Consider the following 456,892-nt stretch of genomic DNA (forward strand, 5'->3'; position numbering starts at 1 on the left):
GACCAGCTGCAGCGCGGGCTCGCGCCCGAGGCACCCCACGATGGCGTCGACCGCGGCGAACGCGCGACCGGCGAGGTCGAGGTAGCCCGCGTCGCCGAGGTGCTGCACCACCGCCCACGTGCCGGCGACCGGACCCCCCGAACGCGTCGACTGGGTGGTCGCGTTGAGCATCGTGTAGCCCGGCCAGGCGGCCGAGGCGAAGAGCTGCGGCTTGCGCAGCGCCGCGTCCCGGTGCAGCAGCACGGAGGTGCCCTTGGGGGCATAGGCGTACTTGTGCGTGTCCACCGAGAGCGAGGTGACGCCCTCGACGGAGAAGCTCCACGGGGGAACCTCACGCCCGAGCCGTGCGGCGTAGGGCAGCACCCAGCCGCCGATGCAGGCGTCGACGTGGCAGCGCACGCCGCGCGCGGCCGCCGCCGCCGCGATCTCCGTCACCGGGTCGACCACCCCGTGCGCGTACGACGGCGCGCTGGCGACCACGAGCACGGTGCGGTCGTCGATCGCCTCGGCCATCGCCCGCGGGTCGGCGCGGAAGTCGGGTCCGACCGGCACGAGGACCGGCTCGACGCCGAAGTAGTGGGCCGCCTTGTGGAAGGCGGCGTGCGCGGTGGCGGGCAGCACCATCCGCGGCCGGAGGACCTCCGGTCGGCTGTCCCGGGCGGCCTGCACGGCGAGCAGGATCGACTCGGTGCCGCCCGAGGTGACGGTCCCGACGGCGGACGGCGGGGCGTCGACCAGGCCGCAGGCGAAGCCGACGAGCTCGTTCTCCATCTGCAGCAGCGAGGGGAAGGCCGTCGGGTCGAGCGCGTTGGACGCGGCGTACGCGGCGACGGCCTCTCGGGCCACCCGGTCCACCTCCGGGTCGCCGGAGTCGTAGACGTAGGCGAGGGTGCGGCCTCCGTGCACCGGCAGGTCCCGGCGCTGCAGCGCCCTGAGCCGGTCGATGAGGTCGGTCACGACAGGGCTCCTTCGGCGGCGGCCACCTCGGTGGCGTCGAGTGAGTAGCGGCGCAGCCACCACAGGCTCGCCAGGACCAGCAGGGCGGGGACGACCGAGAAGCCGAGCACGATCGCGGTCTGCGCCGACCCGGGCTGCTCGACCGCGCGGCCGTCGCTGGAGACGTAGCCGCCGAGAGCGAGCGCGACGGCGAAGACCGCGGGCCCCAGGGCGAGCCCCAGGGTCTCACCGGCGGTCCAGACGCCGGTGTAGACGCCCGCCCGGTTCTCACCGGTGCGCGCGGAGTCCACGGCGGCGGCGTCGGGCAGCATCGCCATCGGGAAGACTTGGCACCCGGCGTAGCCGACCCCCACCAGCGCCGTGCCGGTCATCGTCCACACGTCGTCGCCGCCCAGCGCGAGCAGGGTCAGCAGGGCGCCGCCGGCGAGCACCAGCGACGCCACGACGTACCCGCGCCGCTTGCCGACCCGCTCGCCGAACCTCGCCCAGACGGGCGTCAGCACCAGCGCCGGCCCGACGAAGCAGACGAACAGGACGGTGGCCGCGCCCGGCCGGCCGAGCACGTCGCCCGCCAGGTAGTCGACCCCGGCGAGCATGCAGCCGGTCGCGAGCGCCTGCAGGACGAACGTCGTGAGCAGCAGCCGGAAGTCCCTGGCCTGCGCCACGATCCGGAGCTGGTCGCGCAGGGAGCCTCCGCCGGCGACCGTCGCGCCGATCGGCGCGTGCCGCGTGCCCCACCACGCCCCGAGCACGCCGGCGACGATCAGCACGGCCATCACCACGCCCATCACCCGGTAGCCGTCGCGGCCGCCGACCGCGTCGCGGATCAGCGGCGCGGTGGCCCCGGCGAGCATGATCGTGAACGCCAGGATGGCCACCCGCCACGTCATCAACCGGGTGCGCTCGTCGTAGGACGCGGTGATCTCGGCGGGCATCGCGACGTAGGGCACCTGGAAGAAGGCGTACGCCGACGCGGCCAGCACGAAGAAGACGAGCACCCACGCCGCCTCCAGCGCCGGGTCGCCCAGGTCGGGGGCCGCGAAGATCAGGGCGAAGGCTCCGGCGAGCATCAGGCCGGCCCGGACGAGCCAAGGCCGCCTCGGTCCGGCGGGGTCGAGCGTGCGGTCGCTGACCCGACCCGCCACCGGGTTGAGCAGCACGTCCCACGCCTTGGGCAGGAAAACGATCACGCCGGCCCACAGCGCCGCGATCCCGAGCTCGTCGGTGAGGAAGGGCAGCAGCATCAGGCCGGGGACGGTGCCGAACGCACCGGTAGCGACCGACCCGGTGCCGTAGCCGATGCGCACGCCGCGCGTCAGCGACGTCGGCCCGCCCGGCGAGGTGGCCGTGCTCACGGGCGACCCGACGGCCGCGTCGACGACGTGCCGGAGGATCGCCCCCTGCGCGCCGGCGGCGGTGGCCCCGACCACTGCGCCACCCACTCGTCGAGAACCGGCCACGTCGTCTCCCGGGCGCCGCGGCCGGTGAGCGTGCCGAGGTGGCCTCCCGGCACGATCTCGAACCGCACCTCCCGCGACCCCGCCAGCAGGGGCACCACGGCGCGTACGGCGGCCAGCGGGGCGATGCCGTCGGTGTTGCCGGCGAGGACCAGCGTCGGCACCTCGACGTCGGCGAGGTCGACGGTCCGCTCGCCCACCTGCATGCTGCCGCGCGCGAGCGCGGTGCCCGCGAGGAAGCGGTGGTAGAGCTGGCCGTAGGTCCGCCCCGGGTACGCCGTCATGTTCGCCCGGAAGCGGGTGACCGCCTCCAGCTGGGCCAGGTGGTCCGTGTCGTCGAGGTGGCTGAGCAGCACGAGCGGCCTGGCGACCGCCTCCACCGCCGCCGCCGCGAAGACCCGGCCCAGCAGCGGGGACGGCACGCCACCGAGCGCGCGGTAGGCCCGCGTGAGGGCGCCCGTTCCCCGGGTGGGGTCGAGCAGCGGCCTGGCGGGGGCGACGAGCGGCACCCGGGTCACGTCGACCGGGGAGCCGACGACCGTGACGGAGGCGATCGGCAGGTCCCGCCGGTCGGCGGCGGCGAGGAGGGTGAGGATGCCGCCCAGGCTCCAGCCGACCAGGTGGACCGCGCGGTCGCCGGAGTGCTCGTGCACCGTCCTCACGGCCTGCGGCAGGACCTCGTCGACCCAGTGCTCCATCCCGAGCGAGCGGTCGCGCAGGGCGACCTCGCCGTACTCGACGAGGTAGGTGGGCCGGCCCTGCGTGACCAGGTGCTCGACCAGCGAGCAGCCGCGTCGCAGGTCGAAGCACAGCGCCGGCGCGGCGAGCGGAGGCACCAGGAGCACGGGGTCCCCCGCCGGGGCCACGCCCCTCGCCGGCCGGTAGTGGTAGACCTCGCGCCGGTCGCCCTCGTCGACCAGCGTCCGCGGCATCGGCCGCAGGTCGGCCACACCGCCGTAGAGCACGGTGTGCGCCACGTTCCCGGCCGCGGCAACCACCTGCTGGGGGCTGGGGATGAGGTCCATGGCGGAAATCTACGGGCACCCGCATCCGGTCGAGCGGCTCGGACGGAGAAGGAGGTGACAGGACGCCACCAGGCGCCCCGAGACGGAAGGACTCCCCATGAAGCGACGCGTTCCCGCACTCCTCGCCGCATCGGCCCTCGCCCTCGGCGCGGTGCAGACCGCCACACCCGCGGCCGGTGCCCGGGCCACCGGCGAGGACAGCCTCGCCGCCCTGCTCACCTCCGACGGCAACACCTTCGACAAGAACAAGTCCGACTTCGACATCGTCACCGAGGCCGCGCTCGCGGTGGTGGCCGCCAAGCCCGACAGCCCGGTCGCGCTCCTCGCCGACGGCTCGCAGCGGCTGACGGTCTTCGCGCCGACCGACCAGGCCTTCCGCCTGCTCGCCGAGGACCTCACCGGCAGGACCATCGCGAGCGAGAGGAAGATCTTCCGGGCGCTCGTGGAGCTGGCCGGCGTCGACACCATCGAGACGGTGCTGCTCTACCACGTCGTGCCGGGCAGGGCCCTGACGAGCCCGAAGGTGCTGAAGTCGGACGGGGCGAGGCTCACCACTGCGCAGGGCGGCAGGATCAAGGTCGACGTCCGCAGGAAGCCGTCCCTCAGCATCACGCTCAAGGACCGGGACAAGAACGACCGTGACCCGTCGGTCGTGCTGAAGGCGCTCGACCTGAACAAGGGCAACAAGCAGGTGGCCCACGGGATCGACCGGGTGCTGCGCCCGATCGACCTCTGAGGAGCCGGGAGCCGACGGGTGGGGCGACGATGACCGCCGTCTCGTTCCCCGCCCGATCGGCTCGCCGGTACGGTGTGGTCGTGGTCAGCGAGGCCAGCGGGGCCGACGAGCCCGAGGACGTGCAGTCCGTCGCCGCGCGCCTCGTGGCAGGTGACGAGTCCGCCCTCGAGGCGGTCTACGACCGGTGGTCGGCCCTCGTCCACACCTTCGCGCTACGCGCCCTGCAGGACCCCCACGACGCCGAGGACGTGACCCAGCAGGTGTTCGTGGCTGCCTGGCGGAGCCATCGCACGCTGACGCCGAGCCCGTCGGCCCTGCCCGCCTGGCTCCTCGGGATCGCGCGGCACAAGGTCGCCGACGCCCGTGCCGCCCGCGCCCGCGACGCCGACCGGGTCGCGGCGGCCGCGGCGCGGCCCGAGGTCCGCCTCGTCGCCTCCGGCGAGGCGGCGGACGCGGTCCTCGCCGACAGGCTCGTGGTCCGGCAGGCTGTCCAGGACCTGCCCGACCCGCGCCGGACCATCCTGTTCCTCGCCTTCTGGGAGGAGCGCAGCCACGCCGAGATCGCCGCGTGCACCGGCCTGCCGCTCGGCACAGTCAAGAGCCACGTTCGGCGCGGTCTCGTCCAGATCCACCACCAGCTCGAGGGGGTGCGGGCCCATGTCGCACGTTGACATCGAGGAGCTCGCCGCGCTCGCGCTCGAGCACGACGACGCCCCCGAGACGGTGCGGCGGCACGTCGCTGACTGCGCGGAGTGCGCCGCCCTGGTGGCGGCGCTCGCGGAGGTACGCGGCCTCGCCGGCGCGACCGACCTGATCGCGCCGCCGCCAGGCGTCCGCGGCCGGGTGCTGGCGCACCTGCGCTCCGACGACGACGGCAACGACCGCGGGGCCCGCCGCGAGGACGACGGCGACGGGGACGGCCCCTCGGCGCCCGTGACGCCGTTGCCGAAGGAGCCCGTGCCGGGTCCGCCGCCGGCTGCTCGCCGGCCCGACCGTCGTGCCGGTCGCGTGCCGGTATGGGCAGCGGGCCTGGCCGCCGCTGTCGCGCTGGTCGCGGGCCTCGGGCTGGGCCGCCTGAGCGTCGCAGACCCGGAGCCGCGGGAGGAGTCGGCGACGGTGGTCGCTGCCGCCGACCTCACCGCGCTCGACAGTGACGACTTGCGTGGCGAGGCGCGCGCCGTACGCTCCGAGGGCACCCTCACGCTCCGGGTGGAGGCACGCGCCCTCGGCGACGAGGACGGCTTCCGCGAGGTGTGGCTCATCAACGTCGACGGCACGCGCATGGTCGCGCTCGGCGTCCTGGCCTCGGGCGACGAGGGCGAGTTCCAGGTGCCGCGGGGCCTCATCGACGACGGCTACCGCATCGTCGACATCTCCGTCGAGCCCGAGGACGGCGACCCGAGGCACTCGGGCGTGAGCCTGGCCCGCGGCGAGCTCACCTGACCCTCCCTCGGGACGGGGCGCTCTCGACAACGGCCGGCGCGAGGGCTAGGAACGAGGGATGAGGTGGAGGTACGGCATCCTCGGCGGCACGGCGGCGGCAGCCGCCGCCACGGCGGCCCACGACCTGGTGCAGCGCAAGCACGCGATCCTGCGCAACTACCCCGTCGTCGGGCACGCCCGCTTCTGGGTCGAGAGGGTCGGCCCGGAGCTGCGGCAGTACATCGTCACCAGCAACGACGAGGAGCGGCCGTTCAGTCGTGACCAGAGGCGCTGGATCTACGCCAGCTCCAAGCTGGAGAACAACTACTTCGGCTTCGGCACCGACAACGACGTGGAGCGCGTCGAGGGCTACCCGATCATCAAGCACCGCACCTTCACCGGTCCGGGCGCCGCGACGATGCCGCACGCGCAGGAGGAGATCGTGCTGCCGTGCGCCAAGGTGATGGGCGCGTCGCGGGGGCGTGCGCACGCCTTCCGCCCCACCTCAGTGGTCAACATCTCCGGGATGAGCTTCGGCTCGCTGTCCGGCAAGGCGATCGAGGCGCTGAACAAGGGTGCGGCGATGGCCGGGTGCTTCCAGAACACCGGGGAGGGGGCGCTGTCCCCGCACCACCGCCACGGCGGCGACATCGTCTTCCAGATCGGCACCTCCTACTTCGGCTGCCGCGACGAGCACGGCCGCTTCGACATGGCCCGGCTGGTCGACGTCGTGCAGTCCGCGCCGGTGCGCGCGATCGAGATCAAGCTCAGCCAGGGTGCGAAGCCGGGCCTCGGGGGCATGCTGCCGGGGGAGAAGGTGAGCCGGGAGATCGCCGAGATCCGGGGCATCCCCGAGGGCAAGGACTGCGCCTCGCCGAGCCGCCACACGGTCTTCCACGACATCGACTCGATGCTCGACTTCGTGGAGTCGGTCGCCCAGGCGACCGGGCTGCCGGTCGGCATCAAGTCCGCCGTGGGCAACCCGACCATGTGGGACGAGCTCGTGGAGGCGATGCGATCGGGCACCCGCGGCGTCGACTTCGTCAACATCGACGGCGGGGAGGGCGGCACCGGTGCGGCGCCGATGATCTTCGCCGACTCCGTCGCCTACCCGTTCCGGATCGGGTTCAGCGAGGTCTACCGGCGCTTCGCGGCCGCCGGGCTCAGCGACGACGTCGTCTTCATCGGGGCCGGGAAGCTGGGGATCCCCGAGAACGCCGTCGTCGCCTTCGCGCTGGGTGCCGACATGGTCAGCGTGGGCCGTGAGGCGATGCTGTCCATCGGCTGCATCCAGGCGCAGAAGTGCCACACGGACCACTGCCCGGTCGGTGTCGCGACCCAGAACCCGCGCTACACCCGGGGCCTCGACGTGAGCCTCAAGAGCGTGCGCGCGGCGAACTACATCCGCTCGCTGCGGCGCGACCTGCTCAAGGTCTCGGAGGCGATCGGCGTCGTGCACCCCGGCCTCATCGCCCCGCGCGACGTGGACATCGTCGACGGCACCCGCTCGGCGGTCGGCCTCGCCGAGATCTACGGCTACGACCCCTCCTGGCCGCGGCTGGGCCCCGACTTGGTGCGGGAGATCGAGGCCTTGATGACCGCCCAGGACGAGACCGAGCCGTCGCAGCGCACCCCGGCCTGAGGTCGCCCAGGACCGGCCTGAGCGGCGTACGCGTCAGACTGCAGGGGTCGTGCGCACCGTCTTGTCGTGGTGGTCGGGCAGCGTCTCGAGCTCGGTGAGGAAGTCGCGCGCCCACTTCGCGACGTCGTTCTGCACGACCGTCTTGCGCATCGCCCGCATCCGGCGCCCGGTCTCCTTCGCGCCGGCGGCGTACGCCTCGAGGAGGGTCGCCTTCATGCCGTCGATGTCGTAGGGGTTCACCAGCCACGCCTGGCGCAGCTCCTGCGCCGCGCCGGCGAACTCCGAGAGCACCAGGGCCCCGTGGTTGTCGAAGCGGCAGGCGACGTACTCCTTGGCGACGAGGTTCATGCCGTCGCGGAACGGCGTGACCACCATGATGTCGGCCGCCCGGTAGAACGCCGCCATCTCCTCGCGCGGGAAGGAGCTGTGCAGGTAGTGGATGGCCGGACGCCCGATCAGGCCGTGGTCGCCGTTGATGCGTCCGACGAGCCGCTCGATGTCGTCGCGCAGGATCCGGTACTGCTCCACGCGCTCGCGCGAGGGCGTCGCGACCTGCACGAAGACGACGTCCTCGACGTCGAGGTGGCCGTCGCGGACCAGCTCGCCGAAGGCGCGCAGGCGGGAGTAGATGCCCTTGGTGTAGTCGAGCCGGTCCACGCCTAGGAAGATCACCTTGGGGTCGCCGAGGGCCTCCCGGATCTCGGCGGCACGCGCGGTCACCGCCTCGGACCGCGCGAGCTCCTCGAAGCCTGCCGTGTCGATGGAGATCGGGAACGCGGTGGCCTTCACCGGCCGGCCGTCGGGGAGGTAGATCGTGTCGCGGTGGGTCTTGTGGCCGACCCGGCTGCGCACGAGGCGCACGAAGTTCGCCGCGGCACCCGGCAGCTGGAAGCCGATCAGGTCGGCGCCGAGCAGCCCCTCCAGGATCTGGCGCCGCCACGGCAGCTGGGAGAACAGCTCGGCCGGCGGGAACGGGATGTGCAGGTAGAAGCCGATGCGGAGGTCGGGACGCTGCGCCCGCAGCATCTGCGGCACGAGCTGCAGCTGGTAGTCCTGCACCCAGACCGTCGCGCCCTCGGCCGCCACCTCGGCTGCCCGGTCGGCGAAGCGCCGGTTGACCGCGACGTAGGCGTCCCACCACTCCCGGTGGAACTCCGGCTTGGCGACGACGTCGTGGTAGAGCGGCCAGAGCGTGCCGTTGGAGAAGCCCTCGTAGAACTCCTCGACCTCCTGCGCGGTCAACGCCACCGGGATCAGGGAGAGCCCGTTCTCGACGAACGGCTCGAACTCGTCGTCGTCGGCCGAGCCCGGCCAGCCGATCCAGGCCCCGTCGTTCGCGCGCAGGACCGGCTCGAGCGCGGTGACCAGGCCGCCGGGGGACGGGCGCCAGGAGACCGAGCCGTCCGGCTGGTGCACGCGGTCCACGGGCAGCCGGTTGGCCACGATGACGAGGTCTGCCTGCGGTGGTCGGGTCACGTCCGCCACCCTAACGATCCTGTCCGAGCCGCGAGTCACCCCGCGGTGCGTCGCGTCCGTGCCGCCCGAGGGCCCCGCTCGGTGTGTCCAGACGACTCGCCGGAGACGAATGACATCGTTGTCGTTCGTCGCCTAGACTGGCGGCGGTCCCCCCGGTCACGGGTGGACCTGGGGTCGAGAAGGAGACGCAATGGACGCCGCGAAGCACGTCGCCGCCGAGCAGGAGCCCGCTGCAGGGCTCAGCCAGCGCGATCGCGAGATCCTCGAGTTCGAGCGGCACTGGTGGAAGTACGCCGGCGCCAAGGAACAGGCGGTCCGCGAGAAGTTCGACATGTCCTCGACCCGCTACTACCAGGTGCTCAACGCCCTCATCGACCGCCCCGAGGCGCTCGAGGCCGACCCCCTGCTCGTCCGTCGCCTCCGCCGGCTCCGCGCCTCCCGCCAGAGGCAGCGCTCCGCCCGCCGCCTCGGCTTCGAGATCTGACCCGAGCGAGACCCGCCCACTCACGATTGGTCACCTTCCCCATGACCTCCTTCCCCAGTCCTGACCCTCGCCCGCGCCGCCGTCCCCGTGACGAGCAGGGCGTGGCCTTCCCGTCCCCGCTCGTCATGCTGTCGGTGCTCGCCGTCGCGATGGCGTCGATCACGTTCGTGGCCACCCGCGAGCAGGCCCCGACCGAGCGTCGCGTCGACACCGCGACGATCGCCAGCGCCGACCAGACGCCCAGCGGGGAGGCCGAGCCGTCGCCGGCGACGACGACGCCCCCGAAGCCGAAGCCGAAGCCGCAGGTCGAGCGGGGCGAGGTCTACGTCGAGGTCTACAACAACTCGGGCATCCAGGGCCTCGCCGCCGCCACCGCGGCCAAGGCCACCGGTGTCGGCTGGGCCGTGGTGGGCGACGACAACTGGACGGGCCTGATCCCGACGAGCACGGTCTACTTCCCGCCCCGGCTCGAGGCCGCCGGCAAGCAGCTCGCCCTCGACCTCGGCATCAAGCGCACCGCGCCGGCCGTCGGGGTGATGAAGCGCGACCGGCTCACCGTCATCCTCACCGCCGACGCCCCGCGGTAGCCGAGGGCCCGAGGCGGTTCGGCGTCCCCCCGCGCGGCGTGGTTGGCTGAGCCCCATGGAGTTCACCTCCGACGACGCGCGGGCTCACTACGACGCCCTGCGCGAGGTCCTCGCCGGTGCGGTCGTCGGGCTCGACTTCGACGGCACGCTGTCCCCGGTCGTCGACGACCCCGAGGCCGCGCGCCTGCACCCCGGTGCCCCGGGCGCGCTCCTCGAGCTCGCGGAGGCGGTCCGCGCCGTCGCGGTGATCACGGGCCGACCGGCACGCCAGGCGATCGCCATGGGAGACCTCGACGCGCTCGGCAACGCGATGCTCGATCGCGGCGCCGAGCTCTTCGTCTTCGGCCAGTACGGCAACGAGCGCTGGTCGGCGACCGAGCAGCGGATCCGCTCGCCCCGGCCGCCCGCGGGGCTGGCCAGCTTCGAGCGCGAGCTGCCGTCGGTGCTGCGCGGTGCTGGCGCCGCTGAGGCCCACGTCGAGGAGAAAGGCCTCGCGGTCGCGGTGCACACCCGGCGCATGGACGACCCCGCCGGGGCCTTCGACCGGCTGGTCGAGCCGCTCACCGCCCTCGCCGAGCGCCACCACCTCACGATCGAGCCGGGGCGCAACGTGATCGAGGTGCGCTCCGGCGACATGCACAAGGGCGCGGCCCTGCGGACCTTCGTCGCCGAGCAGGAGGCCTCCGGCGTGGTCTTCGGCGGTGACGACCTCGGTGACATCGCGGCCTTCGAGGCGGTCCGGGAGCTGCGTGCCGACGGCCTGCCCGGACTCGTCGTCTGCTCCGCCTCGCACGAGCAGCCCGACCTGGTGCGGCTCGCCGACGTCGTCGTCGACGGTCCGGCCGGGATGGTCGAGCTGCTCGGCCGGCTTCCCGCGCCCCTCGCCGGCCGCTGACCGCCGCGGGCCGCGCAGCCGTCCCCCCAGGCGTCCCTCGGGTCGCCCACGCAGCGGACGCGGCCCGATCACATCGTGGACTCGGTGTGCGCATCGTGAGACGCCCCGCCTAGGCTGGGCGTGCTCATCACGAGGGACTGAGGGAACGGCCCGTCGAAGTCCCGGCAACCACCCGTGAGCCTCCTGTCCGGACACCTCCGGCAGTCACGGGAGCAGGTGCCAAATCCGACCCACGCGAGAGTCGCGGGGACAGATGAGAAGGAGGACTTCATGAGCACCCTGCTGGACGACACCACGACCGCCACGGCGTCGAAGGGGCTGCGCGAGGGCGCCTTCGGGCACGCCCGCGCACTCGCCTGTCGGGAGTGCGGGCACGAGGTCGCCCTCGGCCCGTCGTACGCCTGTCCGGAGTGCTTCGGGCCGCTGGAGGTGGCCTACGACTTCCCGTCGGTGACCCGCGAGGAGATCGCGGCGGGTCCCGCGAACATCTGGCGCTACAAGGCGCTGCTCCCCGTCCCGACCGACATCGAGCAGAGCCCCAACACCGAGCCGGGCTTCACCCGCCTGCTCGAGGCGCGCAACCTCGGCCGCGAGCTCGGCATCGACCGGCTCTGGGTCAAGGACGACTCGACCAACCCGACCAACTCGTTCAAGGACCGCGTGGTCGCGTGCGCCCTCAGCGCCGCCCGGGAGCTCGGCGCGAAGGTCTTCGCGTGCCCCTCGACCGGCAACCTGGCCAACGCGGTCGCCGCCGCCGGCGCCCGCGCCGGGATGCGGACCGTCGTCTTCATCCCGAGCAACCTCGAGAAGCCCAAGCAGGTCAACTCGGCCGTGTACACCGACCGCCTCGTCGCGGTCGAGGGCAACTACGACGACGTCAACAAGCTCGCCTCGGAGATCGCCGGCGAGGAGGAGGGGTGGGCGTTCGTCAACGTCAACGTCCGGCCCTTCTACGCCGAGGGCTCGAAGACCCTCGGCTACGAGATCGCCGAGCAGCTCGGCTGGCGGTTGCCCGACCAGATCGTCATCCCCGTGGCGTCCGGCTCGCAGCTCACCAAGGTCGACAAGGCCTTCCAGGAGCTGATCCGGCTGGGCCTGGTCGAGGACAAGCCCTACCGGGTCTTCGGCGCCCAGGCGACCGGCTGCTCGCCGGTCTCCGTGGCCTACAAGGCCGGCACCGACGCGATCCGGCCCGTCAAGCCCGACACCATCGCCAAGAGCCTGGCGATCGGCAACCCCGCCGACGGCATCTACGTCCTCGACATCTGCCGCCGCTCCGGTGGTGCCGTCGAGGACATCACCGACGACGAGGTGCGCGAGGGGATCCTGCTCCTGGCCCGCACCGAGGGCATCTTCACCGAGACCGCCGGGGGCACCACCGTGGGCGTGCTGAAGAAGCTCGTCGAGACCGGCCAGCTCGACACGTCCCTCGAGACCGTCGTGATCAACACCGGCATGGGCCTGAAGACCCTGGACGCGGTCGCCGACCGGGTCGGTCCCGCCGCCACCATCGCCCCTAGCTACGACGCCTTCGTCGCGTCCGGCGTCCTGTGAAGGAGGAACCCAGCATGAGCGTGTCCGTCCGGATCCCCACCATCCTGCGCACCTACACCGGCGGCCAGTCCGAGGTCAGCGCCGAGGGCGACACCCTCGCCGCCGTGCTCGACGACCTCGACGCCAGCTACGCCGGCATCAAGGGGCGGATCCTCGACGAGGCGGGCCAGCTGCGCCGGTTCGTCAACGTCTACGTCGGCAACGACGACGTGCGGTTCCTCGAGGACCTCGCGACCCCGACGCCCGACGGCGTGCAGGTCTCGGTCATCCCGGCAGTCGCCGGCGGCTGACCCCCCGGCGGCCGGGGGAGCGCGTACGTCGACCACGGCGGCGTTGCCGCGACCGGCGCCGAGCTGGCCGACGCGCGGGGGCGCGTCGTGTGCACCCGTGCCCAGGTGTGACGCCCCGTTGGGTCGGCGGACACCGCGGGTTGCGCGCACGTTCAACGACGTGTGGTTCACAGGCGGGGTGGGAAGCAAGCACCTGACCAGGGCCGGCCTCGCGCTGGCCGTCCTCGGCGGCCTCGCGGGCGGGACGACGTACGGTGCCCGCGAGCTGCTGCACCGTCAGGCTGCGCAGGCGCGACGGGCCATCGGCAAGCCCCTCGGCGAGGTCGCCCCCTCCGCGGACAAGCACTACAAGAAGAAGTACGGGGCGCCGGTGGACCTGCTCGTCCTCGGCGACTCGATCGCCGCGGGGCTGGGCGCCGAGCGGGCCAAGCAGACGCTGGGCAGTCGCCTGGCCCGCGGCATCGCCGAGCACGCGGGTCGCTCGGTGCGGCTGCGCACGGCGGCGGTGGTCGGCTCGGAGAGCAGCATGCTCGCCGCCCAGCTCGCCTCGCTGCCCGGGACGTACCGCCCGGACGTGGCCGTCATCGTCGTCGGCGGCAACGACGTCACCCACCGGGTGCCGGTCGCGGAGTCCGTGCGCCACCTCGCGGACGCCGTCGACCGGTTGCGCGCCCTCGGGGCCGAGGTCGTCGTGGGCACCTGCCCCGACCTGGGCGCGCTGCGGCCGGTGCCGCAGCCCCTGCGCGCGCTCGGGTCGCGGGCCTCGCGCCAGCTCGCGGACGCACAGCGCGGCGTCGCCCTCGAGCACGGCGCGCGGGTCGTCTCCCTCGCGCACGTCGTCGGTCCGTTCTTCATCACGAATCCCGAGGAGATGTTCAGCCTCGACCGGTTCCACCCGAGCGCCCACGGCTACAAGCGCACCGCCAAGGCGATGCTGCCGTCGGTGCTCGCAGCGCTCGGCGTGGTCGAGGCGGTGCCGTTCGGGCACCACGCACCGGGGGTGGGTGGGTCAGGCTAGGGTTCGCGGGTGCGCACCACCGCTCGACGAGCCGGCCAGGCCCTGAAGAAGGCAGCCCAGAGGGCCGGCCGCATCCAGGCATCGCCCGTGCCCGAGGCGCCCGAGCCGGTCGTCGACGCGAAGGCGGAGCGCCGCCGCCGGCTGCTGGCCAGCAACCTCACCGAGCTCGCGATCGAGTTCGGCACCGACAAGTGGGGCGTCCACAGGTACACGCCGCACTACGAGCGGCACCTGCAGCACCTCCGCACGGAGTCGTTCACGCTGCTCGAGCTCGGCATCGGCGGCTACCAGAAGCGCCGCAGGAGCGGCGCCTCGATGAAGATGTGGCGCTGGTTCTTCCCCAAGGCCCGCATCGTCGGCCTCGACATCGAGGACAAGTCGTGGCTCACACGGGGGCGCATCCACGCCTACCTCGGTGACCAGACCGACCCCGAGATCCTCCAGCGGATCATCGACGAGCAGGGGGCGCCGATGGTCGTCATCGACGACGGCAGCCACATCCCGGCGCACGTCCGCGAGTCCTTCCGGATCCTGTTCCCGCTGCTGCCCGACGGCGCGATCTACTGCATCGAGGACACCCAGACCTCCTACTGGCCGGCGTGGGGTGGTCAGCTCGACCCCCGCGCGCCCGGCACGTCGATGGACCTCGTCAAGGACCTCATCGACGGCCTCAACCACGAGGAGTTCCTCATCGAGGGCTACGAGCCCACCTACACCGACCAGTGGGTGCGGTCGGTGCACTGCTACCACAACCTCGTGATCATCGAGAAGGGTGACAACCGCGAGGGCACCAACCGCGACCACTCCGCTCACGAGTTCCACGGGTCCTCCGCGGTCCCCGCCCAGCAGACGTCCGAGCAGCCCTCCGAGCAGCCCGGGGCATGAGCGTCCTGCTCGCCACCAGCGGCGACCTGCCGCAGGGGGAGCCGGGCGCGGCGGCCCTCGACGCGGAGCTGCGCGCCCGCGGCATCGAGCACGCCTGGGCGCGCTGGGACGACCCGGCCGTCGACTGGGCTGCGGCCGACCTGGTCGCCGTGCGGTCGACCTGGGACTACGTGGCGCGCCACACCGAGTTCCTCGGCTGGACCGCCTCCCTCGACCAGTCCCGCCTGCTCAACGGCCACGACGTGTTCGCGTGGAACCACGACAAGCGCTACCTCACCGAGCTCGGCGACCTGCCCGCCGTCCCGACGCTGCTCGCCGACGACCGCGCCGCGCTCGCCGACGCCGTACGCCGCTTCGGCAGCGCGGTCGTCAAGCCGCGCGTGGGCGCCGGCGGTGCGGGGCTCCTCGTCGTCAGCGACGCCGACGACCCGCGCCTCGGCGTCCCGGCTCGCAGCCATCCCGGTCACCCGGAGGTCGGCGGCCCGTGGGTGGTCCAGCCCCTTGTGGAGTCCGTCCGGACCCGGGGCGAGACCTCCGTCCACGTGCTCGGCGGTGAGGTGACCCAGCGCTTCGACAAGCTGCCGGGAGCGGGCGACGTCCGCGTCAACGAGGAGTTCGGCGGCACCGTGCGCGCAGTGCCGACCGGCGACGTCGCCGACCTCGTCCTGCGCGCCCACGGCGCCATGGCCGAGCGGTTCGGCCGGCCGATCGACTACCTCCGGGTCGACCTCCTGCACTGGGAGGGCGACTGGGTCGTCAGCGAGCTCGAGCTCATCGAGCCCGGCCTCTACCTCAACGTCTCCACGGCCAACGCCGCCCCGTTCGCCGACCTGGTGGCCGCGCGGAGCTCCTACCGGTCCTCGCGGCCGCGGCCCCCGGCCTGACGTTTGCACTCTCGGGGGTCGAGTGCTAAACATGAGGTTGGCACTCTCGACGAGAGAGTGACAGCGACCCAGGTGACGCTGAGGTCCGCGAAGCCGGTGTGAATGGATCGCCGGGGGAGCGGATCGTCCGTCGCGGGCAGCCCGCCCGGCGTCGTACCCACAGAACTCACGTCGACAAGGAATCGCGCAAGTCATGCCGAAGCTGATTGCTTTCAACGAGGAGGCCCGCCGCGGCCTCGAGCGGGGTATGAACACCCTCGCCGACGCGGTCAAGGTCACCCTGGGCCCCAAGGGCCGCAACGTCGTGCTGGAGAAGAAGTGGGGCGCCCCCACGATCACCAACGACGGTGTCTCGATCGCCAAGGAGATCGAGCTGGAGGACCCCTACGAGAAGATCGGCGCCGAGCTGGTCAAGGAGGTCGCCAAGAAGACCGACGACGTCGCCGGTGACGGCACGACGACGGCGACCGTCCTGGCCCAGGCCATGGTCCGCGAGGGCCTGCGCAACGTCGCGGCCGGCGCGAACCCGATGGGCCTCAAGCGAGGCATCGAGGCCGCCGTCGCCGCCGTGTCCGAGCAGCTGCTCAGCATGGCGAAGGACGTCGAGACCAAGGAGCAGATCGCCTCCACCGCGTCGATCTCCGCGGCCGACACCACCGTCGGCGAGATCATCGCCGAGGCCATGGACAAGGTCGGCAAGGAAGGCGTCATCACCGTCGAGGAGTCCAACACCTTCGGGCTGGACCTCGAGCTGACCGAGGGCATGCGGTTCGACAAGGGCTACATCTCCGCCTACTTCGCCACCGACCTCGAGCGCATGGAGGCCGTGCTGGAGGACCCCTACGTCCTCATCGCGAACTCCAAGGTGTCGACGGTCAAGGACCTGCTGCCGCTGCTCGAGAAGGTCATGCAGTCCGGCAAGCCGCTGCTGATCATCGCCGAGGACGTCGACGGCGAGGCGCTGTCGACCCTGGTCGTCAACAAGATCAAGGGCACCTTCCGCTCCGTCGCCGTCAAGGCGCCGGGCTTCGGTGACCGCCGCAAGGCCATGCTGCAGGACATCGCCATCCTCACCGGCGGCCAGGTCATCTCCGAGGAGGTCGGCCTCAAGCTCGAGTCCGCCGGCCTCGAGCTGCTCGGCCAGGCCCGCAAGGTCGTCATCACCAAGGACGAGACCACCATCGTCGAGGGTGCCGGCGACCAGGCCCAGATCGAGGGCCGGGTCAACCAGATCCGCGCCGAGATCGAGAAGTCGGACTCCGACTACGACCGCGAGAAGCTGCAGGAGCGCCTCGCCAAGCTCGCCGGCGGCGTCGCCGTGATCAAGGTCGGCGCGGCCACCGAGGTCGAGCTGAAGGAGCGCAAGCACCGCATCGAGGACGCCGTCCGCAACGCCAAGGCCGCAGTCGAGGAGGGCATCGTCGCCGGCGGCGGCGTGGCGCTCGTCCAGGCCGGTGCCGAGGCGTTCTCCAAGCTGGAGCTGACCGGCGACGAGGCCACCGGTGCCAACATCGTCAAGGTCGCCATCGAGGCCCCGCTCAAGCAGATCGCGGTCAACGCCGGTCTCGAGGGCGGCGTCATCTCCGAGAAGGTCCGCAACCTGGAGGCCGGTCACGGTCTCAACGCGGCCACCGGCGACTACGTCGACATGATCGCCGAGGGCATCATCGACCCGGCGAAGGTGACCCGCTCGGCGCTGCAGAACGCCGCGTCGATCGCCGCGCTGTTCCTCACCACCGAGGCCGTCGTGGCCGACAAGCCCGAGAAGGCGCCGGCCGTGCCCGGCGGCGACATGGGCGGCATGGGCGGCATGGACTTCTGAGTCCGGCTCCCCCGAGCACCACGCACCACCAGCAGGGCCCCCGCTCCGGCGGGGGCCCTGCTGCGTTCCCGCGACCCCGGGGACACCGCTGGTAGGAATGAACCATGCGCCTGCCCGTGCCCGGCCCCCGCGACGTGATCTCCGCCCTCGGTCGCGGAGGTGAGCAGGTCGAGATGCTGCTCGGGGCCGTGCCGCGCGTGCTGGCCCTCATCGACCAGGCCGAGGTGCTGCTCGCCCGGGCCTCCGTCACGCTCGACCGTGTCGAGGCGGTGGCCGACGACGCGCAGAAGCAGATCGACCGCGTGGGTGCGGTGGCCGACGATGCGCAGAAGCAGATCGACCGCGTGGGTGCGGTGGCCGACGATGCGCAGAAGCAGATCGACCGCGTGGGTGCGGTGGCCGACGACGCGCAGAAGCAGATCGACCGCGTGGGTGCGGTGGCCGACGACGCGCGGATGCAGATCGATCGCGTGGGTGCGGTGGCCGACGACGCGCAGAAGCAGATCGACCGCGTGGGTGCGGTGGCCGACGACGCGCAGAAGCAGATCGACCGCGTGGGGACCGTGGCCGACGACGCGCAGAAGCAGATCGACCGCGTCGGGACCGTGGCCGACGACGCGGACGCGCTGGTCGGCCGCGCCGTGGGTCTCCTCGACGCCCTCGAGCCCCCGTTGACGACGCTGCTGCCGGTCCTCCGGACGCTCGCGGACACCACCCACCCCGACGAGGTGGCCGCGCTGGTCCGGCTCGTCGACCATCTGCCCGGGCTGACCGTCCAGGTCGAGCGCGACGTGCTCCCGGTGCTGACGACCCTCGGAACGGTCGCGCCGGACCTGCACGAGCTGCTCGACGTCAGCCGCGAGCTGAACGAGCTCCTCGGCAAGATCCCCGGCGTCGGGAGGCTCAGGCGCAAGCTCGAGGACGAGGACGACGCCTGAGGCGGAACGCCCCCGCGACGGCCGGCGTCGAAGGGGTGTGGCACGGTGACCGCACCGGCCCCGCTTCCGCAGGAGGAACCGTGAACACCAGCCGATCCCGTACCGTCGCCCGCCTCGCCGCGTCCCTCGTCGCCGTGCTGGGCCTGGCCGCCTGCGGGTCCGACGACCGGGGCGACGCCGCCCCGGCCGGGTCGAGCGCGGCCGGGTCGAGCCCGGCCACCAGCTCCGAGGCGGGCACCGGCACGCTCGCCCTGACCGTGGAGTCCTCGGCGGCCGGCAAGTGCGCGATGCCCTCCGCCGAGACGCTGGCCACGTTCGACACGGCCTTCGAGGGCACGGTGACCTCGCTGGACGACGGCAGCGCGACGCTGGCCGTCGACCACTGGTACGCCGGCGGGAAGGCCGAGACCGTCACCGTCGCGTCTCCGAGCAAGGCCCTCGAGGACCTGCTGATGGCCGTCGACCTCGAGGAGGGCAAGACCTACCTCGTCAGCGCCACCGGCGACAGGGTCACCCTGTGCGGGTTCACCGCGGAGAAGTCGCCCGAGCTCGAGGCGCTCTACGCCGAGGCCTTCCCGCGGTGACGTCGGTCGCCGGGCTGCTCCTCGCGGCAGGGTCCGGGGAGCGGTTCGGCGGTCCGAAGGCACTCGCCCGCGACGACGACGGCACGTCCTGGCTGCTCCGCTCGGTGCAGGCGCTGCGTCCCTGCGCCGAGGTCGTGGTGGTGCTCGGCGCCGAGGCGGAGCGGGCCGCGGCCCTGCTCCCGATGTCCGTGTCGCGGATCCGCGCCGACGACTGGGCCGAGGGCATGGGCGCCTCGCTGAGCGCCGGCCTCACCGCCCTGGCAGGCACGCGGCACGACGCCGCGCTGGTGTCGCTGGTGGACCTGCCCGACGTCGGCGGAGACGTCGTGGCGCGGCTCGTCGGGACCTCGCGCGGGTCGGCCGACCTCGCGCGGGCGGCGTACGACGGCATGCCGGGGCACCCGGTGCTGATCGGACGGGACCACTGGACGGGCGTCGTCGCGACCGCGACCGGCGACCGCGGTGCCCGCGACTACCTCGCGCAGCACGAGGTCGCGCTCGTCGAGTGCGGCGACCTCGCGTCGGGCGCGGACGTCGACACCCGCTGAGGCCAACGTGCAACCAACGTGGCGGGTCGTAGCCTGAGGCGCATGCCGCCAGGGATGGACTCCGCCGCCGACGTCGCCGCTCGGCTGGGAACGACCGGCTACCTCGCCGACGGCGAGCTCGCGACGGTCGTGTTCCTCGCCGCGCGGATGCAGCGGCCGCTGCTCCTGGAGGGGGAGCCAGGGACCGGGAAGACGGCCCTGGCCGAGGCGCTCGCGCAGGGACTGGACCTGCCGCTGGTCCGGCTGCAGTGCTACGAGGGCATCGACGCCAGCCAGGCGCTCTACCACTGGGACTTCCCGCGCCAGATCCTGCACCTGCGGGCGCTCGAGGCGGCCGGGCAGGTCGACTCCGACGAGGCCGAGAAGAGCCTGTACGACGAGCGGTTCCTGCTCGCGCGGCCGGTGCTCGCGGCACTGCGGCAGGCGCCGGCCGTGCTGCTGGTCGACGAGGTCGACCGCGCCGACGACGAGTTCGAGGCGTTCCTGCTGGAGGTGCTGTCGACCTGGCAGGTGACGATCCCCGAGTTCGGCACGGTCACCGCTCCCGAGCCGCCGCTGGTGGTGCTCACCTCCAACCGCACCCGCGAGCTGCACGACGCGCTCAAGCGCCGATGCCTCTACCACTGGATCGACCATCCCGGTCTCGACCGCGAGGTGGAGATCGTCCGGTCGCGGGCGCCCGAGGTCAGCGAGGCGCTGGCGCTGCAGGTCGTAGGGCTCGTCCAGCAGCTGCGCGCACGCGACGACCTGCTCAAGCCGCCCGGTGTCGCCGAGACCCTCGACTGGGCCCGCGCCCTGACCTACCTGGGCACCGCCGAGATCGACCTGGCGTCGGCCGCCGCGACCCTCGGCGCGCTGTTGAAGTACCGGGAGGACGCCGACCGGGTGCGCGTCGCGCTGGAGCGGATGCTCGCGCGATGACGCCCGACCGCGGTCCCGACGAGATCCTGCTCGGCTTCACCCGGGCGCTGCGGGCGGCCGGCGTGCCGGTGACCCAGGACCGGGCGCGCGCCTACCTCGTCGCGGTCGCGGCCGTCGGTGTCGACGACCGGCAGGCGGTCTACTGGGCGGGCCGCGCGACGCTGTGCGGGTCGCCCGACGACCTCGCCCGGCACGACCAGGTGTTCGCCGCGTGGTACGACCCGCGTGACGGCCTGCCGCGCGCGCACCCGCGCGAGGCGTCCCGCCCCGCCTCGGCCCACCTGCTGCCCGATGCCGAGGACGCCGCCGGCACCGACCCCGACGGGGACGAGGACGTCGTCCGCGCCGCCGCCTCGGCCGCGGACCTGCTGCGGCACCGGGACGTGGCGACGCTCGACGCCGCGGAGCGGCGACGCCTTGCCGCGATGTTCGGCCGGTTGTCGCTGCACCCGCCCGTGCGGCGCACCGCCCGCCACCGCCGCTGGCACCGGGGCGAGCTCGACGCCCCGCGCACGCTGCGCGACTCGCTGCGTCGACTCGGAGAGCCCGGCGAGCTCGCCTGGCGCAGGCGCGGCACCCGCCCGCGCCGGGTGGTGCTGCTCGTCGACGTCAGCGGCTCCATGAGCGCGTACGCCGACGCGCTCCTGCGCTTGGCCCACCGCCTGACCCAGTCGGCGCGGACCGCCGGCGGCACCGTCGAGACGTTCACCGTGGGCACCCGGCTGACCCACGTCACCCGCGCGCTGCGCTGGCCCGACGCCGAGCGGGCCATCGTCGCCGCCGGCGAGGTCGTGCCCGACTGGTCCGGCGGGACGCGACTGGGGGAGACACTGCGGGTCTTCCTCGACCGGTGGGGTCAGCGCGGCCTGGCCCGCGGTGCCGTCGTCGTGGTGTTCAGCGACGGTTGGGAGCGCGGCGACGCCGGGCTGCTCGGCGAGCAGATGGCCCGCCTGCAACGGATTGCGCACCGGGTGGTCTGGGTGAACCCGCACCGCGGCAAGGCCGGCTACGAGCCGCTGCAGGGCGGGGTCGTCGCCGCGCTGCCGCACTGCGACGACTTCCTCGCAGGACACTCGCTGGCGACGTTCGCGGACCTGACCGGGGTGATCGCCCGTGCGTGACGTGCTGCCCGAGCTGATGGCGTGGTGGGAGGCCGGCGAGACCGTCGGCGTCGGCACCGTCGTCGCCACCTTCCGGTCCGCGCCCCGGCCGCCCGGCGCGTCGATGCTCGTCGGCCCCGACGACACGGCGGTCGGCTCGGTGTCGGGCGGCTGCGTGGAGGGGGCGGTCTACGACCTGGCGCAGAGCGTGGTCGCGTCCGGGGAGCCGGTGCTCGAGCGCTACGGCGTCTCCGACGACGACGCCTTCGCGGTCGGACTGACGTGCGGCGGGATCCTCGACGTGTTCGTGGAGCAGGTCTCCCGCGAGACGTTCCCCGAGCTGGCCGGCGTCGCGGCCGACGTCGGTGCCGGCAGGCCGGTCGCCCTCGCCACCGTCATCGCGCACCCGGACCCGACCCGCGTCGGCCGCCGGATGGTGGTGCGCCCCGACGCCGCCGCGGAGGGCAGCCTGGGCTCCGGCCGCGCCGACGCGGCGGTGCACGACGACGCGCTCGGCCTGCTCGCCGCCGGCACCAACGCGACGCTGACCTACGGTCCCGAGGGCGAGCGCCGTGGCGAGGGGATGCGGGTCTTCGTGTGGGGGTTCGCGCCCAAGCCGCGGATGCTCGTGTTCGGCGCCATCGACTTCGCCGCCGCGGTGGCGAAGGTCGGCTCCTTCCTCGGCTACCACGTGACCGTGTGCGACGCGCGGCCGGTCTTCGCGACGACCTCGCGGTTCCCGGGCGCCGACGAGGTCGTCGTCGACTGGCCGCACCGCTACCTGCAGGCCGAGCTCGCGGCAGGGCGCATCGACCGCCGGACCGTCCTGGCCGTGCTGACGCACGACCCCAAGTTCGACGTACCGCTGCTCGAGGTGGCCCTGCGGCTGGACGAGGACGTGCGACCCGGCTACATCGGCGCCATGGGTTCCCGGCGCACGCACGAGGAGCGGACGGCCCGGCTCGTCGAGGCCGGCCTGACCGAGGCCGAGCTGGCCCTGCTCTCCTCGCCGATCGGGCTCGACCTCGGCGCCCGGACGCCCGAGGAGACCGCCGTCTCGATCGCCGCCGAGGTCGTGGCCCGCCGGTGGGGCGGCTCGGGCGAGCGGCTCACGACCACGCAGGGCCGCATCCACCACGACGACTGACCGGCCGGCGGCGCCCTCCGACGACGAATTTGCCGGTGGGAGTCGTCCGCCTATGGTCGTGCGGGTGCTTTTTCTTGCTGCCCTGTCCCGGAACGTCGCCCGATCGACCGCCCTCGCCGTCGCGACCCTGCTGCTGCTCGTCGGTGTGACGCCCGGCGCCTCGGCAGCGCAGGCCCGTGAGGAGGCACGATCCCAGGCCGCGAGCGCCGGGCCCGCCCACCGCTTCGACGTGGCGACGCTCAACCTGCGCAAGGGGATGCGGGTCGCCGGCATGCGCCACGACATCAGCCAGGTGATCGGCGGCGGCGCTTCGGTCATCGGCTTCCAGGAGCGCCTGTTCAGCCGTCCCGCACTGCGCGCGTCCCTCCCGAAGTCGTGGACCCTGCTGATGCCGAAGGGCCCGACCGGCACGGACGACAACCCGATCGCCTTCGACAAGGACGTCTGGGAGCTCGAGAAGACCTGGTCGGCCCTCCTCACCGGCAGGACCTGGCGGCGCCAGACCGGCCGGATCGCCCACGACCAGTACGGCGTGGTGGCCGTGCTCAGGCACCGTGCGAGCGGTCACGTCATCCGGGCCGTGAGCTTCCACCTGCCCAACCACCTGCACGACCGCCGCACGGGCGGGCCCCGCTACGCCAACCGCGGCGGGGTGCAGGCCATGTGGCGGATGGCCAGCCGGGTGCGCTCCATCGCCCAGGACACGCGCAAGGGGCACCAGTTCGTCGCGATGTGCGACTGCAACGTGACCGAGAACCGGGACACCACCGACCACCTCGTGAAGGGGCGGATCACCAGGCCGTTGCGCCTGGAGACCAACTACAGCGGCCGCAAGGGTGGATCGGGGATCGACTACGTGATGGCGGAGCGCGACTCGGCCTTCCGCATCCGCTCCTACCGGTCCTACCGCCACCTGGTGACCGACCACCCCGGCATCGTCGCCACCTTCAAGCGCAAGCGCTGACCGCGGGCGGGCGACGCCTCCCGCACGCTGGGCCGAGCGGGCTGGGGGCCCGGTGGCCGGCGATCCACGCATCATCGCGACAGGTCCGGACTCTCGTCACCTGCGGGTGACACGGCTGTCGCTCGCCGCCCGCTGCAGCAGCGGTCCCTCGAGGTGGTCCAGCTGGGACCGGCTCGGGCAAGCAAGCCAGGGCCGGTCAGAGCGCCGGGGGGTCATCGAAGTCGCCCCCGGGAAACGGTCCCGACACCTCTTCGATCTCGAGGCCGGCGAATGCGCCTCGCAGGATCGCGCTCCTCACGTCCTCATTGATGGCCACGTCGCTGGAGCGACGACCCTTGACGAAGCTGTGGACGGGTCCCGGGGTGTCGACCTCCTCGAGCACAGCGAGGTATCCAGGGATGCGCTGCCCGTCCCGGTGGCGCACGTCGGCGGGCCAGGTCTCCAGCCGGGCGCCCTGTGCCTCCATCACCTCGCAGAGACGCTCGCTGTACACCTTCAGCCCTGTGCCGTACTGCCAGACGGCGTCGACCAATCGCTTGCCGTAGTGCTCCCGCTCCGGCATGAAGTACCACTCGATCCCCCGGACACCGGGCGGGCCGACCGTTCCGAGGACTTCGAAGACCTGCCTTCCCGTCACGTCGATCCACCCGCCGAACTCCGGCGCGTCGGGCCAGTGGGCGCGACCCACAAGTCCCGCGTCGCAGCCTTGGGCGCCATTCCGTACCAGTCCATAGCGAGAACCTAGATGTGCTCCCTCGTCGGACTGTCACAAGTGCCTCCATCTCGGCGTGAGCGGATGCTCGCGGCATGTGTGGGCGCTCAGCGCATCAGGTCCACGGCGACGCTCGCGGTCCAGTAGAGGCCGTCGTCAACTGCTGGGCGAACGCGAGTCAGGACGCGTGTGCGTCCGTTCGTCACGTCCCAGGTGATCAAGCCCCGACTGGCCTCGTAGAACCACACGGTGTCTGGCCGCCACCATCCGCGGGGCCAGCCCGCCGCGTCGACCGGCCTGAGTCGCAGTCGTGCAATGGGTGCTCCGGAGCGCCCATCGACGGCCAGCAGTTCGCGGTTGAGACCGAAGAGGATCCGCTCGGTTCCGACTGAGCCGCCGCGGCGCGCGTGACGGTAGGGCATAGCGACGACGTCGGTGACCTGCGATCGGCCGCGGTGCACGGTCCGCAGCGTCTGGGCACCGTGCCGGGCGAAGGTGACAACTGTTCCATCGTCCGCGAAGCCGTCGATGGGCAGCAGGTACGGCGAACGGCTCACTCCGAGCGACAGGGAATCGATCGACCACGTCCGCTGCGTCGAGGCACCGTGAAGCCGCACGACCTCAACGCTCCGGCCGTCGGGGTGCCACGCGAGATAACTGGTGTGGCCTCCCGGGAGGTGGACGGCGCGCGAGCGCGCGGAGGACAAGTCCACCATGACGATGCCAGCCCGTGTGGGAGCCGCCCACGTGCTGCCGTCGGGTGACAGCGCACCGGCACCGTAGGTGTCCGCGCCGGGGTGGGAGGAGTCAGGGAGCCCCAGATCGGCCATCTCCAACGAGCGCCATCCTCCGTCGACTCCTAGGAGGAACACCCGCTCGGTGTGCCAGCCGCCACCGTCGTCGAACGACTCCCGGGGGTGGTACGTCATCCGCACGCGACCTGGGGGATCGGTGAGGAGGTCAGGTAGGACGGCGTCGTCGGGCGGGAACGTCCGAGGCAGGCTGGAATCGTGGTGGGGGAGATGGCCGGGGATTCGGTCGATCCGGGCGGCAGCGATGGGCCACGGCGTCGGCGGCGGCGTTGAGGGCTGGGCAACCCGGGCAGTGGGCGTGGATCGCGGTGTGGCGGTGTCGTCGTGTCCGCGGTGGTCCGAGCAGCCGGCCGTGGCAAGCAAGAGTGCGGCGAGCACGAGTCGAGAGCATCGCGACATCCCCACGCGCCCAGCACACCACAGCAGACCGTCAGGTTGCTGCACGTCGGGCACCGGAGGTTCGCTCATCGGCAGATCCACGCGCCGCCGGCGTCCGGTCGGGTTGGCCGTAAGGCACGCCACCTGCGTCACAGGCAGCCGCCGCCGGAACCGGAGAAGGCATCACCGCTCTCTGAGGTTCGCTCCGAATGCAATGCCTGCGGCGAGGATGCCCATGAGTCCAAGGCCACCAAGCGCGTAGGAAGCGCCGAAGATCAGTTCAGGGTCGGCGCTGTAGCGCAAACCGCCACGGACGAACCCAGCGAGGAACAGAGCAAGGGCGCCAAGGGCGGCTGACACGAGCGCGGGCATGAAAGCAACGCTCCCATGTCGGGAGACCAAACAGGCGCTCAACGGCACTCGCGGATGCGACGACCCCTGTAGACCCGGCGAGGGTGACCGCCGTCAACTCGGCAGATGCGTGCACGAGCAGCGGCGGACCTGGACGTCGCGGGCTCGCGCGATCCCCGCTCGTCGCACCTTGGCTGAGCGGCGATCAGCGCGCGCGACGCGGCAGCCCCGGACGTCTTGGTGACGCTGCCGTCGCTGGCGTCCGCCGCGGTGATGCCCCTGTCCGGGCCGACGCGCGGACTAGGGTTCGCCTGTGAGTGACTCGCCGCAGCGAAATGCGCCCGATGCCTGGTGGCTCCTCGCCGGTCCCGTGACCGGAGTCGTGGGCGGAGCCGTGGTGGGTGCGGTGCTGGGCTGACTGGCGACCCCCGCCGAAGGCGTGGGGCCCTTGGTCGGCGACCCCGTCGGATCGACGATGCTCGGCGCTCTGGTGGGCGTGACGCTGGGAGTGCTCTCCGGTGTCGTCGTGGGTGCCGTGCTCATGTTCCTGGTCGGACGGGGACGACACGCGTCGACTGCTCGACCGCTTGCCGCCGTCGTCGCTGCGGGGTGCTGCCCGGCCGTGCTGGTTCTCACGTCGGTCATCGGACGGGTCGAGCTCAGCGACCTCCACGTGACTTCATCGGCCATCGTGGCGGCCGCCGGGGCGGTCGCGTTCGCCTGGGTCGCTGGCAAGCGCCAGGCCGCGCTCGACAACCCCGCGTGACCGAGCGCACGCACGAGGCTCCCGCAACGACGGGGCTCGCTCACCGGTCTGAGGGGACGCACGACTCGTAGGTGACGACGAGCGTCGCGGGTGTCGTCACTCGGAGCGTCCTCGCCGGGGCTTCTCGCAGCGACCGGGATGCACGACGACGAGCGATCCCTGTTGTGGACGTCACACTCCGGCTAGGTTGGCCGCGACCCACCGGGAGCCGCCATGACCAGCGATGACCTGCACGCCCGCCGCGTGAGCGCCGTGCGCGCGTGGACGCGCTTCGTCGGGGACGGCGCCGACGAGACCGAGGCCGTGCGCCCGGAGATCCTGCGCAGCTGGCAGCTCTCGGGAGTCGTGTCACCGGATGTCACCCGTGCGCCCCTCGCCGACGAGGGCGACACGGCCGACTTCTGGAGGGCCTCGCCGCTGCAGACGGCCGTCGAGCGGGTGCAGGACGAGCTGCGCCGCACCGCCGAGGACGGCGACCTCGTGATCGCCGTGACCGACGACCAGACGCGCATCCTGTGGACCTACGGCGGGCGGGTGATGCGTCGCAAGGCGGAGTCGGTGAACTTCGTGCCGGGCGGCCGGTGGGACGAGCAGAGCGTGGGCACCAACGCGCTCGCGCTCGCCGGTCGCACCGGTGAAGCGGCGACAGTCTTCAGCGCCGAGCACTACGCCGAGGTCGTGCACAACTGGGTCTGCTGGGCGGCGCCGGTCTTCGACCCGGCCACCGGTCGCTCGCTCGGCGTCATCGACCTCTCGACGACCTGGGACCGCACCCACCCGATCGGCCTCGCGACCGCGCGGGTGATGGCGCGGCTCATCGAGGGTGCGCTGCCCACCGACCGGCGTGCGACGCTCGCCGGCGACCCCGGCCCCCACGAGCCGGGGCTGACGTTGACCCTGCTCGGCACCGCGGAGGTGTGGCTCGACGGCCAGCGGCTGCTGCTCAACCGCAGGCAGACCGAAATCCTGGCGCTGCTGGCGCTGCACCCGTCGGGCCTGTCGGTGGAGCACCTGCACGCGCTGCTCTACGGCGACGCCGCGGTGACCACGTCGACGCTCAAGGCCGAGGTCTCGCACCTGCGGTCCGCGCTCTCGGGCCAGCTCTCCTCGCGGCCCTACCGCCTCACCATGCCGGTGACCACCGACGTCGAGGAGGTGCAGCGGCTGCTGCGCCGGGGCGACGTACGGGCGGCGGTGCGCGCCTACGGGGGCGACCTCCTGCCCGGGACGAACTCGCCCGCGCTGGTGCAGATGGGCGACTACCTGGCCGTGAGCGTGCGCGAGGCGCTCCTGGCCGATCCCGACGCGGACGCCGTGCTGCGCTACAGCGAGCTGGCGCCCTACGACACCGCGGTCGTCGAGGCCTGCCTGGCCGCCCTGCCGGTGCACCACCCGGTCGCCCCGCTGCTCAAGGGACGGCTGGCGAGCGCCCGGTGATCCGCCTCCGATTTGGGGGATAAGCGTGTGGGGGCGGCGCCTCGCCGGCGTCGACCGGCCGATCCTGCGGAGGACCGCCGCGCCAGGGAGGGCGTGGCCACGACAAGGGAGAACGCATGGCTGCAACACGACGCGCGACGGCTGTGGGGGCCGTCGTCCTGCTCACGGGGAGCCTCATGGGCAGTCCCGCGGCGAGTGCCTCTCAGGCACCCGAACCCACGACGGTGGCGAAGAAGCTGGTCACGCCGCTCAGCATGGTGGTCGCCGGCAACGGCACCGCCTACGTCAGCCAGAACTTCGCCGGGCTGCTCACGGCGGTCCCGCCCGGCGGCAAGCCCCGGGTGATCTACGCCGCCAAGAAGGGCACGGAGGTCGGCGCCCTGTCCGCGTCGAGGGGCAAGATCCACTTCGCGACGACCAAGGGCAGGCGGACCGCGCTGTGGTCCATGCGCCCCGGGAGCCGGCCCACCAAGGTCGCGGACCTGTGGCAGCACGAGCGCACCAAGAACCCCGACGGCGACGTGGCCTACGGGTTCAGCGACCTCGACGCGGCGTGCGCCGCACAGATGCCGCCGGAGGTGCCGGCCGCCTACACCGGCATCCTGGAGTCGCACCCCTACGCCACCGCCGTGCACAAGCGCAGGACCTACGTCGCCGACGCCGCCGGCAACACCATCCTGTCGGTCAAGCCCAACGGCAAGGTCTCGACCGTGGCGGTGCTCCCGCCGGTCCCCGTCGTGGTGACCGCCGAGGCAGCCGCGGCGAACGGGCTGCCGGCCTGCACGGTGGGCCACACGTTCAACTTCGAGTCGGTGCCGACCGACGTCGAGGTCGGCAAGGGCGGCTGGCTCTACGTGACGCTGCTGCCCGGGGGACCCGAGGACGGCAGCATCGGCGCCCAGGGCCGGCTGGTGAAGGTGAAGGCCAGGACAGGCAAGGTCCGTGAGGTGGCGTCCGGGTTCGCCGGAGCCACGGGCGTGGCGGTCGCCAGGAACGGCGACGTCTACGTGGCGCAGCTCTTCGGCGGCCAGGTCTCGCGCATCAAGGCCGGCAGCACGGCCGCCAGGCCCTGGGCCGAGATCATGATGCCCGCTGCGGTCGAGTGGGCCCGCGGCGACGTGTACGTCTCCGCGCAGGTGCTGTCGGAGAAGCCGAAGGGCGTGGTCCTGCGCTACTGACGTGCGGCCTCCGTGCGTGTGCGGCGGCCGGTCCGCACCGACCAACCGGGTTCCAACCGACCCGCCCTAGCGTCGGCGTCGAGTGACCCACCTCACACGCACGGAGGCGCCGCATGACCAAGATCGAACTCACCGTCGACGGGGCCGCGGTCTCCGACGACGTCGAGCCCCGGATGCTGCTGGTGCAGTACCTGCGGGAGAAGCTCGGCAAGACCGGCACGGTGATCGGCTGCGACACCTCGAACTGCGGCGCCTGCACCGTCCACCTCGACGGCACGAGCGTGAAGTCGTGCAACGTCCTCGCCGTGCAAGCCGACGGCCGCACCGTCACGACCATCGAGGGGCTCGCGGACACCGCCGAGGGAGGCCTGCACCCGGTGCAGGAGTCGTTCCGCGAGTGCCACGGCCTGCAGTGCGGCTTCTGCACACCGGGCATGATCATGCAGGCCGTCGACCTGCTCGCCGAGAACCCCGACCCGAGCGAGGAGGAGGTCCGGCTCGGCATGGAGGGCAACCTCTGCCGCTGCACGGGCTACCACAACATCGTCAAGAGCGTCCTGCACGCCGCGGGCCAGTCGGCGGGGGGTGCGCGCGCATGACCGCGACCCAGGAGCGTCCCGGCGGCGAGGTCGACCAGGACGCCGCCGAGATCGGCAAGGACCGCCGGCGCAAGGAGGACCAGCGGCTCATCACCGGCCGCACGCGCTGGACCGACAACATCACGCTGCCGGGGATGCTCCACCTCGCGATGGTCCGCAGCCCGTTCGCCCACGCCACGATCACATCGATCGACGTCGACGCCGCCAGGTCGGCACCCAACGTCGTCGGGGTGTTCACCGGCCGGGACTTCGGCGACGAGCTCGGCGTGTGCATCAACGCCTGGCCGATCACCCCGGAGCAGAAGACGCCCGCCCACTCGCCGATGCCGGCCGACCGGGTCGCGTTCGCCGGCGAGGTCGTCGCCGTCGTCGTGGCGCGCAGCGCGGCCGAGGCGCGCGACGCCGCCGAGCTGGTGGACGTCGAGTACGAGGAGCAGCCCGCCGTCGTCGGGATCAAGAAGGCGCTCGAGGACTCGGTCCTCGCGCACCCCGACCTCGGCACCAACAAGTCCGCGCTCTGGGTCTTCGACTCCGGCGAGGCCGGCACCGGCGGCGACGTCGACGCCGCGATCGAGGAGGCCCGCGCCAACGGCATCCTCATCGAGCGGGAGTACCGCCAGCAGCGGCTCATCCCCGCGTTCATGGAGCCGCGAAGCGTCGTGGTGGACCCCACGGGGGAGCAGATCACCATGTGGTCGGCGACCCAGATCCCGCACATCCTGAGGTTCGCCCTGGCGGCCACCACCGGCGTGCCCGAGTCCAAGATCCGGGTCGTCGCCCCTGACGTCGGTGGTGGCTTCGGCGGCAAGCTCCAGACCACGCCCGAGGAGTGGATCGCCTGGGCCGTGGCGCGCCGGCTGGCCAAGCCGGTGAAGTACACCGAGACCCGCAGCGAGAGCCTGATGGCGGCCCACCACGGCCGGGACCAGGTCCAGACCCTGACCCTCGCCGCCGACCGGGACGGCCGGGTCACCGGTCTCAAGGTGCACCTCGACGCCGACCTCGGTGCCTACATCGCCATCGTCGGCGGCGGCGTCCCGGTGCTCGGCGCGTTCATGTTCAACGCGATCTACAAGTTCCCCTCCTACCGCTTCGAGTGCCAGACCGTGCTGACCAACACCACGTTCACCGACGCCTACCGCGGGGCCGGCCGGCCCGAGGCGACGTACGCGGTCGAGCGGCTCATGGACGAGCTGGCCGCGGAGGTGGGCGTCGACCCCCTCGAGATCCGCGAGCGCAACTGGATCACCCACGAGGAGTTCCCGTTCACGACGGTCGCCGGGCTTGAGTACGACTCCGGCAACTACGAGGCGGCCACCGCCAGGGCCAAGGAGGTGTTCGGCTACGACGCGCTGCGTGCCGAGCAGCGCGAGCGGCGCGAGCGCGGTGACCGCGTCCAGCTCGGGATCGGTGTCTCGACGTTCACCGAGATGTGCGGCCTCGCGCCGAGCCGGGTGCTCGGCAGCCTCGACTACGGCGCCGGCGGCTGGGAGCACGCGAGCGTGCGCATGCTGGCCACCGGCACGGTCGAGATCGTCACGGGAGCGAGCGCCCACGGCCAGGGCCACGAGACGGCGTTCAGCCAGATCGTCGCCGACCGGCTGGGCGTCCCGTTCGAGGACGTCGAGGTGCTGCACGGCGACACCCAGGTGGCGCACAAGGGCCTCGACACCTATGGCTCGCGCTCCCTCGTGGTGGGCGGTGAGGCGCTGGTCCGCGCCGTCGACAAGGTCGTCGAGAAGGCCCGGCACCTCGCCGCGCACGTGCTGGAGGCCAACGCCGACGACCTGGACTACGCAGGCGGCCGGTTCACCGTCCGCGGCACCGACCAGGGCGTCGCGATCCAGGAGCTCGCGACCGCGGCGTTCGCCGCGCACGACTACCCCGAGGACATGGAGCCGAGCCTCGACGCCGACGCCACCTTCGACCCCGTCAACTTCAACTACCCGCACGGCACGCACCTGTGCGCCATGGAGGTCGACACCGAGACGGGCGCGGTGAAGATGCGCAAGTACACCTGCTGCGACGACATCGGCACGATCATCAACCCGCTGATCGTGGCCGGGCAGGTGCACGGCGGACTGGTGCAGGGCATCGCGCAGGCGCTGTGGGAGGAGGCCGTGCACGACGAGTCCGGCACGCTGGTCAGCGGCTCGTTCGTCGACTACCTCCTGCCGACCGCGGCCGACACCATCTCCTTCGACGTGGTCCACACCGACCAGCCGAGCATCTGCACCACGAACTCGCTCGGCACCAAGGGCGTCGGCGAGGCGGGCACCATCGCGTCGACGCCGGCGGTGGTCAACGCCGTCGTGGACGCCGTACGCCACCTCGGCGTCACCGACATCCAGATGCCCTGCACGCCCGAGCGGGTGTGGCGGGCCATCCATGCCGGCGACGGCGACACCTCGACCCCGTCGGACGCGATGCCGCACTTCGAGGCCGGCGCGCTCAACCAGGACCCGACCGCAGGAGAAGGAGCAGGCCTGTGATCCCCGTGAAGTTCGACTACCTCGCGCCGTCGTCGGTCGAGGAGGCACTGGCCGCGCTGGGTGAGCACGGCGACGAGGCCAAGATCATGGCGGGCGGGCAGAGCCTGCTGCCGGTGCTGCGGATGCGGCTCAACGCGCCCGAGGTGGTGATCGACCTCGGCGGCATCGCGTCGCTGCGAGGGATCCGCGACGAGGGCGACGCCATCGTGATCGGCGCGATGACCACCCACCACGACGTACGTGACCACGCCCTGGTGCGCGAGCACGCGCTGCTGCTGTCGAAGGCGGCGGCCGAGGTCGCGGACGCGCAGATCCGCCACCGCGGCACCTTCGGCGGTGCCCTGGCGCACGCCGACCCCGCGGGTGACCTCGGGGCACCGGCGCTCGCCCTCGGCGCGCAGTTCGTGATCGCCGGACCCGGCGGGAGCCGCACGGTCGAGGCGACCGACTTCTTCGTCGACCTGTTCGAGACCGCGATCGGCGACGACGAGATCCTCGTCGAGGTCCGCGTCCCGAAGCACACCGGGTGGGGCGCGCACTACGAGAAGTTCGTGCGCGTCGCGCACCAGTGGCCGATCGTGGCGGTGGCCGCGACGGTGCGCGGCTCGATCGACGAGGCGAGGGTCGGCCTGACCAACATGGGCCCCACCCCGTTGCGGGCCACCGCGACCGAGCAGGCGCTGGCGGGTGCGCCGGCGAGCGAGGACGGCGTACGCGCCGCGGCCGACCTCGCCGCCGAGGGAACCGACCCGCCGACCGACCTCAACGGGGCGGCCGACTACCGCCGGCACCTCGCGCGGGTGCTCACCCGCCGCGCCGTCCTCGCAGCCGCCGGGGCGTCGTAGTGGAGCTGAGCCACCGCTTCACCGTGCCGATCGGCGTCGAGGAGACGTGGGCGCACTTCAACGACATCGCGTCGGTGGCCGAGTGCTTCCCCGGGGCCGAGGTGACCGAGGCCGACGAGCAGTCCTTCTCCGGGTCGGTGAAGGTGAAGCTGGGACCGATCGCCCTGCAGTACAACGGCAGCGGCACGTTCGTGGAGAAGGACGCCGGGGCCCACCGGTTCGTCGTCGACGCGAAGGGCAAGGACAAGCGGGGCAACGGCACGGCGGGGGCGAAGGTCACGGTCGTGATGACCGACGCCGGTGGATCGACCGACGTCTCCGTCGAGACCGACCTCTCCATCACCGGCAAGCCCGCCCAGTTCGGCCGCGGCGTCATGCAGGACGTGTCGGACAAGCTGCTCGGGCAGTTCGTCGCCTGCCTCGAGCAGCGGCTCGCCGCGCCGTCACCGGCCACCGTCGCCGAGGCGGGCGGCGAGCCGTCGGCCGACGCGCCGCCGGTGACCGCCGCCGGGCCGGCGCTCGACCAGCCGCTGCCCGGCCGGCCGGCGCCCGACCGGCCCGCGCCCGGCGCCCGGACCGACGCGCTCGACCTCGGCACCGCGGTGCTGCCGGTGATCGCCAGGTCCTACTGGAGGCAGGCGGTCGCGGTGCTCGCCGGGCTGGTGGTGCTGCGCCGGCTCCTGCGGAGGTGAGCTCGCGACGTCCGGGCTCAGAAGACGTTGAGCGGGCGGAACTGCACGGAGATGCGTGGGCCCGAGTGGGCCACCTTCGGCACGGCGTGCTCCCAGGTGCGCTGGCACGAGCCGCCCATCACCACGAGGTCGCCGTGTCCCATCGTCAGCGCGATCGACGAGCCGCCGCCGCGGGGACGGAGCAGCAGCCGCCGCGGGTCGCCGACGCTCACGATCGCGACCATGGTGTCGGCGGTGCGGCCGCGGCCGATGGTGTCGCCGTGCCACGCGACCGAGTCGCGACCGTCGCGGTAGTAGCAGCAGCCGGCGGTCACGAACGGCTCGCGCAGCTCGGGGAGGTAGTGGGCCGTGAGGTCGGCGCGGGCCCGGGCGAGAGCCGGGTGCGGCAGCGGGGCGCCCTGGAGGTAGGTGTGCACGAGCCGCGGCACGTCGACCACGGCGTCGTACATCTCACGCCGCTCCGCCCGCCATGGCACGCGCTCGACCAGGGCGGAGAAGACGGCGTCGGGGTCGGTCAGCCAGTCGCGCTGCACGTCGACCCACGCCCCGCGTGTCAGCCGCCGGCGCTCGGGTGACAGCGCCGCGGAGACCGCGGCGGGCTCGGCGAACAGGGACGTCTGGAAGTCCACGGCCTCGAGTGTACCGGATGATCGAACACAAGTTCGAACATCAAGAATCATCCAAGGTCTCGACCCGGCTTGGTCAATTTGCGGACGCCGGTCCAGCCCAGTCCTAGCCTGACTGCCATGGATCCGGTGGACCTCGTCGTACCGCGACAGCGGGCGCTCAAGCACGTGCAGGTCCGCGAGCACGTCCGCGCCCTCATCGAGACGCAGCCGCCGGGCTCGGCGGCCCCGTCCGAGCGTGAGCTGGTGGCGCGGTTCGGCGTGGCGCGGATGACCGTCCGCCAGGCGCTCGACGCGCTGGTGGCCGAGGGTCTGCTCGAGCGCATCCCCGGCCGCGGCACGTTCGTCGCCCAGCCGCCCACGTCCGCCGGCCGGCTCACCTCGTTCACCGAGGAGGTGCGGCGCCGGGGCATGCTCCCGGAGTCGCAGACGCTGCTGGCCCGCGTCGAGCAGGCCGGGCCGGGCGTGGCCCGCGCGCTCGACATCTCGCCGGGCGACCCGGTGCTGCACTGGCGCCGGCTGCGTCGGGCCGACCAGGCCGTCGTCTGCGTCGAGGACGCCTACCTCAACGAGGTCCTCCTGCCGGGGTTCCTGCAGCACGGCACGCCCACGAGCCTTTACGACGCGTTGGCCGCCCGCGGCCTGCGCCCCACCGAGGCCGAGGACTCCATCAGCGCCGACCGCGCGAGCGCCGACGAGGCCGCCATGCTCGACATCGCCGTGGGTGACCCGGTGCTGCGCCACGCCCGGCGAGCGGTGTCCGACGGGCGCATCGTGGAGGTCTCGCGCACGTGCTACCGGCACGACCGGTTCACGGTCTACCTCCAGCTCAACGACCGCTGAGCTCTCCCAGCTCGCGCTCGAGGTTCGCCCGCGCGGCCGCCTCCCACAGCTCGCGCGCGGGCGCGGTGTGGAAGACGTACGGCTTCGCCGCGAGGTCGCGGAGCACCGCCGCGCGACCTGCGCGGAAGTCGGCGTCCGGCACCTCGGCGAAGTCGGCCCGCACCCCCGCGACGTAGGCGTCGTAGCGCTCGGGCGGCGCGGCCAGGATCGCGAGGTCGGCGTCGCTGAGCGCACACGCCGCCGGGTCCTCGTCGGAGGGTCGGTGGTGCGCGGTCATCCGCACCAGCCGCGCCACCTCCTCGGCGTACGGCTCGGGGAGCGCGCGCTCGGCCCACGCGGCCGACCGCTCCTCGTCGTCGTCGGCGCCGTCGTAGACCGCGTCGTGGAACCACGCGGCCAGGCGGACGGTGACCGGGTCGAAGTCGGCGCCCGCCGCGGCCAGCCGGTCGAGCCGGTCGAGCACCTCGGTGAGGTGGAGCCGGTCGTGGTAGCCGGGGCGGTCCCAGGCGGCGAGCAGCTCGTCGCGCAGGTCGTGCCGGCCCGGCAGTGGCCAGCGATCGGCGAGGCTCACGTGCCGGCCCGGTCCTGCAGGGCGCGCGCGTGGGCGTGGGCCGGCGCCATCGCCCAGCGGATGGTGCGGGTCGCCGCGGCGCCCAGCAGCCGGTTGGTCACCGGCGGCGCGGGCGGCAGCCGGAGCTCGCGGCGCGCCTCCGGCGGCAGCAGCCCGATCGCAGCGGTCACGAGGGACAGGTATCCCGGCCGGGCGGCGAGGGGCAGGTCGGGGTGCAGCACGAGGAACCGGATGGCGTCGACCGCGGCCGGTGTCCCTCGCAGCTCCGGACCGTACGCCGCCAGGACCGCGCGCAGCTCGTCGACGGAGGTCGGTGGGTCGATGACCCCGAGGTGGCGGGCCGGCACGCCCGCCTGGGCGACGTACTCGTCGCGCTCCGCTCCGACCAGCGGGCGGTGGCCGTAGCGGTCGTGCGCGGCGAGGAAGCTGTCGATCTCGGCAGCGTGCACCCAGCCGAGCAGGTGAGGGTCCGAGGCGGCGTACGGCGTCCCGTCGGGCATCGTGCCCGTGACCGACTCGTGCGCGCGCTGGACCGCGCGGATGACCTGCAGGGCGTCGCGCTCGGCGCCGAAGGTGGTCATCGCGATGTAGATCGAGACCTGCGCCAGCCGCCCCCACATGTCGCCGCGGTAGCCCGAGTGGTCCGCGACCCCCTGCATCGCGGCCGGGTGCAGGGACTGGAGCATCACCGCCCGGATGCCCCCGACGAACATCGACGCGTCGCCGTGGACGCGCGCGACGGGGGAGTCGGGCGCGAACCAGCGGGGGCCGGGCGTGCCGTGCACCCGCTCGCGCTGCCGGGGCCCGTCGGGCCCGGCCACCTTGCGGAAGAGCTCGGTGCCGAAGCGCTCGCGGAGGTTCACGCGCTCGAGGCTAGCCACGCCCTGGGAGACGACGTCCTCGTCACGGGTCCAGGTGGGTGGTGGCCAGCCCGGTCAGCGCCGACAGCGCCAGGGGGCGGGTCAGCAGAGAGGTGGCCGTCGGCCACTTGTGACGAGCCAGCGTCAAGCCGGCGCCGAACCAGATCGACAGGCACCACGGGCAGCTGAGCAGGTAGGTGATCTTCGACTGCTCCGGCGGTCCGTTGCGCGCCTCCACGGCCTCGCGCGCCGGTTCGGTGATGCGGTCGTCGCGGACCAGCTTCACCAGGCGGTAGGTCGCCAGGCCGTCGACGAGGAGCGCGAGCGGCCCCTCGGTGTTCTTCGCCATCGGTGTCTTCCTCGGTTCGGGGGTAGAGCGCTCCGTACCCCGATCCGGCCGCACCACTCGCGGTCGAGCGATGTGACGCAGGCGACCTTTGACTTCGAGTACTCGAAGTTCCTACGGTCGAGACGTGACCAGCGAGACCGCCACCCGCAGCTACTCCATCAAGGAGGCGGCCGCCCTGACCGGGCTGCCGGCCAGCACGCTGCGCTACTACGAGCAGGTCGGCGTCATCCCTCCGGTCAGCCGCGGAGCCAGCAGCGGGCACCGCGCCTACGACGAGGACGACCTCGACCAGCTGATGGCGGTCGCCTGCCTGGCCGCGACCGGGATGTCGCTCGACGACATGCGCCGGTACATGGCCAACGCCCGGCTCGGTCCCGACGCGGCTGCGGACCAGCGCGAGCTGCTCGAGGTCCAGCAGCGCCGGCTCGCGGTCGAGGCGGAGGCGCTGGCGCTGCGCCAGCGCTACGTCGCCCTGAAGGTCGCCTACTGGCAGTCGGTCGAGGCGGGAGACCCCGCCCGCACCGACGAGCTCGCCGAGCGCTCGCAGGTCCTGGCCGCCGAGCTGCGGCGGGCCGAGAAGGCCTAGCGCCGCTCACCCGGGTCCCGCGTCGCGTGGACCCGTGATCACTGCACCTCCTCCCTCCACCCTCTCCCTCCACCCCCTCAACGAAGGAGCGCTTCCGCATGCGCGTCAACGCCTATGCAGCCCCCGCAGCCGGCCAGCCCCTGGCCCCCACCACGATCGAGCGCCGCGAGGTCGGCGCCAACGACGTGCTCATCGCCATCGAGTACGCCGGCATCTGCCACTCCGACATCCACACGGGCAACGGCGACTGGGGCCCACAGCCCTTCCCGGTCGTGCCCGGCCACGAGATCGTCGGCACCGTCACCGAGGTCGGGGCCGAGGTCACCCGGCACCGGGTGGGCGACCGTGTCGGCGTCGGCTGCATGGTCGGCTCGTGCGGGGAGTGCGCGAGCTGCCTGCGGGGCGACGAGCAGTACTGCGCCACGGGCATGATCGGGACGTACGCCGCGACGGACGTCGACGGCACCACCACCCAGGGTGGCTACTCCACCCACGTCGTCGTGGACGCCGGCTTCGTGCTGGCGGTGCCCGATGGCCTCGACCCCGCCGCGGCGGCGCCGCTGCTGTGCGCCGGCATCACGATGTACACCCCGCTCCGCCGATGGGGAGCCGGCCCGGGCACGAAGGTCGCCATCGTCGGGCTCGGCGGGCTCGGGCACATGGGGGTGAAGATCGCCTCCGCGCTCGGGGCCGAGGTGACCGTGCTCTCGCAGTCGCTGAAGAAGCAGGAGGACGGCCTGCGCCTCGGCGCCGACGACTACCGCGCCACGTCCGACCCGGACACCTTCGAGGCGCTGGCCGGGACGTTCGACCTGATCGTCAACACCGTCAGCGCGCCGGTCGACCTCGACGCCTACCTCGGGCTGCTGGCCGTCGACGGCACCCTCGTCAACGTCGGTGCGCCGGCCGAGCCGCTCAGCCTCCACGCGATGACGCTCATCGGCGCCCGCCGGAACTTCGCCGGCTCGATGATCGGCGGCATCGCCCTCACCCAGGAGATGCTCGACTTCTGCGCCGAGCACGGCATCGTCTCCGAGGTCGAGGTGATCCGCGCCGAGCAGGTCAACGAGGCCTACGAGCGGGTCCTCGCCTCCGACGTGCGCTACCGCTTCGTCATCGACGCGAGCACGCTGGCCTGACCCCGCGCGGCGGTCTAGGCCTCGGCCTGCAGGTCCCCGGCGTCGACGATGCGGTAGGCGTAGCCCTGCTCGGCGAGGAAGCGCTGCCGGTTCTGCGCGAACTCGGCGTCCACGGTGTCGCGGGAGACGATCGTGTAGAAGTGCGCGCTGCGGCCCTCGGACTTCGGCCGCAGCAGCCGGCCGAGGCGCTGGGCCTCCTCCTGTCGCGACCCGAAGGAGCCGCTGACCTGGATGGCGACCTCCGCGGAGGGCAGGTCGATCGAGAAGTTCGCGACCTTGCTCACCACCAGCAGCCCGATCTCGCCGGAGCGGAAGGCGTTGAAGAGCCGCTGCCGCTCCTTCACGGGCGTCTCGCCCTTGATCACCGGTGCGTCCAGCATCTCGGCGATCTCGTCGAGCTGGTCGATGTACTGCCCGATCACCAGCGTCGGCTGGTCGGCGTGCTGGCGGACGAGGTCGCGGACGACGTCGATCTTGGCGTGGGTGCACGACGCGAGCCGGTACCGCGTGTCGGGGTCGCTGGTGGCGTACGCCAGCCGCTCCCCGTCGGGCAGGGTGACCCGCACCTCCACGCAGTCGGCGGGGGCGATCCAGCCCTGCGCCTCGATGTCCTTCCACGGGGCGTCGTAGCGCTTGGGCCCGATGAGGGAGAACACCTCGCCCTCGCGGCCGTCCTCACGCACCAGCGTCGCCGTGAGGCCCAGGCGCCGACGGGCCTGCAGGTCGGCGGTCATCCGGAAGATCGGCGCCGGCAGCAGGTGCACCTCGTCGTAGACGATGAGGCCCCAGTCGCGGGCGTCGAGCAGCTCCAGGTGCGGGTAGACGCCCTTCCGCCTCGTCGTGAGCACCTGGTAGGTCGCGATCGTGACCGGGCGGATCTCCTTGACGGCACCGGAGTACTCACCGATCTCGTCGGCGGTCAGCGACGTGCGGGCGACCAGCTCGTCCTTCCACTGCCGGGCGCTGACGGTGTTCGTGACGAGGATGAGGGTGGTCGCCCGGGCGTGCGCCATCGACGCAGCCCCGACGATGGTCTTGCCCGCCCCGCAGGGGAGGACGACGACGCCCGACCCGCCGTCCCAGAACGACTCGGCGGCCTCACGCTGGTACGGGCGCAGCGACCAGCCGTCCTCGGCGAGGTCGATGGCGTGGGCCTCGCCGTCGACGTAGCCGGCGAAGTCCTCGGCCGGCCAGCCCAGCTTGAGCAGTGCCTGCTTGAGGTTGCCGCGCTCGCTGGGATGCACCGCGACGGTGTCGTCGTCGATGCGGGCGCCCACCATGCCGGCGACCTTCTTCGCGCGCAGCACCTCCTCGAGCACCGGTCGGTCCGTCGACGCCAGCACGAGCCCGTGCACGGGGTGCTTCTCCAGGCGCAGCCGGCCGTAGCGGCCCATCGTCTCGGCGACGTCGACGAGCAGCGCGTGCGGGACGGCGTAGCGCGACCAGGTCAGCAGCGCGTCGACGACCTGCTCGGCGTCGTGCCCCGCGGCGCGGGCGTTCCAGAGCCCGAGCGGCGTGAGCCGGTAGGTGTGGATGTGCTCGGGGGAGCGCTCGAGCTCCGCGAACGGCGCGATGGCCTTGCGCGCCTCGGCGGCGGAGGGATGGTCGACCTCGAGCAGGAGCGTCTTGTCGGACTGGACGATGAGGGGCCCGTCGGTCACGACGTGGCCGCCCGGGGCTGGGTGACCGGCTCGTGCGCGCCGCTCCTGGTCTGCTCGGCCCGGCGCTGGCGGGCCCGGAAGGCGGCCACGTTGGCGCGCGAGGAGCAGCGGTCGGAGCAGTAGCGGCGCGACTGGTTGGGGGAGGTGTCGACGAAGACGTGGTCGCACCGGGCCGCGGAGCAGATGCCCAGCCGGGTCGCGCCGAGGTCGCAGACCAGGGTCGCCAGGCCCATCAGCGCCTCGCCGATGAGCAGCTCGGCGACCGAGGCGGCACGGTTCGCGACGTGCATGTGCAGGTCGTCGGGGTCGTGGTCGGAGATCATCGGCGTGACGGGGTGCCCGGCGAGCAGGTCGTTGAGCGTGCGCACGACGCTCGGGACGTCGTCGGCGTCGGAGGCCTCGAACACCGGCCGCAGCTCGGCCCGGAAGGCGTGGAGCGCGGCGACGTCGCCCGGGACGACCGCGTCGTGCAGCCACGTGCGGTCGGCCAGGTGCTCGCGCAGCGCCGAATCGTCGGGCAGCTCGGCGTTGACCAGCGCCGCCGAGCGCTCGGCGTACCGGATGAAGTCCATCCCCCCAGTCTACGGAGGGGATTCAGGCGGGACGGACGGCTGTGATGCGGTGCACGGCGAACTCGCGCACGTCGTCGGAGCGGTGGTCGTACGCCGAGAGCCGGCCGCCGTCGAGGCGCCGGGGGTCGACGACCCGCTCGCCGGTCGCGCCGTGGCTGTCGACGTAGCCGATGACGACGGTGCTGCCGGCCTCGATCGCCTCGCGGAGCGCGGCGAGGGCGGCGGAGGGGTGGGTGACCTCGACCGCCGCCGGCCGCGAGGACCGCGCCCGGTCGCCGGCACGGATCGCGGTCGCCACCGCCTGCACCTGCGCGGCCTGTCGGGCCTCCACCGCGCCCGCGGGCCGTCGGCCGCGCCGGGTGCTGGCGCGGTGCAGATCGGGCCGGCTCACCCGGACGGTGCCGTCGGCAGCCTCCACCACCGGCGCGGCACCCAGCTCCCGGAGCCGGGGGAGCAGCACGTCGAGGGGCGAGGTCGCGATGGCCACGGTCGGCGCCAGCAGCCGCAGGCCCAGCGTCCGGGCGCGGGGGTCGTGGACCAGCGCCGCCAGCGCGGCCTCGTCGTCGGAGCGGAGGAACGCCTCGGCGTGCCCGACGCGGACGCTGCCGAACGTGCGCGCCACGTCGTCGACGAGGAACTCCAGCGGCTGCGGGACGGGCGTCTGGGAGACCGAGGTCAGGAAGTCGCGGACCTCGATCGCCGACCAGCCCGCGTCGAACCCGCGACGCAGGGAGCCGGACGTGAAGCGGTAGACGGTCGCCCCGCCGCGGGACTCCACGTCGGCCAGGAGGTGCAGCCGACGGGCCACCTCGGTCTCCAGCGGTCCGGGCGCGACGGCGGTGAGGTCGGCCTGGAGGAGCACCCGGTCCACGGGGCGGGGCAGGTGCGGGTCGATCGCCTCGGCGGCGCCGGGCAGGTCCCCGGCGGCCACCCGCCGGCCGCTGGGCGGCAGCCCGCCGGCGCCGCTGACGCCGAGCACGGCGGCCTCGCCGAGCGCCGCGGCGACCAGGTCGGAGAACACCGTCGGCCGCCGGGGCCGCAGCCAGCCGATGCGCTGCACCACCGTTGCGACGCCGGTCCCCACGGCGAGCACCTCACCCTCGGGCACCTCGGCCAGCACCTCGAGCGCCAGCCGTCGGGCCTCCTCGGCGAGCCCGCTGGACAGCTCGGGGGCGAGGGCGTTCCACGCCTTGCCGGCCGCGTCGCGCGACCCGACCAGCGACGGCACCCGGCTGCTCGCCAGCCAGCCGCCGACCAGGCGTGCCCACCGCTCGGAGATCGGGCGGCCCGACCAGACGTCGAACTCGTCCGTCGGCAGCCACGACGGCGTGCCGTCGGCCACCGCCGCCTCCGCCACCAGGCCCGCCGACAGGGCGAGCTCGACGACGAGGGCGGCTCCCGGCTCGTCGACGTGGAGCGCGGCAGCGACCGCCTTGAGGTCGCGCACCGCCAGTCCGCCGCTGCGCAGCACGCCGGGTGGCCGGACGCCCCAGTGGTCGAGCAGCAGCTCCACGCGGCGTACGACGTCGAAGGCGGCACCGGCGGCGCTGCGGGCGACGAGCGCGGGGTCACGCGCGGCCGTCGCGAGGGCGGGCACGTCGTCGACCGGCTCGGTGGTGGTGCGCCCGCCGCGGAGGGCCAGGCCCACCTCGCCGGGCAGCACCACGGCGTCGCCCTCGCGCGGCACCAGCAGGCGCCGGCTGATCAGCTCCTCGGCAGGGGTGCGGGCCTCGGCCGGGGAGACGGTGCGGCGTGCCGCGCCGGTCGTGCCCTCCCCGCCGTGGTCGGCGACGTGGTGCAGCAGCGCCGTCGCCGCGGGCGACAGCTCGGCGATGCGGGCCGCGACCTCCTCCGGGTCCGGGGGCTCGGGGCTCGAGGGTCGCAGGCCGCTCACCAGGCCGGGCATCCCACGCATCGCGTCGGCCACCCCGGTCAGCGCGCGCAGGCCGCCCGGCGCCTCCCAGACCAGCGCGAGGTCGAGCAGCCGCTGCAGCGCGGCCGCCGTCCGGTCCTCGTCGGCCCGGACGATCGAGATCAGCTCCGCGGACGTGGTTTGACCCGCGACGAGGAGGGCATCAAGCACGGACAGCTCCAGGCGGTCCAGCCCGTCGAGAGCGCGGTGTATCGACGAGCGCGTGGCAGCCCGGGAGGCGAGCTGCGACGAATCCTGAGGGGCAGGCGTGGCGAGATCCGGACGGGCCCTGAGCAGAGCCACCAGTCGCTCGTCCGGCCAGCTGCGCAGCTGGTCGGCGAGCGTGCGTGCGGGTGTCGTCGGCCCTGAACTGGACATCCCTCTTACGCTACTCGCCGGGTCGGCACCGCGGCCCGGCATCTCGACACGGGGCGAAGAGGGCTGGACATGAGGAACGTCGATCTCCACCACGGGGCGGCGACCGACGTCGGGCTGGTGCGCAAGGTCAACGAGGACTCCTACCTCGTCTCGCCCCCGGTCTTCGTGGTCGCCGACGGGATGGGCGGCCACTCCGGCGGCGACGTCGCCAGCCGGATGGTCGTGGAGGAGTTCCAGCGGCTCGCCGAGGCCTACGACCCGGGCCGGGGGGCCGAGCACGTCTCGGACGCCTTCGCCCGGGCCCAGGCGCGCATCCTCGACTACGGCGACGCCCACCGCGTGCTCCAGCCCGGGTGGCACGCCGGCACGACCGCGGTCGTGGCCGTGCTCGTCGACGACGACGGGGTGACCAAGTGGCTGCTGGCCAACCTGGGCGACTCCCGGATCTACCGGATCACCGACGGGCGCCTCGAGCAGGTCAGCGTCGACCACTCGGTGGTCCAGGAGCTCATCGACTCCGGCCAGATCACCCGCGAGGAGGCGGCGGTCCACCCCGAGCGTCACGTGATCACGCGCGCGCTCGGCAGCCCCGGTGGCATCGAGCCCGACTTCTTCCTGCTGCCGCTCGGGTCCGTCGAGCGCCTCCTGCTGTGCAGCGACGGCGTGACCGGGATGATCGAGGACAGCGAAATCGAGGAGATCCTCGAGTCGGTCGCCGACCCGCGTGACGCGGCGGACACGCTGGTCCGTGCCGCGGTCGCTGCCGGGGGCCGCGACAACGCCACGGCGATCGTGGTCGATGTGGTGGGATTGGTGAAGGACGCCACCTACGACTCGCAGCGCCAGCTGCAGAGCCTCGAATCCAAGCTGGGGGGACCACGTGAGCGCTGAGGCCAGGTTCGCCGCGGGGGACTGGTACGCCGTCGTCGGCGAGAGCGCGACGGTCCTGCTGCCCGCCAGCCAGCGCGGCCGGGTGGCCGCCCTGTGGGACCTCGCCGACTCCGGTGCCGGCGCGGACGACCTCCTCGACGCGCTCCTCGCCGGCGGGCTGTCCTCCCTCGACCACTTCGCGCTCGTCGCCCACGGCGACGACGCCACCCGACTGATCGTCCGCGGCGCGCCGACCGCGACCGTCTCCGCGACCTCGGGCGAGGAGGTCGTCACCGCCGCCACCGGCACCGCGTGGGCCGAGCGGCTCGTCACCGGCGTCACGAGCGTCCGGGTCACCGTCACCGGTGACGACGCGACCGACCACGTCCTCACGCCCGGCCTCGCGCGGGTGTCTGCCGTCGAGTTCGGTACGCCGTCCGCGTCCGGCCCGTCGGGCTCCCGGCCGGCCGGCGAGGGAACGCCGGCTCCCGCCGTCCAGCCCGACGCGCCGCCCGCCCCGCCGATGCACTTCGGGGAGCCGGAGGACGACCCGACGCCCACCGGCGAGACGCCGGCCGTGCAGGGCGACTGGCCCGACCTCGACGGCCACACCCGGGCCGGCGTGCCGGTGCCCGACTTCGACCGCCCGCCGATCCCCGGCCACGACGTCGCCCCCGACGTGGTCGCGCAGCCGGTCGCCTCGCTGGTCTTCTCGACCGGCGACGTCGTGGCCGTCGACCGCACCGTGCTGGTGGGCCGCGCCCCCGAGGCCCGCCGCTTCGCCTCCCAGGACCAGCCCCACGTCGTGACGGTGCCCAGCCCGCACCAGGAGATCTCCTCCACCCACCTGGAGATCCGGCCCGGCGCCGGTGCCGACCACGGCTCCGCGATCGCCACCGACCTCGGCTCGACGAACGGCACCGTCCTGGCGCAGCCCGGCCTCGACGCGGAGGAGCTCAGGCCCGGCATCGCCGTCAGCCTCATCCCCGGCGCCGTGCTCGACCTCGGCGACGGCGTGACCATCCAGGTCACCAACCCCTGAGCCGCACCACCGTGACCGAGCGCCACCAGGCCGCGCCGCCCCAGGCGCAGCACGCCCGCGCCATGACCTACCCGAGCGCCGAGCTCGAGCGCCGGTTCACCGCGTTCGCCGTCGACCGCCTGCTCACCTGGAGCCTGCTCGCCGCGGTCGGGACCGGCACCGCACTGCTGGTCTCGGAGGACCTCTGGACCATGGTCGGCGCCGTCGCAGCCACCGCCGTCGTGCTCTGGGTGCTGCTCGCCGTCGTGCTGGGCGTCGCCGGGACCTCCCCGGGCAAGGCGCTGACCGGTCTCCGCGTGGTGCACCACGCGACCGGCGCCCCGATCGGGGTGGGGCGGGCCCTGGTGCGCTCGCTCGTGCTGGGCATCGCCGGGCCGCCCACTTTCGGCATCGGCGTGGCCACCCTGGCGTGGACGGCCGTCGCGGACCGCGGCCGGCAGCGCCGCGGCTGGCACGACCACCTGGCCCGGAGCGTCGTGGTCGACGTGCGCCCGGTGGCGGAGGTCGCCCACAGCGAGGCCGACGACGGCCCGCGCCAGATCGTGAACCTCACCGCCATGCGGCTGGTCCCGGCGCCGGCCGTCGACGTCGTCAGGACGCCGGAGCGGTCCGAGCACTCGGTGCGCCGCCAGCCCCTCCCCCCGGAGGTGACCACGCCACCACCGGCCCCCCGCCCCGCGCCGCCGGCGCCGCAGGCCCCGCCCCGGATCTCCCCGCCAGGCTCGCCACAGGCCCCGCCCCAGCCCCCGCCCCAGCCCCCGCCGCCCCAGGCCCCGTGGTGGGCGCAGGCAGTCCCGCCGCGACAGGTCCCTCCCGCGACCCCGGCGCCGGCTCCCGCGCGTTGGCGGGTGCGGTTCGACAACGGCGAGAGCTTCGTGGTCGCGGGCCTCGCGCTCGTCGGCCGCCGCCCGGAGCCGCGACCCGGTGAGCAGGTGGCCCACCTGATCCCGCTCACGTCCGCGGACATGTCGGTCTCGAAGACCCACGCCCAGTTCGGCCCGGCGCCTGACGGCACGATCGTCGTCGTGGACCGCGGGTCCACGAACGGCACTGTGCTGGTCCGGCAGGGCGTGTCGCGCCAGCTCGCTCCCGGCAGGCCCGCGGCCCTGGTCGACGGCGACAAGGTCGTCTACGGCGACCGGGAGATGACGATCTCACGCGAGCGGTGACCGGTTCCCCCGGCTGCGGGGGTGCTCGGTGGCGCGAGCCTCAGCGGGTGAGCGCCACCGGCACCCGGGTGATGCCGCCGCGGGCGCCGAGCCACACCAGCGCGCCGTCGTCGAGCCGGCCCGGCGTCGCGGGTCCGCTGACGGTGACGGTGAAGTCGGCCGACTCGCCGGGCGCGAGCCGCACGGCGAGCGGCTGGACGCGCACCCGGTGCGAGGCGAACCCGCGCGCGGTGACCGAGAAGTACTCCGCCCGGTCGCCGATGTTGGTGACCGTGCGGACCGCCGTCGGCTGCCGCGCCGACAGCAGCAGCGAGCTGGTGTTCAGCTCGGCGAGGGAGTGGTGCCGGAGGGCACGGCGCCAGGCGTGCGGCTCCACGTCGAGGGCGAGGTGGGCGCGCGGCGCGCGACCGGGCAGCGCTCCGGCACCCTGCTCCAGGGCCGAGGCGTCGGGGATCGGCCGGGCGGCGGTCACCAGGAGCGAGCGGACGACCGCTGCCGACCAGTCGGGGTGCTCACCGATCACCAGCGCGGCGAGCCCGCTGGCGTGCGCCGCGGCGGCGGAGCTGCCGCTGAAGACTCCCCAGCTCCGGCCGGTCGACTCGGGCAGGGCGCCGAGCACGGCGTCGCCGTCGGCCACCGCGTCGGGCTTGAGGGAGGCACCACGCGGGTCCCCGGCCGCGCTCCACGACGCCGTGCGCCGGTTGCCGGGGTCGCCGGTCGCGCGGGACATGCGCACCACGGCGGCCGGGTGCCGGGCGACCCAGCGGCTCAGGGCGCGGCCGGCGGGCGCCGGCAGGTGCACCGTCGGCACGGCGTGGAGGTCGGCGGTGACCGCTCCGCGCCGCTGGTTGACCAGAACCATCGCGCGGCCGCCGGCCTGGGCGACGGACTCGGACTTGTCGATGCGGCCGATGCCGCCGCGTCGGCACACGACGATCCGGCCGGCCACGAGGCGGGAGTCGAGCGCCCCCAGCCGGCAGTGCGCGGCGGCCCTGCGCGACGTCCCGGGAGCGGCAGCGTCCTGGGCGAGGACGGCACGACCCCTGACGTCGTTCGGCCGGCCGCCTCCGGTCCACGAGCGGCCGTCGGGCAGCGTGACGCGCCCGCGTGCCATCCGGCCGACGGCTGAGCCGACGGTCGTGACCCACGGGCCCGCGTGGGCGGCGTACGCCGATGCGCCGGAGTTGCCGGACGCGCCGACCACGACGACGTCGGCCTCCGCGGCGCCGAGCAGAGCGAGCTGCAGGGTGTCGATGCCCTCGCCGCCGGCCAGCGCGAGGCTCAGCACGTCCACGCCGTCGGCCACCGCCGCGTCCACGGCCGTGACGACGTCGGCGGTCGAGCAGCCGTCGTCGGCGGGATCCGGGGCTCCCCAGCACGCCTTGTAGGCGGCGACCCGTGCCTGCGGCGCGACACCGCCGAAGCGGCCGGCGTCGCGGTCGTCGACGCGGACGCTGACGCCGGCGTTGCCGGCGGCGACCGAGGCGACCTGGGTGCCGTGGCCCAGCACGTCGAGGGCCGAGAGCGACTCCGAGGACCGGACCCGGTCGGCGCCGAACCCCTCGACGAACCAGCGGGCACCGACCACCTTGCGGGTGCAGTCGTCGGCCGACCAGCCCTCGCCCTCCGCGCACGCCCCGAGGAAGTCCTCGGGATCCGCGCCCAGCCCGGGCACGTCGGCGAACGCGGGTGACTCCGGCGCGATGCCGGAGTCGACGACGCCGACCACCACGCCGGCGCCGCCGCGCAGCCGAGGGCTGGCGGCCGCACCGGTGACGGCGGCTCGCGAGGTTGGACCGGCGAGCGGACGGATGGTGTCGGCCTCGACCGCGGCGACGCCGGGCTGGTCGTCGAGGGCGGCGAGCTGGCTGTCGCTGAGGCGGACGGCGAATCCGTTGAGGGCGGTCGTCCACCGGTAGACCGGCTCGTCGGCCCCGACCGCGTCGAGCACCGCCTCCTGCCGGGCGACGACCTGGGTGACGTCGTGACGCCCGGCGGCGGTGCCGCCGCCGGCCAGGGTGACGAGCGTCAGCTCACCGGGACCCGCCGGGGGAGCGGTGTCGGCGGCCCGCGCGGTGCCGGCGACGGGCAGGGTGAGCGCCAGCCCGAGGAGGCCGCACCCGAGCACCCGTCCAGTCCTCCGCAGCCGCACCGCGACCTCCCGCTCGTCCGTCCATCCCCGCCGGCCCAGTGCCGCGAGGTCCCCGAGCCTCCCATCGTCCCAGCAGCCACGCCAGCAAATCAAAGAAGCCCTCGTCACCCGGTGGACAGATCTGGTTGGTGGGCCGTCGGCACGGCCGCCTATCCTGTGCGAGCCGCGCGGGTCCGCGCGGCGTCGGGTGCAGAGCTGAGTGGGGTGGACCGTGCCGACTGGCAAGGTGAAGTGGTTCGACGCGGAGAAGGGCTTCGGCTTCCTGTCGCAGGACAGTGGCCCCGACGTCTACGTCCACTCCGACGCGCTCCCCGAGGGGACGGCCACCCTGAAGGCCGGCACCAAGGTCGAGTTCGGCATCGCCCAGGGTCGCCGGGGCGACCAGGCGCTCCAGGTCCGCGTCCTCGACGCGCCCGCCTCGGTCGCGCGCAACCAGCGCAACGCCCAGCGCAAGAAGCCCGAGGCAATGGTGACCATCGTCGAGGACCTCATCAAGATGCTCGAGGGCGTGGAGGAGACCTACCGCCGCGGCCGGCACCCCGAGCGCGCCGCCGCGCGGGGCACGGCGAAGGTGCTGCGTGCCCTCGCCGACGAGCTCGACGCCTGACCGAGGCGTCAGGCGGGCCTCAGGCAGCCGGCACGGCCCGGCGTGGGCGGCTGAGCAGGACGAAGGTCGCCCAGGCGCCCAGCACGCCGGCGGCGATGCCGATGCCGAGCTGCGGCATGAGCGGCATCGCGATGCCCACGAATCCGCCGATGACCCACGCGAGCTGCAGCGTGGTGTCGGAGCGGGCGAAGGCGCTGGCCTGGATGCGGCTGGGAATGTCGCGCTGGATGGTGGAGTCGAGCGACAGCTTGGCCAGTGCCTGCGCGAGCCCGGCCGTGAGGCCGAGCAGGATCAGGGGGACGAGACCGTAGAACAGCGCGGCCACGGTCGCGACCGCCACGTCGGCCAGCAGCGCGAGCACGACGGTGACCGCGGGGTTCAGCCTGCGCAGCAGTGACCCGATGGTGATGCCCAGGGTGTTGCCGAGGCCCGCCGCACCGATGACGAGGCCGAGCAGGACCTCGGGGCGCCAGTCGCCGATCGGGTTCTCGCGCAGGAGGAACGCCATGAACATGGTGAGGAAGCCCGACAGCCACCGCGGTCCGCAGTTGGCCCGCAGCGCGAACGCCACCGCTCCGGGGATCCGCGTCCTCGGGCGGCGGCTCGTGCGGGCCTCGTCGCGCGGACCGGTGAGCACCATCTCGCCCTCGCCCTGGCTCGCGTCGACCTTGTCGGGCAGCCGGATCGCCCAGATCGTGGCGAGCACGAAGACGAGGAACCCGTAGCGCAGGGACCACTCCGGACCGAACGTCGAGGCGAGCACCGCCAGCGGCGCCGAGACCCCGGCGCCCACCACGCCGGCGAGCGAGACCCGGGCGTTGGCCTTCACCAGCGTGAGGTCGGGCGGCAGCAGCCGGGGCACGGCGGCGGCGCGGGTCACCCCGTAGGCCTTGGACGCCACCAGGCAGCCGAGCGCGGCCGGGAACAGCCACCCCGACTCGGTGACGACGGCGGTCGCGAGCACCCAGCACAGGAAGCACCGGATCGCCATGGTGGCACCGACGGCCCAGCGGCGGCCGTGGCTGAAGCGGTCGAGGAACGGTCCGATCAAGGGCGCCACGATCGCGAACGGCAGCATCGTCAGGCCGAGGAACAGCGCGACCTGCCCGCGCGCCTCCCCGGTCGGCACCTGGAAGAACAGCGTGCCGGCGAGCGAGATCGCCACGGCGGCGTCGCCGGCGGCGTTGAAGGCGTGGAGCTCGATCAGGCGCGACAGCCCCGAGTCGCCGGCGCCCTCGGCCCGGGCGGCCCGCCGCGCCTGCGTGACCGCGAAGTGCCCGGCGGTCCCGGCCCCGCGACCCGCGACGCGAGCCCCCCGGCCGGCGGCCCGGGCCCCGCGCGCGACGCCGGTCAGCGACCGGCGTACGGCCCCCGGGCGCGGCGGGGCAGCGGGCTCCTCGCGGCGCTCCCGGGGCGGCTCCGACTGCTGGCCCGGGGGCGGGTCGGTGCGCTCGGAGGTCACGGGCACCATCTTGGCGCACGCCGCCGACGCGCAGGTCGCGGTCCGCTCACGCGTCCCCGACGGGACAGGACCGCCAGGCGTTTGCGATGATGCACGGGTGATCGCTCTCCCCACCCGCGCCGGCAGGCCGGACCCGGCCCTCGCCAAGGCCGTGGACCTGGCACGCGAGGTCGTCCTCGAGGTCGCCGACCCCTCCGAGGTGGGCGACCACCTCGGCGCGCGGGCCGAGGGGGAGCGCGTCGTCACCCACCACTTCGCGTGCACCGCCGCGGGCTACCCGGGCTGGTACTGGTCGGTCACGCTCACGCGGGCCAAGCGTGCCAAGGACGCCACGGTCAACGAGGTCGTGCTGCTGCCCGGCGACGAGGCGATCGTGGCGCCCGCCTGGGTGCCCTACAAGGAGCGGCTCCAGCCGGGCGACCTCTCGCCCGGCGACCTGCTGCCCGTGGAGGACGAGGACGTCCGCCTGGTGCCGACCTACCTCGTCGGCGACGACCCGCTCGACACGCCGCTCGACGGTGACGCCCGGGCGCAGGTCCGCCGGGTGGCCGAGGACCTCGGTCTCGGCCGGGTGCGGACGCTGAGCCGCGAGGGGCTCGACATGGCGGCGGAGCGGTGGCACGACGGCCCGGGCGGGCCGGAGGCGCCGCTGGCGAAGAGCGCCCCGGAGAGCTGCTGGTCGTGCGGGTTCCTGGTGCGGCTCAACGGGTCGCTGGCCGACCGGTTCGGCGTGTGCGCCAACGGCAACGCCAACGACGACGGCCGGGTCGTCACCTTCGACCACGGCTGCGGCGCGCACTCCGAGGTCAAGCTCGCCCGCAAGCAGCAGCCCGTGCCGCTGCCCGACCACGTCCACGACACGATGACCGAGGACGACCTCGAGCCGCTCTGATCAGTCGCGCCGTGCTCGCTCGAGCACCCAGACGGCGTACGCCTCGTCGGGCTCGTGCAGCTCGTAGCTGCCGAAGCGGTGCACGACCCGCAGACCCGCCGAGGTCGCGTCCTGGACGAACTCCTCGGCGGGGTAGGTGCGGCTGCCGGACATGACGGCCGTGAGGTGGAAGCCGACGAGCACCCGGCCGGACGGCGCGAGGAGCTCGCGCACGCGTCCGAGGACCTGCCGCTCCGTGCCCTCGCCGAGGTAGATCATCACGTTGCCCACCAGCACCACGAGGTCGAACGCGCCGACCTCGTGCGGGTCGAGCGCGAGGGCCTCGTGGGGGAGGACCTCGAGGTCGGGGTAGGTCGCCCGGGATTGCTCGCGGAGAGCGGCGTCCGGCTCGGTCGCGACCACGTCGTGCCCCCGGGCCTGCAGCGCCGCCGCGACGCGCCCCATGCCCGAGCCGACGTCGAGGACGCGGGCACCGCGGGGGACGAGCGCGTCGGCGAGCCGGGCCTCGCCGTCGACGTCGACGCCGCGGGCCACGACGTCGGCGAAGTGCCGGCCATAGCCGCGGTTGTCCTCGCCGGCCAGCTCCCAGCGGGTGGGCGGCAGGGTCACCGCGACGCCTGCTGGGCGGCCCGCTCCTTGCGCCGCCTGCGGCAGTACTCCAGGCCGCACAGCCCGAGCCCGAAGCCGGCCAGGCAGGTCCACAGCCACCACGTGCGGCCGCTCTCCTCGAGCGCGCCCCAGAAGGGCAGCAGTGCCAGGAAGCCCAGCAGCCACAGCGCCGTGCCGACCTCGACCGTCCGCACGCCGTCGACGTCGAGCGGGGCGACCGGCGCGACGATGTAGGTGCGGCGGCCGATCTCGTGCTGCGTCGGCTGCTCGTCACCCAGGTCCACGCCGTCACGCTACACGCGGGCATGGGCACGAAACACGCGCGTAGCACGCTTCTGCCACACTGCCGTTCCGTGACCGACCAGACGCAGACCGCAGCGCAGCCGCCCAAGGCCACCGGCCTCGACGGGTTCTTCCGGATCAGCGAGCGAGGCTCGAGCGTCGGCCGCGAGGTCCGCGGCGGCGTCGTGACCTTCCTGACGATGGCCTACATCGTCGTCCTCAACCCGCTGATCCTGGGGTTCGTGCCCGACTCGACCGGCGCCTACCTCGGCGGTGGGTCCGGCGACGGCTCCAACCTGCCGGTCATCGCGGCCGGCACCGCGCTGGTGGCGGGAGTGCTGACGATCCTCATGGGGGCCGTGGCCAACTTCCCGCTGGCGCTCGCCACCGGACTCGGCCTCAACGCGTTCGTCGCCAACGCCGTCGCGACCCGCTCCACGTGGGAGGACGCGATGGGCCTCGTGGTGCTCGAGGGCCTGATCATCCTGGTGCTGGTCCTCACCGGCTTCCGCCGGGCCGTCTTCCACGCGGTGCCGCAGCAGCTCAAGGTCGCCATCTCGGTGGGGATCGGCCTGTTCATCGCCCTCATCGGCTTCGTCGACGCGGGCTTCGTCACCCGCATCCCCGACGCCGCCCTCACGACGGTCCCGGTCCAGCTCGGCAGCGGCGGGACGCTCACCGGGTGGCCCGTGCTGGTCTTCGCGATCGGCGTGGTGCTCGTCGTCGCGCTGTGGGTACGCCGCGTGCGGGGGGCGATCCTGATCTCGATCGTCGCCACCGCCGTGCTGGCGTTCGTCCTGCAGGCGGCCCTCGACCTCGGCTCCGTCGCCGAGGAGGGACCGGGCAACTGGTCGTTGAACGTGCCGGAGCTCAACGGCGTCGTCGACGTGCCCGACTTCGGCACCCTCGGTGAGTTCTCGCTCTTCGGCGCCTTCTCGTCCGTCGGCCTGCTCGCCGCGCTGCTGCTCGCCTTCACGCTGCTGCTGGCCGACTTCTTCGACACCATGGGCACGATGACCGCGATCGGCGCGGAGGCCGGCCTCAACGACGACGAGGGCGTTCCGCCGAACTCGCAGCGCATCCTGGTGGTGGACTCGGTCGCCGCCCTCGCCGGCGGCGCCGCCGGCGTCTCCTCCAACACCTCCTACATCGAGTCGGCGTCGGGGGTGGGCGAGGGCGCCCGGACCGGCCTGGCGTCGGTCGTGACGGGACTGCTGTTCCTGCTGAGCACGTTCTTCGCCCCGATCGTGCAGGCCATCCCGTCCGAGGCCGCGGTCCCCGCCCTCGTCCTGGTCGGCTTCCTGATGATGCAGCAGGTGCGAGGCATCGACTGGGACGACCTCGAGATCGCCATTCCGGCCTTCCTCACCATCGTCCTCATGCCGTTCACCTACTCCATCAGCGTCGGCATCGGCGCGGGCTTCCTCGCCTACGTGCTGATCAAGGTGGTGCTCGGCAAGGCCCGCGCCGTGCACCCGCTGATGTGGATCGTCGCCGCGCTGTTCGTCGTCTACTTCGCGATCGACCCGCTCACCTCCTGGCTCACCTGACGAGGGCGGCCCCGGGGGCGGCGGTCGTCCGCCGCCGGGAATAGTTAGCACAGGTAATGAGTTATGCTAACGACATGCCGACCGCCGACCTCCGCTCCGACACAGGCCTGGCCTCCGAGCTCCGGGCCGGGGTGATGCGCCTGCGCCGTCGCCTGATCTCCGAGCGCCACCCCGACAACGACCTGAGCATCAGCCAGATGGTCGTCCTCGGGCTGCTGGTCCGGTTCGGCGACCAGACCGTCGGCGAGCTCGCCCGCGCGGAGCGGGTGCAGCCGCCGTCGATGACCCGCACCGTGAACTGTCTCGAGTCCGACGGCTACGTCGAGCGCCGGGCCCACGAGACAGACGGACGCCAGGTCGTCGTCACGCTCACCGACGCCGGCCGCGCCGCGGTCCTCGCCGACCGCCAGCGCCGCGACGCCTGGCTCGCCCGGCAGCTGGGCGGGCTCACCCCCGCCGAGCGCGCCACCCTCCGCGAGGCGGCGCCCATATTGGCCCGCCTCGCCTCGACCGACTGATCCGCCTCCCCGACCGAGGAGTTCCCACGAGTCCCACCTTCCGCTCCCTCGCGAACCCCAACTACCGCCGGTACGCCGCCGGCGGTGTCGTGTCGAACACCGGCACCTGGATGCAGCGCGTCGCCCAGGACTGGCTGGTCCTGGAGCTCGCCGCCGGCTCCGGCGCCACCGCGCTCGGCATCACGACCGGCCTCCAGTTCCTGCCGTTCCTGCTGCTGACCCCGATCGCCGGCCTCGTGGCCGACCGCATGCCCAAGCAGCGACTGCTCCAGCTCACCAACGTCGGCATGGCCGTGCCCGCTGCCGTCCTCGGCGTGCTCGCCGTCACCGGCGTCGCCGAGGTGTGGCACGTCTACGTCCTGGCCTTCCTGCTCGGCGCCGCCTCCGCGTTCGACGCCCCGGCGCGGCAGTCCTTCGTCTCCGAGCTCGTCGACCCGAACGACCTGACCAACGCCGTCGGGCTCAACTCCGCCAGCTTCAACGCCGCGCGCCTCGTCGGCCCCGGCCTGGCCGGCGTGCTCATCGCCGCGTTCGGCGGGGGAGCGGTCGCGACCGGCTGGGTCATCCTGCTCAACGCGGTGTCGTACGCCGCCCCGATCTGGTCGCTGCGCCACCTCGACCTCAGCCGCATCGACGCCGCCGCGCCGGCGGACCGCGGTCCGGGCGCCATCCGCGAGGGTGTCGCCTACGTCCGCGCCCGTCCGGACCTCCTGCTCGTGCTGAGCATGGTGTTCTTCGCGGGCACCTTCGGCCTCAACTTCCAGATCACGTCCGCGCTGATGGCCACCGAGGTCTTCGGCAAGGGCCCCGAGGAGTTCGGCCTGCTCGGCACCGTGCTGGCCATCGGCTCGCTCACCGGCTCGCTGCTGGCCGCGCGCCGCGGCCACGTCAGGCACCGGCTGGTCGTCGGGTCGGCGCTGGCCTTCGGCGCCACCGTCGTGCTGGCCGGGCTCATGCCGACCTACCTCGCGTTCGCCCTGCTCGCCCCGGTCACCGGCCTGACCGCGCTGACGTTCATCACCGCGGCCAACACCTACATGCAGCTGCACACCGACGCCGGTGTCCGCGGCCGGGTGATGGCGCTCTACCTGATGATCTTCATGGGCGGCACGCCGCTGGGCGCCCCGATCATCGGGTGGATCGGCCAGGAGTACGGAGCGCGGTGGACGCTGCTGGGCGGCGGGCTCATCACGATCGCCGGCGTGGCGCTGTCCGCGGTGGCCTACCTGCGCCTCGAACGGACCCGTCAGGACCGGGTCGCTAGCATGGAGTCGTCACGCGCCGAGGCAGCACCTGCGGCGTTTTGACCCTGATGTAGGGCCCGAGTAGCCTCTTTCCTTGTGTCTGGCACGTCCAGACCCTTGCGCATGCTCGCACGGCGCCCGTTGCAGGGGCGCCCGCCCGAGGGGCGCGTCCGCGAGGTCCCACCGCAGTCGCACCGAGCACGAGCAGGTACAAGCAGGCACACGCAGGAACGCACGACCCCGAGCCCGGCAACGCGCCGAGCCGTGACGAGAGAACAGAGAGAGGGAACCACCCGGTGCCCACCATCAACCAGCTGGTCCGCAAGGGCCGCCAGGACAAGGTGTCGAAGAACAAGACGCCTGCCCTGAAGGGATCCCCGCAGCGCCGTGGCGTCTGCACCCGCGTCTACACGACCACCCCGAAGAAGCCGAACTCCGCCCTCCGCAAGGTCGCCCGCGTGCGCCTGAGCAGCGGCGTCGAGGTCACCGCCTACATCCCGGGTGTCGGTCACAACCTCCAGGAGCACTCCATCGTGCTCGTGCGCGGCGGCCGTGTGAAGGACCTTCCCGGCGTCCGCTACAAGATCATCCGCGGCTCGCTCGACACCCAGGGTGTCAAGAACCGCAAGCAGGCCCGCAGCCGCTACGGCGCGAAGAAGGAGAAGTAATGCCTCGCAAGGGTCCCGCTCCCAAGCGCCCCCTGGTCGTCGACCCGGTCTACGGCTCGCAGCTGGTCACCCAGCTCGTCAGCAAGGTCCTCCAGGACGGCAAGAAGGCCGTGGCGCAGCGCATCGTCTACACCGCCCTCGAGGGCTGCCGCGAGAAGACCGGCACCGACCCGGTCGTCACGCTCAAGCGCGCGATGGACAACGTCAAGCCGGCCATCGAGGTCAAGTCCCGCCGCGTCGGCGGCGCGACCTACCAGGTCCCGGTCGAGGTCAAGGCCAACCGCTCCACCACGCTGGCCCTGCGCTGGCTCGTGGGCTACGCCCAGGACCGCCGCGAGAAGACCATGGCCGAGCGCCTCATGAACGAGATCCTCGACGCGAGCAACGGCCTCGGCGCCGCGGTGAAGAAGCGCGAGGACACGCACAAGATGGCCGAGTCCAACAAGGCCTTCGCCCACTACCGCTGGTGACGGCGAGGGGCCGCACGAGCGCAGCGCGCGGCGTGCGGCCCCTCACCCCACAACCCCATCAACTTCCGAGGGACTGAGACACAACAGTGGCTGTCGACATCACCACCGACCTCAACAAGGTCCGCAACATCGGCATCATGGCGCACATCGACGCCGGCAAGACCACCACCACCGAGCGCATCCTGTTCTACACCGGCATCACCTACAAGATCGGTGAGGTCCACGAGGGTGGCGCCACGATGGACTGGATGGAGCAGGAGCAGGAGCGCGGCATCACCATCACGTCCGCCGCGACGACCTGCTGGTGGAAGGACCACCAGATCAACATCATCGACACGCCCGGCCACGTGGACTTCACCGCCGAGGTCGAGCGCTCGCTGCGCGTCCTCGACGGCGCCGTGGCGGTGTTCGACGGCGTCGCCGGTGTCGAGCCGCAGACCATGACGGTGTGGCGCCAGGCCAACAAGTACTCCGTCCCCCGCATGTGCTTCGTCAACAAGCTCGACCGCACCGGAGCCGACTTCTTCCGCTGCGTCGACATGATGGTCGAGCGCCTCAACTCCACCCCGCTCGTGCTCCAGCTGCCCATCGGCGCGGAGTCCGACTTCCTCGGTGTCGTCGACCTGGTCGGCATGCGTGCCCTCACCTGGCGCGGCGAGACCAAGATGGGTGAGGACTACGACGTCGAGGAGATCCCGGCCGAGCTCGCCGACAAGGCCGCGGAGTACCGCGAGCGCCTCGTCGAGACCCTCGCCGAGGCCGACGACGACATCATGGAGGTCTACCTCGAGGACGGCGACGTCTTCGACGTCGAGACCCTCGAGGCCGCCATCCGCCGCGCCACCCTGGCCGACAAGCTCAACCCGGTCCTGTGCGGCACCGCGTTCAAGAACAAGGGCGTCCAGCCCCTGCTCGACGCGGTCGTGAAGTACCTGCCCTCGCCGCTCGACATCGACGCGATCATCGGCCACTCGCCGCGCGACGAGGAGCAGGCGATCTCTCGCAAGCCCTCCGACGACGAGCCGTTCTCCGGCCTCGCCTACAAGATCGCCAGCGACCCGCACCTCGGCAAGCTGATCTACGTCCGCGTCTACTCGGGCAAGCTCGAGGCCGGCTCCACCGTCGTCAACTCGGTGAACGGCAAGAAGGAGCGGATCGGCAAGGTCTACCAGATGCACGCGAACAAGCGTGAGGAGATCGCGTCCGTCGGCGCCGGCCAGATCGTGGCCGTGATGGGCCTGAAGGACACCAAGACCGGTCACACCCTCTGCGACCCCAACAACCAGGTCGTGCTCGAGTCGATGACGTTCCCGGCCCCGGTGATCGAGGTCGCGATCGAGCCCAAGACCAAGGGCGACCAGGAGAAGCTCGGCACCGCCATCCAGCGGCTCTCCGACGAGGACCCGACCTTCACGGTCAAGACCGACGAGGAGACCGGCCAGACGATCATCGCCGGCATGGGCGAGCTCCACCTCGAGATCCTGGTGGACCGCATGAAGCGCGAGTTCCGCGTCGAGGCGACCGTCGGCAAGCCGCAGGTGGCCTACCGCGAGACCATCCGCAACAAGGTCGAGAACCACAGCTACACCCACAAGAAGCAGACGGGTGGCTCCGGCCAGTTCGCGAAGGTCGTCATCTCGCTCGAGCCGAACATCGACCCCGAGACCGGCACCGGCGCGGGCTACGAGTTCGTCAACAACGTCAGCGGTGGTCGCGTCCCGAAGGAGTACATCCCCTCGGTCGACCAGGGCGGCCAGGAGGCCATGGAGTTCGGCGTGCTCGCCGGATACCCGATGGTCGACGTGAAGTTCTCCCTCGAGGACGGTGCCTACCACGACGTCGACTCGTCCGAGCTCGCGTTCAAGATCGCCGGCAACCAGGCCTTCAAGGAGGCCGCCCGCAAGGCCCGACCGGTCCTGCTCGAGCCGATGTTCGCGGTGGAGGTCACGACCCCCGAGGGCTTCCTCGGCACGGTCATCGGTGACATCAACTCGCGCCGCGGCCAGATCCAGGCGCAGGAGGAGCGTCACGGCGACATGGTCGTCAGCGCCCTCGTGCCGCTGTCCGAGATGTTCGGGTACGTTGGCGACCTGAGGTCCAAGACCTCCGGTCAGGCGTCGTACTCGATGGAGTTCGACTCGTACGCCGAGGTTCCCACGAACATCGCCGACGAGATCGTGAAGAAGGTCCGCGGCGAGTGATCGCTGCCGGATCCTCGGCACCCCAGCAAGACCCACCCACGAGTCAAGTAACAACAATCAGGAGGAGCCCCAGTGGCTAAGGCGAAGTTCGAGCGGACCAAGCCGCACGTCAACATCGGCACCATCGGTCACATCGACCACGGCAAGACGACGCTGACCGCGGCGATCACCAAGGTGCTGCACGACAAGCACCCGGACCTCAACGAGGCTTCGGCGTTCGACCAGATCGACAAGGCTCCCGAGGAGCGCCAGCGCGGCATCACGATCTCGATCGCGCACGTCGAGTACCAGACCGAGTCGCGCCACTACGCGCACGTCGACTGCCCCGGTCACGCCGACTACATCAAGAACATGATCACCGGCGCGGCGCAGATGGACGGCGCGATCCTGGTGGTCGCGGCCACCGACGGTCCGATGCCGCAGACCCGTGAGCACGTGCTGCTCGCCCGCCAGGTCGGCGTGCCGGCCCTGGTCGTCGCGCTCAACAAGTGCGACATGGTCGACGACGAGGAGCTCATCGAGCTCGTCGAGATGGAGGTGCGCGAGCTCCTCTCCGAGTACGAGTTCCCGGGCGACGACATCCCCGTCGTGCGCGTGGCGGCCTTCCCGGCCCTCAACGGCGACGCCAAGTGGGGCGAGTCGGTGGCCGAGCTCATGCAGGCCGTCGACGACTACATCCCGACCCCCGAGCGTGACACCGACAAGCCGTTCCTCATGCCCGTCGAGGACGTCTTCACGATCACCGGTCGTGGCACCGTCATCACCGGTCGCATCGAGCGCGGCATCGTCAAGGTCAACGAGGAGGTCGAGATCATCGGCATCCGCGAGGGCTCGCAGAAGTCCACCGTCACCGGTGTCGAGATGTTCCGCAAGCTCCTCGACGAGGGCCAGGCCGGTGAGAACGTCGGTCTGCTGCTCCGCGGCACCAAGCGCGAGGACGTCGAGCGCGGCATGGTCGTGATCAAGCCGGGCACGACCACCCCGCACACCAACTTCGACGCCTCGGTCTACATCCTGTCGAAGGACGAGGGCGGCCGTCACACGCCGTTCTTCAACAACTACCGTCCGCAGTTCTACTTCCGCACCACGGACGTGACGGGCGTCGTGACCCTGCCCGAGGGCACCGAGATGGTCATGCCGGGTGACAACACCGAGATGTCGGTCGAGCTCATCCAGCCCATCGCGATGGACGAGGGCCTGCGCTTCGCCATCCGCGAGGGCGGCCGCACCGTCGGCGCCGGTCGCGTCACCAAGATCACCAAGTGATCCCCGCCGGTCGCTGACCGGCACCAGCAGCACCACGAAGGCCCCGGACCCCTGGTCCGGGGCCTTCGTCGTGCGCGCCAGTCGCACGGACGGCCCGGGGGCGGTGACCGCGATCGCGCCGGCGCGGGGCACGATGGTGCCCATGGGGTTCACCAGGGACCAGCTCGAGTCGTTCCGTGACGTCGAGGTGCCCGACCTGCTCCCGACCGGCGACCAGCCGCTGCTCCTGCTGTTCGTCGGCATCAACCCGGGGCTGTGGACCGCCGCGACCCAGACGCACTTCGCCCACCCGGGCAACCGGTTCTGGCCCGCGCTGCTGCGGGCCGGGGTCGTGACGCACCCGGTCGACCAGGCGGCGGGCATGACCGAGGACGACCGCGACGCGCTGCGGCGACGCGGCATCGGCATCACGAACCTCGCTGCGCGTGCCACCGCCCGGGCCGACGAGCTCACGCCCGAGGAGCTGCGGCGAGGCGGCGAGCGGCTGCGCGCACTCGTGGCCGAACGACGGCCCCGCGTCGTCGCGGTCGCCGGCGTCACCGCCTACCGCACGGCGTTCGACCGCCGCGCCGCGGCCGGCGAGCAGCCCGCCCGGTGGGGAGCGTCGCGGGTGTTCGTGGTGCCGAACCCGTCGGGTCTCAACGCGCACGAGACCGTCGACACGCTCGCCACGGCGTACGGCGAGGCGGCTCGGGCCGCCGGGGTCGTCGACGGCCCGCCGCCGGGCTGACCGGGGTGGTCGCGCCCCCGCAGGTGCACCAGGACGTCGCCGGGCATCCGTCGCGGGCCGCTCATCCCAGCAGCGCCTCCACCGCGCCGCGGAACGCGCTGGTGTGCGCGTCGACGTCGGACCGGGAGTGGTACGGCGAGAAGAGCGACATGTTGTGGAACGGCGCGAGCAGGACGCCGCGGTTCACCGTCCAGAGGTGGAAGAACGCGTCGAGCTCCTCGTCGACGGCGGCCGCCGCCTCCGCCCCGGTGCGCGGGGGCGGGCAGAACCAGTACTCCGCGCGGCAGCCGAGGCGCTGCACGTGCCACGGCAGGTCGTGGTCGTCGATGACCCCCTGGATGCCGTCGGTGAAGCTCGTCGCCAGCGGGATCGAGACGTCGAAGTCCTCCTGCCGCAGCGCCGTCGACAGCGTCGCCCGGACCGCGGCCATCGCCAGGGCCGAGCCCGACAGGGTCCCGCCCACGCCGGCGACGTCGATCTCGTGGCCCAGCATCGGGCCCTCGAGGCGTGCGGCGACCTCCTCGGCCATGCCGTACGCCGCGACCGGGATGCCGCCGCCGATCGGCTTGCCGATGACGACGAAGTCCGGCTCGAGCCCCCATGCGGCCGTGGCGCCGCCGGGACCGGCGCAGATGGTGTGGGTCTCGTCGTTGACGAGCAGCACGCCGTGGCGGCGGGTGACCTCGCGGACGCCGGCGAGGTAGCCCTCGTCGGGCAGCACGATGCCGATGTTGGTCAGCGCCGGCTCCATCAGCAGGCAGGCGACGTCGCCATCCGCCAGCCGCCTGTCGAGGGCGTCGAGGTCGTTGAACGGGACGACCGCGGTCGTCCGGGCGACGTCGACCTGAGGGCCGAGCGCACCCGGTCGGGCCACCACGCGGTCACCGGCCCGCCCGTGCTCGAGCACCGCCAGCGTCTCGTCGACGGTGCCGTGGTAGCACCAGTCCATGACCGCGATGCGCTGCCGTCCGGTGAGGTGGCGCGCGAAGCGCAGCACGAACCGGTTGGCGTCGGTGGCCGTCATCGCCATCTGCCAGCGCGGCAGCCCGAAGCGCCGGCTCAGCTCCGCGGCGACCCACGTGGCGTCGGTGGAGGGCAGCATCGTGGTGATGCCGCGCTCGGCGCGCTCCCGGACGGCGTCGGCCACCGCGGGGAGGCAGTGCCCGGTCATCGACCCCGTGTCGCCCAGGCACAGGTCGACGTAGTCGAGGCCGTCGGCGTCGGTGAACCGGCCACCGTCCGCAGACTCGACGAAGAGCGGGAACGAGCCCGGCCAGCGCGTCATCCACGGCATCGGCACGCCGGCCAGCAGGTGCTCGCCCGCCTCCTTCGCGAGGCGGGCGGAGGTCGGGTGCAGGTCGACGAAGCGCTGCTCCTCCTCGGCGTGGAGGGCCGCCAGGCGCCGGCGGTCGACGGTCGTCACAGCGCGCTGCCGACGTACTTGGTCTCGAGGTACTCCTCGATGCCCTCGAACCCGCCCTCGCGCCCGAAGCCCGAGTGCTTGACCCCGCCGAAGGGAGCCGCCGGGTTCGACACGATGCCGGTGTTGACGCCGACCATGCCGAACTCCAGCGCCTCGCTGACCCGCAGGACGCGGGCATGGTCGCGGGTGAAGACGTAGGCGACGAGGCCGTACTCGGTGTCGTTGGCCCGCTCGAGGGCCTCCTCCTCGGTGCCGAACGTCGTGACGGGGGCGACGGGGCCGAAGATCTCCTCGCGGAACACGCGGGCGGAGGCGGGTACGTCGACCAGCACGGTCGGCGGGTAGAAGTGGCCCGGGCCGTCGGGGACCGCGCCGCCGACGAGCGCGCGGGCGCCGCTCGACACCGCCTCCTCGACCAGCTCGTGCACCCCGCGGCGCGCCTTGTCGGTGATGAGCGGGCCCACGTCGACGCCCTCCTCGGTGCCGTCGCCCACGGTGAGGCCGCCCATCCGCTCGGCCAGCCTGGTCGAGAACTCCTGCGCGACCGACTGGTGGACCAGGAAGCGGTTGGCCGACGTGCAGGCCTCGCCGATGTTGCGCATCTTGGCGAGCATCGCGCCGTCGACCGCGGCGTCGAGGTCGGCGTCCTCGAAGACGAGGAAGGGGGCGTTGCCGCCGAGCTCCATGGAGACGCGCAGCAGCTGGTCCGATGCCTGCCCCACGAGGACCTTGCCGACGCCCGTCGAGCCGGTGAAGGTGAGCTTGCGCAGCCGCGGGTCCTTGATGATCGGCTCGCAGACGCCGCCGGAGTCGGTGGTGGTGACGACGTTGAGCACGCCGGGAGGCAGCCCGACCTCCTCGAGCAGCTTCGCGAGGGCGAGCATCGTCAGCGGGGTCTCCGACGCGGGCTTGACGACCATCGTGCAGCCGGCGGCGATGGCCGGACCGATCTTGCGGGTGCCCATCGCCAGCGGGAAGTTCCAGGGGGTGATCATCAACGTGGGGCCCACCGGGGCCTTCATGGTGATCAGCCGGCTGTTGCCGGACGGCGCGGGGGAGTAGCGCCCGTGGATGCGCACCGCCTCCTCGGAGAACCAGCGGAAGAACTCCGACCCGTAGGTCACCTCGCCCTTCGCCTCGGCCAGCGTCTTGCCCATCTCGAGGGTCATCAGACGGGCGAACTCGTCGGCCCGCTCGGTGAGCAGCTCGAACGCGCTGCGCAGGATCTCCCCGCGCGTCCGCGGCTCGGTCGCGCGCCACTCGCGCTGGGCGGCGGAGGCCGCCGCGAGCGCCCGCTCCCCGTCCTCGGGTGTCGCGTCGGCGACGCTGGTCAGCACGCCGCCGTCGGCGGGGTTGTGCACCTCGAATTTGCCGCCACCGGTGGCCTCGACCCACTCGCCGCCGATGAGCAGCCGCGTCGGCACCGTCTCGATCACGCTGTTGTCCACGTCAGCCATGCCTCCACCTTGCCACCGCCGGCCCGTCACCCGACGACCCCCTCGAACGCCGCCTCGAAGACGTCGAGGCCCTCGACGAGCAGGTCGTCGCTGATCGCGAGCGGCGGCAGGAACCGGAAGACGTTGCCGAACGTGCCGCAGGTCAGCGTCACCAGCCCCTGCGAGGAGCAGGCACGGTGCACCGCGGCGGCGAGCGCCGCGTCCGGCGTACGTCCGGGGCCGTCGGCGACCAGCTCGACCGCCAGCATCGCGCCGCGTCCGCGGACGTCGCCGACGCGGTCGGGGTGCCGCTTCGCGAGCGCGTGCAGCCGCGGCAGGAAGATCGCCTCGATCTCGCGTGCCCGAGCAGGCAGGTCCTCGGCCTCCATCGTCTCGATCGCCGCCAGGGCGCCGGCGCAGGCGACCGGGTTCCCGCCGTACGTGCCGCCCAGCCCACCGACGTGGACGGAGTCCATGACGTCGGCGCGACCGGTCACGGCGGCGAGCGGGAGGCCGCCGGCCATGCCCTTGGCGGTCGTCAGCAGGTCGGGCACGACCCCCTCGTGGTCGCAGGCGAACCAGTCGCCGGTGCGGGCGAATCCCGTCTGGATCTCGTCGGCGATGAGCAGGATGCCGTGCTCACGGCACCACTCGGCCACCCGGGCCAGCCACCCCGGCGGCGGGACGATGAAGCCGCCCTCGCCCTGGATCGGCTCGACCAGCACGGCCGCGCAGCTGTCCTCGCCCACCTGTGCGTGCACGGTCGCGACGAAGGCGTCGAACGCCTCCTCGGCGCACGCCTCGCGACCGCCGGGCCAGCGGTACGGGTACGCCATCGGAGCCCGGTAGATCTCGCCGGCGAAGGGCCCGAAGCGGTGCTTGTAGGGCATGTTCTTCGCGGTCAGCGCCATCGTGAGGTTCGTGCGTCCGTGGTACGCGTGGTCGAACACGACGATCGCGTCGCGGCCGGTGTGGTGCCGGGCCACCTTGACCGCGTTCTCCACGGCCTCGGCGCCGGAGTTGAACAGGGCGGAGCGCTTCTCGTGCTCGCCCGGGGTGACGTCGGCGAGCTTCTCGCACACCGCGACGTACTCCTCGTAGGGCGTGACCATGAAGCAGGTGTGGGTGAAGTCGGCGACCTGCCGCCGCACCGCCTCGACCACACGCGGGTGGGCGTTGCCGACCGTCGTGACCGCGATGCCGGACCCGAAGTCGATCAGCTGGTTGCCGTCGACGTCGCGGAGGATGCCGCCGCCGGCCTGCTCGACGTAGACCGGCAGCGTCGTGCCGACACCCGCCGACACGCTCCCGAGCTTGCGGGCCTGCAGGTCGAGCGAGCGCGGGCCCGGGATGTCGGTGGCGAGGATGCGTTCCTGGCTGAGCGTCATGCGCGGTCCTTTCCCGGGTCGTGGGGTGGTCTGTCCTCGATCCCCCACGGGGAGCCGTAGCCCTCCGGCCTGGGTGCGGCGAGCAGGTCGAGGAAGGGCTTCGGCGGCAGCGCCTCGGGCCCCAGCACGCCGGTGCCCGACCACGTGCCGCGTGCGAGCAGCTCGAGCGCGACGACCGGGTTGAGGGCGGTCTGCCAGACCACGCACTGGGTGCCGTAGTCGCGCATCGAGTCGGCGTTGTCGACCACGTGGTAGAGGTAGGTCGACCGGGGCCGGCCGTCCTTGCCGGTGCCGGTGACCCAGAGCCCGGCGCAGGTCTTGCCCTCCATCCGCGGCCCGATCGTCGCCGGGTCCGGCAGGCAGGCGGCGACGACGTCGCGGGGGGACACCTCCACCCCCTTCACGGAGACGGGCTCGGTGGAGTCCAGGCCGAGGGTGTGCAAGGTGCGCAGGATGGCGATCATCTCCTCGCCGAGGCCGTACTTGAACGTGACCCGGTCCGCCTCGATCCACCGTGGCATGAGCAGCACCTCCTCGTGCTCGACGTGCACGCACTCGACGGGGCCGATCCCCTCCGGGAAGTCGAACACCTCCGGCTCGGAGAAGGGGGGCAGCGTGAAGAAGCCCGCCTCGAGGTCGCCGTCGCCGCGCTGTCGCTCCCACACCACCGGCGGGTTGAGGCACTCCTCGATGATCGTCCACATCGAGAAGCCGGGCGCAAAGACCTCGTTGCCGTCGTCGTCGCGGATCACGAGGTTGGCGCCGTCACGGGTGCCGAGCTCGTCGATGTGGTCGAACAGCTCGTCGGCGGCGTAGCGGGCGAACACGTCGGAGAGCCCGGGCTCGACCCCGATGCCGAGCAGGGCGAGCCGGCCGGCAGCCTCCCACTCGCCGGCGAGGGCGAACTGCAGGTCGCCGAGCTTCACGCCCACCTTCTCGTAGGGCGCCTCGGAGTGCCGCTCCGACAGGCTCATCGCCATGTCGAGGTAGTCGGCGCCGGCGTCCAGTGCACCACTGAAGACGGGCATGACGAACCGCGGGTCGACAGCGTTCAGCACGTGGGTGGCCCGCACCTGCCGAGCGAGCGCGGTCACGGCGGCCGCGTCGGAGGCGTCGACCTGCGCGGCGGTGAAGCGCTCCTCGCCCGCTCGCCGCTCGCGTGCGGCGGTGACGGTGCGCTCGGCGCGCTGGAGGTCGTAGTCGGCCACCACCCAGGCCTCGAAGAAGTCGCGCTCCACCGCGATGCGGGCGGCGGCGTCACCGACGCCACCCGCCCCTACCATCAGCACGCGCACGGGCTGCACCACGCGCTCACTCACTCCTCGACCGACCTCGGGAACGCGACGACCGCGCCGATCCCACGACCTGCGCTCCGATGACGAGCAGGACCGCCAGCACGAACATCGAGAAGCCGATGACGTTGGCCTCCGCGGGGATGCCGCGGCGCGAGGCGACGTAGACGAACTTGGGGAACGTGTTCTCGTTGCCGGAGACGAAGTTGGTGATGATGAAGTCGTCGAAGGACAGCGAGAAGGCGAGCATCGCGGCACCCGCGATGCCGGGGAGGATCAGCGGGAAGGTGACCTTCCAGAAGGTCTGCACCGGGCTCGCGTAGAGGTCCTGGGCGGCCTCCTCGATCCGGGGGTCGAGCGACTGGATGCGCGCCTTCACCGTCACCACCACGAAGCTCAGGCAGAACATGATGTGGGAGAAGACGATCGTGCCGAAGCCGAGGTCGATGCCGATGTCGGAGAAGCCCTGCACGAAGATCGTGAGCAGGGCGGCACCCATCACGATCTCGGGGGTCGCCATCGGCACGAAGATCAGCACGTTGCTGGCCGCCTTGCCGCGGTAGCGGTATCGCACCATGGCGAGGGCCATCAGCGTCCCGAGCACGGTCGCCACCAGCGTCGAGATCGTGGCGACCTGGAGCGACGTCACCAGCGACTCGCAGGCTCCCGCCACGCCGCACGGGTCCTGCCAGTGCTCCCAGGTGAAGCCCTGCCACACGATGTTGCTGCGGCCGTGGTCGTTGAAGGAGAAGGCGAGGGTGTAGGCGACCGGCAGGAACAGGTAGAGGAGGGCGGCGATCGCCGCCAGCATGACCGAGTGCTCGGAGATCCAGCGCCGCGCCCGCCGGGCGGCCGACGGCCGGTGGGGACGGGGCGGGGCGGAGGGGGCTGGGGCGGTCGCGGTGCGCGTCGTGGTCGTCATGTCACACGAGCTCCTCGGTGCCGAAGCGCCGCACGTAGAGGAACACCATGACCAAGATGGCGGCCATCAGCGTGAAGGACAGCGCGGCGGCCACGGGGTAGCCCCCAGGGACGGCGAGGAACTGGTCGTTGATGACGTTGCCGACCATCTTCCCGCGCTGGGGACCGAGGAGCTCCATGTTGACGAAGTCACCGGCCGCCGGGATGAAGGTCAGCAGGGTCCCGGCGAGCACGCCCGGCATCGACATGGGGAGCGTGACCGTGCGGAAGGTGGTGAAGCCGTTGCCGTAGAGGTCGCCGCCGGCCTCGATGACGCGCGGATCGGCCCGCTCCAGCGAGGCGTAGATCGGCAGGACCATGAACGGGAGGAAGTTGTAGGTGAGCCCCGCGACGACGGCGACCGGCGTGTTGATGAGCTGTCCGCCCGGCACGAGGTGCATGGCGTCGAGGGTGCGCACCACCCAGCCCTCGTCGGCCAGGATCTGCGACCACGCGAAGGTGCGCAGGATGAACGAGGTGAAGAACGGCGCGATCACGCAGATCAGCATGAGGTTGCGCCAGCGTCCGGCCTTGAAGGCCATCGCGTAGGCCAGCGGGTAGGAGATCAGGAACGCGAGCAACGTCGCGAGGCCGGCGTAGAGGAAGGACCGCCCGAAGTGGGGGGCGTAGTCGGTCAGCGCCGTGACGTAGGAGTCGACGTTGACGTCGCGGTAGTAGTAGCCCGGGAAGCCGGGGTAGCGGCTCTGCAGGCTGACGGCGGCGAGCTGGACCAGCGGCAGGAGGAAGAACACCCCGAGCCACAGCACGCCGGGCAGGAGCAGCAGGTAGGCCGTCCGACTCCGCCGTGCGGGCTGGGCGTGGCCGGTGGCCTCGGCAGCCGCGGGACCCACAGCGGCCTGGGCCAGCCCGCTCACGCCGACCCCGCGGGGACTGCGAACGCGTGGCCGGGGTTCCACGTGAGCCACACCTCGTCGCCCGGACGCAGGTCGATGGGGTCGACGTCGAGGTTCTGCTCGTAGCAGCTCCACGTGGTGCCGCTGGGCATCTCGACCAGGTAGCTCGTGGCCACCCCGAGGAACGACACGTCCCGGACGGTCCCCCGCACGTCGTTGCCCGCGCCCTCCGGCCGGGTGCGGGACACCCGCACCTTCTCGGGGCGGACCCCGAAGAGCAGGTCGCCCTGCTGGACGGCAGAGCGGTCCCGGCGGATCCTGACCTTGGTGCCCAGCACGTCGGCGACGAGGTGCTCGCCGTCGGAGTCCTCCACCGTGCCGGGACCGGTGTTGGCCTGGCCCAGGAAGGTGGCGACGAACTGCGTGCGCGGCAGGTCGTAGAGCTCCTCGGGACGGCCCAGCTGCTCGATCCGCCCGCGGTTCATCACCGCCACGGTGTCGGCCATGGTCATGGCCTCCTCCTGGTCGTGGGTGACGTGGATGAAGGTGAGCCCGACCTCGGTCTGGATCCGCTTGAGCTCGACCTGCATCTCGCGCCGCAGCTTGAGGTCGAGGGCGCCGAGCGGCTCGTCGAGCAGCAGGACCTCCGGCTGGTTGACCAGAGCCCGCGCCAGGGCGACGCGCTGCTGCTGGCCGCCCGAGAGCTGGCTCGGCTTGCGACGCGCGAACTGCGCCATCTGCACCAGCTCGAGCGCGTCGTCGGCACGCGCGGCGGCGTCCTTCTGCTTGCGACGCCTGGGGCCGAAGGCCACGTTGTCGTGGATCGTCAGGTGCGGGAAGAGGGCATAGGACTGGAACACCGTGTTCACCGGTCGCTCGTAGGGTCGCGACCCGGTGAGCTCGGTGTCGCCGATGAGGACCCGTCCTGCGGTGGGCTGCTCGAGCCCGGCCACCATCCGCAGGGTGGTGGTCTTGCCACAGCCGGAGGGCCCGAGCAGGGCGAAGAACGAGCCCCTGGGCACGTCGAGGGTGAGGTCGTCGACGGCGACGAAGTCACCGAAGGTCTTCGTCACGTCCTCGAGACGCAGGTCCCCACGGGCCTGGCGGACACCTGCCACGTCAGTTCCCCATCACGCGGCTCGACCACAGGTCGGCGTACTCGATGTCCTCCTCGGCCTCCAGCGCCCGGAAGGTCTGGATGTTGTTGTCGGCGATGAACTCCGCCGTCGGGAAGATCCAGGGGCTCTGGGCGAGCTCGGGATCGATCTTCTCCATCTCGGCCTGCGCGCCCTGCACCGGGCACACGTAGTTGACGTAGGCCGCGACCTCGGCCGCGACCGCAGGGTCGTAGTAGTAGTCGATGAGCGTCTGGGCGTTGCGCCGGTGGGTGGAGGTGATCGGGACCATGAGGTTGTCCGACCAGAGGGTGCCGCCCGACTCGGGGATGGCGAAGGTCCAGGCGGGGTCGCCGGTGTCGTAGGCGAGGATGAAGATGTCGCCGCTCCAGGTGATCCCGGCCAGCGCGTTGCCGCTCGTGAGGTCCTCCAGGTAGGAGTTGCCCTTCACCTTGCGGATGTAGCCGTCCTCGATCTTCTGCTCGATGAACTCGATCGCCTTCTCGAACTCCGCCCTGCCCCAGTCGCTGGAGATGTCGACCCCCTGCTGCTGCATCACCAGGGCGGCGGTGTCGCGATACTCGGAGAGCACGACGACCCGGCCCTTGAGGTCGTCGGTCCACAGGTCGTCGAGCGACTTCAGCTCCCGGCCGACCTTGTCCTTGTTGTAGCCGATCCCGGCGAAGCCGCTCTGCCACGTGACGGAGTAGTTGCGGCCCGGGTCGAAGGGGACGTCCTTGAGGGGCTGCAGGAGGTTGGAGACGACGTTGGGCATCTGGGCCAGCTCCAGCGGCTGGCACAGCTGCTCGCGGATGATCCGGGCGGTCATCCAGTCGGTGAGGGTGAACAGGTCGCGGTCGATGCTCTGCCCGGCGCGGAGCTGGGGGGCGACCTTGGCGAAGTAGGAGTCGTTGTCCTCGATGTCCTCGCTGTAGCTGACCTCGATCCCGGTCTGCTTCATGAACCGCTCGAGCGTCGGGTACTTCTTCGTCTTCTCGTTGACGTCGAGGTACGCCGTCCAGTTCGCCCACTTGACGATCTTCTCGCTGTCGGAGACGTCCTCGGGCAGCTTCAGCTCGGGAGCCCCGCCGCTGGGCGGCTCGGGGGGAGCGCAGCCCGCGAAGGCGAGGGCGGACGTGGCCGCGGCGCCCGCGCCGAGCAGGGCTCGGCGGCTGAGCCGCGGTCCCATCCCGGCGAGCACGGCGGCAGCACCGGGGGACAGGGGTCGGGGTGCGCGACCCGGGAACGATGTCATCAGTAGTGCCTCTCGTGGGTGCGTGTCAGCTGCTGATGTTGGCCATGACGTGCTTGATGCGGGTGTAGTCCTCGAAGCCGTACATCGAGAGGTCCTTGCCGTAGCCGGACTTCTTGTAGCCGCCGTGCGGCATCTCGGCGACGAGCGGGATGTGCGTGTTGATCCACACGCAGCCGAAGTCGAGCGCCCGCGACATCCGCATCGCGCGGCCGAAGTCCCTGGTCCACACCGAGGAGGCCAGGCCGTAGTCGACGCCGTTGGCCCAGCGGACCGCCTCGTCCTCGTCGGTGAAGCGCTGGACCGTGATGACGGGGCCGAAGATCTCGTTCTGGACGGCCTCGTCGTCCTGGCGCAGGCCGGAGAGCACGGTCGGCTCGAGGAAGTAGCCCCCGCCGAGGTCCGTGCGCCGGTTGCCGCCCGCCGACACGGTCGCGTGGGCCGGGAGGTTCTCGATGAAGCCCGTGACCCGCGCCAGCTGGTTGGTGTTGTTGACCGGGCCGAGCAGCGCGTCCTCGTCGTCGGGCAGCCCCACCGGCGCGGAGCTGCGCGCGTACTCCGCGAGCGCGGCCACGAAGTCGTCGTGGATCCCCGGCGCGACGAGGACCCGTGTCGCGGCGGTGCAGTCCTGGCCGGCGTTGAAGTAGCCCGCGACGGCGATGCCCTCCACGGCGGCCTCGAGGTCGGCGTCGTCGAAGACCACCACCGGCGCCTTGCCGCCCAGCTCGAGGTGGACCCGCTTGACCTGCGGCGCGGCGCTCGCCGCCACCTCCGCGCCGGCGCGCACCGAGCCGGTGATCGCCACCATGGCGGGCGTCGGGTGTTCCACGAGCAGGCGGCCGGTCTCGCGGTCGCCGGTCACGACGTTCAGCGTGCCCGCTGGCAGGTGCTCCGAGGCGAGCTCGGCCAGCCGCAGGGTGCTCTCCGGCGTGGTGTCGCTGGGCTTGAGGACGACGGTGTTGCCAGCGGCGAGGGCGGGGCCGATCTTCCACACCGCCATGAGCAACGGGTAGTTCCACGGCGTCACCTGGCCGACGACGCCGATCGGCTCCCGCCGGATCCACGACGTGTGCCCCTGCATGTACTCGCCGGCGGCCTTGCCCTCGAGGACCCGGGCCGCACCGGCGAAGAACCGGAGCTGGTCGACCATGGGCGGGATCTCCTCGCTCGCGGTCAGCGCCTTGATCTTGCCGGTGTTCTCCGACTCCAGTGCGATCAGCTCGTCGGCGTGGGACTCCACGGCGTCGGCCAGCTTGAGCAGCGCCTGCTGGCGCTCGCTCGGCGTCGTGCGGCCCCACTCCCCGAAGGCCCGGCCGGCGGCGTCGTACGCCGCGTCGACCTCCTCGGTGCCGCTCACCGGCGCACGGGCGACCACCTCGCCCGTGGCGGGGTTGACGACGTCGCTCATCGCTCCGGGGCTGCCGTCGACGAAGCGGCCACCGATGAAGTTGCGAAGAGTGCGGGGGCTGGTCACGTGTGTCCTCCCGGTCGGGTGCGGTCGAAGGGAGACTAGGACGGCGGACCGGTCAATCTCCATACCCACGGGCAAAGATTCTGCGGTAATCGCAGAATTAACGAGTACGAAATGCGGATTCCACGTCTGACGACTTGCGAAGCCGCAGTCTCCCGTCCACGATGGGCCGCATGAGTGAGGGATCGGTGCGGCTCGATGCGACCGCCAAGCGCATCATCGAGCTCCTCCAGGAGGACGGCCGCATCTCCTACGCCGCGATCGCGAAGGCCGTCGGGCTGTCCGAGGCCGCTGCTCGCGCGCGGGTCCAGAAGCTGCTCGACTCCGAGGTGATGCAGGTCGTCGCCGTCACCGACCCGACCCAGGTCGGGTTCACCCGCCAGGCGATGATCGGCGTGCGCACCGAGGGCGACCCGATGAAGGTGGGCGACCGCCTCGCCGAGGTGAGCGAGGTCGACTACGTCGTCACGACCGCCGGCAGCTTCGACCTCCTCGTCGAGGTGGTGTGCGAGGACGACCCGCACCTGCTCGACGTCATCCGCCAGGTCCGAGAGCTCGAGGGCGTGGTCTCCTCGGAGACCTTCGTCTACCTCAAGCTCAACAAGCAGCACTACAACTGGGGTACCCGATGAGCCTGCACACGTCCTCCACCGACACCTTCGACCACCAGGCCGCCGGGCGCGACCACCTGTGGTTGCACTTCACCCGGCACTCCACCTACGAGAACGGCGGCGAGATGCCGATGATCGTCCGGGGGGAGGGCCACCGCATCTGGGACAGCCACGGGCGGGAGTACATCGACGGCCTCGCCGGCCTGTTCGTCGTGCAGGTCGGCCACGGCCGCGAGGAGCTCGCCGAGGCGGCCGCCCGCCAGGCCAAGGAGCTCGCCTTCTTCCCGCTCTGGTCCTTCGCCCACCCGCGGGCGGTGGAGCTGGCCGACCGGATCGCCGCGATGGCCCCCGGCGACCTGAACCGCGTCTTCTTCACCACCGGTGGCGGCGAGGCCGTGGAGTCCGCCTGGAAGCTGGCCAAGCAGTACTTCAAGCTCACCGGCAAGCCGAACAAGCACAAGGTGATCTCCCGCGCCGTGGCCTACCACGGCACCCCGCAGGGGGCGCTGTCCATCACCGGCATCCCGCCGCTGAAGGAGATGTTCGAGCCCCTGGTGCCGGGAGCGCACAAGGTGCCGAACACCAACTTCTACCGCCGCCCCGAGTTCGTGGGCGACGACGAGAAGGCGTTCGGCCGGTGGGCCGCGGACCGGATCGCGGAAGCCATCGAGTTCGAGGGCCCCGACACCGTCGCCGCGGTGTTCCTGGAGCCGGTGCAGAACGCGGGCGGGTGCTTCCCGCCGCCGCCCGGCTACTTCGAGCGGGTCCGCGAGATCTGCGACGAGTACGACGTGCTGCTCGTCTCCGACGAGGTCATCTGCGCGTTCGGCCGCGTCGGCGAGATGTTCGGCGCCTCGGAGTTCGGCTACCAGCCCGACATCATCACCTGCGCCAAGGGCATGACGTCCGGCTACTCGCCGATCGGCGCGATGATCGCCAGCGACCGGCTGTTCGAGCCGTTCAGGAGCGGGACGACGGCGTACGCCCACGGGTACACGTTCGGTGGCCACCCGGTCTCCTCGGCCGTCGCGATGGCCAACCTCGACATCTTCGAGCGCGAGGGCCTCAACGACCACGTGGCCCGCAACGCCCCGGCGTTCCGCGCGGCGCTGGAGAGGCTCCTCGACATCCCGATCGTGGGCGACGTGCGCGGCCACGGCTACTTCTACGGCATCGAGCTCGTGAAGGACCGGGAGACCAAGGAGACCTTCGACGACGCCGAGTCCGAGCGGCTGCTCCGCGGCTACCTCTCCGGGGCGCTGTGGGAGGCCGGGCTCTACTGCCGCGCCGACGACCGCGGCGACCCGGTGATCCAGCTCGCGCCGCCGCTGATCATCGGCCAGCCGGAGTTCGACGACATCGAGCAGCGGCTCCGCTCGGTGCTGACGGGGGCGCTCGCGCACCTCTGAGCGGCACGTCGCTGATGTGCGCCCGCCCGCGGTGACCGGGGAGGATGGGCACGTGAACGACGTCGTACGCCCGGCCCGCCCGCATCTCAAGCTCACCGAGGACGGGCGGCGCATGCGCGAGGTCCTCACCTACTCCCGTCGCGGCAACCGGTTCACCCCGCGCCAGGCCGAGTCGTGGGCGGCCCACCACGCCGACTGGGTCATCCCCGACGAGGCGGTCGACCGTCCTGGCTTCTCGCTGGCCGAGTGGTTCGGTCGCGAGGCGCCGCTGATCGTCGAGATCGGCTCGGGCATCGGCGAGGCCACCGCGGTGCTCGCTGCCGCCCGGCCCGACCACGACGTCCTCGCGCTGGAGGTGTGGCGCCCGGGTGTCGCCGACTCGCTGTGGCGGGTGGCCGAGGCGGGCGCCGACAACGTGCGCTTCTGCTCCGTCGACGCCGTCTGGTCGCTCGAGCACCTCGTCGCGCCGGGCAGCCTCGCCGAGCTCTGGACGTTCTTCCCCGACCCGTGGCGCAAGACCAAGCACCACAAGCGGCGACTGGTGAACCCGGCCAACGCCGCGCTCGCGTCGTCGCGGCTGGTGCCCGGCGGCAGGTGGCGGCTGGCCACCGACTGGGCCGACTACGCCGACCAGATGCTCGAGGTGCTCGACGCCGAGCCGACCCTGGAGGGCGGTCGCGTCGAGCGGTGGAGCGAGCGGCCGGCCACGCGCTTCGAGCGCAAGGGCCTCGAGGCCGGCCGTGACATCGTCGACCTCTGCTACCGCCGGACGTCCTGATCACTCCAGCACCAGGCCGGCCTCGCGCAGCAGGTGCTCGAGGCGGAGCCGCTCCGCCTCGCGGTCGGTGCCCTCGGGGACCCCGCTGAGCGTGTCGGGCACGCCGAGGCGCTCCGCCGCCTGCACGAGCAGGTCCTCGTACGCCGCCCGCGTGCCGCGCCGCCGTGCCATGGTCGTGCCCGGGGCAGGTGCGACGACCTCGGCGCGGACGCGTCGCAGGGAGCGCGCGAGGTCCTCGATCGCGGGGCCGACGGGCGTCTCCGGGGGAGGGGAGGCGCGGTCGCGCACCCGCCGCCAGGCACGCCGGACCCGGTCGTAGCACACCACCGCGAGCCCCGCTCCGAGCAGCAGCACGACGACGAGCACCTCGACCGGACCGGCCATCCTCCGACGGTAGGCCGGGGCCCTGCGGCGGGCAAGAGCAGGGCGCGGGCCGGCACGAGGGCCGCCCGGCGGACCGGGCCTCCTGCGATTTGGCGTGGGCGCGCGGAGTCTGTCAAGATGTTCCGGTTGCTCCGGCGGGTCGCCGGGGAGCGGCACGCCTTGACTTCTGAATCGCGTCTCCTTGATCGAGCCAGTCGTCTTGCGTGCACCGCACCGGATCACGTGGTGATCGGAGACCCGACCAGATCCGACAACCGTCGGGTGCCACCCAGAGCATCACCGCTTCCCCTCGGGGTCGTGTCACGAGTCAGAACCGCGACACGCCCGACCGCGGGGGTCGGCGGGTGGCGGAGAGACAGGCGGCGCTCGCCCACCCGGGGCAGGGAGCCGGAACCAGACCAGGCGTACGAGATCGAAGAGGACACGGACCTATGGCGGGACAGAAGATCCGCATCAGGCTCAAGGCCTATGACCACGAGGTGATCGACACCTCGGCGCGGAAGATCGTGGACACCGTCACCCGCACGGGTGCGAAGGTCGCCGGCCCTGTGCCGCTGCCGACCGAGAAGAACGTGTACTGCGTCATCCGTTCGCCCCACAAGTACAAGGACTCCCGCGAGCACTTCGAGATGCGGACGCACAAGCGCCTGATCGACATCATCGACCCGACGCCGAAGACCGTCGACTCGCTGATGCGTCTCGACCTGCCTGCCGGTGTCGACATCGAGATCAAGCTCTGAGGCGCGACATGGCTAACACTTTCGAACGCAACGTGAAGGGCCTGCTGGGCACCAAGCTCGGCATGACCCAGCTCTGGGACGAGAACAACCGCATCGTCCCCGTCACCGTCATCGCGGCCGCGACCAACGTCGTGACCCAGGTCCGCCAGCCCGAGGTCGACGGCTACAACGCCATCCAGGTCGGCTTCGGCGAGATCGAGGCCCGCAAGGTGAACTCGCCCGAGGCGGGTCACTTCGCCAAGGCCGGCGTCACCCCCCGTCGCCACCTCGCCGAGATCCGCACCGCGGACGCCGCCTCGTACACCGTGGGCCAGGAGCTCGGGGTCGACACCTTCGCCGCAGGCGAGGAGATCGACGTCACCGGCACCAGCAAGGGCAAGGGCTTCGCCGGCACGATGAAGCGGCACGGCTTCGCCGGTGTCTCCGCCTCGCACGGTGCCCACCGCAACCACCGCAAGCCCGGCTCGATCGGCGCCTGCGCCACGCCGGGTCGCGTGTTCAAGGGCACCCGCATGTCGGGCCGCATGGGCAACGACACGGTCACCACCCAGAACCTGACGGTGCACGCCGTCGACGCCGACAAGGGCCTCATCCTCCTCAAGGGCGCCGTTCCCGGCCCCCGGGGTGGCCTCGTGGTCCTCCGCTCGGCCGCCAAGAACTCCGCCGCTACTGGCAAGGAGGCCTGAGCATGGCTGTCCAGACCGTCCAGGTCGACCTCCCCGCCGAGATCTTCGACGTCGAGGTCAACATCCCGCTGATCCACCAGGTCGTCGTGGCCCAGCAGGCCGCTGCGCGCCAGGGCACCCACGCCACCAAGACCCGCGGCGAGGTCCGCGGCGGTGGCAAGAAGCCCTACAAGCAGAAGGGCACCGGCCGCGCCCGCCAGGGCTCGACCCGCGCCCCGCAGTTCGCCGGTGGTGGCACCGTGCACGGCCCGCAGCCGCGCAGCTACGACCAGCGCACGCCCAAGAAGATGAAGGCCGCCGCCCTTCGCGGTGCCCTCTCCGACCGGGCCCGCAACGGTCGCGTGCACGTGGTCGACGGCCTGGTGTCGGGCGACAAGCCCTCCACCCGCGCCGCGCTGGCCGCGCTGACGTCGCTGACCGACCGCGTGGGCTACCTCGTGGTGCTGGAGCGCTCCGACGCGATCACCTGGCTCTCGCTGCGCAACGCGCCCGAGGTCCACATCGTCGCCGTCGACCAGCTCAACACCTACGACGTGCTGGCCGCTGACGACGTGGTCTTCACCAAGGGCGCCTACGACGTGTTCGTCGGTGGCGCCACCGCCCCGGCCGCCGGCTCGACCACCGGGACCGACGCCGCCGACGAGCCGGCCCTGCCGGCCGGTGCCAAGGCGCCGCTCAAGAGCGGGAAGAACCCGAAGGGCTACGAGGTCCTCGGCCAGCAGTCCGGCACCTACCTCGTCGAGGGCGACGCCGGCTACGACGTCGCGGGCGGGGACTTCTGGTTCAAGTCCGTCGAGGACGCCGAGGCCGCCGGTCTCACCCGTGGCAAGGAGGACGACAAGTGAGCACCCTGCACAAGGACCACCGCGACATCCTGATCGCCCCGGTCGTGTCCGAGAAGAGCTACGGCCTGCTCGACGCCAACAAGTACACCTTCATCGTCCACCCGGACGCCAACAAGACCGAGATCAAGATCGCGGTCGAGAAGGTCTTCGACGTCAAGGTCACCTCCGTCAACACGATCAACCGCCAGGGCAAGACGCGTCGCACCCGCTACGGGATCGGCAAGCGCCCCAACACCAAGCGCGCGATCGTCAGCCTCGCCGAGGGTCACCGCATCGACATCTTCGGAGGTCCGGTCTCCTGACCGGGCTGGTGAATAGGAACTGATATGGCTATCCGCAAGTACAAGCCGACCACCCCGGGCCGCCGTGGCTCGTCGGTGGCCGACTTCGTCGAGATCACCCGGACCACGCCCGAGAAGTCGCTGACGCGCCCGTTGCCCAAGAAGGGCGGCCGCAACAACCAGGGACGCATCACCACGCGTCACCAGGGTGGCGGTCACAAGCGCGCCTACCGCGTCATCGACTTCCGTCGCTACGACAAGGACGGCGTGCCGGCCAAGGTCGCTCACATCGAGTACGACCCCAACCGCACCGCTCGCATCGCGCTGCTGCACTACGCCGACGGCGAGAAGCGCTACATCGTCGCGCCGAAGGACCTGACCCAGGGCACCGCCGTGGAGTCCGGCCCCAACGCCGACATCAAGCCCGGCAACAACCTGCCGCTGCGCAACATCCCGGTCGGTACCACCATCCACTGCGTGGAGCTGCGTCCCGGCGGCGGCGCCAAGCTCGCCCGCTCGGCCGGCAACTCCGCCCAGCTCGTCGCCCGTGAGGGCTCGCGCGCCACGCTGCGCCTGCCCTCGGGCGAGATGCGCTACGTCGACGTGCGCTGCCGCGCCACCGTCGGCGAGGTCGGCAACGCCGAGCAGTCGAACATCAACTGGGGCAAGGCCGGCCGCATGCGCTGGAAGGGCAAGCGCCCGACCGTCCGCGGTGTCGTCATGAACCCGGTCGACCACCCGCACGGTGGTGGTGAGGGCAAGACCTCCGGTGGTCGCCACCCGGTCTCCCCCTGGGGCAAGCCCGAGGGTCGTACGCGCAAGCGCAAGGCCAGCGACTCCCAGATCATCCGTCGTCGCAAGTCCGGCAAGGGTAGGAAGTAACCGACATGCCTCGTAGCCTCAAGAAGGGCCCCTTCGTCGACGACCACCTGCAGAAGAAGGTGGACGCCGAGAACGAGAAGGGCTCGCACAACGTCATCAAGACCTGGTCGCGCCGGTCGATGATCGTGCCCGACATGATCGGCCACACCATCGCCGTGCACGACGGTCGCAAGCACGTCCCCGTCTTCGTCACCGACTCCATGGTCGGCCACAAGCTCGGGGAGTTCGCCCCCACCCGCACCTACCGCGGGCACGTCAAGGAAGACCGGAAGGGACGCCGTCGATGAGCACCACCGAGCGCAGCCGCACCAGCGCGCGCCGCGAGTCGCTGCTCGGCGACCAGCCGGGCGCGTTCGCCAGCGCACGCTACGTGCGGATCACCCCGATGAAGGCCCGCCGTGTCGTCGACATGGTCCGCGGCCTCCCGGTCGACGAGGCGCTGACGCTGCTGCAGTTCGCGCCGCAGGCCGCCTCCGAGACCGTCTACAAGGTCCTCGAGAGCGCGGTCGCCAACGCCGAGACGACCGAGGGCCTCAACCGCGCCGACCTCGTCCTCTCCGTCGCCATGGTCGACGAGGGTCCGACGATGAAGCGCTGGCGTCCGCGTGCCCAGGGCCGCGCGACCCGCATCAACAAGCGCACCAGCCACATCACCCTCGCGGTGCAGCCGGCTGACGCGCTCGACGCCAAGCCGGGCAAGAACGCCCGTGCCAACAAGAACGGAAGGGGTGCCTGATGGGTCAGAAGATCAACCCCAACGGCTTCCGCCTGGGCATCTCCACCGACCACAAGAGCCGCTGGTACGCCGACAAGCTCTACAAGTCGTACGTCGGTGAGGACGTCGCCATCCGCAAGCTGCTCTCCAAGGGCATGGAGCGGGCCGGCATCGCGAAGGTCGAGATCGAGCGCACCCGTGACCGCGTCCGGGTCGACATCCACACCGCGCGTCCCGGCATCGTCATCGGCCGCCGCGGCGCCGAGGCCGACCGCATCCGCGGCGAGCTCGAGAAGCTCACCGGCAAGCAGGTGCAGCTGAACATCCTCGAGGTCAAGAACCCCGAGGTCGACGCGCAGCTGGTCGCCCAGGGCGTCGCCGAGCAGCTCTCGGGCCGGGTGCAGTTCCGCCGCGCCATGCGCAAGGCGATGCAGACCTCGATGCGCTCCGGTGCCAAGGGCATCCGGATCCAGTGCTCGGGCCGCCTCAACGGCGCCGAGATGTCGCGCACGGAGTTCTACCGCGAGGGCCGCGTGCCCCTGCACACCCTCCGCGCCGACATCGACTACGGCTTCTACGAGGCCCGCACCACCTTCGGCCGCATCGGCGTGAAGGTCTGGATCTACAAGGGCGAGGTCGCCGGCACCCGTGCCGAGCGCCAGGCCCAGCAGGCCGCCCGCGCCGGTGCTCCCGGCCGCGGTGGTCGTCCCAACACCCGTGGTGGCGACCGTCCGAGCCGTGGCTCGCGCGGCGACCGCGGTGCCCGCGGTGGCGACGCCCCCGCCGTGACCGAGGCGCCGGCCGGCGGCGACACCGCCCTGGCCGCCACCCCTGCAGAGACCCAGGAGGGCTGACACCATGCTGATGCCCCGTCGCGTCAAGCACCGCAAGCAGCACCACCCCAAGCGCCGCGGCGTCGCCAAGGGCGGCACCACGCTGGCCTTCGGTGACTTCGGCATCCAGGCGGTCGAGGGTCACTACGTGACCAACCGGCAGATCGAGTCGGCCCGTATCGCCATGACCCGTCACATCAAGCGTGGCGGCAAGGTGTGGATCAACATCTACCCCGACCGTCCGCTGACCAAGAAGCCGGCCGAGACCCGCATGGGCTCCGGCAAGGGCTCCCCCGAGTGGTGGGTGGCCAACGTCAAGCCCGGCCGCGTCATGTTCGAACTCTCCGGCGTCGACGAGACCGTTGCCCGCGAGGCCATGCGCCGCGCGATGCACAAGCTCCCGATGAAGTGCCGGTTCATCTCCCGTGAGGCCGGTGAATTCTGATGGCTGCCCTGAACGCCCACGAGCTCGACGAGCTCAACGCCAGCGACCTGGAGGCCAAGCTCCGCGAGGCCAAGGAGGAGCTGTTCAACCTCCGCTTCCAGGCGGCCACCGGCCAGCTGGAGAGCAACGGCCGGCTCCGCACGGTCAAGAAGGACATCGCCCGCATCTACACCGTGGTCCGCGAGCGCGAGCTCGGGATCCGCACCACGCCGGGCACCAACGAAGAGGCGAAGGCATGAGCGAGAACACTGCGACCCAGTCGGCCGACGAGCGCAACCAGCGCAAGGTCCGCGAGGGCCTCGTCGTGAGCGACAAGATGGACAAGACCATCGTCGTCGCCGTGGAGGACCGCGTGAAGCACGCCCTCTACGGCAAGGTGCTGCGCAAGACCTCGCGCCTCAAGGCCCACGACGAGACCAACCAGTGCGGCATCGGCGACCGGGTCCTGATCATGGAGACCCGTCCGCTGTCCGCCACCAAGCGCTGGCGGCTCGTCGAGGTCCTCGAGAAGGCCAAGTGAGCCCTCGGTGAGCCGATCCGTCGGCTCACCGGACCAGCACCACCCGTAACCCCACCAGTTCGGCCAGGCTCCCGCCCCGCGAGGGCGTGAGAACCGGCTCGACAACCAGGAGAAACCAATGATCCAGCAGGAGTCGCGACTCAAGGTCGCCGACAACACCGGTGCGAAGGAGATCCTCTGCATCCGTGTTCTCGGTGGCTCCGGCCGTCGCTACGCCGGCATCGGTGACGTCATCGTCGCCACCGTCAAGGACGCGATCCCCGGTGGCAACGTCAAGAAGGGCGACGTCGTCAAGGCCGTGGTCGTGCGCACCGTCAAGGAGCGTCGCCGTGCCGACGGCTCCTACATCCGCTTCGACGAGAACGCCGCCGTCATCCTCAAGAACGACGGCGAGCCTCGTGGCACGCGCATCTTCGGCCCCGTGGGCCGCGAGCTGCGCGAGAAGCGCTTCATGAAGATCATCTCGCTCGCCCCGGAGGTGCTGTGAGAGATGGGTAAGAACATGAACATCAAGAAGGGCGACACCGTCAAGGTGATCGCGGGCAAGGACAAGGGTGCCCAGGGCAAGGTCATCTCGGTCCTCCGTGAGGAGGAGCGGGTGGTCGTCGAGGGCGTCAACCTCGTCAAGCGCCACACCAAGTCCGTGCAGCAGACCAACACCACCGGCGGCATCATCACCCGCGAGGCGCCCATCCACGTCTCCAACGTGATGCTCGTCGAGGGTGACGGCGTCACGCGTGTCGGCTTCCGCCGCGACGAGGTCACCAAGCGCCGTCCCGACGGCTCGACCTACGCCGCCAGCCGCTCGGTCCGCGTGTCCCGCAAGACCGGCAAGGAGATCTGAGATGGCCGAGACCCAGACGACGGAGATCCCCCGTCTCAAGGCGCGCTACCGCGAGGAGATCGTCCCCGCCCTGCGCTCGGAGTTCGACATCGCGAACATCATGCAGGTGCCCGGCCTGACCAAGATCGTGGTCAACATGGGCGTCGGCGAGGCCGCTCGCGACTCCAAGCTGATCGAGGGCGCCATCCGCGACCTCACCGCGATCACCGGCCAGAAGCCGGCCGTGACCAAGGCCCGCAAGTCCATCGCGCAGTTCAAGCTGCGCGAGGGCATGCCGATCGGTGCGCACGTCACGCTGCGCGGCGACCGGATGTGGGAGTTCCTGGACCGGCTGCTGTCGCTGGCCCTGCCCCGCATCCGCGACTTCCGCGGCCTCTCGCCCAAGCAGTTCGACGGCCGCGGCAACTACACCTTCGGTCTCACCGAGCAGGTCATGTTCCACGAGATCAACCAGGACAGGATCGACCGGTCCCGCGGCATGGACATCACCGTCGTGACCACCGCCACCAACGACGACGAGGGCCGCGCGCTGCTCAAGCAGCTCGGCTTCCCGTTCAAGGAGAACTGACATGGCGAAGACTGCGCTCAAGGTCAAGGCCGCCCGCAAGCCGAAGTTCGCTGTCCGCGGCTACACCCGCTGCCAGCGCTGCGGCCGCCCGAAGGCCGTCTACCGCAAGTTCGGCCTGTGCCGCATCTGCCTGCGGGAGATGGCCCACCGCGGCGAGCTCCCCGGCGTCACCAAGTCCTCCTGGTGACCACGGTCTCCTGGTAAATCACCTCACACCCGTTGCAGGTCCACCGGCTGCGAGCCGGCGGAAACCACGACGAGAAAGAACCACATCATGACGATGACTGACCCGATCGCAGACATGCTCACGCGTCTGCGCAACGCCAACCAGGCGTACCACGACGTGGTGTCGATGCCCTACAGCAAGATGAAGGCCGGCCTCGCGGAGATCCTCAAGCAGGAGGGCTACATCACCTCCTACGACGTCGCGGACAACGTGACCGCCGAGGGCGAGCCCGCCGTCGGCAAGACGCTGACCGTCACGCTCAAGTACGGCCGCAACCGGGAGCGCTCGATCGCCGGCGTCCGCCGCATCAGCAAGCCCGGCCTGCGCGTGTACGCCAAGCACACCAACCTGCCCAAGGTCCTCGGCGGCCTCGGCGTCGCGATCATCTCGACGTCCCAGGGCCTGCTCACCGACCGCCAGGCGAACCAGAAGGGCGTGGGCGGCGAAGTCCTCGCCTACGTCTGGTGACCCGGACCCTCTGAGACCAGGAAGAGAGAGAAGCATGTCGCGCATTGGCAAGCTCCCCATCGCGGTCCCGTCCGGTGTCGACGTCGCGATCGACGAGTCGATGGTCACCGTCAAGGGCCCCAAGGGCACCCTGTCGCACACCGTCGCCGCGCCGATCACGGTCGCCAAGGGCGAGGACGGCGTCCTCGAGGTCACGCGTCCCGACGACGAGCGCACGAGCCGCTCGCTCCACGGCCTGACCCGCACGCTCATCAACAACATGGTGGTCGGCGTCACCGACGGCTACGAGAAGAAGCTCGAGATCGTGGGCGTGGGATACCGCGTCCTGCCCAAGGGCCCGACGCAGCTCGAGTTCCAGCTCGGCTACTCGCACCCGATCATCTTCGACGCCCCCGAGGGCATCACCTTCACCGTCGAGGGCCCGACGAAGCTCGGCGTCGTCGGCATCGACAAGCAGCTCGTCGGCGAGGTCGCGGCCAACATCCGCAAGCTCCGCAAGCCCGAGCCCTACAAGGGCAAGGGCGTGCGCTACGCCGGCGAGCAGATCCGCCGCAAGGTCGGAAAGGCCGGTAAGTGACATGGCGATCTCCCTGAGCAACAACAAGCACACGGCGAACCGTGTCCGTGCCCGCCTCCGCCGCCAGGCGCGTGGCCGCAAGCGGATCCACGGCACGACCGAGCGCCCGCGCCTGGTCGTGACCCGGTCCTCGCGTCACATCACCGTGCAGGTCGTCGACGACCTCGCCGGTGCCACGCTGGCCTACGCCTCCTCGATGGAGGCCGACGTCCGCAGCGCGGGCGGCGACAAGACCGAGCAGGCCAAGAAGGTCGGCGAGCTCGTCGCGAGCCGTGCCAAGGCGGCGGGTGTCGAGGGCGTCGTCTTCGACCGTGCCGGCAACAAGTACCACGGTCGCATCGCGGCCCTGGCTGACGCCGCCCGTGAGGGCGGCCTCCAGTTCTGATCGCACGACACCCCAAGATTCTGCGCGGCAGCGTGGCGACGAAGTCGGCACGGTCGCGCCAGACAACACTGAAGGAGCAAGTCTCATGAGCGGAGCCCAGCGCGGACAGCGCGGTGGCGAGCGCCAGTCTGGTGACCGTCGCGGACGCGACAACGGTCGCCAGGCTGACAAGACCGCCTACATCGAGCGCGTCGTGGCGATCAACCGTGTCGCCAAGGTCGTGAAGGGTGGTCGTCGCTTCAGCTTCACCGCCCTCGTGATCGTCGGCGACGGTGAAGGTCTGGTCGGCGTCGGCTACGGCAAGGCGAAGGAAGTCCCCGCGGCGATCGCCAAGGGTGTCGAGGAGGCCAAGAAGCACTTCTTCAAGGTCCCCCGCATCCAGGGCACCATCCCGCACCCGGTCCAGGGCGAGAAGGCCGCAGGCGTCGTCCTGCTGCGTCCCGCCGCTCCCGGTACCGGCGTGATCGCCGGTGGCCCGGTGCGCGCGGTCCTCGAGTGCGCCGGCATCCACGACGTGCTCAGCAAGTCGCTCGGCTCGTCCAACCAGATCAACATCGTCCACGCGACCGTCGAGGCGCTGCGGATGCTCGAGGAGCCCGAGGCCGTGGCCGCGCGCCGCGGCATGCGCGTCGAGGACGTCACCCCGGCCGCGCTGCTGAAGGCGCGCGCCGAGGCCGAGCTCGAGGCGACGGCGGGGGTGCAGTCCTGATGGCACAGCTGAAGGTCCAGCAGAAGCGCGGGCTGGTCGGGCTCAAGGCCAACCAGCGCGAGACGCTTCGTTCCCTCGGTCTCAAGCGCATCGGCGACGTCGTCGTGAAGGAAGACCGCCCGGAGATCCGGGGCATGATCAACACCGTCCGTCACCTCGTGACGGTCGAGGAGGTGGAGTGACATGACGCTCAAGCTGCACCACTTGCGTCCCGCTCCGGGTGCCAAGACCGCCAAGACCCGCGTGGGTCGCGGTGAGGCCTCGAAGGGCAAGACCGCCGGTCGCGGTACGAAGGGCACCAAGGCGCGCTACCAGGTCCCGTCTGCGTTCGAGGGCGGCCAGATGCCGATCCACATGCGCCTGCCCAAGCTGAAGGGCTTCAAGAACCCCTTCCGCGTGGAGTTCCAGGTCGTCAACCTCGACCGCCTCGGCGAGCTCTTCCCCGAGGGCGGCCAGGTGACCGTCGCCGACCTCGTGGCCAAGGGCGCGGTCCGCAAGGGCCAGCCGGTCAAGGTCCTGGGCCAGGGCGACATCTCGGTCCCGGTCCAGGTCAGCGCCGACGCGTTCTCGTCCTCCGCCCGGGAGAAGATCGAGGCCGCCGGCGGCACCGCGACCGTGGCCTGAGGCCACATCTCGCACATCCGGTGAAGGCCTGGCCGCACAGTGGGAACTGTCGGCCGGGCCTTCGTCGTTGTGGGGGGAAGTCGCTCCGACGCTGACTGTTAGGCTTCCCCGGGCCCTCCGCCGCACGACGGCGAGGGATTCTCGTCCGCCCGCCGATCCTGGCCGGGCACCCTTACGAAAGAGGAACTAGTGCTAGGCGCGTTCGCCAACGCTTTCCGGACGCCGGACCTGCGGCGCAAGCTGCTGTTCGTCCTGCTGATCATCACGATCTTCCGGCTCGGCTCGCAGGTGCCCACCCCCGGGGTGCACGTGGCCAACGTCCAGGCCTGCATCGACCAGCTGGAGGAGGGTGGGCTCTACAGCCTGATCAACCTCTTCTCCGGCGGTGCGCTGCTGCAGCTCACCATCTTCGCGCTCGGGATCATGCCGTACATCACGGCGTCGATCATCCTGCAGCTGCTGGTCGTGGTGATCCCACGCCTCGAGGCCCTCAAGAAGGAGGGCCAGGCCGGGCAGACGAAGATCACCCAGTACACCCGCTACCTGACGCTCGGCCTCGCGGTCCTCCAAGCCACGGGCATCGTGGCGCTGGCCCGCAACGGCGCGCTGCTGCAGGGCTGCACCCGCGACCTGCTGCACGACGACGGCACGGCGACGTTCCTCGTCATGGTCGTCACCATGACCGCCGGCACCGCGGTCATCATGTGGCTCGGTGAGCTCATCACCGACCGCGGCATCGGCAACGGCATGTCGATCCTCATCTTCACGCAGGTCGTGGCCACCTTCCCGGCGTCGCTGTGGAGCGTGCAGACCTCGCAGGGCTGGGTCACCTTCACCGTCGTGATGATCGTCGGCCTGATCCTGGTCGCCGGCGTGATCTTCATCGAGCAGGCGCAGCGCCGCATCCCGGTGCAGTACGCCCGCCGGATGGTCGGCCGCAAGATGTTCGGCGGCAACTCGACCTACATCCCGCTCAAGGTCAACCAGGCCGGCATCATCCCGGTCATCTTCGCCTCGTCGCTGCTCTACCTGCCGGCGATGGCGGTCCAGTTCAACCCCGAGAGCAGCAACCCGGTTCTCGACTTCGTGAGCACCTACTTCGTCAACGGCGACCACCCGCTGTACATGGCGACCTACTTCGCGCTCATCATCTTCTTCACGTACTTCTACGTCTCGATCACCTTCAACCCCGTCGAGGTGGCGGACAACATGAAGAAGTACGGCGGCTTCATCCCCGGGATCCGGGCGGGCAAGCCGACCGAGGACTACCTGTCCTACGTCCTGTCCCGCATCACGTTCCCTGGAGCTCTCTACCTCGGCCTGATCTCGCTGGTCCCGCTCATTGCCTTCGCGGCGATCGAGGCCAACCAGAACTTCCCCTTCGGCGGCACGTCCATCCTCATCATGGTCGGCGTGGCCCTCGACACCGTGAAGCAGATCGAGAGCCAGCTCCAGCAGCGCAACTACGAAGGATTCCTCCGCTGAAATGAGACTCATCCTCATGGGCCCGCCGGGCGCCGGCAAGGGCACCCAGGCCAAGGTCGTGGCCGACCACTTCGGCATCCCGGCGATCTCCACGGGTGACATCTTCCGGGCCAACGTCTCCCAGGGGACCCCGCTCGGCGTCGAGGCGAAGCGCTACATGGACGCCGGCGAGTACGTTCCGGACGAGGTCACCAACCTGATGGTGCGCAACCGGATCGACGAGGCGGACGCCGCTCCCGGCTTCCTCCTCGACGGCTACCCCCGCACCCTGGCCCAGGTCACCGAGCTCGACGGGATGATCCGCTTCACCGGTCACCAGCTCGACGCGGTCGTCGTGCTGACCGTCGACCCCGAGGAGCTCGTGCAGCGCCTGCTGCACCGCGCGCAGACCGACGGTCGTGCGGACGACACCGAGGACGTCATCCGCCGGCGCCAGGAGGTCTACGCCGAGCAGACCGAGCCGCTGATCGACGTCTACCGCGACCGCGGCATCCTCATCGAGGTCGACGGCATGGGCGAGGTCGACGAGGTCACCAAGCGCATCTTCGGGGCGCTCGACGTGGTCGCCCAGAGCTGACCCCGGCAGGCTGCGCACCATGGCGTTCCGCGACCGCGGGATCGAGATCAAGACGGCCGAGCAGATCGACCTCATGCGCGTCGCCGGCCGGCTCGTGGGGGAGACGCTGGAGCTGCTGCGCGCCGCCGTGCGCCCCGGGGTGACCACGCGCGAGCTCGACACGCTCGCCGAGGCGCACATCCGCGACCACGGTGGCGTCCCGTCGTTCAAGGGCTACAGCCACCCGCCGTTCCCGGCCACCATCTGCGCGTCGGTCAACGAGGAGGTCGTCCACGGGATCCCCGGCGACCGGGTGCTGGTCGAGGGCGACGTCATCTCGATCGACTGCGGGGCGATCGTCGAGGGCTGGCACGGCGACGCGGCCGTCACGGTCCCCGTCGGGGAGGTCGCTGCCGACGTCACCGAGCTGCTGCGCGTCACCGAGGAGTCGCTGTGGCGCGGCATGGCCGCGGCGCGGCTGGGTGGACGCGTCACCGACATCAGCCACGCCATCGAGACCTACGTCCGCGCCCAGGGGCGCTACGGCATCCTCGAGGACTACACCGGCCACGGCATCGGCACCGAGATGCACATGTCGCCCAACGTGCCCAACTACGGCCGGCGCGGACGTGGCCCCACGATCGTGGAGGGGCTGGCGCTGGCGGTGGAGCCGATGGTGACCCTCGGCAGCAAGCACACCGACCTGCTCGAGGACGAGTGGACGGTCGTCACCGTCGACCGGTCGCTCGCCGCGCACTTCGAGCACACCTTCACCGTCACCGACCGGGGCGCGTGGGTGCTGACCGCCGTCGACGGCGGCGAGGAGCGCCTGCGCGAGCTCGGCGTCCCATTCGGCGGACGCTGACCTCCCGTTTCGCGCCCCCACCGGCGTCCGTGGAAGGATGGGGCCGCTGGAGGGGAGTACTCCCCGGCTGTGGTGTCGTCATCACGGTGTCGCGCGAGCGCCGCCCGGTGCCACTGGTTCGCCCGACGGTCCGCCGACGGGCGGGCGGAAGAGACCTCCGGTGTCCGTGTGCTGCCCGGGCACCGACCTCACCTCACCCCCTCAAGGAGCAACAGCGTGGACGTCCCCACCTGGGTCTGGATCGCGACCGCCGTCGTGACCCTCGCGATCTTCACCTTCGACCTCGCGGTGGTCGGCCGCCGTCCGCACGAGCCGAGCATGAAGGAGTGCGCGACCTACCTGTCGATCTACGTCGGCATGGCGCTGCTCTTCGGCCTCGGCGTCTGGTACACCTCGGGCGGCACGCCCGCGCTGGAGTTCTACTCCGGCTGGCTGGTGGAGTACTCGCTCTCCATCGACAACCTCTTCATCTTCATCATCATCATGGCGAAGTTCGCCGTGCCGCGTGAGCTGCAGCAGTACGCGCTGATGATCGGCATCGTGATGGCGCTGGTGATGCGCGCGATCTTCATCGCCGTCGGTGCCGCCGCGATCAGCAACTTCAGCTGGATCTTCTACCTCTTCGGCCTGTTCCTGGTCTACACGGCCATCAAGCTGGCCAAGGAGGGCAGCGAGGACGAGGACGAGGACGAGTTCGAGGAGAACAAGCTCGTCGCGTTCGTCGAGCGCCGCTTCCCGGCCACGTCGGAGTGGCACGGCAAGAGCCTCCTGGTCACCGGCGAGGGCGCCAAGAAGATGATCACGCCGATGTTCATCGTGATCCTCACGCTGGGCACCACCGACCTGCTCTTCGCGCTCGACTCGATCCCCGCGATCTTCGGCATCACCAAGGAGCCCTACCTGGTGCTGACGGCCAACATCTTCGCGCTGATGGGCCTGCGCCAGCTCTACTTCCTGATCGGCGGCCTCCTGCAGCGCCTCATCTACCTGTCCTACGGACTGGCGTTCCTGCTCGCGTTCATCGGCGTGAAGCTGTTCTTCCACGCCCTGCACGAGAACGAGCTGCCGTTCATCAACGGCGGCGAGCACCTCGACTACGCCTGGCTCGAGATCCCGATCTGGCTCTCCCTGGTGGTCATCGTGGCCACGCTGGCGATCACCGCCGTGCTGTCGCTCTGGGCGTCCAGCCGCATGTCGCGCCAGGAGCAGGACGCCGCCACCGGGCCGCGCCGCGACTGGGACGACGACTGACTCTGCGCTGACGGCGGCCGCGCCGCGGGCCCGGCCCGCGCCGCGGCCGCCGTGGCGCGTCAGGTCACGACACGCACTGGCTCGCGCTGGGCGAGCTGTCCTGCCCGCGCGTCATCCGCACGTCGAGGCAGACCGGCTCGTCGGTGCGCACCAGCAGCCGCCGTCGGGGCGTGTCGCCGTACTCGCCGGTGTCGTCGCGGTGCCAGCTGAAGCTGTCTCCCGGCTCCATGTCGACGGGGGGCCGCCACTCGAACAGCACTCCGCGCGGCGTGCGGCTGCCCGTGAGCGAGACCGCCTCCGTCAGCTGGTCGGGCACCACGGGCTCGGGCGTCCGGGACCGGGGCGGAACGACGACGCCGGGATCCTCCTCGCGGTCGCCGCCGAGCACCAGGAACCCGACGAGCACCGCGGCCACCGCGGCGCCCACGCCGGCCCACACGAGCGCGGGCACGCCGCTCCCGCCGCCCTCGCCGTCCGCCGGCGCCGGCGCCGGGTCCTGCGCGGCGATGCGGCGGGGGCCGCTCGCCGAGATGACCGTCACCGGCTTCATCGCGGTCGCGTCCTCGGGGACGACGGGTACCTCCGGTGGCGCCACGGCGGCGTCGGGCCGGTCGCCCTCCACCGCGACGGCGGTCCGGGGCCAGCCGGCCGCCGCCTCGATCCGCTGCAGGGCGCGGGCCAGCTCCAGGGCGCTGGCGGGTCGGTGCTCGGGCCGCTTGGCCAGGCACTGCTGCAGCAGCCGGTCGAGCGCGGGCGGCACGTCGGGGCGCTGGGTGGCCGGGGGAGCGGCATGCAGGATGCGCGCGCTGAGCGCCCGGGTGGAGTTGTCGCCGGAGGGGATGGAGAAGGGCGACCGGCCCACCAGCAGGTGCCAGATGGTGGCGCCGAGGGAGTAGACGTCCGAGGCGACCGAGCCGTTGGAGCGGCCGTCGAGGAGCTCCGGCGGCGACCACGGGTAGGAGATCCGGACGTCGTTGTCGCCCTCGACGTCGGCGATGTGGCCGGCGATGCCGAAGTCGGTCAGGGCCGGCTCGTGGTAGGTGGTGACGAGGACGTTGCTGGGCTTGATGTCGCGGTGCAGGATCCCGGACCGGTGCGCGGTCTCGATCGCGCTGGCGAGCTTGATGCCGGTGGACACCGCGTCGACGGGCGCCATCGGGTTCGACCGCACCCGCACGCCGAGGTCCGGCGGGGGGCAGTAGCGCATGACGAGGAACGGACGACCGCCCTCGGCGGTCACGCCGGCCGTGATGACCGAGACGATGTAGGGGTGGTCGGCCAGCCGTGCCATCGCGTTGGCCTCGGCCGTGAAGAGGTACTTCTCACGGTCGGTGAGCGGCACGTCGGGGCGCACGACCTTCACGGCCACGCGCTGGCGCGGCCACTGCTGCTCGTAGAGGAACACGTCGGCGAAGCCGCCGCTGCCCAGGTGCTCGACGAACGTGAACCCGGGGATGACGGGGGCGCTCACCGGGCGACCGCCCCCGTCTCGAAGCGCACGGCGTAGACCTGGGCCATGTCGAGGACCGTGCCCGGCTCCAGGACGTACGCGTCGCCCGGCCGCATCCGCTGGGGCTCGCGCCCGGGCGGTGCGATGGTGGTGCCGCCACGGCTCTCGAGGTCGCGCGCGACGACGTCCCAGCCATCGAGCTCGACCTGGAGGTGGCGGCGGGAGACGAAGGAGTGGTCGGCCGGCAGGTGGACCAGGTGCGGCCAGTCGGTGCTGCCCTCCGGGGGCGCGGGCTTGCGACCCAGGATCACCCCCCGGTCGAGCGGCACCACCTCGCCGGTGGGCAGGCGGAGCCCCCCGAGCGAGGGACGCTCGACCCGGCGCGGTTCCTGGGGTGCGACCCGCTGGTGGCACACGCGGCACTGCGGCGCGGCCGGCGGGGTGAGGTGCCCGTGCGGGCAGCTGACCGCCAGCACCGTCGGGGCCGTGCTGTGCGCGAGGTGCGCCGGGCGCGTCGACGCCGGCCCCACCCCGTCGCCGGCCGCGCCGGCGGCCGGTGCGGTGTGCGGGGCGGACGCCGGTCGGATCGTGGCGTGCGTGCCCTCCTCGATGCGCTCCACCAGCAGCGGGTCGGGCTCGGCGGTGTCGGGAAGGGCGCCGGTGTCCTCCACGCGCCGGCGGACCCGGTTGCGGGGAGGTGGGCCGTCGGGCCCCTTGGCCGCCAGGATCGAGGCCGGGATGCCGTCGATGAGGGCCCCCGCGGGCGCGGGCGGCTCGGAGGCGCGCGCGTGCTGCACGGGCGCAGCAGTGCGGAGGGACACCGGCTCGAGCTCCACGCGGCCGGCTGCGACGACTCCGCCCACCAGGCGTCGCAGGGGAGCCACGCCGTCGGGGTCCGCGCCGGCGTCGATGCTCAGCACCCGCACCGGCCCGGCGAGGCGGACGTGGCCGGTGCCGCGCGAGAGCGTGGTGGACGCCCCGGAGGTGAAGTCGACCAGGGCCAGGCCCGGCGGGTCGCCCTCGAAGGCCTTCTCGACGACCGCCAGCACGCGCTCGGCGACGCTCGCGCCGGAGGGCGCGGTCAGCGACACGACGTCCCAGATCTCCTGCACCACCCGCTCGTCAACGGGGTCGCTCAGCAGCACCCAGTGGGCGCCGCTGCCGATGAGCACGCCCGACCCGGCGGCGTAGCGCGCCTCCACGATCACCGCCGACCCCCCTCGTCCACGCCCACCGCTCCATCATCACCCATGACGGCAGACGGGTGCACACGGTTCGGACTTGTCGAAAACTTGTCGCAAGTTCCGGGACATACTTACCCTCCAGTGGGTGACTGCGGTGGGCGCAGGCCATCCGTGGGGGTCAAGGGGGACCGGCGTGGGACGTGCGACTGCTCTGCGTCGCCACCGGGCGGGCATCGCCTCGGGCGTCGCGCTGGCGATCGCCTGCACCGCCGTGGTCGTCCAGGCGCTCGGCGCCCAGGGCTACAAGAAGCACGAGGCCGACCTCAACGACGGCGGGGTGTGGGTCGTCAACGGCAGGAAGGGCTGGTCCGGCCGGCTCAACAAGCCGATCAACCAGCTCGACGGCGTCGTGCCCAACCAGGACGGCAAGGCGCGCCTCGACGTCGTCCAGGACGGCGCGGCCGTCGTCACCCTCAACGCCGACGCCAGCCGCGGGCAGGCCCTGGAGACGAGCCGCCTGGAGGCGCAGGACGGTGGCGCCGCGGCCGTCCCGGTCTCCGGCGACGTGCGGATGGCCGGGGGGACGCTCGCCACCGCCGACGCCGAGACCGGTGACCTCTGGGCGGTGCGCTACGACCCGCAGGTCGGCAAGCCGGTGATGACCGCGGTGGACCGGCAGACCGACCCGCTCGCGACGGCGGGCGAGGGCGCCGCCCTCGCCGTCAGCCAGTCCGGCACGATCGTCGCCACCTCGACCGAGGAGGGCACCCTCACGACGGTGCCGCCCGAGGGAACCGGGTTCGGCAAGCCGCGGACCCGTGACCTGCCCGCCGACGCCGGCCGGGTCTCCGAGGTCACCACCGTCGGCGACCGCGTCGTCACGCTCGACAGCGACGCCGGCGTGCTCGGTGTGCTCGACGGTGCCACGGCGTCCGTCCCGCCCGGCAGTCGGCTCCAGCAGGCCGGCCCGTCCTACGACGCCGTGCTGGTCGGCGCGCCCGACGGGTTGCTGAGCGTCGACCTCGAGTCCGGCGACGTCACCACCGTCTCCGACATGGCAGGCACGCCCGCGGCTCCCGTACGCCTCGGCGCCTGCGTCTACGGCGCGTGGTCCGGCGGACTGGGCGCCGTCGCGGTGCAGTGCGGCTCGGAGGAGGTGAACGAGGACCCGCTGGGCGGCGACGCCACCAGCCTGGCGTTCCGCGTCAACCGCGGGGAGATCGTGCTCAACGACGCCAACAGCGGCACCGTCTGGGACGTCCAGCAGGACCGACCGGTCGAGATCGACAACTGGGAGGCGTTCACGTCGAAGAAGAAGGACGACGAGGACGACGACGAGAACGAGAACCAGACCGAGGCGGATCGCCGCCCGCCCCGGGCGAAGCCCGACTCCTACGGCGTCCGTGCGGGCCGCACGACCGTCCTGCACCCGCTCGACAACGACTCGGCCCCCGACGGGCGCCTGCTGAGCATCGTCGACGTCGACCAGCCCTCGGGCGGCGCTCGCGTGGAGATCAGCCCCGACGGCCAGACGCTCGTCCTGCAGATGCCCGACGACGCCCGCCCCACGCGGTTCGACTACTTCATCGACGACGGCCGCAACGGCGCCTCGGCGCACGCCGCGATCGACGTGACCGTGCGGGGCACCGGGCAGAACGAGCCGCCGACGCTGCGCGAGGGCTACGAGAAGCCCACCTACAAGGTGCCGCACGGCGGCGCGCTCGCCGTACCGGTGCTCTCGGACTGGCGCGACGACAGCGACGGCGACACGCTGCTGCTGGACTCGGCCCAGGCGGTCGGGGGCGAGGAGTCGGGTGCGCGCGCCCGTACGACGGCCGACGGGCGGATCCGCTTCTCGGCGCCGACGGGACCGGCCGACGGCGCGCAGCTGGTCCGGGTCGAGCTGGCCGTGACCGACGGCCGCTCGGCACCGGTGCGCACGTCGATGAGCTTCCAGGTGCAGGCGCCGAAGGACCAGACGTCGTTCGCGCCCAGCGCGGAGCCCGACGTCGTGCGCGGCGAGGTCGGCAAGCCGATCAAGATCCGTCCCCTGCTCAACGACCTGCCGGGGTCGGACCCCAACGACACCGACGCCGAGCTCGCGCTCGGCGGCAAGGTGCCCCAGCAGCCGGGGGCGAGGATCGTCTCCGACCTCGACTCCGGCCAGATCACCTTCACCGGCGACCGGGCCGGCACCTACTTCCTCAGCTACGACGCGGGCTACGGCAACGCGCCGCTCGACCAGGGCACCATCCGGGTCGACGTGAAGCCGCGGCCCAAGCGCGCGGCCGACCCGATCGCGATGCCCGACACCCTGACGGTCTACGGCCAGGCACCCGGCACCGTCGACGTGCTCGCCAACGACCTCGATCCTGCCGGCGGGCTGCTGGTGGTCCAACGAGCGGCGGGGGACCGGCCCGGGCAGCTCGACGTCGCCATCGTCGACGGCCGCTGGCTGCGGATCTCGGCGGTCCAGCCGACACTCGCTCCCGCCACCCAGACGGTGTCGTACACCATCAGCAACGGCACCAGCACGGGAGTGCGTGGCGAGGTCGTGGTCACCCAGCGTCCCGCCCCGGCCGACAACACGCCGATCACCGTCTCCGACCGGGTCGTGGTCCGCGCCGGCGCGTCGGTGTCGGTGCCCGTGCTCGACAACGACGTGTCGCCGGCCGGCGACCGGCTGACGCTGCTGAACGACCTCGTCGAGAGCCAGACCCCCGGCCAGCTCGACGTCGCCGCGCCGATCGACGTGACCGGCGACCTCGGCAGCGCGTTCGTGTCCGGCAGGGTGGTCCGCTACGTCGCTCCCGAGGCGATCGAGGACCGCGACACCTACACCATCACCTACGTCGCCCAGAACCTGGAGGGCAAGCGGGCCCCGGGCACGCTCAAGGTCACGATCGTCCCCGCGGACGACCCCAACGACCCGCCCGAGCCCCCGACGCTGGAGGGGCGGGTGGTGTCCGCCGACTCCGTGAAGATCCGCGTCCCGAGCGTGGGCGTGGACCGCAACGGCGACCCGGTCACCGTCACCGGCATCACCTCCGCGCCGCGCCTGGGCCGCATCGTGGCGGTGGGCGGCAACTTCCTGGAGTACCAGGCCTACCCCCGCACGGTCGGCACCGACGAGTTCACCTACTCGGTGGTCGACTCGCAGGGCGCCTTCGCGACCGGCACGGTGCGGGTCGCCGTGGTGGCGCCCGGCCAGCCGCAGCCGCCCCTGGCCGTCGAGGACCGGCTCACCGTCGAGCCCGGCCGCACGGCGACCTTCGACCCGTTGGCCAACGACTTCATCGCGGCGGGCGACGCGGTCGAGGTCGAGCTGCTCGACGCCCCCGGCGGTGCCACGCTGGACCCCGAGACCAACCTGGTGACGGTGCCGGCGCCGGACGCGGCGGACGCGCCGCCCACGGTGCTGGTCTACCGGGTCACCAACGGGCTCGACGAGTCTCGCTCGACGATGACCCTGACGACCGCCCCGGACCACAACAACCCGCCGGTCGTCCACGACGCGTTCGGCCGGGCCGACGACAGCGGCAGCGTGGTGGTCGACGTGCTCGAGGGTGCCTACGACCCTGACGGTGACGCGGCCGACCTCGCGGTCGCCGAGGTGTCCGGGGACGACTCGGCCCGGGTGGTCGACGGCGTCCAGGTGAGGGCCGACCGCGGCGAGGCCCCGAAGGTGCTGCCGTTCGTGGTGCGCGACGCCGACGGCGCCACGGCCGCCGCGTCGGTCTACATCCCGCCGACGGGCAACGGCCTGCCCTACGTCCTGCCCGACGCGCTCATCGAGCTCGACTCCGGCGGCAGCACCAGCGGCAAGGTCTCCGACTACGTCGCCGCGCCCGACGGCGCCCAGGTGCGGCTGGCGTCCGGGCGCCGGTCGTGGTCGGCGTCGCCGTCGGCGCTCGTCGCCGGCCCCGACGGGGACAACCGCTTCACCCTCTCGGCGTCGCCCGGCTTCCGCGGCCCGGGCGCGCTCCTGGTGGAGGTGACGACCGCGAGGGACGCCAGCGGCAACGAGGACGCCACGACCGTCGACGACGGCGTGACGGCGCTGCTCTCGATCCCGGTGCAGGTCGGTGACGACACCCCGTCGCTCGAGTGCCCGTCCACCGTCGTGCCCATCTCGGCGGGCCAGCGCGTCGACCTCGACATCGCGACCTTCTGCAAGGTCTTCACCCTCGACCCGCGCGACGCCGCCGGCCTGGCGTACTCCGCCGAGTGGAGCCAGTCCGTCGACGGGGTCGACGCCGGCGGTGTCGAGGGCTCCGTCGTCGCGATCAGCGCGGCCGACACCGCCACCCAGGGCGGAGAGGCCGTGCTGGCCGTCCGGGCGGGGGAGAGCAACACCGAGGAGGTGCGGTTCCGGCTGGCGCAGGCGCCGCCGCCGCGGCTGTCGCCGATCCGCGTCGAGACGATGGAGGCGGGCCAGAGCCGGACCTACGACATCGGCGCCTACCTCCGGGCCGGGGTGGCCGAGCCCGACCCGACCATCGTGTCGGTCCAGAGCACCGGCAACCCCGGCGTCCGCGCGACGACCGAGGGGAGCCGGCTCACGCTGACCGCGGAGCGCGACACCCGAGGGGTCCGCGCGAGCTTCCGCCTGGTCGTCAGCGACGTCGCCGACTCCGACCCGCCGTCGTCGCGCACCGCGGAGGGCAGCATCCAGTTCCAGGTCATCGGCACCCCCAGCCAGCCGGGCGAGCCGCGGCCCTACCAGACCAACTCCGAGGTCGGCACCATCAAGATGTCGTGGGCCCCGCCCGACGACGACGGCGGCGCGCCGATCACCCACTACGTCGTCCGCGAGGAGCGGCGAGGCGCGACCCAGCGGTGCGACACCAACGAGTGCGTCTTCCGCAAGCTCCAGACCGGTGGGCGCTACAGCTTCCGCGTGCAGGCGGTCAACCGCGTCGGGGCCAGCGAGTGGAGCGACCTGTCCCGCTCCGCGCGGGCCGACACGGCGCCCGGGCGCGTCCAGGACATCACGATGGCCGACCGGGGCAACCAGCAGATCACCGTGGCCTGGGACCGCCCGGCGACGAGGACCTCGCAGATCCTCGACTACACGATCACCTGGGCGGGCGGCCAGGCGGTCGTGCCGGGCGACGTCACCTCCTACACGGCGACCGGTCTGGACAACAACGAGAAGTACGTCTTCACGATCAAGGCACAGAACGCGGTGGGCTACTCACCGCCGCGGCCGTCCCCGGAGATGCAGTCGCTCGGTACGCCGCCCGTCCCGGCCGCGCCCGCGGTGACCGACCTCGAGGCCGGCGCGAACCAGACCAACCTCCGCATCAGCTGGCAGCCCGTCCTGCCCGAGGGGCCGGGACCCACCGTCTACACCGTCAGCTACGCCAACGGCGCCACGTCGGGTCCCGTGCCCGGGTGCCAGCGGACGGCGTCGCTCACCTGCACGCACACCGGCGTGCCCTACGACGGCCTCGTCTACACCTACCGGGTGGTCGCGGCGAACCAGCCGCTCGGTGAGCCCGGCAACCGGTCGCAGCCCAGCGAGGGCACGTCGATCGAGGCCGTCGGTCGGCCCGCCGCGTGGGGCGCGTTCCAGGTGCGGGCGACCGGCGCCAACCAGGAGGCCGAGGTCACTTACACGGTGCCCGACTCGCGCGGCAGCACCAGCAGCGTCGGCGTCCTGGTCGGTGGACAGGTGGTGCGCGACTTCGACCAGCAGACCGGCACCAACACCGTGCGGTTCGCGACGCCCAGCAACGAGCAGCCCTACCCCGTCCAGCTGCGGGTGTGCAACGAGGACGCTCCGGTCGGCTGCACGCTGAGCGGGCAGCAAAACGTGCAGACCTACGGCCGCCTCGACGGCATGCTCGACGACGTCGGTCCCGGACGGGTGAACGGCAGGACGGTGACATGGACCATCACCGGCACCAGCAACGGCAACCCGAGCATCGTGGAGGTCCAGGTCGACGGAGGCGCCCCCGAGCTGTTCCGTCCGGGCGGGCCGGGCCGCTTCTCGTTCGAGAAGACGTACACCGCGTCGGGCTACAACCAGAACGCCACCATCTCGGTGCGCCTGTACGACGACGACCCCGGCGGCCGGGGAGAGGACCGCTCCTCCCGCACGGACCGTTCCGGCCCGCCCCCAGCGCCCGCAATCGGCGTGTCCCGAGGCGCCGCGTGCACCGACGGTGACCTGGACGCCGGCAACGACTGCTGGGACGGCCCGCCCGAGCGACCCTGCGACACCGCGTCCTGCGGGTTCGTGCACTTCAGCGTCACGTTCGCGCCCGACGCGCCCGACGCCATCTGGCGCTGCCGGTTCGACAAGTTCCCGTGGCCGTCCTCGCGGGTGGCGCAGGGTGCGGGCAGCTCCTCCGGCCAGGTGGATGCCTACTACGACGCCGGCGAGACGGTGTCGGGCCGGTGCGAGTTCTCCGCCAACTACCCGGACCAGTCCTTCAGCTTCGCCTTCCCTCCTCCGTAGCCGACGCCGCCGCCGGGCCGAGGTCCGCCGGGCCCGCACGCTCGTACCTCGCGACTCACCGACACCACCAGGAGCACCCTTGACGATCAGCCACGAACAGGCCGAGTGGTTCAGGTCGACCTTCGACCAGCTCACGGACAACATGGAGAAGGCCGTCCTCGGCAAGCGCCACGTCGTCCGTCTGGCGCTGACCTGCCTGCTCTCCGAGGGGCACATCCTGCTCGAGGACTTCCCCGGCACGGGCAAGACCATGCTGGCGCGGGCCCTCGCCAACACCGTGCAGGGCAGCCACGCGCGGATCCAGTTCACCCCGGACCTGCTGCCGTCGGACGTCACCGGCGTCACGGTCTACGACCAGCACAAGGGCACGTTCGAGTTCCACCCCGGCCCGATCTTCCACACGATCGTCCTAGCCGACGAGATCAACCGGGCCTCGCCCAAGACCCAGTCGGCGCTGCTCGAGGTGATGGAGGAGGGCCGGGTGACCGTCGACGGCGTCGCCCACCCCGTGGGCAGGCCGTTCCTCGTGATCGCCACCCAGAACCCGATCGAGCAGGCCGGCACCTACCGGCTCCCCGAGGCGCAGCTCGACCGCTTCCTGATGAAGACCTCCGTGGGCTACCCGGACCGTCAGGCCACCGTCGAGCTGCTCAACAACGCCGCCGTACGCGATCGCGCGGCGCTCGTCACGCCCGTGATCACCGCCGCCACCATCGCGCAGATGAGCGGGCTCGCCGACGACGTCTACGTCGACCCGGCGGTCATCGGCTACGTCGCCGAGCTCGCGGAGGAGTCGCGGCGCCAGCCGCACGTCAAGCTGGGTCTCTCGGCCCGCGGCTGCCTGGCCTTCGTGCGCGTCGCCAAGACGTGGGCGGCCGCGGACGGGCGCGACCACGTGGTGCCCGACGACATCAAGGACCTCGCGGAGCCGGTGCTCTCCCACCGCCTGCTCCTCGACGCCGAGGCGCAGTTCAGCGGCGTCGACGTGCAGACGGTGATCTCCCGCCTGCTCGACGCCGTCGCCCCGCCGACCGACCGCGTGGGGGTCTGACGCGTCCGATGGGCCCACAGGGATTCAGGGGGCGGCTGAACGACGCGCTCGAGGTGGTCAAGCCGATCGGCTGGCTGGTCGTCGGCCTCGGCCTGGGCGCGCTCCTCGTCGCCGTCTTCACGCTGTGGCGCGAGCTGGCGGTCCTGGGCACCGCGTGCCTGGTGCTCGTCGCGCTGGCGCTGCCCTTCCTGGTGGGTCGCACGACGGTCTCGGTCGACCTGCGGCTGCAGCCCGAGCGGGTGGCCGCGGGGGAGTCGGTGGCGGCCGGTGTCCTGGTCGTCAACCGTGCGGCCTCCCGCCTGGTCCCCACGACCCTCGAGGTCCCGGTGGGCTCGGCCGTGCACCGCTACGGCATCAGCTCGCTGGCGCCGGGCGCCGCCCACGAGGAGTCGTTCACGATCCGCACGGAGCGGCGGGGGGTGATCGCGGTGGGGCCGGCGATGACCCGGCGCGGCGACCCGGTCGGCATCTTCTCGCGCGACGTCGTCTGGACGCCGGTCCGGGAGGTGCTGGTGCGTCCGCACCTGGTGCCGATGGAGTCCCTCGGCGCCGGCCTGCTGCGCGACCTCGAAGGCGTCTCGACCGACGCCGTGAGCCAGAGCGACCTCGCCTTCCACGCCCTGCGCGAGTACGTCCCCGGCGACGACCTGCGCCACATCCACTGGCGCTCGTCGGCCAAGGTGATGGCCTCCACCGGCGAGTCCGCGCTGCTGGTGCGCCAGTACCTCGACACCCGCCGCAGCCACGCCACCATCGTGGTCGACGACCGGCTGGCGTCGTGGGCCGACCCGGAGGACTTCGAGACCGCGATGGCCGTCGCCGCCTCCATCGCCGTGCGGGCGGTGCTCGACGAGTTCGACGTGTCCTTCGTCTGCGGCCGCCACGCCTCGTCCGGCTCCGACGGGCACCTGGCCCTCGACGCGGTCTGCCGCGCCGACTTCGGCGACCGCGGCCTGGTGGAGTCCGGCCGGCAGGCCACCGTGCTGGCACCCGACACGAGCCTGGCGTTCTTCGTGGGCGGCAGCGAGTCGCCGTTCACCGACATGCTGCGCTGCGCCGCGGCGTTCCCGCCCGAGGTGCGTCGCTTCGGCATCGTGGTCGACCCCGCCGGCAACAGCCGCGTCACCGAGACCGGCGGCCTGCCGGTCCTCCACCTCGCCGCCAAGGACGACCTCGGCGGCCTCCTCCGGTGGAGCGTCCGGTGAGCCCCCGTCCGGGCGCGCGCCGGAGCCCCGGCGGCCCCGGCGGCCCCGGTGGCACGTCGCCCTCCGTGACCGGCACCCGCACCCGCGTACGGCCCCACGCGCTGCTGCCCGACCGGCACTCGTGGACCGACATCGCCTTCACCCTCGCCCTGGCCGGGGTGGCCCTCACCGCGTTCGGCACGTCGTTCACCGGGGTGGGCTACCTCGTCGTCGGCATGGCGGGGGTGGTCATCGCGGTGGTGGTCACGCACCTCACCCGCGCAGCGGGGTGGCCGGTCGTCTCGTCCGTCGTGATCTGCCTGGCCCTGTTCTTCCTGCTGGGCGGTCCGCTGTGCCTGCGCTCGCTCGGCGACACCTACGCCCTGCCCGGTGGTGCGACGCTGGCGCGCCTCGCCGACCAGGCGGTCTTCGGCTGGAAGGACCTGCTCACCACGCTGCCGCCGGTCGACGGCGACGGGCCGCTGCTGGTGCTCCCGTGGCTGGCGGGGATGCTCGCCGGTCTCATGGGCCTGAGCCTGGCGCACCTGCCGGTGCGGCGCGCCTGGCTGGCCGCGATGCTCCCCGTCGTCGGCATGACGGTCGTGCTGTCCGGCGCCATCCTGCTCGGCGTCCGCCACCCCCAGTCGCTGCTCGTGCAGGGCTCGGTGTTCACCGGCCTGGCGCTCGCGTGGCTGGCGGTCCGGGCCCGCCGGGCCAGTGCCACCGTGCACGGCGGGGCCACGTCGTACGTCAGGGGCGTCGGGGCGGTGGCCATGCTCGCCGCGGCCGCCGGCATCGCCTACCCGGCGAGCGCGATCTTCACCGAGGACGACACCGAGCGCGCCGTCGCGCGCAACTGGGTGGAGCCGCCCTTCGACATCGGGCGATACCCCTCGCCGCTCGCCGGCTTCCGCAAGTACGTCGACCTCAAGGGCAGGACCGACGCCACCAACGTCTACGACAAGGCGCTGCTCGACGTCGAGGGGGTCCCGGCCGGCACGCGGGTCCGGTTCGCCACGATGGACCGCTACGACGGCATGGTGTGGGGGGCGAGCGACGACGCGCTGCCGGGTCCGGCCGACGACTCCTTCCAGCGGGTGTCGTCGACCATCGACAACCCCGTCGAGGGCGAGGCGGTCGACGTCACCGTGACCCTCGGCGAGGGGTGGAGGGGCGTGTGGCTGCCGACCGTCGGCGCCCTGCAGTCCATGCAGTTCGAGACCAGCGACGCCCGGACCAAGGCGGAGGTGTTCCGCTACAACCTCGCCACGTCGACGGCGGTCGTCCCGACCGGCATGCAGCCCGGGGACCGCTACTCCTTCACGGCGGTGCGACCCGACGACGAGCTGACCGACGAGACCGTCGGCTCCTCCGAGCTCGCGCCCCTGCCGAGCGGGGCGACCTTCATCCAGGGACCGACCGAGAAGTGGACCGAGGACGCGGGCCCCGACCCGATGGACCGTGTCCTGGCCGCCGCCGAACACCTGCGCACGCAGGGCAGGTACTCCGACGGCGTGGGTCGCACCGAGCGCATCTACGTGGCCGGACACAGCGTGTGGCGCCTCTCCGACGAGTTCGTCAACGCCCCGCAGATGGTCGGCAACGACGAGCAGTACGCCGCGACCATGGCCCTCGTCGCCAACGGCATCGGCGTCCCCGCACGGGTCGTGCTCGGCGCGGTCGTGCCGGAGGACGGCACGGTCATGGGCAAGCACGTGTCCGCGTGGGTGGAGCTGCGCGCCGCCGACGGCTCGTGGAAGACGCTGCCCACCGAGGCGTTCATGTCGACGACGCCGCCGGCCGAGCAGATGCCCGAGACCAACACACCGATGTCGGGGACGGTGATCCCGCCGCCGAACCCGATCCCGCCGCCGTCCGACGCGGGGGAGCAGAGCGACGCCGACCTCAAGGAGCGCAAGGCGACCCGCAAGAAGGCCGACGAGGACGAGGAGAGCCTCATCCCGGGCGTGCCGTCCTGGCTCGGTGTCGTCCTGGGCTACGTCGGCGTGCCCGTGCTCCTCGTCGCGCTGGTCCTCGGCGGCATCGTCGGGCTCAAGGCGTTGCGTCGCCACCGTCGTCGCAGCGCCGGCTCGCCGTCGGCACGCTTCGTCGGCGCCTGGCGAGAGCTCGTGGACCACGCCCGCGACCTGGGGCAGGTCGTCCCACTGGGCCCGACCGTCACCCGTCGCGAGCAGTCGGTGGGCATCGTCTCCGGCCAGGCCGGGGCGCTCGCCCGCCGGGCGGACAGCTTCGTGTTCGGCCCGCGCACGCCGGAGGCGGGCGCCGCGAGGTCCTACTGGGAGCAGGTGGACGCCGAGCGGCGCGCGATGTCGCAGGAGGTGGGGCGCTGGCAGCGCGTCCGCGCCGCGATCAGCCTGCGCTCGCTGCGACGCACCTCGCCCGGGGCGGTGCGCGGCCGGCGCCCCGACGCCCGCCCGGAGGCCGGCGCCGCCGCGACGGACGCCGCGGCCCCCGCGACCGGGCGTGTCGTGCCGACCGCGCGGCGTTCGCGCCGGGTTCGCTGATTGGCGTTCTCGCAGGTCGCCTGACTAGACTGGCTCGTCGGCCCAACGTGGGCTGTGTGTCGTGGTGCCTCGCGGCTGCCCGGATCTCGTGCGACTCGTCCCTGACGTGTCGGTGCGCGCCCGGGAAGGGGCTCCCGGGACGCCCCACGAGGTCCACCGGCCACCTGCGCGCAGGAGCCGGGCGGTTCCCGGGCCGACGGTAGACACGCATTTTGATCCAGCACTGCGACAGATTGTGGAGGACATGCCGAAGAAAGAAGGCGTGATCGAGATCGAGGGCACCGTCGTGGAGGCCCTCCCCAACGCCATGTTCCGCGTGGAGCTGGCCAACGGGCACAAGGTGCTCGCACACATCAGCGGCAAGATGCGCCAGCACTACATCCGGATCCTCCCCGAGGACCGGGTCGTGGTGGAGCTCTCGCCGTACGACCTCACCCGGGGTCGGATCGTCTACCGCTACAAGTGACACTGCCAGCCGAGTAGCGAGCCAGCTACACCGTGAGAAAGGCGTTGACATGAAGGTCAACCCGAGCGTCAAGCCCATTTGTGACAAGTGCAAGGTCATCCGCCGTCACGGCCGGGTCATGGTCATCTGCGAGAACCCCCGCCACAAGCAGCGGCAGGGCTGAGCGACCTCGTCCGGCTCCGCCGGACGAGCAGGGCGAGCGGCGCGGCCGCTTGCGGCTCGACCCGAGCAGGACCACCGCACCACCGCACAACTGAAACACCACAACGTGATCGCTAGGCCGGGCACCGCCCGACCGAAGTCACCTCCGGAGCACTGGCCGGAGCCCACCCGAGGCGGGATGGGACGCGACACGACCAGAAACCAGCGCACGAACAGACAAGGAAACCGCCACATGGCACGCCTCGTTGGTGTTGACCTCCCGCGCGACAAGCGCATCGAGGTCGCCCTCACCTACATCTACGGCATCGGCCGTACCCGCGCCAAGCAGCTGCTCGAGACCACCGGTGTCGACCCGAACGCCCGCGTCCACACGCTCGGTGACGAGGAGCTGGTCAAGCTTCGCGACGAGATCGAAGCCAACTTCAAGATCGAGGGTGACCTCCGGCGTGAGGTCCAGGCGGACATCCGCCGCAAGATCGAGATCGGCAGCTACCAGGGTCGCCGCCACCGCATGGGCCTCCCGGTCCGCGGCCAGCGCACCAAGACCAACGCGCGCACCCGCAAGGGCCCCAAGCGCACCGTCGCCGGCAAGAAGAAGGCCAAGTGATCGCACGCCTCACGGCGTCTCACTGACCTCTTCCACGAAGCTTCCCGACCAGAACCTCAGGAGTTACTGAATGCCTCCCAAGAGCCGCGCGACCAAGGTGCGCCGCAAGGAGAAGAAGAACGTCGCCCAGGGCGAAGCCCACATCAAGAGCACGTTCAACAACACCATCGTCACGATCACCGACCCGACCGGTGCGGTGATCTCGTGGGCCTCTGCCGGCACCGTCGGCTTCAAGGGCTCGCGCAAGTCCACCCCCTTCGCCGCCCAGATGGCTGCCGAGGCCGCCGGCCGTCGCGCCATGGACCACGGCATGAAGAAGATCGACGTCTTCGTCAAGGGCCCGGGCTCGGGTCGTGAGACCGCCATCCGGTCGCTGGGTGCCATCGGCCTCGAGGTCGGCACCATCCAGGACGTCACGCCCACCCCGCACAACGGATGCCGGCCGCCCAAGCGCCGCCGCGTCTGACCCGAGACTGAGAAAGAGAGACTGACACATGGCCCGCTACACCGGTCCCATGACCCGCAAGTCGCGCCGTCTCGGTGTCGACCTCGTCGGCGGCGACTCCGCCTTCGAGAAGCGTCCCTACGCCCCCGGCCAGCACGGCCGCGGCCGCATCAAGGAGTCGGAGTACCTGCTCCAGCTCCGTGAGAAGCAGAAGGCGCGCTTCACCTACGGCGTGATGGAGAAGCAGTTCGTCCGCTACTACAAGGAGGCCAGCCGCCGCCAGGGCAAGACCGGCGACAACCTCCTGCAGCTGCTCGAGTGCCGCCTCGACAACGTGGTCTACCGCGCCGGCTTCGCCCGCACGCGCCGCCAGGCCCGCCAGCTCGTCGTGCACGGCCACTTCCTGGTCAACGGCAAGAAGGTGGACATCCCGTCCTACCAGGTCACCGACCACGACATCATCGACGTGCGCGAGAAGTCGCTGGAGCTGACCCCGCTGATCGTGGCCCGTGAGACCCACGGCGAGCGCGTCGTCCCCGCCTGGCTCGAGGTCATCCCCTCGCGGATGCGCATCCTGGTGCACCAGGTCCCGGTCCGGGCGCAGATCGACGTCCCGGTCCAGGAGCAGCTCATCGTGGAGTACTACTCCAAGAAGTGACCCACCGTCGGTGGCCGCCCGCGCCCCGGGCGGCCACCGACGCCCCGCTCTTCCCCTCGCCAACTCCATCAGGTTCGGATCCGTCAAATAGTGGGTGGATCCGGAAAGGAAAACTCCGTGCTTATCGCTCAGCGCCCGACCCTCACGGAAGAGACCGTCGACGAGTTCCGCTCGCGGTTCGTCATCGAGCCCCTCGAGCCCGGCTTCGGCTACACGCTCGGCAACTCGCTTCGTCGTACGCTCCTCAGCTCCATCCCGGGTGCCTCGGTCACCAGCATCAAGGTCGACTCCGTCCTCCACGAGTTCTCGACGATCGAGGGCGTCACCGAGGACATGACCGAGATCATCCTCAACCTCAAGGGACTCGTCGTCTCCTCCGAGCACGACGAGCCGGTCGTGATGTACCTGCGCAAGTCCGGTGCCGGTGACGTCACCGCCGCCGACATCACCCCGCCCGCCGGTGTCGAGGTGCACAACCCCGAGCTCAAGATCGCCACGCTGTCCGACAAGGGCAAGCTGGAGATGGAGCTCGTCGTCGAGCGCGGTCGCGGCTACGTCTCGTCCGTGCAGAACAAGGGCGCCGACAACGAGATCGGCCGCATGCCCGTCGACTCGATCTACAGCCCCGTGCTGAAGGTGACCTACAAGGTCGAGGCGACCCGTGTCGAGCAGCGCACCGACTTCGACAAGCTGGTCATCGACGTCGAGACGAAGCCGTCGATCCGTCCCCGCGACGCCATCGCCTCGGCCGGCAAGACCCTGGTGGAGCTCTTCGGCCTGGCCCGCGAGCTCAACGTCGAGGCCGAGGGCATCGACATCGGCCCGTCGCCGGTCGACGAGCAGCTCGCCGCCGACCTGGCACTGCCGGTCGAGGACCTCCAGCTGACGGTCCGCAGCTACAACTGCCTCAAGCGCGAGGGCATCCACACCGTGGGTGAGCTGATCTCCCGCTCCGAGCAGGACCTGCTCGACATCCGCAACTTCGGCGCGAAGTCGATCGACGAGGTGAAGGCCAAGCTCGTCGAGATGGGCCTCTCGCTCAAGGACAGCGCGCCCGGCTTCGACCCGCACGCCGCCCTCGCCGCCTACGGCGACGACGACGACGACGCGTTCATCGAGGACGAGCAGCTCTGAACCCCCGGGCTCCGGCCCGACCTCACCCAAACCGACCGGCGCCGCCGGTCGTCTACCCGGGTACCTGACACGGCCCGAGAGAAGAAAGGCACCCCATGCCCAAGCCCAAGAAGGGTCCCCGCCTCGGCGGCAGCCCGGCCCACCAGCGCCTGATGCTGTCGAACCTGGCGACCGCCCTGTTCGAGCACGGCCGGATCACCACCACCGAGACCCGCGCACGCCTGCTGCGCCCGGTCGCGGAGAAGCTGATCACCAAGGCCAAGCGCGGCGACCTGCACAACCGTCGCGAGGTCCTCAAGACCATCCGTGACAAGTCGGTCGTGCACACCCTGTTCACCGAGATCGCGCCGACCTTCGCCGAGCGTCCCGGTGGCTACACCCGGATCACCAAGATCGGCCCCCGCAAGGGCGACAACGCCCCCATGGCGATCATCGAGCTGGTGACCGAGGCCTACAGCCCCAAGGCCCCGTCGACGAAGAAGACCGAGGCCGCTGCCGCTCCCGCGCCGGCCGCCGAGGCCGCTCCCGCCGAGGTCGAGGCCGAGGGCGTCGACGGCGAGACCGAGGTGCTCGACACCGAGGCCACCGAGGTCGAGTCGGCCGAGGCGCAGGCCCAGGGCGACGCCGCCGAGGTCACCGACGCGCCGGAGGCCTCCGAGGCCACCGACGAGCCGGCTGCCGAGGACGACACCAAGGCCTGATCCAGGTCCACCCGCACCACGCGAGGCCCGCCACCCTTCGGGGCGGCGGGCCTTCGCGCGTCCCGGGCGCGGACGTCGTACGCCCGAGCGGTGCGTGGGGCAGGTTTTCGCGGGCAGGAAGTTGCCTCACGCACCGCTGGCGCGGAGGTCGTGGGTCGAGCGGTGCGTGGAGCAGGTTTTCGCGGGTAGAAAGCTGCGTCACGCACCGCTGACGCGGTGTTGTACACCCGACCGGTGCGGCAGGCAACTTTTCGCGGGCAGGAAGCTGCCTCACGCACCGCTGACGCGGAGGTCCAGGGTCGTACGCCGAGCGAGCGGGGCCGGTCAGAGCGCCGCGAGGACCGCGCCGGCGTCGAGGCTGCGCGGCGCGCCGCCCGTGGCGGCCAGCCTCCGCGTCGCGGCCACGACGGCCTCGTTGACCGGCGTCGGGAGGCCTAGGAGCCTGCCCTGGAGCACGACCTCGCCGGCGAGGTAGTCGATCTCGGAGTCCCCGGTGGCGCGGGTCAGGCTCTGCCACGTCGACCCGCCGCGGCGCTCGAGGTCGGGGCGGCGCACGAGGATCGACCCGCGCCGGGCGCGGTCCTCCTCGGCGCTCACGACCGTGGCGCCCGCCGCGGCGAGCACCTGCTCGCCCTCCGCCTGCGCCAGCTCCGCGAGCCGGTCGGCCTCCTCGCCCTCGACGAACGAGGCGTCCACGCCGTTGCCGAGGTTCATCACCAGCTTGCGGCGCTTCATCGCCATGATGTCCTCGCGCTCCACCGACTCGATCCGCGCGGCGCGGAGGTCGGCCGACACCGCGGCCGTGGTCGCGTCGGTGCCGCCCGGGAAGCGGCCGATGTCGAGGATCGCCGGCGTGGGGTGGCACGAGGCCACCACGACCCCCGGCTCGAGGTGGGTGGCCGGCAGCATCACGCAGACGGCGTACGTGCGGGCGAAGAGCCGCAGAACGGCCAGCTCGGTCGCGACGCCGTTGGTCAGGCAGACGACCGGCACGTCCGCCGAAGCGTGGGCCCGCAGGTCCGCCAGGGCGGCGGCCGCCTGGTGCGACTTCACCGCCAGCAGCACGACCGTGTCGTCGGTCCACTCGACGTCCGCCGCCGAGTCGGTGGCCGGCGCGTCGACGCGGTGGCGGCCGTCGCCGGCGTCGAGGGTGAGGCCGCGGGCGCGGATCGCCGCCAGGTGCTCGCCGCGGGCGACCAGCGTGACAGCCCTGCCGGCGAGGTGGAGGTGTCCGCCGACGACCCCGCCGACGGCACCCGCGCCGTACACCACGTATCGCATGCCCCGACCCTACGAGCGCCCCCGGCGCGGGTCAGGCAGGCGGTCGCCAGCCGGGATCGCGGCCGACGAACGCCATCAGCCGGTCCACGACCGGCGCGTCGTCGGGCACGGGCACGGCGGGGCCGTACTGGCCCGACTCGCGCAGCAGCTGCTCCATCGGCCGCATCCCCTCGAGCAGCCGGCCGGCGAAGTCCTCGTCGATCCGCGCCTCCTGGCCGCCGGCGCGGGCGAGGTCCCAGGAGTGCATGACGACGTCGGCGGTGTAGAAGCGGTCCACGGTGTCGGCGAGCGAGTGCGTCCCGACCCGGGGGTGCGTGAAGGTCTCGTCGCCGCGCTCGTCGAGGATCGCCTGCACGGCGCCGGCGTGGTGCCGCCACGCCGCGACCGGGTCGTCGGCCACCGGGGGACCGAAGGGCAGCTCGACGCCACCGGCGGCGAGGAAGCCGGGGAACCACGACACGAGGTGGTCGACGACGTCGCGCGCGGTCCAGCCGTCGACCGGTGAGAGGGCCGACCAGTCCGGGGTGTGCGCGGCCAGCCGGGAGAACTCCCCGGCCGCGGCCTCGTGGCGGGCGGCCGGGGACTCGGGCAGCGACATCACAGCTCGCCGTCGGCCAGCAGCGTGTCGATGGCGGCGTACCCGTCGTCGACGCCGACCTCCATGCCGCTGCGGAGCCAGGCGTCGCGGTCCTCGAAGGAGCCGCAGAGGCTCACCGCGTGGAGCCGCGTGCGACCGTCGCCGAGGTCCTCGAAGGTCAGCGTCTCCAGCGAGACGCCGTCGGGCATGCCGTCCCAGGTGAACGTCTGCACGATGCGGTCCTCGCGCACCGTGTGGAAGCAGCCGTGGAAGGACGTCTCGAAGTCCTCTCGGCCGTCGCTGCCACGGGCGGTGTAGCTCCAGCTGCCGCCGTCGCGGGCGTCCCAGTGCGTGATGTCGGCGCCCACGCCCGTGGGCCCGATCCACCGGGCGAACAGCTCGGGGTCGGTGTGCGCCCGGAACAGCTGGGCGGGCGTGGCGGCGAAGTCGCGCCAGATGTGGATGGCGGGCACCTTCTCGTCCGCCTCGATCGTGGCCTCGGTGTAGCGGGTCGTGCGGGCGTCCTGCGTGGTGGTCATGATGCGGTTCCTTCCTGCGATGCGGTGGAGCGGTGGGTGGTGTCGTCGTCCTGCATCCGCGCGAGCACGGCGTCGAGGCGCGTGAAGCGCTCCTCGGCCCGTCGGCGGTAGCGCTCGATCCATCTGGTCATCAGGTCGAACACCTCGGCTTCCAGGTGCACCGGCCGGCGCTGGGCCTCCCGGGTCCGGGTCACCAGGCCGGCGTCCTCGAGCACCTTGAGGTGCTTGGAGACGGCCTGGACGCTCACCTCGTACGGCGCGGCCAGCTCGTTGACGGTGTGGTCGGCCTCCGTGAGCCGGGCCACCATGTCGCGACGAGTGGGGTCGGCCAGGGCGGCGAAGACGCGGGAGAGCTGGTCGGTCACGGAACACCTTCTTCAACTGATCGGTTGAATACAAGGTAGGCCCGCTGCGGCATGGTTGTCAACCGGTTGGTTGAGGAACGTCGCGCGGGTCGGCGGCCGCGCCGCTTCCGCGCGGCCCGGCGGCCCGGCCTAGGATCGCTGCGTGCGCCTGCGGATCGACTGTGCCTACGACGGCGCGGAGTTCTCCGGCTGGGCGGCGCAGCCGGGCCTGCGCACCGTCCAGGGCACCCTCGAGGCGGCTCTGGCCACCGCGCTGCGCGTGCCGGACGCACGGGTCACGGTGGCGGGCCGCACCGACGCCGGGGTGCACGCCCGCGGCCAGGTGGCGCACCTCGACGTGGACCGCGACGTCGTCCTCGCGTCCGCCGGGCGCTCCGCCGATCCACCGCTCGAGGCGCTCGCGCGCCGGGTCGACGGGATCCTGCCGCCCGACCTGCGCGTACGCCGGGTGGTGGAGGCGCCGGACGGCTTCGACGCCCGCTTCTCCGCGACCTGGCGCCGCTACGCCTACCGGATCGCCGACTCACGCGAGCTCGCCGACCCGCTGGTGCGCGGTCACGTGCTGACGTGGGGCCGCCGCCTGGACCTGGACGCGATGAACGAGGCGTCGGCACCGCTCGTCGGACTGCGCGACTTCGCCTCCTTCTGCAAGCAGCGGGAGGGGGCGACGACGGTGCGCACCCTCCTCGACCTCCGCTGGACGCGCGACGACTCCGGCCTCGTGGTCGGGACGGTGCGGGCCGACGCCTTCTGCCACAACATGGTCCGCGCCCTCGTCGGGTGCCTCCTGGCGGTCGGCGAGGGGCGCCGGCCGCCAGGCTGGCCGGCCGAGGTGCTGGCCGGCAGGCGCCGCGACCAGGGCGTACGGGTGGTGCACGCCCACGGCCTGACCCTCGAGGAGGTCGGCTATCCCGACGACGAGGACCTGGCCGCGCAGGCCGGACGAGCCCGAGCACGACGAGAGGCGATCGATGCCTGAGCACTACTTCTCCGCCGACCCCAGCGTCCCCTTCGAGCGCGAGCGCTTCACCGCCGAGCTCTGGGGCAGCACCCTCGCCTTCGACACCGGGGCCGGGGTGTTCAGCCGCGGCCACCTCGACCACGCGACGGCCGTCCTCTTCCACGAGCTGGAGCCCCCGCCGCAGGGCCAGTTCCTCGACCTCGGCTGCGGCTACGGCGTCATCGGGCTGGCCATCGCCCGCGCGGTGCCGCTCGCCAACGTCACGGGCGTCGACGTCAACGAGCGCGCCCTGCTGCTCGCCAACGAGAACGCCCGAGCGGCCGGCCTCGACTCGCGCTTCGTGGCGTGCCTGCCGGACCAGGTGCCGGGGAACCAGGTCTTCGACGAGATCTGGTCGAACCCGCCGATCCGCATCGGCAAGGAGGCGCTGCACGCGCTGCTGCTCACCTGGCTGCCCCGACTGACGCCGGACGGCCGGATGGTCATGGTCGTCGGCAAGAACCTCGGCGCCGACTCGCTTCAGCGCTGGCTCACCGACGAGGGGTGGCCCACCGAGCGGCTGGCCAGCCGCAAGGGCTTCCGGGTGCTGGAGACCCGGCGCGGCTGAGGGCTGCCGTCGGCACTCGCGTCACCGGCTGTCCCGGGCGGGTCGCGTCGCGACCAGCACGCCGATCTTGTCGATGCGGTGCTCGGGGTTGTCGAACTCGTCGGACCAGTAGTTGCCCGCAGCGTGGTCCTCGAGCGTCGCGCAGGTCGAGAGGGTGATCATCGCTCGCGTCGCGTACTGCCCGGGCCGGCCCGGCACCTCGGCGCGCTGCGCCCGGAGCGAGGCGGGCCGGCGGAAGGACGTCCACCGGGTGCGGCGCACCTCGTAGACGTAGAGCGTGTCGACGCTGCGCACCCGGATCCGGTCGCCGCGCACCAGCGACGGCGAGTGGCGCAGGGGAGCGGTGCCGGTCAGCCGGTGCCCGGTGACGATGTAGTTGCCGACCTCGCCGGGGCCGGTGCCGCCGCGCGGCCCCCGGGGGGACGCCATCTCGCCGGCGTTCTGGAGCGCAGTGCCCGGCGCGTCGTCGGGGGAGCCGCGATAGCGCACGACGGGGAAGTCGCGCAGCCCGATCGCCGGGATGGTGACGTAGGAGCGGCGCGGCTCCGGCCGCTCGGGCTCCGGCTCGGTGGTGGGCTCCGTGGGCTCCGTGGGCTCGGTGGGCTCGGTGGGCTCGGTGGGCCCGGTGGGCTCGGTGGGCTCGGTGGGCTCGGTGGGCTCGGTGGGCTCGGTGGGCTCGGTGGGCTCGGTGGGCTCGGACGCCGTGCCCGCCTCGGGCGCCGACGCGCTCGTCGTGCGCCCCTGTGCGGGAGTCCGCCCGGCCCGCGGGTCGTCGGCGGCGCACGCCGTCGTCACCACGGCGAGGGCCGCGGCGAGGATGAGCGCGACGCGGCCTGCCACGACTCCACCGTACGGAGGAGCTGGGCGTGCGAGGCGCCGTCAGCCCAAGCGGACGGGCAGCCGCTCCACGCCGTGGACGATGGCGAGCTCGGTGAAGCGCAGCTCCGTGGGGTCGCAGGCGAGCGCGAGGTCGGGGAACCGGCGGGCCAGGGCGACGAGCGCGGTCCGGAGCTCCATGCGCGCCAGCTCCGCGCCGATGCAGCGGTGCAGGCCGTGGCCGAAGGCGAGCGTCCCGGCGGACGCCGTGGTGGGGTCGAAGCGCTCGGCCTCGACGTGGCGCGCGGGGTCGCGGCCCGCGCCGGTCAGCGACACCACGACGATGTCGCCGGCGCGGACGACCTGCTCGCCGACCGGCACCTCGTGCCGCGCGACTCGGGGGAAGGCGACCTGCACGGGGCAGACGAACCGCAGCAGCTCCTCGACCACCCGGTCGACCTCCGTGGGGTGGCCGCGACGCAGCGCCTGCCACGAGTCGCGGTGCTGGAGCAGGACCCACGTGCCGAGGGAGAGCATGCTGGCGCTGGTCTCGTAGCCGCCGAGGAACACGCCGTCGGCGAGTCCACCGAGCTCGACGTCGTCGAAGTCCGCACCGTGGTCGGCGACCATCCGCGCGAGGAGTCCGTCAGGGAGGTGGGGCTCGCATCGCTCGGCGGCGACGAGGTCGATGAGGAACTGCCGGGTGCCCGCCGCGGTGTCGAAGATCCGCCCGCCGGCGTCGCGCAGGTCGAACCGCGCCGCGCCGTGCTGGCGGAACGCAGACCGGTCGACGTCGGGCATGCCGAGCAGGTCGCAGATCACCCCGAACGGCACCTGGAAGCCGAACCGCTCGACGAGGTCGACCTCGGGTCCGTGGGCCGCCATGTCGTCCAGGGCGGTCTCGACCACACGGTCGATGTCGGGTTGGAGCTCGGCCAGCCGCCGGCGGGTGAAGTAGGGGGTCAGCACCCCGCGGAGGCGGCCGTGGTCGGGCTGGTCGGTCATGCCCAGGCCGCCGATGCGCTCGGCCGGGGCGCGGTCCTGCCGGCCGATGAGGTCGCGCACGTCGTTGGCGAAGGCCTCGGAGTCGGCCAGCACGGCGCGGGCGACGTCGTACCCGGTGACGAGCCAGACGCGGGTGCCGAGCAGGCTGGCGAAGCGCACCACGTCGCCGCGCTCGCGGGCCTGCGCGAGCCGGGGGACCGGCTGGACGCCGTCGCGCTGGAGCGGGTAGCGGATGCGGGCCGGCACCCGGCGGGCCGACGTGAGGGCGACCCGGAGTGCCGTGCTGCGCAAGGTGGCTGGCATGCGGCCAGTCAACCGCCCGCAGGGGTGTGGCGCCATCAGGCACGCCCCGGATCGGCCCTCGGGGGAATCCCCGAGGCAGCGACGCGGCCGGCCGAGGAGGCAGGATGGGGCCATGCCCTACGACGCAGCGCCCGACAGGTACGAAGCCGGCATGGAGTACAGGTTCACCGGGAGGAGCGGCCTGCGGCTCCCGGCCCTGTCGCTGGGCCTCTGGCAGAACTTCGGCACCGACCGGTCCGAGGAGACGCAGCGGGCGATCCTGCGGCGCGCCTTCGACCGCGGGGTCACCCACTTCGACCTGGCGAACAACTACGGCCCGCCCTACGGCCGCGCCGAGGAGAACTTCGGCCGCTACCTCCGCGACGACTTCGCGGCCCACCGCGACGAGCTGATCGTCTCCACGAAGGCCGGCTGGGACATGTGGCCGGGCCCCTACGGGCAGGGCGGCGGCTCCCGGAAGTACGTGCTCGCGTCGCTGGACCAGTCGCTGCAGCGGCTCGGCCTCGACTACGTCGACATCTTCTACAGCCACCGCTTCGACCCCGACACCCCCGTCGAGGAGACGATGATGGCCCTCGACACCGCGGTCCGCTCGGGCCGTGCGCTCTACGTCGGCATCTCGTCCTACTCGGCGGCGAAGACCCGGGAGGCCGCCACCATCGCCCGGGAGCTCGGCACGCCCCTGCTCATCCACCAGCCGTCGTACTCCATGCTCAACCGCTGGATCGAGGGCGGGCTCCTCGACGAGCTCGAGCAGCAGGGGATGGGCTGCATCGTCTTCACCGCGCTCGCGCAGGGGCTGCTGACCGACCGCTACCTCGGCGGCGTGCCCGAGGACTCCCGCGCGGCCCGCGAGGGCTCGACCGTCGCCGGGCTGGACGACCAGGTGCTGGACCGGGTGCGGTCGCTCAACGCCATCGCCGAGCGCCGCGGCCAGAAGCTCGCCCAGCTGGCGCTCCAGTGGGTGCTGCGCGACCGGCGGGTCACGAGCGCGGTCATCGGGGCCTCCAGCGTGGAGCAGCTCGACACCAACCTCGACGCCCTGTCGGCCGCGCCGCTCACCGACGACGAGCTCGCCGAGATCGACCAGCACGCCGTCGAGTCGGGGATCAACCTCTGGGCGAAGCAGACCGAGCAGTGAGGCAGCGCGTCCAGCGCCGGCGCACCCGGGGTGCCGAGCGGGTGCGCCCGTGACCCCGGCCCCCACCCGCGTGGTCGTCGTGGGCGCCGACGCGGCCGGGATGTCCGCGGCGCACCAGGCGCTGCGCACCGCCCGGCGGACGGGCCGGCGGCTGGACGTCACCGTGCTCGAGCGCGGGCACCACACGTCCTACAGCGCCTGCGGCATCCCCTACTGGATGGCCGGCGACGTCCCCACCGGTGACGACCTCGTCGCCCGCACCGCCGACCAGCACCGCGAGGCCGGGATCGACCTGCGCTTCGGCGTCGAGGTCGTGGCCGCCGACCTCGCGGCCCGGACCGTGACCACGGCCGACGGGGGAGCGGTCGGCTGGGACGAGCTGGTGGTGGCCACCGGTGCCCCGGCGGTCGTGCCGGACTGGGCGCTGCGGTCGGACGGCACGACGTACGACGGCGTCGGCGTGGTCAAGACGCTGGACGACGGCGCGGCCTGGATCGAGCGCTTCGCAGCGGCGGGCGACGGTGCGCACGTGGTGGTCGTGGGCGCGGGCTACGTCGGCGTCGAGGTGGCCGAGGCCGCCCTGCGGCACGGGTTCGGTGTCACCGTGCTGACCCGCGGGCGCGGCACCGGGATGCTCGAGGACGAGCTGGCCGACCTGGTCAACACCGGGCTCGTCGACGCGGGTGCCGAGCTGGTCCTGGGTGCCGAGGTGACCTGCCTCGACGTCACCGACGGCCGGGTGAGCGGCGTGCGGTGGGACGGCGGCACGAGGGCGGCGGACCTCGTGGTGGTCGCCGTCGGCGTGCGCCCGGCGACGGGCTTCCTCGAGGGCACCGGCCTCGAGCTCTCTCCCAACGGGGCGTTGCGGCCCGACCCGCACGGCCGGGTCGGCGACCACGTGTGGGCGGCCGGCGACTGCTGCGAGGTGCGGCGCCGCGTCGACGACCAGTGGGTGTTCCGCCCCCTCGCGACGTACGCCACCAAGCACGGCAGGGCGCTCGGCGACAGCCTCGCGGGCGGGTCGCTCGGCTTCGACGGGATGGTCGACACCTCGATCACCCGCTTCGCCCACGCCGACGTGCACCTGGAGATCGCCCGCACCGGCCTGTCGCGCCGCGACGCCGACGCCGCCGGCTTCGACGCGGTCGCCCTGCTCACCGAGGGCACCACGACGGCCGGCTACCTCCCCGAGGCCGAGCCCGTGGCCATCTGGGTGATGGCCGACCGCGCCACCCGGCGGCTGCTGGGCGTGCAGGTCGTCGGCGGCCGGGGCGCGGGCAAGCGGGTCGACGCGGCCGCCGCCGTCCTCTGGGCGGGCGGCAGCGTCGACGACCTCGCGTGGATGGACCTCGCCTACGCCCCGCCGTTCTCCACGACCTGGGAGGTGCTGCAGGTGGCGGCGCGCCGGGTGGCCGAGCGGCTCTGAGCCCGCGGAAACCGGTTGCCGCCGCCTGCAGGATGGCGGCATGGAGCTCGAGATCGTCACCCTCGCCGACCGCCCCGACCTCATGGAGGTCTTCTGGGACCTCGAGACGTCGTGGCCGGAGTTCATGAAGCACGACCCGATCGGCAACGCGTACTACAACGTCCTGAGCGAGTTCAGCGAGTTCGTGCTGGTCTGCCTGGACGCGTCCGGCCGGATGGTCGCCAAGGCCCACTCGGTGCCCTTCCAGCTGGGCGAGGGCGAGCTCCCCGACGCCGGCTGGGACGCCGCCATCCGCAGCGGCCTGCTCACCCGGCTCCGGGGCGAGCAGCCGGACGCCGTCAGCGCCGTGGAGATCGCGGTCGAGCCCGGGCTCCAGGGCACCGGGCTCTCGGGGCGGATCCTCACGGCGCTGCGGGAGAACGCCGGACGGCTCGGCTTCTCCGAGCTCGTCGCGCCGGTGCGTCCCAACGCGAAGGCCGACGTCCACGAGCCCATGGCGACGTACGCGTTCCGCACCCGCGGCGACGGGCTGCCCGTCGACCCGTGGTTGCGCGTGCACGTGCGGGCCGGCGGCCGCATCGACCGGGTCGCGCCGCGCTCCATGGTCATCCCGGGCACCGTGGAGGAGTGGCGCGAGTGGACCGGGCTGCCGTTCGACACGACCGGGCCCGTCGTCGTGCCCGGGGCCCTCGCGCCGGTGATGTGCGACGCCGAGCACGGCACCGCGACGTACGTCGAGCCGAACGTGTGGGTCCGCCACCCCACGGGAGTGTGAGGCCCGGGGCGAGAGGCCCGCGGCCGGCGTCAGCCTCCCGAGACCGCCTTGCGCACCTCGTTGACGCACAGGGCCAGGAAGGCGAGGGCGCACAGCGCCATCAGCACGTTCGAGTGGAGCTTGTTGCGCCACTCCTGCGGCGTGCGGTCGGTGTTGAGCAGCCACAGCAGCGTGATCGCCAGGAACGGCATGAAGAACGCGCCGAGCACGCCGTAGGCCAGGATCAGCCACACGGGCTTGCCGAGGAACATCATCGCCATCGGCGGGAAGGTCAGCCACAGGATGTACGCGCGGTACCACCTGCCGCCGGCGCGGGCGGCGGGGTCGGCGCTGGTGCCGCCGGTGGCGTGCGTCATGAAGTCGGCGAACATCAGGCTCACGCCGTTCCAGACCCCGACCAGCGAGGACATCGCGGCCGCCCAGAACCCGAGCAGGAACAGCTTGCCCGCCCACTGGCCGTAGCGGTCCTGCAGGACCACGCCGAGGTCGAGCAGGCCGGCGTCGCCGCTCTCGATCGCGACGCTCGTGGAGTAGAGCAGCTCCGCGCCCACGACCAGGGTGGCGAGCACGAAGATGCCGGTCACGACGTAGGCCACCGTGTTGTCGATGCGCATGACCCGCATGAACCGGGGGGTGTCCCAGCCCTTCTCCCGCAGCCAGTAGCCGTAGGCGGCGAGCGTGATGGTGCCACCGACCCCGCCGGCCAGCGCGAGGGTGTTGACGAGGCCGCCGTCCGGGATGCGCGGCGCCAGGCCCGTGACCAGCTCGCCGAGGTTGGGCAGCGTCAGCAGCGCGGCGCCGACCATGGTGACGAACATGATGCCGACCAGGGCGGCCAGGACCTTCTCGAAGACGCCGTAGCGCCCGGTCCACACCAGGACGAGGCCGAGCAGCCCGGACAGGATGCCCCACCACGTGGTGGACAGGCCGCCAGCGAGGCCTTGCAGCGCGAGACCGGTGCCTGCCATGGCGGCGGCGCCGTAGACGAAGCCCCAGATCACGATGTACGGCGCGAAGTACCACGTCGTCCACACGCCGAGCGAGCGCCAGCCCTCGAAGATCGTCCGTCCGGTCGCGAGCGAGTAGCGGCCCGCGCCCTCGACCAGCACGATCTTCATCACGCACCCGACGACGACGCACCACAGCAGCGTGTAGCCGAACTTCTGGCCGGCGATCAGGGTCGCGACCAGGTCGGCGGCGCCGACGCCGGTCGCGGCGACCACGAGGCCGGGACCGATGATCTTCCAGCGCGGGACGGTGGTCTGCTCCGGGGAGGTGCTCTGGGACATGGGGTGCACCCTAGCCGCGGACTAGACCACCGTGCGCCGGTGCGGTGCCGCCTGGACGCCGCCGGAAATCCACGCGACGCGGACCGGCGGTGCTTGCGAGAATCGCTGCGTGGGTCACGTGGATGTCGCCGGGGTGCGATACGAGCTGCCGGACGGGCGGGTGCTGCTCGACGACGTCAGCTTCCGGGTGGGCGACGGCCAGAAGGTCGCGCTCGTCGGTGCCAACGGGGCGGGCAAGACCACGCTCCTGCGGATCGTCACCGGCGACCTCAAGCCGCACGCGGGCGTGGTCACGCGCTCCGGGGGGCTGGGGGTGATGCGTCAGTTCGTCGGTCACGGGGGTGCCGACGAGACCGTCGCCGACCTGCTGCTCTCCGTGGCGCCGGCCGACGTGCGCCGGTGGGCCCGGGAGGTCGCCGACCACGAGCTGCGGCTGATGGACGACGACAGCGAGCCGGTGCAGATGGCGTACGCCGAGGCGCTCGGGCACTACGGCGACGTGGGCGGCTACGACCTCGAGGTCGTCTGGGACAAGGTGACCACCGCGGCGATGGGCCTGCCCTACGACCGCGCGAAGTACCGCGCCCTCACGACGCTGTCGGGCGGCGAGCAGAAGCGGCTGGTGCTGGAGTACCTCCTCCAGGGCCCCGACCAGGTGCTGCTGCTCGACGAGCCCGACAACTACCTCGACGTGCCCGGCAAGATCTGGCTCGAGGAGCGGATCCGCGAGTCGCCGAAGACGATCCTCTTCATCAGCCACGACCGCGAGCTGCTCGCCAACACGGCCACCCGGATCGTCACCGTCGAGCTCGGCAGCGCCGGCAACCTGGTGTGGACGCACCCGGGCGGCTTCGCGAGCTACCACCAGGCTCGCGCCGAGCGCTTCGAGCGGTTCGAGGAGCTGCGCCGGCGCTGGGACGAGGAGCACGCCAAGCTGCGCGCCCAGATGCTGATGTACAAGCAGAAGGCGGCCTACAACTCCGACATGGCCAGCCGCTACCAGGCGGCGCAGACCCGGCTGAGGAAGTTCGAGGACGCCGGTCCGCCGACCGAGCAGCCGCGCGAGCAGCAGGTGAAGATGCGGCTCAAGGGCGGGCGCACGGGCAAGCGCGCCGTCGTGTGCACCGACCTCGAGCTGACCCGCCTGATGAAGCCGTTCGACCTCGAGGTCTGGTACGGCGAGCGGGTGGCCGTGCTGGGCTCCAACGGGTCCGGCAAGTCGCACTTCCTGCGGCTGCTGGCTGCCGGCGGGAGCGACCCCGACGTCGAGCACCAGCCCGTCGGCGTCCCTCCGGCGCCCGTCGCGCACACCGGCAGCGCCAAGCTGGGAGCCCGGGTCCGGCCGGGCTGGTTCGTGCAGACGCACGAGCACCCCGAGCTGGTCGGTCGCACCCTGCTGGAGATCCTGCACCGCGGCGACGACCACCGCGACGGCATGGGTCGCGAGGCCGCGAGCCGGGTGCTGGACAGGTACGAGCTCGCGCACGCCGGCGAGCAGCGGTTCGAGTCGCTCAGCGGCGGCCAGCAGGCCCGCTTCCAGATCCTGCTGCTCGAGCTGTCCGGAGCCACCCTGCTGCTGCTGGACGAGCCGACCGACAACCTCGACGTGCAGTCCGCGGAGGCGCTCGAGGCCGGTCTCGAGGCCTTCGAGGGCACGGTGCTCGCGGTGACCCACGACCGCTGGTTCGCACGCGGCTTCGACCGGTTCCTGGTCTACGGTGCCGACGGCGAGGTCTACGAGTCCGACGGACCGGTGTGGGACGAGGGCCGCGTGGCGCGCGCCCGCTGAGCCGCGGCGTGCCCGGGAAAGTGCACGCCTTCGGGGGAGGACAAGGTTTGTCGAGGGCGGTGAGGATGTCGCCGTGCTGCAGCCCTCGCGCCGTCCCGACGCGCTCGCGGTGCCCCACCACCTGTTGCTCGGGCCCGCCACGCACGGCGTCACCCGGTACGCCGGCGAGGTGGCCGGAGCCGCAGGGGCGCCGGTCGTCCGGGACGTCGGGCGCCTCGTCGCCGGGACCCCGGTGCACCTCCACGTGACCGACCGCCTGCTCGGCCGCGACCCCCGGGACGCCGCGGCGGCGGTGGAGTCGCTCGCGCGGCGGGTGTGCCTGACGGTGACGCTGCACGACGTCCCGCAGCCGACCGACGGACCTTTGTTCCACGAGCGGGCGGCGGCGTACGGGCGGATCGTGCGGGCGTGTCGGGCCTGGGTCACCAACTCGTGGCACGAGCACGCGCTGGTCGATCGCTGGAGCGCGGCCGGCGCCCGCGGGACGGTGATCCCGCTCCCGGTGCCCGAGGTGGCGCGCATCCCGCGCATCGTCGGCACGACCTCGCCCGCCGAGCCGGTGCTGGGGGTGTTCGGGTTCGTCTACCCGGGCAAGGGTCACCGCCAGGTGGTGCGGGCCGCGGCGGCTCTCCGGCGCGGAGGGACGTCGGCACTGGTGCGCGTGCTCGGCGGCGCGGCGCCCGGGCACGCCGAGGAGGTGGCGACGATGCTGCGCCTGAGCCGGGAGCGCGGTGTGCCGCTCGAGGTGACCGGTCGGGTGCCGGAGGGCGGGGTCGTCCGTGCCCTGCAGCGCGTCACCGTGCCCGTCGCGGCGCACCGCAACGTGTCCGCGTCGGCGAGCGTCAACTCGTGGATCGCCGCCGGACGCCGGCCGCTCGTGCGCGACGGTGCCTACGCCAGGGAGATGGCGGCACTGCGGCCCGGCACGATCACCCTCTTCGGCGACGCGACGCTCGTGCCGCGCCTGGAGGAGGCGCTGCTGCGGCCCTCGTCCACGTGGACGGCCCCCGACGCGGACCTCGGGCCCCGGTTGGCCGACACCGTCGAGGCCTACCGCGCCTGGTGGGCCGCGGTGCACCGATGACCGCTCCACCGCCCTACGGGACGAGCGTGCCCGGCAACCGGTGGGACCTCGCTCCCACCGGCTCGCCGCGACGGAGCGTGTCGGTGGTGGTGACGCACTACGAGCAGCAGGCCCAGCTCGACCGGACCCTGGCGGCGCTGCGCCGCCAGACCCGCCTCCCCGACGAGGTCGTCGTCGCCGACGACGGCTCCAGCAGGGCGCCCGACGTCCCGCCCGGCGTCCGGCTCGTGCGGCAGGCCGACGAGGGTTTCCGGGCGGCCGCTGCCCGCAACCTCGGGGTCGCCGCGACCAGCGGCGAGGTGCTGGTGCTGCTCGACGCCGACACCTGCCCCGAACCCGCGTTCCTCGAGCGCATGGCGGCGCTGCCCGAGGCGTTGCCGGAGGCGCTGGTCGTCGGCCGCCGTCGCCACGCGGACCTGTCCGGCACGTCCCCCGGGGACATCGTCGAGGCGGTCGGGCCGACGCAGGAGCTCCCCGAGCCGGAGTGGCTGCGCACCGCGTACGCCGCCACGCGCGACCTGCTCGACGCCGACGCGACGAGCCACCGCTTCGTGATCAGCGCCGTGCTGGCGTGCAGCCGCTGGTGGTACGACGAGGTCGGCGGGTTCGACGAGTCGTTCCGCTCCTACGGCGGGGAGGACTGGGAGCTCGCGCACCGGTCGTGGCTCGCCGGCGGCCTGCTGGCGCACCGCCCGGACGCCGTCGCCTGGCACGACGGCCCCGACGCCGCGACGCGCCGGCGCGATCCGGACTCCCGGCTGGCCGAGACCGTCGCGGTCGCCGACCGCACCTGTGCCCCGGGCACGACGTGGCGCGGGCTCGGGCGCGGTCCGGCGGACCTCGTCGTGACCCTCCAGCCGGAGCTGGGGCCGACCGAGGCGCTCGTCACGCTCGACTCGCTGCTGGCGGCCCTGCCCCGCGCGGCCGTCCGGCTCGGTGGGCAGCACCGGGCGCTGGTGGGCGCCGACCCCCGGGTGCTGCGGCTCGAGGACGACCTCCCCGCCAGCGCGCGCCTGCACCTCGTCGTACGACGCGGGCTGGTCGGCGACCGAGCGGCCTGGACGTCGGCGCTCGAGGGCCTCGACGGCACCGTCGCCTCGCGCGAGGTGGCCGCCGGCAGCGCGGAGGTCCAGGACCTGCGGCTCCTGCGCCGGGCGGCCCGGTGGCACCGGGCCGACCTGGCGCCGGGCGGCCCGCCGCTCGCCACGGCGCTGCGGCCGTGGACGGGGGACGTCACGCTGGAGTCGTGGTTGGGCGGGTGGGCCGGCGGCTGAGCGCCGCTGCGCTCAGGCCGGGACCTCCGCCGCCACCGCGCGCACCCAGTCCGCCTTGACCGCACGCCACTGCTCGTCGTCGAGCCCGCGGCGCCAGTAGGGCGAGCAGGAGAGCAGCTCCTCGCGCACGATCCGCTCGCCGAGCAGGACGCGGCGCACGGCACGCGTCGCCGCAGCCTCACCGTGCACGAAGGCACTGACGGTCCCGGGGGGCCGGGGGAGCGCGCGCACCGTCTCGGCGAGGAGGTCGTCCGGGTCGCCCGCGTGCGAGGCCCGGTGCACCCAGCGGACGTCGAGGACGCCCGAGGAGCTGAGCGGCACCTCGCCGGCGGCGTCCTCGACCTCGACGACCGCCACGACCGGCCGGCCCGCGGGAACGGCCTCGGCGCAGGCGGCGATGGCCGGGAGCGCGCTCTCGTCACCCACCATCAGGTAGCTGTCGGCCTCGGGGTGGGGCCGGTAGCCGCCGGCCGGGCCGCGCAGCTGCAGGCGGTCGCCGGGGGAGGCGTGCAGCGCCCACCGGCCGGCGTGACCCACGTCGCCGTGCGCGGCGATGTCCAGGGTCAGCTGGCCGCGGGCCTCGTCCCAGGAGCGCACGGTGATGCGACGTGCGAACGGCCGCTGGGCCCGCGGCAGGTCGCGCACCTCGTCGTCCTGGAACGGCACGGAGTAGGGCGCGGACGGCGGCAGGAAGAAGCAGTTGACGTACTCGTCGGCGTCCCCGGTGGAGACGAAGCCCGCGAGCCCGGGCCCGCCGAGCACCACCCGGACCAGGTGCGAGCCGAGGCGCTGCGTGGAGACGACCTCCCCGTGCACGTCAGCACCGCCCGTCGGGCGCAGCGGCGTACGGCTCAAACTGACGCGGGCGGGACGGAACGGGATGGTGCACGGCGATCTCCTCGGGACGTCGCCCGCGCGGTGGCCGGTGGGCCGGCGCGGGCGGGCCGACCCCCTGTCGACCCGGGTCCACCGTATCAGTTAGGTTTGCCTTACCTAATCGAGAAAGCGGGGACGAGATGTCTGCAGCACGAAGGACGGCGCTGCCCGTCGCACTGGTCGCGATCGCCGCGACCCTGGCGGCGTGCGGCTCGGAGGCCGAGGGGACGGAGGCTCCGTCGGGGAGCGCGGCCACGAAGGACTGGCAGCCGGTCACCGTGCAGCACGCGTTCGGCGAGACGGTCATCGAGGAGAAGCCCGAGCGGGTGGCGACGGTCGACTTCGCCAACCAGGAGGTCCCGCTCGCGCTCGGCATCGTGCCGGTCGGCATGTCCGAGATGACGTGGGGCGACGACGACGGCGACGGCGTCCAGCAGTGGACCGAGGACCGGCTCGAGGAGCTCGGCGCCGAGACGCCGGTCCTCTTCGACGAGACCGACGGCTACGACTTCGAGGCCGTCGCGGGCACCGACCCCGACGTGATCCTGGCCGGCTACTCGGGCCTCACCGAGGACGACTACAACACCCTCAGCGAGATCGCGCCGGTCGTGGCGTACCCGGACGACCCGTGGGCGACCGAGTGGCGCGACTCCATCGTGCAGAACGCCACGGGCCTCGGCATGGAGGCCGAGGGGGAGCAGCTGGTCGCCGACCTGGAGCAGACCATCGACGACGCTCTGGCGACGCGGCCCGAGCTCGAGGGCGTGACGGGCATGTTCATGACCCACGTCGACCCTGCGGACCTCAGCGAGATCAACTTCTACAGCGCCGCCGACACGCGCTCGAAGTACCTCACCGACATCGGCATGGAGATCGCGCCGAGCATCGTCGAGGCGACGGGCGACAGCACCGACTACGCGGGCTCCATCAGCGCCGAGCGCGCCGACGAGCTCGCCGACGTGGACGTCATCATCACCTACGGTGGCCAGGAGCTCATCGACGCGCTCGAGGGCGACCCCGTGCTGTCCCAGCTGCCGGCGGTGAAGAACGAGGCCATCGTCACGCTCGACGGCGCCGAGGCGATGGGCACGGCCGCGAACCCCACGGCGCTCTCGGTCCCCTACCTCGTCGAGGACTACGTCGCCCTGCTGGCCGACGCGGCCGCGTACACGACCGAGTGATGCCGCCGAGCGACCCTGACGCGGTGACCCACCAGTGACGACGTCGCTGGGCAGCCGCCAGGCCTCCGGACCCGCCGCCCCTGCAGCGCCGCTGCGAGCGCGCCGGACCCGGGGCCTGGCGCTGCTCCTGCTCGCGGTCGCGCTGCTCGCCGCCGCCGCCACGTCCATCGTCCTCGGCTCGCGCGACGTGTCCTGGGCCGAGGTCTGGGCCGGTGTCTCGGGCCGCGCCGACGGGTTCGCCGAGGCCGCGGTCGCGAAGCGGGTGCCGCGCACGCTGCTGGCGGCCGTCGCAGGAGCCGCCCTGGCGGTGTCGGGGCTCGTGCTGCAGGGCATCACCCGCAACCCGCTGGCCGATCCCGGGATCCTGGGGGTCAACACGGGCGCCTCCCTGGCCGTCGTCAGCGGCATCGCCTGGTTCGGCCTGGTCTCCCCGACGAGCTACATCTGGGTCGCGATCGTGGGGGCGGCGCTCGCCTCCGCCTTCGTCTGGACCGTGGGGTCCCTCGGGCGCGGCGGGGCCACACCGCTGAAGCTGACGCTGGCCGGGGCAGCCACCGCGGCCGCCCTCTCGTCGTTCGTCACCGCCGTGGTGCTGCCCCGCCCCGACATCTCCGAGAACGTCGTCTCGTGGCAGGTCGGCGGCGTCGGCGGCGCGACCGACGACAAGGTCTGGCTGGTGGCGCCGTTCCTGCTGGCCGGGGCGCTGCTCTGCGCCTGGTGCGCCCGCGGCCTGAACATGCTCGGCCTCGGCGACGACCTCGCGGCCGGCCTGGGCGAGGACGTGAACCGCACCCGGCTGCTGGCCGCCGCCGGTGCCGTCACCCTGGCGGGCGCCACGACGGCCGTCACCGGACCGATCGCCTTCGTCGGCCTCGTCGTGCCCCACGTCGGTCGGCTGCTGCTCGGGACCGACCACCGCTGGCTGCTGCCCTTCAGCGCCATGGGCGGCGCCGTGCTGCTGCTCGTCGGCGACGTCCTGGGACGCGTCGTCGTGCCGCCGTCGGAGGTGGACGTCGGGATCGTCACGGCCCTCGTCGGGGCGCCGGTCCTCATCGCGGTGGTCCGCGGGTCCCGGGTGCGTGAGCTGTGAGCGTCCTCCCGCGCACGGTGGCCGACGACGTGGCCGCCGACAGCCCCGACCTCCTCCGGGTGGTCTCCGCACGCCGGGCCCGCCACCGCAGGCGCCGCCAGCTCGTCGGCGCCCTGGCCGCGCTCGTGCTGGCCGCCTACCTCGGCAGCCTCATGCTCGGGTCGACGACCTACGGGCTGGTCGACGTGGCGCGCGTGGTGGTCGGCGACGACGCCGGCGGCGCCGAGTTCGTCGTCGGGCGGCTGCGGCTGCCGCGGGCCACCCTCGCGCTGCTCGTGGGGGTCGCGTTCGGCCTGGCGGGGGTCACCTTCCAGACGCTCCTGCGCAACCCGCTCGCGAGCCCGGACGTCATCGGGGTCACCGAGGGTGCCAGCGCCGCTGCCGCCGTCGCCATCGTCAGCCTCTCCCTCAGCGGACTCGCCGTCTCCTGGCTCGCGGTCGCGGCGGGGATCGGCGTCGCCCTCACCATCTACCTGCTGGCCTACCGGCGCGGCACCGCGGCCGGCACGCGGCTGATCCTGATCGGCATCGGCGTGGCCGCGATGATGCAGAGCGTCATCGCCTGGCAGCTCGAGCGCGCCACCAACTTCCAGCTCGCCGAGGCGCTGCGCTGGCTCACCGGGAGCCTCAACGGCGCCCTCTGGCGCGACGTCCTGGTGGTCCTCGCCGCCGTTATCGTGCTGGGCAGCACCGTGCTCCTCCAGACGCGCGCCCTGGCGGCCGCGCAGCTCGGCGACGACGCGGCCTCGGCGCTCGGCGTACGCATCGAGCGCACGCGACTGCTCACCATCGTGGCCGCGGTCGGGCTCGTGTGCCTGGCCACGGCGGCGTCCGGGCCGATCGCGTTCCTCGCGCTGCTGTCCGGCCCCATCGCCGCCCGGGTGGTGGGGCCACGGGGGTCCCTGCTGGTGCCGGCGGCGCTCGTCGGGGCGCTGCTCACCCTCGTCGCGGACCTCGCCGGTCAGTACGCCTTCGGCACCCGGCTGCCCGTCGGCGTCGTCACGGGCATCCTCGGCGCCCCCTATCTGCTCTACCTCATCGTCCGCGTCAACCGGGTCGGAGGCACCCTGTGACCACCAGCCAGCCGCGCCTGGAGATCGAGCGGCTGACGCTCGGCTACGGCGACCGGGAGGTCGTCCACGACCTCGACCTCGTCATCGCGCCGGGCGACGTCACCGCCATCGTGGGGCCCAACGCGTGCGGCAAGTCCACGCTGCTGCGCTCGATGACGCGGCTGCTGCCGCCCCGCACCGGCCGCGTGCTCCTCGACGGTAAGGAGGTCCACGCCACGCCGGCCAAGCAGCTCGCCCGCCGGATGGGGCTGCTGCCGCAGTCGCCGATCGCGCCGGAGGGCATCACCGTCGGCGAGCTCGTCGGACGGGGCCGGCACCCGCACCAGCGCGTCCTCGCCCGCTGGTCGCAGGCCGACGACCGCGCCGTGACCGCTGCGCTGCGGGCCACCGACACCCTGGAGCTGATGGACCGCGCCGTCGACGAGCTGTCCGGCGGGCAGCGGCAGCGCGTGTGGATCGCGATGGCGCTCGCGCAGGAGACCGAGGTGCTGCTCCTCGACGAGCCCACCACCTTCCTCGACATCAGCCACCAGGTCGAGGTGCTCGACCTGCTGACCGACCTCAACCGCACCAGCGGCACGACCATCGTGATGGTGCTCCACGACCTCAACCTCGCGGCGCGCTACGCCGACCACCTGGTCGCCCTCCACGACGGCCGGCTGCACTCCGCGGGCCGACCCCACGAGGTGCTCGTGCCCGAGCTCGTCCGCGACGTCTTCGGGATGCCCAGCACCGTCATCGAGGACCCGGTGTCGGGCAAGCCGCTCATGCTGCCCATCGGGCGGCACCACGTGCTCACGCGGGACGGCTGATCGGTGCAGGTGCTTCGATGAGGGCATGACCACGCGTCGCGGGCTCTTCGTCGCTCCTTTCGACCAGCTGGCCGACCCGCGGGTCGTCGGCGACCTCGCCGCCGAGGCCGAGGCGGCCGGCTGGGACGGGTTCTTCGTCTGGGACCACCTGCTCTACGGCGAGCGCGTCACCGACATCGCCGACGTGTGGACCTGCTGCGCCGCGGTCGCGATGCGCACCGAGCGCCTCCTGCTCGGACCGATGGTCACCCCGCTGGCCCGGCGCCGGCCGCAGGTCCTGGCGCGGCAGGCGGCGAGCCTGGCGGTGCTGTCGCGCGGCCGCTTCGTCCTGGGCCTCGGGCTCGGCGACGACTGGGTCGGCGAGTTCAGCGCCTTCGGCGACGAGCCCGACCCGAGGACCCGCGCCCGGATGCTCGACGAGGGACTGGAGGTCCTCTCCGGCCTGCTCGGCGGCGGGCGGGTGGACCACCAGGGCGAGCACCACGCCGCCCGGGGGGTGACGTTCCGTCCCGCGCCGGACGTGCCGATCTGGCTGGCGGGCCGCTTCCCCAACCGCGCGCCGCTGCGGCGCGCGGCGAGGTACGACGGGTTCTTCGTCATCGGCCTCGACGGCCCCGGCGACCTGGAGCGCACGGTGTCCGCGCTCGCCGAGCACGACCCGGCTCCGGGCTTCGACGTCGTGGTCGACCTCCGGCCCGAGCAGGACCCGGGCCCGTGGCTGGACCGCGGCGCCTCGTGGGTGCTGACCCGAATCGGGCCCTTCGACCTCGACCTCGACGAGGTCCGCCGGGTCGTCGCGTCGGGTCCGGCCCGGACCTAGAACGCGCTGACCCCGGTCTCCGCCCGCCCGATCAGCAGCTTCTGGATCTGCGACGTGCCCTCGTAGAGGGTCATCACCCGGGCGTCGCGGAGGTACTTCGCGACGGGGAAGTCGTCGACGTAGCCGGCGCCGCCGTGCACCTGGATCGCGTTGTTCGCCGCCCGCACGGCCGCCTCCGACGCGAAGAGCTTCGCCTTCGACGCCGCCGTGCCGTAGGGCTCGCCCCGGTCGACGAGGTCGGCGCAGCGCCACGCCAGCAGCCGGGCCGCGTCGGCGTCGACCGACATGTCGGCGATCAGGTCCTGCACGAGCTGGAAGGACGCGATCGGCTTGCCGAACTGCGTGCGCCGGGTGGCGTACGCGACCGAGGCCTCGAGGCAGCCCTGCACGATGCCGACGCAGCCCGACGCGACGGCGAGCCGGCCCTTGTCGAGGGTCCCCATCGCGATCCGGAACCCCTGACCGACCTCACCGAGGCGCGCCGCGTCGGGCACACGTACGCCGTCGAGGAACAGCTCGGCGGTCGCCTGCCCGCGCAGGCCGAGCTTGCCGGTGACCTCGCGCGCCACGAACCCGGGGGTGTCGGTGGGCACGAGGAACGCCGTGACGCCGCGGGGGCCGTCGTCGCTGGTGCGGGCGAAGACCAGGGCGACGTCGGCCCACGTGCCGTTGGTGATGAACAGCTTCTGGCCGTCGAGCACCCAGTCCGACCCGTCCCGGACGGCGCGGGAGGTCAGGTTGCCCGCATCGGAGCCGGTGCCGGGCTCGGTGAGGCCGAAGCAGCCCAGCGTGGAGGCGGTGGCCAGCTGCGGCAGCCACTCCCGCTTCTGCTCCTCGCTGCCGTGGAAGAGGATCGACTTGCCGACCAGCCCGCTGCTGACCGAGACGATCCCCCGCAGCGCCGAGTCGGCACGGCCGAGCTCCTCCATGGCGAGGGAGTAGGTCACGTAGTCGCCCCCGACACCGCCGTACTCCTCGGGGATCGTGAGCCCGAAGAAGCCGAGGTCGGCCATCTTCGGCACGATCGCGAGGTCGACGGACTCCTCGCGGTCCCACCGCATGCGGTGCGGGACGGCCTCGCGCTCCAGGAAGTCGCGGGCGAGGTCGCGGAAGGCCTGCTGGTCCTCGGTGAGCGAGAGGTCCATCAGAGCGCGTCGACCAGCTCGTGGTCGTCCACCCGGCCGGCGAGGCGGGCGAGGTGGTGCGGGCCGTTGCCGAGCCACTGCTCGAGCACGGCCAGGTGCGCGGTCCCGACGCCGACGGCGTACTCCGCGGTCATGCCGATGCCGCCGTGCAGCTGGATCGCCTCCTGGCCGATGTGCCGGCCCGACCGGCTGACCTGCAGCCCGACGCGATCGGCGGCCTCCGCCACCGCGTCGCGGTCGCCACCGGCGATCGTCATCGTCGCCCAGTCGACCATGCTGTGCACCAGCTCGAGGGAGACGTACATGTCGGCCGCCCGGAACGTCAGCGCCTGGAAGGTGTTGAGCGTGACGCCGAACTGCTTGCGCGACCCCAGGTAGTCCGTCGTCGCGCGCAGCTGGCTCTGCAGCACGCCGAGGGCCTGGTTGGCGCCCAGGATGCGTGTCAGGTCGCTGATCGTCGCGATGCTCGGGGCCAGGTCGCGCCCGGGCTCGCCGAGCGGCGTCGCGGCGCTGCCCTCGAACCGGACGGTGGCTGCGCGGGTCAGGTCGGCCGCCGCGTAGCCGCTGCGCGACACGTCGTCCGCGGCGACCAGGAAGACACCGGTGCCGCCGCCGTCGGGCAGCGCGGCCGTCACCACGAAGCAGTCGGCCGACTCGCCGCCCATCACCGGGTCCGCCACCCCGTCCAGGGTCCAGCCGTCGCCAACGACCGAGGCGCGGACGCCGTCGGCGCGCGCGGCCCAGCGGTCGCCGGGGGAGGTGTCGGCCGCAGCGAGCAGGAGGTCGCCGGCGCTCAGTCGCCCGAGCAGGTCGGCTCTCTGCTCCGCCGTGCCGACGGCCGCCACGAGCCCGCCCGCGTGCACGACGCCCGACAGGTAGGGCTCGGGGGCCAGCACGCGGCCCAGCTCCTGGCAGACGATGCCGATCTCGACGGGGCCGGCCCCGACGCCGCCGTCGCTCTCGCTGAACGGCAGCCCGAGGATGCCCATCTCGGCCAGCCGACCCCACAGGGCGCGGTCGAACCCGGGCTCGGCGGCGACCGTGCGACGCCGGGCCTCGTGATCGGCGTACGCCGTCGCCAGGAGGCCCCGGACGGCCTCGCGCAGCGCCTGCTGCTCGTCGTCGTAGGTGAAGTCCATCTCGTCCGCCCCTTCAGAGTCCCAGGATCGTGCGGCTGATGATCTGGCGCTGGATCTCGTTGGAGCCGCCGTAGATCGAGGCCTTGCGGAGGTTGAGGTACGTCGGCGCCGATCGTCGCGCCCAGCCCTCCTGGGGCGAGTCGTCGCCTGCCCGCGCCGCCAGCGAGGCCGGTCCGGCGAGGTCGAGCGCCAGCTCGCTGACGGCCTGCTGCAGCTCGGTGCCCCTGAGCTTGAGCACCGACGAGGCCGGGTGCGGCGCGCCGTCGGAGGAGTGCGCGACGACGCGGAGCGCGGTCAGCTCGAGGGCGAGCAGCTCGTTCTCCAGCTCGGCGACCCGGGCGCGGACCAGCGGGTCCGCCAGCTGGTCGGCAGCCGTCGCCTTGAGCGTGGCCAGGGCGCGCTTGGTCGCGCCGACGGGCGCGACGCCCACCCGCTCGTTGCCGAGCAGGAACTTCGCCATGGTCCAGCCCGCGCCGGGCTCACCGACGAGCAGGTCGCCTGGGACCCGGACGTCGGAGAACCACACCTCGTTGACCTCGTGGCCGCCGTCGATGAGCTCGATCGGGCGCACCTCCACCCCGGGCGTCGTCATGTCGATCAGCAGCATGGAGATGCCCTGCTGCTTCTTGACCTCCGGATCGGTGCGCACGAGCGTGAAGATCCAGTCGCCGTGCTGCCCGAGCGTGGTCCAGGTCTTCTGGCCGTTGACCACCCAGTCGTCGCCGTCGCGCACCGCGGCCGTCCGCAGGCCGGCGAGGTCGGAGCCGGCGTCGGGCTCGGAGAAGCCCTGGGACCACCAGATGTCGAGGTTCGCGGTCGCGGGCAGGAAGCGCTGCTTCTGCTCCTCGGAGCCGAAGTGGGCGATCACGGGGCCGATCATCGAGGCGTTGAACGCCAGCGGCGCCGGGACGCCGGCGCGCTGCATCTCCTCGTGCCACAGGTGGCGCTGGAGCTCGGTCCAGTCCTGGCCGCCCCACTCCGTCGGCCAGTGCGGGACGGCGAGCCCCTCGGCGTTGAGGATCCGCTGGCTCGCGACGATCTGCTCGCGGGTGAGGTGGCGTCCCTCCAGGACGGTGTCGCGGATCTCCCGGGGGACCTTCGTGGTGAAGAACTCCCGCATCCGGTCGCGGAACTCCGCGTCGCGGGGGCTGAGCGCGAGCTGCATGTGGCTCCTCGTGGTGGGCGTGGCCGGCGGCGTGCCCATCATGGCGTGGCTGTCCAGCGGGGCGACGGGCGGTGGGCCCGCCGCCCGCCGGCTCACTCGGCGTCGGAGTCGAGGACGAAGTCGGCGCTCTGCTCCTCGCCGTCGCTGAGCCAGGTCACCGTGACGGTGTCGCCGGGGCGGTAGGAGCGGATCGTGGCCACGAGGGAGTCGGCGCCGGTGATGCGGGTGTCGTCGATCCGGGTGATGACGTCACCGGCGGCGAGCCCGCCCTCGTCGGCGGTGGAGCCGGGGGTCACCTCGCTGACGAGTGCGCCCTCGGAGTCGCCCGACCGGGTGTCGGCGACCTGCAGCCCGAGGCGCGCGTGGGTGGGCGTCTCGCCCGCCGCCATCTGGTCGACGATCGGCATGACCTCGTCGATGGGGATCGCGAAGCCCAGCCCGATGGAGCCGGCCCCGCCCTGGCCGTAGGGGGACTGCGAGGCCGCGGTGCGGATGGAGGAGTTGATCCCGACCACCGCGCCGGTCATGTCGACGAGCGGTCCCCCGGAGTTGCCCGGGTTGATGGCGGCGTCGGTCTGGATCGCCGGGTACGTCGTGGAGTTGCCCTCGTCGTCGCGGCCGACGTTGACGGGGCGGTCGAGGGCGCTGACGATGCCGCTGGTCACGGTCGCGTCGAGGCCGAAGGGCGAGCCGATCGCCACGACGCCCTCGCCCACCCCGAGGTTGGCGGACTTGCCGATCGTCGCGGGCGTCAGGCCCGACACGTCCTGGGCCTGGATCACCGCGGTGTCGGTGAGCGGGTCGGTGCCGAGGATCTCGGCCTCCGCGCTCGTGCCGTCGTCGAAGGAGACCGTCAGGCTGCCGCCCTCGGCGGCGCCGTCGATCACGTGGTTGTTGGTGAGGATCGTGCCGTCGGCGGTGAGGATGATCCCGGAGCCCGACGCGCCGCCCTGGGGGGTCGTGACATCGATCTTCACCACGCTCGGCAGCACCTTCTGCGCCACCGACTCGACCGATCCGTCCGCGGCCGGCGCCTGCGGCTGCGACACCGGCGACGTGGCGACCTGGCCTGCCTCGGCGGTGCCCGCGGGGTCGTCGTGGGTTTCGTCCCACCACGCGGCGCCGCCGAGGCCCGCGCCGCCCCCGACGACGAGCGACGTGGCGAGCACGGCCGCCGCCAGGCCGGCGCGCCGGCGCCGCGGCGGTGCCGCCTGCTGGACGGGGATGGCCTGCGTGTGCGCCGGCTGGAACGGCGCGTGCTCCGCCGTGCGGGGCTGGTAGGGGTCGTACCGCTCGCCGGGGTGGTCGCCGTCGCCGTGGTGGGGGGTTCGTCCGTCGCTCATGTCGTCCACGGTGCGTCCGTACCCTGTGGAGGCCCTGAGAACGCGCTGGGAAGGCGCCCAGACCTGCGGGGCCGCCGGCACGGGGCTCCGGACGCGCGAGAGCCCCCGGCCGGGTGGCCGGGGGCTCTCGTCAGCCTGTCGTCAGCGTGTCGTCGGCGGGGAGGCTCAGGCCCAGCGCTCGGAGGCCGCGGTGAAGGTCAGCTCGCGGTCGCCGGTGTAGATCTGCTTCGGGCGGGCGATCTTCTGGTCCTTGTCCTGCACCAGCTCCGACCACTGCGCCAGCCAGCCCGGGGTGCGGCCGATGGCGAACAGCACGGTGAACATCTCCGGCGGGAACTGGAAGGCCTCGTAGATCAGGCCGGAGTAGAAGTCCACGTTGGGGTAGAGCTTGCGCTTGACGAAGTACTCGTCCTCGAGCGCGATCTTCTCCAGCTCCAGCGCGATGTCGAGCAGCGGGTTGGTGCCGGTGACCTCGAAGACGTCCTCGGCGGACTTCTTGATGATCTTGGCGCGCGGGTCGTAGTTCTTGTAGACCCGGTGGCCGAAGCCCATGAGTCGCTCGTTGCCGTCCTTCACGCCGTCGATGAACGCCGGGATGTTCTCCTTGCTGCCGATGCGCTTGAGCATCCGCAGCACCGCCTCGTTGGCGCCGCCGTGGAGCGGGCCGTAGAGCGCCCCGATGCCGGCCGACACGGCCGAGTAGGGGTCGACCTGCGAGGAGCCGACGGAGCGCACCGCGTTGGTCGAGCAGTTCTGCTCGTGGTCGGCGTGGAGGATGAAGAGCACGTCGAGGGCCTTGACGAGCCGCTCGTCGGCCTCGAACTTCTGCTCGCTCATCTTGAAGAGCATCGAGAGGAAGTTGGCGGTGTAGCCGAGGTCGTTGTCGGGGTAGACGTAGGGCTTGCCCTGCGCGTGGCGGAACGACCAGGCCCCGAGGGTCGGCATCTTCGCGATCATGCGGACGATCTGCATGTGGCGGTTGTCGGCGTCGCTGATGTTGCGGGCGTCGGGGTAGAACGTCGACAGGGCGCCCACCGAGGCCATCAGCATGCCCATCGGGTGGGCGTCGTAGCGGAAGCCGTGCATGAAGTTCTTGACGTTCTCGTGCACGAACGTGTGGTAGGTGATCTCGTGCACCCACGCGTCGTACTGCTCCTTGGTGGGCAGGTCGCCGTGGATGAGGAGGTAGGCCACCTCGAGGAAGTTGGACTTCTCGGCCAGCTGCTCGATCGGGTACCCGCGGTACTCGAGGATGCCCTTGTCGCCGTCGATGTAGGTCACCGACGAGCGGCACGAGGCGGTGTTGACGAACCCCGGGTCGTAGGTCGCGAGACCGGGCTGCTCGTCATCGAGGCGGATCTGCCCGAGGTCCTTGGCGGCGATCGTGTTGTCGGTGATCGCGATGTCGTACGTCTGACCGGTCCGGTTGTCGGTGACAGTCAGGGAATCCTTGGCCGCAACGTCGGTCACGTCGGCTCCTGTTCATACGTCTTTGTACGTCTGTGTGCCCCTCAACCTAGACCTGCGCCCGCGGGGACCGCGAATCAGGTGTCCACGCTGCGACTTCGGTATGACGTCAGCGCCCCGCCACCCGGTTCGCCACCCGCGCGACCCGGCTGGTGCGGCCGAGGCCCGCGTCCTCGCGGCGGTCGGCGGCGCGGTAGAGCCGGTAGAGTGCGTGGACGCCCGCCCACCGCAGCGGCTCGGGCTCCCACCGCCGTACCCGGTGACCCGCCCACGGGAGCCGGGTGAGGTCGGTGTCACGGCCCAGCACCAGGTCGCGCAGGGTGCGGCCCGCGAGGTTGGTGGCGGTCAGGCCCGACCCGACGTACCCGCCCGCGTGGCCGAGCCCCGTCGCGGGGTCGTAGGCCACGCTCGCGCTCCAGTCGCGAGGGACGCCGAGCACCCCGCACCAGGCGTGGTCGAGGCGGATCCCCGCCAGCGAGGGGAACAGCGAGAGCAGCGTCGAGCGCAGCGACTGCACGGTCCACTCCTGCGTGCGTCCGTCGACGTCGGTGCGCGAGCCGAACCGGTACGGCACGCCGCGACCGCCCAGGGCGATGCGACCGTCGGCGGTGCGCTGGGCGTAGCAGTAGGCGTGCGCCTCGTCGCCGAGCAGCTCCTCGCCGCTCCAGCCGACCTCCGCCCACTGCGCGGCCGTCAGTGGCTCGGTGACCACCATCGCGGAGTTCATCGGCAGCCAGTCGCGCCGGTGCCCGGGGAGTCCGGCGGTGAAGCCCTCCAGGCAGCGCAGCACCACGGGCGCCCGCAGGGTGCCGTGCTCGGTGACCACCGCGCCCGGCTCGATCCGCACGGCGCGGGTGGCCTCGTGCACGCGCACACCGCGCTCCCGCACGAGCCGCGCGACGCCGGAGACCAGCTTGGCCGGCTGCACCCGCGCGCAGTCGGGGTCGAAGTGGCCGGCCACCGCTCCGGCCACCCGGATCCGGGCCGACACCTGCTCCGCGGTGAGCTCGCCCCCCAGTCGCTGCCGCTGCGCCTCGGACCGCGCCACGACGAGGACGCCGCTGCGCACGATGTCGGCCTCGATGCCCTCGCGCGCGGCGATCGCGACGACCTCGTCGACGGTGCCGCGCAGCGCGGCCCGGAGCCGGTCGACGCCGTCGGCGCCCGCCACCTGCTCGTACGCCCGGGCGCTGCCGGCCAGCTCGCTGGACAGCCAGCCGCCGTTGCGGCCCGAGGCCCCGAAGCCGGCGAACTCGGCCTCGACGACGCGGACCTCGAGCGTGGGATCGGCCTCGCGCAGGTAGTGCGCGGTCCAGAGTCCGGTCAGGCCGCCCCCGACGATCGCGACGTCGCACGTCGCGTCGCCCCGGAGCGGGTCGGTGGGGGAGGGCAGGCCGAGCTGCTGCCACCAGTAGGACACGCCGCCGTTGCGCACCCGGCCATCATGGTCCCTCCCCGTTTTGACCCTGCTCCTCGACGCGCCGTACCCTTGCTGGTCGCGACTCCTGCCGCGTCCGCTCCCTCCCCACGGAGGGCCAGAGCGGGTGCAGATCCGGACGTGATCCCCCCTGGGTGGGGGAGCGATCCGGGCCGTGTTCGTCAGAAGTCGCGCAGCCCCTCGAAGCCTGGGGGGCACCACCGCCCCTCGCCCGAGGGACGGACCCAACGAACGAGAACGGGACATCGCCGTGCGCACGTACAGCCCCAAGCCCGCTGACATCCAGCGCGAGTGGCTCGTCATCGACGCCACCGACGTGGTCCTGGGCCGCCTCGCCGTCCAGACCGCCAACCTCCTCCGCGGCAAGCACAAGCCGACCTTCGCTCCTCACATGGACATGGGCGACTTCGTGATCATCGTCAACGCCTCCAAGGTGTCGCTGTCGGGGACCAAGAAGACCACCAAGATGGCCTACCGCCACTCCGGCTACCCGGGCGGCCTGTCGGCCACCCCCTTCGGCGAGCTCCTCGAGAAGGACGCCCGCAGGGCCATCGAGAAGGCCGTGTGGGGCATGCTCCCGAAGAACAAGCTCGGTCGCCAGATGCTGAAGAAGCTCAAGGTCTACGCCGGCCCCGACCACCCGCACGTGGCCCAGAAGGCCACCCCGTTCGAGATCTCCCAGATCTCCCAGTGACGACTGAGGACTGACACATGTCTGAGAACACCACCGAGGTCGAGGAGACCTTCGAGACCGACGCCGACGGCGTCGCCTACACCTCCGAGAGCGCCGCGTCGGCCGACACCCCGGCCCGCCCGGCCACCATCGCGCCCGCCGGCGCCACCGGCCGTCGCAAGGAGGCCGTCGCCCGCGTCCGCATCGTCCCGGGCACCGGCTCGTGGACCATCAACGGCCGCACGCTCGACAGCTACTTCCCGAACAAGCTGCACCAGCAGATCGCCAACGAGCCGTTCGCCGAGCTGCAGCTCGAGGGTCGCTTCGACGTGATCGCCCGCATCCACGGCGGCGGCATCGCCGGCCAGGCCGGCGCCCTGCGCCTCGGCGTGGCGCGGGCGCTCAACGCCGTCGACGTCGAGGCGAACCGCCCGGCGCTGAAGAAGGCCGGCCTGCTCACCCGCGACGCCCGCGTCGTGGAGCGCAAGAAGGCCGGTCTGAAGAAGGCCCGCAAGGCCTCGCAGTTCAGCAAGCGCTGATCTCCTAGGGTCTCGTCACATGACGCGACTCTTCGGCACGGACGGGGTCCGGGGCCTGGCGAACGCCACACTCACGGCGGAGCTGGCCCTGGACCTCTCCGTCTGCGCCGCACACGTCCTGGCCGACCGCGGCGAGTTCGAGGGCCATCGCCCCCTCGCCGTGGTGGGCCGGGACACGCGCATCTCCGGGCAGTTCCTCGAGGCCGCGGTCGTCGCGGGCCTCGCCTCGGCCGGCGTCGACGTGCTGCTCCTCGGCGTCCTGCCCACCCCGGGCGTCGCCTACATGACCGACCGCCTGGGCGCCGACCTCGGCGTCATGCTGTCGGCCTCGCACAACCCGATGCCCGACAACGGCATCAAGTTCCTCGCGCGCGGCGGCCACAAGCTCGACGACGCGATCGAGATCGCCATCGAGCGCCGCATGGGCGAGCCGTGGACGCGACCCACCGGCGGCGACGTCGGCCGGGTGCGCGCCTACGAGAGCGCGGTGCAGGAGTACGCCGCGCACCTCGAGAGCACGATCACCCATCCGCTCGCGGGGCTCAGGGTCGTGCTCGACTGCGCGGAGGGCGCGGCCTTCCAGGCCGGGCCCCGGGCGCTCGAGGACGCCGGCGCCACGGTCGTCGCGATCCACGCCGACCCCGACGGCCTCAACATCAACGACAGCTGCGGGTCCACCCACCTCGAGTCGCTGCAGGCCGCGGTCGTGGAGCACCGCGCCCATGCCGGCTTCGCCCTCGACGGCGACGCCGACCGCTGCCTGGCCGTCGACGCCGACGGCAACGTCGTCGACGGTGACCAGATCCTCGCGATCCTGTCGCTGTCCCTGCTGGAGCAGGGCCGGCTCGCCAAGGACACGGTGGTGGCGACCGTGATGAGCAACCTGGGCTTCGTGCAGGCGATGCGCGCGAGCGGCGTCGGGGTGCGGCAGACCAAGGTCGGCGACCGCTACGTCCTCGAGGCGATGAAGGTCTCCGGCTACTCCCTCGGCGGCGAGCAGTCGGGCCACGTCATCCTCAGCGACCACGCCACCACCGGCGACGGCATCCTCACCGCGCTGCACGTCCTCGAGCGCATGGCCACCACCGGGAAGTCGCTGGCGGAGCTGGCCTCGGTGATGACCCGGCTGCCGCAGGTGCTGCTCAACGTGTCGGGGGTCGACAAGTCGCGCGCCGACGAGGACGCCGTCCTCGCCGCCGCGGTCGCCGAGGAGGAGGCGCTGCTCGGCGAGCGCGGCCGGATCCTCCTGCGCCCCTCCGGCACCGAGCCCATCGTGCGCGTCATGGTCGAGGCACCCACCCACGAGGAGGCCGACGGCGTCGCGTCCCGGCTCGCCGACGTGGTGAAGCAGCAGCTGGCGCTCTAGGCGAGCGCAGCGCGCCCTGCCTCCTGCTGACGACGCGGGCCGCGCACGCCGATATCCGCATGACGGGCAGGGCGCGCCGCGACTACCGTCGCGGCGTGGTCGACATCGAGCAGATCAACCCGCGCAACGAAGCCGCCCTCAAGGCGTGGTGGGACGTCGGGCACGCGGCGACGGCCGACCGGCCCGGCAAGCCGTGGCCGCTGTGGGAGCAGAGCCGGGTGGCGCTGACCGCGCCGAACCCCGAGCGCGACGTGGCCCTGTTCGGTGCCATCGAGGGTCGCCGCATGGTGGGCGCCGGCATGGTGCTCCTGCCCACGCGCGACAACGCCCACCTCGCCGGCGCCGAGGTGTACGTCGACCCCGACCGACGTCGCGAGGGGATCGGGTCGGCGCTGCTGGCGGAGGCGGAGGTGCTGGCGCTCGGGCACGGGCGCACGACGCTCACCGGCGAGGCGTACGTCCCGCCCGGCGGCACGGCCGCGGCGGAGCCGTTCGCGCTGGGGCGGGGCTTCGCGGTCGCCACCCGGGAGTCGATCAAGGAGCTGACGACCTCCGACTACGTCGAGCGGCGCGACGCGCTGGCGGCGGGGCTCGCGGGCGCCGGCCAGGGCTACTCGCTCGTCACCTTCGACACCGTGTGCCCCGATGAGTACGTCGAGTCGTTCGGGCGCCTCCTGGGGATGCTGGTCTCCGAGATCCCGCTCGGCGACCTCGACCTCGAGGCGTCGGAGTGGAGCGTGGAGCGCGTCCGCGCCGCCGAGCAGCGGCAGGTCGCCACCGGACGGCACGTGCACACGGCCCTGGCGATCGCGCCCGACGGCACGGTGGCGGGTGTGTCCGACGTGCGCGTCGACGACACGGACCACACGCACGCCCTGGTCGGCATCACGATCGTCGACCCGGCGCACCGCGGACACCGGCTCGGGCTCGCGCTCAAGGTCGCGACGCACGACCTGGTCCTGGCGACGTACCCCGACCTCAGGACCGTGGAGACGTCCAACGCCGAGGTCAACACGTGGATGAACGCCGTCAACGAGGCGCTGGGCTACCGCACGACCGAGACGTTGCTCGAGCTGCAGAAGAGGCTCTGAGACGACGGTCAGCCTCGTGACCGCGCCGCCGCCACCGACGGGGCGGCGACGGGCCCCGGGAATCGGATCCCCGGGGCCCGTCGTCCGGCCGGCTCCCGACGTGGTCGGGGGCCGGGGCTCGGGCCGATCAGTCGCAGAACCCGGCGGCACCACCGTTGTTCGCCGTGTCGAACAGGTCCTTCGTCGCCTCGTAGGAGCCACTGCCGATCGCCGCGTTCGTCAGCGCCACCACCTCCGCCGTGGAGAACGAGTAGTCCACCTCGTCGCTCGCAGCGTTCAACAGAGCCGCGGCCGCGTGCCGCAACAGCGCCTTCAAGCCACCACCGCCCAGCGACAGCGCGGCGTCCAGCGTCATCGACGAGTAGGTCGACGACAGGCCGGTGAAGACGCTGCCCAGCGTCGTGTCGGGGCTGTAGCCGGCGGGATAGTCGGACGGGTGGTTCTTCCAGAACCCGGGGGTGCAGCCCTCGCCGCCCGGCTCGGGCGTCGTGGTCGTGGTCGTCGTCGTGGTCGTCGTCGTGGTCGTCGGGACGGTGGTCGTGGTGGTGGTCGTCACCTCTCCGGCGACGCTCACCCCGGCGAACACGGTCGCAAGGACGAAGCCGAGGACCGCCAGGATCGGCAGGCCCAGCATCGTGGTCAGCCTGTTGTCTCTGTCTTTCACCGCGTGCTCCTTCGGTGCCATCGGGTGGGGGACGCCTCGAGCGCACCCTCGAACCGGACCGTAGAGGGGCCGGGGCGAGGAGAACCCGTCCCGGGCGGGAATTCACTGGTTATGGTGACGCCATGCTTCATCCGGCGCGGATGGACACGGCTCGTTGGACGATGCGCTCGGCGCTGCTGGCGCTGAGCGCCGTCCTGCTGCTCCTGTGCGCGGGTGCCTCGGCGTCGGTGGGCGACGGACCGGACGACGGGCCCCGGCTGACGCGGGGGGAGGCGACCCGCATCGTGCTGGTCGAACCGGAGGTCGCCGAGTGGCTGGACCGATACCCGGAGGACTTGCTGATACCCGCGGCCCACTTCATGCCCGAGCGCGGGGAGTGGGAGGTGAGCGTCTTCACCCCCGAGGCCGGCAAGGTGGCCACCGCCAAGGTCGACGACCGCACCGGCGACACGCGCGACGTCTGGGCGGGGCCTGAGCTGGCCTGGCCGCTGGCCCGGGGAGGCGGCGTCGGCGGGCTGATCAACGAGCCCCTCCTGTGGCTGGCGTTCTGCCTCTTCTTCGTGGTCGGCCTCGCGGACTTCAGACGACCGCTGAGCCTGGCCAACCTCGATCTGGTGGCCCTGTTGTCGTTCTCGGTCAACGTCGCGCTGCTCAACGAGGGGCGCGTGTTCGCCTCCGTGCTGGCCGCGACGGCCTCGCTGGTCTACCTCGTCCTGCGGATGATCCGCGTCGGAGTCACCGGACGCGTCGCCGTCCCGCGCTCGACCGTTCCCGTGTGGCTGCTCGTGGCGGGCCTGGTGTTCCTCGTCGGGCTGCGGACGGGGATCAACGTCGAGCACTCGAGCGTGCTGGACGTCGGCTACGCGGGGGTCATCGGCGCCGACCGCCTCTCGGACGGCGTGTCGCCGTACGGGAGGTTTCCCCATGCGGACAGCGGACGCCCCTGCGGCGCTGAGGCCCACGACGGGAGCGTCCTGGACTGGGTCCAGGAGGACGGGCGCTGCGAGACGATCAACTCCTTCGGGGACACCTACGGTCCGGTGAACTACCACGCCTACCTCCCAGGGCTGTGGCTCTTCGGCTGGAGCGGTCGGTGGGACGAGCTCCCGGCCGTCCACTTCACGACCCTGCTCTTCGACCTGCTCGCCATGGCAGGTCTCGCGGCCGTGGGGCGCAGCCGGGGCGGGACCAGGGCGGCGGTCGTCCTGCCGTTCGCGTGGGCGGCGAACCCGCTGACCCAGTACACCTCCAGCTCCAACGCCAACGACACGATCATGGCCGCCCTCCTCATCTGGGCGTTCTGGGCCGTCTCGTCCCCGCCCGGGCGAGGCTGCCTGGTCGCCCTCGCGTGCTGGACTAAGCTGGCCGCCCTGATCCTGGCGCCGATGTGGGCGACCTACCCCGGCACCCGTCGGCTGCGGAGTCCGCTCGTGTACGCCACGAGCTTCGCGCTGACCACGGTGCTGTGCTTCTGGTTCCTGCTGGTCGCCGACGACCCGCTGCGCGAGCTGCGGGTGTTCCTCGACCGGACGTTCATCATCCAGTTCGACCGCAGCTCACCGTTCTCGCTGTGGGACTGGGGTCAGTACGCCGCTGCGGGCCTGCCCGACCTCTCGGCGGTGCAGCACGTCCTGCAGGGGGTCCTCGTGCTCGCGGCGCTGGTGGTGGCGGTCCGGCCGCGCCGCAAGTCGCCGCTGCAGCTGGCCGCCTTCAGCGCAGCCCTGCTGATGTCGTTCCAGCTCCTGCTGACCCACTGGTCCGCCTTGTACACGGTGTGGTTCATGCCGTTCCTGCTCGTGGTCGTCCTGACCGGCGATCTCCTGCAGTCCGGTGGCACGCGTCCGGACGACACGGAAGAGGGCGACACCACAGTCCGGAGCGGGGACGCCGCCCGCGGACAGACCCCCGATTCGCGGTATGCGGCGGCACCGACCTCGCGTCGAGACTGAGGCCAGCGCGATCGTCGCGAATGCCACGTTGGGGGTGCTCATGCTCACCAGTCCCAGGCGGGTCCTTCTGGCGGCGATCGCCGTCCTCCTCCTCGCGGCCCCCGCAGCCATCGTCCGCGACGCGACACCCGCGGAGGCGGCGCCGCAGGTCGACACCGGTTTCGGCGTGCAGACCGTGTTCTCCGGCCTCACGCTCCCCACGGTCGTGCGCTTCTCCCCGGACGGCAGGGTGTTCGTCGCGGAGAAGTCAGGGCTGGTCAAGGTCTTCGACTCGATGAGCGACACCACCGCGACCACGGCGATCGACCTCACCGCAGACGTCCACTCGTTCTGGGACCGTGGCCTCCTCGGGATGGCGCTCGACCCCGACTTCCCCGCAAGCCCCTACGTCTACCTGCTCTACACGTGGGACCGCTACCGCTACGGCGACACGTGCCCCACGCCACCGGGAGCGACGACTGACGGTTGCCTCGCCGACGGACGGCTGGTCCGCATCCCGGTCGACACGGCCAACCGCCCCGGGACCACGGAGGTCCTCCTCGACGGCAACTTCTGCCAGCAGTTCCCGTCCCACTCAGTGGGGACCGTCGAGTTCGGGCCCGAAGGCGCCCTCTACGTCACCTCCGGCGACGGCGCGTCCTTCAACACCGTGGACCACGGCCAGCTCGGCGGCAGCCTCGCCGGCACTCCGACCCCCGTGAATCCGTGTCAGGACCCGCCGTCCGAGGGCGGAGCGTTGCGCAGCCAGGACCTCCGCACCGGCGGTGACCCGCTGAGCCACGACGGCACCTTGATGCGTCTGGACCCCGACACGGGCAACGCCTGGCCGGGCAACCCTGGTGGGGGCCGGGTGCTCGCCCATGGTTTCCGCAACCCGTTCCGCACGGCGGTGGCGCCCGACGGCCACGTCTACGTCGGAGACGTGGGGTGGAACAACTGGGAGGAGATCAACCACGTCCCGAACGCGTCGTCGCTGCGGAACTACGGATGGCCCTGCTACGAGGGCACCGGACGCATGGGGTCCTACGACGCCGCCAACGTGCCCGTGTGCGAGTCTCTCTATGCCCAGGGGAGCGCAGCGGTCACGGCCCCGCTGTTCGAGTACCGCCACGGCGTCGCGCTGGACGCCTGCCCCGAGGTACAGGGCAACTCCAGCGCGATCAGCGGTCTCGCCGTCTACCCGGGCGGTACCTATCCGGGCAAGTACGACGGCGCGTTGTTCTTCACCGACTACTCCCGGGCGTGCGTCTGGGTGATGTACGCGGGCGCCGGAGGGGTGCCCGACCCCTCGACGGTCGACCGATTCACGACGGAGGAGCCGTCGGTGGGGCTGTACGCCGGACCGGGGGGCGACATCTTCTCCCTCGACCACATCAACGGTCGCATCCGTCGGATCGTCTCCACGGGGACCAGCAACCAGCTGCCCACGGCGTCCTTCGTGGCCGACCCGTCGTCCGGGCAGGCTCCGCTGACCGTCGCCTTCGACGCCACCGCATCCGTCGACCCCGACGGCGCTCCGCTGCAGTACGCCTGGGACCTCGACGGCGACGGCCAGCTGGACGACGCGTTCACGGCCACGGCCGCCCACACCTACACGACTCCGGGCACCTACACGGTCCGGCTCCGGGTGGACGACGGTCACGGCGGTGTCGACGACGAGACCGTGCAGGTGGACGTGCGCGCCGACGCCAACCAGGCTCCGACCGCACGCATCGACGCCCCGACGTCCGTGACCACTTGGGCCGTCGGCGACACCGTGTCCCTGCAGGGCAGCGGCGTCGACCCCGACGGCGGCAACCTCACGTACCGCTGGGACCTCGGGGTGGTGCACTGCTCGGCCACACCGCCGTTCGACTGCCACACCCACCCGCTCGAGACCCGCTCGGGTGCCACCGCCTCCTTCTCCGCTCCGGACCACGACTACCCGTCGCGGTTGTCCGTGACGTTGACGGTCACCGACCCGGCAGGGCTGCGGGACGCCGAGACCATCGAGATCCTGCCCCGCACCCGCACGCTGACCGTCGACACCGTGCCCGACGGCCTGCAGGCCTACGTCGGTGGCGCAGCGGTGACGGAGGGGCAGCCGCAGACCGTCATCGAGCGCTCGACCCAGACGTTCTCCGTCCCCTCCCCGCAGGTCCTGGGGGAGCACACCTACCAGCTCGTCGGTTGGAGCGACGGCTCCACGTCTGCGGCCCGCACCACGACTGTCGCCGTCGACCAGGCCTTCACCGCACGCTTCAACGGCTTGCCGCAGGCTCGGGTGACGGCGAACCCGACGACCGGCAAGGCTCCACTGACCGTCCAGCTCTCCGCGACGGGCTCGACCGACCCGGAGGGTGCGCCGCTGACCTACGCGTGGGACCTCGACGGGGACGGGCAGCTGGACGACGCCACCGGCGCCACTGCCAGCCGCACGTTCACCATCAAGGGGACGACGCGGGTGACCGTGCGGGCGACCGACAGCTTCGGTGCCACGTCGACGGCCTCGGTGACCATCACCGTCAAGCCCGGGAAGCGCTGACCGCGACGCGCCGCCGGCGACCGGCGCTCAGAGCTTGCGCAACCGCACGTAGCGCACCGAGTGGTCGGCGTCCTTGCGCAGCACGAGGTTCGCGCGCGAGCGGGTGGGAGCGACGTTCTGCACGAGGTTCGGCTCGTTGATGGAATCCCAGATCCGGGTGGCCTGGTCGACCGCCTCGTCGTGGGACAGCGCGGCGTACTTGCGGAAGTACGACGCCGGGTCACGGAAGGCGGTCTCGCGCAGCCTCAGGAAGCGGTCGACGTACCAGCGCTTGATGTCGGCCAGCGCCGCGTCGACGTAGACGGAGAAGTCGAAGAAGTCGCTGACCGCCAGGCCGGTGCGGCCGTCGTCGCGCACGCGGGCCGGCTGCAGGACGTTGAGGCCCTCGATGATCACGATGTCGGGGCGCTTGACCACGACCTTCTCGTCGGGCAGCACGTCGTAGACGAGGTGGGAGTAGATCGGCGCCTCGACCTCGTCCCGGCCGGACTTGATGTCGACGACGAACTTCAGCAGCGCCTTGCGGTCGTAGGACTCCGGGAACCCCTTGCGGTGCAGGATCCCGCGCCGCTCGAGCTCGGCGTTGGGCAGCAGGAAGCCGTCGGTGGTCACGAGCGCGACGTTGGGGTGCTCGGGCCAGTGCGCCAGCATCTGCTGCAGCACGCGCGCGGTGGTCGACTTGCCGACCGCGACCGAGCCGGCGAGCCCGATGACGAACGGCGTGCGCGGCGGGGTCACGCGGTGCAGGAACTCCTCCTGCTCGCGGTGCAGCCGGGAGTTCGCCGCGACGTAGAGGCTGAGCAACCGCGAGAGCGGGAGGTAGACCTGCTCGATCTCGCGGAGGTCGAGCTGGTCGCCGAAGCCACGGAGGCGGAGGACCTCGTCGGGCGTCAGGGACGTCTCGGCCGTGCCGGCCAGCTGCGCCCAGGCCCCGCGCTCGAGCTCGACGTACGGGGAGGCCTCGCTGCCGGTGGAGGACGACGTGACCTCGGGCATGGGTGCGATTGTGGCACCGCGGCGGGCCACGGCTGCGCGGCGGCCTGCCGATAGACTCCCCGGCCATGTGCGGAATCGTCGGGTACGTGGGTCACAAGCCGGCCGAGAGCGTGGTGATCGAAGGCCTCAGGCGGCTGGAGTACCGCGGCTACGACTCCGCCGGCATCGCGCTCGTCGACGGCGGCACGGTGGTCTCCGACAAGCGGGCCGGCAAGCTCGCCAACCTCGAGAAGGCCATCGCCGAGACGCCGCTCCCGCCCGTCACCACCGGCATCGGCCACACCCGCTGGGCGACGCACGGCGCGCCGACCGACCGCAACGCCCACCCGCACCTGGGCCGGGAGCGCCGCGTCGCGCTGGTGCACAACGGCATCATCGAGAACTTCGCCGAGCTGCGTGCCCGCCTGGAGGCCGACGGCGTCGAGATGGCCTCAGACACCGACACCGAGGTCGCCGCCCACCTGCTCGAGGAGCAGCTGGGGAGCGGCGTGGACCTCACCGTCGCGATGCAGAACGTGTGCCGCGGCCTCGAGGGCGCGTTCACCCTCGTCGCGGTGGACGCGCACGACCCCGACCGGGTCGTCGCCGCCCGCCGCAACAGCCCGCTCGTGGTGGGGATCGGCGAGGGCGAGAACTTCCTCGGCTCCGACGTGGCCGCCTTCATCGAGCACACCCGCGAGGCCATGGAGCTCGACCAGGACCAGGTCGTGACCATCACCCGCGACGGGGTCAGCGTCTCCGGCTTCGACGGCACTCCCGCCGAGGGCCGCCGCTACCACGTCGACTGGGACCTCTCCGCCGCCGAGAAGGACGGCCACGACTGGTTCATGCGCAAGGAGATCTTCGAGCAGCCGCGCGCGGTGGCCGACTCCCTGCTCGGCCGCCGCGGCGCCGACGGCCTGCTGCAGCTCGACGAGATGCGGCTCTCCGACCAGGACCTGCGCGACATCGACAAGATCATCATCATCGCGGCCGGCACGTCCTTCTACGCCGGCATGGTCGCCAAGTACGCCATCGAGCACTGGTGCCGCATCCCCGTCGAGGTCGAGCTGGCCAGCGAGTTCCGCTACCGCGACCCGATCCTCACCAGCGCGACCCTCGTCGTGGCGATCAGCCAGTCCGGCGAGACCGCGGACACCCTCCAGGCCATCCGCCACGCCCGCGTGCAGCGGTCGAAGGTGCTCGCGATCTGCAACACCAACGGCTCGACGATCCCCCGCGAGTCCGACGGCGTGATCTACACCCACGCCGGCCCGGAGATCGGGGTCGCCTCCACCAAGGGCTTCCTCACCCAGCTCGTGGCCTGCTACCTGCTCGCGCTCTACCTCGCCCAGGTCAAGGGGACCCGGTTCGGCGACGAGATCTCCGAGATCATGGACCAGCTCGAGGAGATGCCCGGTCACGTCGAGACCGTGCTCGGCAAGGCCGAGGAGGTCTACGCGCTGGCCCGCGACCACGTCGAGAGCCGGTCGGTGCTCTTCCTGGGCCGTCACGCGGGCTACCCGGTCGCCCTCGAGGGGGCCCTGAAGCTCAAGGAGATCGCCTACCTGCACGCGGAGGGGTTCGCCGCCGGCGAGCTCAAGCACGGACCGATCGCGCTCGTCGAGGAGGGGCTGCCGATCCTCTGCGTCGTGCCGCCCCGCGGCCGCGACCAGCTGCACGACAAGATGGTCAGCGGCATCCAGGAGGTCCGCGCCCGCGGCGCCCGCACACTGTGCCTCGCCGAGGAGGGCGACACCTCCATCGAGCCGTACGCCGACGTGCTGGTCACGCTGCCGCGGGTGCCGGTGCTGCTCCAGCCGCTGGTCGCCGTCGTGCCGCTGCAGCTGTTCGCGTGCGAGCTGGCGACCCGGCTCGGCCACGACGTCGACCAGCCGCGCAACCTCGCCAAGTCCGTCACGGTCGAGTAGGCGGTCCGAGCAGCCATGCCGGTCATCGGCGTCGGCATCGACGTGGTCGACATCGACCGCTTCGTGCAGGCCCTCGAGCGCACGCCGTCCCTGCGCGGGCGGCTGTTCACCGACGCCGAGGCCGTGCGTCCGCCCGCCTCGCTGGCCGCCCGGTTCGCCGCCAAGGAGGCCATCGCCAAGGCGCTCGGCGCCCCGGTCGGGATGGCCTGGCACGACGCCGAGATCGTCTCGGAGGACACCGGCCGGCCGCGCTTCGAGATCCGGGGCACCGTCGCCGCCCGCGCGGAGGCGCTCGGCGTCGCGCACGTGCACGTCTCCCTCTCCCATGACGCCGGCATCGCCTCGGCCGTCGTCGTCCTCGAGGGATAGGCCGAGGGACGAGTCGTGCTGCACGCCCACACCGTGGAGGCGGTACGCCGCGCCGAGGCCGCCGCGATGGCGCGCCTCCCCGAGGGCGCGCTGATGCAGCGCGCCGCCGCCGGACTGGCGGCCGCCGTCCTGGAGCTGCTCGGCGGCGGCTACGGCCGCCGGGTGCTGCTGATCGTCGGCCCGGGCGACAACGGCGGCGACGCCCTGTGGGCGGGCGCCCGCCTGGCCGCCCGCGGCTCACGGGTGGAGGCGCTGCTGCTCGCCGACCGCGTGCACGAGGCCGGACTGGCCGCGCTGCGGGCCGCGGGGGGTCGCGCGACGCACGACCTCGACCGCCTCCACGCGGCACCCGACGTGGTCGTCGACGGCATCGTCGGGATCGGGGGCCGCCCCGGCCTGCGCCCGGAGGCGGTGGCAGCGCTCGAGCGGTACGACGGCGTGCCGGTCGTCGCCGTCGACGTGCCCTCCGGCGTGGACGTCGACTCCGGCCGGGTCGAGGGCCCGCACGTCCGGGCGGACCTCACCGTCACCTTCGGCACCCACAAGGTCGCCCACCTCGTGGACCCGGCCTCGACCGCCTGCGGCGCGATCCACCTCGTCGACCTCGGCCTGGCCGGCGACCTGGGCCCGCCGGCGCTCGAGGCGCTCCAGCCCGACGACGTGCGCGCCCTGCTGCCCCGGCCGGGCCCCACCGCGCACAAGTACACCCGCGGCGTCGTCGGCGTGCGTGCCGGCTCGGACACCTACCCCGGGGCGGCGCTGCTCGCGGTCGCCGGCGCCAACACCGGCCTGGCCGGCATGGTCCGCTACGTCGGTCCGGCCCACGTCGCCGACACCGTCCGCTCCGTGCACCCCGAGGTGGTCGGCGCCGGTCGGGTGCAGGCCTGGGTCGTCGGCCCCGGGGGAGGGGACGACGCGGGAGCGATGCTCGACGCGGCCCGCGCCGACGGCGTCCCGGTCGTGGTCGACGCCGACGCGCTGCGCCACGTCGCAGCGCCGCTGCCGGGCTGCGTGCTCACGCCCCACGCCGGCGAGCTCGCCGCGATGCTGGGCGTGCAGCGCGAGCCGGTGGAGGCCTCGCCGCTGGAGCACGTCCGCGAGGCCGCCCGCCGGTGGGAGTGCGTGGTCCTGCTGAAGGGACACCACACGCTCGTGGCCGACCCCGGCGGCCGGGTGCGGGTGACCACGACGGGCGTGCCGTGGCTGGCCACGGCGGGCGCGGGCGACGTGCTGGCCGGACTCGTCGGCGCCCTGCTCGCGGCGGGGCTCGAGCCGCACGACGCGGCGTCCGTCGGCTCCTGGCTCCACGGCGCCGCGGCGACCGAGGCCGCGGCCGGGGGGCCGCTGACCGCGACCCGCGTCGCCGTCCAGATTCCGCGGCTGGTGCGCGAGACCCTGAGCGGTGCGCGATGATCGCCCCCATGACCGATCCCGCGCCGCACCGCGCCGAGATCGTGGTGGACCTCGCTGCCATCCGGCACAACGTCCGCGTCCTCAAGGACCTGGTGAGCGTGGACCGGCCGGTGCGGCTGATGGCGGTCGTCAAGGCCGACGGCTACGGCCACGGGATGGCCGAGGCCGCCGCGGCGGCCCGCGCAGGCGGGGCCGACTGGCTCGGCGTGGCGACGATCGACGAGGCACTGGCCCTGCGCGGGGCGGGCGACCGCGGTCCGCTGCTGTGCTGGCTCAGCGCGCCCGGCGACGACTTCGCCGGCGCCGTCGCCGCCGACGTCGAGGTGACGGCGTACTCCGTGGCCGAGCTCGACGAGATCGCCGCCGTGGGTGGGGCGCGCGTCCAGCTGAAGGTCGACACCGGCCTCTCCCGCGGCGGTGCTCCGCGCGACGCGTGGGCAGCCCTGTTCGCGGCGGCGGCCGCCCACGAGGCCGCCGGCCGGGTGCGCGTCACCGGCATCTGGTCGCACTTCGCCGCCAGCGACGAGCCCGCGCACCCCGCCAACGACCAGCAGGAGGCGGCGTTCCGGGAGGCGCTCGCGCTGGCCGGGCAGGCAGGGCTCGACCCGGAGGTCGCCCACCTGGCCAACTCGGCGGCGGCGCTCCTGCGTCCGTCCTCGCACTTCGACCTGGTCCGGTGCGGCATCGCGTCCTACGGCCTGGACCCGGCACCCGGTGCCAGCCCGCGGGTGGGGCTGCGTCCGGCCATGTCCGTGCGGGCCCGGCTGGTGATGAGCAAGGCGATCGCGGCCGGCGACGGCGTCTCCTACGGGCACACCTGGCACGCCCCCGAGGACACGACCGTGGGCGTGGTGCCGGCGGGCTACGGCGAGGGCGTCCCGCGCGCCGCCGGCAACACCGCCGCGGTCTGGGTCGACGACTCCCTGCGCCCGATCCGGGGCCGCGTGTGCATGGACCAGTTCGTGGTCGACCTGCACGGCGAGCTGCCGCCTCCCGGCACCGAGGTGGTCCTCTTCGGCCCCGGTGACCGCGGCGAGCCGACCGCCCAGGACTGGGCCGAGGCCACCGGCACCATCAGCTACGAGATCGTCACACGCCTCGGCGGGCGCCTGGTCCGCAGGTACGTCGACAGCGACGCGACGGAAGGAACCCCCCGTTGAGCATGAAGGGCCGCATCTTCGGCACCGTGGTGGGCGCGGCCGGGCTGGCTGCCGCCGCCGGCGCGGTCGGCATCGCCCGCCAGAACCGGGTCATCGGCAACCGTGCCGCCGGCGAGCAGGTGGCGTTCGGCGCGCTGCACAGCCCGCCCCGCGTGGTGGTCGCCGACGACGCGGTCGACCTCCACGTCGAGATCGACGAGCCGGACGACTTCGGCGGCCCCGCGGCGACCGACGACGACCTCACCGTCGTCTTCGTCCACGGCTACTCCCTCAACCTGGACAGCTGGCACTTCCAGCGCGCCGCCTACCGCGGGCAGGTCCGCACCGTCTTCTACGACCAGCGCAGCCACGGCCGGTCCGCCCGCTCCGCGGAGGAGAACTGCACGCTGGCGCAGCTGGCGCACGACCTGCGCCGCGTGATCGAGCACACCGTCCCGGGCCGGTGCGTCGTCGTGGGCCACTCGATGGGTGGCATGAGCGTGATCTCCCTCGCCGAGCAGCATCCCGACCTCTTCGGCGACAAGGTCGTGGGCGCCGCGCTCATCTCGACGACGGCCGGTGGGCTCGACCCCGGCCGCGTCCTGTTCCCGATGCTGCCGCTCGGGCTCGGCGGGCGGTTCATGGGGCGTGCGGTGCGCACCCTCGACCGGGGGCACCGGATCGTCGACCTCGCCCGCGTGTGGGGCCGCGCGGTGGCCGACGTGGTGACCGACCGCTACGCCTTCGGCGACGACGTGCCCGCCTCCCAGGTGGAGTTCGTCTACTCGATGCTCAACGCGACGCCGTTCGCCGTGGTCGCGGACTTCTACCCGGCCTTCGCCACCCTCGACCACTTCGAGCACCTCGAGCCGTTCGGCCGGGTCCCCACGGCCATCGTCTGCGGCACCGAGGACAAGGTCACCCCCATCGGCCACAGCCGCAAGCTGCACAGCAGGATCGCCGGGTCCAGCCTCCTCGAGTGCGAGGGCGCCGGCCACATGGTGATCCTCGAGCAGCACAAGCAGGTCACCGCCGAGCTCGACGACCTCATCTCGCTCGCCCAGGGCCAGGTGCTGTCGTGAGCGTCGTGGTCCGCCGCGTCGGCCCGGAGGCGGCCGCCGAGGTGCTCGCCGTGGTGCGGGAGGCGTTCGGTGACCGGCCACCGCTCGACCCGCCCGCCGACGCCCTCGGCGACGACGCCGCCTCGATCGCGCGCCTGCTCCGCCGCCGCGGCGGCCTGCTCGCCGAGGTCGACGGGCGGCCGGTGGGCTGCGTGGTCCTCGACCCGGCACCCGACGGGCTGGTGCTGCGGCGCTTCGGCGTCACGCCCGACGCCCAGGGGCAGGGCGTCGCGACGGCGCTGGTCGAGGCGGCCGTGGAGGCGGCCGCGGGCCGCTCGGCGGTCAGGGTCCTCGCCCGCGAGGAGCTCCCCGGCACGGTGGCGTTCTGGGAGGGCAACGGGTTCGTGGTCACGGGACGCTCGAGCCCGTACGTCGAGCTGGCGCGCTGGCTCGGCACCACCTTCGACGCGCCGGACGCCGAGACCATGCGGGGACTGGGGGAGAGGCTGGGGCGCACCCTCGTCGCCGGCGACCTCGTGGTGCTGACCGGCGAGCTCGGGGCCGGCAAGACCACCTTCACGCAGGGCCTCGGCGCCGGCCTCGACGTCCGGGGCGGCGTCACGTCGCCGACGTTCGTCATCGCCCGGGTGCACCCCGCGCTGGGGGACGGCCCGGACCTCGTGCACGTCGACGCCTACCGGCTCGGAGGGCTCGACGAGCTCGACGACCTCGACCTCGACGCGTCGCTGGAGGACTCGGTGACCGTGGTGGAGTGGGGCGCCGGCCTCGCCGAGGGCCTGGCCGAGTCCCGCCTCGAGGTCGTCATCGAGCGGAGCGTCGGGGACCACCCCGGTGGCGCGGACGAGGAGGCGCTCGACCCGCGCCGCGTTTCCCTGCGCTGGGTCGTCGGACAGTAACCTCGACGCCGTGCTCCTCGCCTTCGACACCGCGACCCCGCTCGTGACCGTCGCGCTCCACGACGGGGACCGGGTCGTCGTGGAGCACTCGTCCGAGCAGCCGATGAAGCACGGCGAGCACCTCGCGCCGCTCATCGCCCGCGCGCTCGAGGACGCCGGGATCGTGCGCCAGGACCTCACCGCGATCGCGGTCGGGGTGGGTCCCGGTCCGTTCACGGGCCTGCGCGTCGGCGTCGTGACCGCGCGGACCCTCGGCTTCGTGCTCGACATCCCGGTCTACGGGGTGTGCTCCCTCGACGCGATCGCGCTCGAGGCCGCCGCCACCGGTGCCGCACCGGGCAGCTTCCTGGTCGCCACCGACGCCCGGCGCAAAGAGGTCTACCTCGCCTCCTACGACGCCGACGGTCGCCGCCTGGAGGGCCCCGTCGTGACCCGGCCCGCCGAGGTCGCCACGGACGCCCCGGTCGCCGGCGCGGGCCCAGAGCTGTACCCCGACGCCTTCCCCCGGGCGCTCGCGCCGGCGCGGCCCAGCGCCGGCTGGCTGGCTGCGGGAGTGGGCTCGGAGCTCGTAGGATTGCTGGACCCCGAGCCCCTCTACCTGCGGCGCCCCGACGCGGTCGCCGGCGCACCCAGAAAGCCCGTCTCGTGATCCGTGCCGCCACCCTGGCCGACCTGCCCGCCCTCGTCGCGCTCGAGCAGGAGCTGTTCGGCGTCGACGCGTGGAGCGAGGCGCTGGTCCGCCAGGAGATCGAGGGCCCCGGTCGGCGCTTCGTCGTGGCCGACGACCTCTCCGGCTACGGCGTGACCATGAGCGCCGGTGACATCATCGACCTGCTGCGCATCGGCGTACGACCCGAGGCGCGGCGCAACGGCATCGCCTCGCGCCTGCTCGACGAGCTGCTCGTCGACACCCACGGCGCCTCGCGCATGCTGCTGGAGGTGAGTGTGGCCAACGCCCCGGCGCTCGGCTTCTACGTCGCCCGCCAGTTCAGCGTGATCGACGTGCGCCCCCACTACTACCGCGACGGCTCGGAGGCGCTGGTGATGTGCCGCTGGCTGCCGGGTGCCGCGCGCGCGGAGACGGCGACGGCGCATGACTGACGAGCCCCTGGTCCTCGGCATCGAGACCTCCTGCGACGAGACGGGCGTCGGCATCGTCCGTGGCCACACGCTCCTCGCCGACACGGTGGCGAGCAGCGTCGAGGAGCACGCGCGCTTCGGCGGCGTCGTCCCCGAGGTGGCGAGCCGGGCGCACCTCGAGGCGATGGTGCCCACCATCGAGCGCGCCGCGGAGACCGCCGGCGTCGCGCTGAGCGACATCGATGCCGTCGCGGTGACGAGCGGGCCGGGGCTGGCCGGTGCGCTGCTGGTCGGCGTCGCCAGCGCCAAGGCGCTGGCACTCGGTCTCGGCAAGCCCATCTACGGTGTCAACCACCTCGCCGCGCACGTCGCGGTCGACCAGCTCGAGCACGGCCCGCTGCCGGAGCCGTGCCTGGCGATGCTGGTCTCCGGCGGGCACTCGAGCCTGCTCGAGGTGACCGACGTGACCGTGGGCGTCGAGCCGATGGGCTCCACGATCGACGACGCCGCGGGGGAGGCCTTCGACAAGGTGGCCCGGCTGCTCGGTCTGCCGTTCCCCGGCGGTCCGCACATCGACAAGCAGGCGCGCAGCGGCAACAGCGTCGCCATCGACTTCCCTCGCGGTCTCACCAGCCGGCGCGACCTCGAGCGGCACCGCTTCGACTTCTCCTTCTCCGGCCTCAAGACCGCCGTGGCCCGCTGGGTGGAGACCCAGCAGCGCGAGGGCGCGACCGTCCCCGTCGCCGACGTGGCGGCCTCCTTCCAGGAGGCGGTGTGCGACGTGCTCACCCGCAAGGCGATCGACGCCGCGTCGAGCCGGGGGATCGAGGACATCCTCATCGGCGGCGGCGTCGCGGCCAACAGCCGCCTCCGCGCGATGGCCGAGGAGCGCGCGTCGGCCGCCGGGATCCGCGTCCGCGTGCCGCGGCCCGGGCTCTGCACCGACAACGGCGCCATGGTCGCCGCGCTCGGCGCCGAGCTCGTCGCCCGCGGCCGTACGCCGTCGCTGCTCGACCTGCCGGCCGACTCCTCGCAGCCGCTCACGACCGTCGTCGCCTGACGCCGCGTCCGGCGCGGACGCCTCGGAGGGCAGTCGCGGGCGGGAGGTCAGTCGAGGACGCCCGGAGCGACGTCCTCGTCGCCGAGCCAGTCCTGGTCGAGGACCAGGCCGTCGCGCTTCGCGGTCCGGTCGCGCTCGCCCTTGCGGCCGCCACGACCGGCCCCGCCGGCCGTGCCCCCGGCGCCGGCGGCTGCCGCCCCACCGGTGGCACCTCGCGAGCCGGCAGCGCCGCGAGCGCCGCCGGCGCCCACCGAGCCGGAGGCTCGGGCGCCGCGTCCGCCGGCCGAGCCGGCCGAGCCGGCGGAGCCCCGGGTCGTGGGGCTGCCGGCGGCTGCCCCACCGCGGGCCGCCGTCGGGCTCGTGGCGGCGGCCGGCCGCGAGAGCGCTGCTGCCCCGGCGCTGCGGGTGGTGGCGCCGATGGGGCGGGCCGCGGTGCTGCCGGCGGCCGAGGGCCGGACGCCTCCGGTCAGGCTGCTCGCGCCGCCCGGGACCCCGGCCGCCCCCAGCGCGGCCGCGGTGACCCCGGAGGAAGCGGTGGCGGAGGCGGAGAGCGGGCCGGGGGCCGAGGCGACCGGGGTGGACGGGGCGGACGGGGGCTGGTGGGTGACGCCGGCCTGCTGGCTGCCCGCCACGGTCGTGGTGCCGGCGGGGTCCGCGGGGACGACCGGGGGGTGCCCCGTGGGCGTCGTGGGCGTGGTGGGCGTGGTGGGCGTGGTGGGAGTGGTCGGCGTCGGGTCGGTGGGGGTCGTGGGCCTGGTCGGGTCGGTTGGGTCGGTGGGCTTCGTGGTGGTGTCGTCACCGTCGTCGCGGCCGCCGTCGGTCCCGGGGACGGTGTGGCCCTCGACCCAGTGGCCCTGCGCGCCGCCGCGGGTCCCACCGCCGCCGCCTCCACCCCCACCGGTGGGCGGCGGGGCCTGGGTGCCGGGCAGGTAGGTGCCGCCGGGACCCGACGGGACCCGGGTGGGCGGCTCGGTGGGGTCCTGCTGCCCGTGGATCGCGGCCATGGGCGGGATGGCGGAGAGGAAGGCGGAGTCCAGCTCCTTGGTCAGGGCGAGGGACCTGGCCTCCTGCCGGTCGTACTGCGTCTGCCAGGTGCTGCGCTCGTTCTCGCGGGCCTGCGAGGCGTCGGCCCGGGCCTGCAGGTCCTCCCGGGTCAGCTCGACCCCGGGGGTGCCGGGAGGCGCCTGGTAGGGCGGCGGCTTGGGACCGAGGTCGGCCATCGCGTCACGCGCGTCCTTGGCGTGGTCGATCTGCTCCCCGACGGCCACGAGCGCGTCGCCTGCCGCGCGGAGCTGCTCCGCCTTGTCGGCCATCGAGGCCGCGGACTCCTCCATGCCGGCGCGCAGCGCCGGGCCGGTGAGCGTCTGCTCGCCGATGCGCAGCTCGGCCTGGCCGGCGGCCTTGCGCAGCGCGTCGCCGAGCGTGGTGAGGTCGGCGGCCTTGCGCCGCCAGTCGCGGCCGGCGTTCTGGAGCGCTCCGCCCGCGGCCGAGTCGAGGTACTGGTCGAGGCGGAGGCGGTGAGGTCCCTTCGTCACGGTCGTCAGTCCTGGCTCTCGGTCGGGAGGGTGCACTGGCTGGAGCTGAAGTCGGGCGCGGCGACACAGTCGGTGGCGGCCTGGATCCGACCCAGGGTGGCGGTCGTCTGCTCGGTGGTCTGCTGCACGTCGTGCTCGAACGCCTCGAGCGACTGGCCCATCGCGCGCAGCCCGGCGACCATCCGCGCCAGCTCCTCGGCGACCGCCTCGTGGGCCATCTGCACGTTGGTGGCGAGGCGGTGGCCGCCGGTGAAGGAGTCGCCGAACGACGTGCCCTGGACGGGCGTGAGGGGGTCGGACTCCAGGCCGGCGGCAGCGGTGTCGAAGGAGGCGAGCAGCGACGAGATCGTCTCGGGGTCGATGTTGAGCCCGAGCATCGTCTGGTTGAGCAGTTCCCTGTCTTCGAGCGGCAGCATGCGCTGTCCCTTCCCCGGCACGGGCACGCCGAAACCACGTGGTGCAGATGATTTGCACGCTGTGCACGACCGGCCCTGGTGGCGTACGTGCTAGCGGACCTCCGCCACGGACAGGCCCGAGGCGCCGGCGCTGGCGATGCCGACGCGCTGCACCGTGCCGTCGAGCCCGAGCTGGACGACGTAGTAGTCCTCGCCGTGCATCACGCGCACCACCAGGGTGTCGTCGTCGGCCCAGGCGATGCGGTCGTCGATGCCCACGATCTGGCGACGCCCCGCAGCCACCTCGAAGTCCACCACCGGCTCGCCGGTGGTCGCGTCGAGGACCGCCAGCGTCGGGGAGCCGTACGCGCCGCCGGAGGCCACCAGCCCGACGACGTGCCGACCGTCCGGGCTGAACGAGGTGAGCGCGTAGTCGCAGGTGTCCCACATGACGCCGCCGCTGCCGGCCCGGCCGTCGACCACGGCGGAGCACGAGCCCTCGACGGTCGAGCGGGTGACGCCGGCGACGGCGCCGGTCGCGGGCGAGGCCGCCTCGGCCTGCATCAGGCCCGGCAGCTCGACGGGGGTGTCGCCATCGGCGACGAAGTCGGTGATGCGGCCGGTGCCGTCGTTCTGCCGGACGACCACCTCGACCTCGGACACGAAGCCGACGGGCTCGACCCGCTGGTCCTCGGGCCCCGGCGGGAACCTCAGGTAGGTCCACTCGACGCCGCCACCGACCTCGGCCATGACGACCTCCCACCGGGAACCGGTGTACTCGGACCAGGCGACCCTCGTGCCGTCCGGGCTCACGACCAGGCCGCCGGTCGGACCACCGCGGTCCTCGACCTCGAGGTCGGCCGTGAGGAACTCCAGGGTGCCCCGGCCCTCGTCCATCGTCACTCCCACCCAGCCGTCGCGGTAGGGCGTGAGGGTGTCGAAGACTTCGGGCAGGGTGAGCGTGCCGTCGGAGGTGATGAGGCTCGGGCCGTCGACGTCGACGAGCGGGACCGGCGTCGAGTCCACCACCTCCGCGCTGCGCGGGTCGATGCGGACCGTCCCGGTGACGGCGGGGGCGGGTGGCTGCGTCGCCGGCGGGACGTCGCTGCGCGGTGCCGGATCCACCATGCCGACGCCGACCGGCACGGCGACCGCCAGCACGGCGGCGACGGCCGCGCTTGCGGCGGCGGCGCGCCGGCGCCTGATGCGGCGCGCACGCGTGCGCACGTCGGTCACGGTGAGCGGCGCGCGGTGCAGCGGCGCGGCCGTGCGGTGCAGGGCGTCGTGGACCTGGTCCTCGAGGGGAGTGGGGCTCATCGGGCATCGTCTCCGGGCTCGTGGGGGTGCAGCGACCGCGGGGCGCGGGCCCGGAGGCCGGCGAGCGCGCGGCTGGCCTGCGACTTCACGGTGCCGACCGAGACGCCGAGGACGTCGGCGATCTCGGCCTCGCTGAGCTGCTCGTAGTAGCGCAGCACGATCACCGAGCGCTGCTTGGCCGGCAGGGTCTGGACGAACGACCACAGCGCGCCGCCCATGCCGTCGTCGTAGGTGTCGACGGTGCCGGTCTCGGGCAGCACGTCGGTGCTGTGCTCGCGGCGCTTCCAGGCGCGGCGCCACAGCGAGTTGTTCTCGTTGACCATGATCCGGCGGACGTAGCCGTCGAGGGCCTCGCGGTCGCGGACCCGGTCCCAGGAGAGGTAGAGCTTGGCGAAGGCGTTCTGGAGGAGGTCCTCGGCGCCGGCGTGGTCGCCGGCGAGCAGGTACGCCGTCCGGTAGAGGGCGGCCTGGCGTGCCGACATGTACGCCGAGAAGTCGGCGTCCTTGTCCGCGCGGGAGTCCGCGGCGCCGTCCGCGGTGCCGTCCGCGGCCCTGTCGGACCGCTGGTCCTGCGAGCCCATCTGCTTCTCCGGTCCGCCCTCGATCAGTGTCATGGACACCATCCACCTCCTTCCGCCTTGGTGGTCGCTTGCGGGTGGCTTGCGTGCTGGCGTGTCGGATGAGGACGCACCCGGCTCGAGCGGGGTTGCATCGGTTTGGGAGGCTTCGTCGCACTCGTCCCCGTCGTCGCCCAGGAGGCACCGATGCAGCAGGTCCAGGCCGTGGTCGCGCTCGCCAAGGGCGAGCCCGTCGAGCTCACCACGATCAACGTCCCCGACCCGGGTCCGGGCGAGGCGGTGGTGCAGGTGCAGGCCTGCGGCGTCTGCCACACCGACCTGCACTACCGCGAGGGCGGGATCAACGACGACTTCCCGTTCCTGCTCGGCCACGAGGCGGCCGGCATCGTCGAGTCGGTCGGTCCCGACGTCACCGGCCTCGCCCCGGGCGACTTCGTGGTCCTCAACTGGCGGGCGGTGTGCGGCGACTGCCGCGCGTGCGACCGCGGCGAGCCGTGGTACTGCTTCTCGACCGCCAACGCGACCCAGAGGATGACGCTCGCGGAGGGGGACCTCGCCGGCACGGAGCTCACCCCGGCGCTCGGCATCGGCGCCTTCGCGGAGAAGACCCTCGTGGCCGCGGGGCAGTGCACCAAGGTCGATCCGTCGGCCCGTGCCGCCGCCGTCGGGCTCCTGGGGTGCGGGGTGATGGCGGGGCTCGGGGCCGCGATCAACACCGGCGGCGTGGGCCGCGGGTCCACCGTCGCGGTGATCGGGTGCGGCGGCGTCGGGGCCGCGGCGATCGCCGGGTCGGCGCTGGCCGGGGCGTCGCGGATCATCGCCGTCGACATCGACGACCGCAAGCTCGAGGCGGCGCGCAGGCTGGGGGCCACCCACACGGTCAACTCGTCGGAGGTCGACGCGGTCGCCGCCATCCGCGAGCTCACCCCGCCGGCCGACGGCACCGGCCACGAGGGCGGGGCCGACGTGGTGATCGACGCGGTCGGCCGACCCGAGACGTGGAAGCAGGCCTTCTACGCCCGCGACCTCGCCGGCACGGTGGTCCTCGTCGGCGTGCCCACGCCGGAGATGAAGGTGCCCGACATCCCGCTCATCGACGTCTTCGGCCGTGGCGGCTCGCTGAAGTCGTCGTGGTACGGCGACTGCCTGCCCTCGCGCGACTTCCCCATGCTCGTGGACCTCTACCAGCAGGGCCGGCTCGACCTCGACGCCTTCGTGACCGAGGAGATCGGCATCGGCGACGTCGAGGCGGCGTTCGAGAAGATGCACCACGGCGACGTGCTGCGATCGGTGGTCGTGCTGTGAGCGCCGGCGGTGGCCTGCGGGTCGACCACGCCGTCGTGTCCGGCACCTTCAGCCTCGACGGCCAGACCTTCGACGTCGACAACAACGTCTGGGTCGTCGGCGACGACGAGGAGTGCCTGGTCGTCGACGCCCCGCACGACGTCGACGCGATCCTGCAGGTCGTCGCCGGGCGCAGGGTGCGGGCGATCGTCTGCACGCACGCGCACGACGACCACGTGCGCGTCGCGCCGGCGCTGCGGGTCGCCACCGGGGCGCCGATCCTCCTGCACCCCGACGACAGGCCGCTGTGGGAGCTGACCCACGGCGGCGACGAGGAGGGCGCCGAGCTGTGGGACGTCGACCTGTCCGACGGGCAGGCGCTCACGGTCGGCGGCACCACCGTCACGGTCATCCACACGCCCGGCCACGCCCCGGGGGCGGTGTGCCTCCACGTGCCCGACCTCGGGTGCGTCTTCACCGGCGACACGCTCTTCGAGGGCGGCCCCGGCGCGACGGGCCGGTCCTACAGCGACGCCGACCTCATCAAGGAGTCCATCCGCTCACGCCTGCTCGGGCTCCCCGGCGAGACGGTCGTGCACACCGGTCACGGTCCCGACACGACGATCGGCGCGGAGCGGGTCAACGTCTGAGCCCGTCCGTGCGGGGTGGCGTCCCGGCCGTGCCACCATGACGTGGTGCGCCACCGGTCCGCCTCCCTGCTCGCGAGCCTCGTCCTGGTCGCCTCGACGGGCGCGTGCGACGCCGGCACCGGAGGGGGGGACCGGGAACGTCCGGGCGCGGGTCCGGCGGCCGCCGCACCGACCGTCCCGCCCACGCCGTCGGAGCGGCTCGGCCTGGGCGTCGGCTGGGGCCCCGACCGAGCGGAGCTCGACCGGGCCGCGCGGATGGTCGGCCGGATGGCGCTGGCCGACCTCGCCGGCCAGGTCATCGTGGCCGACTGGCGCGGGACCGCCGCGCCGGTGCGGATGGTCCGAGACCTGCACCTCGGCGGCGTCATCGCGTTCTCCTCGAACGTCGCCTCGGCCGAGCAGGTCGCGGCGGTCAACGCGACGCTGGCGCGGCAGGTCCGCCGGAGGTGGCCGCTGTTCATCGGCGTGGACCAGGAGGGCGGCGTGGTCGAGCGGCTGCGCGGCGCAGCCACCCGGTTCCCCGCCTTCATGAGCACCGGGGCCGCGGCCGACCCGGCGCTCACCCGGCGGGCGTACGCCGCGGGGGCCGGCGAGCTGCGCCGCCTCGGGTTCACCGTCGACTTCGCGCCCGACGCCGACGTGACGTCCGGCCCGGACGACCCGACCATCGGGTCGAGGTCCGCGTCGTCGCGTCCGGCCGACGCGGCCGAGCAGGTCGTCGCCGCGGCGCGGGGGTTCGCGGCCGCCGGCGTGCTGCCGGTCGTCAAGCACTTCCCCGGCCACGGCTCGGTGCCGGCCGACAGCCACCTCACGCTGCCCGTGCAGGACGGCAGCCTGCGCCGGCTCGAGGCCACCGACCTGGTCCCGTTCCGCAGCGCGGTCGAGGCCGGCCTGCCCGCGGTGATGGTGGGCCACATCGACGTGCGCGCCGTCGACCCGCGCGTGCCGTCGTCGCTGTCGCGGAAGGTGACCACGGGCCTGCTGCGGGAGGAGCTGGGGTTCGGGGGCCTCGTCGTCACCGACTCCCTGGAGATGGCCGGTGTCACCCGCGGTCGGGACCCCCGGCGGACGGCGGTGCAGGCGATGCGAGCCGGCGCGGACGTGCTGCTGATGCCCCCGTCGCCGGCCGTGGCGCGCAGCGCGCTCGTCCGGGCCGTCCGCAGCGGCGCGCTGCCGCGCCGCCGCCTCGAGCAGGCGGCGGCCCGCCAGGTCGCCCTGCTGAGCCACCTCGCCGCGGTGGAGGCCGCGCCGGGGGGCTCGGCGGCCGAGGCCTCGCGTGCCCTCTCCGCGGCCGCGGTCACGGTGACCGACGGCAGCTGCTCGGGACGCCTCGTCGGCGACGCGGTCCACCCCTACGGCGACCCCGCCGCGGTCGCTGCCTTCGTGCCTGCGGCGCAGCGGGTCGGCCTCACCGTGCTGCTGCGCCGCTCGCCGCCGGCCGACCTCGCCGAGGCGCGGCCGAGGCCGGAGCGCCGCGCGAAGGAGCGTCGGCGCGCCTTCGAGAGGCGGCTCGCGGCCTGGCGCAGGGCGGAGGCCGCTCGGGCGCGACGCCTGGACGCGTGGTCCGAGCGCGAGGAGGCCCGCCTCGCGGCAGGCACCCGGATCGGCTTCACCGGCTTCCGCAACGCCCCCGTCGACGGCACGGTCGCGGTCGCCACCGACACGCCGTGGGTGCTGGGACGGGTCACCGCGCCCACGCGCATCGCGACGTACGGCGACACCCCGGCCGCGATGGACGTGCTGGTGGAGGTGCTCAGCGGCAGCCGGCGCGCCCCGGGCCGGCTGCCGGTCGAGGTCCCCGGCGTCGCGCGGGCGGGTTGCTGACCGGCCTCAGAACGGCTCGACCAGCAGGGCCGTGCCCTGGCCCGCGGCGCGGGTCAGCACCAGGGTCGCCTCGTTGTCCCCCCGCAGCGACAGCCGCTTGCGCAGCTCCTCGGGCACGACCTGGACGCCGCGCTTCTTGATGGTCAGCCGCCCGATGCCGCGCTCGTGCAGCGCGCTCCTGAGCTGCTTCTCGCGGTAGGGCAGGTGCTCGACGACGCGGTAGCCGCGCGCGAACGGGGTGCGGAACGACGCGTCGCTGGTGACGTAGGCGATGTGCTCGTCCACGAGCCCACCCCCGACCCCGGCGGCCACGGCCGTCACCAGGCCGGCCCTGATCACCGCGCCGTCGGGCTCGTAGAGGAAGGCGCCGACGGGGCGCACCTCGGCGGCGGGATCCCCGGGCGGCGGGGCGTCCTCGTCGGTGAGCGTGGCCAGGCCGCGCTCGCCGATCACGGTGGCGCGGCGGTCGGTCGTGGCGAGGCGCGGCGACCACAGGACCGCCTCCTTGACCTCGCCGCGGTCGCTGACCCACTCCGCCTCCGCGCCGGCGGGCACCAGGTCGTGCCCGATGCCCGGGGCGACCTTGACCAGCGCCCGTCGGGTCAGCAGGTCGAGCACCCACGGCCAGGGCGGCGTCCAGCCCTCGACGTCGAAGACCCGTCCCCGGCCGCCGCGCCGTGCGGGGTCGGCGAACGCGGCGTCGAAGCCGCTGACGTCGACCGTGGTCGCGTCACCGGTGTGGACGGCGCCGGCGAGGCCGAGGGCCTCGAGGTTGGCGCGGGCCATCTCCGCGCGCACGGGGTCACGGTCGACCCCGGCCGCGACCAGCCCGGCGCGCGCGAAGGCGAGCAGGTCGCCGCCGATGCCGCAGCCGAGGTCGACGACGCTGCCTCCGGGGACGGCCGCGGCCACCCGCGCCGCGCGGTGCTCGGCGACCCGTGCCCGGGTGGCCTGCTCCAGCGCGTCGGGGGTGAAGAACATCCGGTGCGCGCTGTCGCCGAACTTGCCCACGGCCTTCGCGCGCAGCTGCGCCTGCGTCGTGGCGGCGGCGGCCCTCTCGGCGTCGGGCTCGGCGCGGCGTACGACCGCGGCGACCCGCACGGGGTCACCGGCGTGCTCCTCCCAGGCCTCGGCCGCGAGGACGAGCAGGCGGGCGCCCTCGGTCGTGCGCAGCCAGGCGAGCGTCTCGATCTCCACGTGAGCATCCTGTCAGGCGGTCCCGGACTCCCCGCTAGCACTCGCTCGGCCAGAGTGCTAGCGTCTGATCTGGCACTCTCCCCCTGAGAATGCCAACGCTCGCGAGCCTGGCACGACCCCCGCGACGGCGTGCCGACCGGACCGCGAGCCCACGTCCTGGAGCCGCCCGGCTCCTGAAGAGTCTCGTGAAGAGAAAGTGGAGGTTGATCCGAAGTGTCGGTCAACATCAAGCCCCTCGAGGACCGCATCGTCGTGCAGACGGTCGAAGCCGAGCAGACCACCGCCTCCGGCCTGGTCATCCCGGACACCGCGAAGGAGAAGCCCCAGGAGGGCGAGGTCGTGGCGATCGGTCCCGGTCGCGTCGACGACAACGGCAACCGCGTCCCGATCGACGTCGCGGTGGGTGACAAGGTCATCTACAGCAAGTACGGCGGCACCGAGGTCAAGTACGCGGGCGAGGAGTACCTCATCCTGTCGGCCCGCGACATCCTCGCCGTCGTCTCCTGACGCACCTGGCATCCCGGCTGGCGCAGCGCCAGCCGGGATCCGTGCACGTCCGGTCCTGAACCTTTCCTAGGAGCACACAGATGCCCAAGATCCTGGAGTTCGACGAGAACGCCCGCCGCGCCCTCGAGCGCGGTGTCGACGCCCTCGCCAACGCCGTCAAGGTCACGCTCGGCCCCAAGGGCCGCTACGTCGTCCTCGACAAGAAGTGGGGCGCCCCCACGATCACCAACGACGGCGTGACCGTCGCTCGCGAGGTCGAGCTCGACGACCCGTTCGAGAACCTCGGTGCCCAGCTCACCAAGGAGGTGGCGACCAAGACCAACGACATCGCGGGCGACGGCACCACCACCGCCACCGTGCTGGCCCAGGCGATGGTCCACGAGGGCCTGCGCGCCGTCGCGGCAGGTGCCAACCCGATGGGCCTCAAGCGCGGCATGGACGCCGCGGCCGAGGCCGTCGGCGACGCGCTGCGCGAGGCCGCCCGCGAGGTCGAGTCCCGCGAGGACATGGCGTCGGTCGCCACGATCTCCAGCCGCGACAGCCACATCGGCGACCTGCTCGCCGAGGCCTTCGACAAGGTCGGCAAGGACGGCGTGATCACGGTCGAGGAGTCCAACACCATGGGCACCGACCTCGAGTTCACCGAGGGCATGCAGTTCGACAAGGGCTACATCTCGGCCTACTTCGTCTCCGACCCGGAGTCGATGGAGGCCGTCCTCGACGACCCCTACATCCTGCTGCACCAGGGCAAGATCTCCTCGATCCAGGAGCTCCTCCCGCTGCTGGAGAAGGTCATCGCGACCGGCAAGCCCCTCTTCATCCTCGCCGAGGACGTCGAGGGCGAGGCGCTCTCGACGCTGGTCGTCAACAAGATCCGCGGCACGTTCAACGTCGCCGCGGTCAAGAGCCCCGCCTTCGGTGACCGCCGCAAGGCGATGATGCAGGACATCGCGATCCTCACCGGCGGCCAGGTCGTGGCCCCCGAGGTCGGGCTCAAGCTCGACCAGGTGGGCCTCGAGGTGCTCGGCCAGGCCCGTCGCGTGGTCATCACCAAGGACAACACCACGATCGTCGACGGCGCGGGCGACAGCACCGCCGTCGAGGGCCGGGTGAACCAGATCAAGGCCGAGATCGAGAACACCGACTCCGACTGGGACCGCGAGAAGCTCCAGGAGCGCCTCGCCAAGCTCGCCGGCGGCGTCTGCGTGATCAAGGTCGGCGCCGCCACCGAGGTGGAGCTCAAGGAGAAGAAGCACCGCATCGAGGACGCCGTCTCCGCGACGCGTGCCGCGATCGAGGAGGGCATCGTCCCCGGCGGTGGCTCCGCCCTCATCCACGCCGTCTCCGTGCTGCAGGACGACCTCGGCCTGACCGGCGACGAGGCGGCCGGTGTCCGCGTGGTCCGCAAGGCCGCCGACGAGCCGCTGCGCTGGATCGCCGAGAACGGTGGCGAGAACGGCTACGTCGTGACGTCCAAGGTCCGTGAGCTCGGCGTGGGCAACGGCTACAACGCCGCCACCGGCGAGTACGGCGACCTGGTCGGCCAGGGCGTGCTCGACCCGGTCAAGGTCACGCGCTCCGCGCTGGTCAACGCGACGTCGATCGCCGCGATGCTGCTCACGACGGAGACCCTCGTCGTGGACAAGCCCGAGGAGGAGGAGCCCGCGGCCGCCGGTCACGGGCACGGCCACGGCCACTGAGCCCCCGCACGACCCGCAGCAGGCCCGCACCGGACTCCGGTGCGGGCCTGTCGCGTCACCGGAGGATCTCGCTCACGTGCGCCCGGGCGCCGCTGCGGCCGAACACCTCGCTGACCCGCCCCGCGGGCTCGTTCCACAGGAAGAGGTCGCCGGGGGCCGGTCCCTGCCCGACCGCCCAGGACGAGTGGGCCTCGCTGAGCCGCAGCAGGCGGCCGCCCCCGATGTCGTAGACGTACGTGCCGCCGCTCGCCCGGCCGTACGCCGTCAGGGTCAGGAAGTCCCCGCCGGCGACCAGCCGGCCGCCGTCGACGCCGTCGTCCTGCACCGTGACGACCTGCTCGCCGTCGGTCGTGACCACCTGCACCCGGTCGTCGCGGACGCCGTCGCCGTAGGTGCCGCAGTACTGCGACATCGCGATCCGGTCCCCGGCGACGTCGAAGCCCAGCAGGTTGCACCGCGCGCCCAGCCGCGGGTCGAACGACGTCTCCTCGCCCGTGTCGAGGTCGCGGACGTGGACCCGGCCGGCCGCACCGTTGGAGGAGTCGGTCCACACCAGGGAGTCGCCGTCGAAGTCGAAGGCCCCGACCCGCAGCCGCTCGTCGCGCACGTCCCCGGTGTCGGTGAGCGACGCCGACCAGAGGTCGAAGGTGTCGCCCTCGGCATCGGCGTCGTCGGCCTCGCCGCCGGGCCCCGTCGGCCAGCCGCCCTCGGGCACCTTCCCCCGGGTCGCCGGCACCGGGACGTAGAGCCGGCCGTCGGGGCCGACCTCGGCACCCCACGGCTCGCTCGCGCGGCGCAGCTCGGGCCACGCCAGGGAGCGCCACCGTCGGTCGGCGCGGTCGAAGACGTGCGCCGTCAGGCCCGCGGACGGGCCGTCGGTCACGAGGCCGTCGTCCGGGCTCACCAGCACGAGGCGGTCCTCCGACAGCTCCACGGCCCACAGCTGCGCCTGGCCGACGTCGGGACGCGGCAGCCAGTCCTTCTCGCCGGTGGCGGGGTCGAGGAGCGCGAAGCGGGGGAACAGCTGGTCCGAGCGCGGGCCGTCGCGGGAGAGCAGGAGCCCGTCGTCCGTGACGCCGTCGACGTACTGCCCGTTGTCGGCGTCGAGGTCCTCGTTGGCGTACGTCGTGACGTCGCGGTAGTCGGTCCCCTCGACGGCCGGACGGGCCTCGGCCAGGCGGACGGTCGGACCGGCCGGACGCGGGATCCCCGCGGCCTCGAGGTCCTCGGGGGCGGGGTCGACCCACGCGACCGACGCCAGGGCGACGACCCCGGCGGTCAGGGCGCCGGCGCCGACCACGCCCGCGCGGCGCAGCCGGACCCGCCGGCGACCCGACCGCAGCACCGCGGACAGGTCGCCCGGCGCCTGCGGCGGCGCCGACGACGCGTCCCGCAACAGCTCGCGCAGCTCGTTCACCATGACACCGCTCCCTCGGCCTGCTCGCCCGACGGCGAGTCCTCCAGCACGGACCGGAGCGAGAACAGCGCGCGCGAGGTCTGGCTCTTCACCGTGCCCTCGGTGCACCTCAGCAGCGCCGCGGTCTCGGCGACCGAGAGGTCCTCGAAGTACCTCAGCACCACGCACGCGCGCTGTCGCGGCGGCAGCCCCGCCAACGCCGCCATCAGCGTCTGCCGGTCGACGACGGCCGTCGCGACGTCCTCCGCCGAGGCGAGCGCGGGGTCCGGCTCGGTGGGGCGCTCGGTGCTCGACCGGCGCCGGGCGTGGTCGAGGTATGCGCTGACCACCGCCTTGCGCGCATAGGCGAGCTCCCCGCCGTTGCGCACCAGCCGCGGCCACCGGACGTACACCCGGACCAGGCCCTCCTGGACGAAGTCCGAGGCCCGGTCCCAGTCGCCGCACATCAGGTACGCCGTGCGCCGCAGGCGCTCACGCGCCGACGCGGCGAACTCCACGAACGCCGCCTCGTCACGCACTGTCTCGCTCCATGTCGTTCCCAACGCGGCGATCCGCCCCGGAGGTTGCACGCGGTCCCAGACACTGTCCCAGACCGGCCGGCCCGCCACGTAGAATGCACGAGTGGAGATCCCGGAGAAGTTCGCTGCGCTCGGCCTCACCTACGACGACGTCCTGCTGCTGCCGGGTGAGTCCGACCTCGCCCCGAGCGACATCGACACCACGACGCGCCTCACGCGCGAGATCTCGATCCGGGTGCCGCTGATCAGCGCGGCCATGGACACCGTCACCGAGTCGCGGATGGCCATCGCGATGGCCCGCGAGGGCGGCCTCGGGGTGCTGCACCGCAACCTCTCGATCGAGGACCAGGCCTACCAGGTCGACCTCGTCAAGCGCACCCAGACCGGGATCATCTCCAACCCCATCACCATCGGGCCGGACGCGACGCTGGAGGACCTCGACCGCGTGTGCGGCGAGTACCGCGTCTCCGGGCTGCCCGTGGTCGACCTGGGCAACCGGCTCATCGGCATCATCACCAACCGCGACCTGCGGTTCACCCCCGTGGCCGAGTGGGCCACCACCAAGGTCAGCGAGGTGATGACGGCCGAGGGCCTGGTCACCGGGCACCCCGGCATCTCCCGCGACGAGGCCACGGCGCTGCTGCGCCAGCACAAGCGCGAGCGGCTGCCGCTGGTCGACGACGAGGGTCACCTCACCGGCCTCATCACCGTCAAGGACTTCGTCAAGGGTGAGCAGTTCCCGCACGCGTCGTACGACGACGACGGCCGGCTGCTCGTCGGCGCGGCCATCGGCTACTTCGGCGACGCGTGGGAGCGGGCGACCCGCCTGGTCGAGGCCGGTGTCGACGTCCTGGTCGCCGACACCGCCCACGGCCACGTCCACCTCCTCCTCGACATGGTCAAGCGGCTCAAGTCCGACCCGGCCACCCGCCACGTGCAGGTGATCGGCGGCAACGTCGCCACCCGCGCGGGCGCGCAGGCGTTCGTCGACGCCGGCGCCGACGCCGTCAAGGTCGGCGTGGGCCCCGGCTCGATCTGCACCACGCGCGTCGTCACGGGCGTGGGCGTGCCGCAGGTCTCGGCGGTCTACGAGGCGTCGCTGGCGTGCAAGCCCGCCGGGGTCCCGGTCATCGCCGACGGGGGGATGAAGCACTCCGGCGAGATCGCCAAGGCGCTGGTCGCCGGCGCCGACTCGGTGATGCTCGGCTCGCTCCTGGCCGGGTGCGAGGAGTCGCCCGGGGACCTCGTGTTCGTCAACGGCAAGCAGTACAAGTCCTACCGCGGGATGGGCTCGCTGGCGGCGATGAGCAGCCGGGGCAAGAAGTCGTACTCCAAGGACCGCTACTTCCAGGCCGAGATCGCCAGTGACGACCACATCGTCCCGGAGGGCATCGAGGGGCAGGTGGCCTACCGCGGGCCGCTCGGTCCGGTCGCCCACCAGCTCGTCGGCGGGCTCACCCAGTCGATGTTCTACGTCGGGGCCCGCACCGTCCCCGAGCTGCAGGACAAGGGCCGCTTCGTCCGGATCACGAGCGCGTCGCTCACCGAGAGCCACCCGCACGGCGTCACCATGACCGCCGAGGCGCCCAACTACTCCGGCCGGTAGACCAGCAGCGCGCCGCTCCTCAGGTCGCCCTCGGAGACCATCCGCGTCGTCGGCCGCTCGCCGGCCAGTGTCTCCATACCCTGCCCGACCACCTGGCCCGCGCGTTCGGTTGCCTCCCCGAGTCGACGGGACCCGCGGGAGTGGTGGGAGACTGTGCCCCGTGACCGAGATCGAGATCGGCCGTGCCAAGCGCGGTCGCCGCGCGTACTCCTTCGACGACATCGCGATCGTGCCCTCGCGGCGCACCCGCGACCCCGAGGAGGTCAGCACGGCCTGGCAGATCGACGCCTACCGCTTCGACATCCCGGTCCTCGCGGCGCCGATGGACTCCGTGATGTCGCCGTCGACCGCGATCGCGCTGGGCCAGATGGGCGGCCTCGGGGTGCTCAACCTCGAGGGCCTCTGGACCAGGTACGACGACCCCACCGGTCTGCTGGAGGAGGTCGCCGGCCTGCAGGGGCCGGAGGCGACGCGCCGGATGCAGGAGATCTACACCGAGCCGATCAAGCCGGAGCTGATCACCGCCCGGCTCGCGGAGGTGCGCGCCGCCGGCGTGACCGTCGCGGGCTCGCTGTCGCCGCAGCGCACCCGCGACCACGCCAAGACCGTCGTCGACGCCGGCGTGGACATGTTCGTCATCCGCGGCACGACCGTCTCCGCGGAGCACGTCAGCAGCCAGGCCGAGCCGCTGAACCTCAAGGAGTTCATCTACGAGCTCGACGTCCCGGTCATCGTCGGCGGGTGCGCCACCCACCAGGCCGCCCTCCACCTCATGCGCACCGGCGCGGCGGGCGTGCTCGTCGGCTTCGGCGGCGGCGCCGCGCACACCACGCGCACGGTCCTCGGCGTCGCCGTGCCCATGGCCAGCGCCGTGGCCGACGTCGCCGCCGCGCGCCGCGACTACCTCGACGAGTCCGGCGGCCGCTACGTGCACGTCATCGCCGACGGCTCGATCGGCAGCTCCGGCGACATCGCGAAGGCCATCGCCTGCGGCGCCGACGCGGTGATGATCGGCTCCCCGCTCGCCCGTGCGAGCGAGGCGCCGGGGCGCGGCTTCCACTGGGGCAGCGAGGCCACGCACGCCGAGCTCCCGCGCGGCGAGCGCGTCGAGTTCTCGCCGGTCGGCTCGCTCGAGGAGATCATGTTCGGTCCCTCGCGCGTCGCCGACGGCACCATGAACCTCGTCGGCGCCCTGCGGCGCGCGATGGCGACCACGGGCTACACCGAGCTCAAGGAGTTCCAGCGCATCGAGGTCGTCGTCCACCGCTGACGTCCGCGCCGGGCGCCGCTCGGAGGGCTCGACAAAAGCCGTACGGATGTCAAATGCTGGGAAAAGTGACCAACCAGTAGCAACGGCTTCGGCGCCGACCTACCCTTCGGGGATGAGCGAGCAGACCCCCGCCTCCGGTCCCATCACCGACGGGCCCGCGGACCCCGAGCACGACAGCACGGCGGCCTACGGCCTCGACCGCTCGTACGTCGCCGCCCTGACCCGGCGGATCGTCAGCACCTCCGGCGAGACGGCCGCGGTGACCTCGCCCGTCGGCGGCACCCCGCTCGCGCACGTCCCGCAGTCGAGCGCCGCCGACGTCGCCGAGGCGTTCACCCGGGCGCGTCGCGCTCAGGCGGCCTGGGCGGCCACCCCGCTCGACGAGCGCGCCGCGGCGCTGCTCCGCCTCCACGACCTGGTCCTCGACCGGCAGGAGGAGCTGATCGACCTCGTCGTGTGGGAGTCCGGCAAGGCGCGCAAGGACGCCTACCTCGAGGTGGCCCACGTCGCGCTGACCGCCCGCTACTACGCCCGGACCGCCCACCGGCACCTCGACAGCCGACGGGTCGCCGGGATGTTCCCGGTGCTCACCCGGGCCGAGGTGCACCGCGTCCCCAAGGGCGTCGTCGGCATCATCTCGCCCTGGAACTACCCGCTCACCATGGCGCTGTGCGACGGCCTGCCGGCCCTGCTCGCGGGCAACGCCGTGGTGGCCAAGCCCGACGCACAGGTCATGCTGACGGCGCTGCTCGGCGTGCAGATGCTGGAGGAGGCGGGCTTCCCGCCCGAGATCTGGCAGGTCGTCGCCGGTCCCGGCCCCGAGGTCGGCGGCGCGCTGGTCGCCGAGGCCGACTACGTCGCCTTCACCGGGTCGACCGCGACCGGACGGCTCATCGCCCGCCAGTGCGCCGACCGGCTGATCGGCTGTTCGCTCGAGCTCGGCGGCAAGAACCCGATGCTCGTGCTCCGCGACGCCGACGTGCACCGCGCGGCGGAGGGCGCCGTACGAGCGGTGTTCTCCAACGCCGGCCAGCTGTGCGTGTCGACGGAGCGGCTGTTCGTCGCCGACCAGGTCTACGACCGGTTCGTCGACGCGTTCGTCTCGCGCACCCAGGCGATGACCCTCGGCGCCAGCCACGACTGGTCGCTCGACATGGGCTCGCTGATCTCCCAGGCACAGCTCGACACCGTCACCCGGCACGTCGAGGACGCGGTCGCGAAGGGAGCACGCGTCCTCACCGGCGGCAGGCACCGCCCCGACCTGGGGCCCTTCGTGTTCGAGCCGACCATCCTGGAGGGCGTCTCGGCCGACATGGAGTGCTTCGGCGCGGAGACGTTCGGCCCGGTCGTCTCCCTCTACCGCTTCCACAGCGAGGACGAGGCGGTGGAGCGCGCCAACGACGGCTTCTACGGCCTGAACGCGTCGGTGTACACCCGCGACACGACCCGCGGACGGTCCGTCGCGCGCCGCATCCGGTGCGGCACCGTGAACGTCAACGAGGCCTACGGCGCCACCTTCGGCTCGCTCGCCGCGCCGATGGGCGGCATGCGCGAGTCGGGCTTGGGTCGGCGCCAGGGAGCCGAGGGGATCCTGCGCTACACCGAGGCGCAGTCGGTGGCCACGCAGCGCCTGGTGCCCATCGCGCCGGTGCTCGGCATGTCCGAGGAGGCCAACGCCACGGTGCTGACGGCCTCGCTCCGCCTGCTCAACAAGCTCGGTCGCGCGTGAGCGCGCACTACGACGTCCTCGTCGTCGGGTCGGGCTTCGGTGGCTCGGTCACGGCGCTGCGGCTCACCGAGAAGGGCTACTCGGTCGGCGTGCTCGAGGCCGGCGCGCGCTTCGAGGACGGCGACTTCCCAGCCACGTCCTTCGACGCCAGGCGGTTCCTGTTCGCGCCCGCGCTGGGCATGTACGGCATCCAGCGCATCGACATGGTCAAGGACTGCCTGATCCTCGCCGGCGCCGGGGTCGGTGGGGGCTCGCTGGTCTACGCCAACACGCTCTACGAGCCGCTCGACGCGTTCTACCGCGACCCGTCGTGGGCGCACATCACCGACTGGAAGGCCGAGCTGGCGCCCTACTACGACCAGGCCAAGCGGATGCTGGGCGTGGTCGAGAACCCGCGTCACACCCCGGCCGACGAGGTGATGCGCAAGGTCGCCGAGGACATGGGCGTCGGTGACACCTTCCACCCGACACCGGTCGGCGTCTTCTTCGGAGGGCCCGACGCCCAGGGTGGCGAGCGCTTCGAGGACCCGTACTTCGGCGGTGCCGGCCCGGTCCGGCACGCCTGCCGCAACTGCGGCGAGTGCATGACCGGCTGCCGCCACAACGCCAAGAACACGCTGGTCAAGAACTACCTCCACCTCGCCGAGCAGGCCGGCGCGATGGTGCACCCGCTGACCACCGTGACCCGCGTGCGGCCGCGTGCGGGCGGCGGCTACGAGGTGACGGCCCGCTGGACCAAGGCGAAGCTGTCGCGGCGTACGGCCGTCCGGACGTTCACCGCCGACCAGGTCGTCTTCTCCGCGGCCGCCCTCGGCACCCAGAAGCTGCTCCACCAGCTCAAGGGCGAGGGCGACCTGCCGCACGTCAGCGACCGGCTCGGCGTGCTCACCCGCACCAACTCCGAGGCGATCCTGGGTGCGCTGGCGCCGGACACCTCGACCGACTACACCGAGGGGGTCGCGATCACCTCGTCGTGGCACCCCGACGACGTCACGCACATCGAGCCGGTGCGCTACGGCAAGGGCTCCAACGCCATGGCGCTGCTGCAGACCGTGCTCGCCGACGAGGTGCCCGGCACCTCACGCGTGCGCACCTGGTTGCGCGAGCTGTGGGCGCAGCGGCGCACCGCCTTCGACCTCTACGACTTCAGGCACTGGTCCGAGCGCACCGTCGTGGCGCTCGTGATGCAGACGCTCGACAACTCCATCACCACCAGGGGCGTCAAGGGCCGCTTCGGCTGGCGGATGACCTCGGTGCAGGGCCACGGCCTGCCCAACCCGACCTACATCCCGGTGGCCTACGACGCCGTGCGCCGCATGGCGGACGTGATGGGAGGTACGCCCGGCGGCAACGTCGGGGAGCCCTTCGACCGTCCGCTCACCGCGCACTTCATCGGCGGCTGCACGATCGGGGAGTCGCCGGAGACCGGCGTGGTCGACCCGTGGCAGCGGCTCTTCGGCCACGACGGCCTGCACGTCGTCGACGGCTCGGCGGTGTCGGCGAACCTCGGAGTGAACCCCTCGCTGACGATCACCGCGCAGGCGGAGCGGGCCATGGCGTTCTGGCCCAACAAGGGGGAGCCCGACCCGCGGCCGGCGCTCGGCTCGGCGTACCGGGTGGTCGCCCCCGTGGAGCCGAAGAACCCGGTCGTGCCGGAGGCGGCGCCGGGCGCGCTGCGGCTCCCGATCGTCGGGGTCAGCTGACCCGCAGAATTCCTCGCGGCGGGCCGTAACCACCCCCTCAGGACGTCGTTGGGCCGAGTAAGGAGTCCGACAGTCACGCTCCCTCCCAAGGGTCGGGCTCCGTGATCTCGGCACCTGTCCGCAGGGCTGGGACGTCCGCATCAGGGCCCGGCCACCCTCCCTCCCCGGCCGGGCCCTGATGTCCGTCCGGATAAGACCGTGCAGCGGCGACCTCGATAGACTCCGACCGTGACGCAGCCAGAGCACGACCTCGTCCTCGTCGTCGACTTCGGGGCGCAGTACGCCCAGCTCATCGCGCGGCGCGTCCGCGAGGCACGGGTGTACTCCGAGATCGTCCCGCACACCATGCCGGTGGCCGAGATGCTGGCGCGCAAGCCCAAGGCGATCATCCTCTCCGGCGGCCCCTCGAGCGTGTACGCCGAAGGCGCCCCCGGCATCGACGACCACGTCTTCACGGCCGGGGTGCCGGTCTTCGGGATGTGCTACGGCTTCCAGCTCATGGCCCAGGGCCTCGGCGGCGAGGTCGCGCACACCGGCGCGCGGGAGTACGGACGTACGCCCGTGGCCGTCTCCGAGCCGGGCACCCTGCTGGAGGGCATCCCCGCCGAGCACAAGGTGTGGATGTCGCACGGCGACTCGGTCTCGCAGGCGCCCGACGGCTTCACGGTCCTCGCCTCGACCGAGGGCACCCCCGTGGCGGCCTTCGAGGACGTCGACCGGGGGCTCGCCGGCGTCCAGTGGCACCCCGAGGTGCTGCACTCCGAGCACGGGCAGAAGGTGCTCGAGCACTTCCTGCACCACATCGCCGGCGCCCGCCAGACCTGGACGATGCTCAACATCGCCGAGGAGCAGATCGAGCGGGTGCGCGAGCAGATCGGTGACTCCGGCCTCGCGATCTGCGGCCTCTCCGGCGGCGTCGACTCCGCCGTCGCGGCGGCCATCGTCCAGCGGGCGATCGGCGACCGGCTGCACTGCGTGTTCGTCGACCACGGTCTGCTCCGCGAGGGCGAGGCCGAGCAGGTCGAGCGCGACTTCGTCGCCGCGACGGGCGTGAACCTGCACGTCTACGACGCCCGGGAGACCTTCCTCGCCGCGCTCGCCGGCGTGACGGACCCAGAGGAGAAGCGCAAGATCATCGGCCGGGAGTTCATCCGGGCCTTCGAGGCCGCGGAGGTGCAGGTCCTCGGCGAGGCGGCCGAGCACGGCGAGAAGGTCGGCTTCCTGGTCCAGGGGACGCTCTACCCCGATGTCGTCGAGTCCGGCGGCGGCGCCGGCACCTCCAACATCAAGTCGCACCACAACGTCGGCGGGCTGCCCGAGGACCTCGAGTTCCAGCTCGTCGAGCCGCTGCGCACGCTCTTCAAGGACGAGGTTCGCCTCGTCGGCGAGCAGCTCGGCCTGCCGGCCGAGATGGTGTGGCGCCAGCCGTTCCCGGGGCCGGGCCTCGGCATCCGCATCATCGGCGAGGTGACCGCCGACCGGCTCGACATCCTGCGCCGCGCCGACGCGATCGCGCGCCAGGAGCTCACCCGCGCCGGCCTCGACCGCGACATCTGGCAGATGCCGGTCGTGCTCCTCGCCGACGTCCGCTCCGTCGGTGTCCAGGGCGACGGGCGGACCTACGGCCACCCAGTCGTGATCAGGCCCGTAACCTCCGAGGACGCCATGACCGCCGACTGGGGCCGGCTGCCCTACGAGGTCATGGAGCGGATCTCCACGCGCATCACCAACGAGGTGGCCGAGGTCAACCGGGTCACCCTCGACATCACCTCGAAGCCGCCGGGCACCATCGAGTGGGAGTGAGCCGGGGTCGTACGGCCGGAGCCTGCGCGACCTCGACCCGTCGTTGAGTCGCGACTGCCAGGGCTCGAGGCTGCGGCTGCGGCTGGCCACGGGTGACCCCGGTCGGCGAGTGCGTGCTGTCGCGCTCGCCCGGCGACGGCACGAGCGCCACCCGTACGTCCGGCGCGACGAGCACGTCGCTCCCCGCTAGGCGCTCATGTGTGCGTGCCCGGTCGTGTCGTCGCTATGGCGAGGAGGGCGCCCGGCGGGGGAGCGCCTCTGGTTTGCGGTGCCTGACCGCTGGTCCCTCGTCCGGCACCGCCGTGCGCCCGGACCTATCGAGACGTGCCACCGGCCCCGCCATGGCATGTCTGGCGGGGTGTGGGGCGGGGTTATGGTCGGCGGGGTCGCGGCACGGTGGGCCGATGGGATGGATCGGGTGGGTCGAGTGTTGTGGTGCCGGTGTGGTCGCGTCGGTAGTGGTGGCCGTGGAGGCTGGTCCACTCGAAGATGCCGTTCGAGGTCATGCGGTAGTGCCAGGCGGTGTGGGTCTTGAGGCGGTGGTGGGAGCGGCACAGGGCGGCGAGGTTGTGGGTCGCGGTCGGGCCGGGTTGGGGTCGGCCGTCTGCGTCGGCGTGGTGGTCGTGGGCGATGACGTGGTCGATGTCGCAGCTGCGGGCGGGGCGGGTGCACCAGGGGAAGACGCAGGTGCGGTCACGCAGGATGACGTGCTCCCTGATCCGGTCGGGGATGGCATAGCCGGGCGCGGTGAGGTCGGTGTTGAGGTCGATGACCGGTTTGACGGTGACCTTGGTGCGGCTGTCGCCGCACCAGCTCCTGACCTGGTCGAGCAGCAGCAGCCGCTGGCGCTCCTCGAGCCGGCCGGTCGGCCCGAACACCGTCTCGCCGTCCGGGGTGAGCGCCGTCTCGAAGTGGGCGTGCAGCACCACCTCCCGGGCGACGGGCAGCCCATCCCCGCCCCGCATGCCGGCAACTCCCGTCGTGCCGTGACCGACGGCGCTGTCGTGGGCGGGGGCGCTACGCATGCCTGAGGTGTGGAGGTCGAGGGCGGTCTGGGTGCGGGCCAGGTCGCCGAGGGCGGCGGCGCGGCGGGCGTCGAGCGACGCGGTGGAGCCGAGTGCCTTCAACGTCTCGGCGCCGTGGGCCAGGGCGCGGTCGAGGTCGAGGGCGTCGGCGATGTCGAGCTCGGCCTCGAGGCGCATGGTGCCGGCGTAGTGCACGTCCTCGTCGTGGACGGTGGCGTGGCGCGGGTCGACGGTGAGGTACCCGTCCTCGGGGTCGGCGGTGCGGTCCGCTGTGGCGAGGTGGTGGCGCGTGATGGCTTCGGCCACGAGCCGGTCCAGCTGTGCGGGTCCGACCTTCCGGCGACGGCGGCGACCTGGGTGTCGACCCAGCCTGCTGCGTCGACGGTGAGCGCCGGGGTGGCGTGGATGGTGGCTTCCGCGACGGCGCGGGCCCGCCATGGCGGCACGGCTCCGGCGTGGACCTGCGTCCACAGCCGTGGCAGGCGGTGCCGCAGCTCGAGGGCGTGCCCGACCAGCCGTTTGGCCGCGGTGGTCGAGACGCCCAGCACGGCGCCGAGCTCGGCGATGCAGAACTCCGCCACCAGCGGGCAGCCGTCGCCGGCGATGGGCTCCTCGTGCTCGCACGACGGCACGGTGAACGTCGCGGCGGAGTGGATCGACTCCGGCGGGTGCAGGTCGGCCCACCGGGCCGCGAGGTCGAGCTGCCGAGCCGCAGCGGCGTTCTCCGCCACACGCGCCTCACGCGCCGCGAACAGCAGCTCGAAAGCGGTGAGGTCCTCCACGGCACCTGCGTCCGCGTCAGCCACTGGCCCGATCATGTGTTCGATTCTAGGCGCCGCCACCGACAGCGGCCATGGGTTGAACGACGCTGTGGATAGTGCTGCCCGACCGGAAGCCTTGGCGGGGAGACCACCTCGTCTACGACACGCACGCCGCGGCCCGGGGTGCGCGCCCGCCTCGTGCGCGCACCCCGTCCCGCGAGGGCGGTCGCCCTCAGCGCACTCCCACGGACGACCGGCGGCGGGCTGCGACGACCGGGAGGCCCAACGCGGCGCACCCACCTCCCCGCGGGCGCACCCACGCCCACCGCCCCCCCACACCAACGACCGCCAGCACGACCACGACCGAAACTGCCCCTAGGGTGACCGCATGGGAGCCCGTCGGTGGATCGTGGCGGCGGAGAACGCCTGGGACAGCGCCAGGGCGCGGCGCGGGGCGTCCCGCACTCCGGCCCACTTCCGCATCGAGTCCTACGGCGGGCACGGGACGGGCGCCGGCGTCGTCGTACGCGGCCGGGTGGTGGACGACCCTCCGCTGTCCAGCGCCGTGGAGGGGGAGGGGGTGCGCGCCGCGGTCGGGCGCTCGGTCCGCGCCTTCCTCACCGACGAGCTGCCGGGCGTGCCGCTGCGGGTCAGGGTGGGCGACGCGGAGGCGGCGGCGGTGTCCGACGGCGAGGGCTACTTCCGCGTGCGGCTCGAGCCCGGGCCGCTGGCCGGACCGTGGGCGACGGCGACGGTCGGGCTCGACGGGGTCCACCGCGGGCTCACGGAGCCGCACACGACGGAGGTCCGGGTCCGCGTCCCGTCGCAGGAGGCCGCGTTCGGCGTGATCTCCGACGTGGACGACACGATCCTGGAGACCGGGGTGCAGCGGATCGGCCGGATGCTGCTGCACACCTTCACCGGGTCCGCGCTCACGCGCACGCCGTTCCCCGGCGTCGTCGAGCTCTACCGCGACCTGGCGCGAGGCGACACCAACCCGGTCTTCTACGTGTCCTCCAGCCCGTGGAACCTGCACGCGTTCCTCGACGCCTTCCTGCTGCACCGCGGCTTCCCGCTCGGGCCGGTCCTCCTGCGCGACCTGCTCGGCACCACCGAGGGCCGGGAGGAGAAGCACGACCGGATCCGGGAGGTCATGCAGCTGCACCCCGACCTGCCGTTCGTGCTCGTCGGCGACTCGGGGGAGCGCGACCCCGAGGTTTACGCCGACATCGTGCGCGAGCACCCGGGCCGGGTGCTCGCGGTGTACATCCGAGAGACGCGGCTGGACCCCGGTGACGGACGCGTCGAGGCGGTCTCCGACGCCTGGGACCACGACGTGCCGTTCGTCCTGGCCGCCGACAGCGACGCCGTACGCCGTCACGCGGAGTCGATCGGCCTTCTCGGCCACGCCGGCGGCTGAGGACGCGGCCCGGCGCCCGTCGCAGTACTGAACTGCGTCAATTTGGGTACGAGCAGGTCCGGTTGAGAGCACGGCCGGTCGACACGCAACCCAGAGGAGGCCGCCGTGCGCCACTTCGATCGATCCCTGGTCGTCGACGTCGACGGGCCCGTGCGGGTCGCCGACCTCGGCGGGCCGTCCGACGCCCCCGTGGTCCTGTGCGTCCACGGCCTGGCCGGGTCCGCCGAGAGCTGGCGGCCGCTCGCATCCGCGTCGGACGGCTCCCACCGCGTGCTGGCGATCGACCTGCCCGGGCACGGCCGGTCGCCGTCGGCGGGGCGATCGCTCGCCGTGCCCGACTCGGCGCGCCTCGTCGCGTCCGTCGTCGACCAGCTCGGGGTGGGCCCGGTGGTCCTGGCGGGCCACTCCATGGGGGCCGCGGTGTCGGCGCTCGCCGCCGAGATGGCACCGGACCTGGTGGAGCGGCTGCTCCTGCTCGCGCCGCCGGTGCCGCGGGTCGGCCTGCCGGAGGTGAGCATGTCGCTCCTCCCGCACGTCGCGCTGTGCCTCTGGCCCAAGGTCGGGCTGGCCGCGCTGCGCCGCCAGGCCAGCCGGCGGACCCTCGAGGAGCACGTCCGGGAGGGGCTGCGCCTGACGTGCGCGTCGCTGGAGGACCTCGACGACCTGGTGGTCGCGCTGGCCGCGGACCTGCAGGCGGCGTACGACGAGGGGGAGGACCCGCTGGCGACCTTCGTCCGCGCGGCCCGCTCCGTCGGCCTCCTCGTGGCGGGCGGTCGGCGCTACCGCGAGGCCCTGGAGGGGCTCCGCACGCCCGCGACGGTGGTGCAGGGCGCCCTCGACCGGGTCCTGAAGCCGTCGGGACTGGACGACCTCGTCCGCCTGCAGCCCACCTGGCGCACCCACCTCCTCGAGGACGTCGGCCACTCCCCGCACCTCGAGGCGCCCGTCCGCGTCGCGAGCCTCATGCGCGCGCCGGCCCCGGTGACGGCCGCGCCGACCCACGGAGGGGTGGTCGCGGAGACAGCCGGTCAGGTCTAGGTTGACGGGTGGCCTGCCCCGGCTCACCGAACTCTGGGAGGTAACCCGTGTCCGACACCTTGATCGACGCGAACTGGCTGGACTACCTGCTGGTCGCGATCTACTTCGCCTTCGTCCTCGGCATCGGCGTGATGGCAAGGCGATCGGTGTCGGACTCGATCGACTTCTTCCTCTCCGGCCGCTCCCTCCCGGCCTGGGTCACGGGGCTGGCCTTCATCTCCGCCAACCTCGGCGCCGTCGAGATCATGGGAATGTCGGCCAACGGCGCCCAGCTCGGCATGCCGACCTTCCACTACTTCTGGGTCGGCGCGGTCCCGGCGATGCTGTTCCTCGGCGTCGTGATGATGCCGTTCTACTACGGCTCCAAGGTGCGGTCGGTGCCGGAGTTCATGTTCCGCCGGTTCGGCACCGGGGCGCACCTCGTCAACGCGATCAGCTTCGCCGTGGCCCAGCTGCTCATCGCCGGCGTCAACCTCGCGCTGCTGGCCGGGATCGTCCGCGCCCTGCTGGGCTGGCCGATCTGGGTCGCGCTGATCGTGGCGGGCGCGGTCGTGCTGTCCTACATCACCCTCGGCGGACTGAGCGCGGCGATCTACAACGAGGTCCTGCAGTTCTTCGTGATCGTGGCGTCGCTGCTGCCGCTGACCCTCATCGGCCTGCACCGCGTCGGCGGCTGGGACGGCCTCACCGACAAGATCAACGCCGCCTCGGACGGCGCGGCGTCCGCCTCGGACGCGCCACCAGCGGCGCAGCAGCTGAACGCCTGGCCGGGCGAGGCGCTCTCCGGCTTCGACTCGCCGCTCCTGTCGGTGATCGGGATCGTCTTCGGTCTCGGCTTCGTGCTGTCCTTCGGCTACTGGACCACCAACTTCGTCGAGGTGCAGCGGGCGATGGCGTCCGACTCGATCTCCGCGGCCCGGAAGACGCCGATCATCGGCGCGTTCCCCAAGATGTTCGTGCCCTTCATCGTGATCGTGCCCGGCATGATCTCCGCCGTCCTGGTGCAGGAGATGATCGACCTCAAGAACGGCGGCAGTCCCGAGGGCGGGGCGTCGGGCGAGGGCGTGGCCTACAACGACGCCCTGCTGCTCCTCATGCGCGACGTCCTGCCCAACGGTCTGCTGGGCCTCGCGATCGCCGGCCTCCTCGCCGCGTTCATGGCCGGCATGGCGGCCAACATCTCCGCCTTCAACACCGTCTTCTCCTACGACCTGTGGCAGCGCTACATCCGCAAGGACCACTCCGACGACTACTACCTGCGGATCGGGCGCCTGGCCACCGTCGGCGCCACCGTCATCGCGATCTTCACCGCCCAGATCGCCCTCGGCTACGACAACGTCATGAACTACCTCCAGACGCTGTTCGGGTTCTTCAACGCGCCGCTGTTCGCGACGTTCATCCTCGGCATGTTCTGGAAGCGGATGACCCCCACGGCCGGCTGGGTGGGACTGGTGGCCGGCACGCTGTCGGCGATCGCGGTCGACCGGCTGGCGGCGGCCGGGCTCTTCGAGCTGTCCGGGCAGGGGGTGGCGTTCCTCGCAGCGTCGGTCGCCTTCGTGGTCGACATCGTGCTCAGCATCGTGGTGTCCCTGGTGACGAAGCCGAAGCCGGCGTCCGAGCTGCGGGGCCTCGTCTACTCGGAGACCCCGCGCGAGGACCGCACCGATCCCAACGAGGCGTCGATGCCGTGGTACCAGCGCACGGCGCCGCTCGCCGGCATCGCCCTCGCGATCGTCATCGTCCTCAACTTCGCCTTCTGACCTACCACCAAGGGAGAGGGGCCACCATGTCCCACATGACCGAGTCCGACGAGACGACCGGCAAGCCCCACAAGGCCGGCCTCTTCGACATCCGCAACATCATCGGCGTCCTGATGGGCCTGTACGGCGTGATCCTGGCGCTGGCCGGTCTCCTCTGGGAGCACGAGCCGGACAAGACCGGCGGGGTCAACGCGAACCTCTGGACGGGCCTCGGGCTGCTCGCGGTGGGTGCGTGCTTCCTGCTGTGGGCGAAGCTGCGCCCCATCGTCGTGCCCGCCGACGTCGACGCCCCGGACGACGACCCGACCCGCCCGGCGCCTCGGCGCCGGCGTCCCCCCGCTCATTGACCCGGACGCGACGAGGCCCCGCGTCCGTGGGACGCGGGGCCTCGTGCGTGGTGCGTGGTGCGGTCGCCTCAGATGCGCGAACGGCTCCCGGTGTTGCGCCCGGTGACGGTCGAGGCGATCACGACGAGGACGGCCGCGGTCAGGACCGCGACGATCCATCGGACCCAGTCGACGCCGCCCGAGCCGTCGCCGCCGAACAGCGAGTAGATCCAGTAGCCCAGCAGCACGCCGCCGATGCCGCACAGGATCGTGAGCCAGATGGGGATGTTGTCCTTGTCGCCCGGAGCCACGAACTTCCCGAGCAAGCCGATGATTGCTCCGACGATGATGAGCACGATGAGATCTACGATCACGTGGATCACCCTTTCCTTTGCCACAAGCTCGTGACTGGAGTGCCGGCGTCGACCGCCGGCCTCCCATCCGTTCCCCGTCCGCGGCCGCGGTATTCGTCGCGCCACCCGGAAGCAGGGGCGTCCCACCTCCGCGGGGTCGGCCGGCGGACCGACGCGGTGCAGCGGTCCGTCGCGAGGACACCCGGTGTCGGTGGTCAGACGGCGGTCAGCTCGGTGCGCTCGGCGGCCAGCAGGACGGCCCCGACGAGGGAGGCCCGCTCCCCGAGCTCGGACGCCTGCACCGGCGTGGCCGCCACGGCGTCGAGCGCGTGGCGGCGCAGGCCGATGCGCGCCGACTCGAGCAGCAGCTCGCCGGCGCGGGCCATGTCGCCGCCGACCACGACCAGGCCCGGGTTGAGCAGGTTGACCACGCTCGCCAGCGCCCAGCCGAGGTGCAGCCCGGCGTCCTCGAGCGCGCGCACCGCGGAGACGTTGCCCTCGCGCGCCGCGGCCACGATCTCGTCGACGCCCGCCCCGGGGAGCTGGGTGGTCATCATCGCCTGGAGCGCGCCGGTGGACGTGTAGGCCTCGAGGCAGCCGCGGCTGCCGCACCGGCACACCGGCCCCGACTCGTCGAGGGTCAGGTGGCCGATCTCGCCGGCGGTGCCGCCGCTGCCGTGGAAGAGCCGGTCCTCCAGCACGATGCCGGCGCCGACGCCGGAGGACACCTTCACGAAGACGGAGTTGGCGTGCCCCCGCGCCACGCCCTGGCGGTGCTCGGCGAGCGCGCCGAGGTTGGCGTCGTTCTCGGCGTGCACCTCGAGGCCGAACCGGTCGCGCGCCGCGTCGAGGGCGTTCACCCCCACCCAGCCCGGCAGGATCGCCGAGCTGCGCACCACGCCGTCGGTCATCGGCGCGGGCAGGCCCATGCCGAGGCAGCGCAGCGTGGTCGCGTCCACGGAGGCGTCGGCCAGCACCTCGTCGAGCAGGCGCGCGGCTGCGTCGAGGCCCGCGTGGCTGGGGTGGCCCGAGTCCAACGGCGTACGCCGCTCGGCGAGCAGGCTGCCGGTGAGGTCGCCCAGGGCCACCGAGACGTGGCTGTGGCCGAAGTCCACGCCCGCCACGACCCCGGCGGACGGCGCCAGGACGACGGTCGTGCCCCGCCGGCCGGCGCCGGGCTCGGTCGACACCAGCCCCGCGGCGGACAGCTCGCGCACGATGCTGGAGACCGTCGCCGGGGCGAGCCCGGTCTGTCGCGCCAGGTCGGCCTGGGTGACCCGGTCACCCGAGCGCAGGACGTCGACGACGCGCTGCTGGTTGGCCGACCGCAGCGACGCGGTCGTCCCGGGGGAGCCGGTGACGGACATGGCGCAAGCGTGGGGGACGCAGCCGTAATCGTCAAGACGCACACACAAGATTCGCTTCAGTCACGGTTTGGACAGTTTTGCGTTCGACTCTTGACGACAAGTGGTGATGGTCACCACACTCGTCACGAACCCACGGGCTCGTCGCGAGCCATCACCACCAGGAGAACCCATGTCACGAACCCACCGCGTCGCCGGAATCGGCGCCGCGATCTTGATCGGTGCGCTGAGCTTGACCGCGTGTGGCGCCAACGAGGCCCAGAGCGGCGGCGGTGACAGCGCCGACGGCGGCGGGGACAGCAAGGTCATCGCCCTGCTGCTGCCGGAGTCGAAGACCACCCGCTACGAGGCCTTCGACCGCCCGCTGTTCGAGGACAAGGTCGCCGAGCTGTGCGACGACTGCGAGGTCGTCTACTACAACGCCGACCAGGACGAGTCCAAGCAGACCCAGCAGGTCGACACCGCGATCTCCGAGGGCGCGAGCGTCGTCGTCCTCGACCCGGTCAACGGTGCCGGCGCGGGCGGCATGGTCCAGTCCGCCCAGGACTCCGGCGCGAAGGTGGTCGCCTACGACCGCTTCATCGCCGAGGCCGACTACTACATGTCCTTCGACAACGAGACCGTCGGCAAGATGCAGGCCGAGGCGCTCGTCGAGGCGATGGGCGACAAGGGCAACATCCTGATGCTCAACGGCGCCCCCAGCGACCCCAACGCCGCGCAGTTCAAGGCCGGCGCGCACAGCGTCCTGGACTCGTCCGGGGTGAAGATCCTCGAGGAGTACGACAACCCCGACTGGAGCCCCGAGAACGCCCAGAACTGGACCACCGACCAGCTGAGCAAGTACGACCCCTCGGAGATCCAGGGCGTCTACGCCGCCAACGACGGCCAGGCCGGCGGCGTCGTCGCCGCGCTGACCGGTGCCGGCGTCGCCGCCGACGAGCTGCCCCCGATCACCGGCCAGGACGCCGAGGTCGCCGCGATCCAGCGGATCCTCGCCGGCGAGCAGGCGATGACGATCTACAAGCCCATCCCGATCGAGGCCGAGACCGCCGCCGAGGTGGCCGTCGCCCTCGCGAACGGCGACGAGGTGCCCACCACGAGTGAGTCCGGCGTCGAGCAGAGCGAGTACGAGGGCGTCACCTCCTACATCTTCGACCCGATCGTCGTCACGCAGGACAACGTCGCCGACACGGTGATCGCCGACGGCTTCTACAGCGCCGACGACATCTGCACCGGCGAGTACGCCGAGGCGTGCGAGGCGGCTGGCATCTCCTGATGTCGGACACCTCCACCTCGACTCCCGGGTCGACGGTGCCGGTCGGGGACGCGGTGCTGTCCCTGACCGGCATCTCCAAGCGGTTCGGAGCCGTCCAGGCCCTCTCGGACGTGCACATGCACGTCCGAGCGGGCGAGGTCGTCGCCCTCGTGGGCGACAACGGCGCCGGCAAGTCCACCCTCGTCAAGGTCATCTCGGGCGTGTACCAGCCCGACGCCGGCGACATCACGTTCGCCGGCCGCAAGGTGACAGTGGGTGGTCCCTCCGAGGCCCAGGCCCTCGGCATCGCCACGGTCTTCCAGGACCTGGCCCTCTGCGACAACCTCGACGTCGTCGCGAACCTCTTCCTCGGCCGCGAGGAGTCGACCGGTCCGTTCATCAACGAGGTCGAGATGGAGAAGGAGTCGTGGCGCCTGCTGCGGACCCTCTCCGCCAAGATCCCGTCGGTGCGGATCCCGATCGCCTCGCTGTCGGGCGGGCAGCGCCAGACCGTCGCCATCGCGCGCAGCCTGGTCGGCAAGCCGAAGGTCGTCATGCTCGACGAGCCGACCGCCGCGCTGGGCGTCGCCCAGACCGCGGAGGTGCTCAACCTCATCGAGCGGCTGCGTGAGACCGGCCTCGGCGTCATCCTGATCAGCCACAACATGGCCGACGTGCAGGCCGTCGCCGACCGCATCGTGGTGATGCGGCTGGGCCGCAACGCCGCGGAGTTCCGCGTCGAGGACGTGACCACCGAGCAGCTGGTGGCCGCCATCACCGGTGCGTCGGACAACGTGGTGGCCTCGCGTGCCGCCCGTCGGGACGGAGGAAGCCATGACTGACACGGCCAACCACAGCATCGCCGCCGACCTCGCCGACGAGCGCCTGATCCGCGCCCAGGGCGTGGGCGGCTACGTCCGCCAGTTCCTCGGCCGCCTGCGTGCCGGCGACCTCGGCAGCCTGCCGGTCATCATCGGCCTGCTGGTCATCTGCGTGGGGTTCTACTCCGCGGAGCCGCGGTTCCTCAGCTCGCGCAGCATCGTGTCGATCACCCAGTTCGCGGCGCCCATCGGCATCATCGCGCTCGGCATCGTGCTGGTGCTGCTGCTCGGCGAGATCGACCTGTCGGTCGGCTCGGTCAGCGGATTCACCGCGGCGATCATGGCGGTGCTCGTCGTCAACCAGGGCTACTCGATGGTCCTGGCGATCCTGGCGGCGCTCGCCGTGGGCCTGCTGATCGGGGCGTTCTACGCCGTGCTCTACACCAGGGTCGGCGTGCCGTCGTTCGTGTTCTCGCTGGCGGGACTGCTGGGCTTCCAGGGTGCGCTGCTCTACGTGCTGGGCACGCAGGGCACCATCAACCTGCCCTCGGACTCCTTCCTGGTGCAGTTCACCCGGTTCGAGTTCGTCAGCCCGACCATGTCCTACGTGCTGGTCGTGCTGGTGGCGGCGGTCTACGCCGGCACCCAGCTGCTGCAGGTGCGCCGGCGCTCGGCCGCCGGGCTGAGCTCGCCGCCGACGGTGCTGATCGCGCTCAAGGCGGCGGCCCTGCTCGTCGGGCTCGGGTTCCTGTCCTACTACGTCAACATCGACCGCGGCTGGAGCTACCTCTGGGTGCTGTTCGCCGTGCTGGTCGTGCTGATGGACGTGGCGCTGCGCCGCACCCGCTGGGGACGGCACGTCTTCGCCGTGGGCGGCAACGAGGAGGCGGCCCGGCGCTCCGGCATCAAGGTCAACCGGGTCTACTTCTCGGTGTTCGCCCTCACGTCGCTCTTCGCGGCGCTCGGCGGCCTGCTGCAGGCCGGTCTCCAGACGAGCGTCTCGCAGGCGAGCGGCACGACCGACACCAACCTCACGGCCATCGCGGCCGCCGTGATCGGCGGCACGTCGCTGTTCGGCGGTCGGGGCTCGGCGTACGCCGCCATGCTCGGCATCATCGTGCTGCAGGCGATCCAGACCGGTCTCAACCTGGTCGGGGTCGACTCCTCGGTGCGCTTCATGGTGACCGGCGGCGTGCTCCTGCTGGCGGTCGCGATCGACTCCGTGTCGAGGCGGGCCCGCTCCTCCAGCGGGCGGGGCTAGGTCGTAACCTCCTCGGGATGCTCCGCGCCCGTCTCCTCACCCTCGTGCTCGTCGCCGTCGCACCCCTGGTCTCTGGGTGCGGCGGCGACGAGCCGACCGTCGCGCTCCTCGTCGCCGACGGCTCGGACTCGTCCTCGCGCGCGGTCGACGTGGAGGGCTTCACCGACCGCGTCGAGGCGACGTGCGACGAGTGCCGGGTGCGGGTGTACGACGCCCAGGGCGACGCCGACACCCAGAAGAGCCAGGCCCGGCAGGCCGAGGCGGACTCCGCCGACGTGGTCGTGGTGGTGCCGGTCGACGCAGACGACCTCGGCACCCTCACCGGCAGCGACCTGCCGGTCGTCTCCCTCGGCGAGCTCGTGCCCGCCTCCGACCGGTTCGTCGGGCTGCAGGGTGGCCGGCTGCCCACCCAGGCCGGCACCGACCTCGACGCCGCACGCGAGGTCCTCCGGGGGGAGGAGGAGTCGATGACCTACGTGCCGACGCGCGCCACGAGCGAGCAGGCCGCCGACGTCGCCGTGTCGTTCCTCGCCGGCGACCCCCTCGCCGGCGCGGAGGACGTCGACGGCGTGGAGTCCTGGCTCTTCCGGGACCAGGAGGTCACCATCGACTCGCTCACCTCGGTGCTGGTGGGCCAGGGGGTGCTCACGATCGACGACCTGTGCAGCGGTGCCACCGAGAAGCGGTGCGCGCGGCTGGGGCTGCGATGATGGCGGAGCGATGATCGAGATCCTCACTCCCGCCCAGGTCGACCGCGCCCGCCGCACCGGGGCGCTCGTCGGCACCATCCTGCAGACGCTGAAGGAGCGCAGCCGGGTCGGCACCAACCTGCTCGAGCTCGACCGCTGGACCGCCGAGATGATCCGCGACGCCGGCGCGGAGTCCTGCTACGTCGACTACGCGCCGTCCTTCGGTCGCGGACCCTTCGGCCATTACGTGTGCACCGCGGTGAACGACGCCGTGCTCCACGGCAGGCCCCGCGACCAGCGCCTCGAGGACGGTGACCTGCTCACCCTCGACCTCGCGGTGCGGCTCGACGGCGTCGCCGCCGACTCCGCGATCAGCTTCATCGTCGGCGAGAGCCGACCGGCCGAGAGCGTGCGGCTCATCGAGACCACCGAGCGTGCCCTCGCGGCGGGCATCGCGGCAGCCCGGCCCGGCGCGCGCATCGGCGACCTGTCCCACGCCATCGGCACCGTGCTGAGCGAGGCGGGCTACCCGATCAACATGCAGTTCGGCGGTCACGGCATCGGCACGACCATGCACCAGGACCCCCACGTGTCCAACGACGGCCGACCCGGCCGGGGCTACCAGCTCCGACCGGGCCTGATGCTCGCGCTGGAGCCGTGGATCATGTCAGACACCGACGTGCTGGTGACCGACGACGACGGCTGGACCCTCCGCAGCGACACCGGCTGCCGGACGGCGCACAGCGAGCACACCATCGCGATCACCGAGGACGGCGCCGAGGTGCTCACGCTGCCCTCCTAGTGCACCGTCTCCAGCGGCCGCTCGGCCTCGGCCGCGCTCAGCGGCGCGTCGTGCGGGTCGAGCCTGCTCGGCCACCAGATCCGGCCGCCCAGGTCGAGGTTCAGCGCCGTGACCAGCACGGACCGCACGATCATCGTGTCGAGCATGACGCCGAGCGCGACCGCCACCCCGAGCTCGGCCAGGAAGACCAGCGGCAGCGAGCCGAGCACTAGGAACGTCGCCGCCAGGACGATGCCGGCCGAGGTGATCACGCCGCCGGTGGACGCCAGCGCGATGAGTGAGCCCTTCCGGGTGCCGTGCGTCGCGGTCTCCTCGCGGACCCGCGTCATCAGGAAGATGTTGTAGTCGATGCCGAGGGCGACCAGGAACACGAAGGCGAACAGGGGGAACCCGGGGTCGGACCCCGCGAACCCGAAGACGTACTCGAACAGCAGGGCCGAGATGCCCAGCGCCGCACCGAAGGACAACACCACCGTGGCCATCAGGATCAGCGGGGCGAGAAGCGCGCGAAGCAGGCCGATGAGGATCAGCAGCACCACGCCGAGCACGAGCGGCATGATCACCCAGCTGTCGCGCTCGGAGGCGATCTTGGTGTCGAGGTAGAACGCCGAGCCGCCCCCGACCAGCGCGTCGGCGCCGTCGACCGCGTGGACGGCGTCGCGGGAGGCCTCGACGATGTCGGCGGCCGTGCTGGAGGAGATGTCGGCGTCGATCGTCGCCTCGAACCAGGCACGACCGCCGGACAGTGGCTGCACCTGGCCCGGCGCGCCGAGCCCCTCGATGCCCTCGAGGGCGGCGGTGACGTCGTCGGCCCGGTCGGCGGCGGTGGTCACCTGGATGGTGTTGGAGTTGTCGGACAGGCCGTGCTCGGCGAGCAGCTTCTGTCCCTTGATGGAGTCGAACTCCTTGGTGTAGGTCTCCTCGGTCGACAGGCCGGAGGCGTCGAGGCGGAACAGGCCCAGGCAGGCGAGGAGAAGCAGCCCCGTGGTCACGACCCAGACCCGGCGCGGACGGTGGCTGATCGCGCGGCCCACGCGGGCCCACAGCCCGTCGGCGGTCGGCTCCGCGCTGCCGAAGGCGGGACGCTTGGGCCAGAACACCCAGCGGCCGACGATCACGAGCAGGGCCGGCAGCAGCGTCAGCATCACGATCATGGTCACCGCGACGCCGATGGCGTTGACCGGGCCGAGCCCGGCGGTGGAGTTGAGGTCGGCGAACGACAGGCACAGCATGCCGACCGCCACCGTCGCCGCGCTGGCGAGCACCGCCGGAGCGGCGCGGTGCAGCGCGAAGGCCATCGCCTCGTGCCGGTCCTCGTGCCGGCGCAGCTCCTCGCGGTAGCGGGCGACGAGCAGCAGGGCGTAGTCGGTGCCCGCGCCGATCACGAGGATGCTGAGGATCGCCTGGCTCTGGCCGTTGACAGTCAGCCCGGCGTGCTTGGCCAGCAGGTAGACCAGGCCGGTGGCGATCGTGTTGGCGACGACCGCGCAGATGATCGGCAGCAGCCACAGCACCGGGCTGCGGTAGGTGAAGAGCAGGATCACGACCACCACGCCGAGGGTGATGAGGATCAGGTCGGTGTCGATGCCCTCGAACGCCTCCGCGGAGTCGGCGGCCTGGCCGCCGAAGCCTGCGAGGTGGACCTCGCCGCCGTCGAGGACGGCGATCTCGCGGATCTCGTCGGCGGCGTCGGGGATCGCGTTCCAGCCGTCGGCGCCGAAGTTCAGCACGAAGTAGAGGTAGGCGACCTCGCCGTCCTCGGAGACGAGCGTCGGCACGGGGGCGCCCTGCGCTCCGGCGGCCTCCGCGGCCGCAGGCGTCAGCACGCCCTCGTCGGTGACGCCGTCGAGGCCGGCGATCTCCTCGCCGTCGGACTCCATGGCGGCGAGGTCGTCCTCGGTCAGACCGCCGTCGCGGTGGTAGACGACGAGCGTCGGGATGTCGTTGGGGTCGACGGTCTCCGACAGCTCCTCGAGCACCTTGGTGGACTCCGCCGACTCCGGGAGCCACGACGAGGCCTCGTTGTCCTGGACCTCGGTGAGCTGGGTCGAGAAGCCTCCCATGACGCCGGTCAGCACGACGGCGGCGACGAGGACGAGCCACTTGGTGACGCGGCCGGTCAGGGAGCTGGCGATCTGTCGGTGCATGGGATCCAGTCCAGCAGGACCGCTCGGGTCCTCGCATCGGTGATTCCCCCGAGGACTAGACCGGGTGGCTAGGGTCGTCGCGTGTACTCCGACTACGAGGCCTGCGCCGTCTGCGGCTCCGAGGTCCGGCTGGTCCCCAACGCCGGCTCGTCCGGCGGCGCCCGCGAGCCGGCCGGCCCCGAGGACGGCGTGGTCGGCGCCGGCGACGAGCCCGTCGACGTCCGGGTGTGCACCAACGACGACTGCCCGTCGCGGCGCTAGGGCGGCCCGGAGGCCTGAGGCGGGAGCGGTCCGGTCACGGCGTACGACGCGGCGTGTGGGGTACGGGGCGCCCATGACGTCGTCCGTGGGGGAGCCCCCGTCACCCGCCGCCGGGCTGCTGTACGGCATCGGCCTCGGTGGCTTCGTCGACGGGATCGTGCTGCACCAGATCCTGCAGTGGCACCACATGGTCAGCGCCACGGGCGACCACCCGATGACGACCGTCGCCGGGCTGGAGGTCAACACCCTCGCCGACGGCTTCTTCCACCTGTTCTCGTGGTTCGCCGTGGCCGGCGCCTCGATCGTCACCCTCGCGCAGTGGCGCCAGGGCCGGCTGCCCCCGAGCTGGCGCTTCCACCTCGGCTGCGTGCTCGCCGGGTGGGGCGGGTTCAACCTCGTCGAGGGACTCGTCGACCACCAGCTCCTCGGCGTGCACCACGTGCGCGACGACCTCGGCGGCCCGCTCGCGTGGGACCTCGCGTTCCTGGCGCTCGGCGCGCTGCAGGTCGTGGTGGGCTGGTGGGTCGCGCGGTCGGGGTCGCAGGAGCTCGCCGTCCGCGCCTGGGAGCCTAGGCCCGTGGCGGGAGCCGGTGGAGCGTGACTCCGCCGAGCTCGCCGTCGGCGGCGACCGCCGTCATGTAGGTGCAGTGCGGCTGGCGCCGGCGGTCGGTGGGGGAGCCCGGGTTGAGCAGCCGCAGGCCGGTGGCGGTCGTGGTGTCCCACGGGATGTGGCTGTGGCCGAAGACCAGGACGTCGAGGTCCGGGTGCTCCCGGCTCATCCGCTCCTCACGGCCCTTCGCCTGGCCGGTCTCGTGGACCACGCCGAGGCGGAGGCCGTCCACCTCCACGTGGGCCACCTCGGGCAGCCGCTCGCGCAGCGCTCCGTGGTCGTTGTTGCCGTAGCAGGCGACGAGCCGGTGCGAGCGTGCCTCCAGCTCGTCGAGGAGGCGTACGTCGACCCAGTCGCCCGCGTGCAGCACCAGATCGGCGTCCGCGACGGCCCGCCACACCTCGACCGGCAGGTCCTTGGCGCGCTTCGGGACGTGGGTGTCGGCCAGCAGGAGGAGTCGGGTCGCCATGGGGCCAGTCAACCGGTCCCTCCTCAGCGGGTGGCGCCGACCTCCAGGTCGCTGATCCCGCGCTCGCCCAGCTGGAGCTCCGCGGCCCGGGTGCGCAGCGTCCGCTCGGCCGAGTGCCACAGCGTGGCGGAGTGCGCGTGCCGGTGGTGCGGACCCGTGCCCGGCCGGGACTGGTCGCGACGGACCTCCTGCGCCCACGCCAGCTCGGCGAACACCTCGGCCGCCGCGAGGAGCTCGCGTACGGCCGCCTGCCTGCCGGGTGACGTGCCCTCCATGACCAGAGGTTGCCCGGCGCGCGAGGGCGCCGGGGACGTCGGCGCCCGAGTTGCCCCGAATTGGGGGCGGCTCGGCCGGCCCCTCCCCGCGGGCCTTCGCGGCGGCGCGTACGGTCGTCGCATGGCCCCCGACGAGACCCTCGACGAGTCCACGATCGACGACATGGTCGGCGAGGCCGCCCTCCAGCTCTGGGCGGCGGCGCAGACCGACTTCGACCCGTTCCAGCTGCCCTCGCCCGAGTGGCCGGACACGACCGTGCCGGTGCGTGACGTCGACATCGCGGTCGACACCGGGCTCGAGGAGGACGACGTACGCGCCTCCCTCGCCCGGCTCGACGGCGTGAAGGTCGTGGTGGGCCGGGAGGCCGGCACCGTCAGCGTGTTGCGGGCGATCCCGCAGGACACGCCGCTGTAGCCGGGGGACTCGCCGGGCGCCTACCCGGCGGCCCGCGGGGTCCTCGGGGCCTGCGCCTCGGCGACGGCCGGCCGGCGCAGCGCGAGCGGCAGCGTCGCCACGGCGATCGCGCCGGCGACCAGGAAGGCGGTGGTGAACGACGTGAGCTCGGCGATCACCCCGATGGCCACCGAGCCGATCGCCGTCCCCGCGTCGAAGCCGACGTTCCACACCGCGCTCGCGAGGTTGTGGTGCCGGCGCGAGACGGCCGTGAACGAGATGAGCAGCGTCAGGTTCTGCAGCCCTCCGTAGCACAGGCCGATGAGCAGCATGGCGAGGAGGAACGCGCCGACGCGGACGCTGTCGGAGCCGGCGACCGACCAGGCCACCAGCGCCATCCCGGCCCCGGTGAGGGGGACCAGCGGCACGAGGAAGCGCTGGGCGCCGTGGCGGTCCGCGAGCCGCCCGATCCGCCAGCGACCCAGTGCAGCGGTCACGCCCATCAGCAGCAGGCCGCCCGCTGCGACCGAGGGGCTGTCGACCATCTGGGGCGTGAACGTGATCACCGCCCCGCCGGCGAGCGTGACCGCCAGCAACAGCAGCATCGGCCGCAGCAGCCGGCGGTAGGCCGCCGACTCGGGGTCGCCCGGGTCGGTTGACGAGCTCGTGCCCGGGTGCAAGTCGGGTGCGCTGACGCGGAGCGCCGACGCGAGACGCAGCGCCGCCGGGATGCCGGCCAGGGGGAGGGCGCTCACGGTGAACACCACCCAGTAGCCGGCGCTTTCGGCGATCCACGGCCCGGCGGGGAGGAGGACGACGTTCGGCACCGCCACCGCGAGGCCGTAGGCGCCGATCGCCTCGCCGCGGCGCTCGGCGCCCACGAGCGCGGCGACGGCGGCGCTCCCGGTGACGGTGAGCACGCCGAACCCGATGCCCCGCACCGCCGACAGCGCGAGCACCACCCACAGCTCGTCGCTCAGCGATATCGCGACACCGGGGACGCCGAGCAGCGCCAGTCCCACGGCGAGCACCGGCCCCCAGCCGAAGGCGCGCAGCGCCCGCGGGACGAGCAGCTGGGTCAGCACCGTGAACAGCAGGAGCACGCCGTTCACGAGCCCGGAGCCGGCGGTGGTCGCCCCGCCCTCGACCGCCCACAGGGGCGCGACCGTCAGCAGCAGGGCGTACCCGGAGAACCCCGCGCACGTCATCATGACCAGGGGCGCCATGCCCGGCTGCCGCCAGATCGGCTCCCGCGTGCTCACGGCGGAGATCGTACGGCCGGGGCGCGCTCGCCCGGCCGGCTCCGAGCACCACGAGACGACCCGTTGACGTGGCGGTCATCACACGCCTACCGTTGGTCGGTCGCTGTATGAAACGTTTCACAAAGGAGCGCGCCCGTGCGCAGGTTGGTCTCATCGTCCCTGGCCGTCGTCCTCACGGCGACCGGTGCACTGGCAGGCGCTGTGGCGCTGCCGGCAGCGGTCACGACGGCGGCGTCCGCGGCGGCAGTGGTCGCCGGCGCGCCGACCGACCTGACGGTCGGCCAGCTCCCGTCGCCGCGCGACGTGGGAAACCTGACCGCCCCGCTCCTCGGCTGGCAGGTCGGTCACGCCCGGCAGGCGGCCTACCAGGTCCAGGTCGCGGAGAGCGCCGACCGCCTCGGTGGCAGCGACGTGTGGGACTCGGGACGAGTCGCCTCCGCGAAGAGCACCAACGTCTCGTACGCCGGGCCGGCCCTGGCGCCTGCCGAGTCCTACGTGTGGCGGGTGCGCACGTGGAACGGTGACACCCCGTCCGAGTGGTCCTCGGTCTCCCGGTTCGGGACGGCGGCGGGCGGCACGTGGGGGGACTCGCGGCCGATCTGGGTGGGGGACGGGTCCACCACCGCGTGGGCCGACTACACGCTCGAGGGCAACTTCCGCATCACCGCCCAGAACGCCACCATCGTGTTCCGCGCCAAGGACGCCAGCAACTACCTGATGTGGCAGTTCCGCGGCAACGGCGTCAACACCCTCGCCCCGCACACGAGGGTCGGCAGCACGTTCACCCAGCTCAAGTCCGTGCCTCTGGGCAGGACCCTGGCGAACAACACGACCTACGCGTTCCGGATCGTCGCCTCGGGCAACACCATCACGACCTACCTCGACGGCGTCCAGGTCGACGTCACCACGGTCACCTCCGCGTTCTCCTCGGGACGCATCGGCTTCCGCACCGGCGGCAGCGAGACGAACACGTGGGACGACCTCCGGGTCACCTCCGCCTCGGGCACGGTGCTCTACCAGAACTCCTTCGAGGCGCCGTCGACCGACTTCGCGTGCGGCACCGTCTCGGGCGGGCGGCTGGCCGTCGGCAGCAGCCAGAACTGCGTCTTCGGCGTGGCGTCGACCGACTGGGCCTTCCTGCGCGGCGAGGTCGACCTCGCTGACAAGGAGGTCGCCTGGGCGACGCTCTACGCCACGGGCGCCTCGACCGCGCCGACCCGCCAGTTCGTCTACAAGGCCTGGCTGAACGGCACCTTCGTCGGCCTCGGCCCCACGCAGCCGATCGCGGGGGAGACCCGCTACGACGGCTTCGACGTCACCTCGCTCGTGCGCAGCGGCGAGTCCAACGCGCTCGGCGCGATCGCCTACACGACGACGGACAAGCGGTTCCAGGCTCAGCTCGTCGTGGAGTACGTCGACGGGTCGCGGCAGACGTTCGGCACCGGCGCCGGCTGGCGCGCGCTGAACGGCAGCACGGTCTACCCGACCGCCGGGAGCATCGGGACGTCGTACTTCACCGCCCCGAAGGAGAACATCCAGTCAGCAGCGTTCCCGACCGGCTTCGACCAGCCCGACTTCAACGACGCGGCCTGGCAGCCGGCAGCGGTCAAGGCCACCTTCGCCGACCTCCAGCCCACCCCGACCGCCAAGGTCGAGCACCAGCTGAAGTACCCCGAGGTCGTCGTGGAGAAGTCCCCGGGCAACTACTTCATCGACTACGGCCGCACGTGGATCGGCGGCCTGAGCCTCGACGTCGACGGCACCGCGGGGCAGGTGCTCGACGTGCGGTTCGGTGAGGCGCTGTCGTCGCCGCAGACGGTCCGCTTCGCCATGGCCACCGGCAACAGCTACCAGGACCGCTGGACGCTCAAGGCGGGTGCGCAGCACCTCGAGACGTGGGGCATGCGGGTCTTCCGCTACGCCGAGGTGCTCGGCGCGCCGACCGGGCTCGGGAAGGACGACTTCCCGGCGCTCGCGCAGGTCTACCCGTACGACCCCGAGGGCGCGCAGTTCGACTCCTCCGACCACAACCTCAACCAGGTGTGGCAGCTGTCGCGCCACACCGTCGACGCGACCAACCACAACCTGTACGTCGACTCCTGGACGCGGGAGCGGGACGCCTACGAGGCGGACTCGTACCTCCAGATGATGGCCAACTTCTTCGTCTCCGACGACCCGACGCTGGGCAACTACTCCCTCGACTACCTCCTCACCGGCCGCACGTGGCCCACCGAGTGGCCGATGTACACGATCCTGGCGTTCCACGACAGCTACCAGCAGACCGGCGACGTCGAGGCTCTCGCGCGCAACTACGACCGGCTCGTGCCCAAGCTGCCCGACGAGTGGTTCGAGGCCTCCACCGGGTTGGTGCGCAAGAACTCCGGCTCCAACGGCGCCAACAGCTGCACCGACTGCGACATCGTCGACTGGCCGGCCGGTGAACGCGACGGGTACGTCTTCCGTCCCTACAACACCGTCATCAACGCCATCAGCCACCAGAGCTACCGCGACATGGCCGACATCGCCCGCGCACTCGGCAGAACCGCCGACGCCGCGACGTTCGACGCCAAGGCCGACGCCATCAAGGCGGCCGCCACCGCACGGCTCTTCGACCCGAGCACCGGCGCCTACCGCGACGGGCTCAACGCCGACGGCACCCCGATCAACCACCACGCCATCCAGGCCAGCGTCTTCGCGACCGCCTTCGGGCTCGCCGACGAGGACCAGGCGGCGCAGACCGCGGAGTACATCGCCAGCCGCGGCATGGTCTGCAGCGTCTACTGCGCCGCCTTCGTGCTCGAGTCGCTCTACAACGGCGACCGTGCCGACGTGGCCCACGCGATGCTCACCAGCACCGGCCTGCGGAGCTGGATGAACATGATCAACAAGGGGGCCGGCGCCACCATGGAGGCGTGGGACCTCTCGTTGAAGTCCAACACCACCTACTCGCACCCGTGGGCCGCCTCGCCGGCCTACAACGTCCCGCAGGGCATGTTCGGCATCCACCCGACCACGCCCGGCTACGCCACGTTCGACGTCCGCCCGCAGCCCGAGGCCGTCGAGTGGGCCGGCGTCCGGCTCCCCACGCTGAAGGGCTCGATCGGCGCCGCACACCACACCGTCGGTGACCGCACCGACGTCGGGGTGCACATCCCCGGCAACACCGTCGCGCGCGTCTTCGTGCCCGGCGCGACGGAGTCGAGCGACCCGATCGTGTACGTCGACGGCCGCGCCACCGGTGCGACCTACGAGCGCGGCTACCTCCGCGTCGACGACGTGCCGGCCGGCTGCCACGTGCTGAGCCTCGCCGCAGGTGAGGGCCCCGGGCTCGACGAGCACCTCACCGGTGTCTGCCCGGACGGCTACACGCCGCCCGACGTGACCGCGCCCGTCGTCACCGTGCAGACCGACCCGGCCACGGCCACCGGCGACAACGGCTGGTTCACCGGCCCCGTGGCCGTCGGTGCGTCCGCCACCGACGACCGCCCCGGCGACGTCACCATCGAGTACGGCGTCGAGGAGGGCGTCTGGTCCCCGTACACCGGACCGGTCGACGCGCCCGAGGGCGAGACGACGTTCCTGTTCCGCGCCACCGACGAGGCCGGCAACGTCTCCGGCACCTCGTCGGTCCAGGTGCGTCGCGACGTCACCGCGCCCGGCCTCACCTGGACCGGCGACATCACCGACGGTGCGGCGTACACCTTCGGGTCCGTGCCGGACGCCCCCACCTGCCAGGCCGGCGACGTGCTCTCCGGCGAAGCCGGGTGCGAGGTCACCGGGTGGAGCGATGAGGTCGGCACCCACACGCTCGTGGCGACCGCGCGGGACCTGGCCGGCAACACCACCACGCAGCGGCGGACGTACACCGTCGCACCGTGGCGCCTGACCGGTTTCGGCAAGCCTGTCGACATGGGTGGTGTCGTCAACGTGGTGAAGGCCGGCTCGACCGTGCCGCTGAAGTTCGAGGTCTTCGCCGCCGACACCGAGCTCACATCCACCGACGCCGTGACCGGTCTGCGGACGGTGGCTTCGTCCTGCACCACCGCGGCGCAGGACGAGGTCGAGTCGACCGTCACCGGGGCCACCGAGCTCTGGTACGACGCCACCGAGGGCGTGTTCCGCTACAACTGGAGGACGCCGAGGAACAGCACCGGCTGCCTCAAGCTGGTCGTCACCACGGCCGACTCCTCCGAGCTGACCGCGCTGTTCGAGCTCCGCTGAGAACGAGAACACTCCAGCGAACCCGCACTGCGCTCGCGGCATCGCCGTGAGCGCAGTGCGGGCTGTCTCGTGGGAGGTGCGGCAGCTCAGCTCAACGGGGAGATCACCCACGTGATGTGCCGGCGGAAGCCGGGGTCCTCGTCGACCCACTCGCCGACGATCTCGGACTGCGTGTCGTCCCACGGCCATCCCTCGGGCCCCCAGCCGGTCGCCCCCCAGGCCTCGAACGTCGTCGTCGAGGTGTACGACCGGTTCCTGCAGGTGACGGACTGCGTGCCGTCGCCGCCGCCGACGACGTCGAGGGCGTACTCATCCATGTGCGGCGCCAACAGGAAGTCGGCCGACCAGTTGCGGTCGAGCGTGCCGCTCTCGGTGAAGGAGCAGTCGCCGAAGTGGCCCGAGCCGGTGTAGCTGCCCGTCGCGGACTCGTAGCGCCACATCGCGGTGTGAGCAGGGTCGCCGTGGCGCGCCACGGTCATGGTGATGGACCAGTCGTAGGTGTCGCCGGAGTACTCGCCCTCGCGCACCTCGTGACCGGAGATCTTCACCTGCCAGCGGTCCGGGAACCCCTCGGCGCGGCACGAGACCTTCCCCTCGGCGACGCAGGTGTCGGGGTCGGTGGGGGTGTTGGCGGCGGTGCCGGGGGCACCGCCGTCGCAGGTGTCGGTGCCGGTGCCGCCGTCGCAGGTGTCGGTGCCCTCGCCCATCCGGAGGGTGTCGTTGCCGTCCCCGCCCGTGGCGGTGTCGGCACCGTCCCCGGTGTCGACGAGGTCGTCGCCGGGGCCGGCATCGACGTCGGTGTCGTTGCCGCCCGCGGTGCTGATCGTGTCGTTGCCGTCGCCGCCGTCGACGGTGTCGGGGAAGGGGGAGCCGATGATGTCGTCGTTGCCGATACCGCCCTCGAGGAGGGTGGCCTCCTTGTGGGCGATGAGCTCGTCGTCCCCGTCCTCGCCGTAGAGGCCGATGCCGCCGGCCATCGCGGCGATCCGGTCGTTGCCGGGCCCGCCGTGGAGCAGGCCGCCATCACCGGACCCGGAGGTGACAACGTCGTTGCCCGAGCCGCCGTGCAGGACGTCGGTGCCGTTGGACCCGAAGACGCGGTCCTTGCCGGGACCGCCGTCGACGTCCTTGTCGTCGCCGGGCCCGGCGTCGATGGTGTCGTCGCCGTTGCCGCCGTCGATGACGTCGGGGAAGTCGGAGCCGGTGATGGTGTCCTCTCCGGCGCCGCCCTCGAGGAGCGTTCCTTCCCCGTGCGCGATCAGGGTGTCGCCACCGCCCTCGCCGTAGAGGCCGATGCCGCCCGCCATGGCGGCGATCCGGTCCTTGCCGGGCCCGCCGTAGAGCAGGCCGCCGTCACCGGAACCCGACGAGATGCTGTCGTCGCCGGCGCCTCCGCGGAGGACGTCGGTTCCGTTGGACCCGAAGACGCGGTCGTTGCCGGCGTCGCCGCAGACGAGGTCGTTCCCGGGGCCGGCGTCGATGCGGTCGTGCCCGCCCTTGGCGACGATGACGTCACGCTTCGAGGTGCCCTTGATGACCTCGGACCTGTCGGTGCCGACGATGGTGGCGCGGACGCCCTGGCATCGTGCTGCCGCGGCCTCGGCCGGGGCAGCGGCACCGTGAAGGGTGGTCGTCATCAGGGCTGCTGCGGCCAGGGCCGGCAGGCCGCGCAGCCGGCGCGGGACGTGGTGGGTGTCGGACATCGGGCTCGCTCCAAGTGGTCAGCTGTAGGTGTGGCCACAGCCTGCGGCGAGGCGCTTGCGCATCGCCTGCGTACCGCTTGGTTGCCCTTCGGACCCAGCTCACCGGGGGACTGCCCAGCCCGCTCGAGGGGCCTCGGCGCAGGCAGGGCGACCGCGCGTCTAGAAGAGCAGGAACGCGATGGGGGTGACGAGGACCAGGGTGAGCACCACCCGCTCGAACCAGATCACGACCATCTGAGGCACCGAGATCGGGATGTCGGTGGCGACGACGCACGGGACCATCGCGGAGAAGAAGATGACCTGGGACACGCAGACGACGGCGACGATGAACTTCACGGCGGGCACCGCCTCGGTCACCAGCAGGGCCGGCAGGAACATCTCGGCGATCCCGACCGCTGCTGCCTTCGCGACCAGCAGGGGCTCGGGGATCTGCAGTGCCCACGTGACGGGGTAGAAGAGGTAGCCCAACCAGTCGAAGACCGGCGTCCAGGTGGCGAGCACGAGGCCGAGCAGCCCGATCGAGAGGATGGACGGCAGGATCGCCATCGCCATCAGCAGCCCGTCGCGCACGTTCCGCCAGACGTTGACGTGCAGCGGCGGGGCGGCTGCCACCGTGTGCTTCGCCTCCTGCCAGGCCAGGCTCAGCCTCCGACCGCGACCGTCGACCTCCGGGCGCGCCTCGACGCCCTCGAAGTAGGTGTCCGGCATCCGTGACAGGGGACGGATCCTCACAGTGACGGCAGTGACCAGGAAGGTGACGAGCAGCGTCGTCCAGAAGTACGTCAGCCACGACCCCATGAGGTCCAGGGTCGTCGCCACCACGATCATGAACGTCGCGGAGACCGTCGAGAACCCGGTGGCGATCACCGCGGCTTCGCGCGCGGAGTACTTGCCCTCGCGGTAGACCCGGTTGGTGATCAGCAGACCCAGCGAGTAGCTGCCGACGAACGACGCCACCGCATCGATCGCCGATCGACCCGGCGTTCGCCACAGGGGTCGCATGACGGGCTGCAGGATGACTCCGACGTACTCGAGAAGGCCGTACCCCACCAGCAGGGCGAGGAACACTGCACCGATCGGCACCAGCAGGCCGACCGGGATGACCAGGCTCTCGAACAGGAACGGCCCGATGTCGGGTCGCGCCAGCCACGCCGGCCCGGTCTCGAGCACGAGCAGGAGGCCGATCACCATCCCGACCAGCTTCGCGACCGTGAAGACGACGTCGATGGTCGAGCGGCGCCAGGTGCCGGTGACGAACGGCACCGCCGCCCCGCCGACGATCAGCGCCAGCGCGTAGTAGGGCATCAGCGACGGAGCCGTGTCGCGGATCGCGGTGACCAGGTGGTCGAGCGGAATCGAGTCGCGACCGTCGAGGGTCACGGGGGCGAAGAACATGAACGCCCCGATCGCGCTGTAGACGAAGAACTTCCACATGTGCGACGGGCTCGAGGTGTCGCGGGCGCCAGCTTGGGCGATGCTCTGCTCGGTCATTGAGGGCCTCCGATGTCGAGAGCGATTCCCGATCAGACTGGCACGGGGCCGTGATGGCGTGAAGGGCGTCGCGCGAGGACGGCGTCTCGGATGCGAGACGGAACAGGCGATCCGTGAGCGGGCAGATGACGGCGGCCGACCGCGACCCGATGCCGGTGCTTCCCGGCCGCGACGTCCGCCCGCGGCGGATGAGGACGGCTCCCTGTTCACCTGCACGTCCACCCTGGGTCGCCCGGACGGCGAGCCCTAGTCACCCGCGGTCCCGAGGGTACGAGCGCCCCCGACCCGACAAGAGGAGTGCTCGACCATGCGAAGGATCATCTCGGGCTTGGCCGCAGGTGCTGCGGCCTTGTGCCTTGCAATGCCCACGGCGTACGCGGGTCCGGCGAAGCCGGACCCCGCTGACCTCCCGCTCCACATCCACGGCGGTGCCTGGCCGACCAGCCACGTCCAGGGCGTCGCGATCGACGCCGAGCGTGGCTACATGTACTGGTCGTTCACCCAGATGCTGGTCAAGACCGACCTCGACGGGAACGTGGTCGGCACCGTCACGGGGCTCACCGGCCACCTCGGCGACCTGGACGTCAACCCCAAGGACGGCCGCGTCTACGGCTCCCTGGAGTACAAGGCGGAGGAGGCGTTCTACATCGCGATCTTCGACGTCGACGCCATCGACCGGGTCGGCATGGACGCCGAGGGAGACGGCGTGATGACGGCGGTGCACCTCGACGAGGTCGTCGCCGACTTCACCGCCGACATGGACGGCAACGGCGTCTTCGACGGCGACACGGCCAACACCCCCGACCACCGCTACGGCAGCAGCGGCATCGACGGCGTCGCGTTCGGTCCGGCGTTCGGGAAGACCGGTGGCAAGAACCGCCTCGTCGTCGCCTACGGCATCTACACCAACACCTCCCGCACCGACAACGACCACCAGGTGCTGCTGTCCTACGACGTCACCCGGTGGAGGAAGTACGAGCAGCCGCTCGACCAGGACGCACCCCATCGCAGCGGCCCAGCCGCGCACGACGGCAAGTACTTCGTCTTCACCGGCAACACCCACTTCGGGGTCCAGAACCTCGAGTACGACCCGTACACGCGCGACTGGCTGATGGCCGTCTACGACGGCCGCAAGCCGGCGTACCCCAACTACTCCTTCTTCCGGCTCGACGGCGAGACCGCCCCGCGCACCGGCCTGATCCGGGGGCAGGCGACCCCGGAGACCGGCCAGCTCCTCGAGCTGGAGCAGGGCGGCCTCCACCACCCGGCGTCAGGCACCTTCGGCTACGAGTTCCACGGCAACTACGGGATCGTGGCACTCGGCGACGGCTACTACTACGTGGCCGAGGGCAAGCGCGTCGAGCGGGACGGAGCCGTCCTGCAGGACGGGGACGTCTACCTCTACCGCTGGACCGGCGAGACGCCTGCGCCGTTCGAGCGGGTCACGCGGCGCTGAGCTCGGGGGCCGGCGCACTTCGGTGCGCCGGCCCTCCGCCCTTGCGCGGGCTTCGCTCGGGGATCTCGCTCGACCGAGCGCGGACTGTCGCTGGGCGCGCGTGGAGACGGCCTCGCGGGCACGGGCGGCGGAATGACGCATCGTTCGATCGTGGCCCTGAGAACGAGACGCTCGGGCGACACGCCTCGGCTCAATGCGCGTTGTGCGGGGTGCCCCACAGCGCTGCGACGTGGCTGGCGTCCGTGCCGCAGCATCCGCCGACGATACGAAGGGCGGGCAGGTGTCCGCGCAGCTGGTTCGTGGACCGGGTGAGCAGCGCGAGGTCGCCGGTGTCGAGCTCGCTCATCTCATCGAGCTCGGCGTGGCTGAGCGTCGAGGCGTTCGGTCGGAACGACGCGATGCGGGCCGCCCAGGAAGCGTCGTCGTGCTGGTGAGGCCCTGGCAGTGCGAGCGCCGGCGACACGTGCAGCGGGTGGGCGCAGTTCACGCCGTACCAGTCCGGCGCCTCGGCGGCGTCGACGGCCAGCACGGCATCACGCAACGTGGTCCCGTCCGGCAATCGGCCGTCGGTCTCGACGGTGAAGGAGATCGCCACTGCCATCCCGGCCGCTCGGGGGGCACGCACCACGCCGAGCGCCTCCGCAGGCTCGGACATCGTCATCGCGTGCACGACGTCGACGCCAGCTGCCGCGAAGGTGTGCACCTGGGGGCTGTGGTACTCGGCTGCTTCGTCGGCGTCGGCGCCTGCAGCGACGTAGCCGTCACCGCGGGGGCCCACCACGCCGCTGATGAGCGTCGCAGGGACATCCAGGTCGGCTGCGATGGATCGTAGGAGGTCCACCGCACGGTGGTTCACGGCCCTGAGCCGTGTGGCGTCGTAGCCGAGCCCGGCCGCCCAGTCGGGGTTGGCGCGCCACGTCGGCGTCTCCAGCATCAGGCCGGCACCCGCCGCTCGTGCGACCGCGGCGTAGTCGGCGTAGTAAGCCGACAGCACCTCGACGCCGCCGGCGTCCGACACGAGGGGGAACGCCGCGAAGTCAGGAAGGCCGATTCCCTTGTTGAACAGCAGGTCGGTCTCCAACCCTCCGTCGGTCACCCAGCTTCTGTCAGCGAGCAGATCAGTCATGGCGCTGCCTCCGTCGTTTCAGACCATCTGGTCTGGTTCTACCAGACCAAATGGTCTGGAACAATGGCTTCATGCCGCGAGACGGAACAGCGACCCGGGCTCGACTGCTGGACGCAGCCGAGCAGCTGATCGAGCAGAACGGTTTCGCGGCGACGCGCGTGGACCAGATCATCGCGGCCTCGGGCAGCTCGAAGGGCGCGTTCTTCCACCACTTCGACTCCAAGCAGAGTCTGGCGCGCGAGCTCGTGTCGCGGTACGTCGACGCGGACCTCCGGCTGCTCGACCAGGGCCTTGCAGCGGTCGCCGCGATCGACGGCGAGCTGGAGCGGCCGGTGGCTTTCCTACGGTTCTACGAGCAGTGGGCCGCGGACCTGGTCTCTGAGGAGTCGGCCTGTCTCTACATCGCCGTGCTCACCGAGCGTGATCTGCTCGACGACGCGACCTTGGCCGAGGTGGACCGGGCCGTGGTTGCCTGGCGGAATGGATTTGCCGCGCTGCTGCGTCCGGCGCTCGCGGTTCGCGGACTCCCGATTGCTCCCGACGAGCTCGCCGACCACCTGTTCGCCACCTTCGAGGGCGCCTACCTGATGTGCCGCGCCGCGCGTTCGCCAGAGCCGATGCGCCAGCAGCTGCGGGTGCTGCGCCAGATGGTCGAGGCCCTGCTCGACTGACCGGCCAGGCGCGATGCGCCGGTTGCGTCGTCGCCCCGGCAATCACTTCCCCGCTGGGATCGCTCGTCAGGAGTCCCCGACAGCGAAGACGCAGCCCCGCCGGCACCCTCTTCGCGGCATGAGCGCGGCCTTCGCTCCCTAGCCGGGACGCTAGCGTGGATACTCCGTTGCGGGACCGCGAGGGAGGGCCGGAGCGATGTACGCGGTAGTGGGTTCGTGGCACACAGATCCTGGGCTGGCCGCTCTGCGGCGGAGATGCTCGATCGCATCGTCGAGGGTGTTCGTGCGGCCCCAGGCTTCGTCCATGGATATTGGGCTGACAGCGCGCCGACCCGGTCGCACACCTTCATCGTCTTCGCGGATCGCGCCGCCGCCGAAGTATTCGCGGAGGACGTCCGCAACAATCTGGAGAACCAAGCTCGAGCCGGCGTGAGGAATGAGGAGCTAGCCATCGCGCAGGTCGTGGCCTCCGCGTGACACCGGCCCGCGACTACCGGATCTCGGCAGTCCGTGCGTGCCGACGAGCGGCGGACTGAGCCATCGTCGACGTCGAGTGTCAGGTCCGACCGCTCCCCGGAGACGGTGCGTGAGTCGCGAGCAGGTGTTCGACGGGATCGGCGGCTGGCTTCGCCGTAACCGGTGTGCTGCCCGACTGGTGGGGAAAGAACCGTTGCCCGGACGAGTACGACAGGCGCACGAGCTCGGGACAGGCAGCTGGACTCCCGGTCGAAGGGACTAGCCGGTGTAGTCCCTTCGGGTAGTCCCTCGTCGGTAAGGTAAAGGACCCTGTGCAGCGCTACTACGCTGACGGCAGCCAAATGGCGCCCTCTCGGGACTCTTGGCTGCCCCTGGTTCGCTCGTCCGCCCGTTTCCCGGGCGGACAGGACACGTAGGTGCCGGCGCCTGCCCTCGATCGGGTTCGCGCGCGGTGCCTGGTGCCACGAGCACCTGGTGAGCAGCTACGCGCGACCCTGCGGGCACCCACCACCACCAGGCCTCGACCGGGGCCACAGGAAGGCACGCCCGCACCATGAACAAGCCCACCCGCCGCACCACCAAGGTCCTCGCGGCCGCCACCACTCCCGTCGCGCTCATCGGTGCCGCGGCGCTCATCTACACGTCCTCGTATGCCGCCTTCACCGGACAGACCCGCAACTCAGGCAACCAGTGGTCGACCGGGTCGGTCAGCCTGACCGATGACGACAACGGCTCGGCCCGCTTCCAGGTCAAGGACATGCTCCCAGGCGCGACCGACACCAAGTGCATCAAGGTGACTGCCAACGCGTCGGTGCCCAGCACCGTGAAGGGCTACGCCGTCAACCCGGTCACCAGTCCGCAGGGCCTGGAGAACCGCATCAAGGTGACCATCGACTCAGGCACCGGTGGCTCATTCGCCGACTGCTCTGGCTTCGTCGCCGGCGGTCCGGCACACGTGACGGACGTCTCGCTGAGCCAGATCGCCCAGGTCAACACCTTCGAGGCCGGCTTCGGCGGCTGGACCGTCGATCCGGGCGTGCGCGACCGGACCTACCGCCTGACCTACAAGTTCGACACCACCGGCATGACGCAGTCGGAGATCGACCAGCTCCAGGGCGCCACCACCGGCATCGACATGCAGTGGGAGATGCGCACCAACGGCTGACCCGCGGGTGCGCCACGCCACCGGTTCACCCGCACCTCGTCATGCCATGACCGGCCGGGGCTGACACGCCACGTCGCCCCGGCCGGTCCCAGCGACACCGGCCACTACCGTCGATCCGCCGTCGCAGCGCCCGTCGAACAGCCTTACAGTCCTGGAGGCTCCATGCCCTCCCAGCGCACCGCGGCCGCGGCCGCCGGCTGGGCACGGCTGACAGCCGTGCTCGTCTCGCGCGCCTACCGCACGGGCCTGCTGACCCTCTCGGTCGTCGCGCTCGCGCCGCTGCTGTTCGGTTGGGGCTCCTTCGTCATCAAGTCCGGCTCGATGGGGCCCTCGATCGACGTCGGCGACGTCGTGGTCGCTCGCCCCTTCGCGATCGGGGAGGAGGTTGCCGTCGGCCGCGTCTACGTCTTCGACGACCCGTCGACCAGCCGGGAGCAACTGCTCACGCACCGCATCGTCGAGCTGCGGGACGACGGGTCCTACACCAGCGCAGGCGACGCGAACGAAGTCACCGACGCCACCCCAGTCACCACCGACGACTTCGAGGCCCGCGGCATCCTGCTCGTCCCCTTCGTCGGCCTGCCGGTGACCTGGCTCCAGGATCGCCAGTGGGTCAGGCTCGGCCTCTGGCTGTTGTTGACCGTCGCCGCCTTCTGGACCGCCACCCGCAACCTCGACGGGGAGCCGCCGAAGTGGAACCTGCTGCGGCTCACTCCGCGACCGATGCGCCAGCGCCGCTCGGAGCACACGTCAGACGACGCCGACGACGACAACGGCGCCCAGGAGGTCCCGGCTGCTCGGCGAGTCCCGCACCGAGTCGCGCGCCGCCACGCTCCCGCCCTGCTCGGGATCGTCATCGCGCTGAGCGGCACCGGTCTCGGCACCGCCAACGCCGGCTTCACCGCCCAGACCAGGAGCCCCGGCATGCGGTGGACCGTCGCCAGCTTCGTCCAGCCGTACGTCGCCGCCGTGCTCGCCGACAACCCTGCGACCTTCTGGCTCCTCGACGAGGCAGTTGGCACCGGCACCGCCCAGGACCGCTCCGGCAACCAGACCCTCGGCACCTACCGCGCCGGCGCAACCCTGGGGCAGACCGGCGCGCTGACCAGCCGCAACCCCGGCACCTCGATGCGCGCAGCCGGGGGCCTGGCGGTCACCTCGGCCAGGCCGGTCGCCGCACCGACCGCCCATTCCATCGAGCTGTGGTTCCGCACCACCTCCACCACGGGCGGCTATCTCGTCGGATTCGAATCAACCACCGCGACAACCTCGCCGCTGGCAGACCGCATCGCGCGGATGACCCCCTCCGGACAGCTGACCTACGGCAACTGGAGTACCAATCCGGTCCGAACCATCACGACCCCTCGCGCCTACAACGACGGGAACTGGCACCAGCTGGTCGTCGCCGTCGCCAACCCCAGCTCCTTCGGCGACACCGTGCTCTACGTCGACGGCGTCGCCGCCGTCTCCGGTCAGACCTCGAAGGCGGAGGCCTACAACGGCTACTGGCGTGTTGGCGCCGGAGCAGGCACCAGCCCCGCCTTCAACGGGACCATCGACAACCTCTCGATCTACCTCACGACGATGCCCGCGGCCAGGGTCGCCGCCCACTACGCCGCCAGATGACCACCCTCCGAGCGGCGATGAGAACCGAGCGTTGCAGCCGCCGACTCTCGTGTCATAGGCGACCACAGGACCGAACAGTCATGTGAAGCCGGCGGCGGAAAGACGCAGCTCGAAGCGGATTGACCACAGCAACCCGCGCACCGGCCCGAGATGTCAGATCATCGTCGTGGCCGGCGGCGACAGGGCTGCGCCGGCCGCACCCAGCGGCGCGGCCGACCAGATGTCACGCGAGACGGGCGGCCGGCGCCGAAGTGCCCTCGGATGCGGGGACGTCGATGCCTGCCTCTGTTCGGCCCGTGTGCCGCCACAACGAGACACCCAGCCCGATCAGTGCGACGTCGGTGGGGACGGCCATCGGTCGGTCGAAGGCGGCCGGAAGGACTGCCAGGAGAGCCGTGCCGGAGGTGCCGATCGCCAGCAGGGCCGCGGCCCATCGGGCGAGGACTGCGGCGCGGAACAGCGCTACGCCGAGGAGCACTCCGCCGAGCAGGTAGCCGGCGCCGGCGACGTTGAACAGGGTTTGCAGGGCGCCGATGTCGCGGTCGATCGTCGCGCCGGTCGCAGCTGCGACGGCGTCGTCGACCAGTCCCGGATGGGTGTCGACGAGGATGGGCAGCACGACTGCGGCGATCATCTCGACTGCCAGGATGGCGAGGTAGCCCGTGGCAAACGTGAGGCATCCGAGGAGTCCCAGCACACCCAGTCGGCGGTGCTGGTGCAGGTACATGCCGGTGATGCCCGCGAGCGCGAGGGCTGCCATTGCCGTCTTGGCCAAGCTGCGCGCCACCCATTCGTCGGTCTCGGTGGTGAAGGTGCCGGGATCCGGGTGACCGATCTGGACGGCGATGAAGATGCCGCCCGCGAGGGCGGCAGACGCGCTGCTGGCCCTGAGGAGCCTGGTCGTGGTGATCGCGCTGAGAGGTGGCACCGCACCATTCTCGGGCAGGGCGCGAGGCGGCGTGCGTGATTCGGGGTAGGTCTGGGGGCTGCCTCGGGGGCCGCTCAGTGCGGCATTCGATGTTTGGCGTCACGATGCGCCCCTGAGGTCGTTACATGTGTAGCGGGCGCCGCCGGGTGCTCGTGTTCTGCTGGTGCTCGGGCCGAGCCGGACGAGCAGGGGGTGGGTCTGTGTCTGGGTCGACCGTGCGAGCGCTGACACTGCCGCCTGCCTCGACCGCGGCGCGTGAGGCGCGGCGCGCGGTGCGGGACGCAGTGACGAAGTCGGGGGCTGCGGATCTCGCCGAGGCGGCTGAGCTGGTGACCTCGGAGCTCGTCACGAACGCCGTGGTGCACGCTGGGACGCACGTGCGCCTCCTCATCACTGCAGAGGCGAAGGCCGTCCGCGTGGAGGTGGGTGACGCCAGTCCGCACCTGCCGATCCGCCGGTCCTGGTCACAGATGGCGGGCACCGGACGGGGTCTGGCGATCGTCGAGGATCAGACTGACAGGTGGGGCGCATCGCGGGTCGACGCTGGGAAGGTCGTCTGGTTCGAGATCGGAGAGCCCACCGGTCCGACGCCTCGAGAGACCGTCGCGGCCAGCCCGACCGGTGACACCGTGATCACCACGTTGGTGAACGTTCCCCTGCTCATGCACTGGGCCTGGCAGGAGCACGCGTCCGCGCTGTTGCGCGAGTACCTCCTGTACGCGCTGGAGGACGAGCCACAGGCGGTCGAGGAACACGCTCGCGCCAGCGACGCACTGAGAATCCTCGAGGAACAGATCCCCAAGCCGCAGCTGCCGATCGACCCGGCCGCCCTGATAGCCAGCTCCGTCGAACCGGACACGACCGCCGAACGCCTCGAGCTCGTGGTCCCGGCTGCCGCAGTAGCGCACTTCGAGGTGCTCGACCACGTGCTCACCCGCGCTGTGCGAGCGGCCGAGGCCGGGCATCTGCTCGGTCCGCCCACCCAGCCCGAGATCGTGGAGATGCGCCAGTGGCTGTGCGGGCAGGTGCTGTCGCAGAGCGACGGTGGTCGGCCCGTCCCGTGGGCCGTCCGCACCGACTTGCGCAGCTCCTTCACGAGCAGCTCCCCGTCAGCTGAGATCGCACGCGAGGTGGAGCGACTGGACGTCCCTGCGCTGGTCGCGAACGACGCCGGGGTGATCATGGCCGTCTCGCCGGGGCTGGTGGAGCTCCTTCGCTACCAGGACGCCTCCTCCCTGCTGGGGCGCCGAATCGTCGTCGTCATCCCTCCACGGTTCCACCAGGCCCACATCGCCGGGACGACGTTGCACGCCACGAACGGACGCGACGTCCTGTTGAACCAGTGGGTCGTCGTGCCCGCTGTCCGGGCGGACGGGAGCGAGGTCACGGTGGAGCTGCGCGTCGAATCGCAACGCGCGAACGACGCACATCATTTCGTGGCCCAGTTCCGCGTGCCGCACTGAGGACGCCGCGCACGAGGCGCCCGTCCCTCACGGAACGGGCGCCTCGCCGCTTGTTCGGCGGCTCGGGGCTTCAGTCGAGGAAGCTGCTGATGAAGGCGTAGGCCTCCGGGGTGTCCACGCGGTACGAGAAGTCATTGCCCTTGCAGGTGTTGTTCAGCCCGAAGCTGTTGACCGCCACGACGATGTCGGTGCTCCGGTAGAGGATGGGACCGCCCGAGTCGCCCGAGCAGTTGCCGCCGCGGTCGTTGCCGGGGTTGTTCGTCGTCTGCAGCCCGTAGTCGCCCACCAGAGCGTTGTTCAGGCTGATGAGGTCGCTCTCGGCGTACATGCGGATCTTGTCGCCGATCAGGTAGGGCTTGCGCTGCTGCAGGCCATACCCGACGGTCGTGAAGTAGGTGTCGCGCTGGCCTCGCCGCGTCGACAGGTCGTCGAGGTAGCCCACCGGTGCCAGCTGGGCCGGCTCGATGTCGGTGATGGCACGATCGAGGGTGAAGACCGAGAGGTCGCGCGTGTCCGGGGTCGTCAGCGAGCCGGTCCAACCCGGCATGGCGTGCGGAGCACCGACCGCGTCGAAGTCGGTCGACGTGCTGACGTCCACCGTGCGCAGATCCTCGTCGAAGAAGATGTGGGCGTAAGCCACCCCGTCGGTGCAGTGGGCCGCGGAGAGCACCACGTCTTCGTCGATGAGCGTGCCGCTGCACCGTCCCGCATACGTCCCGTCCTCCTCGAACAGTGCGATGAGCGCGACGTACGGGTGCGCGCCGTTGTCGACCTGGCCGTAGTTGATGGCGTGCGCCGGGGCTGCCGTGGTGCTGAGTCCGAGGACGAGGGCAGCGGCGAGAAGTGTGCGTCGGATCATGCGGGTGCCTCCCGGTTGGCTGATGAGTGCGAGACCATCGTCCTCGGCGCTGGTCCCGGGCGCTAGGTGGGAACAGGGCAGTTTCGGGTCCGACGTGGTCGGTCAGCCCGGTGCCGGAGCGCCAGCGGGGGTGCCGCGCGGACGCCGCCCGCCCCCTACCCCGGCCGCCGGACCTCCAGCAGCCCCCGGTCCTCGACCAGGTCGAGCGAGAGCGTCCGGTATCCGACGTCCTCGAACAGCACGGTGATGCGGTCGTCCTCGACGTCGGTCACGGTGCCGGTGCCGAACTCCGGGTGCTCGACCGTGTTCTGCACGGCGTACGGCGCGTCGGCGTCCTGCGACTCGTCCGGCGCGTCGCCGGAGAGGCAGTTGTCGCACACCCCGCAGCGGTCGCGGACCTCGGCGCCGAAGTAGCCCAGCATGAAGGCGCTGCGGCACCGGTCGGTCTCGGCGTACGCGCGCATCATCTCGACCCGCGACTCCTCGAGCCGGCGGTGCGCCTTCGCCCGCTCGACCACGGCGTCGACGACCGCGTCGAGGTCGGCGTCGTCCCGGACGTCGCCCGCGGCCCTGGCGAGGTTGACGAGGTTGATGATGCGACCCGCCTTGCGGAAGCCGAAGTCGAGGTGCTCGCTCACCTCGCGCGGGTCGTCGCTGTCCGCCGCCCTCATCGCCTCCACGACCGCGCGCACGTCGCGGGGCTTGGGCACGGGCGTGGCGAAGAAGTGCCCGAGCGAGAGGTCCTCGGCGCGGTAGGCGAGCACCGCCTTCGCGGTCGCGCGGTCGCGGCCGGCCCGCCCCACCTCCTGCCAGTACGTGTCGGGGGACTCCGGGACGTCGGCGTGCACCACGAAGCGGATGTCGGGCTTGTCGATGCCCATGCCGAAGGCGGACGTGGCCGCCACCAGCGGCACCTCGCCCGTCATGAACTCCTCGTGCACCTGGTTGCGCCGGCGCTGGGGGAGGCCGGCGTGGTACGCCGCCGCGCGGTACCCGCGCTCGACGAGCGCCTCGGCGAAGGACTCCGCGCCGGCGCGGGTGCGGCAGTAGACCACCCCGCTGCCGGGATCGCCGGCCAGCTCACCGACCAGGTCGAGCACCCGGTCGCGCTGCTCGTCGGCGTCGGCGAAGCGCTCGACCGCGAGCGCGATGTTGTCGCGCTCGAAGCCCGTCAGGACGATGCGCGGGTCGCGCAGCTCCAGCCGCTCGACGATGTCCTGCTGGGTGGGGAGCGCGGCCGTCGCGGTCATCGCGACCACCCGCGGCTTGCCGAGCTGGGCGACGAGGTCGCCGAGGCGGAGGTAGTCGGGCCGGAAGTCGTGGCCCCACGAGGACACGCAGTGCGCCTCGTCGACGGCCACCAGGCGCGGCTCGATGGAGGCGATCTCGGCCAGCACCTCGGGGTTGGCGAGCTGCTCGGGCGCGAGCAGCAGGAAGCGGACCTCGCCCGACCGGGCCGCCTCGAGCACCGCGGCACGGGCGCTGTCGGACTCCGCCGAGCTCAGCCGCGCGGCGGTGAGCCCGGCCTCCTCGAGCGAGTCGACCTGGTCCTGCTGGAGCGCGAGGAGTGGGGAGACGACGACGGTGCACCCGCCCAGCAGCAGCCCGGCGACCTGGTAGACCAGCGACTTGCCCGAGCCGGTCGGGGCCACGAGCAGCACGTCGCGCTCGTCGAGGAGGGCCAGGACGGCGTCCTCCTGGCCGGGCAGCAGCTCCCGGTGCCCGAAGTGTCGTGCTGCTGTCTCGCGCACCTGCTCGGCTGCGATGGCCACCCGGGCCCCTCTCGATGTCCGTCGCGCACGGCCTGTGCGACCGGTGGAGGTACCCGGCCGCGCGAAGCGGCATGCGGGAGAGGTGGGTCACCGCGGGCGGAAGCCAGAGCACATGATCCGCAGGTGCTCGATCGTCGCGCCGCCGCGGTAGTAGGCCTGCTGCTCGGCGACGTACGAGCCGTCCGGGTTGACGAGGTCGAAGCGGTAGCTGACGTGCGAGGTGTCGGCGACGTCGGACCGCTCGGCGACCTCGACCACCCGCTCGATCGTGTCCGACTCCTCGAACCACGAGCCGAGGACCGTCTCCACGACGTCGTCGGGGCCGGAGCCCTCCCAGAGCCGGCCGGGGGTGAGCCCCTTGAAGTCCACGTCGTCGGCGAGCAGGGCGCGCAGCGCGGCCTCGTCCTTGGCCGCGATGGCGCCGGCGAGCCGCGCGCCCAGGCTGTCGGTCATGCGGTCAGTGTGCGGCCCCGCCGGGGCTGAGGGGAAGTGGGGTCACGGTCGCTCCGTGCGGTCGCGCAGCCACGTCGTCGTGCCCGGTGCCATGCCGCGTGACTTAGGGGTCGACGGCACCGGGCTCACGAGGAGTGCGGCATCGTCGGGGAGCGACCACTTGAGGGCGTGGAAGACCGCCGACAGCGACTCGGTGCTGTCGACCAGCAGGAGGCCGGGTGCCACCTCGCGGGCCTCCGTCCACGGACCCTCGAGCGTGTCCGGCGGGGCGGCTGTCCAGGCGAGGTAGACCGGCATGTCGCCGATTGTGGCGTCAACCCGCCAGCGCCGCGAGGTCGCGCTCGGCGTAGAGCCGGTGCTCCCACTCCTCGTTGAGGACCACCTTCAGGCACGCCGCCACGGTGAGGTCGTCCGCGTCGCCGAGGAACGGCGTGGCCGAGGTGACGCGCCGCTCGAGCCCCTCGTCGGTCAGGCCGTCGAGCACCGCCTGCACGGTGGCGCGCCGCCGGGCCCGCAGGTCGAGCACGTCGTCGAGCGAGGGGCGTACGTCGCGGTCCCACGGCACGCCCGCCACCGCCGGCGCCTCGTCCCACGGCAGGTCGAGCGGGTGCCACGGCGACAGGTCGCCCAGCACCACGCCACCGACCCAGCAGGCGTGCGCGAAGCCGAGGTGCCGCAGCGTCTCGATGAAGGACCACTCCCCGTCGACATGCTCGTGCAGCCGGTCGGCGGGCAGGGCCCGGGCCGACCCGACGGTGCCCGCCCACAGCCGGTCGAGCGTCGAGAACGCCGTGCGGAAGCCGGCGAGGTCGGTGGGGCGCATCAGCGCCCGCTCGGGCATCCGGCGGTCGAGCTCCGCCTCGACGAGGGGAGCCACGTCGACCCCGTTGACCACCAGCCTGCCGACCTCTCCATGGATCTCCATGTCGGGCGCCTCGACGCCCGTCATGCGGACGCCCTTCAGCCAGGCGGCACGCAGGCGGACCTCGCTGAGGTCGACGTCGCGGAGGTCGGCGCCGGCGAGGCGCACCTCGCGGAAGGTGCTGCCCGACAGGTCGACCCGCTGGAGGGTGGAGCCGCCGAGGTCCTGCTCGGTGAAGTCGCTCATCCCGGCAGGCTAGGAGTCGTTGCGGACGATCCGCGACCGGTTCGATCATGTGTCCATGACCGACGCCCCCCGCACGCCCGGCACGGTCGCCGTCCCCGGCGCCGTCCTCTCCTTCGACGTCATAGGCGACCTCGCCGACGCCACCGCTTCCTCCCCGCCGCTGGTCCTGGCGGGATCGCCGATGGACAGCACCGGGTTCGGCAGCCTCGCCGCCGCGCTGAGGCGGGCGGCGCCGGACCGGGTCCTGGTGCTGACCGACCCGCGCAACACCGGCCGCAGCACCCGCGACGACGACACCGCGCCGGTGACGCCCGAGCAGCACGCCGACGACCTGCACGCGCTCGTCGAGGCGCTGGGCGTCGGGCCGGTCGACGTGTTCGCCTCCTCGGGCGCCGCGGTCAACTTCCTGCACCTGGTGGCGACGCACCCCGGCGACGTCCGCACCCTCGTCGCGCACGAGCCGCCGATGACGGCGCTGCTCCCCGACGCCGAGGCCATCGCCCGGGTGTGCGCCGACATGGTCGCCACCTACGACGCGTCCGGCCGCGGACCGGCGATGGCCCGCTTCATCGGGCTGGTGATGCACCGCGGCGAGGTGCGCGGCGACGAGCCCGCTCCCGACCCCGCGATGTTCGGGCTGCCGACCGAGGACGACGGCTCCCGCGACGACCCGCTCATGGCCAACATGCGCGGCGAGGGCGTCACCCGCGTGCCCGACCTCGACGCGGTGCGCGCTGCGAGCACCCGGGTGGTCGTGGGCGTCGGCGAGGAGTCGGGTGGGCCGGCCGACGGCGAGGTCGCGGGGCGGTCGGCGTACGCCGTCGCGCGAGCCCTGGGCCAGGAGCCCGTCGTGTTCCCCGGGGGCCACAACGGCTTCCTCGGCGGGGAGTTCGGCCAGACGGGCAAGCCCGAGGAGTTCGCCGCGCGCCTGCGCGAGGTGCTCGCCGGCTGACCGGTCAGCGACCGGCGGTCACCAGGTCAGCTCGATCTCGACCTCGTTGGACTCGCCGAGCTCGACCTCGACCTTGAGGGCGACCTCGTCGGGCACGGCGACGGTGATCCGACCGCCGTCGCGCGCGAACTCGATGGAGTTGTGCTTGGCGAGCGAGTCGGCGAGCGCGCGCAGTCGGGTGGCGGCCTCCTCGCGGGTCATGGTCCGGGTCTCGTCCATCTCGAAGAGCTCCATGGCCCGAACCTAGCCAGCGGCTACAACCCGAGCATCCGGCCGATGATCTCCTTCTGGATCTCGGTCGTCCCGCCGTAGATGGTCTGGATCCGCGAGTCGGTGTACGCCTTCGAGATGGGGTACTCGCTCATGTAGCCGTAGCCGCCGTGGAGCTGCACGCCGGCGTCGACGACCCGCTTCTGCAGCTCGGTGGTCCACCACTTCGCCATCGACGCCAGCGCGGTGTCGACCTCGCCGGCGTTGAGGCGCAGCACGCAGTCGTTGATGAAGACCCGGGCGACGTGCGCCTCGGTGGCCATCTCGGCCAGGACGAAGCGGTTGTGCTGGAAGCTGCCGATGGGGCGGCCGAACGCCTCGCGCTCCTTGACGTACGCCAGGCACAGGTCGAGGACGTGCTCGACGGCCGCGACCGCGATGCAGCCGATCGAGATGCGCTCCTGGGGCAGGTTCTCCATCAGCGACACGAAGCCCGAGCCCTCGGGGCCGAGGAGGTTCCCCTTCGGCACGCGCACGTCGGTGAACGACAGCTCGGCGGTGTCCTGGGCGTGCAGACCCATCTTGGCGAGGTTCCGGCCGCGCTCGAAGCCCTCCATGCCCCGCTCGACGACCAGCAGCGAGATGCCCTGGTGCCCGGCCTCGGGGTCCGTGCGGCAGACCACGACCACCAGGTCGGACAGGATCCCGTTGGAGATGAAGGTCTTCGAGCCGTTGAGGACGTAGTGGTCACCGGCGTCCACGGCCGTGGTGCGGATGCCCTGGAGGTCCGAGCCCGCGCCCGGCTCGGTCATCGCGATGGCGGTGACGAGGTCGCCGGACACGCAGCCGGGCAGCCAGCGACGCTTCTGCTCGTCGGTGCCGAGGGAGGAGATGTAGGGGACGATGATGTCGGTGTGCACGGCGAAGCCCGGGCCGGTGGCACCGGCGCGGGCGGCCTCCTCGGCCAGCACCATGTTGTAGCGGAAGTCCTTGATCCCCGGCCCGCCGTAGGCCTCGTCGACGTCGAAGCACAGCAGCCCGCGCTCGCCGGCCCGGCGCCAGACCTCGCGGTCGACGACCCCGTCGAGCTCCCACGCCTCGTGGTGCGGCACGACCTCCTTGTCGAAGAACGCGCGCGCGACGGCGCGGAAGTCCTCGTGCTCCCGCTCGAGGATGCTGGGACGGTCAGGCACGGTTCCTCCGATCGGCCGGGGACCTCCCCGGTGGGGTGAGGCGACGCCGCCGGGGCGCGCCTACGTTGGCAGCATGAGCCTCGTGAGCACCGCCGTGCGGGCGACCCACACGGTCACCAACGCCGCCTGGTTCGGCGGGGCCCTGTTCGGGGCCGTCGGGCTCAACCCGGCCGCCCGCGAGCCCGACACCGAGCGCGAGCGGGTCGAGGTCTCGGGGACGGGCTGGGAGCGCTGGGGCCCGGTGCAGGGCGCGGCCATCGCGCTGCACCTGCTGAGCGGACTGGCGATCACGGCCGACAACCGCAACCGTGTCGTCGCCCACCGGCCGACGACCGCCGCGACGGTCGCCAAGGCGGTCGTCACCAGCGCCGCGGTCGCGTCGACGGCGGCCGCCTACGTCTACGGCGAGCGGCTCGGCCGGGCCGCCGGCGAGGACGGCCACCCGCGCGACCCCCGGGCGGCCGACGACGCCCGCGGCAAGCTGCGCTGGCTGCAGTGGACGACTCCCGCGCTCACCGGCGCGATGCTGGTGCTCGAGGCCCATCTCGGGGAGCAGCAGCGGGGCGCGGCCGGGCTGCTCGACGAGCGCTGGTGACGTCGTGACCGTGCCCGGCGGGCACGGGGTCACGACACCCACTCCTTGAGCTGCTCCACCGTCGCGACCGGGTCGGAGACCGGGGTGACGTGGAGGTCGGTGACGCCGGCCTCCCGGAAGGCGGCGATGCGCTCCTTGACGTACGACGCGGGGCCGACGAGGTTCGCCGCCTCCAGCCACTCGGTCGGGACCAGCGCCTCGGCCTCCTTCTTCCTGCCGGAGAGGTAGAGGTCCTGGATCGCCTCGGCCTCCTCCTCGTAGCCGTAGGCGCGGGCGACGTCGTTGTAGAAGTTCCTGCCCTTGGCGCCCATCCCGCCGACGTAGAGGGCGAAGTACGGCCGGGCGAGGTCGAGCAGCGCCGCGGTGTCGGGTCCCTCTCCGATCGCGACCAACCCGCCGGCCATCACCTGCAGCGGGCCCAGGCCCTCCTGTCGCTCGGCGTTGCCGGCGGCGAGGGCCTCGCCCCACACGGTGTGGGCCTTCTCGGGGTGGAAGAGGTGGGGGATCCAGCCGTCGGCGATGGCGGCGGTCTGCTCGACGTTCTTCGGACCCAGCGCGGCGATCCAGATCGGGATGGTGTCGCGCTCGGGCCGGGTGAGCAGCTTGAGCGGCTTCCCGAGCCCGGTCACCGCGCCGTCGTCCTTGGTCAGCGGCAGGTGGAACTCGCCGTCGGCGGTGAGCGGCTCGCGCCGGAGGCCGCGGCGGACGATGTCGACGACCTCGGCGGTGCGGGCCAGCGGCCTGCGGTAGGGCACGCCGTGGAAGCCCTCGATCACCTGCGGGCCGCTGACCCCGAGGCCGAGGATCGCGCGCCCGCCGCTCACGTTGTCGAGGCCGGCTGCGGTCTGCAGCAGCGCGCCGGGCGTGCGGGAGTAGATGTTGAGGATGCCCGAGCCGATCTGCACCGTCTCGGTCCGCGCCGCGAGGTAGCCCATCAGGGTGGGGGAGTCGAAGCCGTACGCCTCGGCGACCCACACGCTGTCGAGGCCCGCCTTCTCGAGGGCGACCACCTGGTCCGCCGCGGCGCGCGGGTTGCCGTCGTACATCAGCAGGGAGGCGAGACGCATGCCGCAATCGTGACAGTGACACTGTCACGATTGCAAGGGTGGGGCGTCCGGCGCGGGGAGCGCTCGCGGGCGGATCAGCCCTTGCCGTGCCAGGACTCCCAGAGCGCGGCGTAGGGACCGCCGGCGGCGACCAGCTCGTCGTGCGGACCGAGCTCGGAGATCACCCCGTCCTCCACGACCGCGACGCGGTCGGCGTCGTGCGCGGAGAAGAGCCGGTGCGCGATCGCGATGACGGTGCGCCCCTCCAGCACCGCCGCCAGCGAGCGCTCGAGGTGCCGGGCCGCGCGCGGGTCGATGAGGGAGGTGGCCTCGTCGAGGACGAGCGTGTGCGGGTCGGCCAGCACCAGCCGGGCCAGCGCGACCTGCTGCGCCTGGGCCGCCGCGAGCGCCAGCCCGCCCGACCCCACGACGGTGTCGAGGCCCTGGGGCAGCGCGTCCACCCACTCCAGCGCGTCGACGGCGTCCAGCGCCTCGCGCACCGCGTCGTCGGAGGCGCCGGGGCGCGCGAGCACGACGTTGTCGCGCACGCTGCCGACGAAGACGTGGTGCTCCTGCGTCACCAGCGCGACGTGGCCGCGCAGGTCGTCGAGGGGCAGGTCGACGAGGTCGACGCCGCCGACCGTGACCCGCCCGGTGCGGGGCGGGTGGATGCCGGCCAGGAGGCGGCCGAGGGTCGACTTGCCCGCGCCGGAGGGGCCGACCATCGCGACGCGCTCGCCGACGCCCACGTCGAGGTCGATGCCGTGCAGGACGTCGCGGCCCTCGACGTAGGAGAAGCGGACGTCCTCGGCCTCGATCTGCTCGTCGTGCGGCCGTGCCTCGCCCGCGGTGCGGTCGTCGGGCACGAGCGAGACGCCGAGCAGCCGCGCCAGGGAGGCAGCGCCCATCTGCAGCTCGTCGAGGATGGAGACGATCCGGTCGAGCGGGTCGATGAGCATCTGGACGTAGAGCGTGGCGGCGGTGACGTCGGCGAGCGACACCTCGCCGCGCGTGTGCAGCCAGCCGCCGAGGAGCAGCGTGCCGACCACCGGCAGCAGGTAGCTGATCTCCATGCTCGGGAAGAACACCGTGCGCAGGCGGAGGGTGTACCTCTCGGCCTCGAACGACCTGGCGCAGTCGGCGTCGCCGCGGGCGATGCGGCGCTCCCCGAGGCCGAGCGCCTCGACGGTGCGGGCGCCCTCGACCGTCTCGGTGAGCGAGGCGGTGATCTCCGAGTACGTCGCCGACTCGCGCTCGTAGCCGTCGCGCGCGCGGGCGAGGTACCAGCGCAGCCCGAGCACGAGCGGCGGCGCGGCGAGCAGGCACGGCAGCGCCACCCACCAGCCGACGCTCAGCGCGGCGGCGAGGGTCAGCACCGCCGTGACCACCGCGATCGTCCACTCCGGCAGCGCCATCCGGACCGACCAGCCCAGCTGGTCGACGTCGCGGTTGGTGCGGGTGAGCAGGTCGCCGGAGCCGGCCGACTCGACGGTCCCGACCGGGAGCGAGAGCGCGCTGGCGACGAAGTCCTCCCGCAGCTCGGCCAGCACCTGCTCCCCGAGCACCTGGCTGTAGTAGCGCGCGAAGCGGGTGAGGACCGTCTGGACGACGAGGAAGCCGGCGAGCAGCAGCGCGATGCGGTCGACGTGGCCGCGGGTGGTGCCGTCCTCGACGGCGCCGACCAGGTCGCCGAGGAGGCGGGGTGCGGCCAGGGCCGCGACCGCCGCGAGCACGTGGAGGGCCAGGGCGCCCCACAGCAGGCGCGGGTGCCGGCGGGCGATGCGGACGGCGTACGACCGCACGTCGCGCGGCCCGGCCACGGGGAGACGGGTGGTCACGAGGCCTCCTCCGCCAGGTCGGCGGTCTCCCGGGTGACGACGGCCCGGTAGCCGGGCTCCGACTCCAGCAGCCACGCATGGGTGCCGCTGGCGACGACGCGGCCGTCGACGAGGAAGGCCACCTCGTCGGCCGTGTCGAGCAGCAGGGGGCTCCCGGTGGTGACCACCGTCGTCCGTCCGGCCCGGTGCTCACGCAGCCGGGACGCGATGCGCGCCTCGGTGTGCGCGTCGACCGCCGAGGTGGGCTCGACGAGCACGAGCACCTCCGGGTCCGCGGCCAGGGCGCGGGCCAGCACGAGACGCTGCCGCTGCCCGCCGGAGAAGGACCGGCCCTTCTCGGTGACCACGGTGTCGAGCCCGGCGGGGAGCTCGGCGAGCACGTCCTGCGCCGACGCGGCGGCCACGGCCTGCTCCACACCCCCGCGACCGGCGACGTCGAGCACCTCGCGCAGCGGGCCGGAGAACAGCTGGGCGCCGGAGTCGGACACCACGACCCGGCGCCGCACGTCGGCGCGGGGCAGCGCCGTCAGCGGTACGCCGCCGAGGGTCACCTCGTCGTCGGGCACCGGCGCGCACAGGCCGAGCCGGTCGGCGAGCGACGCCGACTCGTCGGGGTGCTCGGAGACGATCGCCGTGAGCCGGCCGGGGGCGACCCGCAGCCCCGAGCGGGCGTCGGCGAGCTCCGATCCGACGGGCGGCGCCGGCGCCGGGCCGACGGGCTCGTCGAGGTCGGGCTCCAGGGCCAGGACCCGGCACACGCGCCGTGCCGCGACGCGACCGCGGATGTACTTGTTGGCGAACTCCGTCGCCGTCCGCAGCGGGATGAGGAGGAACGCGGAGTACCCGTAGAAGGCGACGAGCTCGCCGGCCGTGATCTCGCCGGCGACGGCGGCGCGGGCGCCGAGCCAGACCACCAGCACGACGAACACGCCGGGCAGCAGCACCTGCAGCGCGCTCAGCACGGACTGCACGCGGGCCACCTGGACGCCCGCCTGCCGGGTGTCCTGCGACTCGCGGCGGTAGCGGGACAGGAACACCTGCTCGCCGCCGATGCCGCGCAGCACCCGCAGGCCGCCGACGATGTCGCTGGCGGTGTTCGACAGGTCGCCCATCAGCTGGCGCTGGTGGGCGCTGCGGGACTGCAGCGGGCTCAGCAGCGGACCGATGAGCACGAGCAGCAGCGGCACCCCGAGCAGCACGACGAGGCCGAGCGTGACCGAGGTCTGCAGCAGGATCACCGACACGAGCAGGAACGAGACGACCGCGCCGGCGAAGCGGGCGAGGATGTCCATCACCTGGCCGATGTGCGACAGGTCGCTCGTGCCGATGGCAACGACCTCGCCCGTCGACACCTTGCGCGGCAGGGTCGCCCCGAGGCGCACCGTCTGCCGGGTGACGAGCTGCACCGTCCGGTAGGCCGCCACCAGCCAGTTCGTGACCGCGAAGCGGTGGCGCATGATGCCCGCCGCCGCCTGCACCAGCCCGACGACCAGCAGCACGCCGGCCCAGACCAGCAGCTGCTCGGCGTCCCGGGCCGCCACCCCGCGGTCGATGGCGCGGCCGAGCACCGCCGGGATGACGGCCTGGGCGCTCATCCAGAGGATGCCGAACGCCATCCCTCCGGCGAGGGTCGGCCACTGCCCGCGGGCGACCCACCAGAGGAAGCGTCCGGGGGAGCGGTGGTCGGCGGTCCCGGGGTCCTCGAGGGGCAGGCGTCGCACCGACCGATCCTAGGTTCGGGCCGCTCCCGCGGACGAATCCTCTTCCGACCGCTCGGTCAGGCGAGACCGGGGAACTTCGCCGTCACGCCCTCGAGCAGGGTCGCCGGGCGCTGCTCCTCGCCCGCCTGGGCGCTGAGGACCACCAGGGCGCCGGTCAGCGCGGGCACGGCCCACTGCAGCAGCTTCAGCTGCCGCTGGGCGGCGGCGACGTCGCTGGGCGTGTGGGCCGACGGCTCGGTGCCGGACTCCGCGGGCACGGCGGTCTGCTGCGACACCCGCTTGCCGAGGGCGCGGCTGTAGGCGGTGACGCCCAGGGCCGCGACAGTGAGCCCGGTCTTCAGCACGACGGTGCGTCCGGCGCCCTTCTGGGCCGACACGCGGCCGGCGTCGCTGGCGAGCATCCCGATGCTGCCGACCAGGTGGGCGGCGATGGCCGCGGCGTTGACCGGGGTCCACCGGTCCCAGCCGACGTTGGCGACCGCGCCCGTGCCCTGGGCGGAGTCGGCCTCGGCCGCCGCGGGGTTGAGTGCCGTCGCGTTGGCCAGCGTGCCGCCGAACCAGGCGGCCAGGCCGACGTCGTGGAGCGAGCGGGACAGGGTGTTCGTGGACATGGGTCCTCCGTCGGGGGTGGTGTGGATGCGAATCAGGTCCGTACCCGTGGCGATCCGATCCATGCCCGGCCGCCCCTCCGGAGAGGGGGCTTCAGCGCCCGAGGTCGGGCACCACCTCGGCGCCGGGCAGGTCGGCGAGGAGGCGCCCGGGCAGCAGCAGCTTCGAGCGGCGCACGCCGCTGCCCAGCACGACGACGGGCTCGTCGAGCAACGCGTCGTGCACCATGACCCGCCACCCGGCGGGCAGCCCGACCGGGGTGATGCCGCCGTACTCCATCCCGGTCTCCGCGACCGCCCGCTCCACCGGCAGGAACGAGGCCTTGCGCACGTCGAGCATCCTGCGGACGAGGGTGTTGACGTCGGCGCGGGTGTCGGCGCGCACCACGCAGGCCGCAATCCGCTCGTCGCCGGCCCGCGAGCCCGCGACGACCACGCAGTTGCCGCTGGCGGTCATGGGGATGTCGTACGCCTCGCTCATCGCCGCCGTGTCGGCGAGGTCGGGGTCGATCCCGACGACCGCCACCTCGCCGGCGCCGGCCCACCCGGCCAGGGCGGCGGCGACCGGAGGGGCCACGAGGTCCGGGTGCTCGACGGCGGGCAGCGAGGCGAGGGCGGGGAACGACGGCAGCGGCGGGAGCGTCACGCGGTCATCATGCGCCATTCACCCGCACGCCACCCGGCGGTCCCGTGCGCCGGTCACGGTGGCTGCATGACGGTGACCCGCGAGGCGCCCACGGGCCGGACGGCCAGGACCTCGTCGTTGGTCCTCACCCCCGCCGTGGTCGCGCACCGCGGCGCCAGCGGCCACCGTCCCGAGCACACGCTCGAGGCCTACCGCACGGCCATCCGGATGGGCGTCGACGACATCGAGCTCGACCTGGTCTCCACCCGGGACGGGGTGCTGGTCGCCCGGCACGACCTCGAGCTCAGCACGACGACCGACGTCGCCGACCGCCCCGACCTCGCCCACCTGCGGCGGACCCTCACCGTCGACGGCGTCGCCCAGCGCGGCTGGTTCGTCCAGGACCTCACCCTCGCCGAGCTGAAGACCCTCGCCACCCGCGAGCGGATGCCGGGCACCCGGCCCGGCAACACGCTGTACGACGGCGCGGAGGGGGTGCCGACGCTCACCGAGGTGCTGGCGATGGTCGGCGCCGAGTCCGCGCGGCGCGGACGTGCGGTGGGCGTGCTGCTCGAGCTCAAGCACGCCCTGCACCACGACCGGATCGGCCTGCCGCTCGACGTCCCCCTCATGCGCGACCTGGCCCGTCACGGCCTCGACCACCCGTGGGCGCGGGTGACCCTGATGTCGTTCGAGACCACGATCCTGCGGCGGCTGGCCGCACGCACCCGGCTGCCGGTCGTGCAGCTGCTCGAGTCCGCGCACCGGCACCCGGCCGACCTGCTCGCCGCGGGGGACACGCGCACCTACGGCGACCTGCTGACGCCCGACGGCCTGGCGTGGGTCGACGAGTACGCCGACGGCATCGGCCCGCACAAGTCGCTCGTGCTGCCGCGCGACGGCGCGGGGGCGATCGGCGCCCCCTCGGCCCTGGTCGGCGACGCGCACCGGCGGGGCCTGACCGTGCACGTGTGGACCGTCCGCGGGGAGAACCGCTTCCTGCCCACCAACCTGCGCCGGGGCGACGCGCCCGACGCGCTCGGCGACATGCTCGCCGAGGTCGGGGCCCTCCTCGCGGCCGGCGTCGACGGGGTGATCACCGACCACCCGGAAGCGGCGCTGGCGGCGCTGCGCACGGTGACAGGCACAGCCTTGCACCGGCGTACGCTCACCTCGTGACGACAGCCGGTGCCGCCTCGACCGCCCTCCTCGAGCGCATCCGCGCGTCCGTCATCGGCGACGACCAGGTCATGCAGGGCCCCTACGGCCCGCGCCGGGTGACCTACGCCGACTACACCGCATCGGGCCGCAGCCTGACCTTCATCGAGGACTTCATCCGCCACGAGGTGCTGCCGGCCTACGCCAACACCCACACCGAGGCCAGCGGCACCGGCCTCCAGACCACCCGGCTGCGCGAGGACGCGCGGCGCATCATCCGCGACGCGGTCGGCGGCGACGACGAGACGGTCGTGGTGTTCTGCGGCTCCGGCAGCACCGCCGCGATCGACAAGCTCATCGGCATCCTCGGTCTGCGGATCCCCGCTGGGCTCGACGACCGGTACGACCTGAGCGCCGCGATCCCGGCCGACGAGCGGCCGGTGGTGTTCATCGGACCCTTCGAGCACCACTCCAACGAGGTCAGCTGGCGCGAGACGATCGCCGACGTCGTGACGATCCACGAGGACGCCGACGGCCGGGTCTCCCTCGACCACCTGCGCGAGGAGCTCGAGCGCCACGCCGACCGGCCGCTGAAGATCGGCTCCTTCTCCGCCGCCTCCAACGTCACCGGCATCGTCACCGACACCGAGGGCGTCGCCGACCTGCTGCACGAGCACGGCGCCCTCAGCTTCTGGGACTTCGCTGCCTGCGCGCCCTACGTCGACATCGAGATGTCGGGCCCCGGCCGCTCGTACAAGGACGCGATCTTCATCTCGCCGCACAAGTTCATCGGCGGCCCGGGGACCCCCGGCGTGCTCGTGGTGCGCCGCGAGCTGATGACCAACCGGGTTCCGGTCGTGCCCGGCGGCGGCACGGTCATGTACGTCAACCCGACCGAGCACCGCTACCTCGACGACAAGGCCCACCGCGAGGAGGGCGGCACCCCCGCGATCGTGGAGTCCATCCGCGCCGGCCTCGTCTTCCAGCTCAAGCAGGCCGTCGGGGTCGAGACCATCCAGGCCCACGAGGAGGAGATGCTGCGGCGCGCGGTCGGGGCCTGGCAGGCCGAGCCGTCGATCCAGATCCTCGGCAACCTCGCCGCGCAGCGGCTCTCGATCGTGTCCTTCGTCGTCAGGGCGCCCGACGGGACCTACCTCCACCACAACTTCGTCGTGGCCCTCCTCAACGACCTGTTCGGCATCCAGACCCGCGGCGGGTGCTCGTGCGCGGGTCCCTACGGCCACCGCCTGCTCGACATCGACCTCGACCGCAGCCACGCCTTCGAGGCGCAGATCGCCACGGGGTGCGAGGGCATCAAGCCCGGCTGGGTGCGGGTGAACTTCAACTACTTCGTCGACGAGGAGGTCTTCGCCTACGTCGTGGAGGCCGTCCGCCTCGTGGCCCGCGAGGGCTGGCGGCTGCTCGGCGACTACCGGTTCGACCCGCTCACCGGTCTGTGGCGCCACCGCACCGGCCCGGTCGAGCCGCCGATGAGACTGGCCGACGTGACGTACGCCGAGGACGGCACCATGACCTGGCCCGCGCACACGCAGACGGCCCCCGTCTCGGTGCTCCGGGAGCACCTCGACGAGGGCCGCGCGATCATGGCCGCCGCATCCCCTCCGGACTGGTCGGACACCGCCCACCTCGGCGCCGAGCTCGACGACCTCCGGTGGTTCGCCCTGCCGGCCTGCTCGCTGGCCTAGGGCCGGTCGGACCCCCGGCGCGACGGCCACACCGACGCGGCGAGGCCGGCAGCACCGGCGGCGAGCCAGGGGACCGGCAGCAGCCAGCGCAGCTGGGAGGTCTCCACCACGTCGCCCTGGACCAGCGCCCACACCAGCACCAGGCCGGCGAAGGCGACGCCCATCACGAGCTGGCCCACGTTGACGGGGTGCCAGCCGGACGGCCGGGACGGGGCGTCGAGCGGACCGGTCATGGGCTCGTCGTACATGTCGTGCTCGGACATCGCGGTGCTCCTCAGGCGGCTTCGCGGACGAGGACCTCGCCGGCGAACAGGTCGATGGTGACGGACAGGTCGGGGACGTCGTCGCCGCCGTCCCGGAAGGACTCCACGGTGATGTCGAAGCCGTCCTGATTCCGGTCGAGGACGCGGACGTCGCCGGCCGCGACCTGCGCCCGGACGTCGACGTCGACGCCGTCGGGCACGACGACCTCGACCTCGCCGCCGAAGCCGTCGATGGTGAGGTCACGACCGTCGAGGGCGTCGAGGTCCTCGACGTCGCTGAGGTCGAGGGTGAAGCGGCCGCCGCCGAACTCGTAGGCCTCCTGGACCTCGGCGGCGCTGGTCGGTGCGTAGGAGCGGTCCTCGTCGTCGACCTGGGAGCCGACCGTGGCGACGGCGGTCGCCGCCGCCGCGACGAGGCCGAGCGCGATCAGCCCACCCGCGCGGCCCCAGAACGAGCCCACCAGCAGCATCGCGGCGACGATGCCGAGGGCGAGGGCGGGGTACGCGCTGTCGGCCACGGCGATCCCGGCGAGGTCGATCACTCCGAGCACGCCCTCCGCGAGCGCGACGAGCGCGAGGGTGAAGAGGAACAGCCTGGGTCCGCGCTTGCGGGGCCGCGGTGCCGGTGCGTAGGACGACCACTGCCCGGGCTCGCCGACGGGACCGTAGGCCGTCGTCACGCCGTGGTGGGCGGGCGCCGCGTCGTCCCAGCCGTCGTCGCGCTCGTCGCCCCAGCCGTAGCCGTGGCCCGTGCCGTAGCCGGTGCCGTAGCCCTCCCGCGCCGCACCCCGGGCGGGGGCGCCCTTCTGCTTGTTGTGCAGGAACCACACGACCAGCGCCGCGATGATCGCCAGCGGCCACGGGAACCAGAACGCCCCCGCCCAGTCGCCGAGCGCGCAGACCACCGCGAGCACGCCGACGCCGGCCAGCGCCAGCGTGCGGCTGCGCTCGTCCAGGCCGAGCGGCTCGTCCTGCGTGCCCTCCTCGGGCACGAGGATCCACGCGCCGATGTAGAGCAGCAGGCCGGCACCGCCGAAGAACACCGCCACGACGAGCGCGACGCGGACGATGATGGCGTCGATGTCGAGGTGGCGGGCGATGCCGGCGGCGACACCGGCGACGTGCCGGTCGGTGACGCTGCGGCGCAGCCGGCCGAGGTCCTTCATCTCCTCACGGGTGACCCGTGGTCCCGACGGCGGGCCGGTCGGTGGGCGGTCACCGGTCGGGGGCTGCTCGGCTCCGGTGCCGGTGGTGGGGCTTGCGTTGTCCATGGCTCAACTCTGCGCCGCCCCGCTCGGTCGCACCATCGGGGACAGCCCTGATCCGCGGGCGCCGGGCGGGGTCCCGGCTCAGGGTCGGCTCGGGGTCAGTCCTCATGGTCCGGCACGTGCGTGCCTGCGACGATGGAGCCACGATGACGCATCCCGGCTCCGCCCACCCCTCGACCCCTGCCCCGTCCGCCACGCGGCGCGCCGACGGGTCGCGTCGTGCGTACCGCGACACCAACACCGCCATCGTCGGCGGCGTGGCCGCCGGGCTGGCCGAGCACCTCGCGCTGCCGGTGCTGTGGGTGCGCGGGTTCTTCGTCGCCACCGCCTTCCTCGGCGGCTTCGGGCTGATGCTGTACGCCGGGCTGTGGGCGTTCCTCCCCGCCGGCCAGCGCTTCGACGTCGGCGCCCCCGGCCTGGAGAGCGCCACCCGCACCGGCAAGCGGCCCGGTCGTCGGTCGCGGCTGCGCGACGCGGGCCCGGCGATCGCGCTCGGCGCCCTGTTCTTCGGCGTCGTCCTCGGCGTGGAGGGCATCGTCGGGCGGGGCGCCTTCTTCTGGCCGGTCGTCCTCGGCATCGCCGGCGTCGCCCTGCTCTGGCGCCAGGCCGACGAGGCGCAGCGCGAGCGCTGGATGGACTCGACGGGCCGCATCGACCCGTTCCGCGCGATCTTCGGCAACGGCGGCTGGGCGGCGTACGTGCGTATCGCCGCCGGCCTCGGCCTCGTCCTCACCGCCCTGATCGTCTTCGCCGTCGCCGCCGGGCAGGCCAGCTTCGCCGTGCCGGTCCTGGTCTCCGGGCTGCTCGGCCTGGTCGGACTCGCGATCGTGGTCGGGCCGTGGGCGCTGCGCCTGGTCGACGACCTGTCGGCGGAGCGCGCCGAGCGGGTGCGCACGCAGGAGCGGGCCGACATGGCCGCGCACCTGCACGACTCGGTGCTGCAGACCCTCGCCCTCATCCAGAAGAACTCCCACGACTCCACGACCGTCGCCCGCCTGGCCCGCTCGCAGGAGCGCGACCTGCGGCAGTGGCTCTTCGAGGGCGAGTCCGCCGACGCCACGACGCTCGCCGGTGCCCTCAAGGAGATGGCCGCCGAGGTGGAGTCGCAGCACCCCGTGGTGGTCGACGTGGTGACCGTCGGCGACTGCGACCTCGACGAGGCGCTGCGACCGGTCGTGCTCGCCGCCCGTGAGGCCGTCGTGAACGTCGCAAAGCACGCCGGCACCCAGCGCGCCGACGTCTACGCCGAGACCACCCCCGCCGCCGTCGACGTGTTCGTCCGCGACCGCGGGACCGGCTTCGACGTCGACGGGGTGGCCGCCGACCGCCAGGGCGTGCGCAGCAGCATCGTGGACCGGATGGCGCGTCACGGCGGCAGCGCGGACGTACGCTCGGCGCCCGGCGACGGCACGGAGGTCCGGCTGCACATGCCGCGCGCCGGCCGGTCGCAGGACCGGCACCAGGACCACCACCCGGAGCGCCCGGACCACCACCAGGACCACCACCAGGACGACCGCGAGCAGCAGGAGAGCCGATGACCCAGACCACCGCCGCCGGACCCGTGAGCGTCGTCCTGGTGGACGACCACGCGATGTTCCGTGCCGGAGTGCGCGCCGAGCTGGCCGCGAGCGGCGCCGGGGTCGTCGAGGTCGTCGGCGAGGCGGCCGACGCCGACGCCGCGGTGGCCGTCGTGCACGAGCTCCGCCCGCAGGTCGTGCTCCTCGACGTGCACCTCCCCGGCGGGGGCGGCGTGGAGGTCATGCGGCGCCAGCCCTCGCCCGAGACGCTCTACCTCGCGCTGTCGGTCTCGGACGCCGCCGAGGACGTCATCGGCACCATCCGCGGCGGCGCACGCGGCTACGTCACCAAGACGATCACCGGCCCCGAGCTCGTCGACGCGATCACCCGGGTGGCCGGCGGCGACGCGGTGTTCTCGCCGCGGCTGGCCGGTTTCGTGCTCGACGCCTTCGCCGGCTCCATCGACGTGGCCGCGGTCGACGAGGACCTCGACCGCCTCACCGAGCGCGAGCGCGAGGTCATGCGGCTCATCGCCCGCGGCTACGCCTACAAGGAGGTCGCCAAGGAGCTCTTCATCTCGGTGAAGACGGTGGAGACCCACATGTCCTCGGTGCTGCGCAAGCTACAGCTCTCGAGCCGGCACGAGCTGACGAAGTGGGCGTCCGACCGCCGGCTCCTCTGACGCAGGCACGTGCCCGATGGGGTGGGGCGACGATTGACAACCCCGGGCCGAGGCGGTTCGGTCAGGGGATGGCCGACTCCGCCACCATCCCGCGTCCGGACGAGGACGACAGCGAGCTCAAGCGGTCCATCACCGGGGCGCAGCTGTTCTTCTACACCCTCGGTGACGTGCTCGGCTCCGGTATCTACGTCCTGATCGGACTCGTGGCCGCCGCGGTCGGCGGTGCCTTCTGGATCGCCTTCGCCGCCGGCGTCACCGTCGCGGCGATCACCGGCGCGGCGTACGCCGAGCTCGTGACGAAGTACCCCCGCGCGGCCGGCTCCTCGCTCTACGTCCAGAAGGCGTTCGGCAACAAGGCCCTGACCTTCCTGGTCACCGTGTCCTTCCTGTCCGCGAGCTTCGCGGCCACGGGCTCGCTGGCCACCGGTTTCGCGTCGTACTTCACCGAGCTCTGGTCCGCGCCGCCGGCGCTGCTGGTCTCCCTCGTCTTCGTGGCCCTGCTCGTCGTCGTCAACTACATCGGCATCACCGAGTCGGTCGTGATGAACATGGTGATGACCTTCGTCGAGGTCAGCGGCCTGCTGATCATCATGCTCATCGGCATCTGGCACGTCGCCGAGGGCGGTGCCGACTTCGGGACGCTCACCGACATCAGCGTCTCGGGCAACCCCGCGCTGGCGGTCCTCGCCGGTGTGGCGCTGTCCTTCTTCGCGATGACGGGCTTCGAGAACACCGCCAACGTCGCGGAGGAGACCATCGACCCGCACAAGGCGTTCCCGCGCTCGCTGGTCGGCGGCATGGTGGTGGCCGGCCTGGTCTACGTCCTGGTCTCGATGGCCGCGGCGCTGTCGGTGCCCACCGACCAGCTGGCCGACGAGGGCAACGGACCGGCGCTGCTGCAGGTCGTCGAGTCGGGCATCCTGCCGATCTCGACCGACTTCATGACGAAGCTGTTCACCATCATCGCCCTGATCGCGATCACCAACACCACGCTGGTCACCCTGGTCACCCAGCCGCGGATCCTCTACGGCATGGCCCGCGAGGACGTCGTGCCCGGCGTCTTCGCCAGGGTGCACACCACCCGTCGCAGCCCGTGGGTGGGACTGCTGTTCAGCGGCCTGGTCGTGGGTGGACTGCTCGTCACGGGCTACGCCGTGTCGGCCGCCGGAGGCGGCCTCGACCTGGTCAACAGGCTGGCGACCGTGACCGTGGTGTTCCTGCTCGCCATCTACGCCCTCGTGATCGTCACCTGCCTCAAGCTGCGCGGGCACGACGAGGACGAGCGCGCCTTCCGGGCCAACACGCCGCTCCTCCTGCTCGGCCTGGTCGGCAACCTCGCGATCCTCTACTACGCCGTCTACGACGACCCGTCCTCGCTGATCTGGTGCGCCGGCCTCGTCGCCGTGGGTGTCGTGCTCTACCTGGTCGAGCAGCTCTTCGGCGGAGGGTCGAAGCCTCGGCCCGGCACCGTCTCACGGACGCCCAAGGGAGACCTCTGATGCATGTCATCGTCGCCACCGACGGATCCAGGCAGTCGCTCGCGGCGGCCAAGCACCTGAAGTCCTTCGCGGACCCGGCCAAGATCACCGAGGTCTCCATCGTCGCGGTGATCCGGCCGCTGGCCTCGGTCGCCTTCGCCGACGACCTGTCGGAGGACGGGTTCGAGGGGTCCTTCCGCGACGCGGCGCAGAGCGCGGTCGACCGGATCGCCGCCGTCTTCGACGGGTGGGGACCCAAGGTCAACAAGCGCATCCGCAGCGGGTCGGCGGCCAACGAGATCATCAAGGCGGCCCGGCAGTACGAGGCCGGGCTCGTGGTGGTCGCCTCCGGCGGGCGCGGACTGAGCGACGCCGTGCTCGTGGGCAGCACCGCCCAGCGCGTGCAGCACTACGCGCCCTGCCCGGTGCTCGTCGTACGCCCCGCCCCCCGGAAGCCGAGGAAGCGCTGAGCCGGTCCTAGGGTGTCCGCATGGAGACCCTGCGGCTGGTGCTGCTCTTCGTCCACATCCTCGGCTTCGCCGCGCTGCTCGGCGGCCTCCTCGTGCAGCTGCGCGGGACGACGAAGTCGGTCAACGCGCTGATGCGCGACGGGTCCGGCACGGCGTTCCTGGCCGGCCTGTTCCTCGTCGGCGTGCTCGAGAGCCTCGGCTCGCCCGACCACGCCAAGATCGGCGTGAAGTTCGCGATCGGCCTGGTCATCCTGGTGCTGGTGATGGCCAACGTGCGCAAGCCGAGCATCCCGAAGGGCCTCTACCTCGGGCTGCTGGCGCTGACGGTGGCCAACATCGCCGTGGCGGTCTTCTGGTCGCCCGTGCACGCCTGACCGGGTTGTCCCACCTGCCGCATAGGCTGGGCAGGTCATGAGTCCTGCAGAAGCACCCGGTCGAGCTGCCTCGCCCGCCCTGATCGACCACCCCCTCCTCGAGGGGCTCAACGAGCCCCAGCGGGCGGCCGTCACCCACGCCGGTGCGCCGCTGCTCGTCGTGGCCGGCGCCGGCTCCGGCAAGACGCGGGTGCTCACCCGCCGCATCGCCTGGCTGATCAACGAGCGCCGGGCGCACCCGGGGTCGATCCTCGCCATCACCTTCACCAACAAGGCGGCGGCCGAGATGAAGGACCGCGTCGAGGAGCTCGTCGGCAAGCGCGCCCGGATCATGTGGGTCTCGACGTTCCACTCCGCCTGCGTGCGCATCCTCCGCAAGGAGATCGACCGGGTCGGCTTCAAGTCCAACTTCTCGATCTACGACGCCGCCGACTCCAAGCGGCTGATGACCCTGGTGCTGCGCGACCTCGAGCTCGACCCCAAGCGCTACCAGCCCAACGCGGTGCTCCACTGGGTCTCGGACCAGAAGAACGAGCTGCGTGACGCCGAGGACGCCGCCAAGGAGGCGCGCAACTCCTTCGAGGAGGCCTACGCGAAGGCGTTCGCTCACTACCAGCGGCGGCTGCGCGAGGCCAACGCCCTCGACTTCGACGACCTCATCATGACGACCGTGCACCTGCTGCAGGCGTTCCCCGACGTGCGGGAGAACTACCGCCGGCGGTTCCGCCACGTGCTCGTCGACGAGTACCAGGACACCAACCACGCCCAGTACAGCCTCATCCAGCAGCTGTGCGGCGCGTCGTTCGAGATCGACGCCGGGCCGGAGGGCGAGGGGGCCGAGCCGGCCGAGCGCGTCGAGCCGAGCGAGCTGATGGTGGTGGGCGACGCCGACCAGTCCATCTACGCCTTCCGCGGCGCCGACATCCGCAACATCCTCGACTTCGAGCAGGACTTCCCCGACGCGACCACCATCCTGCTCGAGCAGAACTACCGCTCCACCCAGACGATCCTGAGCGCCGCGAACTCCGTCATCGGCAACAACCGCGGCCGCAAGCCCAAGCGGCTGTGGACCGACGCGGGCGAGGGGGAGCGCATCGTCGGCTACGTCGCCGACGACGAGCACGACGAGGCGCGGTTCGTCAGCGAGGAGATCGACAAGCTCACCGACGACGCCGGCGTGCGCCCGGCCGACGTGGCCGTCTTCTACCGCACCAACGCCCAGTCGCGCGTGTTCGAGGAGGTGTTCATCCGCACCGGCCAGCCCTACAAGGTCGTCGGCGGCGTCCGCTTCTACGAGCGGCGTGAGGTGCGCGACGCGCTGGCCTACCTCCGCATGCTGGTCAACACCGCCGACGAGATCTCGCTGCGGCGGGTGCTCAACACCCCCAAGCGCGGCATCGGCGAGCGCGCCGAGGCCTGCATCGCGGCGCTGGCCGAGCGCGACCGCACCACCTTCTGGGAGGCGCTGACCCGCGCCGCGGAGGCGCCGGGGCTGGCCACCCGCAGCCTGAAGAACATCGAGGCCTTCGTGGCGATGGTCCAGGAGCTCCAGTCGATGGTCGAGGCCGACGAGCGGCCCGACGTCATCCTCGAGTCGGTCCTCGAGCGCTCCGGCTACCTCGCCGAGCTCGAGGCCAGCGACGACCCGCAGGACGGCACCCGCGTGGAGAACCTCGCGGAGCTCGTCGCGGTCGCGCGCGAGTTCGCGGAGGACCCGCAGCCGGGGCCGAGCGCCGACCCGGCGGAGGTCGAGGCCGGCACGGTCGCCGTGGGGCTGGGTGACTTCCTCGAGCGGGTCGCCCTGGTCGCCGACGCCGACCAGATCCCCGACGCCCCGGGCGGCGACGACTCCGGCGTGGTCACGCTGATGACGCTGCACACCGCCAAGGGCCTGGAGTTCCCGGTCGTGTTCCTCACGGGGCTGGAGGACGGCGTGTTCCCGCACCAGCGCTCCTTGGGCGACCAGCCCGAGCTGGAGGAGGAGCGTCGGCTGGCCTACGTCGGGCTCACCCGGGCCCAGAAGCGCCTCTACGTCTCCCGTGCGCTCGTCCGCTCCGCCTGGGGCGCGCCCAGCCACAACCCCGCCAGCCGGTTCCTCGACGAGCTCCCGGTCGACCTCGTCGACTGGCGGCGCACGGCGGCCGAGCAGACCCGCTGGGGCCGGCCCGACCTCACCGGCGGACCGTCCCGGCTGGGCACGCCGACCGAGGCCGGCCGGCGCAACTTCAGCTCGGCCGCGCTGCGCGCGGACGCCGCGGCGAAGGCCAAGCCCGCGCGGGCGATCCCGAGCCTCGAGCCGGGGGACCGGGTCGTGCACGACTCCTTCGGCATGGGCACGGTTGTGGCGGTGGACGGGGTCGCCGAGAAGTCCGTCGCCTCCATCGACTTCGGCTCCGAGGGCGTCAAGCGCCTGCTGCTGCGCTACGCGCCGGTCGAGAAGCTGTAGCCGCCGGGGCGTGCCGGCGTACGGCGTACGGCGTACGGCCCCCGCGCCCCGCCGATCGGTGCGTGAGGCAGGTTCTGACGGTCGGAAACCTGCGCTACGCACCGCCAGCCAGGCGAGCGGTGCGTGGGGCAGGTTCCGCAGGCCGGGAACCTGCGCTGCGCACCGCGGTCGCCGAGCGGTGGGTGAGGCAGGTTCTGACGGTCGGAAACCTGCGCTGCTCACCGCCACCCGCGGCGAGCGGTGCGTGAGGCAGGTTCTGCAGGGCGGAAAACCTGCGCTGCGCACCGCCGGCCGCGCGGAGCGGTGCGTGAGGCAGGTTCTGCAGGTCGGAAACCTGCGCTGCGCACCGCCAGCCGCGGCGAGCGGTGGGTGAGGCAGGTCCTGACGGCCGGAAAACCTGCGCTACGCACCGCCAGCCGCGGCGAGCGGTGCGTGAGGCAGGTCCTGACGGCCGGGGGGCCTCGGTCAGGGAACGATGCCGTGCTCGACGAACGCCTGGAACGGGTCGACCGGGCCGCCTCCGCCGGGTCGCACCTCGAGGTGGAGGTGCGAGCCCGTCACGTTGCCGGTGGCTCCGACGGTGCCGATGGTCTCGCCGCCGTTGACGCGGTCGCCGACCGAGACGTGGATCGAGGTCTGGTGGCAGTACCAGATCTCCGTGCCGTCATCGAGCGTCACCACCGTCTTGTTGCCGTAGGCGCCGTCGTAGCCGGTCTCGGTCACGGTGCCGTTGGCGACCGACATGATCAAGTCGCCGCTGTTGGCGTTGAAGTCCAGGCCGGTGTGGTAGCTCGCCCATAGGCCGTACTGGCCGAACGTCGCGGTGATGCCGTAGCTGGCGAGGGGGAGAACCCACTTGTTCTCCTTGATCTTCGCCGCCTGCTCCTCGGCGGCCTTGCGGATCTCCGCCAGCTTCGCCGCGCGCTCGGCCATCTGCTTCTCGGCCAGGGCGATGAGCTCGGGATCGGTCTCCTCGGCACCGGAGTCGCGGGTGTCGCTGCGGCTGACGACCGCGCCGCGGCGCGCGAGCGCCTGGCCGGTGACCGAGCCGATGGAGCCGCTCGCCTCGACGGCGGAGCCGGTGGAGGTGAGGGCGGTGACGCCGGCGCCCGACGCGGTCACCGCGCCACCGGCGGAGACGGCGAGGACGGCGACGCCGGCCACGAGGGGGAGGGAGGGCAGCGCGAGCACGGGACGGCGGGACGGCGTGGCGCGTCGCTTGCCGGTCGTGGGTGCAGCCGATGCCGAGGTGCGTCGCTTGGGAGCGCGCTCCGCTCGGTGGTTGCCCATGAAGGAACACCAATCTGCCGGGTCAGGGGGGTGGGGGTCGGCGAGACCGCGCACGACTGTAACGGAAAGATCACGACAACGTGCAACCCTCGACCAAATTTGTGCAAGTACCCCGCTCGGCGTCCGATAAACGGGGCGAAGCATTTCAGCGACGGGCCGCCTCGTAGCGCGCCAGGGCCTCCCGCCGCTCCGCGGCGTGGTCGACGACGCGCTGCGGGTAGCCGTGCTCGTAGCCCACCTGGGATCGCCACGGCTCGTGCGCAGCGCTGCCCGGCAGGTGCCGCAGCTCGGGCACCCAGCGGCGGACGTAGTCGCCGTCGGGGTCGAACTTGAGGCCCTGGGTGACCGGGTTGAAGACGCGGAAGTAGGGCGAGGGGTCGGTCCCCGTGCCCGCGACCCACTGCCAGCCGTGGCTGTTGGAGGCGACGTCGCCGTCGATGAGCAGGTCGAGGAAGTGCCGGGCGCCGAGGGTCCAGTACACGTGCAGGTCCTTGGTGAGGAACGAGGCGGTGATCATCCGCACGCGGTTGTGCATCCACCCGATGCTCGCCATCTGCCGCATCCCGGCGTCCACGATGGGGTAGCCGGTGCGGCCCTCGCGCCACGCGTCGCTCGCCGCGCCGGGCTCGTCGTACGTCATCCGGGCGAGCGCCGGCTTCAGGTCGCTCCACGCCGAGGCGGGCGCGTGCCACAGCACGTCGGCGTAGAACTCGCGCCACGCCAGCTCCTTGGCGTACGTCGAGCCGGCGTCGACCTCCGCCAGCAGGGAGCGGGGGTGGAGCACCCCGAGGTGGAGGTAGGGGGACAGGCGCGAGGTGCCGTCGTGGTCGGGACGGTTGCGCTCGGTCTCGTACGCGCCGAGCGCGCGGTCGCGGAAGTCCCGCCAGCGCCGCCGGGCCGCGTCCTCGCCGGCGTCGGGCAGCTCGACGGGCGCGTCGTCCACCGCCCTCCTCAGCAGGTCGAGCGCCTCGCGGTCCGACTCGCCCTCGCGGACGTCGGGCGACGCCGGCGCGGGCGCCGGCTCCGACCAGCCGTGCTCGCGCCAGGCGCGGGCGAAGGCCGAGAAGACCTGGAAGGGGTCGCCACCCCCGGTGCGCACCAGGCCCGGCCCGACGGCGTACGGCGACCCGGTGGCGACCAGCTCGACCCGCTCGCCGACCGCCTCGTCGCGGCGCCGTCCGTAGGGCGTGGTCTCCGCGGAGACGTGGACCCACCGGCCGTCCGCGACGTCGGGCACGACGTCGCGCGGGTCCCCGAGCCGGACGGTGAGCGGGATGCGCTCGGCGAGCGACAGCACGTTGGCCGCCAGCCACGCCCGCCGGGCGGGGCCGGCGGAGGACCAGATCGCGGGGTCGAGGACGAACAGCGCCGTGGTCGTCCCGTCCTCGAGCGCCGCCAGGAGCGCCGGGTTGTCGCGCAGGCGCAGGTCGCGCCGGAACCACATCACCGAGGACGTCGTGCCCGAGCCGGTCGAGGACATGTCCCTCAACCTAGCCCGGGCGTGAGCACCACCACGCGCACCCGATCTCGTGCGACCCGCTCCGGGAGGTCTAGGGTGCCGAGAGGGAATCCCCCGCCACTGTTCGCAGACGAAAAGGACCGGTCACCTCGTGGACCTGATGGAGTTTCAGGCGAAAGAGCTGTTCGCCAAGCATGGAGTAGCGACCACCCTCGGTGTCGTCGCGGAGACCCCGGAGGCGGCCCGCGCGGCAGCCGAGGAGATGGGCGGCGTCACCGTCATCAAGGCGCAGGTCAAGGCCGGCGGTCGCGGCAAGGCCGGCGGCGTGAAGATCGCGAAGACCGCCGACGAGGCCGAGTCCTACGCCCGCGACATCATCGGGATGGAGATCAAGGGCCTGCGCGTGAACCGCGTGCTCGTCACGCCGGCCACGCCGCCGGTCGAGGAGTACTACTTCTCCTTCCTGCTCGACCGCTCCAACCGCTCGCACCTGTGCATCGCCTCGGTCGAGGGCGGCGTGGAGATCGAGGAGGTCGCCAAGACCAACCCCGAGGCCGTGAAGCAGATCCGCATCGACGCGCTCGAGGGGGTCACCCCGGAGAAGGCCGCCGCCATCGTCGACGAGGCGAAGTTCCCCGCCGAGCTGCGCGACCAGGCCATCGAGATGGTCCAGAAGCTGTGGCAGGTCTACGTCGAGGAGGACGCGACCCTCGTCGAGGTGAACCCGCTGGCCCGCCTCGAGGGCGACAAGCTCGAGGCGCTCGACGGCAAGGTCTCCCTCGACGACAACGCCTCCGAGGTCCGCCACCCCGAGCACGAGCAGTTCGAGATCCGCGAGGAGGCCGACCCGCTGGAGGCGAAGGCCAAGGACAAGGGCCTCAACTACGTCAAGCTCGACGGCCAGGTCGGCATCATCGGCAACGGCGCCGGCCTCGTGATGAGCACCCTCGACGTCGTCGCGTACGCCGGTGAGGCGCACGGCGGGGTGAAGCCCGCCAACTTCCTGGACATCGGCGGCGGCGCCAACGCGCAGGTCATGGCCGACGGCCTCGACGTGATCCTCAACGACGAGCAGGTCAAGAGCGTCTTCGTCAACGTCTTCGGTGGCATCACCGCGTGCGACGAGGTCGCCAACGGCATCAAGGGTGCGCTGGAGATCCTCGGCGACGCCGCCACCAAGCCCCTCGTCGTCCGCCTCGACGGCAACAACGTCGACAAGGGTCGCGCGATCCTCGACGAGCTCAACCACCCGCTGGTCACCCAGGTCGACACGATGGACGGCGCGGCCGACAAGGCCGCCGAGCTCGCCCACCAGGCCTGAGAGAGAGAACTGAACAGATGAGCATCTACCTCAACAAGGACAGCAAGATCATCGTCCAGGGCATGACGGGCGGGATGGGTGCCAAGCACACCACCCTCATGGTCGAGTCGGGCGCGAACATCGTGGGCGGCGTCAACGCCCGCAAGGCCGGCACGACCGTCGAGCTGGGCGGCAAGGAGCTGCCGGTCTTCGGCACCGTCGAGGAGGCCATGAAGGAGACCGGAGCGAACGTCTCGGTCGCCTTCGTGCCGCCGGCGTTCACCAAGGACGCCTGCATCGAGGCCATCGACGCCGAGATCCCGCTGCTCGTGGTCATCACCGAGGGCGTCCCGGTGCTCGACACCGCCGAGGTCGTCGCCTACCTCGAGGGCAAGTCCACCCGGATGATCGGCCCCAACTGCCCCGGCATCATCACCCCCGAGGAGTCGCTGGCCGGGATCACGCCGCACACCATCGCGGGCAAGGGCCCCGTCGGCCTGGTCTCGAAGTCGGGCACGCTGACCTACCAGATGATGTACGAGCTGAAGGACTTCGGGTTCACGACCGCCATCGGCATCGGCGGCGACCCGATCATCGGCACCACGCACATCGACGCGCTGGAGGCCTTCGAGAACGACCCGGAGACCAGGGCGATCGTGATGATCGGCGAGATCGGCGGCGACGCCGAGGAGCGTGCTGCGGCGTACATCAAGGAGCACGTGACCAAGCCGGTCGTCGGCTACGTCGCCGGCTTCACCGCCCCCGAGGGAAAGACGATGGGCCACGCCGGCGCCATCGTGTCGGGCTCGTCGGGCACCGCGCAGGCGAAGAAGGAGGCCCTCGAGGCCGCCGGCGTCAAGGTCGGCAAGACGCCGTCGGAGACCGCCGCGCTGATGCGGGAGATCCTTCAGGCCCTCTGATCCACCGCGCCTTCGAGGCGACGCTCGAGACGGCTCCGTAGGTCATCCTGCGGGGCCGTCCGTGCGTCGTGGCGCCCCGGCCGCCGCGCGTCCCACAGGACGCGCCACACGACGTGCGCGCCGAGCAGGCGCACCGGCGCGACCGCGTTGAGCCGCCGCGGCGAGGGCAGAGTCGGGCAGGCCGAGCTGGCCAGCGTCGAAGGAATGGACATGTCTAGCACCCCGTTTTCGTGAACACGCACATCGCTGGGTTCTTCCCCGTCGTCCTGGTGGCCGCGTCGGCCCGTTCGTCCAGCGATGCGAGCGAGCCCTCACCGTACGTCTGGACCAGCCCCCGGGCCGCACCGACCCGCGTGACCTCGAGGACCGAGCTGCCCGGGCCGCTGACGTCCGGCGACCCCGTGGGCGCCCCGGTGGGCTCCGTGGGCTCCGCGGCGGGGTCGATCGACCCGTCGGCGAAGACGCCCAGCGCCGAGACGGTCTCGCGGAGCGGCTCGACGGTCCGGTGGACGGCCTGCGGCGACTCCGCGCGGGTCCATCCGCCGTACGTCGAGGCGACTAGCAGGGCCGCCCCGACGGGCACGACGTGGACGACCGTCGCTCCGGTGCCGGGGGCGCCGTCGACGACGTAGGTCTGCACGAGCGTCGTGGCGGGCGGCGGGGCGAAGGGGGACCCGACCACCTCGGTACGGGTCTGCACGACCTGCCGGCCGCTCGAGGCCGCGGGCTCGCAGGTCGAGGCGAGGTCGGCGAGCTCCTGGGCGACCGCGACCGCCTCGTCGGGGCTGCCGAGCAGCACCAGCTCGCGGGTGTCGGCGGCCTCCCCGCCGCTGTCGTCGGCGACCATGCGGTCGCGGATGCCGAGGCCGCGCAGCGGGGAGGAGCCGCAGAGCTCGAGGTCCCGCAGGCCGGTGCCGGTGCGAGCGGTGGGGATGCTGTCCTGCGGTGCGCCCATCCCCGTCGAGAGGGGGAAGTCGTCCGGGATGGAGGTGCCGGGCACGGAGCCTGAGCGGGAGTCAGCGCCACCGGCGGAGCCGCCCGAGGACCCGCGCGCCGTCGACTCGTCCGCCGACCGGTCGCCGCAGCCGCCGAGAGGCAGCAGGCAGGCGAGGGCGGCGGTCACGAGGCGCGCGCGGGCGGTCATGCCTGCTGAGACAGCCCGGGGACGGAAAAGGTTGCGTCAGCGGGTGCGGTCGAGCGGAGCGAGCCGCTCGAGCACCCGCCGCGACAGCGCGACGAAGTCCGCCCGCGACATGGTCATGTCGCGGTCGGGTGCGAAGCCGAGCTGCGAGACGGCGGTCCCGTCGCGCACGATCGCCATCAGGAACGGGAACGACTGCCGGTCGTTGAGCTCGATCGTCAGCGACCACGCGCTGAGGTCGCTCGTCCGCGACGAGGAGGAGACCAGCTCGGTCACGCTGGTGCCGAGGTTCGCGCGGCCGCACTGCCGGATGCGGTCGCGGACCTGGTCGACGAAGGACGAGGCCCTCGCCGGGGCCATCGAGCCGACCGTCTGGGTGAGTCCGAGCTGGTTGGCGCTGGGCGTCTCGGGGAAGAGGAAGGTGCGGGTCAGCGCCTTGCTGATGCCCTTGCCCTGGAACGTCGTTCGGTCGCAGCGTGTCGCGGCGTAGTTCGTGCGTGCCCGCTCCGGGTCGGTGCCCACCCAGGGGCCGCGGACCGCCGCGACCGGCGGCAGGTCGACGACCGACAGCAGGCCGGGCGGCGTGCCGATGGCGAGCGGTGCCGCCGTGCGCGCGCGGGCGCGACCGGCGCAGCTGCCGGCGCCCTCGGCCCCGCAGAGGCCGTTGACGGCCGCGGCGAGGCCGGTGACCGCCGCCTTGTCCGGGACGGCCCGGCCGTTGCTGCGCACGACGGTGGTGACCACGAGGCTCCCGGTGCGGGCGACGCCCACGTCGATGCTGCTCGGCACCTTGCCCCACGAGCGGAGTTGGAAGGTGCGCGCCTGGTCGCCGACCCGCTCGACCGTGCGGGTGGAGACGAGCTGGGTGCGCGGGTCGATGCACCCGGCGAACCACAGCGACGCGGTCTCGAACGCCCGACCGGCCTGCTTCTCGTTCTGCGACATCTCGACCATCTGCACCGCGCGGGCCTCGACGCCGCCGGCCCGGCCACGGTCCTGCTCGCGGCGCGCCTTGCCGCTCGGCCGCTGCTGCGCGCGCGCCGCGGAGCCCTCCCAGGTCCGGGCGAGCGCGGTGACGCCGTCCGGGTCGGCGAACCGCTCGCGCTGGCACGGGGCGAGCAGCCCGTTGCCCGTGAGGTTGTCGGTCGTGCCCGTCTCGGCCCAGTCCAGCCCGGGACCGAAGCGGTCCACCTGGTCGGTGGTGAACAGGGCCGCCTCGCTGATGATCTCCTCGCCCGCGCTGACGGGCTCCGGGGCGTGCACGGTGACGCCGGCCTGCGCCTTCTCCTCGCTCAGGCTCGTCGGCTCGGCGCCGGCGCCGGTCGCCACGAGCGACCCCGAGGCCAGCAGCGCGGCGGTGGCCAGCGCGGCGCCGATCACAGTGTGCGTACGACGTCGCGCGGCGCCCGACCGCCGGACCACCGTCGCGCGGGGCCAGCGGATGTCGGCCAGCGGGACCGCCAGGTCGTGCAGCAGGCGGGAGATCTCCGTCGTCGGCACGTCGCGGTGCAGCGAGAACTGCGAGCTGGCGGTCTGGAGCTCCCGCTCGGCGTCGAGCCGGGGGAGGCCGACCTCCCGGGCGAGCTCGTTGAGCGTCAGCGCGGAGAGGCCGTTGAGCACGAGCAGCTCGCGCTGGCGGGCGGTGAGCTTGGACAGGGCGTCGAGGGTGCTGCGCACCTCGGGGTCGAGCGACTTGTCGCGGTGCCAGATCCGGGCGGTGTGCCGGCGCCGGGCGCGGCGCAGGGCGAGCCGGCGGACGTAGCCGTCGCGGTCCTCGAGCTGGCCGACCTTGCGCCAGTGGTGCCAGGCGACGACGAACGCATCCCGGACCGCTGCCCGCGCGGCCGGCGCGTCGCCGGTGAGGGCGTACGCCTCGTGCAGGAGTCGGGTGCGGGTCTCGACGTAGTAGGCGTCGAAGGTCTCGGGGCTCCTCATGACCGCTCCACGGTACGGGAGTGCCCGACGCCGCGCACATCCCTCCCCGGCCCGGACGGGGCGGCGTGGGAGCACGATCTGCCCGGGCGCCCGGGGCAGGATGGGAAGGCCATGACGTCGCTGCTCACCCGTCCCGACCACGTGCGGGCCGATGCTGCCCGGCAGCGACCGCTGGTGCTGGTCGCCACGCTCGGCGGGGTGCTCGCCGCGCTGGGACCGCTCGTGGTGCTGCTCGCGGTCGGCGTGATCGGGTGGTTCGCCTCGGACGCCGGCGTGCACGGCGCGCCCCGCGACGGGATGCGGGTCGCTGCGCTGGCCTGGCTGGCCGGTCACGGCTCCGGCGTCACCGTGCTCGGGGCCCGGATCACGATCGTCCCGCTCGGCGTCACCGCGCTCGCCGCCTGGTCGATGTGGCGGCTCGGGCACCGCGTCGGTGACGCGGTCTCCGGCCACGGCCCCGACGCCGACCGGATCTCCGACGGCGAGCGCGACCTCACGGTGCCGACCGCGATCACCCTGTTCTTCGCCGGGTACGCCGTGGTGGCCGTCGTCGTGGCCGCCCTGGCCGCCGGCAGCAGCGCCGCCCCGTCCGTGCCGCGCGTGCTCGCCTGGACCCTCCTGCTGACGGCGTCCGTGGCCGCGCCGGCGATCGCCGTCGGCTCCGGGCGCGCCGCCATCTGGACGTCGTTCGCGCCCGCGACCGTCCGGGCCGGCGCCGCCGTGGCGGGCGCCGTGCTGTCGCGGCTGCTCGCCGTCTCCGCCGTGCTGTTCCTCGTGGCGCTGGTCGCGTCCTTCGACGAGGCGGCCACGATGACCTCGCGCCTGCACCCGAGCCCCTCCGAGGCCGCCCTCTACGCGCTCGTCAACGCCGCCTTCCTCCCCAACGCGGCGCTCTTCGCGGCCTCGTGGCTGCTGGGGCCGGGCTTCGCGGTCGGTGGCGCCACCCTCGTCTCGCCCGGTGCGGTGGTCCTCGGGCCGCTGCCGGTCGTCCCGCTCCTCGCCGCCCTTCCCGCCGCAGGCACCCCGGCCGGCTGGACCGGCGTCCTGATGGCGCTGCCGCCGCTCGTGGCGGCCGTCGTGGCCTTCCGGGTGCTGCGCCACCGGCTCCTCACCTGGGACCAGGTCGCCCTGGCCGGGTGCGGGGGCGGCCTGGTCGCCGGCGTGGCGCTGGCGGTGCTCGCCTCGGTCTCCGGTGGCGCCGCCGGTCCGGGCCGGATGCGGTTCGTCGGGCCGTTCACGCGCGACGTGCTCGTGCACGCCGTCACCGCGTGCGGCGTCGGCGCCCTCCTGGGGGCCTCGGTGGTGTCCCTCCTCCTGTGGCGCGCGGCTCGGACCCGCACCGACGCGGCAGGGGACTGACGGGTGGGAGCTGGTCACGGCCACGGCGAACGGTCCTCGCTCGGACCCGCGCCTCGGCGGCTGCGGGTGCTGGTGGGCCTGCTCCTCGCCCCGCTGGTGCTCGCGACCCTCGTCGGCCTCCTCGCGCTGTGGCCCGACGGCGACCTGGAGATCAGCGGCCCGGGGGTCGACGTCGAGCGCGGCACCGCCCGGGTCCAGGAGATCATCGGCTGCCCGCAGGACGTCGACGTGGACGGGTGCGAGCTGGCCCGGGTGGAGCTGCTCAGCGGCCCGGGCGCCCCGGCCGAGGCGGAGGCGCTGCTGCCCTACGGCGACACGGCGCCCGAGGTCGTGCCGGGGGACCGGATCATCGTGTCGTTCACCGAGCAGGCGCCGGAGGGGCAGCAGTACGCCTTCCAGGACTTCGACCGGGGCCCGCCGCTGCTCACGCTGACGATCCTCTTCGCCGTCGGCGTCCTCGCGCTGTCGCACTGGCGCGGCATCGGCGCCCTCGCCAGCCTGGCGTACTCCCTCGTCCTGATCGCCGTCTTCACCCTCCCCGCGATCATGGAGGGCTCGCCGCCGCTGGCGGTCGCGGTGACCACCGCCGCGGCGATCATGCTCGTGACGCTCTACCTTTCCCACGGCTTCGACCTGCGCTCCACCGTCGCGATGCTCGGCACGCTGGTGGCCCTCGTGGTGATCGGTGGCATCGGCTGGGTCTTCACGCGGGTCGGCCACTTCACCGGCCTGGTCGACGAGGGCAGCCAGTACATCTCCGGCATCGCCGCGCAGGTCGACCTCCGCGGCCTGCTGCTCGCCGGCCTGGTGATCGGGGCGCTGGGGGTGCTCGACGACGTCACGGTCACCCAGACCTGGGCCGTGTGGGAGCTCGCCGACGTCGACCCCGACGCGAGCGCGCGGTCGCTCTTCGTCCGGGCGATGCGCATCGGGCGCTCGCACGTCGCGTCGACGGTGAACACCCTCGTCCTGGCGTACGTCGGAGCGACGCTGCCGCTGATGCTCGTCTTCTCCGCGCTCTCGCTGCCGTTCGAGATCGCGGTCAGCCAGGAGGTGGTGGCGCAGGAGGTCGTGCGCGGCCTCGTCGGCGGGCTCGGCATCATCGCCGCGGTCCCCGTCACCACCGGGATCGCCGCGCTCGTCGCCGGCCGCCTGGCGCGGGACCGGTCGGCGCGGGACCGGTCGGCGCGGGACCCGTCGACGCGGGACCCGTCGGCGCAGGACCGGTCGGCGCGCAGCGGACCCTCGCACCGCGCCTGAGGCGTCGCTCGCCCTAGACTCCCGGCGTGAGCCAGCCCGCCCGCCTCGTCGTCCTCGTCTCGGGGTCCGGCACCAACCTCCAGGCCCTGCTCGACGCGTCCGCCGACCCGGCGTACGGCGCCCGCGTGGTCGCGGTCGGCGCCGACCGCGAGGACATCGAGGGCCTCGCGCGCGCCGAGCGGGCCGGGGTGCCCACCTTCGTCCGCAAGCTGTCGGACTTCGAGACCCGCGAGGGCTGGGACGCCGCGCTGACGACCGTCGTGGAGCGGTTCGAGCCCGACCTGGTGGTCTCGGCGGGGTTCATGAAGCTGCTGTCGCAGGAGTTCCTCGACCGGTTCCTCACCCTCAACACCCACCCGGCGCTCTGCCCGGCGTTCCCCGGCATGCACGGGCCCCGCGACGCGCTCGACTACGGGGTCAGGGTGACCGGGGCGACCCTCTTCGTGGTCGACGCGGGCGTCGACACCGGGCCGATCGTGGCCCAGGTGCCTGTCGAGGTGGCCGAGGACGACGACGTGGCGTCCCTCCACGAGCGCATCAAGACCGCCGAGCGCGCGATGCTCGTCGACGCGGTCGGCCGCATCGCCCGCGAGGGCATCGCCGTGGAGGGCCGCCGGGTTCGCATCGGCGGCGGTCGTCGGTAGGCTGCGCGCACACGACTGGCGCAGGTGGGCCACCACCGGGGAGTGACGCGCGGGAGCATCGAACGCCTGGGTGCCCCGACTCGAACCGACCGAGGAGTCCCGTGTCCGACCACGCTTCGAACGACGCCCCCGAGCACCGCATCCCGATCCGCCGCGCCCTGGTGTCCGTCTACGACAAGACCGGCCTCGACGACCTGGTCCGCGGCCTCCACGACGCCGGCGTCGAGCTCGTCTCGACCGGTGGCTCGGCGGCGCTGATCGCGTCGCTGGGCCTGCCCGTGACGCGGGTCGAGGACCTCACCGGCTTCCCCGAGTGCCTCGACGGCCGGGTCAAGACGCTGCACCCGCGCGTGCACGCCGGGATCCTCGCCGACCGCCGGCTGGACTCCCACGTCGCCCAGCTCGAGGAGCTCGGCGTGGAGCCGTTCGACCTCGTCGTCAGCAACCTCTACCCGTTCACGCAGACCGTCGCCTCCGGCGCGAGCCCGGACGAGTGCGTGGAGCAGATCGACATCGGTGGCCCGTCCATGGTGCGGGCCGCGGCGAAGAACCACCCGAGCGTCGCGATCGTCACCTCGCCCGCGGCGTACGACGCCGTGCTCGCCGCCGCGGCCGCCGGCGGCTTCACGCTGGCGCAGCGGCAGCGGCTCGCCGCCGAGGCGTTCGTGCACACCGCGACCTACGACGTCCACGTCGCCTCCTGGATGGGCAACGTGCTCACCGACACCAGCGACGGCACCGGCTTCCCCGCCTGGATGGGCGCGACGTGGGACCAGCAGGCGGTGCTGCGCTACGGCGAGAACCCGCACCAGTCCGCCGCCCTCTACTCCAACGGCTACCTGCCCGGCGGTCCGGGCCTCGCCCAGGCGACGCAGCACCACGGCAAGGAGATGTCGTACAACAACTACGTCGACGCCGACGCGGCCCGCCGGGCGGCGTACGACTTCGACGAGCCCGCGGTCGCCATCATCAAGCACGCGAACCCGTGCGGCATCGCGGTCTGCGCCGACGACGTGCCCGACCCCGTCGCGGTGGCGCACCGCAAGGCGCACGAGTGCGACCCGGTCAGCGCCTTCGGCGGCGTCATCGCGACCAACGTCCCGGTCTCGGTGGCGATGGCCGAGCAGGTGGCCGAGATCTTCACCGAGGTGATCGTGGCGCCGGGCTACGAGGACGGCGCCATCGAGGCGCTGCAGGCCAAGAAGAACATCCGGATCCTGGAGTGCCCGCCGCTGGCCCGCGGCGGCGCCGAGACCCGCGCGATCTCGGGCGGGCTGCTGCTGCAGCAGCGCGACGTGCTGTCCGCCGAGGGCGACGACCCCGCCTCGTGGACCCTCGCCACCGGTGAGGCTGCCTCGGAGGAGGTGCTCGCCGACCTCGCCTTCGCGTGGCGCGCGTGCCGTGCGGTGAAGTCCAACGCGATCCTCCTGGCCGCAGGCGGGGCCTCGGTCGGCGTCGGCATGGGACAGGTCAACCGCGTCGACTCGTGCCGCCTCGCGGTGGAGCGTGCGGGGGAGCGGGCCGCGTCGGCCGTCGCCGCGTCCGACGCGTTCTTCCCCTTCGCCGACGGTCCGCAGATCCTCATCGACGCCGGCATCAAGGCCATCGTCCAGCCGGGCGGCTCGGTGCGTGACGCCGAGGTCGTCGCCGCCTGCGAGGCGGCCGGGGTGACGATGTACCTGACCGGCGCACGGCACTTCTTCCACTGATGGCCGGCCTCCCTAGGATGACGCCCGTGACCGCACAGACCCTCGACGGCGCCGCCACCCTGTCGACCATCAAGGCCGAGCTCGCCGAGCGGGTGGCCGCGCTCCGGTCCAGGGGAGTGACGCCGGGGCTCGGCACGGTGCTCGTGGGCGACGACCCGGGCTCGCACTGGTACGTCGGCGCCAAGCACAAGGACTGCGCCGAGATCGGCATCACCTCGATCCGGCGCGACTTGCCCGCCACGGCGACCCAGGCCGAGGTCGAGGCGGTCATCGACGAGCTCAACGACGACGACTCGTGCACCGGGTTCATCGTCCAGCAGCCGACCGGTCTCGACGAGTTCGCGCTGCTCTCGCGCGTGCGCCCCGACAAGGACGTCGACGGCCTGCACCCGGTCAACCTCGGCAAGCTGGTCCTCGGCGAGCCCGGCCCCCTGCCGTGCACGCCGGTCGGCTCGATCGAGCTGCTGCGCCGCCACGGCGTGGAGATCGCCGGCGCCGAGGTCGTGGTGGTCGGTCGCGGCATCACCGTGGGCCGCCCGCTGGGCCTGCTGCTCACCCGTCGCTCGGAGAACGCCACGGTCACGCTGTGCCACACCGGCACCCGCGACCTGGGCGCCCACGTGCGCAGGGCCGACATCGTCGTCGCCGCCGCCGGGGTGCCGGGGATCATCACCGCCGACATGGTCAAGCCCGGCGCTGCCGTGCTCGACGTCGGCGTCTCCCGCGTCGACGGCAAGGTCACCGGCGACGTCCACCCCGACGTGTGGGAGGTGGCCGGCTGGGTCTCGCCCAACCCCCGGGGCGTGGGTCCGATGACCCGGGCGATGCTGCTGACCAACATCGTCGAGATCGCCGAGTCCGTCCGGTCCTGACGATGGCCGAACCCGACAACACCGACCGCGGCGGACACATCGAGCCGCCGGAGTCGGTCCCGCCCGTCTCGGCGGAGCCGGTCGACCCCGAGGAGCCCCGCCGCTACCCGTCCACCATCGGGGGCGCGTTCTACCTCGTCGTCCTCGGCGTCGTCGCGGTCGCCATGGTGATCGTGGCGCTCGACGAGTGGCGCACCGGCATCCGGCTCATGGGCGGGGCGCTGATCGGGGCGGCCGTCGTCCGCCTCGTGCTGCGCCGACGCGACGCCGGCATGCTCGCCGTACGCCACAAGGTGCTCGACGCGCTGGTGCTGCTGGTCCTCGGCGGGGCGCTGATCTTCCTGGCCGGGTCGATCCCGGACCAGCCGGGCTTCTGAGGGCGCCCCACCTCTGAACCCTGGCCCCCGGACGCGCGAGCGGTGCGTGGTGCAGGTTCTCGGGGTGCGGAATCTGCCTCACGCACCGCTGCGGGGGCTGAGCCCGCCGCCGGACGCAGGTGCGGTGCGTGGTGCAGGTTTCCGAGGTGCTGAACCTGCCTCACGCACCGCTCCGGGGCTGGGGCCGCCGCCGGACGCAGGTGCGGTGCGTGGTGCGGGTTTCCGAGGTGCTGAACCTGCCTCACGCACCGCTCCGGGGGCTGAGTCCGCCCCGGACGGGGAAGCGGTGCGTGGTGCAGGTTCTTGAGGTGCGGAACCGGCCTCACGCACCGCTGCGGGGGCTGAGGACCCCCTTCAACGCACGAGCGGTGCGTGGTACAGGTTCTCGAGGTGCAGAACCTGCCTCACGCACCGCTCCGGGCTGAGAGGCGGGCTGAGAGGGGGCCGAGAGGGGGCTGAGCGCGTCAGATCAGGCCGAGCTCGGTGACCGCGTTGCGCTCGTCGGCCAGCTCGGCGGTGGAGGCGTCGATCCGGCCGCGCGAGAAGTCGTTGATCTCCAGGCCCTCGACGATGGACCAGTCGCCCCCGGAGGTGGTGACCGGGAAGGACGAGACGAGGCCCTCCGGCACGCCGTACTCGCCGTTGGAGACCACGGCCATCGAGACCCAGTCGTCGGCGGGGGAGCCGAAGAGCCAGTCGCGGGCGGCGTCGATCGTCGCGGAGGCGGCCGAGGCGGCCGAGGAGGATCCTCGGGCGTCGATGATCGCCGCGCCCCGCTTGGCGACGGTGGGGATGAACTCGTTCTCGAGCCACGCCTGGTCGTCGACGAGCTCGGCGGCGTTCTGGCCGTTGACCTCGGCGTGGAACAGGTCGGGGTACTGGGTGGCCGAGTGGTTGCCCCAGATCGTCATCTTCTTGATGTCGCTGACCTTGGCGCCGGTCTTGGCGGCGAGCTGCGAGATCGCCCGGTTGTGGTCGAGGCGGGTCAGCGCGGAGAACCGCTCGCGCGGGATGTCGGGCGCGTTGCTCATGGCGATGAGGGCGTTGGTGTTGGCCGGGTTGCCCGTGACGCCGATGCGTACGTCGTCGGCCGCGACCGCGTTGAGCGCCTTGCCCTGCGCGGTGAAGATGGCGCCGTTGGCCGAGAGCAGGTCACCGCGCTCCATGCCGGGTCCGCGCGGGCGCGCACCGACGAGCAGGGCCAGGTTGACGCCGTCGAAGATCTTCTCGGCGTCCGAGCCGATCTCGACGCCGGCGAGACCGGGGAACGCGCAGTCGTCGAGCTCCATCACGACGCCCTCGAGCGCCTTGAGGGCGGGCTCGATCTCGAGCAGCCGCAGCTCGATCGGGCGGTCCCCGGCGAGCGCGCCGCTGGCGAGGCGGAAGAGCAGGCTGTAGCCGATCTGGCCGGCAGCGCCGGTGACGGCGACCTTGAGGGGTTCGGAGGTCACGGTGGTTCTCCTCGTGAGTGTGCGGGAGGCGGGACGTCTGTCCCGCTGACGCTAGCAGCGGGGGGCGGCTGGCATGCTGGCGCCCATGACGAGGGCGCTGCGAGCCGTACGCCGCGCCCGCGGGTCGGCGGCCGTCGCCGCGTCGCTGGTGGCGGCGCTGGCCGGAACGCTGTCGGGCTGCGCGGGGATCGGGCAGCCGGCGCCGTACGACTCGCCGGGCATCAACGGACTGGTGATCCCCACGCCGACGATCGATGCGGGCGACTTCGTCGAGGTCGTCGACAACCCGTGGCTCGCGCTCGAGCCGGGCGCGGAGTGGACCTACGACGCGGTCGACGCCGGCCGGAGGGTCGGCTCGATCGAGGCCGCGGTGCTCGACGGCACGACGGCGGTCGCCGGGCTGGCCGCCACGGGAGTCACGACGACGACGGACATCGAGGGCGCACGAGAGACGGCGACCCGCTACTACGCCCAGGACGAGGACGGCAACGTCTGGCTGGTCGGCGTCGACGCCGACCGCCCGGGGGGAGACGTCAGCTGGCGCGCGGGCCAGGGCGGTGCCCAGGCCGGGCTCGCGATGCCGGCGGACCCCCGGCTCGGCGACGGCTGGCTGACGTACGACCTGCCCGGGCTGCCCCGCGCGAGCACCACGATCGAGCAGCGCAGCCGCGACCTGGTGCAGGCGCGGGTCGCGGAGACCGGCGCGCCCGACGACGGGACGGACGACGGGACGGACGACGGCGGGACGGACGACGGGGCCGGCGCCGCGACCCGCACCGTCTACGAGAAGGGGGTCGGCCTCGTGAGCGTCGAGGACCTCACGGCCGGCTGGACCGCTGCGCTGAGGGACTGAGGGACTGACCCCGGGTCAGTCGGGGCGGCGCACCTGGGTGCGGCCGTCGTCGTCGCCGTCGGGGTTGCCCCAGTGGCCGGGCGCGCTCTGCTGCCCGGGGTGGCCCGGCTGGGCCGGCTGCTGCGGCGGGGCGCCCCACTGGCCGGGCTGGGCGGGCTGCTGCTGCGGGGCGGGCTGCCCCCACTGCGGCGCGGACTGCGGCGTGGGCTGCGGCGTGGACTGCGGCGCCGGCTGCGGCGGCCCGTAGGTCGGGTCGGGCTGCTGCGCGGGCTGGCCCCACTGCTGCTGCGGGGGTGCACCCCACGCGGCGCCGGGCTGGCCCCAGCCGCCCTGCTGGCCCTGGTTCCACTGGGCCTCGTAGTTGCCCGGGACGTACTGGTTCTTCCGGCCGCCGCCGAAGTTGAGCCCCGAGCCGGCGACCGGCTCGGCGCCCTGGCCGAAGAGGATCGGGTAGGTGAGCCCCGCGATCGCCGCGCCCACGAGCGGCGCGACCACGAAGAGCCAGAGCTGGACGATCGCGTCGGTGCCGGCGTAGACCCCCACGCCGATGGAGCGGGCGGGGTTGACGGAGGTGCCGGTCGCGCTCATCGAGGCGAAGTGGATCATCGCCAGCGCCAGGCCGATGGCGAGCGGACCGAGCGCGACGTTGACCTCGTTGCGCCCGTCGGTCACGGCCAGGATGACCCAGAGGAAGATCGCCGTCAGCAGCATCTCGAGCAGGAGCGCGGCCCACCACGCGTAGCCCGAGCCGGTGTCCCCGAAGGAGTTCTGGCCCATGCGGCCCTCGGCGTTGAAGCCCTCGAAGCCGTGGTTGAGCCCGAACAGCGCACCGCCGGCGAGGAGGCCGCCCAGCAGCTGGGCCGCCATGTAGATGCCGACCTGGTTCCAGGGCAGGCGGCCGCCCAGCACGGCGCCCAGCGTCACGGCGGGGTTGAAGTGGCCGCCCGAGATGCGCCCGACGGCGTACGCCATGACCACGACCGTGAGTCCGAAGGTGAGGCCCGTCGCGACGTAGTCGCCACCGCTCATCAAGAAGGCGCCGCAGCCGAAGAACACCAGCACGAAGGTGCCGAGCGTCTCTGCCGTGAACTTCTGCGCGGTGGTCGGTGTGTCGTCGACGGTGCTCATCGCGATTCCCCCTCGGAGTCAGTGGTCGCGCCCGGCGACCACGGCGACTCTAGCGGCGTGGTTGCAGGGGTGCGAGGGTAGTGAAGTCGCCACCCGGTCCTGCGTCAGGTATCTTGACGTCAAGAGGTTTGCCCAGGATCAGATCACGATCTACAGGAGCTGTCGTACCCATGGCCAAGATCATCTACACCCACACCGACGAGGCGCCGCTGCTCGCGACGTACTCGTTCCTCCCGATCATCGCCGCCTACGCGAGGACCGCGGGTGTGGACGTCGAGACGCGCGACATCTCGCTCGCCGGTCGCGTGATCGCGCAGTTCCCCGACCGCCTCACCGACGAGCAGCGGATCTCCGACGACCTCGCCGAGCTCGGCGAGCTCGCCACCCGGCCCGAGGCCAACATCATCAAGCTGCCCAACATCTCCGCCTCGATCCCGCAGCTCAAGGCCACGATCGCCGAGCTGCGGTCGCAGGGCTACGACCTGCCCGCCTACCCGGAGAACCCGCAGACCGACGAGGAGCGCGACGTCCGCGCCCGCTACGACAAGGTCAAGGGCTCCGCGGTCAACCCGGTGCTCCGCGAGGGCAACTCCGACCGGCGCGCGCCCGCGTCGGTCAAGAACTACGCCCGGTCCCACCCGCACTCGATGGGCGCGTGGAGCAGCGACTCGAAGACGTCGGTGGCGACCATGGGTCACGACGACTTCCGCAGCAACGAGCAGTCGGTCGTCGTCCCCGACGACGACGCCCTGTCGATCGTGCACGTCGGTGCCGACGGCCAGGAGACGGTGCTCAAGGACGCCCTGCAGGTGCTGGCCGGCGAGGTGGTCGACGCCACCTTCATGAGTGCCGCGCGTCTCGACGAGTTCCTCGAGGCCCAGGTCGCCCGGGCCAAGGCCGACGGCGTGCTGTTCTCCGCGCACCTCAAGGCCACGATGATGAAGGTCTCCGACCCGATCATCTTCGGCCACGTGGTGCGCGCCTACTTCGCCGACGTCTTCGCGCAGTACGGCGAGGAGCTGGCCGCTGCCGGCCTCTCCGCCAACGACGGGCTCGGTGCCATCCTGGCCGGCCTCGACTCGCTCGACAACGGCGCCGAGATCAAGGCGGCCTTCGACAAGGGCCTGGCCGAGGGCCCGGCGCTTGCGATGGTCGACTCCGACCGCGGCATCACCAACCTCCACGTGCCCTCCGACGTCATCATCGACGCCTCGATGCCGGCGATGATCCGCACGTCGGGACAGATGTGGAACGCCGACGGCGAGCAGCAGGACACCCTCGCGGTCATCCCCGACTCCTCCTACGCCGGCGTCTACCAGGCCGTGATCGACGACTGCCGGACCCACGGCGCCCTCGACCCCGCCACCATGGGCTCGGTGCCCAACGTCGGCCTGATGGCCAAGGCGGCCGAGGAGTACGGCTCGCACGACAAGACGTTCGAGATCCCGGCCGCGGGCCGCGTCGAGGTCCGCAACGGCGCGGGCGAGGTGCTCATGTCCCACGAGGTCGAGGCCGGCGACATCTGGCGCGCCTGCCAGACCAAGGACGCCTCGATCCGCGACTGGGTCAAGCTCGCCGTCACCCGCGCCCGCGCCAGCGCGACGCCCGCCGTGTTCTGGCTCGACGAGACCCGCGCCCACGACGCCAACCTCATCGCCAAGGTGCGCGAGTACCTCGCCGACCACGACACCGACGGCCTCGAGATCGACATCATGGCGCCCGCGGCGGCCACGACGTACTCCCTCGAGCGGATCCGCCGGGGCGAGGACACGATCTCGGTCACCGGCAACGTGCTGCGCGACTACAACACCGACCTCTTCCCGATCCTCGAGCTCGGCACCAGCGCGAAGATGCTCTCCATCGTCCCGCTGATGAACGGCGGCGGCCTCTTCGAGACCGGCGCCGGCGGCTCGGCGCCCAAGCACGTCCAGCAGCTGGTCAAGGAGGACTACCTGCGCTGGGACAGCCTCGGCGAGTTCTTCGCGCTCGCCGCCTCGCTCGAGCACCTCGCCGGCTACGCCGACAACGCCCGCGCGAAGATCCTCGGCGACACCCTCGACAAGGCGACCGAGACCTTCCTCAACGAGGACCGCTCGCCCGGGCGCAAGCTCGGCACGATCGACAACCGCGGCTCGCACTTCTACCTCGCCCTCTACTGGGCCGAGGAGCTGGCGAAGCAGACCGACGACACCGACCTCGCCGACGCCTTCTCCGCGCTCGCGACCACGCTCCGCGACAACGAGCAGAGGATCGTCGACGAGCTGCTCGCGGTCCAGGGCAAGCCGGCGGACATCGGCGGCTACTTCCGGCCCGACCCGGAGAAGGCCACTGCGGTGATGCGCCCCTCGGCCACCTTCAACGAGGCGATCGCCTCGCTGGCCTGAGCACGGCCGACCGCACGCACATGGTCACGGGAGAGCAGGGGCTGCCGCGCGCGCCCCTGCTCTCCTCGCTCTCCCTGGTCGCCGGCAACCTGTCCCCGCTGTGGGCGGTGCGGGCCGGTCACATGTCCGTCGGCGACGTGTTCGTCACCTACTGGATCGAGAACCTCGCCTACTGGGTCATCACCATCGTCAAGGTGCGCACCGCGCGCGGCCCCGGTGCGGCGAGCCGGGTCCGGATGACCGTCAACGGCAAGCCGGTGGACGCGTCACGTCCGGGCGCGCTGGCGTCCTTCTTCGCCTTCCACTACGGCATCTTCACCCTCGTCCACGGGGTGTTCGCCTTCGCGCTGGCGTTCCTCGCCGGCGGCGAGCTGCACCCGGCGACGTGGGTGCTCGCAGGCCTCGCGCTGGCGCTCAGCCACCTCGGCTCGCTCTGGCTCAACTGGTTCGACGGCGGCGAGCGCTGGCGTGTCTCGCCCGCCACGGCGATGTGGCAGCCCTACCCGCGGATGCTCGTGCTGCACGTCGCCATCATCGTGGGATTCGGGCTCACCCTGCGCTCCGTGGGCTCCGCCGACGCCCCGAGCGGACTCGAGGAGCTGGCCCCGGTGCTGCTCCTGCTCGGCTCGAAGACCGTCGTGGACCTCGGCCTGCACCTGTGGGAACGCCGACGCGCCGGCTCGCCCGCCGCCGCCGCGGCCGCGTGATCTCGGCCACGAACGGGGCGACCGCCGGGTCCCACGGGAACAAAACCGGTCCCGCCGGCCCTTGCGGGAGGTGATGACCACGACTGCCGAGACCCCCGCCCCGCCCGTCCCCGACCTCGACGTCCCGTCGGTCACCGCCCGGCACTTCGCCCTCGCGGTCCTCGCCCTCGCGATGGGCGGCTTCGCGATCGGCACCACCGAGTTCGTGACGATGGGCCTGCTGCCGCAGATCTCGGCGGGTGTCAACGTCTCCATCCCCACGGGCGGCCACGTGATCTCGGCGTACGCCGTGGGCGTGGTGGTCGGCGCACCCGTGCTGGCGTTCCTCGGTGCCCGCCTGCCGCGCCGGGCGCTCCTCGTCGCGCTGATGGCGGCCTTCGCCGCCGGCAACGGGCTGAGCGCGCTCGCCACGTCGTACGAGCAGCTCATGGTGGCGCGCTTCGCCGCCGGCCTGCCGCACGGGGCGTACTTCGGCGTGGCCTCGCTCGTCGCGGCCAGCATGGCGCGGCCCTCGCGCAAGGGCCGCGCGGTCTCGCAGGTGATGCTCGGGCTGTCCGTGGCCAACGTGATCGGCGTGCCGGCCGCGACCGTGCTGGGCCAGGAGCTCGGCTGGCGTGCGGCGTTCTGGACGGCGTCCGGGCTCGCGTTGCTGACGCTCGCGCTGGTGGCCTGGTTCGTCCCCTCCGTCGCAGGCGACGGCGAGGCGAGCGGCCGCCGCGAGCTCGCCGCCTTCCGGCTCCCGCAGGTGTGGCTGACGCTGCTGGCCGGCGCGATCGGCTTCGGCGGGATGTTCGCCGTCTACACCTACATCGCCCCGGTCGTCACCGACGTGGGCGGGCTGGGGGAGCGGTCCGTGGCCGTCTTCCTGCTGTCGTTCGGGCTCGGCATGGTCGCCGGCACCTGGCTGGCCGGGATCATGGCCGACTGGTCGATCTTCCGCTCGCTGATCATCGGCGGCACCGGCATGGCTGCCACGATGCTGGCCTTCTGGCTCACCGCGCCGCACGGGTGGGCCGCGCTGCCGGTGGTGTTCCTCGTGACCACCCTGGGGTCGGTCCTCGTGGTCAACCTGCAGCTGCGCCTGATGGACGTCGCAGGCGACGCCCAGACCCTCGGTGCCGCGTTGAACCACGCCTCGCTCAACATCGCCAACGCCCTCGGCGCCTGGCTCGGCGGCCTCGTGATCGCCGCCGGCTGGGGCCTGCGCGCCCCCGCGCTGGTGGGCCTGGCGCTGTCGCTGGCAGGCGTGGCCGTCCTGCTGGTCTCCGCGCGGCTGCACGTCCGCGAGCAGGACGCCACGGCCTGACCCCGGCGCCGTTCCCCACCGGGAGCGGCCGTCCGGATCCGTCTCGGGCGCGGGCGAGCGGTCGTGACGTGCCAGTGATTTCCGTGCATGTTGCGTGGAGTTAACACGGGCGGAACTCTTGTGTAGCGCGCGTTTGTAACGATCCAATCCATGACGGGTAGACCAGCCACCCGCAATCTTCCGGAGGGGGAGTCATGGTGGACGAGAACAAGATCGCGGCCGAGATGGAGCGTCGCCGGCAGTTGGCCGACCGCAACGTCGCCGACGTGGTGAGCCTGCTGGAGCGCCGCCAGGAGCTGCGCGGGATCTACCCCGCGGCGGACCTCGTCGCCGAGAACGTCGGCTGGGTCGTCTGAGGGGCTGGCCCGCCTACCGGTCGCACCGCTCCCCCCGGACCCCGTCGAGCAGCGGGCGGGGGCGGTGAGAGACTGGGCCGCATGTCGACCACGCCCGCCACGCGTCCGCGGGTCCTCTCCGGCATCCAGCCGACGGCGGACTCGTTCCATCTCGGGAACTACCTCGGTGCGCTGCGTCAGTGGGTGGCGCTGCAGGAGGAGTTCGAGCCGTTCTACTTCATCGCCGACCTCCACTCGATCACCGTGGAGCAGGACCCCAAGGTGCTGCGGGAGCGGACGCTCGTGTCGGTGGCCCAGCTCGTCGCCGCGGGCGTCGACCCGGCCCGCGCCACGATCTTCGTGCAGAGCCAGGTCCCCGCGCACACGCAGGCCGGCTGGGTGCTGCAGTGCCTCACCGGCTTCGGCGAGGCCCGGCGGATGACGCAGTTCAAGGACAAGTCCGCTAAGGCCGGTGAGGGCGCCGCGAGCGTCGGGCTGTTCACCTACCCGATCCTCCAGGCCGCCGACATCCTGCTCTACCGGCCGCAGTACGTCCCCGTCGGCGAGGACCAGCGCCAGCACCTGGAGCTCACCCGCGACCTCGCCAACCGGTTCAACCACCGGTACAAGAAGACGTTCCGGCCGCCGGAGCCCTACATCCTCGAGTCGACGGCCAAGATCTACGACCTGCAGATCCCCGAGAAGCAGATGTCGAAGTCGATCGGCGGCCAGGGCTGCGTGTGGGTGCTCGACGAGCCGCAGGTGCTCACCAAGAAGTTCCGGTCCGCGGTGACCGACTCCGAGACCGAGATCCGCTTCGACCGGGAGGCCAAGCCGGGCGTGAGCAACCTGCTCACCATCCACTCGGCCCTGTCGGGGGAGAAGGTCGAGGCCCTCGTCTCGGCGTTCGAGGGCCGCGGCTACGGCGACCTCAAGTCCGAGGTGGCCGAGGTCGTCCTCCAGACCCTGACGCCACTGCGCGAGCGCACGCGCGAGCTCCTCGACGACCGCACCGAGCTCGAGCGGATCCTGGCGCAGGGAGCGGAGCGCGCGGGTGCCGTGGCGGCGGCGACGCTGGGCGACGTCTACGACCGCGTCGGCTTCCTGCCCGCGGCTGCCCGGGACCGGTGACGTGCCGACCATCGGCGTGGCCATCGCGATCCCCGAGCCGTGGGCGAGCGAGCTCCAGGACTACCGCACCGGCATCGGGGACGCCACGGCGGCGCAGATCCCCACGCACATCACGCTGATCCCGCCCACCGAGGTCTCCGACGACCTCGACGAGGTGACGACGCACCTCGCCGAGGCCGCCAGCACCGTGGCGCCGTTCGACATCCACCTCCGCGGCACCGGCACGTTCCGCCCGGTCTCGCCGGTCGTGTTCGTCACCGTGGCGGAGGGGATCTCCTCCTGCGAGATGCTGGCGGGCGCGGTGCGCCGGGGGCCGCTCGCGGTCGACCTGCACTTCCCCTACCACCCGCACGTGACCATCGCGCACCACCTCGACGACCGCACGCTGGACCGGGCCTTCGAGGAGCTCGCCGACTTCGAGTGCCGTTTCACCGTCGGCTCCTTCAGCCTCTACGTCCACGACGAGCACGCCGGCTGGCGACCCACCCACCGGTACGAGCTGGGCTGAGCGGTGTCCGTCGTCCCCGCAGCCAAGGCCCGGCTGGCCCGCGTGCGCGAGCGCCGGCCGTTCATCGACCACGTGGTGCGGATGGTCGAGCACTACGGCGACGTCAACGGCAGCGCCCTCGCCGCCGCGGTGACGTACTTCGCGTTCCTCTCGTTCTTCCCGCTCCTGGCGCTGTCCTTCGCCGTCATCGGCTACGTCTCGCGGGCCTACCCCAACGCCGACGAGGACCTCGTGACGGCGATCAACGACGTGCTCCCGGGCATCATCGGCAACCGGGAGGGCCAGCTCCCGCTGTCGACGTTCCAGGACAACGCGCCCGGCATCCTCAGCGTCGGCATCCTGGTGGCCCTGTACTCCGGGCTCGGCTGGCTGTCCGGGATGCGCACCGCGATCGTCGCCGTCTTCGAGGAGCCGGAGCGCGAGCAGCCGAGCTTCGTCGTCGGCAAGGTGCGTGACCTGCTCGCGCTGATGACCCTCGGGTCGGTGCTCATCGTCAGCGTGGCGGTGTCGGGTGTCGCCACGAAGGTCGCCACCCCGATCCTCGACGCGCTGGGGCTGGGCCTGGGCGCCGAGCCGCTGCTGTGGCTGCTGGCGCTGGCGCTCGGCCTCGCCGCCAGCACCGTGCTCTTCTTCTCGTTCTTCAAGGTGCTGGCCGCCCCCGACGTGCCGAGCCGCTCCCTGTGGTCCGGCGCCGTGCTCGGCGCCGTGGCGTTCGAGCTGCTGAAGCAGCTGTCGACGTTCCTGCTGCAGGGCACGCGCGAGCAGCCGGCCGTCCAGGCCTTCGGGATCGCCCTGATCCTCGTCGTCTGGATCAACTACTTCTCCCGCGTCGTGGTCTACTCCGCCGCCTTCGCGCACACCTCGCCCGAGGCCCGCGCGGCCCGGGAGGCGCGGATGGTCGCCGACCAGATGCCCGAGGGCCCGCAGATCGACCTCGCGGCCGCGGCCGCCGGCGTACGCCAGCCGTCGTCGGGATCCGCCGCGTCCCCGTCCGCCTCGCCGAGGGCGGCCTTCGCCGCCGGCGCGGGGGCGATGCTGGGGCTGGTGGCGCTCGTACGCCGGCGCCGCCCCTGACCGTCCCTCGGGCGGTGCGTGGCGCATGTTCTGCGCTCTCGGAAGCTGTCTCACGCACCGCTGGGGTGGCGGTCCGCCGTCGAGCGGTGCGTGGTGCAGGTTCTCGGGCGCAAGAAGCTGCATCACCCACCGCCGGGGTGGCGGTCCGCGGTCGAGCGGTGAATGGGGCAGGTTCTGCGCGCTCGAAAGCTGTCTCACGCACCGCCGGGGTGGCGGTCCGCGGTCGAGCGGTGCGTGGTGCAGGTTCTCGGCCGCGAAAAGCTGCGTCACACACCGCCCCGTTGGGGGTCCGCGGTCGAGCGGTGCCTGGTGCACGTCTTTCGGCCGCGAAAAGCTGCGTCACACACCGCTCGAGGTGGCGGAGGCTGGCCCGCAGCCGTGCACAGCACGATCCCGCTGGGGGTCGTCCACAGGGCCGCAACGGAGGGCTGGGTCCGCGACCGCGACCCGTGGCCTCATGGCGGCGTGCTCGAGATCCCCGACGACTTTCGCGCTCGCCCCTTTCATCGCTCCGAGGCGCTCGCCGGCGGCCTCACGCGCGGCGTCCTGCAGGGTCGCCGGTTCCGCCGCCTGCACGAAGCGGTCTACTGCCACGTCGACCACCAGCCGTCGTTCGAGGACCGGATCGCCGCCGCCCGACTCGCCCTGCCGGTGGAGGCGCTCACCACGGGCATCACCCGCATCCAGGAGCTCGGGATCGACGTCGGTCCGCGGGCGCCGCTCCACTTCGTCGTGGAGGGCGATCTCCACCTCACGCTGCACGACGTCTTCCTGCACCGGACGGTGAAGGCGCCACCGAACGACGGCACGAGCGTGGCTCCGGAGGCGGCACTCCTGGCCTGGTGCGCCGAGGCTCGGATGATCGACGCCATCGCTGTCGGGTGCGAGCTGCTCCGGCTCGGGTTGCTCGACCTCGACCTGCTCGACCGGCTCCTCGTCGAGGAGAAGTGGCGACGCGGCGTCGCCGAGACGTCGTACGTCCTGCCCTTCCTCGACGACCGGTGCCGCTCGCTCCCCGAAGCGGAGCTGCTGGCGTACGTCGTGGCTGCCGCCCTCCCCACTCCCGACGTCAACCGTGCGATCGAGCTGGCGCCCGGTGTCGAGGTGACACCCGACCAGTGGTTCGGCTCCTGGCGGGTCGCTGTGGAGTACGAGGGCAGCCGGCACCAGGAGGACCGGGCTCAGTACAACGCCGACATCGACCGGTACGCCGCCTACCGCCGGCACGGGGTGGCGTACGAGCTGGTCACCAGGGAGCGGCTGCGTTCGCCGAGGTCTGTCGTCCGGACGATCCATCGCACCCTGGTCGGACGCGGCTACGCGGGGCCGCCGCCGGACTTCGGCGCAGCCTGGGAGGCGCTGTTCCGACCGTTGGCGACCGGCGCGCGACCGCGTACGCCGCGGTAGCGGTGCGTGGCACAGGTTCTGGCGCTCGGAAAGGTGTCTCACGCACCGCCGGGGCAGCGACCGAGGGAGGGGCGGTGCGTGGGGCAGGTTCTGGCGCTCGGAAAGGTGTCTCACGCACCGCCGGGGCAGCGACCGGGGGAGGAGCGGCGCGTGGGGCAGGTTCTGGCGCTCGGAAAGGTGTCTCACGCACCGCCGGGGCAGCGACCGCGGGAGGAGCGGCGCGTGGGGCAGGTTCTGGCGCCCGGAAAGGTGTCTCACGCACCGCCGGGGCAGCGACCGGGGGAGGAGCGGCGCGTGGGGCAGGTTCTGGCGTCCGGAAAGGTGTCTCACGCACCGCCGGGGCAGCGACCGGGGGAGGAGCGGTGCGTAGCGCAGGTTCTGGCGTCCGGAAAGGTGTCTCACGCACCGCCGGGGCAGCGACCGGGCGAGAAGCGGTGCGTAGCGCAGGTTGCGGCGTCCGCAAAGGTGTCTCACGCAGCGACCGGGGGAGGAGCGGTGCGTGGGGCAGCTTCGGGTGCTCGAAAACCTGCTTCACGCACCGCCGCGGCACCGCCCCCCGGAGGAGCGACCGGAGGAGCGACCGGCCCGGAAGCCGACGGACCCCGGACACGCGACGAGGGCCGGGGAAGCACCCCGGCCCTCGTTCGTCGTACGTCGGCTCAGTGACCGTGGCGGATCGCCGTGCGCAGGTCCTTGTTGAGCTGCGAGATCACGTCGAGCGGGATCTCCTTGGGGCAGGCGGCGGTGCAGGCACCGATGTTGGTGCAGCCACCGAAGCCCTCGTGGTCGTGCTGGGCGACCATGTTGACCACGCGCTCGTCGCGCTCGGGCTGGCCCTGGGGGAGCAGGCCGAGGTGGGTCACCTTGGCGCCCATGAACAGCGAGGCCGAGCCGTTGGGGCACGCCGCGACGCAGGCGCCGCACTGGATGCAGGTGGCGACGTTGAAAGCGCGGTCGGCGTCGTCCTTGGGCACGGGCACCGAGTGCGCCTCGGGGGCGGAGCCGGTGTTGACCGAGACGTAGCCGCCGGCCTGGACGATGCGGTCGAGCGCGCCGCGGTCGACCACCAGGTCCTTGACGACCGGGAAGGCGTCGGAGCGCCACGGCTCGATGGTGATCGTCTCGCCGTCCTTGAAGGACCGCATGTGCAGCTGGCAGGTCGTGGTGACCTCGGGGCCGTGCGCGTAGCCGTTGATCATCAGCCCGCACGTGCCGCAGATGCCCTCGCGACAGTCGGAGTCGAACGCGATCGGCTCCTCGCCCCGGTCGTTGAGCTGCTCGTTGAGCACGTCGAGCATCTCGAGGAACGACATGTCGGGCGAGACGTCGGCCAGCTCGTAGGTGTGCATCGCGCCCTCGGACGCGGCGTCCGGCTGGCGCCAGATCTTCAGGGTCAGGTTCACTTGTAGCTCCGCTGCTTCATCTCGATGGCGGTGTAGACCAGGTCTTCCTTGTGCAGGATCGGCTTCTCGTCGAGGCCGGCCCACTCCCATGCCGCGACGTAGGCGAACTCCTCGTCGTGGCGCAGCGCCTCGCCGTCCTCGGTCTGCGACTCGGCGCGGAAGTGGCCGCCGCAGGACTCGCGCCGGTTGAGGGCGTCGATGCACATGAGCTCGCCGAGCTCGAAGAAGTCGGCCACGCGGCCGGCCTTCTCCAGCGACTGGTTGAGGGACTCGGACGTGCCGAGCACCTTGACGTTGCGGTAGAAGTCGTCGCGCAGGCCGCGGATGAGGTCGATCGCCTTCTTGAGGCCGTCCTCGCTGCGCTCCATGCCGCAGTACTCCCACATGATGTTGCCCAGCTCGCGGTGGTACGAGTCCACGCTGCGGTTGCCGTTCACGGTGAGGAAGTGCTCGATCCGCTGCTTCACCGAGTCCCGCGCCTCCACGACGGCCGGGTGGTCCTCGCTGATCGGCTCGAAGGGGCCGTCGGCGAGGTAGTCGCGGATCGTGTGGGGCAGCACGAAGTAGCCGTCGGCCAGCCCCTGCATCAGCGCCGACGCGCCGAGGCGGTTGGCGCCGTGGTCGGAGAAGTTCGCCTCGCCGGTCACGAACAGGCCGGGGATCGTCGACTGGAGGTCGTAGTCGACCCACAGCCCGCCCATGACGTAGTGCACCGCGGGGTAGATCCGCATCGGCACCGAGTAGGGGTCCTCGCCCGTGATCCGGGCGTACATGTCGAAGAGGTTGCCGTACTTGGACCTCACCGCGTCGAGGCCGAGGCGGTCGATGGCGTCCGCGAAGTCGAGGTAGACGCCGCGGCGCACGCCGTCGACCTCGGGACCGACGCCGCGACCCTCGTCGCAGACGTTCTTGGCCGCCCGCGAGGCGATGTCGCGCGGCACCAGGTTGCCGAAGGAGGGGTAGATGCGCTCCAGGTAGTAGTCGCGGTCCTCCTCGGGGATGTCGCGCGGGTCCTTGTCGCAGTCGGCCTGGTTCTTCGGGACCCAGATGCGGCCGTCGTTGCGCAGCGACTCCGACATCAGCGTCAGCTTCGACTGGTGCGAGCCGGAGACCGGGATGCAGGTCGGGTGGATCTGCGTGTAGCAGGGGTTCGCCATGTAGGCGCCCTTGCGGTGGGCGCGCCACGCGGCGGTGACGTTGGAGCCCATCGCGTTCGTCGACAGGTAGAACACGTTGCCGTAGCCGCCGGAGGCGATGACGACGACGTCGGCGAGGTGGGTCTCCACGGCGCCGGTGACCATGTCGCGGGCGATGATGCCGCGGGCCTTGCCGTCGACGACGACCAGCTCGAGCATCTCGTGCCGGGCGTACATCGTCACCGTGCCGGCAGCCACCTGGCGCTCCATCGCCTGGTAGGCGCCGATCAGCAGCTGCTGGCCCGTCTGCCCGCGGGCGTAGAAGGTGCGCGACACCTGGACGCCGCCGAACGAGCGGTTATCGAGCAGGCCGCCGTACTCACGGGCGAACGGGACGCCCTGCGCGACACACTGGTCGATGATGTTCGTGCTGACCTCGGCCAGGCGGTAGACGTTGGACTCGCGCGAGCGGTAGTCGCCGCCCTTGACGGTGTCGTAGAAGAGGCGGTGGACGGAGTCGCCGTCCTCCTTGTAGTTCTTCGCCGCGTTGATGCCGCCCTGCGCGGCGATCGAGTGGGCCCGGCGCGGGGAGTCCTGGTAGCAGAACGTCTTGACGACGTAGCCCGCCTCGCCCAGCGTCGCCGCGGCCGAGGCGCCGGCCAGGCCGGTCCCGACGATGATGACGGAGAGCTTGCGACGGTTGGCCGGGTTGACCAGGCGGGCCTCGAACTTGCGGTTCTGCCACCGCTCGGAGATCGGGCCGTCGGGGGCCTTCATGTCGACCAGCGGGTCGCCGGGGGTGTAGTAGTCGATGGCGTCGTCGTAGTCGCCGTCGATCGCGCCCGTGGCCGAGGCCTCCGTCGAGGTGACGGTGTCGGGCATGTCCATGTCGTGGCTCATGTGCGGGGGACCCCTTGGGTTACTTGGTGATGATGCCGGCGAGGACGGCGAGCGGGACGAGGGAGTAGCCGACCGACACGACCAGCGCGGTCACGAAGCCGATGGTCTTCGCACGGCGGCGCTTGGTGGCGGTGCCGGTCCAGCCAAGGGTCTGCGCGGCGCTCCAGATGCCGTGGTGCAGGTGGGCGCCGAGAGCCAGCATCGCGACGAGGTAGATGACCGTCATCCACCACACGTCGAAGGTGTCGACCATCAGGTTGTAGGGGTCGTTCGTCGCCCCGCCCTGGGGGTTCACCTTGCCGATCGTGAAGTTCAGCAGGTGCCACACCAGGAAGACCAGGATCGTCACGCCGCCCCAGCGCATCATCAGGCTGGCCCGGGTGACGCCGGAGTTCTTCTTCTGGACGTACTTCGTGGTGCGGGCCCGCGCGGCGCGACGCCAGAGCAGGACGCCGGTGACCACGTGCACGACGAGCGAGATGATGAGGCCGAGGCGGAGGATCCACAGCGCCCCCTCGTGCGGCAGCAGCGGCTCGCCCAGCTCGCGCAGGTGGTGCGCGTACTCGTTGAACGCGTCGTGCCCGCCGAAGGCCTTGAGGTTGCCGTACATGTGCGCGAGCACGAACCCCACGAAGAGGAAGCCGCTGACCGCCATGGCGAGCTTCAGCGCGACGGTGGTGCGCGAGGCCCGCGCGCCCTTCACCAGAGTGGGACCGGACGGGCGGGAGGCGTTGAGTTGGGTTGCCACTCCTTCACCGTATATCTCGGCCCGCGCGTAGCACGCCCCGAGGGCGTGTGAGGTTCGTCCGGGCGCGCCCTCTTCCGCTGCGGTGTGACGCACGCCATAGTCGGACTCGCCGCGACCCGCACCGGAGGAACCACGGAGGACGCATGGCAACGACCGACCACGGCGTGACCAGTCCGGGTCGCGCGCACATCGAGGAACGCACGCTGCGGCGGGACCGGTGGTGGCTCCAGCCGCTGACGACCTTCGTGGTGTTCTCCGCGTTCGTCGTCTACGCGACGGTCCGGGCGTTCATGGGCCGCGACTACTACGCCTCGCCGTACCTCTCGCCGTTCTACTCGCCGTGCCTGGGTGACTGCGTCGCCGGGGCGTCGGACTTCGGGCAGCCGTTCGCGTGGTGGCCGCTGTCCGCAGCCCTGATCATCCTGGTCTTCCCGCTGGGCTTCCGGATGACCTGCTACTACTACCGCAAGGCCTACTACCGGGCGTTCTGGATGAGCCCGCCGGCCTGCGGCGTCGCGGAGCCGCACCGCTCGTACTCGGGCGAGACCCGCTTCCCGCTCCTCCTGCAGAACGTCCACCGCTGGTTCTGGTACGCCGCCGTGCTGGTCGGCGCGGTGCTGACGTTCGACGTGGTGCTGGCCTTCCGGCCGATGCCGGCGCAGTACGCCGTGGGCGACGGCGAGACCAGCGGGGTCCACATGGGGCTGGGCACGCTGCTGATGCTCGTCAACGTCGTCCTGATCTGGCTCTACACCCTGTCGTGCCACTCGTGCCGCCACATCGTGGGCGGCCGGCTGCGGCACTTCTCGCAGCACCCCGTGCGCTACCGGCTGTGGACGTGGGTCTCGCGGCTCAACGAGAGCCACGGCAGGTGGGCCTGGTACTCGCTGTTCTCCGTCGCCATCGTCGACCTCTACATCTTCCTGCTCGCCACCGGCACGATCCAGGACGTGAGGTTCTTCTGATGGCGCAGACCAGGCATCCGATGACCGGCAACGAGATGTCCTACTACGCCGAGGGCGGCACCGAGCGCCACCGGTACGACGTCGTGGTGGTCGGCGCCGGCGGAGCGGGCCTGCGCGCCGCGATCGCCGCCCACGAGGCGGGCGCGGAGACCGCGATCGTGTGCAAGTCGCTGCTCGGCAAGGCGCACACGGTGATGGCCGAGGGCGGCATCGCGGCGGCGATGGGCAATCGCTGGCCGGAGGACAACTGGCAGGTCCACTTCCGCGACACCATGCGCGGCGGCAAGATGCTCAACCACTGGCGGATGGCGCAGCTGCACGCCCAGGAGGCGCCCGAGCGGGTGCTCGAGCTGGAGGACTGGGGCGCCCTCTTCGACCGCACCGAGGACGGGCTGATCAGCCAGCGCGACTTCGGCGGCCACAGGTACGCCCGGCTCGCGCACGTCGGCGACCGCACCGGCCTCGAGATGATCCGCACGCTGCAGCAGCGAGCGGTGCAGCTCGGCATCGACGTCTTCATGGAGTGCACCGTCACCGAGGTGCTCAAGCAGGACGACCGGGTCGCGGGGGCGTTCGGCTACTGGCGCGAGACCGGTCGCTTCGTGATCATCGAGGCCCCGGCGGTCGTGCTCGCCACGGGGGGCATCGGCAAGTCGTTCAAGGTGACCTCCAACTCGTGGGAGTACACCGGCGACGGCCACGCGCTGGCCCTGCGCGCCGGCGCGAGCCTGATCAACATGGAGTTCGTGCAGTTCCACCCGACCGGCATGGTGTGGCCGCCGTCGGTGAAGGGGCTGCTGGTCACCGAGTCGGTGCGCGGCGACGGCGGCATCCTGCGCAACTCCGAGGGCAAGCGGTTCATGTTCGACTACATCCCCGACTACTTCCGCTCCGAGACCGCCGACTCCGAGGAGGAGGCGGACCGGTGGTACGAGGACAAGAAGAACAATCGGCGTCCGCCGGAGCTCCTGCCGCGCGACGAGGTCGCGCGCGCGATCAACTCCGAGATCAAGGCCGGTCGTGGGTCACCGCACGGCGGCATCTACCTCGACATCGCCAGCCGCCGCGACGCCGACTACATCCGCAAGCGGCTGCCGTCGATGTACCACCAGTTCAAGGAGCTCGCCGACGTCGACATCACGGCGGAGCCGATGGAGATCGGGCCGACGTGCCACTACGTGATGGGGGGCGTCGAGGTCGACCCCGACACCCAGCAGTCGGCAGTGCCCGGCCTGTACGCCGCGGGCGAGGTGAGCGGCGGCATGCACGGCTCCAACCGGCTGGGTGGCAACTCGCTGTCCGACCTGCTCGTCTTCGGCAAGCGCTCCGGCGAGGCCGCGGCGGCGTACGCCGCCTCGGTCCCGCGCCCGAGCGTCGTGGAGGCGGACGTCAGGGCGGCGCAGGCCGGCGCGCTGGCGCCGTTCGAGCTGGCGGCCGCAGCGGGAGCCGCCGAGAACCCCTACACGATCCAGCAGGACCTGCAGCAGGCGATGAACGACCTGGTGGGGATCATCCGCACCGGGGTCGAGCTCGAGCAGTCGTTGGTGGCGCTCGAGCGGCTCAAGGAGCGTGCGGGCTCGATGGCGGTGGAGGGCCACCGCCAGTACAACCCGGGCTGGCACCTCGCCCTCGACCTGCACAACATGCTGCTCGTCAGCGAGTGCATCGCCAGGGCGGCGCTGGCGCGGCAGGAGTCGCGCGGCGGCCACACCCGCGACGACTTCCCGGGACCCGACCCGGAGTGGGGCGCGAAGAACCTCGTGCTGACGCTCGATGCGAGCGGCGACGGCGTGGAGATCGCGGAGAAGCCGCTGCCGGTGATGCCGGACGACCTGCGCGAGCTGTTCGAGGACTGAGGAGAGGGCCATGGGCTACGACCTGAAGATGCGCGTCTGGCGCGGCGACGCCGAGGGAGGTGGGCTCACCGACTACACCGTCGAGGTCTCGGAGGGCGAGGTCGTGCTCGACGCCCTGCACCGCTTGCAGGCCACGCAGACCGGCGACCTGGCGATCCGCTGGAACTGCAAGGCCGGCAAGTGCGGGTCGTGCAGCGCGGAGGTCAACGGCAAGCCGCGGCTGATGTGCATGACCCGGCTGTCGGACTTCGAGGAGTCCGAGACGATCACGGTCACGCCCCTGCGGACCTTCCCGGTCATCCGCGACCTCGTCACCGACGTGTCGTTCAACTACGAGAAGGCCCGCGAGCTGCCGTACGCCGAGCTCGGCCCGCGCGACGCCGACGGCAAGCGCCGGATGATGCAGGTCGACGTCGAGCGGGGCCAGGAGTTCCGCAAGTGCATCGAGTGCTACCTCTGCCAGGACGTGTGCCACGTCGTGCGCGACCACGAGGACAACAAGCAGCACTTCGCCGGGCCGCGGTTCTTCATCCGCTACGCCGAGCTCGACATGCACCCGCTCGACACCCATGATCGGCGCAGGCTGGCGCAGGAGGCAGCCGGCCTCGGGATGTGCAACATCACCAAGTGCTGCACCGAGGTCTGCCCCGAGGGCATCCACATCACCGACAACGGGATCATCCCGATGAAGGAGCGCGTCGTGGACCGCAGGTACGACCCGTTGGTCTGGCTGGGCAACAAGATCGGCCTGCGCAACAAGGACAACGACGGCCGCACCGAGGTGTGAGGTGCTCCGCGACGACTTCGACGGCGCGGAGCTCGACCGCTCGGTGTGGCTGCCGCACTACCTGCCCGCCTGGAGCTCCCGCGCCGCCACCCGCGCCAGCCACCGGCTCGACGGCGGCCGGCTGGTCCTCGACGTCCCGGTGGACCACCCGCTCTGGTGCCCCGACGACCACACGCCGCCGCTGCGCGTCTCGGGCATCCAGTCGGGCAGCTGGTCGGGACCGGTCGGGAGCACGCGCGGCCAGCAGCGCTTCGCCGAGGGGCTGAGGGTCAAGGAGGAGCAGGAGCGCTTCGAGGGCTGGCTGCCGTCCTCGGGACACGTCGAGATCCGCTGCGCGATGGACCTCTCGCCGCGCTCGATGGCCGCCATGTGGATGTCGGGCTTCGAGGACGACGAGGAGCAGCAGCGCTGCGGCGAGCTCTGCGTCGTCGAGGTGTTCGGCAACGCGGTCGCCGACGGGTCGGCCGAGGTCGGCGTCGGCATCAAGGCGTTCCGCGACCCGGCGCTCACCGAGGACTTCGCGGCCCCTCGGCTCCCCCTCGACGTCTCCGAGCCCCACACCTACGCCGTCGACTGGGACGCGGAGCTCGCCGTCTTCACCGTCGACGGGGTGGAGGTACGACGCTGCCCGCGCCCGCCGACGTACCCGCTCCAGCTGATGGTCGCGGTTTTCGACTTCCCGGAGTGGTCGTCCGGCGACGACGCCCACCTGGTGCCGCGACTGGTCGTCGACCACGTCGCCGGGTGGTAGCTCACCACCGCGACGACGGGGCCGTGCGCCGCAGGTAGACGTCCGAGGCGCGTGCCACGAGCGGGTGCCGGTCGGCGTGGTGGACGGCCTGCTTGCGCAGCCAGAAGCCGCCGGCCCGGACCTGGCTGCTGAGCACCTCGGCGGGTGTCGGCAACCGGCCCTCGCGATCGACGAACGCGCGCCGGTAGCGGCGGAACAACCGCCCGTGGTCCAGGGCCAGCGACACCAGCGCGGCCTCGGACGCGGCGAGCAGCTCGGCGTCGGTCACGTCGTCGAGGGCGCGGCCGGGGGCGACGACCTCGGGCGGCACGAGGTCGGCCAGGTCGCCGTGCACCGGGACCTCGCGGCGTTCGAGCTCCTCCACCAGCCGCTGGCCGTACGACCTCGCCCACGGCAGGTGCTCCGGCGGCAGCTCGAGCGGGCGTGCCGTGCTGCCGGCGAGGCGGGAGCGGATGCCGGCCTCGATCACGAACCGGTGCTGCGCGGCGTTGAAGCGCTCGCCCACCGCCTCGTTGAGGCGGCGCACCACCTCGAGCTCGGCCGCTCCCAGCGACACGTTGCGGAGGTCCTGCTGCTCGCCGGGCCAACCGGCGGGCAGGTGCACCGCGTCGGCGAAGCGCGCCAGCAGGACGGCACCCGGCGTGCCGCGCGGCGGCACGGTGACCAGCCGGACCCGCTCGGCGGGCACGACCGACCCCCACGTGTCGAGGACGCGGAGCAGGTCGTGGCGCCAGTGGAACGACACGCCATCGCCCGGCGGCGCACCCTCCTGCCCCCGCACCGAGGCCACGAACTCCGCCCAGCTCGTGGTGCCGCCGTTGACGATCGTCTGCTGCCAGGCCGAGACCAGGGTCCGCGCCATGTCGCGGGCGCCGACCACGACGTGCACCTCGTGGCCGGCGAGCGCGCGCACCAGCCGACGCGCCTGCCGTGGCCGCGCCAGCGACAGCTCTTCCTCGGAGACCACCACGGTCGGACCGTCGTGGGCCGACACCAGGTCGACCAGCCGGCCCAGCGCCCCTGCGGACTCGCCGCGCAGCTCGCCGCCCACCCGCTGGCCGAGCAGGTCGTAGGCCGCGAGGCGCTGGGCACGGTGGCCCCCCGGGAAGAGCACCCCCGCGGCCGCGAGCTGGTCGGCCGTGGCCGCGAGGGCCCCCTGGATCGTGGTCGTCCCCGTCTTGTAGAGACCGACGTGGAGGAAGACGTCTGCCATGGCGACGACGCTAGGAACGCGAGCCGGCCCGCACATGGGCCCGGTGTCCCGGCCCTCCGGGAACGTCGGGCAACCGGGCCGGGACGGTGACCTATCCCATAGCCGGCGGCAGTGACCCTCGCCACGCCGCGGGCCTATCCTGCGCTACATGACGGACCCGGACGGCGGCCCCGACGCCGACCTCGACGGCAGGCTCGAGGGCGGCCTCGACGAGCCCGCGGAGCTGCAGCCCGCCGCGGGCACGTTGCGGCTCGTCGGCGACGGCGACGCCTACGACGTCTCGGCGTGGGAGGCGGCCGCCGCCGCGGTCCTGCGCAAGGCGCGGCGGCTCGGCGACGACGCCCCCGACTCCGAGGTCTGGGCGGCGCTCACCCGGACGACGCTCGACGGCATCGCGGTCCCGCCGATCGGCCAGCCGGCCGACCTCGACCGCCTCACCACCGCCGGGCGCCCGCAGCGCGTGGGCGCGTGGGACGTGCGCACGCCGCTCGTCGGGGACGACGCGGCCGCGGTCAACGAGGCGGCCCTGGTCGACCTGGACAACGGCGCCACCTCGCTCCACCTCGACCTCGCCCGGACCGTCGACCTGTCCGCCGCGCTCGACGGCGTGCTTCTCGACCTCGCCGCGGTGAGCCTGGAGCGGCCCGACGCCGAGCAGTCCGAGGCGCTCGCGCGACTGCTGGACGCCGTTCCCGGCGACCCCCACCCGGGCACGAACCTCTCCGCGGACCCCGCCACCGCCGAGGTGTTCGGCCACCGGGTCGCCGACGACGGCCGGGGCCCCTTCGAGTCCTTCGTCGAGACCGTGCGCCGCGCACAGCGGCTGGGCGTGCTCGGGGCGGTCGTCGACGGCACCGCCCTGCACGACCGGGGCGCCAGCGACGGGCAGGAGCTGGGCTGGACGATGGCCGTCGGCGTGCACTACCTGCGGGTGCTGACCCGGGCCGGGTTCCCCGTCGACGAGGCGGCCTCCCTGCTGGAGTTCCGCTACGCCGCCACCGACGAGCAGCTCCCGACGATCGCCAAGCTTCGCGCGGCCCGCCGGCTGTGGGCGCGCGTGCTCGAGGCGAGTGGCGCCGACCACGTGCCGCAGCGGCAGCACGTGGTCACGAGCCGCCCGATGATGGGCAGGTACGACCCCTGGGTGAACATGCTGCGCACCACCGTCGCCGCCTTCGCCGCCGGCGTCGGCGGGGCCGACGCGATCACCGTCGTCCCCTTCGACGAGCGCCTCGGCCGGCCCGACGCCTTCGGCCGCCGGATCGCCCGCAACACCTCCGCCCTCCTCATCGAGGAGTCCCACGTGGCCGCCGTGGCCGACCCCGCCGGCGGCTCCTACGCCGTCGAGCGGCTCACCGACGACCTCGCCGTCGCCGGGTGGGCCGAGCTCGGCCGGATCGAGGCCGACGGCGGGTACGGCGAGCAGGCCGCGGCCGGCGTGCGGGAGCGGGTCCGTGCCGTCAGCGCCGAGCGGGCCCGCGGCATCGCGGACCGCTCGCGCCCCCTGACCGGAATCTCGGAGTTCCCGAACCTCGCCGAGGTGCTGCCCGAGCGCCCGCCGCGGCGCGTGCGCCCGGTGGAGCACTACGCGGCGCCCTACGAGGAGATGCGCGCCGCTCCGGCCGCCCGCCCGGTCTTCCTCGCGACCATGGGTCCCGTCGCGGCGCACACCGCTCGCGCCACCTTCGCGACGAACCTGTTCGCCGCAGGGGGGGTCGCCGTCGAGGCGGCCGGTGCCACCACCGACACCGCCTCCGTGGTTGCGGCCTACGCGGGCCAGAGCGTCGTCTGCCTCGCCGGCACCGACGCGGCCTACGCGGAGTGGGGCGTTGACCTCGTCGCCGCGCTGCGGGCGGCAGGGGCGTCGTACGTCGTGCTGGCCGGTAGGCCGGGGGAGCGGACCGTGACCGACGTCGACGACTCGTGCGCCATGGGGGTCGACGCGCTCGCCTTCCTCGGCCGGGTCCGGAAGGAGCTGTCGTGAGCATCCCGGAGAACTTCGCCGAGGTGGACCTCCGGTCCGACGCCCCGCCGGCGGCCGGCGCCGTCGACGCGGAGCCGTGGAGCAGCCCGGAGGGCATCGACGTGCTGCCGGTCTACGGGCCCGAGCACCTCGAGGGCCTCGACGCGTTGGACACCTGGCCCGGCCTGGCGCCGTTCCTGCGCGGGCCCTACCCGACCATGTACACCACCCAGCCGTGGACGATCCGGCAGTACGCCGGGTTCTCGACCGCCGAGGAGTCCAACGCGTTCTACCGCCGCAACCTCGCGGCCGGCCAGAAGGGCCTGAGCGTCGCCTTCGACCTCGCCACCCACCGCGGCTACGACTCCGACCACCCGCGGGTGCGCGGCGACGTCGGCATGGCGGGCGTGGCCATCGACTCGATCTACGACACCCGCACCCTCTTCGACGGCATCCCGCTCGACGAGATGTCGGTGTCGATGACGATGAACGGCGCGGTGCTGCCGGTGCTCGCGCTCTACATCGCGGCGGCCGAGGAGCAGGGAGTCAGGCCCGAACAGCTCGCGGGGACCATCCAGAACGACATCCTCAAGGAGTTCATGGTCCGCAACACCTACATCTACCCGCCGGCGCCGAGCATGCGGATCATCAGCGACATCTTCGCCTACACCTCGCAGCGGATGCCGCGCTTCAACTCGATCTCGATTTCCGGCTACCACATCCAGGAAGCAGGGGCGACCGCCGACCTCGAGCTCGCCTACACCCTCGCCGACGGCGTGGAGTACATCCGCGCCGGGCTCGGGACGGGGATGACGATCGACCAGTTCGCGCCGCGGCTGTCGTTCTTCTGGGCCATCGGGATGAACTTCTTCATGGAGGTCGCGAAGCTGCGCGCCGCCCGCGCGCTGTGGGCCCGCCTGGTCGACGACTTCGAGCCGCAGAACCCCAGGTCGCGCTCGCTCCGCACGCACAGCCAGACCTCCGGCTGGTCGCTGACCGCGCAGGACGTCTTCAACAACGTCGGCCGCACCTGCATCGAGGCGATGGCCTCGACCCAGGGCCACACGCAGTCGCTGCACACCAACGCGCTCGACGAGGCCATCGCCCTGCCGACGGACTTCTCCGCGCGCATCGCCCGCAACACCCAGCTGCTGCTGCAGCAGGAGAGCGGCACCACGCAGGTGATCGACCCGTGGGCCGGCTCCTACTACGTCGAGAAGCTCACCCACGACCTCGCGGAGCGCGCCTGGGCGCACATCCAGGAGGCCGAGCGCGCCGGCGGCATGGCCGCCGCCATCGAGCAGGGCATCCCGAAGATGCGCATCGAGGAGGCCGCCGCCCGCACCCAGGCGCGCATCGACGCAGGCGTGCAGAAGGTCATCGGCGTCAACACCTACCGCCTCGCCGCCGAGGACCGGCTCGACGTGCTGCGCGTGGACAACGACGACGTCTACCGGCAGCAGGTCGCCAAGCTGGAGCGGCTGCGTGCCGAGCGCGACGACGACGCCGTACGCCGCTCGCTCGAGGCGCTGACCGCCAGCGCCGAGCGCGGTCCGGTCGGCGGCGGCTCCCTCGAGGGCAACCTCCTCGCGCTCGCCGTCGACGCCGCTCGCGCCAAGGCCACGGTCGGTGAGATCTCCGACGCGCTGGAGAAGGTCTACGGCCGCCACCAGGCGGTGATCCGTACGATCAGCGGCGTGTACCGCGAGGAGGCAGGGGCCCCGGAGGGCTCCGCCGTCGCCGCCGTGCTGGCCGCGACGGAGGAGTTCGAGGCCGAGGAGGGTCGCCGCCCGCGCATCCTCGTCGCGAAGATGGGCCAGGACGGCCACGACCGCGGCCAGAAGGTCGTGGTCACCGCCTTCGCCGACCTGGGTTTCGACGTCGACGTGGGGCCGTTGTTCTCCACGCCCGAGGAGGTCGCCCAGCAGGCGATCGACGCCGACGTGCACATCGTCGGCGTCTCGTCGCTGGCCGCCGGCCACCTCACCCTCCTGCCTGCGCTCAAGCAGGCGCTGGCCGACCAGGGCCGGCCCGACATCATGGTCGTCATCGGCGGCGTCATCCCGCCCGACGACGTGCCGGTGCTGAAGGAGATGGGCGCGGCGGCGGTGTTCCTGCCGGGCACCGTCATCGCGGAGTCCGCGCTCGACCTGCTGACGCGGCTGCGGGACGAGCACTCCGCCTGATGGCCCGGCCCGTGGACGTGGCGGCGCTGGTCGAGGGTGTCCGCCTCGGCCGGCGGGCGGACGTCTCGCGCGCCATCACCCTGGTCGAGTCCTCGCGCGTCGAGCACCGCGCCGCCGCGCGCGAGCTGCTCACCGAGCTCGCCGCGACCGGACTCCCGCCGGCGACCCGGGTGGGCGTCTCCGGGGTCCCCGGAGTGGGCAAGTCGACCTTCATCGAGGGCCTCGGCACCCGGCTGACGGCGGCGGGGCACCGCGTCGGCGTCCTCGCCGTGGACCCGTCGTCGGTGCGCACCGGCGGCTCCGTGCTCGGTGACAAGACCCGGATGGCCGCGCTGTCGGTCGACCCGTCGGCGTTCATCCGGCCCTCGCCCTCGGCCGGCACGCTCGGCGGCGTCGCGCGCGCGACGGCCCAGGCGATGCTGGTGCTCGAGGCCGCCGGCTACGACGTGGTGCTGGTCGAGACGGTCGGCGTCGGCCAGTCGGAGGTCACCGTCGCCGGCATGGTCGACACCTTCCTGCTCCTCACGATCGCGCGCACCGGTGACCAGCTCCAGGGCATCAAGAAGGGCATCCTCGAGATCGCCGACGTGGTCGCGGTCAACAAGGCCGACGGCGACCACGAGGCGGACGCCCGGGTCGCCGCGCGCGAGCTCGCCGGGGCCCTGCGACTGGTGCGCGGCCATGCCGAGTGGGCGCCTTCGGTCGTCACCTGCTCCGGCCTCACGGGGGCCGGCATCGACGACGTGTGGCAGCGCGTCGGAGCCCACCGCGACCACCTCGGGGCCGACGGCCTGGCCCGCAAGCGGGCGGGGCAGCAGCTCGACTTCACGTGGGCGCTGGTGCGCGACGAGCTCGACCAGCGGCTGCGGTCCTCGCCCGGCGTCGCGGCCGTGCGCGACGACGTACGGCAGGCGGTGCTGTCCGGCGAGCTCCCGGCGCCGCTGGCCGCGGACCGGATCCTGGCCGCCTTCGACGGGGCCGGCACCTAGACTGGGTCGGTCATGCCGAATCAGCTCCCCGCCACGTCCGTCATCGCCGAGACCGTCGACAAGTACGCCGACGAGCTCGTCGCGCTCCGCCGCGACCTCCACGCCCACCCGGAGCTGAGCTGGGCCGAGGAGCGCACCTCCGACGTGGTGGTGTCCGCGCTGGAGGGCGCCGGCTGGGCGATCACCCGGCCCGAGGGCGGCGGCGTGCTCGCCGAGATCGGCCACGACGGCCCGCTCGTGGCGCTGCGCGCCGACCTCGACGCGCTGCCGGTCGACGACCTGATCTCCGACCCGTGGCGGAGCACCAACCCCGGAGTGGCCCACGCCTGCGGGCACGACGTCCACACCGCCGGCCTCGTCGGCGCGGGGCTCGCGCTGGCGGAGGTGGCGACCCGCGGGCTGCTGACGGGCCGCGTCCGGCTGCTGTTCCAGCCGGCCGAGGAGGTCATGCCCGGCGGCGCGCTGCACCTGATCTCCTCCGGCGCGCTGGAGGGCGTGTCGCACGTCTTCGGCCTGCACTGCGACCCGAGCCTGGACGTCGGCCGGGTCGGCCTCCGCGAGGGCCCCCTCACCGGTGCCGCCGACGCGCTCACCGTGCGGCTCATCGGCAAGGGCGGGCACACCTCGCGCCCGCACCTCACCGAGGACCTCACCTTCGCGCTCGGCAAGGTGATCACCGAGCTCCCCGCGATCCTCAGCCGCCGCCTGGACCCCCGCGCCGGCGTCAGCGTGGTGTGGGGCATGGTCCGGGCGGGCTCGGCCCACAACGTCATCCCGCACGGCGGTGTCGTCGCGGGCACCGTCCGGATGCTCGACGCTGTCGCGTGGGCCGACGCTGAGCACCTCATCCGCCAGCTGATCACCTCGATCGTCGCGCCCTACAGCGTGACCGCCGAGGTGACCTACCAGCGGGGCGTGCCGCCGGTGGTCAACCACCCGGTCTCGACGTCGCTGCTCGGCATCGGGGTGGAGAACGTCCTCGGGCCGCACGGCCACGTCTCGACGCTCCAGAGCCTCGGCGGCGAGGACTTCGGCTGGTACCTCGACTCGGTCCCCGGCGCGATGGCCCGCCTCGGCACGCGCACGCCCGGCGGCCCGACGTACGACCTGCACCAGGGCAACCTGCGCGTCGACGAGGCGGCCACCGGGATCGCGGCGCGGGTGCTCGCCGAGGCGGCGGTGACGGCCCTCAGCGTCTGAGGGCCCGGTCAGTCGGTCGGCGACGGCGGCTCGTCGCCGGGCTGCACGAGCGGCAGCCTGAACGTGAAGGTGCTGCCCTCCCCGAGGACGGAGGACACCTCGAGGCGCGCGTCCATGAGGTCGGCGAGCTGGCGGCAGATGGCCAGGCCGAGCCCGATGCCCTGGTCCTGGCCGGCGTACTGCGGATCGGCCTGCGTGAACGGCTCGAACAGGGCGTGCAGGCGGTCCGGCGCGATGCCGATGCCGGAGTCGGTCACGGTGAAGTCCAGCCAGGTGCCGGCGCCGGGTGCCGGCTCGGGCTGCGACGTGACCCGGACGTCGACGGTGCCCTGCTCGGTGAACTTGATGGCGTTCTGGACGAGGTTGGTCACGACCTGGGTGATGCGCAGGGCGTCGCCCACCGCCGTCGCCGGCACGGACCCGTCCACCTCGAAGGACGCGACGAGGCCGCGGTCCTCGGCCGAGGGGACGGCCCACTCGGCCACGTCGGCGACCAGGGCGCGCACGTCGAACGGAGCATGCGTCAGCACCGTGCGGTGGGCCTCCAGGCCCGAGAACTCCAGGATGTCGTTGACCAGGTGCAGCAGCCGCTGGCTGGAGCGGCGCACCATCTGCGCGTAGTGGTCGGGCTCGGGCTCCAGCTCGGCGTCCAGCAGCAGGTCCGTGGCTCCCACCAGCACGGCCAGGGGAGTGCGGATCTCGTGGCTGACCGTCGCCAGGAACAGGCTCTTGGCGGCGTTGGCCTCCTCGAGCTCGCGCAGCACCCGCTTCGACTCGGTGATGTCCTCGGTGATGCCGTGCAGGCCGACGACCTCGCCGCAGACCACGACCGGTATCGCGGTGCACCGGATGTGGACGACCTCCCCGTCGGCGCGCAGGACCCGGGCCTCCTCGACCTGGGGCTCGCCGGCGAGGGCCCGGTCGAAGCCGGCCTGGATGATGTGCACGTCGTCGGGGTGGATGACCTCCGAGAAGTGCGTCTGCCTCATCTGCTCGAGGGTGAGGCCGGTCATCGCGAGCGCGCGGGGGTTGGCGTCGGTGTAGTAGCCGCGGCGGTCCACCGAGTAGGCGGCGTGGGGGTGGTGGGAGAACATCGAGGCGTAGCGCTCGACGCCCTGTGACAGGGCGTTCTCGCCGAGCGACGCCTTCGCCCGGTCCGCAGGGCCGGGCCGGTCATCGTGCATCTGAACCCTCCGAGTGTCGGCGCCGCACCGTCCGGCCCGGGCTCCCGTCGCCGGCCGGCGGCCTCCAGTACAACACGGTGCCCCTTCCCCGGGCGGGGCCCGGGTGGGCCCGGGGTGAGGCTCGGGCCGGGGTGGCGGGCTACTGCTGCCGGTACGGGACGCCGTCCGCCGCGGGCGGTCGCGAGCGGCCGACCAGGCCGGCCACGGCCAGGATGCCGACGAGGTAGGGCAGCATCAGCATGAACTGGCTCGGCACCGGGGAGCCGATGACGGAGAGCACGCCCTGCAGGTTGGTCGCGAAGCCGAACAGCAGCGCGGCCAGGGTGGCGCGGATGGGGTCCCACTTGCCGGCGATGACCGCGGCCAGCGCGATGTAGCCCGCACCGCCCGTCATCTCCCGGTTGAACTGGCCCACGGACACGAGCGTGTAGTACGCGCCGCCCGCGCCGGCGATGGCGCCGGCGAGCAGGAGGGTGCGGTAGCGGGTGCGGTTGACCTTGATGCCGACCGTGTCGGCGGCCTTCGGGTGCTCGCCGACCGCGCGGACCCGCAGGCCCCAGCGGGTGCGGTAGAGGGCGTAGGCCACGAGCGCGACAACGGCGTAGAGCACGTAGACGAGGGGGGTCTGGCGGAACAGGATCGGCCCGATCAGGGGGATGTCGCCGAGGACCGGGATGGGCAGGCGGTCGAACCCGTCAGGGGCGTTGAGGCCCTCCGCGTTGGGCGTGAGGACCTGGCGGAAGAGGAAGTTCGTCAGCCCGACGACCAGCACGTTGAGCACCACGCCGACGATGACCTGGTCGACGAAGTAGGTGATCGCGAAGAGGCCGAGGATCAGCGCCACGAGGGCACCGGCCGCCATCGCCGCGAGCAGACCCGCCCACGGCGAGCCGGTCAGCGAGGCGGTGATCGCCGCGGCGAACGCGCCGAGGAGCAGCTGACCCTCGATGGCGATGTTGACCACGCCCGCGCGCTCACCGAGCACGCCGCCGAGGGCGCCGAAGACGAGCGGCACCGCGAGCGCGACCGCGCCGCCGAGCAGGCTGACCATCCGGATGGAGCTGTCGGCGGCCGCCCAGCTGAGGAAGCCGACCATCCAGGCGAGGGCGAAGGCGATCGGGATCCAGGCCGGCTGGCGCAGGTGCGCGAGCATGCGGCGTACGGCCTCGGCGGTGAGCGCCAGGCAGGCCACGACCATCAGCCAGGCGGTCGGCCCCGAGGGGACGACGATGTCGGGCAGGGCGAAGAAGTCGCTCTCCGCCGCGAGCTGGAAGGTGGTGCTGCCCGCGTGCGACGAGCGGAGCAGGACGACCGCGAGCAGCGCGGTCAGCACCCCGAGGACCACGGGGAGCTTGCGCGACCCGCCGCGCGTGGGCGCGACGACGGTGTCGGGCGCGAGACCGCCGCTGTCGGGGGCCGGCTGGTCGGTCACGGTGCTCACTTGGCCTCCTGGGCGGGGAGCCGGAAGATCGCACGCACCAGCGGAGGCGCGGCGAGGAAGAGGACGATCAGCGACTGGACCACGAGCACCAGGTCGACCGAGATGTTCTCCGAGGCCTGCATGGTGAAGCCGCCGGCCTTGAACGCGCCGAACAGCAGTCCCGCGGCCAGGATCCCGAGCGGGCGGGACCGGCCGAGGAGGGCCACGGTGATGGCGTCGAACCCGATCGAGGCGTCGAGGTCGAGCGAGACGCCGCTGGAGACGGTGCCGAGCACCTGGTTGACGCCCGCGAGCCCGAGCAGGGACCCCGCCACCATCATGACCACGGTGTACGTGCGCCCGACGTTGATGCCGGAGGCGCGGGCCGCGTGGGGGTTCTCGCCGACCGCGCGGATGCGGTAGCCGAGGGTGGACCGGTTGAGCAGCCACCACACCACGCCCACGGCGACGAGGGCGAGGACGAACCCCAGGTGGAGGTTGAACTGCTCGCCGAGCACCCGGGGGAGGGTCGCCGTCTCCTTCATGGGCGGCGACTTGGGGTTCACCGAACCCGGCGTCTTGAGCAGCCAGTCCTTGGTGAGCGCCCAGAACAGCAGGTAGTAGGCGACGTAGTTGAGCATGATCGTGACGATCACCTCGTGGGCGCCGGTGCGCGCCTTGAGGAGGCCGGCGATGCCGCCCCACAGGGCGCCGGCCACCATGCCGACCACGATCGCGAGCGGCAGGTGGACGATCGTCGGCAGGTCGAGCTGGAAGCCGACGTAGCCGGCCGCGCCACCGGCGATGAGCATCTGGCCGCGACCGCCGATGTTGAACAGCGCCGCGCGGAACGCCAGGCCCACGCCGAGCCCACCGAGGATCAGCGGTCCGGCGAACTTCAGGGTCTCGGTCAGCGGGCGCCACTGCTGGGCGGGGTCGGCGAGGTTGTAGTTGAAGATCGCGCCGCGGAACATCGCGCTGTACGCACCCGACACGGCGTCCCACAGGGCGGTGAGGAAGTCGGAGGGGCGAGCGGTGAGGTACCCCGCGGTCTCGCGGACGGTCTCGTCGGTCGCCGCGATCATCACCGAGCCGACGAAGACGGCGAGGAGCACCGCGAGCACGCCGGCCAGCGCATCGCCCGAGACGATCTCGCGCAGCACCGACCGCGACCGCTCCGGCGGCACCCCGGAATCCTCGGCCCGGTCCACCTCGGGGGTGGCGGGTGGGGTCTTCACGCGACCACGTCCTTCAGGTCCTTCGGGCGTTCGCCGGTCATCATGAGTCCGAGGGTCTCGCGGGGGGTGTCGGCCGGCACGATGCCGACGACCCGGCCGCGGTAGAGCACCATGATCCGGTCGGCGAGCGCGACCACCTCGTCGAGCTCGGTGGAGACCACGAGGACCGGGATCCGGCTGTCGCGGGTCGCGACGATCTGCTTGTGGATGAACTCGATCGAGCCGACGTCGACGCCGCGGGTCGGCTGGGCCGCGACGAGCAGGCGCAGGTCGCGGGAGAGCTCGCGGGCCACGACGACCTTCTGCTGGTTGCCGCCGGAGAGGTTCGCGGCGAGCGAGTCGATGTCGCGGGCGCGGACGTCGTACTCCTTGAGCTTCTTCTCCGCGAAGGCGCGCAGGGCGCCGAGCCGCAGGGAGCCGTTCTTGACGAACGGGGACCGGAAGCTGCGGTTCAGCATGAGGTTCTCGGCGATGGTGAAGCCGGGGACCAGCCCGTCGACCTGGCGGTCCTCGGGGATGAACCCGACGCCCGCGTCGAGGATCTTGCGGGTGGTCCGGCCGACCAGCTCGACGCCGTCGAGGGTGATGGAGCCGCTGACGTCGTCCTGCAGGCCGAGCAGGGCCTCGGTGAGCTCGGTCTGGCCGTTGCCCTGCACACCGGCGACGGCGAGCACCTCGCCGGCCCGGATCGTGAAGCTGATGCCGTCGACCTGGGTGTGCCCGGCGACGTCGACGACGCGGAGGTCGCGGACCACGAGAGCGTCCTCGCCCAGCGTCGGCGCGTCCTTGTGCACCACCAGCTCGACCGGGCGGCCGACCATCATCGAGGCGAGCTCGGCGTTGCTGGCCTTGGGGTCCGCCTCGCCGACGACCTTGCCGTGGCGGATCACGGTGATCCGGTCGGCGACCTCGCGGACCTCGCGCAGCTTGTGGGTGATGAACACGATGGCCTTCCCGGCCTCGCGGAGCTGGCGCATGATGTCCATCAGCTCGTCGGTCTCCTGCGGGGTGAGGACCGCGGTGGGCTCGTCGAAGACGAGCAGCTCGGCGTCGCGGGAGAGGGCCTTGATGATCTCCACGCGCTGCTGGACGCCGACGGGCAGATCCTCGACGACCGCGTCGGGCCGGACGTGGAAGCCGAAGCGCTCCGAGATCTCGGTGACCCGTGCGCTGGCGGCCTCGAGGTCGAGCGTGCCCGCGAAGCCGGTCGTCTCGTTGCCGAGCATGACGTTCTCGGCGACGGTGAAAACCGGGATGAGCATGAAGTGCTGGTGGACCATGCCGATGCCGGCGGCCATCGCGTCACCCGGTCCGGTGAAGTGCTGGACCTCGCCGTCGAGCTCGATCTCGCCCTCGTCGGCCTTGTAGAGCCCGTAGAGGACGTTCATCAGGGTCGACTTGCCCGCACCGTTCTCGCCGAGGAGGCAGTGGATCTCGCCGGGCTCGACCGTGAGGGAGATCGAGTCGTTGGCCACCACGCTGCCGAAGCGCTTGGTGATGCCTCGCAGGACGAGTCTCATGGCATCGCATCCTAGGGGTCGGAATGGTCGGGAGGTCGGTCCCGGGGTCTGGTACGGCGGCGCGGTCCGGCACGGAAGAGGGAGGCCGACGGTTCCGTCGGCCTCCCTCCGTGGTGGAGCGTGCGGGTGGTCAGCCCAGGTAGGACTTCACCTCGATGGAGCCGTCGATGATGCCGGCCTTGACCTCGTCGAGCTCAGCGGCGAGCTCGGGGTTCACCTTGTCCTCGAAGTTGTGGAACGGCGCGATGCCGACGCCCTCGTTCTCCAGGGTCCCGACGTAGGGCTCGAAGTCGAAGTTGTCCTCGCCCGCGGCCTTGACGGCCTCGTAGGTGGAGACCTTCATGCCCTTGAGGATCGACGTCAGGACGTAGTCCTGGGTGGACGGGTCGGTCTCGTAGAGGTCGGCGTCCACGCCGATCATGGCGATGTCCTTGCCGGAGTCCTCGATCGCGGTGATCGCGCCCTGGTAGATCGGGCCACCGACGGGCAGGATGACGTCGACGTCCTGGTCGAGGATCTGCTTGGCGGTGCTGGTCGCGGCCTCGTTGGCCTCGAAGCCACCGGTGAAGGAGCCGTTCTCGCCGTCCCAGCCGACGACCTCGACGTCCTTGCCCTTCTCCTCGGCGTAGTACTCGGCGCCCTGCTTGAAGCCGTCCATGAAGATCGTGACGGTGGGGAAGGGCATGCCGCCGAAGGTGCCGACCTTGCCGGTCTTGGTGTAGTCGGCAGCGGCGTAGCCGGCCAGGAACGCAGCCTGGGCGGTGTCGTAGAGCAGCGGCTTGATGTTGGGCTCGTCGGCCTCGCCGTCGAACGTGGCACCGTCGTCGCCGCCGTCGGCGGCGTCGTCGATGAGGACGTACTCGATGTCCGGGTTGGCGGCGGCCGACTCCTTGGTGGCCGAGGCGAGCGCGAAGCCGACGGTCACGATGACGTCGCAGCCCTGTCCGACCAGGCTCTCCAGGTTGGGGCCGTAGTCGTTCTCGCTGTTGGACTCGACGGAGATGAGCTCGGTGCCGAGCTCCTCGGCGGCCTGCTCGGCCCCCTCGAAGCCGAGCTGGTTGAACGACTTGTCGTCGAAACCGCCGGCGTCGGAGACGATGCACGGCTGGAAGTCGCTGGTGGCCGAGCTGCCCTCGCTCCCGCTCCCGGTGTTGGTCTCCTCCTCGGGCGCGTCACCACACGCAGCCAGGGTCGCGGCCGCGAGCATGGCCACGAGGCCGCTCGAGACGACCTTCCTCGTCTTCACCACAAATGCCTCCAAGTTCGTGCCCCTGGGATGGGGTCTCTTCCGGGGAGCATGATGCCTGCCGCTTCGCACCCCGTCACGGGGTTCGCGACCTTTGAAATGCGTTTGAGACCAAAAACCCGCCGGACGACTTTCGGCCGATCCTGCCGATGACCGCCGGTTCGTTCCATGCGCCATAGTTGCCGCGTGAGCGACAGGCTGGAGCAGGGTGACTGGGACGAGCTGCGGGCGGCCGCCGTCGAGGCGATGGGGCGGGCCTACGCGCCCTACTCGGGCTACCCCGTGGGCGCGGCGGCGCTGGTCGACGACGGCCGCGTCGTCGTCGGCTGCAACGTCGAGAACGCGGCGTACGGGGTGGCGCTCTGCGCGGAGTGCGGCCTGGTCTCGCAGCTGCACGCCAGTGGCGGCGGCCGGCTGACCCACTTCGTGTGCGTCAACGGCGCGGGCGAGGTCATCATGCCGTGCGGGCGGTGCCGCCAGCTCCTCCACGAGCACGGCGGGCGCGACCTGCTGCTGTGGACGGTCTCGGGCGTCAAGCCGATGTCCGAGGTGCTCCCCGACGCCTTCGGGCCCGAGGATCTGGCCGCCGTCGCCCCTGCCGCCCTCGAGACCCTGGACCCGGCCGGAGACGCGGCCCCCCGTGACCCGGAAGGAACCCCGTAGTGGCCGCACACGACGCCGTCGAGGTGATCCTCGCCAAGCGCGACCAGCACGAGCTCACCGACAGCCAGATCGACTGGGTGATCGACGCCTACACCCGCGGGGAGGTCGCCGACGAGCAGATGTCGGCCCTCGCCATGGCCATCCTGCTCAACGGCATGGACCGCCGGGAGATCGCCCGCTGGACGGCGGCGATGATCGCCTCGGGCGAGCGCATGGACTTCGCCGCGCTCTCGCGCCCCACCGCCGACAAGCACAGCACCGGCGGTGTCGGCGACAAGATCACCCTGCCGCTGGCGCCGCTGGTCGCCGCGTGCGGTGTGGCGGTGCCCCAGCTGTCCGGCCGCGGCCTCGGCCACACCGGCGGCACGCTGGACAAGCTCGAGTCGGTCCCCGGCTGGCGGGCGGCGCTGAGCAACGAGGAGATGTTCGCGATCCTCGAGGACGTCGGCGCCGTCATCTGCGCGGCCGGTGACGGGCTCGCGCCCGCGGACAAGAAGCTGTACGCCCTGCGCGACGTGACGGGCACGGTCGAGGCGATCCCGCTGATCGCCAGCTCGATCATGAGCAAGAAGATCGCCGAGGGCACCGGCGCGCTGGTGCTCGACGTCAAGGTCGGCAGCGGCGCCTTCATGAAGGACGTCGACAGTGCGCGCGAGCTGGCCGAGACGATGGTCGCCCTCGGCACGGACGCCGGGGTGCACACCGTCGCCCTCCTCACCGACATGGCCACCCCGCTGGGCCTGACCGCGGGCAACGCCGTCGAGGTGCAGGAGTCGGTCGACGTGCTGGCCGGCGGTGGACCGGCCGACGTCGTCGAGCTGACCCTGGCGCTGGCGCGCGAGATGCTCGCCGGGGCGGGCCGCGACGACGTCGACCCCGCCGACAAGCTCGCCGACGGCTCGGCGATGGACGTCTGGAAGGCGATGATCCGCGCCCAGGGCGGCGACCCCGACGCGTCGCTGCCGCAGGCGAAGGAGTCGCACGTCGTGACCGCCCCCGCGAGCGGCACCCTGACGCGCCTCGACGCGATGGCGGTCGGCATGGCCGCCTGGCGCCTCGGCGCGGGGCGCGCGCGCAAGGAGGACCCGGTGCAGGCCGGGGCCGGCGTCGTCTGGCACGCGCGTCCGGGCGAGGAGGTCACCGAGGGCGAGCCCCTCTTCACCCTGCTCACCGACGAGCCCGAGCGCTTCGAGCGGGCCCTCGCCTCGCTGGAGGGCGGGTACGACATCGGTGACGGGCCGTTCGAGCCGGCGCCGCTGGTCATCGACCGGATCTCCTAGCCGGCGTCCGCCCCGGGCCGGCGCCAGCCGCCGGGCCGCCGCCGGGCGCGGGGCTCGCCCGCCCGCGGGCTCGCCGGTCGCCGATCGCCCGGTAACGCCCCGGAACGCGCGCTCCCGCCTCCACCGGTGAGGGCGGGAGTGCCCTGATGAGGGCGTTACCCGACCTCGGGGGCCCGGCGGCGGCGGCGGGGGCGGCGGGCTGCGGCGGGCGCGGCGGGGGCGGGCGCCGTACCGCTCAGGCGAGGAGGAGGACGACGTGCGCGGCCACGCAGGCGGGCTTGTCCTGCCCCTCGATCTCGACGGTGTGCTGCACGACGAGCTGCTTGCCGGCCGGCAGGTCGCGCACCTCGCCGAAGCGCACGTGGGAGCGCAGCCTGCTGTCCACCGGCACCGGGCTCGGGAAGCGGACCCTCTCGAGGCCGTAGTTGAGCCGCGCCCCCGGCGTCTCGAACGCGAAGACCTCGGAGGCGAAGTGGGGGAGCAGGCTGAGGGTGAGGAAGCCGTGGGCGATCGTGGAGCCGAACGGCCCCTCGCCGGCCGCCGCCACGTCGACGTGGATCCACTGGTGGTCGAGGGTCGCGTCGGCGAAGGCGTCGATGCGGGCCTGGTCGACGGTGAGCCACTCGCTGGTGCCGATGTCGGTCCCCGCGGCGGCCGCCACCTCGTCGAGCGTGGTGAAGGTGCGCATGCCCCGAAGATAGTCGCCCCTGCTTGGATGGGACGGTGACGACTCCTACCCGCGACCAGGTGCTGGCCGCCCCCAAGGTGCTGCTCCACGACCACCTCGACGGCGGCCTGCGCCCGCAGACGATCGTCGAGCTCGCCGCGGACACCGGCCACGAGCTCCCGGCGCCCGACGCGGAGTCGCTCGGGCGCTGGTTCACCGAGTCGGCCGACTCCGGCTCGCTGGTGCGCTACCTCGAGACCTTCGACCACACCGTCGCGGTGATGCAGAACGGTCCCGCGATCGCCCGCGTCGCCCGCGAGTGCGTGGAGGACCTCGCCGCCGACGGCGTGGTCTACGCCGAGGTCCGCTACGCGCCCGAGCAGCACGTGAGCGGGGGGATGACGCTCGACGAGGTCGTCGCCGCGGTGCAGGAGGGCTTCGAGGAGGGCATGGCCGCCAGCGGCGGCAGGATCGTCGTACGCCAGCTGCTGACCGCGATGCGCCACCAGGCCCGGTCCATGGAGATCGCCGAGCTCGCGATCGCGTGGCGCGACCGGGGCGTGGCCGGCTTCGACATCGCCGGCGCGGAGGCGGGCTTCCCGCCCACCCGCCACCTCGACGCCTTCGAGTACCTGCAGCGGGAGAACGCCCACTTCACCATCCACGCCGGCGAGGCCTTCGGGCTGCCCTCGATCTGGGAGGCGATCCAGTGGTGCGGCGCCGACCGGCTCGGCCACGGCGTGCGGATCATCGACGACATCACCGTCGAGGACGACGGGTCGGTCCGGCTGGGCCGGCTTGCGGCGTACGTCCGCGACAAGCGCATCCCGCTCGAGATGTGCCCGAGCTCCAACATCCAGACCGGCGCGGCGGAGTCGTTCGAGCAGCACCCGATCGGTGTGCTGACCGACCTGCGCTTCCGGGTCACCGTGAACACCGACAACAGGCTCATGAGCGACACCTCGATGACCCAGGAGATGCACCGCCTGGTCGAGACGTTCGACTACACGCTCGAGGACCTGCGCTGGTTCACGATCAACGCGATGAAGTCGGCGTTCCTGCCCTTCGACGAGCGGCTCGCGATCATCGACGAGGTCATCAAGCCGGGCTACGCCGCCCTCATCGGGTGAGCTCGGCGTAGGCCTGGTCGCCGGTCGCCCTGCGGCACCCCTGCCGGAGGGCGTGCGCCACGACCCGCTGCTGGTCGCGCATCAGCGCCGTCCCGCGGCGCAGCAGGACCAGCGGCGGCTTGCGGTGCTCGCGGAGGTCCCGGGTCAGGCGCCTCCAGAAGGTCACGAGCGGGTGCTGGGTGATGCAGTACGCCGCCGCCAGCAGGCCCTCCTCGCGGCACACGGCCACCACCTCCGGGGCGAAGATCCCCTCCGCCACGAACCTCGTGCTGCCACCGAGGTCGACCGTGCGCGAGCCGGAGCGGCCGTTGCGGGCGATCTCGTAGACCGGCACCTCGCTGCGCCCCGTCGCGCAGAGCTCGCGCAGGGCGGCGAGGGCGTCGGCCTCGTGCCAGGAGTCCGGGTGGTCCCAGTCCACCAGGCCGGCGTTGGCGCCGGTGCGGATGCGCGGGAGGGTCGGGTCGTCGCCGTCCTTGTAGAAGTCGTCGAGGCGCAGGACGGGTAGTCCCAGGCGCTTCGCGAGCCGGGACTTCCCGGCGCCGCTGGGGCCGGCCAGGACGACGACCTGGGCTGTGCTCATTCGGTGCGGACTCTTTTCCTGGTTCGGCCACGGACGATCGGGCTGGAGATTAGTCTCGCGCAGACCCTCGACCGACACCTCTGTGGGAGGACCCTCATGAGTCCCGACGACTCGACCGCGCCCGTCGGCACGCCCGGCGCTGCTGCCGGACGTACGGGGAGGACCCGGCTGCTCCTCGGCCTCGCCCTCGCGCTGGTGGTGGCCGTCGCCGGCTTCCTCGTGCTGGGCGGCGGTGGGGACAGCGAGGCCACGGGGCCGGACTGCGTCTCCGACGAGGTCTCGCTCACCACGGCGCCGGTCATGGCGCCGCTGGTGGAGGAGGCCGTCGAGGCCGTCAACGCCGACGAGCCCTGCATCGACATCCAGGTGACCACGGGCACCGTGAAGGACGTGGTGGCGCTCCTCGGGGACCCCGAGGCCCAGCTCCCCGAGCTCTGGATCCCGGACAGCCCGACGTGGAAGGGGCAGCTGAGCAGCGCCGGTTTCACCGGTACGCCGATCGCCGACGTGCTCGCGCAGACGCCGGTCGGCCTCGTCGGCGGGCCGGCGGCGAAGGCTCCCGCGTCCTGGGCGGCGGTCCTCGACGGCGGCAGCCTCGCGATGGCCGACCCGAGCGCCGAGGGCGCCTCGGCACTCGCGCTGCTGGCGCCGTACGCCGAGATGAAGAAGACGGGGGAGACGCCGGTCACCATCGAGGAGAAGACCGTCCCGGTCGCGCAGACCTACGGCGAGCGGGCCGTGTCGGGCGGCGCCACGGAGACCGACCTCGACGCCGTCACCGCCTCGAGCACCCAGCTGGTGCCCGCGACCGAGCAGGCGTACCTCGCGGCCCGGCGCGGCAACGACCAGCTCTCGCTGGTCGCGCCCCGGACCGGTGTGCCGATGCTGCGCTTCCCGATGGTCGCGGTGACCCGCGGCAACATGGACGTGCTGTCGACGGGCCGCGACGTCTCGGCCCGCGTCGGCCGTGCGCTGACCCGCTGGTTCACCTCGAGCGCCGGCGTGGAGGCCATCGCCGCGGCCGAGCTCCGCGGCCCGGGCGGTGAGCCGCTGCCCAACGAGATCGGTCTCGGCAGCGCCGCGCTGCTCAGCACGGTCGCGCAGAAGACCACCGACGACACCCTGCGCCAGTGGCGCGTGCTGTCGGTGCCCTCGAGCATCCTCGCCGTGGTCGACCTCTCCGGATCGATGAAGACGGCCCTGGGCGACACCACCCGCATCGGCCTGGCCGTGCAGGCCTCGCAGCTCGCCTTGGACGCCTTCCCGGCGCAGGCGCGGATCGGCATCTGGGGGTTCTCGAAGAACCGCGGCGAGAACGGCGCGTCGTGGGCCGAGTACGCCGCCCTCGACCGTCTCGACGCCGCCGCCGGCGACGCGGGCACGCACGGCGACGTGGTCCGCAAGGAGGCCGGCGCCCTCGTCGGTCGCGTCCGCGGCGCCACGGGGCTGATGGACACGACCCTGGCGGCCTACAAGCACGCGCAGGAGGAGTGGGACCCGGCGTGGTTCAACTCCGTGGTGATCTTCACCGACGGGGCCAGCGACGACTCGAGTTCGCTGTCGCTCGAGGCCCTGATCAACCAGCTCAAGTCGATCCGCGACCCCGCCAAGCCGGTCAAGGTGATCATCATCGGCATCTCGCAGGACTCCGACACCGGTGAGCTCGAGCAGATCGCCGCGGCGACGGGTGGCCAGAACTACCTCGTCAACAACCCCAACCAGATCCTCGGCGTGCTCGCCTCGGCCCTGCTCAACCGCTGACCGAGCGCACCAGAGCCGAAGGCCCCCGGACGTCGTCCGGGGGCCTTCGTCGTCCGTGCGTGGCGCTCAGACGCCGATCGGGTGCCAGACGGTCTTGGTCTCGAGGAAGTGCGTCATCCGGTCCAGCCCGGGCTCCGCGAGCCAGTCGGTGTCGGGAGCGGGGCGGCGTACGCGCTTGAGGTTGTCGGCCGCGGCGACCTCGAGGGACGCCGCGAGGGCGGGGTCGGCGACGCCGGTCAGGTCGATGCCGTTCACGTCCATGTGGGAGGCGAGCCAGGGCGCGATCTCGGCCTGCGAGCCGGTGAGCACGTTGACCACGCCGCCGGGCAGGTCGCTGGTGGCCATGACCTCGCCGAGCGTGATGGCGGTGAGCGGGTGCTGCTCGCTCGCGATCACGACCACGGTGTTGCCGGTGACGACGAGGGGCGCCACGACGCTGACGAGGCCCAGCAGCGGCCCCTGCGGTGCCACCACGGCGACGACGCCGCTCGGCTCGGGGGTGGAGAGGTTGAAGTACGGCCCGGCGACCGGGTTGGCGTTGCCGACGACCTGGGTGATCTTGTCCGCCCAGCCGGCGTACCAGACGAGGCGGTCCACGGCGGCGTCGACGTAGGCGCGGGCGCGGCCCGACGAGACGCCCTCGGCGGCGCGGAGCTCGGCCTCGAACTGCTCGCGGCGACCCTCCAGCACCTCGGCGACGCGGTAGACGACCTGGGCGCGGTTGTACGCCGTCCGGCCCGACCAGCCGCCGAAGGCCGCGCGGGCGGCCACCACGGCGTCGCGGGCGTCCTTGCGGGAGGCCCGCGCGGCGTTGGCCAGCAGGCGGCCCTTGGCGTCGTTGACGACGTAGGAGCGACCGGACTCCGAGCGGGGGAACTGCCCGCCGATGTAGAGCTTGTAGGTCTTGCGGACGTCGATGCGGCTCACTGGTCAGCTCCCTTGAGGTAGGCCTCGAGGCCGTGGCGACCACCCTCCCGGCCGTAGCCGGACTCCTTGTAGCCGCCGAACGGCGACGTGGGGTCGAACTTGTTGAACGTGTTGGCCCACACCACCCCGGCGCGCAGGCGGTTGGCCATGGACAGGATCCGCGATCCCTTGTCGGTCCACACGCCGGCCGACAGGCCGAAGGGGGTGTTGTTGGCCTTCTCGACCGCCTCCGCCGGGGTGCGGAACGTGAGCACCGAGAGGACCGGCCCGAAGATCTCCTCGCGGGCGATCCGGTGCGCCTGCGAGACGCCGGTGAACACGGTGGGCGCGAACCAGTAGCCGTTGGCGGGCAGGTCGCACGGGGCCGACCAGCGCTCGGCGCCCTCGGCCTCGCCGACCTCCGACAGCTCGCGGATCTTCGCGAGCTGCTCGGCGGAGTTGATCGCGCCGACGTCGGTGTTCTTGTCGAGCGGGTCGCCGACGCGCAGCGTCGCCATCCGGCGCTTGAGGCGGGCCATCACCTCGTCGGCGACGGACTCCTGCACGAGGAGGCGCGAGCCGGCGCAGCACACGTGGCCCTGGTTGAAGAAGATGCCGTTGACGATGCCCTCGACGGCCTGGTCGATCGGCGCGTCGTCGAAGACGATGTTGGCCGCCTTGCCGCCCAGCTCGAGCGTCACCCTCTTCTGGCTGCCGGCGACGGCGCGGGCGATCGCCTTGCCGACCTCGGTGGAGCCGGTGAAGGCGACCTTGTCGACGTCGGGGTGCGAGACGATCGCGCGGCCGGTGTCGCCGGCGCCGGTGACGATGTTCACCACGCCCGGCGGGAGGTCGGCCTGCTGGCAGATCTCGGCGAACAGCAGCGCGGTCAGCGGCGTGGTCTCGGCCGGCTTGAGGACCACGGTGTTGCCGCACGCGAGCGCGGGCGCGATCTTCCAGGCGAGCATCAGCAGCGGGAAGTTCCACGGGATGACCTGGCCGGCGACGCCGAGCGGGGTGGTCCCGTAGCCGGCGTACTTCAGCTTGTCGGCCCAGCCGGCGTAGTAGAAGAAGTGCGCGGCCACGGTCGGGACGTCGACGTCGCGCGCCTCCCCGATCGGCTTGCCGTTGTCGATCGACTCCAGGACGGCGAGCTCGCGACCACGCTCCTGGATGATCCGGGCGATCCGGTAGAGGTACTTGGCCCGCTCGGCGCCCGGCATCCGCGACCAGACGCGGTCGTAGGCGCGGCGGGCCGCCCGGACCGCGTTGTCGACGTCGGCCTCGCTGGCCTCGGCGACCTCGGCCAGCACCTCCTCGGTGGCGGGGTTGACCGTCTTGAACGACGTGCCGGTGCCGTCGACGAACTCGCCGTTGACGAACAGGCCGTAGGACGGCTTGATGTCGACGATCGCGCGCGACTCCGGCGCGGGGGCGTACTCGAGGGTGCGACTCATGGGGTGGTCCTCAGTCCAGCGTGAAGTAGTCGGGACCGGAGTAGCGACCGGTCGTCATCTTGGTGCGCTGCATGAGCAGGTCGTTGAGCAGCGTGGAGGCGCCGAAGCGGAACCAGTCGGGGTCGAGCCAGTCCTCGCCGCAGGTCTCGTTGACCATCACGAGGTACTTGATGGCGTCCTTGGTGGAGCGGATGCCGCCGGCGGGCTTCACGCCGACCATGCGGCCGGTCTGCTCGCGGAAGTCGCGGACGGCCTCGAGCATGACGAGCGTGACGGGCAGGGTGGCGGCGGGCTGCACCTTGCCGGTCGAGGTCTTGATGAAGTGGCCGCCGGCCATCATCGCCAGCCAGCTCGCGCGCCGGACGTTGTCGTAGGTCTGCAGCTCGCCGGTCTCGAAGATCACCTTGAGGTGGGCGCTGGTGCCGTCGGGCCGGGCGCAGGCCTCACGGACCTGGACGATCTCCTCGTAGACGTCGAGGTAGCGACCCGACAGGAACGCGCCGCGGTCGATGACCATGTCGATCTCGTCGGCCCCGGCCTCGACCGCGTCGCGGGTGTCGGCGAGCTTGATGCCCATTGCCGCCCGGCCGCTGGGGAACGCGGTGGCGACGGCGGCGACGTGCACGCCGCTCTCGCCGAGGGTCTGCTTCGCGGTGGCCACCATGTCGGGGTAGACGCACACCGCCGCGGTGGGCGGGCACGACGGGTCGGCCGGGTCGGGCCGCATCGCCTTCGACGCGAGCGCGCGGACCTTGCCGTGGGTGTCCTGGCCCTCGAGCGTGGTGAGGTCGACCATGCGGATGGCGAGGTCGATGGCGAAGGCCTTCGACGTCGTCTTGACGGACCGGGTGGCGAGGGTGGCGGCGCGAGCCTCGCAGCCGACCTGGTCGACTCCCGGCAGGCCGTGGAGGAACCGGCGGAGCGAGGAGTCCGAGCGCACGACGTCGTCGAGGACGCCGAGCCCGGGAGCGGTGCTCGCCGTCGAGCTGGCAGTGGGTGTCACCGACCCAGCATAGAGTTGGGTCGAGGGCCCCCGGCAATCCGCACGGGGGCACCATCTGCCCGAGGTCGACGGCCCGGACGGGGGCGGACCGCCACGAGGGCCACGAGGACACCATGGCACGCCCGCAGGACCACCGCCACGACGTCGTCGAGCGGTTCCGGCCCACGAGCGGTCGCCTCACCGGATGGCTCGCGGTCGTGCTGGGGGCGCTCCTCGTCGTGGCCGGCCTGGTCTACCTCGACGACGGCTTCCCGCCGTGGATTGCTGCTGCGGGCCTGCTCCTGGCCGTGCTGGCGTGGGCATCGATGCTGCGTCCGGCGCTGTGGGCCACCGAGGAGCACCTCGTCATGCGCAACCTGGCCGAGACCGTCCACATCCGGCTCGCCGCGATCGAGGAGACGGCGATCGGCCAGGTCCTCGCCGTGCGCGCCGCCGACCGGCGCCACGTCTCGCCCGTCGTCGGCCGCACCTGGCGCAAGGCACTCGTCTCGCGGCGCGGCGGCGCCGGCACGGCCGAGGAGGGTCCCCGTGAGGGGATGCCCTACGTCGACTGGGTCGAGCACCGGCTCCGCGAGCTGGTCGAGCGTGCGCAGCGCGACGCCGGCGTCCGGCCCGGCTCCGCGGAGCAGCTGGCCCTGCCCGACGCCGTACGCCGCGAGCGGGCGGTCGTGCCCCGCGCGCTGATCGCGGTGGCGGTGGTAGCGCTGCTGGTCTCGCTGTTCCTGTGACCGGGCCTCAGCCACGCCGTGCCGCAGCGGCGGTCCCCGGGGTCGGCCACCACCGCCCGACGGCCGCGGACTGGGCCAGGGTCCAGGTCGAGCTGCACACCCAGTAGACGAGCAGCGCGACCGGCACCACGCCGCCGGCGACGAGCAGGCCGCCCGCCGACATCACCGGCATGATCCGCTGCGCCACGAGCACCGCCTCCGGCATCCCGTCCACCGGGGTGTTGGGGGCGACGACGTAGCGCTGGGTGACGTACGACAGCGCTGCCGCGGTGGCGGCGAGCCCGGCCACGACCGCGAGGTGGACGCCGCCCGAGCCGAGGTAGCCGTGACCGGCCAGGGAGACGCCGACGACGGAGGCGGCGCCGAACGACGACACCAGGCCGGGGCCCATCGCCCCGACGGCGACGCCGGACGCCACGTCGGAGAGGAGGTGGTAGAGGGAGAGCCACACCGGCAGCTGCACGAGCACCGGCAGGCAGCCGAGGCGGCTCATCCCGTGCTCGGCCGAGACCGCGCGGCGCTCGTCGAGCTGGGCGCGCACGCTGTCGACGTCGGTGCGCCCGCGGTAGCGCTCTGCGATCCCCTGCAGGTGGGGCCGAGCGCGGGCGGCGGCGTGCGCCTGGCGCACGCCCTGGACGACGAGCGGAAGCAGGGCGAGCCGGACCAGGACGACGAGCGCCACGACGCCGAGCACCCAGGTGCCGGCGGCGTCGGGCAGGGCGCCGAGGGAGGTGAGCGCGTGGTGGGTGGCCGCGAGGACCGCGGCGAGGGCGTGCGAGAAGGGGTCGAGCAGGGACATGCGGGCTCCAGGGACGAGGCGGGACGGGTCTGCGTGGCGTCGCCGCGGCGACGCGTCAGATGCGTCCGGGAGCGCGCGGGCGCACCGGGTGGTGCACCACGTCGGTGGTCCGCCCGGCCAGCACGAGCGGCACGTCGGCCGCACGCCGGGGCGGCCGCAGGGAGGGGCGCCCCGAGGGCGGCACCGCGATCAGGCCGGGGACCCGGGTCAGCGCCGCGTGGGCGGCGAGCGCCGTGAGCACCACTACCGACTGGGTGGTCGTCGACGGCGCCAGCGAGACGGCCGCGACGAGCGAGCCGAGGCCCACCAGCGCCAGCACGAACGCCACGCGCGCACGAGCCACCGTGGTGGGGGTCGGGACCATGCGCCCGAGCCTAGCCAACGACGCGGAGCCCGGTCAGCGACGCTCGTGGGCGCCGACGTCCACCCGGCCGCGCGCCGAGCGGCGGACGAGCCCGGTCGGGGCGACGTACTCCCAGCGTGCGCGCCAGCGTCGCGGCAGGGCCACGCCGCGGTCGAGCGCCGGGGACGACGACCGGAGCCGGAAGTCCTCCGAGCCCGGGTCGACGAAACCGCCTCGACCGACGCGGCGGTTGGCGCGGGCGTCGGTGCGGCCGGTGGTGAGGTCGCCGGGGCCGACGAGCAGGTTGTTGCGCAGGTGGGCCCGGCTGCCGTCCGCGAGCGCCACGAAGGTGCCCGACGAGCGCTCGTTGACGAAGGTGTTGTTGACGACCCACAGGGTGCGCGAGGGGCCGAGGCCCTCGGCCCCGTAGGACACCAGCGCCGGGTTCTCCGAGTGCGGGCCCTGCACGACCACGTTGCCCGCCACCAGGGCCCGACCGCCCTCGGGCAGGTCGACGGAGTAGCTCGCCGTCGAGCGGCCGTCGCTGATCCGGTTGGCCACGACGGTGGTGCGCGCGGCGCGCGACTTCACGTGGTGGCCGGTGTCCGCGCCGGCGAACCAGCTGCCGACCACGGTGAGCGAGCGGACGGCGCCGACGTAGAGGTTGTGCGAGTAGCCGTCGCCGTGACCGTTGCCGGAGAACCGGGAGCTGCGGACGACGACGTCGCTGTCGGGGTCGGCACCGGTGAGGATGCCGTTCTCGTTGTCGTGGAACCAGCTGCGGGTGACCCTGAGGTCCGTGCCCTCGTGCCGGATGCCGGCGCCGTTGCGGTCGGCCACGGCCGCGCCGCTGAGCTCGATCCGGTCGACGGTGGTGCGGTCGCCGGCGATGACCCAGATGGCCTTGCCCTGCACGTCGTTGCCGGCGGCGCGCAGGTGGGCGCGTCCGCCGTCCCCGCGGAGCGTGAGGTCGTCCTGGGTCCAGGTCGCCACGTCGCCGGGGTAGGTGCCCGGGTCGATTAGCACGGTGTCGCCGTCGCGCGCCACGGCCGCCGCGGCGCTCGGGGTGGTCAGGGCGCGTTCGGGGCCGACGCGCCACGTGCGCGGGACCTGCTCGTCGTACGCCGCACCGGCGGGCGCGGCGGCCACCGGAGCGGCCATCAGCCCCGCCACCAGCCCGGTCGCCATTCCGGTCGCCAGTCCGGTCACGAGCCCGGTCGTCAGGGCCGGGGCGCGGGTCCGCACGTCAGCGGTCCGGTCCGAAGGCGGCGCCCCGCAGGTCGGCCTTGATCGCGTCGAGCCGGCCGGCGGCGTTGATGCGGGCGGCGTCGACGCCGCCGTCCGCGTCGGCCCCGACGGGCACGACCACCTCGAGGTAGCACTTCACCTTCGGCTCGGTGCCGCTCGGACGGACGATCACCCGGGCGCCCTGGGCGAGGGAGTAGCGCAGGCCGTCGGTCGGGGGCAGCAGCTCCGAGCCCTCGGCGAGGTCCTCGACCCGCTCGACGGCGAGCCCGCCGAGGGCCGTCGGAGGCGCGGCGCGCAGCCGCTGCATCGTGGCCGGGATGTCGGACAGCTGCTCGAAGCGCACCGACAGCTGGTCGGTCGCGTGCAGGCCGTGCTGGCGGGCGATGTCGTCGAGGATGTCGGTGAGGCCGCGGCCCTCGGCCTTCGCGGCCGCGGCGAGCTCGCACACCAGCAGCAGCGCCGAGACGCCGTCCTTGTCGCGGACGTGCTCGGGGTCGCAGCAGTAGCCCAGCGCCTCCTCGTAGCCGAACGCGAGGCCCTCGACGCGGCCGATCCACTTGAACCCGGTCAGCGTCTCCTCGTGCGGCTGGCCGGCCGCGGCCGCCATCTTGCCGAGCAGGCTGGAGGAGACGATCGAGTTGGCGTAGGTGCCGGTGCGGCCGCGGGCGAGCAGGTGGTGGGCCAGCAGCGCGCCGACCTCGTCGCCGCGCAGCATCCGCCAGCCGTGGGCGTCGGGCACCGCGACGGCGCAGCGGTCGGCGTCGGGGTCGTTCGCGACGACGAGGTCCGCCCGCGTCTCCGCGGCCAGCGCCATCGCCAGGTTCATCGCGCCGGGCTCCTCGGGGTTGGGGAAGGAGACCGTCGGGAAGTCGGGGTCGGGGTGCTCCTGCTGCTCCACGACGTGGGGTGCGTCGAAGCCGGCGGTCTCCAGCACCTGGGCGACGGTCGTGCCGCCCACGCCGTGCAGCGGCGTGTAGACGAGGCTGAGGTCGCGGGGACCGTCCGCGGCGAGCCCGGCGACGGTGTCGAGGTAGCGGTCGACGATCTCCTCGCCGACGACGCGGCCGGCGTCGCCGCGGGGGAGGTCGGCCAGCGGGCCCACGGCGGCGATCCGGTCGGCGATCTCGCTGTCGGCCGGCGGCACGATCTGGCTGCCGTCGCCGAGGTAGACCTTGTAGCCGTTGTCCTGAGGCGGGTTGTGGCTCGCGGTGACCATCACGCCCGCGGCGCAGCCCAGCTCGCGGATCGCGAAGGCCAGCAGCGGGGTCGGCAGGGTCCGCGGCATGACGAGCGCCTTGAAGCCGGCGCCGGTCATGATCTCGGCCGTGTCGCGCGCGAACACGTCGGAGTTGTGGCGCGCGTCGAAGCCGATCACGACCGAGCCGCCGGCGTGGCCGGTGTCGCGCAGGTACGCCGCGAGGCCGGCGGCAGCGCGGGTGACCACGACGCGGTTCATCCGGTTGGGGCCGGCGCCGAGGGCGCCGCGCAGGCCGGCGGTGCCGAACTCGAGCGTCCCGGCGAAGCGGTCGGCGAGGTCGGTCTGCTCCCCGCGCGCAGCGGCCGCGACGAGTGCCTCGAGCTCGGCGCGGGTCTGCTCGTCCGGGTCCTTGGCGGCCCAGGCCCGGGCCTGCTCGATCAGGTCGGTCGGTGCGGTCTCGACGGTCATGGACGCACGCTATCCCCAGGCGCGGGCCGCTGTCGGTGGGCGGTGCCACGATCGGTCCATGATCGATCACCTGGGCATCAACTGCACCGACCTGGCCCGCGCGGCCGCGTTCTACGACAGGGTCCTGGGCGTCCTCGGACACCGCCGGATCATGGACTTCGACGTGGCGATCGGCTACGGCACCGAGGAGCCCGACTTCTGGATCAGCACCTTCGACGGCGTCGGCCCCAACCGCGAGGTCCACGTCGCGTTCCGGGCGCCCGACGCGGCGACGGTCCGCGCCTGGCACGCGGAGGCCGTGGCGGCGGGTGCGGAGTCGCTGCACGAGCCGCGGCTCTGGCCGGAGTACCACCCGGGCTACTACGGCGCCTTCGTCCGCGACACCGAGGGCAACAACGTCGAGGCGGTCTGCCACTCCGGCGACTCCTGACCGCGGGCCCGGCCGGCACCCCGGGCTAGCGTGGCGCCGTGACCGCGACCGTGCTCTCCGTCAACGCCGGCGCCCTGGCGCCGGTCGAGGGGATGCGTCGCCCGAGCGGCATCCGCAAGCACCCGGTCGACCGGATCGACGTCCGCGACCCCGGTCCCAAGCGCGGCGGGCTCGGCAGCGGTGTCGTGGGCGACGAGATCTACAGCCGCAAGCACCACGGCGGAGCCACGCAGGCGGTGTACGCCGTCGCGCGCGAGGAGCTGGACCACTGGGGCCGCGAGCTCGCTCGCGACCTGCCCGACGGGATGTTCGGCGAGAACCTCACCACCCGCGGGCTCGCGGTCGACGATAGCGAGGTCGGCGAGCTGTGGGAGGTCGGCAGCGCCCTGCTCGAGGTGTGCGGACCGCGGGTGCCCTGCGCCACGTTCGCCAAGCACATGGCGGAGCCCCGGTGGATGCGCCGCTTCGCCGAGCACGGCCGCACGGGGGCCTACCTCGCGGTGCGCGAGCCCGGGCGCATCGAGCCGGGCGACCCGGTCACGGTGGTGCACCGCCCGGGGCACGGACTCACGGTGCCGATGTACTTCCGGGCGTGGATGGGCGACCAGGGCCTGGCCGAGCTGTTCCTGAGGGCGCGGGTGCTGCCGCGGGCCGAGCACGACTGGCTCGAGTCGCGGCGGTGAGCGCCGCGACCCGAGGCGCAGTCGGTGGGCCTCAGTTCAGGGCGGCGACCGCCGCGTCGTAGTCGGGCTCCTGGCCGATCGCCTCGGTGAGCTGGGTGTGCAGGACGGTGCGGTCGGCGTCCAGCACGACCACCGCACGCGCGAGCATCCCGCGCCAGCCGCCGTCGGCCATCTCGACGCCGTAGTCCCGGCCGAAGCTCGAGCGGAACGCCGACCCGACGAGCACGTCGTCGATCCCCTCGGCGCCGCAGAACCGGGCCTGCGCCAGGGGCAGGTCGACCGACACGTTGACGACGGCCGTGTCCTGGAGCCCGGCGGCGAGCTCGTTGAACCTCCGCACGCTCGCCTGGCACACGCCGGTGTCGATGCTCGGGAAGATGTTGAGCACCACACGCTTGCCGGCGACGTCGGCGTCGGTGAGCGAGCCGAACGAGGAGTCGACCAGCTCGAAGCCGGGGGCCTGGGAGCCGACCGTCGGGAGCTCGCCGACGGTGCTGACGGTGTTGGGACCGAGTTGGGTGGTTGCCATGGCGCAAACCTAGCGGGCACCTAGAGTGCGCCCATGGCCACCCGCGACCGGACCGGCGTGATCGTCGAGGTGCTGCGCGACGCCTTCGCGCCCCTGATGCGCGCCGACCCGACGGCGTTCCGCGCGAAGTACCGCAAGATGGCGCGTGACCCGCTGGCCTTCTACCGCGGCACCGCGTGCCTGTTCTTCCACGACGTCACCGCGGCCTCCGACGACTGGGCCGCCCACGGGGCGGAGCGCATCTGGATCCACGGCGACCTCCACGTGGAGAACTTCGGCACCTACCTCAACTCCGACGGCAGGCTGATCTTCGACGTCAACGACTTCGACGAGGCCTACCTCGGACGCTTCACCTGGGACCTGCAGCGCTTCGCGGCCAGCCTCGCGCTGCTCGGCTGGCAGAAGGCCCTGCCGGAGGACGCGATCCGCAAGCTAGTCGGCCGCTACACCCGCTCGTACCTGGCCCAGATCAACCACTACACCGGGACCGAGGACGACGAGGGCTTCGAGATTCGCCTCGACACCGCCCACGGGCCGGTGCTGACCGCGCTGCAGTCGGCCCGCCGGATGCGGCGCGCGGACCTCCTCGACAGGGTCACCACGATGCAGGGCGGCACCCGCATGTTCCTCGAGGACGCCACCACGCGGCGGCTCTCGCGCACCGAGCGCGAGAAGGTCGTGGCGGCCTTCGGCGGCTACCTCGACACGATCCCCGACTCCAAGCGCTTCGACCGCGAGCTCTTCTACGAGCTGCGCGACGTCGTCGGCAAGTCCGGCTTCGGCATCGGCAGCGCGGGGCTGCCGGCGTACAACGTGCTCGTCGAGGGCTACAGCCAGGCGCTGGACAACGACGTCGTGCTGAGCATGAAGCAGGCCAACGTCCCGGCGCTGAGCAGGTTCGTCGACACCGCCGACGTCGACGCCTACTTCGAGCACGAGGGCCACCGCACGGCCGTCAGCCAGCGGGCCCTCCAGGTGCACACCGACCCGCTGCTCGGGCACACCAGCATCGACGGCGTGGGCTACGTCGTCTCCGAGGTCTCGCCCTACGAGGTCGACCTCGACTGGGGCGACATCAACGAGCCGGAGGACATGCGCGCCGTGGTCGACCTCCTGGGGCGGGCCACCGCCAAGATCCACTGTGCCTCCGACGAGGACAGCCAGCAGGACCTCGTCGACTTCCAGGTCGAGGAGGCCATCGCGCGGTCGCTGCACGGTCGGCGCAACGACCTCGTCGCCTGGCTGTCCGACTGGGCGATCGAGTACGCCGCTCGCGTGCGCAAGGACCACGCACTGTTCGTGGACGCGTTCCGCGAGGGCCGGGTCGGGATCGCCGCCACCTGACGTCGCGGGCGCGCGGTGCCCCGCGGCGATCCCGGCCGGGTGCGCTCAGGCGTCGATGGTGGACATGTCGCCGTAGCGGTCGCCGGCGACCGCGTCGCGCGGGACCGCCCGCTCCAAGGCCGCGAGGTCGTCGCGGGTGAGCGCCACGGCGACAGCGCCGACGTTCTCCTCCAGGTAGGCCACCCGCTTGGTGCCGGGGATCGGGGCGACCCCCAGGCCGTCGTCGCCCTGCGCGAGCACCCACGCCAGCGCCAGCTGGCCGGGCGTGCAGCCCTTCTCCTCCGCCAGCCGGACGACCTCCCCCACGAGCGCGAGGTTGGCGTCGAGCGCGTCGCCGGAGAAGCGGGGGAAGCGGCCTGCGGCGCGAGAGTCGCCGGACTCCAGGGACTCCCGGGTCACGGCGCCGGTGAGGATCCCGCGGCCGAGGGGGGAGTAGGGGACCAGCCCGATCCCGAGCTCCCGCAGGACGGGCAGGATCGCGTCCTCGAGGTCGCGGGTGAAGAGCGAGTACTCCGACTGGAGCGCGGTGAGCGGGTGCACGGCGTGCGCGCGCCGGATCGTCTCGGCGCCCGCCTCCGACAGCCCGAGGTGGCGCACCTTCCCGGCCTCGACGAGCTCCGCCATGGCCCCGACCGTCTCCTCGATGGGGACCGTCTTGTCGACGCGGTGCTGGTAGTAGAGGTCGATGTGGTCGACGCCGAGCCGCTCGAGGGAGGCGTCGCAGGCCCTGCGGACGTACTCCGGGGTGCCGTTGATGCGCACCCACGAGCCGTCCGGGTTCCGCTCGTTGCCGAACTTGGTCGCGAGCTGGACCTCGTCGCGGCGGCCCGCGATGGCCCGGCCGACGAGGCGCTCGTTGGTGAACGGGCCGTACATGTCGGCGGTGTCGAGGAAGGTGACGCCGAGGTCGAGCGCGCGGTGGATGGTGTCGATCCCGGCCTGCTCGTCGGGGGTGCCGTAGAACTCCGACATCCCCATGCAGCCGAGTCCGAGCGTGCTGACCGTGAGCGGTGAGGTGGTGCCGAGGTCGCGCTGCCCGACGGGTGCGGTGGAGGAGGTGTTCGTCATGTCCCTCACCCTCCGACTTCGAGCGCGCTGCAGGTCAAGGCCCCGGCGCGCGGGCGGGCGGCAGGGGTCTCAGGAGGCGGGCGCCAGGTTCTCGTAGAGCGCGATCTTGTGGTCGATGGCACGCAGGTGGGAGGTGACCTCGGCCAGCTGCCTCTCGACCACCTCGCGGTGCGCCAGCAACAGCGCCAGCCGCTCGGACTCGTTGCCGTCGCCGTCGCGCACGAGGGCGGCGTAGCGGCGTACGTCCCGGATGGGCATCCCCGTGGCGCGGAGCCGGGTCACCATCTCGATCCAGCGGAGGTCGTCGTCGGTGTAGCGCCGGTGCCCCGAGGGCGCGCGCTCGACGGCGTGGAGGAGCAGCCCGTCACGCTCGTAGTAGCGCAGGGTGTGGGCGGTCAGCCCGGTCCTCTCGGCCGCCTCGGCGATGGTCAGGCTGGTCATCGCACCAGTCTCGGACTTGGAGTGCACTCCAGGTCAAGGCCCCCCGGCTCGCCCGGCGTCGCCGGCGCGAGTCGCCGCCCGGGCGCGAATCCCCCGCTTAAGCGGGGGATTGCGAACTTCCAGTGGCCTGCACGCCCCCGGAAGTTCGAACTCCCCCGCTTAAGCGGGGATTCTGGGGCTGGAGCAGCGGAGCGGAGGCGGCGGCGCGAGCGTCACGCGCCCAGGGCCGGGCGGTGGAAGCGGGCGGTGGCATAGGGGCCGCCGACGAACTCGGCCTCCGCCTCGTCGTGGGGGCCCGCCTGGACCCGGTCGGCGTACGCCTCGGCGTCGTCCTGCGGGTGGTAGCCCAGCCGGCGGCCGGGCTCGAGGTCCCACCAGGCGCGGGTGTTGGCGCTGATGCCGTAGAGCACGGCGTACCCGGGGGCGGGCGCGGTGGTTGCCGCGTCGACCATGCGTACGGCGTCGCCGGGGGAGAGCCACGTCGAGAGCGCGCGGACGGTGGTCGGCTCCTCGAGGAACGACCCGATGCGGCACGCCACGGCGTCGAGGCCGTGACGGTCGGCGAAGAGCCGCAGCAGCGCCTCCGCCGCGACCTTGGCGACCCCGTAGTACGTGTCGGGGCGCGGGGCGGCGTGCTCGGTCAGCTCGCCGTCGGCGCGCGGCGTGCGGCCGACGGCGTGGTTGGAGGAGGCGTAGACCATGCGCGGCACGTCGTGGGCCACCATGGCGTCGAGCAGCGCCGCCGTGGTGACCACGTGCGAGGTGAGCTCCTCGGGCAGGGAGCGCTCCTCCGGCACGCCCGCCAGGTGCACGACCGCGTCGAGCCGCTCGGCCGCGAGGACCGCGTCGACGGCGTCGGCGTCGGCGCAGTCGGCCTCGTGCCACGCGAACGTGGTGCCGTCGGGGGCCGGGACGAGGTCGAGGCCGACGACGTCGTGGCCGAGGGCGGCCAGTCCGGGAGTGACGACCCGGCCGATGCTCCCGGCGGCGCCGGTGACGAGGACGCGCACGCTCGCGTGCCTCAGATGCCCGCCACGACCCGGCTGAGCAGCCCGCCCATCCGGCTGGCGGCCGCGCGGCCCGCCTCGAGGACCTCCGCGTGGTCGAGCGGCTCTCCGCTCAGGCCGGCCGCGAGGTTGGTGACCAGGCTGATGCCGAGGACCTCCATGCCGGCCTCACGGGCCGCGATCGCCTCGAGCGTGGTGCTCATCCCCACCAGGTGGCCGCCCATGATGCCGGCCATCCGGACCTCGGCGGGGGTCTCGTAGTGCGGCCCGGGGAACTGGACGTAGACGCCCTCGTCGAGGGAGGGGTCGAGGTCCTTGCACATCGCTCGCAGGCGGGGGCTGTAGAGGTCGGTGAGGTCGACGAAGGTCGCGCCGACGATCGGGCTGGTGCCGGTGAGGTTGATGTGGTCGGAGATCAGCACCGGCTGGCCGGGCTGCCAGCCCTCCTTGAGCCCCCCGCAGCCGTTGGTGAGCACGATCGCCGAGCACCCGGCCGCGGCCGCGGTGCGGACCGGGTGGACGACGGCGGCGACGCCCTTGCCCTCGTAGTAGTGCGTGCGGGAGAGGAAGACCAGCAGGTTCTTCCCGCCGCTGCGGATGGAGCGGATCTTGCCGCTGTGCCCCGCGACGGCCGCCGCGCTGAAGCCGGGGAGGTCCGTGGTGTCGATCTCGGCGGTGGCCTCGCCCAGCGCGTCGACGGCGGGCAGCCAGCCGGAGCCGAGCACGAGCGCGATGTCGTGTCGCTCCACTCCGGTGAGGTCGGCGAGACGGGCGGCGGCGGATCCGGCGAGCTCGTAGGGGGTGGGGGCTGCTGCGGCGTGGGTCACGCGCGAACTCTAGACCGCCTCGGCCGGAGGTGCGGGGTCAGAGCCCGGTCGAGCGGCACGCGCGGCGGCGCAGCGCGGCGACGTAGTCCTCGGGCGCGCCGGCGGCCTCGGCGGCGTCGGCCAGCACGCCGAGGTAGGACGCCGAGGGCAGGCCGCCCTCGTAGGCGTCGAGAACGTAGGCCCACACGACCAGCGGACCGGTCATCGTCTGCACCCGCACCTTGGTCTTGCGGTACAGCCCGGTGTCGGCGGACTCCCAGCCGTCGAGCGCGCGCTCGTCCTCGGGCGTCACGTCGTAGACCGCCACGAAGACCTGCTCGAAGGGGTCCTGGACGATCGTGGAGAGCGCGCCGTCCCAGCCGTGCTCCTCGCCGCCGAACGTCAGCCGCCAGCCGGTGAGCCACCCGGTGGACTGGAGGATCGAGTGGGGGCAGCGCTCGCTCATGCGGGCGGGATCGAGGTTCGTCCCGTAGGCGGCGTAGAGCGTCACGGGCCACACGATATCGAGCCGCGACCTCGGGTGTCCGCCGTGCGAGGCCGACAACTAGGCTGGGCGCGTGACCGACACGCACTTCGACACCCTCGTCCTCGGCGCCGGCCCCGGTGGCTACGTCGCCGCGATCCGCGCAGCCCAGCTCGGCCAGAAGGTGGCCGTGGTGGAGGACAAGTACTGGGGAGGGGTCTGCCTCAACGTCGGCTGCATCCCGTCCAAGGCCCTGCTCAAGAACGCCGAGCTGGCGCACACGCTGCAGCACGAGAAGGCGAAGTACGGCATCGAGGGCGAGGTGTCGATGGCCTTCGGTGCCACCCACAAGCGCAGCCGTGACGTGAGCGCCGGCATCGTCAAGGGCGTGCACTTCCTCATGCGGAAGAACAAGATCACCGAGATCGACGGCTGGGGCACGCTCCAGGGCCGCAACGACATCGACGTGTCGGACAAGGACGGGCAGACGACCCGCTACACCTTCGACAACCTGATCATCGCCTCGGGCGCCACGGTGCGCCTGGTGCCGGGTGTCGAGCTCAGCGAGAACGTCGTCACCTACGAGGAGCAGATCCTCGACGACCAGCTCCCGGGCTCCATCATCATCGGCGGCTCCGGCGCTATCGGCGTCGAGTTCGCCTACGTGATGGCCAACTTCGGGGTCGACGTCACGATCGTGGAGTTCCTCGACCGGATGGTCCCGACCGAGGACGCCGACATCTCCAAGGAGCTGCTCAAGCACTACAAGAAGCTCGGCGTGAAGGTCATGACGGCCACGGCGGTCAAGGGCGTCGAGGACACCGGCTCGGGCGTCAGGGTCACCGTCGCCCCCGCGGCCGGCGGCGACGAGCAGGTGCTCGAGGCCGACAAGTTCCTCGCGGCGTTCGGCTTCGCCCCCCGCGTCACGGGCTTCGGCCTCGAGAACGTCGGCGTCACCGTCACCGAGCGCGGCGCGATCGAGATCGACGACTACTGCCGCACCAACGTCCCGGGCGTCTACGCCATCGGCGACTGCACCGGCAAGATGATGCTCGCCCACGTCGCCGAGGCCATGGGCATCGTCGCCGCCGAGACCATCAACGGCGCCGAGACCATGCCGGTGGACTACGACTTCGTGCCCCGCGCGACCTACTGCATGCCGCAGATCGGCTCCTTCGGCTACACCGAGGCGCAGGCCAGGGAGAAGGGCTACGACGTCAAGACCGCGACGTTCCCCTTCACCGCCAACGGCAAGGCGATGGGCCTCGGCGAGGCCGTGGGCTTCGTGAAGGTCGTCGCCGACGCCGAGCACAACGAGATCATCGGCACCCACATGATCGGCCCGGACGTCACCGAGCTGCTGCCGGTGATGACGCTGGCGCAGAAGTGGGACCTCACCGCCGACGAGGTCGCCCGCAACGTCTTCGCGCACCCGACGCTGGGCGAGGCCGTCAAGGAGGCCGTCCACGGCATCGCCGGCCACATGATCAACCTGTGATGACCGACCACATCGTCATCATCGGCGGCGGCCCCGGCGGCTACGAGGCGGCCCACGTGGCCGCGCAGCTCGGCGCCGAGGTCACCGTCGTGGACACCGACGGGGTGGGTGGTTCGGCCGTCCTCACCGACTGCGTGCCCAGCAAGACCCTCATCGCGACCTCGGAGCTGATGACCGAGATGGCCTCGGCACGCGAGCTCGGGGTCAACTTCCGCGACCACGAGGGCGACGCCGCCACCTCGATCGCGGTCGACCTGGGGCGCGTCAACGCGCGCGTGAAGCAGCTCGCGGCCGACCAGTCGACCGACATCGCGGCCCGGCTCGAGCGGGACGGCGTACGCATGGTGCGCGGTCGCGGCCGTCTCGGACCCGACCTGACCGTGGTGGCGACCACCGCCGACGGTGAGGAGACCCTGCGGGCCGACGCGATCATCGTGGCGACCGGCGCGGCGCCGCGCACGCTCCCCAGCGCCCAGCCCGACGGCGAGCGGATCCTCACCTGGGAGCAGGTCTACGACCTCACCGAGGTGCCGGAGAAGCTCATCGTCGTCGGCTCGGGTGTGACGGGCGCCGAGTTCGCCAGCGCCTACCTCTCGCTCGGCATCAACGTGACGCTCGTCAGCAGCCGAGACCGGGTGCTGCCCGGGGAGGACGCGGACGCGTCCGCGGTGCTGGAGGAGGTGCTCACCCGACGCGGCATGAACGTCCTGGGGCAGTCGCGGATGCAGTCGGTCACCCGTGACGGCGACACCGTCACGGTCACCCTGACCGACGGGCGCACCGTCTCGGGCAGCCACTGCATCCTCGCCCTCGGGTCGGTGCCCAACACCGCCGACCTCGGCCTCGAGGAGGCCGGCGTGGCGACCGGGGACGGCGGCTTCATCACCGTCGACCGCGTCTCGCGCACCTCCGCGCGCGGCATCTACGCCGCGGGCGACTGCACCGGCGTGCTGATGCTCGCCTCGGTGGCGGCGATGCAGGGCCGCATCGCGATGTGGCACTTCCTCGGCGACGCCGTGGCGCCGCTCGACCTCAAGAAGGTGTCCTCGAACGTCTTCACCTCCCCGGAGATCGCCACGGTCGGGTGGTCGCAGCAGGCCGTCGACGCCGGCGAGATCCACGCCGAGGTCGTCACCCTGCCCCTGGCCGGCAACGCCCGCGCCAAGATGCAGGGCGTGCGCGACGGCTTCGTGAAGCTGTTCTGCCGCCCCGGCACCGGCATCGTCGTCGGGGGTGTCGTGGTGGGACCGCGGGCCTCCGAGCTGATCCACCCGGTGTCGATCGCCGTGGCGGAGTCGCTGACGGCCGACCAGCTCGCCCAGGCGTTCACCGTCTACCCGTCGATGAGCGGGTCGGTCGCCGAGGCTGCCCGCCGCCTGCACCACGTCTGACGCGGCTCCCGCCGACTCGCATCTCCGGGCCCGGCCCGGGCTGGCACGCCGGGCACCACCAGGTACGCCGGTTGGCGGGGTCGCCCGGCACCTCGGCGCTCACGCTGACCGGGCCCCGGCAGCGGCGACAGCCCTGGCGCTGCCGCCCGGTGACCCAGTGGTCGTCGCCCCTGACCGGTGACCCGGTCGTGACCTGGTAGGCGCCCTCGACCGTGGCGGAGTGGCGCAGCATCGTCGCCGCCCGCTCGACCAGGCGCGCGACGTCGACCTCGCCGACCGGGGTCCACGGGCTGACGCCGGTGAGAAACGCGAGCTCGTTGGCCCACAGGTTGCCCAGCCCGGCCAGCGAGCGCTGGTCGAGCAGCGCGGTGACCAGCGGCGTCGCCGGCTCGCGGAGCAGCCGGCGCACGGCCTCCTCGGGGTCCCAGTCGTCGCGGAGCGGGTCGGGACCCAGGTGCCCGACCAGGTCGGCCTCACGGTCGGTGGGCACGAGCGCGAGGTCGTGGAGGCGGATGCCGTGCACGGTCCGGCCGTCGTCGAGCGCCAGGACGAGGCGGACGTGCGGCTGGACGCTGCCGGGCAGCCGCTTGCCGGGCGCGAGGGTCGACCACGAGCCGTCCATCCGCAGGTGGCTGTGCAGCGTGGCGGGCGGCGAGTCGCCGAGCGCGGAGAAGCGGGTCAGCAGGTGCTTGCCGTGGGTGTCGTGCCCGACCACCTCACGCCCGGACACGTCGCGGGTGGCCAGCGCCGGGGTGCGGAAGTCGGACCGCACGACCGTGCGCCCCACCAGCTGGCGGTCCAGCCGGCGCGCGAGCTTCCAGACGCTGTCTCCCTCGGGCACCCCTCCAGTGTCACAGGCGGGCCCGAACAGCCGTCCCGCGCGAGCGTCAGTCGCCCCCGCCCCCGCCTCCGCCGTCGCCGCCCCCTCCACCGTCACCGCCGCCGCCGCCGCCACCGTCACCGCCGCCGTACCAGCTGTAGTCGTGGCCGCCGATCATCCCGCCGCCCTCCCACGAGCCGGGGTCGCTCCACGCGGCGGCGAGCGGCAGCTGCGCGCCCGCCCCGCCGGGCGTGCCGGCGTACGCCATGGTGAGCCGCTCGGCCTGCATCCGGCCCTCCTGCACCAGCTCGGTGTACCAGCCGCCCGCCCAGGCGGCGTACGTCGGACCGGAGGCGAACCAGGCGACGCGGCGGTCTCCGAGCCGGACCAGGCGGACCTCGGGCTGCCCGCCGGCGGCGAGCCGCTCGGCGTCGCGGAAGCAGACCGGCACCTCGCGCGGCACCCCGCCGGGCGGCGCCCACGTGACGTCGCGGGTGGCCGGACCGTGGGCCGGGTCGAAGAAGCAGGGTGGCCGGCGCTCGGGCCGGGGCTTCCCGGCCTGCGCGGCCAGCACGCACGCGTGCGCGAAGCGCCCGTCGGCCAGCGTGCGGGTGACGGTGGTGACGTCGGCGGCGGCCTCCGCCCGGCGGAGCGCCGCCTTGGCGCCCTCGTAGGCGTCGAGCGCGCGCTGGTAGTCCGCGCGCATGTCGTCGTCGAGGTCGGTGCCGAGGGTCTCGAGGTGGAGCGCGGTGAGCTCCTCGCCGAACCGGGTGACGTCCTCGTCGGCCGCGCGGCGCACCTGGCGGAAGGCGTCGAGCTCGGCGAGCTCGCGCGCGTGCCTCTCCCTCCGGCGACGTCCCAGCACGCAGTCCATCCTGCCACCGTTCCCGCGGTCCGGACCCCCGCGCTGCGGACCACCTGTAGTCTCGGAGGTTCTTGTTCCGTCGTTCTCGGGGGAGAGCCACGCCCATGACCAGGACCCGCACGTTCCTCGCGCTCGCAGCCGGCGCCCTGCTGCTGCCGATGCTGCCCACGCCCGTCGCGAGCGCCGCCGAGCCGCGCAGCCGGGCCGAGACCTGGCCCGTCACCGGCAGCACCGCGATCACGGTGACCGGACACGGGTTCGGCCACGGGCGCGGGATGTCGCAGTACGGCGCCCTCGGCGCGGCCCAGCAGGGGCTCTCGTGGCGGCAGATCAACGAGTTCTACTACCCGGGCACGACCTGGGGCGCGGTGCGCGGCAAGCTCCGCGTGCTCATCACCGCCGACACCGGGCGCGACGTGCAGGTTGTCGCCGAGCGCGGGATCAAGGTCACGACGCTCGGCCGCAAGCGCACCTGGCGGCTGCCGCCCGTGGCGGCGCGCAAGTGGCGCCTCGTCGCGCGGGGCGACGACACCGCGGTCCAGTGGACCAAGGGCGGCGCCTGGCGCACGTGGCGGACCGTCCGGGGCGAGGCCGAGCTGACCGCCGCGGACGGCCGGCTCACCCTCGTCGTGCGCGGCGCGCGCCGGGAGTACCGCGGCGCCCTCCAGTCCGTGGCCGCGCGCAAGGGCGGCCGGCGGCAGACCGTCAACCGGGTCGGCATGGAGGCCTACCTGCGGGGCGTCGTGCCGCAGGAGGTGCCGGCGCTGTGGGAGCCGGCCGCGGTGAGCGCCCAGTCGGTCGCGGCGCGCACCTATGCGGCGTACGAGCGCGCGCACCCGGCCGCGGCGCACTACGACATCTGTGACACCACCCAGTGCCAGGTCTACGGCGGCGCCGACGTCGAGCACCCGGCGGCGACCGAGGCGATCCGGGCGACCGCCAAGCAGGGCCTGTTCCACGACGGCCGACCCGCGTTCACCCAGTTCTCCGCCAGCAACGGCGGCTTCTCGGCCGCCGGGTCCATGCCGTACCTCGTCGCGCAGCCCGACCCCTACGACGGCCTCGCGAACCCGAAGTACTCCACGTGGACGACCGTGATCGACGACACCCAGGTCGAGCGGCACTGGCCCGCGATCGGCGACCTGACGAGGATCGAGGTCATCTCGCGCGACGGCAACGGCGACTGGGGCGGTCGGGTCACCGACATGGCGTTCATCGGCACCACCGGCACGGCCCGCGTCGACGGCGACACCGTCCGCTCCTACTTCGGGCTCTACTCCGACTGGTTCACCTTCAGCGTGATGCCGCGGCAGAAGGGTCCGGTGCGGTAGTGCCGCTGCCCGGGGCCCGGCTCGCGGCCGCGCTGGCGGCACTCGTCCTCGCCGGCTCGGCCTGCCAGTCCGGCGGAGCCGCCGACGACGACGCCGGCCTGCCCGACCCGGTGGTCAACGCCGAGGTCGCCACGCCCGTCGACTACGTCGCGATGGGTGACTCGTTCTCGGCCGGGCCGTTCATCGGCACGATGCGCAGCGACCCCAGCGGCTGCGCGCGGTCGAAGGACAACTACCCGGCCTTCCTCGCCGACTGGCTCGACGTGGCCAGCTACACCGACGTCACGTGCTCGGCCGCCACGACGGCGGACCTGTACGACCGGATGACGATGTTCGACGGCAACGTGACCCGCCCGCAGCTCGACGCGGTGTCGGAGGAGACCGACCTGGTCACCCTCGGCATCGGCGGCAACGACTTCGGGATCTACGACTCCCTGATCCGGTGCCAGCGCGGGACGGCGGCGCAGTGCCCGGTCGCGCAGCTGCGCACCGATGCCGGCAAGGTGGCCGGCCGCGTCCGGCAGGCGGTGCGCCGCATCCGCGACGCCGCGCCCGGCGCGGAGGTCCTCGTCGTGGGCTATCCCGACATCCTGCCCACGGAGGGCACCTGCCCGGCCGTCGGCGTACCCGCCGAGGTGCTCGGTCCGGTGGCCGAGGTCGCGGGACTCCTCAACGACGCGCTGCAGCGCGGCGCGACCGCCGGGGGTGGGAAGTACGTCGACCTCGAGGCCGCCTCCGAGGGCCACGACGTGTGTGCCGGCGGCCGGGCGTGGGTCAACGGGCCCCGGCTCCGCGTCGGGGTCGCGGCGCCGTTCCACCCCACGATCACCGGCATGCGCGCTGTCGCGGTCGAGGTCTTCCGGCACGTGACCGGCGAGGACCCCGCCGAGGTGGGCGAGTACGCCGAGCCCGACCCCGACGTGGTCGTCCTCAACGAGGGCTGATCACCAGCACCAGGTCGCCGCCCTCGACGGCCTGCGTCGACGGCACCGCCAGCCGCGCGACCGTGCCTGCCACCGGCGCGGTGATGGAGGCCTCCATCTTCATCGCCTCGATGGTCGCCACCGTCTGCCCGGCCTCCACCTCGTCGCCCTCGGCGACCGCCACGGTCACCGCCCCGTCGTAGGGGGCGGCGACGTGGCCGCGGTCCCTCGGGTCGGCCTTCTCGGCCGAGGCGACCTCGGCGGAGATGCTGCGGTCGCGCACCTGCACGGGTCGCATCTGGCCGTCGACGGTGGCCATCACGTTGCGGAGGCCGCGCTCGTCGGGCTCGCTGATCGCCTCGAGACCGAAGAGCATCTCCCGGCCCTCGCGCACCTGCACGCGGTGCTCCTCGCCGCGGCGCAGGCCGTAGAGGTAGTCGATGGTGGAGACCGCCGAGAGGTCGCCGTAGGCCTCGCGCGACTCGCGGAAGGCGGCCGTGGGGCCCGGGAAGAGCAGCTCGTTGAGGGTGGCGCGGCGGTCGGAGGCCAGGCTCGCCTGCTGCTCCTCGGTGAGCTCCTCCGTCGGCTGCTTCCAGGTGCGGCCGGCGAGCGCCTTGGTGCGGAACGGCTCGGGCCAGCCGCCGGGCGGGTCGCCCAGCTCGCCGTTGAGGAAGCCGATCACCGAGTCCGGCACGTCGTACGACGCCGGGTCGGCCTCGAACTCCGCCGGGTCCGCGCCCGCGGCGACGAGCGCGAGGGCGAGGTCGCCGACGACCTTGGAGGAGGGCGTCACCTTGACGACGTTGCCGAGGATGTCGTTCGCCGCGGCGTACATGTCCTCGACCTGCTCGAACTTCTCGCCGAGGCCGAGCGCGATCGCCTGCTGGCGCAGGTTCGAGAGCTGCCCGCCGGGGATCTCGTGGCGGTAGACGCGGCCGGTCGGCGACGGCAGTCCGGACTCGAACGGCGCGTAGACGCGGCGCACGGCCTCCCAGTAGGGCTCCATCGCGTTGACCGCCGCGAGCGACAGGCCGGTCTCCCGCTCGGAGTGGTCGGTGGCCGAGACCAGCGCGGACAGCGCCGGCTGGGACGTCGTGCCCGCCATCGACGCGCACGCCGCGTCGACGGCGTCGACGCCCGACTCGATCGCGGCGACGAGCGTGGCGAGCTGCCCGCCCGGGGTGTCGTGGGTGTGGAGGTGGACCGGGAGGTCGAAGCGCTCGCGCAGCGCGGTGACCAGGGTGCGGGCCGCGGGGGCGCGCAGCAGGCCGGCCATGTCCTTGATCGCCAGCACGTGGGCGCCGGCCTCGACGATCTGGTCGGCCAGGCGCAGGTAGTAGTCGAGGGTGTAGAGCCGCTCGTCGGGCGAGGACAGGTCGCCGGTGTAGCAGAGCGCGACCTCGGCGACCGACGTGCCGGTGGCGCGGACGGCGTCGATGGCGGGCCGCATCTGCGAGACGTCGTTGAGGGCGTCGAAGATGCGGAAGACGTCAATGCCGGTCTCGGCCGCCTCCTGCACGAAGGCCTCGGTGACCTGGGTGGGGTACGGCGTGTAGCCGACGGTGTTGCGACCGCGCAGCAGCATCTGGAGGCCGACGTTGGGGATCGCCTCGCGCAGCGCGGCCAGCCGCTCCCACGGGTCCTCGGCCAGGAATCGGAGCGCGACGTCGTACGTCGCCCCGCCCCAGCACTCCACCGACCACAGCTGCGGCGTGGTGCGGGCGACGTGGTCGGCGACCGCGAGGAGGTCGCGGGTGCGCACGCGGGTGGCGAGCAGCGACTGGTGCGCGTCGCGGAACGTGGTGTCGGTGACCGCGACCCGGTCCTGCGCGCGCAGGCGGCGCGCGAACTCCTCGGGCCCGACGTCGCGCAGCAGCTGGCGGGTCCCGGGGGGCACCGGCTGGGAGCGGTCGAGCGGCGGCAGCTTGGTGGCGGGAGCGACGGAGACGGGCGCCGGGCCGTGCGGCTGGTTGACGGTGACGTCGGCGAGGTAGGCCAGCAGCTTCGTGGCGCGGTCGCCGCCGAGGTTCGCCTTGAGCAGGTTGGGGTGGTCCTCGATGAAGGAGGTGGTCACGCCGCCCGCGGCGAAGTCGGGGTCGGCGAGCACGGCCTGGAGGAAGCCGACGTTCGTCGAGACGCCGCGGATGCGGAACTCCAGCAGCGCGCGCCGCGCCTTCTGCACCGCGGCCTCGAAGGTGCGGCCGCGGCAGGTCAGCTTGGCGAGCATCGAGTCGAAGTGGGGGCTGATCTCGGCGCCGGTATAGGTCGTGCCGCCGTCGAGCCGCACGCCCGGGCCACCGGGGGAGCGGTAGGTGGTGATCTTCCCGGTGTCGGGCCGGAAGCCGTTGGCGGGGTCCTCGGTGGTGATGCGGCACTGCAGCGCGAAGCCGCGCGGCTCGACGGCGTCCTGGGTGAGGTCGAGGTCGGCCAGCGTGGCGCCGGCGGCGATGAGCATCTGCGACTGCACCAGGTCGACGGCGGTCACCTCCTCGGTGACGGTGTGCTCGACCTGGATGCGGGGGTTCATCTCGATGAAGACGTAGCGGCCGGCCGGGTCGAGCAGGAACTCGACCGTGCCGGCGTTCTTGTAGCCGATCTCCCGGGCGAAGCGGACGGCGTCGGCGCAGATCCGGTCGCGCAGCTCGGGGTCGAGGTTGGGTGCCGGCGCGATCTCGACGACCTTCTGGTGGCGCCGCTGGACCGAGCAGTCCCGCTCGTAGAGGTGGATCACGCCCTCGTCGGAGCCAGTGCCGTCGGAGAGGATCTGGACCTCGATGTGGCGGGGGTCGACGACGGCCTGCTCGATGAAGACCGTCGGGTCGCCGAAGGCGCCCTCAGCCTCGCGCATGCAGGTCTCGATGGCCTCGCGCAGGTCGGCGCGGTCCTCGACGCGGCGCATGCCGCGGCCACCGCCGCCCGCGACGGCCTTGACGAAGAGCGGCGCCTCGATCTGCTCCGCGGCGGCGAGGAGCTCCTCGACGTCGGTCGACGGCGGCACGGACTCCAGCACGGGTACGCCGGCCGCGCGGGCCGCCGCGATCGCGCGCGCCTTGTTGCCGGTCAGCGTGAGCACCTCGGCGCTCGGGCCGATGAAGGTGATGCCGGCGGCGGCGCACGCCTCGGCGAGCGCGGGGTTCTCGGACAGGAAGCCGTAGCCGGGGTAGATGGCGTCGGCGCCGCACTCCACGGCGACCGCCACGATCGCCTCGTGGTCGAGGTAGGCGCGGACCGGGTGACCCTCCTCGCCGATCTGGTAGGCCTCCTCGGCCTTCATCCGGTGCTCGGACCAGCGGTCCTCGTGGGGGAAGACGGCCACTGTGCGCGCACCGATCTCGCGTGCGGCACGGAAGGCCCGGACTGCGATCTCGCCACGGTTGGCGACGAGCACCTTGGAGAACATGGCCGAACGCTATCCATCGGCCGGTGTGACCAGGGTTACCGGTCCGTACTCCGGTCGGCGCGCTCCGTGGTCAACGAGCGAGCCCCGGTCCGGGTCGCCTCCGGTAACGCCCCGGAACGTGCACTCCCGCCCGCACCGATGGGGGCGGGAGTGCGCAGTCGGGGGCGTTACCGGGGGGATCGGGCGGCGGTCAGCCCTGGATCTCGCAGATGACCGCGCCGTTGGCGACGGTCGCGCCGACCTCGGCCTGGAGCCCGGTGACGGTGCCGGACTTGTGGGCCTTGAGCGGCTGCTCCATCTTCATCGCCTCCATGACCACGATGGTGTCGCCCTCGGCGACCTCCTGGCCCTCGGTGACGACGACCTTGACGATCGTGCCCTGCATCGGGGAGGTGACCGCGTCGCCGGACGCCGCGGCGCCGGCCTTCCTGGCCGACCGCTGGGGCTTCTTCGCCCCGGCTGCGCCGCCGCTGGCACCGGCGAGGCCGCCGAGCCCGGCCGGGAGGACGACCTCGAGCCGGCGGCCGCCGACCTCCACGGTGACCTTCTGCCGCTCACCGGCCTCGGGTGCGTCGGCGGCGTCGCCGGCGTAGGGCTCGATGCGGTTGTCGAACTCGGTCTCGATCCACTGGGTGTAGACGTCGAAGGAGCCGGTGCCGTCGGGGGTGGAGGGACCGACGTACGCCGGGTCCCGCACGACCGCGCGGTGGAACGGGATGACGGTGGGCATGCCGTCGACGACGAACTCGTCGAGCGCGCGGCGCGAGCGCTCCAGCGCCTGGGTGCGGTCGCGGCCGGTGACGATCAGCTTGGCGATGAGGGAGTCGAACGAGCCGGGGATCGTCTCGCCGTTCTCGTAGCCGCCGTCGAGGCGTACGCCGGGACCGGACGGCGGGCTCCACGCGGACAGGGTGCCGGGGGCGGGCATGAAGTTGCGGCCGCCGTCCTCGGCGTTGATGCGGTACTCGATGGAGTGCCCGCGGATCTCGGGGTCGTCGTAGCCGAGCTCCTCGCCGGCGGCGATGCGGAACATCTCGCGCACCAGGTCAATGCCGGTGACCTCCTCGGAGACGCAGTGCTCGACCTGGAGGCGGGTGTTGACCTCGAGGAAGGAGATCGTGCCGTCCTGCGCGACGAGGAACTCGCAGGTGCCGGCGCCGTGGTAGCCCGCCTCCTTGAGGATGCGCTTGGACGACTCGTAGAGCTCGGTGAGCTGCGCGTCGGTGAGGAACGGCGCGGGCGCCTCCTCGACCAGCTTCTGGTTGCGGCGCTGGAGCGAGCAGTCGCGGGTGGAGACCACCACGACGTTGCCGTGCTGGTCGGCCAGGCACTGGGTCTCGACGTGGCGGGGCTTGTCGAGGAACTTCTCGACCAGGCACTCCCCGCGGCCGAACGCGGTGACCGCCTCGCGCACCGCGGACTCGTAGGCGTCGGGGATCTCCTCCAGGGTCCGGGCGACCTTGAGGCCGCGCCCGCCGCCGCCGAAGACGGCCTTGATGGCGACGGGGAGGCCGTTGGCCCTGGCGAACTCGACGACCTCGTCGGCGTCGGCGACCGGGTCCTTGGTGCCCGGCGCCAGGGGCGCGTTCGCCTTGTCGGCGATGTGCTTGGCCTTCGCCTTGTCGCCGAGCGCCTCGATGGCCGCCGGCGGCGGGCCGATCCAGATCAGCCCGGCGTCGATGACGGCCTGGGCGAAGTCGGCGTTCTCGGCCAGGAAGCCGTAGCCGGGGTGCACGGAGTCGGCGCCGGACCGCTGCGCGACCGCGATGATCTTGGCGATGTCGAGGTAGGACTCGGCGGGCGTCGCGCCGCCCAGGGAGTGCGCCTCGTCGGCCAGGCGGACGAAGAGGGCGTCGCGGTCGGGGTCGGCGTACACCGCCACGGAGCCGATGCCGGCGTCCTTGCAGGCGCGGACGACGCGGACGGCGATCTCGCCACGGTTGGCGATGAGGACCTTCTTCAAGCTCACGCGGGGCTCCTGGTTCGAGGTGCGGAGGCGTACCGCTCGGCAGGCTACCGCGCCCCCAGCACGGCGCGACCGACCGCGTGGCCGACAGGGCGCACGAGGCGGGCGTAGGCGACGCCGACTGTGAGGGACGCCACAAGGGCGAGCCACTGGTGGCCGGCGTCCTCGAGGGCCGGGTAGACCTGCCAGTGCGTGAGGTAGATGAACAGGCTGGCCCCGGCGAGCACGCCGGCGGCGCGCGCCAGCAGCGGCGGGACGGCGACGTGCGGCACCCACAGCAGGAGCAGGAAGCCGCCGAGCACGATCGCCTCGCGGTGCGGCTGGCCGAAGAACCCGGCCGTGAGGACCACGGCGAGCGCCGAGACGAGGACGCGCTCGCGGGACGTGGTCGCGCGGGCGCCCGCCCAGCCGAGGGCGAAGAAGAACGCCACCACGAGGGTCGTGTAGCGCTCGGTGGGGCCGGCCCGGAGCCCGACCTCCGCGAAGCGCGCCGCTGCGGCGACGCCGAGCACGCCGAGCGCGAACCCGAAGGGCGTGCGCCGCTCGAGGCGGTGCAGCACGGGCAGGGTGGTGGTGGCGAGCGCGGCCGCCGTGATCCACACGAGCGACTCGAGGAACCACAGCTGCCACTGGTCGTCCCACTCCGAGCCGTTGACGAGCTCGCGGACGAGGAGGACCGTGGTGAGGTCGTAGCTGCCGAGCAGGAGGGCCGCGCCGCCCACCCAGAACACGGCCGGCACGACGAGCTGGGCGAGGCCGGAGAGCCCGTGCCGCAGCCGGGCACGGGCGCCGCCGCTCGCGGACAGCTGGAACCGGGCGAAGTTGAAGCCGGCGAGCGCCAGCAGCAGGTGGGCGCCACCCTCGAGCGCGACGAGGTCGACGTGGGAGGCGACGACGAACAGGATCGCCAGCGCGCGCAGCGCGACCGTCGTGTCGAGCCGCGTGCGGCGGGCGGCCGGGCGCCGCCGTGCAGTGCCGTCGCCATCGCCGACGGCACGGCCGTCGCGGCTGTCCGCACGCGCGGCGTGCCCGTCGCCGCCGGCGGCCAGCCGCTCGAGCTCGCCGATGCCGCGGGTGTGCCAGCCGGTCGGCAGGCCGGCGGGGAAGCGGTCGGCCAGCCGGGTCGCCAGCTCGACGTAGGACAGCGAGTCGCCGCCGAGGTCGACGAACGAGTCGGCCTCGGTGGCGTCAGGCCGGCGCAGCACCCGGACGAAGTCGGTGCGGACCGGGGTGCTGGTGCCCGCCGTCCCGTCGGCGGTATGGCGCGCCTCGTGCTCGGCCTGCTCGTCCAGCCCGGCCAGCTCGGCCAGGGCGGCGTAGTCCGGCTTGCCGGACCCGGTCAGCGGCACCTGCGGCAGCACGGTGGTGCGCACGGCGTGGGGAGGTACGCCGCACTGGCTGACGACGACGGCGCGTGCGGCAGCGCTGTCGCGACCGGCGCCGAGGAAGACGTGGACCGCGCGGTCGGTCGCCACGACACGCGCCGCGCGGTCGACCTCGGCACGGAGGCGGCGCTCGACCCCGTCGAGGTCGATGCGCAGGCCGAAGACCTTGCCGTAGCGGCTGAGCCGGCCGACCACCTCGAACACCCCGTCGCGTTCCCGGGCGAGGTCGCCGGTGCGCAGCTCGGTGGTCTCGCGCCCGAGCGCGAGGTCGGCGGGGGACTCGGCGTAGCCGAGCATCACGTTGGGTCCCGAGTAGACGAGCTCGCCGATGCCCGGTCGCGTGTCCACCGTCTCGTCGAGGCGCAGGCGTCCACCGGGGATCGCGACACCGATCGCCCCGGCGTGGTCCTCGGCGAGGTGTGGTGGCAGCCAGGCCATGCGCGCGGTCGCCTCGGTGGCGCCGTACATCACGACGAGGTCCCAGCCCCGCTCGCGGCCGGCCCGGCTCCAGCGGCGCACGTCCTCCGGCGCGAGCCGGCCGCCGGCCTGGGTCACCTGTCGCAGGGTTGGCAGCTCGCGGTCGTCGAAGCCGCTGGTGGCCAGCAGGTCGAAGGTGTGCGGCACGCCGGCGAAGCTGGTGACGCCCGTGCGGGCGGCGAGGTCCCAGAAGCAGTCGTCGACGACGCTCAGCCCGGTGAGCACGACGCTCGCGCCGGCGACGAGGTGCGAGTGCAGCACCGACAGGCCGTAGCAGTAGTGCAGCGGCAGGGTGGTGGCGGCGCGGTCGGTCGGGCGGAGCGCGAGGTAGTCGGCGATGGCGGCGGCGTTGCTCGCGACGTTGTCGCGCGAGAGGCGCACCAGCTTCGGGGAGCCGGTCGTGCCCGACGTGCTGAGCAGGAGGGCCAGGTCGGGGTGGAGGTCGTGCGCGCCCACCCCGCGACGTACGTCGTCGGCGGCGCCGGCGCTGCAGACGATGTCCGGGTCGTAGGCCTCGACGAGCGCTCGGCGCTGGGCGGGGCGCCCGTCGGGCACGACGAGGGCCACGTGGCCGTGCTGGAGCGCGGCGAGGTAGGCCACGAGCGAGTCGAGGTCGTTGCTCCCCTCGACGAGCACGAGCCGGCGCGCGGGACCCCAGGACGCCGCACGGTCCGCGACCCGACGGGCGAGCCCGGCGTGGGTCAGCACCGTGCCGTCGGTGACGACGGCCGGCGCCTCGCCGTAGTGGGCGTGGTCGAGGACCGGACGGGTCGCGACGGTGCGGCGCAGCGCCGGCTGCGGGACGGTGAGGGTCACGTGGAGCCCCCCGACCGGTAGGGGCGGACCAGTCCGGTCACCCGGAGGTGCACGGTGTCGCCCGGCGCCGGGTGGCGCACGCCGGAGATCCGCGAGAGCACCGACGTGCCGTCCACGAGGCGCACCTGCACGGCGCAGGCGTGCCCGTAGTAGCTGACCTCCTCGACGGTTCCCCGGACGCCCTCGGCGTGGGTGAGGTCGACGAAGACCTGCTCGGGCCGGATCATCAGCGAGACCGGGCCGGCGGCGGGCTCGGAGAGCACCACGTCGCCCAGCGCGCACGTGGCGTGGGCGTCCCTCGCGGTGCCCGGGAGCACGACGGCCCGCCCCACGAACTCGGCGACCTGCGGGTCGCTGGGCGACAGGTAGACCTCGCTCGGCGGCGCGGACTGCACCAGCCGGCCGGCGCGCATCACGGCGACCTGGTCGGCGAGCGAGAGGGCCTCGTCCTGGTCGTGGGTGACCAGGAGGGCCGTGGTGTTCGTCGCCTCGAGCGCCCGCCGCACGGCGCGGGCCGTGGCGCCGCGCAGGCTGGCGTCGAGAGAGGAGAACGGCTCGTCGAGCAGCACCACGGCGGGCTGCGGGGCCAGCGACCGGGCGAGCGCCACCCGCTGCTGCTGGCCCCCCGACAGCTCGTCGGGCCGCCGGTGGCGGTAGTCGGCGGGCAGCTCGACGAGGTCGAGCATCTCGGCCACCCGGTCGCGGACCGCACCGTCGCGGGCCTTCCTGGGCAGGCCGAAGGCGATGTTGGCGGCGACGTCGAGGTGCGGGAAGAGCGCTCCCTCCTGCGGGACGTAGCCCACGTGGCGCGACTGCGGAGCGAGCGGCCGCACGTCGGGGCCCGCCACGACGGTGTCGCCGAAGGCGATGCTGCCCGAGTCGGGGACGAGGAAGCCCGCGATGAGCCGGAGGAGGGTCGTCTTGCCGCAGCCCGACGGGCCGAGCACGGTGGTGAAGGACCCGTGGGGGACGTCGAGCGTGACGTCGTCGACGGCGCGCGTCGCCGCGGCGCCGGAGCCGAACGACTTCGTCACGGCGGTGAGGGTCAGCGAGCTCATGCCGGCACCGTCTCCGTCCGGGTCGCGGGGCTGTCGCCACGCATCAGCAGGACCGTGGCGGGGATCGACACGAGCACGAGCAGCAGGGCGTAGGGGGCGGCCGCGCCGTAGCGCAGCTCCGACGACGCCGACCAGAACTCGGTGGCGAGGGTCCGCGTGCCGATCGGCGAGAGCATGAGGGTGGCGGTGAGCTCGGTGGAGATGGCGAGGAAGACGAGCGCGGCGCCGGCGCCCAGGCTGGGCGCGATGAGCGGGAGGGTCACCCGGCGGGCGGTGGCCAGCGGGCCCACGCCGAGGCTGTGGGCGACGTCGTCGAGCACGGCGGGCGCCTGCTCCAGCCCGGCGCGCACGGTCACCACGGCGCGCGGCAGGAAGAGGATGGCGTACGCCGCCACGAGCAGGGTGGCGGTCTGGTAGACGACCGGCACCAGGCGGAGCGAGGCCACCACGAGCGCGAGGCCGACGACGATGCCGGGCAGCGCGTTGGCGACGTACGACGTCCGCTCGATCAGCGTGCTCGCCCACCCGCGGTGCCGCACGGCCAGCCAGACGACGGGCACCGCGGCGAGCGTCGTGACGACCGCGCCGGCGAGCGCCAGGAGGACCGTGGCGACCAGCGCCTCGGTGAGGTCGGCCAGCGGGAACTCCGTCGACGTGCCGACGACGAGCCAGCGGACCAGGGCGAAGGCGGGCACGCCGACCGCGAGCGCCACGACCGTGGCGACCGTCGCGAGCAGCGGCCAGCGCCAGCGGCCCAGCGCGAGGGGCACGGACGTGCGGGCTGCGCCGCGGCCGAGGCGGGCGTACCTGCGCTCACCGCGGAGGCGGAGCTCGCCGAGCAGGAGGAACAGGCAGAGCAGGACCAGCACGCCGGCCATCGCCGTGGCGCCGCCGCCGTTGAAGGTGGAGCCGTACTGGTCGTAGATCGCGGTGGTGAAGGTGGGGAAGCGGAGCAGCGACAGCGCGCCGAACTCGGCGAGCAGGTGCAGGCCCACCAGCAGCGCCCCGCCGAGGACCGCGGGGCGCAGCTGGGGCAGGACGACGGTCGCGAAGGTGCGGGCGCGCGAGTGGCCGAGCGACCAGGCGGACTCCTCCAGCGCCGGGTCGAGGCGGCGCAGCATCGCCACGACCGGCAGGTAGACCAGCGGGTAGTACGACAGCGTGACGACGGCGAACGCCCCGGCGAAGCCGTGGACGCTGCGGTCCAGGGACACCCAGGCATAGCCGTTGACGAACGCCGGGACGGCGAGCGGGGCGACGAGCAGGCCGTGCCACAGCCGCCGTCCCGGCAGGTCGGTGCGCTCGACGAGGACGGCGAGCGCGACGCCGAGTGCCGCGGTCGCGGCCATGCAGGCGGCGGCGAGCGTCACGGTGTTGCGGAGCAGCTCGGCGATGCGCGGGCGCGCCAGGAGGCCCCACAGGTCGACCGGACCGATGATCGCGACGTAGGAGGCCACGTAGGCCAACGGGACCAGCGCCAGGACTGCGACCGCCACCCCTGCTGCGAGGAGCAGGGGCGGCGTGCGACGCCCGGTGACGGTCAGAGCAGGCCCGCCTCGGTCATCAGGTCGGTGACCTGGGGCCCGTTGAGGGCGGCCACGTCGACGACCGGCGGCTCGAGCTCGCCGAACGGCTTCACGTCGGGGTTGAGGGCGGCGTCGGGGTTGAGCGGGTACTCCAGGGCGTAGGACTCGGCCATCGCCTGCTGCGCGTCGGTGCCGGTCAGCCAGGTGACGAACTCCTCGGCCGCGTCCTGGTGCTCGCTGCTGGCCAGGATGCCCGCGCCGGAGATGCTCAGGAACGCACCGGGGTCCTGGTCGCCGAAGAAGTGCAGCGCGGAGTCGTCGGAGTCGGTGCCGTTCTCCTCGCGGTCGCGGTACCAGTAGTAGTGGTACGCGATGCCCGCGTCGACCTCGCCGGAGTCGACGGACTGCATGACGACGAGGTTGTTCTGCACGACCACGCCGTTCTCCTTCAGCCCGGCCAGCCACTCGGCGGTGGCCTCCTCGCCCTCGAGCTCGAGGACGGCGGAGACGATCGCCTGGAAGTCGGCGCCGGTGGGGGAGAACGCCACCCGGCCCTGCCACTCGGGGTCGGCGAAGTCGAGGATCGAGGCGGGCATGTCGGCCTCGGTCATGGACTCGGTGTTGTACATCGCGACGGTCGAGCGGGCCAGGAAGCCGGTCCACGTGCGGTCCACGGGGACGTACTCGTCCGGGATCGTGGCGTACGCCGACTCCGGCAGCTCGGCGAACAGTCCCGCGTTGTCGACGATGCTCATCGCAGGGGAGTTCTCGGTGAGGAACACGTCGGCGGGGGAGTCCTCGCCCTCCTCGACGATCTGGTTGGCCATCTCGAGGTCCTTGCCGTGGCGCAGCTCGACGTCGAGGCCGGACTCCTCCTCGAACAGCGGCACGATCTCGTCCAGCAGCTGCTCGTGCTGGGCGTTGTAGATCACCAGGTCGGGCGAGCCGAACACGCCGCAGCCCGAGAGGGTCGAGGCGGTGAGGAGGGTGCTGGTCAGGGTCACGCCGATGCGGGTGGCTGTGCGGCGCCGGTGAGTCGTCATGGAGTCGTCCTTGTTTGCTTAGGCTGCCCTAACCCTAGACCCGTCGGCGCCACGCCGCGAAACGTGTCGGGCGCCCGGCGGGCGCGGCGCCGGAGGGTTAGCGATCGTTAACCCGCACCGGCTACCATGCCGCCCATGACCTTCGAGCTGTCCCCCGAGCACGAGCAGTTCCGGCGCAGCGTCCGCGACTTCGCCGAGGCAGAGATCGCCCCGCACGCGGCGCGGTGGGACCGCGAGCACCACTTCCCGACAGACGTCGTGCAGAAGATGGGCGCCCTGGGCCTGATGGGGCTCACCGCCCCGGAGGAGTTCGGTGGTGCGGGGATGGCCGGCGAGGACGGCGGGTTCACCTCGCTGTGCCTGGCGATCGAGGAGATCGGCCGCGTCGACCAGTCGATGGGGATCACGCTCGAGGCCGCGGTCGGCCTCGGCATCAACCCGATCCTCACCTTCGGCACGGACGAGCAGAAGAAGACCTGGCTGCCCGACCTCGTCGCCGGTGAGCGGCTCGCCGGCTTCGGGCTGACCGAGCCGGGCGCCGGGTCCGACGCGGGCGCGACGAGGACGAAGGCGGTCCTCGAGGACGGCGAGTGGGTCGTCGACGGGGCCAAGCAGTTCATCACGAACTCGGGCTCGTCGATCACCTCGCTGGTGACCGTGACCGCGCGCACCGGCGAGCGGCCCGACGGACGTCCCGAGATCTCCACGATCATCGTGCCCTCGGGCACGCCCGGCTTCACCGCGGAGAAGGCCTACGACAAGCTCGGCTGGCACGCCTCGGACACCCACCCGCTGTCCTTCGACGGCGCGCGCGTGCCGGAGGCGAACCTGCTCGGCGAGAGGGGCCGCGGCTACGCGCAGTTCCTCGCGACGCTCGACGACGGCCGCGTCGCGATCGCCGCCCTGGCGGTGGGCTGCATCCAGGCCTGCCTGGACATGTCGGTGCAGTACGCCGGGGAGCGCCAGACGTTCGGCGGCCCGATCGGGCGCAAGCAGGGCCTCGCGTTCCAAGTCTCCGACCTCCAGGTCATGCTCGACGCGTCCCGGCTGCTGACCTACAAGGCGGCCGCGATGAAGGACGCGATGGACGCCGGCTCGTCGTCGGTCTCCATGGCGGCGTTCAAGCAGGCCGCAGCCGTGGCGAAGCTCTACGCCACCGAGTCGGCGGTCACCGCGACGCGGATCGCCACGCAGGTGTTCGGGGGCTACGGCTTCATGGAGGAGTACCCGGTCGTCCGGTTCTACCGCGACGCCAAGGTGCTCGAGATCGGCGAGGGCACCTCGGAGGTCCAGCGGATGCTGATCGCGCGGGGGCTCGGCCTGCCGGTCGAGTGACCCCGGCGCCTCAGGCCGACCGGGGCGCGTACATGATCACCGCGACGCCGACGAGGCACGCCAGCGCGCCCACGACGTCGTACCGGTCGGGACGGAACCCGTCGAGGACCATCGCCCACGCGAGCGAGCCGGCCACGAACACACCGCCGTACGCGGCGAGGATCCGTCCGAAGTGCGCGTCGGGCTGCAGGGTGGCGACGAGTCCGTAGAGACCGAGCGCGACGACGCCGGCACCCACCCACAGCCAGCCCCGGTGCTCGCGCACGCCCTGCCAGACCAGCCAGGCGCCCCCGATCTCGGCCAGGGCGGCGAGCGCGAAGAGGGCGAGCGACGTGGCGATCCGCATGGCGGCAGTCTGGCAGCCGCGTGCTGCCGTCGGCGTCCGTGGCGGCCTGCGAGCCCCGGACGCCGATCTCCACCTCCCGGCGGATCTGCGGGGGCCGGGCGCGCCCTACCCTCGCTCCATGCCGACCCCGACCCAGCGCGTCCTCACGTGGTTCGGCGTCGACGACACGTGGGAGCGCCACCGGCCGCCGGTCGGACGCCAGGACGTCGTCCTCGCGGCCGGCGTCGAGGCGGTCAGCCTGCTCGCCCTCGAGCTCGTCCGCAGCGCCGGGGGCTTCGAGCACACCGACGCGCCGGTGTGGACGCAGTGGCTGGCCGTCTCGAGCGGCGCGCTGCTGCTGCTCGGCAGGCGGCGGTGGCCGCTCGTGGTCGCGCTGCTCGCGGCGACGCACATGTTCGTGGCCGGGGTGACCATGCCGCAGGTGATGGGCCAGGTGTCGCTGCAGATCGTGTACTTCGTCGCCCTCCTCAGCGGCGTGGCCTACGCGCGGGACAGGAGGGCGATGGTCCTCGTCGTCGGCACCATCGTGCTGTTCATGTTCGCGTGGATCACCTGGCAGTTCGCGGTCGGCTCGGCCGCGCAGGACATGATCGACGACCAGGCGCCCTCCGAGCGGGTCGGCGTGCTGCCCCCCATCCCGGCCGCCGTGGCGATGACGCTGGTCGTCAACGCCCTGTACTTCGGAGGCGCGATCGTCGGCGGCGGCGTCTCGTGGCGTGCCGCCCGCCAGCGGGCGCGGCTGCAGGAGCAGGCGAGCACCATCGCGACGCAGGCCGGCCGGCTGCGCGAGCAGGCCGTCGTCGACGAGCGCCTGCGCATCGCCCGCGACCTGCACGACGTCGTGGCCCACGGCGTCTCGGCGATGGGCGTGCAGGCGGGAGCGGCGCGACGGGTGCTCGATCGTGACCCCGACGCCGCACGTACGGCCCTCGCCCGCGTGGAGGAGGCCTCGCGCGACGCGGTCACGCAGATGCGCCGCCTGCTCGGCACCCTGCGCGAGGGAGCCGGCGAGGGCGCCGACGACCCACAGGACGCCCGGACGACCGAGGCCGGGGTCGGCGACCTGCCGGACCTCGTCACCGAGGCCGGGCACCACGGGCTCGGGGTCCGCCTGGAGGTCGTCGAGGCGCAGGACGGCGCGGCCGACCGCCTGCCGCGCGGCGTCGGCCTGGCGATCTACCGCACGGTCCAGGAGGCGCTGACCAACGTGCGCCGGCACAGCACCGCCGACACCGCGTCGGTGGTCGTCCGGGTCGACGAGGCGGCGGCGTACGCCGAGGTGGAGGTCGTCGACGACGGCCGGCCACGGCACGGGACGTCCGGCAGCGGCCTGGGCCAGCTCGGCATCCGGGAGCGCGCGGCCACCCACGGCGGCCAGGTCGACATCGGACCCCGGGTGACGGGCGGCTACCGCGTCCGGGTCCGCTATCCGCTGGGAGCGCGGCCGTGAGCGGCGCGAGCCCCCTCTCGAGCGCCGCCGACGCGGGCAGCCCGTTGCGGGTGCTCCTCGTCGACGACCACGCCATGGTGCGGTCGGGCTTCGCGATGGTCCTCTCGGTCGAGGACGACGTCGAGGTCGTGGGCGAGGCGGCCGACGGCCTGGACGCGCTCGAGCGGGCCCGGGCGACGCGGCCCGACGTGGTGCTGATGGACGTGCAGATGCCGCGCATGGACGGCATCGAGGCCACCCGCCACCTCGTCGCCGAGGACCTCGGCCACGTCGTGATCGTGACGACGTTCGACCGCGACGACTACCTCTTCGACGCGCTCCGCGCCGGGGCGAGCGGGTTCCTGCTGAAGAACGCCGGTCCCGAGCAGCTGCTCGACGCCGTACGCGCCGCCGGCCGTGGCCATGCCCTGCTCGCGCCGGAAGTGACGCGCCGCGTGATCGGCAGGATGTCCGGTGCGGCCCCCGTCCCCGACCGCCCCGAGCCGCCGGCGCTCGCCCACCTCACCGGCCGGGAGCGGGAGGTGCTCGTGCTGCTCGGGCGCGGGCTCTCCAACGGCGAGATCGCCGCGCAGCTCGTGCTCGGGGAGGCGACGGTGAAGACGCACGTCTCCAACGTCCTGGCGAAGCTGCACCTGCGCGACCGCGTGCAGGCCGTCGTCTACGCCTACGAGGCCGGCCTCATCCTCCCGACGGAGGAGTGACCGCGTCCGAGGTGTCTCCACCCCGGGCTCCGTCGCGCGGTTCCGTCCGGCGGGGGATCCGGAGGGGGTGGGCACCGCCCTAGCGTCGTGGTCATGTTGGAGATCAGGGAGCTGACCAGGCGGTTCGGGGACAACACCGCCGTGGACCACGTGTCGTTCGAGGTGCCGGCCGGGCAGATGACCGGCTTCGTGGGCGGCAACGGCGCCGGCAAGACCACGACCATGCGGATGGTGATGGGCGTGCTCGGCATCGACGAGGGGGAGGTGCGGTGGCAGGGCCGACCGATCACCCGCCTGGACCGCCGGTCCTACGGCTACATGCCCGAGGAGCGCGGGCTCTACCCGAAGCAGCCGATCCTCGACCAGCTGGTCTACATCGCCCAGCTCAAGGGCATGGCACGGGTCGAGGCCCGCGCGCAGGTGCAGGAGCTGCTGGAGCGCTTCGGCCTCGGCGGGCGCACGACCGACCACCTCGAGAAGCTGTCGCTGGGCAACCAGCAGCGGGTGCAGATCATCGCCTCGGTGCTGCCCCGGCCGGCCGCGCTCATCCTCGACGAGCCGTTCTCGGGGCTCGACCCGAAGGCCGTCGACTCGATGGTCGACCTGCTGCGGGAGTACACCCGCGACGACGTGCCGGTCCTCTTCTCCAGCCACCAGCTCGACCTCGTCGAGCGCCTGTGCGACCGGCTGGTCGTGCTGGCCCACGGACGCCGGGTCGCCGCCGGGACGGTGACGGAGCTGCGCGACGCGGGGGTGCCGCGCTTCCGTCTCGTCCTCGGCGGCGACGCCGGTTGGGTCCGCGACCTCCGCGGCCTCGAGGTCCTCGACCTCGACGGCACCACCGCGCTGGTCGAGGTCCGCGAGGACGGGGCCGAGCAGCACCTCGTCGCCGAGGCGACCGGCCGCGGCGACGTCCACGAGTTCGTCCGGGTGCGCCCGGCGCTGAGCGAGATCTACCGGGAGGCCACCGCATGAACGCCGACAGCACCGACCGCAGCACCGACCGCAGCACCGACCGCAGCACCGAGCCCGCCTGGCTGCTCGTGACCCGCCGCGAGGTCGTCTCGCGGATCACCGACAAGTCGTTCCTCGTCGGCACCGTGCTGATGGTGGCCATGCTCGTCGGCTTCATCGGCTTCACCGCCTGGCAGGACGGCCGGACCGACGAGGTCACCCTCGCCGCCACGCCCGACGCCGCCGAGATGGCCTCCGCGATCGAGGAGTCGGCGCCCGAGGTCGACGACAGGGTCGAGGTCACGGTCCTCGAGGTCGACGACCGGGACGCCGCCGAGGCCGCGCTGCGCGAGGACGAGGCCGACGCGTGGCTCCACCCCGCCGACGGCGGGTGGCAGCTGACCTCGGAGTCGAGCGAGCAGGACTCGCTGACCGACGTGGCCCGCGTGGTCGTGCGCCAGCAGGTGCTGGCCGAGAACGCGGCCGACGTCGGGAGCACGGTCGAGGCGCTCGAGGCGGGCAGCACGGTGAGCACGGACTTCCTGCGCGGCGACGCCGAGAGGGCGAGCGTGGCCGAGGCGGTCGGCTTCGTCTTCGTCTTCCTCTTCTACTTCGCGGCGCTGGTCTTCGGCATGCAGCTGGCCTCGTCGGTGATCGAGGAGAAGCAGAGCCGCATCGTGGAGATCATCGCGGCGGCGATCCCGCTGCGGCACCTGCTCGCGGGCAAGGTGCTCGGCAACACCGCACTGGCGATGATCCAGCTGCTGGTCTACCTCGCCGTCGGGCTGGTCGGCCTGACGTTCACGCCGTACAAGTCCTTCGTCCCCGACCTGTCGGGGCCCACCGCGTGGTTCGTCGGTTTCTTCTTCGCCGGCTTCGTCGCGCTGGCCTGCCTGTGGGCCGTGGCCGGCTCCCTCGCCTCGCGCACCGAGGACCTGCAGGCCACCTCCACCCCGCTGACGATGCTCATGCTGGTGATGTTCTTCGGCGGCGTCTCGCTCGACGGCCGCGGCCAGGTCATCGCCTCCTTCGTCCCGCCCGTGTCCGCGGTCGTGATGCCCAAGCGGATCCTCGCCGGCGGCGTGGCGTGGTGGGAGCCGCTGCTCGCGCTGGGCCTGCTGGCCGCCTTCGCCGCGGTGACCGTGTGGGTCGGCGAGCGCCTCTACCGCCGCGCCCTGCTGCAGACCGGCGGGCGGGTCACCCTGCGCCAGGCGTGGGCCGCCGCCGAGTAGCACCGGGCGCCGGCGTCCTCGCACCGGCCGTGGGCCGCGGTCCGCACGGGTCAGAAGAGGTGGAGCAGGGACGACGTCCCGGCCACCACGGCCCAGAACCGCAGCCCGCGGCCCAGCACGCCGGTCACGAGGAAGATCCACAGCGGAACCCGCAGGACGCCGGCGAGCACCGCGGTGACGGCGTACGGCGGGATGCCGCTGGCGGCGGACACGAAGAGCAGGCCGGCCGTGAACCACGGCCGGCCCTCGGCGCGCTCGTGCCACTTGTCCAGCGAGGCCTTGGCGCGCGGCTTCTGGAGGTGACGGTGCACCCAGGGCGCACGCTCGACGTGCATGCCGCCCCAGTACCAGAGGATCTTGCCGAGCATCTGGCCGAGCGTGGCGGCGAGGAGCAGGCCCCACGTGTGGCCGGGGGCCCGGCTGACGGACACGGCGAGGATGGCCTCGATGTTGATGAGGGGGAGCAGGGCCGACCCGATGGAGGCGCCCATGACGCTCCAGAAGAGCATCAGCCGACGGCCCCGGGCACGGGCAGCCCGATCCGCGTGAGGCGGCGCAGCGAGACGCACTTGAGCACCAGCAGGGCGGTGGCGATCGCGAGCCCGACCCACATCCAGCCCGTCACCAGCAGCAGGACGGCGAAGAGCGCGCTGTTGACGGCCTTGGCGGGCTTGGACCAGTTCCACAGCCAGATCTGCCGGTCGACGACGAAGAAGTAGTTGGGACTGCGGATCGGCCACGCCAGGAACGCGATGGACAGGAAGCAGTCGACCACCATGAACTCGGCCAGGTAGACGAAGACCGCCGGCGACAGGTCGGGCTGCAGCCAGGCGAGGCCGATGTAGAAGGCGGCGGCGTTGAGCCGGTCGCACATGATGTCGAGCACCGCGCCGATGCGGGTCTCGCAGTCGCGCACCCGGGCGTAGAACCCGTCGAGCATGTCGCCGACCCAGTAGACGCCGAGCGCGACGACCAGCAGGGTCAGGCTCTGCTGGTGGGCGGCGGTCGCGGCGAGGACGACGCTGGCGACGGTGCGCACCGCGGTGATCACGGTGGCGCCGGTCAGCAGCCGCTCGTCCCGGACGCCGTAGCGGTCGTCGGGGTCGGCCACCACGGCCGGTCCTCCCTGCGCCCCGCTCCCCACGCCGGGGATGCTATCGGGTCAGCGCCACAGATCGGTCCACGCGTGGCCGAGCCCCAGGACGAGCTCGCGCAGCAGCGGGAGGCTGACCCCGACGACGTTGTGGTGGTCGCCCTCGATCCGCGAGACGAACGCCCCGCCGAGCCCGTCGATGGTGAACGCCCCCGCGACGTGCAGGGGCTCGCCCGTGGCGACGTACGCCTCGACCTCGGCGTCGCTGACGTCGGCGAAGTGGACGAGCGTGGAACCCGTCGCCGCCGCGACCCGCCCCGTCGCGACGTCGCGCAGGCAGTGCCCGCTGTGCAGCACCCCGGACCGACCGCGCATCGCGCGCCAGCGGCGGGCCGCCTCGTCCGCGGTGTGAGGCTTGCCGAGCGGCTGGCCGTCGAGCTCGAGCACCGAGTCGCAGCCGAGCACGAGCGCCTCTGCGGGCAAGTCCGCGCGCTCGGCGACCGCCGCGCACTTGAGCTCGGCCAGCCGGAGGGCGAGCTCCGCGGGCGGGAGCCCCGTCACCTGCGACTCGTCGACGCCGCTGACCACGACGGTCGGGTCGAGGCCGGCCGCGCGCAGCGTCGCCAGCCGGGCGGGCGAGGCGGAGGCCAGGACGAGCGTCGTCACAGGCGCTCCAGCGCCGTGCGCAGCGGGTCGAGCCCGCGGCGGTCGTCGCCGTGGGCGTCGCACAGTCCGTCGATGGTTGCGGTCACGCCGGTGACCCTAGCCGCGGGGGCGCGACAGTGGAGCCGGCGGCCGGTAGGTCCGGCCGGTGCCTCCATCGTCGACGTACAGTCCGCACCGGGTCCCGCAGGGGCGAGCCGTCCCCTCCCAGCCGCGTCGCCGCAGCACCGTGGCCACCGCCCCGGCGAGCCGGCAGGGCTCGAGGACCTGCGCCCACCCGGCCCGCAGCGTGACGTGGTCGTCGACGACCGCGTCGACGTCGCGTCCCAGGTCTGCCCACCGGTCCACGGCGTCGCGGTGCCCGAAGGCGCCGTCGAGCTCGACGAGGGTCCGCTCGGGGCCGTACCGGACGTCCCGCAGCACCGTGCCGCTCGCGGTGTGCTGGCGGACCTGCCGCTCGCCGCGCGGGAGGCCGTGGGCACGCTCCACGTCGCAGAGGTAGCGCTGCTCGAGCACCGACCGGGTGCCGGCGGCGACGTCCTCGACGATGGCCAGGAGCAGGGCCCGCTGCGGCAGCCGCGGCAGCTGGCCGAGGGTGTCGACCAGCCGCCCGGCGGTGGTGAGGCCCTGCTGCACCCCGTCGGAGAGCAACGCGACGGCCTCGGCCTCGGGCCGGTCGGCCGCAGCCTTGAGGAGCGCGTAGTCGAAGCGCGCCCGGGGCGGCCGCCGGTGCTCGTGCACCCACCTGCCCATGTCGCGCACGCGCTCGACGTGCACGCCCTCGGGCGGGGTGAGTCGGCGCCCGCGGTCCACCACGAGGTGCACGACCGCCGGGCCGCCGGAGGTCCCGCGGTCGCGGGTCATCCCGGAGGCGTCCAGGGCGGACTCGCGGTGCAGCGCGGCGGGCGCGCAGGCGAGCACGGCCGCCCACTCGCGCTGGCGGCGCGTGGGACGACCGGAGTGGTCGACGTACACCCCGGGGTGCACCGCGACGAGCTCGCGGCGGTCGAGCAGGCGGCGTACGTCGGCACGGGAGGCGCCGAGGTCGACCAGCTGTGGCCTCGACACGAGCCCGTCCTGCTCCCGCAGCAGGCGTGCCAGTCCGGCATGGTCGAGCGTGCTCGGTGAGCGCTTCGGCATCCCCCGACGATCCCGCCCGTCGAGGACCGGCGCGAGCCACCGGCACCCGCCTGTGGACGGCGCTCCGCGACCGTGGAGCCCGCGGCCGCTAGGTCCGGCCCGGCGCTCCACCGTCGGGTCAGCGCGGCAGGCCGCTGGCGCGCCAGGCGCCCGGACCCGCCCGGTGCGGGGTGCGCACCCCCCGGGCGGGGTGGTTCCACGACGGCCGCGGCCGCGGCGGCGGCTCGGCGCCCGCCGAGCCGAGGGCGGTGAGGACGGCCACGAGGGCCGCGACCTCTTCGGCCGTCGCGTCGGGGTCGACCACCCGCAGCAGCGGGGTCTCGTCGCTCGCGGCCCCCATCAGAGCGGGATGTTCCCGTGCTTCTTCGGCGGGAGGGTCTCCCGCTTGGAGCGCAGCAGCCGCAGCGACCGGATGACCTCGACGCGGGTCTCGTGCGGCGCGATGACGGCGTCGACGTAGCCCCGCTCGGCGGCGATGTAGGGGTTGGCGAGCGTGGTCTCGTACTCGTCGATCAGCTCGGCCCGCTTGGCCTCGACGTCGCCGCCGGCCTCCTCGACCGCCTTGAGGGTGCGGCGGTGGACGATGTTGGCCGCCCCCTGCGCGCCCATCACCGCGATCTGGGCGGTGGGCCAGGCGACGTTGATGTCGGCGCCGAGGTGCTTGGAGCCCATCACGTCGTAGGCGCCGCCGTAGGCCTTGCGGGTGATGATGGTGACCAGGGGGACGGTAGCCTCGGCGTAGGCGTAGATGAGCTTGGCGCCGCGGCGGATGATGCCGTCCCACTCCTGGTCGGTGCCGGGCAGGAAGCCCGGGACGTCGACGAACGTCAGCACCGGGATGTTGAAGGCGTCGCAGAACCGGACGAACCGGGCGGCCTTCTCGGAGGCGTCGATGTCGAGCGTGCCGGCGAGCTGCATGGGCTGGTTGGCCACCACCCCGACCGAGCGCCCCTCGACGCGGCCGAAGCCCACGAGGATGTTCGGGGCGAAGAGCTCCTGGACCTCGAGGAACTCCTCGTCGTCCACGACGGCGGTGATGACGTCGTGCATGTCGTAGGGCTGGTTCGGCGAGTCGGGGATGAGCGTGTCGAGCGTGCGGTCGAGATCCGTCGCGGACAGCCCACCTGTGTACTCGGCTGGCGCCTCGTACTCGGGTGCGGGATCCAGGTTGTTCTGCGGGAGGTAGGACAGCATCGCCTTGACGTAGGCGATGGCGTCCTCCTCGTCGGAGGCCATGTAGTGGGCGTTGCCGGACTTCGTGTTGTGGGTGCGCGCCCCGCCGAGGTCCTCCATCGAGACGTCCTCGCCGGTGACGGTCTTGATGACGTCGGGACCGGTGATGAACATCGCCGAGGTCTGGTCGACCATGACGGTGAAGTCGGTGACGGCGGGGGAGTAGACGTGCCCGCCGGCGCAGTTGCCCATGATCAGGCTGATCTGCGGGATGACGCCGGAGGCGTGGACGTTGCGGCGGAAGATCTCGCCGTAGAGGCCGAGGGAGACCACGCCCTCCTGGATGCGCGCGCCGGCGCCCTCGTTGATGCCGATGATCGGGCAGCCGGTCTTGATGGCGAGGTCCATCACCTTGGTGATCTTCTCGCCGTAGACCTCGCCGAGGGAGCCGCCGAAGACGGTGAAGTCCTGGCTGAACACGCACACCATCCGGCCGTCGACCTCGCCGTAGCCGGTCACCACGCCGTCGCCGTACGGGCGGGTCTTCTCCAGCCCGAACGCCGTGGAGCGGTGCCGCGCCAGCTCGTCGAGCTCGACGAAGGTGCCCTCGTCGAAGAGCATCTCGATGCGCTCGCGGGCGGTGCGCCGGCCCTTGGCGTGCTGCTTCTCGACCGCCTTCGCCGAGCCCGCGTGCACGGCCTCGTCGAGGCGGCGCTCGAGGTCGGCGAGCTTGCCGGCGGTCGTGTGGATGTCGATGTCGGTCCCCTGCTCGGTCCCCGGGACGGGGACCTCGGTGCCTTCACCCGGCTGTGCACTCACGCGGTGGCCTCCTGTGGCATGACTCGGTCGCTTGCACGTGGCTGTCTCCCACTGCGGCAATCTAGACCCATGAGCGACCCGACCCCCTCGCGCCCACCCCTCGACCTCGACCGGCTGGCCACGCCCGCGGGGTGGCGCGTCGAGGTCGTGGCGGCCACCCCGTCGACCAACGCCGTCCTCGCCGAGCGCGCCCGGGCGGGCGAGGCGCCCGGCCTGGTGCTGGTCACCGAGCACCAGACGGCCGGGCGCGGGCGCCTCGACCGGATCTGGACGACGCCCGCGCGGTCGGCGCTGACCTTCTCGCTGCTGCTGCGGCCCGACACACCGCCGACCTCGTGGCCGTGGCTGCCGCTCCTCACCGGGTACGCCGTGCAGGCCGCGCTGGCCGACCGCCTGCCCGACATCGCGCTGAAGTGGCCCAACGACGTGCTCGTCGACGCCGACGGCGGGCCCGGCCGCAAGGTGTGCGGGATCCTCGTCGAGCGGGTCGAGACGGCGACCGGCCCTCTGGCCGTCGTGGGCGTGGGCATCAACGTCGACCAGACCCTCGACGAGCTCCCGGTCGCCCAGGCCACGTCGGTGTCGCTCGAGACCGGCGAGCCGGTGGAGCGCACCGACCTGCTCGGGCAGGTGCTCGGCTCGCTGCACGGCCTCCAGGGACTGCTCGACGACGTCGGCTCGCTGCGGGCTGCGTACGCCGACGTGTGCGTCACGCTCGGTCGGACCGTCGACGTGCACCTGCCCGGGGGCGACGTACGCCGCGGCGAGGCCCTGGACATCGACGCGACCGGGGCGCTCGTGGTGGGCACCGACGACGGCACGCTCACCGTCGCCGCGGGCGACGTGGTGCACGTGCGGCCCGCCTAGCAGTCGGGTGCACCGGGTGACATGATCGGCGCGTGCCGTTCCCGACCAAGCTCCTCAACGAGGGCGAACACGTCGTGGTCTCCACCCGGACGCACGCCAAGGCGCTGGTCGGTCCCGCGCTGGTGCTCGTCCTCGCGGTCGCCGCCGTGCTCGTGCTCAGCACGGTGACCGACTCCACGGTCGTCGGCCTCGTGGCGGGGGCCGTCGCGGTCCTGGTGGTCGTCTGGTTCGTCGTCCGCCCGCTGGTGGTGTGGTCGACCACGACGTACACCTTCACCAACCGCCGCTTCATCAAGCGCTCCGGCCTCGTCGCGAAGGAGGGGCGCACCATCCCGCTGAACCGCATCAGCGGCGTCGACTTCGAGATCGGCGTCGTCGACCGCCTCTTCGGCTGCGGCACCCTGGTGGTCTCCGACGCGAGCACCGAGGGCCGGGTCGAGCTGCACGACATCCCCGACGTGGAGCGGGTCCAGCTCCAGGTGTCCGACGAGCTGCACCGCCTCTCGAGCGGCGACCACCGCGACGATGGCGCCTGACCGCACTCCTCGTGGCGGGTCGCCCGACCGGGACGGGGGACAGCCGGCGGGCGAGGAGCTCGACCAGGCCATCCTGCGCAGCGCCCCCGAGTTCGACGCCTTCGAGGTGGCGGCCGAGACCGGCATGACGATCGAGCAGACCCGCCGGCTGTGGCGCGCGCTCGGCTTCCCCGAGCTGAGCGGTGAGAAGGCCTACACCGCGGCGGACATCGAGGCCGTCGCCACGCTGATGGGCTTCGTCGACGCCGGCGCGGTCGACTTCGACATGGCCGTGAACCTCACCCGCGGTGTGGGCCAGACGATGGCCCGGCTCGCCGACTGGGAGGTCTCCACGCTCGTCAGCCGGGTGGAGGAGCTCGAGGCCGGCGACGAGGCCACCGGCTCGCGCATCGGCTCGGCGCTGCGCCTCATCGAGGAGGTGAACCCGCCCTTCGAGCGGCTGCTCGTCTACGCCTGGCGTCGCCACCTGGCCGCAGCCGTCGGCCGGATCGAGGCGATGGGCGCCAAGGACGAGGACCTGCACACGATCGACGTGACCGTCGGGTTCGCCGACCTGGTCTCGTTCACCGCCTTGTCGAACACCCTCGACCGGGACGAGATCGGCGACCTCGTCGAGGTCTTCGAGAGCCGTTGCCAGGACGTGGTCGCCCGCTACGGGGGGCGGATCATCAAGAGCCTCGGCGACTCGGTGCTCTTCGTCACCCCCACCGCCGAGGAGGCGGTCGGGGTCGCCGAGGGCATCATCAACGTCATCGGGCGCGACTCCAAGATGCCCGACGTGCGCCTCGGCCTGGCCAGCGGGCCGGTCATCCAGCGCCTCGGCGACATCTTCGGCCCGCCGGTCAACATGGCGGCCCGGCTGACGCAGGTCGCACGCCGCAACCGGCTCATCGTCGACCAGAACACCGCCGACCTGCTGCCGGCCGAGGAGTGGGAGAACCGCCGCCTGCCCGCCCGTCCGGTGCGCGGCTTCGGGCTCGTGGAGCCGGTGGCCGTACGTCGTCGCTGACCGGCCGCGGACCCGCGTGGGTCGTCAGGGGGCGATGACGAGCTCGGCGATGCGGTCGTCGACGAGCGTGAACCGGAAGCGCAGCTCGGCGACCCCACCGGGGAAGTCGCCCTCGATCCGGTTGACCGCCACCCAGCGGGTGTCGTCGACGCGCTCCGCGCCGACGAGCTCGGTCGTGTAGGTGTACTGCCCGCCGGCGTCGCGCAGGAAGCGACGGACCTCCTCGGTCCCGCGGTAGGTGTGCCCGTCGTCGACGACGACCGGTGGCGAGGTGGGGGAGGAGGAGAAGGCGCGGGCCGCGGCGTCCACCTGCCTGGCGGCGTGCGCGGCGAGGAAGGCCCGGATCGTGGGAGGCAGGGCGGCGTCGGGAGCGTTCGTGTCCATGTCGGCCACCGTGCCGGGTCCGTGCGGGCGAGGGTCAAGCGTTGGACCCTCCCCCTGCGAGAGGGTGCACACTGCGGGGCATGCTGGCGATCGGCGAGTTCTCCCGCTTGACCCACCTGAGCATCCGGACCCTGCGTCGCTACCACGACGCCGGCCTGCTGGTCCCGGCGACCGTCGACCCCGCGACCGGCTACCGCTCCTACGGCGCGGACCAGATCCCGACTGCACAGGTGATCCACCGCCTCCGCGACCTCGACGTGCCGCTCGCGGACGTGCGACGCATCCTCGAGGCGCCGGACCCGGCCGCCCGCGGCGCCCTCGTGGCCGAGCACCTCCGCCGGCTGGAGGCCGAGCTGGAGCGGACCCGGGGAGCCGTCGCCTCGCTCCGGCGGCTCCTCGCCCCCGACCCGGCGCCCGTGCACGTGGAGGTGCGCGCGGTCCCGGCCACCACCGTGGCCGCCGTGGAGGGTGACGTCGGCGTCGACGACGTCCTCGCGTGGTAGGCCGGCGCGATGGCCGAGCTCGACGCGGTCGTCGAGGACGGCGACGGCGCGCCCGGGGGGCTGTACGACAACGCCCTGTTCGAGGAGGGCCGCGGGCACGTGCTCGTCCACCGCCCGACCGCACGCCCGCCGCGCCGCGGCCGGGTGCACCCGGTGACGCTGCCGGCCGTCGAGCTCGCCGTCGCCACCCACACCGGCCCCCACGACGACATCGACGTCACCTACGGCGAGGTCGGTGCCTGGGTGGTCGCGAACGCCCTGGCGGTGGCCGGACCGGTGCGGGAGACCTACCTCGTCGGTCCGCGCGACACCGCCGACCCGGCGGCCTGGCGCACCGAGATCGGGTGGCCGGTCTTCGGCGTGGGCGAGCGCTGAGGGCCCGCCCCCGGGCGACGCACGGGAGCGCGGGCCACGACAGCGAGGCACGGCGGCGAGTGGACCAGACCACTTGCCGTTTCTCGTCGAAAGGCCCACCGGTGGGACCGGTCGTCCCTACCTTCGGCGCGTGTTGGCTGTGCAAGACGTGCGACTGGACCCGACCGCGCGGCGGGTCTGGCGCGGCGACCGCGAGATCAGGCTCTCCCGCAAGGAGTTCCAGCTCCTGCACGCCCTGATGGCGCGCCCAGGCGACATCGTCACGCGCGGCGAGCTCATGGCCGACGTCTGGGAGGCGTCGTTCTACACCAGCTCCAAGACCATCGACGTGCACCTGGGCTGGTTGCGCCGCAAGCTCGGGGACGACCCCCGCCGGCCCACCCTGATCACCACCCACCGTGGGCGCGGGCTGCGCTTCGAGACCGCCGGCACCGCCGCCGGCTGAGCCCTCGCCCGGCCCGGCGATCCCGGGTCGATAGGCTCCCCGTCGTGTCCTCGACCGTGCACCGTGCTCCCACGCTCGCCGTCATCGGGGGCGGCCAGCTGGCCCGGATGATGGCCCAGCCCGCGATCGGGCTCGGGCTCCCGCTGCGCCTGCTCGCCGAGGCCGAGGGCGTCTCCGCCGCGCAGGTGATCCCCGACCAGGTCGTCGGCGACCACACCGACCTCGCGACGCTGCGCCGGGTGACCGACGGCGCCAGCGTGGTCACCTTCGACCACGAGCACGTGCCGACCGAGCACCTGCACGCCCTGGCCGCCGACGGGCTGGCCGTGCGCCCCGGGCCCGACGCGCTCGTCCACGCGCAGGACAAGGCCGTGATGCGCCGTCGCCTCGCCGAGCTCGGCGTGCCGTGCCCGCGCAACGCGGTGGTCGCCTCGTCGGCCGACGTCGAGTCGTTCGGCCTGCCGTGCGTCCTCAAGACGACGCGGGGCGGCTACGACGGCAAGGGGGTGTGGGTCGTGCGCGCCCTCGACGAGGCGCAGGCGGCCTTCGACGCCGCTGCGGCGGCCGGCGTGGAGGTGCTGGCCGAGGAGCTCGTGGACTTCCGTCGCGAGCTCTCCGCCCTCGTCGCCCGCGCCCCCAGCGGCCAGGCCGCGGCGTACCCGGTCGTCGCCTCGACCCAGCTCGACGGCATCTGCCACGAGGTCGTCGCGCCCGCTCCGGACCTCTCGCCCGCGCTGGCGGGGCACGCGCAGGAGATCGCGCTCCGCATCGCCGGCGCGCTCGACGTCACCGGCATCCTCGCCGTCGAGCTCTTCGAGACCACCGACGGCCGGATCCTGGTCAACGAGCTGGCCATGCGCCCGCACAACACCGGCCACTGGTCCCAGGACGGTGCCGTGACGTCGCAGTTCGAGAACCACCTGCGCGCCGTCATGGACCTCCCGCTCGGGTCGCCGGCTCCGCGTGCTCGCTGGACCGTGATGGTCAACATCCTGGGCGGACCGGCCGACACCGGCCGGCTCTACGACGGCCTGCCGCACGCCATGGCGCGCGACCCCCGGCTGCGGGTGCACTTCTACGGCAAGGACCTCCGTCCCGGGCGCAAGGTCGGCCACGTCAACGCCTACGGCGACGACCTCGAGGACTGCCTCGAGCGCGCCCGGCACGCCGCCGCGTGGTTCCGCGGCGACCTCGGCGACGAGAGCGAGTGAGGGACACGATGAGCCAGACGCAGCAGCCGGACGGAGCCCAGGACGGGGCGCAGGACGGGGCGCAGGTCGGGATCGTGATGGGCTCGGACTCCGACTGGCCGGTCATGCAGGCCGCCGGCGAGGCCCTCACCGAGCTCGGCGTCGCCTGGGAGGCCGACGTGGTCTCCGCGCACCGGATGCCCACCGAGATGATCGAGTGGGGTCAGCAGGCGCACACGCGGGGCCTGTCGGTCGTGATCGCCGGTGCCGGGGGCGCGGCGCACCTGCCCGGCATGCTTGCCGCGGTCACGCCCCTGCCGGTCATCGGGGTGCCGGTGCCTTTGAAGTACCTCGACGGGATGGACTCGCTGCTCTCCATCGTGCAGATGCCCGCGGGCATCCCGGTCGCGACCGTCGCCATCGGCAACGCCCGGAACGCCGGCCTGCTCGCCGCGCGGATCCTCGCCACCAGCGATCCGGGGCTCCGGCAGCGGCTGCTCGACCACCAGGCGGCGCTGGCCGAGACCGCGCACGCCAAGGGCGAGGCCGTCCGGGAGGCCGCGCGGCCCAGGAAGCTCGGCTTCTGAACCAGGGGCCGGCGCCGGACCGCCTCGTCGGGATCGACGTGGCGCGGTGCCTGGCCCTGCTGGGCATGGCGGCCACGCACGTCCTGGAGCCCCGGGACGCCGACGGCTCCCTGTCCGTCGCGCAGTGGCTGGCGGGCGGGCGCGCGTCGGCCCTCTTCGCCGTCCTCGCCGGCGTCAGCATCGCCCTGGTGACGGGCCGGGGACGGCCGCTCAGCGGGAACGCGCGCGCCGAGGCCACCGTGGCGCTGGCGGTGCGGGCCGTGCTGGTCGCCGGGGTCGGGCTGCTGCTCGCCGGCCTCGACTCGGGGATCGCCGTGATCCTCACCTACTACGGCGTGCTCTTCGTGCTGGCGCTGCCGTTCCTCGGCCTCAGCGCCCCACTCCTCGCCGCCCTCGCCGCCGGCTGGGCGGTCGTGGCGCCGGTGGTGTCGCACCTCGTGCGGCCGCACCTGCCGGGGCGCGGGTTCGACAGCCCCTCACCGGAGCAGGTCGTCGACGACCCCGCCGGGTTGCTCGCCGAGCTCACCTTCACCGGCTACTACCCGGCGGTGCCGTGGCTCGCCTACGTCCTGGCCGGCATGGCGATCGGCCGCCTGGACCTCTCCTCGCGCCGGCTGGCCGCCGTGCTCGCCGTCGGGGGCGCGGCCCTCGCCGTGCTGGCCACCGCGGCGTCGCGGTGGTCCACCGCGCGACCGGCGGTGCGGGAGGCGCTGATGACGGACCCGCCGGCGCGCGACGACGGCGCCGGGGCCCTCCTGGACCGCATCGGCGAGGGCCTGTACGGCACGACGCCGGCAGGCGGGGCGTGGGAGTGGCTGCTGGTCGTGGCCCCGCACTCCGCCACCCCGTTCGACCTGGCGCAGACCATCGGCGCGGCGTTCCTCGTCATCGGCACCGTCTCGGTGGTCGTGGAGTCGCTCGGACCGCTCGCCCGGCGCAGCACGGCCCTGTTCTTCGGTGCCGGGACGATGACCCTCACCCTCTACGCCGTCCACGTCGCGGCCCGCGCGCCCGACGTGCTCCCCGACGACCTGCGCGACAGCTACCTCTTCCACGTGCTGCTCATCCTCGGTCTCGGCCTGGTGGTGAGCGGCCTGGGCCGCCGCGGACCGCTGGAGGGCGCTGTCGGGGCGGTCTCCCGGCTCGCCGCCGGTCGGGCGGCCGCGCGGCGCCCGGACGGCGAGCGCCCCGACGGCGAGCGGTCCGGCGGCGAGGGGCCCGGCGGGCCTAGGGTCGGAGCGTGACGACTCGATGGGGCATCGCGGGCACCGGCGGCATGGCGGAGGCCTTCCTCGCCGACTTCGAGCACGTCCCCTCCGCGGAGGTGGTCGCCATCGGCAGCCGCAGCCGGGCGCGGGCGGGGCAGCTCGCCGACCGCTGGGGCGCCACCGGCATGACCAACGGTGAGCTCGTCGCCGCCGACCTCGACGTGCTCTACGTGGCCACCCCGCACGCGCAGCACCGCGACATCGCCCTGGCAGCGATCGGCAACGGCATCCCGGTGCTCGTGGAGAAGTCGTTCACCGTGACGCTGGCCGGCGCGGAGCAGGTCGTGGCGGCCGCCCGCGCGTCGGCGGTCTTCTGCATGGAGGCGATGTGGACCCGCCTGCTCCCGGCCGTCCTCCGCGCCCGCGCGCTCGTCGCCGCCGGTGAGATCGGCGAGGTCGTCGCCGTGCACGCCGACCTCGGCGCCCACCGCCCCTACGAGCCCGGCCACCGGCTCTTCGACCCCGCCCTCGGCGGCGGAGCGGTGCTCGACCTGGGCGTCTACGTGATCTCGCTGGCCCAGCACTTCCTCGGCGCCCCGGACCGGGTGCGGGCCACCGGCACGCTGTTCCCCAACGGCGCCGACGCGACCGCCTCGATCTCGCTGGCCTACGACGACGGCCGCGGTGCCACGCTCGCCACGTCGCTCACCGCGCAGACCGCGTGCCACGCGGTCCTGGTCGGGACGAACGGCTCGATCGAGATCGGCCCGCCGTTCCACCACCCCGACCGGCTCGTCGTGCGCCGCGCCGGTCAGGCCGCCGAGGAGCTGGTCGTCCCTCGCACCGGACGCGGCTACGCCCACGAGATCCGCCACGTCCAGGAGTGCCTGTGCGACGGGCTCCTGGAGAGCCCGGTGGTGCCCCTCGACGACACGCTCGCCGTGCAGCGGGTGATGGACGAGGCCCTGGCGCAGCTCGGCGGCGTCGCGCCGGTCGAGGGCGCCGTGGCGGGCGTCTCCGCCTGAGGTCGGCGGGCGAGGCGGTCGTGGACCGCCTCGTCCCTCACTCGGCGACGCGGCCGCGCAGCGACTTGGTGCGGCTGCGCAGCTTCTTCTCCCGCAGCCGCCGCTCCTTCGCGCCCCGGCTCGGCCTGGTGGGGCGCCGCGGCGGCGGTGGCGGCGCGAGGGCGTCGCGCAGCAGGCCGGCGAGCCGCTCCCGCGCCGCGACGCGGTTGCGGTGCTGGGAGCGGTGCTCCGAGGCGGCGACCGCGACCACCCCGCCGGGCCACCGGCGCAGGGCGCGCGCCCGCTGCGCCGGCGTGAGGCTGCTCGCCGACCGGACGTCGTACTCCAGCTCGACGCGGCTGTCGGTGGTGTTGACCGACTGGCCGCCGGGGCCGGGCGAGCGGGAGAACCGCTCGACCAGCTCGGCCGCCGGCACGACGAGGCCCTCCGGCAGTCCCGGGCCCGGCGGGACGTGGAGGTCACGCATCCGTCCATTCAACCGTGCTCGGCCGAGCCCGAGGTCCGGACGGGGGTGTCGAGGCCCGCGACGGTCTGCCTAGGGTTCGCTGGTGACCGTTGACGACTCCCGACTGCACTCGATCTACGACCTCGTCGTGCGCCGCAACCCGGGCGAGGACGAGTTCCACCAGGCCGTGCGCGAGGTGCTCGACAGCCTCGGCCCGGTCGTCGCGCGACACCCGGAGTACGCCGACGCGCGGGTGATCGAGCGCATCTGCGAGCCCGAGCGGCAGATCATCTTCCGCGTCCCGTGGGTCGACGACTCCGGCCGGGTGGAGATCAACCGGGGCTTCCGCGTGGAGTTCAACTCCGCGCTCGGTCCCTACAAGGGCGGCCTGCGCTTCCACCCCAGCGTCTACCTCGGCATCGTGAAGTTCCTCGGCTTCGAGCAGGTCTTCAAGAACGCGCTCACCGGCATGCCGATCGGCGGGGGCAAGGGCGGCTCGGACTTCGACCCCAAGGGCCGCTCCGACGCCGAGGTGATGCGCTTCTGCCAGTCCTTCATGACCGAGCTCTACCGCCACATCGGCGAGTACACCGACGTCCCGGCCGGTGACATCGGCGTTGGGGGCCGGGAGATCGGCTACCTGTTCGGGCAGTACAAGCGGATCACGAACCGCTACGAGTCCGGGGTGCTCACGGGCAAGGGGACCGGCTGGGGCGGATCGGCGGTGCGCAAGGAGGCCACGGGCTACGGCACCGCGTTCTTCGTGCAGGAGATGCTGCGCGAGCGTGGCGAGTCGCTCGACGGCAAGCGGGTCGTGGTCTCGGGATCGGGCAACGTGGCGATCTACGCGGTGGAGAAGGTGCACGCCCTCGGCGGGACCGTCGTGGCGGTCTCGGACTCGGCCGGCTACGTCGTGGACGAGACGGGTGTCGACCTCGAGCTCCTCAAGCAGCTCAAGGAGGTCGAGCGCGCGCGGATCAGCGAGTACGCCGAGCGCCGTCCCGCGGCGTCGTACGTCGCGGGCGGCTCGATCTGGGACGTGCCGTGCGACGTGGCGCTGCCGTGCGCCACCGAGAACGAGCTCGACGAGTCCGCGGCCCGGACCCTCGTGGAGCAGGGATGCACGGTGGTGGCCGAGGGCGCCAACATGCCGACGACGCCCGCCGGCGTGGCGGTCTTCGTGGACGCGGGGGTGCTCTTCGCCCCGGGCAAGGCGGCCAACGCCGGCGGCGTCGCGACCAGCGCGCTGGAGATGCAGCAGAACGCCTCGCGCGACTCCTGGACCCACGAGCACGCCGAGTCCCGGCTGGCCGAGATCATGGCCGGCATCCACGCGCGGTGCGCCGAGGCCGCCGACGACTACGGACGGCCCGGTGACTACGTGCTCGGCGCGAACGTGTCCGGCTTCCTCCGGGTCGCGGACGCCATGCTCGCGATGGGCGTCGTCTGAGGCGCCCCCGGTCACCGGCCCCGTCTGCGCCACTCGATCGCGGGGCAGGTGTCCATCACCATCGGGACGCCGGCGGCCACCGTGCGCTCGAACGCCGCCTCGTCGACCACGCCGAGCTGGAACCACACGCCGCCGGCGCCGATGCGGACCGCCTCGTCGGCGAACTCGCCGGCAGCCGAGGAGCGCCGGAAGACGTCGACGACGTCGACGGGGAACGGCACGTCGGCGAGGGTGGCGTAGCCCTGCTCCCCGAGCACCGGCTCGGCACCGGGGTCGGCGAACTGCGGGTGCACCGGGACGATCCGCTTGCCGCGCTGCTGGAGCAGGGCGGCGATGGAGTACGCCGTGCGCGACGGGTCGCCCGACAGGCCGACCACCGCCCAGGTGGCGGCCTCGTCGAGCATCCGGTCGACGGTCTCGGGATCCTGCCAGCGATGGCGCGCGGCGCTCGACGTGGTCATGACCACACCGTAGACGGCTGCTCCAGAAAGCATGGACGTCCTACAATTCGGCCATGAGCGAGTTCCCGTTGTACGCCCTCTCCGAGGAGCACCAGGCCATCCGGGAGGCCGTCCGCGCGGTCGCCGACGCCAAGATCGCGCCGTACGCCGCGGCGGTCGACGAGGAGGCGCGCTACCCGCACGAGGCGGCCGAGGCGCTGCTGGCCTCCGACTTCCACGCACCCCACGTGCCGGAGGAGTACGGCGGCGCCGGTGCCGACGCGCTCGCCACGGTGCTGGTGATCGAGGAGGTCGCGCGCGCGTGCGTCTCGTCCTCGCTGATCCCCGCCGTCAACAAGCTCGGCTCGCTGCCGGTGCAGATCGCGGGCTCCGAGGAGCTCAAGAAGCGCTACCTGGGAGCGCTCGCTCGCGGCGAGGGCGGGTTCTCCTACTGCCTCTCCGAGCCCGAGGCCGGCTCCGACGCCGGCGGGATGAGGACCCGGGCCGTGCGCGACGGCGACGAGTGGGTCATCGACGGCGTGAAGCGCTGGATCACCAACGCCGGCGAGTCGGAGTTCTACACCGTCATGGCGGTCACCGACGCCGAGAAGAAGACCCGCGGCGGCATCTCCGCCTTCGTCGTGGAGAAGTCGGACCCGGGCGTGTCCTTCGGCGCGCCGGAGAAGAAGCTCGGCATCAAGGGGTCCCCGACCCGCGAGGTCTACCTCGACAGGGTCCGCGTCCCCGCGGACCGGATGATCGGGGAGGAGGGGACGGGCTTCGCCACGGCCATGAGGACCCTCGACCACACCCGGGTCACGATCGCCGCCCAGGCCGTCGGTGTCGCGCAGGGAGCGCTCGACCACGCGCTGGGCTACGCCAGGGAGCGCCAGCAGTTCGGCAGGCCGATCGCCGACTTCCAGGGCCTGCAGTTCATGCTCGCCGACATGGGCATGAAGGTGGAGGCCGCGCGGCAGATGACCTACGCCGCCGCCGGCCGCTCCGAGCGCGGCGACGACGACCTCACGTTCTTCGGGGCCGCGGCCAAGTGCTTCGCCTCCGACGTCGCGATGGAGGTCACCGTCAACGCCGTGCAGGTGCTCGGCGGCTACGGCTACACCCGCGACTACCCCGTGGAGCGGATGATGCGCGACGCCAAGATCACCCAGATCTACGAGGGCACCAACCAGGTCCAGCGCATCGTGATGGCCCGCCAGCTGCTGGCGGGCGTGCAGTCCGAGCTCTGAGAGGGCCCGCCGGGTGACGGGTCGACCGGCCGATCCTCACCACCGCCGCGTCGGCATACTGGGCGCGTGACACGCCTCCTCCGGTACGCCGTCCCGCTGACCCTGGGCGCCGTCGTGCTGGCCGGTTGCAGCGGAGGCGACGACGGCCGGGTCGAGGCCGGCCACACGCACGCGCCGGGGCAGGGCCACACGTCCCTCCCTGTCGGCGACGGGACCCGCGTCAGCGAGGTCGGCTACTCACTCGCGGGCCTGCAGGTCCGGCAACAGCCCGGGGGCACCGGCGAGGTGCGCTTCCGCATCCACGACTCCGAGGGCGAGCCGGTCACCGACTACGTCGAGGAGCTCACCAAGGAGCTGCACCTCTACCTCGTCAACGACGAGCTCACCGTGTTCCGTCACCTGCACCCCACCCGCGACGCGGACGGCACGTGGTCCGCGCCCTTCGACGTCCCCGACGCCGGCGCCTACCGCGTGGTGGCCGAGTTCGTCGCGGTGGACGAGGGCGGCAACGGCGACCACGTCGTCCTGGGCCGGCCGATCGCCATGCCCCCGGGCGATCCCGGCGACACCGCGGCCGAGGACCGGGCCGTGTCGGTGACCGTCTCCGAGGCGCCGACCGCCGGGCTCGACGGCGAGCTGGGTCTCGTCGTGCGCGACGCCGCCGGACGGCCGGTCGAGCTCGGCACGTACCTGGGCGCCTACGCGCACGTCACCGGCTTCCACCGCGAGACAGGGGCGATGGTGCACCTGCACCCGCTCGGCGCGCCGGACGTGACCGAGGACGGCTCCGAGCTGACCTTCCACGCCGAGATCCCCGACCCCGGCGACTACCGCCTCTTCGCGCAGGTGCGGGTCGACGGCTTCCTGCACACCGTGCCGGTGGAGCTCACGGTCGCACGGTCAGCCTGACGGTCGTCACGGGGTTCTCGAACCGGCTCAGCTCGACCCCGACCTGCACCTCCCACACGCCGGCGCGCGGGACCACGACCTCGCCCCGGTAGGTGCCCGCGGCGATGGGCGTGACCGCGACAGCGCCGATGTCGAGCCCCTCGGTGCGCAGCTCGACGACCGGAGTGGCGGGCGGGTCGTACGGCTCCCCGGCCGCGTCCTGCACCTGCACGAGCAGCGCGTTGCTGCCGGTGCGCCTCGGGTCCATGACCGCGAGCACCCGCAGGTCGCCCAGGGAGGCCGTGCCCACGCCGGTGGCACCGGACTCCGCCTGCACGGGAGCGGGACGGGGGGACTGGTTGACCAGGACGCCCGTCACGCCGAGGAGGGCGACGAGGAGCACGGCCTCGACGCGCACCGTCCGGGTGACCGCGGCGGCGGCGGCCTCGCGGTCGCCGAAGCCCGTCGCCCGGCGGACCGCGGGGAGGGTGCGCCAGCGGTTCCACCCGCCGAGGCCGGCGACCAGCAGCGCGATCCCGACCTTGGCGAGCAGCAGCCAGCCGTAGCGCGTCTCCACGAGTCCGGTCAGCGAGCCCAGGATCCGCCAGCCGAGGAACGTGCCCGTCGCGGCGACCGCGAGGAGCACGCCCCCGGCCAGCGTGGAGAAGCGCGCCAGGGTCTGCGCGGCGAGCACCTCGCGGCCCGACAGGGCACGCAGCGTCAGCACCAGGCCGACGAGGCCACCGAGCCAGACGGCCCCCGCGGCGACGTGCAGGACGTCGGCCGCGACCAGCAGCGGCGACGGGGTGAAGGCCCGGCTGTGGCCGACCAGCGCCGGCCCTGCGAGAGCCACGACGGCCCCGGCGACGAGGAGCCGCCCCCGGGTGCGGTCCGGCGGCGCGGCCGAGGCGGCCCAGGCGACGAGGCCGAGCCCCGCCGCGAGGAGGGCCGCGGCCAGGACGTCGTTCGCGACGAGACCCAGGTCCACGGCGCTCGGCGAGCTGTGGAGGTCGAGGCCCTGGGCGTAGACCGACGCCACCGGCACCAGGAGGACCGCGCCCGTCACCCCGGCCAGGGCGGCGTACCTCGTCCAGAGGCGGAGCCGGGTCCGGACGTCGGGACCGGCCCACGAGCGTGGCAGGACCAGCGCGGTGAAGAGCGCGAGCCCAGCGGCGAGGAGCAGGCCGACGAGGGACGTCACGGTGAGCGCGTCACGCAGCACCGTGACGCTGCCGGGGGAGGCCTGTGCCTCGGGCGGCGGGGTGACCGACGCGCTCGGGGCGCCGACGGAGAAGGTCAGCGCCCCCGAGATCGGGTGGCCGTCGCCGGAGAGGACGTTCCACGACACGACGTACGTGCCGTCCGCCAGGTCCGCCGCCCCCGTGAGCCCGACCCTGACCTCCGTGCCGCCGGCCGTGGCGGTCGACGGCACGGCGCCGCCCGCGGCGTCGTAGACCGCGATCTCCTGGGCGGTGAGCCGCACCGGCTCGTTGAAGGTCAGCGTGACCGTCTCGGGCGCCGTCTGCACGACGGCGCCCTCGGCGGGGTCGGTCTCGATGAGCTCCGCGTGCGCGGAGGCGGGCGTCGCCCCGAGGAACACGAGCGCGAGCGCGACCAGCGCGGCGGCGACCGAGGCCCGTCCGGTGGAGGGGTTCCGGTGCCGCCGCGCCGGGCGCGCCGCCGCGGTCACGACCTGCGCGTGCGGGCCAGGGCGAGTCCGCCCGCGGCGAGCCCCGCCAGGCCCGCGACCAGGCCGGCCCACCCGAGGGCCGAGGTGCCGTCCTCGTCGTCGGCGGCCGCGTCCGCGCTCCCGGCCGCACCTGCGGCTTCGGCTGCGTCGTCGGCCTCGGCCGTGGTGTCGTCCGCGGTCCCGGCCGTGGCGTCGTCGTGGCCGGTCCCCTCGGCCGCCGGCAGCACCTCGAACGACGGGGCCGGGGCCTCGAGCTCGTCCTCGTCCTGCCCGTCGGCCGGGACCTGCGTCCAGCCGGTCTCGCCCTCCCGGCAGGTCTGGATCGTCGGCCAGGCGAGCGTCTCGCCCGCGGCGTCGGGGACCTGGAAGGACAGCTCGAAGGTGTCGCGCTGGCCGTCGGGGAGCGGGGTCGTGGCGGTGTAGACGACCGACGCGGTGCGTTCCGTGACCTCGTTGCCGTGGCCGTCGGCCACCGGCTCGTCGAGCTGCGCGGTGGTGGTCTCGACGTCGTAGAACGGGTTGCGGGTCGGGGTCACCGACAGCACCGACTCGGGGACCTGGATCTCGACCTTCGTGGTGGGCGAGCCCTCGCAGCCGTGCGGGACGCTGAAGGTGGCGATCGTGTAAGCGCCGGCCGAGGCGTCGGAGACGGTTGCGCTGACGTGCGCGCCGGCGGGCGCGGCGAGCGAGAGGGCGATGGCCGCGGTGGCGGCCGGGAGCGCGCCGAGGCGCGCGATCGTGCGGATGGACATGTCTCTCCTGGGGCGTGGTGCGGGTCTGAGGTCGCTGGAGCCACCCGAGCCCGTGGCGGGCTCAGGCGGACGGGACCGCTAGGGGTGGCCCGCGCCGCGGGGAGACGAGGAGGTGGACGAGGGACGGGCGTGCGGGCGCGCCGGCCGGCGGTCGCGGCAGCCAGCTCGCCACGAGCAGGGTCGGGTGCTCGCCCAGGGAGACGGCGTACGACGCGGCGCGCCGGCCCGCCCACCACAGGACGGCGGTGACCAGCGTGACGACGAGGTGGGCCAGGCCCATCTGCCAGGTCCAGCCGGCGTCGCCGGGAGGAGCCGCCGGCGCCGGCGGGTGGTGGTGGGCGACCAGGCCGAACGACTCGTGCACGCCGAGCTGGGCGATCGCCACGACCGGCAGCAGCGCCCACCCCGGCACGTCCCGGCAGAACACCAGGAGGCTGCTCGCGAGCACGACCGCCGCGACCAGCGAGAGCCCCGGGCCGGTCGGCACGTCGCCGCCGGCCCAGGTGTGGGCGGAGGCGGCGCTCGTCACGGTCACGGCGGTGGCGGCCGCGGCCCGCGCGAGGGCGTGCGGCGCACGCGCCTTCACCACTCGCGTCGACCTCACGAGGGACATGCTCGCAGACGGGGCCGCACGGCCCCGTCGCGCTCCAGCCGGGCCCGGGTCTACCAGCCGTGCGAGCGGCGTGGCCGCCGGTAGTCGGCGTGTCCGTGGGGCGGAGCACAGCCCATGCCCCGGCGGCGACCGGTGAAGAACATGAGGGGGAACACCAGCAGCCACAGCGGGGCGCCCAGCAGGATGCTCAGCGCCAACAGCAGCGCCAGGACCGGGAGGAGCGGGACCCGGGAGCGGCTCCCCGCCGGGTGCTGCGACCGCGCCACCGTCCTCGCCGGCTGCGGTGCCTCGAGCCGGGGGAGGTCGCTGAAGAGCACGGCCAGGTCGGCCCGGGTCCGCGCCGTCCAGATGGCGTCGAGCCGCTCGTCGTACTCCTCGTGGTCGAGGCGGCCGTCGGCGTAGTGCATCGCGAGGTCCGCCATCGCCCGCTCGCGGTCGCTGTCGGCGATGCGCAGGCGCGGGTCGGGGGCGGTCATCGCTCGCCGTCCCGTCCGTCCGCGAGGATGCCGTAGAGACGACGGCGGGTGTCGACGAGCACGTCGAGGGCGGCCCGGCGCTGCTGCTCCGAGCCCTGGGTGACCAGCTGCCACACCGCGCTGACGACCTGGCCGATCTCGCTCTTGATGTCGGCGTGCCCGGACGGCTGGTCCGCGACCGCCTGCTCGGTGCGGGCGAACGGGGCCCAGACCGCTGCGAGGTCGGCGGCGTTGTCCTCGGCCCAGGCGGCGCCGGCGTCGGTGAGCCGGATCGTGCGGCGCCCCCGCGCGTCGTCGGACTCCACCAGCCCCTCGTCCTGCAGCTGCTGGATGGTCGGGTAGACCGAGCCGGGGGAGGGGCGCCACTCGCCGTTGCTGAGCTCGGCGATCTCCTGGATGACCTGGTAGCCGTTGATCGGCTCGTCGGCCTTGCGGGCGCGGTGCAGCACGTCGACGATCGCCGTGCGGACGTCGCCGCGGCGGACCCGCGGGCCGCGCTGCTGCGGGCGCTGCGGGGCGCTCGTGAAGCCGAAGATCTCGCCGAGCCACGGCGGTGGGCCGCTCGGTCGGCGCCCACGACCGCCACTGAAGGCCTGTCCCCAGCTGCTCCAGTCGTTGGCGCTCGGGCGCCGGTGGTCGTCGCCGCGGTCGTTGCTCTCGGGCCAGTCGGCGCCGGGCCAGTGGTGTCCCATGTCGGTGCTCCATCGGGTGTCGGTCGGGGTGTCGGTCGGGGTGTCGGTCGGGGTGTCGGTCGGGTGTCGGTCGGGTGTCGGTCGGAGTGCAGGTGGGTGTCGGCGGACGTACCGGCGGCCGATGCCGGCCAGCGGCCTGGCCTATCGGTGACGTATCGCGATATATCGCTAGCGTACGCCCGGCCGGCGGTGGGGACAAGGCCCCCGTCGTCGATCCACGAGCCCGGGGAGCTGCGCCCGCAACCCGGGACCGGGTCGGGCAGGAACACCGCGATGCACTAGGTTCGCTGTTGCAAACAACTTGCAACAAGGAGGACCGTGCCCGTCGACACCGCCGTACGCGCTCCGGCGTCCGACGAGCGTGCGGGTGCCGACGACGTGCTCGGCCTCCGCGCGGCGCGCCGTCGCACGACCGCCTGGCTGGTCGCGCTGGCGGCAGGACTGCTCGCAACGGTCGTCGTGGCTGTCGCCACCGGCGCCGTCCCCGTGCCTGCCGGGACGGTCCTCCGGGTCGTCGCCCACCACCTGACCGGCTGGCCGGCGGAGCCCTCGTGGAGCGCTCCGGTCGACGCGATCGTGTGGCAGGTGCGTCTCCCGCGGGTCCTGCTCGGGGTGCTCGTCGGCGCGGGCCTGGCCGTCTGCGGCGTCGCACTGCAGGCCATGGTGCGCAACGTGCTGGCCGACCCCTACCTCCTCGGCGTCAACTCCGGCGCCTCCAGCGGCGCGGCGGCCGCGATCCTCTTCGGCCTCGGCGCGGGCGTCGTCGAGCACGCGCTGCAGGTGACCGCCTTCCTCGGCGCACTGGCCGCCTCCCTGCTCGTGCTGGTCGTGGCGCGGAGCGCCGGACGCGTGACGTCCGTGCGGCTGCTGCTCGCCGGCGTGGCGGTCGGCTACGCGCTCTACGCCCTGACCAGCTTCCTCATCTTCGCGTCGGGGTCCGCCGAGGGCGCGCGGTCGGTGATGTTCTGGCTGCTCGGCTCGCTCGGCCTGGCGACGTGGGGACTGCCGCTGGCCGTCGTCGGCGCCGTGGTCGTCGGCGCCACGGCGCTGCTCACCGTGTGGGGGCGCAGGCTCGACGCGCTCGCGGTGGGGGACGAGACCGCCCACACCCTCGGGGTGCGTCCCGAGCGGCTCCGACTGCAGCTGCTCCTCGTCGTTGCGCTGTGCGTCGGGGCGGTCGTCGCCGCCGCCGGCAGCATCGGGTTCGTCGGGCTCGTCGCGCCCCACCTCGCCCGCCGGGCCGTCGGCGGGACGCACGTGCGGGTGGTGGTCGTGGCCGCACTGATGGGCGCCATCCTCCTCGTCTGGGCGGACGTCGTGGCCCGCACGCTCTTCGCGCCGCAGGAGGTGCCCATCGGGATCGTCACCTCGCTCCTCGGCGCGCCCTTCCTGCTCGTGCTCATCAGCCGCCTGCACGCCGCCCACGCGTGACTCCCGACCCCACGCCCGCACCCATCCGCACCCACCTGAGCCCACCCGAGTCCACCTGAGCCTGAGGAGACCCGTGCCCGTGCCGACCCCGTCCCGACTCGTCGCCGCGGTGTGCCTGGCGGCTGCCCTGGCCGCCTGCGGCACCGGCGCCGCGAGCGAGGATCCCGCGCGGGCCGCCAGCGGGTCGTACCCCGTCACGGTCGCGAACTGCGGCGCGGACGTCACCTTCGAGCGGGCGCCCGAGCGCCTGGTGCTGCTGAAGAGCGCCGCCGTGCCCTTCCTGCACGAGCTGGGCGTGCTGGACCGGGTGGTGGCCCGCACCGGGCAGTACCCCGAGGAGTACTACGACGAGGAGGTCATCGCCGGGCTCGACGCGATCCCGCTGCTGACCGACGAGCTCGACAGCAGCGGCCACCTGCAGATCTCCCGGGAGGTCGTGATCAGCCAGGAGCCCGACCTCGTCCTCGGGCAGGTCGACAACCTCTCGCGGGAGAGCCTCAGCGCCGTCGGCATCCCGCTCGTCGAGGAACCGGCCCTCTGCGAGGCCGGCGGGGCGGAGCCGGGGTTCGGCGACGTGCGCGACCAGCTCGAGGCCTACGGCCGGGTCTTCGGCCGCGAGGCCCGGGCACGCGACGCGATCGCCCGGCTCGACGCCGACCTCGCGGACATCGCGGAGCGGGTCGGCGGCGGCTCCGGTCGCACCGCGGCCGTGCTCTACCCGACCGTCGGAGGAGGCACCACCTACGCCTACGGCACCCGCAGCATGGCGCACCCGCAGCTCGAGGCGGCGGGTCTGCGCAACGCCTTCGGCGACGTCGACGAGCGGGTCTTCGAGGTGACGCTGGAGGAGCTCCTGGGCCGTGACCCCGACGTGCTGGTCCTCCTGCACAGCGAGGGGGACCCCGCACCGGTCGCGCAGGCGCTCACCGGCCTGCCCGGCGCGGAGCGGCTGACGGCGGTGCGCAACAGGGACGTGATGACGCAGCTCTTCAACTTGACCGAGCCGCCCAGCCCGCTCGTCGTCGAGGGCCTCGAGCGGATCGTCGACAGGTTCGGAGCGGGCTCGTGATCGCCGTCCGGGACGTCTCGTGGGCCTACGGGTCGGCCCGCGTGCTCGAGTCGGTCTCGCTGTCCGCACCGCACGGGCGGGTGCTCGGGCTGATCGGTCCGAACGGGAGCGGCAAGACCACCCTGCTCCGCCTGCTGCACGGCGCGCTCACCAGCCCGACGGGCTCGGTGACGGTCGACGGCGAGCCGCTCACGCTGCTCCCGGCGCGCGAGGCGGCGCGGCGGGTGGCCGTGGTCGTCCAGGAGTCCGGTGCGGACAGCGCCCTGACGGTCGCCGAGACGGTCCTCCTGGGCCGCACGCCGCACCTCTCGTCCTTCCAGCGCGTCGGCCGGGCCGACCACCACGCAGCCGCCGAGGCACTCGCGCGGGTGGGTGGCGCCCACCTGGCGGGCAGGGCCTTCGCGAGCCTCTCGGGCGGGGAGCGGCAGCGGGTGCTCATCGCGCGTGCGCTCACGCAGGAGGCGACGCACCTGCTGCCCGACGAGCCGACCAACCACCTCGACATCCGCTACCAGCACGAGGTCCTCGGCCTGGTCGCCGACCTCGCCCACGACCTGCACCGGACGGTGGTCGTCGTGCTGCACGACCTGAACCTCGCGATCCGCTACTGCGACGACGTCGTCCTGCTCGGCGACGGCGGGATCGCGGCGACCGGCCCGGTGGCGGACGTGATGACGCCGGAGGTGCTGGAGCCGGTCTACGGCATCGGCATCGAGCGGGTCCGCGCCGGCGGCCGACTGCACCTGCTCCTCGACCCGCTCCCCGCCGGGTCGCACCAGCGACGCGACCTGCGTGACCACCCCAGCCCGCACTGCCGTCCCGAGGAGCACCGCACCGCATGAGCCACGCCGACACCCGCCTGCAGGACTCGATCAACGACTACTGGACCGAGCGCGCGCCGGCGTACGACGCCTACCAGCAGCGACCCGAGCGGCGCGACCTCGATCACCGCGTGTGGGCTCGGGTCTGGTCGTCGGTGCTGCCCCCGGCCCCGGCGGACGTGCTCGACGTGGGCACGGGGAGCGGCCACGTGGCCAGGCTGCTCGCCGGGCTCGGGCACCGCGTGACCGGGATCGACCTGTCCGCGGGCATGCTCGAGATCGCCACCCGCCACGCGGCGGGGGACCCGGCCCCGCCGCGCTTCCTGCCCGGCGACGCCGTCGATCCCGAGCTGCCCGCCTCGTCGTTCGACGCCGTCGTGGGTCGCTACGTGATGTGGACGCTGCGCGACCCGGAGCGGGCGGTGGCGAGCTGGCGACGACTGCTGCGGCCCGGCGGCGTGGTGGCCATGGCGGACAGCACGTGGTTCACCGACGGCCTGGGGGACCTCTACGGTGAGCGGCCCGAGGGGCACCTCCCCCTGGCCGATGCCGGCAGCATCGACGAGGTGCGCGACGCGATGGTCCGCGGCGGACTCGTCGACGTCACGATCACGCCGCTGCACGACGTGCTCGAGCTCGACCGCGCGCACGGCGTCGCGCCCGGGCACGAGGTGCGGCTGCAGCACCTGCTCGTCGGTCGCCGGGGCTAGCGGGCGCGCCCCGTCGGGGTGCAGGCGCGCTTCGGCACCGTCGAGTCCTCGATGATCGCGTCGAACAGCGCCGGGGCCCGGTCGGGGTCGGCGACGAGCCGGTTGGGGTCGCTCGGGGCGGGCAGGTTGGGCATCGTGCAGGTCTGGCTGTCGCCGGTCATGGCGAGGGCGAACCTGCCGAGGTCGAGCGGGTTCATCTCCTCGTCGACGCGGATGGCGCCCGACGCGGCGGCGTTGATCTGCCAGTAGCGCACCGGGTTGACGAAGGTCCACGGCGACAGCGCCTCGTCGCCGAGCGCGCTGATGACCTCGCGCTGGCGGGCCACGCGGTCGAGGTCGCTGAGCGCGGTCACGTGGCGCGAGCGGGAGTACGCCAGCGCGGTCAGGCCGTCGACCTCCTGGCAGCCCTTCTCGATGTCGAGGCGCGCCATCGGGTCCCTCATGTCCTGCTTCGGGCAGATCTCCACGCCGCCGAAGGCGTCCACCGTGTTGATCACGCTGCCGAAGCCGAGCTCGACGTAGTGGTCGATGTGGATCCCCGTCAGCTGCTCCACGCTGGCGACGAGCAGGGGAGGCCCGCCGGTCGAGAACGCGGAGTTGATCATCGCGGTGCCCTGGCCGGGGACCTCGGTGAGGGTGTCGCGGGGGATCGACATCATCGTCCGGCCGGCGGAGCCGGTGTGCAGGACGATGATCGTGTCGGTGTTGGTGCCGCCCCGCTCCCCGGTCCGCAGCGCCGCGCGCTGCTCGTCGCTGAGGTCGTCGGCCTTGTCGGAGCCGACGATGAGGTAGTTGGTGCCGGGCTGGTCGCTCGGCCGGTCGCCGCTCGGCGCCGCGTCCACCTTGTCGATCGCCGTCCAGTGGTAGAGCGGCACGCCGACGAGGTAGACGAGCAGCAGCAGGAGCAGCAGCGGGACGAAGCCCAGCCGGAGGCGCGGGCGCCACCGACGCCTCGGCCGCGGGGCGGCCGCCGGCGTGCGGCCCGTCGGCGGCCGGCCGCCGGACCCGCTGCCGCCGCCACGCGCCTCGCGACGGGCCACCGGCATGACCCGGGTCTCGTCGGGCCGGGCGTCCCGGTCGCCCGCCTGCGCCGGCACGCGCTGCGTGGCGTCGCTCGGCGGCGTCTGCGACTGGCTCCCGTAGAGCCAGTCGTACTCGGGTGTTCCCTTCTCGGGCATCCCGGAGCCCTGCGGACGATCAGCCATGGGGAGGGACGCTACCGTGCGCAGCATGAGCGCAGCCCGACCGACGTCGTACAGCCGGGTGAGCCTCGGGATCATGGCGCACTCCAGCGAGGCCAACCTCCTCGGCAACGTGCACGGCGGCGAGATCATGAAGCTGGCCGACTCCACCGCCGGGGCCGTGGCGCACCGGCACAGCGGCGGGCCAGCCGTCACTGCCGCGATGGACGAGATGACCTTCCTCGCGCCGGTGCACGTGGGCGACATCATCAAGACCTACGCCCAAGTCAATTGGGCCGGCACCTCCTCGATGGAGATCGGCGTGCGGGTCGAGGCGCAGCCGTGGGGCAACGCCTCCGACGAGCCGGTGCACGTCGCGAGCGCCTACTTCGTCTTCGTGGCCATCGACGACGACGGGAAGCCGCGAGCCGTGCCGCCCCTGGAGACCGAGACGCCCGGCGACGTACGACGGCAGCGCGAGGCCGAGATCCGCCGCGCCCACCGGCTGGCCCGCAAGGCCGAGATCGACGAGGGTCGCGAGGCCTGAGCCGCTGACGGGGCTGTCCCGGCGCGTCGCGGCGCTGTGGGACGGATGTGACTGGTGATACTGGGCGGGCTGACTTCCCCCAGCAGAGAGGTACCCCCGATGCCGCCCGTCCCGCCCTCCGGGTCGCACCAGCCGCGCACGACGCACCACCGCGCCCAGCGGGTGCGGTTCCGCCGCGCGGTGACCCTCATGGTCATGACGCTCGTCCTCCCCGGGTCGGCGCAGCTCGTGTCCGGCAACCGTCGGGTCGGGCGCTTCGCGACGTGGACCTGGCTCTCGCTGCTCGTCCTGGGCGTGCTGGCGGTCGTCACGTCGTACTTCTGGCACGGCCTGGCGTTCTGGGCCGGCACGAGCACCACGCTCCTGCAGGTGCTCCGCCTCGGCCTCGTCGCGCTCGCCCTCGGCTGGGCCTACCTCTTCGTCGACGCCTGGCGCCTGGGCCAGCCGCTGACCCTGCAGCGCCAGCACCGCCTCGCCGTGGTCGGCGTCAACGGGTTCCTGTGCTTCAGCGTCGCCGGCGCGCTCCTCTTCGGCGCCCACGTCGTCGGCGTGCAGCGCGACTTCATGATCTCGATGTTCGGCGAGGGGGACGCCGTCGACGCCGCCGACGGGCGCTACAACGTGCTGCTGATGGGTGGGGACTCCGGAGCCGGCCGCTGGGGCCTGCGGCCCGACTCGATGACGGTCGCGAGCATCGACGCCGAGACCGGCAAGACCGTGCTGATCTCGCTGCCGCGCAACATGCAGAACTTCCCCTTCGCGGAGGGCTCGGTGATGGACGAGCAGTTCCCCGACGGGTTCGACGTCGAAGGGATGTACCTCAACGGGCTCTCCACGTGGGCCCTCGACCACGCCGAGCTGTTCACGGGATCGAAGAACCCCGGCGTGGACGCCACGGTCCAGGGCGTCGAGGGCATCACCGGCCTCGACATCAACTACTGGGCGATGGTAAACCTCGAGGGCTTCAAGGACCTCGTGGACGCGGTCGGTGGCGTCGAGCTGACGGTGCGCCAGCCGATCCCCGTCGGGCTGCCCCACGAGAAGACCTTCCACTACATCGAGCCGGGCACCCGCGTCCTCGACGGGCACGACACGCTGTGGTTCGCCCGCGCCCGCGAGGGATCCGACGACTACTCCCGGATGGCCCGGCAGAAGTGCGTGATGAGCGCGATGCTGCAGCAGGTGAGCCCGCAGGTGGCGCTGCGCAACTTCGAGCAGATCGCCGGCGCGAGCTCGGCGATGGTCTCCACCGACCTCCCGCGCGGGGAGGTCGACCGCTTCGTCGACCTCGCGCTCAAGGCGCGAAGCCAGAAGATCGCGACGCTGTCGCTGGTGCCCCCGATGATCAACACCGCCGAACCCGACATCGCCCTCATCCACCGCAAGGTCGAGGCGGCGATCGCGAGGGCGGAGGGCCGCGCGCCCGCCGGCGAGCCGCCGGCGGAGACCGTCGAGGCGGCCGACGCGGGCGACCCCGGCGCGCCTCAGGACGGCGCCACGACCCCGCAGGACGTCGCCGCGTCGACGCCGGCCGCGCCGGCGACACCGAGCGCGCCCCCGGCCGTCACCGGAGGCTCCCTCGGCTCGCTCTCCACCGGCTACGCCGCGAACCAGTCGGAGGACCTCGGCGCGGTTTGCTGACGGTCCTCGCCCGGCCCCTAGGGTGTACGCGTGACCACCGGACCCCTGCCCCGCGTCGTCGCGGTGGTGGTCACCTTCAACCGGCTGCCCCTGCTCGAGCGGCTCGTCGAGCGCCTCGGCGAGGTCGACGGGCTGGCGGAGGTGCTGGTGGTGGACAACGCGTCGACCGACGGCACGGGGAAGTGGCTCGCGGCCCGGCCCACCACCGGTGAGATCCCGTTGCGGGCGCGCACCCTGCCCACCAACCGCGGCGGCGCGGGCGGCTTCCACGACGGCCTCGCCTGGGCGATCGACCGCGAGGCCGACCTCGTCTGGCTGATGGACGACGACGGGCTGCCCGACCTCGACTGCCTCGACCGGCTCCTGCTCGAGGACGACCTCGACTTCTGGGGCCCGCTCGTCGTGGACGAGGCCGACCCCGGGCGCCTGGTCTTCCCGATCCGGCTGCCGCGCACCACCCGGGTGGTGCACGCCGTCGACGACGTGCGGCGGGCGGCGCGGGGCGAGCGCATCGAGGGGATCGTCATCCCGTTCAACGGCGTGCTGGTGACCAAGGAGCTCGTGGACCGCATCGGGCTCCCGCGCGAGGAGTTCTTCATCTGGGGCGACGACCACGAGTACCGGCTTCGCGCCGAGGAGGCCGGCGCACGCGTCGCCACCGTGGTCACCGCGACGGTGCGACACCCCAGCGTCGGCAACCTCGGCACGCCCATGATGTTCGGGCGCACGACCTACAACGACTCGCCGAGCGACCTCAAGCACTACTGCATGGCCCGCAACAACCTCGTGAACCTGCGCGACTACCGCGGACCGCTGCACGCGATCGCGTTCGTGGTGAAGACCGCTTGGTTCTACACCTTCACCCGGCCCAGCCTGTCCCGGCTGCGACTGAGCCTGGGCGCGATGCGCGCCGGCATCGCCGGCGACTTCGACGGCCACCGGAGGTTCCTGTCGTGACGGCCCCGACCGCCCGGCCCGGAGGGGAGACGGTGGCGGTCGTCGTGGTGACCTACAACCGCGCCGACCTGCTCGTCGGCATGCTCGACGGGCTGGCCGCCCAGACGCACCGCCCCGACGCGGTGATCGTGGTCGACAACGCCAGCACCGACCACACCCGCGAGGTCCTCGACGCGCGCACGGACCTGCCGCTGGTCGTCACCACCAGCGAGACCAACCTCGGCGGGGCCGGCGGCTTCCACGCCGGCGTGCGGGCGGCGTACGACGGTGGCTGGGACCGCGTGTGGCTGATGGACGACGACGTGGTGCCCGCGCCCGACTGCCTCGAGCGGCTGCTGGCCGTCGACGAGGACTGCCTCATCGCGGTGCGCGAGGACACCTCCGGCGCGCTGGTGGAGAAGGCCGCCACCGACTTCGACCTGCGCAACCCGCTCGCGATCCGTCCCAAGCGCGCCGCCGTCGACACCGTGTACGCCGACCGCGCGTCGATGCCCGAGCTGGTCGAGGTGCACAACGTGGCCTTCGAGGGCTTCATGGCCCGGCGTGGCGTGGTGGCGGAGATCGGCTTCCCGGACCCCGCCTTCTTCATCTTCTACGACGACGCGGACTACGCCGTGCGGGCCCGTCACGCCGGCCACCGCATCTGGGCGGTGCGCGACGCCGTCCTGGTGCGCCAGCTCGACTTCGACCAGCAGCACGACCTCGCCGGGTGGAAGGGCTTCTACATGTACCGCAACCTCTTCGTGGTGCACCTGCGCCACGGGGAGAACGCGCTGGTCCGCCTCAAGCCGTGGCTGATCACCCTCGTCGTCGTCCTGCTCAGCCCGGTGCGAGGCGGGCGGGCCGAGGCCCGCAACGTGATCCGGGCCATGGCGTCGGCCCGGGGCATGCGCCGCCTCACCGGTTCGGCCCGACCCCCTCGTTAGACTTCAGTCCGCGTTTCTCACCCAAGGAGTTCATCCCTTGTCCCAGGGCCCCACCACCGTCACGGACCAGCTGCCCGACCTCGTCGTCGTCGGCGCCGGCCTGTTCGGCCTCACGATCGCCGAGCGGTGCGCCGAGGAGCTCGGCCTCCGCGTGCTGATCCTCGAGCGCCGCAGCCACCTCGGCGGCAACGCGTACTCCGAGCGCGACCCCGAGACCAACGTCGAGGTGCACAAGTACGGTGCGCACCTCTTCCACACCTCCAACGAGCGGGTGTGGGAGTACGCCAACCGGTTCACCTCGTTCACCGACTACCGGCACCGGGTCTTCGGCAAGTACCAGGGGCAGGTCTACTCCCTGCCGATGAACCTCGCCCTGATCAACCAGTTCTTCGGCAGGTCGCACACCCCCGACGAGGCCCGGGCCCTCATCGCGGAGCAGTCCAGCGAGATCGCCACCGAGGACGCCTCGAACCTCGAGGAGAAGGCGATCAGCCTCATCGGCCGCCCGCTCTACGAGGCGTTCATCAAGGGCTACACCGCCAAGCAGTGGCAGACCGACCCGACCGAGCTGAGCGCCGACATCATCACGCGGCTGCCGGTGCGCTACACCTTCGAGAACGGCTGGTTCAGCGACACCTACGAGGGCCTGCCGGTCGACGGCTACACCGCCTGGCTGACGAAGATGGCCGACCACCCGAACATCGAGGTCCGCCTCGAGACCGACTTCTTCGCGGTGGCCGACGACTACAAGGGCAAGGTCCCGATCGTCTACACCGGCCCGGTGGACGAGTACTTCGGCAACGCCGAGGGCCGCCTGTCGTGGCGCACGGTCGACCTCGAGGAGAGCGTCGTCGACACCGGCGACTTCCAGGGCACCGGCGTGGTCAACTACAACGACCAGGACGTGCCGTACACCCGCATCATCGAGTTCAAGCACTTCCACCCCGAGCGCGAGCGGACGCACCTGCCGGGCAAGAGCGTGATCGTCCACGAGTACAGCCGCTTCGCCGAGGAGGGCGACGAGCCCTACTACCCGGTGAACACCGCCGAGGACCGCGCCAAGCTGCTGAAGTACCGCGAGCGCGCCAAGGCCGAGCCGATGGTCCTCTTCGGCGGCCGCCTCGGCACCTACAAGTACCTCGACATGCACATGGCGATCGGTTCGGCGCTGTCGATGTACGACAACAAGCTCAAGCCGCACTTCACCGAGGGTGCCGAGCTGACGAGCGGAGGCATCGACGCATGACCACCACCAGCCAGACCACCGCCACGGGGACCGCGCCCGCCGCGGCCGGCACCGTGACCCGGCTGCTCCAGCGGCAGATCCTGCCCCTGGACCGCGACACCGACGTCTTCCCGCTCTACGTCGACCCGGAGGAGGCCAAGCTCGACACCGACCGCTACGCGGTGGGCGGCAACAAGGCGGCCAAGGACCTCAACAACGCGGCGATCCGCCAGTCGACCTCCACCGGCCGCAAGGTGCACCCCGACCAGATCCGCTCGCGCACCGCGCTGCGGCTCGAGCCGTCGCAGCTGCTGTCCTTCGGCACCTACTTCAACGCCTTCCCGGCGTCCTACTGGCGCCGCCACACCGTCGTGACCGAGGTCGAGCTCACGGTCTCCGTCACCGGTGCCGGCTCGGTCGTCACGGTCTACAAGTCGATGGCCCGCGGCCACTCGCAGCGGGTGGACGCCGCGACGGTCGAGGGCGACTCCGGCTCGTTCTCGTTCGTCCTGCCGCTCAAGCCGTTCGTCGACGGCGGCTGGTACTGGTACGACGTCGTCGCCGGCGACGACGGCGCCACGGTCGAGGGCGCCGAGTGGACCGCGCAGGTCCCGGCCGACCGCGCCGAGCACGGCACGGTCGACGTCTGCATCACCACGATGCTGCCCGACATGAGCGCCCAGCTCCTCGGCCAGCTCGGCGCGGCCGAGGAGCTCCAGCCCTACCTCGACACCGTCTTCGTGATGGACCAGGGCAAGGACAAGGTCACCGGCAGCGAGTACTTCCCGGCCGCGCAGGAGGGCCTGGGCGACAAGCTGCGGGTCATCGTGCAGGGCAACCTCGGAGGCTCCGGGGGCTACGCCCGCGGCCAGCTCGAGAGCGTCCGCAAGGGCACCGCGACGTACGCCATGATGATGGACGACGACGTGGTCTGCGAGCCCGAGGGCATCATCCGCGCGGTCACCTTCGGCGACCTGGCCAAGCGGCCGACGATCGTCGGTGGCCACATGTTCAACCTCTACAGCCGCTCCGAGCTGCACTCCTTCGGTGAGATCGTCCAGCCGTGGCGCTTCTGGTGGCAGACCCGCCTCGACGGCTACAGCCAGTGGGACCTCGGCGCGCGCAACCTGCGCTCCTCGCGGTGGCTGCACAAGCGCGCCGACGTCGACTTCAACGGCTGGTTCATGTGCCTGATCCCGCGCGTGGTCCTCGAGGAGGTCGGTCTCTCGCTGCCGGTCTTCATCAAGTGGGACGACTCCGAGTTCGGCCTGCGCGCCAAGGAGGCGGGCTACCCGACGGTGTCCTTCCCGGGCGCGGCCGTGTGGCACGTGCCGTGGACCGACAAGAACGACGGGGTGGACTGGCAGTCGTACTTCCACCACCGCAACCGCATCATCGCCGCCCTGCTGCACTCGCCCTACGAGCGCGGCGGCCGGATGGTGCGCGAGAGCTTCAACCACCAGGTCAAGCACCTGGCCTCGCTGCAGTACTCCACCGCCGAGCTGCGCCACCTGGCGATGGAGGACGTGCTGCGCGGCCCGCACGCACTGCACGGCGAGCTGGCGACCAAGCTCGCGGAGGTCAACGCGTTCCGCAAGCAGTTCTCCGACGCCCAGCTCCACACCGACCGCGACGAGCTGCCCCCGGTGCGCCGCAAGAAGCCGCCCAAGAAGGGCAAGTCCGACATCGAGATCCCCGGCCGGCTCAGCACCCTCGTCGCCGCCGGCCTGGCCCCTCTGCGCCAGCTCCGCCCGGTGCGCGAGATGGCGCAGGAGTTCCCGGAGACCGAGCTGAGCGCGATGGACGCCGGCTGGTACAACCTCGTCAAGTACGACTCCGCGGTCGTGTCGATGAACGACGGCAGCTCGGTCGCGTTCTACCGCCGCGACCCGGCGCGCTACCGCGACCTGATGAAGCGCACGATCGACATCCACCGTCGCTTCCACCGCGAGTGGCCCGAGCTCGCCCGGCAGTACCGCGAGTCCCTCGGCGCGATCACGTCCCCCGAGGCCTGGGAGAAGACGTTCGCCCCGTGGACGGACGGTGCGCCGGCGACGGCCCCCGACGGGAAGGACGGGTGAGCCAGCCCGGCGACACCCGCCCGGTCGAGGTCCGACACGACCTGGCCCACGTGCCGCTGTCGCCGCCGTCGCGGACGTCGGGCGTGCTCGAGGTGTTCCGGCGTCGCTACCTGCTGCGGCTCATGGTGCGCCGGGAGATCCGGGCGCGCTACGCCGGTACGGCGTTCGGCCTGGCGTGGTCGTACATCAATCCGTTCACCCGGTTCCTCACCTTCTACTTCGTCTTCGGCCTGCTGCTGGGTCGGGGGATGGGGCTGGAGAACTTCGCGATCCACCTGTTCGCGGGCATGGTGCTGGTCAACTACTTCACCGAGTCCGTGACCGCCGGCACCCGCTCGCTGCTCGCCAACAAGGGCGTGATCGCCAAGATGGCGATGCCGCGGGAGATGTTCCCGGTGGCGTCGATGCTCGTCTCGCTGTGGCACGCCGTGCCGCAGCTGATCATCCTCGTCGCCGCGTGCCTGGCCACCGGCGTCTTCGGCGACGGCCCGATGTGGGTGCCGGACGCCGTCGGGATGGGGGCGGCGTTCCTCGGCTTCCTGCTGATCATGGTCTACGGCACGGCCGCGGGGCTGATGTTCTCCTGCGTGAACGTGATCTTCCGCGACTTCCAGCGGATCGTGCAGACGTTCATCAACATCGTGCCGTTCACGGTGCCGATGATGTACCCCTACCACCTCATCGCCGACGGCGAGCGGATCCCGGCGGAGTACCACGACCTCTACGTCGCCAACCCCGTCGCCGAGGCGGTCATGCTCATCCAGCGCGGGTTCTGGTACCCCACGTGCGAGGGCCGGTGCGCCGTCGACCCGGCCACCGGGGCCGAGCTGCCGGAGTTCGTCTCCGACCTCTACACCCGCGGCTTCGTGATGCTGGGCATCGGCCTGGTGCTGCTCGCGCTGTCGCAGTTCGTCTTCTCCCGGCTGGAGAAGACCGTCCCGGAGCGCCTGTGATGACGCTCTCGCCCACGACGTCGATCGTCGTCGACAACGTCTCGAAGACGTTCCGCTACCAGTCGCACCCGACGCTGAAGAAGGTCCTGCAGGGCAAGCTGCGCGGGCAGTCGACCAGCGAGACGTTCAAGGCCCTCGACGGGGTCTCCTTCCAGGTGCAGCAGGGGGAGTCCATCGGGCTGATGGGTCTCAACGGCTCCGGCAAGTCCACCCTGCTCAAGCTCGTGAGCGGCGTCATGCGCCCCGACCAGGGCGAGGTCCTCACCCGGGGCCGGATCTCCGGCCTCATCGCGACCGGCGCCGGGTTCCACAACGAGCTCACGGGCCGCGACAACATCTACATGAACGCCGCGATGCTCGGCATGTCGAAGGAGGAGACCGACGCGAAGTTCGACGACATCGCCGCCTTCGCCGACGTCGGCCGCTTCCTCGACACCCCGGTCGGCAACTACTCCTCGGGCATGTTCGCCCGGCTCGGGTTCTCCGTGGCCGTGCACGTCGACTGCGACATCTTCATCGCCGACGAAGTCCTCGCGGTGGGGGACCGGCCGTTCAAGCGCAAGTGCCTCAAGCGCATGAAGCAGATCCGCGAGTCCGGCATCACGATGTTCTACGTCAGCCACTCCGCGGGCTCGGTGAAGCGCATGTGCGACCGGGCGATCGTCCTGGAGAAGGGCCGCCTCGGCTTCGACGGCGACGTCGACGAGGCGATCAAGTTCCTCCACTACGACGGCGACGACGACGAGCCCGACGGCGAAGAGGTCGAGGAGGACGAGCGCGACGACGCGCTCGCCAGCGACATCTGAGCCCCGCCTGCTGGCCCCCCGGTCGCCCCTGCGCCCCCGCCGCGCCCGGCCGCGCCCGGAGGCCCTCGCCGGCGGGTAACGCCACCGAACGTGCACTCCCGCCCCCACCGGTGAGGGCGGGAGTGCGCGTTCGGTGGCGTTACCCGGGCGACGGGTGACGCGAGGGGAGGCAGCGACAAGGCAGCGACCGGGGGAGGCGAGGGGCGGCAGCGGGGGCGGACTCGCGCGGATTCAGGGGCGGCCGCCGGGCAATTTCGCATAAATTACACAGATGTAACGGCGTGTCGGCTGGAAATTACACGTCTGTAGTTACTCAGAAACCCTTCCGTGACTGATGTGACTGGTGTGAAACTCCTGCCTTGTGTGACCTTCCCCCACACAGGAGTAGAGATTTCCATGCGACCTCTTCAGGCCCGTCTCGTCACCCTCTGCCAGCAGGTGCTGGCCCTGGGCGTCGTCCTCGTCGTGCTCACCCCGGCCTCCGGCGTGGTGTCCCTCGACATCGTCGGCGAGCGCCCCGTCGACCGGTCCTCCGGCACGGCCGGGGGCCAGTCCGTCCCCGCCGAGCTGGTGTCGGCCACGGTGCCGACGTCGGCGGTCGAGCCGACCGTCACCGAGGTGCCGCTCACCGGTTCGTCCGGCGGGTTCGCCGGCCTGCGCGGTCGCACGGTCGCCGGCGGCGCCACCGCGGCCCGCGTGGTGAGCACGCCGCAGGCGGTCACCGACCTCTCCGCCGTCGGCGTCACCTGGGACGGCGGCGCGCAGCTCGAGGACGACCAGATCTCGCTGCGCGTGCGCACCCGCACCGGCGAGGAGTGGAGCGCCTGGCAGGACCTGGAGTACCACGACGAGCACGGTCCCGACCCCGACAGCGCCGAGGCGGCCTCCGCCCGACCGGGCACCGAGCCGACCTTCGTCGGCGACGTGGACGACGTGCAGGTCCAGGCGACCACCGACGGCGTCGCGCTGCCCGACGACCTCTCGCTGGCGATCGTGGACCCGGGCCAGGCCCGCGCGAGCGAGACCGAGGCGCCGGCCGACCGATCCTCCGGCGAGGACACCGACGGGTCCTACGACGCGGAGTACGACGCCGACGCCGGCGCCGACGGCTCGGACGACCTCGTGCTCCAGGCGGCTCGGGCGCGGACGGTGGCACAGCCGACGATCTTCTCGCGGGCCCAGTGGGGCGCGGACGAGAGCATCCGCAACAAGGGCTCCCTCCGCTACGGCACGATCAGCGGCGGCTTCGTCCACCACACCGTCAACGCGAACAACTACACCGAGGCCCAGGTCCCCGCCCTCATCCGCAGCATCTACGCCTACCACGTGAAGTCCCGCGGCTGGAGCGACATCGGCTACAACTTCCTCGTCGACCGCTTCGGTCGGATCTGGGAGGGCCGCTACGGCGGCATCGACAAGCCGGTCGTCGGCGCGCACACGCTCAACTACAACGACTACTCGTTCGCGATGTCGGCCATCGGCAACTTCGACGTGGTGCAGCCGCCGGACGTGATGCTGCGCGCCTACGGCCAGCTCTTCGCCTGGAAGCTGTCGCTGCACGGGGTGAACCCGGCCTCGACCAACCAGAGGATCGGCCGTGGCACCTTCCCGGCGATCAACGGCCACCGCGACGCGGGGTCCACGGCCTGCCCCGGCAGGTACCTCTACGCGCAGCTGCCGCTCATCCGGACGTACGCCACCCAGGCCGCTCCGGTCACGCCGACGGTGCAAGCGGTCGCGGTGTCCGCCCCGAACCCCCAGAACAACCTCGACGCGTCGCCCTACCCGGACCTCGTCGTGCGCCGCGCCTCCGACGGTCGGGGCCTCGTGCTCCCGACGGGCGGCCTGACGTCGTTCCAGGAGCGCATCGTGGTGGGCAAGCGCGGCTGGGACAAGCCGGCCGAGGTCCTGGTGTCACCCGACCTCACCGGCGACCAGCTGGCCGACCTGGTGACGCTCGACCGGTCGGGCGTCGCGCGGATCCGCGCCGGCAAGGGCAACGGCAAGTTCGGGAAGACCACCCGCAAGATGTCGCTGCGCCGGTACTCGCTGATCACGGCGGTCGGCGACATCGACGGCGACGGCCGCAACGACCTCGTGGCGCGGTTCAAGGGTCGCCTCACCACGCTGACGGCGACCGGCAGGGGCGGCTTCGACCGTGACGTGACCCGCAAGGGCTACGGCAACTACCGGCAGATCATCGGGCCGGGCGACGTCAACGGCGACGGCCGGGCCGACCTCCTGCTGCGCACCAAGAACCGGCTGTTCCTGCAGACCGGCTACGGCACCGGCAGGTTCGCCCCGCCGGTGCGGGTCGCCGGGTCGTGGAGCGGCGTCAACCGCATGGTGGCCGGTGACTTCAACGGCGACGGCCGCTCCGACATCGTCGCCCGCTCCTCCAGCGGCAAGATGATGCTCCTGCCCGGTCGCGGCGACGGCACGTACGGTGCGGCGCTGGGCCCGGCGACGAACCTGAAGTCGATGCGCTGGATCACCGGCGTCAACCTGGTGGGCGGGCCCGGTGCCGACCTCATCGGCGCCGCGGGCAAGCAGCTCGTCGTCGTCGCCAACCGCGACACGTTCGAGCTCGGCGCCCCGATCGACACAGGCGTCTCGTTCGCGGGGATGGACCGCATCCTCAACGCCGGCGACGTCACCCAGGACGGGTTCGGCGACGTGGTCACGCGGGACGGCTCCGGCCGGCTCTGGCTCTTCGCCGGCAACGGCACCGGCGCACTGGCGGCCGGCCGGGTGCTGGGCAGCGGCTGGGGCCCCGTCGAGGGACTCACGGCGGTCGGCGACGTCACCGGCGACGGCAAGCCCGACCTGGTCGGTACGCCGGCCGGTGGCAGGCTGACCGTCTGGACCGGCACCGGCAGCGGGTTCGGGGCCGGCGTCCCGGTCAAGGGCGGGCTCCCGCGCCCGGCCGGCCTGCCCTCCGACCTGTCCGCCTTCGACTGGGTGCTCGGGGTGCAGGCGATGACGCTCAAGGGTCCGGGCGACTACATCGTGCGTGACCGCGCGAGCGGCGTGGCCTACGTGTACGGCGGCCGCAAGGCCGGCGTCTCGAGCCCCCGCGTGCTCGGTGAGGGTCTGGGGGCCTTCGACCTGGCCGGGTGACCGGCGGACCGGGGCAGCAGGGACCGCGATCAGGCCCGCGCCGTCGCCCGCTCGGCGTCGTAGACGCCGTCGAGGCGGGCCGGGTCGGGGTTGCGGACGAGGACCAGCGAGCCACCTCGTGCGAGGGGCTCGGTGAAGGTGGCCATTCCTGGTGGGGAAGCCGGGTCGGCCACCGAGAGAAGACGGCCGCCGTCGGTGAGACCACTCCCGACGGCGGCCGTCAGGTCGTCGCCCAAGGGCGCGGCCGGCGCGAAGAGCTGGCGCTGGGTGAGCTCGTCGGTCGCGAGGTCGTCGGGGGTGGGCGGGTCCCACGCCGTGAAGCCGTCGGGCTGGGACCAGATCTCCACCCCGACGTCGTGCACGGCCGCGGGGAGCGGCTCGGCGAACCGCACGCCCAGCGGACGCAGGCTGCACGCGAGCACCGGCACGGAGCCGGCGCGGTCGGCCCACACCCCGAGCCCCTCCGGGCCGCACACCACCGCGTCCGGGTCGTCGCCGGACGTGACGCGCAGCCCGATCGTCCAGGCCGCCCCCAGGAACACCGGCGAGAGCCAGTGCGGGGGCAGGTCGACCCGCAGCGACATCCCGCGCTCGAGGTCGGCCACGTCCGTGAGCAGCCCGGACGCCTTGGCCACCCAGTTGGCGTACGTCGTCACCGACAGCTCGACCCGCTCGTCGGTGGCGTGGTCGTAGAAGGTGACCAGCGGTCGTCCGGGGTCGCGCCGCAGCTGGGCGGCGAGGACCTCGGCGAACGTCGTCACGTCAGGGTGTCGCTCAGAGGACGGCGGGCTCCGAGGAGTCCATGTAGGGGTAGTCCTCCATGAACGTGTCGAGCGCGGCGCCGCTGACCTCGGAGCAGTACTGCCACACGCCGACCTGCTTGGACGGGTCGGTCTCGCCGACACCGCCGATGGACCAGTGGGTGAAGGCCACGTGCTGGCCCTTGGGGAACGCCTTGCCGTCCTCGGAGGTCCACGGCACGGCCTTGAACTTGTCGCGGAGGTTGGTGGTGCTGTCCAGCTTGGAGGCGATGCCGCGCAGGTCGTCCATCTGCTCGGGGTCGTCGGCGACGGTCTCGTCGTACCAGAGGATCGTGTAGCCGTGCTCGAGGTTGTGCACGAGCTCGCCGAGGTCGGGCCGGTCGGAGGCCGTGTAGAGCTTGCGGTCGATGGTGTCCCACATGTTCCAGTGCGTGCCGAAGGCCGGCGGGGCGTCGGGGTAGCTCATCGGCGTGCCGACCTCGACGTGGTCCTGGTTGCCCTCCGCGGGCTTGGTGGTCACCTTCTCGCAGGCCGAGGCCTTGGCGCCGATGTCGGACAGCGAGTCCGAGGCGTAGGCACGCAGGTCGTACCAGTCCTTGATCGGCTTGAACGCGGCCGCTCCCACGATGAGCACGGCGACGAGGACGCACACGCCCACGATGGCCATGCCGCGCCGGTTCTCGCGGCGGGACTGCTGGGAGCGGATGGAGTCGATGACCGCCTGACGGTCGGTCTTTGCCTGCTTGGCCACGGTGCTCGGTGTCTCTCGGTCGACTGCTGGGTGGGACTGCGGTGGCAGAGTCTACGTAGTCCCGGGTGATCCGACCCACACCACGTCGCGTTCAGCGGGGCGATCCGTCGCGCTCCCAGTCCTCGAGGCTCCATCCGTGGGCGAAGCAGACGGCCGCCAGCGCGGTCCGGTCGGCAGCCCGCGGGAGCCGGTCGAGGGCCGCAGCGAGCTCGTCGGCGGGTGCGCGCGCACCGAAGGCCTCGCGGTCCGCGGGGTCCCCGGCCAGCGCGCGTACGACGGCCTCGCGGGCGCCCCAGCCGAAGAGGTCGCCGCCCTCGGGGCGCACGAGCGACGTGGCGCCGGGTCCGTCCTCGCCGGGCGGCAGCACGAGGTCGCCGCGTCCCCGCACGACCGCGACGGGCCGGGCGGACAGCTTGCCCTGGGCGAGCTCGGCCGCCCCCGCGATCTCGTCGGCCACGGCGGGCAGGGTGACGGTGAGCAGGTTGCCGTGCGGGTCGGTGCGGCCGGCGTGGTCCTCGGCGACGCGCAGGCCGGCGGCACCGATCGCGATGTCGGTCTGGCCCTCGCGCCACGCCCGGCCCGCGGTGTCGGTCACCACCACGCCGACGTTGCGCCCGGTGCGTGCCCGCACCTCGCGGCGCAGGCTGCGCGCGGACGCGTCGGGGTCGAGCGGGAGCAGCACGACCGACCCCGCCTCCACGTTGGAGGCGTCCACGCCGGCCGCCGCCACGGTCAGCCCCAGGCGGGTGCGGACGATGCGTGTCGCCCCCCGCCGGGCCACCACGCGCACCGTCTCCTCCTCGATCGCCGCGTCCCGGCTGCCCACCCGGGTGCGGCCCTCGGCCTTGCTGACGACCTTGCTCGTCACGCACAGGACGTCGCCGTCCGCGAGGGCCGTCGCGTCGGCGGACCCGTGCGCGAGCGCGGCCAGCACCAGTCCGGCCAGGTCGTCGCCGGCGGCGACCTCGGGGAGCCCGTCGGGCGCCCACACCTCGAGCCTCACGCCGGCGCGCCGGAGACGAGCGAGACGGCCGCGGCGGCCATGGCGGCGGTCGCGGCGCGGTCACGCATCATGAGCGGGACGGCCGCCGCGCGCACGCCGGCCTCCTCCAGCAGCGGCAGCTGGGCGGCGTCGCGCTCGTCGACCAGCCAGCCGTCGAGGACGCCGCCGGCGGCGCGGGCACCGAAGTGGGTGCCGACCGCGGCGGCGCTGACCTCCACGCCGATGCTCGTGAGCATCTGCGCCGCCATGCCGTGCACGTGGGAGGCGCCGACGATGGGGGAGAGGCCGACGACCGGAGCGGCCGTGGCGCGCAGCGCGTCGCGGACACCGGGCACGCCGAGGATCGTGCCGACGGACACCACCGGGTTCGACGGCGGCAGCACGACGAGGTCGGTGTCGGCGATCGCGTCCAGCACGCCCGGCGCGGGCGCAGCGGTGTCCTGCCCGACGACGAGCACCGCCTCGGCGGGCACGGCGGCGCGCAGGCGCACCCAGTACTCCTGGAAGTGCACGACCCGGCGACCGCTCGCGCTGTCGGGATCCGCGATGGCGACGTGCGTCTCGACCCGGTCGTCGGTCATCGGCAGCAGCCGCACCCGTCCGCCGTGGACGTCGGAGAGCCAGCGCCGGCACAGCGCCTGCGTGACCTGCGAGAGCGTGTAGCCGGCCTCGAGCATCTGCGTGCGGACCAGGTGGGTGGCGATGTCGCGGTCCCCCAGGCCGAACCACGTCGGCTCGACGCCGTAAGCCTCGAGCTCGGTGCGCGTGCTCCAGGTCTCGTCGCGGCGGCCCCAGCCACGCTCGACGTCGATGCCGTCGCCGAGGGTGTACATCACGGTGTCGAGGTCCGGGCACACCTTGAGGCCGTGGACCCACCAGTCGTCGGCGGTGTTGGCCACCACGGTCACCTCGGTCTCGGCCGAGCCGCCGGGCACGACGCCGGTGCGCAGCCCGTGGAGGAGTCCCTGGATGAACCTGGCGCCGCCGACACCGCCCGAGAGGACGGTCAGGCGGCGCAGCGAAGTCGCGGATGATGGCATAGGAACAGCCTGCCGGACGCAGAACGGCCATATCAGATCCGGGCTTGACTTGCAGTGTACGACAGGCATGTAATTCCCACAGTGTCGTTCAGTTCTGAAGACAGGGTCGAAAGGGCGTCAGCCATGAGAGCAGAACTGTTTCTTCTCGAGCCCGAGGGCGAGGAGTTCGGTTGGCAGGACCGCGCCTTGTGCGCGCAGACGGACCCCGAGGCGTTCTTCCCCGAGAAGGGCGGCTCCACCCGGGAGGCCAAGAAGGTCTGCCTGACGTGCGAGGTCCGCGACGACTGCCTGGAGTACGCACTGATGAACGACGAGCGCTTCGGCATCTGGGGCGGCCTGTCCGAGCGTGAGCGCCGCAAGCTGAAGAAGCGCGCCGTCTGAGGCCCTTCCGGCAGCTCTCCGGCGGTTTCAAGGAGCGCGGAGCGCCTCGCTAAGGTGCTCCGGTGACCGTCACAGCGCTTCTCGTCAGTCACGACGGGGCGCGATGGCTCCCAGCAGTCCTGACCGGTCTGATCGGGCAGACCCACCCGGTGGACCGTGTCGTGGTCGTCGACACCACGAGCCGCGACGACAGCGTCGACCTCGTCCGCGCCGCGCTCGGGCGCGCCGAGCTCGAGGCGCGCTCCGCGGTCGAGGTCGTCCCGGGCTCCACGAGCTACCCGGCAGCCGTGCGCCGTGGTCTGGACCTCGCCGCCGGCCTCCCGGGCTCCGAAGGCGACGCCGACGAGTGGATCTGGCTGCTCCACGACGACAGCAACCCCGAGCCCACCGCGCTGGCCGCCCTGCTGGCCGCGGCCGCCGAGCACCCGGACGCCGCGATCCTCGGCCCCAAGCTGCGCGAGTGGCCCTCGCTGCGCCGCCTGCTCGAGGTCGGCCTCACCATCACCGGCACCGGCCGGCGCGAGACCGGGCTCGAGCGAGGCGAGTACGACCAGGGCCAGCACGACGCGGTCCGCGAGGTGCTCGCCGTGAACACCGCCGGCATGCTCGTGCGCCGCCGGGTGCTGGAGTCGCTGGGCGGCCTCGACGAGGAGCTGCCGATCTTCGGCAACGACATCGACTTCGGCTGGCGTGCCGCGTTGGCCGGCCACCGCACGCTGGTCGTCCCGCAGGCCGTGGTCTTCCACGCCGAGGCGGCCCACCGCGGCGTGCGGCGCACGCCCCTCACGGGGCGCCACACGCACTACCAGGAGCGCCGCGCGGCGCTGTTCACCTCGCTCGCCAACGTGTCCACGCGCGGCTTCGCGTGGCAGTACGTCCGGCTGTTCGTCGGCTCGCTCCTGCGCGTCGTCGGCTTCCTCGCCGTCCGCTCCGCCGGCGAGGCGCTCGACGAGCTGGCCGCCGCCCTGTCGGTGCACGGCCGGCCCGGGCAGCTGCGCGCCGCCCGCCGCGAGCGCGCACGGCGGCGGACGGGCGAGCCGCAGCAGGAGGCCGCGCGCCGCCTGCTGGCGCCGGCCTGGCTGCCCTACCGGCACGGGCTGGACTTCGTCACCGACCTCGCCTCGGCCGCCACGAACCAGGCCGCCGACGTCGCCGAGCGGCGGCGGCTCGCGAGGGCCGCGGCCGCGGAGCCGGCACGGGTGCCGCCCGGGGAGCGGCGCGGCTCGTCCGCCTCGCGGGGTGAGGACGACGAGGAGGCCTACCTCACCGACACCGGCCTCGTGGCGCGGTTCTTCACCAACCCCGTGGCGGTGGTGCTGGTGCTCTTCGGGGTGCTCGCCCTCGTCGCGGGGCGGGAGGCCTTCGGCACGATCACCGGTGGCGCGCTCTCCCCGGTGCCGGAGTCGGCGGGGGACTGGTGGCGGCTGCACGTCACGACGTGGCACCCGCTCGGGACCGGCACCGACGTGCCGGCGCCCGCCTACGTGCTGCCGTTCGCGGTGGCCGCGTCGGTCCTGCTCGGCCACACCGGCGCGGTCGTCTCCGGCCTGATGCTGCTGGCCGTGCCGGTCGCCGCGTGGGGCGCGTGGCGCCTGCTCAAGGTCGTGGGCCGGCTCGTCGACCCGCTCGGCCTGCCCCGCTGGCTCGTGGTGTGGGGGGCGCTGAGCTACGCCCTCGTCCCGGTGACGTCCGGTGCCTGGGCGGAGGGGCGGTTCGGCACGGTGGCGGTCGCCGCGCTGCTGCCGTGGGCCGCGCACGCCGCGCTCGGCTTCGTCGACCCCGACAGCGACCGGCGCTGGCGCGCCGCCTGGCGCACGGCCCTCCTGCTCGCGCTCGGCGCCGCCTTCGTGCCCGGCTTCTGGCTCTTCGCGCTGCTCGCGACCGCCGTGGTGCTGGGCTCGGCCGCGCTGATCGCGCCGCGGCTGCTGCGCGAGCGCGACAGCTGGGGACCGCCGGTGGTCGCCGTCGCGGCCACGCCGGTGCTGCTCGCGCCGTGGCTGCTCCCGCTGCTGACCACCGGCTCGGCGTCCGGGCTGCTCCTCGAGGCCGGCCGGCTGACCGTCGACCAGGTCACCTTCGGCGGCCTGGTGACCGGCCGGCTCAACGACCTCGGCGCCCCCTGGTGGCTCGGGGCGGTGCTCGGCCTGCTGGCGTTCGCGGCCCTGGTCCCACGACGTACCCGCGTGCCGGTGCTGATCTGCTGGCTGGTGGCCCTGGCGGCCGCCGTCGTGTCCGGCGTGCTCTCCCACGTGCGCCTGGACCTGCCGTCGGTCTCCACGCGGCCGAGCCTCGGCCTGTTCGTGGTGATCCTCCAGGGCACGGCGGTCGTCGCGGTCGTGCTCGGCGCCGACGCCTACCTGCGCCGCCTCGCCGACCACCACCCCTGGTGGCAGCGGGGGTTCGCCACCGTCCTCGCCGTCGTCGCCGCGGCCGTGCCGGTCGGCGGCCTCGGCTGGTGGCTGACCACCCCCGACAACGCCATGGCCCGCGACGCCGAGCAGGCGGTGCCCGTCTACATGCAGCAGAGCTCGCTGCTGGGCCAGGAGCACGGCGTGCTCGTGCTCGAGGGCTCCGTCGACGACGGCATCGGCTACCGCATCCGGCGCGACGACGGCACGACGGTGGGAGAGGACGAGGTGCTCACCCTCGCCGACGAGGACACCGGGCTGACCGACGACGTGCGGGCGCTCGTGTCGTCGCCGACCCCCGCCGTCGTGGCCGCCCTGGGCGACCGGGGCGTGGAGTACGTCGTGCTCGGCTCCCCGGCGGACGGACGGGTCTCCGCGCTCCTCGATGCCACCGCCGGTCTCGAGCAGGCGAGCGCCGAGGACCGCAGCACCCGGGCGTGGCGCGTCGACCGGCCGCTCGACCCGGCTGCCGTCGACGGCTCGGGAGCGTGGTGGCGCACCGCCCTGCTGGTGGTCCAGGCTGCGGCACTCGTGGTCGCCCTGGTGCTCGCCGCGCCGACCGTGCGGCAGCGCAGGGAGGTGCGCCGCGATGCCTGATCCCAGCAGCACGCCGCCCGCGACGTCCCCCGTTGCCGGCAGCCGTCGGCGCGCCGCCGTGGCGACCAGCCGTCGCCCGTCGCCGCTGACGGTGCTGGCCCTGGTCATCCCGCTGCTCACCGTCGCCGCGCTCGCCCTGGTCCGACCTGCCGACGAGCCGCCCGCCGCCTACGCCCCCGCCGGTGCGGCGCTCGACCGGTCGACGGCGGTCTGCCCCGGCCGGCTGCCGGGTGCGGACGAGGTGCGGTTCGGCAGCGCCGCCCTCGCCACGGGCGAGCTCGCCCTGAGGGTCGGGCCGCAGGAGGCCACCCAGGCCATGACCGACGGCACCGCGGCGCGCCGGGAGCGCGAGGCGGTCGTGGCCGGCGCCACCGGTGACCTCGCCCCCGGGCTGGTCCTGTCGCGGTCCGGCGCCGGGTCCGCCGTCGTCTGCGAGCCGCCCGCGCCCGAGCGCTGGTTCACCGGGGTCGGCGCATCGGCCGAGCACGCCTCGACCCTGACGCTCGTGAACCCCGACCGAGGACCTGCCGTCGCCGACGTGACCGTGTGGGACGGCAGCGGTCCCGTCGACGTGCCGGCGCTGCGGGGCGTCCGGGTGCCGGGCAGCCGGTCGGCGTCCTTCGACCTCTCGGCCGTCGCCCCCAACCGTGACGCCCTCGCCGTCCGGGTGACGGTCTCGCGCGGGCGTCTGGCCTCCAGCGTCGTCGACGTCATCGACCCGGTCGGCCCCGGCCGGCCGGTGCGGGAGTGGCTGCCGGGGCAGGCCGCCCCCGCCTCGACGTCGTACGTCGCCGGGGTGGGCACGACGGCAGCCGACCGCGTGCTGACCCTGGCGAACCCCGGTGACAGCGAGGTGCGGGTCGCCCTCCGGCTCGTGAGCGAGGAGAGCGAGTTCACTCCCTCGGGCGTCGAGGAGGTGCCGCTGCCACCGGGGTCGGTCTCCGAGGTCGACCTCAGCGGCGTGCTGCGCGGTCGCACGCTGCGAGGCGTGCAGGCGCTGCGGCTCGAGGCCACCGGTGCGGTGACGGCGACCCTGCGCACCCGGACCGCCGCGGACCTCGCACTGGCGAGCGCCGGGACGACGGTCGGCACGGAGACCGCGGTCGCGCTTCCCGGCGGCGCGAAGCGGCTCGTCGTGACCGGTGCCGGCGCGCCCGGCGTGGTGACGCTGCAGGCGTGGGACGCGGACGGCCGTCCGGTCGTGCGCGAGCGGCGGGTCGAGGTCGACCCGGCCACCGCCTCACGGCTGCGGCTGCCCGACGAGGCCGTGCTGGCCCACGTCCGCCTCCAGCGCACCGGAGCCGTGGTGGCGCTGGAGGTCAGCGACCGGGGGCTGTCGGTGCTGCCGCTGTCGCAGCTCGAGACGACCAGCGAGGTCCCGGACGTCCGACCCGCCCAGCGCTAGTCGTCGTCGCCGTACCTCTCGTCGACCTGCCCCGGCGCGAGGTTGAGCAGCTCGGCGAGCTGCTCGACGACGACCGTGTGCACCATCGCCTCCAGCTCGTCACGCGTGCTGGCCCGGTGCTCGATGGGGCGGCGGAAGATCACCAGCCGGGTCGGTGCCTGGCCCTTGCCGCGCACCAGCGACGACAGCGGCACGGTCTCGTCGCCCCAGTCGTCGGGCAGCATCGGCGTGTCCTCGACGGCGTACTCGACCAGGCCGAGGTGGCGGTGCCAGCGCTCGTCCAGCGGGGTCACCACGTCGAGCACGAGCTGGTCGAAGCGCTGCCGCGCGGTCCGCAGCGCCGGGGTGCCCGGCACGGCGGGCAGCACTCCCGGCCCGCGCATGCCGCGGCCGCGCCGGTCCCGGGTCCGCGGCTTCACGTCGTCCACCCCGTCGCTCACGCCGCGAGCCTAAGCGTCGCGCGTGCGTACGGCAGGTAGCGTCGGGCCCGTGAGCCTTGCCCGTCGTTGTTCGCGGACGGCGTGTGGCCGTCCGGCGGTCAACACGCTGACCTACGTCTACGCCGACCAGACCGCCGTCCTCGGTCCGCTCGCGACGTACGCCGAGCCGCACGCCTACGACCTCTGCGAGCCGCACAGCGAGCGGCTGTCCGCGCCCCGCGGCTGGGAGGTGCTCCGGCTCGCCCCGGACCCGAAGGCGCAGGGACCCAGCAGCGACGACCTGCTGGCGCTGGCCGACGCCGTGCGCGAGGCGGCGCGGCCGGCCCCGGCCCCCGTGCCGCTGCACTCAGCCGACGACCCGACGCGGGGCGCCAAGCGCGGGCACCTGCGGGTCCTCACGCCCACCGACTGACGTACTCTTCGGCACGTGAACATCGACGAGCAGCTGCTGAGCATCATCGTCTGCCCGGCCTGCCACGGCACGCTGTCGGAGTCCTCGTCCGGGGGCGTCGAGGAGCTCGTCTGCCAGGGGTGCGGCAACGCCTACCCGGTCCGCGACGACATCCCGGTGCTGCTCGTCGACGAGGCCCGCAAGCCCGACTGAGACGGGGACGGTCGTGGCGACGTGGTTCGACGAGGCCCGGCTCGATGACGCCGGTGTGCTGGAGACGGTGGACCTCCGGCTGCGCACGCTCGCCGAGAGCGGCGCGCGCGTGCGGCGCGAGGCGCACGAGGCGGCCACCGCGACGGCCCAGCTGATCGCGGCCGGCCGCGACGGCGAGCGGCCGCGTGCGGTGATCGCCGCCGGCCCGGACTCCCGGCTGCTGCGGGCGGTGCTCGAGCCGTGGTGTCCCGTGCCGTTCGTCGCGTGGCCCAACCCCGGCCTGCCCGGCTGGGCCGGGTCGCTCGACCTGGTCGTGATGCTGGCGCCCGAGGGCAACGACCACGGCTCGGCGTCGGCCGTCGCCGAGGCCGTGCGCCGCGGCGCGCAGGTCGTCGTGGCGTGCCCCGAGCGCTCCTTGGTCGGCGAGCACGCCGCGGGCCGGCACGTGACGGTGCTGCCGACGGTGACCGGCGACCAGCTCGCGACCGCCGTGGTGATGCTGGACTACCTCGCCCACGTGCACCTCGGTCCCCGCGCCGACGCCGAGTCGGTCGCCGCCTCCCTCGACGACGTCGCCACCAGCTGCTCACCGCACCGGGACCTCTCGGTCAACCCGGCCAAGATGCTCGCGATCGCGATGGCCGACACGAACCCGCTGGTGTGGGGCGGGTCGGTGCTCGCGGCCCGGGCGGCCCGCCGCCTGGCCGAGTCGCTGCGACGCACGAGCGGCCGGTCCGCGATCGCCGGCGACGCCGAGCACCTCCTGCCCGTCATCGAGGCGACCAAGCCGCACGACCTCTTCGCCGACCCGTTCGCCGACGAGCCCGGCGACCTGCGACCGCTCCTCCTGGTCCTCGACGACCGCTCCGACGACCCCGTCGTGCGCGAGCAGGCGGGCCAGCTGCGGGCGGCGGCGGCGCGGCACGGCGTACGCGTGGAGACGCTCGAGACCGAGGCCGACGCCGAGGTGGCGCGCTACGCGTCGCTGCTGCTGACCGGGACCTATGCCGCGGAGTACCTGCGCATCGGGCTGGTCGAGGACTGACTGCCCGGGGCGCCGCGAGCAGCCCGCGGCGGACCCGGCCCCAGGGCGGCGGCCGGGTGCGTCCATGTCCACGGCGCGAGTGTCACGCCCGGCACGGACGCTCAGTCGCGCTGCGGCCCGGAGTGCACGTGCACGTGCAGGTGCTTGGAGTCCTGGTAGCGGCCGAGGTTGGTCAGCACGGCGGCCGCGCCGTGCTCCTCCTCGACCCGTCGGGCCACCCGCTGCACGACCTCGAGCAGCGCGCGCACGTCGGGCTCGTCCGCCGCGCCGACGGTGGTGAACGACGCGATGTGCCGCCGCGGCACCACCACGACGTGGACCCGCCAGAACGGCCGGGTGTGGTGGTAGGCGAGCACCAGCTCGTCCTCGTGCACGACCTCCAGCGGCACGGCCCGCGGGATCGCCACGTCGCAGTAGAAGTCGTTCCCGGCGTAGGTCGCTGCACTCACGGTGGCAGCCTCGCAGGGCGGCGGGCGGGTCGTCGGCCCCTATTCTCGGTGTCCCGGACGCACGTCCTCGGGATCCGTTCGCTCGAAGCGGGTGCCGGCGCGTGATCCTGGCGTGGGCTCGGCCGTGCGGTGGGTCGCTGCGCGAGGCGCTCGGCCGGCGGACGAGTGAGTGAGCGCCGGGCGGGGGTCGGTCGGAAAGGGGTCGATCGGGGAGGGGCGGCCGCGATCGGTGGCCGGTGGAGGTGCTACGGCGCGTGTCACGAGGCCCGGTCGCGCCGCGCGGACAAGCCGGTGGCCCCGCCGATGTCAGGTCGCCGGGGTGTGGGGCGGGGTCACGGTCGGTCGGGCGGCGGCGCCTCGGCGTCGGTGCGTGGGTCCAGTGGCCCGGTGCCGGTGTGGTCGCGCAGGTACCGATGGCCGTGGGGGCTGGTCCACTCGTAGACACCGTTGCCGGGCATGTCGTAGTGCCAGGCCGAGTGGGTCTTGAGCCGGTGGTGGCTGCGGCAGAGGGCGGTGAGGTTGTCGGTCTGCGTCGGCCCGGGCTGGGGTCGGCCCTCGGCCTCCGCGTCGGGGTCGTACGCCATGACGTGGTCGATGTCGCAGCTCCGAGCGGGCCGGCTGCAGTGCGGGAACACGCACGTCTGGTCGCGCAGGACCACCTGTTCGCGCAGTCGCGCGGGGATGTCGTAGCCGGGCGCGGCCAGGTGGGCATTGACGTCGACGACCGGGGCGATGGTGACCTTGGTGCGGGTGTCGGCGCACCAGTCCTGCACCTGCGCCAGCAGCACGAGTCGCTGGCGTTCCTCCAGACGGCCGGTGGTCTCGAACACCGTGTCGGTGCCGACGGTGGTGGCGTCGAAGTGGGCGTGCAGCACCACCTCACGCGCCACGGGCAGCCCGTCGGCGGTCTTCGTCGTGCCAGCGACCGCGGCGCCGTGGGCGAACAGGTCCAGCGCCGTCTGGGTGCGGGCGAGGTCACCGAGCGCTGCGGAGCGGCGGGCGTCGAGCGGCGCCTCGGACCCAAACCCCTTGAGCGTCTCGGCGCCGCGGGCGAGGGCGCGGTCCAGGTCGAGGGCGTCGGCGATGTCGAGCTCGGCCTCGAACCGCATCATCCCCGCGTAGTGCACGTCGTCTGAATGGAGCGTGGCGTGGCTGGGGTCGACGTGCAGGTACCCGTCCTCGGGGTCAGTCGAGGGGTCGACCGCGTCGAGGTCGTAGCGCTCGATGGTCTCGGCGACGAGCCGGTCGAGCTGCGCCGGCCCGATCCTGCTGGCGACGGCAGCGACCTGGGAGTCGACGTAGGCGGCGGCCTCGGGAGTCAGAGCCGGCGTGGTGTGGATCGTCGCCTCGGCGACCGCACGCGCCCGCCAGGCCGGAACGCGGCCGGACTGCACCTGAGCCCACAGCCGGGGAAGGCGGTGGCGCAGCTCGAGGGCGTGGCCGACGAGCCGCTTCGCCGCCGTGGTGGACGTGCCGAGGGATGCGCCGAGCTCGGCGATGCTGAACTCGGCGACCATCGGGCAGCCCTCGCCGGCGATCGGGATCTCGAGCTCGCGGCCCCACCGACCGTCGTCAGAGAACGTCGCTGCGTGGTGGATCGACTCGGGCGGGTGGAGGTCCGCCCACTGCGCCGCGAGGTCGAGCTGCCGGGCGGTGGTGTCGTTCTCGACGTCGCGGGCGTGGCGGATCGAGGCGAGCAGGCCGGCGGCTGGGAGGCCGTCTGCGCCGGTCTCGGGGGTCCGCTCCAACGACTCGATCATGTGTTCGATTCTATGCGGGCGCACCGACGGTCGGGTAGGGCTGTGGACGGTTGCCGGCCTACGAGTTCCACCGCGGAAACGCCAGGAGCGCCTGGGGGTCGGCTGGCACGCTGTCGTACGCGGACTGCCCGCACGTGATCACCCCAGCCGCGGTGGTCGGCGCCGAGGTCGCCGCCGTCGGTGCGCGGCCGGGCGCATCGTCGTCGTCGGCATGGGCACGGGGCCGGGGTGCGGCCGTCGCCGATAGGCTGCGGTTCGACCCGACCGACGACCCGAAGGACCGACCATGGCTGGCGGACTGTTCGCCCTCCTCGACGACGTCGCCGCGCTCGCGCGCATCGCCGCAGCCGGCGTGGACGACGTGGGCGCGGCCGCCGCGCGGGCGAGCGCCAAGGCCGCGGGTGTGGTGGTCGACGACACCGCCGTCACCCCGCAGTACCTCCAGGGGTCGGCCGCGGCGCGCGAGCTGCCGATCATCAAGAAGATCGCCATCGGCTCGCTGCGCAACAAGCTGCTCTTCATCCTGCCCGCGGCGGTGCTGCTCGGGCAGTTCCTGCCCGAGCTGCTGCCGGTGATCCTGATCTTCGGAGGCGCCTTCCTCGCCTACGAGGGCGCCCACAAGGTCCACGAGAAGCTCTTCCACCACACCACCGAGGCCGAGGAGGAGGTGTCGCCGGAGGGCGAGTTCACGCCCGAGCACGAGGCGCGCACCATCGCCCAGGCCGTCCGCACCGACTTCATCCTCAGCGCCGAGATCATGGTCATCGCGCTCAAGGAGGTCGTCGGCTCGGATCCCGACGCCACCATCTGGATGCGCGCGCTCATCCTGGCCGTCGTCGCGGTCCTCATCACGGTCCTCGTCTACGGCGTGGTCGCGCTCATCGTGAAGATGGACGACGTCGGCCTGCACCTCGCCGAGAAGCCGTCCCGGGGCTCGCAGCGCCTGGGACTCGCCCTCGTCACGGCGATGCCGCGCCTGCTGGCCGCGATCTCGTTCATCGGCACGCTGGCCATGCTGTGGGTGGGCGGGCACATCTTCCTCGTCAGCCTCTACGAGATCGGCGGCCACGACGGCCTCCTCGAAGGGACGGGCATCGGCGACGTCCTGCACGCGCCGTACGACCTCCTGCACCACTGGGAGGAGGACGTGCACCACGCCGTCGGCGGGGCGCTCGGCTCCCTGCTCGGCTGGCTGCTCAACACCGTGGTCTCCGGGCTCGTCGGACTCGTCGTCGGCGCCATCGTCCTGGCGGTCCTGCGGGCCTTCGGCGTCGGCGGCGGCCACGGGGACGAGCACGGGAAGCACCACGCCGAGCAGCACGCCGCGGGGCACGTCGCCGGGGACGCTGACGGGGGCTCGCCGGAGTCGTCGGAGGGGCACGCGGGAGGACCTCCCGGAGAGGCTGCCGAGGATTCCCCGAATCGCTGAGAACGGTCCTACTCTCTTCTGGTCCGCGCGGGAGATCCCGACGATGCACAGATGTGCGGCGCAGACGCTCCTCCTCGACACCAGGAGACACCCATGGACTTCAAGGTCGCCGACCTGAGCCTGGCCGAGTACGGCCGCAAGGAGATCGAGCTCGCCGAGCACGAGATGCCCGGACTGATGGCCATGCGCGAGCGCTACGGCGCGGAGCAGCCGCTCCGCGGCGCCCGCGTCGCCGGCTCGCTGCACATGACGATCCAGACCGCCGTCCTCATCGAGACGCTCGTCGCGCTCGGCGCCGACGTGCGCTGGGCCACCTGCAACATCTTCTCCACCCAGGACCACGCCGCCGCGGCCGTCGTCGTCGGCCCGCCCGCCAACGGCGGCACCGTCGACGCCCCCGCCGGCACGTCGGTCTTCGCCTGGAAGGGCGAGACCCTCGCCGAGTACTGGGACGAGGCCGAGAAGGTGTTCGCCTTCACCGACGCCGACGGCAACCCGGTCGGTCCGAACATGCTCCTCGACGACGGCGGTGACATCACCCTCCTCGTCCACAAGGGCGTCGAGTTCGAGAAGGCGGGCGTGGTCCCGCCGCAGGACTCCACCGACAACGAGGAGTACAAGGAGGTCCTCCGGGTCCTCGCGCGCTCCTTCGCCGCCGACCCGCAGCGCTGGACCCGCATCGCCGCCGACATCAAGGGCGTCACCGAGGAGACCACCACCGGCGTCCACCGCCTCTACGAGCGGTTCAAGGACGGCTCGCTGCTCTTCCCGGCGATCAACGTCAACGACTCGGTCACCAAGTCCAAGTTCGACAACAAGTACGGCTGCCGCCACTCCCTCGTCGACGGCATCAACCGCGCCACCGACGTCATGATCGGCGGCAAGGTCGCGGTGGTGTGCGGCTACGGCGACGTCGGCAAGGGGTCCGCGGAGTCGCTGCGCGGCCAGGGTGCTCGCGTCATCGTCACCGAGATCGACCCGATCTGCGCGCTGCAGGCGGCGATGGACGGCTACGAGGTGCGCCGCCTGGAGTCCGTGGTCGACACCGCCGACATCTTCATCACCACCACGGGCAACTTCGACATCATCAAGGTCGAGCACTTCCAGCGGATGAAGAACCAGGCCATCGTCGGCAACATCGGCCACTTCGACAACGAGATCGACATGGCCGGCCTGGCGAGGATCCCCGGCATCGTCAAGGACGAGATCAAGCCGCAGGTCCACCAGTGGATCTTCCCCGGCGAGGACGGCGCACCCGGCAAGAAGATCATCGTGCTGTCCGAGGGCCGCCTGCTCAACCTGGGCAACGCCACCGGTCACCCGTCGTTCGTCATGTCGAACTCCTTCACCAACCAGGTGCTGGCACAGGTCGACCTCTTCACCAACCGCGACGCCTACGAGATGGGTGTGCACGTGCTGCCCAAGCACCTCGACGAGGAGGTCGCCCGGCTGCACCTCGACGCCCTGGGCGTGGAGCTGACCGAGCTCACCAAGGAGCAGGCCGAGTACATCGGCGTCTCCGTCGAGGGCCCGTACAAGCCGGAGCACTACCGCTACTGAGCCGGGACGGGCCTCCCCGTCACGGGCAGGTCGGTCGTGGCGCCACCCTAGACTGGCGCCATGACCGACCTTGCCGAGCCCGCGCGTGGCAGCGTGCTCGTCGTCGACGACGACGCCTCCCTGGCGGAGATGCTGTCGATCGTCCTGCGCCAGGAGGGTTTCGACAGCCGCATTGTGGGCCGCGGTGACGTCGCGCTCCACGCCTTCCGCGACTACAAGCCCGACCTCGTGCTGCTCGACCTGATGCTCCCCGGCAAGGACGGCATCGACGTGTGCAAGGAGATCCGCGCCGAGTCGGGCGTGCCGATCGTGATGCTCACCGCCAAGGGCGACACCGTCGACGTGGTCGTCGGGCTGGAGTCGGGGGCCGACGACTACATCGTCAAGCCCTTCAAGCCCAAGGAGCTCATCGCCCGCATCCGCGCCCGCGTGCGGCGCAACGACGTCACCCCCGACGAGGGCCTGACGATCGGCGACGTGTCCATCGACGTGGCGGGGCACTCGGTGACCCGCGACGGCCGCCCGATCAACCTCACGCCCCTCGAGTTCGACCTGCTGGTGTGCCTGGCCCGCAAGCCGTGGCAGGTGTTCACCCGCGAGGTGCTGCTCGAGCAGGTGTGGGGCTACCGCCACAGCGCCGACACGCGCCTGGTCAACGTGCACGTGCAGCGGCTGCGGTCGAAGGTCGAGCACGACCCGGAGAACCCCGAGGTCGTCGTGACGGTGCGCGGCGTGGGCTACAAGGCCGGCAAGTCCTAGGAGCGAGCGGTGAGCATGCTCGACCGGCTGCCGGCGGTGCTGCGCCACGGCCCCGCCTTCTGGCGGCGCTCGGTGCAGGCGCGCGTCGTGGTGAGCACGCTGCTGCTCTCGGCCGCGGTCGTCGGTGTCGTCGGCTGGTTCCTGATCCAGCAGACGCGCGACGGCCTGCTCGCCAACCGCGTGGACGCCGTCGTGGCCGAGGCCGAGGGGGAGACCGCCGCGGCACGTGAGGCGCTCGCCGCCACCCCGGGCATCGACGTCGACGAGTCGGCGCAGCAGGAGGCCCTGGTGGAGCCGATCCAGGCGCGGGGGGCCACCCGCGGCTTCGCCGTCGTCCTGTCCCCGCCGGTCGGCGAGGGCCTCCGCCTGGCCGAGGGCGGCGCGAAGTTCACCGAGGGCCTCGACCTCGCGAGCGTCCCCGAGACGCTCGAGGAGCGCTTCGACTCGGCCTCGTCCACGGCCTGGACCTACACCGACATCCGCACCACCCAGGAGGTGCCGGGGCTGCCCGAGGGACCGGGCATCGTCGTCGGCAGCCAGGTGCGGCTCCCGGCCGACGACAACACCTACACCCTCTACTACCTCTACCCGCTGGCCGAGCAGCAGGAGACCCTCGCGCTCGTGTCCCGCGCCATGCTTGTCGCCGGGGTCCCGCTCCTGCTGCTCGTCGCCTGCCTGACCTGGCTGGTCACCCGGCAGGTCGTGACGCCGATCCGGATGGCGCGGCGGGTCGCCGAGCGGCTCGCCGCCGGGCAGCTGCACGAGCGGCTGCGCGTGCGCGGCGAGGACGACCTCGCCCGCCTCGCGACGTCGTTCAACCAGATGGCCTCCAACCTGCAGCGGCAGATCCGTCAGCTCGAGGAGCTCAGCCGGCTCCAGCGGCGGTTCGTCTCCGACGTCTCCCACGAGCTGCGGACACCGATCACCACCGTGCGGATGGCGAGCGACGTCATCCACGACGCCAAGCCGTTCCTCGACCCGGTGACCGGACGTGCCGCCGAGCTGCTGCAGAAGGAGCTCGACCGCTTCGAGACGCTGCTCGCCGACCTGCTCGAGATCAGCCGGTTCGACGCCGGCGCCGCCGTGCTCGAGGCCGAGGACGTCGACCTCGTCGACGTCGCCCGCCGCGTGGTCGACATGACGTCGGTGCTCGCCGCGCAGCGCGAGACCCGCGTCGTCCTGCACGACCCCGGCAGGCCGTGCGTGGCCGAGGCCGACGTACGCCGCGTCGAGCGCATCGTGCGCAACCTGGTCACCAACGCGATCGACCACGCGGAGAGCCGCGACGTCGAGATCTTCGTCGGCTCCGACCGGCAGTCGGCCGCGATCGCGGTGCGCGACCACGGCATCGGGCTCGGCCCGGGGGAGTCCGCCATGGTGTTCAACAGGTTCTGGCGCGCCGACCCCGCCCGCGCGCGCACCAGCGGCGGCACCGGGCTGGGCCTGTCGATCTCCCTCGAGGACACGCATTTGCACGGAGGCTGGCTGCAGGCGTGGGGACGCCCCGGCGAGGGCGCCCAGTTCCGGCTCACGCTGCCCCGCCAGCTCGGCTCCCAGCTGCGCCACTCACCGCTGCCGCTGGTGCCCCACGACGCCCGGGAGACCGCATGAGACGAGCCCGAGCCCGAGCCCGAGCACGGGCGACGCGGGTGCTGACGGCCGCGGCCGCCTCCGTGCTGCTGGCCGGCTGCGTGCAGATGCCGACGTCGGGCCCGGTGGTGGAGTCCGAGGTGACCACCGGCGCCGACGACGTGCCCGGCATCTCGTTCAACCCCCGTCCACCGCAGGAGGGCCAGGCCGCGGCAGACATCGTCAAGGGGTTCTTCGACGCGATGAGGGCCACGCCGGTCCGCACCAGCGTGGCGCGCCAGTTCCTCTCCCGCGAGGCCGCCGAGGCGTGGGTGCCCGAGCGGCAGATCATCACCTACGCCGAGTCCGCCGAGCCCACGGCCGGCACGTCGGTGCGGGTCCGGCTCAGCGACGTCAAGCGCTACGACGCCCGCGGGGCGTGGCAGCGCACCCAGCCGAGCGCCGACCTGTCGCTGCGCCTGGTCGAGGAGGACGGCGAGTGGCGCATCGACGAGGTGCCGGACGCCCTGATCGTGCCGGACTCGTGGTTCGACGACTGGTACGAGCCGGCCTCGCTCTACTACTTCGACCCGGCCACCGAGGTGCTGGTCCCCGAGCCGGTGTTCGCGCCGCGCGGCGACCAGTTCGCCTCCTCGCTCGTGCGGGGCCTGCTCGCCACGCTGCCCGAGGACCTGCAGGACGTCGCCCGCAGCTACTTCCCGCCCGGCACCACCCACGGGCTCTCCGTGCCGATCAACTCCGGCATCGCGGAGGTCTCGCTCTCGGGCGACCCGGACGCGGTCGACGAGGTGACCGCCCAGCGCATGCTGGCCCAGCTGGTGTGGACGCTGCGGCAGGAGCCGCGCATCAACGCCGTGCAGCTCACGATCGGCGGGCGGGTGATCAGCTTCCAGGGCGGGTCCACGCAGGTCGACCTCGGCGGCGTCGGCAGCGCGTACGACCCCAACGGCGAGGCCACGAGCACCGAGCTGTACGCCCTGGCTGACGGGCTCGTCGTCGCCGGCTCGATGGCCGGCTTCGAGGAGACCCTCGGGCCCCTCGGGCAGGACGACTACGGCCTGCGCTCCATCGGCGTCGACCTCGCGGGCTCCCGCGTCGCGGGGGTGTCCGCCGACGGGTCGCGACTCGTCGTGGCTCCCGCCGAGGCGCCCACGGGAGAGGTCACGCCTGTCGTCGTCGGCGCGGCCGACCTGGCGGCACCGAGGTGGGACCACCGTGACCGCATCTGGGTCCTCGACCGCAACGCGGGCCGGGCCCGGGTCGTCCTGGTGGTCGACGGGTCCGCGGTCGAGGTCGACGTCCCCGGCCTCAGCGGCCGCCGGGTCACCCAGCTGCTGGTGTCCCGCGACGGCACCCGGCTGCTCGGGGTGCGTCGGGGGCGGAAGGCCGACCAGGTCGTCTCCGTCCGCGTGCGCCAGGACGAGGCCGGGGTGGTCGTGGGGTTCACGCCGGTCCGCAGGCTGCCGCTCCCGGTCGAGGGCAACGGGCGCATTCGCGACGTCGGCTGGCGCTCGCCGACGACCGTCTCGGTGCTGAGCGACATCAACGAGGAGCTCTCCCTGGTCCGGACGCTGTCCGTGGACGGCGCCCCGGGCGAGGTCTCCACCGACGGCACCGTCCGGCTCCGCGGCTCCAACCGGGTGCTGGTGTCCACCCCCGCCGACGCGGAGTCCTACGCCCTCGCCGGGCGTTCGGTGACCAGCCTGACCCGTCCCGAGCGGACGGTGTCGGACCTGCCCGACGGCCTCACGTCGCTCACCTACGTCGGCTGAGCCGGCGGTCCTCCCCAGCCGCGCGGCGGGCGGTTGCCGCGGCAGCCGACGGCTGCTGGCATGGGTGGGTGCTCGACGCGGCGCTCGACCTCTTCCTCGGTAGCCGCTGCGTGGGGTGCGAGCACCCCGGCCGGATGCTGTGCCGTCCCTGCCGGGCCGCCCTGGCGCCGACCGCGCGGGTCGCCTGGCCCACCCCCGTGCCACCGGGACTGGTGACGCCGTGGGTCGCGCACACCTACGACGGCGCGGTCCGCGCGCTCGTGGTGGGACACAAGGACCGCGGGCAGTGGAGCCACCGGCGGGTGCTGGGCGGGCTGCTGGCCGAGGCGGTCCGCGGCGCCGTGGGGGAGCTGGACCCGACCGTGCCGCTCCTGCTGGTGCCCGTCCCGTCGCGCCCCGGCGCAGGACGCCAGCGCGGCTACGAGGCCACCGCAGCGCTGGTGCGGCACGCGGCGGCACTCCTGCGGGTCGAGCGCGCCGCGGCGGTGGCGCCGCTGCTCGTCTCGCGCGGAGCGGCGGACCAGGCGGGGCTCGACGCCGCCGGCCGGGCCGCCAACGTGACCGGGTCCATGCACTGTCCCGCGCCGGTGCTCGCCCGGGTCGGCCGCCGCCACCGGGAGGCGTACGTCGTGGTGTGCGACGACGTGCTGACGACGGGCGCCACGGCCCGCGAGGCGCAGCGGGCGCTCGAGGCGGTGGGGCTCCGGCCGGTTGCTGTCGCCGCCGTGGCGGCGACCCCCAGGCGGGTCGGCCCGAGGGGTGGGCCCGCGGTTGGTTCGGGGCGGTGGAGGGGCTAGCGTCTCTTCATGGAGTCCGCCCGGGTCCGTGGTTGCGTCACGGAGAGGGCTGTGCGCGGCACCGTCAGGTGCGGCGACGAGTCCCACCCGTGGCTAGCCGATGCCAGTCGCAGGCGAAACGGTCCACGTAAGTCCCCGGGCGCCGGGCTGCCCAGCAGCCCAGCGGCCGCGGGACGATCACGGTGCGGCTTAGAAGTAAGTCCTGCCCCGTCGCCGGCACCAGATGTGCCGGATGCCGGGAGAAGGCCAGTAGTGACGGAGAAGTTGCGAACGCTTCAGCAGGCGGTTGTGGGGTCGAAGACCAGGTCGGCCGGGCGGGCTCCATCCCACCCTGCCCCGGCGGGTGTGCCGCCGCGGCGAATGGAGGGGTGCGGCCCGTTCGCTAGTTGAGGAGGTTCACATGGAGGTTGTGGTCACGGGACGGCACTGCGAGGTGTCCGACCGGTTCCGCGAGCACGTGTCCGACAAGCTCACCCGTCTGGAGAAGCACGACCACCGCATCATGCGGGTCCAGGTCGAGGTGGAGCTCGAGAAGAACCCCCGCCAGCACGACCGGTCGACCAAGGTCGAGCTCACCGCCTTCTCCAAGGGGCCGGTGATCCGCGCCGAGGCCGCCGCCGAGGACAAGATGGGCGCCCTCGACCTCGCGCTCGACAAGATGCAGGCCCAGATGCGCCGCGCCGCCGACCGGCGGCGGGTGCACAAGGGACGCAACGCGCACGTGTCCGTCGGCGAGGCGCTGGCCGGCATGCCGCAGCTCGAGGACCCGGTGGAGGACGACGGCGTCGTGGAGCGCAAGGTCGGCCCCATCACCGTGACGGGTGACGGTCCGCTGGTCGTGCGGGAGAAGTCCCACAGCGCGGTCCCGATGACCCTCGACCAGGCGCTCTACGAGATGGAGCTCGTGGGCCACGACTTCTACCTGTTCGTCGACAAGGAGAGCGAGCGTCCCTCGGTGGTCTACCGCCGGCGCGGCTACGACTACGGCGTGATCTCCCTCGACGTCGGCTGAGCGCCGCGGCGGTGCTCCGGTCACGCGCGCATGACATGATGCGCGCGTGACCGAGGCAACAGGCACCGACGCCGCTCGTGCAGGCTCCGAACCCGTCCGCGTGCTCGTGGTCGACGACCAGGAGCTGTTCCGCCGCGGCCTGATCATGCTGCTCGGCGGCGACACCGACATCGAGGTGGTCGGCGAGGCGGCCGACGGCGTCACGGCCACCGAGCTCGCCGTCACGACCGCGCCCGACGTCGTGCTGCTCGACGTCCGCATGCCCCGCCGCACCGGCGTCGAGGCGTGCCGCGCGATCAAGGAGGCCGTCCCGGCCACCAAGATCATCATGCTCACCGTCTCCGACGAGGAGGCCGACCTCTACGAGTCGGTGAAGAACGGCGCCTCGGGCTACCTGCTCAAGGACTCCTCCATCGAGGAGGTCGCCCAGGCCGTCCGCGTCGTCAACGAGGGGCAGTCGCTGATCAGCCCGTCCATGGCGGTGAAGCTCATCGACGAGTTCAAGCAGATGTCGAAGCCCGAGCGCGAGCAGGGCCCGGCGCTCCGCCTGACCGAGCGCGAGCTCGAGGTGCTGCGCCTGGTGGCCAAGGGCCTCAACAACCGCGAGGTCGCCAAGGAGCTCTTCATCTCCGAGAACACGGTGAAGAACCACGTCCGCAACATCCTGGAGAAGCTGCAGCTGCACTCGCGCATGGAGGCCGTCATGTACGCCATGCGCGAGAAGCTGCTCGACCTGCCCTGACGGTGGACCGGCTCACCGCGCTCCAGGCCCGCCGCATCGCGCTGGCCGCCCAGGGCTTCACCGACCGGCCGCACGCGACCCCGTCCACCAGGACCTTCGACCGCACGCTCGCCCGCACGGGCGTGCTGCAGGTCGACTCCGTCAACGTGCTGCAGCGCGCCCACTACATGCCGCTGTACTCCCGGATGGGTCCCTACGACACCGACCTGCTGCGCCGCGCGGCCGAGCGCCGGCCGCGCCGGGTCGTGGAGTACTGGGCGCACGTGCAGGCGCTGATGCCGGTCGGCCTCTGGCCGCTCATGCGGCACCGGATGGACCAGTACCGCGCCGAGCGCGGCAAGTGGGGCTTCGTCGCCGACCCGACCCTGGAGCCGCGCGTGCTCGACGCGGTCCGCGACCGCGGCCCCGTCACCGCGCGCGACCTCGAGGACGAGTTCAGCACCGGACCCCGCACCCGGGAGCACTGGGGCTGGAACTGGTCCGAGGCCCGCAAGGTGCTCGACTACCTGTTCCTCGTCGGCGACGTCGCGGTCGCCGGGCGCACCAGCCAGTTCGAGGTGGTCTACGACCTGCCCGAGCGGGTGCTGCCGACGGCCGTGCTCGACGCGCCCACGCCCACGCCGCAGGACGCGGTGACCGAGCTCGTACGCCGCGCCGCCCGCTCGCACGGCGTGGCCAGCGCCCCGGACCTCGCCGACTACTACCGGCTCCGGCTCCAGCCCGCCCCCGGCCGGCCGAGCGCGAAGGTGGCGATCGACCAGCTCGTCGAGTCGGGCGAGCTCGTCCCGGTCGCCGTCGACGGGTGGAGGCGCCAGGCGTACCTCCACCGCGACGCCCGGCTGCCCCGGCGCGTGAGCGCCCGGACGCTGCTCAGCCCGTTCGACCCCCTGGTGTGGGAGCGGGCGCGGACCGAGGCGCTGTTCGGCTTCCACTACCGGATCGAGATCTACGTCCCGGCGCCGAAGCGGCGGCACGGCTACTACGTGCTCCCGTTCCTGCTCGGCGACCGGCTGGTGGCGCGGGTCGACCTCAAGGCGGACCGGGCCTCGCGGTCGCTGCTCGTCCCGGCCGCGTTCGCCGAGGCGGGCGCCCCTCCGGGGACCGCCGAGGAGCTCGCCGAGGAGCTCCGGCGGCTCGCCGGCTGGCTGGGCCTCGACGACGTGGTGGTCGGCGACCGCGGTGACCTCTCCGGAGGCCTCTCACACGCATTGGGATCCCCGTTGGCACGGTAGGTACAGTTACCACTCGTGCCTGCCATCATCGACAAGCTGCTCCGCATCGGCGAGGGCAAGATCCTCCGCGAGCTCGAAGCCGTCTGCAAGGCGGTCAACGCCATCGAGGACGACTTCGTCAAGATGAGCGACGACGAGCTCCGCGGGATGACCGCCGAGTTCCGCGAGCGGCTGAGCAACGGCGAGACGCTCGACGACATCATGCCCGAGGCGTTCGCCACGGTGCGCGAGGCCTCCAAGCGCGTGCTGGGCATGCGTCCGTTCGACGTGCAGGTGATGGGTGCGGCGGCGCTGCACCTGGGCAACATCGCCGAGATGAAGACCGGTGAGGGCAAGACCCTCGTGGCGGTGCTGCCGTCCTACCTCAACGCCCTGGAGGGCAAGGGCGTCCACGTCGTCACCGTCAACGACTACCTCGCCAAGTTCCAGTCCGAGCAGATGGGCCGCGTGCACCACTTCCTCGGCCTGACCGTCGGGGTCATCCTGCCCTCCATGCGCCCCGCCGAGCGCCGCGAGGCCTACGCCTGCGACATCACCTACGGCACCAACAACGAGCTCGGCTTCGACTACCTGCGCGACAACATGGCCGACTCGGTCGAGGACTGCGTGCAGCGCGGTCACAACTTCGCCATCGTCGACGAGGTCGACTCGATCCTCATCGACGAGGCGCGGACCCCGCTCATCATCAGCGGCCCGACCCAGGACGAGGTCAAGTGGTACGCCGAGTTCGCCCGGATCGCGCGCACGATGGTCCGCGACACCGACTACGAGGTCGACGAGAAGAAGCGCACCATCTCGGTGCTCGAGCCCGGCATCACCAAGGTCGAGGACCACCTCGGCATCGAGAACCTCTACGACTCGGTCAACACGCCGCTCATCTCGTTCCTCAACAACTCGATCAAGGCCAAGGAGCTGTTCCGCAACGACAAGGAGTACGTCGTCATGGACGGCGAGGTGCTCATCGTCGACGAGCACACCGGCCGCATCCTGGCCGGTCGCCGCTACAACGACGGCCTGCACCAGGCCATCGAGGCCAAGGAGGGCGTGACCGTCCGCGAGGAGTACCAGACCCTCGCCACGATCACCCTGCAGAACTACTTCCGCCTCTACACCAAGCTCTCCGGCATGACCGGCACGGCGATGACCGAGGCGTCGGAGTTCGACAAGATCTACAAGCTCGGCGTGGTCCCGATCCCGACGAACCGCCCGATGCAGCGCATCGACAACGTCGACCTGGTCTACCGGACCGAGGAGGCGAAGTACGCCGCCGTCGCCGACGACATCGCCGAGCGCCACGAGAAGGGACAGCCGATCCTCGTCGGCACCGTCTCGGTGGAGAAGTCGGAGTACCTCTCCAACCTGCTGAGGAAGCGCGGCATCCCGCACACCGTCCTCAACGCCAAGCAGCACGCCGACGAGGCGAAGGTCGTCGCGCTCGCCGGTCACAAGGGCGCGGTCACCGTCGCCACCAACATGGCTGGTCGCGGCACCGACATCATGCTCGGCGGCTCGGTCGACTTCCTCGCCGACCAGGAGCTGCGCAAGCAGGGCCTCGACCCGGTGGAGTCGCCGGAGGAGTACGACGCCGCGTGGCCGGCGATGGTCGAGCGGATCAAGGCCCAGGTCGCGGCCGAGCACGACGAGGTCAAGGAGCTCGGCGGCCTCTACGTGATCGGCACCGAGCGCCACGAGTCGCGACGCATCGACAACCAGCTGCGCGGTCGTTCCGGCCGTCAGGGCGACCCGGGTGAGTCCCGGTTCTACCTGTCGCTGCAGGACGAGATGATGCGCCTGTTCAAGTCCGAGTGGGTCGACCGGATCCTCACCGTGCTCAAGGTCCCCGACGACGTGCCGATCGACGCGAAGCGCGTCAGCAACGCCATCGCCGGCGCCCAGGCCAACATCGAGTCGCAGAACTTCGAGTCGCGCAAGAACGTCCTCAAGTACGACGACGTGATGAGCCGCCAGCGCGAGGTCATCTACGCCGAGCGCCGCCGCGTCCTCGAGGGCGCGGACCTCGGCGAGCAGATCCGCGGCTTCCTCGACGACGTCATCGCCGGCTACGTCCGCGGCGCGACCGAGGGCTACGCGGAGGACTGGGACCTCGACGGCCTGTTCACCGCGCTCAACCAGCTCTACCCGGTGGGGCTCACCAAGGAGGGCGTGGTCAAGGCGGCCGGCGGGGTCGAGGGGCTCAACCGCGAGACCCTCATCGAGGAGCTCCAGAAGGACGTCCAGGAGGCCTACGACCGCCGCGAGGACGAGATCGGCGAGGAGGTCCAGCGCGAGCTCGAGCGTCGCGTCGTCCTCTCCGTGCTCGACCGCAAGTGGCGTGAGCACCTCTACGAGATGGACTACCTCCGCGAGGGCATCTACCTCCGCGCGTACTCCCAGCGCGACCCGCTCGTGGAGTACCAGCGCGAGGGCTTCGACATGTTCACCGCGATGATGGACGGCATCAAGGAGGAGTCGGTCGGGTTCCTCTTCAACCTCCAGGTGGAGGTCGAGGACGACGCCCAGGACGCCGACGGCCTCGACGAGGGCGACGCACCCGTCCAGCCGGTCGCGCCGCAGGTCTCCGCGTCCACGCCGCAGATCGACTTCGCCCAGGCGGCGGCGCACGCACCCGGGGCCCAGACGGCCACGCAGCAGGCGCCGACCATCCGCGCCAAGGGCCTCGAGAAGCCGAGCCGGCCGCGCAACCTCGCCTACAGCGCCCCGTCGGAGGACGGCGAGGCCGAGGTCCACGCCGAGCCGGCCGCCGAGGACGACCCGTTCGCCGGGGTGGGCCGCAACGCGCTGTGCCCCTGCGGGTCCGGGCAGAAGTTCAAGCGCTGCCACGGGGCGCCGGGCGGCGCCTCCGGCCGCGCCACCGTGGGCGGCTGAGTAGCACCGCGGTCCGCGGGCTGCTCAGCCCCAGGCCAGAGCCACGCACTGCCAGCGGTCGCGCACGACCTCGAACCGTGCCGCGACCGCCCGGGAGCGGCGGCCGTACCTGACGTGCGCGCTCGCCTCGACCGCGTCGGACCGGACCAGGGCCGTGCGCACGCCCACGACCACCGGACGAGCCGGGTTCGGGCCGCGCAACCGGCCGGAGGCGGAGCCGGCGGCTGCACCGACGGTCCGCGCCCGCCGCGCGAGGTCGTCGTAGACCTCCGGCACCGTGTGGCGCAGCAGCTGGCTCACCGGGCGGTCCCCGGCGGCGATCTCGACGGCCGCCGCCAGGTAGCGGGCGACGACCGCGTCGACCTGCTCGCGAGCGGCCTCCGGGGCGGCGACCAGGTCGGTGGAACGGGCCAGCCGAGGTCGCGGGCGCGGGGGAGCGGTGCGCTGGGTGAGGTCGAGCGCGAGGGCTCCCTGGACGCTGGCCACGCCCGGGCCGGGTCCGGGATCCGACCGGAGGAGGATCACCTCGGCGTCGCTGCCCGACGGGGTGGCCATCATCGCTTCCCGTCCTCGTCGGTGTGGTCCCCGGTGTCGTCCCGGGTGGGCGGGTCCGGCTGCTCGTCCATGTGCATGTCCCTGTCGGTGTTCGTGTGGTTGCTGTCGGTGTCGGTGGGGGCGCCAACGGTGCGCCGCGTCCCCGGCAGGCGGAGCACCTGGCCGGGGTGGATCAGGTCGGGGTCGCGCCCCACCACCTCGCGGTTCGCTGCCCAGATCGCGCGCCAGCGGGTGTGGACGTCGCCGCTGCCGGGGTGGTCGCGCGCGATGGACCACAGCGAGTCGCCGGGGCGCACGACGTGGGTGCCGGGCGTGGCAGGGGCCTCGGGTGCGCCGGCGGGTCGGTCACGCTGCGGCTGCACCTGCGCGACGGCCCGGTCCGGGATGCCCAGCCCCACCAGGAGCTCGGCGCCCTCGCCGTCGACCGCGTGCGCCGGGACCGTCGTCGAGGCCGCCGCGGCCACGCCACAGGCCAGCAGCACCAGCCGCCGGGTGGCCCCCGTCGCCGTCGGCACGCCGCCGCCGAGCACGTCGAGCACGGTGGTCGTCGTGAGGAGCCACAGCCAGCCGAGCGCGACCGCCAGTGCGCTCGCGCACCCGGCGACCACGAGGTCGGTGAGCCGGTCGGAGGCCGGTGCCGAGCCGGCGCGCTCCCACGCCCGCGGTGCGGCTGCCGCGGCCGTGGCGGCGACGACGGTCGCCGCCAGCCACACGGCGAGCGGTCGCCAGAGCGGTGCGGGGTCCCGAGACACCTGCCGAACCTTTCGTTTGCGTCCGTTTGCTTCATTCAACGAAGGTTGGGGACGCGGGTCAAGGCGTCCTCCACAGCCGGGACGCGGCCTAGGCTCGGTGCCATGTCCTGGGAGCACGACCTGTTCGCCCTGTTCGACGACCTCGAGGGTCAGGCCGCCGCGGCGTGGGAGGCCGACCGCGCGGCCGAGCTGGCGGACCGCGCTCGTGCCGAGTACGGCACGGTCACGCTGGCGAGCCGGCTGATGGCCTCACGGGGTCGCGACGTCGCGCTCGACCTGCCGCACCTCGGTCGCCTGGAGGGCAGGCTGTCCCGCGTGGGGGAGGAGTGGTGCCTGCTCCGGGGCCGCGGGCAGGAGTGGGTCGTGCCGCTCGCGGCGGTGTCGGGCGTGCACGGGGCCAGCGAGCGGTCGGTGGCCGAGGTCGCGTGGTCGCCGGTCGACCGGCTGGGCCTGCGTGCGGCCCTGCGACGGCTCGCCGACGCGGAGGCCCGGTGCGTGCTGCACGTCGCCGGGGGCGCGCGCCACGAGACGTACGTCGAGCGCGTCGGCGCCGACTTCCTCCAGGCGCGGGACGTGTCCGGGAGCGAGGTGCTGGTGCCCTACACGGCCCTTGTCGCGGTGCAGAGCCGCGACGGCTGACCGCTCGGCTCAGGTGGCTTCCACGTCGTAGGGCGGGACCGCCCCCTCCGGCAGCGCCGACCGCTGGGTCGCCCGGGCCTGCTCCCGGTCGACCTCGGCCATCGCCTCGGTGATGTGCTTGCGCACGATCGCGCGGGGGTCGAGGTCGCGCAGCTGGAGGTCGGCGTACTCCGGACCGAGCTCGCTGCGCAGCTCGTCACGCGCGTTGTGGGCCATGTTGCGGGCGCGGTGGAGCAGCTGGGCCGCCTGACGGGCGAGGTCGGGCAGCCGGTCGGGCCCGAGGACCACGACGGCGACCAGGGCGATCACGGCCAGCTCGAGGAGCCCGACGTCGAACATGCCTCAGAACCTCCTGGTCCGGCGCCGGTCAGAACCTGCTGGACGGGGTCAGCCCGAGCTGCATGCCGGCGAGCCCACGGCCGCGGCCGGAGAGGGTCCGGGCGACGTTGGTCAGCTCGCGGGCCGCAGGTGCGCCGGGATCGGCCTCCACGATGGGCTTGCCGACGTCGCCGCCCTCCCTCAGCGAGATGTCGAGGGGGACCTGGGCGAGCAGCGGGACGTCGTAGCCGAAGCGCTCCGACAGGGTCTGCGCGACGCGGGCACCGCCGCCGCTGCCGAAGACCTCCAGCCGGTGGTCGTCCTCGGCGGGGCAGTGGGGGCACGGGAGGTAGCTCATGTTCTCGACGACGCCCACCACCCGCTGGTGCATCATCGAGGCCATCGTCCCGGCGCGCTCGGCCACCTCCGCCGCCGCCTCCTGGGGGGTGGTCACCACGACGACCTCGGCGCTGGGCAGGTGCTGGCCGAGCGAGATCGCCACGTCACCGGTGCCCGGCGGGAGGTCGAGCAGCAGTGCGTCGAGGTCGCCCCAGTAGACGTCGGCGAGCATCTGCACGAGTGCGCGGTCGAGCATCGGGCCACGCCAGGCGACGACCTGGTCGCGGCGCGGCTTGAGCATGCCGATCGAGATCACCGACACGCCGCTCGGGGTCGGGACCGGCATGATGAGGTCGTCGACCTGCGTGGGGCGGGTGTCGGCGACGCCGAGCATGGCGGGCACCGAGTGGCCGTAGATGTCGGCGTCCACGACGCCGACCCGGAGGCCCTGGGCCGCCATCGCGAGCGCGAGGTTGACGGTGACCGACGACTTGCCGACGCCGCCCTTGCCGCTGGCGATCGCGTACACCTTCGTCAGCGACCCGGGCTGCGCGAACGGGATCTCGCGCTGGGCGCGACCGTCGCTGAGGACCTCCTTGAGGCCGGCGCGCTGCTCGGGGGTCATCACGCCCAGGGTGAGGTCGACGGAGGCGACGCCCGGGACCGTGGTGACGGCCGCCGTGACGTCGCGGTTGATCGTGTCCTTGAGCGGGCACCCGGCCACCGTGAGCAGCACGTGCACGGCGACGGAGCCGTCGGCGGCCACCTCGACGGAGTCCACCATCCCCAGCTCCGTGATCGGGCGCTTGATCTCCGGGTCGTTGACGGTCGCCAGCGCGTCCATCACCTGCTGCTGCGTGGGGGTGCTCATGATGCCCCAGTCTACGAGCCGACCCGAGGGCTCACGGTTCGGGCTCGTCGTCCGCCTGCTGGCGCGAGAGGTCCTCGATGTCGCCGAGCAGCCCGCGCAGCTCGGAGCGGAGGAAGTCGCGGGTGGCGACCTCGCCCACGGCCATCCGCAGCGAGGCCACCTCGCGGGCCAGGAACTCCATGTCGGCGTGCGCCCGGGCGTTGGCCTGCCGGTCCTGCTCCGCGACGACCTTGTCCCGCTGCTCCTGCCGGTTCTGCGCGAGCAGGATCAGCGGCGCGGCGTACGACGCCTGCAGGCTGAGCATGAGCGTGAGGAAGATGAACGGGAACGGGTCGAAGCGCAGGTCGCGCGGGCTCAGCGTGTTCCAGAGGATCCAGGCGGCGACGAACATCGTCATCCAGAGCAGGAACTTCGCGGTGCCCATGTAGCGGGCGAACGACTCGGCGAACACGCCGAACGCGTCGGCGTCCACGCTGGGGCGCCGCACCAGGTGGCGGCGGGCGTCGCGCGGGGTGTCGAGGCGGGAACGGCGGTCCACCGTCATCGGACGCCCCCGCCGCGTGCCCGCGCGCCGGCGTCGCCGGCGATGGGACCGGGCCGGGGCGCGCGGTCGCGCCAGCCCTCGGGCAGCATGTGGTCGAGCAGGTCGTCCACCGTGACGGCGCCGAGCAGCCGGCCCTCGTCGTCGACCACCGGCGCGGCGACGAGGTTGTAGGTGGCGAGGTGCGCGGCCACCTCGTCCATCGAGGCGTCGGGGCGCAGCGGGTCCATCGACTCGTCGAGGGCCGCCGCCACCAGGGTCGACGGCGGCTCGCGCAGCAGCCGCTGGATGTGCGCGGCGCCGAGCAGCCTGCCGGTCGGCGTCTCGAGCGGCTGGCGGCAGACGTAGACCAGCGCCGCGAGCGCCGGCGTGAGCTCGGGGTTGCGCACCTGCGCCAGCGCGTCGGCGATGGTCGCGTCGGGGGAGAGGATGACCGGCTCCGGCGTCATCATCGCGCCGGCGGTGTTGTCCTCGTAGGACATCAGGCGGCGGACGTCCTCGGCCTCGTCGGGCTGCATCAGGCCGAGCAGGGTCGCGGCCGTCTCGGGATTGAGGTCGGCGATCAGGTCCGCGGCGTCGTCGGCCGACATCTCCTCGAGGACGTCGGCGGCGCGCTCGGAGTCCAGCTGCTCGAGGATCTCGACCTGGTCCTCCTCGGGCAGCTCCTCGAGGACGTCGGCGAGCCGCTCGTCGTCGAGGGCCGCCACCACCGCCGTCCGCCGCTCCCGGGGGAGGTCGTGGATCATGTTCGCCGCGTCGGCGGGGCGCATGTCGTTGAGCGCGGAGATGAGGTGGGTGGCCCCCTGCGTGGGCTCGGGCCGGGTCAGCCCGGTGACGTCGCGCCACTCCACGACGTACGTCTGCCCGCGCCGCCGGAACCCCTTGCTGGGCTCCTGCACGGCGACGCGCGAGAGCACCCAGTCGCGGTTGCGTGCCTGCTCCATCGCGACGTCGTAGACGACCCCGGTGACGCCGGACTCCCTGATGGTGACCGTGCGGTCGAGCATCTGCCCCATCACCAGGGTCTCGGTCGAGCGCTGCTCGAACCGCCGCATGTTGAGCAGCCCGGTGGTGTGCACCTGGCCGCTGTCGATGTTGGTGATGCGGGTCATCGGCACGAAGATCCGTCGCCGCCCGAACACCTCGGCCACCATGCCGAGGACCCGCGGCTGGCTGGTCTCGGTGCGGATGGCGACGACGAGGTCGCGCACCTTGGCCACCTGGTCGCCCTGCGGGTCGAAGATCGGCAGCCCGACGAGCCGGGCCACGAAGACGCGGGTCGGGGAGGTGCTCACGGCGGCAACGTTAGCGTGCCGGGACCGCGCCCGAAGCCGTCGTGCGGGCGAGGCCGTCGTGTACCCTGAGGCCGCACGAGTCACTTCCGTCACATCACACCCGTCACATCGACCGTGTCCTCGCAGCGCGTCCCACGCGCCGGGCGGCCACGGTCGGGCCACCTCGACGACGCCACTTCCCCGACGACTGTGAGGCCCCACGCATGTCCGGCACGACCACGTCCTCGCGCTCCACGCGTCCGCCACTCACCGGGCTGCGACGCCTGTGCGCCACCTCGCTCGCCCTCGCGACCGCGCTGCTGATCGCCCCGGCCACGCCCGACGCCCTGGCTCCGGCAGCCGGGGCGGCAGCCGCGGCGGCACCGGTGGGCGCACGGGTCGCCGACACCCCCCAGACGACGCCCGCCACGTCGTTCCGGGTGGCCAACTTCAACGTCCTCGGCGCCGACCACACCGCGCCGGGCGGCAACCGCAAGGGCTGGGACTCCGGCGTGGTGCGCATGGACCGCGTGGTGACCCTGGTGAAGGAGAACGCGCTCGACGTCGTCGGCTTCCAGGAGTTCCAGCCGCCGCAGGCCACGCGCTTCGCGGAGCTGATGGGGACCTCCTGGCAGACCTACCCCGGCCTGAACAACCCCGCCGGACCGTCGGTCAACTCGATCGGGTGGAGCACCGCGGTCTGGCGGCTGCTCGAGGCGCGCACCATCCCGATCCCCTACTTCGACGGCGTCCCCAGCCGGATGCCCGCGGTCCTGCTCCAGAACATCGAGACCGGGCGCCGCGTGTGGTTCTTCAACACGCACAACCCGGCCGACACCCGGGGGCCGGCCCAGCAGTGGCGCGACACGGGCTTCGCGATGGAGGTCGCCCTGGCCAACGAGCTGCGCGCCGCCTACCCCGACGCCCCGTTCATCTCGCTCGGTGACAAGAACGAGCGCGGCGAGTACTACTGCGCCGTGGCCCCCGGCGCCGACCTGTGGTCGGCGAGCGGCGGCTACGTCGACGGCACCACGTGCCGCCCGCCCGCCGGCGGGGCGATCGACTGGATCATGGGCACGAAGGACGTGTTCTTCAACGGGTACACCCGCCTCGACAACGCGTTCGTCCGCCGCACGAGCGACCACCCGCTCTACTTCGCCAACGCGGTGGTCCCGGCCTCGGCGCCCGTCGGCGTCGACCACGTCGTGGTCGTCGCCGTCCCCGGCCTGACGCCGACCGTCGTGCGTGGCAAGGTCGGCGACGCCGGCGAGATCGCCCGCCTGCGTGCCAACGGCGCCTCGACGACCAACGCCCGCACCGTCCGGGAGAGCACGCAGGCCGACGCGAACCTCATGTCGCTGCTCACCGGCCGCCGGGTGTTCGCCAAGGCCGGCGGCCACGGCGTCGGCTCCACCAAGCGACTGCCCGCCACGGTGCACGCCTCGGCCGGGCAGTACGTCTCGGGCGTCTTCGACCTCGCCCACAACCTCTCGAACCGCACGATGTTCGGCGCCAGCCGCCCCGAGACGCACCTGGTCCACCGCAGCTGGAACCGCAAGTCCGGCGGCGGTGACCCCTACGGCGTCGACGACGGGAAGGCCAAGCTCGACGCCGCCAAGGTGATGCGCGACGACGCCGCGCTCGTCGGGTGGTGGCGCGACAAGATCGCCAAGGCGCCGGCCGAGCTCAGCGTCCTCGAGCTCTCCGGGGTGCTGGACGCCGGTCTCGACGACGGCTTCACCGGTCCGGCGTACCAGAAGGCGGTCCGCAAGGCGTTCCGTCGCGTGGCAGCCGTGCGCCGCAGCATCGCCGCGTCGCCGGAGATGCAGGGCACCACCCTGCTGGTGGTCACCGGCACCGGCGGCGCCCAGAAGGCGCGAGGGTCCTCGCGCGACTGGGCCCAGAGCTACCGCGTCCCCATGTGGGTGACCGGTCCCGGCGTCCCCGCCGACAGCGACCTGTACGACCTCAACCCGTCGTTCGCCTCGCCGGGCAAGCAGCTGGTGGGCTACTCGGGCGTCCAGCCGATCCGCGTCGGTGACCTGACCAACCTCGTCACCCGCACGCTCGGGCTCCCCCCGGTGCCCGGCTCGTCGATGGACCCCGAGCAGCGCTTCCAGGTCTTCGACCCGCTCCTGGTGCCGGGCGCCTGACCGGAGGTTGGGACGCGGCCCGGAGGCCCGGCTAGGCTGGCCGCCTCCGAGCCGTCCGCCCGACCCGCCCGCGCGGCAGGCGGCTCGCCTCCCGGAGGTGGCCGTGATGCACAAGGATCCGACCGTGAGCGGCCCGCGCCGCTCGCGCGCGGAGGTGTGGGCACCCCTCCTGGTGCTGGCGGTCATCGCGGGCGTCGTGTGGGCGTCCTTCTGGTCCGGTCCCGCCGGCACGGGCTCCGCGGACGACCGCGTCGGTGCCTCCCAGGAGACCGGCGAGCTCACGGAGCCGGACGGGCCCACCGGGACGGAGGAGCCGGGGTCGGCGACGCCGGACGACGAGGCCACGTCCGGGGAGGGCGGCAGTGCCGAGCCGGACGTCACCGAGCCCGAGGAGCTCGAGGCGTCCGTACGTCGCTTCCGCGCCGCCCAGCGCCGGCTGGCGGCCCGGGTCGCCCAGCAGCTCGAGCGCCGCACCCAGCCGGCGGTGGAGTTCCAGGTCGCGACCTACAACGTGCTCGGCGACTCCCACACCGGTCCCGGCGGCAACAAGCCCGGGTTCCCCGACGCGGGTCCCCGCATGGACATGGCGATCGCCGCGCTGCGCGGCAACGGCATCGACGTGGTCGGCTTCCAGGAGTTCGAGGCCAGCCAGCACAACATGTTCGTCGCCCGGGCGGGGGAGTACTCGCTCTACCCGGGGCTGTCCCTCGGCGACAAGTCCGTCCGCTTCAACATCGCCTGGCGCTCCGACATGTTCCGGATGGTCGAGGCGCACACCCTCACCATCCCCTACGCCGGCGGCAGCCGGATCGCGATGCCGGTCGTGCTGCTGGAGTCCACGAGCACCGGTCGCCGGGCGTGGTTCGCGAACTTCCACAATCCCGCGGACACCCCCCGCCTCGGCAACAACGCCCGCTGGCGGGCCGAGGCCGCCGGCATCGAGATCGCCCACCTCACCGAGCTGCGCCGGTCGGGCGACTACCCGGTGATCGCCACGGGCGACTACAACGAGCGCGCAGAGATCTTCTGCCGCTTCACCGCCGGGGGCGTCTTCAGCGCCGCCAACGGCGGCAGCTCGGCAGGCGGTTGCTCGCCGCCCCCGAGCATGCAGGTGGACTGGATCTTCGGCTCCACCGGCGTCGCCTTCGCCGACTACGCCGTGACCGGCACCGGCAAGGCGTCCGACCACAGCCTGGTGCACGCCACCGCCACGCTGACCGCGTCGGAGTAGGCGCAGCGCCGGCGACGGCGCTCGATATACTCCGGGAGTGAGGTCACTGAGCCAGCTGCGGCGTCCCGGCGCGCTGGAGGTCCTCCGGATCGACGCGCAGGAGATCGTCGTCTCGCCGTCCCGCGAGCGGCTCGTCGACGTCGCCTTCGACGGCCGGCGCATCTGGTCGTTCTGGCTGCTGCGTGACGGCCAGGCGCGCGACGACGGGGTCCACCTGTCCTGGCCCAAGCCGCTGCGCCCCTTCCTCGACGGCGTCACCGAGGTCACGATGACCGACCCGGGCACCGGCACGGTGCTGTACTCCCGGACGGTCCGGCTCGGCGATCGTCGCGACCGGATCGAGGTGGTGAACGCGGCGGGCCGACCGCTCAGCCTCGACAAGTCGCTCAAGCTCGTCGAGACCTTCGACACGCGCGACGCCGCCCAGGTGGAGCCGCTGCTCGACGCGATCGACGAGGTCCTCGGCGCGCTGCGCAAGGCCGGGCTCGACGCGTTCCTGGCCTACGGGACCGCGCTGGGCGCGGTGCGTGACGGCGGGCTCATCGGCCACGACAGCGACGCCGACCTCGGCTACGTCAGCACCTACGACCACCCGGTCGACGTGATCCGCGAGTCCTTCCGCGTGCAGCGCGCGCTGACCGACATGGGCTACCGGGTCACGCGTTACTCCGCGATCGCGCTCAAGGTCCACGTGCTGGAGAGCGACGGGCTCGACCGCGGCCTCGACGTCTTCGGCGGCTTCATGCGCAACGGCGTGCTGTACCTGATGGGCGAGATCGCGGTGCCGTTCCGGCGCGAGTGGATCCACCCGCTCGGCACGGCCTCGCTGGAGGGCCGCGAGTTCCCCGTGCCGGCCGATGCCGACAAGTTCCTCACCGCCACCTACGGTCCCCACTGGCGCGTGCCCGACCCGGCCTACAAGTTCACCACGCCGGCCAGCACCATCGAGCTGTTCAACGGCTGGTTCCGCGGGATGCGCACGGGCCGGGCCGGCTGGCACGGCTACCACAAGCGCACGATCCACCAGGAGCCGACGGTGTCCGACGTCGCGCGCGAGGTGGCCGAGCGCCACCCCGACCTGGCGACGTACGTCGACATCGGCTGCGGCCGCGGGGCCGACGTCGGCTTCTTCGCCGACCGGGGCGTCGCCGCGGTCGGCCTCGACTTCCAGCCCTATGCCTACGAGGCCGAGGCGCAGCGCCGCGCGGACGACCCGCGCGTGACCTTCCAGCTGTTCAACCTGCTCGAGCTGCGCCACGTGCTCGCCGTCCCGGCCTGGCTCGCCCGGCTGCCCGGCCCCCGCGCCGTGGGCTGCGTCCACGTCGTCGAGCGGCTCGGCCGGCGCGGGCGGCTCAACATGCTGCGGGCCTCGCGCATGGTCCTCGCCGGCACCACCGGCACGCTGCACCTGCAGTTCCTCAGCGAGAAGGGCCGTGACGGCTACGCTCGCCGCACCGGCGCCCGCAAGGCCCTCGACCCGGCGGTCGTGCTGGCCGAGGTGGCCGAGTCCGGCGGCCGCGTCCTCGAGGACCGGCGCACGCGCGTCTCGGCCGACCCCGCGAGCTCGCAGGTGTGCCGCTTGATCATCGACTGGAACGGGTGAGGTGGGAGCAGACATGTTCGGACGCAGGAGGCACGGGCCGGCGAGCGGGGACCTGGAGAAGCGGGTCGCCGCCCTGGAGGAGGCCGTCCAGGAGAACCGCGCCCTCAACGTGCGCCTCGCCGAGCTCACCGACGTCGTGACCGAGCTGCTCCTGCCGGTCGCCGCGCGCGACGAGGAGAAGCTGGAGGAGCTGCTCGAGAAGTACCGCGGGGACTTCTCTTGAGCCCAGGCCCGGACAGCCGCGGCGGGCCCCGCCGGGTGTTCCTCCACATCGGCCTGCCGAAGACGGGGACGACGTACCTGCAGCAGGTGGTGTGGGGCAACCGCGACCGGCTCCGCGCCGCGGGCCTCGTCCTGCCCGGCTTCGGGCACCGCGAGCACCTCTGGGCGGCGCTCGACCTCCAGGAGCGCCCGCGGCTGGCCAGGCGCCACCCGGACGCGCCGGGGGCCTGGCAGCGGCTCGTCGACGAGGGCGCGGGGCAGTCGGCCGACGTCCTCATCACCCACGAGTTCCTGTGCGGGGCCAGCGCCGCGCAGGCCTCGCGTGCCGTCGCCAGCTTCCCCGGAGCCGAGGTGCACCTGGTGGTCACGGCCCGCGACGCGGCGAGCGTGGTCTCGGCCGGCTGGCAGGAGTCGGTGAAGAACGGCGGCACCGTCGACCTCGACTCGGTCCTGGCCGGCAAGGCCGCCGGCGGCCCGGAGTTCAGCATGCGCACGTGGGACCTCGCCGCCGTGCTGGAGCGCTGGACCCGCGACCTGCCCGCCGAGCGGGTGCACCTCCTCGTGATGCCCGGCGCCGGCGAGCCGCGGGACCTGCACTGGCGCCACTTCGCCGAGGTGCTCGGCGTCGACCCCGACGAGTTCGAGGCGCCGGCCGAGGCGGTCAACCCCGCGCTCGGGATCGTGCAGATCGAGACCCTCCGGCTGGTCAACAAGCACCTGCCGCCGTACTCCGCCCAGGAGCGCGGCGTGTGGATCCGCGGCTACCTCGCCGAGGACCTGCTGGCCCGGCAGCCGAGCGAGCGCGGCGGGCTGCCCGAGGCCTACCGCGACCGGTTCGACGCGATGGACCGAGCGGCCGCCCGCCTCGTGGCGGAGCGTGGGTTCCACGTGCTCGGCGACCTCGCCGCCCTCACCGGCCGCCGCGTCGCCGGCGCCGGCCGCCTGCCCGGCACCGTGACACCGGAGGAGCTCCTCGAATCGGCGGGGCGCCTCGTCGCTGATATCGTGGCCGACGTCCGCGCGAGCACCCACGACGTGGTGCCGCGGTCCCGGGGGAGTCTCTGACCCGGGTGCCGGAGGGCACCCCGAGGGAGTTTGTGTTGCGTTCCACGTTCATCGCCCTGTCCGCCGCCTGCGGCCTGCTGACCGCGCTGCTGGTCCCGGCCTCGGCCGCCGCCCCGCCCGCACCGGCGACCGTCGCGCGCGGCGTCGCCGCGTCGGCCCCGGCCGCCCCCACCACGCTGGCGCGCCCCGGCAAGCCCAACAAGCGGTGGAAGGTGCCCACGGGCCCGAAGTTCAACAACCCGATGATCCCCAAGGACCGCTTCGTCATCGAGCGCCACGTCCTCCGGGCGATCCGCAACACGCCCAAGGGCGAGAAGATCACCATCTCCGCGTACTCCCTCGACCGGCAGGTGTTCGCCGACGAGCTGATCCGCGCCAAGCGGCGCGGCGTCAAGGTGAAGGTGCTGCTCAACGACCACCTGGTGCCCAACGCCCAGGTCCGGATCCAGCGCGTCCTGGGCAACAAGACCAAGAAGTCCAGCTTCCTGCGCCGCTGCGTGTCGGGCTGCCGTGCCGACAAGAACGAGTACAACAACCTGCACAGCAAGTTCTACCTGTTCAGCCGCACCGGCCGGAACCGCAACGTCGTGATGCTCGGCTCCTACAACATGACGCTCAACGCGGTCCGCTGGCAGTGGAACGACCTCTGGACGACGGTCGGCAAGAAGACGCTCTACGACCAGTTCGTCTCCCTGTTCAACGACATGCGGCCCGACTGGGACAAGCGCCGTGCGTCCTACGCGTTCTGCGAGAACGGCCGGGACTGCCCCGCAGGTGACCAGCAGAAGTACTACAACATCGTCTTCCCGCGGCACACGACGCCCAAGAAGGACGTCGTGCTCGACATCCTCAACAACGTCCAGTGCGTCTACACCGACGCGGCGGGGGTGCAGAGGCGCACCCAGCTGGCGCTCTCGATGCACACCATGCGCGGCAACCGGGGCAACTACATCGCCGACAGGCTGCGCTCCCTCTACGCGCAGGGCTGCAACCTGCGGGTCAACTACGGGCTGATGGGCTTCTACACCAAGAAGCACATCGGAGCGCCGACGCCGAGGGGCCGCGTGCCGCTGCGCTCGACCGGCTTCAACCTCCGCGACGACGTCCCGACCGGTGACCCCGAGATCGACAACATGCCCGAGAACATCGAGCGCTACACGCACCACAAGTACTTCGTGCTGCGCGGCTCCTACAAGGGCAACGTCGACTCGCACATCGTGTGGACGGGCTCGACGAACTGGTCGAGCCTCGGCACGCCGCAGGACGAGATCCTGTTCAGCATCCACGGCCGCGGGGTCGTCCGCGACTACATGGCCAACTTCAACCTGATGTGGAAGAAGCCCTTCAGCCGCGACGCCTACACCACGACGTACTCGTCGTGGCGGATGGTCAACGGCCGCCGGGTGGGCGTCGGCCCCATGGTCACGGTCGAGCCCGACCGGCTCAGGGGTGCCGGACCCACCTGGGAGAACGACTGACCGGCGACTGACCGGCGTCAGCCCTCCTGCTCGCCGGCGTCCTCGGCCGGCAGGAGGGACTCGGCGAGGCCTCGCACGGTCTCGAGGTCGGGGCCCTGGAGCACCACGGTGCTCGTCTTGAGGTCGTAGGCGAGCACCGTCGCGCCGTCGTGGTCCCACGCCGACCACCGGCCCGTGCCCCAGTCGGAGAGGTCCACGTCGTCGCCCGGCGTGAGTCCGGGCCGGTCGGCGAGGACGTCGTCGCTCGAGCCGGGAAGCTGGTCGAGCACCACGTCGCCGGCCGGCGCGGTGAACTCCATCCGCCACCACTGCGGGTCGGCCCGGTAGCCGCCGCCGACCGTGGTCCAGCCCTCGGGCAGCACCGTGGGCACCATGGTGACCAGCTCGTCGTCGACGGCGCGCAGCGCGGCGCGCTTGTAGGGCTTCCGGACCGCCGGCTCCTCGCCGAAGTCGACCGGGTCCACCGGCGTCGAGGTCGGCGACTGGCTCGGCGAGGCGTCGCCGGAGGTCTCGGACGAGGCGTCGGCCGCCGTGTCGGAGGCGTTGCTCGGGTCGTCGCCGCACGCACCGGCGAGCAGGACGAGGGAGACGCCGAGGGCCGGTCCGATCGCACGGGTGGTTCGCATGCGCTCCAGTCTCTCACGCTGCGACGAGGGCGGGTCCGTGTGACGACTGTCTCTCCCGGCGACCCTGCCGACGGTGAACGCCCGTTAACTAGACTCCGAGCGATCCAGCCGCGAGAGCACAGGAGCCACCACATGCCCCGCCTCTGCCAGACCGACGGCCTCACCGAGGACCAGTCCGAGATCCTCAAGGCGGTGCGGCAGTTCGTGGACGAGCGGATCATCCCGGTCGCGCAGGAGCTCGAGCACGCCGACGAGTACCCGCAGGAGATCATCGACGGCCTCAAGGAGCTCGGCGTCTTCGGCCTGACCATCCCCGAGGAGTTCGGCGGGCTCGGCGAGTCGCTGCTGACGTACGCGCTGGTGGTCGAGGAGATCGCGCGCGGCTGGATGAGCGTGTCCGGCGTGATCAACACCCACTTCATCGTGGCCTACATGCTCGTCCGGCACGGCACGCAGGCGCAGAAGGAGAAGTACCTCCCGCGGATGGCGACCGGCGAGGTCCGCGGGGCGTTCTCGATGTCGGAGCCCGGCCTGGGCTCCGACGTCTCGGCGGTGTCCACCAAGGCCACCGTGTCGAAGGCGGACGACGACGGGACCGCCCTCGAGTACTCCATCACCGGGCAGAAGATGTGGCTCACCAACGGCGCCACCTCCACCCTCGTCGCGGTGCTCACCAAGACCGACGAGGGTGCCGACTCGGTCTACAAGAACATGACGACCTTCCTGGTGGAGAAGGAGGCCGGCTTCGGCGAGACCGCCCAGGGCGTCACGGTGCCGGGCAAGATCGAGAAGATGGGCTACAAGGGCGTCGAGACGACCGAGCTCATCCTCGAGGACCACCGGATCGCCGCGGACCAGGTCCTCGGCGGCGAGCCCGGCCGGGGCTTCGCGCAGATGATGGACGGCGTCGAGGTCGGCCGCGTCAACGTCGCCGCCCGCGCCTGCGGCCTGGCCTGGCGGGGCTTCGAGCTCGGCATCGCCTACGCCCAGCAGCGCAGGACCTTCGGCAAGCCCATCGCCCAGCACCAGGCCGTGCTGTTCCGCCTCGCGGAGATGGCGACCAAGGTCGAGGTCGCCCACACGATGATGGTGAAGGCCGCCCGCCTCAAGGACACCGGCCAGCGCATGGACGTCGAGGCCGGCATGGCGAAGATGGTCGCCAGCGAGTACGCCAACGAGGTCGTGGAGGACTCCTTCCGCATCCACGGCGGCTACGGCTACTCCAAGGAGTACGAGATCGAGCGCCTCATGCGCGAGGTGAAGTTCATGCTCATCGGCGAGGGCACCTCCGACATCCAGAAGATGATCATCGGCCGGAGCCTGCTCAGCGAGTACGAGCTGCGCTGAGCGCCGCCGGCCCGGCGCCTCGGGCCGATCAGTTCGCGGCCGCGACCTCCGCGGCGGCGTCCGCGGCCGCGAGCGCCTCGCTGGCCGCCTCCACCACGTCGGGGGACAGGACGTGCTCGATCGCGAGCGCCGACGCCCCCAGCACGGCGGCCTCGCGGCCCGCGCGCGAGGTGACGATGCGCAGGTGCTCCGTGGCGAGCGGCAGGGAGCGCTGGTAGACGGACTCCCGGATGCCGGCGAGCAGGTGCTCCCCGGCGCCGGCCACCTGGCCGCCGATCACGACGACCGACGGGTTGATGAGGTTGACCATCGTGGCGACGACCTCGCCGATGTCACGGCCGGCCTGCCGGACGACGGCCATCGCGACCTGGCTCCCGGAGCGCACCAGCTCCACCACGTCGCTGCCGGTCTCGGCGTCCTCGCCCTGGGCCCGCACGGCGGCGGCGAGCGCCGGCCCGGCCGCGACGGCCTCGAGGCAGCCGAAGTTGCCGCAGCGGCACGGCACGACGTCGGCACCGGGCACGCGAACGTGGCCGAGGTCGCCGGCCGTGCCCTGGGCGCCGCGCTGCAGGATGCCGCCGGTCACGATGCCGGCGCCGATGCCGGTGGCCACCTTGATGAGCACCAGGTCGTCGACGTCGCGCAGGTGCCGGCGCCGCTCGCCCAGCGCCATGATGTTGACGTCGTTGTCGACGAGCACCGGGACGGGGTAGCTGCCCTGGAGGTAGCCGGGCACGTCGAAGCGGTCCCACCCCGGCATGATCGGCGGGTTGATCGGCCGGCCGGTCGAGTACTCCACCGGGCCGGGAAGGCCGATGCCGATGGCGGCGAGGTCCTCGATCGGGCGGTCGTTGGCGGCGACGAGGTCGCGGACGGACTCCACGACCCAGTTGAGCACCGCCTCCGGGCCGTCGGCCACGGAGATGCGCGTCTCGACCTCGCCGAGGATCGAGCCGTTGAGGTCGGTCAGGGCGGCGCTGGCGTGGGTGGCGCCGACGTCGACGCCGACGACCACCTTGGCCGTCGGGTTGAGCGCGAACAGCGCCGGGGGCCGCCCGCCGGTGGACCTCGCACCGCCGAACGGCGCCACCAGGCCCAGGCGCATCAGGGTGTCGATCCGGGCCGTGATCGTCGACCGGGCCAGCCCTGTCGCCTCGGCCAGCTGGGCGCGGGTCCAGGGCCTTCCGTCACGGAGGAGATCGAAAAGCTCACCGGTGCGCACAGTTGGAGTCAAGCACATGCACGACTTTGCACGCTAGACCTGAGACTTTTGGCGGGTGCTCGACAAAAGCCGGTGACGCATGCCACAGTGTGCCTGTGAGCACTCCTGCCCTCGTCGCGACCGGGATGACCAAGAGCTTCTTCGGCAACACCGTTCTCTCCGGCCTCGACCTGACCCTCGAGCCGGGTCAGGTGCACGGTTTGGTCGGCGAGAACGGCGCCGGCAAGTCCACGCTGATGAAAATGCTCGCCGGCGTCTACACCCCCGACAGCGGGACGATCGTCGTCGGCGGCGAGCAGGTCTCCTTCAGCCACCCCGTCCAGGCGCAGCGCGCCGGCGTGTCGACCGTGTTCCAGGAGTTCAACCTCCTGCTCGAGCGCACCATCGCCGAGAACATCTGGCTGGGCCGCGAGCCGCGACGCTTCGGCAAGGCCGGTCCCGTCGACACCGCCCGGATGCGCCGCGACACCGAGGAGCTGCTCGACGGCCTCGGGGTGTCCGGGCTCAAGGCCGGCACCCTGGTCCGCAGCCTCTCCGTCGCCGAGCAGCAGATCGTCGAGATCGCCAAGGCCGTCAGCTTCGACGCCAAGGTGATCCAGATGGACGAGCCCACCGCGGCGCTCGCCGACCACGAGGTCGAGCTGCTCTACTCCATCATCCGCCGGCTCACCGACCGCGGCGTCGCGATCGTCTACGTCTCCCACCGGCTCAAGGAGATCTTCGACCTCTGCCAGACGATCACGATCCTCAAGGACGGCCAGCACGTCGCCACCCGCCCCGCGGGCGAGCTCAGCGAGGCGGAGCTCGTGCGGCTGATGGTCGGGCGACCGCTGACGACGTACTTCCCGGAGAAGCCGGCCGACGTGGTCGTCGGCGACGTGCGGCTCGCGCTGTCCGGTGTCGGCAACGGCTACGTCGACGACGTCTCCCTCGAGGTCCGCGCCGGTGAGATCGTCGGCATCGCCGGGCTCCAGGGCTCGGGTCGCACCGAGCTCCTCGAGACGGTGTTCGGCGTGCACCCCGTCGCGCGGGGGAGCATCACCCTCGACGGCGCCCCGCTCAAGGTCAGCAGCCCCCGCCAGGGCGTACGCGCCCGCCTCGCGTTCATCACCGAGGACCGCAAGGCCAAGGGCCTCGCCCTCAACCAGTCGATCCTCGACAACGCCCTGGGCGTGGTGCGCTCGGTCTTCCCGCGGCGCACGTCCGTCGCCCGCCGGGAGATGCCCGGCGTGCTGTCCGGGCTCGAGGTCTCGGCACACAGCCTCGGGCAGGAGGTGCAGTTCCTCTCCGGCGGCAACCAGCAGAAGGTCGTCCTGGCCCGCTGGTTGAGCATCGACCCGCTCGTCGTGCTGATGGACGAGCCCACCCGCGGCATCGACGTGGGCGCCAAGCACCGCGTCTACGAGCTGATGCGCGAGCTGACCCGCAAGGGCGTCGCCGTGCTGATGGTCTCCAGCGAGCTCCCCGAGGTCATCGGCATGTCCGACCGGATCCTCGTGATGAAGGACGGCACGCTCGCCGGCGAGCTGCCGGCGGGCGCGAGCGAGGAGGCCGTGCTGGCGATGGCCACCGGAGCGACGAACGAGGAGGAGGCGGCATGAGCGCCACCGCTGCCCGTACCCCGGGGACCCCCGAGTCCCCGCGCACCCCGAGCACCCCGGACGGTCCCGGGGCCACCGAGCCGAAGGAGTCCGCCCGCCGCCGCCGCGCGGCGCGGCCCAAGGGCGCCCGGCGCCTGGACTCCACCGCCCTGATCTACCTCGTGCTGGTGGGCGTCGTGGTGGTCTCGGTGGTGCTGACCGGCATCGAGGGCCGCAACTTCTTCAGCCAGGGCAACATCTGGGCGATCCTCACCGCGATGAGCGTGCTGGGCCTGATCGCGATCGGGCAGACGCTGGTCATCCTCGTCGGCAGCCTCGACCTGTCGGTGCCCTACGTCGTGAGCCTGTCGACCCTGATCGCCGCCGGCGGGATGAAGGGCCTGGACGCCAACGTGCCCGCCGCCGTCTTCAACACCCTGGTCGTCGCGGCGGTGATCGGCCTGGCGATGGGCGTGCTGGTGAGCGTGTTCGACGTCCACGGGTTCATCGCCAGCCTCGGCGTCGGACTGATCGTCAGCGGCTACCTCGCGACCAACTACCAGGGCAGCCACGGCGCCGCCGCCCCCGACCTGCGCCTCGTGGGCCGCAGCGGCATCGCCTCGATCATCCCCACGGCGTTCCTGCTCCTGCTCGTCGCCGCGGCACTGGTCACCCTCGTGCTGCGCTACACGCGGCTGGGCCACCACCTCTACGCCATCGGCGGCAACCGCGACGTAGCCCGCATGTCCGGCGTGCGCACCGCGCTGCCGGTGATCTCGGCACACGTCATGTGCTCGGTGCTGGTCGCGATCGCCGGTCTGCTCCTGCTCTCGCGCACCGGCGTCGGCTCGCCGACGATCGGCTCGCAGGGCCGCTACGACCTGCTGTCCATCGCGGCCGTGGTCCTCGGCGGCACCCTGCTCGCGGGCGGCAAGGGCAGCGTGATCGGCACGATGGGCGGTGTCGCGATCTTCGCGGTGCTCGACAACGTCATGGGCGTCATGCAGGTCAACCCGTTCCTCAAGGACTTCGTCCGGGGCCTGGTCATCGTGCTCGCGGTCGCGGTCTACGCCCGCCGCAGCGTGGTCCGCCGCCCACCCCGTTTCGGCGGCACCCGACCCGTCCTGCCCGGCGCGATCGCCGGCGCGACCCAGAAGGGAGAGGGCGCATGAGCACCGCGACCTCCAGCCCCACGACCCGCCCCCTCCCGCTGACGGAGGGCTCCTTCCTCCAGCGCGTGGTCCGCGGCGCCGTGACCCCCGGCGGGGCGGTGTTCATCCTCCTGGCGGTCCTCTTCGTCGCGGTCGTGGCGGTGAACCCCAGCTTCGGCGAGCCGCCGCAGCTCATCCGCTTCATCGGCCGCACCGCGCCGATCGTCATCGCCGCCATGGGGCAGTACTACGTCATCGTCTCCGGCGAGTTCGACCTGTCGATGGGCGCGGTCATCGCCACGCAGGTGGTCATCGCGGGCAACTACATCGGCGAGGACGAGAGCCGCGTGCTCCCCGCCATCGGTCTGATGCTCCTCATCGGCGTGGTCGTGGGCCTGGTCAACGGCCTGGGCACGACGTTGCTCAAGGTGCCCAGCTTCATCGTCACCCTCGGCACGATGCTCGCGCTCGGCGGACTGGTGCGCTTCCTCACGGGCGGCGCGGCGACCGGCAATCCCGTCGACACCTTCCGCGAGATCGGCCGCGGCGGCATCCAGGACGTCCCGGTCCTCGAGGTGCTGCCGTACTCGGTGATCATCCTGGTGGCCGTCGCCGCCGGCTCGGTGTGGCTGATGCGCTCGCCGTTCGGCCGCACCCTGATCGCCGCGGGCGACAACCCCGACGCCGCCACCCTGGCCGGGGCGCACGTGTGGTGGATCAAGACGCGGGCGTTCATCCTGTCCTCGCTGTCCGCCACGGTCGCCGGCATCCTGCTGGTGGGCTACGCCGGTGTCCACCCGTCGGTCGGCGCGGGCTACGAGTTCCAGGCGATCACCGCCGTCGTCCTCGGCGGCGTCGTCCTCGGCGGAGGCCGCGGCTGGGTGCTGTCCGCCGCGGCGGGTGCCCTCGCCCTCGAGCTGCTCTTCTCGTTCCTGAACTTCCAGGAGGTCGAGTCCACCTGGAGGAACTCCGTCCAGGGACTCATCATCATCCTCGCCGTCGCCGTCGCGGCCCGCGCCTGGTCGCTCGGTCGGCGTCCGTCTTCTCGGCCAGCTCCACCTGCACCACCATCCACCCCTGCCCGACCGGGCACTGAAACAGGAGATAATTGATGCGCCACAAGATCCACCGCGCGCCGATGGCCGTGGCCTCGGCCCTGCTGCTCGGGGTGTTCGCCACCTCCTGCAGCACCGAGGACCCGACGGACTCCACGACGGGGACCGACGAGAGCTCGGAGACCTCGGAGTCCCCGGACGCCTCGGAGAGCCCGGCCGAGGAGCAGGAATGGTTCGACCAGGAGCTGTACGACACCCAGTTCGAGCAGCGCTCGGCCACCTTCGAGGGCGACCCCGAGGAGCCGTACCTGCAGTACATCGACGGTGAGATGACCGACACCGCGGAGTACAAGGCCAACGGTCCGATGAAGGCGTGCTTCGCCAACGCCTCGATCTCGAACCCGTGGCGCCAGACCGGCTGGATCACCATGAACCAGCAGCTCAAGGACCTGCAGGACCAGGGCGTCATCTCCGAGATGGAGACCCGCGACGCCGGTGACGACGACAACACCCAGATCGCCGACATCGACTACTTCATCTCCGAGGGCAACTGCGACGCCTTCATCATCTCGCCGAACTCCACGGCCGCCATGACCGACGCGGTCGAGCGCGCCTGCGAGACCGGCAAGCCCGTCGTGGTCTTCGACCGCGGCGTGCAGACCGACTGCGCCACCACCTTCATCCACCCGATCGGTGGCTTCGCGTGGGGCATCGACACCGCCGAGTTCCTCATCGACAACCTGGAGGAGGGTGACAAGGTCGTCGCGCTGCGCATCCTGCCCGGCGTCGACGTGCTCGAGCAGCGCTGGGCCGCGGCCGAGAAGCTCTTCGAGGAGAACGGCATCGAGGCGGTCGACTACTTCACCGGCGCCGACCCGACCGAAATCAAGAAGATCATCACCGACGAGCTCGGCAAGGGCGAGGTCCAGGGCGTGTGGATGGATGCCGGTGACGGCGCCGTCGCCGCGATCGAGGCCTTCGAGGACTTCGGTGCGGACTACCCGGTCATGACCGGTGAGGACGAGATGAGCTTCCTGCGCAAGTGGGAGGAGACCGGCCTGACCGGCCTCGCGCCCGTCTACTCGAACTTCCAGTGGCGCACCCCGCTCCTCGCGCTGCAGAAGATCTTCGCCGGCGAGGAGGTCCCGAAGGAGTGGGTCCTGCCGCAGACGCCGATCACCGAGGACGAGCGTGCCGACTACCTCGAGGCCAACGACGGCATGCCCGACGGCCACTACGCCAAGTTCGGTGGCGAGAACCTCCCCGGCTACCCCGAGGTGTGGCAGGAGCGTCAGATCCCCTGACGGGTCTGATCACCAGTAGCACCAGCTCCACCAGCAGCACCTGAGACGCGTCGGTGGGCCGGGTCCCGAGACCCGGCCCACCGGCAGCACCTGCATCCCCACCCCGTCAGCTCCACCACCTCGACCCGTCACCGGAAGGACGGCCCCCGCATGCGAGAGATCGGCGTCAACACGTGGGTCTGGACCTCGCCGCTGACCGACGCGGACGTGGCCGACGTGCTGCGGCGGATCGCCGACATGGGCTTCGACGCCGTCGAGATCCCGCTCGAGAACGCCGGTGACCTGAGCGTCCCGGTCGTCGCCGACGCGCTCGCCGAGACCGGCCTGACGCCGTGCGTCGTCGGCGCGATGGCGCCGGGCCGCGACCTCGTGGACGCCTCGTGCGTCGCCGACACCCAGGACTACCTCCGGGCCTGCACCGACTTCGCCGCCGGCATCGGCGCGCGCTCCGTGTGCGGCCCCTTCTACGCCTCGACCGGTCGGGTGTGGCGGATGGACGCCGACCAGCGCGCGGCGGCGTACGACGACCTGCGGGCGAACCTCGCCCCCGTCGTCGACCATGCGGCGGCGCGGGGCGTGCGCCTCGGCGTCGAGCCGCTCAACCGCTACGAGACGTCGCTCATCAACACCGTGGACCAGGCCCTCACCGCGCTCGAGCCGCTGCTCGGCGACGGGCTCGGCCTGGCCCTCGACAGCTACCACCTCAACATCGAGGAGCGCTCCAGCGCCGACGCGATCCGCGCCGCGGGCGCGCACCTGGCGCACGTCCAGGTCTGCGGCAGCGACCGCGGCGCCCCCGGCGGCGACCAGACCGACTGGCCGCAGCTCGTGGCCGCCCTCGACGAGGTGGGCTACGACGGCCCCCTGGTCATCGAGAGCTTCACCGCGGACAACGCATCCATCGCCACCGCCGCCTCCATCTGGCGGCCGCTGGCACCCACCCAGGACGAGCTCGCCCGAGACGGCTTGACCTTCCTCCGGTCCCTCGCCTGAGCGACCCTCACCGCAAGTCAGGAGAAGCACGTGACCAGCACACCCAGCGCCTCGGGCGCCGCCGGGTCCCCAGGAGTCGCCGTCATCGGATACGCCTTCATGGGCAAGGCGCACTCCCACGCGTGGCGCAACGTCGCCGCCCTCCACCCCGGCGCACCCGGCGTACGCCGGCAGGTGCTGGTCGGTCGTGACGAGGACGCCGTCGCCGCTGCCGCCGGCCAGTTCGGCTGGGCGGAGTCGGCCACCGACTGGCGCGCAGTCCTGGAGCGCGACGACATCGACATCGTCGACGTCTGCGTGCCGGGGCACCTGCACGCCGAGGTGGCGATCGCGGCCCTCGAGGCGGGCAAGCACGTGGTCGCGGAGAAGCCGCTCGCCAACACCCTGGCCGAGGCCGAGAAGATGGTCGCCACCGCGCGCGCCGCCCGCGAGCGCGGCGTCCACTCGATGGTGGGCTTCAACTACCGCCGGGTGCCGGCGCTCGCGCTGGCCCGGCGGCACATCGCCGAGGGCCGCCTCGGCGACGTGCGCCAGGTCCGCATCGCCTACCTCCAGGACTGGCTGGCCGACGCGGAGGCGCCGATGACGTGGCGGCTGCGCCGCGAGCTCGCCGGCTCCGGTGCGCTGGGCGACCTCGCCTCGCACGCCATCGACCAGGTCCGCTTCCTGCTCGGCCAGGAGGTGACGGAGGTCAACGCCCTCACCCAGACGTTCGTCCCGCGGCGCACCGGCGCCTCCGGGCTCGAGGACGTCACGGTCGACGACGCCGCCTGGAGCACGATGCGCACGTCCGGCGGCGCCATCGTCAGCCTCGAGGTGACCCGCATGGCGACCGGCCGCAAGAACGCGCTGGGCATCGAGGTCTACGGCAGCACGGGCGCGCTGCGCTTCGACCTCGAGTCGCTCAACCACCTCGACGTGAGCCTCGACGGCTCCGGCACCTTCTGCCGGCAGCTCGTCACCGACCCGGGCGACCCGTACATCGACGGCTGGTGGCCGCCGGGGCACGTGCTCGGGTGGGACGCCACCTTCACCAACCAGGCGGCCGACTTCCTCGCGGCCCTCGCCGCGGGGCAGGAGCCGACACCGTCGTTCGAGGACGGGCTCGCGGTCCAGCGGGTGCTCGCCGCGATCGAGACCAGCGCGACGCGGGGTGGCAGCTGCACGCGCGTCGACGAGGGACTGGAGCACATCTGATGGGTCGACCGTTCACCCTGTTCACCGGCCAGTGGGTCGACCTGCCGCTGGAGGAGGTTGCCCGGCTCGCCGCCGAGTGGGGCTACGACGGCCTCGAGGTCGCCGTCTCCGGCGAGCACCTCGACGCGTGGCGCTGGGAGGACGACGACTACGTCGCGGAGCGGCTCGGCATCCTGGAGAAGCACGGCCTCCAGCTGCACGCGATCTCCAACCACCTCACCGGCCAGGCCATCTGCGACGACCCGATCGACTTCCGGCACCAGGCGATCGTCCGTGAGCGCGTGTGGGGCGACGGCGACCCGGAGGGCGTGCGGCAGCGGGCCGCCGAGGAGATGAAGCTGACCGCCCGCCTCGCGCAGAAGCTCGGCGTCAAGACGGTCGTGGGCTTCACCGGCTCCTCCATCTGGCAGTACGTCGCGATGTTCCCGCCGGTGCCCGCCGAGCGGATCGAGGCGGGCTACCAGGACTTCGCCGACCGCTGGAACCCGATCCTCGACGTCTTCGACGAGTGCGGCGTGCGCTTCGCGCACGAGGTGCACCCCTCCGAGATCGCCTACGACTACTGGACGACCCGCAGGGCGCTCGACGCGGTGGACAACCGGCCGGCGTTCGGCATCAACTGGGACCCCAGCCACATGATGTGGCAGGGCATCGACCCCGTCGCGTTCATCACCGACTTCGCGGACCGGATCTACCACGTGGACTGCAAGGACACCCGGATGCGGATGGGCGGCGGCCGCAACGGCATCCTGTCCTCGCACCTGCCCTGGGACGACCCGCGGCGCGGCTGGACCTTCGTGTCCACCGGGCACGGCGACATCCCGTGGGAGGACTGCTTCCGCACGCTCACCGCGATCGGCTACGACGGCCCCATCTCGGTCGAGTGGGAGGACGCCGGGATGGACCGGCTGCGTGGCGCCCCCGAGGCGCTGGCACGCCTGCGCGGGCTCGACTTCGACCCGCCGGCGCAGTCGTTCGACGCCGCCTTCAGCAAGCAGTCGGAGGGCTGAGCGGGCCTACACTCCCCGCATGAGGGGATTCCGCGCCCGGGACGCGGACCGCGACCGCTGCGTCGAGGTCATCGAGGCGGCGTACGCCGACGGTCAGATCGGCGACGCCGACCGCGAGCTGCGCACCTCGCGCGCGCTGTCGGCAGAGACGCTCGACGAGCTCGAGACGCTCACGCGTGACCTGCAGCCGCCCCCGGGGCCCGCCGAGCCGGTCCGCGCCCCGGCCACGTCGGGGCCCGTCCGGCCCCGACGCCCGGTCGCCGTGCTGGCGGCGCTCGGCACCGCCGTCGTGGTCGTCGCCGCGGGAGCGGTCGGCCTGGCGGTGCTGTCCACCACCGACGACACGGGAGGGCAGCCGGCGGTCGAGGTGAGCGGTGAGGCGGTACCGGTGCCGGACCCCGCCGTCGCAGGGGATCCTGCCGGGTTCGAGATGACCGCAGCAGGGGTGCGCCGCTTCCTCCGGGCCTACGAGCAGCAATTCGGGACGCTCGACGCCTGGGACGTGGCCTTCTACCCCCACCGTGTGGGCGCCGACGTCCCGGTGCGGGGATCGCGCCCGCGCTTCGAGGCCTGGACGTGGGACGGCAGCTGGGAGCGCACGTCCGAGGCGCAGGCGATCCGCCCGAGCCACACCGGCGTCGTCGACCTGGGCCGCATCGGGCCGGACCGCCTGGTCGCCAACGTCCGCACCGCCGAGCGCACCCTCGGCGTCCAGCGCGGGACGTTCAGCCACGCGGTCCTGTGGCGCCACGACGAGGTGGGCCCGACGCTGAACATCCACGTGGGCAACACGTTCGGCGAGGGCGGCTACCTGCGCACGACCCTGGCCGGCGACCGGGTCGTGGCGCGCTTCCCCTACGACAGGTGACGGATCCCACCTGGGGCGGACGGCTCCGGAGGGCCTGGCTGCGGCACGATGAGCGCCATGAGTGCTGCCAAGACGAACGCCGGCAACTTCTTCGAGGACTTCGCCGTCGGGCAGGTCATCGACCACGCCACCCCGCGCACTGTGACCGAGGGGGACCGCGCGCTCTACGGCGCGATCTACCCCACCCGGTTCGCGGTCGGGTCGTCGGCTGACTTCGCCGCGTCGGTCGGTCTCGCGCCGCACCCGGTCGAGGAGCTCGTGGGCTTCCACGTCGCGTTCGGCAAGACCGTGCCGGACGTGTCGCTGAACGCGGTCGCGAACCTCGGCTACGCCGAGTGCCGCTTCCACGTGCCGGTGGTCCCCGGCGACACCCTCCGCACCCGGTCGGAGGTCATCGGGCTCAAGCAGAACTCCAACGGCAGGACCGGCGTGGTCTGGGTGCGGTCCACCGCGACCAACCAGCGCGGCGAGGTCGTCGTCGACTGGGCCCGCTGGGTCATGGTGCACAAGCGCTCCGCGGACTCGCCGGCGCCGGAGACGGTCGTGCCCGAGCTCGCGCCGATCGTCGCGGCCGAGGACCTCGTCGTGCCGTCCGGCCTCGACTTCACGGCGTACGACGTCGCGGCCGCCGGCGCGCCGCACCGCCTGGGCGACTACGAGGTGGGGGAGCGGATCGACCACGTCGACGGCGTGACGCTCACCGACGCCGAGCACATGATGGCCACCCGGCTGTGGCAGAACACCGCCAAGGTGCACTTCGACACCGGGGCCCGCCCCGACGGCCGCCGGCTCGTCTACGGCGGCCACGTCATCTCCCTCGCCCGGGCGCTGTCCTTCAACGGTCTCGCGAACGCGCAGCTGGTCGCCGCGATCAACGCCGGCGCCCACGTCGCCCCGGCGTTCGCCGGCGACACCGTCCACGCGTGGTCGGAGGTCCTCGACGCGGCCGCTCTCGACGCGCCGGGAGTCGGTGCGCTGCGGCTCCGGCTGGTGGCGACGCGGGGCCGCGACGAGTCCATGACGCTGCGCGAGGAGCGGGCGTACGTCGACGGGGTGCTGCTCGACCTCGACTACTGGGCGCTCGTGCCCCGCTGAGGCCCGCCGGTCGGCTCCGCCCGTCAGCTCCGCCCGGTCAGTCGTCGGACGGCGCGCCGCACGGCGGACCGCGGGGCGGACTCCTGCGCCGGGTCGGCGCGGGTCACCGCCGGGGGCCGGCGCGGCGACGTGCGCGTCTCGAGCTCGGTCGCGATGGCGTCGAGCGCGTCGTCGAGCGAGTCCGGCGCGGGCCTGTCGAGCCGCGCCAGGACGGCGGTGGCGGCCGAGCGCACCTCGTCGTCGTCCACCTCGTCCGGCGTCCGTCCCTCCCGGGGGGCGGCGGGCAGCAGGTCGTCGAGGTCGCCGACCACGTCGTAGGAGCGCCTGCGCAGGTCGGCCACGATCCCGTCGGCGCGTGCGCGCACCCAGGCGGCGTGCTCGCCGGGGAGCACGAACGGCTCCGGCCGGGCGCTGCCGGCCAGCACGTCGCGGGCGAAGCGACCCTTGGCGTAGCGGGTGAGCTCGAGCGTCCGGCGCTGGCGGGGGATCCGCGCGTTGACCCGGCGCAGCAGCTCGGCCTCGACGATGCCGAGCGAGTCGTTGGGCAGTCGCGGGTCGGTCGAGAGGTCGTCGACGTCGACGTCGAGCACGTGGGCGGCTCGTCGCCAGAGCTCGTCGCGCGGAGCGCCCGGGGGCGGCACCGTCACGACGTGGACGCGCTCGGGGGGCAGTCCGACCGTCCAGCGGTCGAGGATCGCGGGGACGTCCTGGTAGCGCCAGAACTTCCGGTCCGCGGCGCCGTCGCGGACGGCGTCGAGGAACGCGCCGTAGGGCTGGCGGGCGCCCTGCTTGACGCGTTGCTGCCACGCCGAGGGCAAGACCCGCGCGAGGTCGCGCACGGTGAGCACGAGGTGGACCTCGTCGGCCGCACCCGACACCTCGGCCAGCGCGCGCCGGGCCGCCTCGGGTGGGGAGTCAGAGAAGTGCTCGTGGCTGATGAGCACGTCGTCGTGCCACTTGCCCGCCTGCTCGAGCATCCGCTGCCACGCGCCCCGCTCCTCCGTCGAGAGCCTGCCGACGAGGGCGTCCATGCCCTTGACGACAGCTGCGGCGAGGAAGTGCTCGCGCATGACCGCGCCCGGCAGCAGCAGCCCTCGGTGGCGCAGGGTCTCGTGGTGCTGCCACCACAGGTCGTGGAGGTACGTCGTGCCCGACTTCGCGGTGCCGACGTGGAGGAACACGCGTCGGGCCATGCGGCGACCCTATCGCCGGCGCCCACGACGGGGCGGCAGACTCCTCCCGTGGCCTGGGATCGCGAGCTCTCCTCCGACGTGAGCAGGACGGCGTCGCGGGTCGTGCGCTCCTCCGCCTGGCCCGTCTGCTGCGCGAGCCCGACCGCTACCGGTCCGAGCTCGGCGACGCGGTGTACGACGCGATGCTGGCGGCGTCTCGCTGGGAGGTGCACCGGATGACGGGCGGCCTGGCCAACCGCGTCGACGTGCTGCGCAAGCCATGGCCGCGCGGGTAATCCCCTCGACCCGGCCCGACCGCTTTGGCAGGGTGGTGGCTCCGACCCTCACCAAGGAGGAGCCCATGGCCGACAAGGACGCCAACGCCGACCTCAAGGCGAAGATGCGCGAGGCCCTCGACCGCAAGAAGGGCCACCACCATCCCGACGACAGCGCAGCGGCGCGCGAGAAGGCCCACGGCTCGGAGGTCGGCGACCGCAACGTCGCCAAGCCGATGCACCGCCGCAAGTCCGGCGGGGGCGGCGTCTGACGCTGTCAGTCGTCACGTCCCACCGGCGACGGCGGGCCGCGTGAGGGACGTCATGGTGAGCGGTGTGGCGGGCCGGCCGGTCGTGCGTGGCAGACTCGCGGCATGTCCTCCGGCGGCCCCGACTCCTCTGGTCCCGAGCTCTGGATCGTCCGTCACGGCGAGACGGAGTGGAGCCGCGACGGACGGCACACCTCGACCACCGACCTGCCGCTGACCGAGGCCGGTGAGCAGGCCGCCACCTCGCTCGCGCCGCGGCTGGCCGAGGTGGCGTTCGACCTCGTCCTGACCAGCCCGCGCCAGCGCGCCCGACGTACCGCCGAGCTCGCCGGCTTCGCCGACGCGCAGCTCGACGAGGACCTCGTCGAGTGGGCCTACGGCGACTACGAGGGCGTCACGACGGCCGAGATCCGCGAGCAGGTGCCCGGCTGGACGGTGTGGAGCCACGCGTCGCCCGGTGGCGAGACGGCCGAAGGGGTGTCCGCACGGCTCGACCGCGTGGTGGCCCGGGCGCGCGAGCACGACCGGACGCTGGTGTTCGCCCATGGTCACTCGCTGCGGGTGCTGACGGCGCGGTGGCTGGAGCAGCCCGCCGAGGAGGGCCGGTTCTTCAAGCTCGACACCTCGACGATCTCGGTCCTCGGCTACGAGCGCGAGCACCCCGCGCTGCTGCGGTGGAACAGCTGACGTGCGCATCGACCTCCACACGCACTCCTCCGCCAGCGACGGCACCGACACCCCGGGCGACCTGGTGCGCGAGGCGGCTGCCGCCGGGCTCGACGTCGTCGCGCTCACCGACCACGACGCCATGTCCGGGTGGGCCGAGGCGCAGCGGGCGGCGGACGAGGCCGGCATCACGCTCGTCCCGGGCCTCGAGATCAGCACGACGTTCCGCCACCGGGGGGTCCACCTCCTCGGCTACCTGCCGGATCCGGCGTACCCTCCGCTCGTCGCCGTCCTCGACCGCATCCTCGCGGGCCGCACCGCACGCACGCCCGCGATGGTGGCCGCGCTGCAGGCACGCGGCATCGCGATCACCGAGGACGACGTACGCCGGGAGGCGGGTGGCTCCGTCGCGGCCGGTCGCCCGCACGTCGCCGACGCGCTGGTGCGCATGGGGATCGTCGCCGACCGCACCGAGGCCTTCCACGTGCTGCTGAACCCGGGCCGCCCCGGCTACGTCGACCGCTACGCGGTGCCGCTGGAGGAGATGATCCCGATCCTCACCGCCGCCGGGGGCGTCGCCGTCATCGCCCACCCGTGGGGCCGCAGCGGCGGCAGCGTGCTCGACGAGCCCGCCCTCGCCTCGTTGAAGGAGCTCGGGCTCGCCGGGATCGAGGTGGACCACCAGGACCACAGCCCTGCGTTCCGCGCGCGCCTGCGGTCCATCGCCGCGGACCTCGACCTCGTCGTGACGGGGAGCAGCGACCACCACGGCCTCGGCAAGGTCGACCACGACCTCGGGGTGAACACGACGGACCCCGAGCAGTACGAGCGGCTGCTGTCCCTCGCCGGCCGGCCGCTCGGCGGCTGACGTGCCCGACCGGATCCTCGTCTACGGCGTGACGGGGAGCGGCAAGAGCACCGCGGCGCTCGCCATCGGTGCCCGCACCGGTCTCCCGGTGACCCTCGTCGACGAGCTGACCTGGCTGCCGGGCTGGGTGCCGGTCGAGCAACCGGTGCAGCGCGCGGTGTTCACCGAGATCGTGGCAGGGGAGCGGTGGGTGCTCGACTCGGCGTACGGCGCGTGGCTGGACGTCGTGCTACCGCGGGTGCAGCTGGTGGTCGGCCTCGACTACCCCCGCTGGCTCTCGCTGGGGAGGCTGGTCCGCCGAACCGTCACGGGCGCCGTCACCCGCGAGCCACGCTGCAACGGCAACGTCGAGTCCTGGCGCAACATGCTCGGCCGGCGATCCATCATCCGGTGGCACTTCCAGTCCTTCGCGCGCAAGCGCACCCGGATGCGGGCGTGGGCCGCCTCGGCGGACGGGCCCGAGGTGCTGCTGTTCCGTCGTCCGCGCGAGCTCGAGGCGTGGCTGGCCTCGCTGGGGGACGAGCGTCCGGTGGCCGAGTAGGCGCGCGTCGCGGCAGTGCCTGCCGACGCTCGTGCGCTGGCTGTTGTTCATCTCAGTACTCCGATCGGTCAGCGTCGCCGTCGCCGTCACCCGCCGGTTCAGTGAGGGAGGGTGTGGGTACCCGTCGCGGCCACGACGCCCGGCGTGCCGCGCACGGACCGAACACGTGCTAGCCGACGCGTGCGACTGTTCGAAAAGAGTTCTCCACAGAGGTGTTCGGGCAGGTCAGGTTGTCGGTGGGGTCTGGGAGACTGGACGCATGTCCACCACCGCCCCGGCTGCTGTTGATCGGCCTTCGAGCCGTGCGGTGCTGGATCGTGCGGTGGCGGCGGTCGAGGTGCGGCGGCGGGCCGACGTGGAGGTGCTGGAGGCGGCGTTGGCGTGGGCGCACGCCCACGTGCTGGCACCGGACGCCGATGACGACCTGGTGGCGGGGTGGCGCTCGGACACGGTTGCGTCGGTGGGGAGCGCTGCGGGGTTGTTCGGGGAGCGGGCGCTGCCGGTCGCGGGTGCCGGGACGCCGCGGGTGGCGGAGTTCGCCGTGGTGGAGCTGGCGGCGGTGCTGGGGGTGTCGCACGAGGCGGCGTTGGCGCTGGTGGGTGACGTGCTCGACCTGGCCCACCGGCTGCCGCGGCTGTGGGCGCTGACCCGTGGGCTGCGGGTGCCGGTGCGGCTGGCGCGGGAGGCGGCGCGGGTCTCCCGCGACCTGGACCCGGTGGCGGCGGGGCATGCGGACCGGCTGCTGGTGTGGCAGCCGCGGCGGTTGAACCCGCACCGCATCGCGGTGCTGGTCCACGAGGCGCGGTTGTACGCCGACCCGGACCGGGCGGTCGCCGACCACGACCACGCGTTGGCGGCGCGGCGCGTCGAGGTGCACCACGACGACGGCGCTCCTGGCACGTCGGCGGTGTTCATGACGCTCGACACCGCCGACGCGGTCGCGTTCGACCACACCGTGACCACGATGGCCGCCACGATGCGCTCCCTGGGCCACCCCGGCGCGCTGGGCGTGCGTCGCGCGCACGCGGTCGGGGTCCTCGCCGACCCGCAGAAGGCACTGGACCTCCTGAGCGCCGTGGACGTCGCGGACCCCGATCGCGCCGTGGATCCCGACACCGACCCGGCGCTGTGCGTCGCCGAGGACGTCGCCTACGAACCCGCCACCCCGTTCCGACGCCCCACCAGCGGTGAAGACAGTGAGGGGGGTGAGGTGCGGCTGGTCGTGCACGTCACCGACCGCGACCTCCTCGACCACCCGGGCAGGGGGACGGGCATGGCGATGGGGAGCCGTGGTGTGGCGCGCTGCGACCGGCTCGGCCCGATGCTCCTGGGCCGGCTGCGGTCGTGGCTTCTCACCGCCGGACAGGTCACCGTGACCCCGGTGCTGGACCTCGACCCGCACACCACCGCCGTCCCCGCGGTGGACCGCCACGACCCACCCCCACGCATGGCCGAAGCGGTCCGGCTGCGCGACGATACCTGCGTCTACCCCCACTGCTCCCGCCCGTCACAGCGCTGCGACCTCGACCACATCACCGCCTACGTCCCCCTCGACGACGGCGGACCACCGGGCCAGACCCGCCCCGACAACCTTGCGCCGCTGTGCCGGCGTCACCACCGCGCCAAGACCTTCGCCGACTTCACCTACCACCGCCAACCCGACGGCTCCTACCACTGGACCCTGCCGTCCGGACGCACCGTCACCACCGACCCACCCCACCGACGACCCCAACCGCCCCGCTGAGCCCGACACCCACCCGGTGATCGGGCCACCGGCACGCCCGGACCTGCCGACGAGCGAGTCGTCTGCTCGGCGAGCGCAGCCCTGGCGACACCGCGGCCGTGCGAAGCGATGTTCTCCACTGCAAGCAAACCTCTAGCCTCTGAACATGGACAGCCGGTTCGATGACGCAGTGCTGGCGGGTGACGGCTTCCGCCTCAGCCCTCTGGGCGAAGGCGACGTCGAGGACGTCACCTCGGCATGTCGTGACGAGACCACCCAGCGATGGCTACCGCTTCCGAAGCCGTACACCGCTGACGCAGCGCGTGGGTTCATCCAGGAGATGGCACCCGAGATGCACACGAGCGGCGCGGGTCTCGTGCGACGGATCGAGATCGCTGGGAGGCTGTGCGGCGTCATCGACCTGAAGAACACCGACTGGCTCGTGCGTCAGACCGAGATCGGCTACTGGGTCGCGCCCTGGGCGCGAGGACGCGGGCTGGCGGGCAAGGCGTCCCGGGTCCTGTCCGACTGGGCCATGTCTGACCAGGGCATGGCGCGGGTCGTGATCCAGTGCGCCACCGGCAACAAGGCTTCGCAGAAGGCGGCTGAGTCGGCCGGGTTCATCCACGAGGGCGTCGCGCGGTCGGCCGGACTCGTTCACTCCGGAAGGGTCGATCTCGCCGTCTACAGCAAGATCGCGTCGGATCTCCACCTCGCGTAGGCATCGCATCGCCGCGTCTGTGCGTGCGTTCGTGCCGATGGCGTGCCACGTGGTAGGAACCCACGGCCCCATGTCGTCCTCCTGCCTCCTTCTGGGTCCTGCACGCACCGCCTGCCGGACCCCGCTCGTGCACGACCCGCCGCGAAGGGGCCGCCAGGGTCCATACTGACCGACATGGAGGGTGGGGCCGGGCGCGAGACGTCTGTGTTCCGCGCGGCCGCGACCGACGGACACCATGCTGCCGCCTCACGCGACCAGCTGTTGTTCGCGGCCATGCACACCTCGCCGGACGCCTTCGTCGTCCTCGACCACGAGGACCGGGTCGAGTGGTGGAACCGCGCGGCGGAGCGGCTCTTCGGATGGTCGGTGGAGGAGGCGGTCGGGCAGCCGCTCACCGACCTGGTGGTGCCGGAGCCGTACAAGGCGGCCCACGACGAGGGGCTCCGGCGCCGCGCGGCCGGTGGGCGTCCGCGGCTGGGAGCCGACCCCGTGCAGGTCGAGGCCGTGTGCCGGGACGGCCGCCACATCCTCGTCGAGCTGAGCGTCGGCGAGCTGGAGTGGGACGGTGGTCCCCGGTTCCACGCCTTCATCCGTGACGTGACCGACCGGGAGTCGGCTCGGACGGCGCTCGAGCTCAGCGAGAACCGCTTCCGGATGGCGTTCGAGAACGCGCCGGTCGGCATGCTCCTGACCGAGGTCGGGGACGCCGACTTCGGACGCGTGATCTCGGCGAACCCGGCGGCTGTGAAGATGCTCGGCTACTCGCAGGAGGAGCTGTGCTCCATGTCGTGCGGCGAGATCACGCACCCGGACGACGCGCGCCGCGACGCCCGGCTGGTTCCTCGGCTCCTCAATGGTGCAGTCGACAAGCTGCAGTACGAGAAGCGCTTCATCGGTCGCGACTGCCGACACGTCTGGGTGGCGTTCAGCGCCACCGTCGTGCGCGAGGTCGACGGCTCGCCGATCCACAGCATCCACCAGCTCGTGGACGTCACGCAGCGACGCTCGGCCGCGCAGGAGCTCGTCCGGCTCAACCGTGAGCTGCGCCGGGCCAACGAGGAGCTGGCCGCGGCGAACGCCGAGCTCGACGGCTTCAGCGCGGCCGTCGCCCACGACCTGCAGAACCCGCTGACGGCGATCGCGATGCACGCCGACCTGCTGGCGGAGTCGGAGGGGGAGCGTGCCACGGCGCTTCGTGCCGCCGCGGCGATCGCCCGCGCCGCACGGCGGATGAACTCTCTGATCGAGGGCCTGCTGGCGTACTCGCGCGCCGAGGGCGCCGCGCTGCGCCGCGAGGAGGTGGACCTCGACGCCTTGGTGGACGACGTCGCGAACGAGCTGGCCGTGCTGTCCGACCGCCCTGTCCGCGTCACCCGCGACGACCTGCCGTCGCTGCACGTGGAGGCGATCCTCTTCCGCCAGGTGGTGTCCAACATCATCGGCAACGGCCTCAAGTACGTGGCGCCCGGAGTGGTGCCCCACGTGCACGTCAGCGCCGAGAAGGACCCCGCGACGCACGCGTGGACGCTGCGCTTCGCCGACAACGGGATCGGCGTCGCGCCCGAGTCGAGGGAGCGGGTCTTCGAGGCGTTCCACCGCGAGGCGACGGCGTACCCCGGGACCGGCATCGGGCTGGCGACTTGCCGACGGATCGTCGAACGGCACGGAGGCAGGATCTGGATCGAGGGCGGGACGGCGGGCGGGACCGTCGTGTCCGTCCGGCTCCCCGTCGACGGGGACGCATGAGCCCGTCGCCGGCTCCTCGCCGAGGTGCTGCGCGCCGGCGGCCGGCCTGCGTCAGTCCGGCCGGCCGTGGCGGGCGACGTGCTCGGCCGCGACCTCGCGCAGCTTGACGTTGGTGTGCTGCGACTGCGTGGCCAGCACGGCGAACGCCTGCTGCGCGTCGAGGCCGCGCCGGGCCATGAGCAACCCGACCGCCTGGCCGATCACGCGTTGCGACTGCATCGCCGTGCGGAAGTTCTCGAGGTCCGAGCTGGCCTGCATCCACGCGGCGTGCAGGTCCTGGGATCGGGCGTAGAGGTCGCTGTCCGCCTCGTCGAGCGACGGCACGACCTCGAGCTGGCGCCCTGACCGGACCTGCATCCACTCCGTCACGTCGGTGACGCGGTGGAGCAGCAGCGCGACCTCGCCGTCCTCGTCGAGGACCGGCACGTTCACCGGGCTCCACCACCGCTCGACGAAGTCGCCGGTGTTGGGGTCGAGCAGGTCGTACTTCTGCACGGGCATGGGGTCGGGCGCCTTCGTCGCCAGGACGCGCTCGAGCGAGGCCCGGAGGTTGCGCACCCCCGTCGCGGCCGGGTCGCCCGGGTTGTCCGGGAACACCTCGAAGACCGGCCGGCCGACGATGTCCTCGCGCCGCGTGCCCGTCACCGCCTCGCGCGCCCGGTTCATCCCGACGATCACGAGGTCGGGCATCAGGACCAGGTACGGCGTCGGCGTCGCGTCGAACACCGCGCCGTAGTCCACCGCGGGCTTGCTCATCCGACCTCCCCGTCGTCGAACCGCGATCCTAGGTTCGCCGCACGCCGGCCCGCCAGCCGGGCCGCCACCGCGGACGGTGACCGGCGTGCGGGCTCACCGCCCCCACCGACTGCGTCAGCCGCAGGGCGCGGTTGGGGATGGCCTTGGTGAGCAGCCGGATCGCCTTGTACTGCGCCCCCGGCACGGAGTAGGCCCGCCGCTTCGCGAAGTCCTCGAGCGAGGTGCGGACCAGGAAGTCGGCGTCGAGCCACATGAAGCCGTCGCCGCGCCGGACCTGCATCCGCTCGTGGAACTCGGTCTTCGTGAAGCCCGGGCACAGCGCCATGACGGTGACGCCGCGCGACGCGTACTCCAGGTGCGCCCACTCGCTGAAGCTGTTGACCCACGCCTTGGCGGCGGAGTACGTGCCGCGGGGGAGGAAGGCGGCGACGCTGGAGACGTTGATGATGCCCCCGTGGCCGCGCTCGGCCATCGCGCCGAGGGCGGCGTGGCTGAGCCGGAGCACGGCGGTGACCAGCACCTCGAGCATCGCCGTCTCCTCGTCCGCGGTGTTGTCGAGGAAGCGCTTCCTGAGCCCGAAGCCGGCGTTGTTGACGAGCAGGTCGACCGGGCGGTCGCGGTCCGCGAGCCGGGCCTCAACCCGAGCCAGCTGGGAGCGGTCGGTGAGGTCGGCCGCCAGCACCTCGACGTCGACCCGGTGGGCGCGGCGCAGCTCCTCGGCGACCTCCTCGAGCCGCGCGGAGTCGCGTGCGACGAGGACGAGGTCGTCGCCGCGGGCGGCGAGCTGGACGGCGTACTCGTGGCCGATGCCGGCGGTCGCGCCGGTGATGAGGGAGGTCGTCATGGGCCCGAGCATTTCAGGAGGTCCGGATGGACCGCGACCCCGTCCGGCACAATGGCCGACGATGAGCACCCACAGCACCGCAGCGGCCCCGGTCACGCTGGCCGTCGCGAACCAGAAGGGCGGCGTCGCCAAGACGACGTCCGTGGCGTCCATCGGTGCTGCGCTCGCCGAGCTCGGGCACCGCGTGCTCCTGGTGGACCTCGACCCGCAGGCGTGCCTGACCTTCTCCCTCGGCGTCGACCCCGAGGACGTGGAGACCTCGGTGCACCACGTCCTGACCCGGGGTGTCGACCCCGCCGAGGTCGTCATCGCGACCGAGGACGGGGTGGACCTGCTGCCGGCCACCATCGAGCTCGCCCGCGCCGAGGCCGACCTGCTCACCCGCACCGGTCGGGAGCACGTCGTCGCGGGCGTGCTCGAGCAGCTCGCCGAGGACCGGGGGGACGAGGCGTACGACTGGGTGCTGCTCGACTGCCCGCCCTCGCTCGGCGTCCTGACCGTCGCCGCGCTCACGGCGGCCGACGGGGTGCTCGTGCCGCTGCAGTGCGAGACGCTGTCGCACCGCGGCGTCGGCCAGCTGCTCGACACCGTGCACGACGTGCGCCGCTTCACCAACCGCGGCCTGGAGGTGTGGGGCGTGCTGCCGACCCTCTACGACGGCCGCACCACCCATGCCCGCACCGTGCTGGAGACGATCAGCGACACCTACGACCTCGAGGTCGTCGAGCCGCCGATCCCCAAGACGATCAAGTTCGCCGAGGCGCCGGCGGCCGGGCGCTCGATCCTCGCGACGAGCCGCACCAGCAAGGGCGCCGCCGCCTATCGCGAGGTGGCGCGCGCCCTGGTCGAGCGGGCCTCGCGCCCGAAGGCGAGGCCCGCCCGATCGAGGCGGTGACCGGAGGTCAGGCCTTCGGGGCCTCGACCGACTGGCCGCCGCGCGTACGGCGACGGCTGCGGTTGCGACGACGCGGCGCGTCACCGGACTCCGCGGCGCCGGAGTCGGAGCGACCCGAGTCCGAGCGACCGGAGTCCGAGCGGCCGGAGTCGGAGCGGCCGGAGTCGGAGCGACCGGAACCCGAGCGGCGCTCGCGCGGAGCGCGGTCCTTGGCCTCCCGCTTCGGGGCCGGGGCGGGGTCGACGACGCGGCCCTTGGTGCCGGCCGGGATGCCCTGGTCGTGGAAGAGGTGCTCGGAGGTCGAGTAGGTCTCCTGCGGCTCGTCGAACGGCAGGTCGAGCGCCTTGTTGATGAGCTTCCAGCGGTGCAGGTCGGCCCAGTCGACGAAGGTGATCGCCGTGCCGGAGGCACCCGCCCGGCCGGTGCGGCCGATGCGGTGGACGTAGGTCTTGTCGTCCTCGGGGCAGGTGTAGTTGATGACGTGCGAGACGCCGCGCACGTCGATGCCGCGGGCCGCGACGTCGGTGCACACCAGGACCTGGATCTTGTCCTCGCGGAACCTCGCCAGCGCCTTCTCGCGCGCCACCTGCGCCATGTCGCCGTGGAGCGGGGACGCCTTGAAGCCACGCTCCTGGAGGTCCTCGGCGACCCGCTGCGCCTGGCGCTTGGTGCGGGTGAAGACGATCATCTTGTCGGCGTCCTCGGCCTGGAGGACGCGCCCGATGATCTCCGGCTTGTCGAGGTCGTGGGCCTGGTAGATGAACTGCGCGGTGGCCGGGACGGTGGCGTTCTCGTAGGAGGACTCCGCGCGGATGTTCATCGGGTGGCGCATGTGGGTGCGGGCGAGCGCCACGATGGCCGCCGGCATGGTGGCCGAGAACAGCATCGTCTGGCGGGTCTCGGGCGTCTTCGACAGCAGCGTGATGACGTCGGGGAGGAAGCCCAGGTCGAGCATCTCGTCGGCCTCGTCGAGGACGAGCGCGTGGACGTGGGACAGGTCGAGGGCCCGGCGGTTGGCCAGGTCGATGAGCCGGCCGGGGGTGCCGACGACGATGTCGACGCCGCTCTCGAGCGCCTCGAGCTGCGGCTCGTAGCCGACACCGCCGTAGACGGTGAGGACCCGGAGGCCCAGGTCCTTGCTCGCGAGGTGCAGGTCGTTGGAGACCTGCAGCGCCAGCTCGCGCGTCGGCGCGACGATCAGGGCCTGCGGCTTGCCCTGCGGCAGGTCGGCGTACGCCGGGTCGCTGGGGGCGACCGAGCGCTGCAGGACGGGGATGCCGAAGGCCAACGTCTTGCCGGTGCCGGTGCGGGCCTGACCGATCAGGTCGGTGCCGAGGAGCGCGACCGAGAGGGTCATCTCCTGGATGGCGAAGGGGGTGGTGATGCCGGCGCGCTCGAGCGCGTCGCAGATCTCGGGCAGCACGCCCATGTCACGGAAGGTGGTCACGAAGGTCGCTTTCGGAAGAGTCGGGTGTCCCACGCGTATGCGGTCGACCCACTCGAAAGCTCCCGGGAGGGGATGACGACCGCGCACATACAGGCGGCCACCGGCGGAAGGACGGCGGCTCGGTCCCCGTCATGATATCGCTAGGCTGCGACCATGACGGAATCGCCCGACGAGGACTACCGCCGCGCAGCAGTCGACCTCCTCGGCGCGATCGCCTACGGCGAGCTCTCCGCCTTCGAGCGGCTGGTCGAGGACGCCAAGCTGGCGCCCGGCATCGACGACAAGATCGCGATCGGCGCGATGGCCACCGCGGAGTTCGGGCACCTGCAGAAGCTCGTCGAGCGGCTCGAGCAGCTCGGCGCCGACCCGGCCGAGGCGATGCAGGCCTTCCGGTCGAGCTTCGACGGCTTCCACGCCCACACCGCCCCCTCGGACTTCTACGAGGGACTCGTCAAGGCGTACGTCGGTGACGGGCTGGCCGCGGACTTCTACCGCGAGATCGCCGCCTACCTCGACCCCGAGACCCGCGAGGTCATCATCAGCTCGCTGGAGGACTCCGGGCAGACCGCGTTCATCGTCGAGCGCGTGCGCGCCGGCATCGCCGAGGACCACCGGCTCGGCGGTCGCCTGGCGCTGTGGGGCCGCCGCCTGATGGGCGAGGCGCTCACGCAGGCGCAGCGCGTGGCCGGCGACCGCGACTCCCTCACGGCGCTGCTGGCCGGGGGAGTGGACCGCCCCGGGCTCGACCTGGCGGCGCTGGGGCGGATGTTCGCCCGGCTCACCGAGCTGCACGCGGCGCGGATGGCCGAGCTCGGTCTCGACGCCTGAGCCCGCCGGGGCTCAGGCCTCGCGGTCGCGGCGCCCGGTGACGGTCGCGGCCACCACAACCAGGACGGCGGCCGCCCCCACCTGCCAGGCGTGCCGCCACCAGTCCAGCCCGCGGTTGGTGTCGTGCATGTCGCCGCCGCGGTAGCCGTCGGCCGCGCCGAAGAGCGCCCAGTAGAGGTAGTTGCCCACGACGGCGCCGAGGATCCCGCACACGACCGTGAGCCACAGGGGGATGTTGTCGCGCGACCCGGGTGCGACCGCCTTGCCGAGGAAGCCGATGACCAGACCGAGAAGGATCGTGACGATCACGGTCCAGATCAGACCCACGGACGGCCCTCGCTCAGCGGAAGCCCACGGTGCTGGCGGTCGGGGACCCCAGCTCGACGTACGCGATCTTCGCGGCCGGCACGACGACCGCGCGGCCCTTGGTGTCGCGCAGGTGCAGCACGCCGTCGGTGGCGAGGGCCTCACCCAGCCGCTTCTCGATGTCCTCGGGCGTGCTGTCGGTGTCGAGCACCAGCTCGCGCTGCGCGTGCTGCACGCCGATCTTGACCTCCACGGTGATGCTCCTCAGCTGTCGGGGTTGTCGTTCGCCGGTCCGTCGTGGCGTACCGGTCGGTCCGGTCCGTCTCGATGATGACGGGTCGGTGGTCGTGCCTGGGTCGGGTCAGTGGTCGTCGGTCATCGGGTAGCCGCGGATGCCGCGCCAGGCCAGACCGGCGATGAGGGCCGCCGCGTCGTCCTGCGAGATCCCGCCACCGCCCGCGAGCCAGAACCGCGCGGACACCTGCGCCATTCCCACGAGCGACACGGCGAGCAGCTCGGAGGCCTCGTCGGGCAGCCCGGTGTCGGTGCGGATGACGTCGGCGATCATCGACGCGCACTCGGTCGTGACCCGGTCGACGCGCTCGCGCACGTCGGGCTCGCTGGTCAGGTCGGACTCGAAGACCAGCCGGAACGCGCCCTCCTCGGAGGCGACGTAGCTGTAGAACACCTTCATCGTCGCCGCGACGCGGTCCTTGTTGTCCGTGGTGGAGGCGAGGGCCTCGCGGCAGTTGTCGATGATCATGTCGCAGGAGGAGTCCAACAGCGCGAGGTAGAGGTCGAGCTTGCCGGGGAAGTGCTGGTAGAGCACCGGCTTGGAGACCCCGGCGCGGTCGGCGATGTCGTCCATCGCGGCGGCGTGGTAGCCCTGGGCCACGAAGACCTCGAGAGCCGACTCGAGCAGCTGCGCGCGGCGCTCGCGCCGCGGCATCCGGCCGCCGCGGGGTCGCGCGAACGCCCCGTCGGAGGAGGGTTCGGTGGTGCCTGCGGTCACGTGGTGCTCCTGGGGCCGTGGTGCTGCTGCTGCGGGGGAGGCGGGCCGGTGCTGCCGGGTGCTGGTGGCGAGCCTATCGGCAGCCCGACGTGCGAGGAGGGACCCCGGTGTCCCGGAGTCCCTCCCCGCCGGTCAGCCGTCGGTCGGTCGGCGGCTCAGTAGGTCACGTCCACGAGCATCGCGCGCGTGGTGGCGTCCACGCTCCTGACGGTGGCCTTCACGCCCTCGCCGGCGACCCGCACCGAGTTCTGCGGGTTGTTCGCGGCGTCGTAGTAGGCCGAGACCAGCGTGTCGTCGAAGGTGGCCTGCTGCGGCACGCCGCCCGAGCACGTCTCGAGCGTGCTGTCGACGGCGACCTGCTTGTGGAGGCAGGTCCGGTCGATCACGTCGAGGCCGAAGGTGGCGTCGAACGGCTCACGCCGGTTGGTCGGGCTGGTGCCGTCGCTGTAGGTGAACGAGTTCGGCGTGGCGTCGACCGGGAGGGCGTAGCCGGAGCCCGGGTGCACCGAGGTGTTGTTGTCGGCCGTGGTCGGGTCCACCAGCCACACCAGCATGCCGTCCTGGAACGTGAAGAACTCCACCCAGTTGGGTCGGGTGACCGCCTCGGAGAAGTTGTACGGGCCCTCGGCTAGGGTCGCGTCGTAGCCGACGTACTGCCGGTTCTCGATGAGGTAGTAGCGGTTGTCCGACACCGTCTCCGTGCCCGTCGAGCGCTTCCAGCCCTTGACCGTCCAGCCGGGTGCCTCGGTCTCGGCGTCGTCGGTGAACGTGGTCCGGTCCGCCTTGATCGTGATGTTGTCGAGGAACGCGCCGGCTCCGTTCACGCCGCCGTCCGTGGCGTAGCGGAAGCGGAACTTGGTGGCCTGGCCGGCCGCCTTGTAGCTGAAGCGGAGGCCGCCCCAGCGGGTCTTCGCGCCGGTGAGCGCGCGCCCGGCCGTGGTCCAGGTGTCGCCGCCGTCGACGGAGTACTGGGCGTAGAGGAAGTCGTAGCCCTGCTCGATGTCGTACCAGGCGTCGGCGGTGACGGTGACCGTGTCGGCCGCCGGGACGTCGCGGGTCAGCGTGTTGCGCAGCTCGTCGCCGCGACCTGACCACCAGGCCCGCTCACCGCCGGGGATGTCGACCTGGGCCTGCGTGGTCGTCGCCGCCGGCAGGTTCACCTTGACGGCCTGGTAGGCGCCCTCGACCTGCTTCTCGGACGGGCTCAGGGTGATGCTCCGCGTGCCGGCGCCCTTGTCGACCTCGGTGTACTTCAGCCAGCCGAGGAAGAGCTTCTCCTCGGGGCCGAAGCTGCCCGGGTGCGTGCCGATGCCCTCGTCGGGGCCGCCGTGGCCGAGCCAGGACCCGGACGACATGGTGGTCCAGAAGGACGAGCCGTTGTCGCCGCCGTTGGTGTCGTAGAAGTCGGGCAGCCCGAGGTCGTGGCCGTACTCGTGGGCGAAGACGCCCAGTCCGCCGTTCTCCGGCTCGACGGTGTAGTCGCCGATGAAGTAGTCGGTGTCGCCGATGCGCGCTCCGCCGTTGAGGTTGGGCTTGCCGTCCACGGACGGGCCCTCGGACCCGGCGGTGGTGGGGTAGGCGTACCAGCGGTGCGACCAGATCGCGTCGGGGTCGGCGCCGGCCTCCTCGCCCTCGCCGGCGTGCACGGCCTGGAAGTGGTCGATGTAGCCGTCGGCCTCGTCGAAGACGCCGTCCTCGTCGAAGTCGTAGCGGTCCCACACGTCGAACTGGGACAGGTAGGCGTTGAGCTCCGCGGTGGACCTGCCCGAGGAGGTCGCCCAGGCGTCCGCGGTGTCGTCGATGAACGCCCACGAGCCGCCGTCGTCCTCGACGGCGTTGTCGCCGTAGGTGGAGGCGTTGCCCGGGACGGTGACCCAGTCCTCCGTGGTCACGTCGACGGTGTAGGCGCCGTTGGACTGGGCCGAGTAGAAGTTGGCCATCGACTCGCCGGGGCCGTTGAACAGGTCGTCGTAGTAGGCCTTGTCGTAGGACGGCTCCCAGGTCGTCGAGTTGTCCTGGGTGCGGTCGGGGCGCGGGATGGCGTCGTGCACCGGGCCGGGAGTGAGGCCGAGCTTCTTGGAGCCCTCGGTGCCGAACTCGGACAGGATCGTCCAGATGCGGTCGGTGCCGGTCTCCCCGAGCTCCACGAACTCGCCCTCGGCGACCTCGACCACCTGGGTGCCGTCAGGCGTCGTGCGGGCCCGGGCCGACCCGTTCTCGACCATCGCGCGGGCCTTGGCCTTGAGCCGCGCCTGCCTCCTGATCTGCGGCGACGTCCGGTTGTCGGGCTTGGACCTGACCTTCTCCGAGGACGCCGGGGCGTCGCTGGAGGAGGAAGCCACGGCAGGCGACAGGGCGGTCAGGCCCAGGGCCAGCGTGGCGGTTCCGGCGAGGACGCCGGTTGCCAGCTTGTTCACGTTGGTGCTCCACGAGATACGGCAGTGCCTGCACCCCCCAGGGCCACCGGACCGTCCGGCTCTTGGGCACCACAGCGGGTTACTCCACTCCACGCCGGCGGGGTTTGGCAAGGAGATCTTCGGCCGGGACACGCCCAGGGCCGCAGATGCTGCGGCGCCGGTGGGTGCCGCGACGTCCGGATGGCGGGACTCGTCGGGGTGCCGCCAGTAGCGGGGCGACCATGGCAGGGAACAGAGCCGGCGTCGCGCCGGTTGTGCCTGTTCCCCGAGTCGAGGAGAAGTCGTGTCGTTCCCTGCACTTGTCGAGCCGGCAGCCGAGCTCAGCACCGACGAGGTGCGCCGCTACAGCCGCCACCTGATCATCCCGGACGTCGGCATGGCCGGGCAGAAGCGGCTGAAGAACGCCAAGGTGCTCGTGATCGGCGCCGGCGGGCTCGGCTCCCCGGCGCTGCTCTACCTCGCTGCGGCGGGCGTCGGCACGCTCGGCATCGCCGAGTTCGACGAGGTCGACGAGTCGAACCTGCAGCGCCAGATCATCCACGGCATGTCGGACCTCGGCCGGCCCAAGGCGGAGTCGGCCAAGGAGTCGATCGCGGAGGTCAACCCCTACGTCGAGGTCGTCGTGCACAACGAGCGGCTCGACAACGACAACGTGATGCGGGTCTTCGAGGGCTACGACCTCATCGTCGACGGCACCGACAACTTCGCCACCCGCTACATGGTCAACGACGCCGCCTACTTCCTCGGGATCCCCTACGTGTGGGGCTCGATCTACCGCTTCGACGGCCAGGCGTCGGTCTTCGCGCCGACGCTGGCGGACGACGCTCCGTGCTACCGCTGCCTCTACCCCGAGCCCCCGCCGCCGGGCATGGTCCCCAGCTGCGCCGAGGGCGGGGTGCTGGGCGTGCTGTGCGCGAGCATCGGCTCGATCCAGGTCAACGAGGCGATCAAGCTGCTGACCGGCATCGGCGACCCGGCCGTCGGCAAGCTCGTCATCTACGACGCCCTCGAGCTGGAGTGGCGCAAGCTCAAGGTGCGCAAGGACCCGAGCTGCGCCCTGTGCGGCGAGAACCCCACCGTCACCGGCCTCATCGACTACGACGCCTTCTGCGGCGCGGTGTCCGACGAGGCGGCGGAGGCCGCGGCCGGCTCGACGATCTCGGTCACCCAGCTCGAGGCGATGCTCAAGGAGCGCGAGGAGGGCACCCGGGACTTCGAGCTCATCGACGTCCGGGAGCCCAACGAGTACGAGATCAACCGGATCCCGGGCGCGAAGCTGATCCCCAAGGGCGAGTTCCTCAACGGCAACGCGCTCGGCGACCTGCCCAGCGACAAGCCGATCGTGCTGCACTGCAAGTCGGGCGTCCGCTCGGCCGAGGTCCTCGCGATCGTCAAGGGCGCGGGGTACGCCGACGCGGTGCACGTGGGCGGCGGCGTCGTGGCCTGGGTCAGCCAGGTCGACCCCAGCCAGCCGGCGTACTGACCGACGTCCCCGCGCCACTCGCACGGGCGACCGGCGTCACCTAGGGTCGCGCCATGCGTGCGTGGGGCAACCGGACACCGGCGGCACGGGCCGTCGTCGCCGTGACCGGCACGTGCCTGCTGGTGGTGCTCCTCGCCTGGGCGACCCTGCTCGGCCCCGACCAGGTGTTCACCGGCCCGGGGCCGCGCCCGGCCACGACCACGACCACCGCGAGCTGCATCCCGCCCCCGGTGGGCACCGACGACGACGGCACCGCCGTCCCCGCGCCCGAGGACCCTGCCGGGCGCGAGGCCTGCGACGTGCCCGCCGGGTCCGCGGACGGGACGCAGGAGGTCGTCGAGCGGCCGCCGCCGCTGTGGGTGCAGGTCCTCGCCTGGCTCCTCCTCGCGGCGCTCGTGGCGGGCGTCGCGGCGCTCGTGCTGTGGCTCCTCGCCACGGTCCTGCGCGAGGTCCGGGTGCGTCGCGCGCGCACGGAGGAGCGCTCGGCGGTGGGCTTCGCCGTGCTCGACGAGCCGGTCCGGGTCGCCGAGCAGGTGGCCGCGGACGCCGCCGAGCAGGACGCCGTGCTGCGCGACGGGGACCCGCGCAACGCGATCGTCGCCGCGTGGCACCGCTTCGAGGTCCAGGGCGAGCGGGCGGGCGTGGCGAGACGGCCGTCCGAGACCTCCTCGGAGTACGCCGTGCGGATCCTCGACATCGCCGACGCCGACACCGGCTCGGTGAGCCGGCTCGCGCAGCTCTACCGCGAGGCCCGGTTCTCCGACCACCCGGTCACGGAGTCGCACCGCGCGGAGGCGCTGGCCGCCCTGGCCGTCCTGAGGAACAGCCTCGGGGTGGACGCATGAGCCGGCTCCCCGCGCTGTGGCGGGGTCGCGCGGCGGGGGGCGTGGTCCTCGCCGGGATCGGCTACGCCGTCACGGCCTGGCTCGACATGGAGCCCCGGCTCCTGCCGTACGTCGTCTGGTCGGTCGTCGTGCTGGCGACGGCGTACCTGGTCATCGACACCGTCGACGTGCCCGCCGCCGAGTGGCAGCAGGGACCGCCGGCTCCGTCGGACCGGGTGGACGAGGCGACGCCCGACCTCCGCGTGCTGTCGAGCCACCAGCAGGCCGACCACCCCTCCGACGCCCTGGCCCACCGGCTCGTGGCGCTCGCGCGGGCCCGCGACCCCGGGCTGGGCGACGCCGTGCAGCGGGAGCTGGCCGGCACGCACCGGCTGGCGCCGGCCGACATCGACCGCATCCTGACCCGAATCGAGGACGTCCGTGACCGAAGCTGACCGCCCCGGCCCAGCCCCCGACCGGCTGTCGGCGCCCGCCGCGCCCGCGCAGGTCGCGGCCTTCGCCGAGCGCGTGCTCGACGAGGTGGGGCGCGCCGTCGTGGGCAAGCGCGAGGTGCTGGCGCTGGTGCTGGCCGGCATCCTGGCGAAGGGGCACGTGCTGCTCGAGGACTTCCCCGGCCTGGGCAAGACGCTCGCGGCCCGCTCGTTCGCCGGTGCCCTCGGCCTGGAGTTCTCCCGCGCGCAGTTCACCCCCGACCTCCTGCCGGCCGACCTCACCGGCTCCTACGTCTACGACCAGCGCCGCGCCGAGTTCGACTTCCGGCCGGGCCCCGTGTTCGCCGGCCTGCTGCTCGCCGACGAGATCAACCGGACCCCGCCCAAGACGCAGGCCGCGCTGCTCGAGGCGATGCAGGAGGGGCAGGTCACCGTCGAGGGGCAGACGCACCCGCTGCCGAGCCCGTTCCACGTCCTGGCCACGGCCAACCCGGTGGAGTACGAGGGCACGTACCCGCTGCCGGAGGCCCAGCTCGACCGCTTCCTGCTGAGGGTCGGCTTCGGCTACCCGACCGCACGGGAGGAGCACGACGTGCTCCGCCGGCGGCTGGACCGCCGGCGCGAGGAGGTCGACATCGCGCAGGTCACCGACGCGGCCGGCCTCACGGCCGCCCAGGCCGCCGTCGAGGAGGTGGTCGTCGACGAGTCGGTGGCGCGCTACTGCGTGGACCTCGTCGCCGCGACCCGGGCGCACCCCGACGTCCTGACCGGGGCCTCGCCGCGCGGCAGCCTCGGCCTGGTACTCACCGCGCGGGCGTGGGCGGCGATCCGGGGCCGGGACTTCGTCGTGCCCGAGGACGTCAAGGTCGTCGCCCGCGCCGTGCTCGCGCACCGGATCACGATCAAGCCGGACCTCTGGATGACCCAGGCCTCGGGCACGCGCGTGGTCGACGCGGTGCTGTCCGGTGTGGCGACGCCGCGGACCCTCGAGTCCCCGGGCGCCGGAGGGGGCGCGCAGCGGTGACCTCGTGGCGGCCCACCCCGGCGCTGGTCCGGTCGTGCCTGCTCGCGCTCGGTGGTGTGAGCGGCGGGGTCGTGCTCGGCCAGGAGGTGCTGGTGGTGCTGGCCGCGCCGTTCGTGGTCCTCGCCGCGATGGGGCTCGCCGGCCGGCCGCGCCGGTCGCCGCGGCTCGTCGCCCGCCTCGACCACCACCGCCTCCACGAGGGGCAGGGCACGACCTCGCGCCTGGAGGTCGACGACCTCGCCGGTGTCGAGCACGTCACCCGGGTCGCCGCCCGGGCGGTGCACGTCGCCACCTCGCCGACGTACGGCACGGTGGGCTCGCTCGTCGACGAGGGGCTGCCGGGCGTGGCCTTCAGCCCGCGCCGGTGGGGCCGGCGCGCGGTGGGTGCCGAGCGGGTGGCGCTCACCAGCGCGTGGGCGGGCTGGCGCTTCGGGCCGGTGCCGCTGCCCGAGAACAGCCTCGTGGTGCTGCCCCAGACCGCGCCGTACGACACCCGGGCGGAGGTGCCGCAGCCCGACGGCCTCGTCGGACGGCACCGCTCGCGGCGGCTCGGCAGCGGCACCGAGCTCGAGGGCATCCGGCCCTTCGCGCCCGGCGACCGCCTCAAGCGGATCACCTGGCCGGTCTCGCTGCGCACGGGCGAGCTGCACGTCGTGACGACGCGCGCCGAGCAGGACGCCGGGGTGTGGCTGGTCGTCGACGGGCTGCGCGACATCGGCGTCTCGGGCGGGATCGACGGTGCGGCCAGCACCCTCGACCTCACCGTGCGGGCAGCGGCGGCGCTCGCCGAGCACCACGTCCGGACCGGCGACCGGGTCGGGCTCCTCGTGGTCGCCGCCAACGGCGCACGGGTGCCGCTCGGGTCCGGCCCCCGGCACCTGCAGCGGCTCCAGGGCACCCTCGCCCGGGTGCGCGCGGAGGCGCGCAGCACCCCTCCCGAGCGGCTCGACCTGGGCGCGGGAGCGGGCAGCGTGGTGCACGTGCTGTCGCCGATGCTGTTCACGCCGCTCGTCACCGCGACGGCCGGCCTGCAGCGCGCCGGGGCGTCGGTCGTGGTGGTCGACACGCTGGGCGACGCGCTCACCGCTCCCGACGGCGCCGACCGGCTCGCCCTGCCCAGCCTCGCGGCACGGATGCAGAGGATCGAGCGCGACGACCGGCTGCGACGCCTGGCCGCCCTCGGCACACCCGTGGTGCCGTGGCGGGGACCGGGCACGCTCGACACGGTGCTGCACCAGCTGGCGCGCCGTGCGCAGGTGCCGAAGGTGCGTGCCTGATGCGCGTCCTGCGGCCCGGCGTCACCGCGACGGTCGTCGCCCTCCGGGCGCTGCTCCTCGTGCTGCCGTGCGCCGCGCTGGCGCTGGCGCTGCCGGAGGCCCCGCACGGGACGGTCCTCGCCGGGGTGGTGGTCTCGGCCGCGGCATGGGCGTGGCTGCCCGACCACGCCGTCGGCGTCGTGCCGCTCGCGCTCGTCGCCGGCTGGTGGGCCGCGCACGGGGTGGTCGACTGGCGGGTGCTGGTCGTGGGGGCGCTGCTGGTCGCGGCGCACGTGGCGGCCACGGTGGTCTCCTACGGCCCGGCGACGCTCCCGGTCGACCGCCGCCTGGCCCGGCGCTGGTCGGCCCGCGGACTGCTGGCGCTCGTGCCGCTGCCCGTGGCGTGGCTCGCGGTCCGCGGCCTCGACCCGGGGGCCGCGCCGTCGTGGCTGTGGCTGGCGGCCGCGGCGACGACCGTCGCGATGCTGCTCCTCACCGCCCGCCTGGTGCGGCCCGGGCCCGCGTGACGACCGCCGAGGAGCGCGAGCTCTACGTCGAGCTCGTGCTGCAGTGCGCCGAGTCGGTCCCGCGCGGGCGGGTGACGACGTACGGCGCCATCGCCGACGTGGTGGGCGAGCGGCTCGGCCGCGGTGGTCCGCGTCTGGTCGGCACCGTGATGGCCACGCACGGCGCCGCGGTCGCGTGGTGGCGGGTGGTGCGCGCCGACGGGTCGCTGCCGCCCTCGCACGACGCCGAGGCGCGCCAGGCCTACCTCGAGGAGGGGACGCCGCTGCGTCCGGGCGGGTCCGTGGACATGGCGCGTGCCTTCTGGCAGCCGCGCCTCGGGGCACAATGACGCCATGCTCTACTCGGTGCTCCACAGCGTCGTCCCTCCGTTGGCGCGCGCAGTGTGGCGGCCGACCATCGAGGGCCTGCACCACGTGCCGCCCACCGGCCCGGTGATCGTGGCGAGCAACCACCTGTCGTTCGTCGACAGCGTGGTGATCCCGTGCGTGGTGCCGCGCAAGGTCGTCTTCCTGGCCAAGTCGGACTACTTCACCGGGACGGGGCTCAAGGGCGCCGCGCAGCGGGCCTGGTTCGAGGGGCTGGGCATGCTGCCCGTCGACCGCGACGACAGCAGGGCCGCCCTCGCCAGCCTCGACACCGCGCTGGAGGTGCTCGGACGCGGGGAGGCGTTCGGGATCTACCCGGAGGGCACCCGCTCACGGGACGGGCGGCTCTACCGCGGCCGCACCGGGGTGGCCCACCTGGCGCTGACCGCCGGCTGCCCCGTCGTCCCGGTCGGGCTGCAGGGCACCGAGGACATCCAGCCCGTCGGGTCCAGCCGGCCGCGGCTGGCCGAGGTGAGCGTGCGCTTCGGTGAGCCGATCCGGGTCGCGGGCGAGTACGACGGCGTCCCGTCGGGGCGCGCGCGCCGCGAGCTCACCGACCGGATCATGGCCGCGATCGCCGAGCTGTCCGGCCAGGAGCTCGCGGGCGTCTACAACGAGCGCCCGGCGGAGGCCTGAGCAGCCCTGGCGGCAAGGGCGGCGAGCGCCTGCGGGAAGATCTCGGCCGGCGGCGTGACCAGGCCGGCACCGACCTGGCCCACGCCGGCGACGCGGCCGGCCATGCCGGTGTTGATTTGCGGCAGGATCCCCGTCCGGCACACCCTGGTCACGTCGATGCCCGTCGGCGTGCCCTGGAACTCCAGGACCGGCACCGACCACCGCGGGTTCTCGGCGAGCGTGATCTCGTGCATCCTCCGGGTCGTGGCCAGCGCGTCGGGCACCGTGCCGCCGACCAGCCGCACGATGGCCGGGGCGGTCGCCATCGCGAACCCGCCGATGCCCGCCGTCTCGGTGATCGCCGAGTCGCCGATGTCGGCGTTCGCGTCGTCGGGTCCGTAGTCGCCGAGGAAGAGGCCCTCGGCGACCTGCGCCGGGCCGGTGAACCACTCGTCGCCGGTGCCCGAGACCTGGATGCCGAAGTCGGTGCCGTTGCGAGCCATGGCCACGACCATGGTGGAGCCGGGGACGTCACGGCCGGCGTCGAGGGCCAGCTTGCAGGCCGGCATCGCGAGGTTGAGGAAGAAGTGGTCGTTGCCACCGACGAAGCGCAGCGCCGCGGCGACGTCGGCGGCGTCGAACCCGGCGCCCACCATGGCGGGGGAGAGGTCGCGCAGCAGCATGAGCGTGCCGGCACGGTTGCGGTTGTGCGCCTCGTCGCCCATCTGCAGCATCTGGGTGAGGATGCCCGTGACGTCGGTGGCCTCCTCCGTCCCGCGCACCGCCGCCTGCAGCAGCGGGCCGAGCACGTCGCCCATCCAGCGCAGGCGGTCGAGCACCTCGGGGCCGTACGCGCCGTAGCGCAGCACCTTGCCGAGCCCCTCGTTGAGCGAGCAGTACGTCCGGCGCCCGGTGGCGCGGTCCTCGAGGACCCACATCCACATGGACGGCGTGACGACGCCGGCCATCGGGCCGACGGCGCTGCGGTGGTGGCAGGGCTCCAGGCTCACGTCGCGCCCGGACTCGAAGAGCGCGACCGCGTCCTCGGGGTCGTCGACGAGCCCCTCCAGCGCCGCGCCGCCCATCAGGGCGCCGCGCAGGGGACCGGAGGCGCGCTCCCAGTCGATCGGCGGGCCGGCGTGCAGGAACTGGCCGCGCTCGAGGCCGAGGACCTCGGCCGCCGGCGCGACGTCGACGAGGTGGGCGGTGACCCCGAGCATCGCCTCGACGGCCCTCCGGTTGGCCTCGGGGCGGCGCGGGTCGGTCGCGACGGTCGCGAGGTGCGCCTCCGTGCCGGGCATCGGCGGGCGCCAGTCGACGCGCTGGACGTCGACGGCCTGCCCGGCCACGGCGTCGGCGAGCATGTCGGCGCCGCAGGCGACGACCGTGGGGGTGGAGGCGCCGCGGGTGACCCCGGTGGGGCCCGAGGTGCCGGGAGCGACCCCGGTGGCTGCGCTGGTCATCGGGCGCCTCCGATCAGCTGGAGGGCGCGACGGGTGGCCGCCGCGTTGGAGAGGTGGACCTCCGCCCCGGCCGCCACCAGGGCGTCCCGCTGCTGCGCGAGCCCCTGCGGGTCGAGGTCGGTGCCGACGAGGCTCACGACCACCGGGACCGGGCGGTCGCGGCGCGCCTGCCGGATGGCGGGGGCGAGGAGGGCGGCCGGGTCGGGCTCGGCCCCGTGGCCGAGCACGAGGTCGAGCAGCAGCACGCCGGTGCCGGGGTCGGCGGCGGCCCTTGCGAGCTGCTCGTGGCGCAGCGTGGGATCGATCATCGGGTGGGCGCGCCCCTGCGTGAGCGCGTCGTCGCCGAAGTCCACGAACGTGTGGGTGTCGGCGAGCAGGTCGTCGCCCAAGGCCAGGTCGTCGGTGAGCGGGATGTTGCTGCGCACCGGGCCCAGCGCCTCGGTCGCCAGCAGCATCGACTCGTCGCACAGCGTGCCGCCGACGAACAGCCCCCGCAGCAGCGGCCCCGTCGCGGGACCGCTGTTGTCGGCGCCGTCGACCGGCCACGGTGGGGCGTCGTGGCCGAGCCGTGCGAGCACCGCCTCCGCGACGGCGGTCAGGTCCCGCTGCCCGGGGCCGAGCAGCCCGAGCTCGACGGGCGTCCCGAGCCCGTCGGCGTACGACGTCAGCGCCTCGGCCACCTCGGCGGCGGGCGGCTTCGAGACCACCACGACGAGGTCGACGTCCGGGTCGGCGTCGAGGCGGCGCAGCGCCTCGCGCGTGGCCAGCCCCCCGACCGCGGCCGACAGGTCGCGGCCGCCGACGCCGATCGCGTGGCGCACGCCCACGCCGTCGTGCCCCTGGGCGGCCAGCCGCTCCCCGGCGTGGTGCAGCAGCGCGAGCAGCTGCTGGCACCCGGTGCCCGACGCCGCCACGATCCCGATCCGGCCGGGGCGCACCGTGTTGGCGAAGCCGAGCCCGACGCCGTCGATGACCGCGGTGCCGCAGTCGGGGCCCATGACGAGCGCCCCGCGCGCGGCGGCGTACGTCTTGAGCGCGACCTCCTCCGCGAGAGGCACGTTGTCGCTGAAGACCATCACGTCGTGCCCCGCCTCGAGCGCGTCCATCGCCTCGACGCTGGCGCTGGCTCCGGGCACCGAGACGAGGGCGACGGCGCCGCCCGCGACGGCACGCAGGGCCGACGCGGTGGTGCGCGGCGGCGCGACCGTGGCGCGGCCCGAGTCGGGCCGGGCGGGGGCGAGCGCGGCGTCGACCGCCGCGAGGACCGCCGCGAGGTCGGCGTCGTCGTCGAGCCGGAGTGCGACGACCATGTCGTTGGGCAAGGACTCCGGGACGTCGAACCCCATGCCCTCGAGCACCTCGAGGTTGAGCCCGGTGGCCATGGCGACCTGCGCGGCGACCACGCCGGGCGTGGCCTGGACCGACCGGCTGACCTGCAGCAGGGTCACCGAGTCGGCGTAGGCGCCGCTGCGGAGCTCGACGTGGTCCTTCATGCAGCCCTCCTGGGGGTCGTGCGGCGGGGCAGGGAGGCGACGGCCAGCTCGGCGCCGGCGAGCAGGCCGGCGCCCGAGGTGGCGCCGACGGCCAGCAGCGCGCCGGCGCTGGCGTCGGTGGGGGCGGCCAGCCAGTCCGCGAGCTGCGGCAGCGACTCGCCGCGGATCGCGCAGTCGAGCAGCGTGGCGGACAGCAGCGTCGTGGCGCCCAGGCGCTGGCGCACGGCCGCGGCCAGCACCTCGTCGGGTGCCCCGGCGGCGGCGCGGGCGGCGAGCCAGCCCGCCAGCACGTCGTCGCCCAGCGGCGTCAGTCCCGGCCCGCGGCCGAGCAGCCGGTCGAGGTGGCTGGGCGTGAGCCGGCCGTCGGCGGGCAGGTCGTACGCCGCGGCGAGAGCGGTCGTCTGGCCGGACGCCGGTCGGGCGGTGGGTCCCGCGCCCGACCGGGGACGGGCCGCGCGGGGGTCGACGAGCCGGGTGACGCGTGCCTCGCGACCGCCGACGACGAGGGTCCCGCGCCGCACCCGGACCACAGGGTCGAGGTCCGTCAGGTCGGGCAGCGTCGACCAGAGCGCGCACGGGACCCGGCTCGCGGTGGCCGAGACCAGGCCGAGGCACCAGCCGTCGAGGTCGACGTAGACGGCGGTCGCGCTCGCGTGCACGACGCGCCGGGGGCCGTCGTCCGCCGCGGCGAGCCGCGTCCGCACGCGGACCGGGGCCGCCACCGCGATGACCGGCTCGTCCGGCACGGTCGGGCTGGAGGTCACCTGCCAGACGCTATCGGCCCGTGCGACACTCGCGAATGTGACTTCCTGACAAGCGAGGGGCAGAAGTGGGCCAAGACTTGATAAGCGATCCGGAGGCCGTCGCGGCGCTGGAGCGCGCGGACGCGCTGCACACCGCGCTGACGCACATCGTGCTCGAGGGCGGCGACCTCACCGCGATCGCGGAGGCCGTGGGAGCCGCCCTGGGCTGCGGGGTGGTGTTCACCTCGACCGACGGCCGGGAGCGAGCAGCGCACCTCGACGAGGCCCAGCGGGAGGCGCTCGCGCGCGCCGGGCTGCTCGACCCGAGCGGCCGGGTGCGCGTCGAGCGGATCGACCCCGACGGCACTGCGGTGGGACCGGGGGAGGCGGTCGTGCGCCGCGTGGTGGCCGCCGGCGTCGACCTGGCACGCCTCGTCGCGCTGCGTCCCGACGGCCGGGTCCACTCCTCCGACGTGCACGCGCTCGAGCGGGCCGCCATCGTGGCGGCGCTGCTCGTGACGCGCGTCGAGGCGATCACCGCCGTGGAGAACAAGTACCGCGGCGACTTCCTGCGCGACGTGTTCCTCGGCCGAGCGGGGGAGGAGGAGGACGTCGCCGAGCACGCGCAGGCCTTCGGCTGGCACCTCGACCGGCCGGTGGTGGTCGTGGTCGCCGTGCTCGACCCCGACGCCATCGCCGAGCTCGGGCCGGACCCGGAGGACCGGCGCGCGTGGCAGGACCGGTTCGCCCACGCGTGGCGGCAGGTCGCGGCGGCCGCCGACGACAGCATCGCCTCGGTGGCGTTCAGCCGCGAGGTCGTGACCCTCGTCCCGGTCGACCCCGGGGCGCCGGCCGCCGTCGGCCACGCCGCGGTCGACCGCATCGTCGACGGTGTGCGCGGCGACCGCGGCGGCGGCAGGATCGCGTTCTCCGCCGGGGTCAGCCGGGTGGCGCACGGGCTCGCGGACCTGCCCGAGGCGTTCCGCCAGGCGCAGCGAGCCGTCGAGATCGGCCGCCGCGTGCACGGGGGCGGGTCGGTGACCCGCTTCGACCAGCTCGGCCTGCACCGGCTGCTCGCCCTCGTGCCGGACAGCGCCGAGCTGACGGCGTTCGCCTCCGACGTGCTGGGTCCGCTCGCCGACCGCACCGCCGAGGCGGCCGACCTGCGCCAGACCCTGCAGGTGCTGCTCGACACCAACTTCAACGTGGCGGAGGCGGCGCGCGCCCAGTTCTTCCACTACAACACGATGCGCTACCGCGTCGGCAAGCTGCAGCGCATCCTCGGCCCCGTCGCGACCGACCCGCACCTGCGCCTTGACGTCGCCGTGGCGCTGCGGGCGCTGGAGATCGTGGGCTGAGCGGGCTCGACCTTGCCGCAGCGGCAAGGCCCACGGGGGCGGCCGGTCCTCAGGCGGAGCCGGGGCGTGAGCGGAGGCGCACCGACAGGCAGGTGACGCACCCCTCCATCTTCTCGAACTCGGAGATGTCGACGGTGACGACGTCCAGGCCCCGGCTCCGGAACAGCTCGGCCGACCGCGGTGCGGAGGCGGCCATGAGCACCGTCGTGCCGTCGAGGAGGACGACGTGGGCGCCGGACTCCTCCGGCACCTCGAGGAAGTGTCCGGCCCACACGTCCGGGTCGTCCACCAGCGGGCGGTGGCCCACGACCGTCCCCTCCGGCAGCGCGGTCACCGCGGTCTTGAGGTGGAGCACCGTGCGCACCGGGACGCCCACGACCTGGGCGCCGAGCGGCGCGAGGAGGGCGCGGAGCTGGGCGACGCCGTCGGCGTTGGTGCGCCCGCCCGTCCCGACCCACACGCGGCCCCCGAACTTCAGCACGTCCCCGCCGTCGAGGGTGCCCGGTGCCTCGATGTGCGCGATGCGGTAGCCGTGCGCGGCGACCGCAGCCTCGGCGGCGACGGTCTCCCCGCGCCGCTCCGCTGCGCCGGGGCGGCTGATGACGGCCAGGTCGCCGTAGACGACCATCGTGTCCTCCACGAACACCGAGTCGGGGAGCTCGTCGGCGGGCTCGACCTCGTCGGTGGTCCATCCGGCGCGGTGGAACGCCTCGACGTACGACTCCCACTGGCGCACGGCCAGGTCGGGGTCGACGTCGTCGCTGCGCTCGATGTGGGTGACCAGCCCCTCGCCCATGCGAGGCGACGGTCGGCGGACGAGGGCGTGGCGGTACTCCATGCCACGAGCCTAGGGCGGGCTCCGGGGCCCCACGTCCGTGCCGGTCCGTCGTGGACCGGCCCCCGTCGTGCGCCCCCGGGCGCGGCTGCCTGGCAGGATACCCGGCCGGTCAGGCCTGGGCGGAGGCCTCCGTGGTCTCCTGCTCGGCCTCGCACGTGGCGAGTCGCTCCTGGGCCTTGGCGAGGCGCTGCTGCTGTGCGCGCTTGGTCGCCTTGGTCTCGTCACGGTCCTGCTTCGCGGCGGCCAGCGCCCGACGGGCGGCAGCCCTCTCGCGGCCGGCCTCGGCCTGCGCGACGGTCTTCTTGGCCTTCGCGACCCGGGCTTCCTGGCGCGCGAAGACGGCGGTGACCCGCTCCAGGGCGTCCTCCGCCTTGTCGACCTTGGCCTGCTGCTGCGCGCAGGGGGCGGGGGCGGGTGCCTCGTCGGCGGCGGCCGGGGCGGCGATGGCACCGCCGAGGGCGACGGCGGCCGCGGTGGCCAGGCCGGCGAAGCGGATGGAGACAGACATGGTGATCCTCCTCGGTGTCGGGGCGGTCCGTTCGCCACCCCCGCCACTACAGCGACCAGCCGCCCGGATCTGTTACGTCCCGTCCGTCACGTCCCGTCGGCGTCCCGCCGGCAGGTGCCGCGGCGCGGCCGCCGGTCGTGCCCTGCCAGGGCCCGCGCGGGGTCGGCAGCCGCTCGACCCGCCCAAGAACTTGTCATCGACTCCGGCGTTCCTTCGGCAGATGTCGCCAGTGAGGGTGTGAGATGGGCCGCACTAGTTTGTGGCTTCTCGGGTCCACACCCACCGAATCTGGAGGCCTGCTCATGTCGATGTTCAAGTGGGACGTGGTCGATCCCGCCCCGGGTGAGGCGGTGCTGCCGCAGCAGCGCCTGCCGTGGGGCAAGACGATCGGGCTCGGTGCCCAGCACGTGGTCGCCATGTTCGGCGCCACCTTCGTGTTCCCGCTGGTGATGGGGCTCGACGCCAACCTCGCCATCATGTTCTCGGGCCTCTGCACCATCCTGTTCCTGCTGATCGTCCAGAACCGGGTGCCCAGCTACCTCGGCACCAGTGCCTCCTTCGTCGCCTCGGTCGCCGCGATCCACGCTCTCGACGAGGGCAACGACTCCTCGTACGTCACGGGCGCGATCCTCGTGGGCGGCCTCGTGCTCGCCGCGGTCGGCGTGCTGATCCACTTCGCCGGCGCCGAGCTGATCCACCGCATCCTGCCGCCCGCCGTGACCGGGGCCGTCGTGATGCTGATCGGCTTCAACCTCGCCCCGGTCGTCGCGGGCATCTACTGGCCGCAGGACCAGTGGATCGCGCTCGCGACCGCGACCTTCATGGTGTTCGCCGCCGTCATGCTGCCGGGCTTCTGGTCGCGCATCGCGGTGTTCCTGGCTCTCATCTTCGGCTACGTGCTGTCGTGGCTCGCCGACCTGGTCTTCGGCCCCATCACCTCGGTCCTGGGCGGCGCGACCGAGGCCACCGAGCACGACCGCGTCTCGTGGGCGGGCGTCCAGGCCGCGGACTGGATCGGCCTGCCGAGCGGCACTCTGGCCGACGGCGTCTCCGTCGTCCACGGCCCGTCCTTCTCGCTGACCGCGATCCTGCTGGTCCTGCCGGGCGTCATCGCGCTGGTCGCCGAGAACACCGGACACGTCAAGGCGGTCGCCGAGATGACCGGCGAGGACCTCGACCCCTACATGGGCCGCGCGATCGGCGCCGACGGCGTCGCGACCGCGTTCGCCAGCGCCTTCGGTGGCTCGCCCACCACGACGTACGCCGAGAACATCGGGGTCATGGGCGCGACGCGCGTCTACTCCAGCGCCGCCTACTACGTCGCCGCGGTCGTCGCGATCCTGCTCGGGCTGTGCCCGAAGTTCGGCGCGATCGTCAACGCGACCCCGGGCGGCGTCCTCGGCGGCATCACCGTGGTGCTCTACGGGATGATCGGTCTGGTGGGAGCCAAGATCTGGGTGGAGAACGGCGTCGACTTCGGCAACCCGGTCAACCTGGTGGGCCTCGCCGGTGGCCTCATCGCCGGCATCGGCGGAGTGACCCTGACCTTCGGCGACGACTTCGAGCTCGGCGGCATCGCGCTGGGCACGATCCTGGTCATCGTGTTCTTCCACATGGTCAAGGGGCGGCTGGGTGAGTCCTCCACGTCCATCGCCGGCAGCCTCAACCACGTCGACCAGCACCGTCAGGCCGACCGGCCCGGTCGTGAGGGCTACGTCGACGAGACCGTCCACCCGGACGACGCCGGACGGCCCGGACACGTCGAGGACCACCGGGGTCTCGGCGACGACCAGGCGGATCGCCGGCGCGGCTCGCACCGGGACGACTGACCTCGTGAAGCCCGCACCCTTCGCCTACCTGCGACCGTCCACCCTCGAGGAGGCCCTCGCGGCCCTCGCGGGCACGCAGGGGGCGAAGGTGCTGGCCGGCGGTCAGTCGCTCGTCCCGCTGCTGTCCATGCGCCTGGCCGCCCCCTCGATGCTCGTCGACATCAACGCCCTGCCCGACCTCGACCACGTGACCTGTGACGACGACCGGGTGCGTGTGGGGGCGCTCGCCCGGCACGCCGACGTCCTGGCCTCCTCGGCGGCCGCGGCCGCCCAGCCGCTGCTCGCCATGGCGCTGAGCCACGTCGCCCACCCGACGATCCGCAACCGCGGCACCACCGTCGGCTCATTGGTGCACGCCGACGCCGCGGCCGAGATGCCGATGGTGCTGAGGCTGCTGGAGGGCTCGGTGGACGTCGCGTCGGTGCGCGGCCGTCGTACCGTCCCGGCGGCGGAGCTGTTCGCCGGCCCGCTCGAGACGACGCTGGCCCACGACGAGATCGCCGTCGAGGCGTTCTTCCCCGCCCTCGGGCCCGGCGCCGGGGTGGCGTTCCAGGAGATCGCCCGACGCCACGGCGACTACGCCCTCGTCGGGGCCGCCGCGCACGTCGAGACCGACGGCGACGCGGTCACCCGCGCGCGCGTGGGCTACGTCTCGGCCAGCGACGTGCCGGTCGTCGTCGACGTCACCGACGCCGTGAAGGACCCTGCCGGCGACCCCGCCGCCGCCGCGCTCGCGGAGCTCGAGCCGGCCGACGACATCCACGCGAGCGCCGCCTACCGGGCCCACCTCGTCACGGTGCTCACCCCGCGGGTGCTGGCCGACGCGACCGACCACGCCCGCAGGCGGGCCCGCGAGAGGAGCACCGCATGACCAGCCCCGCAGCCGAGGAGCTGCACGACGTGCGCCTGCGCGTGAACGGCTCCGTCCACGAGGTACGGGTCCCGGCCCGGCGGCTGCTCTCCGACGCGCTGCGGCACGACTGCGGGCTCACCGGCACCCACGTCGGCTGCGAGCACGGCGTCTGCGGCGCCTGCACGATCCTCGTCGACGGCAGGCCGGTGCGGTCCTGCCTGATGCTCGCGGTGTCGGCGGTCGACGCCGAGGTCACGACGGTCGAGGGGCTGACCGAGCCCGACGGCTCGCTGTCGCCGGTGCAGCAGGCGTTCTCCGACTGCCACGGCCTGCAGTGCGGCTTCTGCACGCCGGGCTTCCTGACGACCATCACGGCGGGCTTGCGGGAGAACCCCGACCCCTCGGAGGACGAGGCCCGGGAGATGATCGCGGGCAACCTGTGCCGCTGCACCGGCTACCAGAACATCGTGCGCTCGGTGCTGCGCGCCGCCGAGATCGGCGCCGAGGGCCCTGCCTCCCGCACCACCGACGTCGACGACGGGGGTGAGGACCGGTGACCACGAAGCTCTTCGGCAGCAGGGTCCCCCGGGTGGAGGACCAACGGTTCCTGCGCGGGCAGGGCCGCTACGTCGACGACCTGCTCCACGACGACCCGCGCCTGCTGCACGCGGCGGTGCTGCGCTCGCCCCACGCGCACGCCCGCGTCGTCGACATCGACGTCGCCGACCTGCTGGACGTCGAGGGCGTCGTCGCGGTGTGGACGTGGGACGACCTCACCGGGCCGATGGCCGAGCCGCTGCCGTTGCTCATCCCGCACCCCACGCTCACCCACGGCCGCACGCAGTACGCCCTCGCGAAGGACGAGGTCAACTACGTCGGCGAGGCGATCGCCTTCGTCGTCGCGACCGACCGCTACGTCGCCGAGGACGCGGTCTCGCGCATCCGCGTCGACTACGAGCAGCTCCCGCCGGTCGTCGGCATCGCTGCCGCCAGGGAAGCCGCGCGCGCGGTGCACGACGACGTGCCCGACAACGTCGGCGCCCGCATGGTGCAGGAGACCGGCGACGCGCGGGCCGCCATCGCGGCCGCACCGCACACGCTCACGCTCGACCTCGACGTCGAGCGCTCGGCCTGCACGCCGATGGAGGGCCGCGGCACCGTGGCGCGGTGGGACCCCGACACCAGCCGCCTGACGGTGTGGTCGTCGACCCAGACCTCCACCGGCGTACGAGGCTGCGTGGCCGCCAAGCTCGGCCTGGACCTCGCGAAGGTCGACGTGGTCACCCCCGACGTGGGCGGCGGGTTCGGCGTGAAGATCAACCACCCGTGGCCCGAGGAGCTGCTGGTGCCGCTCGCGGCGATGACGCTGGGCCGGCCGGTGAAGTTCACCGAGGACCGCCGCGAGCACTTCATCTCCTCCGCGCACGAGCGGGCGCAGCAGCACCACGTGGAGGTCGGCTTCGACGACGACGGCCGCCTCCTCGGCCTCAGCGTGGAGTTCTGGCACGACCACGGCGCCTACACGCCCTACGGCCTCATCGTCCCGATCATCACCTCCACCCAGCTGCTCGGGCCGTACAAGCCGCGGAACTACCGGGTGGCGTTCGAGTCGCTCTACACCAACACCGTGATCGTCACGCCCTACCGCGGCGCCGGCCGCCCGCAGGGCTGCTTCGTGATGGAGCGGACGATGGACGCGATCGCGGCGTACCTCGGCAAGGACCGCACCGAGGTGCGCAGCGCGAACTTCATCCAGCCCGACGAGTTCCCCTACGAGCACGGGCTCGTGTTCCAGGACGGTCGCGAGCTGACCTACGACTCCGGTGACTACCCGGCGTCCCTCGCCAAGCTCAAGGAGCTGGTCGGGTGGGACGAGTTCGAGGACTTCCGCGCCGAGATGGCCGCCCAGGGCCGCCGGGTGGGCATCGGCCTCGCCTGCTACGTCGAGGGCACCGGCGTCGGCCCCTACGAGGGCGCGCACGTGCACATCGAGACCTCCGGCAGGGTCAAGGTCGCCACCGGGCTCACCACGCAGGGACAGGGCCACCAGACCGCCTTCGCGCAGATCGTCGCCGACACGCTCGGGGTGCGGTTCGAGGACGTCGAGATCACCACCGGCGACACCCGCAAGATGCCGTACGCCGTGGGCACCTTCGCCTCCCGGGCGGCCGTGATGAGCGGTTCGGCGATCCACCTCGCGGCGCTGCGGGCGAAGGAGAAGGCGCTGCGGATCGCCGCGGAGGCGCTCGAGGCCGACGAGTCCGACCTCGAGATCGCCGACGGGGTGGTCTCGGTGCGGGGCACCGACGCCTCGATCGACCTCGGCACCGTCGCCGTGCTGTCGAACCCCCTGCGCTACGCCTTCGACGAGGCGTCCAAGGCCGCGACGCAGTTCTCCGTGGGCGACCCCGGCAAGCCGCCCGTCGCGGAGGACGACGAGCCGGGGCTGGAGGGCAAGGACTTCTACTCGCCGGCGCGGTCGACGTTCGCCAACGGCATGCACGCGGTGATCGTCGAGACCGACCCCGACACCGCCGAGATCAGCATCCTCAAGTACGCCGTCGTGCACGACTGCGGTCACCTCATCAACCCGATGATCGTCGAGGGGCAGATCCACGGCGGG

432 protein-coding genes and 2 riboswitches (2 of these 434 cut by a window edge) are annotated in these 456,892 nt (G+C 72.8%); of the genes, 272 read left to right on the forward strand and 160 right to left on the reverse strand.

All coding sequences use genetic code 11. The features are described from left to right. The 3 genes in view from J3P32_RS11350 to J3P32_RS17875 are tightly spaced (each overlapping or abutting the next) and all read right to left on the reverse strand, a layout consistent with a single transcriptional unit that may run on beyond the window. Nucleotides 1-957 carry the 5' portion of a pyridoxal phosphate-dependent decarboxylase family protein gene (locus tag J3P32_RS11350; protein ID WP_210439857.1) on the reverse strand. It extends 468 nt beyond the left edge of the window, so only the first 957 of its 1,425 coding nucleotides appear in the window; the start codon lies at nt 955-957; the stop codon falls past the left edge of the window. Next, nucleotides 954-2,312, reverse strand: a complete 1,359-nt coding sequence (locus J3P32_RS17870; protein ID WP_307807948.1) for an MFS transporter — start codon at nt 2,310-2,312, stop codon at nt 954-956. The genes J3P32_RS11350 and J3P32_RS17870 overlap by 4 nt, the downstream gene beginning before the upstream one ends. After that, nucleotides 2,309-3,439: an alpha/beta fold hydrolase gene (locus tag J3P32_RS17875; protein ID WP_246850065.1), complete on the reverse strand. Its 1,131-nt coding sequence runs from the start codon at nt 3,437-3,439 to the stop codon at nt 2,309-2,311. The genes J3P32_RS17870 and J3P32_RS17875 overlap by 4 nt, the downstream gene beginning before the upstream one ends. A gap of 97 nt (nt 3,440-3,536) precedes the next feature. Between J3P32_RS17875 and J3P32_RS11360 the strand changes: the two genes are divergently transcribed. The 4 genes from J3P32_RS11360 (at nt 3,537) to J3P32_RS11375 (ending at nt 7,239) form a co-directional block, all read left to right on the forward strand. Continuing rightward, nucleotides 3,537-4,175: a fasciclin domain-containing protein gene (locus J3P32_RS11360; protein WP_210439858.1), complete on the forward strand. Its 639-nt coding sequence runs from the start codon at nt 3,537-3,539 to the stop codon at nt 4,173-4,175. 80 nt (nt 4,176-4,255) lie between these two features. Beyond that, the gene (locus J3P32_RS11365) at nt 4,256-4,846 is read left to right on the forward strand and encodes an RNA polymerase sigma factor (protein ID WP_210439859.1); all 591 of its coding nucleotides are present in this window, start codon (nt 4,256-4,258) and stop codon (nt 4,844-4,846) included. Further along, complete coding sequence (locus J3P32_RS11370) at nt 4,833-5,618, forward strand: anti-sigma factor (protein ID WP_210439860.1); 786 nt, start codon at nt 4,833-4,835, stop codon at nt 5,616-5,618. The genes J3P32_RS11365 and J3P32_RS11370 overlap by 14 nt, the downstream gene beginning before the upstream one ends. A 58-nt stretch (nt 5,619-5,676) precedes the next feature. Continuing rightward, the gene (locus J3P32_RS11375; protein WP_210439861.1) at nt 5,677-7,239 is read left to right on the forward strand and encodes an FMN-binding glutamate synthase family protein; all 1,563 of its coding nucleotides are present in this window, start codon (nt 5,677-5,679) and stop codon (nt 7,237-7,239) included. 33 nt (nt 7,240-7,272) lie between these two features. Here the strand turns inward: J3P32_RS11375 and J3P32_RS11380 are convergent, their stop codons facing one another. Continuing rightward, nucleotides 7,273-8,715 carry an alpha,alpha-trehalose-phosphate synthase (UDP-forming) gene (locus J3P32_RS11380; RefSeq protein WP_210439862.1) on the reverse strand — a complete coding sequence of 481 codons (1,443 nt, stop codon included), beginning with the start codon at nt 8,713-8,715 and terminating at the stop codon, nt 7,273-7,275. 190 nt (nt 8,716-8,905) lie between these two features. Here J3P32_RS11380 and J3P32_RS11385 point away from each other — a divergent pair, with 190 nt between their 5' ends. From J3P32_RS11385 to J3P32_RS11460, 16 genes are all read left to right on the forward strand, one after another. Beyond that, on the forward strand, nt 8,906-9,199 hold the full coding sequence (locus tag J3P32_RS11385; protein ID WP_210439863.1) for a DUF3263 domain-containing protein: 294 nt from the start codon (nt 8,906-8,908) through the stop codon (nt 9,197-9,199). A 101-nt stretch (nt 9,200-9,300) separates the two neighbouring features. Further along, nucleotides 9,301-9,786, forward strand: a complete 486-nt coding sequence (locus J3P32_RS11390) for a LytR C-terminal domain-containing protein (RefSeq protein WP_307807949.1) — start codon at nt 9,301-9,303, stop codon at nt 9,784-9,786. 55 nt (nt 9,787-9,841) lie between these two features. After that, on the forward strand, nt 9,842-10,681 hold the full coding sequence (gene otsB / locus J3P32_RS11395; RefSeq protein WP_210439865.1) for a trehalose-phosphatase: 840 nt from the start codon (nt 9,842-9,844) through the stop codon (nt 10,679-10,681). Between the two features lie 121 nt (nt 10,682-10,802). Continuing rightward, nucleotides 10,803-10,941, forward strand: a riboswitch (SAM riboswitch). Between the two features lie 10 nt (nt 10,942-10,951). Then, nucleotides 10,952-12,235, forward strand: coding sequence for a threonine synthase (thrC, locus tag J3P32_RS11400; RefSeq protein ID WP_210439866.1), 1,284 nt, complete (start codon nt 10,952-10,954; stop codon nt 12,233-12,235). Nucleotides 12,236-12,249: 14 nt separating this feature from the next. Further along, complete coding sequence (locus J3P32_RS11405) at nt 12,250-12,525, forward strand: MoaD/ThiS family protein (RefSeq protein ID WP_210439867.1); 276 nt, start codon at nt 12,250-12,252, stop codon at nt 12,523-12,525. A 178-nt stretch (nt 12,526-12,703) separates the two neighbouring features. Next, entirely contained in the window at nt 12,704-13,543 is an 840-nt protein-coding gene (locus tag J3P32_RS11410) for an SGNH/GDSL hydrolase family protein (RefSeq protein WP_210439868.1), read from the forward strand. Between the two features lie 9 nt (nt 13,544-13,552). Then, a complete protein-coding gene (locus tag J3P32_RS11415; protein ID WP_210439869.1) occupies nt 13,553-14,428 on the forward strand; it encodes a hypothetical protein in 876 nt (291 codons plus the stop codon). Continuing rightward, nucleotides 14,425-15,312 (forward strand): ATP-grasp domain-containing protein, encoded by an 888-nt coding sequence (locus tag J3P32_RS11420; protein ID WP_210439870.1) that lies wholly within the window; start codon nt 14,425-14,427, stop codon nt 15,310-15,312. Before J3P32_RS11415 ends, J3P32_RS11420 begins: the two co-directional genes overlap by 4 nt. A 193-nt stretch (nt 15,313-15,505) precedes the next feature. After that, nucleotides 15,506-17,134: a chaperonin GroEL gene (groL, locus tag J3P32_RS11425; RefSeq protein ID WP_210439871.1), complete on the forward strand. Its 1,629-nt coding sequence runs from the start codon at nt 15,506-15,508 to the stop codon at nt 17,132-17,134. A gap of 104 nt (nt 17,135-17,238) precedes the next feature. Next, nucleotides 17,239-18,072, forward strand: coding sequence for a methyl-accepting chemotaxis domain-containing protein (locus J3P32_RS11430; protein ID WP_210439872.1), 834 nt, complete (start codon nt 17,239-17,241; stop codon nt 18,070-18,072). A gap of 80 nt (nt 18,073-18,152) precedes the next feature. After that, nucleotides 18,153-18,656 (forward strand): hypothetical protein, encoded by a 504-nt coding sequence (locus J3P32_RS11435; protein ID WP_210439873.1) that lies wholly within the window; start codon nt 18,153-18,155, stop codon nt 18,654-18,656. Then, nucleotides 18,653-19,204 carry a nucleotidyltransferase family protein gene (locus J3P32_RS11440; RefSeq protein ID WP_210439874.1) on the forward strand — a complete coding sequence of 184 codons (552 nt, stop codon included), beginning with the start codon at nt 18,653-18,655 and terminating at the stop codon, nt 19,202-19,204. The genes J3P32_RS11435 and J3P32_RS11440 overlap by 4 nt, the downstream gene beginning before the upstream one ends. Nucleotides 19,205-19,246: 42 nt before the next feature. Continuing rightward, on the forward strand, nt 19,247-20,125 hold the full coding sequence (locus J3P32_RS11445; RefSeq protein ID WP_246850074.1) for an AAA family ATPase: 879 nt from the start codon (nt 19,247-19,249) through the stop codon (nt 20,123-20,125). Then, nucleotides 20,122-21,246 (forward strand): vWA domain-containing protein, encoded by a 1,125-nt coding sequence (locus J3P32_RS11450; protein WP_210439875.1) that lies wholly within the window; start codon nt 20,122-20,124, stop codon nt 21,244-21,246. Before J3P32_RS11445 ends, J3P32_RS11450 begins: the two co-directional genes overlap by 4 nt. Then, nucleotides 21,239-22,372: an XdhC family protein gene (locus tag J3P32_RS11455; protein ID WP_210439876.1), complete on the forward strand. Its 1,134-nt coding sequence runs from the start codon at nt 21,239-21,241 to the stop codon at nt 22,370-22,372. Before J3P32_RS11450 ends, J3P32_RS11455 begins: the two co-directional genes overlap by 8 nt. A gap of 64 nt (nt 22,373-22,436) precedes the next feature. After that, entirely contained in the window at nt 22,437-23,336 is a 900-nt protein-coding gene (locus tag J3P32_RS11460; RefSeq protein WP_210439877.1) for an exonuclease/endonuclease/phosphatase family protein, read from the forward strand. Nucleotides 23,337-23,532: 196 nt separating this feature from the next. On the opposite strand, the gene J3P32_RS11465 is transcribed toward J3P32_RS11460, so the two are convergent. The 3 genes from J3P32_RS11465 to J3P32_RS11475 all read right to left on the reverse strand — a co-directional run bounded on the left by J3P32_RS11465 (nt 23,533) and on the right by J3P32_RS11475 (nt 25,610). Continuing rightward, on the reverse strand, nt 23,533-24,024 hold the full coding sequence (locus J3P32_RS11465) for a hypothetical protein (protein WP_210439878.1): 492 nt from the start codon (nt 24,022-24,024) through the stop codon (nt 23,533-23,535). Between the two features lie 131 nt (nt 24,025-24,155). Beyond that, nucleotides 24,156-25,238 (reverse strand): hypothetical protein, encoded by a 1,083-nt coding sequence (locus J3P32_RS11470; RefSeq protein WP_210439879.1) that lies wholly within the window; start codon nt 25,236-25,238, stop codon nt 24,156-24,158. A 183-nt stretch (nt 25,239-25,421) separates the two neighbouring features. Further along, complete coding sequence (locus tag J3P32_RS11475; protein ID WP_210439880.1) at nt 25,422-25,610, reverse strand: hypothetical protein; 189 nt, start codon at nt 25,608-25,610, stop codon at nt 25,422-25,424. Nucleotides 25,611-26,064: 454 nt separating this feature from the next. On the opposite strand from J3P32_RS11475, the gene J3P32_RS11480 reads away from it, so the two are divergent. The 7 genes from J3P32_RS11480 to J3P32_RS11510 all read left to right on the forward strand — a co-directional run bounded on the left by J3P32_RS11480 (nt 26,065) and on the right by J3P32_RS11510 (nt 33,598). Further along, nucleotides 26,065-26,355, forward strand: a complete 291-nt coding sequence (locus J3P32_RS11480; RefSeq protein WP_210439881.1) for a hypothetical protein — start codon at nt 26,065-26,067, stop codon at nt 26,353-26,355. 213 nt (nt 26,356-26,568) lie between these two features. Then, entirely contained in the window at nt 26,569-27,792 is a 1,224-nt protein-coding gene (locus J3P32_RS11485) for a sigma-54-dependent transcriptional regulator family protein (protein ID WP_210439882.1), read from the forward strand. A 224-nt stretch (nt 27,793-28,016) separates the two neighbouring features. Next, on the forward strand, nt 28,017-28,970 hold the full coding sequence (locus J3P32_RS11490) for a ScyD/ScyE family protein (protein ID WP_210439883.1): 954 nt from the start codon (nt 28,017-28,019) through the stop codon (nt 28,968-28,970). Between the two features lie 113 nt (nt 28,971-29,083). Further along, nucleotides 29,084-29,569 carry a (2Fe-2S)-binding protein gene (locus tag J3P32_RS11495; RefSeq protein ID WP_210439884.1) on the forward strand — a complete coding sequence of 162 codons (486 nt, stop codon included), beginning with the start codon at nt 29,084-29,086 and terminating at the stop codon, nt 29,567-29,569. Next, entirely contained in the window at nt 29,566-32,061 is a 2,496-nt protein-coding gene (locus J3P32_RS11500) for a xanthine dehydrogenase family protein molybdopterin-binding subunit (RefSeq protein WP_210439885.1), read from the forward strand. Before J3P32_RS11495 ends, J3P32_RS11500 begins: the two co-directional genes overlap by 4 nt. Further along, nucleotides 32,058-32,906, forward strand: coding sequence for an FAD binding domain-containing protein (locus tag J3P32_RS11505; RefSeq protein WP_210439886.1), 849 nt, complete (start codon nt 32,058-32,060; stop codon nt 32,904-32,906). Before J3P32_RS11500 ends, J3P32_RS11505 begins: the two co-directional genes overlap by 4 nt. Further along, on the forward strand, nt 32,906-33,598 hold the full coding sequence (locus J3P32_RS11510; protein ID WP_210439887.1) for an SRPBCC family protein: 693 nt from the start codon (nt 32,906-32,908) through the stop codon (nt 33,596-33,598). Before J3P32_RS11505 ends, J3P32_RS11510 begins: the two co-directional genes overlap by 1 nt. Nucleotides 33,599-33,615: 17 nt before the next feature. Here the strand turns inward: J3P32_RS11510 and J3P32_RS11515 are convergent, their stop codons facing one another. After that, entirely contained in the window at nt 33,616-34,227 is a 612-nt protein-coding gene (locus J3P32_RS11515) for an alpha-ketoglutarate-dependent dioxygenase AlkB (RefSeq protein ID WP_374222518.1), read from the reverse strand. Between the two features lie 117 nt (nt 34,228-34,344). Between J3P32_RS11515 and J3P32_RS11520 the strand changes: the two genes are divergently transcribed. Next, complete coding sequence (locus tag J3P32_RS11520; protein WP_210439889.1) at nt 34,345-35,067, forward strand: GntR family transcriptional regulator; 723 nt, start codon at nt 34,345-34,347, stop codon at nt 35,065-35,067. Here the strand turns inward: J3P32_RS11520 and J3P32_RS11525 are convergent. From J3P32_RS11525 to J3P32_RS11535, 3 genes are read right to left on the reverse strand one after another with little or no spacing between them, the layout of a single operon-like run. Next, entirely contained in the window at nt 35,054-35,638 is a 585-nt protein-coding gene (locus tag J3P32_RS11525; protein ID WP_210439890.1) for an HD domain-containing protein, read from the reverse strand. The two genes, J3P32_RS11520 and J3P32_RS11525, sit on opposite strands and share 14 nt — an antisense overlap. Next, nucleotides 35,635-36,501 carry an oxygenase MpaB family protein gene (locus J3P32_RS11530; protein ID WP_210439891.1) on the reverse strand — a complete coding sequence of 289 codons (867 nt, stop codon included), beginning with the start codon at nt 36,499-36,501 and terminating at the stop codon, nt 35,635-35,637. The genes J3P32_RS11525 and J3P32_RS11530 overlap by 4 nt, the downstream gene beginning before the upstream one ends. A 40-nt stretch (nt 36,502-36,541) precedes the next feature. Then, nucleotides 36,542-36,847 (reverse strand): DUF1360 domain-containing protein, encoded by a 306-nt coding sequence (locus J3P32_RS11535; RefSeq protein WP_210439892.1) that lies wholly within the window; start codon nt 36,845-36,847, stop codon nt 36,542-36,544. A 124-nt stretch (nt 36,848-36,971) separates the two neighbouring features. Between J3P32_RS11535 and J3P32_RS11540 the strand changes: the two genes are divergently transcribed. Then, entirely contained in the window at nt 36,972-37,433 is a 462-nt protein-coding gene (locus J3P32_RS11540) for a MerR family transcriptional regulator (RefSeq protein WP_210439893.1), read from the forward strand. 98 nt (nt 37,434-37,531) lie between these two features. Continuing rightward, the gene (locus J3P32_RS11545) at nt 37,532-38,572 is read left to right on the forward strand and encodes an NAD(P)-dependent alcohol dehydrogenase (protein ID WP_210439894.1); all 1,041 of its coding nucleotides are present in this window, start codon (nt 37,532-37,534) and stop codon (nt 38,570-38,572) included. Nucleotides 38,573-38,586: 14 nt separating this feature from the next. Here the strand turns inward: J3P32_RS11545 and J3P32_RS11550 are convergent, their stop codons facing one another. From J3P32_RS11550 to J3P32_RS11560, 3 genes are read right to left on the reverse strand one after another with little or no spacing between them, the layout of a single operon-like run. Beyond that, entirely contained in the window at nt 38,587-40,233 is a 1,647-nt protein-coding gene (locus J3P32_RS11550; protein ID WP_210439895.1) for a DNA repair helicase XPB, read from the reverse strand. Then, on the reverse strand, nt 40,230-40,805 hold the full coding sequence (locus J3P32_RS17880) for a CGNR zinc finger domain-containing protein (RefSeq protein WP_246850084.1): 576 nt from the start codon (nt 40,803-40,805) through the stop codon (nt 40,230-40,232). Before J3P32_RS17880 ends, J3P32_RS11550 begins: the two co-directional genes overlap by 4 nt. A 22-nt stretch (nt 40,806-40,827) precedes the next feature. After that, a complete protein-coding gene (locus J3P32_RS11560) occupies nt 40,828-42,888 on the reverse strand; it encodes a helicase C-terminal domain-containing protein (RefSeq protein ID WP_307861669.1) in 2,061 nt (686 codons plus the stop codon). A gap of 276 nt (nt 42,889-43,164) precedes the next feature. Here J3P32_RS11560 and J3P32_RS11565 point away from each other — a divergent pair, with 276 nt between their 5' ends. Genes J3P32_RS11565 through J3P32_RS11575 form a run of 3 tightly spaced genes read left to right on the forward strand, consistent with a single transcriptional unit; the run spans nt 43,165 to nt 46,176 of the window. Further along, complete coding sequence (locus J3P32_RS11565) at nt 43,165-43,986, forward strand: PP2C family protein-serine/threonine phosphatase (RefSeq protein WP_210439897.1); 822 nt, start codon at nt 43,165-43,167, stop codon at nt 43,984-43,986. Continuing rightward, nucleotides 43,976-45,007, forward strand: coding sequence for an FHA domain-containing protein (locus tag J3P32_RS11570; protein ID WP_210439898.1), 1,032 nt, complete (start codon nt 43,976-43,978; stop codon nt 45,005-45,007). Before J3P32_RS11565 ends, J3P32_RS11570 begins: the two co-directional genes overlap by 11 nt. Before the next feature lie 11 nt (nt 45,008-45,018). After that, nucleotides 45,019-46,176 (forward strand): RDD family protein, encoded by a 1,158-nt coding sequence (locus J3P32_RS11575; protein ID WP_210439899.1) that lies wholly within the window; start codon nt 45,019-45,021, stop codon nt 46,174-46,176. Between the two features lie 40 nt (nt 46,177-46,216). On the opposite strand, the gene J3P32_RS11580 is transcribed toward J3P32_RS11575, so the two are convergent. Next, the gene (locus tag J3P32_RS11580) at nt 46,217-48,304 is read right to left on the reverse strand and encodes a S8 family serine peptidase (protein ID WP_210439900.1); all 2,088 of its coding nucleotides are present in this window, start codon (nt 48,302-48,304) and stop codon (nt 46,217-46,219) included. 235 nt (nt 48,305-48,539) lie between these two features. On the opposite strand from J3P32_RS11580, the gene J3P32_RS11585 reads away from it, so the two are divergent. Then, nucleotides 48,540-48,935, forward strand: coding sequence for a cold-shock protein (locus J3P32_RS11585; protein ID WP_210439901.1), 396 nt, complete (start codon nt 48,540-48,542; stop codon nt 48,933-48,935). Between the two features lie 19 nt (nt 48,936-48,954). On the opposite strand, the gene J3P32_RS11590 is transcribed toward J3P32_RS11585, so the two are convergent. Beyond that, the gene (locus tag J3P32_RS11590) at nt 48,955-50,397 is read right to left on the reverse strand and encodes an MFS transporter (RefSeq protein WP_307861670.1); all 1,443 of its coding nucleotides are present in this window, start codon (nt 50,395-50,397) and stop codon (nt 48,955-48,957) included. A gap of 97 nt (nt 50,398-50,494) precedes the next feature. On the opposite strand from J3P32_RS11590, the gene J3P32_RS11595 reads away from it, so the two are divergent. Further along, complete coding sequence (locus tag J3P32_RS11595) at nt 50,495-51,289, forward strand: DUF3027 domain-containing protein (protein WP_210439903.1); 795 nt, start codon at nt 50,495-50,497, stop codon at nt 51,287-51,289. Here J3P32_RS11595 and J3P32_RS11600 read toward each other — a convergent pair whose 3' ends face one another. After that, entirely contained in the window at nt 51,290-51,898 is a 609-nt protein-coding gene (locus J3P32_RS11600) for a class I SAM-dependent methyltransferase (RefSeq protein WP_210439904.1), read from the reverse strand. After that, on the reverse strand, nt 51,895-52,182 hold the full coding sequence (locus tag J3P32_RS11605; protein ID WP_307807954.1) for a DUF2530 domain-containing protein: 288 nt from the start codon (nt 52,180-52,182) through the stop codon (nt 51,895-51,897). Before J3P32_RS11605 ends, J3P32_RS11600 begins: the two co-directional genes overlap by 4 nt. Before the next feature lie 21 nt (nt 52,183-52,203). On the opposite strand from J3P32_RS11605, the gene J3P32_RS11610 reads away from it, so the two are divergent. The 8 genes from J3P32_RS11610 (at nt 52,204) to J3P32_RS11645 (ending at nt 60,827) form a co-directional block, all read left to right on the forward strand. After that, nucleotides 52,204-53,730, forward strand: coding sequence for an NCS2 family permease (locus tag J3P32_RS11610; RefSeq protein ID WP_210439905.1), 1,527 nt, complete (start codon nt 52,204-52,206; stop codon nt 53,728-53,730). A 74-nt stretch (nt 53,731-53,804) separates the two neighbouring features. After that, the gene (locus J3P32_RS11615) at nt 53,805-54,248 is read left to right on the forward strand and encodes a MarR family winged helix-turn-helix transcriptional regulator (RefSeq protein ID WP_246850088.1); all 444 of its coding nucleotides are present in this window, start codon (nt 53,805-53,807) and stop codon (nt 54,246-54,248) included. Between the two features lie 89 nt (nt 54,249-54,337). Then, the gene (locus J3P32_RS11620) at nt 54,338-55,555 is read left to right on the forward strand and encodes an MFS transporter (protein WP_307807955.1); all 1,218 of its coding nucleotides are present in this window, start codon (nt 54,338-54,340) and stop codon (nt 55,553-55,555) included. A 233-nt stretch (nt 55,556-55,788) separates the two neighbouring features. Beyond that, complete coding sequence (rpsL, locus tag J3P32_RS11625; protein WP_056906817.1) at nt 55,789-56,160, forward strand: 30S ribosomal protein S12; 372 nt, start codon at nt 55,789-55,791, stop codon at nt 56,158-56,160. Further along, entirely contained in the window at nt 56,160-56,630 is a 471-nt protein-coding gene (gene rpsG, locus J3P32_RS11630) for a 30S ribosomal protein S7 (RefSeq protein ID WP_129453354.1), read from the forward strand. Before rpsL ends, rpsG begins: the two co-directional genes overlap by 1 nt. A gap of 86 nt (nt 56,631-56,716) precedes the next feature. After that, nucleotides 56,717-58,831: an elongation factor G gene (gene fusA / locus J3P32_RS11635; RefSeq protein ID WP_210439907.1), complete on the forward strand. Its 2,115-nt coding sequence runs from the start codon at nt 56,717-56,719 to the stop codon at nt 58,829-58,831. A 72-nt stretch (nt 58,832-58,903) separates the two neighbouring features. Further along, the gene (gene tuf / locus J3P32_RS11640; RefSeq protein ID WP_210439908.1) at nt 58,904-60,097 is read left to right on the forward strand and encodes an elongation factor Tu; all 1,194 of its coding nucleotides are present in this window, start codon (nt 58,904-58,906) and stop codon (nt 60,095-60,097) included. 142 nt (nt 60,098-60,239) lie between these two features. Next, nucleotides 60,240-60,827, forward strand: coding sequence for a mismatch-specific DNA-glycosylase (locus tag J3P32_RS11645; RefSeq protein ID WP_210439909.1), 588 nt, complete (start codon nt 60,240-60,242; stop codon nt 60,825-60,827). A gap of 61 nt (nt 60,828-60,888) precedes the next feature. Here the strand turns inward: J3P32_RS11645 and J3P32_RS11650 are convergent, their stop codons facing one another. The 9 genes from J3P32_RS11650 to J3P32_RS11690 are packed head-to-tail and all read right to left on the reverse strand — an operon-like array spanning nt 60,889 to nt 72,021. Further along, nucleotides 60,889-62,250, reverse strand: coding sequence for a transaminase (locus J3P32_RS11650; RefSeq protein ID WP_210439910.1), 1,362 nt, complete (start codon nt 62,248-62,250; stop codon nt 60,889-60,891). Next, nucleotides 62,247-63,707 (reverse strand): NAD-dependent succinate-semialdehyde dehydrogenase, encoded by a 1,461-nt coding sequence (locus tag J3P32_RS11655; protein WP_210439911.1) that lies wholly within the window; start codon nt 63,705-63,707, stop codon nt 62,247-62,249. The genes J3P32_RS11650 and J3P32_RS11655 overlap by 4 nt, the downstream gene beginning before the upstream one ends. Before the next feature lie 26 nt (nt 63,708-63,733). Further along, complete coding sequence (gene gabT / locus J3P32_RS11660) at nt 63,734-65,074, reverse strand: 4-aminobutyrate--2-oxoglutarate transaminase (protein ID WP_210439912.1); 1,341 nt, start codon at nt 65,072-65,074, stop codon at nt 63,734-63,736. Then, nucleotides 65,071-66,393, reverse strand: a complete 1,323-nt coding sequence (locus J3P32_RS11665) for a saccharopine dehydrogenase family protein (protein ID WP_307861671.1) — start codon at nt 66,391-66,393, stop codon at nt 65,071-65,073. The genes gabT and J3P32_RS11665 overlap by 4 nt, the downstream gene beginning before the upstream one ends. Next, nucleotides 66,386-67,288, reverse strand: coding sequence for an ABC transporter permease (locus tag J3P32_RS11670; RefSeq protein ID WP_210439913.1), 903 nt, complete (start codon nt 67,286-67,288; stop codon nt 66,386-66,388). Before J3P32_RS11670 ends, J3P32_RS11665 begins: the two co-directional genes overlap by 8 nt. Nucleotide 67,289: 1 nt before the next feature. Beyond that, a complete protein-coding gene (locus J3P32_RS11675; RefSeq protein WP_307861672.1) occupies nt 67,290-68,201 on the reverse strand; it encodes an ABC transporter permease in 912 nt (303 codons plus the stop codon). Further along, complete coding sequence (locus tag J3P32_RS11680; protein WP_210439914.1) at nt 68,198-69,298, reverse strand: ABC transporter ATP-binding protein; 1,101 nt, start codon at nt 69,296-69,298, stop codon at nt 68,198-68,200. The genes J3P32_RS11675 and J3P32_RS11680 overlap by 4 nt, the downstream gene beginning before the upstream one ends. 1 nt (nt 69,299) lies before the next feature. Then, a complete protein-coding gene (locus J3P32_RS11685; RefSeq protein WP_210439915.1) occupies nt 69,300-70,550 on the reverse strand; it encodes an ABC transporter substrate-binding protein in 1,251 nt (416 codons plus the stop codon). A 25-nt stretch (nt 70,551-70,575) separates the two neighbouring features. Next, nucleotides 70,576-72,021, reverse strand: a complete 1,446-nt coding sequence (locus J3P32_RS11690) for a gamma-aminobutyraldehyde dehydrogenase (RefSeq protein WP_307861673.1) — start codon at nt 72,019-72,021, stop codon at nt 70,576-70,578. Nucleotides 72,022-72,191: 170 nt separating this feature from the next. Here J3P32_RS11690 and J3P32_RS11695 point away from each other — a divergent pair, with 170 nt between their 5' ends. The 3 genes from J3P32_RS11695 to trmB are packed head-to-tail and all read left to right on the forward strand — an operon-like array spanning nt 72,192 to nt 74,816. Further along, the gene (locus tag J3P32_RS11695) at nt 72,192-72,650 is read left to right on the forward strand and encodes an Lrp/AsnC family transcriptional regulator (RefSeq protein WP_246850090.1); all 459 of its coding nucleotides are present in this window, start codon (nt 72,192-72,194) and stop codon (nt 72,648-72,650) included. Next, nucleotides 72,647-74,038 carry an aspartate aminotransferase family protein gene (locus J3P32_RS11700; RefSeq protein WP_210439917.1) on the forward strand — a complete coding sequence of 464 codons (1,392 nt, stop codon included), beginning with the start codon at nt 72,647-72,649 and terminating at the stop codon, nt 74,036-74,038. Before J3P32_RS11695 ends, J3P32_RS11700 begins: the two co-directional genes overlap by 4 nt. 52 nt (nt 74,039-74,090) lie before the next feature. Further along, nucleotides 74,091-74,816, forward strand: a complete 726-nt coding sequence (gene trmB, locus J3P32_RS11705) for a tRNA (guanine(46)-N(7))-methyltransferase TrmB (RefSeq protein ID WP_307861674.1) — start codon at nt 74,091-74,093, stop codon at nt 74,814-74,816. Here the strand turns inward: trmB and J3P32_RS11710 are convergent, their stop codons facing one another. Further along, nucleotides 74,817-75,200, reverse strand: coding sequence for a hypothetical protein (locus J3P32_RS11710; protein WP_210439918.1), 384 nt, complete (start codon nt 75,198-75,200; stop codon nt 74,817-74,819). 431 nt (nt 75,201-75,631) lie between these two features. Between J3P32_RS11710 and rpsJ the strand changes: the two genes are divergently transcribed. From rpsJ to J3P32_RS11835, 25 genes are all read left to right on the forward strand, one after another. After that, a complete protein-coding gene (gene rpsJ / locus J3P32_RS11715; protein ID WP_008360994.1) occupies nt 75,632-75,940 on the forward strand; it encodes a 30S ribosomal protein S10 in 309 nt (102 codons plus the stop codon). 8 nt (nt 75,941-75,948) lie between these two features. Next, the gene (gene rplC, locus J3P32_RS11720) at nt 75,949-76,626 is read left to right on the forward strand and encodes a 50S ribosomal protein L3 (RefSeq protein ID WP_210439919.1); all 678 of its coding nucleotides are present in this window, start codon (nt 75,949-75,951) and stop codon (nt 76,624-76,626) included. Between the two features lie 2 nt (nt 76,627-76,628). Continuing rightward, nucleotides 76,629-77,471 (forward strand): 50S ribosomal protein L4, sunset domain variant, encoded by an 843-nt coding sequence (gene rplD, locus J3P32_RS11725; protein WP_210439920.1) that lies wholly within the window; start codon nt 76,629-76,631, stop codon nt 77,469-77,471. After that, nucleotides 77,468-77,773, forward strand: a complete 306-nt coding sequence (gene rplW, locus J3P32_RS11730; RefSeq protein WP_210439921.1) for a 50S ribosomal protein L23 — start codon at nt 77,468-77,470, stop codon at nt 77,771-77,773. Before rplD ends, rplW begins: the two co-directional genes overlap by 4 nt. Nucleotides 77,774-77,797: 24 nt before the next feature. Continuing rightward, nucleotides 77,798-78,634, forward strand: a complete 837-nt coding sequence (gene rplB / locus J3P32_RS11735) for a 50S ribosomal protein L2 (RefSeq protein ID WP_210439922.1) — start codon at nt 77,798-77,800, stop codon at nt 78,632-78,634. 5 nt (nt 78,635-78,639) lie between these two features. Continuing rightward, nucleotides 78,640-78,921 (forward strand): 30S ribosomal protein S19, encoded by a 282-nt coding sequence (gene rpsS, locus J3P32_RS11740; RefSeq protein ID WP_090969263.1) that lies wholly within the window; start codon nt 78,640-78,642, stop codon nt 78,919-78,921. After that, on the forward strand, nt 78,918-79,370 hold the full coding sequence (gene rplV / locus J3P32_RS11745) for a 50S ribosomal protein L22 (protein WP_210439923.1): 453 nt from the start codon (nt 78,918-78,920) through the stop codon (nt 79,368-79,370). The genes rpsS and rplV overlap by 4 nt, the downstream gene beginning before the upstream one ends. Then, on the forward strand, nt 79,370-80,203 hold the full coding sequence (gene rpsC, locus J3P32_RS11750) for a 30S ribosomal protein S3 (RefSeq protein WP_210439924.1): 834 nt from the start codon (nt 79,370-79,372) through the stop codon (nt 80,201-80,203). The genes rplV and rpsC overlap by 1 nt, the downstream gene beginning before the upstream one ends. Before the next feature lie 4 nt (nt 80,204-80,207). After that, nucleotides 80,208-80,627 (forward strand): 50S ribosomal protein L16, encoded by a 420-nt coding sequence (gene rplP / locus J3P32_RS11755; RefSeq protein ID WP_210439925.1) that lies wholly within the window; start codon nt 80,208-80,210, stop codon nt 80,625-80,627. After that, complete coding sequence (rpmC, locus tag J3P32_RS11760) at nt 80,627-80,866, forward strand: 50S ribosomal protein L29 (protein WP_210439926.1); 240 nt, start codon at nt 80,627-80,629, stop codon at nt 80,864-80,866. The genes rplP and rpmC overlap by 1 nt, the downstream gene beginning before the upstream one ends. Next, complete coding sequence (gene rpsQ, locus J3P32_RS11765; protein WP_210439927.1) at nt 80,863-81,147, forward strand: 30S ribosomal protein S17; 285 nt, start codon at nt 80,863-80,865, stop codon at nt 81,145-81,147. Before rpmC ends, rpsQ begins: the two co-directional genes overlap by 4 nt. A 118-nt stretch (nt 81,148-81,265) precedes the next feature. Further along, entirely contained in the window at nt 81,266-81,634 is a 369-nt protein-coding gene (gene rplN, locus J3P32_RS11770; RefSeq protein ID WP_056599693.1) for a 50S ribosomal protein L14, read from the forward strand. Between the two features lie 3 nt (nt 81,635-81,637). After that, nucleotides 81,638-81,991 carry a 50S ribosomal protein L24 gene (gene rplX, locus J3P32_RS11775; RefSeq protein WP_210439928.1) on the forward strand — a complete coding sequence of 118 codons (354 nt, stop codon included), beginning with the start codon at nt 81,638-81,640 and terminating at the stop codon, nt 81,989-81,991. A 1-nt stretch (nt 81,992) separates the two neighbouring features. Further along, the gene (gene rplE, locus J3P32_RS11780) at nt 81,993-82,559 is read left to right on the forward strand and encodes a 50S ribosomal protein L5 (protein WP_210439929.1); all 567 of its coding nucleotides are present in this window, start codon (nt 81,993-81,995) and stop codon (nt 82,557-82,559) included. A gap of 1 nt (nt 82,560) precedes the next feature. Then, entirely contained in the window at nt 82,561-82,746 is a 186-nt protein-coding gene (locus J3P32_RS11785; RefSeq protein ID WP_011757321.1) for a type Z 30S ribosomal protein S14, read from the forward strand. Nucleotides 82,747-82,833: 87 nt separating this feature from the next. Further along, complete coding sequence (gene rpsH / locus J3P32_RS11790; protein WP_191278206.1) at nt 82,834-83,253, forward strand: 30S ribosomal protein S8; 420 nt, start codon at nt 82,834-82,836, stop codon at nt 83,251-83,253. 34 nt (nt 83,254-83,287) lie between these two features. Beyond that, complete coding sequence (rplF, locus tag J3P32_RS11795; protein WP_210439930.1) at nt 83,288-83,830, forward strand: 50S ribosomal protein L6; 543 nt, start codon at nt 83,288-83,290, stop codon at nt 83,828-83,830. Between the two features lies 1 nt (nt 83,831). Beyond that, complete coding sequence (gene rplR, locus J3P32_RS11800) at nt 83,832-84,215, forward strand: 50S ribosomal protein L18 (RefSeq protein ID WP_210439931.1); 384 nt, start codon at nt 83,832-83,834, stop codon at nt 84,213-84,215. An 85-nt stretch (nt 84,216-84,300) separates the two neighbouring features. Next, complete coding sequence (gene rpsE, locus J3P32_RS11805; RefSeq protein WP_210439932.1) at nt 84,301-84,924, forward strand: 30S ribosomal protein S5; 624 nt, start codon at nt 84,301-84,303, stop codon at nt 84,922-84,924. Next, nucleotides 84,924-85,106, forward strand: coding sequence for a 50S ribosomal protein L30 (rpmD, locus tag J3P32_RS11810; RefSeq protein ID WP_210439933.1), 183 nt, complete (start codon nt 84,924-84,926; stop codon nt 85,104-85,106). The genes rpsE and rpmD overlap by 1 nt, the downstream gene beginning before the upstream one ends. 1 nt (nt 85,107) lies before the next feature. Further along, the gene (gene rplO / locus J3P32_RS11815; RefSeq protein WP_210439934.1) at nt 85,108-85,548 is read left to right on the forward strand and encodes a 50S ribosomal protein L15; all 441 of its coding nucleotides are present in this window, start codon (nt 85,108-85,110) and stop codon (nt 85,546-85,548) included. Between the two features lie 189 nt (nt 85,549-85,737). Beyond that, a complete protein-coding gene (gene secY, locus J3P32_RS11820) occupies nt 85,738-87,033 on the forward strand; it encodes a preprotein translocase subunit SecY (protein ID WP_210439935.1) in 1,296 nt (431 codons plus the stop codon). Nucleotide 87,034: 1 nt separating this feature from the next. Next, nucleotides 87,035-87,610 (forward strand): adenylate kinase, encoded by a 576-nt coding sequence (locus J3P32_RS11825; protein WP_210439936.1) that lies wholly within the window; start codon nt 87,035-87,037, stop codon nt 87,608-87,610. Nucleotides 87,611-87,629: 19 nt separating this feature from the next. Beyond that, nucleotides 87,630-88,454: a type I methionyl aminopeptidase gene (gene map / locus J3P32_RS11830; protein WP_210439937.1), complete on the forward strand. Its 825-nt coding sequence runs from the start codon at nt 87,630-87,632 to the stop codon at nt 88,452-88,454. Between the two features lie 216 nt (nt 88,455-88,670). After that, nucleotides 88,671-89,705, forward strand: coding sequence for a TerC family protein (locus J3P32_RS11835; protein ID WP_210439938.1), 1,035 nt, complete (start codon nt 88,671-88,673; stop codon nt 89,703-89,705). A 64-nt stretch (nt 89,706-89,769) separates the two neighbouring features. Here the strand turns inward: J3P32_RS11835 and J3P32_RS11840 are convergent, their stop codons facing one another. Both J3P32_RS11840 and J3P32_RS18510 read right to left on the reverse strand, forming a co-directional pair. Beyond that, nucleotides 89,770-91,176 (reverse strand): serine/threonine-protein kinase, encoded by a 1,407-nt coding sequence (locus J3P32_RS11840; protein WP_210439939.1) that lies wholly within the window; start codon nt 91,174-91,176, stop codon nt 89,770-89,772. Continuing rightward, a complete protein-coding gene (locus J3P32_RS18510) occupies nt 91,173-92,363 on the reverse strand; it encodes an FHA domain-containing protein (protein ID WP_210439940.1) in 1,191 nt (396 codons plus the stop codon). The genes J3P32_RS11840 and J3P32_RS18510 overlap by 4 nt, the downstream gene beginning before the upstream one ends. Before the next feature lie 169 nt (nt 92,364-92,532). Between J3P32_RS18510 and J3P32_RS11850 the strand changes: the two genes are divergently transcribed. The 11 genes from J3P32_RS11850 (at nt 92,533) to rplQ (ending at nt 107,738) form a co-directional block, all read left to right on the forward strand. After that, nucleotides 92,533-98,805: an Ig-like domain-containing protein gene (locus J3P32_RS11850; RefSeq protein WP_210439941.1), complete on the forward strand. Its 6,273-nt coding sequence runs from the start codon at nt 92,533-92,535 to the stop codon at nt 98,803-98,805. A gap of 79 nt (nt 98,806-98,884) precedes the next feature. Next, nucleotides 98,885-99,856, forward strand: coding sequence for an AAA family ATPase (locus J3P32_RS11855; RefSeq protein ID WP_210439942.1), 972 nt, complete (start codon nt 98,885-98,887; stop codon nt 99,854-99,856). Between the two features lie 8 nt (nt 99,857-99,864). Beyond that, complete coding sequence (locus J3P32_RS11860; protein WP_210439943.1) at nt 99,865-101,061, forward strand: DUF58 domain-containing protein; 1,197 nt, start codon at nt 99,865-99,867, stop codon at nt 101,059-101,061. Further along, a complete protein-coding gene (locus tag J3P32_RS11865) occupies nt 101,058-103,565 on the forward strand; it encodes a transglutaminase-like domain-containing protein (protein WP_210439944.1) in 2,508 nt (835 codons plus the stop codon). Before J3P32_RS11860 ends, J3P32_RS11865 begins: the two co-directional genes overlap by 4 nt. Nucleotides 103,566-103,809: 244 nt before the next feature. Then, on the forward strand, nt 103,810-104,031 hold the full coding sequence (infA, locus tag J3P32_RS11870) for a translation initiation factor IF-1 (protein ID WP_056599768.1): 222 nt from the start codon (nt 103,810-103,812) through the stop codon (nt 104,029-104,031). Nucleotides 104,032-104,080: 49 nt separating this feature from the next. Further along, the gene (gene rpmJ / locus J3P32_RS11875; protein ID WP_004008316.1) at nt 104,081-104,194 is read left to right on the forward strand and encodes a 50S ribosomal protein L36; all 114 of its coding nucleotides are present in this window, start codon (nt 104,081-104,083) and stop codon (nt 104,192-104,194) included. A gap of 231 nt (nt 104,195-104,425) precedes the next feature. Next, nucleotides 104,426-104,800 carry a 30S ribosomal protein S13 gene (rpsM, locus tag J3P32_RS11880; RefSeq protein ID WP_210439945.1) on the forward strand — a complete coding sequence of 125 codons (375 nt, stop codon included), beginning with the start codon at nt 104,426-104,428 and terminating at the stop codon, nt 104,798-104,800. 70 nt (nt 104,801-104,870) lie between these two features. Then, a complete protein-coding gene (rpsK, locus tag J3P32_RS11885) occupies nt 104,871-105,266 on the forward strand; it encodes a 30S ribosomal protein S11 (RefSeq protein WP_056906616.1) in 396 nt (131 codons plus the stop codon). A gap of 28 nt (nt 105,267-105,294) precedes the next feature. Then, nucleotides 105,295-105,903: a 30S ribosomal protein S4 gene (gene rpsD, locus J3P32_RS11890; RefSeq protein ID WP_210439946.1), complete on the forward strand. Its 609-nt coding sequence runs from the start codon at nt 105,295-105,297 to the stop codon at nt 105,901-105,903. Nucleotides 105,904-106,020: 117 nt separating this feature from the next. Then, nucleotides 106,021-107,037 (forward strand): DNA-directed RNA polymerase subunit alpha, encoded by a 1,017-nt coding sequence (locus J3P32_RS11895; protein WP_210439947.1) that lies wholly within the window; start codon nt 106,021-106,023, stop codon nt 107,035-107,037. 95 nt (nt 107,038-107,132) lie between these two features. After that, nucleotides 107,133-107,738 carry a 50S ribosomal protein L17 gene (rplQ, locus tag J3P32_RS11900; protein WP_210439948.1) on the forward strand — a complete coding sequence of 202 codons (606 nt, stop codon included), beginning with the start codon at nt 107,133-107,135 and terminating at the stop codon, nt 107,736-107,738. Between the two features lie 324 nt (nt 107,739-108,062). Here the strand turns inward: rplQ and J3P32_RS11905 are convergent, their stop codons facing one another. From J3P32_RS11905 to J3P32_RS11920, 4 genes are read right to left on the reverse strand one after another with little or no spacing between them, the layout of a single operon-like run. Beyond that, entirely contained in the window at nt 108,063-109,019 is a 957-nt protein-coding gene (locus J3P32_RS11905; protein ID WP_210439949.1) for a ketopantoate reductase family protein, read from the reverse strand. 31 nt (nt 109,020-109,050) lie between these two features. Then, complete coding sequence (locus J3P32_RS11910) at nt 109,051-109,617, reverse strand: TIGR03086 family metal-binding protein (RefSeq protein WP_210439950.1); 567 nt, start codon at nt 109,615-109,617, stop codon at nt 109,051-109,053. Then, a complete protein-coding gene (locus J3P32_RS11915) occupies nt 109,617-110,135 on the reverse strand; it encodes an SRPBCC family protein (protein WP_210439951.1) in 519 nt (172 codons plus the stop codon). The genes J3P32_RS11910 and J3P32_RS11915 overlap by 1 nt, the downstream gene beginning before the upstream one ends. Beyond that, nucleotides 110,132-110,500, reverse strand: a complete 369-nt coding sequence (locus tag J3P32_RS11920) for an ArsR/SmtB family transcription factor (protein WP_210439952.1) — start codon at nt 110,498-110,500, stop codon at nt 110,132-110,134. The genes J3P32_RS11915 and J3P32_RS11920 overlap by 4 nt, the downstream gene beginning before the upstream one ends. A gap of 142 nt (nt 110,501-110,642) precedes the next feature. Between J3P32_RS11920 and truA the strand changes: the two genes are divergently transcribed. Both truA and J3P32_RS11930 read left to right on the forward strand, forming a co-directional pair. Next, nucleotides 110,643-111,479 (forward strand): tRNA pseudouridine(38-40) synthase TruA, encoded by an 837-nt coding sequence (truA, locus tag J3P32_RS11925; protein WP_210439953.1) that lies wholly within the window; start codon nt 110,643-110,645, stop codon nt 111,477-111,479. Next, complete coding sequence (locus J3P32_RS11930) at nt 111,472-112,068, forward strand: class I SAM-dependent methyltransferase (protein ID WP_210439954.1); 597 nt, start codon at nt 111,472-111,474, stop codon at nt 112,066-112,068. The genes truA and J3P32_RS11930 overlap by 8 nt, the downstream gene beginning before the upstream one ends. Nucleotides 112,069-112,089: 21 nt before the next feature. On the opposite strand, the gene J3P32_RS18515 is transcribed toward J3P32_RS11930, so the two are convergent. Next, nucleotides 112,090-112,908, reverse strand: a complete 819-nt coding sequence (locus J3P32_RS18515) for a sortase domain-containing protein (protein WP_307861675.1) — start codon at nt 112,906-112,908, stop codon at nt 112,090-112,092. A 39-nt stretch (nt 112,909-112,947) separates the two neighbouring features. Further along, nucleotides 112,948-114,192, reverse strand: coding sequence for a cytochrome P450 (locus tag J3P32_RS11940; RefSeq protein WP_210439955.1), 1,245 nt, complete (start codon nt 114,190-114,192; stop codon nt 112,948-112,950). A 112-nt stretch (nt 114,193-114,304) separates the two neighbouring features. Here J3P32_RS11940 and mgrA point away from each other — a divergent pair, with 112 nt between their 5' ends. Genes mgrA through J3P32_RS11955 form a run of 3 tightly spaced genes read left to right on the forward strand, consistent with a single transcriptional unit; the run spans nt 114,305 to nt 117,534 of the window. Beyond that, entirely contained in the window at nt 114,305-115,333 is a 1,029-nt protein-coding gene (mgrA, locus tag J3P32_RS11945) for an L-glyceraldehyde 3-phosphate reductase (RefSeq protein ID WP_210439956.1), read from the forward strand. A gap of 49 nt (nt 115,334-115,382) precedes the next feature. Then, nucleotides 115,383-116,759, forward strand: a complete 1,377-nt coding sequence (locus tag J3P32_RS18520; protein WP_210439957.1) for an FAD-dependent oxidoreductase — start codon at nt 115,383-115,385, stop codon at nt 116,757-116,759. 40 nt (nt 116,760-116,799) lie between these two features. After that, complete coding sequence (locus J3P32_RS11955; protein WP_210439958.1) at nt 116,800-117,534, forward strand: N-acetyltransferase; 735 nt, start codon at nt 116,800-116,802, stop codon at nt 117,532-117,534. Between the two features lie 29 nt (nt 117,535-117,563). Here the strand turns inward: J3P32_RS11955 and J3P32_RS11960 are convergent, their stop codons facing one another. Next, nucleotides 117,564-118,823, reverse strand: coding sequence for an Nramp family divalent metal transporter (locus tag J3P32_RS11960; protein WP_210439959.1), 1,260 nt, complete (start codon nt 118,821-118,823; stop codon nt 117,564-117,566). 109 nt (nt 118,824-118,932) lie between these two features. Between J3P32_RS11960 and J3P32_RS11965 the strand changes: the two genes are divergently transcribed. The 3 genes from J3P32_RS11965 to J3P32_RS11975 all read left to right on the forward strand — a co-directional run bounded on the left by J3P32_RS11965 (nt 118,933) and on the right by J3P32_RS11975 (nt 122,970). Further along, on the forward strand, nt 118,933-120,612 hold the full coding sequence (locus J3P32_RS11965; RefSeq protein WP_210439960.1) for an ABC-F family ATP-binding cassette domain-containing protein: 1,680 nt from the start codon (nt 118,933-118,935) through the stop codon (nt 120,610-120,612). Nucleotides 120,613-120,685: 73 nt separating this feature from the next. Next, nucleotides 120,686-121,696: a glycosyltransferase family protein gene (locus J3P32_RS11970; RefSeq protein WP_210439961.1), complete on the forward strand. Its 1,011-nt coding sequence runs from the start codon at nt 120,686-120,688 to the stop codon at nt 121,694-121,696. Then, the gene (locus J3P32_RS11975) at nt 121,693-122,970 is read left to right on the forward strand and encodes a glycosyltransferase (protein WP_210439962.1); all 1,278 of its coding nucleotides are present in this window, start codon (nt 121,693-121,695) and stop codon (nt 122,968-122,970) included. Before J3P32_RS11970 ends, J3P32_RS11975 begins: the two co-directional genes overlap by 4 nt. A 12-nt stretch (nt 122,971-122,982) precedes the next feature. Here the strand turns inward: J3P32_RS11975 and J3P32_RS11980 are convergent, their stop codons facing one another. Then, entirely contained in the window at nt 122,983-123,786 is an 804-nt protein-coding gene (locus tag J3P32_RS11980) for a siderophore-interacting protein (protein ID WP_210439963.1), read from the reverse strand. Nucleotides 123,787-123,986: 200 nt separating this feature from the next. Here J3P32_RS11980 and J3P32_RS11985 point away from each other — a divergent pair, with 200 nt between their 5' ends. The 5 genes from J3P32_RS11985 to J3P32_RS12005 are packed head-to-tail and all read left to right on the forward strand — an operon-like array spanning nt 123,987 to nt 128,822. Beyond that, nucleotides 123,987-125,027 (forward strand): ABC transporter substrate-binding protein, encoded by a 1,041-nt coding sequence (locus tag J3P32_RS11985; protein ID WP_210439964.1) that lies wholly within the window; start codon nt 123,987-123,989, stop codon nt 125,025-125,027. 34 nt (nt 125,028-125,061) lie between these two features. Next, nucleotides 125,062-126,117: a FecCD family ABC transporter permease gene (locus J3P32_RS11990; RefSeq protein ID WP_210439965.1), complete on the forward strand. Its 1,056-nt coding sequence runs from the start codon at nt 125,062-125,064 to the stop codon at nt 126,115-126,117. Further along, nucleotides 126,114-127,190: a FecCD family ABC transporter permease gene (locus tag J3P32_RS11995; protein WP_210439966.1), complete on the forward strand. Its 1,077-nt coding sequence runs from the start codon at nt 126,114-126,116 to the stop codon at nt 127,188-127,190. The genes J3P32_RS11990 and J3P32_RS11995 overlap by 4 nt, the downstream gene beginning before the upstream one ends. Further along, nucleotides 127,187-128,002: an ABC transporter ATP-binding protein gene (locus J3P32_RS12000; RefSeq protein ID WP_210439967.1), complete on the forward strand. Its 816-nt coding sequence runs from the start codon at nt 127,187-127,189 to the stop codon at nt 128,000-128,002. Before J3P32_RS11995 ends, J3P32_RS12000 begins: the two co-directional genes overlap by 4 nt. 25 nt (nt 128,003-128,027) lie before the next feature. Next, the gene (locus tag J3P32_RS12005) at nt 128,028-128,822 is read left to right on the forward strand and encodes an LLM class flavin-dependent oxidoreductase (RefSeq protein ID WP_210439968.1); all 795 of its coding nucleotides are present in this window, start codon (nt 128,028-128,030) and stop codon (nt 128,820-128,822) included. On the opposite strand, the gene J3P32_RS12010 is transcribed toward J3P32_RS12005, so the two are convergent. From J3P32_RS12010 to J3P32_RS12035, 6 genes are all read right to left on the reverse strand, one after another. Next, nucleotides 128,819-129,967, reverse strand: coding sequence for an acyl-CoA dehydrogenase family protein (locus J3P32_RS12010; RefSeq protein ID WP_210439969.1), 1,149 nt, complete (start codon nt 129,965-129,967; stop codon nt 128,819-128,821). The two genes, J3P32_RS12005 and J3P32_RS12010, sit on opposite strands and share 4 nt — an antisense overlap. Continuing rightward, complete coding sequence (locus J3P32_RS12015; protein WP_210439970.1) at nt 129,967-131,106, reverse strand: acyl-CoA dehydrogenase family protein; 1,140 nt, start codon at nt 131,104-131,106, stop codon at nt 129,967-129,969. Before J3P32_RS12015 ends, J3P32_RS12010 begins: the two co-directional genes overlap by 1 nt. Before the next feature lie 13 nt (nt 131,107-131,119). Continuing rightward, nucleotides 131,120-132,271, reverse strand: a complete 1,152-nt coding sequence (locus J3P32_RS12020) for an acyl-CoA dehydrogenase family protein (protein WP_210439971.1) — start codon at nt 132,269-132,271, stop codon at nt 131,120-131,122. 92 nt (nt 132,272-132,363) lie between these two features. Beyond that, nucleotides 132,364-133,614, reverse strand: a complete 1,251-nt coding sequence (locus tag J3P32_RS12025; RefSeq protein WP_210439972.1) for a S1C family serine protease — start codon at nt 133,612-133,614, stop codon at nt 132,364-132,366. Nucleotides 133,615-133,779: 165 nt separating this feature from the next. Beyond that, complete coding sequence (locus J3P32_RS12030; protein ID WP_210439973.1) at nt 133,780-135,084, reverse strand: citrate synthase; 1,305 nt, start codon at nt 135,082-135,084, stop codon at nt 133,780-133,782. Between the two features lie 106 nt (nt 135,085-135,190). Next, entirely contained in the window at nt 135,191-136,516 is a 1,326-nt protein-coding gene (locus J3P32_RS12035; protein WP_307807962.1) for an NAD(P)/FAD-dependent oxidoreductase, read from the reverse strand. A gap of 253 nt (nt 136,517-136,769) precedes the next feature. Here J3P32_RS12035 and rplM point away from each other — a divergent pair, with 253 nt between their 5' ends. Genes rplM through J3P32_RS12055 form a run of 4 tightly spaced genes read left to right on the forward strand, consistent with a single transcriptional unit; the run spans nt 136,770 to nt 140,188 of the window. Then, nucleotides 136,770-137,213: a 50S ribosomal protein L13 gene (gene rplM, locus J3P32_RS12040; RefSeq protein WP_210439975.1), complete on the forward strand. Its 444-nt coding sequence runs from the start codon at nt 136,770-136,772 to the stop codon at nt 137,211-137,213. Between the two features lie 17 nt (nt 137,214-137,230). Further along, on the forward strand, nt 137,231-137,731 hold the full coding sequence (gene rpsI, locus J3P32_RS12045) for a 30S ribosomal protein S9 (protein WP_210439976.1): 501 nt from the start codon (nt 137,231-137,233) through the stop codon (nt 137,729-137,731). A 19-nt stretch (nt 137,732-137,750) separates the two neighbouring features. Beyond that, a complete protein-coding gene (gene glmM / locus J3P32_RS12050; RefSeq protein ID WP_210439977.1) occupies nt 137,751-139,097 on the forward strand; it encodes a phosphoglucosamine mutase in 1,347 nt (448 codons plus the stop codon). Nucleotides 139,098-139,156: 59 nt separating this feature from the next. Beyond that, on the forward strand, nt 139,157-140,188 hold the full coding sequence (locus J3P32_RS12055; protein WP_210439978.1) for a GNAT family N-acetyltransferase: 1,032 nt from the start codon (nt 139,157-139,159) through the stop codon (nt 140,186-140,188). Between the two features lie 127 nt (nt 140,189-140,315). On the opposite strand, the gene J3P32_RS12060 is transcribed toward J3P32_RS12055, so the two are convergent. Next, on the reverse strand, nt 140,316-140,852 hold the full coding sequence (locus J3P32_RS12060) for a hypothetical protein (protein ID WP_210439979.1): 537 nt from the start codon (nt 140,850-140,852) through the stop codon (nt 140,316-140,318). Between the two features lie 122 nt (nt 140,853-140,974). Between J3P32_RS12060 and J3P32_RS12065 the strand changes: the two genes are divergently transcribed. Together J3P32_RS12065 and J3P32_RS12070 are read left to right on the forward strand one after the other, a co-directional pair. After that, entirely contained in the window at nt 140,975-142,801 is a 1,827-nt protein-coding gene (locus J3P32_RS12065) for a hypothetical protein (RefSeq protein ID WP_210439980.1), read from the forward strand. Between the two features lie 40 nt (nt 142,802-142,841). Beyond that, nucleotides 142,842-145,325 carry a PKD domain-containing protein gene (locus tag J3P32_RS12070; protein ID WP_210439981.1) on the forward strand — a complete coding sequence of 828 codons (2,484 nt, stop codon included), beginning with the start codon at nt 142,842-142,844 and terminating at the stop codon, nt 145,323-145,325. A 27-nt stretch (nt 145,326-145,352) separates the two neighbouring features. Here J3P32_RS12070 and coaA read toward each other — a convergent pair whose 3' ends face one another. Continuing rightward, entirely contained in the window at nt 145,353-146,321 is a 969-nt protein-coding gene (gene coaA / locus J3P32_RS12075) for a type I pantothenate kinase (protein WP_210439982.1), read from the reverse strand. Between the two features lie 65 nt (nt 146,322-146,386). On the opposite strand from coaA, the gene glmS reads away from it, so the two are divergent. The 9 genes from glmS to tsaD are packed head-to-tail and all read left to right on the forward strand — an operon-like array spanning nt 146,387 to nt 155,270. Continuing rightward, nucleotides 146,387-148,231, forward strand: coding sequence for a glutamine--fructose-6-phosphate transaminase (isomerizing) (glmS, locus tag J3P32_RS12080; RefSeq protein WP_210439983.1), 1,845 nt, complete (start codon nt 146,387-146,389; stop codon nt 148,229-148,231). A gap of 15 nt (nt 148,232-148,246) precedes the next feature. Beyond that, nucleotides 148,247-148,600, forward strand: a complete 354-nt coding sequence (locus J3P32_RS12085) for a holo-ACP synthase (protein ID WP_210439984.1) — start codon at nt 148,247-148,249, stop codon at nt 148,598-148,600. A gap of 15 nt (nt 148,601-148,615) precedes the next feature. Beyond that, nucleotides 148,616-150,013, forward strand: coding sequence for an NAD(P)H-hydrate dehydratase (locus J3P32_RS12090; protein WP_210439985.1), 1,398 nt, complete (start codon nt 148,616-148,618; stop codon nt 150,011-150,013). Between the two features lie 8 nt (nt 150,014-150,021). Continuing rightward, nucleotides 150,022-151,173: an alanine racemase gene (gene alr, locus J3P32_RS12095; protein ID WP_210439986.1), complete on the forward strand. Its 1,152-nt coding sequence runs from the start codon at nt 150,022-150,024 to the stop codon at nt 151,171-151,173. Nucleotides 151,174-151,175: 2 nt separating this feature from the next. Beyond that, nucleotides 151,176-152,234 (forward strand): alpha/beta fold hydrolase, encoded by a 1,059-nt coding sequence (locus tag J3P32_RS12100; RefSeq protein ID WP_210440778.1) that lies wholly within the window; start codon nt 151,176-151,178, stop codon nt 152,232-152,234. Continuing rightward, complete coding sequence (gene tsaE, locus J3P32_RS12105) at nt 152,231-153,130, forward strand: tRNA (adenosine(37)-N6)-threonylcarbamoyltransferase complex ATPase subunit type 1 TsaE (protein ID WP_210439987.1); 900 nt, start codon at nt 152,231-152,233, stop codon at nt 153,128-153,130. The genes J3P32_RS12100 and tsaE overlap by 4 nt, the downstream gene beginning before the upstream one ends. Before the next feature lie 10 nt (nt 153,131-153,140). Further along, complete coding sequence (tsaB, locus tag J3P32_RS12110; RefSeq protein ID WP_210439988.1) at nt 153,141-153,779, forward strand: tRNA (adenosine(37)-N6)-threonylcarbamoyltransferase complex dimerization subunit type 1 TsaB; 639 nt, start codon at nt 153,141-153,143, stop codon at nt 153,777-153,779. Next, nucleotides 153,776-154,231 carry a GNAT family N-acetyltransferase gene (locus tag J3P32_RS12115; RefSeq protein ID WP_210439989.1) on the forward strand — a complete coding sequence of 152 codons (456 nt, stop codon included), beginning with the start codon at nt 153,776-153,778 and terminating at the stop codon, nt 154,229-154,231. The genes tsaB and J3P32_RS12115 overlap by 4 nt, the downstream gene beginning before the upstream one ends. After that, nucleotides 154,224-155,270, forward strand: a complete 1,047-nt coding sequence (gene tsaD, locus J3P32_RS12120; protein ID WP_210439990.1) for a tRNA (adenosine(37)-N6)-threonylcarbamoyltransferase complex transferase subunit TsaD — start codon at nt 154,224-154,226, stop codon at nt 155,268-155,270. The genes J3P32_RS12115 and tsaD overlap by 8 nt, the downstream gene beginning before the upstream one ends. Before the next feature lie 47 nt (nt 155,271-155,317). On the opposite strand, the gene J3P32_RS12125 is transcribed toward tsaD, so the two are convergent. The 4 genes from J3P32_RS12125 to J3P32_RS12140 form a co-directional block, all read right to left on the reverse strand. Continuing rightward, nucleotides 155,318-156,805, reverse strand: coding sequence for a hypothetical protein (locus tag J3P32_RS12125; RefSeq protein ID WP_210439991.1), 1,488 nt, complete (start codon nt 156,803-156,805; stop codon nt 155,318-155,320). 5 nt (nt 156,806-156,810) lie between these two features. Beyond that, entirely contained in the window at nt 156,811-157,221 is a 411-nt protein-coding gene (locus J3P32_RS12130; protein WP_210439992.1) for a hypothetical protein, read from the reverse strand. Nucleotides 157,222-157,311: 90 nt separating this feature from the next. Continuing rightward, nucleotides 157,312-158,517: a hypothetical protein gene (locus J3P32_RS12135; protein WP_210439993.1), complete on the reverse strand. Its 1,206-nt coding sequence runs from the start codon at nt 158,515-158,517 to the stop codon at nt 157,312-157,314. Further along, nucleotides 158,514-159,131, reverse strand: a complete 618-nt coding sequence (locus J3P32_RS12140) for a SigE family RNA polymerase sigma factor (protein WP_246850093.1) — start codon at nt 159,129-159,131, stop codon at nt 158,514-158,516. The genes J3P32_RS12135 and J3P32_RS12140 overlap by 4 nt, the downstream gene beginning before the upstream one ends. A gap of 150 nt (nt 159,132-159,281) precedes the next feature. Between J3P32_RS12140 and J3P32_RS12145 the strand changes: the two genes are divergently transcribed. Genes J3P32_RS12145 through J3P32_RS12155 form a run of 3 tightly spaced genes read left to right on the forward strand, consistent with a single transcriptional unit; the run spans nt 159,282 to nt 162,853 of the window. After that, nucleotides 159,282-160,400, forward strand: a complete 1,119-nt coding sequence (locus J3P32_RS12145; RefSeq protein WP_210439994.1) for an S-(hydroxymethyl)mycothiol dehydrogenase — start codon at nt 159,282-159,284, stop codon at nt 160,398-160,400. Continuing rightward, nucleotides 160,397-161,029 carry an MBL fold metallo-hydrolase gene (locus J3P32_RS12150; RefSeq protein ID WP_307861676.1) on the forward strand — a complete coding sequence of 211 codons (633 nt, stop codon included), beginning with the start codon at nt 160,397-160,399 and terminating at the stop codon, nt 161,027-161,029. Before J3P32_RS12145 ends, J3P32_RS12150 begins: the two co-directional genes overlap by 4 nt. A gap of 45 nt (nt 161,030-161,074) precedes the next feature. Beyond that, nucleotides 161,075-162,853 (forward strand): glycoside hydrolase family 3 protein, encoded by a 1,779-nt coding sequence (locus tag J3P32_RS12155; RefSeq protein ID WP_210439995.1) that lies wholly within the window; start codon nt 161,075-161,077, stop codon nt 162,851-162,853. Between the two features lie 6 nt (nt 162,854-162,859). Here J3P32_RS12155 and J3P32_RS12160 read toward each other — a convergent pair whose 3' ends face one another. After that, entirely contained in the window at nt 162,860-164,050 is a 1,191-nt protein-coding gene (locus J3P32_RS12160) for a class I SAM-dependent methyltransferase (protein WP_210439996.1), read from the reverse strand. Nucleotides 164,051-164,263: 213 nt separating this feature from the next. Between J3P32_RS12160 and groES the strand changes: the two genes are divergently transcribed. Together groES and groL (J3P32_RS12170) are read left to right on the forward strand one after the other, a co-directional pair. Next, complete coding sequence (gene groES / locus J3P32_RS12165; protein WP_210439997.1) at nt 164,264-164,557, forward strand: co-chaperone GroES; 294 nt, start codon at nt 164,264-164,266, stop codon at nt 164,555-164,557. 80 nt (nt 164,558-164,637) lie between these two features. Then, on the forward strand, nt 164,638-166,257 hold the full coding sequence (gene groL / locus J3P32_RS12170; RefSeq protein ID WP_210439998.1) for a chaperonin GroEL: 1,620 nt from the start codon (nt 164,638-164,640) through the stop codon (nt 166,255-166,257). Nucleotides 166,258-166,312: 55 nt separating this feature from the next. Here groL (J3P32_RS12170) and J3P32_RS12175 read toward each other — a convergent pair whose 3' ends face one another. Next, nucleotides 166,313-167,677, reverse strand: a complete 1,365-nt coding sequence (locus J3P32_RS12175; RefSeq protein WP_210439999.1) for a hypothetical protein — start codon at nt 167,675-167,677, stop codon at nt 166,313-166,315. Next, on the reverse strand, nt 167,671-168,192 hold the full coding sequence (locus tag J3P32_RS12180) for a SigE family RNA polymerase sigma factor (RefSeq protein WP_210440000.1): 522 nt from the start codon (nt 168,190-168,192) through the stop codon (nt 167,671-167,673). Before J3P32_RS12180 ends, J3P32_RS12175 begins: the two co-directional genes overlap by 7 nt. A 103-nt stretch (nt 168,193-168,295) precedes the next feature. Here J3P32_RS12180 and guaB point away from each other — a divergent pair, with 103 nt between their 5' ends. From guaB to guaA, 5 genes are all read left to right on the forward strand, one after another. Continuing rightward, a complete protein-coding gene (gene guaB / locus J3P32_RS12185; protein WP_210440001.1) occupies nt 168,296-169,798 on the forward strand; it encodes an IMP dehydrogenase in 1,503 nt (500 codons plus the stop codon). A 160-nt stretch (nt 169,799-169,958) separates the two neighbouring features. Continuing rightward, nucleotides 169,959-171,068: a GuaB3 family IMP dehydrogenase-related protein gene (locus tag J3P32_RS12190; protein WP_210440002.1), complete on the forward strand. Its 1,110-nt coding sequence runs from the start codon at nt 169,959-169,961 to the stop codon at nt 171,066-171,068. A 112-nt stretch (nt 171,069-171,180) separates the two neighbouring features. Continuing rightward, nucleotides 171,181-172,797, forward strand: coding sequence for a succinic semialdehyde dehydrogenase (locus J3P32_RS12195; RefSeq protein WP_210440003.1), 1,617 nt, complete (start codon nt 171,181-171,183; stop codon nt 172,795-172,797). Further along, nucleotides 172,794-174,500: a GMC family oxidoreductase N-terminal domain-containing protein gene (locus J3P32_RS12200; RefSeq protein WP_210440004.1), complete on the forward strand. Its 1,707-nt coding sequence runs from the start codon at nt 172,794-172,796 to the stop codon at nt 174,498-174,500. The genes J3P32_RS12195 and J3P32_RS12200 overlap by 4 nt, the downstream gene beginning before the upstream one ends. Before the next feature lie 228 nt (nt 174,501-174,728). Then, nucleotides 174,729-176,303 carry a glutamine-hydrolyzing GMP synthase gene (gene guaA / locus J3P32_RS12205; RefSeq protein ID WP_210440005.1) on the forward strand — a complete coding sequence of 525 codons (1,575 nt, stop codon included), beginning with the start codon at nt 174,729-174,731 and terminating at the stop codon, nt 176,301-176,303. Nucleotides 176,304-176,674: 371 nt separating this feature from the next. Here guaA and J3P32_RS12210 read toward each other — a convergent pair whose 3' ends face one another. Beyond that, nucleotides 176,675-177,634, reverse strand: coding sequence for an HNH endonuclease signature motif containing protein (locus J3P32_RS12210; RefSeq protein WP_210440006.1), 960 nt, complete (start codon nt 177,632-177,634; stop codon nt 176,675-176,677). 843 nt (nt 177,635-178,477) lie between these two features. On the opposite strand from J3P32_RS12210, the gene J3P32_RS12215 reads away from it, so the two are divergent. From J3P32_RS12215 to J3P32_RS12230, 4 genes are all read left to right on the forward strand, one after another. Continuing rightward, complete coding sequence (locus tag J3P32_RS12215; protein WP_210440007.1) at nt 178,478-179,509, forward strand: App1 family protein; 1,032 nt, start codon at nt 178,478-178,480, stop codon at nt 179,507-179,509. Between the two features lie 105 nt (nt 179,510-179,614). Then, nucleotides 179,615-180,547 carry an alpha/beta fold hydrolase gene (locus J3P32_RS12220; protein ID WP_210440008.1) on the forward strand — a complete coding sequence of 311 codons (933 nt, stop codon included), beginning with the start codon at nt 179,615-179,617 and terminating at the stop codon, nt 180,545-180,547. 47 nt (nt 180,548-180,594) lie between these two features. Next, nucleotides 180,595-182,307 carry a sodium:solute symporter family protein gene (locus J3P32_RS12225; RefSeq protein WP_307861677.1) on the forward strand — a complete coding sequence of 571 codons (1,713 nt, stop codon included), beginning with the start codon at nt 180,595-180,597 and terminating at the stop codon, nt 182,305-182,307. A gap of 35 nt (nt 182,308-182,342) precedes the next feature. Beyond that, complete coding sequence (locus tag J3P32_RS12230; protein ID WP_210440009.1) at nt 182,343-182,654, forward strand: hypothetical protein; 312 nt, start codon at nt 182,343-182,345, stop codon at nt 182,652-182,654. A 68-nt stretch (nt 182,655-182,722) separates the two neighbouring features. Here J3P32_RS12230 and J3P32_RS12235 read toward each other — a convergent pair whose 3' ends face one another. Both J3P32_RS12235 and J3P32_RS12240 read right to left on the reverse strand, forming a co-directional pair. Further along, the gene (locus J3P32_RS12235) at nt 182,723-183,007 is read right to left on the reverse strand and encodes a GlsB/YeaQ/YmgE family stress response membrane protein (RefSeq protein ID WP_210440010.1); all 285 of its coding nucleotides are present in this window, start codon (nt 183,005-183,007) and stop codon (nt 182,723-182,725) included. Between the two features lie 194 nt (nt 183,008-183,201). Continuing rightward, complete coding sequence (locus tag J3P32_RS12240) at nt 183,202-184,353, reverse strand: ROK family transcriptional regulator (protein ID WP_210440011.1); 1,152 nt, start codon at nt 184,351-184,353, stop codon at nt 183,202-183,204. A 169-nt stretch (nt 184,354-184,522) separates the two neighbouring features. On the opposite strand from J3P32_RS12240, the gene J3P32_RS12245 reads away from it, so the two are divergent. The 5 genes from J3P32_RS12245 to map (J3P32_RS12265) are packed head-to-tail and all read left to right on the forward strand — an operon-like array spanning nt 184,523 to nt 189,178. Further along, nucleotides 184,523-185,626 (forward strand): substrate-binding domain-containing protein, encoded by a 1,104-nt coding sequence (locus J3P32_RS12245; protein WP_210440012.1) that lies wholly within the window; start codon nt 184,523-184,525, stop codon nt 185,624-185,626. Next, nucleotides 185,626-186,447: an ATP-binding cassette domain-containing protein gene (locus J3P32_RS12250; protein WP_210440013.1), complete on the forward strand. Its 822-nt coding sequence runs from the start codon at nt 185,626-185,628 to the stop codon at nt 186,445-186,447. Before J3P32_RS12245 ends, J3P32_RS12250 begins: the two co-directional genes overlap by 1 nt. Next, nucleotides 186,440-187,687 carry a sugar ABC transporter permease gene (locus J3P32_RS12255; RefSeq protein WP_210440014.1) on the forward strand — a complete coding sequence of 416 codons (1,248 nt, stop codon included), beginning with the start codon at nt 186,440-186,442 and terminating at the stop codon, nt 187,685-187,687. The genes J3P32_RS12250 and J3P32_RS12255 overlap by 8 nt, the downstream gene beginning before the upstream one ends. A gap of 17 nt (nt 187,688-187,704) precedes the next feature. Then, nucleotides 187,705-188,397, forward strand: coding sequence for a type 1 periplasmic-binding domain-containing protein (locus J3P32_RS12260; RefSeq protein ID WP_210440015.1), 693 nt, complete (start codon nt 187,705-187,707; stop codon nt 188,395-188,397). A gap of 10 nt (nt 188,398-188,407) precedes the next feature. Continuing rightward, nucleotides 188,408-189,178, forward strand: coding sequence for a type I methionyl aminopeptidase (map, locus tag J3P32_RS12265; protein ID WP_210440016.1), 771 nt, complete (start codon nt 188,408-188,410; stop codon nt 189,176-189,178). Here the strand turns inward: map (J3P32_RS12265) and J3P32_RS12270 are convergent. Beyond that, nucleotides 189,175-191,325 carry an MMPL family transporter gene (locus J3P32_RS12270; protein WP_210440017.1) on the reverse strand — a complete coding sequence of 717 codons (2,151 nt, stop codon included), beginning with the start codon at nt 191,323-191,325 and terminating at the stop codon, nt 189,175-189,177. The genes map (J3P32_RS12265) and J3P32_RS12270 overlap by 4 nt on opposite strands. Before the next feature lie 81 nt (nt 191,326-191,406). Between J3P32_RS12270 and J3P32_RS12275 the strand changes: the two genes are divergently transcribed. Together J3P32_RS12275 and J3P32_RS12280 are read left to right on the forward strand one after the other, a co-directional pair. Beyond that, nucleotides 191,407-191,586: a hypothetical protein gene (locus J3P32_RS12275; RefSeq protein WP_210440018.1), complete on the forward strand. Its 180-nt coding sequence runs from the start codon at nt 191,407-191,409 to the stop codon at nt 191,584-191,586. 73 nt (nt 191,587-191,659) lie between these two features. Then, nucleotides 191,660-192,187 carry a DUF2243 domain-containing protein gene (locus tag J3P32_RS12280; RefSeq protein WP_210440019.1) on the forward strand — a complete coding sequence of 176 codons (528 nt, stop codon included), beginning with the start codon at nt 191,660-191,662 and terminating at the stop codon, nt 192,185-192,187. On the opposite strand, the gene J3P32_RS12285 is transcribed toward J3P32_RS12280, so the two are convergent. Further along, complete coding sequence (locus J3P32_RS12285; protein ID WP_210440020.1) at nt 192,156-192,665, reverse strand: metallophosphoesterase family protein; 510 nt, start codon at nt 192,663-192,665, stop codon at nt 192,156-192,158. The two genes, J3P32_RS12280 and J3P32_RS12285, sit on opposite strands and share 32 nt — an antisense overlap. A 23-nt stretch (nt 192,666-192,688) precedes the next feature. Further along, nucleotides 192,689-192,940 (reverse strand): hypothetical protein, encoded by a 252-nt coding sequence (locus J3P32_RS12290; RefSeq protein WP_210440021.1) that lies wholly within the window; start codon nt 192,938-192,940, stop codon nt 192,689-192,691. Between the two features lie 121 nt (nt 192,941-193,061). On the opposite strand from J3P32_RS12290, the gene J3P32_RS12295 reads away from it, so the two are divergent. Further along, on the forward strand, nt 193,062-193,355 hold the full coding sequence (locus J3P32_RS12295; RefSeq protein ID WP_210440022.1) for a hypothetical protein: 294 nt from the start codon (nt 193,062-193,064) through the stop codon (nt 193,353-193,355). A gap of 20 nt (nt 193,356-193,375) precedes the next feature. Here J3P32_RS12295 and J3P32_RS12300 read toward each other — a convergent pair whose 3' ends face one another. Further along, complete coding sequence (locus J3P32_RS12300; RefSeq protein WP_210440023.1) at nt 193,376-194,596, reverse strand: MFS transporter; 1,221 nt, start codon at nt 194,594-194,596, stop codon at nt 193,376-193,378. Nucleotides 194,597-194,731: 135 nt separating this feature from the next. On the opposite strand from J3P32_RS12300, the gene J3P32_RS12305 reads away from it, so the two are divergent. Beyond that, on the forward strand, nt 194,732-198,817 hold the full coding sequence (locus J3P32_RS12305; RefSeq protein ID WP_210440024.1) for a family 78 glycoside hydrolase catalytic domain: 4,086 nt from the start codon (nt 194,732-194,734) through the stop codon (nt 198,815-198,817). A gap of 86 nt (nt 198,818-198,903) precedes the next feature. Here the strand turns inward: J3P32_RS12305 and J3P32_RS12310 are convergent, their stop codons facing one another. Continuing rightward, entirely contained in the window at nt 198,904-200,520 is a 1,617-nt protein-coding gene (locus J3P32_RS12310) for a calcium-binding protein (protein WP_210440025.1), read from the reverse strand. 159 nt (nt 200,521-200,679) lie between these two features. Continuing rightward, entirely contained in the window at nt 200,680-202,011 is a 1,332-nt protein-coding gene (locus J3P32_RS12315) for a YjiH family protein (RefSeq protein ID WP_210440026.1), read from the reverse strand. A 361-nt stretch (nt 202,012-202,372) separates the two neighbouring features. Between J3P32_RS12315 and J3P32_RS12320 the strand changes: the two genes are divergently transcribed. Then, nucleotides 202,373-203,467: a hypothetical protein gene (locus J3P32_RS12320; protein ID WP_210440027.1), complete on the forward strand. Its 1,095-nt coding sequence runs from the start codon at nt 202,373-202,375 to the stop codon at nt 203,465-203,467. Between the two features lie 190 nt (nt 203,468-203,657). Here the strand turns inward: J3P32_RS12320 and J3P32_RS12325 are convergent, their stop codons facing one another. Next, nucleotides 203,658-204,593 (reverse strand): homocysteine S-methyltransferase family protein, encoded by a 936-nt coding sequence (locus tag J3P32_RS12325; RefSeq protein ID WP_210440028.1) that lies wholly within the window; start codon nt 204,591-204,593, stop codon nt 203,658-203,660. A 50-nt stretch (nt 204,594-204,643) separates the two neighbouring features. On the opposite strand from J3P32_RS12325, the gene J3P32_RS12330 reads away from it, so the two are divergent. The 4 genes from J3P32_RS12330 (at nt 204,644) to J3P32_RS12345 (ending at nt 208,532) form a co-directional block, all read left to right on the forward strand. Next, nucleotides 204,644-205,264 carry a TetR/AcrR family transcriptional regulator gene (locus J3P32_RS12330; protein ID WP_210440029.1) on the forward strand — a complete coding sequence of 207 codons (621 nt, stop codon included), beginning with the start codon at nt 204,644-204,646 and terminating at the stop codon, nt 205,262-205,264. Nucleotides 205,265-205,519: 255 nt separating this feature from the next. Continuing rightward, nucleotides 205,520-205,741: a hypothetical protein gene (locus tag J3P32_RS12335; RefSeq protein ID WP_210440030.1), complete on the forward strand. Its 222-nt coding sequence runs from the start codon at nt 205,520-205,522 to the stop codon at nt 205,739-205,741. 553 nt (nt 205,742-206,294) lie between these two features. Further along, nucleotides 206,295-206,906: a hypothetical protein gene (locus tag J3P32_RS12340; RefSeq protein ID WP_210440032.1), complete on the forward strand. Its 612-nt coding sequence runs from the start codon at nt 206,295-206,297 to the stop codon at nt 206,904-206,906. A 162-nt stretch (nt 206,907-207,068) separates the two neighbouring features. Further along, a complete protein-coding gene (locus J3P32_RS12345; protein ID WP_210440034.1) occupies nt 207,069-208,532 on the forward strand; it encodes a LamG-like jellyroll fold domain-containing protein in 1,464 nt (487 codons plus the stop codon). 223 nt (nt 208,533-208,755) lie between these two features. Here the strand turns inward: J3P32_RS12345 and J3P32_RS12350 are convergent, their stop codons facing one another. Then, the gene (locus J3P32_RS12350; RefSeq protein ID WP_246850095.1) at nt 208,756-209,460 is read right to left on the reverse strand and encodes a hypothetical protein; all 705 of its coding nucleotides are present in this window, start codon (nt 209,458-209,460) and stop codon (nt 208,756-208,758) included. Between the two features lie 215 nt (nt 209,461-209,675). Between J3P32_RS12350 and J3P32_RS12355 the strand changes: the two genes are divergently transcribed. Next, nucleotides 209,676-210,923 carry an ATP-binding protein gene (locus J3P32_RS12355; RefSeq protein WP_210440036.1) on the forward strand — a complete coding sequence of 416 codons (1,248 nt, stop codon included), beginning with the start codon at nt 209,676-209,678 and terminating at the stop codon, nt 210,921-210,923. Nucleotides 210,924-210,993: 70 nt separating this feature from the next. On the opposite strand, the gene J3P32_RS12360 is transcribed toward J3P32_RS12355, so the two are convergent. The 5 genes from J3P32_RS12360 to J3P32_RS12380 form a co-directional block, all read right to left on the reverse strand. Continuing rightward, a complete protein-coding gene (locus tag J3P32_RS12360) occupies nt 210,994-211,782 on the reverse strand; it encodes a trypsin-like serine protease (RefSeq protein WP_210440037.1) in 789 nt (262 codons plus the stop codon). A 155-nt stretch (nt 211,783-211,937) separates the two neighbouring features. Further along, nucleotides 211,938-213,554: a RecQ family ATP-dependent DNA helicase gene (locus J3P32_RS18525; protein WP_210440038.1), complete on the reverse strand. Its 1,617-nt coding sequence runs from the start codon at nt 213,552-213,554 to the stop codon at nt 211,938-211,940. A gap of 87 nt (nt 213,555-213,641) precedes the next feature. Further along, nucleotides 213,642-214,007, reverse strand: a complete 366-nt coding sequence (locus J3P32_RS12370; protein ID WP_210440039.1) for a hypothetical protein — start codon at nt 214,005-214,007, stop codon at nt 213,642-213,644. Nucleotides 214,008-214,049: 42 nt separating this feature from the next. Further along, complete coding sequence (locus tag J3P32_RS12375; protein WP_210440040.1) at nt 214,050-214,304, reverse strand: hypothetical protein; 255 nt, start codon at nt 214,302-214,304, stop codon at nt 214,050-214,052. A gap of 16 nt (nt 214,305-214,320) precedes the next feature. Next, nucleotides 214,321-215,115 carry a DinB family protein gene (locus J3P32_RS12380; RefSeq protein ID WP_210440042.1) on the reverse strand — a complete coding sequence of 265 codons (795 nt, stop codon included), beginning with the start codon at nt 215,113-215,115 and terminating at the stop codon, nt 214,321-214,323. A 55-nt stretch (nt 215,116-215,170) separates the two neighbouring features. Between J3P32_RS12380 and J3P32_RS12385 the strand changes: the two genes are divergently transcribed. Beyond that, nucleotides 215,171-216,067: an alpha/beta fold hydrolase gene (locus J3P32_RS12385; protein WP_210440044.1), complete on the forward strand. Its 897-nt coding sequence runs from the start codon at nt 215,171-215,173 to the stop codon at nt 216,065-216,067. 18 nt (nt 216,068-216,085) lie between these two features. On the opposite strand, the gene J3P32_RS12390 is transcribed toward J3P32_RS12385, so the two are convergent. Together J3P32_RS12390 and J3P32_RS12395 are read right to left on the reverse strand one after the other, a co-directional pair. Then, on the reverse strand, nt 216,086-216,301 hold the full coding sequence (locus tag J3P32_RS12390; RefSeq protein ID WP_210440046.1) for an amphi-Trp domain-containing protein: 216 nt from the start codon (nt 216,299-216,301) through the stop codon (nt 216,086-216,088). A 20-nt stretch (nt 216,302-216,321) separates the two neighbouring features. Then, entirely contained in the window at nt 216,322-217,470 is a 1,149-nt protein-coding gene (locus J3P32_RS12395; protein WP_210440048.1) for an acyl-CoA dehydrogenase family protein, read from the reverse strand. A gap of 73 nt (nt 217,471-217,543) precedes the next feature. Here J3P32_RS12395 and J3P32_RS12400 point away from each other — a divergent pair, with 73 nt between their 5' ends. After that, on the forward strand, nt 217,544-218,065 hold the full coding sequence (locus tag J3P32_RS12400) for a hypothetical protein (RefSeq protein ID WP_210440050.1): 522 nt from the start codon (nt 217,544-217,546) through the stop codon (nt 218,063-218,065). Between the two features lie 29 nt (nt 218,066-218,094). On the opposite strand, the gene J3P32_RS12405 is transcribed toward J3P32_RS12400, so the two are convergent. From J3P32_RS12405 to J3P32_RS12425, 5 genes are all read right to left on the reverse strand, one after another. Further along, nucleotides 218,095-219,132 carry an LLM class F420-dependent oxidoreductase gene (locus tag J3P32_RS12405; RefSeq protein ID WP_210440052.1) on the reverse strand — a complete coding sequence of 346 codons (1,038 nt, stop codon included), beginning with the start codon at nt 219,130-219,132 and terminating at the stop codon, nt 218,095-218,097. Between the two features lie 74 nt (nt 219,133-219,206). Then, nucleotides 219,207-220,949 carry an ABC transporter ATP-binding protein gene (locus J3P32_RS12410; protein ID WP_210440054.1) on the reverse strand — a complete coding sequence of 581 codons (1,743 nt, stop codon included), beginning with the start codon at nt 220,947-220,949 and terminating at the stop codon, nt 219,207-219,209. Beyond that, nucleotides 220,946-222,670, reverse strand: a complete 1,725-nt coding sequence (locus tag J3P32_RS12415) for an ABC transporter ATP-binding protein (RefSeq protein WP_210440056.1) — start codon at nt 222,668-222,670, stop codon at nt 220,946-220,948. Before J3P32_RS12415 ends, J3P32_RS12410 begins: the two co-directional genes overlap by 4 nt. A 56-nt stretch (nt 222,671-222,726) precedes the next feature. Continuing rightward, nucleotides 222,727-223,281 (reverse strand): hypothetical protein, encoded by a 555-nt coding sequence (locus J3P32_RS12420; protein WP_210440058.1) that lies wholly within the window; start codon nt 223,279-223,281, stop codon nt 222,727-222,729. Nucleotides 223,282-223,372: 91 nt separating this feature from the next. Then, complete coding sequence (locus J3P32_RS12425) at nt 223,373-223,924, reverse strand: YbaK/EbsC family protein (protein WP_307861678.1); 552 nt, start codon at nt 223,922-223,924, stop codon at nt 223,373-223,375. A gap of 66 nt (nt 223,925-223,990) precedes the next feature. Here J3P32_RS12425 and J3P32_RS12430 point away from each other — a divergent pair, with 66 nt between their 5' ends. Beyond that, nucleotides 223,991-225,082: a glycerophosphodiester phosphodiesterase family protein gene (locus J3P32_RS12430; RefSeq protein ID WP_210440062.1), complete on the forward strand. Its 1,092-nt coding sequence runs from the start codon at nt 223,991-223,993 to the stop codon at nt 225,080-225,082. Next, nucleotides 225,079-226,767, forward strand: a complete 1,689-nt coding sequence (locus J3P32_RS12435; RefSeq protein ID WP_307861679.1) for an aminotransferase class V-fold PLP-dependent enzyme — start codon at nt 225,079-225,081, stop codon at nt 226,765-226,767. Before J3P32_RS12430 ends, J3P32_RS12435 begins: the two co-directional genes overlap by 4 nt. On the opposite strand, the gene J3P32_RS12440 is transcribed toward J3P32_RS12435, so the two are convergent. Further along, nucleotides 226,764-227,030 (reverse strand): hypothetical protein, encoded by a 267-nt coding sequence (locus J3P32_RS12440; RefSeq protein WP_210440064.1) that lies wholly within the window; start codon nt 227,028-227,030, stop codon nt 226,764-226,766. The genes J3P32_RS12435 and J3P32_RS12440 overlap by 4 nt on opposite strands. An 11-nt stretch (nt 227,031-227,041) precedes the next feature. Further along, the gene (locus J3P32_RS12445) at nt 227,042-228,301 is read right to left on the reverse strand and encodes a PspC domain-containing protein (protein WP_210440066.1); all 1,260 of its coding nucleotides are present in this window, start codon (nt 228,299-228,301) and stop codon (nt 227,042-227,044) included. Between the two features lie 143 nt (nt 228,302-228,444). Here J3P32_RS12445 and J3P32_RS12450 point away from each other — a divergent pair, with 143 nt between their 5' ends. From J3P32_RS12450 to pcrA, 6 genes are all read left to right on the forward strand, one after another. Further along, complete coding sequence (locus tag J3P32_RS12450) at nt 228,445-229,836, forward strand: ATP-binding protein (protein WP_210440068.1); 1,392 nt, start codon at nt 228,445-228,447, stop codon at nt 229,834-229,836. Continuing rightward, nucleotides 229,833-230,498: a LuxR C-terminal-related transcriptional regulator gene (locus J3P32_RS12455; RefSeq protein WP_210440070.1), complete on the forward strand. Its 666-nt coding sequence runs from the start codon at nt 229,833-229,835 to the stop codon at nt 230,496-230,498. The genes J3P32_RS12450 and J3P32_RS12455 overlap by 4 nt, the downstream gene beginning before the upstream one ends. A 68-nt stretch (nt 230,499-230,566) precedes the next feature. Continuing rightward, complete coding sequence (locus J3P32_RS12460) at nt 230,567-231,997, forward strand: APC family permease (RefSeq protein ID WP_210440072.1); 1,431 nt, start codon at nt 230,567-230,569, stop codon at nt 231,995-231,997. Continuing rightward, nucleotides 231,997-232,446, forward strand: a complete 450-nt coding sequence (locus J3P32_RS12465) for a universal stress protein (RefSeq protein ID WP_210440074.1) — start codon at nt 231,997-231,999, stop codon at nt 232,444-232,446. Before J3P32_RS12460 ends, J3P32_RS12465 begins: the two co-directional genes overlap by 1 nt. Nucleotides 232,447-232,466: 20 nt before the next feature. Further along, nucleotides 232,467-232,820, forward strand: a complete 354-nt coding sequence (locus J3P32_RS12470) for a hypothetical protein (RefSeq protein ID WP_210440076.1) — start codon at nt 232,467-232,469, stop codon at nt 232,818-232,820. Nucleotides 232,821-232,857: 37 nt separating this feature from the next. Further along, complete coding sequence (gene pcrA / locus J3P32_RS12475; protein WP_210440078.1) at nt 232,858-235,266, forward strand: DNA helicase PcrA; 2,409 nt, start codon at nt 232,858-232,860, stop codon at nt 235,264-235,266. A gap of 465 nt (nt 235,267-235,731) precedes the next feature. Here the strand turns inward: pcrA and J3P32_RS12480 are convergent, their stop codons facing one another. Both J3P32_RS12480 and J3P32_RS12485 read right to left on the reverse strand, forming a co-directional pair. Continuing rightward, on the reverse strand, nt 235,732-236,556 hold the full coding sequence (locus tag J3P32_RS12480) for a M23 family metallopeptidase (RefSeq protein ID WP_210440080.1): 825 nt from the start codon (nt 236,554-236,556) through the stop codon (nt 235,732-235,734). Nucleotides 236,557-236,701: 145 nt separating this feature from the next. After that, a complete protein-coding gene (locus J3P32_RS12485; protein WP_210440082.1) occupies nt 236,702-238,036 on the reverse strand; it encodes a cryptochrome/photolyase family protein in 1,335 nt (444 codons plus the stop codon). Nucleotides 238,037-238,166: 130 nt separating this feature from the next. On the opposite strand from J3P32_RS12485, the gene sucC reads away from it, so the two are divergent. Together sucC and sucD are read left to right on the forward strand one after the other, a co-directional pair. Then, nucleotides 238,167-239,336, forward strand: coding sequence for an ADP-forming succinate--CoA ligase subunit beta (sucC, locus tag J3P32_RS12490; RefSeq protein ID WP_210440083.1), 1,170 nt, complete (start codon nt 238,167-238,169; stop codon nt 239,334-239,336). Between the two features lie 17 nt (nt 239,337-239,353). After that, nucleotides 239,354-240,235, forward strand: coding sequence for a succinate--CoA ligase subunit alpha (gene sucD, locus J3P32_RS12495; protein ID WP_210440084.1), 882 nt, complete (start codon nt 239,354-239,356; stop codon nt 240,233-240,235). Between the two features lie 214 nt (nt 240,236-240,449). On the opposite strand, the gene J3P32_RS12500 is transcribed toward sucD, so the two are convergent. Then, entirely contained in the window at nt 240,450-241,379 is a 930-nt protein-coding gene (locus J3P32_RS12500; protein ID WP_210440086.1) for a hypothetical protein, read from the reverse strand. A 36-nt stretch (nt 241,380-241,415) separates the two neighbouring features. After that, nucleotides 241,416-243,311 carry a SigE family RNA polymerase sigma factor gene (locus tag J3P32_RS12505; RefSeq protein ID WP_210440088.1) on the reverse strand — a complete coding sequence of 632 codons (1,896 nt, stop codon included), beginning with the start codon at nt 243,309-243,311 and terminating at the stop codon, nt 241,416-241,418. Between the two features lie 111 nt (nt 243,312-243,422). On the opposite strand from J3P32_RS12505, the gene J3P32_RS12510 reads away from it, so the two are divergent. The 6 genes from J3P32_RS12510 to J3P32_RS12535 all read left to right on the forward strand — a co-directional run bounded on the left by J3P32_RS12510 (nt 243,423) and on the right by J3P32_RS12535 (nt 249,532). Next, the gene (locus J3P32_RS12510; RefSeq protein WP_210440089.1) at nt 243,423-244,670 is read left to right on the forward strand and encodes a cell division protein PerM; all 1,248 of its coding nucleotides are present in this window, start codon (nt 243,423-243,425) and stop codon (nt 244,668-244,670) included. 3 nt (nt 244,671-244,673) lie between these two features. Beyond that, nucleotides 244,674-245,930, forward strand: a complete 1,257-nt coding sequence (locus tag J3P32_RS17890) for a YibE/F family protein (RefSeq protein WP_210440091.1) — start codon at nt 244,674-244,676, stop codon at nt 245,928-245,930. A 26-nt stretch (nt 245,931-245,956) separates the two neighbouring features. Beyond that, complete coding sequence (gene purN, locus J3P32_RS12520) at nt 245,957-246,574, forward strand: phosphoribosylglycinamide formyltransferase (protein WP_210440093.1); 618 nt, start codon at nt 245,957-245,959, stop codon at nt 246,572-246,574. Nucleotides 246,575-246,576: 2 nt separating this feature from the next. Beyond that, nucleotides 246,577-246,653, forward strand: a riboswitch (ZMP/ZTP riboswitch). Nucleotides 246,654-246,675: 22 nt separating this feature from the next. After that, nucleotides 246,676-248,283, forward strand: coding sequence for a bifunctional phosphoribosylaminoimidazolecarboxamide formyltransferase/IMP cyclohydrolase (gene purH, locus J3P32_RS12525; RefSeq protein WP_210440095.1), 1,608 nt, complete (start codon nt 246,676-246,678; stop codon nt 248,281-248,283). Between the two features lie 26 nt (nt 248,284-248,309). Next, nucleotides 248,310-249,155, forward strand: coding sequence for a bifunctional methylenetetrahydrofolate dehydrogenase/methenyltetrahydrofolate cyclohydrolase (locus tag J3P32_RS12530; RefSeq protein WP_210440097.1), 846 nt, complete (start codon nt 248,310-248,312; stop codon nt 249,153-249,155). Between the two features lie 2 nt (nt 249,156-249,157). Next, on the forward strand, nt 249,158-249,532 hold the full coding sequence (locus J3P32_RS12535; RefSeq protein ID WP_210440099.1) for a DUF3017 domain-containing protein: 375 nt from the start codon (nt 249,158-249,160) through the stop codon (nt 249,530-249,532). Between the two features lie 464 nt (nt 249,533-249,996). On the opposite strand, the gene J3P32_RS12540 is transcribed toward J3P32_RS12535, so the two are convergent. Then, nucleotides 249,997-250,983 carry a malate dehydrogenase gene (locus J3P32_RS12540; protein WP_210440101.1) on the reverse strand — a complete coding sequence of 329 codons (987 nt, stop codon included), beginning with the start codon at nt 250,981-250,983 and terminating at the stop codon, nt 249,997-249,999. Between the two features lie 85 nt (nt 250,984-251,068). On the opposite strand from J3P32_RS12540, the gene J3P32_RS12545 reads away from it, so the two are divergent. Then, the gene (locus J3P32_RS12545) at nt 251,069-251,836 is read left to right on the forward strand and encodes a DUF952 domain-containing protein (protein WP_210440103.1); all 768 of its coding nucleotides are present in this window, start codon (nt 251,069-251,071) and stop codon (nt 251,834-251,836) included. Nucleotides 251,837-251,851: 15 nt separating this feature from the next. Here the strand turns inward: J3P32_RS12545 and J3P32_RS12550 are convergent, their stop codons facing one another. After that, on the reverse strand, nt 251,852-252,964 hold the full coding sequence (locus tag J3P32_RS12550) for an aquaporin (protein ID WP_210440105.1): 1,113 nt from the start codon (nt 252,962-252,964) through the stop codon (nt 251,852-251,854). 170 nt (nt 252,965-253,134) lie between these two features. On the opposite strand from J3P32_RS12550, the gene J3P32_RS12555 reads away from it, so the two are divergent. The 8 genes from J3P32_RS12555 (at nt 253,135) to J3P32_RS12590 (ending at nt 261,816) form a co-directional block, all read left to right on the forward strand. After that, nucleotides 253,135-255,348, forward strand: a complete 2,214-nt coding sequence (locus tag J3P32_RS12555) for an NADP-dependent isocitrate dehydrogenase (RefSeq protein ID WP_210440107.1) — start codon at nt 253,135-253,137, stop codon at nt 255,346-255,348. Nucleotides 255,349-255,368: 20 nt separating this feature from the next. Continuing rightward, complete coding sequence (locus J3P32_RS12560; protein ID WP_210440108.1) at nt 255,369-256,055, forward strand: DUF6498-containing protein; 687 nt, start codon at nt 255,369-255,371, stop codon at nt 256,053-256,055. A 73-nt stretch (nt 256,056-256,128) separates the two neighbouring features. Beyond that, nucleotides 256,129-257,361, forward strand: coding sequence for an MFS transporter (locus J3P32_RS12565; RefSeq protein ID WP_210440110.1), 1,233 nt, complete (start codon nt 256,129-256,131; stop codon nt 257,359-257,361). Between the two features lie 194 nt (nt 257,362-257,555). Beyond that, entirely contained in the window at nt 257,556-257,717 is a 162-nt protein-coding gene (locus tag J3P32_RS12570) for a hypothetical protein (RefSeq protein ID WP_210440112.1), read from the forward strand. Between the two features lie 81 nt (nt 257,718-257,798). After that, nucleotides 257,799-258,827, forward strand: a complete 1,029-nt coding sequence (gene trpS / locus J3P32_RS12575) for a tryptophan--tRNA ligase (protein WP_210440113.1) — start codon at nt 257,799-257,801, stop codon at nt 258,825-258,827. A gap of 1 nt (nt 258,828) precedes the next feature. Beyond that, nucleotides 258,829-259,335, forward strand: a complete 507-nt coding sequence (locus tag J3P32_RS12580; protein ID WP_210440114.1) for a 2'-5' RNA ligase family protein — start codon at nt 258,829-258,831, stop codon at nt 259,333-259,335. Nucleotides 259,336-259,338: 3 nt separating this feature from the next. Further along, a complete protein-coding gene (locus J3P32_RS12585; protein WP_307861680.1) occupies nt 259,339-260,409 on the forward strand; it encodes a YihY/virulence factor BrkB family protein in 1,071 nt (356 codons plus the stop codon). A gap of 378 nt (nt 260,410-260,787) precedes the next feature. Beyond that, nucleotides 260,788-261,816, forward strand: coding sequence for a hypothetical protein (locus J3P32_RS12590; protein WP_210440116.1), 1,029 nt, complete (start codon nt 260,788-260,790; stop codon nt 261,814-261,816). A 659-nt stretch (nt 261,817-262,475) separates the two neighbouring features. Here J3P32_RS12590 and J3P32_RS12595 read toward each other — a convergent pair. From J3P32_RS12595 to J3P32_RS12605, 3 genes are read right to left on the reverse strand one after another with little or no spacing between them, the layout of a single operon-like run. Further along, on the reverse strand, nt 262,476-263,219 hold the full coding sequence (locus tag J3P32_RS12595) for a succinate dehydrogenase/fumarate reductase iron-sulfur subunit (RefSeq protein ID WP_210440118.1): 744 nt from the start codon (nt 263,217-263,219) through the stop codon (nt 262,476-262,478). Then, nucleotides 263,216-265,255: a fumarate reductase/succinate dehydrogenase flavoprotein subunit gene (locus J3P32_RS12600; RefSeq protein WP_374222519.1), complete on the reverse strand. Its 2,040-nt coding sequence runs from the start codon at nt 265,253-265,255 to the stop codon at nt 263,216-263,218. Before J3P32_RS12600 ends, J3P32_RS12595 begins: the two co-directional genes overlap by 4 nt. Before the next feature lie 19 nt (nt 265,256-265,274). Further along, nucleotides 265,275-266,003 carry a succinate dehydrogenase cytochrome b subunit gene (locus J3P32_RS12605; protein ID WP_307807970.1) on the reverse strand — a complete coding sequence of 243 codons (729 nt, stop codon included), beginning with the start codon at nt 266,001-266,003 and terminating at the stop codon, nt 265,275-265,277. 143 nt (nt 266,004-266,146) lie between these two features. On the opposite strand from J3P32_RS12605, the gene J3P32_RS12610 reads away from it, so the two are divergent. The 4 genes from J3P32_RS12610 to J3P32_RS12625 are packed head-to-tail and all read left to right on the forward strand — an operon-like array spanning nt 266,147 to nt 270,362. Continuing rightward, on the forward strand, nt 266,147-266,968 hold the full coding sequence (locus J3P32_RS12610; protein WP_210440120.1) for a hypothetical protein: 822 nt from the start codon (nt 266,147-266,149) through the stop codon (nt 266,966-266,968). Further along, nucleotides 266,968-268,824, forward strand: a complete 1,857-nt coding sequence (locus J3P32_RS12615) for a fumarate reductase/succinate dehydrogenase flavoprotein subunit (RefSeq protein WP_246850109.1) — start codon at nt 266,968-266,970, stop codon at nt 268,822-268,824. The genes J3P32_RS12610 and J3P32_RS12615 overlap by 1 nt, the downstream gene beginning before the upstream one ends. 10 nt (nt 268,825-268,834) lie before the next feature. Continuing rightward, the gene (locus J3P32_RS12620; RefSeq protein WP_210440122.1) at nt 268,835-269,611 is read left to right on the forward strand and encodes a succinate dehydrogenase/fumarate reductase iron-sulfur subunit; all 777 of its coding nucleotides are present in this window, start codon (nt 268,835-268,837) and stop codon (nt 269,609-269,611) included. Between the two features lies 1 nt (nt 269,612). Beyond that, nucleotides 269,613-270,362, forward strand: a complete 750-nt coding sequence (locus J3P32_RS12625) for a glycoside hydrolase family 16 protein (RefSeq protein WP_210440123.1) — start codon at nt 269,613-269,615, stop codon at nt 270,360-270,362. Nucleotide 270,363: 1 nt separating this feature from the next. Here the strand turns inward: J3P32_RS12625 and J3P32_RS12630 are convergent, their stop codons facing one another. Next, nucleotides 270,364-271,575 carry a hypothetical protein gene (locus J3P32_RS12630; RefSeq protein WP_210440125.1) on the reverse strand — a complete coding sequence of 404 codons (1,212 nt, stop codon included), beginning with the start codon at nt 271,573-271,575 and terminating at the stop codon, nt 270,364-270,366. A 148-nt stretch (nt 271,576-271,723) separates the two neighbouring features. On the opposite strand from J3P32_RS12630, the gene J3P32_RS12635 reads away from it, so the two are divergent. Genes J3P32_RS12635 through J3P32_RS12650 form a run of 4 tightly spaced genes read left to right on the forward strand, consistent with a single transcriptional unit; the run spans nt 271,724 to nt 277,913 of the window. Beyond that, complete coding sequence (locus J3P32_RS12635) at nt 271,724-273,559, forward strand: methylmalonyl-CoA mutase family protein (RefSeq protein ID WP_210440127.1); 1,836 nt, start codon at nt 271,724-271,726, stop codon at nt 273,557-273,559. Then, complete coding sequence (scpA, locus tag J3P32_RS12640) at nt 273,556-275,724, forward strand: methylmalonyl-CoA mutase (protein WP_210440129.1); 2,169 nt, start codon at nt 273,556-273,558, stop codon at nt 275,722-275,724. Before J3P32_RS12635 ends, scpA begins: the two co-directional genes overlap by 4 nt. Further along, the gene (gene meaB / locus J3P32_RS12645) at nt 275,724-276,713 is read left to right on the forward strand and encodes a methylmalonyl Co-A mutase-associated GTPase MeaB (RefSeq protein ID WP_210440131.1); all 990 of its coding nucleotides are present in this window, start codon (nt 275,724-275,726) and stop codon (nt 276,711-276,713) included. Before scpA ends, meaB begins: the two co-directional genes overlap by 1 nt. Before the next feature lie 12 nt (nt 276,714-276,725). Then, nucleotides 276,726-277,913, forward strand: coding sequence for an amidohydrolase (locus tag J3P32_RS12650; protein ID WP_210440133.1), 1,188 nt, complete (start codon nt 276,726-276,728; stop codon nt 277,911-277,913). 8 nt (nt 277,914-277,921) lie between these two features. On the opposite strand, the gene J3P32_RS12655 is transcribed toward J3P32_RS12650, so the two are convergent. The 5 genes from J3P32_RS12655 to J3P32_RS12675 form a co-directional block, all read right to left on the reverse strand. After that, nucleotides 277,922-279,097, reverse strand: a complete 1,176-nt coding sequence (locus J3P32_RS12655) for a sensor histidine kinase (protein ID WP_210440135.1) — start codon at nt 279,095-279,097, stop codon at nt 277,922-277,924. A 139-nt stretch (nt 279,098-279,236) separates the two neighbouring features. After that, the gene (locus J3P32_RS12660) at nt 279,237-280,538 is read right to left on the reverse strand and encodes an ABC transporter permease (protein ID WP_307807971.1); all 1,302 of its coding nucleotides are present in this window, start codon (nt 280,536-280,538) and stop codon (nt 279,237-279,239) included. Next, nucleotides 280,535-281,755: an ABC transporter permease gene (locus J3P32_RS12665; protein WP_307807972.1), complete on the reverse strand. Its 1,221-nt coding sequence runs from the start codon at nt 281,753-281,755 to the stop codon at nt 280,535-280,537. Before J3P32_RS12665 ends, J3P32_RS12660 begins: the two co-directional genes overlap by 4 nt. Further along, on the reverse strand, nt 281,752-283,275 hold the full coding sequence (locus J3P32_RS12670) for an ABC transporter ATP-binding protein (RefSeq protein WP_210440136.1): 1,524 nt from the start codon (nt 283,273-283,275) through the stop codon (nt 281,752-281,754). The genes J3P32_RS12665 and J3P32_RS12670 overlap by 4 nt, the downstream gene beginning before the upstream one ends. 130 nt (nt 283,276-283,405) lie before the next feature. Then, nucleotides 283,406-284,524, reverse strand: a complete 1,119-nt coding sequence (locus tag J3P32_RS12675) for a BMP family lipoprotein (RefSeq protein ID WP_307807973.1) — start codon at nt 284,522-284,524, stop codon at nt 283,406-283,408. A gap of 165 nt (nt 284,525-284,689) precedes the next feature. Between J3P32_RS12675 and J3P32_RS12680 the strand changes: the two genes are divergently transcribed. Together J3P32_RS12680 and J3P32_RS12685 are read left to right on the forward strand one after the other, a co-directional pair. Beyond that, the gene (locus J3P32_RS12680) at nt 284,690-285,184 is read left to right on the forward strand and encodes a cytidine deaminase (protein WP_210440138.1); all 495 of its coding nucleotides are present in this window, start codon (nt 284,690-284,692) and stop codon (nt 285,182-285,184) included. Then, the gene (locus tag J3P32_RS12685; protein WP_210440140.1) at nt 285,184-286,464 is read left to right on the forward strand and encodes a thymidine phosphorylase; all 1,281 of its coding nucleotides are present in this window, start codon (nt 285,184-285,186) and stop codon (nt 286,462-286,464) included. The genes J3P32_RS12680 and J3P32_RS12685 overlap by 1 nt, the downstream gene beginning before the upstream one ends. 235 nt (nt 286,465-286,699) lie before the next feature. Here J3P32_RS12685 and J3P32_RS12690 read toward each other — a convergent pair whose 3' ends face one another. Further along, nucleotides 286,700-287,152: a MaoC family dehydratase gene (locus tag J3P32_RS12690; RefSeq protein ID WP_210440142.1), complete on the reverse strand. Its 453-nt coding sequence runs from the start codon at nt 287,150-287,152 to the stop codon at nt 286,700-286,702. Nucleotides 287,153-287,187: 35 nt separating this feature from the next. On the opposite strand from J3P32_RS12690, the gene J3P32_RS12695 reads away from it, so the two are divergent. After that, nucleotides 287,188-288,261, forward strand: a complete 1,074-nt coding sequence (locus J3P32_RS12695; protein WP_210440143.1) for an adenosine deaminase — start codon at nt 287,188-287,190, stop codon at nt 288,259-288,261. Here J3P32_RS12695 and J3P32_RS12700 read toward each other — a convergent pair. Beyond that, nucleotides 288,251-288,841 carry an ATP-binding protein gene (locus J3P32_RS12700; protein ID WP_210440145.1) on the reverse strand — a complete coding sequence of 197 codons (591 nt, stop codon included), beginning with the start codon at nt 288,839-288,841 and terminating at the stop codon, nt 288,251-288,253. The two genes, J3P32_RS12695 and J3P32_RS12700, sit on opposite strands and share 11 nt — an antisense overlap. A 96-nt stretch (nt 288,842-288,937) precedes the next feature. Here J3P32_RS12700 and J3P32_RS12705 point away from each other — a divergent pair, with 96 nt between their 5' ends. Then, complete coding sequence (locus tag J3P32_RS12705; RefSeq protein ID WP_210440147.1) at nt 288,938-290,602, forward strand: substrate-binding domain-containing protein; 1,665 nt, start codon at nt 288,938-288,940, stop codon at nt 290,600-290,602. A gap of 66 nt (nt 290,603-290,668) precedes the next feature. Here the strand turns inward: J3P32_RS12705 and J3P32_RS12710 are convergent, their stop codons facing one another. The 3 genes from J3P32_RS12710 to deoC are packed head-to-tail and all read right to left on the reverse strand — an operon-like array spanning nt 290,669 to nt 293,968. Beyond that, nucleotides 290,669-291,529, reverse strand: coding sequence for an aldehyde dehydrogenase family protein (locus J3P32_RS12710; RefSeq protein ID WP_210440149.1), 861 nt, complete (start codon nt 291,527-291,529; stop codon nt 290,669-290,671). Next, a complete protein-coding gene (locus J3P32_RS12715) occupies nt 291,526-292,965 on the reverse strand; it encodes an aldehyde dehydrogenase family protein (RefSeq protein WP_210440150.1) in 1,440 nt (479 codons plus the stop codon). The genes J3P32_RS12710 and J3P32_RS12715 overlap by 4 nt, the downstream gene beginning before the upstream one ends. A 10-nt stretch (nt 292,966-292,975) precedes the next feature. Continuing rightward, complete coding sequence (gene deoC, locus J3P32_RS12720) at nt 292,976-293,968, reverse strand: deoxyribose-phosphate aldolase (protein WP_210440152.1); 993 nt, start codon at nt 293,966-293,968, stop codon at nt 292,976-292,978. A 113-nt stretch (nt 293,969-294,081) separates the two neighbouring features. On the opposite strand from deoC, the gene J3P32_RS12725 reads away from it, so the two are divergent. After that, complete coding sequence (locus J3P32_RS12725) at nt 294,082-294,696, forward strand: hypothetical protein (protein ID WP_210440154.1); 615 nt, start codon at nt 294,082-294,084, stop codon at nt 294,694-294,696. A 7-nt stretch (nt 294,697-294,703) separates the two neighbouring features. On the opposite strand, the gene yidC is transcribed toward J3P32_RS12725, so the two are convergent. From yidC to J3P32_RS12745, 4 genes are read right to left on the reverse strand one after another with little or no spacing between them, the layout of a single operon-like run. Continuing rightward, nucleotides 294,704-295,495, reverse strand: coding sequence for a membrane protein insertase YidC (yidC, locus tag J3P32_RS12730; protein WP_210440156.1), 792 nt, complete (start codon nt 295,493-295,495; stop codon nt 294,704-294,706). A gap of 55 nt (nt 295,496-295,550) precedes the next feature. Next, complete coding sequence (locus J3P32_RS12735; protein ID WP_210440158.1) at nt 295,551-295,859, reverse strand: hypothetical protein; 309 nt, start codon at nt 295,857-295,859, stop codon at nt 295,551-295,553. Between the two features lie 33 nt (nt 295,860-295,892). Then, nucleotides 295,893-297,047: a right-handed parallel beta-helix repeat-containing protein gene (locus J3P32_RS12740; protein ID WP_210440159.1), complete on the reverse strand. Its 1,155-nt coding sequence runs from the start codon at nt 297,045-297,047 to the stop codon at nt 295,893-295,895. Between the two features lie 37 nt (nt 297,048-297,084). After that, nucleotides 297,085-298,752, reverse strand: coding sequence for a phospho-sugar mutase (locus J3P32_RS12745; protein WP_210440161.1), 1,668 nt, complete (start codon nt 298,750-298,752; stop codon nt 297,085-297,087). A gap of 58 nt (nt 298,753-298,810) precedes the next feature. Here J3P32_RS12745 and J3P32_RS12750 point away from each other — a divergent pair, with 58 nt between their 5' ends. Next, a complete protein-coding gene (locus J3P32_RS12750; protein ID WP_210440163.1) occupies nt 298,811-299,182 on the forward strand; it encodes a VOC family protein in 372 nt (123 codons plus the stop codon). 38 nt (nt 299,183-299,220) lie between these two features. Continuing rightward, nucleotides 299,221-299,865 (forward strand): MOSC domain-containing protein, encoded by a 645-nt coding sequence (locus J3P32_RS12755; RefSeq protein WP_210440165.1) that lies wholly within the window; start codon nt 299,221-299,223, stop codon nt 299,863-299,865. 31 nt (nt 299,866-299,896) lie between these two features. Here the strand turns inward: J3P32_RS12755 and tpx are convergent, their stop codons facing one another. Next, on the reverse strand, nt 299,897-300,394 hold the full coding sequence (gene tpx, locus J3P32_RS12760) for a thiol peroxidase (RefSeq protein ID WP_210440167.1): 498 nt from the start codon (nt 300,392-300,394) through the stop codon (nt 299,897-299,899). Between the two features lie 33 nt (nt 300,395-300,427). On the opposite strand from tpx, the gene J3P32_RS12765 reads away from it, so the two are divergent. Continuing rightward, on the forward strand, nt 300,428-301,738 hold the full coding sequence (locus J3P32_RS12765; protein ID WP_210440168.1) for a DUF2252 domain-containing protein: 1,311 nt from the start codon (nt 300,428-300,430) through the stop codon (nt 301,736-301,738). 45 nt (nt 301,739-301,783) lie between these two features. Here J3P32_RS12765 and J3P32_RS12770 read toward each other — a convergent pair whose 3' ends face one another. The 5 genes from J3P32_RS12770 to J3P32_RS12790 all read right to left on the reverse strand — a co-directional run bounded on the left by J3P32_RS12770 (nt 301,784) and on the right by J3P32_RS12790 (nt 305,571). Beyond that, the gene (locus tag J3P32_RS12770; RefSeq protein WP_210440170.1) at nt 301,784-302,806 is read right to left on the reverse strand and encodes an aldo/keto reductase; all 1,023 of its coding nucleotides are present in this window, start codon (nt 302,804-302,806) and stop codon (nt 301,784-301,786) included. A gap of 69 nt (nt 302,807-302,875) precedes the next feature. Further along, nucleotides 302,876-303,247 carry a MerR family transcriptional regulator gene (locus J3P32_RS12775; RefSeq protein WP_210440171.1) on the reverse strand — a complete coding sequence of 124 codons (372 nt, stop codon included), beginning with the start codon at nt 303,245-303,247 and terminating at the stop codon, nt 302,876-302,878. Between the two features lie 212 nt (nt 303,248-303,459). Next, on the reverse strand, nt 303,460-304,257 hold the full coding sequence (locus J3P32_RS12780; protein WP_210440173.1) for an NAD-dependent epimerase/dehydratase family protein: 798 nt from the start codon (nt 304,255-304,257) through the stop codon (nt 303,460-303,462). An 11-nt stretch (nt 304,258-304,268) separates the two neighbouring features. Then, a complete protein-coding gene (locus J3P32_RS12785; RefSeq protein WP_210440174.1) occupies nt 304,269-305,081 on the reverse strand; it encodes a purine-nucleoside phosphorylase in 813 nt (270 codons plus the stop codon). Nucleotides 305,082-305,118: 37 nt separating this feature from the next. Continuing rightward, the gene (locus tag J3P32_RS12790) at nt 305,119-305,571 is read right to left on the reverse strand and encodes a gamma-glutamylcyclotransferase (protein ID WP_210440176.1); all 453 of its coding nucleotides are present in this window, start codon (nt 305,569-305,571) and stop codon (nt 305,119-305,121) included. Nucleotides 305,572-305,638: 67 nt separating this feature from the next. On the opposite strand from J3P32_RS12790, the gene lpdA reads away from it, so the two are divergent. Both lpdA and J3P32_RS12800 read left to right on the forward strand, forming a co-directional pair. After that, nucleotides 305,639-307,042: a dihydrolipoyl dehydrogenase gene (gene lpdA, locus J3P32_RS12795; RefSeq protein WP_210440178.1), complete on the forward strand. Its 1,404-nt coding sequence runs from the start codon at nt 305,639-305,641 to the stop codon at nt 307,040-307,042. After that, entirely contained in the window at nt 307,042-308,433 is a 1,392-nt protein-coding gene (locus J3P32_RS12800; protein WP_210440180.1) for an NAD(P)H-quinone dehydrogenase, read from the forward strand. The genes lpdA and J3P32_RS12800 overlap by 1 nt, the downstream gene beginning before the upstream one ends. On the opposite strand, the gene J3P32_RS12805 is transcribed toward J3P32_RS12800, so the two are convergent. Then, a complete protein-coding gene (locus J3P32_RS12805) occupies nt 308,369-309,274 on the reverse strand; it encodes a DNA-formamidopyrimidine glycosylase family protein (protein WP_210440182.1) in 906 nt (301 codons plus the stop codon). The genes J3P32_RS12800 and J3P32_RS12805 overlap by 65 nt on opposite strands. Before the next feature lie 46 nt (nt 309,275-309,320). After that, nucleotides 309,321-310,118, reverse strand: a complete 798-nt coding sequence (locus J3P32_RS12810) for a hypothetical protein (protein WP_210440184.1) — start codon at nt 310,116-310,118, stop codon at nt 309,321-309,323. Nucleotides 310,119-310,222: 104 nt separating this feature from the next. Between J3P32_RS12810 and J3P32_RS12815 the strand changes: the two genes are divergently transcribed. After that, nucleotides 310,223-311,449 carry a SpoIID/LytB domain-containing protein gene (locus tag J3P32_RS12815; protein ID WP_210440186.1) on the forward strand — a complete coding sequence of 409 codons (1,227 nt, stop codon included), beginning with the start codon at nt 310,223-310,225 and terminating at the stop codon, nt 311,447-311,449. Next, the gene (locus tag J3P32_RS12820) at nt 311,449-312,393 is read left to right on the forward strand and encodes an SGNH/GDSL hydrolase family protein (protein ID WP_210440189.1); all 945 of its coding nucleotides are present in this window, start codon (nt 311,449-311,451) and stop codon (nt 312,391-312,393) included. The genes J3P32_RS12815 and J3P32_RS12820 overlap by 1 nt, the downstream gene beginning before the upstream one ends. Here J3P32_RS12820 and J3P32_RS12825 read toward each other — a convergent pair. From J3P32_RS12825 to J3P32_RS12850, 6 genes are all read right to left on the reverse strand, one after another. Further along, nucleotides 312,380-315,772: a pyruvate carboxylase gene (locus tag J3P32_RS12825; RefSeq protein WP_210440191.1), complete on the reverse strand. Its 3,393-nt coding sequence runs from the start codon at nt 315,770-315,772 to the stop codon at nt 312,380-312,382. The two genes, J3P32_RS12820 and J3P32_RS12825, sit on opposite strands and share 14 nt — an antisense overlap. Before the next feature lie 190 nt (nt 315,773-315,962). Next, nucleotides 315,963-317,741 (reverse strand): acetyl/propionyl/methylcrotonyl-CoA carboxylase subunit alpha, encoded by a 1,779-nt coding sequence (locus J3P32_RS12830; RefSeq protein ID WP_307861681.1) that lies wholly within the window; start codon nt 317,739-317,741, stop codon nt 315,963-315,965. Between the two features lie 44 nt (nt 317,742-317,785). After that, nucleotides 317,786-320,416, reverse strand: a complete 2,631-nt coding sequence (locus tag J3P32_RS12835; RefSeq protein ID WP_307861682.1) for an AMP-binding protein — start codon at nt 320,414-320,416, stop codon at nt 317,786-317,788. Beyond that, nucleotides 320,413-321,474 carry an ABC transporter ATP-binding protein gene (locus J3P32_RS12840; protein WP_210440192.1) on the reverse strand — a complete coding sequence of 354 codons (1,062 nt, stop codon included), beginning with the start codon at nt 321,472-321,474 and terminating at the stop codon, nt 320,413-320,415. The genes J3P32_RS12835 and J3P32_RS12840 overlap by 4 nt, the downstream gene beginning before the upstream one ends. Continuing rightward, complete coding sequence (locus tag J3P32_RS12845; RefSeq protein WP_210440194.1) at nt 321,471-322,970, reverse strand: ABC transporter permease; 1,500 nt, start codon at nt 322,968-322,970, stop codon at nt 321,471-321,473. Before J3P32_RS12845 ends, J3P32_RS12840 begins: the two co-directional genes overlap by 4 nt. Before the next feature lie 44 nt (nt 322,971-323,014). Further along, nucleotides 323,015-324,043: an iron ABC transporter substrate-binding protein gene (locus J3P32_RS12850; protein ID WP_210440196.1), complete on the reverse strand. Its 1,029-nt coding sequence runs from the start codon at nt 324,041-324,043 to the stop codon at nt 323,015-323,017. 135 nt (nt 324,044-324,178) lie between these two features. Here J3P32_RS12850 and J3P32_RS12855 point away from each other — a divergent pair, with 135 nt between their 5' ends. Further along, a complete protein-coding gene (locus J3P32_RS12855) occupies nt 324,179-325,378 on the forward strand; it encodes an acyl-CoA dehydrogenase family protein (protein ID WP_210440197.1) in 1,200 nt (399 codons plus the stop codon). A gap of 10 nt (nt 325,379-325,388) precedes the next feature. Here the strand turns inward: J3P32_RS12855 and J3P32_RS12860 are convergent, their stop codons facing one another. After that, a complete protein-coding gene (locus J3P32_RS12860) occupies nt 325,389-325,724 on the reverse strand; it encodes a YnfA family protein (protein WP_210440199.1) in 336 nt (111 codons plus the stop codon). Nucleotides 325,725-325,842: 118 nt separating this feature from the next. On the opposite strand from J3P32_RS12860, the gene J3P32_RS12865 reads away from it, so the two are divergent. From J3P32_RS12865 to J3P32_RS12880, 4 genes are all read left to right on the forward strand, one after another. Further along, complete coding sequence (locus tag J3P32_RS12865) at nt 325,843-327,174, forward strand: sensor histidine kinase (protein ID WP_210440200.1); 1,332 nt, start codon at nt 325,843-325,845, stop codon at nt 327,172-327,174. After that, on the forward strand, nt 327,171-327,875 hold the full coding sequence (locus J3P32_RS12870) for a response regulator transcription factor (RefSeq protein ID WP_307861683.1): 705 nt from the start codon (nt 327,171-327,173) through the stop codon (nt 327,873-327,875). Before J3P32_RS12865 ends, J3P32_RS12870 begins: the two co-directional genes overlap by 4 nt. A 93-nt stretch (nt 327,876-327,968) precedes the next feature. After that, complete coding sequence (locus J3P32_RS12875) at nt 327,969-328,850, forward strand: ABC transporter ATP-binding protein (protein ID WP_210440202.1); 882 nt, start codon at nt 327,969-327,971, stop codon at nt 328,848-328,850. Next, entirely contained in the window at nt 328,847-330,061 is a 1,215-nt protein-coding gene (locus tag J3P32_RS12880; protein WP_210440204.1) for an ABC transporter permease, read from the forward strand. Before J3P32_RS12875 ends, J3P32_RS12880 begins: the two co-directional genes overlap by 4 nt. A 50-nt stretch (nt 330,062-330,111) precedes the next feature. On the opposite strand, the gene J3P32_RS12885 is transcribed toward J3P32_RS12880, so the two are convergent. From J3P32_RS12885 to J3P32_RS12910, 6 genes are all read right to left on the reverse strand, one after another. Further along, nucleotides 330,112-330,570 carry a VTT domain-containing protein gene (locus tag J3P32_RS12885; protein ID WP_210440206.1) on the reverse strand — a complete coding sequence of 153 codons (459 nt, stop codon included), beginning with the start codon at nt 330,568-330,570 and terminating at the stop codon, nt 330,112-330,114. Next, nucleotides 330,570-331,205: a CDP-alcohol phosphatidyltransferase family protein gene (locus J3P32_RS12890; RefSeq protein ID WP_307861684.1), complete on the reverse strand. Its 636-nt coding sequence runs from the start codon at nt 331,203-331,205 to the stop codon at nt 330,570-330,572. The genes J3P32_RS12885 and J3P32_RS12890 overlap by 1 nt, the downstream gene beginning before the upstream one ends. Nucleotides 331,206-331,223: 18 nt before the next feature. Then, nucleotides 331,224-331,820, reverse strand: a complete 597-nt coding sequence (locus J3P32_RS12895) for a Maf family protein (protein ID WP_210440208.1) — start codon at nt 331,818-331,820, stop codon at nt 331,224-331,226. Nucleotides 331,821-331,916: 96 nt separating this feature from the next. Then, nucleotides 331,917-332,957 (reverse strand): type IV toxin-antitoxin system AbiEi family antitoxin domain-containing protein, encoded by a 1,041-nt coding sequence (locus J3P32_RS12900; protein WP_210440210.1) that lies wholly within the window; start codon nt 332,955-332,957, stop codon nt 331,917-331,919. Nucleotides 332,958-333,075: 118 nt separating this feature from the next. Further along, nucleotides 333,076-333,297, reverse strand: a complete 222-nt coding sequence (locus tag J3P32_RS12905; protein ID WP_210440212.1) for an acyl-CoA carboxylase subunit epsilon — start codon at nt 333,295-333,297, stop codon at nt 333,076-333,078. Further along, nucleotides 333,297-334,949, reverse strand: coding sequence for an acyl-CoA carboxylase subunit beta (locus J3P32_RS12910; protein WP_455430091.1), 1,653 nt, complete (start codon nt 334,947-334,949; stop codon nt 333,297-333,299). Before J3P32_RS12910 ends, J3P32_RS12905 begins: the two co-directional genes overlap by 1 nt. A 69-nt stretch (nt 334,950-335,018) precedes the next feature. Here J3P32_RS12910 and J3P32_RS12915 point away from each other — a divergent pair, with 69 nt between their 5' ends. Genes J3P32_RS12915 through J3P32_RS12925 form a run of 3 tightly spaced genes read left to right on the forward strand, consistent with a single transcriptional unit; the run spans nt 335,019 to nt 337,361 of the window. Beyond that, entirely contained in the window at nt 335,019-335,816 is a 798-nt protein-coding gene (locus J3P32_RS12915) for a biotin--[acetyl-CoA-carboxylase] ligase (protein WP_210440214.1), read from the forward strand. Nucleotides 335,817-335,848: 32 nt separating this feature from the next. Beyond that, nucleotides 335,849-336,352, forward strand: a complete 504-nt coding sequence (locus tag J3P32_RS18530) for a PH domain-containing protein (RefSeq protein ID WP_210440215.1) — start codon at nt 335,849-335,851, stop codon at nt 336,350-336,352. Continuing rightward, complete coding sequence (locus J3P32_RS12925; protein WP_210440216.1) at nt 336,342-337,361, forward strand: adenylate/guanylate cyclase domain-containing protein; 1,020 nt, start codon at nt 336,342-336,344, stop codon at nt 337,359-337,361. Before J3P32_RS18530 ends, J3P32_RS12925 begins: the two co-directional genes overlap by 11 nt. A 24-nt stretch (nt 337,362-337,385) precedes the next feature. On the opposite strand, the gene J3P32_RS12930 is transcribed toward J3P32_RS12925, so the two are convergent. Beyond that, the gene (locus J3P32_RS12930; RefSeq protein WP_210440217.1) at nt 337,386-337,745 is read right to left on the reverse strand and encodes a nuclear transport factor 2-like protein; all 360 of its coding nucleotides are present in this window, start codon (nt 337,743-337,745) and stop codon (nt 337,386-337,388) included. An 80-nt stretch (nt 337,746-337,825) separates the two neighbouring features. Between J3P32_RS12930 and J3P32_RS17900 the strand changes: the two genes are divergently transcribed. The 7 genes from J3P32_RS17900 (at nt 337,826) to J3P32_RS18535 (ending at nt 343,078) form a co-directional block, all read left to right on the forward strand. Further along, entirely contained in the window at nt 337,826-338,248 is a 423-nt protein-coding gene (locus tag J3P32_RS17900; protein WP_246850111.1) for a MerR family transcriptional regulator, read from the forward strand. Between the two features lie 9 nt (nt 338,249-338,257). Further along, entirely contained in the window at nt 338,258-338,623 is a 366-nt protein-coding gene (locus J3P32_RS17905; protein ID WP_246850113.1) for a GyrI-like domain-containing protein, read from the forward strand. A 130-nt stretch (nt 338,624-338,753) separates the two neighbouring features. Then, nucleotides 338,754-339,068, forward strand: a complete 315-nt coding sequence (locus tag J3P32_RS12940) for a winged helix-turn-helix domain-containing protein (RefSeq protein WP_210440218.1) — start codon at nt 338,754-338,756, stop codon at nt 339,066-339,068. A gap of 44 nt (nt 339,069-339,112) precedes the next feature. Continuing rightward, nucleotides 339,113-340,279 (forward strand): 5-(carboxyamino)imidazole ribonucleotide synthase, encoded by a 1,167-nt coding sequence (locus J3P32_RS12945; RefSeq protein ID WP_307861685.1) that lies wholly within the window; start codon nt 339,113-339,115, stop codon nt 340,277-340,279. An 8-nt stretch (nt 340,280-340,287) separates the two neighbouring features. Further along, nucleotides 340,288-340,845, forward strand: a complete 558-nt coding sequence (purE, locus tag J3P32_RS12950) for a 5-(carboxyamino)imidazole ribonucleotide mutase (protein WP_210440219.1) — start codon at nt 340,288-340,290, stop codon at nt 340,843-340,845. 32 nt (nt 340,846-340,877) lie between these two features. Next, on the forward strand, nt 340,878-342,089 hold the full coding sequence (locus J3P32_RS12955) for a heparan-alpha-glucosaminide N-acetyltransferase domain-containing protein (RefSeq protein ID WP_307861718.1): 1,212 nt from the start codon (nt 340,878-340,880) through the stop codon (nt 342,087-342,089). Beyond that, nucleotides 342,086-343,078, forward strand: a complete 993-nt coding sequence (locus tag J3P32_RS18535; RefSeq protein ID WP_307861686.1) for a Gfo/Idh/MocA family protein — start codon at nt 342,086-342,088, stop codon at nt 343,076-343,078. Before J3P32_RS12955 ends, J3P32_RS18535 begins: the two co-directional genes overlap by 4 nt. A gap of 37 nt (nt 343,079-343,115) precedes the next feature. On the opposite strand, the gene arfB is transcribed toward J3P32_RS18535, so the two are convergent. Beyond that, nucleotides 343,116-343,544 carry an alternative ribosome rescue aminoacyl-tRNA hydrolase ArfB gene (gene arfB / locus J3P32_RS12965; RefSeq protein ID WP_210440221.1) on the reverse strand — a complete coding sequence of 143 codons (429 nt, stop codon included), beginning with the start codon at nt 343,542-343,544 and terminating at the stop codon, nt 343,116-343,118. 79 nt (nt 343,545-343,623) lie between these two features. Between arfB and gdhA the strand changes: the two genes are divergently transcribed. Then, a complete protein-coding gene (gene gdhA / locus J3P32_RS12970) occupies nt 343,624-344,973 on the forward strand; it encodes an NADP-specific glutamate dehydrogenase (RefSeq protein WP_246851098.1) in 1,350 nt (449 codons plus the stop codon). Between the two features lie 11 nt (nt 344,974-344,984). Here gdhA and J3P32_RS12975 read toward each other — a convergent pair whose 3' ends face one another. Beyond that, a complete protein-coding gene (locus tag J3P32_RS12975; RefSeq protein ID WP_210440223.1) occupies nt 344,985-345,434 on the reverse strand; it encodes a CoA-binding protein in 450 nt (149 codons plus the stop codon). Between the two features lie 53 nt (nt 345,435-345,487). Between J3P32_RS12975 and J3P32_RS12980 the strand changes: the two genes are divergently transcribed. Together J3P32_RS12980 and J3P32_RS12985 are read left to right on the forward strand one after the other, a co-directional pair. Beyond that, nucleotides 345,488-346,660 carry an acyl-CoA dehydrogenase family protein gene (locus J3P32_RS12980; protein ID WP_210440224.1) on the forward strand — a complete coding sequence of 391 codons (1,173 nt, stop codon included), beginning with the start codon at nt 345,488-345,490 and terminating at the stop codon, nt 346,658-346,660. A 66-nt stretch (nt 346,661-346,726) separates the two neighbouring features. Further along, on the forward strand, nt 346,727-347,569 hold the full coding sequence (locus J3P32_RS12985; protein ID WP_210440225.1) for a hypothetical protein: 843 nt from the start codon (nt 346,727-346,729) through the stop codon (nt 347,567-347,569). On the opposite strand, the gene J3P32_RS12990 is transcribed toward J3P32_RS12985, so the two are convergent. From J3P32_RS12990 to J3P32_RS13010, 5 genes are all read right to left on the reverse strand, one after another. Next, on the reverse strand, nt 347,547-349,238 hold the full coding sequence (locus tag J3P32_RS12990; RefSeq protein ID WP_210440226.1) for a copper resistance CopC/CopD family protein: 1,692 nt from the start codon (nt 349,236-349,238) through the stop codon (nt 347,547-347,549). The genes J3P32_RS12985 and J3P32_RS12990 overlap by 23 nt on opposite strands. Next, nucleotides 349,235-349,990, reverse strand: coding sequence for a YcnI family copper-binding membrane protein (locus J3P32_RS12995; RefSeq protein ID WP_210440227.1), 756 nt, complete (start codon nt 349,988-349,990; stop codon nt 349,235-349,237). The genes J3P32_RS12990 and J3P32_RS12995 overlap by 4 nt, the downstream gene beginning before the upstream one ends. A 61-nt stretch (nt 349,991-350,051) precedes the next feature. Beyond that, a complete protein-coding gene (locus J3P32_RS13000) occupies nt 350,052-350,594 on the reverse strand; it encodes a hypothetical protein (protein WP_210440228.1) in 543 nt (180 codons plus the stop codon). Between the two features lie 59 nt (nt 350,595-350,653). Continuing rightward, nucleotides 350,654-351,079 (reverse strand): DUF1707 SHOCT-like domain-containing protein, encoded by a 426-nt coding sequence (locus tag J3P32_RS13005; protein WP_210440229.1) that lies wholly within the window; start codon nt 351,077-351,079, stop codon nt 350,654-350,656. Next, a complete protein-coding gene (locus J3P32_RS13010) occupies nt 351,076-351,771 on the reverse strand; it encodes a PadR family transcriptional regulator (RefSeq protein WP_210440230.1) in 696 nt (231 codons plus the stop codon). Before J3P32_RS13010 ends, J3P32_RS13005 begins: the two co-directional genes overlap by 4 nt. 378 nt (nt 351,772-352,149) lie before the next feature. On the opposite strand from J3P32_RS13010, the gene J3P32_RS13015 reads away from it, so the two are divergent. From J3P32_RS13015 to J3P32_RS13030, 4 genes are all read left to right on the forward strand, one after another. Next, on the forward strand, nt 352,150-353,202 hold the full coding sequence (locus J3P32_RS13015; protein WP_210440798.1) for a FecCD family ABC transporter permease: 1,053 nt from the start codon (nt 352,150-352,152) through the stop codon (nt 353,200-353,202). Between the two features lie 79 nt (nt 353,203-353,281). Then, on the forward strand, nt 353,282-354,271 hold the full coding sequence (locus tag J3P32_RS13020; RefSeq protein WP_307861687.1) for an ABC transporter substrate-binding protein: 990 nt from the start codon (nt 353,282-353,284) through the stop codon (nt 354,269-354,271). Further along, complete coding sequence (locus J3P32_RS13025; RefSeq protein ID WP_210440231.1) at nt 354,268-355,113, forward strand: ABC transporter ATP-binding protein; 846 nt, start codon at nt 354,268-354,270, stop codon at nt 355,111-355,113. Before J3P32_RS13020 ends, J3P32_RS13025 begins: the two co-directional genes overlap by 4 nt. Further along, nucleotides 355,110-355,802: a class I SAM-dependent methyltransferase gene (locus J3P32_RS13030; protein WP_210440232.1), complete on the forward strand. Its 693-nt coding sequence runs from the start codon at nt 355,110-355,112 to the stop codon at nt 355,800-355,802. The genes J3P32_RS13025 and J3P32_RS13030 overlap by 4 nt, the downstream gene beginning before the upstream one ends. Here J3P32_RS13030 and J3P32_RS13035 read toward each other — a convergent pair. Then, nucleotides 355,799-357,007 (reverse strand): LCP family protein, encoded by a 1,209-nt coding sequence (locus J3P32_RS13035; RefSeq protein WP_210440233.1) that lies wholly within the window; start codon nt 357,005-357,007, stop codon nt 355,799-355,801. The genes J3P32_RS13030 and J3P32_RS13035 overlap by 4 nt on opposite strands. Nucleotides 357,008-357,032: 25 nt before the next feature. On the opposite strand from J3P32_RS13035, the gene J3P32_RS13040 reads away from it, so the two are divergent. The 9 genes from J3P32_RS13040 (at nt 357,033) to J3P32_RS13080 (ending at nt 369,239) form a co-directional block, all read left to right on the forward strand. Next, complete coding sequence (locus tag J3P32_RS13040; protein ID WP_246850115.1) at nt 357,033-357,530, forward strand: acyl-CoA thioesterase; 498 nt, start codon at nt 357,033-357,035, stop codon at nt 357,528-357,530. Nucleotides 357,531-357,629: 99 nt separating this feature from the next. Then, nucleotides 357,630-359,171, forward strand: coding sequence for an LCP family protein (locus J3P32_RS13045; protein WP_210440235.1), 1,542 nt, complete (start codon nt 357,630-357,632; stop codon nt 359,169-359,171). A gap of 30 nt (nt 359,172-359,201) precedes the next feature. Next, nucleotides 359,202-360,128 (forward strand): glycosyltransferase, encoded by a 927-nt coding sequence (locus J3P32_RS13050; protein ID WP_307807979.1) that lies wholly within the window; start codon nt 359,202-359,204, stop codon nt 360,126-360,128. Further along, on the forward strand, nt 360,125-361,054 hold the full coding sequence (locus tag J3P32_RS13055; RefSeq protein WP_210440236.1) for a glycosyltransferase family 2 protein: 930 nt from the start codon (nt 360,125-360,127) through the stop codon (nt 361,052-361,054). The genes J3P32_RS13050 and J3P32_RS13055 overlap by 4 nt, the downstream gene beginning before the upstream one ends. Nucleotides 361,055-361,091: 37 nt before the next feature. Continuing rightward, complete coding sequence (gene glf, locus J3P32_RS13060; protein ID WP_246850116.1) at nt 361,092-362,300, forward strand: UDP-galactopyranose mutase; 1,209 nt, start codon at nt 361,092-361,094, stop codon at nt 362,298-362,300. Continuing rightward, on the forward strand, nt 362,297-364,360 hold the full coding sequence (locus tag J3P32_RS13065; RefSeq protein ID WP_210440237.1) for a glycosyltransferase: 2,064 nt from the start codon (nt 362,297-362,299) through the stop codon (nt 364,358-364,360). The genes glf and J3P32_RS13065 overlap by 4 nt, the downstream gene beginning before the upstream one ends. Further along, complete coding sequence (locus J3P32_RS13070) at nt 364,357-365,313, forward strand: ABC transporter permease (RefSeq protein WP_210440238.1); 957 nt, start codon at nt 364,357-364,359, stop codon at nt 365,311-365,313. Before J3P32_RS13065 ends, J3P32_RS13070 begins: the two co-directional genes overlap by 4 nt. After that, nucleotides 365,313-366,119: an ABC transporter ATP-binding protein gene (locus J3P32_RS13075; RefSeq protein WP_210440239.1), complete on the forward strand. Its 807-nt coding sequence runs from the start codon at nt 365,313-365,315 to the stop codon at nt 366,117-366,119. The genes J3P32_RS13070 and J3P32_RS13075 overlap by 1 nt, the downstream gene beginning before the upstream one ends. 396 nt (nt 366,120-366,515) lie before the next feature. Beyond that, entirely contained in the window at nt 366,516-369,239 is a 2,724-nt protein-coding gene (locus J3P32_RS13080) for an FG-GAP-like repeat-containing protein (RefSeq protein WP_210440240.1), read from the forward strand. A 29-nt stretch (nt 369,240-369,268) separates the two neighbouring features. On the opposite strand, the gene J3P32_RS13085 is transcribed toward J3P32_RS13080, so the two are convergent. The 4 genes from J3P32_RS13085 to cofD form a co-directional block, all read right to left on the reverse strand. Further along, a complete protein-coding gene (locus J3P32_RS13085) occupies nt 369,269-370,000 on the reverse strand; it encodes a TIGR03089 family protein (RefSeq protein WP_210440241.1) in 732 nt (243 codons plus the stop codon). 13 nt (nt 370,001-370,013) lie between these two features. Beyond that, nucleotides 370,014-370,751: a DUF3105 domain-containing protein gene (locus tag J3P32_RS17910; RefSeq protein WP_210440242.1), complete on the reverse strand. Its 738-nt coding sequence runs from the start codon at nt 370,749-370,751 to the stop codon at nt 370,014-370,016. Between the two features lie 91 nt (nt 370,752-370,842). Further along, nucleotides 370,843-371,754: a coenzyme F420-0:L-glutamate ligase gene (cofE, locus tag J3P32_RS13095; protein WP_210440243.1), complete on the reverse strand. Its 912-nt coding sequence runs from the start codon at nt 371,752-371,754 to the stop codon at nt 370,843-370,845. Continuing rightward, complete coding sequence (gene cofD / locus J3P32_RS13100) at nt 371,751-372,794, reverse strand: 2-phospho-L-lactate transferase (protein WP_210440244.1); 1,044 nt, start codon at nt 372,792-372,794, stop codon at nt 371,751-371,753. The genes cofE and cofD overlap by 4 nt, the downstream gene beginning before the upstream one ends. Before the next feature lie 123 nt (nt 372,795-372,917). Here cofD and J3P32_RS13105 point away from each other — a divergent pair, with 123 nt between their 5' ends. The 3 genes from J3P32_RS13105 to J3P32_RS13115 all read left to right on the forward strand — a co-directional run bounded on the left by J3P32_RS13105 (nt 372,918) and on the right by J3P32_RS13115 (nt 377,585). Further along, complete coding sequence (locus tag J3P32_RS13105) at nt 372,918-373,175, forward strand: WhiB family transcriptional regulator (RefSeq protein ID WP_056605988.1); 258 nt, start codon at nt 372,918-372,920, stop codon at nt 373,173-373,175. 62 nt (nt 373,176-373,237) lie between these two features. Next, nucleotides 373,238-376,180: a glycosyltransferase gene (locus J3P32_RS13110; RefSeq protein ID WP_210440245.1), complete on the forward strand. Its 2,943-nt coding sequence runs from the start codon at nt 373,238-373,240 to the stop codon at nt 376,178-376,180. Beyond that, nucleotides 376,173-377,585, forward strand: a complete 1,413-nt coding sequence (locus tag J3P32_RS13115) for a DUF5719 family protein (RefSeq protein ID WP_210440246.1) — start codon at nt 376,173-376,175, stop codon at nt 377,583-377,585. Before J3P32_RS13110 ends, J3P32_RS13115 begins: the two co-directional genes overlap by 8 nt. On the opposite strand, the gene J3P32_RS13120 is transcribed toward J3P32_RS13115, so the two are convergent. Further along, nucleotides 377,582-378,025, reverse strand: a complete 444-nt coding sequence (locus J3P32_RS13120) for a metallopeptidase family protein (RefSeq protein WP_307861688.1) — start codon at nt 378,023-378,025, stop codon at nt 377,582-377,584. The genes J3P32_RS13115 and J3P32_RS13120 overlap by 4 nt on opposite strands. Nucleotides 378,026-378,074: 49 nt before the next feature. Here J3P32_RS13120 and J3P32_RS13125 point away from each other — a divergent pair, with 49 nt between their 5' ends. The 3 genes from J3P32_RS13125 to J3P32_RS13135 are packed head-to-tail and all read left to right on the forward strand — an operon-like array spanning nt 378,075 to nt 379,674. Beyond that, nucleotides 378,075-378,437, forward strand: a complete 363-nt coding sequence (locus J3P32_RS13125; protein ID WP_210440247.1) for a DUF3499 domain-containing protein — start codon at nt 378,075-378,077, stop codon at nt 378,435-378,437. 15 nt (nt 378,438-378,452) lie between these two features. Next, nucleotides 378,453-378,629 carry a Trm112 family protein gene (locus J3P32_RS13130; RefSeq protein WP_307807981.1) on the forward strand — a complete coding sequence of 59 codons (177 nt, stop codon included), beginning with the start codon at nt 378,453-378,455 and terminating at the stop codon, nt 378,627-378,629. 13 nt (nt 378,630-378,642) lie between these two features. Next, nucleotides 378,643-379,674, forward strand: a complete 1,032-nt coding sequence (locus tag J3P32_RS13135; protein WP_210440248.1) for an SIS domain-containing protein — start codon at nt 378,643-378,645, stop codon at nt 379,672-379,674. A gap of 101 nt (nt 379,675-379,775) precedes the next feature. Here the strand turns inward: J3P32_RS13135 and J3P32_RS13140 are convergent, their stop codons facing one another. After that, nucleotides 379,776-380,123 (reverse strand): HIT domain-containing protein, encoded by a 348-nt coding sequence (locus tag J3P32_RS13140; RefSeq protein WP_210440249.1) that lies wholly within the window; start codon nt 380,121-380,123, stop codon nt 379,776-379,778. Nucleotides 380,124-380,455: 332 nt separating this feature from the next. Then, a complete protein-coding gene (locus J3P32_RS13145; RefSeq protein ID WP_210440250.1) occupies nt 380,456-381,883 on the reverse strand; it encodes an HNH endonuclease signature motif containing protein in 1,428 nt (475 codons plus the stop codon). Between the two features lie 286 nt (nt 381,884-382,169). Here J3P32_RS13145 and J3P32_RS13150 point away from each other — a divergent pair, with 286 nt between their 5' ends. The 10 genes from J3P32_RS13150 to secA all read left to right on the forward strand — a co-directional run bounded on the left by J3P32_RS13150 (nt 382,170) and on the right by secA (nt 395,662). After that, nucleotides 382,170-383,312, forward strand: a complete 1,143-nt coding sequence (locus J3P32_RS13150) for a DUF808 domain-containing protein (RefSeq protein ID WP_210440251.1) — start codon at nt 382,170-382,172, stop codon at nt 383,310-383,312. A gap of 93 nt (nt 383,313-383,405) precedes the next feature. Further along, a complete protein-coding gene (ahcY, locus tag J3P32_RS13155) occupies nt 383,406-384,872 on the forward strand; it encodes an adenosylhomocysteinase (protein WP_210440252.1) in 1,467 nt (488 codons plus the stop codon). Nucleotides 384,873-384,932: 60 nt separating this feature from the next. Continuing rightward, on the forward strand, nt 384,933-385,631 hold the full coding sequence (mtrA, locus tag J3P32_RS13160) for an MtrAB system response regulator MtrA (RefSeq protein ID WP_210440253.1): 699 nt from the start codon (nt 384,933-384,935) through the stop codon (nt 385,629-385,631). A 15-nt stretch (nt 385,632-385,646) separates the two neighbouring features. Continuing rightward, nucleotides 385,647-387,242, forward strand: coding sequence for an MtrAB system histidine kinase MtrB (gene mtrB, locus J3P32_RS13165; protein WP_210440804.1), 1,596 nt, complete (start codon nt 385,647-385,649; stop codon nt 387,240-387,242). Beyond that, entirely contained in the window at nt 387,239-388,993 is a 1,755-nt protein-coding gene (locus J3P32_RS13170) for an LpqB family beta-propeller domain-containing protein (RefSeq protein WP_210440254.1), read from the forward strand. Before mtrB ends, J3P32_RS13170 begins: the two co-directional genes overlap by 4 nt. A 68-nt stretch (nt 388,994-389,061) precedes the next feature. Continuing rightward, the gene (locus J3P32_RS13175) at nt 389,062-389,790 is read left to right on the forward strand and encodes a ComF family protein (protein WP_210440255.1); all 729 of its coding nucleotides are present in this window, start codon (nt 389,062-389,064) and stop codon (nt 389,788-389,790) included. A gap of 400 nt (nt 389,791-390,190) precedes the next feature. Next, on the forward strand, nt 390,191-390,802 hold the full coding sequence (gene hpf / locus J3P32_RS13180; RefSeq protein WP_210440256.1) for a ribosome hibernation-promoting factor, HPF/YfiA family: 612 nt from the start codon (nt 390,191-390,193) through the stop codon (nt 390,800-390,802). A gap of 46 nt (nt 390,803-390,848) precedes the next feature. After that, nucleotides 390,849-391,544: a response regulator transcription factor gene (locus J3P32_RS18540; protein WP_307861689.1), complete on the forward strand. Its 696-nt coding sequence runs from the start codon at nt 390,849-390,851 to the stop codon at nt 391,542-391,544. A gap of 2 nt (nt 391,545-391,546) precedes the next feature. Next, entirely contained in the window at nt 391,547-392,776 is a 1,230-nt protein-coding gene (locus J3P32_RS13190; protein ID WP_210440257.1) for a winged helix-turn-helix domain-containing protein, read from the forward strand. Nucleotides 392,777-392,791: 15 nt separating this feature from the next. Then, on the forward strand, nt 392,792-395,662 hold the full coding sequence (gene secA, locus J3P32_RS13195; protein ID WP_210440258.1) for a preprotein translocase subunit SecA: 2,871 nt from the start codon (nt 392,792-392,794) through the stop codon (nt 395,660-395,662). 24 nt (nt 395,663-395,686) lie between these two features. Here secA and J3P32_RS13200 read toward each other — a convergent pair whose 3' ends face one another. Next, nucleotides 395,687-396,220, reverse strand: a complete 534-nt coding sequence (locus J3P32_RS13200) for an Rv3235 family protein (RefSeq protein WP_210440259.1) — start codon at nt 396,218-396,220, stop codon at nt 395,687-395,689. Beyond that, nucleotides 396,217-396,969 (reverse strand): LysM peptidoglycan-binding domain-containing protein, encoded by a 753-nt coding sequence (locus tag J3P32_RS13205; protein ID WP_210440260.1) that lies wholly within the window; start codon nt 396,967-396,969, stop codon nt 396,217-396,219. Before J3P32_RS13205 ends, J3P32_RS13200 begins: the two co-directional genes overlap by 4 nt. Nucleotides 396,970-397,071: 102 nt before the next feature. On the opposite strand from J3P32_RS13205, the gene J3P32_RS13210 reads away from it, so the two are divergent. Next, nucleotides 397,072-397,608: a hypothetical protein gene (locus tag J3P32_RS13210; protein WP_210440261.1), complete on the forward strand. Its 537-nt coding sequence runs from the start codon at nt 397,072-397,074 to the stop codon at nt 397,606-397,608. Nucleotides 397,609-397,617: 9 nt separating this feature from the next. On the opposite strand, the gene J3P32_RS13215 is transcribed toward J3P32_RS13210, so the two are convergent. Genes J3P32_RS13215 through J3P32_RS13230 form a run of 4 tightly spaced genes read right to left on the reverse strand, consistent with a single transcriptional unit; the run spans nt 397,618 to nt 400,972 of the window. Beyond that, nucleotides 397,618-397,947, reverse strand: coding sequence for a sec-independent translocase (locus J3P32_RS13215; protein ID WP_210440262.1), 330 nt, complete (start codon nt 397,945-397,947; stop codon nt 397,618-397,620). 28 nt (nt 397,948-397,975) lie between these two features. Continuing rightward, a complete protein-coding gene (locus J3P32_RS13220; RefSeq protein ID WP_210440263.1) occupies nt 397,976-399,136 on the reverse strand; it encodes an Mrp/NBP35 family ATP-binding protein in 1,161 nt (386 codons plus the stop codon). Nucleotides 399,137-399,167: 31 nt separating this feature from the next. After that, entirely contained in the window at nt 399,168-399,680 is a 513-nt protein-coding gene (locus J3P32_RS13225; protein WP_210440264.1) for a DUF1003 domain-containing protein, read from the reverse strand. Further along, entirely contained in the window at nt 399,677-400,972 is a 1,296-nt protein-coding gene (locus tag J3P32_RS13230) for a magnesium transporter MgtE N-terminal domain-containing protein (protein ID WP_210440265.1), read from the reverse strand. Before J3P32_RS13230 ends, J3P32_RS13225 begins: the two co-directional genes overlap by 4 nt. Before the next feature lie 203 nt (nt 400,973-401,175). On the opposite strand from J3P32_RS13230, the gene J3P32_RS13235 reads away from it, so the two are divergent. The 6 genes from J3P32_RS13235 to J3P32_RS13260 all read left to right on the forward strand — a co-directional run bounded on the left by J3P32_RS13235 (nt 401,176) and on the right by J3P32_RS13260 (nt 408,703). Next, entirely contained in the window at nt 401,176-403,104 is a 1,929-nt protein-coding gene (locus J3P32_RS13235) for an endonuclease/exonuclease/phosphatase family protein (RefSeq protein ID WP_210440266.1), read from the forward strand. 124 nt (nt 403,105-403,228) lie between these two features. Beyond that, entirely contained in the window at nt 403,229-404,335 is a 1,107-nt protein-coding gene (locus tag J3P32_RS13240; protein ID WP_210440267.1) for an endonuclease/exonuclease/phosphatase family protein, read from the forward strand. Between the two features lie 37 nt (nt 404,336-404,372). Beyond that, complete coding sequence (locus J3P32_RS13245) at nt 404,373-405,938, forward strand: class I SAM-dependent methyltransferase (protein WP_210440268.1); 1,566 nt, start codon at nt 404,373-404,375, stop codon at nt 405,936-405,938. Nucleotides 405,939-405,951: 13 nt separating this feature from the next. Continuing rightward, nucleotides 405,952-406,161 (forward strand): DUF6752 domain-containing protein, encoded by a 210-nt coding sequence (locus J3P32_RS13250; protein WP_210440269.1) that lies wholly within the window; start codon nt 405,952-405,954, stop codon nt 406,159-406,161. Then, the gene (locus tag J3P32_RS13255; RefSeq protein WP_210440270.1) at nt 406,158-407,225 is read left to right on the forward strand and encodes a hypothetical protein; all 1,068 of its coding nucleotides are present in this window, start codon (nt 406,158-406,160) and stop codon (nt 407,223-407,225) included. The genes J3P32_RS13250 and J3P32_RS13255 overlap by 4 nt, the downstream gene beginning before the upstream one ends. A gap of 32 nt (nt 407,226-407,257) precedes the next feature. Continuing rightward, nucleotides 407,258-408,703: a phospholipase D-like domain-containing protein gene (locus J3P32_RS13260; RefSeq protein ID WP_210440271.1), complete on the forward strand. Its 1,446-nt coding sequence runs from the start codon at nt 407,258-407,260 to the stop codon at nt 408,701-408,703. 17 nt (nt 408,704-408,720) lie between these two features. Here the strand turns inward: J3P32_RS13260 and J3P32_RS13265 are convergent, their stop codons facing one another. After that, entirely contained in the window at nt 408,721-409,329 is a 609-nt protein-coding gene (locus J3P32_RS13265) for a hypothetical protein (protein ID WP_210440272.1), read from the reverse strand. A 132-nt stretch (nt 409,330-409,461) separates the two neighbouring features. Between J3P32_RS13265 and J3P32_RS13270 the strand changes: the two genes are divergently transcribed. After that, nucleotides 409,462-410,676: an acyl-CoA dehydrogenase family protein gene (locus tag J3P32_RS13270; protein ID WP_210440273.1), complete on the forward strand. Its 1,215-nt coding sequence runs from the start codon at nt 409,462-409,464 to the stop codon at nt 410,674-410,676. Between the two features lie 28 nt (nt 410,677-410,704). On the opposite strand, the gene J3P32_RS13275 is transcribed toward J3P32_RS13270, so the two are convergent. Then, nucleotides 410,705-411,898 (reverse strand): ROK family transcriptional regulator, encoded by a 1,194-nt coding sequence (locus tag J3P32_RS13275; RefSeq protein ID WP_307861690.1) that lies wholly within the window; start codon nt 411,896-411,898, stop codon nt 410,705-410,707. A 95-nt stretch (nt 411,899-411,993) separates the two neighbouring features. On the opposite strand from J3P32_RS13275, the gene J3P32_RS13280 reads away from it, so the two are divergent. From J3P32_RS13280 to J3P32_RS13320, 9 genes are all read left to right on the forward strand, one after another. Continuing rightward, nucleotides 411,994-413,499 (forward strand): sugar ABC transporter ATP-binding protein, encoded by a 1,506-nt coding sequence (locus J3P32_RS13280; protein ID WP_210440275.1) that lies wholly within the window; start codon nt 411,994-411,996, stop codon nt 413,497-413,499. Further along, complete coding sequence (locus tag J3P32_RS13285; protein ID WP_210440276.1) at nt 413,496-414,650, forward strand: ABC transporter permease; 1,155 nt, start codon at nt 413,496-413,498, stop codon at nt 414,648-414,650. The genes J3P32_RS13280 and J3P32_RS13285 overlap by 4 nt, the downstream gene beginning before the upstream one ends. Next, a complete protein-coding gene (locus tag J3P32_RS13290) occupies nt 414,647-415,741 on the forward strand; it encodes an ABC transporter permease (protein WP_210440277.1) in 1,095 nt (364 codons plus the stop codon). The genes J3P32_RS13285 and J3P32_RS13290 overlap by 4 nt, the downstream gene beginning before the upstream one ends. Beyond that, nucleotides 415,741-416,988, forward strand: coding sequence for a substrate-binding domain-containing protein (locus J3P32_RS13295; RefSeq protein ID WP_210440278.1), 1,248 nt, complete (start codon nt 415,741-415,743; stop codon nt 416,986-416,988). Before J3P32_RS13290 ends, J3P32_RS13295 begins: the two co-directional genes overlap by 1 nt. 150 nt (nt 416,989-417,138) lie before the next feature. Further along, nucleotides 417,139-417,981, forward strand: coding sequence for a sugar phosphate isomerase/epimerase family protein (locus tag J3P32_RS13300; protein ID WP_210440279.1), 843 nt, complete (start codon nt 417,139-417,141; stop codon nt 417,979-417,981). Between the two features lie 30 nt (nt 417,982-418,011). Continuing rightward, entirely contained in the window at nt 418,012-419,178 is a 1,167-nt protein-coding gene (locus J3P32_RS18545) for a Gfo/Idh/MocA family protein (RefSeq protein WP_307807983.1), read from the forward strand. Continuing rightward, nucleotides 419,178-420,188 (forward strand): sugar phosphate isomerase/epimerase family protein, encoded by a 1,011-nt coding sequence (locus J3P32_RS13310; RefSeq protein WP_210440280.1) that lies wholly within the window; start codon nt 419,178-419,180, stop codon nt 420,186-420,188. The genes J3P32_RS18545 and J3P32_RS13310 overlap by 1 nt, the downstream gene beginning before the upstream one ends. Nucleotides 420,189-420,207: 19 nt before the next feature. After that, a complete protein-coding gene (locus tag J3P32_RS13315; protein WP_210440281.1) occupies nt 420,208-421,056 on the forward strand; it encodes a DUF1707 SHOCT-like domain-containing protein in 849 nt (282 codons plus the stop codon). Nucleotides 421,057-421,113: 57 nt separating this feature from the next. Continuing rightward, nucleotides 421,114-422,151, forward strand: a complete 1,038-nt coding sequence (locus tag J3P32_RS13320; protein WP_246850119.1) for a MaoC family dehydratase — start codon at nt 421,114-421,116, stop codon at nt 422,149-422,151. Nucleotides 422,152-422,174: 23 nt separating this feature from the next. Here the strand turns inward: J3P32_RS13320 and J3P32_RS13325 are convergent, their stop codons facing one another. After that, a complete protein-coding gene (locus J3P32_RS13325) occupies nt 422,175-423,344 on the reverse strand; it encodes a hypothetical protein (RefSeq protein ID WP_210440283.1) in 1,170 nt (389 codons plus the stop codon). 340 nt (nt 423,345-423,684) lie between these two features. Here J3P32_RS13325 and J3P32_RS13330 point away from each other — a divergent pair, with 340 nt between their 5' ends. From J3P32_RS13330 to J3P32_RS13360, 7 genes are all read left to right on the forward strand, one after another. Then, complete coding sequence (locus J3P32_RS13330) at nt 423,685-423,870, forward strand: DUF5302 domain-containing protein (RefSeq protein ID WP_210440284.1); 186 nt, start codon at nt 423,685-423,687, stop codon at nt 423,868-423,870. 102 nt (nt 423,871-423,972) lie between these two features. Further along, nucleotides 423,973-424,554: a histidine phosphatase family protein gene (locus J3P32_RS13335; protein WP_210440285.1), complete on the forward strand. Its 582-nt coding sequence runs from the start codon at nt 423,973-423,975 to the stop codon at nt 424,552-424,554. 1 nt (nt 424,555) lies between these two features. Next, on the forward strand, nt 424,556-425,401 hold the full coding sequence (locus J3P32_RS13340; RefSeq protein WP_210440286.1) for a PHP domain-containing protein: 846 nt from the start codon (nt 424,556-424,558) through the stop codon (nt 425,399-425,401). A 1-nt stretch (nt 425,402) separates the two neighbouring features. Continuing rightward, nucleotides 425,403-425,942 carry a P-loop NTPase family protein gene (locus J3P32_RS13345; protein WP_210440287.1) on the forward strand — a complete coding sequence of 180 codons (540 nt, stop codon included), beginning with the start codon at nt 425,403-425,405 and terminating at the stop codon, nt 425,940-425,942. 259 nt (nt 425,943-426,201) lie between these two features. After that, nucleotides 426,202-427,686 (forward strand): HNH endonuclease signature motif containing protein, encoded by a 1,485-nt coding sequence (locus J3P32_RS13350; protein WP_210440288.1) that lies wholly within the window; start codon nt 426,202-426,204, stop codon nt 427,684-427,686. 145 nt (nt 427,687-427,831) lie between these two features. After that, a complete protein-coding gene (locus tag J3P32_RS13355) occupies nt 427,832-428,386 on the forward strand; it encodes a GNAT family N-acetyltransferase (protein WP_210440289.1) in 555 nt (184 codons plus the stop codon). Nucleotides 428,387-428,560: 174 nt separating this feature from the next. After that, nucleotides 428,561-430,132 carry a sensor histidine kinase gene (locus tag J3P32_RS13360; RefSeq protein WP_210440290.1) on the forward strand — a complete coding sequence of 524 codons (1,572 nt, stop codon included), beginning with the start codon at nt 428,561-428,563 and terminating at the stop codon, nt 430,130-430,132. Between the two features lie 51 nt (nt 430,133-430,183). On the opposite strand, the gene J3P32_RS13365 is transcribed toward J3P32_RS13360, so the two are convergent. Further along, on the reverse strand, nt 430,184-430,888 hold the full coding sequence (locus tag J3P32_RS13365; RefSeq protein ID WP_210440291.1) for an ANTAR domain-containing protein: 705 nt from the start codon (nt 430,886-430,888) through the stop codon (nt 430,184-430,186). 28 nt (nt 430,889-430,916) lie between these two features. Further along, nucleotides 430,917-431,732 (reverse strand): SDR family NAD(P)-dependent oxidoreductase, encoded by an 816-nt coding sequence (locus J3P32_RS13370; protein WP_246850120.1) that lies wholly within the window; start codon nt 431,730-431,732, stop codon nt 430,917-430,919. Between the two features lie 61 nt (nt 431,733-431,793). Between J3P32_RS13370 and J3P32_RS13375 the strand changes: the two genes are divergently transcribed. Continuing rightward, the gene (locus J3P32_RS13375; protein WP_210440293.1) at nt 431,794-432,627 is read left to right on the forward strand and encodes a ParA family protein; all 834 of its coding nucleotides are present in this window, start codon (nt 431,794-431,796) and stop codon (nt 432,625-432,627) included. Nucleotides 432,628-432,634: 7 nt separating this feature from the next. Here the strand turns inward: J3P32_RS13375 and J3P32_RS13380 are convergent, their stop codons facing one another. Further along, entirely contained in the window at nt 432,635-434,074 is a 1,440-nt protein-coding gene (locus tag J3P32_RS13380) for a DEAD/DEAH box helicase (RefSeq protein WP_307861691.1), read from the reverse strand. A gap of 153 nt (nt 434,075-434,227) precedes the next feature. On the opposite strand from J3P32_RS13380, the gene J3P32_RS13385 reads away from it, so the two are divergent. After that, nucleotides 434,228-434,902 (forward strand): ferritin-like fold-containing protein, encoded by a 675-nt coding sequence (locus J3P32_RS13385; protein WP_210440294.1) that lies wholly within the window; start codon nt 434,228-434,230, stop codon nt 434,900-434,902. A gap of 12 nt (nt 434,903-434,914) precedes the next feature. Here the strand turns inward: J3P32_RS13385 and J3P32_RS13390 are convergent, their stop codons facing one another. The 4 genes from J3P32_RS13390 to J3P32_RS13405 form a co-directional block, all read right to left on the reverse strand. Next, nucleotides 434,915-435,229: a GlsB/YeaQ/YmgE family stress response membrane protein gene (locus tag J3P32_RS13390; RefSeq protein WP_307861692.1), complete on the reverse strand. Its 315-nt coding sequence runs from the start codon at nt 435,227-435,229 to the stop codon at nt 434,915-434,917. Nucleotides 435,230-435,242: 13 nt separating this feature from the next. After that, nucleotides 435,243-435,461, reverse strand: a complete 219-nt coding sequence (locus J3P32_RS13395; RefSeq protein WP_210440295.1) for a DUF3107 domain-containing protein — start codon at nt 435,459-435,461, stop codon at nt 435,243-435,245. Nucleotides 435,462-435,569: 108 nt separating this feature from the next. After that, nucleotides 435,570-436,220, reverse strand: a complete 651-nt coding sequence (locus J3P32_RS13400; protein ID WP_455430092.1) for a TetR/AcrR family transcriptional regulator — start codon at nt 436,218-436,220, stop codon at nt 435,570-435,572. Nucleotides 436,221-436,375: 155 nt separating this feature from the next. Continuing rightward, the gene (locus J3P32_RS13405) at nt 436,376-438,637 is read right to left on the reverse strand and encodes an immune inhibitor A domain-containing protein (RefSeq protein WP_210440296.1); all 2,262 of its coding nucleotides are present in this window, start codon (nt 438,635-438,637) and stop codon (nt 436,376-436,378) included. Nucleotides 438,638-438,920: 283 nt separating this feature from the next. Here J3P32_RS13405 and moeZ point away from each other — a divergent pair, with 283 nt between their 5' ends. From moeZ to J3P32_RS13440, 8 genes are read left to right on the forward strand one after another with little or no spacing between them, the layout of a single operon-like run. After that, nucleotides 438,921-440,120: an adenylyltransferase/sulfurtransferase MoeZ gene (gene moeZ / locus J3P32_RS13410; protein WP_210440297.1), complete on the forward strand. Its 1,200-nt coding sequence runs from the start codon at nt 438,921-438,923 to the stop codon at nt 440,118-440,120. Nucleotides 440,121-440,173: 53 nt separating this feature from the next. Further along, nucleotides 440,174-440,965, forward strand: coding sequence for a DUF4129 domain-containing protein (locus J3P32_RS13415; RefSeq protein WP_210440298.1), 792 nt, complete (start codon nt 440,174-440,176; stop codon nt 440,963-440,965). Beyond that, nucleotides 440,962-441,399, forward strand: coding sequence for a hypothetical protein (locus J3P32_RS13420; protein WP_210440299.1), 438 nt, complete (start codon nt 440,962-440,964; stop codon nt 441,397-441,399). The genes J3P32_RS13415 and J3P32_RS13420 overlap by 4 nt, the downstream gene beginning before the upstream one ends. After that, a complete protein-coding gene (locus tag J3P32_RS13425) occupies nt 441,386-442,420 on the forward strand; it encodes an AAA family ATPase (protein WP_307861693.1) in 1,035 nt (344 codons plus the stop codon). The genes J3P32_RS13420 and J3P32_RS13425 overlap by 14 nt, the downstream gene beginning before the upstream one ends. Next, nucleotides 442,417-443,697 carry a DUF58 domain-containing protein gene (locus J3P32_RS13430; protein ID WP_210440300.1) on the forward strand — a complete coding sequence of 427 codons (1,281 nt, stop codon included), beginning with the start codon at nt 442,417-442,419 and terminating at the stop codon, nt 443,695-443,697. The genes J3P32_RS13425 and J3P32_RS13430 overlap by 4 nt, the downstream gene beginning before the upstream one ends. After that, nucleotides 443,697-444,203 (forward strand): hypothetical protein, encoded by a 507-nt coding sequence (locus tag J3P32_RS17915; RefSeq protein ID WP_246850121.1) that lies wholly within the window; start codon nt 443,697-443,699, stop codon nt 444,201-444,203. Before J3P32_RS13430 ends, J3P32_RS17915 begins: the two co-directional genes overlap by 1 nt. Next, entirely contained in the window at nt 444,200-444,532 is a 333-nt protein-coding gene (locus J3P32_RS17920) for an MGMT family protein (RefSeq protein ID WP_307861694.1), read from the forward strand. Before J3P32_RS17915 ends, J3P32_RS17920 begins: the two co-directional genes overlap by 4 nt. Nucleotides 444,533-444,536: 4 nt before the next feature. Further along, complete coding sequence (locus tag J3P32_RS13440; protein ID WP_210440302.1) at nt 444,537-445,205, forward strand: lysophospholipid acyltransferase family protein; 669 nt, start codon at nt 444,537-444,539, stop codon at nt 445,203-445,205. Here the strand turns inward: J3P32_RS13440 and J3P32_RS13445 are convergent. From J3P32_RS13445 to J3P32_RS18550, 3 genes are read right to left on the reverse strand one after another with little or no spacing between them, the layout of a single operon-like run. Continuing rightward, complete coding sequence (locus tag J3P32_RS13445) at nt 445,178-446,647, reverse strand: YlbE family protein (protein WP_210440303.1); 1,470 nt, start codon at nt 446,645-446,647, stop codon at nt 445,178-445,180. The genes J3P32_RS13440 and J3P32_RS13445 overlap by 28 nt on opposite strands. Further along, nucleotides 446,644-448,140: an FdrA family protein gene (locus J3P32_RS13450; protein ID WP_210440304.1), complete on the reverse strand. Its 1,497-nt coding sequence runs from the start codon at nt 448,138-448,140 to the stop codon at nt 446,644-446,646. Before J3P32_RS13450 ends, J3P32_RS13445 begins: the two co-directional genes overlap by 4 nt. Then, the gene (locus tag J3P32_RS18550) at nt 448,137-448,904 is read right to left on the reverse strand and encodes an oxamate carbamoyltransferase subunit AllH family protein (protein ID WP_210440305.1); all 768 of its coding nucleotides are present in this window, start codon (nt 448,902-448,904) and stop codon (nt 448,137-448,139) included. Before J3P32_RS18550 ends, J3P32_RS13450 begins: the two co-directional genes overlap by 4 nt. A 77-nt stretch (nt 448,905-448,981) precedes the next feature. Between J3P32_RS18550 and J3P32_RS13460 the strand changes: the two genes are divergently transcribed. Next, nucleotides 448,982-450,241: a PucR family transcriptional regulator gene (locus tag J3P32_RS13460; RefSeq protein ID WP_210440306.1), complete on the forward strand. Its 1,260-nt coding sequence runs from the start codon at nt 448,982-448,984 to the stop codon at nt 450,239-450,241. A gap of 49 nt (nt 450,242-450,290) precedes the next feature. Here J3P32_RS13460 and ddaH read toward each other — a convergent pair whose 3' ends face one another. Both ddaH and J3P32_RS13470 read right to left on the reverse strand, forming a co-directional pair. Then, on the reverse strand, nt 450,291-451,079 hold the full coding sequence (gene ddaH, locus J3P32_RS13465) for a dimethylargininase (RefSeq protein ID WP_210440307.1): 789 nt from the start codon (nt 451,077-451,079) through the stop codon (nt 450,291-450,293). Between the two features lie 109 nt (nt 451,080-451,188). Then, nucleotides 451,189-451,587 (reverse strand): hypothetical protein, encoded by a 399-nt coding sequence (locus tag J3P32_RS13470; RefSeq protein WP_210440308.1) that lies wholly within the window; start codon nt 451,585-451,587, stop codon nt 451,189-451,191. Between the two features lie 302 nt (nt 451,588-451,889). Here J3P32_RS13470 and J3P32_RS13475 point away from each other — a divergent pair, with 302 nt between their 5' ends. The 4 genes in view from J3P32_RS13475 to cutA are tightly spaced (at most 4 nt apart) and all read left to right on the forward strand, a layout consistent with a single transcriptional unit that may run on beyond the window. Next, nucleotides 451,890-453,416 carry a uracil-xanthine permease family protein gene (locus J3P32_RS13475; RefSeq protein WP_210440309.1) on the forward strand — a complete coding sequence of 509 codons (1,527 nt, stop codon included), beginning with the start codon at nt 451,890-451,892 and terminating at the stop codon, nt 453,414-453,416. 4 nt (nt 453,417-453,420) lie between these two features. Then, nucleotides 453,421-454,287 (forward strand): FAD binding domain-containing protein, encoded by an 867-nt coding sequence (locus J3P32_RS13480; protein WP_210440310.1) that lies wholly within the window; start codon nt 453,421-453,423, stop codon nt 454,285-454,287. Then, on the forward strand, nt 454,284-454,826 hold the full coding sequence (locus tag J3P32_RS13485) for a (2Fe-2S)-binding protein (protein ID WP_210440311.1): 543 nt from the start codon (nt 454,284-454,286) through the stop codon (nt 454,824-454,826). The genes J3P32_RS13480 and J3P32_RS13485 overlap by 4 nt, the downstream gene beginning before the upstream one ends. Further along, a protein-coding gene (gene cutA, locus J3P32_RS13490; protein WP_210440312.1) for an aerobic carbon-monoxide dehydrogenase large subunit crosses the window boundary here: on the forward strand, nt 454,823-456,892 show its 5' portion. Its footprint extends 378 nt past the window's final position; 2,070 of the gene's 2,448 nt are visible here — the first part of the coding sequence; the start codon lies at nt 454,823-454,825; its stop codon lies beyond the right edge, outside the window. Before J3P32_RS13485 ends, cutA begins: the two co-directional genes overlap by 4 nt.

This window comes from Nocardioides xinjiangensis, from assembly GCF_017916385.1.
GTDB classification, from domain to species: domain Bacteria; phylum Actinomycetota; class Actinomycetes; order Propionibacteriales; family Nocardioidaceae; genus Nocardioides; species Nocardioides xinjiangensis.

Excerpts from the sequence above, each read along its gene's own strand:
- J3P32_RS12285 (WP_210440020.1), bottom strand. The coding sequence starts at position 192,665 with ATGGCGACCCGACTCCTCCTGCTGGCCGACACCCACGTCCCGAAGCGC.
- alr (WP_210439986.1), top strand. The coding sequence starts at position 150,022 with ATGACCGATCCCGCGCCGCACCGCGCCGAGATCGTGGTGGACCTCGCT.
- glmS (WP_210439983.1), top strand. The coding sequence starts at position 146,387 with ATGTGCGGAATCGTCGGGTACGTGGGTCACAAGCCGGCCGAGAGCGTG.
- J3P32_RS12855 (WP_210440197.1), top strand. The coding sequence starts at position 324,179 with ATGACCTTCGAGCTGTCCCCCGAGCACGAGCAGTTCCGGCGCAGCGTC.
- J3P32_RS13170 (WP_210440254.1), top strand. The coding sequence starts at position 387,239 with ATGAGACGAGCCCGAGCCCGAGCCCGAGCACGGGCGACGCGGGTGCTG.
- J3P32_RS12065 (WP_210439980.1), top strand. The coding sequence starts at position 140,975 with ATGCTTCATCCGGCGCGGATGGACACGGCTCGTTGGACGATGCGCTCG.
- J3P32_RS12245 (WP_210440012.1), top strand. The coding sequence starts at position 184,523 with ATGTCACGAACCCACCGCGTCGCCGGAATCGGCGCCGCGATCTTGATC.
- arfB (WP_210440221.1), bottom strand. The coding sequence starts at position 343,544 with ATGCGTGACCTCCACGTCCCGCCGGGCCCGGGACTGCCGGAGGGCCTC.
- J3P32_RS13075 (WP_210440239.1), top strand. The coding sequence starts at position 365,313 with ATGACGCTCTCGCCCACGACGTCGATCGTCGTCGACAACGTCTCGAAG.
- J3P32_RS11930 (WP_210439954.1), top strand. The coding sequence starts at position 111,472 with ATGCCTGAGCACTACTTCTCCGCCGACCCCAGCGTCCCCTTCGAGCGC.
- J3P32_RS13310 (WP_210440280.1), top strand. The coding sequence starts at position 419,178 with ATGGGTCGACCGTTCACCCTGTTCACCGGCCAGTGGGTCGACCTGCCG.
- J3P32_RS12670 (WP_210440136.1), bottom strand. The coding sequence starts at position 283,275 with ATGAGACTCGTCCTGCGAGGCATCACCAAGCGCTTCGGCAGCGTGGTG.
- J3P32_RS11545 (WP_210439894.1), top strand. The coding sequence starts at position 37,532 with ATGCGCGTCAACGCCTATGCAGCCCCCGCAGCCGGCCAGCCCCTGGCC.
- J3P32_RS17900 (WP_246850111.1), top strand. The coding sequence starts at position 337,826 with ATGCTGGCGATCGGCGAGTTCTCCCGCTTGACCCACCTGAGCATCCGG.
- J3P32_RS12450 (WP_210440068.1), top strand. The coding sequence starts at position 228,445 with ATGACGCATCCCGGCTCCGCCCACCCCTCGACCCCTGCCCCGTCCGCC.
- J3P32_RS11405 (WP_210439867.1), top strand. The coding sequence starts at position 12,250 with ATGAGCGTGTCCGTCCGGATCCCCACCATCCTGCGCACCTACACCGGC.
- J3P32_RS11910 (WP_210439950.1), bottom strand. The coding sequence starts at position 109,617 with ATGTCGCTGCCCGAGTCCCCGGCCGCCCGCCACGAGGCCGCGGCCGGG.
- J3P32_RS11685 (WP_210439915.1), bottom strand. The coding sequence starts at position 70,550 with ATGACATCGTTCCCGGGTCGCGCACCCCGACCCCTGTCCCCCGGTGCT.
- rplV (WP_210439923.1), top strand. The coding sequence starts at position 78,918 with ATGAGCACCACCGAGCGCAGCCGCACCAGCGCGCGCCGCGAGTCGCTG.
- rplE (WP_210439929.1), top strand. The coding sequence starts at position 81,993 with ATGGCCGAGACCCAGACGACGGAGATCCCCCGTCTCAAGGCGCGCTAC.
- J3P32_RS11655 (WP_210439911.1), bottom strand. The coding sequence starts at position 63,707 with ATGGCTGACGTGGACAACAGCGTGATCGAGACGGTGCCGACGCGGCTG.
- hpf (WP_210440256.1), top strand. The coding sequence starts at position 390,191 with ATGGAGGTTGTGGTCACGGGACGGCACTGCGAGGTGTCCGACCGGTTC.
- J3P32_RS12400 (WP_210440050.1), top strand. The coding sequence starts at position 217,544 with ATGAGCCTCGTGAGCACCGCCGTGCGGGCGACCCACACGGTCACCAAC.
- J3P32_RS12255 (WP_210440014.1), top strand. The coding sequence starts at position 186,440 with ATGACTGACACGGCCAACCACAGCATCGCCGCCGACCTCGCCGACGAG.
- J3P32_RS11860 (WP_210439943.1), top strand. The coding sequence starts at position 99,865 with ATGGGCCCACAGGGATTCAGGGGGCGGCTGAACGACGCGCTCGAGGTG.
- J3P32_RS12485 (WP_210440082.1), bottom strand. The coding sequence starts at position 238,036 with ATGTCCTCGACCGGCTCGGGCACGACGTCCTCGGTGATGTGGTTCCGG.
- J3P32_RS11905 (WP_210439949.1), bottom strand. The coding sequence starts at position 109,019 with ATGCGATACGTGGTGTACGGCGCGGGTGCCGTCGGCGGGGTCGTCGGC.
- rplX (WP_210439928.1), top strand. The coding sequence starts at position 81,638 with ATGGGTAAGAACATGAACATCAAGAAGGGCGACACCGTCAAGGTGATC.
- J3P32_RS12735 (WP_210440158.1), bottom strand. The coding sequence starts at position 295,859 with ATGGTCCCGACCCCCACCACGGTGGCTCGTGCGCGCGTGGCGTTCGTG.
- J3P32_RS12550 (WP_210440105.1), bottom strand. The coding sequence starts at position 252,964 with ATGAGCACCGTCGACGACACACCGACCACCGCGCAGAAGTTCACGGCA.
- J3P32_RS12545 (WP_210440103.1), top strand. The coding sequence starts at position 251,069 with ATGACGAGGGCGCTGCGAGCCGTACGCCGCGCCCGCGGGTCGGCGGCC.
- J3P32_RS13440 (WP_210440302.1), top strand. The coding sequence starts at position 444,537 with ATGCTCTACTCGGTGCTCCACAGCGTCGTCCCTCCGTTGGCGCGCGCA.
- J3P32_RS11700 (WP_210439917.1), top strand. The coding sequence starts at position 72,647 with ATGAGCCTGCACACGTCCTCCACCGACACCTTCGACCACCAGGCCGCC.
- rpsQ (WP_210439927.1), top strand. The coding sequence starts at position 80,863 with ATGAGCGAGAACACTGCGACCCAGTCGGCCGACGAGCGCAACCAGCGC.
- J3P32_RS13210 (WP_210440261.1), top strand. The coding sequence starts at position 397,072 with ATGTCCTGGGAGCACGACCTGTTCGCCCTGTTCGACGACCTCGAGGGT.
- J3P32_RS13005 (WP_210440229.1), bottom strand. The coding sequence starts at position 351,079 with ATGACCGCCCCCGACCCGCGCCTGCGCATCGCCGACAGCGACCGCGAG.
- J3P32_RS11385 (WP_210439863.1), top strand. The coding sequence starts at position 8,906 with ATGGACGCCGCGAAGCACGTCGCCGCCGAGCAGGAGCCCGCTGCAGGG.
- J3P32_RS12380 (WP_210440042.1), bottom strand. The coding sequence starts at position 215,115 with ATGAGCGACTTCACCGAGCAGGACCTCGGCGGCTCCACCCTCCAGCGG.
- J3P32_RS11370 (WP_210439860.1), top strand. The coding sequence starts at position 4,833 with ATGTCGCACGTTGACATCGAGGAGCTCGCCGCGCTCGCGCTCGAGCAC.
- J3P32_RS13225 (WP_210440264.1), bottom strand. The coding sequence starts at position 399,680 with ATGACGGTGGACCGCCGTTCCCGCCTCGACACCCCGCGCGACGCCCGC.
- tsaD (WP_210439990.1), top strand. The coding sequence starts at position 154,224 with ATGACTGACGAGCCCCTGGTCCTCGGCATCGAGACCTCCTGCGACGAG.
- J3P32_RS12765 (WP_210440168.1), top strand. The coding sequence starts at position 300,428 with ATGGCCACCCGCGACCGGACCGGCGTGATCGTCGAGGTGCTGCGCGAC.
- J3P32_RS12240 (WP_210440011.1), bottom strand. The coding sequence starts at position 184,353 with ATGTCCGTCACCGGCTCCCCCGGGACGACCGCGTCGCTGCGGTCGGCC.
- J3P32_RS11535 (WP_210439892.1), bottom strand. The coding sequence starts at position 36,847 with ATGGCGAAGAACACCGAGGGGCCGCTCGCGCTCCTCGTCGACGGCCTG.
- J3P32_RS13215 (WP_210440262.1), bottom strand. The coding sequence starts at position 397,947 with ATGTTCGACGTCGGGCTCCTCGAGCTGGCCGTGATCGCCCTGGTCGCC.
- J3P32_RS11500 (WP_210439885.1), top strand. The coding sequence starts at position 29,566 with ATGACCGCGACCCAGGAGCGTCCCGGCGGCGAGGTCGACCAGGACGCC.
- J3P32_RS17905 (WP_246850113.1), top strand. The coding sequence starts at position 338,258 with ATGGCCGAGCTCGACGCGGTCGTCGAGGACGGCGACGGCGCGCCCGGG.
- J3P32_RS12440 (WP_210440064.1), bottom strand. The coding sequence starts at position 227,030 with ATGTCCGAGCACGACATGTACGACGAGCCCATGACCGGTCCGCTCGAC.
- J3P32_RS12130 (WP_210439992.1), bottom strand. The coding sequence starts at position 157,221 with ATGCTGCCGCTCGAAGACAGGGAACTGCTCAACCAGACGATGCTCGGG.
- J3P32_RS12860 (WP_210440199.1), bottom strand. The coding sequence starts at position 325,724 with ATGCGGATCGCCACGTCGCTCGCCCTCTTCGCGCTCGCCGCCCTGGCC.
- J3P32_RS13365 (WP_210440291.1), bottom strand. The coding sequence starts at position 430,888 with ATGAGCAAGCCCGCGGTGGACTACGGCGCGGTGTTCGACGCGACGCCG.
- J3P32_RS12500 (WP_210440086.1), bottom strand. The coding sequence starts at position 241,379 with ATGACCGCCCGCGCGCGCCTCGTGACCGCCGCCCTCGCCTGCCTGCTG.
- J3P32_RS13350 (WP_210440288.1), top strand. The coding sequence starts at position 426,202 with ATGTCCACCACCGCCCCGGCTGCTGTTGATCGGCCTTCGAGCCGTGCG.
- J3P32_RS11645 (WP_210439909.1), top strand. The coding sequence starts at position 60,240 with ATGGGGTTCACCAGGGACCAGCTCGAGTCGTTCCGTGACGTCGAGGTG.
- J3P32_RS12650 (WP_210440133.1), top strand. The coding sequence starts at position 276,726 with ATGCCGAATCAGCTCCCCGCCACGTCCGTCATCGCCGAGACCGTCGAC.
- J3P32_RS13045 (WP_210440235.1), top strand. The coding sequence starts at position 357,630 with ATGCCGCCCGTCCCGCCCTCCGGGTCGCACCAGCCGCGCACGACGCAC.
- J3P32_RS12310 (WP_210440025.1), bottom strand. The coding sequence starts at position 200,520 with ATGTCCGACACCCACCACGTCCCGCGCCGGCTGCGCGGCCTGCCGGCC.
- J3P32_RS12430 (WP_210440062.1), top strand. The coding sequence starts at position 223,991 with ATGACGGTGACCCGCGAGGCGCCCACGGGCCGGACGGCCAGGACCTCG.
- J3P32_RS13270 (WP_210440273.1), top strand. The coding sequence starts at position 409,462 with ATGCCCCGCCTCTGCCAGACCGACGGCCTCACCGAGGACCAGTCCGAG.
- J3P32_RS13315 (WP_210440281.1), top strand. The coding sequence starts at position 420,208 with ATGAGGGGATTCCGCGCCCGGGACGCGGACCGCGACCGCTGCGTCGAG.
- rplC (WP_210439919.1), top strand. The coding sequence starts at position 75,949 with ATGGCTAACACTTTCGAACGCAACGTGAAGGGCCTGCTGGGCACCAAG.
- rplF (WP_210439930.1), top strand. The coding sequence starts at position 83,288 with ATGTCGCGCATTGGCAAGCTCCCCATCGCGGTCCCGTCCGGTGTCGAC.
- J3P32_RS12825 (WP_210440191.1), bottom strand. The coding sequence starts at position 315,772 with ATGTTCTCCAAGGTGCTCGTCGCCAACCGTGGCGAGATCGCAGTCCGG.
- J3P32_RS12020 (WP_210439971.1), bottom strand. The coding sequence starts at position 132,271 with ATGCAGCTCGCGCTCAGCCCCCGCGACGCGGAGTTCCGCGACCGGATG.
- J3P32_RS13080 (WP_210440240.1), top strand. The coding sequence starts at position 366,516 with ATGCGACCTCTTCAGGCCCGTCTCGTCACCCTCTGCCAGCAGGTGCTG.
- J3P32_RS12850 (WP_210440196.1), bottom strand. The coding sequence starts at position 324,043 with ATGACGACTCACCGGCGCCGCACAGCCACCCGCATCGGCGTGACCCTG.
- coaA (WP_210439982.1), bottom strand. The coding sequence starts at position 146,321 with ATGCCCGAGGTCACGTCGTCCTCCACCGGCAGCGAGGCCTCCCCGTAC.
- J3P32_RS12995 (WP_210440227.1), bottom strand. The coding sequence starts at position 349,990 with ATGTCCATCCGCACGATCGCGCGCCTCGGCGCGCTCCCGGCCGCCACC.
- J3P32_RS11495 (WP_210439884.1), top strand. The coding sequence starts at position 29,084 with ATGACCAAGATCGAACTCACCGTCGACGGGGCCGCGGTCTCCGACGAC.
- rpsM (WP_210439945.1), top strand. The coding sequence starts at position 104,426 with ATGGCACGCCTCGTTGGTGTTGACCTCCCGCGCGACAAGCGCATCGAG.
- rpsG (WP_129453354.1), top strand. The coding sequence starts at position 56,160 with ATGCCTCGCAAGGGTCCCGCTCCCAAGCGCCCCCTGGTCGTCGACCCG.
- J3P32_RS12505 (WP_210440088.1), bottom strand. The coding sequence starts at position 243,311 with ATGAGGAGCCCCGAGACCTTCGACGCCTACTACGTCGAGACCCGCACC.
- J3P32_RS12070 (WP_210439981.1), top strand. The coding sequence starts at position 142,842 with ATGCTCACCAGTCCCAGGCGGGTCCTTCTGGCGGCGATCGCCGTCCTC.
- J3P32_RS12295 (WP_210440022.1), top strand. The coding sequence starts at position 193,062 with ATGGCCCCCGACGAGACCCTCGACGAGTCCACGATCGACGACATGGTC.
- J3P32_RS17915 (WP_246850121.1), top strand. The coding sequence starts at position 443,697 with ATGCGCGTCCTGCGGCCCGGCGTCACCGCGACGGTCGTCGCCCTCCGG.
- J3P32_RS12535 (WP_210440099.1), top strand. The coding sequence starts at position 249,158 with ATGGCCGAACCCGACAACACCGACCGCGGCGGACACATCGAGCCGCCG.
- J3P32_RS12600 (WP_374222519.1), bottom strand. The coding sequence starts at position 265,255 with ATGAGCCACGACATGGACATGCCCGACACCGTCACCTCGACGGAGGCC.
- J3P32_RS13360 (WP_210440290.1), top strand. The coding sequence starts at position 428,561 with ATGGAGGGTGGGGCCGGGCGCGAGACGTCTGTGTTCCGCGCGGCCGCG.
- J3P32_RS12705 (WP_210440147.1), top strand. The coding sequence starts at position 288,938 with ATGAGTCCCGACGACTCGACCGCGCCCGTCGGCACGCCCGGCGCTGCT.
- J3P32_RS12690 (WP_210440142.1), bottom strand. The coding sequence starts at position 287,152 with ATGCGCACCTTCACCACGCTCGACGAGGTGGCGGCCGCCGCGGGGACC.
- J3P32_RS13150 (WP_210440251.1), top strand. The coding sequence starts at position 382,170 with ATGGCTGGCGGACTGTTCGCCCTCCTCGACGACGTCGCCGCGCTCGCG.
- J3P32_RS12055 (WP_210439978.1), top strand. The coding sequence starts at position 139,157 with ATGACGGGCAGGGCGCGCCGCGACTACCGTCGCGGCGTGGTCGACATC.
- J3P32_RS12315 (WP_210440026.1), bottom strand. The coding sequence starts at position 202,011 with ATGACCGAGCAGAGCATCGCCCAAGCTGGCGCCCGCGACACCTCGAGC.
- J3P32_RS12375 (WP_210440040.1), bottom strand. The coding sequence starts at position 214,304 with ATGCCGGTCTACCTCGCCTGGACAGCCGCCCCGCCGGACACGCTCGAG.
- J3P32_RS12025 (WP_210439972.1), bottom strand. The coding sequence starts at position 133,614 with ATGAGCGACGGACGAACCCCCCACCACGGCGACGGCGACCACCCCGGC.
- J3P32_RS12345 (WP_210440034.1), top strand. The coding sequence starts at position 207,069 with ATGCCCTCCCAGCGCACCGCGGCCGCGGCCGCCGGCTGGGCACGGCTG.
- J3P32_RS11940 (WP_210439955.1), bottom strand. The coding sequence starts at position 114,192 with ATGCCAGCCACCTTGCGCAGCACGGCACTCCGGGTCGCCCTCACGTCG.
- J3P32_RS13320 (WP_246850119.1), top strand. The coding sequence starts at position 421,114 with ATGAGTGCTGCCAAGACGAACGCCGGCAACTTCTTCGAGGACTTCGCC.
- J3P32_RS12280 (WP_210440019.1), top strand. The coding sequence starts at position 191,660 with ATGACGTCGTCCGTGGGGGAGCCCCCGTCACCCGCCGCCGGGCTGCTG.
- J3P32_RS11445 (WP_246850074.1), top strand. The coding sequence starts at position 19,247 with ATGCCGCCAGGGATGGACTCCGCCGCCGACGTCGCCGCTCGGCTGGGA.
- mgrA (WP_210439956.1), top strand. The coding sequence starts at position 114,305 with ATGCCCTACGACGCAGCGCCCGACAGGTACGAAGCCGGCATGGAGTAC.
- J3P32_RS12875 (WP_210440202.1), top strand. The coding sequence starts at position 327,969 with ATGTTGGAGATCAGGGAGCTGACCAGGCGGTTCGGGGACAACACCGCC.
- J3P32_RS13010 (WP_210440230.1), bottom strand. The coding sequence starts at position 351,771 with ATGGGACACCACTGGCCCGGCGCCGACTGGCCCGAGAGCAACGACCGC.
- J3P32_RS12340 (WP_210440032.1), top strand. The coding sequence starts at position 206,295 with ATGAACAAGCCCACCCGCCGCACCACCAAGGTCCTCGCGGCCGCCACC.
- pcrA (WP_210440078.1), top strand. The coding sequence starts at position 232,858 with ATGAGTCCTGCAGAAGCACCCGGTCGAGCTGCCTCGCCCGCCCTGATC.
- J3P32_RS12655 (WP_210440135.1), bottom strand. The coding sequence starts at position 279,097 with ATGCACGATGACCGGCCCGGCCCTGCGGACCGGGCGAAGGCGTCGCTC.
- J3P32_RS12880 (WP_210440204.1), top strand. The coding sequence starts at position 328,847 with ATGAACGCCGACAGCACCGACCGCAGCACCGACCGCAGCACCGACCGC.
- J3P32_RS17875 (WP_246850065.1), bottom strand. The coding sequence starts at position 3,439 with ATGGACCTCATCCCCAGCCCCCAGCAGGTGGTTGCCGCGGCCGGGAAC.
- J3P32_RS12370 (WP_210440039.1), bottom strand. The coding sequence starts at position 214,007 with ATGACCGACAGCCTGGGCGCGCGGCTCGCCGGCGCCATCGCGGCCAAG.
- J3P32_RS11615 (WP_246850088.1), top strand. The coding sequence starts at position 53,805 with ATGCCGACCGCCGACCTCCGCTCCGACACAGGCCTGGCCTCCGAGCTC.
- J3P32_RS12445 (WP_210440066.1), bottom strand. The coding sequence starts at position 228,301 with ATGGACAACGCAAGCCCCACCACCGGCACCGGAGCCGAGCAGCCCCCG.
- J3P32_RS12840 (WP_210440192.1), bottom strand. The coding sequence starts at position 321,474 with ATGAGCTCGCTGACCCTCACCGCCGTGACGAAGTCGTTCGGCTCCGGC.
- J3P32_RS12010 (WP_210439969.1), bottom strand. The coding sequence starts at position 129,967 with ATGGACCTCTCGCTCACCGAGGACCAGCAGGCCTTCCGCGACCTCGCC.
- rplB (WP_210439922.1), top strand. The coding sequence starts at position 77,798 with ATGGCTATCCGCAAGTACAAGCCGACCACCCCGGGCCGCCGTGGCTCG.
- sucD (WP_210440084.1), top strand. The coding sequence starts at position 239,354 with ATGAGCATCTACCTCAACAAGGACAGCAAGATCATCGTCCAGGGCATG.
- J3P32_RS12560 (WP_210440108.1), top strand. The coding sequence starts at position 255,369 with ATGGTCACGGGAGAGCAGGGGCTGCCGCGCGCGCCCCTGCTCTCCTCG.
- J3P32_RS13415 (WP_210440298.1), top strand. The coding sequence starts at position 440,174 with ATGCGTGCGTGGGGCAACCGGACACCGGCGGCACGGGCCGTCGTCGCC.
- J3P32_RS13235 (WP_210440266.1), top strand. The coding sequence starts at position 401,176 with ATGTCCGGCACGACCACGTCCTCGCGCTCCACGCGTCCGCCACTCACC.
- J3P32_RS13300 (WP_210440279.1), top strand. The coding sequence starts at position 417,139 with ATGCGAGAGATCGGCGTCAACACGTGGGTCTGGACCTCGCCGCTGACC.
- J3P32_RS13370 (WP_246850120.1), bottom strand. The coding sequence starts at position 431,732 with ATGACGACCTCCCTCATCACCGGCGCGACCGCCGGCATCGGCCACGAG.
- J3P32_RS13475 (WP_210440309.1), top strand. The coding sequence starts at position 451,890 with ATGTCGATGTTCAAGTGGGACGTGGTCGATCCCGCCCCGGGTGAGGCG.
- J3P32_RS12775 (WP_210440171.1), bottom strand. The coding sequence starts at position 303,247 with ATGACCAGCCTGACCATCGCCGAGGCGGCCGAGAGGACCGGGCTGACC.
- J3P32_RS12800 (WP_210440180.1), top strand. The coding sequence starts at position 307,042 with ATGACCGACCACATCGTCATCATCGGCGGCGGCCCCGGCGGCTACGAG.
- yidC (WP_210440156.1), bottom strand. The coding sequence starts at position 295,495 with ATGTCCCTGCTCGACCCCTTCTCGCACGCCCTCGCCGCGGTCCTCGCG.
- rpsS (WP_090969263.1), top strand. The coding sequence starts at position 78,640 with ATGCCTCGTAGCCTCAAGAAGGGCCCCTTCGTCGACGACCACCTGCAG.
- J3P32_RS12465 (WP_210440074.1), top strand. The coding sequence starts at position 231,997 with ATGCATGTCATCGTCGCCACCGACGGATCCAGGCAGTCGCTCGCGGCG.
- J3P32_RS12390 (WP_210440046.1), bottom strand. The coding sequence starts at position 216,301 with ATGGAGCTCTTCGAGATGGACGAGACCCGGACCATGACCCGCGAGGAG.
- groL (WP_210439998.1), top strand. The coding sequence starts at position 164,638 with ATGCCCAAGATCCTGGAGTTCGACGAGAACGCCCGCCGCGCCCTCGAG.
- J3P32_RS12230 (WP_210440009.1), top strand. The coding sequence starts at position 182,343 with ATGACCGAGTCCGACGAGACGACCGGCAAGCCCCACAAGGCCGGCCTC.
- rplP (WP_210439925.1), top strand. The coding sequence starts at position 80,208 with ATGCTGATGCCCCGTCGCGTCAAGCACCGCAAGCAGCACCACCCCAAG.
- J3P32_RS11565 (WP_210439897.1), top strand. The coding sequence starts at position 43,165 with ATGAGGAACGTCGATCTCCACCACGGGGCGGCGACCGACGTCGGGCTG.
- J3P32_RS12630 (WP_210440125.1), bottom strand. The coding sequence starts at position 271,575 with ATGGCAGACGTCTTCCTCCACGTCGGTCTCTACAAGACGGGGACGACC.
- J3P32_RS12250 (WP_210440013.1), top strand. The coding sequence starts at position 185,626 with ATGTCGGACACCTCCACCTCGACTCCCGGGTCGACGGTGCCGGTCGGG.
- J3P32_RS12405 (WP_210440052.1), bottom strand. The coding sequence starts at position 219,132 with ATGCGTCTCGCCTCCCTGCTGATGTACGACGGCAACCCGCGCGCCGCG.
- rpmC (WP_210439926.1), top strand. The coding sequence starts at position 80,627 with ATGGCTGCCCTGAACGCCCACGAGCTCGACGAGCTCAACGCCAGCGAC.
- rplD (WP_210439920.1), top strand. The coding sequence starts at position 76,629 with ATGGCTGTCCAGACCGTCCAGGTCGACCTCCCCGCCGAGATCTTCGAC.
- J3P32_RS12635 (WP_210440127.1), top strand. The coding sequence starts at position 271,724 with ATGACGGACCCGGACGGCGGCCCCGACGCCGACCTCGACGGCAGGCTC.
- purE (WP_210440219.1), top strand. The coding sequence starts at position 340,288 with ATGAGCCAGACGCAGCAGCCGGACGGAGCCCAGGACGGGGCGCAGGAC.
- rpmD (WP_210439933.1), top strand. The coding sequence starts at position 84,924 with ATGGCACAGCTGAAGGTCCAGCAGAAGCGCGGGCTGGTCGGGCTCAAG.
- J3P32_RS13265 (WP_210440272.1), bottom strand. The coding sequence starts at position 409,329 with ATGCGAACCACCCGTGCGATCGGACCGGCCCTCGGCGTCTCCCTCGTC.
- J3P32_RS11375 (WP_210439861.1), top strand. The coding sequence starts at position 5,677 with ATGAGGTGGAGGTACGGCATCCTCGGCGGCACGGCGGCGGCAGCCGCC.
- J3P32_RS12555 (WP_210440107.1), top strand. The coding sequence starts at position 253,135 with ATGGCCAAGATCATCTACACCCACACCGACGAGGCGCCGCTGCTCGCG.
- J3P32_RS11915 (WP_210439951.1), bottom strand. The coding sequence starts at position 110,135 with ATGACCACCACGCAGGACGCCCGCACGACCCGCTACACCGAGGCCACG.
- trpS (WP_210440113.1), top strand. The coding sequence starts at position 257,799 with ATGTCGACCACGCCCGCCACGCGTCCGCGGGTCCTCTCCGGCATCCAG.
- J3P32_RS11695 (WP_246850090.1), top strand. The coding sequence starts at position 72,192 with ATGAGTGAGGGATCGGTGCGGCTCGATGCGACCGCCAAGCGCATCATC.
- J3P32_RS12100 (WP_210440778.1), top strand. The coding sequence starts at position 151,176 with ATGAAGGGCCGCATCTTCGGCACCGTGGTGGGCGCGGCCGGGCTGGCT.
- J3P32_RS12330 (WP_210440029.1), top strand. The coding sequence starts at position 204,644 with ATGGTCTGGAACAATGGCTTCATGCCGCGAGACGGAACAGCGACCCGG.
- J3P32_RS13450 (WP_210440304.1), bottom strand. The coding sequence starts at position 448,140 with ATGAAGGACCACGTCGAGCTCCGCAGCGGCGCCTACGCCGACTCGGTG.
- J3P32_RS12015 (WP_210439970.1), bottom strand. The coding sequence starts at position 131,106 with ATGGACTTCACCTACGACGACGAGCAGCAGGCGCTGCGCGAGGCCGTC.
- rplN (WP_056599693.1), top strand. The coding sequence starts at position 81,266 with ATGATCCAGCAGGAGTCGCGACTCAAGGTCGCCGACAACACCGGTGCG.
- rpsI (WP_210439976.1), top strand. The coding sequence starts at position 137,231 with ATGTCTGAGAACACCACCGAGGTCGAGGAGACCTTCGAGACCGACGCC.
- rplR (WP_210439931.1), top strand. The coding sequence starts at position 83,832 with ATGGCGATCTCCCTGAGCAACAACAAGCACACGGCGAACCGTGTCCGT.
- J3P32_RS12865 (WP_210440200.1), top strand. The coding sequence starts at position 325,843 with ATGCCGACCCCGACCCAGCGCGTCCTCACGTGGTTCGGCGTCGACGAC.
- J3P32_RS12620 (WP_210440122.1), top strand. The coding sequence starts at position 268,835 with ATGGGCTACGACCTGAAGATGCGCGTCTGGCGCGGCGACGCCGAGGGA.
- J3P32_RS12385 (WP_210440044.1), top strand. The coding sequence starts at position 215,171 with ATGACCGACGCCCCCCGCACGCCCGGCACGGTCGCCGTCCCCGGCGCC.
- J3P32_RS12510 (WP_210440089.1), top strand. The coding sequence starts at position 243,423 with ATGACGTCGCTGCTCACCCGTCCCGACCACGTGCGGGCCGATGCTGCC.
- rplQ (WP_210439948.1), top strand. The coding sequence starts at position 107,133 with ATGCCCAAGCCCAAGAAGGGTCCCCGCCTCGGCGGCAGCCCGGCCCAC.
- J3P32_RS12175 (WP_210439999.1), bottom strand. The coding sequence starts at position 167,677 with ATGGTGAACGAGCTGCGCGAGCTGTTGCGGGACGCGTCGTCGGCGCCG.
- J3P32_RS13335 (WP_210440285.1), top strand. The coding sequence starts at position 423,973 with ATGTCCTCCGGCGGCCCCGACTCCTCTGGTCCCGAGCTCTGGATCGTC.
- J3P32_RS12460 (WP_210440072.1), top strand. The coding sequence starts at position 230,567 with ATGGCCGACTCCGCCACCATCCCGCGTCCGGACGAGGACGACAGCGAG.
- J3P32_RS13145 (WP_210440250.1), bottom strand. The coding sequence starts at position 381,883 with ATGATCGAGTCGTTGGAGCGGACCCCCGAGACCGGCGCAGACGGCCTC.
- J3P32_RS12145 (WP_210439994.1), top strand. The coding sequence starts at position 159,282 with ATGCAGCAGGTCCAGGCCGTGGTCGCGCTCGCCAAGGGCGAGCCCGTC.
- J3P32_RS11985 (WP_210439964.1), top strand. The coding sequence starts at position 123,987 with ATGTCTGCAGCACGAAGGACGGCGCTGCCCGTCGCACTGGTCGCGATC.
- J3P32_RS13030 (WP_210440232.1), top strand. The coding sequence starts at position 355,110 with ATGAGCCACGCCGACACCCGCCTGCAGGACTCGATCAACGACTACTGG.
- J3P32_RS12270 (WP_210440017.1), bottom strand. The coding sequence starts at position 191,325 with ATGCACCGACAGATCGCCAGCTCCCTGACCGGCCGCGTCACCAAGTGG.
- J3P32_RS12905 (WP_210440212.1), bottom strand. The coding sequence starts at position 333,297 with ATGGGGGCCGCGAGCGACGAGACCCCGCTGCTGCGGGTGGTCGACCCC.
- J3P32_RS12680 (WP_210440138.1), top strand. The coding sequence starts at position 284,690 with ATGCGCCATAGTTGCCGCGTGAGCGACAGGCTGGAGCAGGGTGACTGG.
- J3P32_RS12290 (WP_210440021.1), bottom strand. The coding sequence starts at position 192,940 with ATGGAGGGCACGTCACCCGGCAGGCAGGCGGCCGTACGCGAGCTCCTC.
- map (WP_210440016.1), top strand. The coding sequence starts at position 188,408 with ATGATCGAGATCCTCACTCCCGCCCAGGTCGACCGCGCCCGCCGCACC.
- J3P32_RS13375 (WP_210440293.1), top strand. The coding sequence starts at position 431,794 with ATGAGCACCCACAGCACCGCAGCGGCCCCGGTCACGCTGGCCGTCGCG.
- J3P32_RS12005 (WP_210439968.1), top strand. The coding sequence starts at position 128,028 with ATGACCACGCGTCGCGGGCTCTTCGTCGCTCCTTTCGACCAGCTGGCC.
- J3P32_RS11520 (WP_210439889.1), top strand. The coding sequence starts at position 34,345 with ATGGATCCGGTGGACCTCGTCGTACCGCGACAGCGGGCGCTCAAGCAC.
- J3P32_RS13285 (WP_210440276.1), top strand. The coding sequence starts at position 413,496 with ATGAGCGCCACCGCTGCCCGTACCCCGGGGACCCCCGAGTCCCCGCGC.
- rpsJ (WP_008360994.1), top strand. The coding sequence starts at position 75,632 with ATGGCGGGACAGAAGATCCGCATCAGGCTCAAGGCCTATGACCACGAG.
- J3P32_RS12260 (WP_210440015.1), top strand. The coding sequence starts at position 187,705 with ATGCTCCGCGCCCGTCTCCTCACCCTCGTGCTCGTCGCCGTCGCACCC.
- J3P32_RS12900 (WP_210440210.1), bottom strand. The coding sequence starts at position 332,957 with ATGCCGAAGCGCTCACCGAGCACGCTCGACCATGCCGGACTGGCACGC.
- J3P32_RS12715 (WP_210440150.1), bottom strand. The coding sequence starts at position 292,965 with ATGAGTCGCACCCTCGAGTACGCCCCCGCGCCGGAGTCGCGCGCGATC.
- J3P32_RS12565 (WP_210440110.1), top strand. The coding sequence starts at position 256,129 with ATGACCACGACTGCCGAGACCCCCGCCCCGCCCGTCCCCGACCTCGAC.
- map (WP_210439937.1), top strand. The coding sequence starts at position 87,630 with ATGGCGTTCCGCGACCGCGGGATCGAGATCAAGACGGCCGAGCAGATC.
- J3P32_RS11975 (WP_210439962.1), top strand. The coding sequence starts at position 121,693 with ATGACCGCTCCACCGCCCTACGGGACGAGCGTGCCCGGCAACCGGTGG.
- J3P32_RS12930 (WP_210440217.1), bottom strand. The coding sequence starts at position 337,745 with ATGGACACGAACGCTCCCGACGCCGCCCTGCCTCCCACGATCCGGGCC.
- rpmJ (WP_004008316.1), top strand. The coding sequence starts at position 104,081 with ATGAAGGTCAACCCGAGCGTCAAGCCCATTTGTGACAAGTGCAAGGTC.
- meaB (WP_210440131.1), top strand. The coding sequence starts at position 275,724 with ATGGCCCGGCCCGTGGACGTGGCGGCGCTGGTCGAGGGTGTCCGCCTC.
- J3P32_RS13485 (WP_210440311.1), top strand. The coding sequence starts at position 454,284 with ATGACCAGCCCCGCAGCCGAGGAGCTGCACGACGTGCGCCTGCGCGTG.
- rpsE (WP_210439932.1), top strand. The coding sequence starts at position 84,301 with ATGAGCGGAGCCCAGCGCGGACAGCGCGGTGGCGAGCGCCAGTCTGGT.
- J3P32_RS12135 (WP_210439993.1), bottom strand. The coding sequence starts at position 158,517 with ATGAGCCCCACTCCCCTCGAGGACCAGGTCCACGACGCCCTGCACCGC.
- cofD (WP_210440244.1), bottom strand. The coding sequence starts at position 372,794 with ATGCCATCATCCGCGACTTCGCTGCGCCGCCTGACCGTCCTCTCGGGC.
- J3P32_RS12335 (WP_210440030.1), top strand. The coding sequence starts at position 205,520 with ATGCTCGATCGCATCGTCGAGGGTGTTCGTGCGGCCCCAGGCTTCGTC.
- rpsC (WP_210439924.1), top strand. The coding sequence starts at position 79,370 with ATGGGTCAGAAGATCAACCCCAACGGCTTCCGCCTGGGCATCTCCACC.
- J3P32_RS11825 (WP_210439936.1), top strand. The coding sequence starts at position 87,035 with ATGAGACTCATCCTCATGGGCCCGCCGGGCGCCGGCAAGGGCACCCAG.
- J3P32_RS11360 (WP_210439858.1), top strand. The coding sequence starts at position 3,537 with ATGAAGCGACGCGTTCCCGCACTCCTCGCCGCATCGGCCCTCGCCCTC.
- J3P32_RS12320 (WP_210440027.1), top strand. The coding sequence starts at position 202,373 with ATGCCCACGGCGTACGCGGGTCCGGCGAAGCCGGACCCCGCTGACCTC.
- J3P32_RS12815 (WP_210440186.1), top strand. The coding sequence starts at position 310,223 with ATGACCAGGACCCGCACGTTCCTCGCGCTCGCAGCCGGCGCCCTGCTG.
- J3P32_RS11450 (WP_210439875.1), top strand. The coding sequence starts at position 20,122 with ATGACGCCCGACCGCGGTCCCGACGAGATCCTGCTCGGCTTCACCCGG.
- J3P32_RS13355 (WP_210440289.1), top strand. The coding sequence starts at position 427,832 with ATGGACAGCCGGTTCGATGACGCAGTGCTGGCGGGTGACGGCTTCCGC.
- J3P32_RS12700 (WP_210440145.1), bottom strand. The coding sequence starts at position 288,841 with ATGAGCACAGCCCAGGTCGTCGTCCTGGCCGGCCCCAGCGGCGCCGGG.
- tpx (WP_210440167.1), bottom strand. The coding sequence starts at position 300,394 with ATGGCAACCACCCAACTCGGTCCCAACACCGTCAGCACCGTCGGCGAG.
- J3P32_RS11420 (WP_210439870.1), top strand. The coding sequence starts at position 14,425 with ATGAGCGTCCTGCTCGCCACCAGCGGCGACCTGCCGCAGGGGGAGCCG.
- J3P32_RS12325 (WP_210440028.1), bottom strand. The coding sequence starts at position 204,593 with ATGACTGATCTGCTCGCTGACAGAAGCTGGGTGACCGACGGAGGGTTG.
- J3P32_RS11710 (WP_210439918.1), bottom strand. The coding sequence starts at position 75,200 with ATGGCCGGTCCGGTCGAGGTGCTCGTCGTCGTGCTGCTGCTCGGAGCG.
- J3P32_RS13325 (WP_210440283.1), bottom strand. The coding sequence starts at position 423,344 with ATGGCCCGACGCGTGTTCCTCCACGTCGGCACCGCGAAGTCGGGCACG.
- J3P32_RS12915 (WP_210440214.1), top strand. The coding sequence starts at position 335,019 with ATGAGCGACCCGACCCCCTCGCGCCCACCCCTCGACCTCGACCGGCTG.
- otsB (WP_210439865.1), top strand. The coding sequence starts at position 9,842 with ATGGAGTTCACCTCCGACGACGCGCGGGCTCACTACGACGCCCTGCGC.
- J3P32_RS11480 (WP_210439881.1), top strand. The coding sequence starts at position 26,065 with ATGCTCGGCGCTCTGGTGGGCGTGACGCTGGGAGTGCTCTCCGGTGTC.
- ddaH (WP_210440307.1), bottom strand. The coding sequence starts at position 451,079 with ATGGAGTACCGCCACGCCCTCGTCCGCCGACCGTCGCCTCGCATGGGC.
- J3P32_RS13105 (WP_056605988.1), top strand. The coding sequence starts at position 372,918 with ATGAGAGCAGAACTGTTTCTTCTCGAGCCCGAGGGCGAGGAGTTCGGT.
- J3P32_RS11475 (WP_210439880.1), bottom strand. The coding sequence starts at position 25,610 with ATGCCCGCGCTCGTGTCAGCCGCCCTTGGCGCCCTTGCTCTGTTCCTC.
- J3P32_RS13290 (WP_210440277.1), top strand. The coding sequence starts at position 414,647 with ATGAGCACCGCGACCTCCAGCCCCACGACCCGCCCCCTCCCGCTGACG.
- J3P32_RS12725 (WP_210440154.1), top strand. The coding sequence starts at position 294,082 with ATGGCACGCCCGCAGGACCACCGCCACGACGTCGTCGAGCGGTTCCGG.
- J3P32_RS11955 (WP_210439958.1), top strand. The coding sequence starts at position 116,800 with ATGGAGCTCGAGATCGTCACCCTCGCCGACCGCCCCGACCTCATGGAG.
- J3P32_RS13035 (WP_210440233.1), bottom strand. The coding sequence starts at position 357,007 with ATGGCTGATCGTCCGCAGGGCTCCGGGATGCCCGAGAAGGGAACACCC.
- mtrB (WP_210440804.1), top strand. The coding sequence starts at position 385,647 with ATGCTCGACCGGCTGCCGGCGGTGCTGCGCCACGGCCCCGCCTTCTGG.
- J3P32_RS12085 (WP_210439984.1), top strand. The coding sequence starts at position 148,247 with ATGCCGGTCATCGGCGTCGGCATCGACGTGGTCGACATCGACCGCTTC.
- J3P32_RS12750 (WP_210440163.1), top strand. The coding sequence starts at position 298,811 with ATGATCGATCACCTGGGCATCAACTGCACCGACCTGGCCCGCGCGGCC.
- J3P32_RS12470 (WP_210440076.1), top strand. The coding sequence starts at position 232,467 with ATGGAGACCCTGCGGCTGGTGCTGCTCTTCGTCCACATCCTCGGCTTC.
- J3P32_RS12420 (WP_210440058.1), bottom strand. The coding sequence starts at position 223,281 with ATGTCCACGAACACCCTGTCCCGCTCGCTCCACGACGTCGGCCTGGCC.
- ahcY (WP_210440252.1), top strand. The coding sequence starts at position 383,406 with ATGGACTTCAAGGTCGCCGACCTGAGCCTGGCCGAGTACGGCCGCAAG.
- J3P32_RS13445 (WP_210440303.1), bottom strand. The coding sequence starts at position 446,647 with ATGACCAGCGCAGCCACCGGGGTCGCTCCCGGCACCTCGGGCCCCACC.
- J3P32_RS13470 (WP_210440308.1), bottom strand. The coding sequence starts at position 451,587 with ATGTCTGTCTCCATCCGCTTCGCCGGCCTGGCCACCGCGGCCGCCGTC.
- rpsK (WP_056906616.1), top strand. The coding sequence starts at position 104,871 with ATGCCTCCCAAGAGCCGCGCGACCAAGGTGCGCCGCAAGGAGAAGAAG.
- J3P32_RS11960 (WP_210439959.1), bottom strand. The coding sequence starts at position 118,823 with ATGTCCCAGAGCACCTCCCCGGAGCAGACCACCGTCCCGCGCTGGAAG.
- J3P32_RS13385 (WP_210440294.1), top strand. The coding sequence starts at position 434,228 with ATGACGGAATCGCCCGACGAGGACTACCGCCGCGCAGCAGTCGACCTC.
- J3P32_RS12455 (WP_210440070.1), top strand. The coding sequence starts at position 229,833 with ATGACCCAGACCACCGCCGCCGGACCCGTGAGCGTCGTCCTGGTGGAC.
- J3P32_RS12925 (WP_210440216.1), top strand. The coding sequence starts at position 336,342 with ATGGCGCCTGACCGCACTCCTCGTGGCGGGTCGCCCGACCGGGACGGG.
- J3P32_RS12975 (WP_210440223.1), bottom strand. The coding sequence starts at position 345,434 with ATGACCACGTCGAGCGCCGCGCGCCATCGCTGGCAGGATCCCGAGACC.
- J3P32_RS11430 (WP_210439872.1), top strand. The coding sequence starts at position 17,239 with ATGCGCCTGCCCGTGCCCGGCCCCCGCGACGTGATCTCCGCCCTCGGT.
- J3P32_RS12570 (WP_210440112.1), top strand. The coding sequence starts at position 257,556 with ATGGTGGACGAGAACAAGATCGCGGCCGAGATGGAGCGTCGCCGGCAG.
- J3P32_RS13295 (WP_210440278.1), top strand. The coding sequence starts at position 415,741 with ATGCGCCACAAGATCCACCGCGCGCCGATGGCCGTGGCCTCGGCCCTG.
- J3P32_RS11785 (WP_011757321.1), top strand. The coding sequence starts at position 82,561 with ATGGCGAAGACTGCGCTCAAGGTCAAGGCCGCCCGCAAGCCGAAGTTC.
- rpsD (WP_210439946.1), top strand. The coding sequence starts at position 105,295 with ATGGCCCGCTACACCGGTCCCATGACCCGCAAGTCGCGCCGTCTCGGT.
- J3P32_RS13040 (WP_246850115.1), top strand. The coding sequence starts at position 357,033 with ATGAGCGCAGCCCGACCGACGTCGTACAGCCGGGTGAGCCTCGGGATC.
- J3P32_RS11670 (WP_210439913.1), bottom strand. The coding sequence starts at position 67,288 with ATGACGACCACGACGCGCACCGCGACCGCCCCAGCCCCCTCCGCCCCG.
- glmM (WP_210439977.1), top strand. The coding sequence starts at position 137,751 with ATGACGCGACTCTTCGGCACGGACGGGGTCCGGGGCCTGGCGAACGCC.
- J3P32_RS13330 (WP_210440284.1), top strand. The coding sequence starts at position 423,685 with ATGGCCGACAAGGACGCCAACGCCGACCTCAAGGCGAAGATGCGCGAG.
- J3P32_RS12140 (WP_246850093.1), bottom strand. The coding sequence starts at position 159,131 with ATGACACTGATCGAGGGCGGACCGGAGAAGCAGATGGGCTCGCAGGAC.
- J3P32_RS12480 (WP_210440080.1), bottom strand. The coding sequence starts at position 236,556 with ATGGGCAACCACCGAGCGGAGCGCGCTCCCAAGCGACGCACCTCGGCA.
- J3P32_RS12745 (WP_210440161.1), bottom strand. The coding sequence starts at position 298,752 with ATGACCGTCGAGACCGCACCGACCGACCTGATCGAGCAGGCCCGGGCC.
- J3P32_RS12770 (WP_210440170.1), bottom strand. The coding sequence starts at position 302,806 with ATGACGAACACCTCCTCCACCGCACCCGTCGGGCAGCGCGACCTCGGC.
- J3P32_RS13065 (WP_210440237.1), top strand. The coding sequence starts at position 362,297 with ATGACCACCACCAGCCAGACCACCGCCACGGGGACCGCGCCCGCCGCG.
- J3P32_RS13250 (WP_210440269.1), top strand. The coding sequence starts at position 405,952 with ATGTTCGGACGCAGGAGGCACGGGCCGGCGAGCGGGGACCTGGAGAAG.
- rpsH (WP_191278206.1), top strand. The coding sequence starts at position 82,834 with ATGACGATGACTGACCCGATCGCAGACATGCTCACGCGTCTGCGCAAC.
- J3P32_RS12360 (WP_210440037.1), bottom strand. The coding sequence starts at position 211,782 with ATGATCCGACGCACACTTCTCGCCGCTGCCCTCGTCCTCGGACTCAGC.
- J3P32_RS12195 (WP_210440003.1), top strand. The coding sequence starts at position 171,181 with ATGAGCGAGCAGACCCCCGCCTCCGGTCCCATCACCGACGGGCCCGCG.
- J3P32_RS13115 (WP_210440246.1), top strand. The coding sequence starts at position 376,173 with ATGCCTGATCCCAGCAGCACGCCGCCCGCGACGTCCCCCGTTGCCGGC.
- thrC (WP_210439866.1), top strand. The coding sequence starts at position 10,952 with ATGAGCACCCTGCTGGACGACACCACGACCGCCACGGCGTCGAAGGGG.
- J3P32_RS12610 (WP_210440120.1), top strand. The coding sequence starts at position 266,147 with ATGGCAACGACCGACCACGGCGTGACCAGTCCGGGTCGCGCGCACATC.
- J3P32_RS12980 (WP_210440224.1), top strand. The coding sequence starts at position 345,488 with ATGAGCGAGTTCCCGTTGTACGCCCTCTCCGAGGAGCACCAGGCCATC.
- J3P32_RS13200 (WP_210440259.1), bottom strand. The coding sequence starts at position 396,220 with ATGATGGCCACCCCGTCGGGCAGCGACGCCGAGGTGATCCTCCTCCGG.
- J3P32_RS12215 (WP_210440007.1), top strand. The coding sequence starts at position 178,478 with ATGGGAGCCCGTCGGTGGATCGTGGCGGCGGAGAACGCCTGGGACAGC.
- J3P32_RS13220 (WP_210440263.1), bottom strand. The coding sequence starts at position 399,136 with ATGAGCACCCCCACGCAGCAGCAGGTGATGGACGCGCTGGCGACCGTC.
- J3P32_RS17880 (WP_246850084.1), bottom strand. The coding sequence starts at position 40,805 with ATGGACTTCATCCGGTACGCCGAGCGCTCGGCGGCGCTGGTCAACGCC.
- J3P32_RS12885 (WP_210440206.1), bottom strand. The coding sequence starts at position 330,570 with ATGCTCTTCTGGAGCGTCATGGGCGCCTCCATCGGGTCGGCCCTGCTC.
- J3P32_RS11610 (WP_210439905.1), top strand. The coding sequence starts at position 52,204 with ATGGGCACGAAACACGCGCGTAGCACGCTTCTGCCACACTGCCGTTCC.
- J3P32_RS13420 (WP_210440299.1), top strand. The coding sequence starts at position 440,962 with ATGAGCCGGCTCCCCGCGCTGTGGCGGGGTCGCGCGGCGGGGGGCGTG.
- groL (WP_210439871.1), top strand. The coding sequence starts at position 15,506 with ATGCCGAAGCTGATTGCTTTCAACGAGGAGGCCCGCCGCGGCCTCGAG.
- infA (WP_056599768.1), top strand. The coding sequence starts at position 103,810 with ATGCCGAAGAAAGAAGGCGTGATCGAGATCGAGGGCACCGTCGTGGAG.
- J3P32_RS12615 (WP_246850109.1), top strand. The coding sequence starts at position 266,968 with ATGGCGCAGACCAGGCATCCGATGACCGGCAACGAGATGTCCTACTAC.
- mtrA (WP_210440253.1), top strand. The coding sequence starts at position 384,933 with ATGACCGACCTTGCCGAGCCCGCGCGTGGCAGCGTGCTCGTCGTCGAC.
- rplO (WP_210439934.1), top strand. The coding sequence starts at position 85,108 with ATGACGCTCAAGCTGCACCACTTGCGTCCCGCTCCGGGTGCCAAGACC.
- J3P32_RS11485 (WP_210439882.1), top strand. The coding sequence starts at position 26,569 with ATGACCAGCGATGACCTGCACGCCCGCCGCGTGAGCGCCGTGCGCGCG.
- gabT (WP_210439912.1), bottom strand. The coding sequence starts at position 65,074 with ATGACGCTCAGCCAGGAACGCATCCTCGCCACCGACATCCCGGGCCCG.